Annotated in this window: 338 protein-coding genes, 21 tRNA genes, 3 rRNA genes, 5 pseudogenes, 4 riboswitches and 1 other annotated feature (1 of these 372 only partly in view); of the genes and pseudogenes, 284 read left to right on the top strand and 83 right to left on the bottom strand. The window is 35.3% G+C overall.

The features are described from left to right. The first annotated feature begins 11 nt into the window (after positions 1 to 11). The 12 genes from purE (at position 12) to purD (ending at position 12,903) form a co-directional block, all read left to right on the top strand. On the top strand, positions 12 to 500 hold the full coding sequence (gene purE / locus NST63_RS24065; protein WP_058004473.1) for a 5-(carboxyamino)imidazole ribonucleotide mutase: 489 nt from the start codon (positions 12 to 14) through the stop codon (positions 498 to 500). After that, on the top strand, positions 493 to 1,635 hold the full coding sequence (gene purK, locus NST63_RS24060; protein WP_341043915.1) for a 5-(carboxyamino)imidazole ribonucleotide synthase: 1,143 nt from the start codon (positions 493 to 495) through the stop codon (positions 1,633 to 1,635). Before purE ends, purK begins: the two co-directional genes overlap by 8 nt. Continuing rightward, positions 1,636 to 2,931 (top strand): adenylosuccinate lyase, encoded by a 1,296-nt coding sequence (gene purB / locus NST63_RS24055; protein WP_341043914.1) that lies wholly within the window; start codon positions 1,636 to 1,638, stop codon positions 2,929 to 2,931. 107 nt (positions 2,932 to 3,038) lie between these two features. Continuing rightward, the gene (purC, locus tag NST63_RS24050; protein ID WP_341043913.1) at positions 3,039 to 3,761 is read left to right on the top strand and encodes a phosphoribosylaminoimidazolesuccinocarboxamide synthase; all 723 of its coding nucleotides are present in this window, start codon (positions 3,039 to 3,041) and stop codon (positions 3,759 to 3,761) included. Continuing rightward, positions 3,754 to 4,008: a phosphoribosylformylglycinamidine synthase subunit PurS gene (gene purS, locus NST63_RS24045; RefSeq protein ID WP_058004477.1), complete on the top strand. Its 255-nt coding sequence runs from the start codon at positions 3,754 to 3,756 to the stop codon at positions 4,006 to 4,008. The genes purC and purS overlap by 8 nt, the downstream gene beginning before the upstream one ends. Then, positions 4,005 to 4,688, top strand: coding sequence for a phosphoribosylformylglycinamidine synthase subunit PurQ (gene purQ, locus NST63_RS24040; RefSeq protein ID WP_212946165.1), 684 nt, complete (start codon positions 4,005 to 4,007; stop codon positions 4,686 to 4,688). The genes purS and purQ overlap by 4 nt, the downstream gene beginning before the upstream one ends. Further along, positions 4,672 to 6,894 carry a phosphoribosylformylglycinamidine synthase subunit PurL gene (gene purL, locus NST63_RS24035; protein ID WP_341043912.1) on the top strand — a complete coding sequence of 741 codons (2,223 nt, stop codon included), beginning with the start codon at positions 4,672 to 4,674 and terminating at the stop codon, positions 6,892 to 6,894. The genes purQ and purL overlap by 17 nt, the downstream gene beginning before the upstream one ends. Beyond that, positions 6,879 to 8,300 carry an amidophosphoribosyltransferase gene (purF, locus tag NST63_RS24030; RefSeq protein WP_058004480.1) on the top strand — a complete coding sequence of 474 codons (1,422 nt, stop codon included), beginning with the start codon at positions 6,879 to 6,881 and terminating at the stop codon, positions 8,298 to 8,300. The genes purL and purF overlap by 16 nt, the downstream gene beginning before the upstream one ends. Positions 8,301 to 8,312: 12 nt before the next feature. Continuing rightward, positions 8,313 to 9,347, top strand: coding sequence for a phosphoribosylformylglycinamidine cyclo-ligase (gene purM, locus NST63_RS24025; protein ID WP_341043910.1), 1,035 nt, complete (start codon positions 8,313 to 8,315; stop codon positions 9,345 to 9,347). 4 nt (positions 9,348 to 9,351) lie between these two features. After that, complete coding sequence (gene purN / locus NST63_RS24020; protein WP_180213777.1) at positions 9,352 to 9,936, top strand: phosphoribosylglycinamide formyltransferase; 585 nt, start codon at positions 9,352 to 9,354, stop codon at positions 9,934 to 9,936. Then, positions 9,933 to 11,462 carry a bifunctional phosphoribosylaminoimidazolecarboxamide formyltransferase/IMP cyclohydrolase gene (gene purH / locus NST63_RS24015; protein WP_341043908.1) on the top strand — a complete coding sequence of 510 codons (1,530 nt, stop codon included), beginning with the start codon at positions 9,933 to 9,935 and terminating at the stop codon, positions 11,460 to 11,462. The genes purN and purH overlap by 4 nt, the downstream gene beginning before the upstream one ends. A gap of 172 nt (positions 11,463 to 11,634) precedes the next feature. Continuing rightward, positions 11,635 to 12,903 (top strand): phosphoribosylamine--glycine ligase, encoded by a 1,269-nt coding sequence (purD, locus tag NST63_RS24010; RefSeq protein ID WP_341043907.1) that lies wholly within the window; start codon positions 11,635 to 11,637, stop codon positions 12,901 to 12,903. 120 nt (positions 12,904 to 13,023) lie between these two features. Here purD and NST63_RS24005 read toward each other — a convergent pair whose 3' ends face one another. Beyond that, entirely contained in the window at positions 13,024 to 13,353 is a 330-nt protein-coding gene (locus tag NST63_RS24005) for a YgaP family membrane protein (protein ID WP_341043906.1), read from the bottom strand. Between the two features lie 114 nt (positions 13,354 to 13,467). On the opposite strand from NST63_RS24005, the gene NST63_RS24000 reads away from it, so the two are divergent. The 3 genes from NST63_RS24000 (at position 13,468) to NST63_RS23990 (ending at position 16,695) form a co-directional block, all read left to right on the top strand. Continuing rightward, positions 13,468 to 15,210: an adenine deaminase C-terminal domain-containing protein gene (locus NST63_RS24000; protein WP_341043905.1), complete on the top strand. Its 1,743-nt coding sequence runs from the start codon at positions 13,468 to 13,470 to the stop codon at positions 15,208 to 15,210. 46 nt (positions 15,211 to 15,256) lie between these two features. Further along, positions 15,257 to 16,300 carry a DUF3048 domain-containing protein gene (locus NST63_RS23995; protein ID WP_436580639.1) on the top strand — a complete coding sequence of 348 codons (1,044 nt, stop codon included), beginning with the start codon at positions 15,257 to 15,259 and terminating at the stop codon, positions 16,298 to 16,300. Positions 16,301 to 16,374: 74 nt separating this feature from the next. Beyond that, a complete protein-coding gene (locus NST63_RS23990) occupies positions 16,375 to 16,695 on the top strand; it encodes a YerC/YecD family TrpR-related protein (protein WP_180213774.1) in 321 nt (106 codons plus the stop codon). 91 nt (positions 16,696 to 16,786) lie between these two features. Here the strand turns inward: NST63_RS23990 and NST63_RS23985 are convergent, their stop codons facing one another. From NST63_RS23985 to NST63_RS23975, 3 genes are all read right to left on the bottom strand, one after another. After that, positions 16,787 to 16,945: a hypothetical protein gene (locus NST63_RS23985; RefSeq protein WP_212946172.1), complete on the bottom strand. Its 159-nt coding sequence runs from the start codon at positions 16,943 to 16,945 to the stop codon at positions 16,787 to 16,789. 13 nt (positions 16,946 to 16,958) lie between these two features. Then, entirely contained in the window at positions 16,959 to 18,224 is a 1,266-nt protein-coding gene (locus tag NST63_RS23980; protein WP_341043902.1) for a helix-turn-helix domain-containing protein, read from the bottom strand. A 219-nt stretch (positions 18,225 to 18,443) separates the two neighbouring features. Continuing rightward, positions 18,444 to 18,572 carry a hypothetical protein gene (locus NST63_RS23975; RefSeq protein WP_257234353.1) on the bottom strand — a complete coding sequence of 43 codons (129 nt, stop codon included), beginning with the start codon at positions 18,570 to 18,572 and terminating at the stop codon, positions 18,444 to 18,446. Positions 18,573 to 18,903: 331 nt separating this feature from the next. On the opposite strand from NST63_RS23975, the gene NST63_RS23970 reads away from it, so the two are divergent. The 14 genes from NST63_RS23970 to NST63_RS23905 all read left to right on the top strand — a co-directional run bounded on the left by NST63_RS23970 (position 18,904) and on the right by NST63_RS23905 (position 37,951). Next, positions 18,904 to 19,590: a heptaprenylglyceryl phosphate synthase gene (locus NST63_RS23970; protein ID WP_058004587.1), complete on the top strand. Its 687-nt coding sequence runs from the start codon at positions 18,904 to 18,906 to the stop codon at positions 19,588 to 19,590. A gap of 66 nt (positions 19,591 to 19,656) precedes the next feature. After that, a complete protein-coding gene (gene pcrA, locus NST63_RS23965) occupies positions 19,657 to 21,861 on the top strand; it encodes a DNA helicase PcrA (RefSeq protein ID WP_058004488.1) in 2,205 nt (734 codons plus the stop codon). A 76-nt stretch (positions 21,862 to 21,937) separates the two neighbouring features. Beyond that, positions 21,938 to 23,944: an NAD-dependent DNA ligase LigA gene (gene ligA, locus NST63_RS23960; RefSeq protein WP_071977427.1), complete on the top strand. Its 2,007-nt coding sequence runs from the start codon at positions 21,938 to 21,940 to the stop codon at positions 23,942 to 23,944. 117 nt (positions 23,945 to 24,061) lie between these two features. Then, positions 24,062 to 25,228: a CamS family sex pheromone protein gene (locus NST63_RS23955; RefSeq protein WP_212946176.1), complete on the top strand. Its 1,167-nt coding sequence runs from the start codon at positions 24,062 to 24,064 to the stop codon at positions 25,226 to 25,228. 438 nt (positions 25,229 to 25,666) lie between these two features. Beyond that, positions 25,667 to 27,250, top strand: a complete 1,584-nt coding sequence (gene aceB, locus NST63_RS23950) for a malate synthase A (protein ID WP_341043900.1) — start codon at positions 25,667 to 25,669, stop codon at positions 27,248 to 27,250. Between the two features lie 25 nt (positions 27,251 to 27,275). Beyond that, the gene (gene aceA / locus NST63_RS23945) at positions 27,276 to 28,556 is read left to right on the top strand and encodes an isocitrate lyase (RefSeq protein ID WP_341043899.1); all 1,281 of its coding nucleotides are present in this window, start codon (positions 27,276 to 27,278) and stop codon (positions 28,554 to 28,556) included. A gap of 442 nt (positions 28,557 to 28,998) precedes the next feature. Continuing rightward, a complete protein-coding gene (gene gatC / locus NST63_RS23940; protein WP_058004493.1) occupies positions 28,999 to 29,289 on the top strand; it encodes an Asp-tRNA(Asn)/Glu-tRNA(Gln) amidotransferase subunit GatC in 291 nt (96 codons plus the stop codon). An 11-nt stretch (positions 29,290 to 29,300) separates the two neighbouring features. Further along, entirely contained in the window at positions 29,301 to 30,758 is a 1,458-nt protein-coding gene (gene gatA, locus NST63_RS23935) for an Asp-tRNA(Asn)/Glu-tRNA(Gln) amidotransferase subunit GatA (RefSeq protein WP_212946179.1), read from the top strand. Between the two features lie 12 nt (positions 30,759 to 30,770). Next, positions 30,771 to 32,201, top strand: a complete 1,431-nt coding sequence (gatB, locus tag NST63_RS23930; RefSeq protein ID WP_212946180.1) for an Asp-tRNA(Asn)/Glu-tRNA(Gln) amidotransferase subunit GatB — start codon at positions 30,771 to 30,773, stop codon at positions 32,199 to 32,201. A gap of 391 nt (positions 32,202 to 32,592) precedes the next feature. Next, complete coding sequence (locus tag NST63_RS23925) at positions 32,593 to 33,153, top strand: thioredoxin family protein (RefSeq protein ID WP_341043898.1); 561 nt, start codon at positions 32,593 to 32,595, stop codon at positions 33,151 to 33,153. 143 nt (positions 33,154 to 33,296) lie between these two features. Then, a complete protein-coding gene (locus NST63_RS23920) occupies positions 33,297 to 34,559 on the top strand; it encodes a methyl-accepting chemotaxis protein (RefSeq protein WP_341043897.1) in 1,263 nt (420 codons plus the stop codon). A gap of 201 nt (positions 34,560 to 34,760) precedes the next feature. Continuing rightward, complete coding sequence (locus NST63_RS23915; RefSeq protein WP_341043896.1) at positions 34,761 to 35,705, top strand: ring-cleaving dioxygenase; 945 nt, start codon at positions 34,761 to 34,763, stop codon at positions 35,703 to 35,705. Next, positions 35,702 to 36,313, top strand: a complete 612-nt coding sequence (locus NST63_RS23910) for an alpha/beta hydrolase (protein WP_341043895.1) — start codon at positions 35,702 to 35,704, stop codon at positions 36,311 to 36,313. Before NST63_RS23915 ends, NST63_RS23910 begins: the two co-directional genes overlap by 4 nt. 459 nt (positions 36,314 to 36,772) lie before the next feature. Beyond that, positions 36,773 to 37,951 carry a DHH family phosphoesterase gene (locus NST63_RS23905; RefSeq protein WP_212946184.1) on the top strand — a complete coding sequence of 393 codons (1,179 nt, stop codon included), beginning with the start codon at positions 36,773 to 36,775 and terminating at the stop codon, positions 37,949 to 37,951. Between the two features lie 36 nt (positions 37,952 to 37,987). Here NST63_RS23905 and NST63_RS23900 read toward each other — a convergent pair whose 3' ends face one another. After that, positions 37,988 to 38,587, bottom strand: a complete 600-nt coding sequence (locus tag NST63_RS23900; protein ID WP_341043893.1) for a GNAT family N-acetyltransferase — start codon at positions 38,585 to 38,587, stop codon at positions 37,988 to 37,990. A gap of 158 nt (positions 38,588 to 38,745) precedes the next feature. Here NST63_RS23900 and NST63_RS23895 point away from each other — a divergent pair, with 158 nt between their 5' ends. The 7 genes from NST63_RS23895 to NST63_RS23865 all read left to right on the top strand — a co-directional run bounded on the left by NST63_RS23895 (position 38,746) and on the right by NST63_RS23865 (position 44,729). Further along, positions 38,746 to 39,330 (top strand): TetR/AcrR family transcriptional regulator, encoded by a 585-nt coding sequence (locus NST63_RS23895; protein WP_212946186.1) that lies wholly within the window; start codon positions 38,746 to 38,748, stop codon positions 39,328 to 39,330. An 18-nt stretch (positions 39,331 to 39,348) separates the two neighbouring features. Then, on the top strand, positions 39,349 to 40,047 hold the full coding sequence (locus NST63_RS23890) for an SGNH/GDSL hydrolase family protein (RefSeq protein ID WP_341043892.1): 699 nt from the start codon (positions 39,349 to 39,351) through the stop codon (positions 40,045 to 40,047). A 21-nt stretch (positions 40,048 to 40,068) separates the two neighbouring features. After that, positions 40,069 to 40,581 (top strand): DinB family protein, encoded by a 513-nt coding sequence (locus tag NST63_RS23885; RefSeq protein ID WP_242598352.1) that lies wholly within the window; start codon positions 40,069 to 40,071, stop codon positions 40,579 to 40,581. A 119-nt stretch (positions 40,582 to 40,700) separates the two neighbouring features. Beyond that, complete coding sequence (locus NST63_RS23880) at positions 40,701 to 41,507, top strand: arylamine N-acetyltransferase (RefSeq protein ID WP_071977438.1); 807 nt, start codon at positions 40,701 to 40,703, stop codon at positions 41,505 to 41,507. Between the two features lie 321 nt (positions 41,508 to 41,828). After that, on the top strand, positions 41,829 to 42,743 hold the full coding sequence (locus tag NST63_RS23875) for a diacylglycerol kinase (RefSeq protein ID WP_058004505.1): 915 nt from the start codon (positions 41,829 to 41,831) through the stop codon (positions 42,741 to 42,743). 147 nt (positions 42,744 to 42,890) lie between these two features. After that, on the top strand, positions 42,891 to 43,475 hold the full coding sequence (locus NST63_RS23870) for a TetR/AcrR family transcriptional regulator (protein WP_058004506.1): 585 nt from the start codon (positions 42,891 to 42,893) through the stop codon (positions 43,473 to 43,475). A gap of 57 nt (positions 43,476 to 43,532) precedes the next feature. Continuing rightward, positions 43,533 to 44,729 carry a YhgE/Pip domain-containing protein gene (locus tag NST63_RS23865; protein ID WP_341043890.1) on the top strand — a complete coding sequence of 399 codons (1,197 nt, stop codon included), beginning with the start codon at positions 43,533 to 43,535 and terminating at the stop codon, positions 44,727 to 44,729. Positions 44,730 to 44,781: 52 nt separating this feature from the next. Here NST63_RS23865 and putP read toward each other — a convergent pair whose 3' ends face one another. After that, on the bottom strand, positions 44,782 to 46,263 hold the full coding sequence (putP, locus tag NST63_RS23860; RefSeq protein ID WP_071977440.1) for a sodium/proline symporter PutP: 1,482 nt from the start codon (positions 46,261 to 46,263) through the stop codon (positions 44,782 to 44,784). A gap of 230 nt (positions 46,264 to 46,493) precedes the next feature. Between putP and NST63_RS23855 the strand changes: the two genes are divergently transcribed. The 3 genes from NST63_RS23855 to NST63_RS23845 are packed head-to-tail and all read left to right on the top strand — an operon-like array spanning position 46,494 to position 49,879. Then, complete coding sequence (locus NST63_RS23855) at positions 46,494 to 47,465, top strand: ABC transporter permease subunit (RefSeq protein WP_341043889.1); 972 nt, start codon at positions 46,494 to 46,496, stop codon at positions 47,463 to 47,465. Then, positions 47,462 to 48,361: an ABC transporter permease gene (locus NST63_RS23850; RefSeq protein ID WP_212946193.1), complete on the top strand. Its 900-nt coding sequence runs from the start codon at positions 47,462 to 47,464 to the stop codon at positions 48,359 to 48,361. The genes NST63_RS23855 and NST63_RS23850 overlap by 4 nt, the downstream gene beginning before the upstream one ends. Before the next feature lie 51 nt (positions 48,362 to 48,412). Next, a complete protein-coding gene (locus NST63_RS23845) occupies positions 48,413 to 49,879 on the top strand; it encodes an amidase family protein (RefSeq protein WP_341043888.1) in 1,467 nt (488 codons plus the stop codon). Between the two features lie 39 nt (positions 49,880 to 49,918). On the opposite strand, the gene NST63_RS23840 is transcribed toward NST63_RS23845, so the two are convergent. Next, the gene (locus tag NST63_RS23840) at positions 49,919 to 50,413 is read right to left on the bottom strand and encodes a GNAT family N-acetyltransferase (RefSeq protein WP_341043887.1); all 495 of its coding nucleotides are present in this window, start codon (positions 50,411 to 50,413) and stop codon (positions 49,919 to 49,921) included. Between the two features lie 469 nt (positions 50,414 to 50,882). On the opposite strand from NST63_RS23840, the gene htpG reads away from it, so the two are divergent. Beyond that, entirely contained in the window at positions 50,883 to 52,760 is a 1,878-nt protein-coding gene (gene htpG, locus NST63_RS23835) for a molecular chaperone HtpG (protein WP_212946195.1), read from the top strand. Between the two features lie 75 nt (positions 52,761 to 52,835). Here htpG and NST63_RS23830 read toward each other — a convergent pair whose 3' ends face one another. Further along, entirely contained in the window at positions 52,836 to 53,345 is a 510-nt protein-coding gene (locus tag NST63_RS23830; RefSeq protein ID WP_058004514.1) for a MerR family transcriptional regulator, read from the bottom strand. Positions 53,346 to 53,785: 440 nt separating this feature from the next. On the opposite strand from NST63_RS23830, the gene NST63_RS23825 reads away from it, so the two are divergent. Both NST63_RS23825 and rlmD (NST63_RS23820) read left to right on the top strand, forming a co-directional pair. Beyond that, positions 53,786 to 55,141 carry an arsenic transporter gene (locus NST63_RS23825; protein ID WP_341043886.1) on the top strand — a complete coding sequence of 452 codons (1,356 nt, stop codon included), beginning with the start codon at positions 53,786 to 53,788 and terminating at the stop codon, positions 55,139 to 55,141. A gap of 266 nt (positions 55,142 to 55,407) precedes the next feature. Continuing rightward, positions 55,408 to 56,784 carry a 23S rRNA (uracil(1939)-C(5))-methyltransferase RlmD gene (gene rlmD, locus NST63_RS23820; protein WP_341043885.1) on the top strand — a complete coding sequence of 459 codons (1,377 nt, stop codon included), beginning with the start codon at positions 55,408 to 55,410 and terminating at the stop codon, positions 56,782 to 56,784. Between the two features lie 59 nt (positions 56,785 to 56,843). Here rlmD (NST63_RS23820) and NST63_RS23815 read toward each other — a convergent pair whose 3' ends face one another. Beyond that, positions 56,844 to 57,767, bottom strand: a complete 924-nt coding sequence (locus NST63_RS23815; protein ID WP_341043884.1) for a GNAT family N-acetyltransferase — start codon at positions 57,765 to 57,767, stop codon at positions 56,844 to 56,846. 424 nt (positions 57,768 to 58,191) lie between these two features. Then, positions 58,192 to 58,338, bottom strand: coding sequence for a hypothetical protein (locus NST63_RS23810; protein WP_341043883.1), 147 nt, complete (start codon positions 58,336 to 58,338; stop codon positions 58,192 to 58,194). A gap of 370 nt (positions 58,339 to 58,708) precedes the next feature. Between NST63_RS23810 and NST63_RS23805 the strand changes: the two genes are divergently transcribed. The 5 genes from NST63_RS23805 (at position 58,709) to NST63_RS23785 (ending at position 64,171) form a co-directional block, all read left to right on the top strand. Next, entirely contained in the window at positions 58,709 to 60,745 is a 2,037-nt protein-coding gene (locus tag NST63_RS23805; protein WP_341043882.1) for an ABC transporter permease, read from the top strand. Beyond that, the gene (locus NST63_RS23800) at positions 60,742 to 61,605 is read left to right on the top strand and encodes an ABC transporter ATP-binding protein (RefSeq protein ID WP_341043881.1); all 864 of its coding nucleotides are present in this window, start codon (positions 60,742 to 60,744) and stop codon (positions 61,603 to 61,605) included. Before NST63_RS23805 ends, NST63_RS23800 begins: the two co-directional genes overlap by 4 nt. Then, positions 61,606 to 62,265 carry a hypothetical protein gene (locus NST63_RS23795; RefSeq protein WP_058004520.1) on the top strand — a complete coding sequence of 220 codons (660 nt, stop codon included), beginning with the start codon at positions 61,606 to 61,608 and terminating at the stop codon, positions 62,263 to 62,265. It abuts the gene before it with no gap. Positions 62,266 to 62,699: 434 nt separating this feature from the next. Further along, positions 62,700 to 63,266, top strand: coding sequence for a DUF4256 domain-containing protein (locus tag NST63_RS23790; protein ID WP_180213104.1), 567 nt, complete (start codon positions 62,700 to 62,702; stop codon positions 63,264 to 63,266). 404 nt (positions 63,267 to 63,670) lie between these two features. After that, on the top strand, positions 63,671 to 64,171 hold the full coding sequence (locus NST63_RS23785; protein WP_058004522.1) for a YehS family protein: 501 nt from the start codon (positions 63,671 to 63,673) through the stop codon (positions 64,169 to 64,171). A 162-nt stretch (positions 64,172 to 64,333) separates the two neighbouring features. Here the strand turns inward: NST63_RS23785 and NST63_RS23780 are convergent, their stop codons facing one another. Then, positions 64,334 to 65,434 carry a site-2 protease family protein gene (locus tag NST63_RS23780; protein WP_341043880.1) on the bottom strand — a complete coding sequence of 367 codons (1,101 nt, stop codon included), beginning with the start codon at positions 65,432 to 65,434 and terminating at the stop codon, positions 64,334 to 64,336. 375 nt (positions 65,435 to 65,809) lie between these two features. Between NST63_RS23780 and NST63_RS23775 the strand changes: the two genes are divergently transcribed. Next, entirely contained in the window at positions 65,810 to 66,334 is a 525-nt protein-coding gene (locus NST63_RS23775; protein ID WP_212946202.1) for a cysteine hydrolase family protein, read from the top strand. Positions 66,335 to 66,607: 273 nt separating this feature from the next. On the opposite strand, the gene NST63_RS23770 is transcribed toward NST63_RS23775, so the two are convergent. Next, positions 66,608 to 67,696, bottom strand: a complete 1,089-nt coding sequence (locus NST63_RS23770; RefSeq protein WP_212946203.1) for an NAD(P)-dependent alcohol dehydrogenase — start codon at positions 67,694 to 67,696, stop codon at positions 66,608 to 66,610. Between the two features lie 179 nt (positions 67,697 to 67,875). Between NST63_RS23770 and NST63_RS23765 the strand changes: the two genes are divergently transcribed. The 4 genes from NST63_RS23765 (at position 67,876) to NST63_RS23750 (ending at position 72,668) form a co-directional block, all read left to right on the top strand. After that, positions 67,876 to 68,769, top strand: a complete 894-nt coding sequence (locus NST63_RS23765) for a LysR family transcriptional regulator (RefSeq protein WP_212946204.1) — start codon at positions 67,876 to 67,878, stop codon at positions 68,767 to 68,769. Further along, entirely contained in the window at positions 68,770 to 68,940 is a 171-nt protein-coding gene (locus NST63_RS23760; protein ID WP_212946205.1) for a hypothetical protein, read from the top strand. A 117-nt stretch (positions 68,941 to 69,057) separates the two neighbouring features. After that, the gene (locus NST63_RS23755) at positions 69,058 to 69,561 is read left to right on the top strand and encodes a MarR family winged helix-turn-helix transcriptional regulator (protein WP_078110592.1); all 504 of its coding nucleotides are present in this window, start codon (positions 69,058 to 69,060) and stop codon (positions 69,559 to 69,561) included. 29 nt (positions 69,562 to 69,590) lie between these two features. Continuing rightward, positions 69,591 to 72,668, top strand: coding sequence for an MMPL family transporter (locus tag NST63_RS23750; RefSeq protein WP_341043878.1), 3,078 nt, complete (start codon positions 69,591 to 69,593; stop codon positions 72,666 to 72,668). Positions 72,669 to 72,771: 103 nt separating this feature from the next. Here NST63_RS23750 and NST63_RS23745 read toward each other — a convergent pair whose 3' ends face one another. Then, entirely contained in the window at positions 72,772 to 73,329 is a 558-nt protein-coding gene (locus NST63_RS23745; protein WP_341043877.1) for a M15 family metallopeptidase, read from the bottom strand. 233 nt (positions 73,330 to 73,562) lie between these two features. Next, on the bottom strand, positions 73,563 to 74,540 hold the full coding sequence (locus NST63_RS23740) for a hypothetical protein (protein WP_341043876.1): 978 nt from the start codon (positions 74,538 to 74,540) through the stop codon (positions 73,563 to 73,565). 522 nt (positions 74,541 to 75,062) lie between these two features. Here NST63_RS23740 and NST63_RS23735 point away from each other — a divergent pair. From NST63_RS23735 to NST63_RS23720, 4 genes are read left to right on the top strand one after another with little or no spacing between them, the layout of a single operon-like run. After that, entirely contained in the window at positions 75,063 to 75,881 is an 819-nt protein-coding gene (locus NST63_RS23735) for a transporter substrate-binding domain-containing protein (RefSeq protein ID WP_341043875.1), read from the top strand. A gap of 18 nt (positions 75,882 to 75,899) precedes the next feature. Then, positions 75,900 to 76,541, top strand: coding sequence for an amino acid ABC transporter permease (locus NST63_RS23730; protein ID WP_071977458.1), 642 nt, complete (start codon positions 75,900 to 75,902; stop codon positions 76,539 to 76,541). A 12-nt stretch (positions 76,542 to 76,553) separates the two neighbouring features. Further along, positions 76,554 to 77,300, top strand: a complete 747-nt coding sequence (locus NST63_RS23725; protein WP_071977459.1) for an amino acid ABC transporter ATP-binding protein — start codon at positions 76,554 to 76,556, stop codon at positions 77,298 to 77,300. 20 nt (positions 77,301 to 77,320) lie between these two features. Next, positions 77,321 to 77,749, top strand: coding sequence for an OsmC family protein (locus NST63_RS23720; RefSeq protein ID WP_071977460.1), 429 nt, complete (start codon positions 77,321 to 77,323; stop codon positions 77,747 to 77,749). A 147-nt stretch (positions 77,750 to 77,896) separates the two neighbouring features. On the opposite strand, the gene NST63_RS23715 is transcribed toward NST63_RS23720, so the two are convergent. Then, positions 77,897 to 78,598, bottom strand: coding sequence for a DUF4352 domain-containing protein (locus NST63_RS23715; protein ID WP_341043874.1), 702 nt, complete (start codon positions 78,596 to 78,598; stop codon positions 77,897 to 77,899). A gap of 206 nt (positions 78,599 to 78,804) precedes the next feature. Then, on the bottom strand, positions 78,805 to 80,175 hold the full coding sequence (locus NST63_RS23710) for an alkaline phosphatase (RefSeq protein ID WP_341043873.1): 1,371 nt from the start codon (positions 80,173 to 80,175) through the stop codon (positions 78,805 to 78,807). Between the two features lie 621 nt (positions 80,176 to 80,796). Here NST63_RS23710 and NST63_RS23705 point away from each other — a divergent pair. From NST63_RS23705 to NST63_RS23680, 6 genes are all read left to right on the top strand, one after another. Next, positions 80,797 to 81,960 carry an MFS transporter gene (locus NST63_RS23705; RefSeq protein WP_212946210.1) on the top strand — a complete coding sequence of 388 codons (1,164 nt, stop codon included), beginning with the start codon at positions 80,797 to 80,799 and terminating at the stop codon, positions 81,958 to 81,960. 300 nt (positions 81,961 to 82,260) lie between these two features. After that, positions 82,261 to 83,295, top strand: a complete 1,035-nt coding sequence (locus tag NST63_RS23700) for a threonine aldolase family protein (protein ID WP_341043872.1) — start codon at positions 82,261 to 82,263, stop codon at positions 83,293 to 83,295. Between the two features lie 102 nt (positions 83,296 to 83,397). Beyond that, positions 83,398 to 85,008 carry a PucR family transcriptional regulator gene (locus tag NST63_RS23695; protein WP_212946212.1) on the top strand — a complete coding sequence of 537 codons (1,611 nt, stop codon included), beginning with the start codon at positions 83,398 to 83,400 and terminating at the stop codon, positions 85,006 to 85,008. A 339-nt stretch (positions 85,009 to 85,347) separates the two neighbouring features. Then, entirely contained in the window at positions 85,348 to 86,616 is a 1,269-nt protein-coding gene (locus NST63_RS23690) for a cytosine permease (protein WP_341043871.1), read from the top strand. Beyond that, on the top strand, positions 86,613 to 87,716 hold the full coding sequence (locus NST63_RS23685; RefSeq protein ID WP_341043870.1) for a DUF917 domain-containing protein: 1,104 nt from the start codon (positions 86,613 to 86,615) through the stop codon (positions 87,714 to 87,716). The genes NST63_RS23690 and NST63_RS23685 overlap by 4 nt, the downstream gene beginning before the upstream one ends. Then, positions 87,709 to 89,259, top strand: a complete 1,551-nt coding sequence (locus tag NST63_RS23680) for a hydantoinase/oxoprolinase family protein (RefSeq protein ID WP_341043869.1) — start codon at positions 87,709 to 87,711, stop codon at positions 89,257 to 89,259. Before NST63_RS23685 ends, NST63_RS23680 begins: the two co-directional genes overlap by 8 nt. 246 nt (positions 89,260 to 89,505) lie before the next feature. Here NST63_RS23680 and NST63_RS23675 read toward each other — a convergent pair whose 3' ends face one another. Further along, positions 89,506 to 89,949, bottom strand: coding sequence for a VOC family protein (locus NST63_RS23675; protein WP_341043868.1), 444 nt, complete (start codon positions 89,947 to 89,949; stop codon positions 89,506 to 89,508). An 85-nt stretch (positions 89,950 to 90,034) separates the two neighbouring features. On the opposite strand from NST63_RS23675, the pseudogene NST63_RS23670 reads away from it, so the two are divergent. Next, a pseudogene (locus NST63_RS23670) lies at positions 90,035 to 90,966 on the top strand (helix-turn-helix transcriptional regulator). Positions 90,967 to 91,345: 379 nt separating this feature from the next. On the opposite strand, the gene NST63_RS23665 reads toward NST63_RS23670, so the two are convergent. Then, positions 91,346 to 92,590: an aminopeptidase gene (locus tag NST63_RS23665; protein ID WP_212946215.1), complete on the bottom strand. Its 1,245-nt coding sequence runs from the start codon at positions 92,588 to 92,590 to the stop codon at positions 91,346 to 91,348. 339 nt (positions 92,591 to 92,929) lie between these two features. On the opposite strand from NST63_RS23665, the gene NST63_RS23660 reads away from it, so the two are divergent. The 9 genes and pseudogenes from NST63_RS23660 to NST63_RS23620 all read left to right on the top strand — a co-directional run bounded on the left by NST63_RS23660 (position 92,930) and on the right by NST63_RS23620 (position 102,022). Continuing rightward, positions 92,930 to 93,742: a DUF2262 domain-containing protein gene (locus NST63_RS23660; RefSeq protein ID WP_341043867.1), complete on the top strand. Its 813-nt coding sequence runs from the start codon at positions 92,930 to 92,932 to the stop codon at positions 93,740 to 93,742. A 316-nt stretch (positions 93,743 to 94,058) separates the two neighbouring features. Beyond that, positions 94,059 to 95,489: an aspartate ammonia-lyase gene (gene aspA / locus NST63_RS23655; protein WP_058004544.1), complete on the top strand. Its 1,431-nt coding sequence runs from the start codon at positions 94,059 to 94,061 to the stop codon at positions 95,487 to 95,489. A 388-nt stretch (positions 95,490 to 95,877) separates the two neighbouring features. Then, positions 95,878 to 96,498 (top strand): nitroreductase family protein, encoded by a 621-nt coding sequence (locus NST63_RS23650; RefSeq protein ID WP_212946217.1) that lies wholly within the window; start codon positions 95,878 to 95,880, stop codon positions 96,496 to 96,498. Between the two features lies 1 nt (position 96,499). Then, positions 96,500 to 96,657 (top strand): annotated as a pseudogene (locus NST63_RS23645) (ring-cleaving dioxygenase); the annotation flags it as partial. Between the two features lie 24 nt (positions 96,658 to 96,681). Continuing rightward, positions 96,682 to 97,290, top strand: coding sequence for a flavin reductase family protein (locus NST63_RS23640; RefSeq protein ID WP_341043866.1), 609 nt, complete (start codon positions 96,682 to 96,684; stop codon positions 97,288 to 97,290). A 15-nt stretch (positions 97,291 to 97,305) separates the two neighbouring features. Further along, positions 97,306 to 98,247, top strand: a complete 942-nt coding sequence (locus NST63_RS23635) for a ring-cleaving dioxygenase (RefSeq protein ID WP_212946219.1) — start codon at positions 97,306 to 97,308, stop codon at positions 98,245 to 98,247. 3 nt (positions 98,248 to 98,250) lie between these two features. Continuing rightward, entirely contained in the window at positions 98,251 to 98,859 is a 609-nt protein-coding gene (locus NST63_RS23630) for an alpha/beta hydrolase (RefSeq protein ID WP_341043865.1), read from the top strand. Between the two features lie 553 nt (positions 98,860 to 99,412). Continuing rightward, positions 99,413 to 99,606, top strand: a binding site (T-box leader). A 132-nt stretch (positions 99,607 to 99,738) separates the two neighbouring features. Further along, positions 99,739 to 101,154, top strand: coding sequence for a Na+/H+ antiporter NhaC (gene nhaC, locus NST63_RS23625; protein ID WP_341043864.1), 1,416 nt, complete (start codon positions 99,739 to 99,741; stop codon positions 101,152 to 101,154). Position 101,155: 1 nt separating this feature from the next. Then, positions 101,156 to 102,022: an MBL fold metallo-hydrolase gene (locus NST63_RS23620; protein WP_341043863.1), complete on the top strand. Its 867-nt coding sequence runs from the start codon at positions 101,156 to 101,158 to the stop codon at positions 102,020 to 102,022. Positions 102,023 to 102,086: 64 nt separating this feature from the next. On the opposite strand, the gene NST63_RS23615 is transcribed toward NST63_RS23620, so the two are convergent. Beyond that, complete coding sequence (locus tag NST63_RS23615) at positions 102,087 to 103,022, bottom strand: NADP-dependent oxidoreductase (protein ID WP_341043862.1); 936 nt, start codon at positions 103,020 to 103,022, stop codon at positions 102,087 to 102,089. A gap of 228 nt (positions 103,023 to 103,250) precedes the next feature. Here NST63_RS23615 and NST63_RS23610 point away from each other — a divergent pair, with 228 nt between their 5' ends. The 19 genes from NST63_RS23610 to NST63_RS23520 all read left to right on the top strand — a co-directional run bounded on the left by NST63_RS23610 (position 103,251) and on the right by NST63_RS23520 (position 127,699). Next, on the top strand, positions 103,251 to 104,717 hold the full coding sequence (locus NST63_RS23610; protein WP_341043861.1) for a protein adenylyltransferase SelO: 1,467 nt from the start codon (positions 103,251 to 103,253) through the stop codon (positions 104,715 to 104,717). A gap of 133 nt (positions 104,718 to 104,850) precedes the next feature. Then, positions 104,851 to 105,375, top strand: a complete 525-nt coding sequence (locus NST63_RS23605; protein WP_341043860.1) for a sigma-70 family RNA polymerase sigma factor — start codon at positions 104,851 to 104,853, stop codon at positions 105,373 to 105,375. After that, on the top strand, positions 105,375 to 106,373 hold the full coding sequence (locus tag NST63_RS23600) for an anti-sigma factor (RefSeq protein ID WP_341043859.1): 999 nt from the start codon (positions 105,375 to 105,377) through the stop codon (positions 106,371 to 106,373). The genes NST63_RS23605 and NST63_RS23600 overlap by 1 nt, the downstream gene beginning before the upstream one ends. Before the next feature lie 227 nt (positions 106,374 to 106,600). Continuing rightward, positions 106,601 to 107,278, top strand: coding sequence for a PspA/IM30 family protein (locus NST63_RS23595; RefSeq protein ID WP_058004555.1), 678 nt, complete (start codon positions 106,601 to 106,603; stop codon positions 107,276 to 107,278). Positions 107,279 to 107,397: 119 nt separating this feature from the next. Further along, positions 107,398 to 108,426 (top strand): TFIIB-type zinc ribbon-containing protein, encoded by a 1,029-nt coding sequence (locus tag NST63_RS23590; protein ID WP_341043858.1) that lies wholly within the window; start codon positions 107,398 to 107,400, stop codon positions 108,424 to 108,426. Beyond that, the gene (locus NST63_RS23585) at positions 108,423 to 109,292 is read left to right on the top strand and encodes a TPM domain-containing protein (protein WP_341043857.1); all 870 of its coding nucleotides are present in this window, start codon (positions 108,423 to 108,425) and stop codon (positions 109,290 to 109,292) included. Before NST63_RS23590 ends, NST63_RS23585 begins: the two co-directional genes overlap by 4 nt. Positions 109,293 to 109,336: 44 nt before the next feature. After that, entirely contained in the window at positions 109,337 to 110,332 is a 996-nt protein-coding gene (locus NST63_RS23580) for an SPFH domain-containing protein (RefSeq protein ID WP_212946228.1), read from the top strand. 461 nt (positions 110,333 to 110,793) lie between these two features. Beyond that, on the top strand, positions 110,794 to 111,159 hold the full coding sequence (locus NST63_RS23575; protein WP_058004559.1) for a GntR family transcriptional regulator: 366 nt from the start codon (positions 110,794 to 110,796) through the stop codon (positions 111,157 to 111,159). A 1-nt stretch (position 111,160) separates the two neighbouring features. Then, positions 111,161 to 112,057, top strand: a complete 897-nt coding sequence (locus NST63_RS23570; protein ID WP_212946229.1) for an ABC transporter ATP-binding protein — start codon at positions 111,161 to 111,163, stop codon at positions 112,055 to 112,057. Beyond that, the gene (locus NST63_RS23565; RefSeq protein WP_212946230.1) at positions 112,054 to 112,740 is read left to right on the top strand and encodes a hypothetical protein; all 687 of its coding nucleotides are present in this window, start codon (positions 112,054 to 112,056) and stop codon (positions 112,738 to 112,740) included. The genes NST63_RS23570 and NST63_RS23565 overlap by 4 nt, the downstream gene beginning before the upstream one ends. Positions 112,741 to 112,944: 204 nt before the next feature. Then, positions 112,945 to 113,556 (top strand): TetR/AcrR family transcriptional regulator, encoded by a 612-nt coding sequence (locus NST63_RS23560; protein WP_212946231.1) that lies wholly within the window; start codon positions 112,945 to 112,947, stop codon positions 113,554 to 113,556. A 79-nt stretch (positions 113,557 to 113,635) separates the two neighbouring features. Then, complete coding sequence (locus NST63_RS23555; protein WP_341043856.1) at positions 113,636 to 114,340, top strand: YqeB family protein; 705 nt, start codon at positions 113,636 to 113,638, stop codon at positions 114,338 to 114,340. Positions 114,341 to 114,363: 23 nt separating this feature from the next. Beyond that, entirely contained in the window at positions 114,364 to 114,780 is a 417-nt protein-coding gene (locus NST63_RS23550) for a VOC family protein (RefSeq protein ID WP_212946233.1), read from the top strand. A 334-nt stretch (positions 114,781 to 115,114) separates the two neighbouring features. Next, the gene (manA, locus tag NST63_RS23545) at positions 115,115 to 116,074 is read left to right on the top strand and encodes a mannose-6-phosphate isomerase, class I (protein ID WP_212946234.1); all 960 of its coding nucleotides are present in this window, start codon (positions 115,115 to 115,117) and stop codon (positions 116,072 to 116,074) included. A gap of 594 nt (positions 116,075 to 116,668) precedes the next feature. Then, on the top strand, positions 116,669 to 119,344 hold the full coding sequence (locus NST63_RS23540; protein ID WP_242598349.1) for an endo-beta-N-acetylglucosaminidase: 2,676 nt from the start codon (positions 116,669 to 116,671) through the stop codon (positions 119,342 to 119,344). A gap of 431 nt (positions 119,345 to 119,775) precedes the next feature. Then, on the top strand, positions 119,776 to 122,475 hold the full coding sequence (locus NST63_RS23535) for an alpha-mannosidase (RefSeq protein ID WP_212946235.1): 2,700 nt from the start codon (positions 119,776 to 119,778) through the stop codon (positions 122,473 to 122,475). A gap of 10 nt (positions 122,476 to 122,485) precedes the next feature. Next, complete coding sequence (locus tag NST63_RS23530; protein WP_212946236.1) at positions 122,486 to 123,808, top strand: glycoside hydrolase family 125 protein; 1,323 nt, start codon at positions 122,486 to 122,488, stop codon at positions 123,806 to 123,808. 52 nt (positions 123,809 to 123,860) lie between these two features. Beyond that, positions 123,861 to 124,481, top strand: coding sequence for a YesL family protein (locus NST63_RS23525; RefSeq protein ID WP_212946237.1), 621 nt, complete (start codon positions 123,861 to 123,863; stop codon positions 124,479 to 124,481). A gap of 104 nt (positions 124,482 to 124,585) precedes the next feature. Next, positions 124,586 to 127,699 (top strand): alpha-mannosidase, encoded by a 3,114-nt coding sequence (locus tag NST63_RS23520; RefSeq protein WP_341043855.1) that lies wholly within the window; start codon positions 124,586 to 124,588, stop codon positions 127,697 to 127,699. Between the two features lie 127 nt (positions 127,700 to 127,826). On the opposite strand, the gene NST63_RS23515 is transcribed toward NST63_RS23520, so the two are convergent. Beyond that, positions 127,827 to 128,861, bottom strand: a complete 1,035-nt coding sequence (locus NST63_RS23515) for a Gfo/Idh/MocA family protein (RefSeq protein WP_341043854.1) — start codon at positions 128,859 to 128,861, stop codon at positions 127,827 to 127,829. A gap of 16 nt (positions 128,862 to 128,877) precedes the next feature. Next, the gene (locus NST63_RS23510) at positions 128,878 to 129,588 is read right to left on the bottom strand and encodes a ThuA domain-containing protein (RefSeq protein WP_212946264.1); all 711 of its coding nucleotides are present in this window, start codon (positions 129,586 to 129,588) and stop codon (positions 128,878 to 128,880) included. Between the two features lie 139 nt (positions 129,589 to 129,727). Between NST63_RS23510 and NST63_RS23505 the strand changes: the two genes are divergently transcribed. From NST63_RS23505 to NST63_RS23465, 9 genes are all read left to right on the top strand, one after another. Continuing rightward, positions 129,728 to 130,498 carry an AraC family transcriptional regulator gene (locus tag NST63_RS23505; RefSeq protein ID WP_212946240.1) on the top strand — a complete coding sequence of 257 codons (771 nt, stop codon included), beginning with the start codon at positions 129,728 to 129,730 and terminating at the stop codon, positions 130,496 to 130,498. A gap of 170 nt (positions 130,499 to 130,668) precedes the next feature. Beyond that, positions 130,669 to 131,598, top strand: coding sequence for an ABC transporter permease (locus NST63_RS23500; RefSeq protein ID WP_212946241.1), 930 nt, complete (start codon positions 130,669 to 130,671; stop codon positions 131,596 to 131,598). A 112-nt stretch (positions 131,599 to 131,710) separates the two neighbouring features. Next, on the top strand, positions 131,711 to 132,622 hold the full coding sequence (locus NST63_RS23495) for a carbohydrate ABC transporter permease (protein WP_212946265.1): 912 nt from the start codon (positions 131,711 to 131,713) through the stop codon (positions 132,620 to 132,622). Between the two features lie 21 nt (positions 132,623 to 132,643). Beyond that, positions 132,644 to 134,101, top strand: coding sequence for an ABC transporter substrate-binding protein (locus NST63_RS23490; protein WP_341043852.1), 1,458 nt, complete (start codon positions 132,644 to 132,646; stop codon positions 134,099 to 134,101). A gap of 165 nt (positions 134,102 to 134,266) precedes the next feature. Then, positions 134,267 to 136,063, top strand: coding sequence for a sensor histidine kinase (locus NST63_RS23485; protein WP_212946243.1), 1,797 nt, complete (start codon positions 134,267 to 134,269; stop codon positions 136,061 to 136,063). After that, positions 136,056 to 137,570, top strand: a complete 1,515-nt coding sequence (locus tag NST63_RS23480; RefSeq protein WP_341043851.1) for a response regulator transcription factor — start codon at positions 136,056 to 136,058, stop codon at positions 137,568 to 137,570. The genes NST63_RS23485 and NST63_RS23480 overlap by 8 nt, the downstream gene beginning before the upstream one ends. 75 nt (positions 137,571 to 137,645) lie before the next feature. Beyond that, the gene (locus tag NST63_RS23475) at positions 137,646 to 139,037 is read left to right on the top strand and encodes a glycoside hydrolase family 1 protein (RefSeq protein WP_341044237.1); all 1,392 of its coding nucleotides are present in this window, start codon (positions 137,646 to 137,648) and stop codon (positions 139,035 to 139,037) included. A gap of 55 nt (positions 139,038 to 139,092) precedes the next feature. After that, the gene (locus NST63_RS23470; protein WP_341043850.1) at positions 139,093 to 140,001 is read left to right on the top strand and encodes an ROK family protein; all 909 of its coding nucleotides are present in this window, start codon (positions 139,093 to 139,095) and stop codon (positions 139,999 to 140,001) included. Between the two features lie 25 nt (positions 140,002 to 140,026). Continuing rightward, positions 140,027 to 140,899: an ROK family protein gene (locus NST63_RS23465; RefSeq protein ID WP_212946246.1), complete on the top strand. Its 873-nt coding sequence runs from the start codon at positions 140,027 to 140,029 to the stop codon at positions 140,897 to 140,899. A 141-nt stretch (positions 140,900 to 141,040) separates the two neighbouring features. Here the strand turns inward: NST63_RS23465 and NST63_RS23460 are convergent, their stop codons facing one another. Then, on the bottom strand, positions 141,041 to 141,469 hold the full coding sequence (locus tag NST63_RS23460) for a VOC family protein (protein WP_341043849.1): 429 nt from the start codon (positions 141,467 to 141,469) through the stop codon (positions 141,041 to 141,043). Positions 141,470 to 141,797: 328 nt separating this feature from the next. Here NST63_RS23460 and NST63_RS23455 point away from each other — a divergent pair, with 328 nt between their 5' ends. Both NST63_RS23455 and NST63_RS23450 read left to right on the top strand, forming a co-directional pair. Beyond that, positions 141,798 to 142,418: a superoxide dismutase gene (locus tag NST63_RS23455; RefSeq protein ID WP_212946248.1), complete on the top strand. Its 621-nt coding sequence runs from the start codon at positions 141,798 to 141,800 to the stop codon at positions 142,416 to 142,418. 26 nt (positions 142,419 to 142,444) lie between these two features. Further along, positions 142,445 to 142,684, top strand: coding sequence for an indolepyruvate ferredoxin oxidoreductase subunit alpha (locus tag NST63_RS23450; protein ID WP_058004570.1), 240 nt, complete (start codon positions 142,445 to 142,447; stop codon positions 142,682 to 142,684). Between the two features lie 90 nt (positions 142,685 to 142,774). Here NST63_RS23450 and NST63_RS23445 read toward each other — a convergent pair whose 3' ends face one another. After that, a complete protein-coding gene (locus tag NST63_RS23445) occupies positions 142,775 to 144,502 on the bottom strand; it encodes an EAL domain-containing protein (RefSeq protein ID WP_341043848.1) in 1,728 nt (575 codons plus the stop codon). A gap of 200 nt (positions 144,503 to 144,702) precedes the next feature. On the opposite strand from NST63_RS23445, the gene ybaK reads away from it, so the two are divergent. The 6 genes from ybaK (at position 144,703) to NST63_RS23420 (ending at position 150,519) form a co-directional block, all read left to right on the top strand. After that, the gene (gene ybaK, locus NST63_RS23440) at positions 144,703 to 145,179 is read left to right on the top strand and encodes a Cys-tRNA(Pro) deacylase (RefSeq protein ID WP_212946250.1); all 477 of its coding nucleotides are present in this window, start codon (positions 144,703 to 144,705) and stop codon (positions 145,177 to 145,179) included. Positions 145,180 to 145,370: 191 nt separating this feature from the next. Continuing rightward, entirely contained in the window at positions 145,371 to 146,189 is an 819-nt protein-coding gene (locus NST63_RS23435; RefSeq protein ID WP_341043846.1) for a methyl-accepting chemotaxis protein, read from the top strand. A gap of 118 nt (positions 146,190 to 146,307) precedes the next feature. Further along, positions 146,308 to 148,329 (top strand): bifunctional diguanylate cyclase/phosphodiesterase, encoded by a 2,022-nt coding sequence (locus tag NST63_RS23430; RefSeq protein ID WP_278893354.1) that lies wholly within the window; start codon positions 146,308 to 146,310, stop codon positions 148,327 to 148,329. Positions 148,330 to 148,546: 217 nt separating this feature from the next. Next, on the top strand, positions 148,547 to 148,669 hold the full coding sequence (locus NST63_RS27845; protein WP_212946252.1) for an LPXTG cell wall anchor domain-containing protein: 123 nt from the start codon (positions 148,547 to 148,549) through the stop codon (positions 148,667 to 148,669). A 317-nt stretch (positions 148,670 to 148,986) separates the two neighbouring features. Further along, the gene (locus tag NST63_RS23425; RefSeq protein WP_212946253.1) at positions 148,987 to 149,151 is read left to right on the top strand and encodes an anti-repressor SinI family protein; all 165 of its coding nucleotides are present in this window, start codon (positions 148,987 to 148,989) and stop codon (positions 149,149 to 149,151) included. 396 nt (positions 149,152 to 149,547) lie between these two features. Further along, complete coding sequence (locus NST63_RS23420; protein ID WP_058004580.1) at positions 149,548 to 150,519, top strand: proline dehydrogenase family protein; 972 nt, start codon at positions 149,548 to 149,550, stop codon at positions 150,517 to 150,519. A gap of 83 nt (positions 150,520 to 150,602) precedes the next feature. Here NST63_RS23420 and NST63_RS23415 read toward each other — a convergent pair whose 3' ends face one another. Continuing rightward, complete coding sequence (locus NST63_RS23415) at positions 150,603 to 150,992, bottom strand: SLAP domain-containing protein (protein WP_212946254.1); 390 nt, start codon at positions 150,990 to 150,992, stop codon at positions 150,603 to 150,605. A gap of 146 nt (positions 150,993 to 151,138) precedes the next feature. On the opposite strand from NST63_RS23415, the gene NST63_RS23410 reads away from it, so the two are divergent. Both NST63_RS23410 and NST63_RS23405 read left to right on the top strand, forming a co-directional pair. After that, positions 151,139 to 152,425: an MFS transporter gene (locus NST63_RS23410; protein WP_212946255.1), complete on the top strand. Its 1,287-nt coding sequence runs from the start codon at positions 151,139 to 151,141 to the stop codon at positions 152,423 to 152,425. 67 nt (positions 152,426 to 152,492) lie between these two features. Beyond that, complete coding sequence (locus NST63_RS23405; RefSeq protein ID WP_212946256.1) at positions 152,493 to 153,482, top strand: ornithine cyclodeaminase family protein; 990 nt, start codon at positions 152,493 to 152,495, stop codon at positions 153,480 to 153,482. Positions 153,483 to 153,549: 67 nt separating this feature from the next. On the opposite strand, the gene NST63_RS23400 is transcribed toward NST63_RS23405, so the two are convergent. Further along, a complete protein-coding gene (locus tag NST63_RS23400; protein ID WP_212946257.1) occupies positions 153,550 to 154,806 on the bottom strand; it encodes a helix-turn-helix domain-containing protein in 1,257 nt (418 codons plus the stop codon). Between the two features lie 118 nt (positions 154,807 to 154,924). On the opposite strand from NST63_RS23400, the gene NST63_RS23395 reads away from it, so the two are divergent. The 35 genes from NST63_RS23395 (at position 154,925) to nagE (ending at position 175,039) form a co-directional block, all read left to right on the top strand. Next, positions 154,925 to 156,220 (top strand): MFS transporter, encoded by a 1,296-nt coding sequence (locus tag NST63_RS23395; protein ID WP_212946258.1) that lies wholly within the window; start codon positions 154,925 to 154,927, stop codon positions 156,218 to 156,220. Between the two features lie 406 nt (positions 156,221 to 156,626). Beyond that, positions 156,627 to 158,179 (top strand): 16S ribosomal RNA (locus tag NST63_RS23390). Between the two features lie 305 nt (positions 158,180 to 158,484). Then, positions 158,485 to 161,442 (top strand): 23S ribosomal RNA (locus NST63_RS23385). Between the two features lie 74 nt (positions 161,443 to 161,516). After that, positions 161,517 to 161,633 (top strand): 5S ribosomal RNA (rrf, locus tag NST63_RS23380). The 16S, 23S and 5S rRNA genes sit together here with 20 tRNA genes alongside, the layout of an rRNA operon. 59 nt (positions 161,634 to 161,692) lie before the next feature. Then, positions 161,693 to 161,767, top strand: a tRNA-Glu gene (locus NST63_RS23375). Between the two features lie 19 nt (positions 161,768 to 161,786). Continuing rightward, positions 161,787 to 161,862, top strand: a tRNA-Val gene (locus NST63_RS23370). A 151-nt stretch (positions 161,863 to 162,013) separates the two neighbouring features. Continuing rightward, a tRNA-Lys gene (locus NST63_RS23365) sits at positions 162,014 to 162,086 on the top strand. 24 nt (positions 162,087 to 162,110) lie between these two features. Then, positions 162,111 to 162,185 (top strand) — tRNA-Gly (locus NST63_RS23360). 10 nt (positions 162,186 to 162,195) lie between these two features. Next, positions 162,196 to 162,281 (top strand) — tRNA-Leu (locus tag NST63_RS23355). A 58-nt stretch (positions 162,282 to 162,339) separates the two neighbouring features. Next, positions 162,340 to 162,416 (top strand) — tRNA-Arg (locus NST63_RS23350). 4 nt (positions 162,417 to 162,420) lie between these two features. Beyond that, positions 162,421 to 162,497, top strand: a tRNA-Pro gene (locus NST63_RS23345). 10 nt (positions 162,498 to 162,507) lie between these two features. Next, a tRNA-Ala gene (locus tag NST63_RS23340) sits at positions 162,508 to 162,583 on the top strand. A gap of 18 nt (positions 162,584 to 162,601) precedes the next feature. Next, positions 162,602 to 162,678: transfer RNA gene (locus NST63_RS23335), tRNA-Met, on the top strand. 4 nt (positions 162,679 to 162,682) lie between these two features. Then, positions 162,683 to 162,759 (top strand) — tRNA-Ile (locus NST63_RS23330). A gap of 9 nt (positions 162,760 to 162,768) precedes the next feature. Then, positions 162,769 to 162,861 (top strand) — tRNA-Ser (locus NST63_RS23325). Positions 162,862 to 163,028: 167 nt separating this feature from the next. Further along, positions 163,029 to 163,102, top strand: a tRNA-Met gene (locus NST63_RS23320). A 28-nt stretch (positions 163,103 to 163,130) separates the two neighbouring features. After that, positions 163,131 to 163,207 (top strand) — tRNA-Asp (locus NST63_RS23315). 23 nt (positions 163,208 to 163,230) lie between these two features. Continuing rightward, positions 163,231 to 163,315: transfer RNA gene (locus tag NST63_RS23310), tRNA-Tyr, on the top strand. A gap of 10 nt (positions 163,316 to 163,325) precedes the next feature. Further along, a tRNA-Trp gene (locus NST63_RS23305) sits at positions 163,326 to 163,399 on the top strand. Positions 163,400 to 163,401: 2 nt separating this feature from the next. Continuing rightward, a tRNA-His gene (locus NST63_RS23300) sits at positions 163,402 to 163,477 on the top strand. A gap of 19 nt (positions 163,478 to 163,496) precedes the next feature. Next, positions 163,497 to 163,570: transfer RNA gene (locus NST63_RS23295), tRNA-Gly, on the top strand. A 19-nt stretch (positions 163,571 to 163,589) separates the two neighbouring features. Continuing rightward, positions 163,590 to 163,663, top strand: a tRNA-Gly gene (locus tag NST63_RS23290). An 11-nt stretch (positions 163,664 to 163,674) separates the two neighbouring features. Then, positions 163,675 to 163,751 (top strand) — tRNA-Ile (locus NST63_RS23285). A gap of 18 nt (positions 163,752 to 163,769) precedes the next feature. Next, positions 163,770 to 163,844, top strand: a tRNA-Asn gene (locus tag NST63_RS23280). 156 nt (positions 163,845 to 164,000) lie between these two features. Continuing rightward, positions 164,001 to 164,603: a TetR/AcrR family transcriptional regulator gene (locus NST63_RS23275; protein ID WP_212943612.1), complete on the top strand. Its 603-nt coding sequence runs from the start codon at positions 164,001 to 164,003 to the stop codon at positions 164,601 to 164,603. A gap of 113 nt (positions 164,604 to 164,716) precedes the next feature. Beyond that, entirely contained in the window at positions 164,717 to 165,934 is a 1,218-nt protein-coding gene (locus NST63_RS23270; RefSeq protein ID WP_341043844.1) for an MFS transporter, read from the top strand. Positions 165,935 to 166,064: 130 nt separating this feature from the next. After that, entirely contained in the window at positions 166,065 to 166,769 is a 705-nt protein-coding gene (locus tag NST63_RS23265; protein ID WP_341043843.1) for an aminoglycoside phosphotransferase family protein, read from the top strand. Between the two features lie 192 nt (positions 166,770 to 166,961). Next, entirely contained in the window at positions 166,962 to 167,552 is a 591-nt protein-coding gene (locus NST63_RS23260) for a GNAT family N-acetyltransferase (RefSeq protein WP_212943617.1), read from the top strand. A gap of 207 nt (positions 167,553 to 167,759) precedes the next feature. After that, the gene (locus tag NST63_RS23255) at positions 167,760 to 169,676 is read left to right on the top strand and encodes a stalk domain-containing protein (RefSeq protein ID WP_341043842.1); all 1,917 of its coding nucleotides are present in this window, start codon (positions 167,760 to 167,762) and stop codon (positions 169,674 to 169,676) included. A gap of 232 nt (positions 169,677 to 169,908) precedes the next feature. Continuing rightward, a complete protein-coding gene (locus NST63_RS23250; protein WP_058003235.1) occupies positions 169,909 to 170,631 on the top strand; it encodes a 3-ketoacyl-ACP reductase in 723 nt (240 codons plus the stop codon). A 330-nt stretch (positions 170,632 to 170,961) separates the two neighbouring features. Next, positions 170,962 to 171,177 carry a gamma-type small acid-soluble spore protein gene (locus NST63_RS23245; RefSeq protein WP_212943623.1) on the top strand — a complete coding sequence of 72 codons (216 nt, stop codon included), beginning with the start codon at positions 170,962 to 170,964 and terminating at the stop codon, positions 171,175 to 171,177. A 172-nt stretch (positions 171,178 to 171,349) separates the two neighbouring features. Beyond that, entirely contained in the window at positions 171,350 to 171,601 is a 252-nt protein-coding gene (locus NST63_RS23240) for a DUF3949 domain-containing protein (protein WP_212943625.1), read from the top strand. A 237-nt stretch (positions 171,602 to 171,838) separates the two neighbouring features. Further along, positions 171,839 to 172,333 (top strand): PTS sugar transporter subunit IIA, encoded by a 495-nt coding sequence (locus NST63_RS23235; RefSeq protein WP_058003233.1) that lies wholly within the window; start codon positions 171,839 to 171,841, stop codon positions 172,331 to 172,333. 40 nt (positions 172,334 to 172,373) lie between these two features. Continuing rightward, positions 172,374 to 173,192 (top strand): PRD domain-containing protein, encoded by an 819-nt coding sequence (locus NST63_RS23230; protein ID WP_071976438.1) that lies wholly within the window; start codon positions 172,374 to 172,376, stop codon positions 173,190 to 173,192. Positions 173,193 to 173,563: 371 nt separating this feature from the next. Further along, positions 173,564 to 175,039 (top strand): N-acetylglucosamine-specific PTS transporter subunit IIBC, encoded by a 1,476-nt coding sequence (nagE, locus tag NST63_RS23225; RefSeq protein ID WP_212943627.1) that lies wholly within the window; start codon positions 173,564 to 173,566, stop codon positions 175,037 to 175,039. Between the two features lie 105 nt (positions 175,040 to 175,144). On the opposite strand, the gene NST63_RS23220 is transcribed toward nagE, so the two are convergent. Next, positions 175,145 to 175,510 (bottom strand): DoxX family protein, encoded by a 366-nt coding sequence (locus tag NST63_RS23220; RefSeq protein ID WP_341043841.1) that lies wholly within the window; start codon positions 175,508 to 175,510, stop codon positions 175,145 to 175,147. Positions 175,511 to 175,615: 105 nt separating this feature from the next. Between NST63_RS23220 and NST63_RS23215 the strand changes: the two genes are divergently transcribed. The 3 genes from NST63_RS23215 (at position 175,616) to NST63_RS23205 (ending at position 177,702) form a co-directional block, all read left to right on the top strand. Next, positions 175,616 to 176,233 carry a histidine phosphatase family protein gene (locus NST63_RS23215; RefSeq protein ID WP_212943631.1) on the top strand — a complete coding sequence of 206 codons (618 nt, stop codon included), beginning with the start codon at positions 175,616 to 175,618 and terminating at the stop codon, positions 176,231 to 176,233. Beyond that, positions 176,233 to 176,688, top strand: a complete 456-nt coding sequence (locus NST63_RS23210) for an NUDIX hydrolase (protein ID WP_212943632.1) — start codon at positions 176,233 to 176,235, stop codon at positions 176,686 to 176,688. Before NST63_RS23215 ends, NST63_RS23210 begins: the two co-directional genes overlap by 1 nt. Positions 176,689 to 176,943: 255 nt before the next feature. Next, complete coding sequence (locus NST63_RS23205; RefSeq protein WP_212943633.1) at positions 176,944 to 177,702, top strand: MerR family transcriptional regulator; 759 nt, start codon at positions 176,944 to 176,946, stop codon at positions 177,700 to 177,702. 196 nt (positions 177,703 to 177,898) lie between these two features. On the opposite strand, the gene NST63_RS23200 is transcribed toward NST63_RS23205, so the two are convergent. Next, positions 177,899 to 178,234, bottom strand: coding sequence for a hypothetical protein (locus NST63_RS23200; RefSeq protein ID WP_212943634.1), 336 nt, complete (start codon positions 178,232 to 178,234; stop codon positions 177,899 to 177,901). Between the two features lie 413 nt (positions 178,235 to 178,647). Here NST63_RS23200 and NST63_RS23195 point away from each other — a divergent pair, with 413 nt between their 5' ends. From NST63_RS23195 to metA, 6 genes are all read left to right on the top strand, one after another. Then, positions 178,648 to 179,340 carry a response regulator transcription factor gene (locus NST63_RS23195; protein WP_242598174.1) on the top strand — a complete coding sequence of 231 codons (693 nt, stop codon included), beginning with the start codon at positions 178,648 to 178,650 and terminating at the stop codon, positions 179,338 to 179,340. Positions 179,341 to 179,343: 3 nt separating this feature from the next. Then, complete coding sequence (locus NST63_RS23190) at positions 179,344 to 180,777, top strand: sensor histidine kinase (protein WP_212943636.1); 1,434 nt, start codon at positions 179,344 to 179,346, stop codon at positions 180,775 to 180,777. Further along, complete coding sequence (locus NST63_RS23185; RefSeq protein WP_341043840.1) at positions 180,777 to 182,228, top strand: hypothetical protein; 1,452 nt, start codon at positions 180,777 to 180,779, stop codon at positions 182,226 to 182,228. The genes NST63_RS23190 and NST63_RS23185 overlap by 1 nt, the downstream gene beginning before the upstream one ends. A 210-nt stretch (positions 182,229 to 182,438) precedes the next feature. Next, on the top strand, positions 182,439 to 183,503 hold the full coding sequence (locus NST63_RS23180; protein WP_212943639.1) for a C45 family autoproteolytic acyltransferase/hydolase: 1,065 nt from the start codon (positions 182,439 to 182,441) through the stop codon (positions 183,501 to 183,503). Between the two features lie 22 nt (positions 183,504 to 183,525). Continuing rightward, positions 183,526 to 184,089 carry a GNAT family N-acetyltransferase gene (locus NST63_RS23175; RefSeq protein WP_341043839.1) on the top strand — a complete coding sequence of 188 codons (564 nt, stop codon included), beginning with the start codon at positions 183,526 to 183,528 and terminating at the stop codon, positions 184,087 to 184,089. A gap of 198 nt (positions 184,090 to 184,287) precedes the next feature. Beyond that, positions 184,288 to 185,199 carry a homoserine O-acetyltransferase MetA gene (gene metA, locus NST63_RS23170; RefSeq protein ID WP_341043838.1) on the top strand — a complete coding sequence of 304 codons (912 nt, stop codon included), beginning with the start codon at positions 184,288 to 184,290 and terminating at the stop codon, positions 185,197 to 185,199. A gap of 377 nt (positions 185,200 to 185,576) precedes the next feature. On the opposite strand, the gene NST63_RS23165 is transcribed toward metA, so the two are convergent. Further along, the gene (locus tag NST63_RS23165) at positions 185,577 to 186,434 is read right to left on the bottom strand and encodes a flagellin N-terminal helical domain-containing protein (protein WP_058003220.1); all 858 of its coding nucleotides are present in this window, start codon (positions 186,432 to 186,434) and stop codon (positions 185,577 to 185,579) included. 484 nt (positions 186,435 to 186,918) lie between these two features. On the opposite strand from NST63_RS23165, the gene NST63_RS23160 reads away from it, so the two are divergent. The 3 genes from NST63_RS23160 (at position 186,919) to NST63_RS23150 (ending at position 192,185) form a co-directional block, all read left to right on the top strand. Continuing rightward, entirely contained in the window at positions 186,919 to 188,832 is a 1,914-nt protein-coding gene (locus NST63_RS23160; RefSeq protein ID WP_212943642.1) for a PTS mannitol transporter subunit IICBA, read from the top strand. Positions 188,833 to 188,952: 120 nt separating this feature from the next. Beyond that, positions 188,953 to 191,037 (top strand): BglG family transcription antiterminator, encoded by a 2,085-nt coding sequence (locus tag NST63_RS23155; RefSeq protein WP_341043837.1) that lies wholly within the window; start codon positions 188,953 to 188,955, stop codon positions 191,035 to 191,037. A gap of 5 nt (positions 191,038 to 191,042) precedes the next feature. Continuing rightward, positions 191,043 to 192,185 (top strand): mannitol-1-phosphate 5-dehydrogenase, encoded by a 1,143-nt coding sequence (locus tag NST63_RS23150; protein WP_278891324.1) that lies wholly within the window; start codon positions 191,043 to 191,045, stop codon positions 192,183 to 192,185. A gap of 58 nt (positions 192,186 to 192,243) precedes the next feature. Here NST63_RS23150 and NST63_RS23145 read toward each other — a convergent pair whose 3' ends face one another. Continuing rightward, on the bottom strand, positions 192,244 to 193,182 hold the full coding sequence (locus NST63_RS23145) for a cation diffusion facilitator family transporter (protein WP_212943645.1): 939 nt from the start codon (positions 193,180 to 193,182) through the stop codon (positions 192,244 to 192,246). A gap of 262 nt (positions 193,183 to 193,444) precedes the next feature. Between NST63_RS23145 and NST63_RS23140 the strand changes: the two genes are divergently transcribed. The 10 genes from NST63_RS23140 (at position 193,445) to NST63_RS23095 (ending at position 204,997) form a co-directional block, all read left to right on the top strand. Next, positions 193,445 to 194,080, top strand: a complete 636-nt coding sequence (locus NST63_RS23140) for a 3'-5' exonuclease (protein ID WP_341043836.1) — start codon at positions 193,445 to 193,447, stop codon at positions 194,078 to 194,080. Positions 194,081 to 194,255: 175 nt separating this feature from the next. Continuing rightward, a complete protein-coding gene (locus tag NST63_RS23135; protein ID WP_341043835.1) occupies positions 194,256 to 196,298 on the top strand; it encodes a Na+/H+ antiporter in 2,043 nt (680 codons plus the stop codon). A gap of 230 nt (positions 196,299 to 196,528) precedes the next feature. After that, on the top strand, positions 196,529 to 199,312 hold the full coding sequence (locus NST63_RS23130; RefSeq protein WP_341043834.1) for a sigma 54-interacting transcriptional regulator: 2,784 nt from the start codon (positions 196,529 to 196,531) through the stop codon (positions 199,310 to 199,312). Between the two features lie 97 nt (positions 199,313 to 199,409). Beyond that, positions 199,410 to 199,829, top strand: coding sequence for a PTS sugar transporter subunit IIA (locus tag NST63_RS23125; protein WP_341043833.1), 420 nt, complete (start codon positions 199,410 to 199,412; stop codon positions 199,827 to 199,829). A gap of 18 nt (positions 199,830 to 199,847) precedes the next feature. Then, the gene (locus NST63_RS23120) at positions 199,848 to 200,318 is read left to right on the top strand and encodes a PTS sugar transporter subunit IIB (RefSeq protein ID WP_212943652.1); all 471 of its coding nucleotides are present in this window, start codon (positions 199,848 to 199,850) and stop codon (positions 200,316 to 200,318) included. A 27-nt stretch (positions 200,319 to 200,345) separates the two neighbouring features. Continuing rightward, positions 200,346 to 201,131, top strand: a complete 786-nt coding sequence (locus NST63_RS23115; protein ID WP_071976426.1) for a PTS mannose/fructose/sorbose/N-acetylgalactosamine transporter subunit IIC — start codon at positions 200,346 to 200,348, stop codon at positions 201,129 to 201,131. Next, positions 201,109 to 201,963: a PTS system mannose/fructose/sorbose family transporter subunit IID gene (locus NST63_RS23110; protein WP_373312630.1), complete on the top strand. Its 855-nt coding sequence runs from the start codon at positions 201,109 to 201,111 to the stop codon at positions 201,961 to 201,963. The genes NST63_RS23115 and NST63_RS23110 overlap by 23 nt, the downstream gene beginning before the upstream one ends. Before the next feature lie 36 nt (positions 201,964 to 201,999). Next, positions 202,000 to 203,073 carry an SIS domain-containing protein gene (locus NST63_RS23105; RefSeq protein ID WP_212943653.1) on the top strand — a complete coding sequence of 358 codons (1,074 nt, stop codon included), beginning with the start codon at positions 202,000 to 202,002 and terminating at the stop codon, positions 203,071 to 203,073. A 51-nt stretch (positions 203,074 to 203,124) separates the two neighbouring features. After that, positions 203,125 to 204,135, top strand: coding sequence for an SIS domain-containing protein (locus NST63_RS23100; protein WP_212943654.1), 1,011 nt, complete (start codon positions 203,125 to 203,127; stop codon positions 204,133 to 204,135). A gap of 211 nt (positions 204,136 to 204,346) precedes the next feature. Further along, positions 204,347 to 204,997 carry an HAD family hydrolase gene (locus tag NST63_RS23095; RefSeq protein ID WP_212943655.1) on the top strand — a complete coding sequence of 217 codons (651 nt, stop codon included), beginning with the start codon at positions 204,347 to 204,349 and terminating at the stop codon, positions 204,995 to 204,997. An 82-nt stretch (positions 204,998 to 205,079) separates the two neighbouring features. On the opposite strand, the gene NST63_RS23090 is transcribed toward NST63_RS23095, so the two are convergent. The 4 genes from NST63_RS23090 to ahlS all read right to left on the bottom strand — a co-directional run bounded on the left by NST63_RS23090 (position 205,080) and on the right by ahlS (position 208,343). After that, the gene (locus NST63_RS23090) at positions 205,080 to 205,547 is read right to left on the bottom strand and encodes a low molecular weight protein-tyrosine-phosphatase (protein ID WP_071976422.1); all 468 of its coding nucleotides are present in this window, start codon (positions 205,545 to 205,547) and stop codon (positions 205,080 to 205,082) included. A gap of 262 nt (positions 205,548 to 205,809) precedes the next feature. Then, on the bottom strand, positions 205,810 to 206,154 hold the full coding sequence (locus NST63_RS23085) for a GNAT family N-acetyltransferase (protein ID WP_212943656.1): 345 nt from the start codon (positions 206,152 to 206,154) through the stop codon (positions 205,810 to 205,812). Between the two features lie 180 nt (positions 206,155 to 206,334). Continuing rightward, entirely contained in the window at positions 206,335 to 207,459 is a 1,125-nt protein-coding gene (locus NST63_RS23080; protein ID WP_341043832.1) for a zinc-dependent alcohol dehydrogenase family protein, read from the bottom strand. Positions 207,460 to 207,494: 35 nt separating this feature from the next. Then, entirely contained in the window at positions 207,495 to 208,343 is an 849-nt protein-coding gene (gene ahlS / locus NST63_RS23075; RefSeq protein ID WP_212943660.1) for an AhlS family quorum-quenching N-acyl homoserine lactonase, read from the bottom strand. 271 nt (positions 208,344 to 208,614) lie between these two features. On the opposite strand from ahlS, the gene NST63_RS23070 reads away from it, so the two are divergent. Continuing rightward, complete coding sequence (locus NST63_RS23070; protein ID WP_212943662.1) at positions 208,615 to 209,988, top strand: sigma-54 interaction domain-containing protein; 1,374 nt, start codon at positions 208,615 to 208,617, stop codon at positions 209,986 to 209,988. Between the two features lie 312 nt (positions 209,989 to 210,300). Here NST63_RS23070 and NST63_RS23060 read toward each other — a convergent pair. Both NST63_RS23060 and NST63_RS23055 read right to left on the bottom strand, forming a co-directional pair. Beyond that, positions 210,301 to 211,129, bottom strand: a pseudogene (locus tag NST63_RS23060) (thermonuclease family protein). A 157-nt stretch (positions 211,130 to 211,286) separates the two neighbouring features. Beyond that, positions 211,287 to 212,369, bottom strand: a complete 1,083-nt coding sequence (locus tag NST63_RS23055) for a branched-chain amino acid aminotransferase (protein WP_212943664.1) — start codon at positions 212,367 to 212,369, stop codon at positions 211,287 to 211,289. A gap of 497 nt (positions 212,370 to 212,866) precedes the next feature. Here NST63_RS23055 and NST63_RS23050 point away from each other — a divergent pair, with 497 nt between their 5' ends. The 6 genes from NST63_RS23050 to NST63_RS23025 all read left to right on the top strand — a co-directional run bounded on the left by NST63_RS23050 (position 212,867) and on the right by NST63_RS23025 (position 218,962). Then, positions 212,867 to 213,163 (top strand): TFIIB-type zinc ribbon-containing protein, encoded by a 297-nt coding sequence (locus tag NST63_RS23050; RefSeq protein ID WP_212943666.1) that lies wholly within the window; start codon positions 212,867 to 212,869, stop codon positions 213,161 to 213,163. A 199-nt stretch (positions 213,164 to 213,362) separates the two neighbouring features. Further along, positions 213,363 to 215,492, top strand: coding sequence for a sensor domain-containing protein (locus NST63_RS23045; RefSeq protein ID WP_212943668.1), 2,130 nt, complete (start codon positions 213,363 to 213,365; stop codon positions 215,490 to 215,492). Between the two features lie 126 nt (positions 215,493 to 215,618). Continuing rightward, positions 215,619 to 215,728: riboswitch (SAM riboswitch) on the top strand. 149 nt (positions 215,729 to 215,877) lie between these two features. Further along, positions 215,878 to 216,741: a transporter substrate-binding domain-containing protein gene (locus tag NST63_RS23040; RefSeq protein WP_212943670.1), complete on the top strand. Its 864-nt coding sequence runs from the start codon at positions 215,878 to 215,880 to the stop codon at positions 216,739 to 216,741. A gap of 18 nt (positions 216,742 to 216,759) precedes the next feature. Then, complete coding sequence (locus NST63_RS23035; protein ID WP_212943672.1) at positions 216,760 to 217,467, top strand: amino acid ABC transporter permease; 708 nt, start codon at positions 216,760 to 216,762, stop codon at positions 217,465 to 217,467. A gap of 12 nt (positions 217,468 to 217,479) precedes the next feature. Next, entirely contained in the window at positions 217,480 to 218,214 is a 735-nt protein-coding gene (locus NST63_RS23030) for an amino acid ABC transporter permease (RefSeq protein ID WP_058003198.1), read from the top strand. Continuing rightward, positions 218,207 to 218,962 carry an amino acid ABC transporter ATP-binding protein gene (locus tag NST63_RS23025; protein ID WP_341043830.1) on the top strand — a complete coding sequence of 252 codons (756 nt, stop codon included), beginning with the start codon at positions 218,207 to 218,209 and terminating at the stop codon, positions 218,960 to 218,962. Before NST63_RS23030 ends, NST63_RS23025 begins: the two co-directional genes overlap by 8 nt. 265 nt (positions 218,963 to 219,227) lie before the next feature. Here NST63_RS23025 and NST63_RS23020 read toward each other — a convergent pair whose 3' ends face one another. After that, positions 219,228 to 220,421 carry a nucleoside transporter C-terminal domain-containing protein gene (locus tag NST63_RS23020; protein WP_212943674.1) on the bottom strand — a complete coding sequence of 398 codons (1,194 nt, stop codon included), beginning with the start codon at positions 220,419 to 220,421 and terminating at the stop codon, positions 219,228 to 219,230. Between the two features lie 274 nt (positions 220,422 to 220,695). Here NST63_RS23020 and NST63_RS23015 point away from each other — a divergent pair, with 274 nt between their 5' ends. Both NST63_RS23015 and rlmN read left to right on the top strand, forming a co-directional pair. After that, positions 220,696 to 222,750 carry a sensor domain-containing protein gene (locus NST63_RS23015; protein WP_341043828.1) on the top strand — a complete coding sequence of 685 codons (2,055 nt, stop codon included), beginning with the start codon at positions 220,696 to 220,698 and terminating at the stop codon, positions 222,748 to 222,750. A 135-nt stretch (positions 222,751 to 222,885) separates the two neighbouring features. Further along, positions 222,886 to 223,947 carry a 23S rRNA (adenine(2503)-C(2))-methyltransferase RlmN gene (gene rlmN, locus NST63_RS23010; protein WP_058003194.1) on the top strand — a complete coding sequence of 354 codons (1,062 nt, stop codon included), beginning with the start codon at positions 222,886 to 222,888 and terminating at the stop codon, positions 223,945 to 223,947. A gap of 278 nt (positions 223,948 to 224,225) precedes the next feature. Here the strand turns inward: rlmN and NST63_RS23005 are convergent, their stop codons facing one another. Then, positions 224,226 to 225,362 (bottom strand): LuxR C-terminal-related transcriptional regulator, encoded by a 1,137-nt coding sequence (locus NST63_RS23005; RefSeq protein ID WP_212943678.1) that lies wholly within the window; start codon positions 225,360 to 225,362, stop codon positions 224,226 to 224,228. Between the two features lie 220 nt (positions 225,363 to 225,582). Between NST63_RS23005 and NST63_RS23000 the strand changes: the two genes are divergently transcribed. From NST63_RS23000 to NST63_RS22990, 3 genes are all read left to right on the top strand, one after another. Continuing rightward, complete coding sequence (locus NST63_RS23000) at positions 225,583 to 226,338, top strand: SDR family NAD(P)-dependent oxidoreductase (protein ID WP_341043827.1); 756 nt, start codon at positions 225,583 to 225,585, stop codon at positions 226,336 to 226,338. Positions 226,339 to 226,411: 73 nt separating this feature from the next. Further along, positions 226,412 to 227,155, top strand: a complete 744-nt coding sequence (locus NST63_RS22995; protein WP_259548124.1) for an SDR family NAD(P)-dependent oxidoreductase — start codon at positions 226,412 to 226,414, stop codon at positions 227,153 to 227,155. Positions 227,156 to 227,393: 238 nt separating this feature from the next. Further along, positions 227,394 to 229,016, top strand: a complete 1,623-nt coding sequence (locus tag NST63_RS22990; RefSeq protein WP_341043825.1) for an aryl-sulfate sulfotransferase — start codon at positions 227,394 to 227,396, stop codon at positions 229,014 to 229,016. Between the two features lie 78 nt (positions 229,017 to 229,094). On the opposite strand, the gene NST63_RS22985 is transcribed toward NST63_RS22990, so the two are convergent. Beyond that, positions 229,095 to 229,520 (bottom strand): universal stress protein, encoded by a 426-nt coding sequence (locus NST63_RS22985; RefSeq protein WP_341043824.1) that lies wholly within the window; start codon positions 229,518 to 229,520, stop codon positions 229,095 to 229,097. A 330-nt stretch (positions 229,521 to 229,850) separates the two neighbouring features. Here NST63_RS22985 and NST63_RS22980 point away from each other — a divergent pair, with 330 nt between their 5' ends. The 4 genes from NST63_RS22980 to NST63_RS22965 all read left to right on the top strand — a co-directional run bounded on the left by NST63_RS22980 (position 229,851) and on the right by NST63_RS22965 (position 233,816). Beyond that, the gene (locus NST63_RS22980; protein ID WP_341043823.1) at positions 229,851 to 230,519 is read left to right on the top strand and encodes a hypothetical protein; all 669 of its coding nucleotides are present in this window, start codon (positions 229,851 to 229,853) and stop codon (positions 230,517 to 230,519) included. 232 nt (positions 230,520 to 230,751) lie between these two features. Next, the gene (locus NST63_RS22975) at positions 230,752 to 231,792 is read left to right on the top strand and encodes a lactonase family protein (RefSeq protein WP_341043822.1); all 1,041 of its coding nucleotides are present in this window, start codon (positions 230,752 to 230,754) and stop codon (positions 231,790 to 231,792) included. 537 nt (positions 231,793 to 232,329) lie between these two features. Further along, positions 232,330 to 233,061, top strand: a complete 732-nt coding sequence (locus tag NST63_RS22970; RefSeq protein ID WP_341043821.1) for an ABC transporter ATP-binding protein — start codon at positions 232,330 to 232,332, stop codon at positions 233,059 to 233,061. Next, positions 233,058 to 233,816 carry an ABC transporter permease gene (locus NST63_RS22965; protein WP_058003183.1) on the top strand — a complete coding sequence of 253 codons (759 nt, stop codon included), beginning with the start codon at positions 233,058 to 233,060 and terminating at the stop codon, positions 233,814 to 233,816. Before NST63_RS22970 ends, NST63_RS22965 begins: the two co-directional genes overlap by 4 nt. Positions 233,817 to 233,865: 49 nt before the next feature. On the opposite strand, the gene NST63_RS22960 is transcribed toward NST63_RS22965, so the two are convergent. From NST63_RS22960 to NST63_RS22950, 3 genes are all read right to left on the bottom strand, one after another. Further along, the gene (locus NST63_RS22960) at positions 233,866 to 234,060 is read right to left on the bottom strand and encodes a YbdD/YjiX family protein (protein ID WP_058003182.1); all 195 of its coding nucleotides are present in this window, start codon (positions 234,058 to 234,060) and stop codon (positions 233,866 to 233,868) included. Positions 234,061 to 234,065: 5 nt separating this feature from the next. Continuing rightward, positions 234,066 to 236,141, bottom strand: a complete 2,076-nt coding sequence (locus NST63_RS22955) for a carbon starvation CstA family protein (RefSeq protein WP_341043820.1) — start codon at positions 236,139 to 236,141, stop codon at positions 234,066 to 234,068. 231 nt (positions 236,142 to 236,372) lie between these two features. Continuing rightward, the gene (locus NST63_RS22950; protein ID WP_341043819.1) at positions 236,373 to 237,926 is read right to left on the bottom strand and encodes a multicopper oxidase family protein; all 1,554 of its coding nucleotides are present in this window, start codon (positions 237,924 to 237,926) and stop codon (positions 236,373 to 236,375) included. 1,314 nt (positions 237,927 to 239,240) lie between these two features. Between NST63_RS22950 and NST63_RS22945 the strand changes: the two genes are divergently transcribed. The 3 genes from NST63_RS22945 to NST63_RS22935 all read left to right on the top strand — a co-directional run bounded on the left by NST63_RS22945 (position 239,241) and on the right by NST63_RS22935 (position 242,233). Further along, a complete protein-coding gene (locus tag NST63_RS22945) occupies positions 239,241 to 240,236 on the top strand; it encodes a S8 family peptidase (protein ID WP_341043818.1) in 996 nt (331 codons plus the stop codon). Between the two features lie 351 nt (positions 240,237 to 240,587). Then, positions 240,588 to 241,925, top strand: coding sequence for a D-serine ammonia-lyase (locus tag NST63_RS22940; RefSeq protein ID WP_341043817.1), 1,338 nt, complete (start codon positions 240,588 to 240,590; stop codon positions 241,923 to 241,925). A gap of 77 nt (positions 241,926 to 242,002) precedes the next feature. Next, on the top strand, positions 242,003 to 242,233 hold the full coding sequence (locus NST63_RS22935; RefSeq protein WP_373312631.1) for a hypothetical protein: 231 nt from the start codon (positions 242,003 to 242,005) through the stop codon (positions 242,231 to 242,233). 116 nt (positions 242,234 to 242,349) lie between these two features. Here NST63_RS22935 and NST63_RS22930 read toward each other — a convergent pair whose 3' ends face one another. Genes NST63_RS22930 through NST63_RS22920 form a run of 3 tightly spaced genes read right to left on the bottom strand, consistent with a single transcriptional unit; the run spans position 242,350 to position 246,312 of the window. Next, the gene (locus NST63_RS22930) at positions 242,350 to 243,468 is read right to left on the bottom strand and encodes a GerAB/ArcD/ProY family transporter (protein ID WP_341043816.1); all 1,119 of its coding nucleotides are present in this window, start codon (positions 243,466 to 243,468) and stop codon (positions 242,350 to 242,352) included. A gap of 19 nt (positions 243,469 to 243,487) precedes the next feature. Beyond that, on the bottom strand, positions 243,488 to 244,702 hold the full coding sequence (locus NST63_RS22925) for a Ger(x)C family spore germination protein (protein WP_212943700.1): 1,215 nt from the start codon (positions 244,700 to 244,702) through the stop codon (positions 243,488 to 243,490). After that, positions 244,699 to 246,312 carry a spore germination protein gene (locus tag NST63_RS22920; protein WP_341043815.1) on the bottom strand — a complete coding sequence of 538 codons (1,614 nt, stop codon included), beginning with the start codon at positions 246,310 to 246,312 and terminating at the stop codon, positions 244,699 to 244,701. Before NST63_RS22920 ends, NST63_RS22925 begins: the two co-directional genes overlap by 4 nt. Before the next feature lie 142 nt (positions 246,313 to 246,454). Here NST63_RS22920 and NST63_RS22915 point away from each other — a divergent pair, with 142 nt between their 5' ends. The 5 genes from NST63_RS22915 (at position 246,455) to NST63_RS22895 (ending at position 252,205) form a co-directional block, all read left to right on the top strand. Next, positions 246,455 to 246,685 carry a hypothetical protein gene (locus NST63_RS22915; RefSeq protein ID WP_212943702.1) on the top strand — a complete coding sequence of 77 codons (231 nt, stop codon included), beginning with the start codon at positions 246,455 to 246,457 and terminating at the stop codon, positions 246,683 to 246,685. Between the two features lie 141 nt (positions 246,686 to 246,826). After that, a complete protein-coding gene (locus tag NST63_RS22910; RefSeq protein ID WP_341043814.1) occupies positions 246,827 to 248,998 on the top strand; it encodes an ATP-dependent helicase in 2,172 nt (723 codons plus the stop codon). A 28-nt stretch (positions 248,999 to 249,026) separates the two neighbouring features. Then, the gene (locus tag NST63_RS22905; RefSeq protein WP_212943704.1) at positions 249,027 to 250,385 is read left to right on the top strand and encodes an MATE family efflux transporter; all 1,359 of its coding nucleotides are present in this window, start codon (positions 249,027 to 249,029) and stop codon (positions 250,383 to 250,385) included. Between the two features lie 148 nt (positions 250,386 to 250,533). After that, positions 250,534 to 250,983 (top strand): MarR family winged helix-turn-helix transcriptional regulator, encoded by a 450-nt coding sequence (locus tag NST63_RS22900; protein ID WP_058003168.1) that lies wholly within the window; start codon positions 250,534 to 250,536, stop codon positions 250,981 to 250,983. Positions 250,984 to 250,999: 16 nt separating this feature from the next. Then, positions 251,000 to 252,205: an MFS transporter gene (locus NST63_RS22895; protein ID WP_212943706.1), complete on the top strand. Its 1,206-nt coding sequence runs from the start codon at positions 251,000 to 251,002 to the stop codon at positions 252,203 to 252,205. A gap of 66 nt (positions 252,206 to 252,271) precedes the next feature. Here NST63_RS22895 and NST63_RS22890 read toward each other — a convergent pair whose 3' ends face one another. Beyond that, positions 252,272 to 252,757 carry a QueT transporter family protein gene (locus tag NST63_RS22890; protein WP_212943707.1) on the bottom strand — a complete coding sequence of 162 codons (486 nt, stop codon included), beginning with the start codon at positions 252,755 to 252,757 and terminating at the stop codon, positions 252,272 to 252,274. Positions 252,758 to 252,765: 8 nt separating this feature from the next. Then, a riboswitch (PreQ1 riboswitch) is annotated at positions 252,766 to 252,810 on the bottom strand. 110 nt (positions 252,811 to 252,920) lie between these two features. On the opposite strand from NST63_RS22890, the gene NST63_RS22885 reads away from it, so the two are divergent. After that, positions 252,921 to 253,235, top strand: coding sequence for an MGMT family protein (locus tag NST63_RS22885; RefSeq protein ID WP_212943708.1), 315 nt, complete (start codon positions 252,921 to 252,923; stop codon positions 253,233 to 253,235). 101 nt (positions 253,236 to 253,336) lie between these two features. Here the strand turns inward: NST63_RS22885 and NST63_RS22880 are convergent, their stop codons facing one another. Beyond that, complete coding sequence (locus NST63_RS22880) at positions 253,337 to 253,594, bottom strand: hypothetical protein (protein WP_212943709.1); 258 nt, start codon at positions 253,592 to 253,594, stop codon at positions 253,337 to 253,339. A 289-nt stretch (positions 253,595 to 253,883) separates the two neighbouring features. Here NST63_RS22880 and NST63_RS22875 point away from each other — a divergent pair, with 289 nt between their 5' ends. From NST63_RS22875 to NST63_RS22810, 14 genes are all read left to right on the top strand, one after another. After that, positions 253,884 to 254,825, top strand: coding sequence for an endonuclease/exonuclease/phosphatase family protein (locus NST63_RS22875; RefSeq protein ID WP_341043813.1), 942 nt, complete (start codon positions 253,884 to 253,886; stop codon positions 254,823 to 254,825). A 157-nt stretch (positions 254,826 to 254,982) separates the two neighbouring features. Then, positions 254,983 to 255,759, top strand: coding sequence for an ABC transporter ATP-binding protein (locus NST63_RS22870; RefSeq protein ID WP_212943711.1), 777 nt, complete (start codon positions 254,983 to 254,985; stop codon positions 255,757 to 255,759). A 2-nt stretch (positions 255,760 to 255,761) separates the two neighbouring features. Further along, entirely contained in the window at positions 255,762 to 257,399 is a 1,638-nt protein-coding gene (locus tag NST63_RS22865; RefSeq protein ID WP_341043812.1) for a hypothetical protein, read from the top strand. A gap of 36 nt (positions 257,400 to 257,435) precedes the next feature. After that, positions 257,436 to 258,665: an aminopeptidase gene (locus NST63_RS22860; protein WP_341043811.1), complete on the top strand. Its 1,230-nt coding sequence runs from the start codon at positions 257,436 to 257,438 to the stop codon at positions 258,663 to 258,665. An 81-nt stretch (positions 258,666 to 258,746) separates the two neighbouring features. Next, complete coding sequence (locus tag NST63_RS22855) at positions 258,747 to 259,448, top strand: Type 1 glutamine amidotransferase-like domain-containing protein (RefSeq protein WP_341043810.1); 702 nt, start codon at positions 258,747 to 258,749, stop codon at positions 259,446 to 259,448. Between the two features lie 50 nt (positions 259,449 to 259,498). After that, the gene (locus tag NST63_RS22850) at positions 259,499 to 260,134 is read left to right on the top strand and encodes an NUDIX hydrolase (protein ID WP_341043809.1); all 636 of its coding nucleotides are present in this window, start codon (positions 259,499 to 259,501) and stop codon (positions 260,132 to 260,134) included. Positions 260,135 to 260,149: 15 nt separating this feature from the next. After that, positions 260,150 to 260,743, top strand: coding sequence for a histidine phosphatase family protein (locus NST63_RS22845; protein WP_341044236.1), 594 nt, complete (start codon positions 260,150 to 260,152; stop codon positions 260,741 to 260,743). Between the two features lie 169 nt (positions 260,744 to 260,912). Then, a complete protein-coding gene (locus NST63_RS22840) occupies positions 260,913 to 262,637 on the top strand; it encodes an ABC transporter ATP-binding protein (protein WP_341043808.1) in 1,725 nt (574 codons plus the stop codon). 1 nt (position 262,638) lies between these two features. Continuing rightward, entirely contained in the window at positions 262,639 to 264,483 is a 1,845-nt protein-coding gene (locus NST63_RS22835) for an ABC transporter ATP-binding protein (protein WP_212943721.1), read from the top strand. Between the two features lie 16 nt (positions 264,484 to 264,499). Continuing rightward, complete coding sequence (locus NST63_RS22830) at positions 264,500 to 264,730, top strand: excisionase family DNA-binding protein (RefSeq protein ID WP_212943723.1); 231 nt, start codon at positions 264,500 to 264,502, stop codon at positions 264,728 to 264,730. Positions 264,731 to 264,733: 3 nt separating this feature from the next. Continuing rightward, positions 264,734 to 265,132, top strand: coding sequence for a VOC family protein (locus NST63_RS22825; RefSeq protein WP_212943725.1), 399 nt, complete (start codon positions 264,734 to 264,736; stop codon positions 265,130 to 265,132). A gap of 444 nt (positions 265,133 to 265,576) precedes the next feature. Next, positions 265,577 to 268,273: a tetratricopeptide repeat protein gene (locus tag NST63_RS22820; protein WP_341043807.1), complete on the top strand. Its 2,697-nt coding sequence runs from the start codon at positions 265,577 to 265,579 to the stop codon at positions 268,271 to 268,273. A 346-nt stretch (positions 268,274 to 268,619) separates the two neighbouring features. Next, positions 268,620 to 269,981: an aspartate kinase gene (locus NST63_RS22815; protein WP_341043806.1), complete on the top strand. Its 1,362-nt coding sequence runs from the start codon at positions 268,620 to 268,622 to the stop codon at positions 269,979 to 269,981. 104 nt (positions 269,982 to 270,085) lie between these two features. Next, the gene (locus NST63_RS22810; RefSeq protein ID WP_212943730.1) at positions 270,086 to 271,291 is read left to right on the top strand and encodes an ATP-binding protein; all 1,206 of its coding nucleotides are present in this window, start codon (positions 270,086 to 270,088) and stop codon (positions 271,289 to 271,291) included. 125 nt (positions 271,292 to 271,416) lie between these two features. Here the strand turns inward: NST63_RS22810 and NST63_RS22805 are convergent, their stop codons facing one another. Continuing rightward, positions 271,417 to 272,094 (bottom strand): hypothetical protein, encoded by a 678-nt coding sequence (locus NST63_RS22805; RefSeq protein ID WP_341043805.1) that lies wholly within the window; start codon positions 272,092 to 272,094, stop codon positions 271,417 to 271,419. A gap of 430 nt (positions 272,095 to 272,524) precedes the next feature. On the opposite strand from NST63_RS22805, the gene NST63_RS22800 reads away from it, so the two are divergent. From NST63_RS22800 to NST63_RS22775, 6 genes are read left to right on the top strand one after another with little or no spacing between them, the layout of a single operon-like run. Beyond that, the gene (locus NST63_RS22800; protein ID WP_341043804.1) at positions 272,525 to 275,128 is read left to right on the top strand and encodes a putative amidoligase domain-containing protein; all 2,604 of its coding nucleotides are present in this window, start codon (positions 272,525 to 272,527) and stop codon (positions 275,126 to 275,128) included. Between the two features lie 14 nt (positions 275,129 to 275,142). After that, entirely contained in the window at positions 275,143 to 276,573 is a 1,431-nt protein-coding gene (locus NST63_RS22795) for a UDP-N-acetylmuramoyl-tripeptide--D-alanyl-D-alanine ligase (RefSeq protein WP_341043803.1), read from the top strand. Beyond that, positions 276,570 to 277,478, top strand: coding sequence for a phosphoenolpyruvate mutase (aepX, locus tag NST63_RS22790; RefSeq protein WP_071976392.1), 909 nt, complete (start codon positions 276,570 to 276,572; stop codon positions 277,476 to 277,478). Before NST63_RS22795 ends, aepX begins: the two co-directional genes overlap by 4 nt. After that, positions 277,471 to 278,601 (top strand): phosphonopyruvate decarboxylase, encoded by a 1,131-nt coding sequence (aepY, locus tag NST63_RS22785; protein WP_212943738.1) that lies wholly within the window; start codon positions 277,471 to 277,473, stop codon positions 278,599 to 278,601. Before aepX ends, aepY begins: the two co-directional genes overlap by 8 nt. Further along, complete coding sequence (locus tag NST63_RS22780) at positions 278,594 to 280,453, top strand: 2-aminoethylphosphonate aminotransferase (RefSeq protein ID WP_341043801.1); 1,860 nt, start codon at positions 278,594 to 278,596, stop codon at positions 280,451 to 280,453. Before aepY ends, NST63_RS22780 begins: the two co-directional genes overlap by 8 nt. A gap of 10 nt (positions 280,454 to 280,463) precedes the next feature. Then, positions 280,464 to 280,835, top strand: coding sequence for an NUDIX hydrolase (locus NST63_RS22775; RefSeq protein WP_276513979.1), 372 nt, complete (start codon positions 280,464 to 280,466; stop codon positions 280,833 to 280,835). 206 nt (positions 280,836 to 281,041) lie between these two features. On the opposite strand, the gene NST63_RS22770 is transcribed toward NST63_RS22775, so the two are convergent. Together NST63_RS22770 and NST63_RS22765 are read right to left on the bottom strand one after the other, a co-directional pair. Continuing rightward, positions 281,042 to 282,004: a D-2-hydroxyacid dehydrogenase gene (locus NST63_RS22770; protein WP_341043800.1), complete on the bottom strand. Its 963-nt coding sequence runs from the start codon at positions 282,002 to 282,004 to the stop codon at positions 281,042 to 281,044. A 192-nt stretch (positions 282,005 to 282,196) separates the two neighbouring features. Next, complete coding sequence (locus tag NST63_RS22765; RefSeq protein ID WP_212943745.1) at positions 282,197 to 282,754, bottom strand: 3D domain-containing protein; 558 nt, start codon at positions 282,752 to 282,754, stop codon at positions 282,197 to 282,199. Between the two features lie 212 nt (positions 282,755 to 282,966). On the opposite strand from NST63_RS22765, the gene NST63_RS22760 reads away from it, so the two are divergent. The 4 genes from NST63_RS22760 to NST63_RS22745 all read left to right on the top strand — a co-directional run bounded on the left by NST63_RS22760 (position 282,967) and on the right by NST63_RS22745 (position 287,365). Next, positions 282,967 to 283,656: a polyphosphate polymerase domain-containing protein gene (locus NST63_RS22760; protein WP_341043799.1), complete on the top strand. Its 690-nt coding sequence runs from the start codon at positions 282,967 to 282,969 to the stop codon at positions 283,654 to 283,656. Positions 283,657 to 283,670: 14 nt separating this feature from the next. Then, positions 283,671 to 284,366, top strand: coding sequence for a DUF4956 domain-containing protein (locus NST63_RS22755; protein ID WP_341043797.1), 696 nt, complete (start codon positions 283,671 to 283,673; stop codon positions 284,364 to 284,366). Positions 284,367 to 284,418: 52 nt separating this feature from the next. Further along, positions 284,419 to 286,188: a CotH kinase family protein gene (locus NST63_RS22750; protein WP_341043795.1), complete on the top strand. Its 1,770-nt coding sequence runs from the start codon at positions 284,419 to 284,421 to the stop codon at positions 286,186 to 286,188. Between the two features lie 202 nt (positions 286,189 to 286,390). Continuing rightward, the gene (locus NST63_RS22745) at positions 286,391 to 287,365 is read left to right on the top strand and encodes an NAD(P)H-quinone oxidoreductase (RefSeq protein WP_341043793.1); all 975 of its coding nucleotides are present in this window, start codon (positions 286,391 to 286,393) and stop codon (positions 287,363 to 287,365) included. Between the two features lie 128 nt (positions 287,366 to 287,493). On the opposite strand, the gene NST63_RS22740 is transcribed toward NST63_RS22745, so the two are convergent. After that, positions 287,494 to 287,694, bottom strand: coding sequence for a cold-shock protein (locus tag NST63_RS22740; protein ID WP_058003138.1), 201 nt, complete (start codon positions 287,692 to 287,694; stop codon positions 287,494 to 287,496). Positions 287,695 to 288,011: 317 nt separating this feature from the next. Here NST63_RS22740 and helD point away from each other — a divergent pair, with 317 nt between their 5' ends. Both helD and NST63_RS22730 read left to right on the top strand, forming a co-directional pair. Further along, entirely contained in the window at positions 288,012 to 290,300 is a 2,289-nt protein-coding gene (gene helD / locus NST63_RS22735; protein WP_341043792.1) for an RNA polymerase recycling motor HelD, read from the top strand. 175 nt (positions 290,301 to 290,475) lie between these two features. Continuing rightward, a complete protein-coding gene (locus NST63_RS22730) occupies positions 290,476 to 291,723 on the top strand; it encodes an ATP-binding protein (protein ID WP_341043791.1) in 1,248 nt (415 codons plus the stop codon). 4 nt (positions 291,724 to 291,727) lie between these two features. Here the strand turns inward: NST63_RS22730 and NST63_RS22725 are convergent, their stop codons facing one another. Then, complete coding sequence (locus tag NST63_RS22725; RefSeq protein WP_341043790.1) at positions 291,728 to 292,219, bottom strand: GNAT family N-acetyltransferase; 492 nt, start codon at positions 292,217 to 292,219, stop codon at positions 291,728 to 291,730. Between the two features lie 443 nt (positions 292,220 to 292,662). Here NST63_RS22725 and NST63_RS22720 point away from each other — a divergent pair, with 443 nt between their 5' ends. The 6 genes from NST63_RS22720 (at position 292,663) to NST63_RS22695 (ending at position 298,025) form a co-directional block, all read left to right on the top strand. Beyond that, positions 292,663 to 293,685 (top strand): spore coat protein, encoded by a 1,023-nt coding sequence (locus tag NST63_RS22720; RefSeq protein WP_212943753.1) that lies wholly within the window; start codon positions 292,663 to 292,665, stop codon positions 293,683 to 293,685. Positions 293,686 to 293,765: 80 nt separating this feature from the next. After that, positions 293,766 to 294,431: a DUF2642 domain-containing protein gene (locus tag NST63_RS22715; protein ID WP_212943755.1), complete on the top strand. Its 666-nt coding sequence runs from the start codon at positions 293,766 to 293,768 to the stop codon at positions 294,429 to 294,431. Positions 294,432 to 294,798: 367 nt separating this feature from the next. Beyond that, on the top strand, positions 294,799 to 295,938 hold the full coding sequence (locus tag NST63_RS22710; protein WP_341043789.1) for a DEAD/DEAH box helicase: 1,140 nt from the start codon (positions 294,799 to 294,801) through the stop codon (positions 295,936 to 295,938). Positions 295,939 to 296,093: 155 nt separating this feature from the next. Beyond that, positions 296,094 to 296,423 carry a PadR family transcriptional regulator gene (locus tag NST63_RS22705; protein ID WP_058003131.1) on the top strand — a complete coding sequence of 110 codons (330 nt, stop codon included), beginning with the start codon at positions 296,094 to 296,096 and terminating at the stop codon, positions 296,421 to 296,423. Continuing rightward, entirely contained in the window at positions 296,410 to 296,964 is a 555-nt protein-coding gene (locus tag NST63_RS22700; protein WP_212943759.1) for a DUF1700 domain-containing protein, read from the top strand. The genes NST63_RS22705 and NST63_RS22700 overlap by 14 nt, the downstream gene beginning before the upstream one ends. Then, entirely contained in the window at positions 296,964 to 298,025 is a 1,062-nt protein-coding gene (locus tag NST63_RS22695) for a DUF4097 family beta strand repeat-containing protein (RefSeq protein ID WP_341043788.1), read from the top strand. The genes NST63_RS22700 and NST63_RS22695 overlap by 1 nt, the downstream gene beginning before the upstream one ends. 318 nt (positions 298,026 to 298,343) lie before the next feature. Here NST63_RS22695 and NST63_RS22690 read toward each other — a convergent pair whose 3' ends face one another. From NST63_RS22690 to NST63_RS22680, 3 genes are all read right to left on the bottom strand, one after another. Beyond that, complete coding sequence (locus NST63_RS22690; protein ID WP_078109393.1) at positions 298,344 to 299,900, bottom strand: ABC-F family ATP-binding cassette domain-containing protein; 1,557 nt, start codon at positions 299,898 to 299,900, stop codon at positions 298,344 to 298,346. A gap of 298 nt (positions 299,901 to 300,198) precedes the next feature. Further along, on the bottom strand, positions 300,199 to 300,327 hold the full coding sequence (locus NST63_RS22685; RefSeq protein WP_276513981.1) for a hypothetical protein: 129 nt from the start codon (positions 300,325 to 300,327) through the stop codon (positions 300,199 to 300,201). A gap of 368 nt (positions 300,328 to 300,695) precedes the next feature. Next, a complete protein-coding gene (locus NST63_RS22680) occupies positions 300,696 to 301,274 on the bottom strand; it encodes a hypothetical protein (RefSeq protein ID WP_139358065.1) in 579 nt (192 codons plus the stop codon). A gap of 503 nt (positions 301,275 to 301,777) precedes the next feature. On the opposite strand from NST63_RS22680, the gene NST63_RS22675 reads away from it, so the two are divergent. Then, the gene (locus tag NST63_RS22675; RefSeq protein WP_212943763.1) at positions 301,778 to 302,311 is read left to right on the top strand and encodes an RNA polymerase sigma factor; all 534 of its coding nucleotides are present in this window, start codon (positions 301,778 to 301,780) and stop codon (positions 302,309 to 302,311) included. A 538-nt stretch (positions 302,312 to 302,849) separates the two neighbouring features. Here NST63_RS22675 and NST63_RS22670 read toward each other — a convergent pair. Further along, a complete protein-coding gene (locus NST63_RS22670) occupies positions 302,850 to 303,293 on the bottom strand; it encodes a C40 family peptidase (RefSeq protein ID WP_212943766.1) in 444 nt (147 codons plus the stop codon). A gap of 251 nt (positions 303,294 to 303,544) precedes the next feature. Between NST63_RS22670 and map (NST63_RS22665) the strand changes: the two genes are divergently transcribed. Then, the gene (gene map / locus NST63_RS22665; RefSeq protein WP_212943768.1) at positions 303,545 to 304,288 is read left to right on the top strand and encodes a type I methionyl aminopeptidase; all 744 of its coding nucleotides are present in this window, start codon (positions 303,545 to 303,547) and stop codon (positions 304,286 to 304,288) included. A 78-nt stretch (positions 304,289 to 304,366) separates the two neighbouring features. Here map (NST63_RS22665) and NST63_RS22660 read toward each other — a convergent pair whose 3' ends face one another. Then, entirely contained in the window at positions 304,367 to 304,948 is a 582-nt protein-coding gene (locus NST63_RS22660) for a biotin transporter BioY (protein ID WP_212943770.1), read from the bottom strand. A gap of 244 nt (positions 304,949 to 305,192) precedes the next feature. On the opposite strand from NST63_RS22660, the gene NST63_RS22655 reads away from it, so the two are divergent. From NST63_RS22655 to NST63_RS22595, 13 genes are all read left to right on the top strand, one after another. After that, on the top strand, positions 305,193 to 306,521 hold the full coding sequence (locus tag NST63_RS22655) for a polysaccharide biosynthesis protein (protein WP_212943772.1): 1,329 nt from the start codon (positions 305,193 to 305,195) through the stop codon (positions 306,519 to 306,521). A 129-nt stretch (positions 306,522 to 306,650) separates the two neighbouring features. Further along, entirely contained in the window at positions 306,651 to 309,293 is a 2,643-nt protein-coding gene (locus tag NST63_RS22650) for a sigma 54-interacting transcriptional regulator (RefSeq protein ID WP_212943774.1), read from the top strand. 401 nt (positions 309,294 to 309,694) lie between these two features. Beyond that, positions 309,695 to 309,997, top strand: a complete 303-nt coding sequence (locus tag NST63_RS22645; RefSeq protein ID WP_058003121.1) for a PTS sugar transporter subunit IIB — start codon at positions 309,695 to 309,697, stop codon at positions 309,995 to 309,997. A 24-nt stretch (positions 309,998 to 310,021) separates the two neighbouring features. Continuing rightward, a complete protein-coding gene (locus NST63_RS22640; RefSeq protein WP_212943775.1) occupies positions 310,022 to 311,323 on the top strand; it encodes a PTS sugar transporter subunit IIC in 1,302 nt (433 codons plus the stop codon). A gap of 20 nt (positions 311,324 to 311,343) precedes the next feature. Further along, positions 311,344 to 311,652, top strand: a complete 309-nt coding sequence (locus NST63_RS22635) for a PTS lactose/cellobiose transporter subunit IIA (protein WP_058003119.1) — start codon at positions 311,344 to 311,346, stop codon at positions 311,650 to 311,652. Between the two features lie 93 nt (positions 311,653 to 311,745). Beyond that, positions 311,746 to 312,831 (top strand): DUF871 domain-containing protein, encoded by a 1,086-nt coding sequence (locus NST63_RS22630; RefSeq protein ID WP_341043787.1) that lies wholly within the window; start codon positions 311,746 to 311,748, stop codon positions 312,829 to 312,831. A 159-nt stretch (positions 312,832 to 312,990) separates the two neighbouring features. Next, positions 312,991 to 314,580, top strand: coding sequence for a Na+/H+ antiporter NhaC family protein (locus NST63_RS22625; protein WP_341043786.1), 1,590 nt, complete (start codon positions 312,991 to 312,993; stop codon positions 314,578 to 314,580). A 213-nt stretch (positions 314,581 to 314,793) separates the two neighbouring features. Next, positions 314,794 to 315,987: an LL-diaminopimelate aminotransferase gene (locus tag NST63_RS22620; RefSeq protein ID WP_212943779.1), complete on the top strand. Its 1,194-nt coding sequence runs from the start codon at positions 314,794 to 314,796 to the stop codon at positions 315,985 to 315,987. Further along, complete coding sequence (locus tag NST63_RS22615; RefSeq protein ID WP_212943781.1) at positions 315,971 to 317,635, top strand: thiamine pyrophosphate-binding protein; 1,665 nt, start codon at positions 315,971 to 315,973, stop codon at positions 317,633 to 317,635. The genes NST63_RS22620 and NST63_RS22615 overlap by 17 nt, the downstream gene beginning before the upstream one ends. A 19-nt stretch (positions 317,636 to 317,654) precedes the next feature. Beyond that, on the top strand, positions 317,655 to 319,157 hold the full coding sequence (locus tag NST63_RS22610) for an aldehyde dehydrogenase family protein (RefSeq protein WP_212943783.1): 1,503 nt from the start codon (positions 317,655 to 317,657) through the stop codon (positions 319,155 to 319,157). 49 nt (positions 319,158 to 319,206) lie between these two features. Continuing rightward, complete coding sequence (locus NST63_RS22605; protein ID WP_212943785.1) at positions 319,207 to 320,379, top strand: saccharopine dehydrogenase family protein; 1,173 nt, start codon at positions 319,207 to 319,209, stop codon at positions 320,377 to 320,379. A gap of 64 nt (positions 320,380 to 320,443) precedes the next feature. Next, complete coding sequence (locus tag NST63_RS22600; protein WP_212943787.1) at positions 320,444 to 321,199, top strand: IclR family transcriptional regulator; 756 nt, start codon at positions 320,444 to 320,446, stop codon at positions 321,197 to 321,199. 81 nt (positions 321,200 to 321,280) lie between these two features. Then, positions 321,281 to 322,342 (top strand): diguanylate cyclase, encoded by a 1,062-nt coding sequence (locus NST63_RS22595; RefSeq protein WP_341043785.1) that lies wholly within the window; start codon positions 321,281 to 321,283, stop codon positions 322,340 to 322,342. Here the strand turns inward: NST63_RS22595 and NST63_RS22590 are convergent. The 8 genes from NST63_RS22590 to NST63_RS22555 all read right to left on the bottom strand — a co-directional run bounded on the left by NST63_RS22590 (position 322,318) and on the right by NST63_RS22555 (position 327,987). Continuing rightward, on the bottom strand, positions 322,318 to 323,640 hold the full coding sequence (locus NST63_RS22590; RefSeq protein WP_341043784.1) for a bifunctional folylpolyglutamate synthase/dihydrofolate synthase: 1,323 nt from the start codon (positions 323,638 to 323,640) through the stop codon (positions 322,318 to 322,320). The two genes, NST63_RS22595 and NST63_RS22590, sit on opposite strands and share 25 nt — an antisense overlap. Positions 323,641 to 323,747: 107 nt before the next feature. Continuing rightward, positions 323,748 to 323,900 carry a hypothetical protein gene (locus tag NST63_RS22585; protein ID WP_212943793.1) on the bottom strand — a complete coding sequence of 51 codons (153 nt, stop codon included), beginning with the start codon at positions 323,898 to 323,900 and terminating at the stop codon, positions 323,748 to 323,750. Positions 323,901 to 323,949: 49 nt separating this feature from the next. Further along, positions 323,950 to 324,522, bottom strand: coding sequence for a GNAT family N-acetyltransferase (locus NST63_RS22580; protein ID WP_242598177.1), 573 nt, complete (start codon positions 324,520 to 324,522; stop codon positions 323,950 to 323,952). Between the two features lie 75 nt (positions 324,523 to 324,597). Then, complete coding sequence (locus NST63_RS22575) at positions 324,598 to 324,774, bottom strand: hypothetical protein (RefSeq protein WP_212943797.1); 177 nt, start codon at positions 324,772 to 324,774, stop codon at positions 324,598 to 324,600. Between the two features lie 572 nt (positions 324,775 to 325,346). Next, positions 325,347 to 325,862, bottom strand: coding sequence for a DUF3189 family protein (locus NST63_RS22570; protein WP_212943799.1), 516 nt, complete (start codon positions 325,860 to 325,862; stop codon positions 325,347 to 325,349). Between the two features lie 257 nt (positions 325,863 to 326,119). Continuing rightward, positions 326,120 to 326,192 (bottom strand) — tRNA-Arg (locus NST63_RS22565). A 143-nt stretch (positions 326,193 to 326,335) separates the two neighbouring features. Further along, on the bottom strand, positions 326,336 to 327,514 hold the full coding sequence (locus NST63_RS22560; RefSeq protein ID WP_058003040.1) for an NAD(P)/FAD-dependent oxidoreductase: 1,179 nt from the start codon (positions 327,512 to 327,514) through the stop codon (positions 326,336 to 326,338). 26 nt (positions 327,515 to 327,540) lie between these two features. Then, positions 327,541 to 327,987 (bottom strand): DUF1641 domain-containing protein, encoded by a 447-nt coding sequence (locus NST63_RS22555; RefSeq protein ID WP_058003039.1) that lies wholly within the window; start codon positions 327,985 to 327,987, stop codon positions 327,541 to 327,543. A gap of 310 nt (positions 327,988 to 328,297) precedes the next feature. On the opposite strand from NST63_RS22555, the gene NST63_RS22550 reads away from it, so the two are divergent. The 10 genes and pseudogenes from NST63_RS22550 (at position 328,298) to NST63_RS22505 (ending at position 336,712) form a co-directional block, all read left to right on the top strand. Further along, positions 328,298 to 328,843, top strand: coding sequence for a glycerol-3-phosphate responsive antiterminator (locus NST63_RS22550; protein WP_058003038.1), 546 nt, complete (start codon positions 328,298 to 328,300; stop codon positions 328,841 to 328,843). 201 nt (positions 328,844 to 329,044) lie between these two features. Continuing rightward, a complete protein-coding gene (locus tag NST63_RS22545; RefSeq protein ID WP_212943890.1) occupies positions 329,045 to 329,860 on the top strand; it encodes an MIP/aquaporin family protein in 816 nt (271 codons plus the stop codon). A 12-nt stretch (positions 329,861 to 329,872) separates the two neighbouring features. Next, positions 329,873 to 331,366: a glycerol kinase GlpK gene (gene glpK / locus NST63_RS22540; protein ID WP_341043783.1), complete on the top strand. Its 1,494-nt coding sequence runs from the start codon at positions 329,873 to 329,875 to the stop codon at positions 331,364 to 331,366. A gap of 301 nt (positions 331,367 to 331,667) precedes the next feature. Continuing rightward, entirely contained in the window at positions 331,668 to 332,663 is a 996-nt protein-coding gene (gene dhaK / locus NST63_RS22535) for a dihydroxyacetone kinase subunit DhaK (protein WP_341043782.1), read from the top strand. A gap of 26 nt (positions 332,664 to 332,689) precedes the next feature. Continuing rightward, positions 332,690 to 333,313, top strand: coding sequence for a dihydroxyacetone kinase subunit DhaL (gene dhaL, locus NST63_RS22530; RefSeq protein ID WP_212943895.1), 624 nt, complete (start codon positions 332,690 to 332,692; stop codon positions 333,311 to 333,313). Then, entirely contained in the window at positions 333,310 to 333,684 is a 375-nt protein-coding gene (gene dhaM / locus NST63_RS22525) for a dihydroxyacetone kinase phosphoryl donor subunit DhaM (protein ID WP_306420366.1), read from the top strand. Before dhaL ends, dhaM begins: the two co-directional genes overlap by 4 nt. Positions 333,685 to 334,246: 562 nt before the next feature. Continuing rightward, positions 334,247 to 334,777: pseudogene (locus tag NST63_RS22520) on the top strand (N-acetylmuramoyl-L-alanine amidase family protein); the annotation flags it as partial. A 448-nt stretch (positions 334,778 to 335,225) separates the two neighbouring features. Further along, the gene (locus NST63_RS22515; RefSeq protein ID WP_212943899.1) at positions 335,226 to 335,753 is read left to right on the top strand and encodes an RNA polymerase sigma factor; all 528 of its coding nucleotides are present in this window, start codon (positions 335,226 to 335,228) and stop codon (positions 335,751 to 335,753) included. Continuing rightward, a complete protein-coding gene (locus NST63_RS22510) occupies positions 335,737 to 336,504 on the top strand; it encodes a hypothetical protein (protein ID WP_212943901.1) in 768 nt (255 codons plus the stop codon). The genes NST63_RS22515 and NST63_RS22510 overlap by 17 nt, the downstream gene beginning before the upstream one ends. Before the next feature lie 46 nt (positions 336,505 to 336,550). Further along, positions 336,551 to 336,712 (top strand): hypothetical protein, encoded by a 162-nt coding sequence (locus NST63_RS22505; protein WP_169792979.1) that lies wholly within the window; start codon positions 336,551 to 336,553, stop codon positions 336,710 to 336,712. Between the two features lie 196 nt (positions 336,713 to 336,908). On the opposite strand, the gene NST63_RS22500 is transcribed toward NST63_RS22505, so the two are convergent. Together NST63_RS22500 and NST63_RS22495 are read right to left on the bottom strand one after the other, a co-directional pair. Further along, on the bottom strand, positions 336,909 to 338,147 hold the full coding sequence (locus tag NST63_RS22500; protein ID WP_212943903.1) for an ATP-binding protein: 1,239 nt from the start codon (positions 338,145 to 338,147) through the stop codon (positions 336,909 to 336,911). Between the two features lie 118 nt (positions 338,148 to 338,265). Beyond that, positions 338,266 to 338,463, bottom strand: coding sequence for a hypothetical protein (locus NST63_RS22495; protein WP_212943905.1), 198 nt, complete (start codon positions 338,461 to 338,463; stop codon positions 338,266 to 338,268). A 426-nt stretch (positions 338,464 to 338,889) separates the two neighbouring features. Next, positions 338,890 to 338,977: riboswitch (cyclic di-GMP riboswitch) on the top strand. Between the two features lie 312 nt (positions 338,978 to 339,289). Between NST63_RS22495 and NST63_RS22490 the strand changes: the two genes are divergently transcribed. Continuing rightward, complete coding sequence (locus NST63_RS22490; protein ID WP_212943907.1) at positions 339,290 to 339,583, top strand: hypothetical protein; 294 nt, start codon at positions 339,290 to 339,292, stop codon at positions 339,581 to 339,583. A gap of 53 nt (positions 339,584 to 339,636) precedes the next feature. On the opposite strand, the gene NST63_RS22485 is transcribed toward NST63_RS22490, so the two are convergent. Next, entirely contained in the window at positions 339,637 to 340,200 is a 564-nt protein-coding gene (locus NST63_RS22485; RefSeq protein ID WP_212943909.1) for a beta-class carbonic anhydrase, read from the bottom strand. Between the two features lie 176 nt (positions 340,201 to 340,376). Here NST63_RS22485 and NST63_RS22480 point away from each other — a divergent pair, with 176 nt between their 5' ends. The 9 genes and pseudogenes from NST63_RS22480 (at position 340,377) to NST63_RS22440 (ending at position 347,960) form a co-directional block, all read left to right on the top strand. Beyond that, positions 340,377 to 341,021, top strand: coding sequence for a class I SAM-dependent DNA methyltransferase (locus tag NST63_RS22480; RefSeq protein WP_212943911.1), 645 nt, complete (start codon positions 340,377 to 340,379; stop codon positions 341,019 to 341,021). A 48-nt stretch (positions 341,022 to 341,069) separates the two neighbouring features. Further along, positions 341,070 to 341,540 (top strand): S-ribosylhomocysteine lyase, encoded by a 471-nt coding sequence (locus NST63_RS22475; protein ID WP_058003026.1) that lies wholly within the window; start codon positions 341,070 to 341,072, stop codon positions 341,538 to 341,540. Between the two features lie 78 nt (positions 341,541 to 341,618). Then, positions 341,619 to 342,533, top strand: a complete 915-nt coding sequence (locus NST63_RS22470) for a PLP-dependent cysteine synthase family protein (protein ID WP_212943913.1) — start codon at positions 341,619 to 341,621, stop codon at positions 342,531 to 342,533. A gap of 16 nt (positions 342,534 to 342,549) precedes the next feature. Then, entirely contained in the window at positions 342,550 to 343,686 is a 1,137-nt protein-coding gene (locus NST63_RS22465; protein ID WP_212943915.1) for a bifunctional cystathionine gamma-lyase/homocysteine desulfhydrase, read from the top strand. A 67-nt stretch (positions 343,687 to 343,753) separates the two neighbouring features. After that, positions 343,754 to 343,800, top strand: a riboswitch (PreQ1 riboswitch). A gap of 120 nt (positions 343,801 to 343,920) precedes the next feature. After that, entirely contained in the window at positions 343,921 to 344,097 is a 177-nt protein-coding gene (locus tag NST63_RS22460; protein ID WP_373312637.1) for a hypothetical protein, read from the top strand. A gap of 455 nt (positions 344,098 to 344,552) precedes the next feature. Further along, positions 344,553 to 344,882 (top strand): annotated as a pseudogene (queF, locus tag NST63_RS22455) (preQ(1) synthase); the annotation flags it as partial. Between the two features lie 17 nt (positions 344,883 to 344,899). Beyond that, a complete protein-coding gene (locus tag NST63_RS22450; protein WP_341043781.1) occupies positions 344,900 to 345,541 on the top strand; it encodes a queuosine precursor transporter in 642 nt (213 codons plus the stop codon). 218 nt (positions 345,542 to 345,759) lie between these two features. Then, the gene (locus NST63_RS22445) at positions 345,760 to 346,329 is read left to right on the top strand and encodes a hypothetical protein (protein ID WP_212943917.1); all 570 of its coding nucleotides are present in this window, start codon (positions 345,760 to 345,762) and stop codon (positions 346,327 to 346,329) included. Positions 346,330 to 346,412: 83 nt separating this feature from the next. Further along, on the top strand, positions 346,413 to 347,960 hold the full coding sequence (locus NST63_RS22440) for a flotillin family protein (RefSeq protein WP_212943918.1): 1,548 nt from the start codon (positions 346,413 to 346,415) through the stop codon (positions 347,958 to 347,960). 81 nt (positions 347,961 to 348,041) lie between these two features. Here the strand turns inward: NST63_RS22440 and mreBH are convergent, their stop codons facing one another. The 5 genes from mreBH to NST63_RS22415 all read right to left on the bottom strand — a co-directional run bounded on the left by mreBH (position 348,042) and on the right by NST63_RS22415 (position 352,477). Continuing rightward, positions 348,042 to 349,049 (bottom strand): rod-share determining protein MreBH, encoded by a 1,008-nt coding sequence (gene mreBH, locus NST63_RS22435; RefSeq protein ID WP_058003020.1) that lies wholly within the window; start codon positions 349,047 to 349,049, stop codon positions 348,042 to 348,044. Positions 349,050 to 349,318: 269 nt separating this feature from the next. Continuing rightward, positions 349,319 to 349,849 carry a spermidine N1-acetyltransferase gene (gene speG / locus NST63_RS22430; protein ID WP_058003019.1) on the bottom strand — a complete coding sequence of 177 codons (531 nt, stop codon included), beginning with the start codon at positions 349,847 to 349,849 and terminating at the stop codon, positions 349,319 to 349,321. Between the two features lie 162 nt (positions 349,850 to 350,011). Further along, positions 350,012 to 350,848: a TIGR03943 family putative permease subunit gene (locus tag NST63_RS22425; protein ID WP_341043780.1), complete on the bottom strand. Its 837-nt coding sequence runs from the start codon at positions 350,846 to 350,848 to the stop codon at positions 350,012 to 350,014. Positions 350,849 to 350,866: 18 nt separating this feature from the next. After that, on the bottom strand, positions 350,867 to 351,724 hold the full coding sequence (locus tag NST63_RS22420) for a permease (RefSeq protein ID WP_212944431.1): 858 nt from the start codon (positions 351,722 to 351,724) through the stop codon (positions 350,867 to 350,869). 246 nt (positions 351,725 to 351,970) lie between these two features. Further along, positions 351,971 to 352,477 carry an acyl-CoA thioesterase gene (locus NST63_RS22415; protein WP_058003017.1) on the bottom strand — a complete coding sequence of 169 codons (507 nt, stop codon included), beginning with the start codon at positions 352,475 to 352,477 and terminating at the stop codon, positions 351,971 to 351,973. A gap of 348 nt (positions 352,478 to 352,825) precedes the next feature. Between NST63_RS22415 and hutH the strand changes: the two genes are divergently transcribed. Then, positions 352,826 to 354,310, top strand: a complete 1,485-nt coding sequence (gene hutH / locus NST63_RS22410) for a histidine ammonia-lyase (protein ID WP_212943920.1) — start codon at positions 352,826 to 352,828, stop codon at positions 354,308 to 354,310. A gap of 40 nt (positions 354,311 to 354,350) precedes the next feature. Here hutH and NST63_RS22405 read toward each other — a convergent pair whose 3' ends face one another. After that, positions 354,351 to 355,109 (bottom strand): TraR/DksA C4-type zinc finger protein, encoded by a 759-nt coding sequence (locus tag NST63_RS22405; RefSeq protein ID WP_212943921.1) that lies wholly within the window; start codon positions 355,107 to 355,109, stop codon positions 354,351 to 354,353. Positions 355,110 to 355,239: 130 nt separating this feature from the next. After that, entirely contained in the window at positions 355,240 to 356,472 is a 1,233-nt protein-coding gene (locus NST63_RS22400) for an aminopeptidase (RefSeq protein WP_212943922.1), read from the bottom strand. A gap of 150 nt (positions 356,473 to 356,622) precedes the next feature. Here NST63_RS22400 and NST63_RS22395 point away from each other — a divergent pair, with 150 nt between their 5' ends. Continuing rightward, a complete protein-coding gene (locus NST63_RS22395; protein ID WP_212943924.1) occupies positions 356,623 to 356,976 on the top strand; it encodes a DUF488 domain-containing protein in 354 nt (117 codons plus the stop codon). 100 nt (positions 356,977 to 357,076) lie between these two features. Here the strand turns inward: NST63_RS22395 and NST63_RS22390 are convergent, their stop codons facing one another. Further along, positions 357,077 to 357,532: an RrF2 family transcriptional regulator gene (locus NST63_RS22390; RefSeq protein ID WP_212943926.1), complete on the bottom strand. Its 456-nt coding sequence runs from the start codon at positions 357,530 to 357,532 to the stop codon at positions 357,077 to 357,079. A gap of 169 nt (positions 357,533 to 357,701) precedes the next feature. Between NST63_RS22390 and hmpA the strand changes: the two genes are divergently transcribed. Continuing rightward, positions 357,702 to 358,928: an NO-inducible flavohemoprotein gene (gene hmpA / locus NST63_RS22385; RefSeq protein ID WP_341043779.1), complete on the top strand. Its 1,227-nt coding sequence runs from the start codon at positions 357,702 to 357,704 to the stop codon at positions 358,926 to 358,928. A gap of 73 nt (positions 358,929 to 359,001) precedes the next feature. Here the strand turns inward: hmpA and NST63_RS22380 are convergent, their stop codons facing one another. After that, entirely contained in the window at positions 359,002 to 359,166 is a 165-nt protein-coding gene (locus NST63_RS22380) for a hypothetical protein (protein WP_212943930.1), read from the bottom strand. A gap of 237 nt (positions 359,167 to 359,403) precedes the next feature. On the opposite strand from NST63_RS22380, the gene NST63_RS22375 reads away from it, so the two are divergent. The 5 genes from NST63_RS22375 to NST63_RS22355 all read left to right on the top strand — a co-directional run bounded on the left by NST63_RS22375 (position 359,404) and on the right by NST63_RS22355 (position 363,864). After that, a complete protein-coding gene (locus NST63_RS22375) occupies positions 359,404 to 359,778 on the top strand; it encodes a DnaJ family domain-containing protein (RefSeq protein WP_058003011.1) in 375 nt (124 codons plus the stop codon). A 118-nt stretch (positions 359,779 to 359,896) separates the two neighbouring features. Further along, positions 359,897 to 360,688: a flagellar motor stator protein MotA gene (motA, locus tag NST63_RS22370; protein ID WP_212944433.1), complete on the top strand. Its 792-nt coding sequence runs from the start codon at positions 359,897 to 359,899 to the stop codon at positions 360,686 to 360,688. Then, positions 360,681 to 361,505 carry a flagellar motor protein MotB gene (gene motB / locus NST63_RS22365; protein ID WP_212943932.1) on the top strand — a complete coding sequence of 275 codons (825 nt, stop codon included), beginning with the start codon at positions 360,681 to 360,683 and terminating at the stop codon, positions 361,503 to 361,505. Before motA ends, motB begins: the two co-directional genes overlap by 8 nt. Positions 361,506 to 361,924: 419 nt before the next feature. Further along, positions 361,925 to 362,674 (top strand): type I methionyl aminopeptidase, encoded by a 750-nt coding sequence (gene map / locus NST63_RS22360; RefSeq protein ID WP_071975604.1) that lies wholly within the window; start codon positions 361,925 to 361,927, stop codon positions 362,672 to 362,674. A gap of 122 nt (positions 362,675 to 362,796) precedes the next feature. Beyond that, a complete protein-coding gene (locus NST63_RS22355) occupies positions 362,797 to 363,864 on the top strand; it encodes a PQQ-dependent sugar dehydrogenase (protein WP_212943934.1) in 1,068 nt (355 codons plus the stop codon). A 57-nt stretch (positions 363,865 to 363,921) separates the two neighbouring features. On the opposite strand, the gene NST63_RS22350 is transcribed toward NST63_RS22355, so the two are convergent. Beyond that, the gene (locus NST63_RS22350) at positions 363,922 to 364,146 is read right to left on the bottom strand and encodes a DUF1128 domain-containing protein (RefSeq protein WP_058003240.1); all 225 of its coding nucleotides are present in this window, start codon (positions 364,144 to 364,146) and stop codon (positions 363,922 to 363,924) included. Between the two features lie 182 nt (positions 364,147 to 364,328). Here NST63_RS22350 and NST63_RS22345 point away from each other — a divergent pair, with 182 nt between their 5' ends. Then, positions 364,329 to 365,165, top strand: a complete 837-nt coding sequence (locus tag NST63_RS22345; RefSeq protein ID WP_341043778.1) for a YihY/virulence factor BrkB family protein — start codon at positions 364,329 to 364,331, stop codon at positions 365,163 to 365,165. Positions 365,166 to 365,430: 265 nt separating this feature from the next. On the opposite strand, the gene NST63_RS22340 is transcribed toward NST63_RS22345, so the two are convergent. Both NST63_RS22340 and NST63_RS22335 read right to left on the bottom strand, forming a co-directional pair. Then, positions 365,431 to 367,368, bottom strand: a complete 1,938-nt coding sequence (locus tag NST63_RS22340) for a heavy metal translocating P-type ATPase (RefSeq protein WP_212943938.1) — start codon at positions 367,366 to 367,368, stop codon at positions 365,431 to 365,433. A gap of 153 nt (positions 367,369 to 367,521) precedes the next feature. Continuing rightward, positions 367,522 to 368,703 carry an MFS transporter gene (locus tag NST63_RS22335; protein ID WP_341043776.1) on the bottom strand — a complete coding sequence of 394 codons (1,182 nt, stop codon included), beginning with the start codon at positions 368,701 to 368,703 and terminating at the stop codon, positions 367,522 to 367,524. A 446-nt stretch (positions 368,704 to 369,149) separates the two neighbouring features. Here NST63_RS22335 and cax point away from each other — a divergent pair, with 446 nt between their 5' ends. The 3 genes from cax to NST63_RS22320 all read left to right on the top strand — a co-directional run bounded on the left by cax (position 369,150) and on the right by NST63_RS22320 (position 371,878). Then, positions 369,150 to 370,205 (top strand): calcium/proton exchanger, encoded by a 1,056-nt coding sequence (gene cax / locus NST63_RS22330; RefSeq protein WP_212943942.1) that lies wholly within the window; start codon positions 369,150 to 369,152, stop codon positions 370,203 to 370,205. A gap of 452 nt (positions 370,206 to 370,657) precedes the next feature. Further along, positions 370,658 to 371,461, top strand: a complete 804-nt coding sequence (locus NST63_RS22325; protein WP_212943944.1) for a YfkD famly protein — start codon at positions 370,658 to 370,660, stop codon at positions 371,459 to 371,461. 213 nt (positions 371,462 to 371,674) lie between these two features. Continuing rightward, positions 371,675 to 371,878: a PepSY domain-containing protein gene (locus NST63_RS22320; protein ID WP_169846930.1), complete on the top strand. Its 204-nt coding sequence runs from the start codon at positions 371,675 to 371,677 to the stop codon at positions 371,876 to 371,878. Positions 371,879 to 371,992: 114 nt separating this feature from the next. Here the strand turns inward: NST63_RS22320 and yfkAB are convergent, their stop codons facing one another. Next, complete coding sequence (gene yfkAB / locus NST63_RS22315) at positions 371,993 to 373,120, bottom strand: radical SAM/CxCxxxxC motif protein YfkAB (RefSeq protein ID WP_212943946.1); 1,128 nt, start codon at positions 373,118 to 373,120, stop codon at positions 371,993 to 371,995. 138 nt (positions 373,121 to 373,258) lie between these two features. On the opposite strand from yfkAB, the gene NST63_RS22310 reads away from it, so the two are divergent. The 12 genes from NST63_RS22310 (at position 373,259) to NST63_RS22255 (ending at position 384,186) form a co-directional block, all read left to right on the top strand. Continuing rightward, positions 373,259 to 373,435 (top strand): SE1561 family protein, encoded by a 177-nt coding sequence (locus tag NST63_RS22310; RefSeq protein WP_169793010.1) that lies wholly within the window; start codon positions 373,259 to 373,261, stop codon positions 373,433 to 373,435. 299 nt (positions 373,436 to 373,734) lie between these two features. Further along, the gene (locus NST63_RS22305) at positions 373,735 to 375,279 is read left to right on the top strand and encodes a fumarate hydratase (protein ID WP_058006358.1); all 1,545 of its coding nucleotides are present in this window, start codon (positions 373,735 to 373,737) and stop codon (positions 375,277 to 375,279) included. A gap of 117 nt (positions 375,280 to 375,396) precedes the next feature. Next, positions 375,397 to 375,807, top strand: a complete 411-nt coding sequence (locus tag NST63_RS22300) for a DUF1259 domain-containing protein (RefSeq protein WP_212943948.1) — start codon at positions 375,397 to 375,399, stop codon at positions 375,805 to 375,807. A 560-nt stretch (positions 375,808 to 376,367) separates the two neighbouring features. Further along, the gene (locus NST63_RS22295; RefSeq protein ID WP_212943950.1) at positions 376,368 to 376,952 is read left to right on the top strand and encodes a bifunctional transcriptional activator/DNA repair enzyme AdaA; all 585 of its coding nucleotides are present in this window, start codon (positions 376,368 to 376,370) and stop codon (positions 376,950 to 376,952) included. Next, a complete protein-coding gene (locus NST63_RS22290) occupies positions 376,933 to 377,841 on the top strand; it encodes a DNA-3-methyladenine glycosylase family protein (protein WP_212943952.1) in 909 nt (302 codons plus the stop codon). Before NST63_RS22295 ends, NST63_RS22290 begins: the two co-directional genes overlap by 20 nt. After that, positions 377,834 to 378,313: a methylated-DNA--[protein]-cysteine S-methyltransferase gene (locus NST63_RS22285; RefSeq protein ID WP_212943953.1), complete on the top strand. Its 480-nt coding sequence runs from the start codon at positions 377,834 to 377,836 to the stop codon at positions 378,311 to 378,313. The genes NST63_RS22290 and NST63_RS22285 overlap by 8 nt, the downstream gene beginning before the upstream one ends. A 57-nt stretch (positions 378,314 to 378,370) precedes the next feature. Next, positions 378,371 to 378,907 carry a DinB family protein gene (locus NST63_RS22280; RefSeq protein ID WP_212943955.1) on the top strand — a complete coding sequence of 179 codons (537 nt, stop codon included), beginning with the start codon at positions 378,371 to 378,373 and terminating at the stop codon, positions 378,905 to 378,907. 27 nt (positions 378,908 to 378,934) lie between these two features. Further along, on the top strand, positions 378,935 to 379,537 hold the full coding sequence (locus tag NST63_RS22275; RefSeq protein ID WP_212943957.1) for a GNAT family N-acetyltransferase: 603 nt from the start codon (positions 378,935 to 378,937) through the stop codon (positions 379,535 to 379,537). 68 nt (positions 379,538 to 379,605) lie between these two features. Beyond that, positions 379,606 to 380,094 carry a GNAT family N-acetyltransferase gene (locus tag NST63_RS22270; RefSeq protein WP_212943959.1) on the top strand — a complete coding sequence of 163 codons (489 nt, stop codon included), beginning with the start codon at positions 379,606 to 379,608 and terminating at the stop codon, positions 380,092 to 380,094. 442 nt (positions 380,095 to 380,536) lie between these two features. Further along, positions 380,537 to 381,310 carry a delta-lactam-biosynthetic de-N-acetylase gene (pdaA, locus tag NST63_RS22265; RefSeq protein WP_235813418.1) on the top strand — a complete coding sequence of 258 codons (774 nt, stop codon included), beginning with the start codon at positions 380,537 to 380,539 and terminating at the stop codon, positions 381,308 to 381,310. 136 nt (positions 381,311 to 381,446) lie between these two features. Next, a complete protein-coding gene (rlmD, locus tag NST63_RS22260) occupies positions 381,447 to 382,829 on the top strand; it encodes a 23S rRNA (uracil(1939)-C(5))-methyltransferase RlmD (RefSeq protein ID WP_212943961.1) in 1,383 nt (460 codons plus the stop codon). Between the two features lie 334 nt (positions 382,830 to 383,163). After that, entirely contained in the window at positions 383,164 to 384,186 is a 1,023-nt protein-coding gene (locus tag NST63_RS22255; RefSeq protein WP_212943963.1) for a serine hydrolase domain-containing protein, read from the top strand. Between the two features lie 187 nt (positions 384,187 to 384,373). Here the strand turns inward: NST63_RS22255 and NST63_RS22250 are convergent, their stop codons facing one another. The 3 genes from NST63_RS22250 to NST63_RS22240 form a co-directional block, all read right to left on the bottom strand. Next, entirely contained in the window at positions 384,374 to 384,661 is a 288-nt protein-coding gene (locus tag NST63_RS22250; protein ID WP_212943965.1) for a hypothetical protein, read from the bottom strand. 147 nt (positions 384,662 to 384,808) lie between these two features. Continuing rightward, positions 384,809 to 386,056: an ATP-binding protein gene (locus tag NST63_RS22245; protein ID WP_212943967.1), complete on the bottom strand. Its 1,248-nt coding sequence runs from the start codon at positions 386,054 to 386,056 to the stop codon at positions 384,809 to 384,811. 311 nt (positions 386,057 to 386,367) lie between these two features. Beyond that, positions 386,368 to 386,703, bottom strand: a complete 336-nt coding sequence (locus NST63_RS22240) for a DUF3899 domain-containing protein (RefSeq protein ID WP_212943969.1) — start codon at positions 386,701 to 386,703, stop codon at positions 386,368 to 386,370. 642 nt (positions 386,704 to 387,345) lie between these two features. Between NST63_RS22240 and NST63_RS22235 the strand changes: the two genes are divergently transcribed. Further along, positions 387,346 to 388,971, top strand: the 5' portion of a protein-coding gene (locus NST63_RS22235; RefSeq protein WP_341043775.1) for a peptide ABC transporter substrate-binding protein. It continues 45 nt past the right edge of the window; only the first 1,626 of its 1,671 coding nucleotides appear in the window; its start codon is at positions 387,346 to 387,348; the stop codon falls past the right edge of the window.

The following is a 388,971-nucleotide window of genomic DNA, read 5'->3' as shown; positions in this document are numbered from 1 at the left end:
CGGAGGCCTATATGAAAACCAAAGTCGGAGTTATTATGGGAAGTATTTCAGATTGGGAAACAATGAAATATACTTGTGAAATATTAGAAGAATTAGAGATTAAGTATGAAAAAAGGGTAGTTTCTGCTCATAGAACTCCTGATATGATGTTTGAGTATGCTGAAACTGCCAGAGACCGGGGCCTAGAAGTGATTATTGCTGGGGCAGGTGGCGCAGCTCATTTACCAGGAATGATTGCAGCCAAAACAACGCTTCCTGTAATTGGGGTACCCATTCAATCGAAGGCTTTAAATGGCTTAGATTCATTATTGTCAATCGTGCAAATGCCTGGTGGAGTCCCAGTAGCAACCGTAGCTATCGGAAAAGCAGGCGCTCAAAATGCAGGGCTTTTAGCTGCACAAATTCTATCTATAAATAATCAAGAAATCGCTAATCAATTAGAAAATAAACGCTTAGAAACAAAAAAAAGTGTGCTTGAAAGTAGTGATCATCTTGAATAATACATTTATTCAACCAGGGAAGACCATTGGAATTATTGGTGGAGGCCAATTAGGTAGGATGATGGCATTAGCTGCTAAAGAAGCAGGGTTTAGAATTATTGTATTAGACCCTACTGATGATTGTCCAGGTGGTCAAGTTGCCGATGAACAATTAACAGCCGGCTATGATGATTTTCAGGCTTTACAACGATTGGCAGAAAAATGTGATGTCATCACATTTGAATTTGAAAACATTGACTATGAATCGTTAGTTTCGCTGACGAAAATAGCAAATGTCCCGCAAGGCGCAGAAATTATCCGTATCACACAGGATCGAATCACTGAAAAACGTACACTTATCGATGCAGGTGCTAAAGTAGCACCGTATGAGGTAATCCACTCAAAAGCGGAATTACTCAATGGGATTGAACAACTCAGATATCCATGTGTTTTAAAAACAAGCCGTGGAGGATATGATGGAAAGGGTCAGCATGTATTGAGAAGTAATCAAGATGTCTTAGAGGCTGAAAAACTTCTCGTACATGGTCCTTGTGTGCTTGAGTCATGGCTTGCATTTGAAAAGGAAATATCAGTGATTATTTCTAGAAACCGAAATGGTGACATGGAATGCTTTCCAGTAGGAGAGAATATTCATGTAGACAATATTTTGCATCAAACCATTGTCCCAGCACGTATAAAAGAAGATATCGCTGAAACTGCATATAGACTAGCAAGACAAATTGCAGATCATATTCATCTTGTTGGAACATTAGCAGTTGAGATGTTTGTGACTAGGGATGGAGACATATTTATTAATGAACTAGCTCCTAGACCACATAATTCGGGACATTACTCGATTGAAGCATGTGATTTTTCTCAATTTGCACAGCATATTCGATCCATTTGCAACTGGCCATTAAGTCAGCCTAAACTATTAAAACCAGTCGTAATGGTGAATGTATTAGGTCAACATGTGGCAAAATTAATCAAACAAATTCCATTACATTCAGATTGGTCTATACATTTATATGGAAAGGCTCAACCAAAGCATCAAAGGAAAATGGGGCATGTTACAGTTTTGACAGATAATATTGATATCACATTATTAGATTTAAATAATAGTGGGATTTGGAATTTAGAATCGGAGGAAAAATGAATGATTGATCGTTATACACGTCCAGAAATGGGCGCTATTTGGACAGAAGAAAATCGTTTTAAGGCATGGCTAGAGGTAGAGATCTTAGCGTGTGAGGCATGGGCTCAACTTGGAGAAATACCGAAAGAGGATGTACAAAAGATCCGTGAACATGCAACATTTGATGTAAATCGTATTAAAGAGATTGAGGAAGAAACTCGCCATGATGTGGTAGCTTTTACAAGAGCAGTTTCAGAATCATTAGGTGAAGAACGAAAATGGGTACATTACGGATTAACCTCAACGGATGTCGTAGATACAGCTTTATCCTATTTATTAAAGCAAGCAAACGAAATTATTTTAAAAGATATTGAGAATTTTATTGGAATCATTGCTGATAAAGCAAAGGAACATAAATATACGGTAATGATGGGAAGAACCCATGGTGTCCATGCAGAACCAACTACATTCGGTTTAAAACTCGGATTATGGTATGAAGAAATGAAACGTAATCTTGAGAGATTTAAGCAAGCAGCAGCTGGTGTAGAGTTTGGTAAGATTTCAGGAGCAGTTGGTACGTATGCAAATATCGATCCATTTGTTGAGAAATATGTATGCGAAAAGCTTGGATTACAGGCAGCACCTATTTCAACACAAACATTACAAAGAGATCGTCACGCACACTATATGGCAACATTAGCACTAGTTGCAACATCAATTGAAAAGTTTGCTGTTGAGATTCGCGGATTACAAAAAAGTGAAACTCGTGAAGTAGAAGAGTTTTTTGCTAAAGGTCAAAAAGGATCGTCTGCGATGCCACATAAGAGAAATCCAATAGGATCGGAGAATATGACAGGTATGGCTCGTGTTATTCGTGGCTATATGACAACAGCCTACGAAAATGTAGCATTATGGCATGAAAGAGATATTTCCCATTCATCTGCAGAACGAATTATTTTACCTGATGCGACGATTGCCTTGAATTATATGCTGAATCGCTTTGCGAACATCGTGAAAAACTTAACTGTATTCCCTGATAACATGAAGCGAAATATGGATAAGACCCTTGGACTTATTTATTCACAACGTGTGCTGCTGGCACTAATTGATAAAGGAATGGTCCGTGAAGAAGCATATGATACTGTTCAACCGAGAGCGATGGAGGCGTGGGAAAAACAAATTCCATTCCGTGATCTTATCGAAGCAGATCCTGTCATCCAGAGCAAACTAAGCAAAGAAGAAATTGCTGATTGCTTCGATTATAACTATCATCTAAAAAATGTAGATATCATCTTTGAGCGCTTAGGACTTAATTAAATATAGGATCTCTAGCAGCTTGTAACTAATAGCTTAATGCATTTCTAATAAACTAGACACTTACGATTCATAATCGTAAGTGTCTAACACCTTAGGGGGCTCATGTAATGGAGAAACAAGAGTTGATGTATGAAGGGAAGGCAAAGAGGGTTTACAAAACAGATAGTGCTGGCGTTTTGTGGATTGAATATAAGGATTCTGCAACTGCCTTTAACGGGGAGAAGAAATCAGAGATTGCTGGTAAAGGACAGCTTAATAATGAAATTACAAGTTTAATTTTCGCGCGATTAAAGAAATTTGGAATTGAAAGTCATTTTATTAAAAAAATCTCTGGTTATGAACAGCTGGTTCAACAGGTTTCAATTATACCCCTAGAGGTTGTAACGAGAAATATCGTGGCGGGAAGCTTAGCGAATAGACTTGGATTGGAAGAAGGAACACGATTAAAGCAACCGATTGTTGAATTCTATTACAAAAATGATGAATTAGGCGACCCTTTAATTACAGAGGACCATATTGAAGTATTAGAGATTGCTAGTTTACAAGAACTTGCTCTTTTAAAACAACAAGCACTGAAAATAAACGATATTTTATCAAAAATCTTTTTAGAATTAGGCGTTCGCTTAGTTGATTTTAAACTAGAATTTGGTAAGGATACGAGAGGAGCAATATTACTAGCTGATGAAATTTCACCAGATACTTGCCGATTATGGGATAAGAAAACCAATCAAAAGCTAGATAAAGATGTTTTTCGACGAGATTTAGGAGACATAACAATTGTATACCAGGAAATATTAAATCGCTTGAAGGGGGAAACAACACATGTATAAAGTAAAGGTTTATGTAACTTTAAGAGAAAGTGTTTTGGATCCACAAGGAACAGCCGTTAAAAATTCACTTCACAGTATGAATTATCGTGAAGTGACAGATGTAAGAATTGGTAAATATATGGAGCTGATAATTGAAAAAAGCGATCGTGATATAGAAGAGGTTATTCATGAGCTATGTACACGTCTCCTTGCTAATACTGTTATTGAAGATTACCGATATGAAATTGAGGAGAGTGTTGCACAGTGAGATTTGCCGTAATCGTATTTCCTGGTTCTAACTGTGACGTAGACATGTTTCATGCAATTAAGGATGAACTTGGAGAAGAAGTTGAGTATGTATGGCATGATTCGGAACATCTTGACGAATTTGATGGAATTCTTTTACCGGGCGGTTTTTCTTATGGTGACTATTTAAGATCGGGAGCCATTGCTCGATTCTCCAATGTTATGAAGCAAGTAATTAAAGCTGCTGAAGCAGGTAAACCAATTTTAGGTGTTTGCAATGGATTTCAAATTTTATTAGAATCTGGTCTACTTCCAGGTGCAATGAGAAGAAATGATAGCTTACAGTTTATTTGTCAAACAGTTCAATTAAAAGTTGAAAACAGAAACACAATTTTTACTTCACAATATGAAAAAGATGAAATGATAGATATTCCGATTGCCCATGGTGAAGGGAATTATTATTGTGATGAGGAAACATTAACACGTTTAAAAGAGAATAACCAAATTGTCTTTACTTATAATCATAACCCCAATGGCAGTATTGCCAACATCGCAGGCATAATCAATGAAAAGGGCAATGTCCTTGGCATGATGCCACATCCGGAACGAGCAGTTGATGAATTACTTGGAAGTGCAGATGGACTTAAATTATTTCAATCAATAGTTAAGAACTGGAGGGAAGCTCATGTCGTTAATGCTTGAACCACATCCATCCCAAATAAAAGAAGAAAAAATATATCGTGAAATGGGCTTAACTGATGAAGAATTCGTCATGATCGAGAACATTTTAGGTAGATTGCCAAACTATACAGAAACAGGACTTTTTTCTGTTATGTGGTCAGAACACTGTAGCTATAAAAATTCCAAACCGATATTAAAAAAATTTCCAACCAAAGGTGAAAGAGTCCTTCAAGGTCCTGGAGAAGGGGCAGGTATTGTTGATATTGGCGATAATCAGGCCGTTGTCTTTAAAATAGAGAGTCATAATCACCCATCAGCTATTGAGCCTTATCAAGGAGCTGCAACGGGAGTAGGCGGGATTATCCGTGACGTGTTTTCCATGGGAGCAAGACCGATTGCCTTATTAAATTCATTACGTTTTGGGGAATTGGAAAATTCCAGAACAAATTATTTGTTTAAAGAAGTGGTAGCAGGCATTGCCGGCTATGGTAATTGCATTGGTATTCCAACAGTTGGTGGTGAGGTTCAATTTGATCCTTCTTATGAAGGGAATCCACTAGTAAATGCAATGTGTGTTGGCCTAATTGATCATCAAGATATCCAAAAAGGTCAAGCAACTGGTGTAGGAAATACCGTGATGTATGTCGGAGCGAAAACAGGTAGAGATGGAATCCATGGGGCAACTTTTGCTTCTGAAGAATTAAGTGAGAAATCAGAAGAAAAGCGTCCAGCTGTCCAAGTAGGAGATCCATTTATGGAAAAACTATTATTAGAAGCCTGTCTTGAATTGGTGAAGTCTGACGCCTTAGTTGGTATACAGGATATGGGTGCAGCTGGTCTCACAAGTTCATCTGCAGAAATGGCAAGTAAAGCTGGATCGGGTATTGAAATGAACTTAGACCATATACCACAACGTGAAACAGGTATGACAGCTTATGAAATGATGCTTTCAGAATCACAGGAAAGAATGTTGATTGTTGTTAAGCAAGGAAGAGAGCAAGAGATCGTTGATTTATTTTCTAAATATGGATTAGAAGCAGTTTCTGTTGGACGTGTAACAGATGATAAGAAGCTTCGACTCATCCATCATGGAAAGATTGTTGCAGATGTACCGACGGATGCACTTGCTGAAGATGCGCCAGTATATTACAAGCCTTCAGAAGAGCCAGCTTATTATCGTGAATTCCAAGAAATGAATGAAGAGATTCCGAGTGTTGAAGATTATAAGAATACCCTGGTCAATCTATTAAAACAGCCTACAATCTCTAGCAAGGAATGGGTATATAAACAGTACGATCATCAAGTACGTACGAATACTGTTGTTACTCCAGGATCTGATGCTGCGGTAGTTAGAATCCGTGGAACCAGAAAAGCATTAGCGATGACAACGGATTGTAATTCCCGCTATTTATATTTAGATCCAGAGACAGGTGGGAAAATTGCTGTAGCAGAGGCAGCAAGAAATATTGTTTGTTCTGGAGGACAGCCATTAGCGATTACTGATTGTCTGAATTTTGGTAATCCGGAGAAACCAGAAATCTTTTGGCAGCTTGAAAAGGCAGCAGATGGTATGAGTGAAGCATGTCGTGCACTTAATAGTCCCGTTATTGGCGGAAATGTCTCTCTTTATAATGAAACAAAAGGAGAAGCAATTTATCCAACACCTGTAATTGGAATGGTTGGCTTAATTGAAGACCTTAACCACATTACAACACAGCAATTTAAACATAATGGTGATCTCATTTACCTTATTGGTGAGACAAAGCCTGAATTCGGGGGCAGTGAGCTTCAGAAAATGCAGAATAACGATATTTTTGGCAAATCACCGACGATTGATTTAGCAATTGAGGCGAGCAGACAGGCTCAGCTGTTGTCCGTGATTAAAGAAGGTTTAGTTTCTTCAGCTCATGATATTGCTGAAGGTGGACTAGCAGTTGCCTTAGCGGAGTGTTTATTTGGAACAAATGGTTTAGGGGCAGAGGTTATCCTTGATGGAAACCCTGTAGTTGCTCTATTTAGTGAGACACAATCTAGATTTATTGTATCTGTCAAAGAAGAGGATAAGGAACAATTTGAAGCTAGCGTTGATCATTCCTATTTAATTGGTCGAATAATCGGCGATGAAAAGCTTTTGATTAAAGATACAAGTCATAAGGTCATTATCGAAGCGGATGTTCACGAGTGTGAGCAAGCTTGGAAAGGGGCTATCCCATGCTTGCTGAAATAAAGGGTTTGAATGAGGAGTGCGGTGTTTTCGGAATTTGGGGTCATCCAGATGCAGCAAAAATTACTTATTATGGTTTGCACAGCCTGCAACATCGTGGTCAGGAAGGGGCAGGTATTGTTGTAACCGATGGGGAAAGTTTACACGGAATAAAAGGAGAAGGACTTGTTACAGAAGTCTTTACTGAAGGAAAGATTGAAAAATTAGAAGGACAGTCTGCGATTGGTCATGTTCGTTATGCAACAGCTGGTGGGGGTGGAGTTGAAAATGTTCAACCTCTCCTCTTCCACTCTCAAAATGGCAGCTTAGCCCTTGCCCATAATGGGAATATAGTCAATGCTAATGCCTTAAAGCATCAGCTTGAGGCACAAGGGAGTATTTTTCAAACAAGCTCTGATACAGAAGTATTAGCCCACTTAATTAAAAGAAGTGGCTTCCTTTCCTTAAAGGATCAATTAAAAAATGCTTTAACAATGTTGAAAGGTGCCTATGCATTTTTATTAATGACGGAATCAGAGTTAATGGTTGCACTTGATCCAAATGGTTTACGCCCCTTATCAATCGGTCGAATTGGAGATGCATATTGTGTAGCTTCCGAAACATGTGCATTTGACATTATTGGAGCGGAATTTATTCGTGACGTACTACCTGGGGAGCTCATTGTTATTGACGATCATGGTCTTCGCTCTGAACCATTTACGTATTCTACCTCAAGTGCTATTTGTACAATGGAATATGTATATTTCTCACGACCGGATAGCAATATCCACGGAATCAATGTTCACTCAGCTAGGAAAAGAATGGGGAAACAATTGGCAATAGAAGCTCAAATAGAAGCGGATGTTGTCACTGGCGTTCCGGATTCAAGCATTTCTGCCGCGATCGGATATGCGGAATCTGCGGGGATTCCTTATGAATTGGGATTAATTAAAAATCGATATGTTGGAAGAACATTTATTCAGCCTTCACAATCACTAAGAGAGCAAGGGGTCCGAATGAAGTTAGCACCAGTTCGTGGAGTGGTTGAAGGGAAGCGAGTTGTTATGGTAGATGACTCAATTGTTCGTGGAACAACAAGTAGAAGAATTGTCACGATGCTAAGAGAAGCTGGAGCTAAAGAGGTTCATGTGTGCATTAGCTCTCCGCCAATGAAGAATCCTTGTTTTTATGGGATTGATACTTCTACACATGAAGAGTTAATTGCATCGAAGCATAGTGTTGAAGAAATTCGCGACATCATTGGTGCAGATTCCCTTACCTTCTTAAGTGTTGATGGAATGCTGCAAGCGATTGGAAGACCTCAAGACGGAAATCAGTGTGGTCAATGCTTAGCATGCTTTACTGGAAATTATCCAACGGAAATATATCCAGACACTGTACTACCTCATGAAAAAGAACTTGTGCGCTAGGGGGCTATGATAATGGGAAATACGTATCGTGATGCAGGAGTAAATATTGAAGCTGGATATGAAGCGGTAGAAAGAATCAAAAAGCATGCAGTACGTACTAATCGTCTAGGGGTTTTTGGGCAACTAGGAAGCTTTGGTGGTGTTTTTGATCTTTCTGCTTTAAATTTGAATGAACCTGTACTTGTATCAGGTACAGATGGAGTAGGAACCAAGCTAAAATTAGCTTTTCAAATGGATAAGCATGACACAATTGGAATTGACTGCGTAGCAATGTGTGTTAATGATATTGTTGTGCAAGGGGCAGAGCCGTTGTATTTTCTTGATTATATTGCCTGCGGAAAAGCAATACCTGAGAAAATAGAAGCAGTTGTTAAGGGGATCGCAGATGGTTGCGAGCAAGCTGGTTGTGCTCTTATCGGTGGAGAAACAGCAGAAATGCCAGGACTATATGATGTGAATGAATATGACTTGGCGGGATTTTCCGTCGGTGCATGTGAAAAATCTGAATTGATAACAGGGGAATTCATCCAAGAAAATGACGTGCTAATTGGACTATCCTCTAGTGGAATCCATAGCAATGGCTATTCACTAGTGAGAAAAATCTTTTTTGAAGATCATCAACTTTCTATAGATGAAAAGTTACCAGAATTAGAAGAGGCACTAGGCACTGAATTAATAACCCCAACAAAAATATATGTAAAGCCAATTTTAGAAGCAATGGCTAAATTTAAGATTAAAGGTATGGCACATATTACTGGTGGTGGGTTTATTGAAAATATTCCTCGGATGTTACCGAGCGGTTTGGGAGCTGAAATTCAGCTAGGAACATGGCCGATTTTGCCAATATTTAAAACACTGAAAAAATATGGTGAAATTACTCAGGAAGAAATGTTCAATACATTTAATATGGGAATTGGTTTTGTTATTGCGGTTGATTCATCAATTGTTGATGCGGCACTCGATTTCTTCAACACTCAGGGAGAACAGGCATACCAAATTGGGAAAATAACAAAACAGCCGGGTGTACAGTTTGTTAAAGGGAGTTAAGTAGATGACGAAAATTGCTATCTTTGCTTCAGGAAGTGGAAGTAATTATCAGGCTATTATGGATGCAATAAAGTCAGGTAGTTTAGAGGCATCAGTTGAATTACTCGTTTGTGACAGAGAAGACGCTTTTGTTCTCGAAAGAGCTAAAAGAGAACATACTCCTATTTTTCAATTTGATCCGAAGAGGTATGATTCAAAGTCTGATTATGAGAAAGAAATTACTAATGTACTGTATAAACATCAGGTCGAATTTATTGTTTTGGCAGGATATATGAGGCTCATTGGTGATACTTTACTACAGAAATTCACAAATCGGATTATTAATATCCATCCTTCACTTCTCCCTTCCTTTCCAGGAAAACATGCTGTGAGACAGGCACTCCAGGCAGGTGTTAAGGTGACAGGAGTAACAGTTCATTTTGTGGATGAAGGTATGGATACGGGTCCAATCATTGCTCAAGAGGCATTAAAAATAGATATAGTGGATACAGAACAAACATTAGCCGAAAAGGTGCACAAAATTGAGCACCGTTTATATCCAGAAACCATTCAATTGTTATTGCAAAAAAACGAGGGGGTTACACCATGAAACGTGCATTAATCAGTGTTTCAGATAAAACAGGAATCGTAGAGTTTGCCAAAGGATTACTTGAGGCAGGAGTCGAGATCATTTCTACTGGCGGAACAAAACGAACACTTGAAGAAGCTGGTCTATCGGTAATTGGAGTAGAGGATGTGACAGGATTTCCGGAAATACTGGAAGGAAGAGTAAAAACACTTCATCCTTTCATTCATGGTGGGTTGCTAGCAAAACGTACTCCTGAACATCTTCAACAAATAGATCAACAAGGGATTACTCCTATCGATCTTGTTTGCGTGAATTTATATCCATTTCAACAAACGATTTCTAAGCCAAATGTGACAGAAGAAGAGGCTATTGAAAATATTGATATTGGTGGTCCAACTATGCTTCGTTCTGCAGCAAAGAATCATGATTACGTGACTGTCATTGTTGATGCACAGGATTATGATGGTGTATTAAAGGAAATAAAATTGAATGGTGCAGTGTCTAAAGAAACGAATAAACGTTTAGCTGCAAAGGTTTTCCGACATACTGCTGCATATGACTCTTATATTGCCGAATATATGACAAATCTTGTTGGAGAAGAAAATCCAGAACGTATCACTTTTTCTTATGAAATAAAACAATCATTGCGTTATGGAGAAAATCCTCATCAAAAGGCAAGTTTCTATATGAATCCAATAGGATCATTATTTTCTATTGCACATGCAAAGCAATTACATGGCAAAGAACTTTCTTACAATAATATTCACGATGCAGATACAGCCCTTCAAATTGTGAAGGATTTTTCTGAACCTGTTGCAGTTGCGGTTAAGCATATGAACCCTTGTGGTGTTGGTTTAGGAAATAGTATAGCAGAAGCGTTTAAAAAGGCATATGAGGCTGATTCTACATCGATTTTTGGTGGTATCGTAGCATTTAATCGAGAAGTAGATAAAGAAACAGCTGAGCAACTACATGAAATCTTTTTAGAAATTATTATTGCACCATCATTTTCAGATGAAGCTCTATCAATTTTAACAAATAAAAAAAATCTACGCCTCTTGACAGTTTCTTTTGATCTCCAGAAAAAAAATGAAAAGGTCATTACATCAGTTGAAGGTGGTCTACTCATTCAGGATCAAGATACACATACATTTGATGATGCAAATATTTCAGTTCCAACCAATAGAAAGCCAACAGAGTCAGAGTGGAAGGCACTAAAACTGGGATGGAAAGTTGTAAAACATGTTAAATCGAATGCAATTGTTGTTTCCAATGATGAAATGACACTTGGAATTGGTGCGGGTCAAATGAATCGTGTAGGATCAGCTAATATAGCCTTAGAGCAAGCTGGGAATCTAGCAAAGGGGGCAGCGATGGCTTCTGATGCATTCTTTCCAATGGATGATACAGTTGAAGCAGCAGCGAAGTCTGGAATTACAGCGATCATTCAACCAGGTGGTTCAATACGCGACGAAGATTCTATTAAAAAGGCAAATGAGTACGGAATTGCCATGGTGTTTACAGGAATACGTCATTTCAAGCACTAAACGTTCTTAATGATACAAAAGGACTTTTCAACAGGTGGAAAAATTTTTTTAGCACCAGGAATTTTAAATCATACCAAACAGATTTTAGAGAAGAGCCTACTAAAAAAGAAAAAACAATGGGCACCTTGGGCGTAATTAAACCAGGTGCCATTTTTTAAGAGGGGATGAAAAAATGAATATTTTAGTCATAGGCAGAGGTGGGAGAGAACACGCAATTTGTAAAAAAGTGAAGGAAAGTTCATTGGTGAAAAAGGTATATTGTGCACCAGGTAATGGTGGAATTCGTGCGGATGCAGAGATTGTTCCCATTTCAGAAATGGATTTCAGTGAATTAATCACCTTTGCAAAGGAAAAGAAGATCGACTTAACCATTGTCGGACCTGAAGAGCCATTATCCGCTGGAATCGTTAATGAATTTCAAGCAGCTGGGTTACCTGTGTTTGGGCCGCGAAAAGAAGCAGCAATGATAGAAGGAAGTAAGGCTTTTGCCAAGGACTTAATGAAAAAATATCAAATTCCTACCGCAGCATATGAAACCTTTGATATGTATGAGGAAGCTAAGACGTATCTAGAGGAGCATGGTGCACCAGTTGTTATTAAAGCTGATGGTCTTGCTGCAGGTAAGGGAGTAATTGTGGCTTTCACGCTAGATGAAGCCCTATCCGGTCTTGAGGAAATGATGGTCAATGAAAAATTTGGTTCAGCATCGACAAAGGTCGTTATCGAGGAATTCTTAGAAGGTGAAGAATTTTCTTTAATGGCCTTTGTAAATGGTGAATCTGTTTATCCTATGGTGATTGCTCAGGACCATAAGCGTGCCTTTGATGGAGATCAAGGGCCAAACACAGGGGGAATGGGAGCTTATTCACCTGTACCACAAATACCTCAAACTGAGGTTGATCGAGCAGTTAAAGAAATTTTAGTTCCTACCGCCCATGCATTAGCACAAGAAAATAGGAATTTTACAGGAATTCTTTATGCAGGGTTAATTCTTACGCAGGAAGGACCTAAAGTAATTGAATTTAATGCCCGCTTTGGTGATCCAGAAACTCAGGTTGTATTAACTAGACTTGAATCCGATTTTGTTCAAGTACTCAAAGACATAATGGATGAATCTATGCCGACAATTTCTTGGATAGATGAATCGGTAGTTGGTGTCGTTCTTGCTTCAAATGGTTACCCAAATTCATATGAAAAGAGTATAAAAATTCCTGATTTAACAAAGCTTGATTCCTCTACACTTGTGTTTCACGCGGGAACAGAGATGGGTGCAGATCAAACACTTGTATCTAATGGAGGAAGGGTATTACTGGTAACATCCAAGGGTGAGGATCTCAAAACAGCCATAAACAAAGTGTATGGAGAGATGGAGAACTTGTCTATCGAAGGTTTTTTCTATCGTAAAGATATCGGATCAAAGGCTTTGGCTTTAGTGGAATAATTTAATCGTAGGTGTCTAGTAAGAATGAAAAGACACCTACGATTTTTTTTTTCAAACTGAAAGTGTAAAACAATTCCGCAATGTATGTCCCTTTGAGTGCTTGCGAATTAGTTTTTGCGCTTAATCTTTTAATTGATCTTGGAAGTTCTTGATCTCTTTCATCACATTGATATCTGTTTGATTATCTGAATGTTTTGCCGGAGTCATTGAGTGTGCTTCTTTCCCTTTATTACTGCCCATTGGATTTTGTCCGTTCTTCAATAGTTCTGTAACAGGACAATATCTGACAATACCTTCAGCCACTTTCATTGCACTTAAAATCATCACAATAATATACGAATTGCACCATGGCTTTTTTGATAATTTTGCACTTGACCATGATAGTAAGGTTAAGCCGCAGGTTATGCGAATTAATGCATTGAGTATCCCAATATTAGGAGTAATTTTCATTTTATTGTTCTCCCTTCACAAATAAGTTGAAAATTATTGTAAAACTTTACTGCGTTAAACAGTAAAATATGATACTATAAGCAAAAGTAAATATCTCCTTAGGGAGGGATGTTAATGTTAGACCAAAGATACCGTTGGAAAAACAAGCAAATTCGCGAGCATGTTGCTATTTTAAACGGGAAGAAATCACCAACGATTCTTTTGAAAAATGCTAAATACTTACACTCGATTTTTCGAAAATGGATGACCGGTCATATTTGGATTTATGAAGATCGCATAGTGTATACAGGGAAAGCACTTCCTGATAATACAACCGATTGCGAGGTTATTAATTGCACTGGATTAACTCTTGTTCCAGGCTATATTGAGCCACATGTTCACCCATTTCAATTATATAATCCCCAGTCCTTTGCACGATATGCATCAGAAACAGGGACCACGACTATCGTTAATGACAATTTAGTGCTTGCTTTGCAATTAGGAAAAAAGAAAGCGTTTTCTTTAATAAGAGAGCTACGCCATTCTCCAGTCACGATGTACTGGTGGAGTCGATTTGATTCCCAAACAGAGTTAAGGGAAGAGGAGACAGTATTTTCTCATAGTGAAGTAAAATCATGGCTTGAACATGATGCAGTTTTACAAGGTGGAGAATTAACAAGCTGGCCGAAGCTTCTTGATGGAGATGATTTAATTCTACATTGGATTCAAGAGGCGAAGCGAATGAGGAAAAAAATAGAAGGTCATTTTCCTGGTGCTTCAGAAAAGACATTAGCAAAAATGATGTTATTCGGGGCTGATTGTGATCATGAAGCAATGACAGGTGAAGAAGTTTATGATCGTTTAATGCAAGGTTATATGGTTTCTTTACGTCATTCATCGATTCGTCCAGATTTACCTGTTCTTTTAGATGATATGAAAAGATTAGGAATTGACCAATACGGATCCATGTTTTTTAATACTGATGGCTCTACCCCTGCATTTTATGAAAATGGAATTTTGGATATGATGATTCGTATGGCTATTGAAAAAGGGATTCCAGTCATTGATGCTTATCTTATGGCCTCCTATAATGTAGCTCGATATTATAATATTGATCATTTACATGGCCTTCTTACTACAGGGCGTGTGGCAAGTATAAACTTTCTTGAAGATGAAAAAAATCCTACTCCTATTGCCGTTCTATCTAAAGGAAAATGGTTAAAGAAAGATGGAAGGGTATATGTTGAGGATCAGGATATAGAATGGAAGGAATATGGATTTGCTCCATTAGAATTGGATTGGAAACTAACGTATGATGATATGCAATTTTCTATGCCATTTGGGATTGAAATGATTAATGATGTAATTACGAAACCATATTCTGTAAGCTTTGATGTTTCTGCTGATCAGCTTACTACAGATCATGATGAAAGTTTTATGATACTCATTGGCAGAGATGGAACATGGAGAATGAATACTATTGTAAAAGGTTTTTCTAGTCATGTTATGGGATTTGCATCATCATTTTCAAGTACAGGGGATATCATTTTAATTGGGAAGAACAAGAATGATATGATGTTTGCTTTTGATCGGATGAAGGAATTGGGTGGGGGAATTGTTTTAACCGAAAATGGAGAAGTTATTCATGAAATTCCTCTTTGTTTATCAGGCTTTATGTCAGATAAAGAAATGAATCTTTTAATCAAAGAGGAGAAAAAATTAAAGGAACTGCTTGTAGATCGAGGCTATCCTCATAATGATCCAATTTATTCCTTGTTATTTTTTTCAGCAACTCATTTACCTTATATCAGAATTACCCAGAGAGGAATTTATGATGTAATGAACAAAACGGTACTCTTTCCAACAATAATGCGGTAAAATGTTAAAGCGAATACTTTAGAAAAAAGGGATGGGTTTTAAGAATATGGGTAAACGGAGATTGATTTTCATGATGATTATGTTGCTAACATTATTGTCTGCCTGTAATCATCGTGAGCAATCAAAAAAGGAATCAGCACAAGCTCCTGAAAGAGGGGAAGTTTCGGGAGACCAGCAAGAAGACCTTGAGCCTACATTCACTTTTCCATTAACGGGTTTAGGTACAGAAAATGAGCCAAATAATCGCTCAATTGCTGTTATGATCAATAATCATCCAAAAGCAAGACCTCAATCAGGACTAAGTAAGGCGGACATTATCTTTGAAGCATTAGCTGAAGGGGAGGTCACACGCTTTCTTGCAATATTTCAAAGTGAAAAGCCGGATAAAATTGGACCTGTTCGAAGTGCAAGAGATTATTTTATCGATTTAGCTAAGGGGTATAACAGTCTTTATGTGGCACATGGATACAGTCCTGAAGCCTATATAATGCTGGAGAACGGATATATTGATCATATTAATGGGATGCAATATGATGGCACCTTGTTCGAACGTACAAGTGATCGTCAAGCACCACATAATTCATATATCTCATACGATAATATATTAAAAGGTGCAGAGTTAAGAGATATCAATATGGATTTCGCACCACATCCATTGGAGTTTGCAACAAATAATGAAATACAGCAAATTTATGGAGAAGAGACAAATCAAATAGAGATTGCCTATTCGAAAAGCAATGTATTTAATGTGAAATATGAATATAATAATGAGATTAAGAAGCTGTTAAGATATTCTGACGATGAACAAACGATTGATGAGGATTCAAATGAGCCAGTATTAATTGATAATCTTATTATTGTTGAAATGGAACATCATATCATTGATAATGAAGGTCGTCGAGACATTAATGTAACCTCCGGTGGAAAAGCATATATAGTCCAGAACGGAATGTACCGGGAAATTGAATGGAACAATGTCGAAGGTGAGATTATCCCATATGAAAATGGGGAACCAATCAAACTTTTTCCAGGTAAAACGTGGATTAATATCGTTCCAAGTCTGAGTGATGTATCATTTAAAAACATGTAAATCACTATTGTTAATACAAAACGTCCATATTTTAAAATAAATATAAAACTAATGAAAAATAGGGGAGATTACTAATGCAAATAGAAAAACTTCGTGGAAGAGCATTGGATCAATTATTTGAATCGGTGCTTTCACTGAAAGATATTGAAGAATGCTATCGATTTTTTGATGATCTTTGCACAATCAATGAAATCCAATCTTTAGCCCAGCGCTTAGAAGTAGCAAGAATGCTCCGTGAGAAAAAAACCTATCATGTAATTGAAGACGAAACAGGAGCAAGTACAGCAACCATTTCTCGCGTCAAACGTTGCTTAAATTATGGAAATGATTCTTATGAAATGGTGTTAGAAAGAATTAAGGATAAAGGATTAGAGAAAAAAGAAGATGCGGAATAGTAATTGTAAAAATAGCATGGGATCATGCTGTTTTTTTTTGTGGAAAATAAAAAAGAAGAAGTAAAAGTGATTTTTACTTCTTCTTTTGTTACTAAACTAAAATACTTCTAGTTGAAAGAACCTTGGGTTCCATTTCTCCACCACCGGCAGCGATATCCTTACCTTTATCGTGATGGAAATTAAAATTTACGATTAATGCACCACATAATAATAATGAAGTGACAGCAGATGAAATCATTATTTTTTTCATTTTTTTAATCCCCCTATATTTGAATAATTTTTTTATATGAATTATTTACTAAGTTATAATAAGTTGCAGCGCTTTTATACTTGTGTTTTTTCCAGTAGTAGTTTCCAAGCATCTCGGAGAACTCTGTTAATTTTGCGTAGTTTTTGGATTCTTTTAAAAAAGGTATAAAGTTATTAACCATTAATTCTTCAAACTCTTCATTTCTTTCTTCAATTAAATATAAATGGCAAAGAATTTCATAATAAAATGCTAAAAATTTATTCTTGTTGTTTGAATCTATTAATTTAAGCCCTTGTTGAATTCTTTTTCTAGTTTCATTAATATTATTTATGCTATATGATTTTCCAATTATTGATGTAATAGCTAACAAACGTAATTGTATCGATGCTTCATTGTCATTGATAATAATATCTAAATGCTTAATGGCTTGATCAGTATCTTCTTTTACAAAATAAAGATATCCAATATTTAAATGTGTTAATGTTATAATTTCTTTCTTATCAGTGCTCTCCGCAAGTTGTTTAGCTAAATTATAATTTTTGATAGCCTTATCATGATTATTAATTCTTCTATAACAAATACCAAGAACTAGGTGACACTCTGCACATCGAGAAAAATGATAGACTTGTCGATAATACTCTAAAGCTTTGTTTGCATAACTTTGTGCTTCAGATGTTAAACGAAATTTGCTATATGTAACGGAAAGTGCGTATTGTAAATCTGCCACTTCCTCTTGGGATAATTCAATGCTTGGAATAAGGTCTTCGGCTAATGTGTAGTTATGCAGAGCTTCGTTTTCCTCTTCAATGATTGAATAATAATTCCCATTAAATTTATACCAATAGTATTTTTGAAGATTATTAAAAGTACCACTAACATCCTTTAATGAATTCACTTTTTGTATGGCATTGTCAGTATCACCAATTTTTAAGTAATACCTAATCATATGAATATTAACCAGTATTTGTAACTCTGAATTATGGATAACTTTTAATAATTCAGTTATTTCTCCAAACATTTTTTCCAATTCAGCAATATCCGAAGAAGTCAATAGTAAGCGAAACCATTCGTGACACTTTTCTCTAATACTGTCATCTATTTGATTATTCACTTGAATTCCTAGTTTACGACAAAGAAGTTTGATCACCTCTTCATTTGGTTCAATCTTACCATTCTCAATTTTCGATAGATAAGAAATAGAAATAATTCCATCTGCGAGGTCTTCTTGGGTTAGGTTTTGATTAATTCTATTTAATTTTATGATGGCACCGATATTCATAGTAATCACCTGAACCTACATATTTCCTTTATTATATATTAAAAATTATGTGAAGTGGTAATAATATGAAAATAATTTAGGTGATTCTACTTATCTAGTGAAATTGTGATGGTTCAGATTTCTTATATTCATTATATTTAGAATAGCGCAAAAATATCCCTTTAACAATCAATTATTGAAAGAGGGGGCTTTTGTACTATTCAAAAGCCCTTTATATAATCAAGCCTTTTGTAATTCACTTGGATGACTTTCATTTAATAACCTATCAATTTTGAAAATCAGAATGTCAATCTCTCGTTTAGTAATCTTCGCTGGTTTCTGTTCTGTTTTAACTTTTTCAATTTTCATTTTTTCATCCTCCTAACAAATTTTATTGCTTGGTGGAAAAGTTCTTAACCTAATAATAGCACACTTTCTAGGTCAATTAACTTGGGAAAATAACACGAAATTATTGTGATAAACCATCAATAAATTTTCAAATTTTCCTAAAAGTATTAATATTTCATAATATAAATTCATTTCACAATAGTTCTTTCGAATCAGAGCCTAAACAGCCCTTCTTATTTTATATGTACCAATTACATTTTTTTCCCTACCAAATAAATATGGAAATCCTTTTTTGCTAGTTCAATCAAATGCTATAATGATGGAGGAATATAGAATGGGGGATTTTATTCGGATGTATGACGTTCGCGAATGGCGCCACGCCTTTAAATTAGATCCTAATAAGGAAATATCGGACTCCGATTTGGAAAGAGTATGTGAATCAGGTACTAGTGCCATTATTATTGGTGGATCTGACGGAGTTACATTGGACAATGTTCTTAATTTAATGTCAAGAGTTAGAAGATATACAGTACCATGTGTATTAGAGATTTCAAATCTTGAATCGATTACACCTGGGTTTGATTTATACTTTATCCCAACTGTTTTAAATAGCACAGATGTAAAATGGATAAAAGGGATACATCATCAAGCAGTGAAAGATTATGGTGTTCTGATGAATTGGGATGAAATTCTTGTAGAGGGTTATTGTATCTTAAACGAAGATTGCAAAGCAGCCAAGATGACTTCGGCTAATGCTAATTTAGATGAAGATGATGTCGTTGCTTATGCAATGATGGCTGAGAATTTATTTAAAATGCCAATTTTCTACTTGGAGTACAGTGGAAAATACGGTGATGTAAATCTGGTTAAATCAGCAAAAAGGTATTTGAATAATACAACCTTATTTTATGGTGGCGGTATTAAAAATGCTGCACAGGCGAAAGAAATGGGACAATTTGCTGATGTTATCGTAGTAGGTAATGCACTCTATGAAAACTTTGGAGAGGCATTGAAAACAGTGAAAGCAGTTATGAATTAAGGTAGACAGACTAGATCATATATAATTATAATAGGAACAAATGTTCTGAATGGTGGTGTTGAAAATATGCAATTTTTAACGGATCGGCTTTTAAATGGCTTGAATCCTCAGCAACAGGAAGCAGTGAAAACAACAGATGGTCCCTTGCTACTTATGGCAGGAGCAGGAAGTGGAAAGACAAGAGTTCTGACCCATCGAGTGGCGTTCTTAATGGTAGAAAAAGGTATAAATCCATACAATATTTTAGCGATCACCTTTACGAATAAGGCTGCGAAGGAAATGAAGGAACGGATTGGAAGTATTATGGGTGGTGCAGCAGAAGATGTATGGATATCAACATTTCACTCTATGTGTGTGCGGATATTAAGAAGAGATATTGATCGAATCGGCTTTAACAGAAACTTTACGATTCTGGATTCAACAGACCAGCAATCGGTTATTAAAGGAATTTTAAAGGACAAAAATATTGATCCAAAGAAATTTGATCCTAGAACCATTCTAGGATCCATTAGCAGTGCGAAAAATGAATTAGTGGATCCTGAAGAGTATTCAAAGCTTGTCGGTGGATTTTATGAACAAGTTGTTAGTGATGTATATGAGGAATATCAAAAGCGCCTAAGAAAAAATCAAGCGCTAGATTTCGATGACCTCATCATGAAAACCATTCAATTATTTCAAAGGGTTCCAGAAGTTTTAGAATACTATCAAAGAAAGTTTCAATATATCCATGTCGATGAGTATCAGGATACAAACCGAGCCCAATATACGCTTGTAAAAATGCTTGCATCGCGTTTTCAAAACCTTTGTGTAGTGGGGGATTCCGACCAATCGATCTATCGCTGGCGTGGTGCAGATATTGCTAACATTCTATCCTTTGAGAAAGATTATCCTCAGGCAAAAGTAATCTTACTTGAACAAAACTATCGCTCAACGAAAAGAATTCTTCACGCGGCAAATGAAGTGATAAAAAATAATGCTAATCGTAAACCGAAAAATTTATGGACAGAAAATCAAGATGGCCCCAAAATTGTCTATTATCGTGCAGATAGTGAGCAATCTGAAGCCCAATATGTTGCAGGTAAAATAAAAGAGCTGACAAGCTCAGGTGCACGTAAGCTTTCTGATATTGCTATACTTTACCGAACCAATGCACAATCACGTGTGATTGAGGAAGTTTTCTTAAAATCAAATATTGAATATAACATTGTTGGTGGAATTAAGTTCTACGATCGGAAGGAAATCAAAGATATACTAGCGTACTTAAGGCTCATTGCGAATCCAAATGATGACATTAGTTTACAACGTGTTATAAATGTTCCAAAACGTGGGATTGGGGCAACCTCCTTCGATAAAATGGCTCGATATGCTGCCGAACATGATATTTCAATTATGGATGCATTAAAGGAAATTGATTTTATCGGGGTAAGCCCGAAAGTAGCTAAAGCAGCCTATGAATTTTACGAACTTATAAAAGGGTATACTGGGATGCAGGAATACTTATCTGTCACTGAATTAGTCGAAGAAGTTCTTGAAAAATCAGGTTACAGAGACATGTTAAAGGTTGAAAAAACCTTGGAGTCCCAAAGTAGACTTGAAAATATCGATGAATTTTTATCAGTAACGAAGAATTTCGAAGAGGCGAATGAGGATAAGAGCTTAGTAGCGTTTTTAACTGATCTGGCTTTAGTTGCAGATATTGATCGTCTTGATGAGGAAGAAACAAAAAGTGAGACATGTGTGTTGATGACACTCCACTCTGCTAAAGGGTTAGAGTTCCCAGTTGTATTTTTAATTGGACTTGAGGAAGGAGTTTTTCCTCATAACAGATCCTTAATGGACGAAGCGGAAATGGAGGAAGAAAGACGCTTGGCGTATGTTGGGATTACGCGAGCGGAGGAAGAGTTGTATTTAACAAATGCAGGTATGCGAACATTATTTGGCCGCACGAACATGAATCCTGTTTCTCGTTTTATTAGTGAAATCCCTGAGGATTTAGTAGAACCAGTTCATAAGCAAGCGAAACAAATTAAGAAACCATTCGGTTCTAACCCTACTATGAAGCGTCCAGTGACAAGACCTGTTCCAGCAAGCTCCGGTGGGAATGATGCCGCTTGGGTAGTAGGTGATAAAGCGGAACATAAAAAATGGGGAATAGGGACTGTTGTTAGTGTTAAAGGAGAAGGCAACGGAATCGAATTGGATATTGCTTTTCCAAGTCCTGTAGGTATTAAGCGTCTCTTGGCGGAATTTGCTCCTATTACTAAAATATAATAAATTAGGATGAATGAAATCGGCTCCACCGATTTCATTCAGCTTATTTACTTTTAACAATGGAAGGGTTGTTGTTATGGAAAAAAAGGCTGCTGAAAAACGTGTACAGGAGCTGCATACACTCCTAAATCAATACAATTATGAGTATCATGTGTTAGATCATCCCTCCGTTCCAGATGCAGAATATGACCAGTTAATGAGAGAGTTAACAGATATTGAAGCACAGTATCCCGACTTAGTTTCACCGGAATCCCCTACGCAACGTGTAGGTGGGGAAATTTTATCAGCCTTTAATAAAGTTGAGCATAAGATTCCAATGTTAAGTCTCGGAAATGCTTTTAATGAAGCAGACTTACGTGATTTTGATCGCAAAGTAAAGCAAGCAGTTGGCGACGATGTTGAATATGTTTGTGAACTGAAAATAGATGGATTAGCAATCTCTCTACATTATGAAAACGGGCTTTTTATCCAAGGATCTACTAGAGGAGACGGAACGATTGGTGAGGATATTACAGCTAATCTTAAGACAATCCGCTCCATTCCATTGCGGATTAGTCAACCAATGACAATTGAGGTTCGTGGCGAAGCATATATGCCGAAAAAGTCCTTTGAAAAATTAAATCAACAAAAGGAAGAGAATGGAGAAGAACCATTCGCTAATCCTCGAAATGCTGCTGCTGGCTCTTTACGACAGCTTGATCCTAGAATCGCAGCATCTAGAAATTTGGATATATTCCTGTATGCTATCGGCGATTTTAGTGAAACAGGTGCTACGACCCATCATGACGGATTAAATTTATTAGAAAAGCTTGGTTTTAAAGTAAACAAGGAACGGGAGAAATGTACAAGTATTGAAGAGGTCATTCAATATGTGCAGAAATGGGTTGAAAAAAGACCTCATCTTCCTTATGAGATTGATGGAATTGTTATAAAGGTAAATTCATTTGTTCAGCAAAGTGAACTTGGGACGACAGCAAAAAGTCCAAGATGGGCAATAGCTTATAAGTTTCCTGCAGAGGAAGTCGTTACAAGGCTGCGTGATATCGAATTGAGTGTTGGGCGAACAGGTGTGATTACACCGACAGCATTATTGGACCCTGTTCGAGTGGCGGGAACGAAGGTACAAAGAGCATCATTGCATAATGAAGATTTAATTCGTGAGAAGGATATTAAAATTGGCGACCATGTTGTCATTAAAAAAGCAGGAGATATTATTCCTGAAGTAGTGAATGTATTAGTGGAAAGACGAACAGGTGAGGAAAAAGAATTTATGATGCCTACACATTGTCCTGAATGTGAAAGTGAACTTGTTCGTCTAGAAGGTGAAGTGGCTTTACGCTGCATCAATCCAAAATGTCCAGCTCAAATAAGAGAAGGGTTAATCCACTTTGTTTCTAGAAATGCAATGAATATAGATGGATTAGGTGAAAAGGTAATTAGTCAATTATTCTTACACGAGCTCATTCACGATGTTGCAGATATCTATCGTTTACAGAAAGATCAGCTATTAGCTTTAGAACGTATGGGAGAGAAGTCTGTAACAAATTTATTAGCGGCTATTGAAAAGTCAAAATCCAATTCATTAGAAAAACTATTATTTGGTCTTGGGATTCGCCATGTAGGGGCAAAAGCGGCTAAAACATTAGCGCAACAATTTGGAAACATGAATGAACTAAAGAAGGCAACAAGAGAAGAGCTTACAGCTATTCAAGATATTGGCGAAAAGATGGCAGACTCAATTGTTTCTTATTTTGAAAATGAAGAGGCAATTTCATTGATCCAAGAGCTAGAAACTGCAGGGTTAAATATGAATTATACAGGTCCAATGCCGGTTCAAGTGGAATCCATTTCATCTTCTTTAGCAGGGAAAGTTGTAGTTTTAACCGGAAAGCTTGAGCAGCTGACAAGAAATGAAGCAAAGGAGCAACTCGAGGCATTAGGGGCTACAGTTACAGGTAGTGTAAGTAAAAAAACAGATTTAGTCATTGCTGGAGCAGATGCAGGATCGAAATTAACAAAGGCAACAGAGCTTGGCATCGAAGTTTGGGATGAAGAGAAAATGCTTGAAGAGTTTAATCGTTAAAAGAGAAAATGTTTTAGTTTATCAGCTAAAAAGATTATACTACGTTAGGACTAAGTGAAACTTTATTTTTAGGTAAAACGTCTATGAAAATAGGACGAAATTAAAGGTGGAAATAGTATGAAAAAGTGGTTGCCGGTGTGCGCTGCTGTCATGCTCTTATTGGCAGGGTGTGCACCAAAATTTGATACGGAAAGTAAAATTGTACAGGACAAGAATAATAAAAAGGAATCGGCGATTATCCCTAACTATCAAGTTTCTGACCAGTATTATCGAACGATCCTACCATTTGAACCGAGTAAAGCAAGAGGTAGAATTGTTAGCAACTTAAATACTCGCTATGATATACAGGAATTTGAAACAGGATTAATGAGAGTCGCACAAAAAACGTTTTCACCGGACACGTATCTTTTTCAAGAGGGACAATACTTGGATAAAGATACAGTCGATGCATGGTTGAATCGAAAATATACTCCAAGTCAATTAAAAGAAAAAAAGATGACGGAAGCAGAAAATTTAGGATTAAATCCAGCTAATGATGAAAAGGGGACAGTTGAAGAACAAAATGAGAAGAACCCAATCTACTTAGCTCATATCTTAGAACATGATTATTTAGTAAAAGATAAAGAAGGAAAAGTATCATTAGGTGGAGTTGTTATAGGACTAGCCTTAAATACTGTTCACTATTATCAAAAGGAACAATACGGAGCTGTATATGAGGAAGATATCCATGAAAAAACTGAAAGTGAAGGGAAGAAGATTGCTGAAGAAGTAGTCAAACGTCTTAGAAATATGGATGGTTTAAAGGAAGTTCCTATAACCGTTGCCCTATTCAAGCAAAAATCGAAGTCTTCAGTTGTCCCAGGGAACTTTGTTTCGTATACAGAAGTTGGCAAAGGGAGCGCTAGTATCGGAGATTGGAAAAAGATCGATGAAAAGTATTATCTTTTCCCAGACGATGAGACGAAAAAGGATTATCGCGATGATGCCAATACTTTTGATAAATTTAAGCAAGATGTAGAAGAGTATTTTCCTAATTATAATGGTGTTATTGGACGAGGATTATACAAAGATAAACAACTTAATCAATTAAGTATTGAAATACCGATCCAGTTTTATGGAGAGGCTGAAGTAATAGGTTTTACTCAATATATAACAGGTTTAGTAATAAACACCTTCCCTGATTATGTCTCATTAGAAATTAATGTAACCTCTGTTAACGGACCAAAGGCAATTATTGTCCGTAACCCAGGTGAGAAAGAACCATTTGTTCATATTTATCAGTAACAGACGGATGAATCCGTCTGTTTTTTTTAGGCTCTTTTCTCAAACATTGTAACTGTTTAAGTGAAATTTTAACAAATATCTCTCGACTGAATACCGCTACACCTTTTATTTTCATTAAGAAAAGGAGCTATCTTTTATTGGGTGTAAAAGCTGTTAGTTTGGCTTCTACAAAAGCAACAAAGTATACGAAAACAGTTTTCACTAAGTTGAAGAACGATGATTCTCTTTATTTCACCGAAGAAAGAACAGATACTGAACTCTTAGGCCAAGAGCTGGCAGTATGGCTTTGACCAAAACAACTCTAATGATTAATTTGCGAATTTTGTCGTAAATATTCTAAATATTTATTCAAAATAAGTGTTGCACCATACTAATTCTGTTATATAATACATAAATAAATAATTAATTGTATTATAACAAAATTGAGGAGGAATGGGAATGGATATTCGAATTTCAGGAACTGAAATAAAAGGAGCAATTAGTCTTGGTTATGAAGGTATTTTAACAGCGGAGGCACTTCATTTTATCGAACAATTGGAAAGGCAATTTGGAGATAGAAGAAGAGAACTGTTAGATAACAGGAAAAAAAGGCAAAGAGAATTAGATCAAGGAAACTTGCCATGTTTTTTACCTGAAACAAAACATATTCGAATGGGAAAATGGTCCATTGCCCCATTACCTTTAGATCTTCAGGATCGCCGAGTAGAAATTACTGGACCCGTTGATCGTAAGATGATTATTAATGCACTAAACTCTAATGCAAAGGTATTTATGGCTTGTTTTGAAGATGCTACCTCTCCGACTTGGGACAATTTGATAGAGGGACAGATTAATTTAAGAGATGCAGTGAACAGAACGATTTTTTATCAAGGGGAAAATGGGAAGCAATATAAATTAAATGAATGCCCTGCTGTTTTAATGGTTAGACCACGAGGGCTTCATTTAGATGAGAAGCATGTGTTAGTAGATGGGAAAACGATGTCTGGATGCCTTTTTGATTTTGGTATGTACTTTTTTCATAATGCCTTGCGACTCGTACAGGTTGGTACTGGACCTTATTTTTATCTACCAAAACTTGAAAGTCATCTTGAAGCCAGATTATGGAACGACATTTTTGTCTTTGCTCAAAAATATGTAGGTATTCCAAAAGGAACGATAAAAGCAACAGTATTAATTGAGACTATACTAGCAGCTTTCGAAATGGATGAAATTTTATATGAATTAAAGGATCATTCAGCTGGATTGAATTGTGGCAGATGGGATTATATTTTTAGCTATTTGAAAAAGCTGAAAAACAAGGAAGATGTACTTCTACCCGACCGCTCGGAAGTGACGATGACTGTCCCGTTTATGCGTTCGTATTCATTACTTACAATTAAAACCTGTCATCAAAGAAAAGCACCAGCTATTGGTGGAATGGCTGCACAAATACCTATTAAAAATGATCCTGAAAAAAATGAAGAGGCATTTGCGAAGGTACGTGCAGATAAAGAAAGGGAAGCAAGCGACGGACATGATGGGACATGGGTAGCACATCCGGGTCTTGTCCCAGTTGCTCTTGAAGTGTTTAATCGTGAAATGCCTACACCGAACCAAATTTATTCTGATAAGCAACAAGGAATAACGATTACGGAGGCAGACTTGCTTGAAGTACCTAAAGGCCTCATTACAGAAAAAGGAGTTCGTCACAATATTAGAGTTGGAATCCAGTATATCGAATCATGGTTGAGTGGAAGAGGGGCTGCCCCTATTGACCATTTAATGGAGGATGCTGCGACAGCTGAAATCTCCCGTGCGCAAATATGGCAATGGATACGTCATAAGAAAGGGATATTAGATGATGGGCGAAAATTTACGTTTCAAGTATATGAACAGCTAAAAAAAGAAGAAGTGGCAAAAATTAAGTCCAAGTTCGGCGAAACGATGGCAAGGCTAGATGAAGCAATAGCATTATTTGATCAACTCATAAAAGAAGATGAATTTATTGATTTTCTAACCATTCCTGGTTACGGAATTTTATAGATTAATAGATTAGGAGGAGAAATTAATGAATAACGAAAAGATCATACAGCTACAGGATGCATGGGAGCTTGAAGAACGTTGGAAAGGAATTAAGCGTCCTTATACTGCAGAGGATGTTCTGAAGCTTCGAGGATCTATTGAAATTGAGCACACATTAGCACGCATTGGTGCAGAAAAACTATGGCAGCTTCTCCATGAAGAGGAATATGTTCATGCGTTAGGGGCATTAACCGGGAATCAAGCCGTTCAACAGGTGAAGGCAGGTTTAAAGGCCATTTATTTAAGTGGATGGCAAGTGGCCGCAGATGCTAATTTATCCGGACAGATGTATCCTGATCAAAGTTTGTATCCAGCGAACAGTGTTCCACATGTAGTAAAGCGTATAAACCAAGCTTTACAAAGAGCCGATCAAATTCATCATATAGAAGGGGATCATTCGATTGATTGGTTTGCACCGATTGTTGCAGATGCAGAAGCTGGGTTTGGTGGACAGCTTAATGTTTTTGAGTTAATGAAATCCATGATTGAGGCGGGGGCAGCAGCCGTTCACTTTGAGGATCAATTATCATCTGAGAAAAAGTGTGGCCACCTAGGAGGAAAGGTGTTACTGCCTACCCAAACTGCAGTGAAAAATCTAATCTCTGCACGGCTTGCGGCTGATGTTCTTGGTGTTCCAACTCTGATTATCGCAAGAACAGATGCGAATGCGGCAGATTTGATTACTAGTGATGTAGATCCATATGATGCTCCATTTATAACTGGAGAGCGAACGGCGGAAGGATTTTATCGTACAAAAGCAGGCTTAGATCAAGCGATTGCACGTGGCTTAGCATATGCCCCTTATGCAGATCTTGTCTGGTGTGAAACATCCGAACCTAATGTAAAAGAGGCAAAACGTTTTGCAGCAGCCATTCATAAACAATTCCCAGGGAAGCTGTTAGCCTATAATTGCTCGCCATCCTTTAATTGGAAAAAGAAGTTAGATGAAAAATCGATAGCCACGTTTCAACAAGAGCTTGGAAAAATGGGTTATAAATTTCAATTCGTTACACTTGCAGGGTTCCATTCGCTAAATAACAGTATGTTCGAATTAGCAAAGGGGTATAAAGAAAGAGGGATGGCTGCCTATTCTGAGCTACAAGAAGCAGAATTTGCAAATGAAGTTCATGGATACACTGCTACAAGACATCAGAGGGAAGTAGGCACGGGATACTTTGATGAAGTATCAATGGTAATTACAGGAGGAACATCATCTACAACAGCATTAAAGGGTTCCACAGAAGTTGAGCAGTTTATCAATAGGTAATCCTTAAAAATATCTTCTCACTATAGATGGGAAGATATTTTTTTGTCCATTCTTTGATGCGCATTGTAGGAGTGAAAGGTACAAAAATCTGTATCAGAGAGAGGAGTGAAGCACATTATAGGAGAAACCGGAGCGGAATGTGTGTCCAAGAGAGGATCTGAAGCAAATATTAAGTTCAAACCGGGAAAAAAGTGTCTAGATAGAGAAACCAAAGCAAAATGTGTCCCAGAGTATGCGTGGAACACATTCTTAAAATGATGAACCAAAAAAATGTATCTCAAGAAGTGCTCAAAAAAACACAAAGGGATTAGAATGACGTAATAATCAAATATTCACTTAATATATGGCTTATACCCTTGCCTATATACAAGCCATTCTGCTATTATCAATAATATTGTAACTATATTAATAGGTGTATGATTTTCATTCGGAGGTGAAGGAAATGTCTAGAATTACAAAGGAACAGGTAAATCACGTTGCTAATCTGGCGAGGCTGGAATTCGATGAAGAGCAAATTGAGAAATTTACGAAGCAATTAGATGATATTATTAGTCTTGCAGAGTCATTAAATGAAGTAGATACAACAAATGTGGAGCCGACTTCCCATGTGTTAGATATTCGTAATGTTCTTCGGGAGGACAAAGCAAAACCAGGGCTACCCCGAGAAGAAGTATTAAAAAATGCCCCTGACCAAAAAGATGGACAATTTCGAGTGCCATCAATTATAGAATAGGAGGGTTAGAGTTGGCTTTATTTGATCATAAAATCTCTGAGTTACATGAATTTTTACATAAAAAAGAAGTTAAAGTATCTGAATTAGTTGCAGAATCCTATCAAACTATACAACAAGTGGATGGAAAGGTACAAGCTTTTCTTACATTAGATGAAGAAACAGCTCGTGAAAAAGCGAAACAATTAGATGAAGCTCTTGGTTCTGAAGAATCAAAGCACCCTCTCTTCGGAATGCCAATTGGAATTAAGGATAATATCGTCACAAAAGGTCTTCGAACTACATGCGCTAGTAAAATCCTCGAAAATTTTGACCCTATTTATAATGCTACAGTTATGGACAAATTACATAACGCTGGTACGATCACAATAGGAAAATTGAATATGGATGAATTTGCTATGGGATCATCGAATGAAAACTCTGGTTTTCAAAAAACCTTTAACCCTTGGAATTTAAATGCTGTACCGGGTGGATCATCTGGTGGCTCTGCAGCAGCAGTCGCAGCAGGAGAAGTTCCTTTTTCATTAGGTTCGGATACGGGTGGTTCGATTAGACAGCCAGCAGCTTTTTGTGGTGTAGTCGGATTAAAACCAACATATGGTAGAGTCTCCCGATTTGGTTTAGTTGCATTTGCGTCATCGCTTGATCAAATTGGCCCGATAACTAGAAATGTTGAGGATAATGCTTATCTTTTACAAGCGATTTCTGGAGTGGATCCACATGATTCAACATCTGCCAATATTGATGTGCCAAATTTTGTTCAAAGTTTAACAGGTGATATTAAGGGCATGAAAATCGCTGTACCAAAAGAATATATCGGAGAAGGCGTGAATGAAGAGGTCCGTCAATCGGTTTTAAATGCATTGAAGGTACTAGAAGGCTTAGGTGCAACTTGGGAAGAGGTTAGCTTGCCACATTCAAAATATGCGACAGCAGCCTACTATATTTTATCTTCTTCAGAAGCATCATCAAACCTTGCTCGTTTTGATGGAGTACGTTATGGATATCGTTCACCGAATGCAAAGAACCTAATGGAATTATATAAAAAATCCCGTTCCGAAGGTTTTGGTGAAGAAGTGAAGCGTCGAATTATGCTTGGAACCTTTGCATTAAGTTCTGGTTATTATGATGCTTATTATAAAAAAGCTCAACAAGTGCGGACATTAATTAAAAACGACTTTGAAAAGGTCTTCGAAAAATATGATGTCATTATTGGACCTACAACACCAACTCCTGCATTTAAAATTGGTGAAAATACAGAGGATCCATTAACAATGTATGCGAACGACCTTTTAACCATTCCTGTGAACCTTGCGGGTGTACCAGGAATCTCAATTCCTTGTGGATTCGAGGGTGGTCTACCATTAGGCTTACAAATCATCGGAAAACACTTTGACGAAGCAACTGTATATCGTGTGGCACATGCGTTTGAACAAGCAACGAATTATCATAAAGAAAAACCACAGCTGTAAGGGGTGAAAAAAATGAACTTTGAAACAGTTATTGGACTTGAGGTCCATGTTGAGTTAAAAACAGATTCCAAAATCTTTTCTTCTGCACCTGCTCACTTTGGTGCTGAGCCAAATACGAACACAACTGTTGTTGATTTAGGGTATCCAGGAGTATTACCTGTTATGAATAAACGTGTGGTTGAATTTGGGATGAAAGCGGCAATGGCACTGAATTGTCAAATCGCTCAAGAGACTAAGTTTGACCGAAAAAACTATTTTTATCCCGACAATCCAAAGGCTTATCAAATCTCGCAATTTGATAAACCAATTGGTGAGCACGGTTGGATTGAGATTGAGGTAAATGGACAGAAGAAGAAAATTGGAATTACTCGGATTCATTTGGAGGAGGACGCAGGAAAACTGATTCACTCAGAAGATGGTTATTCCCTTGTTGACTTAAACCGTCAAGGGACTCCACTAATTGAGATTGTTTCCGAACCAGATATCCGGACACCTGATGAAGCATATGCTTATTTGGAAAAACTAAAATCCATTATTCAATATACAGATGTTTCCGACTGTAAAATGGAAGAGGGTTCACTACGCTGCGATGCGAATATTTCGATCCGACCTGTTGGCCAAGAGGAGTTCGGTACGAAAACGGAATTGAAAAATTTAAACTCCTTTAACTTTGTTCGTAAAGGCTTGGAATATGAGGAAAAACGTCAAATTCAAGTGGTATCCTCAGGTGGTGTAATTGAACAAGAAACACGCCGCTTTGATGAAGCAACTGGAAAAACATTATTGATGCGTGTTAAAGAAGGTTCAGATGATTATCGTTACTTCCCGGAGCCAGATCTAGTCTCTATTTTTATTGATGAAGAGTGGATGGAAAAAGTACGTTCTGAAATTCCAGAATTACCTGATGCACGGAAGAAGCGTTATGTTGAAGAACTAGGATTGCCTGCATATGATGCCAATGTTTTAACTGTAACGAAGGAAATGGCAGATTTCTTTGAAGCAACAGTTGCAACTGGTGGAGAGGCGAAGCAAGCCTCAAACTGGATTATGGGGGAATTGTCTGCTTACTTAAATGCTGAGCAAAAAGAATTAGGAGACGTACAGCTAACTCCAGAAGGACTTGCTGGAATGATTAAGTTAATTGAGAATGGAACTATTTCTTCGAAGATTGCCAAAACCGTTTTTAAAGAACTAATTGAAAATGGTGGAGATCCAGAACAAATCGTCAAAGAAAAGGGCCTTGTTCAAATCTCAGACGAGGGTGCTTTATTAAAGATTATTGATGAAGTATTAGCGAACAATCAACAATCCATTGATGATTTCAAAAATGGTAAGGCGAAAGCAGTTGGCTATTTAGTTGGACAAATTATGAAAGCTACAAAGGGCCAAGCCAATCCTCCATTAGTGAATAAGCTATTAGTTCAAGAATTAAATAAGAAGTAAAATGGCTAAGGACAGATTTGTCCTTAGTTTTTTTTGTTGGAAATCTGGGTATAGTTCATAGGGCAACTAAAAGGTAAAGGTGTGAACAACAATGTGCCAAACTTACATAGATTTCAAAAATACTTGCTCATATTGTTTGCGAAAAGTAGGGAAAGAGATTGATCAGGTGCTTCCTATATATGATTGGAAGACAGATAAATTGCTTGGATATTTTTGCAAGGATCACTATATGAAAGTAAAAAGCAGAAATATTATAAAAAGTTTTGAGCAAATTAGTTAATAGCAGATTTTAGTGAATATAGCTAAACTAATAATATATATGAACTTAAAAATGAAATATTTTTCTTTCTATGCTATTTTTAAACTATTAAGAGTAAGGAGTGATTAAAGAGTGACTACTTTAAACGAATGGTTTGAAAAAGGAATTCCTGCAAAGGATGTTATTGACTCGATGAAGGTACATAAAGAAAATTTACAGTCAGTTTATGATCAGTTTTCAGTTGCAGTGGAAGATCAATCATTCTTTCAAGATGTAAAAGCGAAAGAGCTTCGGGCCATTGTCATTACTGAGGACTGGTGTGGAGATGCGATGATGAATACTCCAATCCTTTTAAAAATTGCGGAGGCTACAGGTATTGAAACACGTATGATTTTACGGGATCAAAATTTAGAATTAATGGATCAATATCTAACGAATGGAACGTCTCGATCAATTCCAATTTTTATCTTTATTGATAAAAATGGAGAAGAAAAAGCTGTCTGGGGACCACGGGCTCCAAAAGTTCAAGAGTTCGTTATGGAATTACGATCTGCTTTGCCACCTAAAGAGGATGAATCGTTCGAAACTGAGCAAAAAGAAGTTTATAAAAAAATTACACAGGCGTTTACTGAAAATACAAACCTGTGGAATGAAGTATATAATAGTATAAAAGCAACCTTAAAGAACGCCTAATAGGGAAAAAAACAGGATTGTCTCAAGAAGAAGACAATCCTGTTTTTTTTGTTTAAATAAGTCTTTAGGACTAGTTGTTTATATGATACTATAATACTAAAAGCGTTTTCATTAAATGGGGATTATAGGAAAGAGGGGCATAGATGAAGAAAAATAGTATATTTTCCAAATTATTGCTATTTAATAGTTTACTGATTGTATTGATGGGATTAATCATTGGAGTATGTCAATTTTACTTGTTCGAGCAATCTCTTAACCACCTAATTCTCTTACTTAGTTCAGTTATTATTGCTGTCTTATTGAATATTGGTATATTCACGATGGTTTTTCGAAAAAAGTTTGCATTACTAAAAAGATCTGCTGAGCTTTCAGTAATTCTATCAAAAGGGTTGGTAACTGGGTCGAAAGAGACTCAATCCGTAGACGAAATAGAACAGATTCATCTTGCCTTAAATAACCTAACTCAAGAATCAGGGGTATTAATGAAAAAATTAAACGAAGTGAGCGGACAAGTAATCGAATCCGCCGCCGAGCTTTCTGCCATTTCAGAAGTGACCTCTAACGGTAGCATAGAGATTGGTAAAGGGATAAATGAAATTGCGATAGGTGTCCAAAATCAAGCATTAGACCTAGAAAATACAAGTTTTCGAGTTGAAAGCTTAAATCAATCAATTGAGACAATGAATCTCCACAATCAAAAAATTAAAGAGGTAACAGCAAACTCTGAGGAAGCAACTAAAAAGGGAGCAGAGATTGTAATAGAGTTGAAAAAGTCTAACGAACAATCATTAAAAGCTTCAGAGGAAATTAGTGTTGGTATTACAAGCCTTTATAATAAAACATTAGATATTTCCAGAATTACAGAAACGATTAATAGCATTTCGGCAGAAACCAATTTATTGGCATTAAATGCTAGTATTGAGGCAGCTAGAGCAGGAGAACATGGAAAAGGATTCGCGGTGGTGGCTAGTGAGGTGCGGAAATTAGCCGAACAATCCAATGAGGCGACCAAGCAAATTCAAGAAATGATCCATGGTATCGAGCAAGAAACAGAAAAGACGGTTCTGGCGATGTCTGAAACAATCACCCATACACAACAGCTTGATGAAGCAGTGAAGGCGACAGAAAAAGAGTTTACATCTATTTCTAATGCTGTTACCCAGACGATTCAAGCGATTGATCAATTAAATGATGAACTTCAAAATATCACCGAACAAAATCAAAGTATAATGACAGCTATTCATAGTGTTTCAAGTGTGTCACAACAAGCTGCTGCATCGGTTGAGGAAATAACAGCAACCATTGAAGAACAAAATAATATGATTAATCATATTTCAAATTCTGCTAATCATTTAAGTAAAGTAAGTTCACAATTAAATTCATTAATAGACCGATATGACGCGTAAAGAGGGAATCCATTTTGGATATTCTCTCTTTTTTTTAGCCATGTAAAAGGTTCTTTTCTGCCGAAAAAAGAACTATGTGAAAAATGGGCATTTGACGAAAGAAGGAAATTCATTTATAATTATCTCGAATTCGAGATATTTTGATTAAAGATGATTTTTAATTAATGTAATAGATCATAATAGAAAAAAGGAGGATGGCATATGCAAAGTGTAGGTATCCATCATATTACTGCGATCGTCGGTGATCCACAGGAAAATGTCCATTTTTATTCAGAAATTTTAGGTTTAAGATTAGTAAAGAAGACAGTGAATTTTGATGATCCGGGCACGTATCATCTTTATTTTGGGGATGAAGCCGGAAACCCAGGAACCATTATTACTTTTTTCCCTTGGATAAACGCTTATAAAGGCCGAATAGGTGATGGTCAAGTGGGGGTTACTGCCTATGCAGTTCCAGAGGGAGCCCTTCCTTTTTGGAAAAACCGATTGACACAAAATGATATCCATTTTGATACAGTTGTTCGTTTTGAAGAGGAGTCTATCCTTTTTAATGATCCCCACGGATTAATCTTAGAAATAGTTGAGAGAAAAGAAGGTAAGAAAAGTGAATGGGGAATGGATGATATTTCAACAGATGTAGCGATTAAAGGGTTTGCTGGTGCTACTTTATTTTCTGGGGCGCCTAATAAAACAATGAATTTATTAGAAGAGCATATGGGATTGGAAAAGGTTGGAGAAGAAGGAGAATATATTCGCTATCGTTCAATTGCTGATTTAGGAAATGTAATCGACATTAAATTAACGACAACAGGTAGAGGATCAATGGGGGTAGGAACGGTCCACCACATTGCATGGAGAACAAAGGATGATAACGAGCAATTGGAATGGCAAAAGTATTTGCCAACAGCTGGCTATCAAGTAACTCCTGTTCAAGATCGAAATTATTTCAATGCAGTCTATTTCAGAGAATTTGGAGGAATATTGTTTGAAATTGCAACAGATCCACCGGGATTTGCAATTGATGAGCCAAAGGAACAGCTTGGTGAACATTTAATGCTCCCTGCAAGATATGAAGGATATCGTCAACAACTTGAGGCGACCTTGCCACCAATACACATAGAAAAAAATAGGAGGAATGAGAAATGAAGCACTATTTTCAAAAAGGTAAGGATGCATCCAAGCCAGTCCTATTATTACTACACGGAACAGGTGGGAATGAACACTCCTTACTCCAAATAGCTGAAATGATTGATCCAGATGCATCAGTTTTAAGTGTCAGAGGAAATGTTCTGGAACATGGAATGCCTCGATTTTTTAAACGTTTAAGTGAAGGGGTCTTTGACCTAGAAGATTTGGAGCTTAGGACAAAGGAACTAAATGATTTTTTAAATAATGCTTCAGCAGAATATGGATTTGATCGCCAAAACATCGTTGCAGTAGGGTATTCAAATGGAGCAAATATTGCAGGAAGTCTTCTATTTTATTTTGAAGAGGCTTTAAAAGGAGCTGTACTCTTCCATCCAATGGTACCGAGAAGAGACTTGGATATCCCATCGATGGCTCAGCTTCCAGTATTCATCGGAGCAGGTGTGAATGATCCATTAATTAAAATGGCTGAGACAGAAGAACTAAAGGGAATCCTAGAGCAAAAGGGAGCAACCGTTACACTTTTTTGGGAAAATTATGGCCACCAATTAACAGAAGCTGAAGTGATGAATGCGGCGAAATGGTATCAGGAAAATTATCGTAAGTAGGAAAGGGATCGAATAGACGTGCTAGAGGAATAGAATGGACGTTATATGTGAAAAAGCGTTATTTCGATCTGATAATGGGCACACAATCTGTTATTGAACAAAAAACAGTTATTTTCTAATGAATTTGGCCTGTAGTGGATTCAGTGTTTATAAAAGCCTTGAAACAGTATGGTTATTTTGTCCGTATAGAGATAGAGCTAAATGAAAAAACCTGGATTTCTTTGAAATCTAGGCTTTTTTCATGTGGTCATTATTCTCTATTCTACTCCTATTAACCTCTTGATGTAATCGGATGGAACGATAAGGTATTCCTTTAGTAGAAGGATCATACATGGTTCAATCCTATCAACTATAATGATGGGGTTTTTTAATCCAGCAAATGCCTGCTATACTAAAGTTTATATTGATCTTTCAATAAATTTCCTTATTTTTATCCATACTATATTTGAGGTGAAGTTCATGTATAAACTATTATCACATAATGATTTAGACGGAGTAGGCTGTGGCATTTTAGGGAAGCTTGCCTTTGGTGATAAAATCAGTGTTCGCTATAATTCTATTTCAAATCTTAATCGGGAAGTGGAATCATTTTTAGGGAATGATGATAAAGATACATATTTATTTATAACAGACCTATCTGTAAATGAAGAGAATGAAAAAGGATTGGCTGCATATGTACAGGAAGGGGGCAAGGTCCAATTAATTGATCATCATAAAACTGCGTTGCATTTCAATGAGTATTCATGGGGACATGTAGTCGTTGAGGATGAAGAGGGGAAATTAACTTCTGCAACTTCTTTATTATATGAATACCTTGTTTCTCATCAATATTTAGAGCCCACGAACGCAATTGCCGAATTTGTGGAGCTTATAAGACAATACGATACATGGGAATGGGAGAAAAATGATAATCAACAAGCACAACGTTTGAATGCTCTATTTTTCTTAATTTCCATCGATGAATTTGAAGAAAAAATGCTTCAACGTCTTCAAGAGGATGACCATTTTGACTTTGATGAGTTTGAGACAAAGCTTTTAGAAATGGAAGAGCATAAGATTGAACGCTATATTCGTAGAAAAAGACGAGAACTGGTGCAAACAAAAGTCGGAGAACATTATGCAGGGATAGTTTATGCAGAATCCTATCACTCAGAACTAGGAAATGAATTAGGGAAAGAATATCCACACCTTGATTTTATTGTGATTTTAAATATAGGGGCAAAGCGTGTAGGATTTCGAACGATTCATGAACATATGGATGTATCTGAAGTGGCTGGACATTTTGGTGGTGGCGGGCATGCCAAAGCCTCTGGTTGCTCATTAAATGAAGAAGCGTATAAACAGTTTGTTACTAACACCTTTCATTTAGAACCACTTCATGAGGATGCACAACGAAATCGTCATAATCTTAAGGGGTCTGATCTTGGATCTATGTATAGAAACCATAAGGCAGACATCTTCTTCCTTTATAAAGAAAATGAGCAATGGATCATTGAGAAAAATAAAAGAAAAACGGAACACGCTTTTACAAGCTTTGAGGATGCAGAGAAACATTTAAAGAGAAGTGAAGCTGCTTGGCTTGTTAAAGATGATGAGTTTGTAATTTATTTATTAGGTGAAGTTAGGAATAGGAAATAATAAGGATAAAACAGAGCAGCTTGTTACCCAAGCTGCTTATCTATCATATACTTTCTTTTGCTTTAAAAGATACCTTTCTTCAAACTCCTCCTTCAAAATGGAAAAGACTTTTAAATCCCAGTGCTTTTCTTTAATAAATACTGCTTTTCGTAATGTTCCCTCATAGGACATACCGATCTTTTCCATCACACGTTTTGAGCCGGTGTTTTCTGAAAAGCATCTTGCTTGGATACGGATTAAATCCATTTTATCAAATCCAAATTTGATTAGTTCTTTCGCTGCTTCAGCTGTTATTCCCTTGCCCCAGTAATCCTGATGTAATACATATCCAATTTCAGCAGTTTGATGGGCTGGATTCCATAAGACAAAATCAATGGTTCCAATCATCCGGCCATTATCTTTATATTCAATTGCCCACGGTGATACCTGTTTTTCCGCATACTTGTTTAGTACAAATTCAATAAATTGCTTGGTGTCGGATAATGTACGGTGTGTGTCCCACGTTACATATTTAGATACTTTATCATTTGAACCATATGCAAATATATCTTCAAGGTCATCTAATGATATTTTTCTTAAGATTAATCGTTCTGTTTCGAAAGTAGGGAAATTCCCATAAATATCCTCAATTTTCATCGTATCACCCCTCAATAGTTTGTACTCCATTATATAATGTAAAATTTTAAAGATAAAGAAAAAAGGGAATATTAACAAATAAATAATAGTAATATATCTGAAAATTATATATAATCAAATTAGAACGTTCGTTCAAATATTTTAGGAAGGTTTGGAAAATGGGAAGAAGATACGACAGTGAAAAATCAAGAAAAGACATCATGGAACATGCTTTTTCATTATTTTCTCAACATGGCTATGCACAAACATCTGTAGGTGATATTTCCAAGGCATCAGGCTTTAGTAAAGGACATATTTATTATCATTTTATAAACAAAGAAAAGCTATTTGTCTTATTAGCTCAAAACACGATGAAAGAGTGGCATGAAAAATGGTTACAAAAGGAAAGGAACTATCAATCAGCAAAGGAGAAACTGTTTGGAATTGCCGAGCATGTCCTGCATAACTATCAAACCCCTTTGCTTAAAGCAGGACAAGAACTTGCATCAAATCCGCATTCAACTCCAGAATCAATCAAGCAATTATATGAATTAGCCATTGTTCCGATGAGTGTGTACAAAAAGATTTTACAGGAGGGAATGGATCAAGGAGAATTTAAAAAAGAGGATATTGAGGAATTGACTACTTTATTAGGGACCTGGTTGGGAGGACTATGTCAATTAACGAATACACAAGAATTAAGTACCTTAGAGCCATTATTTAAAAAAGCGATTACTATCTTTTATGAGTCTATTAAGAAGTAATTATAAGGGGGTAACCATGTGAAGATCGGATTGATTGGAGACAGTTTGACTGAAGGACGACCAGGTGTTTCTTTTTACAAAATTTTAAAAGAAAAATACCCGAATGAGATATTCATTAACATAGGGAAACCTGGAGAAACAGTAAAAAGCTTGTACAATCGTCTATCTAAAACAACATTGGATACAGATTTTGATCTTATTTTTCTTTGGATTGGCGTAAATGATGTCTATTCTAAATTATTAAAAGTTCAGGCACAACCGGTATCTAATAATCGTGAAGAATTTGAAGATTACTATAAGCGAATTATTGAATGGATCAGAGCCTATTCTAAAAAAGTCATTGTCGTTACACCTGCTCTTGTCGGAGAAAAGATTGATAGCCCATCTAACATGGAGATTAAGGAATTAGCAAAAATGATTGACTCGATTGCTAGTTCTTATATGGATATTTCTGTGCTAGATATGCAACAAATTTTTAGCAAGCATTTAGCAAACCTTGAATGTTCAGATTACATTAGTACAAACGTGATGACCATTATGAAGGATGCACTCTTTGTAAAGAAAATTCCTCGAATCGATAAGCTTTCAAAAGAAAGAGGTCTTTATTGTACTTTGGATGGGGTTCATATGAATAGTAAGGGTGCTGAAATAGTAGCTGATGCATATGGTTCGGTGATTGACCTAATTGTATCCAATCAAACGATTGCCATTAAGTAAAAGGGAGGATGATTTGAGTTGGTGAGAAAGTCATTGCAGGTATCAACATTACCAGGTTATGAAAAGGAAATTGGTCGGTGGCTTTGGTGTTTAGAGGACGTTCGTCGAACACTTATCAATGCATTATCTGGAACAAATGAAAATGTTCTCGATGCTAAAATTGATGATAGACAATCGATTGGTTCATTGTTATATCACATTGCATTAATTGAAGCGGATTGGTTATATGAAGAAGTTCTTTGTACAGATTGGGATCCTGACATTCTCTTATTATTTCCGCAAGATTGCCGTGCTGAAGACGGATCATTATCTCATGTCGAGGGACAAAGTCTAGAAGAACATTTGCACCGCTTATCGAAGGTACGTGAGGTATTTCTCTCTCATTTTCGTTACATGGATCTAGAAGATTGGAGAACACCAAGGATTCTTGAACCCTATGATGTGACGCCGGAATGGGTGGTTTATCATTTAATTGAACATGAAGCCCATCATAGAGGGCAAATCTTACAGCTATTGAAGCAATTACAGAGGTAGTAATCAATTCTATTAACAATCAGTCTTTCATCACGTTATTGCAGGAATTCTTACTTTTTGCGAGAATGTTTTATTAAGAGGTATACTTTAATTAGATACTGAATGAAAGAGTGATTGTTTTGGAACAGACGGTTGAAAACTATTTACGATATTTAAAAATAGATATGGAGTTACCTTCCCAAAATTATTTACAGCGTTTGATCCAACATCATCTATCTCGCATTCCTTATGAAACGTTTAGTAAGTTCCATTATTTTTATGAAGGAACGGGTTTTGTACCCTCATTAGCTGTATTTGTTGAAAATTTAATGGAAAAGGGATGGGGAGGAACCTGCTATACACTAAATATTAACTTCTCTCGACTTCTCTCAGAGCTAGGATTTTCGTGTTCCCTAGTTAGGGTCAATCCAGGGCATTTAGCAATTATGGTGACATTGGAAAATCGTAGGTTTTATGTTGATGTAGGTTATGGGTCACCTATAATGAAACCAATTGACCTAGAAGCTAAGAGGAGACATATCCTCCATGGATTCGGTGAGGAAATTATTTTTACTCAAACTACAGCTGACCGATTTGAAATCGATCGCCGATCAAACGGAAAATCCTTTGTGAAAAAGGAGATTGAGTGGGTTCCGTTAACAGAAGCAGATATTAAAGATGATATTATACATTCTTATATGGATGAGGATCAAAACACAACTATGAGACGAATTACGGCTGTTCGATTTAATGGGCAAGAATGTTATTTCCTACGGGATCATTCAATTAAAGTAATGACCTATCGAAATATTCGAGAAATTCAAATGCGTGATATAAATAAATGGAAGAAGACCGTACAAGAAGTTTACCAAATAGAAGAAAATTCCTTAAGTGAATCTATTCAGTTCCTCAAGGAACGTGGCGTTGTATTATTCAAAAATGGGTAAATTTAATTACTAGCCTTATCGAGGGGCTAGTTTTTTAATGGGTTGTTGAGAATAAATGTTACAATGATGGTAAACAATGAAAGCATGATGAAATTTGTAAATTAAGGTATTTCAATTGAAATCCACACTTTAATTGTGACGAAAAATTGTTAATACTAGATTTTTACAGTCAAAAGAGGTATGATATTTTCGTGAAAGAAGGACTTAGATCTGGCTACGGCCAGTTTTTCTATGTAACAGGATATCGATTGAACGTAACTTTTAAATGTAAATGCCAAATACGAAAAATAAATTTGTAAAAGTAAGGTTAGGATGATGAAAATGAAACGTGCAAGAATAATCTATAATCCAACCTCAGGACGAGAATTATTTAAGAAACATATTGCGAATGTATTGCAAAAATTAGAGGTTGCTGGTTATGAAGCTTCTTGTCATGCGACAACAGCTGCAGGAGATGCCATTAACGCTGCGAAGATTGCAGTTGAACGTAAATATGATATTGTTATCGCAGCAGGTGGAGATGGAACAATTAATGAGGTTGTAAATGGTCTTGCAGAGCAAGAATATCGTCCGAAGCTAGGGGTCATTCCCGTTGGGACAACGAATGATTTTGCGCGAGCATTACATATCCCGCGTGATATTGAAGCTGCAGTTGATATTATTGTAAAAGGTGATACGATTCCTGTCGATATCGGCAAAATGAATGATAGCTATTTTATCAATATTGCTGGCGGCGGTAGATTGACTGAGTTAACTTATGAAGTACCAAGTAAATTAAAAACAATGCTTGGACAGTTGGCCTATTATATGAAAGGAATTGAGATGCTTCCTTCTATTAGAGCGACAGAAATGAGCATCGAATATGATGGGAAACTATTTGAGGGAGAAGCAATGCTTTTCTTAATAGGACTGACCAATTCGGTTGGTGGATTTGAAAAATTAGCTCCAGATTCATCGGTAAATGATGGTTTATTTTCATTAATTATTTTGAAGAAGACCAATCTTGCTGAATTTATACGAGTAGTGACAGCTGCAATTACGGGTAATCATATTAATGATCCAAACGTCATTTATACATCGGCGAATCGCATTAAGGTGAATTCAACAGAAAAAATGCAATTAAACATTGATGGAGAATTCGGTGGGTTAGTTCCTGCAGAATTTGAAAATTTATATCGCCATTTAGATGTATTTGTTCCAATTGATCGGATTCGACCTGAAGATAGAGTGGATTAATAAAAACGCCTTAGAGCACTTATCATATTTATTAAGATAAGTGCTCTTTTATAAATATTTGGTAAAAAATGATTGACTTTTCTATTATTCCAAATTAAACTAGTTATGTAAGTGATCACTTGCATACATGAAAGTTGGATGAAAAAAATGAATGAACAAAAAAATACTTCAGAAAGAATTATTGAAGCATTTATCGAATTGTTTCGGGATTTCGGCTATAAAGGGGCAACAACTCGAGCTGTCGCAGAACGTGCTGGGGTCAATGAAGTAACGATTTTTCGGCATTTTGGAAACAAAAAAGGCATTATGGATGCTGCTCTCGAATCTGTGTCCTACAGTCCCTTTCTTGAAAAAATCATTAATGAGGATATGGTATGGGATTTAGAAAAAGACCTGTGGAAAATAGCTGATAGTTATCATAGGTATATGGTTAAGATCAATGATTTAGTATTAATTGGTTTCCGAGAGGCTCAGCTATTTCCTGAGCTTAATGACACGATTGTACAAATTCCTAAGCAATTAAAAGCCAATTTGGTTTCTTATTTAACAGAAATGTATAACAGAGGCAAATTAATTGAGACAAATATTGAATTTCAAGCAATGAACTTTATATGGTTGAATTTCGGCTACTTTCTTTCAAAAAGTCGTTTTGGTAATCAGGTGATTGCAAGCTCACAAAATGAATTTTTGAAACATAGTATACAGCTTTTTGCTAGGGGACTAACCCCCTAGTAAATTTTTTAATTATTATGCAAGTATGTACTTGCTTTAATTAAGGGGGAATAAAAAATGACTATGATGAAACAGTTTTTTAAGCAATCTGAAACATTTATTGGTCTAGGAGCAGCATTTTTCTTCCTGCTCATTTTCTTTTGTGTATGGATGACTGCGTATGATGGAGTGAATGATCGAATGGACCAATTAAAAATTGGTTTTGTTAATGAGGATAAGCAAATGGGTTTGGTGATAGAAAAGGAAATGGAGAAAAACATTCCATTTGATATAAAAATATACCAAACAATTGAGTCTGCCCAAAAGGATATGAACCAACGGAAATTGGATATGGTGATGCAAGTACCCAAAGGCTTTTCAAGCGAGATTCAAGAAAAGGGAAGAACAGATCTTAAATACTTCATTAATCAGGCAAATGCTTCATTGGCGAAACAATTAATGGATGTGGCTGCAAATACGATTACACAAAGTGTGAATGAAAATGTCTATATGTATAAGCAACAGCTTATTCTTTCTAAAGTACCCGAACAGATGACCACTGTTATTTCTTCAAAGGAGCTTGCACAAAGTCTAACCAAAAATATAGAGTCAGCACTACAGTCATTGAGTATTCAATCAGTTCAGCCATCTGTTAAAAAGACAAATCATGTAGATGGATTTGCTGCGACAATGGTTCCAATGATGATTGTACTTGCTTCCTTTGTTGGATCGATGATTATGAGTCTCAATGTTCATATGGCATCAATCAAATTAAAATCAAGCTTTAGTAAATGGAGGATCTTACTAGCAAGAATAGTTATAAATGCAGGTGTTGCCCTATTGTTGACAGTAATCTCATTAGTATTAATGGAGGCTTTCAATATTGAACTGCAAAGAACCTTCATAGAAACAGGGGTTTTTCAATTGTTAGTCTACTTTTCTTTTTTAAGTTTAACTCAGATGTTTGTGGTATTATTTGGACCTGGGGGAATGCTGTTCAATATTCTCGTTCTTTCACTACAACTAGTTACCTCGGGAGTGATCGTTCCTAAAGTGATGCTATCTAATTTTTATCAATCTGTCGGTTCTGTACTCCCAGCAACCTACGCTGCAGATGGTTATTACACGGTCATATTTGGCGGAGAAAAATTAGCATTAAATATGATGATTTTACTACTCATATCATTGGTGTCTGTTGTTATTGTAATAATTAAAGTAGCATTTCAGAAATCTAGCGCAGGAGTATTAAGGGAAAAAGTCTCTGTATCACAGTAAAAACAATCCGGAGTAAACAATAATGGGCTGTCATCAGACAGCCCATTATTGTTTATTCTTGTTTTAATAATAGTTTGCTTTGTTCAAATTCCTTTTCAATTTCCCCATTATGCTTATAGGTAGCTAAACTAACGACAATACTTACGATGAGGTTTACTATGAATCCTGGAACGATTTCATATAAGGTGTCACTAAGTCCAAGATTAGACCAGATAATAACAGTAGCTGCACCTGTAACCATTCCAAAGATGGCCCCCCAGTTATTCATCTTTTTCCAGAATAGGCTTAGGAATACAACTGGTCCAAAAGATGCACCGAATCCAGCCCATGCATAAGATACAAGCTTAAGAATAGTCGAATTATGATCAAATGCTAATAAAGCCGCAACAATGGCTACAACGAGAACAGCCATTCTTCCGAAGAAAACTAATTCCTTGTCTGAGGCATTACGACGGAACATTAATTTATATAGATCTTCGGTTAAGGCACTAGAAGTAACGATTAATTGAGAGGATACTGTACTCATAATAGCTGCTAGTACTGCGGCAAGAACAAGTCCTGCTATAAGCGGATGGAAAAGAATTTGCCCTAATTGGATAAACACTGTTTCAGCATCTGCTTTACCTAATGGTGCACCAATATTATGAAAGTATGCAATTCCGATCAAGGCTGTTAATGATGTTCCCGCTAATGAAAGGATCATCCAGCCCATTCCAATTCTTCGAGCACTTTTTGTTTCTTTAACCGTTTTAATTGCCATAAAGCGTACGATAATATGTGGCTGTCCTACGTAACCAAGCCCCCATGCAAGAGCAGAAATAACTCCTAGCACAGTGGTTCCCTTAAATAAATTAAGTAAAGTCGGATCAATTGAGCGAATGGTTTCAAATGTTTCCGCAGGACCTCCTGTTTTAAAGATTGCGATTGCTGGTACAAGAAGTAAGGCAATCACCATTATGAGACCCTGAATAAAATCGGTCCAGCTAACAGCAAGGAAACCTCCGAATAATGTATAGGCTACGACGACCCCAGCTACAATGAATAAGCCTGTTTTATAGTGTAACCCGAAGGAGCTTTCAAAGAAAACAGCCCCAGATACCATTCCGGATGAAACATAAAAAGTAAAGAATATTAAAATAACTAAAGACGAAACAATTCTTAATAATTTCGTAGAATCTTTGAATCGGTTTTCTAAATAGGATGGTATCGTAATAGAATCATTGGCAACCTGTGTATAGGAACGTAGACGTGGGGCAATTAATACCCAGTTTAAATAAGCACCAATTGTTAATCCAATGGCAATCCAAGCATCGGCTAATCCGTTTAAATATAAGCCACCTGGAAGTCCCATTAACAACCAACCACTCATATCTGCAGCTCCTGCACTTAAGGCAGTAACGGCTGGACCTAATGAGCGTCCACCTAGCATATAGTCAGTTAAATTACTTGTTTTGCGGTATGCGTAAAAACCAATTAATAGCATCAATACCATATAAAGACCAATGGCTATCAGTTTGTATGCATCATCTGTCATCATGATCATCTCCTTCTAGTTGTATAAATTACACATTCTGAATGCCTTTTCATTATAGCGCAAAAAATGTATTTTTAAAATTACTAATGTTGGGAAAAGAGTAGATATATAAAATTATCAGTAAAGGGTAAATAAAGGTTGCATTGCCAAAAGTAATATACCTATAATTGGGAAAAGTGCGAAAAATGTAAATGAATAGCGAAATTTGCTAAAAAGGGGGGAGTAGGGTTATGGCTATAAAATTAGTGCTTCAATTATTTAAAACACTATTATTATGGCTGTTTGTGACAACCATCTTAATCTTGCTTATTCTTCTTCCAAGAGGAGATAGTAAGATTGATTATTCCAAATCACGGGTAGAAATGACGGAAGAATATGAAAAAAATATCACTACCTTTTCATGGGAGAGTTATAAAAATAATATTACTGATTTTTTTTCATATGCAATTAAAAACAGAAGCTTGGGTCAGACAGAATATGGAGTTTCTGTCGAATATGAAGTATGGAGATATACGAAAAAAAGTATCTATATTTTACTCCCTAGTATTATTATTAGTTTTATTTTTGGTGTAGTAAAGGGAATCTATGATTTTAAAGTAGACAAAAAGGCATTCAATTTATTTGGAGAGAAGATTACCTCCTTTTTTTTATCTGTTCCTGATTTTTTTGTCATCATAGCCATTCAGGTTGGAATCATGGCTCTAATTGATTTAGGCTTTCCTCACGTTAAATTGTATGGGAGTGAGACACTATCTAATAAATTATTTGCTATAGGATTTTTGTCCATCTACCCGACCTTTTATATTGCAAGGATAACAGAAAATTATCTTTCCTCCGAAAGTGGAAGGGACTATGTGCGGACAGCGATTGGTAAGGGGACATCTAGTAAAAAAATTATCTACTTGCATATGCTTAATAATTGCTGGATTCGTGTTGTTGGACAAATTAATACCTTAGTGCTGTATATTTTATCCAATCTATTCATTGTTGAGTTTTTAACGGGTTATCGTGGAGGTGCATACCGATTTTACCAGGCATTTCATGTGCCAAAACAATTTGGTATAGGCTCCAGCATGAATATAGATATTCCAATTGTTGTGGAGTTTATCGTACTGTTCACTACGATTGTGTTACTAACAAAAATAGTGAGTGATATGATCCATTCAATATTGCTTAGAAGGGAGGCCACTATAGAAAAATGAAGAAAAATAAATCATTAATTATAGGTATCAGTTTAGTTTCTATTATTCTATTCATTGCTATTGCTGGCCCTTACCTTCCTTTTGTCGATCAAGAATTAAAGACAGAAGGAGTACGAAAGATGGATAATGGGTCACTTAAGGTTCCTGCTTTTTCCCCGTCTAGTATGAATCTATTAGGGACGGATTCAGAAGGAAGAGATATATTAAGTCGTTTGATAATGGGGACTAAAGAAGTTTTATACAGTGTAATCGGGATAACGTTAATTCGCTATTTAATTGCTGTCCCTTTTGGACTTTTTGCGAGTTTCTATCAATCAACTAGTAGATTACTAGATTTCTATAATAAAATCTTTTCGTTTGTACCAATCATTTTTATGGTGGTGCTTATCGTCAATCTACCATATATTATGTATTCTCCTCATAGAACCATTCTAGTCATTGTCATTATTGCATTGCTCGAAGTGGGGAGGGTTGGACAATTAATCCAAAATACGATATATACGATTTCTAAAAAGCCATTTATTGAAGCGGCTACATCTATCGGAACAAATAATCGTGGAATGTTTACTCGTCACTATTTTCCTTTTCTTTTGCCTGATTTGATTGTAAATCTAGTTTTAGATATTGGAAGAAATATGTTCCTACTCGGACAACTAGGGATTATTAATGTTTTCCTCGTGCATCGAATTGAAATTGTTGGAGAATTAACCGCAGAAGTCATTAATGATTCAAATGCATGGCCACTGCTTTTTAAAGATGTCACATTTGATATATTTTCTAAGCCTTGGATTCCGATTGCTGCATGTGTGGCGATAACATTAGCGATTCTGGCCTTTAATCAACTTGGTAAGGGATTGAGACAGTTATTTGAGCGGAATGAGGTACGGTATTTTTAAATATATAGGGAAGAAATGCGTCAGTGATTATAAAGTGAATGGGGTAAGGATATGGAATTTTTATTAAAGGAATCAATTATCGAAGAGCGTACAATTACGCAACTTCAAGAATCGATGGAGAAAGGTGAACTGACATCAAAGGAACTGGTCATGTACTATCTATATAAAATCGCGAAATATGATCAGGACGGACCAAGGATCAACTCTATTCTTGAAATCAATCCGGATGCCATTTTTATTGCAGAAGGATTGGATCATGAGCGGAAAATGAAAGGTTCAAGAGGGGTTCTTCACGGCATTCCCATTTTATTAAAGGATAATATTGAAACGAAGGACAATATGCATACGAGTGCGGGAACATTGGCACTTGAGCAGTATGTAGGGAAAAAGGATGCCTTTCTAGTCGAAAGGTTGCGACAAGCAGGAGCGGTGATATTAGGAAAGGCAAATATGACTGAATTAGCGAATGGAATGTCTAGTAAAATGTGGGCAGGATATAGCTCAAGAGGTGGTCAGGTGGTCAATCCGTATGGCTCTGAATTCTTTGTTGGTGGTTCAAGTACAGGCTCTGCAGCTGCTGTTGCCTCTAATTTTACAGCTGCAGCTATCGGAACGGAAACAGATGGCTCTATCCTAAGTCCAGCTGTTCAGCACTCGGTAGTGGGCATTAAGCCAACAACAGGTCTTATTAGTCGTACAGGAATCATTCCATTTACATATTCGCAGGATACAGCAGGACCGATGGCAAGAACAGTAGAGGATGCAGCCATTCTATTAGGGATGTTAACAGGTGTAGATTCAGAGGATCCAGCAACATATAAAAGTGAAGGAATGTTCGATGGGGACTACACTCATTTCCTAGATGAACAAGGATTAAAAGGGACAAGAATTGGTGTATTTACTCAAGTAACAGAAGATTCCTTCATGCCAGGTGAGTATGATGAAGCTTTATTTCAGCAAGCGATACAAATCATGCAATCAGCAGGGGCAAAAATGATTGTCGATATTGATCTTCCCTCCCTTCATCGAGAATGGAGTTGGTCTGTTAACTATTATGAGCTAAAGCATAGTCTAGAAAACTTTCTTAACCATTTACCAGCTCATTTTCCGGTACATAGTATTAGAGAATTAATTGAGTTTAATCGAGAGAGTCCTGATAGAACATTAAAATATGGCCAAGATAAGCTCGAGATAAGAGGAGAACTAACAAATACGTTGAGAGAATCAAATTATTTATTGGCCAAACTAGAGGATTTATATTATGCACGTGAAAAAGGGATTGACGAAGCTATAGAAACCTATCAATTAGATGCTATTCTCTTTCCTGCTTATGTAGGATCTACAATCTGTGCTAAAGCTGGCTACCCATCTATTGCACTTCCCGCAGGATACATGGAAAATGGCCGTCCATTTGGAATAACATTGGCTTCGGGGGCATTTAAGGAAGGGACATTAATAAAACTAGGATATGCCTTTGAAAATGCAGGGGGGGTTAGAAGAAGACCACTATTTTCATAACTAAAACAGGGAAGCCCCATAGAAGGGTTTCCCATGTTTCTATATTAATTTATAAAGATAGTATTCATTGACCGGGTTTCCATCAATCATTAAGGAATGGACCTTTTCACCTTCAATAATAAAGCCCATTTTTCTATATAGGCGAAAGGCATTTTCATTATCTTTTATTACAGTTAACTCAAGTCTTGTTAACTCTCTTTCCTTTGCCCATCGAAACATTTCTTCAAATAATTGCTTGGCAATTCCTTTTCCACGATGTTTCTTTGATACTCCTAAAACGAGATAGGCGGAATGTCTTGTGCTTTTTACACTGCCACCTATCGCAATCATATATCCAATCAGTTGTTCGTTCTCTTCAACGACTAAAATCGTTGAACGATCATCCCTTAAAATACGTTTTATTCTTTTCTCTTCCTTCTCAATATCAATCATTCTTTCACCCGGATCATAAAGCATAAATCCTGATTCGTCGATTTCCTGACATAGATGGCTAAAGGCTTTGGCGTCTGACGGTTGAATCTCTCTAATTTTCATGTGTGATGTTCCTTTCAATTTTGATAGTAAATATATTTCTAGGAAAAGAGCTTTTTTCCTGTAATTATTTTTAATCAAACGTTTGATTAGTAATGAAAATAGTACATTTATCAATTGTTTATATCTTTAAACAAACGTTTGATTAAGCCAGCTTTCTTATGTTTGTTCCCTTGTAAAAACCCTACAGTGGGCTTTTACACATAGTAATGAATTCGGCAGTTCTTTTGGAGGTTTGCATCTCATTTCTCAGTGAAAAGGAGCAGGTTGCAGTTCTTTAACTATATTTATTAGTTAAAACTTTACCTAAATAGCATCCTTGATTAAAGAAGAAAAAATAGTTTGAAAGGAGCTATTGATTTAACAAATTGACATGAGCTATCTTTTATGATATTTAAAATATGGTTAGCACTCTTTGTGTGAGAGTGCTAAAATGGAATATATAGTTTATTAATAGGAAGGAGATATTCATATGGCAAAGAAACAATTTAAAGCAGAATCTAAACGATTATTAGAAATGATGATTAACTCCATTTACTCTCAAAAAGAGATTTTTTTAAGAGAATTAATCTCGAATGCTAGTGATGCTATTGATAAAATTTACTACAAAGCATTAACGGATGAAGCATTAACATTTGATAAAGATAGCTATTATATTAAAATTGAGGCGGATAAAGAAAACCGCTTATTGAAAATCTCTGATACCGGAATAGGGATGACGAAAGAGGATCTCGAAAACAATCTTGGTACAATCGCTAAGAGTGGTTCTCTTGCGTTTAAAAATGAAAACGAAGCAAAGGATGGCCATGATATTATTGGTCAATTTGGTGTAGGATTTTATTCCGCATTTATGGTAGCAGATGAAGTAACAGTTATCAGTAAAGCATTAGGTAGTGAAGAAGCATATAAATGGGAATCTAAAGGTGCGGACGGATATAAGATTGATCCATGTGAGAAGGAGTCCGTGGGAACAGAAATCACCTTGAAAATCAAGGAAAACACTGAGGATGAACAATTTGATGAGTATTTAGATGAGTATCGTTTAAAAGCGATTATTAAAAAGTACTCTGATTTCATTCGCTACCCAATTAAAATGGATATGACAAGCAGCCGTCTAAAAGAAGGCAGCGAAAATGAATATGAAGAGTTCACAGAGGAACAAACAATTAATAGCATGGTTCCAATTTGGAGAAAAAACAAAAGTGAGCTTACCGAAGAGGACTATGAAAATTTCTATCAAGAAAAGCGGTACGGTTTTGACAAACCATTGAAGCATATTCATATTAAAGTAGACGGTACAGTACGATATAATGCGATTTTATACATTCCAGAAAATGTTCCATTCGACTATTATTCTAAAGAATTTGAAAAGGGATTAGAGCTATATTCCAGTGGTGTATTAATTATGGAAAAATGCTCAGACCTATTACCAGACTATTTTGGCTTTGTAAAAGGTATGGTCGATTCAGAAGATCTATCCCTAAATATTTCACGTGAAATTTTACAACAAGATAAGCAACTTAAATTCATTGCGAAAAACATTAAAAGCAAAATCAAACGTGAATTGGAAAGCCTCTTAAAGAATGAACGTGAGAAATATGAAAAATTCTATAATGCCTTTGGTCGACAATTAAAATTTGGCGTTTACAATGACTTTGGACAGGATAAAGAAGTCCTCCAAGATCTAATTATGTTCTATTCATCGAAGGAGAAAAAGCTTGTTACATTAGATGAATATGTCTCAAGAATGCCTGAGGACCAAAAATATATTTACTATGCAACAGGAGAATCCATTGACCGAATTGACAAGCTGCCTCAAACCGAACTTGTCGCTGAAAAGGGATATGAAATCCTCTACTTCACTGATGATGTAGATGAATTCGCAATCAAAATGCTAATGAACTACAAAGAAAAAGAATTCAAATCTGTTTCTAGTGGTGATCTCGGTATCGAAGAAGAAAGTGAAAAGCAAACAGAGTCTGAGGAAAAAGAAAGCAAAGAGCTCTTTGATTACATGAAAGAAGTACTTGGTGATAAAGTAAAAAATGTTCGTGCTTCCAAGCGTTTAAAATCTCATCCTGTTTGTCTAACAGCTGAAGGCGAAGTATCCATTGAAATGGAGAAAGTTCTTAGCGCCATGCCAAATAATCAAACTGTGAAAGCAGATAAGGTTCTAGAAATTAACGTCAATCACGAAGTGTTCTCTTCCTTAAAAACTGCCTTTGAACAGGATAAAGAAAAAGTGAAACTATTTACAAATCTACTTTACAATCAAGCTCTTCTTATCGAGGGTCTGCCAATCAATGACCCAGTTGAATTTACAAATGATATTTGTAAAGTGATGGTTTGATCGTTGATGTAAAAGCTTTGTTCCGTTACGGAGCAAAGCTTTTTTTATGGTAGAACGATCATGTTATTTCTCTATTTACCCCAGAATATTAAATAATTTTAAAAATCCTTTCCGTTTTCCACGCTCTCGAAATTCGACTGGTTGGGTGTCTGTTTGACTCTGTTGCTGAGTTTCAAATAGTTTTTTTTCTAATTGTTCTATACGATTCGTTAGCTTGATCATTTCATTCTCTAAATCCTCAATTTCCCTCCTATGTGATAAAAGTTGATAGCTGACAACATTATCAGCCTTTCCGTTTATTTGACCTTCTAATTGGATTAATTTTTCGTGAAGGGTATTGGTAGTAGGTTGATCACTTTGAGTTTTCTTTCCTTTGCGTACCTTTTTAAAAGGTAAATTAATTTCGTGGAGGAGCTTTCCCTTTTGAATTTCTGCTTGTATTTGTTTAAACATCGCAATATCTTCATCGCTAAATTCGAAATGACCCAAATCATTTCGATTGATTTCCAGTTCTAATTGTTTAATCCATCGTTGAATCGTGCTATGTGAGACACCTAATAATTTCGCTACACTTGCTGTATTCAAGTAAATCCCTCCTTTTCTTTAGATTATTCTACTTTGACTAAAGGAATCCTTTGCATACGACAAAACTAGTACCACTTCGGCAAAGAAAGTGGAAGTTTTTTGTTATTGTCGAATAATTGAACAACCCTATTGTATACAATCAGACAATTATTCATAGAAGACGAATCTACCTCCACTCCGTTTGTCTTGCTAGACCATAAGCTTAAAGCTATAATACAGGCTTTAAAAAAACGATTATTTACTTTGGCTATAAGGATTTTTATGTGAAGTGTTTATATAGACTTTTCTCTTCACAAGACAGATTTAGTAGAAAGACAACCGTATATTTAAATAGAATTGGATAAGTATCTATTACAACAATTTCTAGGGGGAATATAAATATAAGTAAACGGACATGTAAGGATAGGGATCTAGATGTTGAAGAAGAAAGGAGGGTTTATATGAATTATGACATCTTCATCACTGGTTTTGTCTTCCTCATTACTATGTTGATTATTTTCTGGAGACCAAAAGGAATAAATGAAGCATGGCCAGCTTCAATTGGGGCTTTAATTATATTACTAACTGGCGTTGTATCAAGTAACGATATACAAGACATTATCAGTAAAATCGGTGGGGCATCCATTACGATTATCTCTACTATTGTCATGGCGGTTATATTAGAAAGCTTTGGTTTTTTTCACTGGGCAGCAGCAAAACTTGCAAGCTTAGCGAGAGGATCAGGATATCGATTATACTGGTTTATCCAACTATTATGTTTTTTGATGACACTTCTATTTAATAATGATGGCAGCATATTAATTACAACCCCTATTCTAATACTTCTATTAAAAAATCTCAGACTTAAACCACACCAGCAAATCCCCTACCTTTTAAGCGGTGCATTAATAGCTACCGCCTCTAGTGCGCCAATTGGAGTAAGCAATATTGTTAATTTAATTGCTTTAAAAATTGTTCATATGTCTCTGTATATGCATACCGCAATGATGTTTATCCCAGCTACATTAGGATTACTTTTTATGTCAGGATTAATGTTTATATTGTTAAAACGAACATTACCAAAAAAATTGCCAAATACAAAATATGATTTAGAAGCAATGTTTTTCATCAAGCATTTTCATCCTTTAAAAGGAGGCATTGATGTTAATACAAAAAAGAAACGGACAACATTCATGTTGAAATTATTACTTTTTGTGTTTATCATGCGATGTTTATTATTCGTTGCCTCGTATTTCTCCATTCCCATCGAATTTGTTGCAGTATTGGGTTCAGTCGTATTGTTAGTCTGGAGATGGTACTATTTGCGAACAAATCCTGTTGATATATTAAAGAAAACACCCTGGCATATACTCATTTTTGCCTTTTCTATGTATGTGATTATTTACGGACTTCATAATGCAGGTTTAACAGAATTTCTCGTAAAAATTTGCGAACCGATTGTGAACCAGGGATTGTTCTATGCCAGTTTTATTATGGGGGGATTAGTATCTATCCTATCGAATTTGTTTAATAATCACCCCGCATTAATGATTGGAACCATTACATTAACGGAAATGGGACTTGATCCCGTTACACTAAAAACTATCTATTTAGCAAATATAATTGGCAGTGATATGGGATCATTATTATTACCAATTGGAACACTCGCTTCATTAATTTGGATGCATATTCTAAGACAAAATAAAATTAGAATTAAATGGAAGGATTATTTGAATGTATCATTGATAGTCATCCCGTTAACTACCATCGTTACCTTATTCCTATTATTCTATTGGGTACAAATGATATTTACTTAAGGGAGAGGTAGGAAGGAGTAAATGAATAAAAAATAAAAAAGCACCCGTAAAGGATGCTTCAACATAACCCCAAAAAGATCCTCTATCTGTTATGTCAGATGGAGGTCTTTTTCCATTCACTATATATTTATTAACATAAGAGCTAAATGGTTAATACTTAAGCAATTTTACATTTAATCAAACGTTTGATTAATAAATTTTCATCCCAAACAGTTGTGTGATACAATCGTGACATCATAAATTGGTTTTAGCAAAGGAAGAAAACAATGAAAATTCAGCTACCCGTCCAGAAAAATGACTATATAGATGTAACCTTTGTCGATCTTACGCATGATGGTCATGGTGTTGCCAAAGTAGATGGCTATCCCATCTTTGTTCCTAATGGATTACCAGGAGAAAAAGCAAAGATTAAAGTAATTAAGGTCAATAAAGGATATGGATTTGGCCGTCTCATTGAGTTATATGAAACAAGTCCAGACCGGGTCAAACCAGATTGTCCGATCTATAAGGAATGTGGAGGATGCCAGCTACAGCATCTGAGCTATTCAGGTCAACTAAAGGCAAAACAGAAACAAGTAAAAGATGTACTACAAAGAATTGGTAAAATTGAAAATGTAACAGTTCATCCGGTCCTAGGTATGGAAGATCCATGGCGTTATCGCAATAAAGCACAGGTGCCTGTCGGTGACAGAGAAGGCGGACTAATTGCCGGATTTTATCAGCATCGTAGCCACGATATTATCGATATGGAAGCTTGTCTCATTCAACAAGAGAAAAACGACACAGTCATCCAAACGGTAAAAGAAATCTGTGGAAAACATGGAGTTCGTGCATACAACGAAGCAACACATAAAGGCACATTACGCCATATCATGGCCCGCTATGGAATGAAAACTGGAGAAGTCATGGTCGTGCTCATCACACGGACAGCAGATCTCCCAAATAAAAAAGCGATTATCGACGAAATTACAACGCAAATACCTGGTGTAAAATCTATTGTTCAAAACATTAATACGAAGCGTACAAATGTCATTTTTGGACCAGAAACAAATGTACTTTGGGGAGAAGAAGTCATCTATGATTATATCGGCAACATCAAATTTGCCATCTCAGCTCGCTCCTTCTACCAAGTCAATCCAGAACAAACGAAGGTTCTTTATGATCAAGCCTTAAAATACGCAGGTCTAACCGGTCAAGAAACAGTTATTGATGCTTATTGTGGAATTGGAACCATCTCATTATTCTTAACCGAAAAGGCGAAAAAGGTTTATGGAGTAGAAATTGTTCCAGAGGCGATTGAAGATGCCAAACGAAATGCAGCATTAAATGGAATCACCAATGTTGAATTCGCTGTTGGTGAAGCGGAAAGAGTTATTCCTAAATGGTATTCAGAAGGCATCACTGCCGATGTTCTTGTTGTCGATCCACCGCGTAAAGGCTGTGACGAAACATTACTGCAAACCATTATTGATATGAAGCCAAAGAAAGTGGTTTATGTATCTTGTAACCCAGCTACATTAGCGAGAGATTTGAGAATATTGGAGGATGGGGGATATCAGACGGTTGAAGTGCAGCCGGTGGATATGTTCCCGCAGACGACGCATGTGGAGTGCTGTTCACTGTTAGTGCGGAAGGACAATTAAATCGGAGATGTATTGGCGGAAATAGTAAAGAGGGGCTGAGAACCCCTCTTTTTTGTTGCCTAATTTATTTTTGTAAAGTATCTTATTTCCTCTTTATCCGCGCAGAACCCTACCGATTCGTATACAGACAAGGCAGATTTATTTGTAGTTAATACCATGAGGTTAGCATATTGTAGCTGATTAGCTTTGAGATATCTCAAAGCTTGTGTAAGCAAATACTTGGCAAAGCCGCGCTTTCTCCATGGTTCCCGGACAAAAACGTCCTCGATTACACCATGGTCAGCTTCTTGCCATGCCATCAGTCCGCCAACAATAGCGTCTGTTTGACGTATGACCATGGAAGTCCATAGTTTGTTATTCTTGTATTCAGATAACCTATTAAGACCAAGTGGAGTATCAGGCCAAATTTCAGCTTCTACATTAAGATAATCTCTTTCTTCGTCAGAGGTTTCCATCTTCCAGTATGAGAATTGAAAGTCCCCTTGAAGCTTTAACTCAGGAATCGGTTCATTCAAATCTCGATTCATGCGATATAAACTATTCAGATGAAGGTATCCTTTTTGGGTAAAAAACTGATTGTTTGCTGTTTCTGTTGAATCGTTACCAACACAAAGCATTGTTCCGTATTCTTTAGGCAAGGTTTCCTTTAATTGATTTGCTCTTATGAAAAGATACTGATAGACGTTTTCGAGCAAAGCAATGTCATTTTCTCTTTCGGAAATGGTTTTTAGATTGACGTAGATGGAATGATTGTTCTCTTTTGAACGACCGGGTGGTACAACGTTAATGATGCTAACTTGCCCCTTAGCGACCATTTTCCCATCTTCAAATGCGCAATAAACGTTACTCCAATTATCTTCGTCCCCGACCCACCAAAATGTTGCATTTTCTTTTTTTGTTACTGATTGATACAACTCGCCAAGTAATGGCATGTCTCCATGTTGGAAATTACGAATGAAAATTTCTGTTGATGATTGGCTCAAAACAATACCCCTCTCAGTAGTGGGGGATTCGCAGTTTAGAGGGCTAGCTATGCGAGTTCCCCTTAATGAATTCGCCCTTTGCTAACATTTGATTACTCACAACAAACGCCTCCTTTAACTGTTATTACCATCGACATTAACATACCATGACTATTGGATTAAACATCATTTACAACTATAATTGTTTTCTCCCACATATATGTAATACTGTTCAAATGCAGTTATACTTTATTGAGCAAGAACCAATGGCATGAACACCTTATTTACAAGTACAAGAATTTCATAAAAATTTTATGCGCGTAAGATGACCGTAAACTGTCCCTAAGACCACTCATCCAAGGTTCTAGCCTGGGTACCTCTTACTACTCGGTTGCATAGAAGAGGAATACGAGCGTCTTAGGGCAGGTATTATATTAGTCTCATGTTACACAGCATGAAGCGGTTCATTTATTAATGAAGGACAAGTTAAACTTTCAAGCATGAAGCTGTCAATATCACCTTCGATTTTTGTAGGCGGTTCAGCACCAAAATGAAGATCAGATTCAAGCAGTATACTAACCGTATTTTTCATTTTAAATATCTCCTATATTCGTTTCTCCATTATTTTCCACATTATGAATGTTGCTTTCTAAATCAGAGGTTTTTAATAGAAATATTAAAGCCTTGCTTTGATAAAGATATTTATTATATCAGTTCTTTGAATGTGAATGATAAATTCCCAAATTTTAGATAAAAGGAATTACACTTTATAATTTAATATTGTAAAATAAAGTAAAATAAGTTGGATAAATGGATGAAGATGATGATATCTTGAATATTATTAAGAAGCTCACTAGGAAACGTACCGGAAAGTGAGACATTTACCTTTCTGATAAGGTTATATCCTGTTCCTTAAAAGATGGTTTATGAATTTCCTTCAATAAATGAGGTGTCATGTTAAAATGAACATTTTTTTAAATTTGTTCTTATTTTATAATAAGCGATTACTGAAAAGTTTCTTTTATTTAGGGTCCATGCTATTTATGGTTGTTATGTTATTTCTGAGATTTTTTATTGATGATAATAAAGCTTATGATTATATGGATTATGGGAGCTTTGTAGGAGAAATGATGCTTATTATTCAAGCAGTCATGTTATTATTTATTGTCTTCTTTTATAGGTTATTTTCTGACGAATACAAATTTGGTGCAAATAATTTATTTGTTGGATCTTTTCGAATTACATTATTAAAAATTGCTGCATTATTGTGTAACCATTTACTATTTTTAGTTATTTTCTTAGGTGCACAAATTTCCTTCATTTTTATCTATTTCCACTCAGTTGGAATTCCATTTTCCTCATTCTATTCACAGACGGCTTCTTACATCATTGTATATTGGTTTTTACCATTTGTTTTTGCGTATTTCTTAGGCATTTTAGTTGCACTGCTATTTGGAAAAAGCAAAATTAGCTTTGTGCTAATGATTGTAGTTTGGATAACGATAGGACCCATGAATACAGAATTATTTTCTTCATATTTTCGTAAACTTTCATTTTCTGATTTAGGTAGTTTATTCTATATTGGTACCCTCCATAGTGAAAATTCGTTTAATGAATTAGTTGGTTATAATACTTCTGAATCTGCATATTTAAAAATTACTTTTTGGTGTATTTCAGCAATTGGTATTGTGTTTATTTTACTTCTAAAGTCAGCTTGGACAGTCCGTGATAAAACTTTTATCTCAATAATATGCCTTTTTCTTTTAATCGGTAACACCATAATTTTTCCAAACATATTTCAAGATGAAAAACCAATTTTTAGTTATGAAAATTTTGCTAAGGAAATTAAGTATTATAAAGTACCAAAAGAAGATGTTGCTCAAAATTATTTACAGTATTCTATCAAACAATATGATATTACATTAAACGTTGATAAGAATGTTTCGGCAGAAACGAAGGTAACAGTAAATAATATCATGAATAATACTCTATCTTTTGTACTTTATCACTTTTTTAAAGTGAAAAAAGTGATTGATAGGGATGGTAATCCTTTACCATTTGTGCAACAAGGTGATTTTGTAACGGTGAGAAGGTCGTCTAAAGTACCAAACGATAAAATAACTTTTTATTATGATATGAAAGACTCTGCCCAGATTCCAATTTCAGAAAACTATTTGTATTTACCGAATTACTTTAGTTGGATACCGGTAAAATCTGATCATGGACCATTTACATATATAAATGTATACGGCGATGCAATAAAATCCCTTTCTATGCAATCCAAAAAAATTATTCATTATAAATTAACGTTAAATGGTGAAATTCCCATCTGTACTAATTTGCATTCTCATAGAAATGGCACCTATAGTGGTGATGTTTCGGGGGGAATAACAGTTATTGCTGGAGAAATTACAAAAAAGAAATTCGGTAGACAAGAGGTGATTTATCCCAATTCTTGGTCGGATATTTCAAAGGACTGGCAAGTATATGAAAAATATCTAATTGAAGTGAATAGAGAAATTAGGGATATGTTTCATTTAAATGATATGAAGTTGCCTAATAAAATCGTACTAGTATCTCCTAATTGGGAATTGAATTCTTATTTAAGTAGTGATCATCTTCTAATTCAACATGAAACACTTTTAAATATTAGTTCTGCGGTAAAAGAAATTCCTGAAGTCTTTATCCCTGCACTACTGTGGAATTATGATCAAAGAACACTTTCCTCTTATGAACAAATCTTTGCGTTTAATGATATTCTTTCTATTTATATACGAGATAAAGTGGGGATTAAATCTCCAGTTTCTGCTCCTACAAGTGCAGAACCTCCATATTCAACGCAAAAAATTGTTGAGCAGTTTTATAAACAATTCTATGATTTATCGGAGAAACAACAAAAGGAATTTTTAGTTTTATGGTATAAGGAAATGAGTAACGTTTCGGATAGTTGGTTAAAAACGGTAAAACTTTTTCAAGATTTTAGGGAGAGGGTAAAATGATAAAGGTTTCCGGGATAAATAAAAAAATCAAAAAACATGAGATACTATCTAACATTACATTAAATATAGAGGGGATATATGGATTAGTTGGACCAAACGGTGCTGGGAAAACTACCTTAATGAAAATTTTATCCAGCCTTATTTCCATGAATGGCGGGAGAATTGAAATTAACGGAGAAGATTATACCAAGGGTAAGTATGTAAAACAAAATACACTAATTGGATATTTACCACAAGATTTCATGGTCTATCCGAATATTACAATAGAGGAAGTACTAGACCATATTGCTATGCTTCAAGGAATGATGGATAAACATAAAAGGAAAACGATTATTAATCAGGTACTAAAGAAGGTTAATCTACAGGGCCATGAAAATAAAAAAATGATTGAACTATCTGGGGGAATGAGAAAAAGGGTTGGAATTGCCCAGCTATTAATGGGGAATCCATCCATCTTAATATTTGATGAACCAACTGCAGGTCTAGACATTGAGGAACGAATTCGATTTCGAAATTTATTAAGGAATCTTGGCTCCGAAAGAACTGTCATTATTTCTTCTCATATTGTAGAAGATATAGAATTTTTATGCACAAAGATTGGGGTCTTAAAGAATGGGAAAGTACTATTTGAGGGTACTCCTTCAGCAATGAAGGCATACGCGGAAGGATATGTTTATGAATATAATGTATCACCGGAAAATTTAGACTTAATAATGATGGAAAAAGAAGTAGTACAAATTACCGAGGAAGAAACGGGTTTAAATATTCGTATCTTTTCATTAGAAAAGGAAGTAGATGCAATGCCGGTAGCACCTAGACTTGTAGATGGTTATTTGGCGATTGTCAAGGGTGTGAAATAGATGAAAAAATATGTTTATAAACTTTATGCTTTCTTCCTCTTTGATCGTAAGACAATGGGTATTATCTTTTTTGTCCCAATTATAATGTTTATCTTCGCTGTGTTTTTAATACTTTTTATTCCAAGAGAGCAAACAGGTATTTATAATAACCTTATTGTAATACAAGGTGTTTACATCCCTTTTTCATGTTGGTGTCTTATGTACCGTTTGAGTGAAATGTATCAAGAAGGAGCACAAGAAACCTTAATTCCATACTACTCAAAACATCTTTTTAATGATTTTCTTCGTTATTTTGTAATTAATATCTTAGGTGTGTTTCTCCTTTGTACTATTTTTATAGTAAAGTATGGAACGCACCAGTTATCAGCCCTAAACATGATCCATTTCATTATTTTAGTGTTATTCTATATGTTTTTTGGGACATCCCTAATGGTATTGATTAAAAATATAGAAATTTCATTAACAGTTATTGTAATTTATACTGTCTTAGAGGTTGTAACGTTAGGAGAGTTCATGCCATGGCCGCATATATTTTTATTTGACCCTCCAATCTGGGAACCTACTTTATCTACGAAATTCACCATTTTATTTATATCGGTTTTCGTATTATTATGTATTACAATTGTCTTTATTAGGAGGGGAGATAGGAAACCAAAATAATAAAAATAAAAAGAGCTACTTTATGGGAGTGAATCATGTACTCTATTATGTGGGAGGCGGCAGTAAATTTAATGTCTTGAATCCTTTCTATGCCCCCTTTCGCTTTATATATTTACAAGTTTATTTATAGTAGGTGTAACTAATTACATTAGTTCTAGTAATTTTCCATTTCAAAATTATGTGTAGGAACTTAATATTAACAATGTACCAGATTGTTTTTGCTAACATTTGGAAAATCGCTTACACCTTTGCATAATGTTCAATCCAAAAGGTGTTGGATGTTGGATTAACTGTTCATACTTATGAAGAAGCAAGACAGTGTTGATACTGCAGGGATTCTTGGTGTTTTTAATTTAAACCAAATATCAAATACATAAGAACCCAGTGATGATGAAACAATTTAAGAATTAATATATTATAGGAGGAGTCCTAGTATGCAAAATGAACAAAGGGAGTTATCATCAGAACAACGTGAAAAAATACTGACAACATTGAGAGCACGTTTTGAGAAAAACATGAATCGCCACGAAGGACTGGAATGGGCTAATGTGCAGGCAAAGCTTGAAATGAATGCTGAAAAACTTTGGTCGCTTAATGAAATGGAGATAACAGGTGGCGAACCAGATGTTATCAATTATGATAAAAAGGCGGATGTATACATTTTTTATGATTGTTCCGAGCAAAGTCCTAAAGGCCGCAGAAGTGTTTGTTATGATCGAAAGGCACTGGAGTCAAGGAAAGAGCATAAACCGAAAAATAACGCTATGGATATGGCTGCAGACATGGGTATTGAGATTTTAACGGAGGAACAATATCGGGAGCTGCAAAAACTGGGAGTTTTTGATACAAAAACATCTAGTTGGGTGAAAACACCTGCTAATATTAGAGACCTAGGTGGTGCCGTCTTTTGTGATCGTCGTTACGACACTGTCTTTTTGTACCATAACGGGGCAGAATCCTATTATGCTTCAAGAGGTTTTCGTGGCTCGCTAATGGTTTGATTTTTGGAGTGAAACCATGGGAAATATATAGTTTATATTTCATGTGAAGTGGTAGCAAGTATAGGACTAAACTAAAAAATAGAAGCTTTCTATTAACAGTGGAACAAAGTAGGTAGCAGGTCATTTTCTGTATCGTAAACCTGCTTCTTTTTTTGTGGAATCTACACCTTTAGCCCGATTATTGATTTGTCCGGCATGGAATAAATAGTATAATTTTAGGGAGAAACTGTGATTACAATATTCTTTACCTCATTGTTAATAATTATTGTTGGAAACTAATATAAAAAAGAGGTGCCACAGACAATATAGTTTTAACCGAATAATGTAGGTAAGTTGAGATTTTAGCAATTCAGAGTAGGTGCTTTTCTTTATAAGCATAAATTGAAAAAATAGGAGGTTTAATAATGGATAATAACGATATATTGATTCGTTTGAGATATGCATTAGAAATAAAAAATAAAGAGATGGCAGAGATATTTAAGCTTGGTGGTGTGGAGGTATCAGTACCTGAAGTGGTCAAGATACTTACAAAGACATACGATGAAGATGAATACGAGAATGAAGATCAAATTAAATGTACGCACAGTATGTTAGATTCTTTTTTAAATGGTCTTATTATTTATAAAAGAGGGGAGCAAGAGCCGAAGCCTGGACAACCTAATCCAGCAGAATCTCCTTTAAAGACAAGTGGAAATGTGAATAATCTTCTTTTAAAGAAAGTCAAAATAGCATTGTCTTTAACGACGGATGATATACTAGATATTTTTAAATATGCAGGATTACGTGTATCAAAAGGAGAACTAGGAGCTTTATTAAGAAAAGAGGGGCATAAGAATTATAAGGAGTGTGGAGATAATTTTGCTAGAAACTTCTTAAAAGGACTTGCGATTAAATTTAGGGGATAATGCTATTGTGACCTATACAGGTTGACAGGATAGATTCGGACAGAAAAAATATAGTCACAACAAGGAAAACAAAAGAAACATAGTTAAGGTGCTTGATCCCTATGGTAAAAAATTTCACGTGGGACAGGCACCTTTAAATGGTGTTTTGATTTTGATTTTTTATTATAATTGTATTTCTGGATAGTTCATAAGTATTTCATGGCTATAATAAAAGCTAGTAGCCAGTGCAATGATTAGTCCAATATAAATTAAAAGTAATTGAATCTTCGTTTTTTTGTTAGTTTTATAGTAGCTCTCTGTTTTCTGTATTTCTTTTTTATAATCTAGTAATTTTTCCTCTAAGCTGTTGAGAGTACGTTCAATGACCTGTTGATTCGGATGAGGGTGTTCTTCATTTAATACTAGGGTACCCGATAATTGTTGAAGATATATATCTTTTTTCATTTTTTCAATTTCTGAATTTAGTGTATTTAATATTTTAGTAATTTCTTGGTTTGTGAATTCCTGTTTTGCTTTGTCAGTAATTTCTTGAACGAAATTTAAATCATTTGATCCTTTTTTTATTTTTGCGACCAAGTTCTCAAGTTCTTGTACTTCTATTTTATCGTTATGTAAACTTTTTTGTTTTTTATATAATTTGTACCACTCTGTTCCGCCTAAGATGACAATTAAAAATCCGATAGGACTACGATTCAGCATTGAAAAAGCTAATAATATGATGATACCTAACCCCCATAGTTTCGTACTAATTCCTGCAGCAATTCTCCCGCCATCCAAAGGGGTAATTGGGATAAGATTAAATAAATTGATCATCGCTCCCAAAATAATCAGAAGTGCCCAAAATGGTTCATGTGTAAAATAATACAAGGGAATGGCAGGTAAAAAGGATAGTAGTCCAAAAAAAGGACCCATATATGCCACAAATCCTTCATCCTTTGCATTTTTAGGCATCTCCTTTAAACCGATAACGGCTCCAACAAAAGGAATAAACAGGGCAGGGCTGACAGGAAGTTTAATCTTTTTAGCAGCGTACAAATGCCCCATTTCGTGAACAAACAATAAATAGACTAGCGCAACGGCGAACTTCCAGCCAAAAAAAAGAGCATAGGTACCTAAATAAATAAACATGCTTACGAGTGTCTGGAGTTTTAAGAATTTAAAAACGATTAAAACATACTTTATTTTGCCAAGTAAAAAGGCCCCTATTGCAATAAATATCCCTAAAGAGGTTTTCTTACTTCTCGTTATATTCGTTTTCCTCAAATAACCATCCCCTTAGCATTTCGAAGATTGAAAAATGAAGCTAAAATTACTGTAAGTATAGTATAAAAGGACCCATTTATAATCACCTAGAGCACAGTTACAAACGAGTGTTTAATCTTTTATTTTGATTAAGTCACATTAACATCGGAACCGAAAAAGTGTTCCTAAAAATTAAGTGCAAAAACTGTTTCATTTTTGCATCCCTATATGATTTCTACGTAAATGAATGTATAAAGTTTCATGTCTCTTTTTTATAGATTGTAAGTTTTTTAATTTTTAATTTTTTATATTTTGCTGTAATTCATTGTTAAATAAGAGTGTATAATACATCCATAAGAATTATTAACATATTGCAAAATGAAAGAGGGACAAATAATGGAGACTTGTGCAGATGTATTAATCGTCATCGATTTGCAGAATGGCGTATGTTACAGTGGGGATCACCTATTTGATTTAGAAAATCTAATCACTAAAGTAAATAATAGAATTGCCTTATATCGAGAATTGCATAAACCAATCATTTTTGTTCAACACTGTGATGAAGAATTAGTGCCTGAAGAAGAACCATGGGCTATCCATGCTAATCTAGATGTTCAGGAACAAGATTTTTTTATTAGAAAAATACATGCAAATTCCTTTTACAAAACGAACTTAAAAAATCTTTTAGACCAATTAGCTGTACAGCGTATTGAATTTTGCGGTGCCCAAACAGAATACTGTATGGATGCTACGATTAAATTTGCTCATGGTTTGGGATACGAAAACTTCATGGTACAAAAAGCAACTTCTACTTTGAATAATCCATTTATGTCTGCAAAAGAGACGATTGATTTTTATGAAAATATATGGAATCATCGGTTTTTAAAATTAATAGGAGATGAATCACAGAATGAACGATGATATACGAATCCTAAAACAAAGGTTTATTTAGCGTAAAATTATATTTTTTATCGTTTTCCCTCTCATTTAAAAACAGATTGATAATGTGATAACGAAATATTGCAATCGAACAACATCTTTTCCTTCCTTCCTTTCTTTAAAGCTCTCTAAAGGTGGATTAAAAGACCCGCAGCAAAATAAATATGTTGCGGAGATACTCAAAAAAATGGCCCGGATAAAAATCCGGGCCATTTCTTGTACAACATCGTTCCAATACCGACGATACATTCATTTTTATTGAATTTTTAATATAGGCTTAATAACCTCACCAGATTTAGATGCGGCAAAAGCTTCATTGATTTGATCGAAGTCATAGAATTTCACTAACTTATCGAATGGGAATAGTCCTTTTTTATAATAATCTACAAGTTGTGGGATAAAGATTTTTGCGACTGCATCTCCTTCAATAACACCCATCATGGTTTTACCTTCAGCCATTAAATCATTATGAACATCAATGCTCATTTCAGGTGTTACACCGACGATTGCTGCAATACCTAATGGACGTAATGCATGTAAGGATTGACGTACGACTGGAGGAACACCAGTTGTATCAATTGAAAATTCCGTACCGCCATTCGTAATTTCTTTAATTTCATTTACAACATCCACTTTTGTTCCATTTAGAGTATGCGTAGCACCTAGTTCTTTTGCGAGTTCAAGTCGATTATCATGTACATCAATAGCGATGATATTTTTGCATCCTACAATTTTTGCTGCCATGATTGCACTTAAACCTACAGCTCCAGTACCGAAAATGGCAATAGAAGTACCAAATGTTGGTTGAAGTTTGTTTAGAACGGTACCGGCTCCTGTTTGGATTCCACAGCCTAAAGGTCCTAATAAAGCTAAATCAACTTCTTTATCAACTTTTACCACATTGCGTTCATGTGAAATGGCGAATGTACCGAATGAAGATTGTCCAAAGAATGTTGATAAGTCTTTCCCATTTTGTGATAAACGATGTGTATGGTCATCGTTTTTACCGCCGAAATTAAGCTCATTAAATGTTTCACAGGCTGTTGGATGTCCGGTTAAACAATTATGACAATGACCACAGTGAGCAAATGAGAGAACCACATGGTCACCGGGTTCAAGATCTGTAACATTTTCACCCACTTTTTCTACTATTCCTGCTCCCTCATGGCCTAAAACAGCTGGAAGTGGTGCGATTGCTGCATCACGTGCAACGGCATCTGTATGACAAACGCCAGTAGCTATAATTTTTACTAATACTTCATTTGCCTTTGGTTCAGCAAGCTCAACTTCTTCTAAAACAAAATCTTGACCTTGCCCATGAGTCACTGCTGCATTTATTTTCATCAAAAAAACCCCTTTCAATCATTCTGTAGCAATAATAGGTATCCCTTCCTATGTTTCCTTATTAAAATGATAATTATTGTAAATTCACCTCTATCGTATTCCGATTTAAAAATAGGTACAATATTTCTTAAGGAATGAATAGATTCCTTTATGTCAATAAGAGACTAGAAGGTGTTTTCATGCAATTATTACAATTACAATATTTTTTAACTGTAGCTAGAATTGAACATATGTCGCAGGCAGCACTTGAATTAAATGTATCTCAATCATCATTAAGTAAGACGATTGCCCGTTTGGAAGAAGATCTCGGTGTACCTTTATTTGATAGACAGGGGCGTAAGATAAAATTAAATGCCTATGGTGAAATTTTTGCTAAAGCAGCTAAAGAAGCTTTAGTAGGACTTGATAATGCACGGTCACAAATACAGAACCTCGCAAATATTACAGAGGATCGAGTAACAGTCAGTGTAATGAGTTCAAAAATTTTGCCGCATGTCTTTAAAAGCTTTTATCTTAAGCGTCCTAACGTAAAAATACATCAATCGATTTTGCCAGACTCAGTGGCAAAAGAAAGATTAATAACAGGAGAAATTGAATTATGTATCTCGAATAGTCCTATCACTGGACCAGATATTATTTGGTTACCTGTCTTAAAAGAGCAGCTTGAATTAATTGTTCCACTCAATCATCCGTTGGCAATGTTTGATGAAATCGACCTAAAACAAGCTAGACATGAACGTTTTATTAGCTATAAATCTGGTTCAACCGCTACGAATATGATTGAAACATGCTGTCATGATGCTGGTTTTGAACCGAACATTATTTTTGAAGGGACAGAGCTTTCTATTGTTCTTCAGATGGTAAATGAAGGGGAAGGGATTACCTTTTACCCGCAGTATTCATTTCTAGAGGAAAATTTAAAAAATACGAAACGGATCAAAATCAGAAATCCAGACTGCTATCAAATGGTCGGATTTGCATGGATGAAGACTAGAAATTACTCATATGTTGCGAAGCAATTTCGTAAGCATATGATTCATGAATTCGAAGAAATCAATAAGGGGAATAGCTGAATGGGCAACGATCATTTATTTAAGTGGAGCGAGCCTGAGAGAAAAACATTTTGGGATATACACATAATAAAAGTGAAGCATTATAAGATGGACACTAAATATACACAAATGGAAAAGCTCGTCTTGAAATGGCGAGTTTTTCTAATTGAAGTTGCTGTAACCGTCATTTAAATTCTTCTTACTAAATATTATGCCTTTCTTTTTCATTGACAAAAAAAGTCCATCCAAATAATATAAATCGTATACGATGTATCGTGTACGATTTATTCAGAAAAGGAGGGAGAAATATTGAATAGAGCTGAATTTATTGGGGAATCTATTGACTTTTTACATCGTTATACGATGAAAAGTCTACAGAAGAAAGCAGAGGATCATGGTGTTACGATTCCCCAGGTAAAGGTAATCGGTGAAGTGTATTCACATAAAACGGTTAGTATTAAACAACTCTCTCAAAACTTAAAAATGACGCAAAGTACTGTTTCGGATATTGTTGATAGACTAATTTCTAAAGGGTTTCTAGTAAAGATGCCGAATCGCAAGGATAAACGTATAGTAGATATTTCCTTGTCTGCTAGACTCGCTGAAGATATCAATGAGAGTATATCAGAAATTACAAATCAGTCATTAGTTGGTGTATTAGATCGTTTAAGTCCAAATGATCAGGAGATTGTGGAGAAGGGAATGAAATTATTAGTTTCCGCTGTTAAAGAAAACATGGTAGCGGAGGGAATGGATAATTATGAATTCTTTAATGTTTTGTTCTTCTCCGGTAAAGACAAACAAGGCAAGTAAACATTTGAATGGAATTTGGAGGGCACAAGGTGAGAAGAATTATAAAGGGCCGTTGGGCAATTTTTGCAATCTGGCTTATTGCAACGATAGTGCTTACTGTCATTCAGCCAGATGTCAATGCCATTCTACGGCAAAAGGGCCAAGAAGGTACAAGTAAAGACAGTCCATCTGTCATAGCAAGCAGTATATTAAAAAAAATGGATACCACAAAGGGTACGGATAACATAATTGTATTTTATGATAAAAATAAAATTTCCAATGATGAAATGAAAGGAATCGGGGATGCAGTAAAATCACTTGGTGATAGCAGCTCGGAACTTGGGATCACAAACATGATCGATCCCTTCAGTATGCCTGATGCGAAAAGCTCATTAGTTTCCAAAGATGGTACAACTGTCATGGTGAGCTATAAGCTTGATAAAAAAGGCAGAGAAATTGATGATATTAAAAAGCAATTTGAGAAAAAGTTAGATAAAGTACCTGTTACATACTATTTAAGCGGGGAAGACTTTATCAATAATGATTATTTGAAAGCGACCCAGTCAGGTGTAGAGAAGAGTGCGGCATTAACTGTTATCTTTATTTTAGTTGTACTTATTCTTGCATTTAGATCAGTTGTTACCCCGCTGATATCTCTTGTGGCGGTAGCCTTTTCCTATCTTTGTTCGATGGGGATTGCTGCTCAATTAATAGATAAAGCGGGATTTCCAGTAACGAGCCTTACTCAGATGCTTCTCGTGCTTATTCTCTTTGGGATCGGCACGGATTATAATATTCTTCTATTTAATCGGTTTAAGGAAGAGCTATCACATGGTCATTCGATTGATGACGCAATAGTAAATACGTATAAAACGGCAGGAAAAACAATTGCTTATAGTATACTCACTGTATTTATCGCATTCCTAGCTCTAGTTTTTTCCGAATCGCCAATCTATCAATCTGGTGTTGTAGTCGTCATCGGTGTAACTGTTCTATTACTTGAAATTTTGACGCTAACTCCTTTTATTATGAAGGTATTAGGCAAGAAAATATTCTGGCCATCTAAAAATGTTGGTGGGCATAAGGAAAACAAGTTTTGGGGAAAATCATCATCCCTTGCGACTAAGCACCCTATTATTATTACAGTGATCATTCTATTAATTATAGGGCCAATGATGTACTTCCATCAGGAAAAGCTTAACTTTGATACGGTTGGTGAACTTGGAAATAAATATCCTTCATCTAAAGCCATTAATTTGGTTTCAGATCATTTTGGTAAAGGGCAGTCCATGCCGGCTACCGTCGTTATTGAAAATGATCATGCCCTTGATAATAATGAGTCTCTTGCCGTCATTGATAACATAACAGAACGACTTAAGAGTATAAAGGGAGTGAAGCAGGTTTCTTCGGTCACACAGCCTCTTGGGGAAAAGATTGATGATTTTTATGTCGATAGTCAAATGGCAACTGTAACAGATGGCTTATCACAAACAAAAGATGGTGTAGATCAAATCCATGATGGAATGAAGCAAGCACAGGAAAAGCTTGGATCTGCTGACTTTACTGATGTTAACAAAATGGTTGATGGTACCGCGAAGCTTCAAGACGGTATGACTGCCTTAACCAGTGGATTAAAACAAATCCAGGCAGGGATAGATGATAGGTCGAATAATCCACAAACAATAAGTAATGGTATCGCTGCGATTGAAACAAATCTCACGAAGATGAGTGAGGGAGTAGCATTATTAGCTGATAATTATAATAAGATGCAGGCGGGTTATAAGGAAATGGGTGCTCATTATCAAGAGGCAGCTCAGGCCCTTCTTGGTGTAAAAAGTGCCATTACCCAAATGCAATCGATGACAGATGCCCTTGGAAGCAGTTATACGAATTCGAATAATGATGCAAACTTTCAGGCGTTAAAGCAAACAATAAATCAGTTAGCAACAACCTTAAGCCAGATTACACCAGAGAGCATTCAAGCATTAAATGAAAATTATAATGCAGTGACAGCTGGTTTTGGTACGGCAAATAAAAATCTTGCTAGCATGTCAGGTGGATTAAACCAAATGGCAGACGGCTTGAAGAAACTTAAAGAAGGACTTGGCAAAGCATCCTCAGGAATAGACACCATTGTTACAAATATGAAGAGTGTAAATGAGGGGCTTGGCCAGATGAAAACTGGTCAAGAGCAGCTTGCGGCTGGACTTAATGGATTTGGTGCGTTTGGAGACCAATTATCGGATGTGAACGGTGGATTAGAACAAATATCTGATGGAATTGGTCAAACAAATGGTTATTTAGCTCAACTTAATACAAATAAGAACTTCTTTATCCCAAAAGAAGCATTGACAAATGACGAATTCAAATATTCATTAGATGCTTTTATGTCTAAAGATCGAAAAATCACTAAGATGACCATTGTTTTGAGTGATGATCCTTATTCGAATGAAGCGTTAACAACAGTTAAAAGCATCAATACAACAATTTCCAATGGATTAAAAGGTACAGTGCTCTCAGATGCTAAGCATGGAACAGCTGGATCAAGTGCGACAACTAAGGATATGAATGATGTATTGTCTAGAGACTTAAATAAAACAACGATTATTGTCATCGCTGGAGTATTGCTTGTTCTATTCTTTGTTATAAGATCTTTCTGGACACCAGTTTTCATAACAGCATCTCTTGTTGGTGCATATTATGCAGCTATGTTTATCGTAAACTATATTTTCTTAGATGTGCTTGGATATGAAGGATTGTCTTCTTTCGTTCCATTCTTCTCCTTCATCATTATTGTTTCCTTAGGAGTAGATTATAGTATCTTCTTGATGATGCGCTTTAAGGAATACCCGGATCTTTCACCTAAAGAGGCAATTGTATTGGCTTCTAAGCATACGGGTGGTGTCATTATTTCAGCAGTTATTATCCTTGGTGGAACGTTTGCGACACTTATGCCTGCAGGAATCGTCCTTTTATCGGAATTAGCCATTGCTGTTATTACAGGTTTAATCGTACTTTGCTTTATTTTACTACCTATATTTGTCCCGGCATTAATGGCATTACCGGAAACTCTAGCAAATGTTGTTTCTAGAAAAAAAGATGAGCGCTTAAGCTTTGAAGAAAAATAGTGTAGGTTACTAACTAGGGGACAAAAATACTTTTATATGAAACTTAAAAAAAGGATGACTTCTTTTTAATTAGTGAAAGAAGTCATCCTTTTCTTTGATATAATTAAGACTCATCAGGTTTTTCGCCATTCTGTAAATCATTAATGCTTAAGCCAAAATCCATTTGTAGATGAGGATAATCTTTAAATTGAGCCCAATCTCCACCCCAAGAAAATCCTAAAGCTTTTGCTAAGTCTACAACCTCGTACCAATCTGATCGACCATTTTTATTCCCATCATACTCCATGTCCCAAATAACATCTCCTGTAGGAGTTTTTAGTGCAAAATCAACGGCAAGACCGTAATTATGATAGGACTCTCCACCCTTTGCATTGGTGACAATATTTCCACTCACCGTTCTTCCTTTTTCATAAAGCTGGTCTTGATCTTTAGAGCTCCGGAAATCATCTGTAATAATAACCGTAATTCCTATTTTTGCAGCTTGCTGGATTAATTGATTCGTTTTCTCTTTTACAAGTGGATTAAGTCCAGTTGCCTCTATTGGTTTAGTCGAGATTGAGTTGGATTGTTTTTTATGCTCATTAGATAGAGATTGAATATAAAGGAAGCAAATGAACAGAAGAAGAACGACAAACCAAAATCTTTTTAACCGTTTTTTCAATCTTACTATTCCTTTCTTGATCACAATACTATGATGATGACGAAAATATTAATTAAATTGTTTCATGGTTTTTGAAGGAAATCAAATAGGAAATCTAATAAAAAGTTTGTAAATCTGGTGTGAAATTCCTCTGCTGAAATTTACTCATAAAATAAGTTAATAAATTATTTGATAAAAGTATAAAAACTGCCATTCAAAATATGAAGGACAGTTTCTACAGAATTTTTCCTATATTAACTACTGCACCCACTACCACAACTAGAACAACTAGAACCTCCGGAATCCCCTCCAGAGTCTCCTCCTGAATGACAACTATCAGAGGAACCACTACAAGAAAAACCAGAACAAGTAGCTCCTGTGCCTGCAGTGGTTGCTACTTTATAATACTCGTCTGGCAATATTTCATCCATACTGTTTTGAAAAGAGTGTGAATCATATAACGAGTAAAAAATGGCTGCACCTGCTGCTAAATGAAATAGTTGCGACTCAGACGATGAATGTGGTAAAGGTGTAGGTTTTCTATTTGTTTCCATCATCTGTTCGGATAACAAGATTTCATTTTTAAATTTTCTTATTAATTCCAATTTATTATTGAGCCAATCATGCCCTTGACGAAAATATTTATTTAATAATTCGTTTTCTGATAAGTTTTTAAAATCATCAATAATTTCCTGCTTAATTGGATTTTTAAGAAATCCTCCCCAAATGGCTCTACTGTTAGGAGTTGATTCAAATAAGCTTAAATACACCCAATCAAAAAAGCCTCTTTCACCCGGAATCGGAGTTACCTCCATATTTGGCGTATGATGCAAAACTTCCTTATAATAATCCTTTGAGAATTTTTCATATTCTCTAGTAAACATAAGCATTTCATGCCAAATATCATCCACACGCGGGCTAAACATCGGGACTGACTTTAATAAGCTATTCATAATAAAAAAACGTCTTAATTCAAAAAGAAACCAATCAAACTCATAATCTCTAACTTTTGGATGCTCCTTCAAAAATCGTGCTTTTACATTTGATGTGTATGAACTCGATAGGGTTCTATCTAATTCTTGAACAATGGGCAGCAATGTATCTGTTTGAATCCCGAGATTATCTGGAATAGCTTGATCTTTTATGTGTATAAATTTATTCTTTGTTTTAGTGGAAGCAATCATAAAAATAAGAAATATGACTAAAATAATAGCTACTAATAGGATTGGCATAAGCTATTCCCCCTTTTTTCATCCTCAATTTTTATACGTTCACAAACTGGAAAAGTTTCAAAAAATGCCCCTAAAGGTAGGCTACTGATGATAAGGCGTTGGCAGATTATCAAATAGGCATATGAACAAAGGCGTATTGCAATAATAAGCCTAATTTTTATCGATTCTTACCAGTACATCATAATTTTAGTTATATCAGGAAATAATGAACATATTCGGTAACCTATTTTTAAGTGACTTTTTAAGAAATGTAACAGATAAAAACGGATGAAAAAAGCAAGACAAAATGTTTGACTAATGTCTAGTAATCTTATAGGATTTATGAAGCGTGAATATTCTAAGTGAGGTCAATGTAAGAAAGAGATGGATTTAAATAGACAAATTTTAAAGAGTTGATTTCGTAAAATTGCTTTATTCTGTGGTTATTCAAAACCATTTCTCAAAAATTGTCACTACTAGTAAGGGCAACAATACACTTTGAATTTTTCAACATATTTCGCATCTATAGAAGGAGGAGACAACATGAAGAAGACAAAATTGTTTTTTTCAATAATCGCTTTAGCAGTACTTGTTTTAGCTGCATGTGGTAATAATGATAATAAAACGAAAAAAAGTGAAGAAAATTCACTTAAAACGATACAAAAAAATGGTGAATTAACGGTGGGAATTATGGGAACGTACGCACCGTATAATTATATGAACGACAAAAAAGAATATGATGGTTTCGATGTAGATATTGCGAAGGAACTAGCAAAACGTCTTGGGGTAAAAGCTAAATTTGTCGCACAAGATTTTTCAGGATTAATACCTGGACTACAGAAGGGGAAATTTGACATGTTAGTGAGTCAGGTAACCATCACTCCAGAACGACAAAAGCAAATCGATTTTACGAAACCCTATATAACAAATGAAGTAAAAGTGATTGTTAAAGAATCAAATACAAAGATTAAATCATCAGATGATTTTAAAGGAAAAACAATAGGTGTTGGTCTAGGTACAAATGATGAAGCCTATTTACGAAATGATTTAATGCCAAAAGTAGGAAACTTTAAAATTAATACTTATGATGATGTAATAACAACGTTAAAAGATTTAGATGCTGGGCGTATTGATGCAACGATTAATAACGTATATGCGTTAAAACCAATCGTTGAGGAAAATGGTTATAAAATAAAGGCTGTTGGAGATGCAATTAAAGCTGATAAGGCTGCTGTTGCCGTGAAAAAAGGCAATACTGAATTAGTTGATGCTTTAAATGATGCTCTTGCTGAGATGAAAAAAGATGGCAAGTATAAAGAAATCTTTGTTAAATGGTTTGGAGAAGAACCACCAGCAGAATAATGAAGGTAGGTAACTACAATGGATTTGGTCATTGATAATTTTTCTTTCTTATTGAAGGGTGCATATTACACATTACTTATTACAGTGGTTTCTATGTTCTTCGGTTTAATCATTGGCTTGTTAACCGCGATTGCTCGAATTAAGGGCAATCGCGTTCTACGTATGATCGCAAGAGCGTATGTGTCAATCATTCGCGGTACACCTCCGCTTGTACAGATAGTAATTGTTTATTATGGATTAGTGGATTATGGAATTGAATTAGATGCATTAACGGCTGCTTATATTGCACTAAGTATTAATATTGGTGCTTATGTGTCTGAAGCATTCCGTGGCGCGATACAATCGGTGCCAAATGGCCAAACAGAGGCTGCATTGGCAACAGGAATGACAGCTGGCCAAGCCATGCGGCGAATTGTCATTCCACAAGCGATTCGCTACGCCATTCCGCCACTTGGTAACACCTTTATAGGAATGCTAAAGGAAACTTCGCTCGTTTCTGTAATCGCCGTAACAGAATTGATGCGTTCAGCACAATTATTAGTCGCTCAATATTACGCTTATATGCCATTTTACTTGGCAATTGGTATTATGTATTGGGTGATGAGTACATTCTTTTCATTTATATTAAATAAAATTGAAAAACGGTTATCTGTATATTAAGGTGGTGAAAATATGATTGACATTGATCAGCTCCAAAAGAAATTTGGAGAAAATGAAGTGTTGAAAAATATTTCATTAACAATACCAGCACATCAGGTAGTAGCTGTGATCGGTCCGAGTGGTTCAGGTAAAAGTACTTTTTTAAGATGTATTAATGGTCTAGAAAGTATTACTGGTGGAAAAGTAACTGTAAATGGTCATGAAATCAATGCTAAATCTCCGATAAAAGCATTGAAAAAAACCATTTATGCTATCCGGCAAGAAACAGGCATGGTGTTTCAACAGTTTAATTTGTACCCACATAAAACGGTAATTGAAAATGTGATGGAAGCATTAGTTGTTGTAAAAAAGATGTCTAAGCAAGAGGCAAAAAATATTGCGAAACCATTATTAGCACGGGTTGGTTTAGGTGAAAAAGAAAATGTTTACCCTTCCCAGCTATCAGGTGGTCAACAGCAACGTGTCGCCATTGCTAGGGCATTGGCAATGGAACCTAAAATAATGTTATTCGATGAACCAACATCAGCTCTAGATCCAGAATTAGTCGGGGAAGTACTGAATGTTATGAAAGATTTAGCCGAAGAGGGAATGACCATGGTCATTGTCACTCATGAAATGAAATTCGCTAAAGACGTGGCAGATCGTATTCTATTTATGGCGGATGGTGTTATTGTCGAGGATGCTGAACCAAATGATTTCTTTGAACATCCACAAACAGACCGGGCACAAAAATTTTTACGACAGGTATCAGAGTTTTAATCAGAAAGGGATTGAATATCATGCAAATTAAAGCAAAATGGCAAGGCGGACGTGCCTTCGAAGCGGTTGGCCCTACTGGACATACAATGTCCATGGATGCCACAGCAAATTATGGTGGATTAGGACAAGCACCTACACCAACAGAAATGTTACTAGCTTCATTAGCTGGATGTATCGGTATTGACGTGACAATGATTTTAAAACCACATTTAGATCAAATTGAAAATATTGAAATTACAGTGGATGGGACACGCAAAGAGGAAATGCCAACTGCATTTACCGCTGCTACACTTACTTTTACGGTAGATGGGGATATTACAGCTAAAAAAGTAAGACGTGCTATTCGATTAGGTGAAGAAAAATATTGTGCGGTTTCTGCATCATTAAAAGCAGATATATCCTATAAACTAATTTTAAATGGTGAAGAAGTGTCAATTGAAGAAGAATAGGGTTGTTAGACGACAATTTAGGCTCTATATAGAATAGAGACTAATTGTCGTTTTTTGTTTTCCACAGATGAGTATCTTGTTTTGGTTTATATATATTTTCTTACTGTGAAAAGGATGAAAAAAGAGCTTGGTTTCTACCAAGCCTTATTATTCCTCTTTATTAAAATTAATTCTTATACTTTGAGATTTATTCAAAGTCTTATGATTCTCATCAAGAACATCACTTGTTTGAATGTCTATCCATTTTACATCTGGCGTTGATTTTTCGATAATAAATCCAAGTGCCCCTTGTTTAGAACCATTTGGTTCAATCTCTCCACCCAGATATTCAATATAAAAATCATCTTCAAAATTTTTAATCTCTCCATTACTTGTTTCTAAATGAGCAATTGGCCCAAAATGTACTTTTTGGTTCGATTGGTTGATCAGTTCAATTTCTATTTTAATAAAATCGAATTCCTCATATTTTTCCGTAAATTGATGGAAATAGTCCATTAAAGAATACGTAGGTGTATTATGAATGAGCTTAACATTCTTGATTTTCATTTCAACTGGTCCAATAGTATATAATTTATTCTGAGAAGCGATTTCCTTTAAAGTGACAGTCCCCTTACTATCATTAATTGTTTTTCCTGCATTAAGGAGCTTCGTATCATCTGAAACTTGAGGATTAGGGACATAAATATCAGCTAAAGATTTTGCTCTCTTTTTTTCTTTTTCTGTTCGATCTTGTTCAGATGGATGATCCTGTTTTTCTGTTGCTTTAACAGGAGATACCGAAGTTGAAGCAGTTTTACATCCGCTTAAAATTAGGGATAAAGCGAGTATAATGGGAGTTAGTACTTTCATAAAAAAATCTCCTTCCTTACTTATGGGAAAATAAAAATAGGATCGATTATTGATGATTGAAAACGAATAATTCCATAAGCTGATTACGGTCAAATAATGAAGGATAGCTAGAGACTTAGTCTGATTAATTCCGAATCAATCTACATGTAAAAAGGAACCCGTTGAACAATTGTACAACGGGGAATTAAATGATTTTATAAACTAGATCACTTTCCGTTTTTTAAAATCTCGAAAATTAGTTTGGCTTGGTCTGTATTATCAATATTTCCAGCAAATAAGTCGCTACCTGGCCCAAACGCGTACACGTTCACATCTTCACCTGTATGACCACCCGTTGTCCATCCAGTAAAAGATCGATTATCAAAGATAGCCTCAATCGCATTATCTATCTCTGTAACGTCTTTAGATTCAGCAGACTTTTTAACCGATTGGATTTCTTGAGCTGTGAGCTGTAAGTCAATGTATTTCTTTAAAGTTTGTTCTACATCGGCACCTTTAGCAATCTGTTCTGCTATATAGTCTGGTGTGCGTTTTGCTGCTGCAATGGGTGCCCCAAACCAATTATATTCACCCTTGGCTCCGATGGAGAATCCTCCGGTTGAATGGTCAGCTGTTGCCACTACTAGTGTATGTTTATCTTTTTTTGCAAAGTCTATTGCTGCTTTAAATGCCTGTTCAAAGTCTTCCATTTCACTCATTGAACCAACAATATCATTATCATGTCCAGCCCAGTCGATCTGGCTCCCTTCAACCATTAAGAAAAAGCCTTTTTTATTTTTGCTTAATTTATCTAATGCTGTTTCAGTCATGTCTTTTAAAGAAGGCATAGATTCATCACGATCAAGCATTTTTGGCATGCCACCTTGAGCAAATAATCCTAAAATATGAGAGCTTTTGCTATTTAACATGTCATTTTTATTTGTTACATATGAATAGCCCGCTTTTTGAAATTCTTTTGTTAAATCCCGATCAGAGCGTACAAAGTTACTTTTACCCCCACCAAGCAAGACATCAATCTTATGTTCTCCATTAATCATTTCATCATAGTAATCATCGGCAATCGCATTCATATTTTTACGATTTACATCATGAGCACCGTAAGAAGCAGGTGTTGCATGAGTGATTTCAGAGGTTGCTACTAGTCCGGTGGATTTTCCCTTAGCTTTAGCAGCTTCAAGAACCGTTTCTACTGAGGAACCATCATTATCAACACCAATCGCCGCATTATATGTTTTAATCCCGGCAGACATGGCTGTTGCAGCAGCTGCTGAGTCTGTAACATTTTGATTAGGGTCTTCTGGATAAGTCTTTTGTTGCCCGACAAGATATTTATCAAATTCTGTTAGTTCTACTTCTTTTGTTGATGGATCATCCTTTAAATAACGATAAGCAGAAGTGTACGAAACTCCCATCCCGTCTCCGATTAAGAAAATAACATTCTTAATTTTTGCATCGTTTTGTTTAGCTTCAATGGCTTTAACATCATCATTATGTAAAGAACCAAACAAAGCTCCAAGCGCTACCGTAGAAAGAACAGCCACAGGCAAAATCCTCTTTTTAAATCGGTTTTTAAACATCATCAGAACCCCCTAAAATTTTTCATTCAATAAATTCGAACTTCTATTAAACTATAAAATATTTTTGTTAATCTAGTATTAAAACAATGTAAAGATTTATGATGGTGGGACAGGGGGTCGGTTCCGACGTCCCAAACTGTGGGACAAAGGGTCGGTTCCAATGTCCCATCAATATAAAAATGTGAGAAGTTTGCATTTCTATAAAATTTGGTGTTTAACCATTAGGAAATTGCACGATGATTTTTTGATTTAGATCATTTTTACGTAGCTATCAAAGTTTTTATATTTTTTAAAATTGGTGTAAAATACATTTTTAGGGATAAAGGTAGCTCAATTTCCACTGTGGCTTAGTAAGTAACACAGGACTGCACACATTTGGGCTATAATAAGGGATTATTACGCAAGAATTATATATAAACTAGTATTAAAAAATCGTGTAAATTTGTATTATGGAATTACGCAATTGTAGGATAAGTGTTGAACAGTTATCCTTATAAAGGAACTTTTCAAAAAGGGTAAATAGGAGGATTTTTTAATCAATGAAGCGCTATATCTATTATTTGAATAAATGGACATAATTTGAACAAGATAATTAAGCTTACATAGAAGGAGTAAAGAGATATGCAAAATCGAAACATAATGTTAGCCATATTATTAACCAATCTATTCATTGTCTTCTTAGGAATTGGTCTTGTTATTCCAGTTACTCCTACAATCATGAATGAGTTACATATTTCCGGATCTGTTGTCGGCTATATGGTAGCATTTTTTGCTCTTACACAGTTAATTTTGTCACCAATTGCTGGTCGTTGGGTAGACCGCTTTGGGAGAAAAAGAATGATTATTATCGGTTTAATTATTTTTGGAATCTCGGAGTTCTTATTTGGGATTGGGAAAACAATTGAGGTACTTTTTATTTCACGTATGCTTGGCGGTGTCAGTGCGGCATTCATTATGCCAGCAGTTACAGCGTTTATTGCAGATATAACGACGGTTAAGGGACGCTCAAAAGCAATGGGGTATATGTCAGCCGCTATTTCGACAGGTTTTATTATCGGACCTGGACTGGGTGGCTTTTTAGGAGAGATTGGTACCCGCCTGCCGTTCTTCTTTGCCGCAGGTTTTGCAGTAGTAACGGCTATCATATCGATCACTGTACTTCATGAACCGGAACGAAATCCTGAAAAAGAAGAGGAAATAGGACAAAACAAAGGGTGGAAACGTATTTTTGTACCGATCTATCTTATATCTTTCATCATCATTTTTATTTTTTCGTTCGGTTTAGCTTCCTTTGAATCGCTGTTTTCATTATTTGTCGATCATAAATTCGGTTTTTCACCGAAGGATATTGCGATAGTGGTAACAGGTGGTGGGATAGTTGGGGCGATTTTTCAAGTTGGTTTATTTGATCGTCTAACGAAATGGCTGGGAGAAATTCGTTTAATTCGTTACTGCCTAATTATCTCGGCAATCCTTGTATTTCTAGTAACAATCGTGAACACCTATTTTACCATCTTACTTGTTACAGTCACCGTATTTGTTGGATTTGATTTGATGCGTCCGGCTGTAACCACATATTTATCAAAAATCGCTGGTGATGAGCAAGGTTTTGTCGGTGGAATGAACTCCATGTTCACTAGCATTGGTAATGTCATTGGACCAATAATAGGCGGAATATTATTTGATTTTAATTTAAACTACCCTTTTTATTTTGCAACCGTCCTATTAGCTGTTGGAGTTGGGATTTCGTTTGCATGGAAAAGAAGGGAATACCACACGACATAAGGCGGGACAGAGGGTCAGGTTAACTGTCCCACCACCACAATATATTTATGCCGAAAAATTAATTTTGAAATAGGTCCATCTTTTGATGGGCTTTTTTTTAATAAATAGGATGATTACATTTTCATGCGAATAAATCAGTAAATACATGAGAATTAGGTGAATTTCGTGGGAATTACTACACCTAGACTGGGACACTGGACCTGACCCCTTGTCCCACTTTTTTGCATTTTAGTACGTCAAAGTAGTAGAATTTGAGAATCAGTATATTCTTAAAAAAAGTAATTTTAGGGGTGAATGGTAATGATTAATTTTCAAAGTGATTATTTGGAAGGGTGCCATCCGAAAATTTTAGAAAAATTAGTAGAGACGAATTTTAGGCAATCTTCAGGATATGGGAATGATGAGTATTCAAAGGATGCTATTCTTAAAATAAAGGCTGCCTGTAATAAAGAAGATATAGATGTGCATTTTTTGGTAGGAGGAACACAGGCCAATTCTATTATTATTGCATCTATATTGCGTCCACATCAGGGAGTAGTGAGTGCTATTTCTGGGCATATATCTACAAATGAAGCAGGGGCAATTGAGGCTACTGGACATAAAGTACTTACACTTCCTAGTGAGGATGGGAAGATTCGCGCTGAACAAGTAGAGGAATTGTACTATGCACATTGGAATAGTCCAATTCGTGAAGCGGTTGTACAGCCTGGGATGGTGTACATCTCCAATCCTACTGAAATGGGTACCTTGTATACGAAAGCTGAATTGGAATCATTAAGTAAGGTTTGTAGAGAATTGAATCTTCCATTATTTTTAGACGGTGCCAGGTTGGGTTATGGTCTTACAAGTCCATATAATGATGTAACACTTAAGGATATCGCTCATTTATGTGACATCTTTTATATTGGTGGCACAAAATGTGGGGCGCTTTTTGGTGAAGCGGTTGTGATCAGTTCCAATCCATTAAAAAGAGACTTCCGCTATATCATGAAACAACGTGGTGGTGTACTTGCAAAGGGAAGGCTATTAGGGATTCAGTTTGGTACACTCTTTGAAGACGAGCTATATTTAAAAATTTGTGAAAGTGCTGTAGAGTACGCATTAAAATTGCGGCAGGCATTTGAAGAAAAAGGAATCGAGCTTTACGGGAACTCGCTAGCGAATCAACAATTTCCAATTTTAACAAATACACAGATGGATGTCCTTAGAAAGAATTATGGTTTTGAGGTATGGGGTAAGTTAGATGAAAATTATACGATTACCCGTTTCTGTACAAGCTGGGCAACTAAATTAGAGGATATTGAAGCACTGATTAAAGATGTGAAATTATTGTAGAATATTTAATTTTACTAAAGGATGAATATGGATATAGAACAGATAAAACAGTTCCGATTGATTCATATTCCATTAGCATATAAAAAGTGAAAATGAAGTGGGGTGAAAAGAAATGGGGTAACGGTAAAAGATTTGCTACAATTGCCATCATTTAGAGGGGCAGAGGTGTTGACCGGTAAAAATAATCTAAATCGAACTGTCTCCTCTTTATCCGTGTTAGAAGTTTCAAACGTAGACTTTTTCTCTCAGATTATTCAATCTGTTCAAGATGAGTGGTACGCGGAAGAACTAGTTATTAGCTCATTTTATTCCATTAAAGATAGTGTTGAAAAACAATGTGAAGCGATTCAGCACTTACATGATCTAGGGGAATTAGGGCTGATCTTATATTATGTGGGAATCGTCCTGCCAGAGATACCTGAGGAAGTTCTGCAATTAGCAGATTCCCAGGGCTTTATAATCATTTGTATGCCGAAAAACGATTATTCACTTCGTTATAATGAAGTGATTTATGAAGTAATGGAATCGATAGTAAGTAATCAAGCTGTGAATGATCATTTTGTTAAGGAGACACTAGAAAAGGTTTCCTTGTTGCCAGAACATCTGCAGAGTGTGGAAATCACACTTAAAATGTTATCGGATCGTCTGAAGGCGAATATCCTTTTGACAAATACCAATTTTGAGATTGTGAATCAAGTAATGTGGCCGCGTAATTCTTCTTTAGACGTGTCGGAAATCATTCAAGAATATACTCGATCGGATCTGAATGGGGGCAAGGGGACACAAGAATTATTAAGAACGGTTCCCAATGGTTTCGTAGAACATAAAAGTATACATCAAAAAAATGGAGAGATGCTTCATCTATTTCTTATTAAAGAGAATACGAGATTGCAGGCGAAAATTATAGAAAAAATCAGTGAAATCGTACAAGTCGCGATCAATTTATGGGGAGACAAGCATGATGAAGTGAGCGAATATGCCTTGGTAAAAGCGATTATTAATGATGAAAGTGAAAAAATGCGTAGATTAGCAAAGAAGCTTCATATTGATGTATCCGCTATTCAAATGATGTGGTTAGTTTATATAAACGATTTGTCGGAAGAACGGGGGATTAGAGAAGAGCTGGAAGAGCAGCTTTCGAAATATTATAAAACGAGAGTAATTCAAAGCATCGATCAATGTATTGTAGTCCTTCTAGGAAATTGCTTATATAAATACAATGAGTTTGACATTGCTAGTGAGTTTATCGAAACGACGAATTACTTCTCTCAACTGTCGGAAATAGTCTATTCTCCAAAAATGAGACATACAACTGATGTTCGTCGTATGTATCAATTGGTCAATCAAGTAGGAAAAAAAGTACATTCAATCTATCCTAAGAGAAAACTGTATACAGCAGCAGAGGTTCGGTCAATGAAGCGTGCCATTGACTTCAGTAAGCAGGGAGAAGAAATGATTGAAGAATGTTTTTCAGTTATTTCTCCTATTCTAAATGATGAAGAATCTATGAGAACTTTGATGACCTTCCTCTTAGATGCAAATGGAAATTTTGATATATGTGGAAAGCTTTTATATATTCACAAAAATACAGTGAAATATCGGATCAAAAAGATTAGTGAACAGATCGGAAATGATGTAACGATGTATTCTGAATTTTATGATGTGTATATCGCTTGTATGATTTATCGATTAATTAACAATGACATTTTTTAAACATTCAACCCATCATTGGGTTATATCCGGAGTTTTGTCAGAAACGACAAAATTTCGGATTTTTTTTTCATTTTTGAAAAAGACTCACCCCTATTGTTTCTTTTATAATGGGAAATAAATTTAATAGGCTTTTTTCAAAAGGGTGTTTTCGTATAGTTTTTGATGCTTTTGTAAATACGTTGCTGTCTAATTTTCTAAACAAAAATCGGATTTGTGATTTTTAAGATTGTTAACAGTTGAACAAAGTGGAAAATCTGATTTATTTAGGTTTTCATTACTTACGAGAATCAACACTTTTTATGAAAAGAGGAATGAATGGAGTAAAGGAGGGGCAACAATATGAGAAATAATGGCGAGCATCAATCATGGTATAGTCTAGGAATTGTCTGGGCTGGTGCAATGATTAGCATACCAAGTCTGTTAGTAGGAAATACCCTTATTTCTGGTATGAGCTTACCTAAGGCATTATTCGTAGCATTTGTTGGTTATTTCATTGTCGTCGCCATCATGATTTTGCAAGGCATGCAAAGTAGTGATCTGGGAAAGCCAACTGTTCATATTGCCGGACAAGTATTTGGTAAAAAGGGCTCACGAACAATATTATCAATTATTTTAGCCATTGCTTGCTTAGGATGGTTTGGAATTCAAGCCAATGTTTGTGGGGCCGCATTAGCGAATTTACTGGCGAATTATGATATGAATATGCCAATACCATTAGCCTCTTTCCTTTGTGGTTTGGTAATGGTGGTCTCAGCTATCTATGGAATTAAGGTGCTACGCGTAATAAGCTATATTGCAGTTCCATTATTGGTCATCATTTCTATAGTTGGTTTAATTCAAACATTGAGTGGAGATCATTTACAAGCAATTCAGAACTATAAACCTAGTGGTAATATGAGTTTTATGGATGGGCTTTCAGTCACAATGGGGTCATTTGCATTAGGAGCAGTGATAGCGGGTGATTATTCCCAATTTTCCAAAAAGCGTTCAGATGTTTTTAAAGCAGCCATCTTTGGAATTATTCCAGCTGGAGTTCTGATGATTGGCGTAGGAGCAGTTTTAACGATTGCATATCAGACGAGCGATATTACTGCGGTCTTTTTGAATATAGCAACCCCATTTATTGGTGGTGTCGTTTTAATCTTAGCTACATGGAAAACAAATTTGGTTAATGCAATATCTGGTGGAATTGCCTTGATTAATGTTTTTAACATTTCTAAGCAAAAAGAAAAAATGGCAGTTGGAATTGCTGGTACGGTGGGAACTTTACTTGCCGTGGTGGGAATATTAAATTATTTCACACCTATCATGTCTATATTATCAGCAATGATTCCACCAGTTGCAGGGGTAATGATTGCCTCCTATTGGATAATGAATAAGGGCAATATGAATAATTGGAGACAAGTGGAGGGTGTGAACCGTTTAGGCGTTTTCTCTTGGCTAGTAGGTGCTGTCATTGCTAGTATTCCAGTTGTTTTTTCTTTATTCCCTAGCCTGCCTCAAGTACCTAATCAACCATTAACTGGGATTATTATTTCATTTATAATTTATTATTTGGGCTATCGTTTTTCTATACAGAAATCTATCATGTTGGAGGAGAATAAATGAGATATTTAGATAAAGATGCGATTGAACGAATTGCTATTGGAGCAGCTTTTTTAGGAACAGGTGGTGGAGGCGACCCTTATATTGGGAAAATGATGGCTCTTTCCGCTATTGAGAAAAATGGACCAGTACGACTATATTCGGTTGATGAAATCGAGGATGAGGACTTTTTCATTCCAGCCGCGATGATGGGGGCACCATCAGTTTTAGTAGAAAAGTTTCCACGTGGAGATGAGTTTGTAAAAGTTTTTCAAAAGCTAGCGAAATATATAGGGAAGGAAAAGATTACAGGAACTTATCCAATGGAAGCAGGTGGGGTAAATTCGATGATCCCGATTGTGGTAGCTGCACAGTTGGATTTACCTCTCATTGACTGTGATGGAATGGGGCGGGCGTTTCCAGAACTCCAAATGGTGACCTTTAACTTGGATGGAATTTCAGCAACGCCAATGGCCATCACCGATGAAAAGGGAAATATTGGAATATTTGAAACAATAGATAATAAATGGACAGAACGTTTGGCTCGAACAGCAACGGTTGAGATGGGTGCTAGTTCCTTGGTTAGTTTGTACCCAACAACTGGTGCACAGATTAAGAAGAGTGGAGTCCATCATATCATTACACTTTCCGAAAAGATCGGTGAAATTATTTCTTCAAAGGAACAAAATGCAAAAGAAAAACTTCAGGAATTGCTAAAGTTAGTCTCTGGATATGAGTTATTCCAAGGGAAAATTGTTGATGTGATTCGAGAAACCAAAGGTGGCTTTAACCTTGGGAAAATGAACCTTGAAGGAATTGAAGAAAATAAAGATGAAAATATGAGGGTCCATTTTCAAAATGAAAATCTTATTGCAGAAAAAGATGGTCAAGTGGTTGCTATGACTCCGGACTTAATTTGTTTAGTGGATTATGAAACCTTATTACCAGTAACAACTGAAAGTCTAAAATATGGGAAAAGGGTACGTGTGATTGGGTTGCCAGCACATGAAAAATGGAGAACGGATAAAGGAATCGAAACGGCTGGTCCTAACTATTTCGGATACGATTATGATTATGTTCCAATTGAGGAATTGGTTAAAAAGGTGGTTGTAAAACATGTATAAGATTGGTATTGATGTTGGTGGAACAAATACAGATGCGATTATTTTAGATGAACATCGTCATCTAATTCATAGTGTAAAATCTCCTACAAGTTTAGATATTAAAACGGGGATTGAAACAGCATTAAGAAACGTTTTAAAAGAAGCAAATATTGATAAAACGAAGATCACTCATGCGATGCTAGGGACAACCCAGTGTACAAACGCAATAGTAGAACGGAAGAAATTAGCCCGGGTTGGTGTCATTCGGCTTGGCTATCCAGCAACTGCCTCTGTTCTCCCCTTTACTGCCTGGCCGAAAGATATGGTTGAAGAACTATCTGGAAATTATGCATTAGTACATGGTGGTTATGAATACGATGGTCAATTATTGGGAGCGCTTGATGATAATGAAATTAAGAGTCTACTAGAAGAATGGCAGGGAAAAGTAGAATCGATCGCTGTAGTTGGTGTATTCTCTTCGATCAAAAATGATCAAGAACTAAAGGTACGTGATCTCATCCAAGAAGTATATGGAGAAGAATTCCCGGTTTCTTGCTCTTCATTGATTGGTTCTGTAGGGTTAATTGAACGTGAAAATGCAACCATTCTCAATGCAGCCTTATGTAAAGTAATTGAAACAACAACACAAGGATTTATACATGCATTGGAAGAGGAAGGGATTGCTAACGCGGAAGTCTATTTATGTCAAAACGATGGAACCTTGATGTCAATCGAATATGCGAAACAATTCCCTATTTTAACGATTGCATGTGGACCAACAAACAGCATCCGGGGTGCTTCCTATTTAGCGCAAATCAAAAATACAATGGTTCTTGATGTAGGAGGTACGACCTCTGATATTGGGGTTTTACAGGACGGATTTCCGAGAGAGTCTTCTGTAGCAGTTGAGGTTGGAGATATCCGCACCAATTTTAGAATGCCGGATATTATTTCTGTAGGTCTGGGTGGAGGAAGTATTGTTCGTGTAAACAACGGCAAGATTACCATTGGTCCCGATAGCGTAGGATACAAAATTAGTCAGGAAGCACTTGTATTTGGTGGAAGAACCATGACTACAACCGACATTGCGGTTCGTCTAGGCTTAGCTGATGTAGGTGATAAAAGCTTAGTCGCGCATATTGATGAAGCATTCGCTAAAGATGTGCTAATAGAAATTTCCTCATTAATTGAGCAGGCCATCGATAAAATGAAAACCTCCTCAGAAGATGTTCAGCTTGTTATCGTAGGAGGAGGAAGTATTATTGTTCCTGATACGATTCGTGGGGTATCGAATATGATTAAAGCGGAAAATGGTACAGTAGCCAATGCAATTGGTGCATCAATTGCTCAAATTAGTGGGCAATATGAGCAGATTTATATCTATTCTAAAGAATCACGTGAGGTTTCCTTGAAAGATGCTCAGGAGAAAGCAGTGAAACAAGCTGTATTAGCTGGTGCGGTTGCTGAAACGATTGAGTTAGTTGAGGTAGAAGAAACCCCGCTTGCGTATCATCCGGAAAATGCAACAAGACTAAGAGTGAAAGTGGTAGGGAAGATGGAATAGATGCCAGTATCTTGTAGGTTTGTCTACCAATAAATTTTTATATCCTATTGGTAAAAAGAAAAGTAGATTAATTTAAAACGGTTGTGAGACTGATTCGATTCAATAAAAGGGTTCAGAATATACCAATTCTGAGCCCTTTCATTTTAACTGTTTTCGTATCGTTTGTCGCTTTTGTAAAATCCCAATTGCCTGCTTCTAAACCCAAAAGGGATTTATCCATATGTGAGCCTACCATCTACAATTAATTTAGAATTCATGCGTTGTTACAGTTAATTGAATAATTATTCCAAATGGATCTTTCACCACTCCGTAACCGGGGCTAAATGAATTTTTATTAAAAGGGATGAGAGTATGGACTTGATGATGTCTAATAAGGCTATGAAAGATGGTTTCAATTTCTGAGTAATCCTTAGATTGGATACATAATGATGAACTATTACCTAATTGCCAAGGACGTGTTGAGTCCATTTCTTCTTCTGCAATCATGATTTTATTTCTACCAATTTGTAAGACAGAATGCGTAATATAGTCGTCCTGGCCGTTGTCATAGGTGAACTTCGGATCCATTTCTTTCATTTCTTTATAAGTTTTTTTAAATAATACTTTAGCTCCTAGATACTGTTCATAAAATGAAATTGCCTCAGCCCCCTGCCCCTTAAATGATAAAAATGGAATAACTTCAATATTCATTGTATTGCCTCCTTCGATATATTCTTTTACACTTTAAGTATAAATCTAAAAGGTGACAATAAATGGCACCTATAAGGAGAGTCCTATGAAAAAAAGTGAACGTTTAAATCAGATGCTTCGCTTTATTAATAAAAAGCAAATGTTCACATTAAAGGATTTAATAGATGAATTTAAAATATCAAAACGGACAGCACTTCGTGATATTGCATCACTAGAGGAGATGGGTGTCCCATTATTTGTAGACTACGGTAGGTATGGTGGGTACCGGTTACTGAAACCAATGGCATTGCCTCCAATATCGTTTACAAGCCAAGAGGTCTTTGCGCTTTATTTTGCTATGCAAGCATTAAACAGTTTTGCAAGTACTCCATTCCATATATCACTTGCTTCGATTAATAGGAAGTTTTTAGAAGCCGTTTCATTAAAACAACATGAGCAAATTGAAAATTTAAAAAGGAGAGTAGCTTTTTACCACACAGAACAAATACATGAATGTGTGTATCTAGAAGAACTTCTGTTTAACGCAGTTCAAAATAAAGGAATTAAAATAAAGTACAAGACACCGAAACAAACGACCGTGAGGAGTATTCAACCACTCTCCATATACGCAATGAAAGGGTATTGGTATTGTCAAGCATTTGATTTGGATAAATCTGCTTATCGTGTTTTTCGTTGCGACCGCATAACTGAATTAGAGGAAGTAGAACATGATCATCGTCTTGATCTAAATGAAGTAACCATTCATAATACACATTCCTTATGGAAACCAACAGATCAAGCCATTTCATTTAAATGTTTACTTACTGAAACTGGAGTAGAAAAATATAAGCAACAACCATTTCCTTCTATGAAGGTGATAGATGAAAATGAAAAGAAGTATCTAATGGGGACATATGAGCCTAGTGAAATGAATTTCATGATTTCCTACCTAGCCAGTTTCGGAAAAACTATAAAAATAATTGAGCCGTCTTCCTTAAGATGAAAGAATACTATTTAGACTTAATTAATCATTTGTGATGAATATGAAAGTGGGTTGATGATTCACATGATTGCTGTTTATTGGTTTTTCAAGGAATTGTTATGAATGAAGAGCAATATAGCTTAAAAATAACGAGTAGGGATTCAATTAAAAGTAAAAAAGAGGAAAATGGACGAAATTGTTCATTTTCCTCTTTTTAAGTTAGGCTCTTTTCTCAAGCATTATTGCTATTTAAGTAAAGTTATCACTAATAAATATCAACTGAGGATCGCTACACGTTTCATTTTACTGAGAAAAGAGCTGCAATCTCCATAAGAACCGCTAGAATTCTTTATTGGGAGTAAAAGCCGGTAGTTGGGCTTTTATAAAAGTACAAACTATACGAAAACAGCCTTAAGTTATAAAAAATTATTTAGACTAGATTGCCCAGTCTCCATTCCGGAAGATAGGTACAATCGTGCCGTCTTTTTTGATTCCATCGATATCCATTTGGTTAGAACCGATCATGAAGTCAACATGAACGTTTGAAGTGTTCATCCCATTCTTCAATAATTCTTCTTCGCTCATTTTTGTTCCACCTTGAATGGTCGTTGGATATGCTGCCCCAATGGCCAAATGATTGGATGCATTTTCATCAAATAGTGTATTAAAGAAAGTAATATTGGATTGAGAAATTGGTGATGGGTCTGGTACTAAGGCAACTTCACCTAAGCCTGTTCCACCGTCATTGTCGAATACTAGCTTTTTGATTGCTTCATTTCCTTTTTCAGCGGAAATATCTACGATTTTTCCATCTTTAAAATGAACTTCGATGCCCTCAATGAGCGTACCTGCATAACTAAGTGGCTTTGTGCTGCGAACAACCCCTTCCATACGATGTGTATCAGGAGCAGTGAAAACCTCCTCTGTAGGCATGTTAGCAATAAATTCTTCCCCTTTTGGGTTATAGCTTTCAGCACATGCCCAAATATGGTTCTTCGGTAAGCCTAATGTTAAATCAGTCCCTGGTGCTGTGTAGTGAAGGGCATCAAATTGAATTTCATTTAATATAGCTGCTTTCTCATTTAAAATCTTTTTATGCTCATCCCATGCGGCGATAGGATCTTCTTCATAAACACGGCATGTTTTGAAAATTTGATCCCATAAGGCATCCACTTGTTCTTCAGATGTTGATAAATCAGGAAACACTTGCTTTGCCCAGCCAGCTCCAGCAGCAGCAGCAACCGTCCATTTCAAATCATCATTCTGCGTTGCTATTCGCTGTGCCTTGAATGCTTTACCGGCTACATTTTGATAAGCTGCAACTTTAGAAGGATCCACTTCATTAAGTAATCCTGGATCACTGGATACAATCGAAAGTCGACTAACGCGATGATTTAACACATGATCTTCTGATTCTTGGATTTCATATTCAGGAATGTTGGTTAATACTTCTACAGGTTGATGTATGTAATTCAGCTTGCTGATTTCATCATCAGACCATTTAATAATCACCTTTTCAGCCCCTAAATTATAAGCCTCTTTTGTGATAAGACGTGCTAAAGGAGCTTGATCAACTGTGATCGTCATTTTCACCCAGTCACCTGGCTGAACATTGATCCCTTTTGCAACTAAAAGCTTTGCATATTTTTGTAAGTTTTCTTCGAAATTTGGCAGCACCATTTTATTACCTCCTAAATAGTAAGGGAAAAAAATATCCCAGTAATTTTTCATATGTAACAATGAAGTTATGTAAGTTAGTTTAACCTTGATAACTAATGGTATTATACTCTACCTTGTTCCTTGAATATACTAATTTGTTTTTCAATTTTGACAGAAATTTTCTCACTTCAAAAAACATGTAAAGAGAAGCGGAAAAATCACCTTTCTAATAACATAAAAGTATGAATATGTTAAGAGGATTGATGCCTTTACAAAAATTACAAGTATAATAGATTTAATGATTCACAAGTTGGAACGTAATAAGAGCAATTTCTGATTAATAAAGGAATGGTGACTAGTATGAGTAAAACAAGAGAAAAAAGTCATTTTGAAAGTCGATTTAAGGAACAGGTGATGGAAGTAATAGCTGTTACAGGAGCTTCGGGAATTAGTGCGGGAAGAGCCGGAGGAAATCAAATGTGGAATGCCTCAATTCCATTAATTGCCTGGAAAGCCTTGGGGAACAATGAACCTCCTATAAAAGAAGAGCTTCGACTTGAATGGTTGGTAGATGATGATGAATGGGAAAATACAAGAGACCTATTGGATATGAATTCAATCGCAAGACTACATGTACGTAAGGCTGAAAAGTCGATGATGCTTGTTAGTGTAATCGAAAAGGATTATCGCGATGATGAATTAGAAATCGTCTTACAGGAATCGCTAAAGCCCGTTTTTTATAAAGATGATGTATTAGGTATTTTTGAGCTTAATAAGGGTATAAAGGTCTTTGAAAAGGATATTTCCTGGGCTGGTGAAGAGGGATATTTATATTTTGATTGGAATGAAGATAGAACGGTTATGCATTCTGCATTGAAAACTGCCTATGAGCTTTTTAAGGAGCAGGATGCGTGGAATAGGAAAATTAGAGGTTATGCTGCTGAAGAACTGGTTGAATTGGCAAATGAATGGCTCGAGGATAATGAAGAGGCAGAAATGAATAAGATTACAAAGGAAATATTTGTTGGGCTTATGAAATTAAGTAGCATTAGTGTTTATCCAGATGGTGATTTTGACCTATTTTTTGATGATGGAGATATGTTTTGGGGGCATTCAATTATAGTGACTGGAAATATTAATGGGGAATTTAGTTCTGCTGAAATTGCTGGGTAAATAGGGATTCTACTGTAGTTTAACTGATGTTTGAAATGGAAAAAACGGAGATTTTTTGAGAGGTGATCCACTTCTTAAAACAATGGGTCTCAAAGCCTTGAAGCATATATGAAACAGGTGTAATATAGTCTTGGGATATGAAAACGGAATCATTGTTTTAAATTGCTGTAGATGTTTTGGACAAACTGATAAATTGGAAGCAGGTCAGGAGTCCTGTATCCCGCTAGAAAGTGATTGAACGATTCCTTTTAATAGGATGATTAATGAGTATACTATTTTTTTAGTTTTTTCTATTTAATAGAGGAGAGAGATTAATATGTCAACGATAAAAGAGCATATTCGAATTGAGAAGGATTTTTTAGGATCAAAGGAAGTACCTGTTGATGCTTACTATGGGGTTCAAACTTTACGTGCAGTTGAAAATTTCCCAATTACTGGGTATAGAATACATGAAGAATTAATTAAAGCTATGGCAATCGTGAAAAAGGCAGCGGCACAAGCAAATATGGACGTGAAACGTTTATATTCAGGAATTGGAGATGCGATTGTCCAAGCGGCGGAAGAATTAATGGAAGGGAAATGGCATGATCAAATTATCGTAGATCCTATTCAAGGTGGAGCAGGGACATCGATAAACATGAATGTTAATGAAGTCATTGCCAATCGTGCCATCGAAATTCTTGGGAAAGAAAAAGGGGATTACTTCCATTGCAGTCCAAATACTCATGTGAATATGTCTCAATCAACCAATGATGCATTTCCGACAGCTATTCATATAGCCGTATTAAATCTACTCGAAAAATTACTGAAAACAATGGAAGATATGCATAGCGTATTCCAACAAAAAGCAAAAGAATTTAATCATGTAATCAAAATGGGGCGTACCCATCTTCAAGATGCTGTACCGATTCGTCTTGGTCAGGAGTTTGAGGCATATGGACGCGTCATTGATCGTGATATTAAGCGGATTAAACAATCCCGCCAACATTTATATGAATTAAATATGGGAGCGACAGCAGTTGGAACCGGATTAAATGCAGATCCACGTTATATTGAATTAGTAGTCAAGCATCTCTCAGATATTAGTGGTTTACCACTAGTGGGTGCAGAGCATCTTGTAGATGCAACACAGAATACTGATGCTTACACAGAAGTATCTGCAGCATTAAAAGTATGTATGATGAATATGTCAAAAATCGCAAATGATTTACGTTTAATGGCATCTGGCCCTAGAGCTGGATTAGGAGAAATTACGCTACCAGCACGTCAGCCAGGTTCATCAATTATGCCTGGTAAAGTAAATCCAGTTATGGCAGAGTTAATCAATCAAGTAGCATTCCAAGTAATTGGTAATGACCATACAATTTGTCTTGCATCAGAAGCAGGTCAGCTTGAATTAAATGTCATGGAGCCAGTACTTGTATTTAATCTGCTTCAATCAATAAGTATTATGAATAATGCCTTCCGCGTCTTCACAGATAATTGCTTAAAAGATATTAAAGCAAATGAAGATCGGTTAAAAGAATATGTAGAAAAGAGTGTGGGTGTGATTACAGCGGTTAACCCTCATATTGGTTATGAAGTGGCTGCTCGAATTGCCAGAGAGGCAATTTTAAGTGGGGCTCCAATCAGGGAACTTTGTCTGAAATATGATGTTTTAACCGAGGAAGAGCTCGACCTAATTCTAGATCCTTATGAAATGACACATCCTGGAATTGCCGGCGCAGCACTGCTAGATAGAGAGTAGATACTAATAAATAATGAGTTATGGGATCTGAGAATTAAATTATCGATAGTAATTATTAAAAGAATGACCTCTGTATTAAATTTTAAATGGATGTTCAAGGAGCAGTTTAAACATCAAGCGAAATGAACGGTTACCGTAACGAATGCTTGAAAAAGGTAATAAAAAAGCTGATCGAATCGTTTCGGTCAGCTTTTTTTATTGAGTAATTAGGAAAAAATAACATAAAAAATAAATCTTTACTTTTAGAGATTAGTTCTATATAATTCTTACTAAGAAATAGCTAATAACTTTTAGTAACTTAATTTACAATGAATTTATTAATATATTTTTTGCATTATATCTCGAATTCAAGATTTTTATATTCCGAAATAAAAAGAGGGGTGATTAAATGGCTCAATTTATCGATTTGGTGAATAAAAGAAGATCTGCAGGTAACTTTCTTGACAATATTCCTATCACTAAAGAGGAACTTAATGAAATTTTTGAACTTGTAAAACTGGCACCATCTGCGTTTAATCTACAACATACTAAGTATTTTGTTGTCATTGATTCTGAGATAAAAGAAAAAATGAGAAAAGCAGCTAATGGACAATATAAAGTTAAAAGTTCATCTGCGGTTATTTTAGTATTAGGTGATAGGAATTCGTTTTATGAAGCTCCGAAAATCTATGAAGGTTTGAAAATGTTAGGGATTATCAATAAGCAAGAATATGATCATTTAGTTTCAGACACCATATCCTTTTATGAATTAAGGGGACAAGAATTTCAAAAAGAGGATGCGATAAGAAATGCATCTTTGTCAGCTATGCTCTTTATGCTAGCTGCTAAGGAAAAAGGTTGGGATACTTGCCCGATGATTGGATTTGATCAAAAAGCAGTAAAAGAATTGTTAAATATTGATGATGAACACGAAGTAGTTATGATGATCACAATAGGAAAAGAGAAAGTAGAAAGCAGAAAACCAAGGGGCTATCGAAAACCTGTTAGTGAATTTGTATCTTATTTTTAAAAAAATATTAATCGAAATTGCTACAGATCCTCCAGGTTTCGCTCATGATGAATCATACGAAACAATGGGTGAGAAATTAATGTTGCCACCCAATATGAAATGTACCGAAGTCGTCTAAATGATGTATTAATTCCGATACAAGTAAGAAAAATAGATTAGTTCTACGAAAGGAATGATTTTCCAATGCTGTCAATTGACCCATCCTTAAATACAGAAAGAGAAAACTACAAACTTTTAATTGGAAGCATCATTCCAAGACCAATCGCGTTTGTAACGTCGCTTTCAGACAACGGGACCTTAAATGGTGCACCTTTCAGCTATTTCAATATTGTCTCATCGAACCCACCGATGATTTCTCTTTCTATACAGCGTTCTGGAGGAAAACAAAAGGATACAGCCCGTAATATTATCCACTCCAAAGAGTTTGTTGTTCATATTGTGGATGAACAAAATGTTGAAAAGGTAAATCTCACGGCTGCTAGTCTTCCACCAAATCAAAGTGAAATTAAATTAGCTGAGTTAACACTAGTTGATAGTGAAAAGCTAAAGGTGCCAGGGGTGAATGAATCTAAGGTTCGGATGGAGTGTACTTTGGAACACTCCTTAGAGATAGGAGAGAACGGCTTAATAGGCTGTGACCTTATTATTGGGAAAATAGTTCATTTTCATATAGATGAGGAAATTTATGAAGATGGAAGAATCAATCAAGCCGGTTTAGCAGCGGTGAGTAGATTGGCTGGTACAAACTATTCTAAAATCGGAGAGGTTTTTTCTATTGAAAGACCAAAGTAAAGGGAGGTGTACCAAATGTTAAAAACAAATGGGATCCATCATATCTCAGCAATGGTGAATGATGCTCAAAGAACTATTGATTTTTATACAGGTGTACTAGGATTAAGGCTGATAAAAAAAACAGTCAATTTTGATCGTCCAGAAGTTTATCATCTTTACTTTGGAAATGTAACAGGAGATCCTGGTACAGTTATTACCTTCTTTCCATGGGCTAAACAATTGAAAGGACGTATAGGAACAGGACAGGTCGGTGTTACAGCATATATGATCCCAAAAGGTTCTATCTCCTTCTGGGAAAGTCGTTTGCAAAAATATCAAGTATCATATCAATCTTCTTCTCGATTTGGTGAAACCTATTTGGAATTAAATGATCCTGATGGACTACAAATAGAGTTAGTGGAGCGAGCAGAGGGAGAAAGAAACAGCTGGAAATTATCAGACATCCCTGCTGAATATGCAATTAAAGGATTTGCCGGAGCGACTCTATTATCAAAATTCCCTCATAAGACCGCAGAAGTTCTAGAAAATGTATTAGGATTTACCTGCCTTGGTCAAGAAGGTGAATTTCTGAGGTTTAGGGCTGACGGAAAGATTGGAAATATCATTGACATTAAGTTATCAGCATCTGTAAGAGGGCTGATGGGTGCGGGAACTGTACACCATATCGCCTGGAGAGCTAAGGATGAGGAACAACATCAGAAGTGGAGAGAATTGCTTGAACAAGAAGGATATTTTCCAACTGAGATTTTAGACCGTAACTATTTTAAAGCATTATATTTTCATGAAGGCGGAGGGATTCTTTTTGAAATCGCAACGGATCTACCTGGATTTACTGTTGATGAACCACTGTCCAAACTAGGGAATAAACTTATGTTGCCTACATGGCTTGAGGATAAACGAGATGAAATGGTAGAACTACTTCCGCATATAGAGTTTAATAGTTTGAAAGGAGAATAAAGGATGAAGCATTTCTTTCAAAAAGGGAAGGATCCCTCAAGACCTACGTTACTGTTGCTCCATGGTACAGGTGGTAATGAATCAGATTTATTACCAGTTGCAGGGAGAGTTGACGATCAAGCATCCGTATTAAGTGTAAGGGGAAATGTACTGGAAAATGGAATGCCTCGATTCTTTCGTAGATTAGCTGAAGGTGTCTTTGATGAGGAAGATCTACTTTTTCGAACAAAGGAGTTAAAAGACTTCCTCGATGATTCAGCTGAAAAATATCAGTTTAAGAGAAATAATGTAATTGCAATTGGTTACTCCAATGGTGCTAATATAGCGGGAAGTTTATTATTTCATTATCAGAATGCTTTACAAGGGGCAATTCTTCATCATCCTAGGGTACCAAGAAAGGGAATGGATTTACCCAATTTATCAGGGAAATCAGTACTTATTGCTGCAGGAACAAACGATCCAATTTGTTCTCCATTAGAATCTGCAGAATTACAATCATTATTGCAGAATGCTAATGCTGATGTGGAACTTCATTGGGAAAATAGAGGTCATCAGTTAACAATTGATGAAGTTGAAGCAGCTGCTCAATGGTATAAACAAAAATTTAATTAGTAACATTTCGAATCCTAGGTGGGATTGTGTTCTTCTTAATTTTTACCAGTTCGAGCCTTATTTATTGTCATTTATAATGTTTGGCGCAATTGTGAAAGTGTTATGGATCCAATTTTAACTAGGTTTAGGGGAACTTTCTTTAGCTATATTACTAGGATAAGATAGGTCTGCTAAGTAAAGAAATCCTTTAAAGTTAGACATGTTATTTCATAGATCCTTGGGCATGAGTATGGTACTAAACCGGACTCATGTCTTTTAATTTTCACTCATTATATTGTGATTATAAGTATTAATTACTTCTTGAATTTGTATTTAAAATACTGCATACTAAGTAGTTCTATAATCATTAGTTTAGTCGACCATTTTTTAAAAATATTTTTTCATAAGCCGATTTATAATTTCACTCCCCAATCTGTATCTATCAAATCTAAATAGGTCAATTGTTATAATAATCTACATATTGAAAGATATGATCCGTAAAACTTATCATTGACAAACCTAATAAACTTGTAATAATATACCTTTAAACTTCATTACATAAAAGCATAAAAGCATAAAAGCGTTGAACTAATAAAGTAACTGATTGTTTAGGAGTATAAGAGACTTAGTGGGTGGTGTGAACTAAGCCAGGCATTTAGTGAATTACAATTAGGGAGCTGACATTTTGTCCGGCATTGTCGTTAATCGAATGAGTGAACAGTTAATTATTGTTAATCAGGGTGGTATCGCGGAGCTTCCGTCCCTTTATAGGGATGGAGGCTTTTTTTATTTAGGCATTTTGCCAAATTTTATAGAAATCTTACTATTGCACTAGCAACATATTTAGTAATAAACAAAGTGCATTGATAGATAGGAATATTAAAAAAGGAGACATTCAAGATGAGGAAAAACATTTCAATTAGTTTAGCTTTTTTACCTATTTTAACTTTAATTGCTTCAGGGGCTGCATCTATTTTTATTTGGAAAGCAGGGATGTTCATCCCATTAATAATTGGAATCATTACAACGGTTCTTGTTGGCTTGATATGTGGATATAAATGGGATGATCTCCAGCAAATGATGGTGAATGGTGTTTCAAAAGCTTTGCCTGCCATTTTTATTTTATTGGTGATTGGGTTGATTGTAGGTACATGGATTTCTAGTGGGGTGATTCCGACAATGATTTATTATGGCTTATCATTTATTCATCCATCGATCTTTGTTCCAGCAGTTGCTCTTGTTACAGGAATCGTTGCAGTTACTCTGGGAAGCTCATTTACTTCTATTGCTACAATTGGTTTAGCATTTATGGTGATCGGTGAGGGAATGGGGTTTCCCCCAGGTATCATTGCTGGTGCGGTTATGTCAGGTGCATTTTTTGGCGATAAATTATCACCTTTATCAGACACGACCAATATTGCACCTGCGATGGCAGAAACAGATTTATTTAGTCATGTTCGTCATATGCTGTGGGATACGATTCCTGCTTTTATCATTTCATTGATTTTATACGGTATATTTAGTGGTGGTTCTCATCGGCATACGATTGATACAGACAAAATTGATATGATTTTAACAGGGATTCAGAAGTCATTTTTAATTCATCCATTCCTGCTTTTATTACCTGTTCTTACTATTATTCTTATGATGAAACGTTTACCTGCTTTACCTACATTAATGATTGTTGGATTGTTAGGTGGTGTCTTCGCCTATTTCCTACAGGGCCAGTCTCTCACTTCTATTGTAAATACAATGACGAATGGTTTCCATGCTGAATCTGGTGTAAAGGAATTGGATGCATTGTTAAATAGTGGTGGAATCGCTTCGATGTTGAATACAATTGGATTGTTAACGATTGCTACCGCTTTAGGTGGTCTTTTAGAAGGAACGAGTATTTTTCAAACACTCATTCGACCGATCGTTAAAAAAATCAAGTCTGCTAGTTCACTGATTGTTACAACCATTGTATCCACATTTATCGTGGCATTTGCAAGCGGTGCACAATTTTTAGCGATTATCCTGCCGGCAAGAACGTTTGTTGAAACATATAAAGATTTAAAAATTGATACTAAAAATTTATCTAGATGTGTGGAAGCTGCAGGAACAGTAGGGATTACTTTGGTTCCTTGGGGAGTGCCTGCTGTTTTCGCAGCGAATATGTTAGGGGTAGGCGTTGAGCAATTTATACCTTATCTTTTCTTTGCATTCCTTGTGCCAGTTATTAATATCATTTATGGGATTACGGGATGGACAATTACGAAAAAAGATTATCAAGAAAAGTCGTTGGAAGAAACCGAATCATTAGGAGGAAATTAACATGTGCGAAGTGATCGTAAATATTATTGGTACTGCACAAGATGCGGGTATTCCCCATCCAAATTGTTTTTGCAAAAACTGTACGAGAGCAATAGAAGATAGAACATATCGGAGATTGGCTGCCTCTTTAGCGATTATTCTACCTCATTCAAAGGAGTGGCATTTGATAGATGCTACTCCTGACCTAAGAGAGCAAATGACAGCTATTCAATTGAAATATCGGCTACAAAAACAATTGATGAATAGTATTTGGCTCACGCATGCACATATTGGGCATTATCCCGGATTAATGTTCTTAGGGAGGGAGGCTATTGGAGCAAACGGAGTAGCGGTTTATTGTGGTGGGAAAATGAAGCAGCTAGTAGAAACACATGCCCCATGGAGGCAGTTAGTGGATCTAAACAATATTAACCCGATAGAAATTATCCAGGATGAAGCGATGGAACTTTCTTCTGGTATAGAAATAATTCCTGTTGAGGTTCCACACCGTAACGAGTTTTCAGAGACGTTTGGTTATTGGATTAAAGGACCAACTCGTAAACTCTTATATATCCCGGATATCGATAGATGGGAGGAATGGGACCGTGATATTTATGATATGGCGAAGGAAGCAGATATTTGCCTATTGGACGGCACGTTCTATTCAATTGAAGAAATTGAGCAAATGGGAAGAAGCTATAACGAAATACCTCACCCAATCATGACAGAAACAATGGACCGTCTCCAAAACCTAGTAGAAGAAACAGACATATATTTCACCCATTTTAATCACTCTAACCCGGCAATCGATTCAAAAAATGCCGAATTTAAAGAAGTAAAGAACAGAGGATTCCATATAGCGGTGGATGGAATGGAAATTCGATTATAGGTGAATAGTTGGGGTCAGACCCCCAGTGCGTTAAAGCTTTAAAGTAGTGGGGGTCTGACCCCACTTATTTAATTTTTATAACAATTTTTCCTTTTGCGTGATGGGATTCGCTGAGTGCATGTGCCTCTCGTACTCCTTGTTCACTAAATTCAAAAATGGAGCCTACCACTGGTTTTAATTTACCTTTCTCCATTAAATCGGCCAGCTTTTTTAGTTGTTCACCATTTGGAATTAACCAATGGTACTTTGCGTTAATCTCCAATTTTTTTGCCTTTATTTCATCTGGAGGCTGAACGATTGAAACAAGGGTTCCCCCTTTTTTTAACACATGAAAACTTTTATCCTGGATGTCTCCTCCCATCGTGTCTACAACGAGATCGTACTCTTTAAGCTCCTGTTCAAAATCCTGTTGGTCATACTTAATTACAATATCCGCACCAATGGATTTCAGAAACTCTTCGTTTTTTTTGCTCCCAGTCGTTGCAACGAAGTAGCCAAGACTTTTTGCTATTTGAATGCCTAAACTTCCAACGCCACCAGAACCCGCATGAATAAGCACTTTATCACCTTTATTTAAATGTGTAAAATTAACTAGACATTGGATGGCAGTCAAACCTGCAAGTGGGACTGCTGCAGCTTCTTCAAAAGTGATATTATCAGGAATTTTTGCAAGAAGTTTTTCCTGAGTAACGATATATTCTGCATAGGTACCTTGAGCAGTAGTTTCAGGTCTAACAAATACTCGGTCACCGATGCTGACTGTAGAAACATTTGAACCAATTTCAGAAACGATTCCTGCTGCATCCCAACCTAAAATGATAGGAAAGTCAAATGGTAGCATTTCCTTCAGATAGCCTTCTCGAAGTTTCCAATCAATAGGATTCACGGAAGTGGCGTGCAACTCAATTAATACTTCTCCTTCCGCAAGAGTAGGTTTTGGCATTTCTCTTTCCTTTAATTCTTCTTTACCGCCATATTGATCAATAACAATTGCCTTCATATTAGTCAACACCTTTTTTTAGTTTCCCTTTTAACTTAATGATTAGTGTGTATTGAAAAAATTCTTTTATACGAATGAGTCAAGAGCTTTCAACGATTACACATTATTTTGCGTAAAAAGTATACAATAATTAAAGGATGCACCCTTCTGTTAGAAGGGTTTATACTAGTAATAAGATGTTAGATTTTATTAGAATATCGTTATTTTTTATAGAAAAAAGGTGACATAATGGAAAATAGTAAAGAGATGGGATGGAATTTGGAAAATAGCTATTCACGCCTTCCGAATTCCCTTTTTACTACTCTAAACCCCACTCCTGTTCGTTCGCCAAGGTTAGTTATATTAAATCATCATTTGGCAAACTCATTAGGGTTTAGTGTAGAAGAGCTAAAAAGTGAAGAGGGTGTAGCAATTCTTGCTGGAAATCAACTACCCAAGGGTGCATTACCGCTTGCACAGGCTTATGCAGGACATCAATTTGGCCATTTCAATAGATTGGGTGACGGTCGAGCAGTCCTTCTTGGTGAGCAACGATCTCCTCGTGGAAAACTGCTTGATATACAACTCAAGGGTTCTGGACCAACCCCTTATTCTCGCGGTGGTGACGGTCGAGCAGCACTTGGTCCGATGTTACGTGAATATATCATCAGTGAGGCGATGCAAGCTTTGGGCATTCCTACGACACGTAGTTTGGCAGTAGTGACAACTGGAGAAGCCATTATACGTGAGAAAGTTTTGCCTGGTGCGATATTGAGCAGAGTAGCGTCCAGTCATTTAAGGGTAGGAACCTTTCAATATGTTGCTCAGTGGGGAACAGTAGAAGAATTGAAGGAATTGGCGGATTATGCTATCGAGCGTCACTATCCGGAATTAAGTACAGATGGTAATCAATATTTGTTTTTTCTTCAAGAGGTAATCAAACGTCAAGCTAAACTAATTGCCAAGTGGCAGCTCGTTGGGTTTATCCATGGAGTCATGAATACGGACAATATGACGATTAGTGGAGAGACGATTGATTATGGCCCTTGCGCTTTTATGGATACGTATGATCCTGCTACTGTGTTTAGTTCGATTGATACGCAAGGTCGCTATGCTTATGGTAATCAGCCGTATATAGGTGGGTGGAATTTAGCACGATTTGCTGAAAGTCTCTTGCCATTATTAGATAAAAATTTAGAACATGCTCTAAAGCTAGCACAGGATGCAATTTCAAATTACTCTAAGCAATATCATGACTATTGGCTTGAAGGAATGAGAGCAAGGCTAGGATTGTTTAATATAGAAAAAGAAGATGAATCACTAATTGAGGATTTACTTAACTTGATGCAAAAGTATCAAGCAGATTATACAAATACCTTCCGTGCTTTAACGATCCAAATAGAAGATGAATCGAAGTTGTTTAAGGCACCAGAATTTATAAAGTGGAAAGATGTTTGGGAATCAAGAAGAGACAGACAAAGGGAATCAAAAGATTCTTCGCAGGAATTAATGCAAAGAAGCAATCCAGCCATTATTCCCCGAAATCATCGAGTTGAAGAAGCACTAGAAGCAGCAGTGGAGAGGGAAGATAACAGTGTAATGGAGAAGTTGCTCAATGTTCTCTCAATCCCCTATGCCTATACAACAGAACAGGATGAATATGCATCTTTGCCGGGGCCTGCTTGCCTACCTTATCAAACATTTTGTGGTACATGAAATAGTGGGGGTCTGACCCCCACTACTGTAAAGCTTTAAAGTGATGGGGGTCAGACCCCAAAAAAAAATCGTGTGGTACGCACGATTTTTATTATTTTTGGTGTAACTTTTGACCATTATATTCGTTGTTTAAGTGAGTGGTAAAGGGGGAGGGTCTAATGAGCTGGATCAGATTTATCGGCGATATGCGGAGGGATTGTATTATTATCTTCTTCATTTGTCTGGTTCTCCTTCTTTATCAGAAGAGCTGGTACAGGAAACTTTTTATCGAGCAAAGATTTCTTTAGCCCGATTTAAACATCAAGAGGTTAAACCGTGGCTTTATAAAATAGCAAGGAATACTTATATTGATGAGTGGAGAAGGAGAAAAAGATGGAAGTGGGTTCCTTTCTTTGAGAGAAAAGAAATGGTTAGTCCATATGGAATCCCTGAAGTAGAAATGGTAAATAAAGAAAATATACAAGAACTAGAGGAAATATTGCAATTATTGCCTGAGAACTATCGAACGATTATTTATTTAAGAGAATATGAAGGGTTTTCTTATGAAGATATACAGGAAGCAATGGATCTAAGTGAGGGACAAGTCAAGATCACTCTTTTTCGCGCAAGGAAAAGGATGAAGGAATTAGGTGAACGTTGGAGGGGGGAAAAAACATAATGCAGGAATGGACAAAGGATAAGGAAAAAAAGGTGTTATGGAAATATAGGTTTTTACTAACTATTAGAATTATTAGGGTTATTTTCATCCTTTTATTTATATATGCCATTTATATGATGATTTTGTCTATTATTTATGATCAAACAAATTGGGGAAGAAAGCACGAATTTCAAATGAAGCTAGCATTAGATTGGACTCAGGCTGGGAATTATGGGGAAGTTAGTGAAGTTACTTCCGGGAAGATTACACTTTTTCTCACTCAAAAAATAGAATTTCCACTCTATCAAACCATTGGAAAAGAAGAGCAACCGGTAGGAACAGTGAAAATGAAGAAAACTCTATTTAATTCCTTTTCCAATTATGAAATAAACTATTTAAATCCATCTGATTCAAAACGGTTTACTTTCTATTTACCAGAAGACCCTCGAACAGGGAAGACAATAAAATTATCAGATACAGCCGAAGTGTGGGATACATTGGATAAAATTCATGAAGGTACAGTGGCTAATTTAGCCTTTTCGACTACTTCTTTTTTAAAACCTAAAGAGCTTCTTAAGCAATTGGAAAACGTTGATGTTGATGTCCTGTGGATGCCTTTATATGCAGGTGAGCTTAAATCAATAAAAAAAGTAGATTATATGGAAAGCGGTAAGGGGAATGTGTCTGTAGAAACATTAGGTTTATCTTGGGCACGGAAAACGGATGATTACCATTCTTCTTCTTTAATGAAAATTAGTAAGGAAACAATAAGCGAGAATGAAAAAATCATGCTAGCAAATATGAAAAATTTATTAGACCATGAGAGTGATACCTATATAGATAGAGTTTTAGGCTTGTCTCATTTAGAGAAAAGATATAATTATTTAAAGGAAAATGGCTTTCAGGTATATGGTGCAGTTGTTACTGGTCCTGTAAAGGAATTATTAAAATTAAAAAACTATCCATTCATTCAAGGTGCTGAATTAGGTAAATTTGAATATTGGAACTGGGAAAGATGACTCCAAGAAAACAGTATCAGCATATACAGAGCAAACATGCAAAGGGAGTGGTATCCTGGAAAGGAAGAAGTAATTTTGTTTTGCAAAATAAGTACCGTGCTCCTTCTAAAAAATGAAACTTTTTATAAAATAAAACAGTATAGTGTATTAATAAGTTTTTCTATATCTATTTTACTAATAAAGATTACGAAAGACGAATACTGAAAAATATTGGAGGTATGTAAAAGATGAGTATTATTACAAGATTTAAAGATATTATGTCCAGTAATATTAATGCATTATTAGATAAGGCAGAAAATCCAGAAAAAATGATCGATCAATACTTAAGAAACTTAAACAAAGATTTAGGTAAGGTTAAATCTGAGACAGCATCAGTTATGGCAGAGGAACAGCGGGCGAAAAGAGTATTAAATGAGTGTCAAGAAGAAATGGAAAAAATGGAACGCTATGCAATAAAGGCTTTAGAAGCAGGAAATGAAGGAGATGCTAGGAAGTTTTTAGAGAAGAAGGGAACCCTGGCAACAAAATTATCCGAATTGGAAGCAGCGTATCAATTAGCAGCAACAAACTCAAAGCAAATGAAACAAATGCATGACAAGTTGGTTGGTGATATCGGTGAATTGGAATCCAGAAGAAGTATGCTGAAAGCAAAATGGTCAGTTGCTAAGACACAAGAAAAAATGAATAAGCTTGGGGCTTCTGCTGCGGACTCAAGTAATACCATTTCTGCATTTGGACGAATGGAGGATAAGGTGAATCGTGCGCTAGATGAAGCGAATGCGATGGCTGAATTAAATGCTGGTCCAAAAGATGATATCGAGGAGCTAACTGCTAAATATGACGAAACGAGCAGTGTGGATAATGAACTTGCAGCTTTGAAGGCTAAAATACAAAATAATGGATAGGTGAATAACTAAAGGGGTTGTCTTATGGTAAGGGGTCAGACTCCTAAACAGACAACCCCTTTGGAACGCTATCTCTTTTCCTTTTACCCTTTGCTTGATAAATAAGAGGTGAGTAAAACATGATACTTCATTATAAATGCCCTAGCTGTGGCAGTGATATGAGTTTTGATAGTGAATCAGGAAATTTATCCTGTCAAAGCTGTGGAAGTCAAGAAAATATAGAAAATTACCCCGAAGAGCTGATTACAGCGAGATTTTCGGAGGAAGAGGCAAATGAATACCATTGTGAGAATTGTGGTGCTGTTTTAATTACGGAAGCAGAAACAGCTGCAACGACTTGTAGCTTTTGTGGAGCAGGTGTAGTCATTGCGGATCGATTGTCAGGCCATCTTGCACCTAGGAAGGTGATCCCTTTTACGATCAGCAAGGAAGAGGCAGGAAGTGCCTTTCAAAAATGGTGTAGAAAAGGACTTTTAACCCCAAAAGGTTTTATGACTGCGGATCGAATAAAGAGTGTAACAGGGATGTATGTCCCTTTTTGGCTATTTGACTTGAATAGTAAGGTCCAAGTAAGTGCGGAGTGTACAAAGGTAAGGACATATACTCGGGGAGATTATATCTATACAGAAACAAATTATTATGATGTTTATCGTGATATTAACTTGGAGTATGACAAGGTTCCTGTTGATGCCTCAGAGAAGATGGATGATAAATTGATGGATAAATTGGAACCATTCCCATATGATCAACTAAAAGATTTTAAAACCCCGTATTTGGCAGGATATATTGCTGAGAAATACAATTATACAGATAAAGAACTACTCCCGCGGGCAGAAGATAAAATTAGTGGCTATATTGAATCCTATATTTCTTCGACACTATCAGGCTATCATTCCGTTCGTTATTTGAATAAGGAAATTCATACGAGAAATATGAATAGCGATTATGTGTTACTGCCTGTTTGGATGGTCAGCTATAATTATAATAATACTATCTATACATTCGCGATGAACGGACAGACAGGAAAAATTGTTGGTAAACCGCCAATCAGTACTGGAAAAGTGGCGACATGGTTTAGTGGTATCGCAGCGGGAACCTTCCTCGCCTTAAAATGCGTTTCCTATTTTATGGGAGGTGGCTTCTGGTGAGTACAATTCGTATGCAAAAGCAGGGCTTCTTTTTCTTATTGATGTCTCTAGTGCTTATCTTGTCCATGGGTATAACAGCTAAGGCAGATACCTTTGACCGCCATAAGTATATTTATGATGATGCTGGCCTGTTGACAGATCAAGAAGCGTCAAAGCTTCAGGAATTATCTAGTCGGCTAAGTGAGGAAAGAGATACTGCTTTCATGATAATAACGGTAAATGGAACTGATGGGAAAGATCCTGAACGATACGTAGAGGATTTTTACGATGAGAATGGCCCTGGATATGATCAGCCGTTTGGAAATACCGCTATTTTATTTTTAGATATGCAGGGTCGGGATATATATTTAGCAGGCTTTAAAAAAGCAGAGGATTATTTGACTGAGGAACGTCTCGATCACATTCGTGATGAAATTACCCCTGCTCTATCAGAGGGTAACTATTTTGAAGCATTTTCGGACTATATCACTACTTCTCATGAGTATATGGGTGAAGAGCCAAGCAGCGGTTCGGAAGAGTATAATGGATATGATTCTGATGCGGACCATCAGGAGTATGCGAATGAAGACACGAATGTTGATTCAGAAAATATTCTTTTTCAATGGTGGTTTCAAGTCATAGCTGCTTTAGTTGTAGCTGGCATTGTTGTTGCTATCATGATTTATAGCTCTGGTGGTAGAGTAACAGTAAATGGTCAAACCTATATAAATAATAAACATTCAAAAGTGCTTAGCAGGTCTGATAGATTTGTAAGACAAACTGTAACGAAACAGAAGAAACCTTCAAATAATACAAATAACACAAGTGGTGGAGGCGGAATTTCAAGAGGTGGTCATTCGCATAGCGGAAGTGGAGGTAAGTTTTAAATATATTTGTTTAGCCAACGATTGTTGAAAGGAGCACAAGCTAGATGTCTTTTTTTAGAAACCAATTTGCTAATGTTGTAGAATGGGAAGAATTTAGAGATGATATGATCTTCTATAAATGGAGTAATCGTGAAATTAAAAAGGGAAGTAAATTGATTATTCGCCCAGGTCAGGATGCTATATTTTTAAACAATGGAAAAATCGAAGGGGTGTTCGAGGATGAAGGGGAGTATGATATCGAATCTCAAATCATCCCCTTTCTATCGACTTTAAAAGGCTTTAAGTTCGGCTTTAATAGTGGTATGCGGGTAGAAGTGCTATTTGTAAATACGAAAGAGTTTAATGTCAAATGGGGAACTAGAAATCCGATTAATATTCCTTCTCCTGGATTTCCGGGCGGGATCCCGATTCGAGCAAATGGCACGTTTAACTTTAAAGTAAATGATTATATCGCATTGATTGATAAAATTGCTGGTGTGAAAGATCGTTACTTAGTTGAAGATGTCAGAATACGTATTACGTCTATTCTTGATCAGTTACTAATGAAATGGATTTCGAAGGAAGGAAGGGATATGTTTAATCTGCAAGCCAACTCCTTCGAAATATCCAAGGGGATTCAAGAGGACTTAGATATGCAGCTGATGGAAATTGGTATTTCAATTACAGGATTTAATGTCATGAGTTTCAACTATCCAAAAGAAATTCAAGACATGATTAACAAAAATGCCTCATTTGGAATGGTTGGTAATATTGATAAATATCAGCAGATATCAATGATAGATGGAATGGCATCTGGAAAAATGAAAGGTGGTGGGACTGCAACTGATATGGCAGGGATGATGATGGGAATGAATATAGCTAACCAAATGATGAATCAAATGAATCAAAATACCCCAAATCAGCCTGCAGTATCACAAGATGATCAATCCCATTCGCCACAGCAGGAAGCTGAACCAAAAAGGCCTAACTTTTGCCCGAATTGTGGGACAAAAACAGGAAATGCGAATTTCTGTTCAAACTGTGGGCAAAAGCTTATTTAAAAATCATCTGTTAAAGGCAATACTGGTACATTTTTAACAAGATTATATATGTAAAAAGGGACTTGTTTCTTAATGAAATAAGTCCCTTTTTCCAGTTCTTTTCTAAAACATTGAGTTTTAACTAATAACTATCAGCTAAAGATCACTACACCTTTCATTTTACTTAGAAAAGAGCCGCAATCTCCATAAGAACCGCTGGAATCCTTTATTAGGAGGGTGAAAAAGCCGGCAGTTGGGCTTCTATAAAAGCAACAAACGATACGAAAACAGCCTTCTTATGAATGATTAGTAAACATCCATGGATTTCTGCCTACATATTGAATTCCCTACTACTTCTAATGTACAAAGCTAAATTAAAGGGCATAGACGTTTCCATGAATTTTGAAAATAGGAATTGACTTTTTGATTCATTACATGTATGGTTAATTACATAAGTAACTAACCAAGTAGGTGGTGAGGGAATGAGCATGTTAATCGATGATAGTCGTCCTATCTTTGTTCAAATAGCTGAACGGATTGAGGATGACATCATTAATGGAGGGTTACTTGAGGAATCACAGGTACCATCCACTAATCAATTCGCTTCCTTTTACCAAATTAACCCAGCGACAGCAGCAAAAGGTGTCAATCTCTTAGTAGATCAAGGAATTTTATATAAAAAACGCGGCATCGGAATGTTTGTCGCAGAAGGGGCACGAGCAAAGTTGATGGAAAAAAGAAAGGAACAGTTTTTTGAACAGTATGTAATTAAAATGTTGCAAGAGGCGGATAAGTTAGGGATTTCGGTAGAAGAGCTTACGGATATGATCAAAAAGGGGGATAAGTAAAATGGGGAATGCGGTAGAGGTTAAGAATTTAACTAAATCATATGGAAATATGAAAGCTGTGAATAATGTTTCATTTTCATTTGAGCCCAATAAAATATATGGGCTACTTGGGAGGAATGGTGCAGGAAAAACAACAATCATGCACATGATCACTGCCCAACTATTTGCAACGAGCGGAGAAGTAAAGGTTTTTGGAGAGATTCCTTATGAAAATAATCAAGCACTTAGTAAAATTTGCTTTATCAAGGAAAGTCAAAAATATCCACCAAATTTTACTGTACAGGATGTATTAAACATTTCTTCGGAACTCTTTCCTAATTGGGATCAATCTTATGCTGAATTATTGATTAATGATTTCCAACTGCCACTATCCCGAAGAATAAAGAGGTTATCTCGAGGAATGTTATCGTCAGTAGGAATAATCATAGGTCTTGCAAGTCGTTCACCTCTTACAATCTTTGACGAACCCTATCTAGGTCTAGACGCAGTATCTAGAACATTATTTTATAATCGTTTAATTGAAGATTATGCAGAGCATCCACGTACAATTGTTTTATCCACACATTTAATCGATGAAGTAAGTAAAATACTAGAGCATGTTATTGTCATAGAAAAGGGCGAGCTTATTATTAATGAAGATGCAGATATGCTACGGGGACGTGCTTTTACGGTTACAGGTTTGGCTAACAAAGTAGACACATTTATTTCAGGGAAAACAGTGATCAATCATACACCATTAGGTGGGTTTCATTCAGCTATTATTATGGGTAGCCTCGGAATGGATGATCGTAAACAAGCTGAATCACTTGGTCTTGAAATTACCCCAGTATCTTTACAACAATTAATTATCTACCTTACAAATGGTAATTCCCAAGGAAGGGCGGTCGGTTACGAATGAGTCAAGTAATGGGTGTTATGAAAATGCATGTTCGTGAAAAGTGGGGATGGATTTACACTCCGTGGATCATATTATTCTTCAGCTTTTTCGTCAACCTAGTTATTAGCTTCCTGCTAGATGGGAACGACCCAATGTACACCGGGGGCTTGATGTCCATTTATATATACATGCTTGTAATGGGAATGGTTACGATATCTCAGATGTTTCAATTTGCGATTGGTTTAAGTATTAGTAGAAAAGACTTTTATCTTGGAACGTTGGGAATTTTTGTTGCAATGAGTGCAGGTATAGCCATTGTTTTGTTTATACTTAATAATATTGAACAGTGGAGTGGAGGATGGGGAGTTAACCTGCATTTTTTTCATCTTCCCTATTTAAATGATGGCTTACAAATTGAACAAATTTCCATCTCATTTATCGTCATGTTGCATATGTGTTATTTGGGTTTTGTAATATCTAGTGTGTTTCAGCGATTTGGACGTAGCGGTTTACTCATTTTTCTCGGTGTACTGTTTGTATTGTCCAGCATTCTTGCCTTTCTTTGTACTTATTATGAATGGTGGATGGATATATTTTATTGGATCGCTAAGCATACCGCATTCGAACTTGCATTATGGATGATACCTTTAGTAATTATTTATATGGTGGTTTCTTATTGGTTGCTTCGAAAAGCTACAGTATAGCCTTAGGAAGTTTAAAGAGCAATCCACAGAAGTTCATACTAACTTCTGTGGATTGCTTTTTTGTATTAAAAATTGACTATAATATTTTGATTATGCTAAAATTTGATTGGACGATCAATCAAAAAATTAAATAACTATTCAATAGGTGAGTAAGTGAAGAATATTTTTTTAAATATTACGATGAATACGAAGGAGAACTAAATAATGGAAAAGGGAAAGCAATCCTTTATAGCAGAAGCACGACGTGAACAAATTATTGAAGCAGCAATTAAAACACTGGATGAAATTGGATATGTTAAATCAAGTCTTTCGCAAATAGCTAAGCGAGCAGGGATCAGTACAGCATTGATTTCATACCATTTTTCCAATAAAGAGGACCTAATGAATCATCTGTTGACAAAGCTTTTGGAAGAATCCACTTCATATATTATGGATCATGTACTTGCGGCAAATTCAGCACAGGAGAAATTAAATGCATTTATAAAGGCAAGTCTATCCTATCAAAATACACATCCTGCACATAATACAGCGCTTATAGAAATCGTTTTTAATGCTAGAACACCTGAAAACATTCCCTACTATAAATTAGTGGATGATGAGGAAGAAGATCCGATTTTGGCAGAGCTTAAACTAATTTTATATGAAGGACAGAAAAGAGGGGAATTTACATCCTTTCATGTAGACGTAATGGCAAATGTTATTCAAGGGGCAATTAACGAATATATGTTTACCAATCCTGTCCTTACTAAGAAAGTTGATTTAAATACGTATATAAATGAAGTGGTTCACATCATTAGCAGCGCAGTTAAAAAATAAAACTATATCATAGCCGGTTTCAAACAAGTCAATCAAGACTTTACGAATATACGATGGATGAAAGGAAGTGTTCTATTTGATGTCAGGTGAAATAAATTCTAGTTCGAAAACTATTCTAGGATATTCAAAAGTTCTTGGAATCTTACTATATGGAGGATTTAGTTTACTAGGTTTAGTATTGGGATACTTTTTGCCAAGGATTGCGGATTGGGCATTAAAACTTCCTTGGTTGCCGTTTGAAGGACCAATAAAACTAATCCACGCTTTGAATGGTCCGTGGTTACCAATTATATTAGCAGCTCTTGGTTGTATTGCTGGTATAGTGATTGCGTATATAGCGATTAAAGAAATTCTGATTATCACATTGACAGATCAAGAGATCTTATTGGAAAAAGATGAGCAAAAAACTAGGCTATTAAATGAACAAATCGAATCAGTATTTTTAGATGGAAAAGAACTAGTGATACTCGGAAAATCAGGACATGAATTAGTAAGGGAGAAACATGATGATTCCCCCAAAAAAATATGTGATGCATTTATCAAGCACGGCTATTCTTGGTTAGCAGAAGGTGATCCATTCAAAGACGAATATAGAAGGTGGGTACCGGATTCACCAGAATTATCATTATCAGCCAATGCATTAATGAAAGCAAGAGAAATGGCATTAAAAAATAATGAAGTGAAAGATGTAAAAGAATTAAGAAAGGAACTTGAAAAGTTCGGCTATATCGTTCGTGATGAAGAGACATGTCAATACTGGAGGAAAGTGGAGATTGGAAAATAACTTTTTAGAGGAGGACTCAGATTATGAACCCGCATATTACTGTCATTACTTTGGGTGTAGATGATTTAGAAAGATCGCTGTTATTTTATCGAGATGGACTGGGACTACCTACAAAAGGTATAGTTGGACAGGAATTTGAGCATGGTGCAGTCGCCTTTTTTGATTTACAAGCGGGTGTAAAGCTTGCTATTTGGAACCGGAAAGATATAGCTTATGATACTAAGATCAGTCAAAGCGCACCAAGTCCAACTGAATTTACGATTGGGCATAATGTTGGAAGCAAGGAAGAAGTAGATAGAGTAATGGAGCAAGCAAGGAGAGCAAATGCAATGATTACAGTACCTCCTCATGATACTTTTTGGGGTGGATACTCTGGCTATTTTCAAGATCCAGATGGTCATTTATGGGAGATAGTTTGGAATCCTAATATGGAGGGATAGCATAGTAGTGAAGAGGGAGAATTCATTAGTTATCACTTGATTTTCTCCGAATTTCTTATTCCTGTCCCAATTAAAAAGCACACTAAACCTTATATTAGTGTGCTTTCTTTATAGAGATTTATCTCACCTTTTTCATTCCTTCAAGTTACTTTCATAACGGTTGATACGTATAAGAGTTTTATCTTATTGCTATTTAAGTGAATTGATGAAACAATTGCCAAATTTTCTACAAATGGTATAGTAATTTCTGAATATTAATTTACGAAACAAAAAGCGGCTCCTTTTAGTTTTTTAGAACGAGGAGAACCGTTTCATTTCTTGTTGGAGGTGCACGATGTATAATAATGAACCGATTTTTTTACAGCCGGTCTTTCAAGAACGAATTTGGGGAGGGCAGAAATTAAAAACAGAATTTTCATATGAGATCCCATTTGAGAAAACGGGTGAGGCTTGGGCGATTTCTGCGCATTTACATGGGCCAAGTGTTATTACTAATGGTCCTCTAACTGGGAAAACATTAGCTGATGCATGGAATGAACATAAGGAGCTTTTTAATAAGGAGGCTGTCGACTTTGGAGAGTATCCATTATTAGTTAAAATTCTTGATGCAGCTGATGATTTATCTGTTCAAGTTCATCCGAATGATCAGTTTGCACGTGAAGTTGAAGGTGTCCCCTTAGGTAAAACAGAATGCTGGTATGTATTAAGCGCCGAAGAAGGGGCGGAGCTTGTGCTAGGCCATCATGCTAAAACACCTGAGGAATTTACTCGAATGGTCGATAAGGGAGAATGGGATAAGCTCTTAAGGCGAGTAAAAGTAAAAGCGGGAGATTTTGTCTATGTTCCAAGTGGGACAATTCATGCGATTGGAAAGGGGATTGTCATTCTAGAAACCCAACAGAGCTCAGATATTACCTATCGTGTATACGACTATGATCGTATGGATTCCGATGGGAATAAAAGAGAGTTGCATTTGGAGCGCGCAAAGCAAGTAACGACTATTCCACACCAAGATGCTTTTGTTAAGCCAGTAGAAACGATTCAAGGTGGTTTATGTGAAAAGAAGCTGGTACAGGAACAGTATTTTACCGTTTACCACTGGCAATTGAATGGACAGGCTACTTACAAAATGACTGCGAATTTTTTACAGGTGAGTGTCATTAAGGGGAGTGCAGTTCTCGATATTGATGGAAAGTCTTTCGAGTTAACAAAGGGTAGCCATTTTATCCTTCCATACGGAATTCGGGAGTATACATTAGATGGGGAAGCAGAATTTATAGTATCACATGAATGAAAATTATAGTATATAGGTTGTTAAATTCCAAATGATCACAAGATCCTTATTTTGTGTAAAATGTCGTTTTTCACGATCTTATAGACAGGCTGTTTGCTATATTTGTTGCTTTTGTAAAAGCCCAACTACTGGCTTTTACTCCCAATAAAAGATTCAGCGATTCTTATAAAGCTTGTAGCTCTTTTCTCAGTAAAATGAAACGTGTAGCGATCCTCAGTCGATATGTATTAGTTATAACTTTACTTAGATAGCAACAATGTTTGAGAAAAGAGCCTATAGAAATAACACCTTAATCATAAAAACGGAACTCGAGTCCGCTATCTACTTATACAACGATTATAAGACCTCTAGTTAAACTAGGGTCTTTTTTATTTACCTTTTATGAATTAATTTTAGAAATAGTGAAAAAACTTTAGTGTATTTTAATAGTTCATTGACGGATAGTATTGTCCCGAATATTGTAAAGAGTATAAACTGACTGGACTTACTAGCTGCATCCAAAGATATGGTAACGCTTACTTTTAGAGGGCAATGGAATTGGGAGCTCGCTTGAAAAGCTTCAATATAAAATGAATAGATAAGGGAGATGGAGAAATGACTTGTTCGAAAATGTTCCATTGGTGGCAGGCAGTGTTGTTAGGAATATGCATATTATTGCTATGGCCAAGTTCAGCCTTTGCTAAACAACCTGAATCATCTTATTGGTATCCGGAACAACTATTAAACTGGACACCAGAGAATGATCCGAACGCTGTTTTTAACCGAAGCAATATTCCATTAGCCAAGCGGGAGGTGCTTTACAAAATAAATGACAATGCTCAATCAGATGCTAAATTAGTTGCCTTGTCTGCGCTTAACGCTAATACAAGTGGTGTACCTTCACAAGGTGGCAAGGATTTCTTTGCAAATACATTCAGTTATTGGCAATATGTTGATTTAATGGTGTATTGGGCTGGTTCAGCAGGAGAAGGAATTATCGTACCACCAAGTGCAGATGTCATTGATGCAGCACATAAAAATGGTGTACCGATCGTTGGAAATGTCTTTTTTCCACCCGCTGTATACGGTGGAAAGATAGAATGGCTGGATCAAATGCTGGTCCAAAGGGAGGATGGCTCCTTTCCTGCAGCAGACAAACTACTTGAAGTTGCAAGCTACTATGGGTTTGATGGTTGGTTTATTAACCAAGAAACCGAAGGCGGAGATGCAAATACAGCAGAAAAAATGAAAGAATTCCTTGTATATCTTCAAAAGCATAAGCAAAAAGATATGCAAATTATGTGGTACGATTCGATGACAAAGGATGGGCGTATTAACTGGCAAAATGCATTAACTGATAAAAATAGCAGCTTTTTGCAGGAGGGAAATACTCGTGTTTCCGATAGCATGTTTTTAAATTTCTGGTGGCGTGATCAGCAATCTTCTTTTATGAAGGCTCAAGAACTTGGTAGAAGCCCTTATGATTTGTTTACTGGAATTGATGTTGAAGCAAAAGGAACAAGAACAGAGGTGGCGTGGCAAGGGATATTCCCAGATTCTAAATCACCGTTAACATCCTTAGGGATTTACCGCCCAGACTGGGCGTTCAAAACCACTGAAAATATGCAGGATTTTTATCAAAGGGAGAATGAATTCTGGGTTGGAACGTCCGGAAATCCTGCATACACAAATAATAATGGCGCATGGAAGGGAATGGCACATTATTTTACTGCAAAAACAGCTATTGAGGAGCTACCATTCGTTACCCATTTTAATACAGGTAGCGGAAAGTTTTTTACTGTAGATGGAAATCGAGTGGGTGACCAATCATGGAATAACCGTAGTCTACAGGATATTCTTCCAACATGGCGCTGGCTTAAGGAGGGGGGACAAGCAGTCAATGTGAATTTTGATTGGGAAACAGCGTATGATGGCGGAAGCTCATTAAAACTTTCTGGAACAATTGATTCAGATCATCCCACACATATTAAGCTGTATAAAACCAATTTACCTGTTCAAAAGGATACTGAAATCTCGGTAACCTACAAAACTGATTTAAAGAACCCGAATATGAAACTTGGAATTAGCTTTATGGATGATCCTAATGAGTTTATCTTTTTTGAGGTAAAAAAACAGAGTCATAATCAATGGACGACCGATTCGTTTAAGCTGAAAAAAAATATGGGTAAACATATTGCAGCTATCTCACTTTTAGTTGAAAGCGATAAGGACGTAGAAAATTTCTCGACGAATATTGGAGAATTAAAGATTTATAACAAACAAGAAAAGCACAATAACATACAACCTCCTAAGAACGGACAGGTAAGTGATATTGATTTCAATAAAGATATTTATGCGGATGTTTCCCTTGCATGGGAACCATCTGATTCCAATGTGAATCATTATGAAATCTATCGAAAGCTACCAAATAATGAAAAAGAGTTTGTTGGAGCTACTACAAACCATGTTTATTATATACCTAATTTAAAGCGGAATAGTAAGGAAGTAAGCTCCACATTTGAAATTGTTGCCGTGAATAACGAGTTTAAACGAAGTAATCCAGTAGGTGTCACAATCCAATGGCCGCCATATCCAAAACCAAATGCAGATTTTCGAGCAGATAAAACGATAGCAGCACCAGGAGAGAAAATTCAATTTTTCAATTCTTCGTCAGAGGTGACAGAAGAAGTTGAATGGCTATTTGAGGGTGGAACACCTTCTGTCAGTAAGGAAGAAAATCCAGTTGTCACTTATGAGAAAGAAGGCATTTATCAAGTGACATTAATAGCAAAAAATAGCGAGGGTGAAAGTATCCTAACAAAGGAAGCAATGATAATGATTACTGAAGCGGCCAAAGATATAAAAAATGTGGCCTTAAATAAAGTAGCTAAGGCGAGTGGGGAGTGTGCTCCGACAGAAGGGGCGAAATATGCTGTAGACGGGAAAGTGACAAATAATAGTAAGTGGTGCGCATTAGGTGATGCCCCACATTGGTTGAAAATAGATTTAGGAGATTCATATGCTATTTCAAAATTTATTGTTCATCATGCTCAAGCAGGTGGCGAGCCAAAAGCCTTTAATACTCAAGCGTTTAGAATTGAAATAAGCATGGATGGGGAACATTGGACAGAGGCTGTAAAGGTTATGGATAATATTTCTGCTGTTTCCGAACATAGTATAAGCCTAAAGAAGGCGCGTTATGTACGATTATGGGTAGATAAACCGACTCAAGGGGGAGATCAAGCAGCAAGGATCTATGACTTTGAGGTCCATGGATTCTTAGATTCCTAGAACATCTTCTTCAAACAATGTTTTTATGTAAGTAAAGTTTTAACAAATAACTATCGGCTAAAAGACCGCTATAACTTTCATTTCACTGAGGAAAGAGCTACAAGCTTATAAGAATCGCTGAATCTTTTATTGCGTGTAAATTCCGACAGTTGGGCTTTTTCAAAAGCAACAAACTATACGAAAACAGCATTTTATTTACAAGGATTAGATTTTCCTAGCTTTCATAAAGCCGGGAACTAATCCTTTTTTAATATTTTTTTCTCTAATAAATGGATTAATTTTATATCAACTGTAATAACTTTATGACTTACTCGTATTCTATTGCTAGTTGGGGACGGATTTTTTATTGTTATTAATAAAGAAGCGGATTTGTGAAAAAATGAGAGCGTTTTCGTTACAGGAATACACATTGTTGAAGGAGAGGAAGTCTTATGAAAAAGACAGCCCATATTATCTCCCATTCTCATTGGGACAGGGAATGGTATTTGCCATTTGAGAAACATCGCTACTACTTTATAAAACTAATGAATCATCTCATCGAACAATTTAAGAAGGAGGACAATTCCTTCCAATCCTTTCATTTAGATGGTCAGACCGTGTTGTTAGAGGATTATTTCGATATTCATCCAGAAAATCGTGAAATAGTTAAACAATTAATTAAAGAAAAAAAGCTTTATATCGGTCCGTGGTATGTCCTTCAGGATGCTTTTTTAACAAGCTCTGAGGCAAATGTAAGAAATCTTTTAATTGGTATGAATGATACAAAAGCCTATGGTGATGCAGCAAAAATAGGCTATTTTCCTGACACATTCGGTATCTATGGGCAGGCTCCGCAGCTTTTGAAACAAGCAGGTATTGATACGGCTGCCTTTGGTCGTGGGGTAAAACCAACAGGATTTAATAATACGGTATCCGACACTCCTGATTTCGAATCTCCATATTCAGAGATGACTTGGAAATCACCTGATGGCTCAAGTGTTTTAGGAATATTATTTGCTAATTGGTACTCCAACGGGAATGAAATCCCTGTGGAAGTTGAGGAGGCAAAAGCATATTGGGATAAAAAGCTTATGGATGCAGAAAAATATGCTTCTACTAATCAACTATTATTTATGAATGGTTGTGATCATCAGCCACTGCAAAGAGATATTCCAGAAGCAATTGAAACGGCAGAGGCGCTATATCCGGATTATGCATTCAACCATTCAAGTTTTGAAGAATACGTAGCTGCGTTAAAGAGTTCCCTTCCAGAGAAGCTACAAGTTATTGAGGGAGAACTGCGTAACCAACGAACAGATGGCTGGTCCACGCTCGTTAATACCGCTTCAAGTCGTATTTACTTAAAGCAGTGGAATAATATTTGTCAAACTTTACTGGAAAAGATCGCAGAACCACTTGCTGCGATGAACTTTTTAATAGGGAAGAGCTATCCAAGGGAGTATTTACGTTTTATGTGGAAATCATTAATGAAAAATCACCCTCATGACAGCATTTGCGGCTGTAGTGTAGATGAAGTTCACCGTGAAATGATGAACCGTTTTGAACGTGTTAAGCAAATGGGAGAAATCTTCGTAGAGGAGAAAGCACAAGAACTGGCTCTTACCATCGATACATCAAAAGCATCTAAAGATGACATTCCGCTCGTTGTAATGAATACAACAGGGTGGGAAAAAAATGAAGTGGTCACGATCACTGTTGATATTGAAAAAATGTATTTTTCCCAAATGCATTTTGAGGAAATCCCAGCTTATTTGCAGCATAAAGAAATGCCAAGCTACCAGCTTATTGATGATCATGGCGATCCAGTTGATTTTCAGATTGATGCACCAACCATCGAATTTGACTATGACTTACCAAAGGATAAATTTCGCCAGCCGTTTTTTGTCAAGCGGGCAAGGCTTTCATTTTTTGCCAGTGGAATTCCGTCCTTCGGATATAAAACATTCTACCTTGTTCCAGGTGAACAACGGATGCAGCTGCAAGATGATCAATCATCAAATGTTGGAATGGTAATGGAAAATGATTATGTTCATTTATTATTCCACGAAGATGGGACGTATGACTTAACCCATAAGGGGACAGGTAATATATTTCGGGGATTAGGTATATATGAGGACACTGGAGATGTGGGAAATGAATATATGTACAAGGAAGCTAGCGGACATGATGTAATCACAAGCAAAGGCGCCAAGGCGGAGTTTACCTTTTTGGAAAAAAGTGATCTAAGATCTACCCTTGAGATTACCCTTACCTTAATGATTCCAGTTTCTGCAGATGATCGCTTAGCAATGGAACGAAATAAACTGATTTGGCATAAAGACAGAGTAGCAGGCAGGTCAAGCGATAAAATCCCTTTAACACTACGCACTGTTGTTACGCTAGAAAAAGGAATGAAAGGCCCGATCTTTAAGCTTTTTATTGATAATCAAGCAACTGATCATCGATTGCGGGTTTTATTCCCAACTGGACTGAAATCAGATACTCATAAAGCTGATAGTATTTTTGAGATTGTTACTCGTCCTAATATACCGGAAAAGGAATGGGAGAATCCTAGCTTCTGCCATCATCTGCAACGATTTTCCAGTATATCAGACGGAAAAATGGGATTAACGGTTGCTACTGCTGGGCTTCAAGAATATGAAATCCTTCCTGGGGACGGAACGGTTGCTATAACCGTGCTTCGTTCAGTAGCAGAACTAGGTGACTGGGGGTATTTTCCAACACCAGAGGCGCAATGCTTAGGAATACAGATAGCTGAGTGGCAAGTCCTTCCACATGAAAAAGATGTCATTGATTCGAAAGCATATGTGGAGGCCTATCAATACAAAGTTCCGTTAACGGTTATTCAGACAAGTCCTCATAAGGGGACGTTTCCTGAGACTCATCAATTTGTAAACACTGAGGCAAGCGGCCTAGTATGGACATCTTTAAAAGTAGCGGAAGAGCGGGATGATGTTATTATTCGCTGGTTTAATCCTTCTGAGAAAAAAGAAAATCTAAGGGCTTCGATTAATAGAAATTATCAATCGTATAAAAGTACGATTTTAGAAGAACGGACAAATCTTACAGAGGATTTATATCAAATAGGAAAATATGAAATTATCACACTTGGATTCGATAAAGAGGAATAGGAGTGAAAATATGACAACTGTGATTCCTGAATCAATGCAAAAGCTTATCAATCATGTAAAGGAATTCTTCCCTAATGATCTTAAGTTACAGCAAATGTTTGAGCAATGCTTTGTAAATACGTACACTACCACGATGAAAGAACAAAAGGATGGAAAAACCTTTGTGATTACCGGAGATATTCCTGCTATGTGGCTACGTGATTCTGCTGCTCAGGTACGACCATATTTACTTGTTGCCGAAGAGGATGAGAAAATAGCGAATTTGCTTGAAGGTGTAATCCGTCAGCAATTTGCTTTTATCCTGCATGACCCATATGCTAATGCATTTAATGAATCTGCAAATGGCAAGGGACACCAAGCTGATCTTACAAAGATGACCCCACATATTTGGGAGCGAAAGTATGAAATTGATTCACTTTGCTATCCTGTTCAGCTTGCCTATTTATTTTGGAAATCAACGGGACGTACCTCTCATTTAAAAGAATCGTTCCAAAGGGTAATCGAAACGATTATTCATGTATGGAGGGTGGAACAAGATCATGAAACCCATTCGCCTTATCGCTTTGAGCGTTTAGATGTCCGCCAATCAGATACATTAATTCGAAATGGAAAAGGTGGGCGAGTAGTTCCTACTGGGATGACATGGAGCGCCTTCCGCCCGAGTGATGATGCTTGTACTTACGGATACCTCGTTCCGGCCAATATGTTTGCTGTCGTTGTATTAGGTTATGCAGCAGAAATTTGCGATGAAGTGCTAAACAATCATTTGCTTCAAGAGGAATGTCTAAATCTTCGTAAGGAAATCCAAAATGGGATTGAACAATCTGCAAAACTGAATCATCCAATTCATGGTGAAATCTATGTATATGAGACAGATGGAGAAGGACGATTTAATTTAATGGATGATGCGAATGTGCCGAGTCTACTGGCAGCACCTTATTTAGGATATCTTCCATTTGATGATCTTACCTACAAAAATACTCGTTCATTTCTACTGAGCAGGGATAACCCATATTATTACGAAGGTAAATATGCAAATGGTATTGGGAGTCCTCATACTCCTGACCATTACATTTGGCATATTGCGCTAGCTATACAAGGAATGACCTCCACAAATGAAACAGAGAGACAGGAAATTCTAACCTATTTTAAAATGACGGATGGTGGGACGAACTTTATGCATGAGGGGTTTAATGCAGACTGTCCAGAGGAATTTACAAGGGATTGGTTCGCTTGGGCAAATACAATGTTCAGTGAATTTGTCCTCTGTTTAACGGGGAAAGCGGTAAAGGGAAGTCCACTTTATTATCAGCTAATGAAAGAAAAACAGTAAATGAATAAGAATATTTATTTTTTGGAGTGCCATTGGTAAGGGGGAGGGTATTGTGAAAAAAGGTTCGTGGATGATTGTATTTGAATGGATATGGCGGGTGGTTTCGCTGAATTTATGCTGGATTGCCTTTACTATTCTTGGACTAGGAATATTTGGCTTTTTCCCATCGTCTGTTGCCCTTTTTACCATTGTCCGGAGATGGCTAAAAAAAGATACCGATCTACATGTATGGAAGACGTTTAAGCAAGTTTATTTTAGTGAGTGGAAAAGAAGCAATGGGATTGGCCTCGTGTTTTACTGTATCGGTCTCTTCCTCTTTATTGATATACGGATTGTAACGGGAATCATGACAGGAATTTTTTCAATCTTTCTTCTCGTATTTTTATACTTTGTCGCGTTCCTTCTTTTATTATCTATTGGATACTTCTTTGCTCTATATGTTCATTATGAGCTATCTAATAAGGAATATATCAAGCAATCCTTTTTATATGCAGCAACAGGCTTTACTTCAACATTATGGATTGGTGCAGGGCTATTCATTGTTTTAGTGTTAATTTATAAGGTTCCAGGCTTAATTCTCTTTATATCTGGGGTTGCTCCTGCCTATTGGATGATGAGGGTTTGCATCAATCGTTTTAGCCTACTTGAAAAAAGATTGAATCAACATATATAAAAGTGAATGATGAACACATAAAAACAAAGGACTAATAGGCTGAAATGTGTATCATCGTATGATATCAGCAAGTAATTTCTCACTATAAAAATTGGGGTGAAAATATGTTTCTGACCGAAAGAAAATTTGAGGCGCGTATAAGGGAATTAGAAGGTTATCGATATCGTGATTGCGTTCCAATTGAACAATTTTATATACATGAGGATGATGGCGATATAGGTGCCTATCCGCCAGCAGAATATAATGAACAATATAAAATGAAAATAGGCGATTATTGGAAAGGCCGCGATAAGTATCTTTGGCTTCATGCCGATGTTGATTCCCACTTATCTAGTAATCATCATCAAGTTGTAGGTCTTTTCTCTTTTGGAAAGACAGGTGGAGGGAATAATTCAGGATTTGAATCTCTATTGTTTGTAAACGGCAAGCCGTATCAAGGTGTGGACTCCAATCATGAAGAGGTTCTCTTTGACGAGCATACGGCTAAAGGATCTATCCATCTTGATTTCAGACTTTGGTCTGGACTGGAGGGCGGGGGTGTTCCAATTGAAAATGAATTTAAGCTAGAAATGGCTAAAATCGGATGGCTGGATACCCGAGTTGATAATTTATACTATACCCTTTTAGCCGCATACGAAGTATTAATGGAAACCGATAATGCTGATTCTGCGTATTCAATTTTGAAGCAAATGATACAGGATGCTCTGCAACGAATTAATTGGACTGAGCCCGGAAGCCAAGACTTTTATGAATCCTGTTATGAGGCGGAAACTAGCCTAACAAGAATGATTCAGTCGATACAGAAATCATCAGATATTACGATACATACGGTTGGCCATACACATATTGATGTGGCATGGCTGTGGAGATTAAAGAACACAAGAGAAAAAGCAGCACGTTCATTTTCCACAGTTTTGCAATTAATGAGGAAGTTCCCTGAATACTTATTCTTGCAAACACAGCCACAGCTATATGATTATATGAAGAATGATTATCCTGAAATTTATGGACAAATAAAAGAGCGGATAGCAGAAGGGAATTGGGAAGCTGGGGGAGCGATGTGGCTGGAAGCAGATTGTAATATCCCTAGCGGTGAATCCCTTGTACGACAAATTCTCCATGGAAAAAACTTCTTTAAAGAAGAGTTTGGTGTTGACTGTCAATACTTATGGCTTCCTGATGTCTTTGGTTACAGCTGGGCATTGCCGCAGATTTTGAAAAAATCGGGCATTCACACGATGATGACCACGAAAATAAGCTGGAATCAATATAATCGGATGCCACATGATACATTTTATTGGAAGGGTATCGATGGAACTGATATTTTAACTCATTTTATTACAACACCAGAACCATGGAATTCCCCAGATTCTTGGTTTTATACGTATAATGGCTATATCACAGCCAAAACGGTTAAAGGTGCTTGGAAGGGTTATCGCGATAAGGATCTATCAAAAGACTTGCTTCTTTCATACGGCTATGGTGACGGTGGTGGGGGTGTCAATCGCCATATGCTTGAAATGAGAAGAAGATTTAATCTTTTGCCTGGAATGCCAAATGTGAAAACCTCAACAGCAGGAGAATTTTTTGAAAAGCTTCATGAAAATGTTGAAAAATCTACTGGCTATATTCATAAATGGGATGGCGAGCTTTACTTGGAATATCATCGTGGAACCTATACAAGTCAAGCATTTATGAAAAAGTTGAATCGCAAGCTTGAGCTTTTATACCGCAGAGCAGAATTTTTAACATCGTGGCTTTCAGACAATGGAGAGTGGATGGGAAATGATGAGCTCAAAAGCGGCTGGAAAATTATCTTGAGAAATCAATTCCATGATATTATACCTGGTTCTTCCATCCATGAAGTATACGAAGATGCGAAAGAGGAATATCAAGAAGCATTCCAACTTGTTAACCAATTAGAATCACAATTCATTCAAAGCGGGATGAAACAAACAGACTATTCTGTTGTATTGTTTCATTCGATCCAAAGTAAAGAAATGAAAAACGTGTTGATTCCTCAGTTCACTGAAATTCCAGCTGGTATTTGGAAAGATGGCAGTGGAAAGGTGCTAAAGCATCAAAAGCGTTTGAACGGCTGGCTTGTTGAGGTTGATACACTTCCATCCTTTGGAGCAAAAACACTGTATTTTGAACCACTCGAAGCTGCCCAAAAAGTAGAATCGAGCTTCAACTATTCTAATCGACATTTAGAAACTCCGTTTTACCTCGTAGAATGGAATGCGTCTGGTCAAATAACTAAGATATATGACAAAGAAATGTCTCGTAATGTTTTAGCTGAGGGTGAAAAAGGTAACATGCTTCAAATCTTTGAAGATAAACCGCTCGCTCATGATGCATGGGATATTGATTTGTTCTATCAAGAAAAAATGGAAGAAATTCATGATTTAGCTACATTTGATATAGAAGAAAATGGTGAGTTAACCTTCAGCATCCGGGTAACTTGGAAATATCATCATTCTGAAATTGCCCAACGTGTAGTGTTTTACAAAAATGATCGCCGAATTGACTTTGAAACAACAGTTGACTGGCGTGAAAAAAGGAAGCTACTTAAAGTGGCATTCCCTGTGGAAATAAGGTCAACAGAGGCAACCTATGATATTCAATATGGGAATGTAAGGCGTCCAACTCATTGGAATACTAGCTGGGATATGGCCAAATTCGAATCAGTTGGGCATCAGTGGGCTGATTTATCTGAACCAGATTATGGAGTAAGTTTATTAAATGATTCTAAATATGGTTATGACATTAAAGAAAACGTTTTACGATTAACGTTATTAAAATCAGCTCTTCATCCAGATCCACAGGCTGATCAAGGAATGCACTCCTTTATTTATTCACTTTACCCACATTTAGGGGATTGGCGTCAAGGAAAAACAGTGGAAAAAGCCTGGGACCTAAATGATCCTGTCTTTGCTGTAAAAGGGGAATGGTTGAAGGAAGAATCTTTTCTTGAAATCGATTCAGATCATATTTGGATAGATGCTATTAAGCCTGCTTATGATGGCAAGGGCATGATTATACGTTTACATGAGTATGAAGGACGTAGAGGGAAGGTTAAATTAAATATTCTGAAGGATATCACCTCATGGATAGAGACTAATTTAATGGAAGAACCAATTGGTGAACAATCAAAATTACCACTGGAATTTGAAATTAAACCTTATGAAATAAAGACTTTTAAAATTATCAAGTAAGAGAATAGAAGGCTGTCTGAAAAGGAAAAGTCAGGCAGCCTCATTTATGTTATCCTGTTGGATAGTTAGTTAAACCATGTAGGCTTGATTAGGTATCACCCCCTAGTGTAATAAGGGGAAAAATGAATTACAAACTTTCTACTTTTATGATTTTCTTCGTTTTTTCTGATTCTAAGGCAGCTAGAATAACTTTTAGTGCTTTTAACCCTTCTTTACCTGAAATGGGCGGTTCTTGATCCAGTATGATAGATTCTACAAATTTTTCAATGATATGAGATTGGTTTTGACCTTCTCCATGATTGGATTGAATTTTTCCAAGTTCATATTTTACTACCTCACCGTTTGCATATTGAACTATTAAAGGGTGAATCGGATCATCCTCTAAGCGAAGAATGGCTTTTTCTCCATAAATAATTGTTGAGTTATCTTCTTTACTGACATATGTCCAACTTGCAGCTAGTGTCCCAATAATTCCGCTTTCTGTTTTTAAAATACAAACTGCATTGTCATCTACATTTGCAAAATCTTTTGCACTAGTTTCTACAAATGAGCCAACTTCAACAATTTCTTCTCCAAGAAGATAACGAAGTAAATCTGTTTTATGGACCCCTAAGTCACCCATTGCGCCAACAAAAGCTTTTTCCTTTTGAAAGAACCATCCACCTTTTCCCTCTACACTCCAATTTTCCGGACCTCCATGTCCAAATACTGTGCGGAAACTATATATTTTACCAATTTCCCCCATTTGAATAAGCTGACGTGCTTTTATATGGGAGGGTACAAAGCGCTGATTATGTGCAATCATGAGCTTCTTACCGCTTCTTTCTACCGCAGCAATCATCGCTTCTGCATCCTGTTTGGATGTGGCTATTGGTTTTTCACATAGTACATGAATCCCTGCATCTAAAGCCGCTATTGTTACCGGTGCATGTAAATCATTGGATGTACATACACTGACTGCATCCACAATTCCACTATTAATTAATTCCTCAAAACTAGTAAAAGCTGCAACTCCATATTGCTTCGCAATTGCATCTGCACGATCTTTATGAATATCACAAACTGCTGTTAACTCTACATTCTTATTTATTCTATATTCAGGTAAGTGACGATGTTGGGCAATACTTCCACAGCCGATGACACCAACTCTCAGTTTCTTCACAATAATATTCCTCCTTTTATTTTTCTAGTGGGTTCACATTCCCATATGTGGGTTTATCATATTTAATTGGTTCTGCCCATTTTACCGCATTAGTGATTACACGCTGAATTTGTTGGTTATGGTAAGTCGGATAGGTTTCGTGACCTGGTCTAAAGTAGAAAATCTTCCCATTTCCTCTTTTGTATGTACATCCGCTACGGAATACTTCTCCTCCCTTAAACCAGCTAATGAATACCAGCTCATCTGGTTCAGGAATATCAAAATGCTCTCCATACATTTCTTCGTTTTCTAATTCAATATATTCGGGGATTCCATCCGTAATCGAATGCCCAGGACTTACAACCCAAACCCGTTCCTTTTCACCAGCTTCCCGCCATTTTAGATCACAACTTGTTCCCATTAGTGCTTTAAATATTTTTGAAAAATGGCCGGAATGGAGAACAATGAGTCCCATCCCATCAAGAACACGCTTCTTTACTTTTTGTACGATCTCATCTTTTACTTCATCATGAGCAAGATGGCCCCACCAGATTAATACATCAGTATTCGTTAAGACATCATCTGATAAACCATGTTCAGGCTCATCTAAAGTGGCGGTTCTGACCTCAAAACCCTCTAGCTTAAGAAAGGCTGCAATAGTACCATGAATGCCCTTAGGATATAAGTTTCTTACAATTGAATTTCTATGTTCGTGACGGTTCTCATTCCAAACAGTAACTTTCAATATGAAAAACTCCTTTCTTGGCAACTCTATATTTATAAAACATTTCTTATTTGATTACATATTATCGTTTAAAGTGATAAATAAATATAGATGATATAATCAAAACATATACTATTTTGCTATTTTAAAAGGAGTACTATAAATGAATATACATTTTTGTAACTATTCTTTTCATACAAAGGGTTATCATTCTCAATATAAATTAGGTTATCCAATGTATCTATTTCGCCTACAAACAGAAGGCAACTGTGAAGCAGTCGTTAAAGGGAGAAAGCATGTGTTAAAAAAAGGTGATCTACTTCTCATTAAGCCAGGAGATCATTATGAATTATTAGTTAATGAAGGGCAAAACAGTGGGGACTATAACTTGGGGTGTGAGGGTTCTTGGATTGATAGTTGGTGGGATCGGTCAGAAAAACCTGAAATTACTCAAATTGAGCTTGATGAAAAGCTCTTGTTTTTATGGCGCCATCTTATGATCGAAAAAAGGAGACCACTTATTTCACAAAATGAAGAACTTAACTGTTATTTACTAAAGGCACTCTGTTTATCTCTTGAACGTGCAGTTATTGATACCGTACCAGTATTTCACCACCCTTACCCTGTCGTTCGGATGATGCGATACATCGAAGAACATGCAATGAATGCTTTTAAAGTGGAAGATATTGCACGCCATGCGGGATTAAGTCTTTCTAGGGCTGTTCACTTATTTAAAAATAGTGTGGGAAAGACAATGGTGGAATATGCTCAGGAAATTCGTTTAACTGCTGCTATCGGAAGAATGCGGTACACTGCCATGACGCTTGAGCAAATTGCTGTTGACTGTGGCTTTGGCACCTATCCATATTTTCATCGGGTATTTAAACGTAAGTACGGAATGGCCCCGGGTGCTTATAGAAAAATGCTAGATTAACACTGCAACACCGCGCTTTTTTTAATCATTTTTTATGCCTTTCCTTCACTTATTCTATGAAAATCTAAGATTTTTGCAGTTAATCCTAAATTTGTCAACTATAAATAGCCTCTTCTCCACTATAAAATAGAATTATGGAAGTGCTTACATTAAGTGAAAGGAGGAGGGGCATGAAAAGGGTATTACACGATATTTATAAAAATAGAATCTGGCTACTCATGGTTTTACCTGGTACCATTTGGCTCTTATTATTTGCTTATTTACCAATGTTCGGTCAAGTCTTAGCCTTTAAAAAATTCCGGATTGATCCTGATGGTTTTTTCGCCAGTGTTATGAATAGTGAATGGGTTGGCTGGGATAACTTTAAATACCTATTTAGTACGAATGACGCCTTCATTATTACAAGAAATACCATCTTATACAATCTAGTTTTTATAGTCCTAGGTCTTGTAGCAGCAGTTGCAACTGCTATTCTGCTAAGTGAATTAATAAATAAGAGACTTTCTAAAGTCTATCAAACCGGAATGTTGTTTCCTCATTTTATTTCTTGGGTTATTGGCAGTTATTTTGTATTTACCTTCCTAAGTTCGGATCGTGGTCTCTTAAACAGTATTTTAGGTTGGTTCCATATCGACCCTGTTTCATGGTATAGCGCACCTGAGTATTGGCCATATATTTTAATTTTTATGAGCCTTTGGAAAGGGATCGGATATGGAAGTATCGTATATTTAGCATCTATTGTCGGTATTGATCGAACTTATTATGAAGCAGCTATGATAGATGGTGCATCCAAATGGAAACAAATTAAGCATGTTACTATTCCAATGCTTAAACCTTTGATGATTATTCTAACTATTATGAATATCGGTAGGATATTCAACTCTGATTTTGGATTGTTTTACCAAGTTCCAAGGGACTCTGGTGCTTTATATCCGGTAACGAATGTAATTGATACGTTTGTTTACAGGGGGCTAATGACTTTAGGTGATATAGGTATGAGTACTGCAGCGGGGCTTTATCAATCGGTTGTAGGGTTTGTTCTAGTTATCATAACCAATTACATAGTAAGAAAGCTTGATGATGAAAGTGCCTTATTTTAATTAATACCTGTTAAGAAGGGAGGGAAGGAAAATGTCAAATGAAATAAAACAAACTCAGTCAAATGTAGTAGTACCACAGCATGTACAATCAGTCAAAGACAGTGGAGGGGAAATGAAACGGAAAAAGGCGAGAGACTATCATCAATTACATCCTGTTACTAACACTTTTTTTAGTGTCCTGCTAGGTATTATGACCTTCTTATGTGTTTTTCCGTTTATTTATGTCATTATTATTTCCTTTACAAGTGAGGAAAGTATTGTTCGAAATGGCTTTCAAATTATTCCTTCAGAATGGAGTACAGATGCTTATCGTTACTTGTGGAATGTGAAAGATCAATTGCTTGGTTCATATGGTGTAACTATTTTAGTTACGGTCGTAGGGACAATTATTAGTGTGCTGATGATTTCTTTCTATGCTTATGCAATTTCGAGACCGCAATTTAAGTATAGGAGATTTTTTACATTTTTTGCATTCTTTACGATGCTTTTTAGTGGCGGTCTAGTACCAACCTATATTGTTGTTACTCAATTTCTTCATCTGAAAAATTCTATTTGGGCATTAATCCTGCCACTTGTGATGAATGCGTTTTATATCATTGTGATGCGTACTTTCTTTATGAAATCCGTTTCAGAATCAATTTTGGAATCTGCAAGAATTGATGGAGCAAGTGAATGGAGAATTTTTTTTCAGATTGTATTTCCACTTTCGCTTCCGGGAATTGCCACAATAGCATTATTTAGCACTTTAGGATATTGGAATGACTGGTTTACAGCATTATTATATATCGATGACCCAAAATTAGTCCCGCTTCAAGCCTTACTAATGAAAATTGAGGCAAACCTAGAATTTATGAGACAAAATGTTGAAGTTGGTTTAATGCAGCAAAGTTTATTTAATACACTACCACAGGATTCCGCAAAAATGGCAATGGTTGTTATCGCCACTTTACCGATAGCTGTTTCTTATCCATTCTTTCAAAAGTATTTTATAAGTGGACTGACTATTGGTGGCGTTAAAGAATAAATAGAATAAAGGGGAGAAAAGATGATGAAGAAAAGGTTAGTATTATTGCTTGCATTCGTTTTATCTATTGGAACCATTCTTTCTGCATGTAGCAGTAAGGAAAGTTCTTCTTCAGAAAAGGAAGGGAAAAATGGTCAACCTTATGAAATAAAGTGGTATACAATTGGAACTCCACAAAAGGATACAGATAAAGTATTTAAAGAAGTGAATAAATATTTGAAGAAAAAAATTAATGCGACAGTGAAGATGACCCAAATTGACTGGGGAGATTGGGCGCAGAAATCCCAAGTAATGATAAATTCAGGGGAACCATTTGATATTATTTTTACAAATGGTACTGATTATGTCCAAAACGCTCAAAAGGGTGCATTCCTGGCTATTGATGATATGTTAAAAAATGAAGGGAAAGAGCTGAAGGAAGTCATCGATCCTGCTCTTCTAGAAGGAATCAAGATCAACGGTAAAATTTATGGTGTACCTACAAATAAAGAAGCAGCAAGACAGTCTGTATATACCTTTAATAAACGTCTTGTTGAAAAATATAATTTAGATATTACTAAAGTAAAAACATTGGAAGATCTTGAACCAATGTTGAAAGTTATTAAAGAAAACGAACCTAGCATTACTCCTTTAGCAACATTTAAAGCATATTTGCCATATGACTATATTTTTAATAATGAAATGCCTTTTGCCTTCTCACTTGAGGGGGACAGAGATCATGTTATAAATCAATTTGAAACTGATTTAACAATGCAAACATATAAGACAATGCATAAATATTATAAAGCTGGCTATCTAAAAGAGGATGCTGCAACAAGTAAAGATAGTTGGCCTATGGATGTTGAAAACTGGTTTGTCCGTATGGGTGATTTACAGCCATATGCAGATTTATTATGGTCCCGAGCAGCAAAATATGATGTCGTTTCAGTACCAGCTGAAGACCCAACAACTTTTAATGATTCTGTTTCTGGTGCCATTCAAGCCATTTCAGCAACATCAAAAAATCCTAAAAAGGCAATGGAATTTTTAAATCTACTGAATACAGATCCATACCTTCGTAATTTAGTTGACAAAGGAATCGAAGGGGTACATTACGAGAAAAATGAAGATGGAACTATTAAAGATCTTCCTGCCCGAATTGATAATTATAATGTACCTACTTATTCTTTAGGAAACCACTTTGTCTTATATTTATATGAAAATGATCCGAAAGATAAATGGGATAAATTTAAAGAATTTAATGAATCTGCTAAACCTGCACCAACATTAGGGTTCCATTTCAATAGTGATTCAGTAAGATCAGAAATTGCATCGATTACTAATATCTCGAAGGAATTTTATCCAGCGCTGGCAACAGGTTCTGTTGATCCAGAAGAATACTTACCAAAATACAATAAGAAGTTAAAAGAAGCTGGAATTGATAAAGTGTTAAAAGAAATTCAAAAGCAGTTTGATGAGTGGAAGAGTAAGCAAAAATAGTTAAAAAATCAAGCTGGGTGCAACATACCAGCTTGATTTTATATCACCTTTGTTAGTTTTCTATAAAAATAAGCAAATAGTCCAAATAGTAAATGTGACTCGATGATTTACGATTCTAATATGCTAAGCTTGATACAACAAAATGTAAAATTTGAGGACAACTAGATGGAGAAAAAAAGAAAAGGGCGATTTACTCAGAAGATTTTTAATAAGTTATTTTTAACATCTTCTATTACTATTATTGTAACTGTCATCATACTAATAGTAACGATTACAAATTACTATTCAGATATTATTATTCAGAAGGAACTGAATATTAATACTAGAACACTTGAACGGGTAGAAGATTATTTTTCTTCTAAAGATGCTGATATTGATAGAGCCATTAGAGATATTTATATAAAAGGGGATATGATTGAGGATATATCCTTTGCACTACACAATGGTTATGAGAGATATTTAGAATATAGGTTGGATAAATTTTCGAAAGATAAATCTTTTACACCAAGTAATATAGACACATATTTTAATGGGTATTTTAGTCAAGATAGTGATCTCAATGCGATAAGTTTGCGTTCATTAGAATACTCGTCTATCGAGTATTTATTAATTAAAAATAATATCCGCTGGAATAAAAGTATTGTTGAAAATAGTATAAATACGGACCAACTACTTTCACAAGGGATTCCGAATATTTTAAGTGAGAGTTTACCAAAAGATCGCAAATTAACAAACACTATTACTAAGACCATTTATATCAATAATCCAGTAACCTTGAAAAAAATTGGTGAGATTTCCTTTTTTTACTCAACAGACCGTTTGAATAAAATGTTAAAGAAGCATGAAGGTGCGCCGGCATCTCTCTTTATTATGGATGATGGGGGAAAGATTATATATTCACTTAATAAAGGTGTCCCAGTTGAAATGATTAATCAAGTCCAACACGAAACAAATGAAACGAAAATGGATTGGGAACATAAAAAATACTATATTAACACCATTGCCAATAAAGGTGATTATACATATGTAAGTGTGATTCCAGATGAAGGATGGCAAAAGCTTTCGATTGTAAGGGGAACGATGTGGGTTGTTATCACCTTTCTCATTACTATAGCCATCTTAATATCTTATTCATTTACACATAATTATTCACGGAGAATTAATCATATTGTTTCAATTATACGCCAAGTGGAAAAAGGAAATTTGAATGCGCGAATTGTAGAATCGAAGCATGAAGATGAATTATCGAAGATTGCTGTAAATATCAACTCTATGTTAACTGAATTAAATAATTATATCGAACAATTTTATCTCTTAAATATAAAACAGCAGCAGGCTGAATTAAAAGCACTGCAAACTCAGATAGACCCACATTTTCTATTTAATACACTTGAAGCTATACGCATGGTAGCTGTAGTAGAAGGCTCGAAAACCTCGAGCAAGATGATTTTCCATTTAGCCAAGCTTTTTCGTTATTCATTGGAATCGAAAGATATGGTTCATCTATATACAGAAATTGAATATGTAAATCAATATTTAAAGTTGATGCAGTTCAAATATCCGAATAAATTACAGGTACAATTTGATATTCCAAGTGATGTAGAACAGGTAATGGTACAAAAGTTAATCCTCCAGCCTATCATTGAAAATTATTTTGTACATGGATTTAAAAAGGATCAGTCGAGCAATAAATTATTAATTCGTGCTTTGAATCTTTCAAATAAAATAGAGATCCATATAGAAGACAATGGTAAGGGGATGAGCGAGGAGAAACTTACCAATATTGTTCATCATATTAATCATGAAGAGGGCGATGAAATGAAATCTATTGGGCTAAGAAACATCAATCAACGCTTAAGATTAAAATATGGAGACCGGTTTGGAATTAGAATAAAAAGTAGTGAAAACGAAGGAACGACTGTTATAGTATCCATTCCAATGCAGGGGATTAATCATGTATAAGGTACTTCTTGCTGATGATGAATCTCTAATAAAAATTGGACTAATGGCACTTATCGATTGGGAGGACCATGGCTTTGAAATTGCCTTTACTGCTGAAAGTGGTGAGGAAGCGATAGCCTATTTAAAAAATCATCAAATCGATCTTTTAATAACAGACATACTAATGGGAGAAATGTCGGGATTGGAATTGATTCAAGAGGCAAAGGAATTTCAACCCCATTTAAAAAGTATTGTGCTAACCGGTTATCAAGAGTTTGGTTTCATCAAACAAGGATTGCTATTGGGAATTGAAAACTACCTAGTTAAACCTGTAGATGAGGAAGAATTATTGACAACAATTCAAAGTGTGGGACGTAAACTAAATGCTGAGCCTAATGTTAAAGAACATAAGTTATTACAGGAAACAACTACATTAATGGATAATACGCTATTGCGTTTAATCAATGGAGAAATTGATAAAAAAGATTGTCTTGATAGATTGTCATTATATAATATTCAATTTAATCAATCATACTATACTATTTCAATCTTAAACTTTGAACATTTTTCTAAGAGTGAAATCAAGGGGAATATTCGGAGCTACATTGAAGAACATTTTTCTACTCTATGTCTTTTCAGTCCAAATCAAGAACTAATTATAATATTTGGAGGAATGACTGAAGAGGAAATCATAAAAAAGAATCAAAGTTTAGTCAATCAACTTTGTGAAGATCATAAGGGCATTGGCTTATTCTACTTATCTATGGGAAAATCAGTAAAAACGATCGATGAATTTGAAGATAGCTATTCACTTGCTAGAGAAAACAGCATGTATCAGCTTTATTCAGAACCTAATGTACTGATTTTCAATAACCATATGGTTGATCGACAAAAAGAAATAAAAAGCCAGCGTGAGTTTAAAGAAAATATAGTTAAGGGACTATTGCATGCGAATGAGGAGACATTAGAAATTATCGAGCTATTTTTTAATAATTTTACCCGGAAATCAAAGTTTATTTCACCTGAAGTAGCTAAGAAATATACATTTGATTTAATATCATATATCCATTATTCCATCAAGCCAGACGATCTATCACATTATACAGCAGCTGTAGAAAAAATGGTTTATAGCTCAAATATCCAAGAACTTAAAGGTATTTTGAGGGACTATTGTCATGAATTAATTCTCTCGATCAATCATCAAGTAAATAATCGTAGCCCGATTGTCCAAAATGTTCTTCAGTTTATACATTCCCATTATGATCAAGGATTATCCTTAAAAACATTGGGGCAACAGTTTCATGTAAATGCCATCTATCTTGGACAACTATTTCAAAAAGAGATAGGTGTAGTCTTCTCTGAATACTTGAACCGCTACCGATTAGAAAAGGCAAAGGAATTGTTGAAAACAACCCAAGATCGTGCAGGGGATATTGGAAAAAAAGTTGGGTACTCCGATACTACATACTTCTATAAGCAATTTAAGAAGAATGTAGGAACTACACCTAGTGAATGGAGAAAAATATAACTATACATATAATCAGATAAACCAGTAATAAATTATTTTGAAGGGGTGTTGAACGTGCAAAATAATTTACAAGGAATGAATGAAACCTATCGTTTTCCAAAAAACTTTTGGTGGGGTAGCGCAGCATCTGGGCCACAAACGGAAGGAGCAGCACAATGTGACGGTCGAAAACCGAGTATATGGGATTATTGGTTCAGTGTCGAGCCAGGATGTTTCTATAATGAAGTGGGCCCAGAGTATACATCTGATTTCTATCATCGGTATAAGCAAGACATAAAACTAATGAAAGAAACGGGGCATAATTCCTTTCGAACGTCTATACAATGGTCGCGATTGATTCCAGATGGGATCGGACAAGTGAACCAGAAGGCGGTTGATTTTTATAATAACGTCATCAATGAACTAATTGCTAATGATATAGAACCTTTCTTGAATTTATACCATTTTGATATGCCTATGTGTATGCAGGAGAAGGGTGGCTGGGAAAGTAAGGAAGTTATTGAGGCATACGTGAAATTTGCAGAAAATTGTTTTCGATTATTTGGGGATAGAGTGAAGTATTGGTTTACATTTAATGAACCCATTGTTCCAGTCGAGGCAGGATATTTATATAATTTACATTATCCAAGAGTAGTAGATTTCAAAAGTGGGGCCCGGGTTGCTCATCATACCATTGTCGCTCATGCAAAGGCAGTTGAGGTTTTTAAAAAATTAAATATAGATGGAAAAATAGGTATTATTCTTAATTTGACCCCATCTTATCCAAGAAGTTTGGATGCTGACGACGTAAAAGCTGCTCATATTGCGGATTTATTCTTTAACCGTAGTTTCCTTGATCCTGTAACAAAAGGAGAGTATCCGAAAGAATTAATTGATATCTTACGTGAAAGAGAACTACTACCTAACGTAGAAGCTGAGGATTTATCTGTCATAAAAAATAATCCAATTGATATTTTAGGAGTGAACTATTATCAGCCACGCCGAGTAAAAGCAAAGGAATCGCCCTTACCAGAAGATGAAGCCTTTATGCCTGAACATCTATTTGATCCTTATATTATGCCTGGAAGGAAAATCAATCCTCATCGTGGCTGGGAAATATGCGAGGAAGTTATATACGACATAATGATCGATCTTCGTGACCATTATGAGAATATCCCATTTTTTATTTCAGAGAATGGAATGGGTGTTGAGGGAGAAGAAAAATTCCGTAATGATGAAGGGTATATTGTGGATGATTATCGGATTGAGTTTATCCAAGAACACTTAAAATGGGTACATAAAGGTATTGGTGATGGAGCGAATTGCTTAGGCTATCACCTTTGGACGTTCATGGATAACTGGTCATGGACAAATGCCTATAAAAATCGATATGGATTAGTAGAAGTAGATTTAAATAATGCTTTAAAAAGAACGATTAAAAAATCTGGTAGATGGTATAAAGTAGTTTCACAAAATAATGGATTCTAATCTAAAAGACAATTTCCTTGTCGATTAAGGTAACTATTTATAAAGGGGGGGAAAAATGAAGGCTTATATGGTATTCGATATAGGTGGAACCTATATAAAATATGCTGTAATGGATAAAGAGGGAAAGAAACTAGAAAAAGGTAAGTTTCCAACACCAACTGAAGGATTAGAGGTTTTTTTACAAGAAATTAGCAATGTAGTAAAAGAGTATTCTAATTCTTATAATCTCCAAGGTATAGCTGTAAGCTCACCCGGTGCTGTAGATGTGAATACTGGTTATATTGGAGGGGCAAGTGCTATTCCCTTTATACATGGAGTATGCATGTCACGACTCCTTATGGAACGAACAGGTCTTCAAGTGGCGATTGAAAATGATGCGAATTGTGCTGCGTTAGCAGAAGGTTGGTTAGGGGCAGCGAAAGGTACGAATTATTACATCTGCATAGTAATAGGTACGGGAATTGGCGGGAGTATTGTACTGAATCATTCGATTTTACGTGGGGCGAATCTTCATGGCGGTGAGTTTGGTTATATGATAATGGGTGCACCATTGACGGATCCTCTACAAGAAACCTGGAGTAAATCTGCATCAACGAATGCACTTATTAAAGAAGTTGAATCAAAGAAGTCGCTAGCAGACGGAACATTAGATGGGGAAGAAGTATTTCGCTTAGCTTTTTCAGGGGATCATGTTGTGCAAGAAAGTATATCTCATTTTTATAAAAAGCTCGCAATTGGAATTTATAATTTGAAATATGCTCTGGACCCTGAAAAAATTCTTATTGGTGGTGGAATTAGTAAGCGTCGTGAAGTAATTGATGGGATCAATCAAGAGCTTAAGTTACTAAAAGATGATATCTCGACATTAACAATTGAAGTTGAAGCGTGTCAGTTTGAGAATGATGCAAATTTAATTGGGGCCCTGTATCATTTCCTATGGGTATTTGACAAAACATCAATATAAATAAGAAATAGTGGAGGAAGATGAAATGTTAGGTGCAATTGAAGCTGGAGGAACAAAATTCGTTTGTGCAGTAGGAGATGAAAGGGGGAATATTATTGACCGGTTGCAGATCCCAACAACAGTGCCGGAAGAAACAATGACTGAGGTGATCGGATTTTTTAAGAAACATTCATTAAATGCTATCGGGGTTGGTTCATTTGGACCAATTGATGTAAATTCTGAAAGTCCAAACTATGGAATGATCACCACTACACCTAAATTACCGTGGAGAAACTATCCAATTGTACAAGCATTGAAGGATGCATTTTCTCTACCGGTTGGCTTCAATACTGATGTAAATGCAGCTGCCTTAGGGGAAGCTACTCTTGGAGCGGCTAAAGGATTGGACAGCTGCATATATATTACAGTTGGTACTGGAATTGGTGCAGGTGCTGTTGTTCAGGGGAAACTTCTTCAAGGTCTATCCCATCCTGAAATGGGACATATCTTAGTAAGGCGTCATCATAATGATAAGTATCATGGGAAATGCCCTTATCATAAAGATTGCTTAGAGGGGCTCGCAGCCGGACCTGCTATTGAGGAGCGATGGGGCAAAAAGGGAATCGATTTAGTAGATCAGAAGGAAGTATGGGATTTAGAAGGTTACTATATTGCACAAGCTCTTATGCAATATATTTTAATCTTATCACCAAAACGAATCATTTTAGGTGGTGGAGTCATGAAGCAGAAGCAAGTGTTTGCTTCTATATATAAGTATCTTCAGGAGTTGCTAAATGATTATGTCACCTTACCTGAGCTAAAGACATATATCGTAAGTCCAGGGCTAGGAGATCACGCAGGGATTACAGGCGCTCTTTTACTGGCACATCAGGCTGTCAAAGGAGAGATTCAGAGCTAATGGGAAAAAAGATAAGTAAAAAATACGAGAAATGAAACGTCCATTTCTCGCTACCGTCAAAATAATGGTTAAAAATATAAGGATGGGTTCCATATTTCCTATTAAACAGGGAAAGGAACCCATTAAAATGTTTATCGTCATTTATTGCTTATTTTCTTCGCTTTCATAGCTTAACTGCCATGGGATACCAAATTTGTCTGTTACTTGTCCGTAACACTTACTCCAAAATGTTTCTTGGAGCTCCATATCCACTGTTCCTCCTTCTGTTAATCGATGAAAATATGTTGTAATTTCATCTTTACTTTGACTAACGATGGATAGATTAATATTGTTTCCAACAGTGAATGGCATACCAGGAAATGTATCAGAAAACATTACAGTACTTCCGTTTATAGTAAGACGTGCATGCATGACTAAATTTTTTGCTTCCTCTGGTAATGGGTATTCCGGATTCGGTGGTGAATCAGCAAAACTCATTATTTGCGGTGTTTCTGTATCGAAAACTTTCGCATAGAATTCGACTGCTTCACGACAATTTCCATTAAAGACTAAATATACATTAAGAGACATTAACTTCACTCCTTTAGTGAATTCATAATCATTCAGAAGACTATTCGCTTAAATTGTAAGTATGTATAGCCAATTAATATAGTAGACACAAAATAGTAGATAACAGTCAAAAAAATGATGTACATTTATTTTAACCAGGAGTTTACGGAAATAAAATATTTTTCAGAACAAATATCTGCCATTATATAAAAAACTTTTCGACATTTGTACAGTAAAATAGTCGAATGATTAAATTGACTTTGGGTTTGATATGAAGTACTATTTTATTATACTTTTTATACATTTTAATATAAAAAGTATGAAACATAGTATTGGAGGTAATTGGAGAATGGGGAAATATGAACTACCAAAATTAAAATATACATTTGATGCATTGGAACCATACATAGACAAGCAAACAATGGAAATTCACTATGGCAAACATCATCAAACATATGTAGATAAGTTAAATGCTGCACTAGAAGGGAAAAGTGAGTTACAAAGCAAATCATTAAAAGAAATACTTAGTGATTTGGGTTCATTACCTGAAGATATTAGAACAGCCATTAGAAATAATGGTGGAGGGCATTTTAATCATACACTTTTCTGGGAGATTATTGCTCCGTTTAAAGAAGCATCTGCCCCTTCTGGAAAATTAGCAGAGGTGTTAAATGAAACGTTCGGAAATATTAGCATCTTTGAACAACAATTTGCTGATGCTGCAACCACTCGTTTTGGTTCTGGTTGGGCATGGCTTGTTTGTAATAAGAATGGTCAATTGGAAGTAATGAGCACACCAAATCAGGATAATCCGATTATGGAAGGCAAAACACCTATTCTTGGTCTTGATGTCTGGGAGCATGCATATTATTTAAGCTATCAAAATAGAAGACCGGAATATATTGAGAGTTTTTTCAATATTATTGATTGGGACGTAGTAGCAGAAAAATATGAGCAAGCCATAAGCTAATAGATGATGAATGGAGGAGGGAGAATATGGCCTTCGTTATTACAAGTCCATGTGAAGCGGAGAAAGCAGGAGAATGTGTAACCGTTTGTCCAGTCGATTGCATTGAGAAAGGTCCTGACCAATATTTTATTAATCCAGATCTATGTATTGATTGTGGGGCTTGTGTATCTGTATGTCCGGTAGATGCAATTTTTGAAGAATATGATTTAACTGATGAACAACAACCTTATTTAGAAAAAGCAGAAAAGTTTTTTGGGATTCTTTGATTACACTTCAAAGTTTTCTATAGGGAGGAAGGTGTCTATAGAGTATGATTGTATCTTAGACACCTTTTAATTGCTTCCTAATTGTTATTACTATTTTTGAAATAGATTTGGGATGTCCTCGCCAGGTATCGGACGGCTAAAAAGATAGCCTTGGCCAATTGGGCAGGAAAGGTCCATTAAAAACTGTAATTGTTCTTTCGTTTCAATACCTTCAGCAATAACATTTAATCCTAAATGAGTAGCCATCATAATAATGGTTTCTACAAGTACTCCATCATCATTTTTAATATCCTCAATAAAAGATCGATCAATTTTCAACGTATCAATAGGGAAACGTCTTAAGTATGAAAGAGAAGAATATCCTGTACCGAAATCATCAATTGAAAGTGAAACACCTAGGGATTTGAGTTCTTTTAATATAAACAAGGCCCTATCGGGATCTTGCATAATACTCTCAGTAATTTCAAGTTCAAGTAATTTGGGTTTAATTTCATATTGCTGAATCATCCTTTGAATTGTCTTGGCTAGTCCATCTATTTCGAATAAATATGGAGACAGATTTAGGGCGATATTGATAGGAGGTAAACCTGAATCTTGCCATCGCTGAATTTGCTGACATGCAGCATCCAGAACCCATTCACTTATCGGAATAATGAGCCCTGTTTCCTCAGCTATTGGTATAAACTCTGATGGTGGAATAATGCCCAATGTTGGGTGATTCCAACGTATTAAACCTTCTACGCCGATGATTGTTTGATTATTTAAGTCAACAAGGGGTTGATAGTGTAGAATAAATTCCTTTTTTTCAAGTGCCCGTCTTAATGCCGATTCGATTTTCATATTTTTAGATAAAGTTTCATGTGCTTCATTTTTAAAAAATTGAACAGAATTATTTCCTGCTTCCTTTGCTCTATACATAGCAATATCTGCCTTTTTAACTAATGTTTCGATATCCGATCCGTCTTGTGGTGAAAGGCTAATGCCAATACTTACACTAAAGTAATATGGATTATTATGTAATGTAAATGGTTTTTTAAATAGTGCTTTTACTCGTCGAGTAATTTCTTTTACTTCATCTAGTGATCGATTTTTTACAACAATGGTAAATTCATCTCCACCAAACCGATAAACATCTGCAATCCCATTAAAATGTCGGGATAAGCGCTTAGAAATTGCTTTTAGTAGATAATCACCTTTCGAATGCCCTAATATATCTGTGACATTTTTAAATCGATCAATATCAAGAAAGATAATTGCCAGTTGGTTTGTCTGGCTTTTCATACTTAACCAAGTATTGAGTTCTTCATTAAAACAGCGACGATTGGGTAATCCGGTTAATTCATCATGATATGAATGATAGATCAATTGTTCTTCGAGTTTTTTTAGCTCAGAAATATCATAACGTATGGAAATATATTGATAAGGCCTCCCTTTTTCATTTAAAAAAGGGACGATGGTCGTATGAACCCAATAGAAGGACCCGTCCTTTGCCATATTTTTAATTTCTCCAGACCAAACTTCACCAATACCAATCGTTTTCCACATGTTTTTAAAAAAGCTCTTTGGGTGGTACCCAGAATTAAGTATTCGATGATTTTGCCCAATTAGTTCTTCCTTCTTGTATTTTGAAATGTCACAGAATTTCTGATTAGCATAAATGATCGTTCCTTTTTGATCTGTAATTGCCACAATAGTTGATTGGTCTAAGGCAAATCTGATATCGATCATTTCTTTAATTATTTCGGGAGAAGGTTGGTTATTAAGTTTATTTATGTTAAAATATTGCTTTTCTTGGTTTCTACGGTTGGACTCATTCATAAAGATCCCTCTCTCCATTTATATAACGTAAACATTTATATCAATATGCTTAATTATACTTAATTTTCACTTAGGATAAAGTGATTAAGATCATGCATGATGAGCTAATGTGGGTGAGGGAAGTATTTATTCTATAGTTTTAAAATGGTGTTGATTTAAAAAAGTGTTACAATAATGTAAATCTTTTCTTGGAGGAACATATGAAAATAGTTAAGACGAATGCCATGCGGATATTGGATAAAGAAAAAGTTCATTATAGGGTGCTATCCTATACGGCCGATGATGGAAAAATTGATGGTCTGTCTGTTGCATATAAAATAAATAAGGAAGCTAGAACGGTTTATAAAACCTTGATTTCACAAAGTACAAGTGGATCATATTATGTTTACATTATTCCTGTAGAATTGGAGCTTGACCTAAAAAAAGCTGCTAAAGCTGTAGGAGAGAAAAAAATAGAATTGATACCTGTTAAGGATATTATGAAGGTTTCAGGATATATTCGTGGTGGATGTTCCCCAATAGGTATGAAAAAACGATATCCTACTTTTGTTGATGAAAGTATAAGAAATTTAGAAACAATTATTATCAGTGGTGGGAAAATTGGTGTTCAGATTGAAATGAATATAGAAGATTTCATAAAAGTAACAAATGCTCAAGTAGATCATTTAACGAAGTAAAGGTGATTTATTTGAGTTTTTTTAGTTATAGCATTATTTTATATTTTTACTTATCCTCTTAAATGATTAAGATTTACAGTTACCTTCTCCATCATGTTGACCTATACGCTATATTATCGAAGGAATGTAGAGAAAATGTAGAGTTCAACATGTCATAGTACAAATTAATATCATATAAGGGGAGAAAGAGATTGAATATTTCTTCAATAAAAAATAAAAGCAAACAAATTTTGGATAATGTATCGGTATTATCAGCTTTGGAAATACATTTAGCGATGGTTGAATTCAATATGAGGGGCGAAGTGATCTGGGTAAATGATAACTTTGCACAAACATTAGGATATCAAGCTTTTGAAATGATAGACATGAAGCATAAACAATTCTGTACACTTGAATTTAGCACTAGTAAAGAATATGAGGAATTATGGGAGAAACTCAGTAAAGGTGAAAAATTTCAAGGAAAGATTGAACGTGTTGGGAAAATAGGAAATCGATTATGGCTTGAAGCGACATATGTTCCTATTTTAGATGATAAAGATCAAGTGGAAGCTGTCTTAAAAATAGCTACAAATATTACAGAAAGGGAAAACAAAACAACTGAAGTTGTCTCAAAATTAAAGGAAATGCCTGAAAATCTAGTAAATAAAGTAATGGCGAATTCTCAGGAAAATATGAAAGCACTTCAATCATTAAAAAGCCAAACTGAGCTAATTAGTGAAGTATCTAGGTTGATTCATAAGATATCTTCACAAACAAATATGTTAGCTCTGAATGCAACGATTGAAGCAGCACGAGCGGGAGAGTATGGTCGAGGGTTTAAAGTTGTTTCGGATGAAGTCCGTAAATTATCGGGTCAAGTAGATGATGCAATTAAAATGGTCAATGAGAATGTAGAAAACATATCAAATGAAGTAATCAAGGTAAGCGAAATAACTCACAGCTTAGAGGATATTGTAGTAACTACTCAATTAGAATTTAATCATATGATGCAGGAACTTGAAGATATGTAAATTTAATAACATTTACCTAATTTCACCCTTTTTGAATTTGTCATAGTGTTGTATAGATATTGTATAGTTGCGTATGTCATAATAATTGAATAAATCTTAAATCACCTATTAAAGGCGGATGAGAAAAGAAATGTATTTAGAGGGAAGTTATAACTTCTATATTGTAGCTCTTTCAATTGTTATAGCAGTATTGGCATCATTTTCTGCACTGAATATCGTAGGGAAAATTTCATATACAGAGGGAAAGGCGAAATTTTTTTGGCTATTAGCAGGGTCTTTTGTCATGGGTAGTGGTGTGTGGTCCATGCATTTTGTTGGGATGCTTGCTCTGGATTATCATATGAAAATGGAATATGATGTACGGCTCACCCTGTATTCTATGTTAGCCAGCTTCCTTTCTTCACTTATTGCATTTTATATTACGAAGGAAAAGGATATTAATTGGTATAAAATTGTCATTGGTGGCGTTTTTATGGGTGGTGGGATCGTCACCATGCACTATATGGGAATGGCAGCAATGAAAATGAATGTTGAACCCTCATATGACAACGGTCTTCTAACCTTGTCTGTTGTTATAGCTCTCGTTGCTTCATATGCTGCTTTATTCTTATTTTATCGTTTTCGAAGCCAATCTTCATCTATTTGGTTAAAATGGTTGTCTGCTATTGTAATGGGAATTGCCATTTGTGGAATGCATTATACAGGAATGAAAGCGATGAGATTCCACGTTCATTCCCACATAATGATGGATGGAGATCAAATAACTGATTCTTTTTTGTTATATGGAGTAACGGTAACGATATTTATTATTTTATTTGTATCCTGGGGGGCAGTTTACTTTGACCGAACTGTTTTAGAGAAGTTAGCCTATCAAGATACCATTACACGCTTACCAAATCGTAACGAAATGAATCGTTTTTTTGATACGTATAGTGGAAATGAAACCATTGGGGTTTTATTTTTAGATCTTGATCAATTTAAGTTAATAAATGATACTCTCGGCCATGATTTCGGTGATTTACTTATACACGAAGTGGGGAACCGTTTACGAAAGTTTATTAAAAGTGACCAACAGGTGTTTAGAATTGGTGGTGATGAGTTTTTAATCATTATAAAAGAATGTGATCAAGAACGAGCGGAACATTTGGCCGAAAAAATCTTGATGAGTGTGAAAGCTGTCTATCCTATTGATGGAAATGAATTGTATGTGACTGGCAGTATCGGAATTAGTATCGGCTCGATTAAAGAATCCAATCGTTCAATGCTTCTGAAGACAGCAGATACTGCTATGTATCGAGCAAAGGAATTGGGGAAAAACCAATATTGCGTATATAACGAGATTATGGGTATGAAGGAAATCCGAAAAATGGAACTCGAAAAGGATTTACAAAGAGCTCTAGAGGATAATCAATTTTATCTAGTCTACCAACCAAAGTGGAATGTAAAAACTAACAGTCTAGTAGGTTTTGAGGCATTAATACGATGGAATCATCCGCGGCTTGGGATAGTTTCTCCAAATGAGTTTATTCCGATAGCTGAGGAGACAGGCATCATTGTGCCAATCACAAGATGGGTTTTAGAAGAAGCATGCCATCAATGCAAACAATGGCAAACTCAAGGGAAAGCACATCCTGTATCAGTCAATCTTTCTCTTAAACTTTTTCAAACAGATAATTTAACCGACTTTGTTCAACTAGTGTTAGAAAAGATAGAATTAGATCCACAATTGCTAGAGCTGGAGATAACTGAATCGATGGTATTATACGATATTAATGATATTATTCGACAACTGGAAGTGATTCGAGGACTTGGAGTTAAGATTTCAATGGATGATTTTGGTACAGGATACTCTTCAATTGGTTTATTAGACCGAATCCCCATTGATTCACTTAAATTAGATCGTCTTTTCACAAATGATATAGAAACACCTAGTAAGCGTGCAATTATTCATGCAATCCTTTTAATGGCTGAAACTCTGCAATTAGATGTCATTGCTGAGGGAGTAGAAAATAAAGAACATATTGAATCATTAACTCAACTAGGATGCACGATTATGCAGGGGTATTTTTACAGTAAGCCAATGGAAAATAAAGAAGTTGATAAATGGATTCAATCGAATGGATTGGTTCCATTAAACTAGTTATATTAGTATAAAAATTGAATAGTTAATAGGGAAGTCTGCTTTTTTGAATGGTATGTTTTATGAACATAGCAATTAAAAGCAGGCTTATTTTATTATTGTCAATTTATGATAACTTTAACCAGGAGATCCAAGCAATTCAGGAATACCTAACAACTCAGGTAATCCGAATAACTCGGGGTATCCAATTACTTCAGGAAAATTAAATGATTCAGATATGGGTAAAACCTTGCCATTAACTGGTGAAGAAGTAAGAACGAAACCACTTCTTTTTGGAATCACTTTGATTGTATTAGGGATATTGATCATGGGGTACAGAAGAAAAAATAAGCAAATGTAAGAGAATAAAAGGCTATTGATTCGATTATATGTTTCAATAGCCTTTTATTATTGATTATTAATGGTATGAAAAAATATAGGTATCCTTTATTTTACTGGGAAAAAGAGCTGTACACTTAAAAGAACGGTTCTCAAAAAAACGAAAACAACCTTTTTTTAAATGTAAGTTTACCATTATTTCCTGTTTTTTTGTAATAAATGGCCTAATTATACAGAAATTGTTCAGAAGCCTATGGTAACCTATCACCATATATGCTTAAAGGGGTATAAAGATAAGAGGGTGGAGAAAATATGCAGTAGCGGGAGGAATAGATAAGAATGAAGGGAAAATTAGATAAAGATTGGGTAAGCCTGTTATTAGAGGCTAAGCAATTAGGATTGTCTATAGAGGAAATATCCAGGTTCTTTCAACAAAAATCCCTATCAAAGTATTTGTACTTAAATCAAGAAAAAGAAAATAAGGACCATTTAAGAAATAACTAATTTTACTTAAGAAGGATAGAGATTAATAAATGTATAGAGTGCTTTATAGTAAATTAATATGGTTGTTATCTTAAGGAGCTATTGACTAAAACCAAGGTTAATAGCTTTTTTTATTGCATTTTAATATTATTCGACAAAATCATGCAAAATTTGGAGAATGATAGCGTTTTCGAAAAAATATGCTATAATAATATCAGGCTATTTTCATCTGAATGGTTAAAATTTTGTTGCTTTTCAAATATAGTTTTAACTCTTAGGTTACGTTCTCTTTTTTTCAGCAATTCACAAAATTACCTAGTATTAAACAGTACATCTCTACTATATTACTAATTGCAACAGGTTTAAGAAAAGAGCCTTATATACAAAAAAATCATATATTAGTAAGGAGTAATCGCTATGTTGAAAGATCTTTTTATTGGTTTATCCCAAAATCAATTTCTGAATAGTGCAGCTAAAAAGTATGGGTTAAAACTGGGAGCACAAAATGTCGTAGCGGGGACGAATATAGAGGAGACAATCAAGAGTATTAAGGAGTTAAACGCTCACGGAATCTCTTGTACGGTTGATAACTTAGGTGAATTCGTTTATCAAAAAGAAGAGGCGACTGCAGCAAAAGAACAAATCATCGCAGTTATTGAAGCCATTCATGATAATAAAGTTGATGCACATATTTCTTTGAAACCAACACAATTAGGGTTGGATATAGATTATACATTTTGTTTAAATAACCTAGAAGAGATTGTCGCTAAAGCTAGTGATTATGACATTCATGTCAATATTGATATGGAGGACCATGGACATCTTCAACCATCTTTCGATATTTTAGATGAGCTTTCTAGTAAATATACTAATGTAGGAACGGTCATTCAGGCTTACTTTTATCGAGCAGAGGAAGATATTCAAAAATATAAAAATTACCGTCTGCGTATTGTTAAAGGAGCATACAAAGAGCCTGAGGATTATGCATATCAAGATAAAAAAGATATTGATAAAAACTTTATTAAATTAATTGAATATCATTTATTGCATGGAAAATTTACATCAATTGCTACACATGATCATAATATAATTAACCATGTCAAAAAATTTGTTAAGGCTAATCAAATTCCTAATGATAAATTTGAGTTTCAAATGCTATATGGATTTAGAAAAGACCTTCAATTACAACTAGCAAGTGAAGGCTATAATTTCTGTACTTATGTTCCTTTTGGTAATGACTGGTACGGTTATTTTATGAGACGTCTTGCGGAAAGACCACAGAATTTAAATCTTGTCGTTAAACAAGTATTTAACAAAAAAACAAACACCGTAATCGGTGTTGCTGCAGGCGCATTTTTACTTGGAAGATTATCTAAGAAGAAAAAGTAATCAAAGCTAAAAAATATATTAAAATAATTTCGAAGAGTCCGATTCCTAAGGGGAATTAGGCTCTTTTTTGTGTTTAGAAATATTCAATTTAGTTGTTCGACGATTTCTAGTGTGCCATCTTTCATGGATGGACTACTTTTTATACTTAGTACAGGGAAAATAAATGTCCATGGCATACTTGTTTGTTGTTCTACGATCGGTGTTGGCTGCTGAAAAGTATGCTCTGCAATGAGGTGATTATTTTCAATGTATTGCAAGTTTGTATTATGAAATGAAAATGGATGTTCGCTAAAGTTATGTACGAGAACAGTTATGAGTAGTTCACTTTTATGATTTCTTGCTTGCCATATGGGAGTGAATTGAATGTCCTCTCTACTATTCATACTTGTACTAACAAAAATTTGTTCTATATAATTGCGATCCTTGGTAGATAGTGTTTTATCCCATGCGGATTCAAACATTAGCTTTTGCATATTGGCACCTCTTTCTTTAAGTATCCTTATATTAACATAATAGAGGCGGGATATCATAAGCAGAAGTATTAAGTTTAGTTAAGTTCGCACACTTTACACAGAATTTACTGTCAATTATAATTATTGCAAAAAAAAGGAGGGGTATAGTGGAAAAGAGGATATCAAAAAAGATTCTTGTTGCAAGTTTAGTAGGAAGTTCAATTGAATGGTTTGACTATTTTTTGTATGGAACAGTAGCCGCTTTAGTATTTAATGAATTATTTTTTCATAGTGAGGATCCGACTGTCGGTTTAATGTTGGCCTATGCTTCTTTTGCCTTATCTTTTTTTATTCGACCGCTTGGAGGGATTATTTTTAGTCATATTGGAGATAGAATAGGAAGAAAAAAAACACTGGTCCTAACTCTTTCATTAATGGGTGGTGGCACTGTACTCATGGGATTGCTCCCAACCTATAATACGATAGGTGTTACTGCCCCAATATTATTAATCATTTTACGACTTATCCAAGGTTTAGGATTAGGTGGGGAGTGGGGAGGAGCGTTGCTTCTTGCTGTAGAGTATGCTCCAAAAAATAAACGAGGATTTTTTGGAAGTATCCCTCAAATGGGGGTAACAATTGGAATGTTACTCGGTACCTTAGCCTTATCAATAATGACCCTACTTCCGGAAAATTCTTTTATGACGTGGGGGTGGCGTGTTCCATTTCTTTTGAGTGCTTTGTTAGTATTTTTTGGATTATGGATTCGTAAAGGGATCGATGAAACCCCTTCATTCAGGAAGGCTCAGGAAAAAGGGGAAATTGCAAAAATTCCTTTCATAGAAACCATCCGAACACATTGGAAGGAAGTATTAATCGCCGTCGGTGCAAAGGTAGTTGAGACAGCGCCATTCTATATTTTTGGAACGTTTATCGTTTCCTATGCAACGACACAATTAGGTTATTCTCGAACAGTAACATTAAATGCTGTTACCATAGCTACGATCATTACCACAATACTAATCCCATATATGGGGAGGCTATCGGATACGTTTGGACGAAAAAAACTTTATGTAATCGGAACTTGTTTGATGATTATATATGCTTTTCCGTATTTTTGGTTAATTCACCAGCAATCACCTGTCTTGTTGATTGTAGCAACAGTGTTAGGTTTAGGGATTATATGGGCACCAATTACAGCTGTACTTGGGACAATGTTTTCTGAAATCTTTAAATCCAATGTTCGATATACAGGAATTACCTTAGGGTATCAAATAGGAGCCGCCGTGGCAGGAGGTACAGCTCCACTTGTTGCAACTGCATTATTAAAAGCATATAACAATTCATACGTACCGGTGGCACTATATATTATATTAGCTTCGATTATTTCACTTATTGCTATATGGTCGGTACGTGATCGTAAAAATGAAGAATTGGACACAGAGGCAGCTTAGAAAAATGAAAAGGATCTTAGATACGTTATTTTATAGTTAACGTTCTCTTTAGAAAGAAGGTAATCCCATGCTTATATTATCAGAAAAAGAAATACGAACCTTGTATTCTATGGAAGACGCTATTCAAGATTTAGAAAAAGCATTATTGTTTTATAAAAAAGGAGAAATTATTAATCCAGAACGAACAGTAATTGAGTTTCCAACGAAACATGCTTCTGCACTCTATATGCCTAGTGCAATGGATCCAATAGGAAAAGCAGCTGTTAAGATTGTAACAATTTTTCCTCATAATCCATCTAAGGGTAAGAGTACAACACAAGGTGTTATCCTATTAAATGATACAAATAGCGGTGAGCCATTAGCTTGCTTAAACGCTTCCTATTTAACAAGGCTTCGAACTGGAGCAGTAAGTGGAATTGCAACAAAATACCTGGCAAAGGAAACGGCATCAACCGTGACCTTAATTGGCTGCGGTGCAATGGCAGAGAACCAGCTTCAAGCAATTCTTTTCGTTAGAAATATTAAGGAAGTTTATCTTTTTAACCGAACAAAAATAAAGGCAGAACAATTTGCAGAAAAAATAAAGGATATAAGCCCATGGTATAAAGGAACAGTTTCAGTAGTGGAGGATGTAAATGAAGCTGTATCAAAATCTGATATTGTTATTTGTAGTACTCGTTCAGAAACTCCAGTTTTCTCAGGTGAAGTATTAAAACCAGGCACTCATATAAATGGTGTGGGATCCTACCTTCCACATATGCAAGAAGTAGATGTTAATACCCTATTAAAGTGCTCAAAAATCGTAGTTGATACTCTTGAGGGATCAAGGACGGAAGCGGGCGATTTTATTATTCCAGAGAGAGCTGGTCTTTGGAGCTTCTCAGAATTGCATGGTGAACTTGGAGATTTGGTTTCAAGGGATGCTATTGGTAGAGAAAATGATGAAGAAATTACTTTTTTTAAATCAGTGGGAATTGCCTATTTTGATCTTGCTGCTGCTGCAAATGTATATGAAAAAGCGGTAAGTAAAGGTATTGGAACACAAGTAGATATATGAGTTCTTTGTGAGATGTTCCTGTTAATGTTAATTAGGATTTTATAAAGTAAGGAAAACTCGATGAAGCCTAGTTGTTATCATCGAGTTTTTCATTATGTTTGTTAGCTTCTGCTTGAACAAATTTTAATGTTTGCAAACTAAATTCTTTGAATGGTGAATGTGGTAGTTCGTTAAAGTTCTCCATTGCCTGGTTTGCACTCAGAAGCGCTTGATCCCATTTTTTTAAATGGATATAGCAAAGAGCTTTGTATGAATCTTTTTCATAGAAGATGGCCAGGTCAAACGGGTGATGGGTATGCGATGGGACTTCGACTTTGTCCAACCAATCAATGGCTTCCTGGTAACGACCGAAACCGTACATGGCCTCACCTTTTGCGAGGTACATCCATGGTCCAAAGCTTTCCAAAACCTCTTCATTAGACATATGCCTTTCTATAAGATCTAGTACCTTTGTATAGTCTTTTCTTTCTTTAATAAGATATATTAGCATCACTAAATCATGCGATAGAATGGATTGAATATCATCTGCAAAATCTCCATATTGTTTTAACTTCATTAAATAATAATCTATTCTCTCCTTATTATTTGACATCATTGCATGTGCGGAAGCTAATCGATATAAATCATCTATACGATAAAATGTTCTATATTTTTTTGAGATTTGAATGGCTTTTTCCATGACCTTTGTAGCAGTATTTAAATCATCCACAGCAAAATGTAATATGGCTTCATGATAATCAAGATCAAGTATTGTCATTGGATCGATATACGCATGCTGAGTTTCTAGTATCTTTCTTTCATTTAGCAGAATTTTTAAAGATTGTTTGTAATCATGTTCAGTGAATTTTACCATTGAACGAAAAATGCCTAAATTTGCTCGTCTTCCAGTAAGGTTTATTTGGTCGTACATTTGTGCTGCTTTTTCAGAAAAACTTTGCCAGTCATCCCTCTTGTTAAAATAAAGACATCGGCAGTAAATATCCAATAATCGTGCCGACTCATATCCTTGATTTAAATTTGAGATATAGGGTTCAATTAGCTCGATTAACTGAATATATTTGTTAGGCAAATCTTCAGGTTTCCAATTGTATAGAGTTTCTGCTTGCTCAAGGATCTCTCTTAGTTCATGTACACTCATTTCTTCCAATAAATCAGCTGTCTCAACCCCGAGTCTTTCAGCTATATAGGCAAGACTTTCAATTGAAGGTTTCGCTTTATTATTTTCAATTAGGCTGAGCATCCCTTTAGTTAATCCTTCACCTGCAAGAGATTCAAGTGTCATCTTTTTTTGCTTTCTTAACTTTCTTATTCGTTCACCTAACATATTTTATTTATACACTCCTAAGTTGATAATAAGTTTAATTATATTAAACTTTAGATTGAAATGGAAGTGTGATCGTGATATGATTTGTTTAATTAAATTAAACAAATGGGGGATATTTATGGAGGATCGGATCAAACTACAAAGAGCAACATATCATTTATGGACATTCACGGTTAGTAAACTAATTTCGACATTTGGGGCACAGGTGTATTCGTTCGCCATTAGCTTTTACATTCTACAATTAACTGGCTCAGCTACTAGCTTTGCTACAAATCTATTATGTAATATACTACCGCGGACATTGGCTGCACCTTTTATTGGATATGTTGCTGATAATTACTCACGTAAAATCATTATCATTACATCTCAAATAGCTACTACATTTGCTATTGGTGGGCTTCTATTTATCAGTATAACCTCTGGATTATCATTGATAGCCATCTATACTACAACCTGTATTTTATCAATCACTTCAACCTTCTCCGGAGTGACATTTACCTCGTCTATTACAGGTCTTGTTGATGAGGCGAGGATTCAAAAAGCAATGTCATTAAATCAAATATCTGTTTCCTTTGCTTCTATTGGAAGTCCGGCAGTAGGAGGATTATTATATGGAAGTGTTTCAATGCCAGTTTTTCTTATTATTTATATGATTGCTTCATTTATCGCAGTTCTCCTTGAAGCAACGATGAATTTTAATCTTTTTGCAAAACGAAAGACTAAAGTAGACGGAAGCACGAAGGAACCCCTATTGCAAAGTATAAAAGCAGGAATTCATTATTTAAAATTACAACCTATTATCATGACAATTATTTGGATTTCATTACTTATTAACTTTTTATTTGGTGCATATGAAGTGGGATATTCATTTATACTTATTGAAAAGTTAAAAATCGTATCACAGCACTTCGGTTTTACACAAGGAGCATTTGCGATTGGAATGCTATTACTCTCAATATATTTTTCAATAGGAAAAGAAGTGAAATTTCCACTTCTGACATCTAAAAGAGGAATTATTGGAATGGGTATAGTTTTAAGTTCCATTGCCTTGCCATTACTAATCTCCATGACATATGGCATTATGGTCCTCTATTATGTAATGATTATGTTTTGTTTTGGCTCTTTGATGATTACTGTTAATACGCCAATCCAAGTGATGTTGCAAAAGAAAATAGATGATGATTATAAAGGGCGTGTTTTTGCGATCCTTGAAACAATGGCAATGGCCTTGATGCCATTAGGAATGGTTCTTTATGGTTTTTTATATGATATTTTTCCGGCTCAATGGGTCTTGCTTTTATCAAGCTTACTTTTAATTAGTGTGGTTCTTATTTTGGCTCGACCATCTATAATAAAGAAAGCACATCCTGAATTGATAAAACAAGTAAAAGGGAAGGCTAGAGTGGTTTCATAAGAAAATGGAAATCGGAGTTATCGATCCTATCGATAACTCCGATTTTATCCTTACATATTTTAAATAATTTTCTTTATCGATGAGCAGAATATAATATTATTAAAAAGTATTGACAGGAGAAAAATGTAATAGTAATATAGTAAAAGTCGTTAAGATAGTTTAACTAGAAAATGTGATTTCTAATACTATATCAATCTTTTGAAAAAGATATTGACACAATGAAATGATAGTAGTATAATTTATAAATGTCGCTGGTTTAGCGAAATAAATTATTTCAAAAAAATAATTGACAGCAAAAGGATTGAATGATAAAATAAAATCCTGCGTTAATGATTGATCTTTGAAAACTGAACAAAACGAAACGTCAATGAATTACTTTTATTTACAAAGAGCTATATCAAACATCTTTTTGGAGAGTTTGATCCTGGCTCAGGACGAACGCTGGCGGCGTGCCTAATACATGCAAGTCGAGCGAATCTGATGGGAGCTTGCTCCCTGATGATTAGCGGCGGACGGGTGAGTAACACGTGGGTAACCTGCCTGTAAGACTGGGATAACTCCGGGAAACCGGGGCTAATACCGGATAACTTTTTTCTTCGCATGAAGGAGAATTGAAAGATGGCTCCGGCTATCACTTACAGATGGACCCGCGGCGCATTAGCTAGTTGGTGAGGTAACGGCTCACCAAGGCGACGATGCGTAGCCGACTTGAGAGGGTGATCGGCCACACTGGGACTGAGACACGGCCCAGACTCCTACGGGAGGCAGCAGTAGGGAATCTTCCGCAATGGACGAAAGTCTGACGGAGCAACGCCGCGTGAGTGATGAAGGTTTTCGGATCGTAAAACTCTGTTGTTAGGGAAGAACAAGTATCGTTCGAATAGGGCGGTACCTTGACGGTACCTAACCAGAAAGCCACGGCTAACTACGTGCCAGCAGCCGCGGTAATACGTAGGTGGCAAGCGTTGTCCGGAATTATTGGGCGTAAAGCGCGCGCAGGCGGTTTCTTAAGTCTGATGTGAAATCTTGCGGCTCAACCGCAAGCGGCCATTGGAAACTGGGAGACTTGAGTGCAGAAGAGGAGAGTGGAATTCCACGTGTAGCGGTGAAATGCGTAGAGATGTGGAGGAACACCAGTGGCGAAGGCGACTCTCTGGTCTGTAACTGACGCTGAGGCGCGAAAGCGTGGGGAGCGAACAGGATTAGATACCCTGGTAGTCCACGCCGTAAACGATGAGTGCTAAGTGTTAGAGGGTTTCCGCCCTTTAGTGCTGCAGCTAACGCATTAAGCACTCCGCCTGGGGAGTACGGCCGCAAGGCTGAAACTCAAAGGAATTGACGGGGGCCCGCACAAGCGGTGGAGCATGTGGTTTAATTCGAAGCAACGCGAAGAACCTTACCAGGTCTTGACATCCTCTTGACCTCCCTAGAGATAGGGATTTCCCTTCGGGGACAGGAGTGACAGGTGGTGCATGGTTGTCGTCAGCTCGTGTCGTGAGATGTTGGGTTAAGTCCCGCAACGAGCGCAACCCTTGACCTTAGTTGCCAGCATTTAGTTGGGCACTCTAAGGTGACTGCCGGTGACAAACCGGAGGAAGGTGGGGATGACGTCAAATCATCATGCCCCTTATGACCTGGGCTACACACGTGCTACAATGGATGGTACAAAGGGCTGCAAGACCGCGAGGTTTAGCCAATCCCATAAAACCATTCTCAGTTCGGATTGTAGGCTGCAACTCGCCTACATGAAGCCGGAATCGCTAGTAATCGCGGATCAGCATGCCGCGGTGAATACGTTCCCGGGCCTTGTACACACCGCCCGTCACACCACGAGAGTTTGTAACACCCGAAGTCGGTGAGGTAACCTTTTGGAGCCAGCCGCCGAAGGTGGGACAGATGATTGGGGTGAAGTCGTAACAAGGTAGCCGTATCGGAAGGTGCGGCTGGATCACCTCCTTTCTAAGGAATATGGAAAACCACTTACGTGGTTCAGACGTCTTCTGTTTTGTTCAGTTTTGAAAGGTTAATCCTTTCAATAGATATGTTTGTTCCTTGAAAACTAGATATTATGTAAGAAGTAACCAAGTAATAACCGAGAATCGCCACTTTATGGATGAATCCATTAAGTAGTTTTTAAACTGAAAGGGCAAGGAGAAGCGAGAAGATCGAGGAAACGAACGAAGGAGCACCGCAGCGTATTACACATACGTGAGGATGCGAATGAGTGAGTTGACGAAGAGATTCGAAGCTTATCATTGGCCGTAGGTTAAGTTAGTAAGGGCGCACGGTGAATGCCTTGGCACTAGGAGCCGATGAAGGACGGGACTAACACCGATATGCTTCGGGGAGCTGTAAGCGAGCTTTGATCCGGAGATTTCCGAATGGGGGAACCCACTGCCCGTAATGGGGTAGTATCCTTACTTGAATACATAGAGTAAGGAAGGCAGACCCGGGGAACTGAAACATCTAAGTACCCGGAGGAAGAGAAAGCAATTGCGATTTCCTGAGTAGCGGCGAGCGAAACGGAAGAAGCCCAAACCAAGAGGCTTGCCTCTTGGGGTTGTAGGACACTCTATACGGAGTTACAAAGGAACGGAGTAGATGAAGAGGTCTGGAAAGGCCCGTCAAAGAAGGTAACAACCCTGTAGTTGAAACTTCGTTCCCTCCAGAGTGGATCCTGAGTACGGCGGGACACGTGAAATCCCGTCGGAAGCAGGGAGGACCATCTCCCAAGGCTAAATACTCCCTAGTGACCGATAGTGAACCAGTACCGTGAGGGAAAGGTGAAAAGCACCCCGGGAGGGGAGTGAAAGAGAACCTGAAACCGTGTGCCTACAAGTAGTTAGAGCCCTGTGCGTATTTTCCTTCGGAAAAACGCCGGGTGATAGCGTGCCTTTTGTAGAATGAACCGGCGAGTTACGATTTCATGCAAGGTTAAGCTGAAGAGGCGGAGCCGCAGCGAAAGCGAGTCTGAATAGGGCGATTAAGTATGAGGTCGTAGACCCGAAACCAGGTGATCTACCCATGTCCAGGGTGAAGGTAAGGTAACACTTACTGGAGGCCCGAACCCACGCACGTTGAAAAGTGCGGGGATGAGGTGTGGGTAGCGGAGAAATTCCAATCGAACTTGGAGATAGCTGGTTCTCTCCGAAATAGCTTTAGGGCTAGCCTTAAGGTAAGAGTCTTGGAGGTAGAGCACTGTTTGGACTAGGGGCCCTCATCGGGTTACCGAATTCAGACAAACTCCGAATGCCAATGACTTATCCTTAGGAGTCAGACTGCGAGTGATAAGATCCGTAGTCAAGAGGGAAACAGCCCAGACCACCAGCTAAGGTCCCAAAGTATACGTTAAGTGGAAAAGGATGTGGAGTTGCTTAGACAACCAGGATGTTGGCTTAGAAGCAGCCACCATTTAAAGAGTGCGTAATAGCTCACTGGTCGAGTGACTCTGCGCCGAAAATGTACCGGGGCTAAACGTATCACCGAAGCTGTGGATGGACATCTTATGATGTCCGTGGTAGGAGAGCGTTCTAAGGGCTGCGAAGCTAGACCGTAAGGACTGGTGGAGCGCTTAGAAGTGAGAATGCCGGTATGAGTAGCGAAAGAAGGGTGAGAATCCCTTCCACCGAATGCCTAAGGTTTCCTGAGGAAGGCTCGTCCGCTCAGGGTTAGTCGGGACCTAAGCCGAGGCCGAAAGGCGTAGGCGATGGACAACAGGTTGATATTCCTGTACCACCTCTTCACCGTTTGAACGATGGGGGGACGCAGGAGGATAGGGTAAGCGCACTGCTGGAATAGTGCGTCCAAGCAGTTAGAGGGGTGACGAGGCAAATCCCGTCACCAGATACCTTGAGCTGTGATGGCGAGGGAAATTTAGTACCGAAGTTCCTGATTCCACACTGCCTAGAAAATCCTCTAGTGAGGTGAAAGGTGCCCGTACCGCAAACCGACACAGGTAGGCGAGGAGAGAATCCTAAGGTGAGCGAGAGAACTCTCGTTAAGGAACTCGGCAAAATGACCCCGTAACTTCGGGAGAAGGGGTGCTCTGTTAGGGTGCAAGCCCGAGAGAGCCGCAGTGAATAGGCCCAGGCGACTGTTTAGCAAAAACACAGGTCTCTGCGAAGCCGTAAGGCGAAGTATAGGGGCTGACGCCTGCCCGGTGCTGGAAGGTTAAGAGGAGAGGTTAGTCGCAAGACGAAGCTTTGAATTGAAGCCCCAGTAAACGGCGGCCGTAACTATAACGGTCCTAAGGTAGCGAAATTCCTTGTCAGGTAAGTTCTGACCCGCACGAAAGGCGCAACGATCTGGGCACTGTCTCAACGAGAGACTCGGTGAAATTATAGTACCTGTGAAGATGCAGGTTACCCGCGACAGGACGGAAAGACCCCGTGGAGCTTTACTGCAGCTTGATATTGAATTTTGGTACAGCTTGTACAGGATAGGTAGGAGCCTTTGAAACCGGAGCGCCAGCTTCGGTGGAGGCATCGGTGGGATACTACCCTGGCTGTATTGAAATTCTAACCCGCACCCCTGAATCGGGGTGGGAGACAGTGTCAGGCAGGCAGTTTGACTGGGGCGGTCGCCTCCTAAAAGGTAACGGAGGCGCCCAAAGGTTCCCTCAGAATGGTTGGAAATCATTCGCAGAGTGTAAAGGCACAAGGGAGCTTGACTGCGAGACCTACAAGTCGAGCAGGGACGAAAGTCGGGCTTAGTGATCCGGTGGTTCCGCATGGAAGGGCCATCGCTCAACGGATAAAAGCTACCCCGGGGATAACAGGCTTATCTCCCCCAAGAGTCCACATCGACGGGGAGGTTTGGCACCTCGATGTCGGCTCATCGCATCCTGGGGCTGTAGTCGGTCCCAAGGGTTGGGCTGTTCGCCCATTAAAGCGGTACGCGAGCTGGGTTCAGAACGTCGTGAGACAGTTCGGTCCCTATCCGTCGTGGGCGTAGGAAATTTGAGAGGAGCTGTCCTTAGTACGAGAGGACCGGGATGGACGCACCGCTGGTGTACCAGTTGTCTTGCCAAAGGCATCGCTGGGTAGCTATGTGCGGAAGGGATAAGTGCTGAAAGCATCTAAGCATGAAGCCCCCCTCAAGATGAGATTTCCCTTAGTTTATCTAAATAAGATCCCTGAAAGATGATCAGGTTGATAGGTTCGAGGTGGAAGTGTGGCGACACATGGAGCTGACGAATACTAATAGATCGAAGACTTAACCAAATAGATTTGAGGTTATGAACCGTTACTTCTTGATATATCTAGTTTTGAGGGAATAAACCCTTAACAAAATATAGTCTGGTAATTATGGCAAGAAGGTCACACCCGTTTCCATCCCGAACACGGAAGTTAAGCTTCTTAGCGCCGATGGTAGTTGGGGGCTCTCCCCCTGCAAGAGTAGGACGTTGCCAGGCGATGCCCCTAAATTGGGGCTATTATTTTTCTAAACTATATTAGCAAATTCTGCTAATGTGGCCCGTTGGTCAAGCGGTTAAGACACCGCCCTTTCACGGCGGTAACACGGGTTCGAATCCCGTACGGGTCACCATTTAATAAATTTTTATATTGGAGGATTAGCTCAGCTGGGAGAGCACCTGCCTTACAAGCAGGGGGTCGGCGGTTCGATCCCGTCATCCTCCACCATTAATTATTTTGATAGTGGTTCAATATTTTTTGTATAATAAAATAGTTGAATTTTTTTGACGTTTGAAAAGTCGGAATAAATAATTTACAATATAAATGTACGAGCCTTTGTATTCAAAATTATAGACTACACGATCAATTATTTTACTATGAGCCATTAGCTCAGTTGGTAGAGCATCTGACTTTTAATCAGAGGGTCGAAGGTTCGAGTCCTTCATGGCTCATCAAAGTTTGCTTTGATATAATTTGCGGAAGTAGTTCAGTGGTAGAACACCACCTTGCCAAGGTGGGGGTCGCGGGTTCGAATCCCGTCTTCCGCTCCAAACATACCTTGCCGGGGTGGCGGAACTGGCAGACGCACAGGACTTAAAATCCTGCGGTAGGTGACTACCGTACCGGTTCGATTCCGGTCCTCGGCACTAAGGATTTTTGCAAAGCAAAAGATCCTTCCGTAAAATATCTTACGATATAATATATGCGCCCGTAGCTCAATTGGATAGAGCGTTTGACTACGGATCAAAAGGTTAGGGGTTCGACTCCTCTCGGGCGCGCCATGAACGGGAAGTAGCTCAGCTTGGTAGAGCACATGGTTTGGGACCATGGGGTCGCAGGTTCGAATCCTGTCTTCCCGACCATTATATAATTGGGGCCTTAGCTCAGCTGGGAGAGCGCCTGCTTTGCACGCAGGAGGTCAGCGGTTCGATCCCGCTAGGCTCCACCAATATATAAAATAAACTATGGCGGCGTAGCTCAGCTGGCTAGAGCGTACGGTTCATACCCGTGAGGTCGTGGGTTCGATCCCCTCCGCCGCTACCATAGAGGACCTTTAGCTCAGCTGGTTAGAGCAGACGGCTCATAACCGTCCGGTCGTAGGTTCGAGTCCTACAAGGTCCACCATATATAATTGGAGGAATACCCAAGTCTGGCTGAAGGGATCGGTCTTGAAAACCGACAGGCGGGTTACACCGCGCGGGGGTTCGAATCCCTCTTCCTCCGCCATAACTTCCTATAAAAGTTTTTTTATAATATCGTCGCGGGGTGGAGCAACGAGCGTTACTTCATCGAACAACCGCGAGTTGTACCGATTAAGCTGCTACTAGAGTAAGCATACTGAAATCGGGACAGTTGATGAAAAGATTGGATTAAAAAATTTTTTATAATATCGTCGCGGGGTGGAGCAGTCTGGTAGCTCGTCGGGCTCATAACCCGAAGGTCGCAGGTTCAAATCCTGCCTCCGCAATCATTTCAAGTATTCTTGAAAGAATTTTGGTCCGGTAGTTCAGTTGGTTAGAATGCCTGCCTGTCACGCAGGAGGTCGCGGGTTCGAGTCCCGTCCGGACCGCCATTAATTTATGCAAAAATTAATATGGAGGGGTAGCGAAGTGGCTAAACGCGGCGGACTGTAAATCCGCTCCCTCAGGGTTCGGCGGTTCGAATCCGTCCCCCTCCACCATATATAAAATAGGGGCATAGTTTAAAGGTAGAACTAAGGTCTCCAAAACCTTCAGTGTGGGTTCGATTCCTACTGCCCCTGCCATGGCGGATGTGGCGAAGTGGTTAACGCATCGGATTGTGGTTCCGACATTCGTGGGTTCGATTCCCATCATCCGCCCCATACTTAATGAATGAATATTGCGGGTGTAGTTTAGTGGTAAAACTACAGCCTTCCAAGCTGTTGTCGTGAGTTCGATTCCCATCATCCGCCCCATACTTAATGAATGAATATTGCGGGTGTAGTTTAGTGGTAAAACTACAGCCTTCCAAGCTGTTGTCGTGAGTTCGATTCTCATCACCCGCTCCAAAATACATAAAGGGCCTATAGCTCAGCTGGTTAGAGCGCACGCCTGATAAGCGTGAGGTCGATGGTTCGAGTCCATTTAGGCCCACCATTTTTTATATTTATATTTTCCGCAGTAGCTCAGTGGTAGAGCTATCGGCTGTTAACCGATCGGTCGTAGGTTCGAATCCTACCTGCGGAGCCATTTTTATTTATGATTTCAAGAGCGCATTAGCTCTTTTTTTGTATATTGTATAGTACGTGGTCAAAATAGCCTAGCTTGAAAAGGTTATTTATTTTTGTTATTATACAGAATGAACGTTCAGTATTAATGTTAATATTGGCATTGGAGTTGAAATAGTTGAATAAAAAGAAAATCCAAAGTGAACAAACCAAAAAGCGTGTAGCAGATGCTGCAAGGAATCTTTTTGCTAATAAAGGATATAAAGCAACTTCAATTGAAGATATTGTTGAAGCTACCGGGAGTAGTAAAGGGAATATATATTACCACTTTAAAAGTAAAGAAGGGTTATTTTTATATTTATTAGATGAATGGGATAAAGAGTGGGAACAAAAATGGGTAGAAAAAGAATCATTATATAAAACAACGAAGGAAAAACTTTTTGGGATGGCAGAACAAATGGTTCTTGATGATTTGAATCACCCACTTACAAAAGCAGCTGATGAATTTTTTAATAATGAAGAAAAGACTGGTGAGATTGAAGAACGAATTGCAGAGATGGTAACGGGACATTTGAAATTTAATCAAAAATTAATTCAGCAAGGCATAGATAGTGGTGAATTTAAAAAAGAAGACGTAGAAAGTCTAGCTATTATTCTAGAAAGCTTATTAATTGGTCTAAGCCAGATGTCAAGAAAGTCAACAGTTGAGGAGGCATTAACTTTATACAAATTAGCATTTAATGTATTTTTATTTGGAATATCAACAAGCTCTAATAGATAAAATAAGTGAGGGATTACACCTGGAAGGATGCAGCATAGACCAGGTAAAGGGTAATCCTGTAATTTAATATAGAATGAACGTTCAGTATTTCTTAGTTCATGAGGAGGTTATTTATGTCATTATTGTTCAGAAATAGGGGAGCTATATTGCTTCTTATGCTAAATATATTTTTAATTTTTACGGGAATTGGTCTGGTTATACCTATAATGCCAACTTATATGATCGAGCTACATATTAATGGGAGCATCGTAGGATTACTTGTTGCAGCATTTTCTCTCACCCAGCTACTATTCTCTCCATTTGGTGGGAAACTATCAGATTCAATTGGGAGAAAAAAGATTATTATTGCTGGAATGATCATTTTTGCTGTTTCTGAATGGATATTTGGAGTAGCTAATTCATCATTTCTTCTATTCGCTTCTAGAATGCTAGGAGGAATCGGTGCCGCATTAATTATGCCGTCTGTTATGGCATACGCTGCGGATGTAACATCAACTAAAGAGAGAGCGAAAGGTATGGGCTTTATTAATGCTGCTATAACTACTGGATTTATTATTGGACCAGGAATTGGTGGCTATATAGCTGAATTTGGAATTCGTGTACCATTCTTTGCTGCAGCAGTTGCAGGTGTGGTTGCGGCGATTATTACTTTACTCGTATTACCAGAATCAAATACTAAAAAAGAATCTGAATTAGCACAGCCTATTCAAACAAATAAACAAAGTTTAATCAGTCAATTGCTTCACTCCTATAAGGAGCCATATTTTTTAAGTTTAATCATCGTGTTTGTTATGTCGTTCGGTTTAGCCAACTACGAAACTGTGTTTGGATTGTTTGTTGATCAAAAGTTTGGGTTTTCACCGAAAGATATTGCGTTTATTATAACATTCGGGTCTATCTCAGGTGCAGTAGTACAAATGACTATATTCGGATGGATGCTAAATCGCTTTGGAGAGAGGAAAGTTATTTCATCTTGTTTAATTATTGCAAGTCTATTTGTATTATTAACTCTATTTGTGCATAAGTATTGGTTGATTGTTGTAGTCACCTTCATTGTGTTCTTATCAATTGATATTTTACGACCTGCCATTGGAACACAGATGTCGAAAATGGCTCAGGATCAACAAGGATATGTAGCTGGATTAAACTCCGCTTACACAAGTCTGGGGAATATCATGGGTCCGATAGTGGCTGGTTTCCTATTTGATATGAATGTTAATTATCCATATGTTTCAGCTTTTATCGTTCTTTTCGCCTGTTTTGTTTTGTCAATCCGGGCAGCAAGAAAGGTTGACAGCATAAATACCCAAGTTAAACTAAGGAAAAGCTAAAATAGATATTTTTTTAAAAGATTCAGTTGTACTACTGAGTCTTTTTTTATTTTATTCATAGGATATTTTCGTAATTATATCGAATATGGTTGACTATGTAGTATGCAGGAACGAAGAAAGGAGAAATGAGATGGGAAATCTACTTCATCTGATTGATTGGAAAGAAAAAAATAATAGGGAAATGGATAAACTTTTATCCGGTAAGGAAACATTAACCGTTCAATCGATGAATTCTGGATATGAAGCTGAAGTAGTCAAAATTATTCATCAAGGCGATCAATTTGTACTTAAAGTATGGAATAGGGACTCTAACCCAAATATTCAATTTCAATATCATTTATTGCAAATGCTTACTCAAAGAGAGGTTCCTGTTTCAAGGCCATTAGCATGGGGAGTGGATAGCAAAGAAAATAAAGTATTATTAACAACATATGATGGACACCCTTTTCAAACATTTAGTAGCAAAAACATCACTGAGATGGCACGGATTTTATCAAAAATACATGGGATATCTCCATATCAAATTAAAAATGCTAATCTACCAAAGTATCAATTTATCGATTATTTTTTTTCCGGGATTGAGGAACACCCAGATCTTAGTCAATTATTAATCCAGTTGGTAAAAAAAGCGCAATTAGCACAGAGTGATTTCATTCATGGAGATTATCATTTTGAAAATATCGTAGAAGAAACGGAAACATTTACAGTTATAGATTGGACAAATGCTCAATTAGGGGATAAAAGATATGATTTTGCTTGGAGTGTATTTCTATTAAAAATTTATGGGATATCAGAAAAACATGCTTCATTATTTCGTTCAGTTTATATATCGTAACATTCTATTAGTCAGGATGGAGAAGAGCTATTGGAAGCAATAGCTTGTATTAGATGGTTTTTATTTTATAGAAAAAATAGAATCCCTATCCGCAATAATACTTTAGACAAGGTTCAAAGAATAATAAAAAATAACCCTTATCTTATAAAAACTGCTTTTTTTATACGTAATTAAGAAAGGAACGAGGCTTAAATGAATATAGAAAAACTTTTTAATGAATTTCCTATTTTGATAGCAGATAAATTTACATTGTTAAAAATTGAAGAGGATCATCTGAATGATGTGTTTGCTATATATGACAATGAGAAAGTATTTGAATTTTGTGGAATTATTCCAAAACATAATAAGGCAACCGTAAAAAAAATGATTAGTCATTTTGAGCGCGATTTTAATAATAAGAAAAGAATAAAGTGGGGAATTGTTAAACATTCTGAGTGTAAATTAGTTGGAATTATAGAAGCATTTGATTTTAATCAAAAAATTAATATGGTGACAATCGGCTATTATTTAGCGGAATCCTATTGGGGAAAAGGGATTGCATCAGCCGCTGTAAGTAAAGTAGTGGAGTTTCTATTCAATGAGGTAGATGTGAATAGAATTCAAGCGGATGTGATGCCGTTAAATGATGCATCAAAAAAGGTATTGTTAAAAAACGGCTTTCTAAAAGAAGGATTACTGAGGGAAGCAACGATTTGGTCAGGTAAAGGCATTATAGATATAGAGATTTATAGTATCTTAAAAAGGAATTATCTTAAAGAGAGTATAGGAGAACCACCAATATAAACGGTTTAAATTAATCAATCTCTTTCATTATACTAAAAAGTTCCTATTAAAATGTCAAAATACTCTATCATTCGCTATTTTATATGAAAATTTTGTAGATTAAATGTGAAATTTTAGATAAAATAGTATTCTTTTAACATTTTTTATCATTTACATGTTATGATATGTTAGTATGATTACGGATTAATAGGAATAAGGAGAGGAATAATGATTAAGAGAATTAAAGCATTGTGTGTCCTTGTAATTGTCGTATTAGTTGCACTTTCTTCAAACTTTAATGTCTCAGCAGCAACACTTGTTGGGAAAGATCTATATACAATGAAGAATGTTTCAATCGAGATTAATGGAAAAACAGCTTCTATCAAATCGTCTATTTTGAATAAAAAAGGTCATCTTTTATTACCAATGAGAGAATTATATGAAGCACTTGGTGCACAAGTGTCATGGGATCCAAAGAAGAAAACAGCAAGTTCGATTAGAAATGGAAAACGTGTGGATCTTACGATTAATTCTAAGACTGCCAGGGTGGATGGAGTAAACGTTTCAATGGAAGTCGCTCCTCTACTTTATAAGAATAGAACATATTTCCCTCTAAGATTCGCCAGTGAAAATTTCGATGGGATCGTTGTTTGGAATGAAGGAAAACAAAAGGTTGAAATTACATTAGATCAATCAAACGGAAGTAATCCTCCTCCTACTCCAAATGTACCGGAGGGAGAAAAGTATACGTTATATATTAATAATCAGAAGATAATGATGGACGATCCAGTTATCATTAAAGAGGGTAGGACATATATTCCTGCTAAATATTTTTATAATTATGTTGAGGATTCATCAGGTTTATGGGTATCTGATCGAGTGTTTGAAATGTTGTTAGCTGGACTTAGCTTCCAATTTACAGATGGAAGCAACAATATATTAGTCAATCAAGAACCTGTTTCTATAGATGAGAAACCATTTATCAAATCAGGAGAAATGTATGTTCCTGCTCCTTTTCTTGTTAAAGCTTTAGGGGGGAATTTACGTAATCTTGTTGACAGAAAAGAAATCTATATTACGTTTAATGATTATATGTTTTATAGTGAGTTTTTGGAAAAACAGGAAGGTTCAACTCCTAAACCTCAATATATACCAAATGCTCAATTAGAAGGTTCACGAAATTTATTAGTTAGTGACAATCCGGAGAAAATTAATGCATATATGTTATACGGAACTACAGCAACACTTTCAATGCAAGAGGTTCAAACAACTTCAGCAACAAATGAGCACCGAGTATTTGGGTGGCATTTAAATGAACTAGGTACAAAAGCTAAAATAGCCATTACTATTCAAAATATCTCGGATACAAATAGTATTAAAATTACGAATTCTAAAGGGTTAGCGAAAACTTCGGATAATAGTTGGATTACATATAATGTAGGTTTACCAATTGCAGATTCCGTATTGAATGGAAAATTAAAAAACTCTGAAAGTACTGGTATTGTTATTAATCCAGGCGAGACGAAAGTGATTGAAACATATGACTTGGCTCCAGATTTTCTAGTCGGCTTCTTACAGGATATTGATATTAGTTCTGTAAATGGCGGAAATGGTAAGTATATTATACGAACTGTTTTAGCTCAAAATGATGAAGATTTAACAAAGGTTCATTCTGATCCAATTTCAACAGATAGATTTGCTCATCCTAGAGGTGCCTGGCCACAGTCTACACTAAAAACGGAAATACCAGCCTATACAGTTGGCACACCAGAAGTGGGTTATAATCTTTCAAATGGTCAAACAGATCATTTGTTAACGGCTGAAAATTCACTATCTACTCTCAATGGGTCAGTTGGAAATCCAGGTCATTTTGGAATGACTTATAAGGTAAGTATTCCAATTGTAAATCCAACTGGTAGTCCAGCAAAAGTAAAAATCGTCTTAGCTGGTAGGGGTGGTCTTTACAGTGGAGCTGTGAAGATGAATGGAAAAGTTCATTTAATCCCAACGCTTAAACCTAGTCAGGAATATGTAGAGCTTCCTGAGTATACGGTAAGTGGTCCAGCAGATACCATCAATTTAGAAATTATGCATGCTGGTGGCGCTAACTTACCAGTTGCTGTTTATGTAGAATCAGTTGAATAAAAGCAAGGGGTCTGATCCCACTTATAATACTCTACCTAGAGCGATTTCGTAATAGATATTGTATGTTGTGGGGCTGACCCCTTTTTTATTCCTATATTTTTAATTTCTGATCTACAAACTAAATAATGACAACTGAACATAATAAACATCTGAAACCGCCTTACTTGATTATGCTTCTTTAAAGGAATAAAATATGTAAGTCCATGAACCAAAAAGAAAGGAGTGCTTCATTTTGGCACAGTCATTAAAAGGAAAAGTAGCATTTGTAACAGGTGCTGGAAAAGGGATTGGCAGAGCCATCGCCATTGCTCTAGCGAAAGAAGGAGTTAATGTTGGATTACTTGCACGTACGGAGGGAACTCTTAAAGAGGTTTCTAATGAAATAGAGAAATTAGGGGTAAAAGCAGCTTATGCAACTGTAGATGTTTCTTCCTTAGCTGAAGTGGAAAAAGCAATCGAAAAGGTAACAAATGAGCTTGGAAAAGCAGATATTTTAATTAATAATGCAGGTATAGGTAAATTTGCATCAGTTTTAGATATGGATCCTGAAGAATGGAAGAAAACCATCGATGTTAATTTGATGGGAACGTATTATGTCACTCGAGTGGTACTTCCTCAACTAATTGAAAAAAATGCTGGGGATATTATCAATATTTCATCTACGAATGGTTTAAACGGTGCAGCGACTTCAAGTGCATATAGCGCTTCTAAATTCGGAGTTATTGGCTTTACAGAATCATTAGCTCAAGAAGTTCGCCGCAACAATATTCGAGTGACAGCATTAACGCCAAGTACAGTTGTAACAGAACTGGCTGTACAAAGTAATTTAATCACAAAAAATGAGGAAAAATACATTCAGCCAGAGGATATTGCAGAATTTATTGTTTCTCAATTGAAATTAAATCCAAGAGTTTATGTGAAAACAGCTAGTCTTTTAGGAACAAATCCATTCTAATTTGTAATGGCAAAAATCAAAAGGGGTAGGTGCTATTATTGCACCTACCTCTTTTAAGTTCCAAATTATTATTGTTAAAGGTTATTTTCGTATAGTTTGTTGCTTTTGTAAAAGCGCAACTGTCGGCTTTTACAGCCAGCCGTTCTTATGGCGATTGCCGCTCTTTTCTTTAGTAAAATGAGATGTGTAGCAATCTCCAGCCGATAGTTATTAGTTAAAATTTTTTTTTAAAATAAATAGCAACAATGTTTGAGGAAAGAGCTTTGTTAAACAATGGGGAGCATGAAAAAACCTGTACAAGGGGAAAATAGGAAAAAAGGAGGCTAGCTTATGAAAGAGATAGATAAAAACCATATGGATAGATTTACCGTTGCAGGAACAAATATTGATGAAGTAAAAAGGCAAAATGAACGATCAGGATTGTCGTATAATCAGGTAAAAGAGCTGCTTGCTAAAACGACAGGTGGCAAGGGAACCTGGATCTATAGTGATACAAATATTGAAGAGGTAAAAAAGAAAAACCAACATTCGATGGAATCTGAATAGAATGAAATCATCATGTTAATATATGAAATATTGTGTTTTCATAACATTAGCTGATTAAATCCTAAGTGGTAAAAAAACATTTAGGATTTTTGTTTTTTAAGCGAGAAGTAGAAACTTTTCTCTTTCTCATTCGTAAGATTAATAAATAACTATTAGAAGGAGGTATTTAAGTATGGACATTGTTTTTATAGTTCTTGGATCTATATATGTTCTTTATATCTTGATAATGGTTCCTTTGCAATATTCTTATATTTCATCTATGAAAGAGTTAGAGAAAACTACTAGGAAATCACATAATGAAATATATGAGGATATGAGTTTTGAAAATGAGCAACTTCATTATCATCTTCAAGGAAGTATCTTTAATTTGCCTTCCAATCTAATTGCTTCGGTTGTTTATAAATTTCGCCATCATAAGAAGTAGAACTTTCAATTACTTCCGTAAAAATTTTTAAAAATGTTACCGCTTCCACTTGTGCTTTTCAGAATTGAATGGTACTATTAACCTATAATTAAATAGTGCATCACATGTTACTGATACGATCAGGCATGGTGGTAAGAAAAGAGTTGAACTTTCAACTTTTTCGTACCCCCATGCCTTTTTGCGCTACATATTAATTAAGAAGTATTAGAAATGGAATGAGAAAAGGAGTCATTTAGTATGGTATTCAACTTTTTTAAAAAAGAAAAAGAAGAATTACAGATATATGCACCAATTAATGGAGAGATTATTTCGATTGAAGAGGTACCTGATCCTGTTTTTAATCAAAAGATGATGGGAGAGGGAGTTGCGGTTATTCCAACAGAGGGGAGTATTTGTTCTCCAGTTGATGGAACAATTCTTCAAGTTGCCCCTACAAAACATGCAGTGGGAATCCTTGCTAAGGATGGTTCGGAAATTTTGATCCATATTGGTTTAGAGACGGTCGCATTAAAAGGAGAAGGGTTTCAAGTTGCTGTAACTACTGGTGATAAAGTTTCTAAGGGACAACGACTGATTGATGTTGACTGGGAATATATTAAGCTACATGCTAAAAGCATTATTACGCCAATTGTTATAACAAATAGTAGTCATGGAGATAAACAGTATATCGTTACAAAGGAAAAGGAAGGCATACAAGGAGAAACCGTAATCATCACATCTTCCGAAACGTGATACACTGTGAATATAGTGAAAAACAAGGAGATGGCTTCCGATGAAGATATCAAAGATTCTTAATAATAATGCTGTGATTGTAGTAGATAATCAGCAGGAGAAGATTGCGGTTGGAGCAGGAATTGCCTTTGGTAAGAAGAGAAATGATATTTTAAATTCAGGGAAAATAGAAAAACTTTTCGTAATGAAGGAAAATGAGAAGCTTCAACAGCTGCTAAGTCGGATACCGGAAGAGCATTTTATCATCTCGGAAAAAATTATTTCCTTTGCTGAGGATTATATTGGAACAAAGTTAAATGAACATATTCATATCGCACTGACGGATCATCTTTCGTTTGCAATTGAAAGAGAACGTGAAGGAATTCAATTAAAAAACAAGCTTCTCCATGAGATAAGAATATTGTATAAAAAAGAGTTTGAAATTGGGCTTTGGGCAATTAAGCATATTAAGGAGTCTTGTAATATTGATATGCCCATCGATGAGGCTGCGTATATTGCCCTTCATATACATACAATGAAGGTTCAGGGTGGTGATATGCGACAAACAGTCATACAAACAACGATTATTAGGGATATTGTTGAGACCATCACAAAGTTTTTACAAATTAAAGTAAGTGAAGATGATATTTCTTACCATCGACTGATCACGCATTTACGATTTGCTTTAACTCGTATTAATCAGTCAGAAGTGAATACAATGGATGAAGAGATGCTGGACATGATCAAAAAGAAATTTCCACTCTCCTATCAATGTACGTTAGAAGTGGCTAAGAAAGTATCATCACAACATGGCATAGTCTTGCCAGACCACGAATTAGGATATATTACCCTGCATATTGAAAGATTACAAAAGCAATAAATGGATATAGATAAATTAAAGGGGGTGAGATGTAAGGAGTTATACTATGAATAAATTATGTATATGTTTGTTAAACTTGCCATCATTTAGCTAAAACACAGAATAAAGAACGGCTCTTATTTACTTTATATTACTTACTACTAATGTCACTAGATATTTCATTAAAGATTGACACATTCAAGTGGAATTGCATGAAGTACTATGTGACGGGAATGGAATGTTTTAGCTATTTGGTAATTTAATTATTCAGTATAACCCTATTTAGAAAATTAAGTATATGTATGATCTTTTGATTATGAATGAATCTAATATCAAAATATTTAGATCTAAAAGAGACTGATTATTCTGTATTTTTAGGAGGAGAACGAAAAATGATGAACTATTTTCAAAGAATGGGTAAGTCGTTAATGCTTCCAGTCGCCGTATTACCAGCGGCAGCCATTCTTACTGGGATTGGATATTGGATTGATCCAACTGGATGGGGAGAAGGAAGTCCAGTCGCAGCGTTTTTAATTAAGGCGGGTAACTCTATATTAAATAATATTCCAATTCTCTTCGCAGTTGGGTTGGCGCTGGGGATGTCAAAACAAAAGGACGGTGCAGCAGCATTAAGTGGGTTAGTAGCATTTTTAGTAGTGAAAACTTTGCTTTCTCCTGATTCTGTTGCCATGTTGCAAGGAATTGAAGAGGCTAATGTAGATCCTGCCTTTTCAAAAATAGATAATGCATTTGTTGGGATTATTTCAGGATTAATTGCTGCAAGCATGTATAATCGCTTTAGTAAAGTACAACTACCTGCAGCATTTGCGTTTTTTAGTGGGAAACGACTCGTTCCTATTGTGACAGCATTTTTAATGTTAGTGGTATCGGTTATACTATTCTTCGTATGGCCAGTGGTCTATACTGGACTTGTTTCCTTCGGAGAATCAATCAGTAAATTAGGTGCTGCCGGTGCTGGGTTGTATGGATTCTTTAATAGATTATTAATTCCGACTGGCTTGCATCATGCGTTAAATAATGTATTTTGGTTTGATGTAGCTGGAATTAATGATATTGGTAACTTCTGGTCAAATAAAGGTGAAAAGGGAATTACAGGAATGTATCAAGCTGGATTCTTCCCAGTTATGATGTTTGGATTACCGGCAGCTGCGCTTGCAATGTACCATACAGCAAAAACAAAGCAGAAAAAAGTAACGGCATCATTAATGTTAGCTGCTGGATTTGCTGCATTCTTTACAGGAGTAACAGAACCGCTTGAATTTGCTTTTATGTTTGTTGCACCAGCGCTTTATTTTGTGCATGCAATTTTAATGGGACTTTCGTTAACAATAGCGGCATTGTTCCATTGGACGGCAGGATTTAGCTTTAGTGGGGGCTTTATCGACTTTTTCTTAAGTTTACGAGTTCCAATCGCTAACCAGCCATATATGTTAATTCTTCAAGGACTAGTATTTGCAGTTATTTACTATTTCTTATTCAGATTCTTGATCGTGAAATTCAACTTGAAAACACCAGGTAGAGAGGATGATCCTGTTGCAGTTGGCGAGGGAGTACTTGGGGAATCAACGGCTACTACAGGTGCTTCAGGAAGCAAATTTGCGAATATGGCTGCGATCATTTATGAAGGTTTAGGGGGAGATGCAAATGTCACTGGTGTTGACAATTGTATTACCCGCTTAAGAGTAGATGTGCGAAATATGAATGCGGTCGATCAAAATAAAATAAAATCAGCCGGTGTTCCAGGAATTAAAGTCGTAGGTTCGAATCATATTCAAGTTGTTGTAGGAACATCTGTACAATTTGTCGCTGATGAAATTGCAAAAATACGTGATGAAAAAGGTGCCTGAATTTATATAAACAACTTGCATCAGCATTCAAATATAATTAAATAGGGAAACAAAATGAAGAGGTGCTTATTAAGGGGTGAGTTGACTCCTATATAAACACCTCTTTTAATATGGTTGTTTAGTTGCACGGCTGTATAGTGTAATTAATAGGACAAGCATGATAATGTCTAGACGAGCATTAAATGCAAATGAGATTATACTAGAATGTAAAATTGGCATTTTAGTAACTAGTAGGGCTCCCAGCATGATTCCGATTAAAGGAATTGTCGCAAGTTTAATCACTCTATTCATTAAGATCAATACACCGCACACGACCTCTAGAGCTGCGACTATATACATTAATATAACCGGAAATGGAAGTCCGAGGCTAATAAAGTAATTACCCAATTCCTCATTAAGTAGTTTCATAAGTCCTGAGGTGATGAAAACATAGGCAATAAGATATCGAATAATGGCTAAGGACGTATACATACATCTCCTCCTCCCCTTATATCTATATGCACGTTTGGTGACAAGCTATGTACAAATGGACAAAAATTCTGAAAATAATTAAACTAAATATAAGGAGGGATAAAATTGATTAGACTGTTTGTGACAAGACACGGTGAAACCGACTGGAATCGACAAAGACGGTTACAAGGGTGGAAGGATTCTGAGCTGACTGAAACAGGCATAAACAATGCAATCTCGCTTGGACATAGGCTCAGAAATATAAAATTTCAATCAGTTTACGTAAGTCCAAGTACTCGAACGATTAAAACCGCTGAACTTATTATAGGTGATAGAAACTATCCAATGATAATAGATGATTGTTTTAGAGAAATACATCTAGGAGAGTGGGAGGGGCAAACACAAGAGTTCCTTGAGAAGGAGTATCCTAAAGAATACAACGCCTTTTGGAACACGCCACATTTATATCAATCTGAAACCGGAGAGAGCTTTGCTCAGCTACAAGAAAGGGTTCAAAAGGCATTAAAACGTATATTAGCTGAAAATGACGAAGGAAATATACTTGTTGTGACACATACAGTATTCATCAAGTCTCTATTAGCGCATTTCAAACAATTCCCCCTTGAAAAGCTTTGGTCACCTCCATATATATATGATACGAGCCTTACAATTATTGAAGTGGATACCGAATCAGAAATAACCTTGGAAGGTGATATTACGCATCTTTCTAAGGGGATCTTGTAATGATTCGATATGCGGTGGGGGCAATTGTATTTCATGGCACAAAGTTTATGCTTGTACATAAGGTGAAAATACGCACACTAAAGGGTGCTAGTGAATTTAAAGGAGAATGGGATTTTCCAAAAGGAGGGGTAGAGCAGTCGGATGACAGCCTTTCAAGTGCGTTAATAAGGGAATTAGAAGAGGAAACAGGTTCAAGGAATTATCAAATCATCAAACAACTTGCTGAACCGATTTGTTTTGCATTTAGTAAGGAATTCACTGAACAAACAGGGTATGATAAACAAATGACGACCATGTTTATCGTTGAATATAAGGGGAAACCTTCTGTACTCAAGGCAAAGGATAATGAAATCAATGAAATTCTATTTCTTAATAAGTTAGAAGTGTTGCAGAGATTGACTCATTATGAAACGAAAAGTTATTTTGAAGCGGTTTATGATAACTATTTTAATTGAATTTCAAATTTAAATGATTTAATGAAGATAGCTTCGATTGTATCGAGGCTTTTTTATTTATAGCAATGATTTTAATAGAATTTTACTTGTGGTTCTCACTTTTCATAAGAACCGCTGAACCTTTTAATAGGTGTAATTACCGGTAGTGGGGCTTTTATAAAAGCAACATACAATACGAAAACAGCCTTTTTATTAAAATGGTCTTGACCTTTACGTTACGTGAAGGTGTATCTTGAAAGTAGAGGAGGTGAGCTCATGGAATATACTGTGCAAAAGCTTGGTAAATTGGCAGGGGTAAGTACAAGAACACTCCGATACTATGATGAGATTGGAATTCTTAAGCCGGCAAGAATCAATTCATCTGGATATCGGGTATATGGTCAAGGAGAAGTGGATCGTTTGCAGCAAATTTTATTTTATCGCGAATTAGGTGTCAGCCTAGATCGTATTAAGAAAATTATCACATCCCCTTCCTTTGATGGAACCCAAGCACTTAGAGAGCACCGTGAAAAACTCCTCGAAAAAAGGAAACAATTAGACGTCTTAATTGCAAATGTAGATAGAACCATTCAATTATCAGAAGGGAGAATTCATATGTCAGATCAAGAAAAATTTGAAGGATTTAAGAAAAAAATGATTGAGAATAATGAAAAGGAATATGGGGAAGAAATCCGCAAAAAATATGGGAATGGAACAGTTGACCAGTCCAATGCAAAACTAATGAATATGACAGAGGAGCAATATGAAGAAGTAACGAAATTAGAGAAACTAGTAAAGGAAACTTTGGCGGAAGCTTTTGCAACAGGAGACCCAGCAAATGATATTGCTCAAAAAGCCGCTGATTTGCATAGGCAATGGCTCTCATATTATTGGAAAGATTACAGTAAGGAAGCACATGTAGGACTCGCACAAATGTATGTTGCCGATGAAAGATTTACTGCTTATTATGATGAAGAACAACCAGGAATGGCAGAGTTTTTAAAGAATGCGATTCAAATTTATACGAAGCAATAACAGGTAGTAGTTAGAATAAAGGAGAAAATAAAGTAGACAGTGACTAGTTCGAAGAAAAATAGAATTTCCAATAAACTTCAGCTTTATTAAAAAAAGGGGGATGTCTTATTTAATATGGCACCCCCTTCCTTAAAAGTTTTGCCTTTCATTTTACTGAGGAAAAAGCTGCAATCTCCATAAGAACCACTGAAAAACTTTATTGAGTGTAAAAGTCGGCAGTTGGGCTTTTAAAAGAGCAACAAACTATACGGGAAACAGCCTTTAAAATAACTTGTTGAGTAGGACCTAGGAGTAGAGCATTTTCAATTTTAAGTTCGTATTGAACTCCATCGATAAGTAATATTGAAATAGTGTTACTAGTCACTTTTTCAACCACTTTTATAGTTTCTACATGATAGCCTTCATTTTCAAGGTGTAAGAGAACTGCGTTATGAAACTTCAGAGGCTCTTTGTACCACTTATACCAATTATCCAACTCAAAACGAATGGTAGTATCTCTTTGAAAAAGGGACTTTTTTAAGCTTTTAAACAAATGAACTCCCCCCATTGTCCTTTCTTTTTTTCTTATATTAAATCTAACACAAGTTTGGTTTATATTACCAATGGCATCTAAATATTATGATTTATATCTTTCTAAAGAGCGTCAACATTTAAATGTAAAAAACTTATCTATATATGAAAGTTCTACTGCCGGTTTTATTCCTAATAAAGGGTTTGCGCGTTCTTATGAAGTTTACAGCACTTTTCTCAGTGGAATGAAAGACTTGTCATTTCAATTAGTTAAAACATTGCATAATTAGTAACAATGTATGAGAAATGCCCCTTTTTAGCTATTAAGATTAAAAGTCATCATTTGATGTTTTATCATGTAGCTATTTCAATTACAATGATAGTAACATAATATTTAGACTGAAGAGATCAGAATTTTTTTGGAGGAGATTGTAGTTGAGTAATAAAGTGTTAATTATTGAAGATGAAGAAAGTATTCGGGGCTTTATAAAAATTAATTTTAATATGCATAATTTTCAAGTGATAGAAGCGGAGTCGGGCGAAAAGGGATTAATGATGGCGAGCTCAGAACATCCCGATATTGTTATCTTAGACGTGATGTTACCCGGGATAGATGGCTATCAAGTATGTGAATCATTGAGACAAGAATTTCCTGATATAGGTATTATTATGCTTACTGCAAAAGGGCAGGATTTGGATAAAATTAAGGGGTTAGAGCTCGGAGCAGATGATTATGTTGTTAAACCATTTAATCCAATGGAGCTCATTTTGCGTGCGAAATCTTTAGTGAGAAGAGTTGGAGAAAAGCATGACCAAGTACAAAGTCAAAATGTCACATATGGACCATTTGTTATTGATACATATTCCAAAAAGGCTTATAAGAATGATAAAGAATTATCACTAACTCCAAAGGAGTTTCATTTATTACAATTGTTTATGGAAAATCCGGGAAAAGCTTTTTCAAGAAATGCTTTATTGGATACAATATGGGGCAGTGATTTTGTAGGGGATCATAAAATTGTTGATGTAAATATAAGAAGGCTGCGAGTGAAGATAGAAGATAAAACGTCAAAGGATTTATTTATTGAAACCGTATGGGGTACTGGCTATCGATGGAGGAAGGATTAGCAGATGTTCAAGAAAAGAAACAAAAGTGTTTCTTCAAAAAGTATAAAAACAAGACTTGTTGGTAATTTCATCATTATTATCCTCATAAGTGTGTTAGTCTTTGAAGCGTTACTTATTTATTTTACTAGATATTACTTCTATCATAATGTCGAAAACGTATTAACAAATCAAATTAAAATTTCCTCGGACTTTTATTCAAAGTATTTTTCCAATGTTCCGCTCGAAGAGAATGTCATTGATAATGTAGATGTTTTTTGGCAGCAAACGAATGCACAGGTGCAAATTGTTGATTTGAAAGGCAGGGTTCTATTAGATTCAATTGGAGTAGAAAATAAACAAACTCTAGGTAGCTCTGATTTCTATGATGCGTTGGCAGGAAAGAAGGGCGTTAGTATTGGAAAAGTTGACTATGGGCGCGAAAAGGTAATGACTGTGTCCTATCCTTTGAAATCAGATGGAGAAGTGGTAGGGGTATTGCGATTCATTACCTCACTATCAGCCGTTGATAAAGTAATTAGGAATATTACACTTATCTTTATTAGTATAGGGATTGTTGTAATTGTGATTACTGGTGCTATTGGTTTAATTCTCTCTTCAAGTATTGTACTTCCACTAAGAGAGGTAACAAATGCAGCAGAGATTATGGCCGGAGGTAATTTAGAAATACGAATAAAGAAAAATAGAAATGATGAGATTGGAAAACTAGTGGATACGTTAAACTATATGGCAGAGGAAATAAAGAAAAGGGAAGAAATCAAAGATGATTTTATCTCCTTGGTTTCTCACGAGCTGAGAACTCCTCTTACTTCAATAAAGGGCTGGGCTTCAACATTAAGTCGGGTTGATCGAAACGAAACAAAAATATTTGATGATGGCTTGACGATAATTGAAAAGGAAAGTGACAGACTAGCCATAATGGTTGAAGAACTTCTTGACTTTTCAAGCTTTGCTTCAGGGAAAATTTCTTTAAACAAGAAAAAAACAGATCTTAAAGATATTTTTCATTTTATTGAAAAACAAATGCGGCCAAAGGCAATGCGAGAAGGGATACATTTGCAAGTAGAGTGTGAGGAACTCCCACTTATTGAACTAGACGGAGATCGAATTAAACAGGTACTGATTAATCTTTTAGGGAACGCCTTAAAATTTACTCCTTCTGATGGTACAGTCTCTCTGCGTGGTTATATGGAGAAAGATGCGGTTATCATGTCTGTAATTGATACAGGATGTGGAATAAGTAAAGAAGAATTGCCAAGAATTACGGAAAAGTTTTATAAAGGAAAAAATAGTAAAGCACATACAGGTTTAGGTCTTTCTATATGTGATGAAATAGTCAAACTTCATAAGGGAAGTCTCCTATTTAAAAGTGAAGTAAATGTGGGGACAGAAGTTATTGTTAAGCTACCACTTGAAATCAATCATACAGGGGTATCATGATGAAGCAAAAATTACATAGGGTACTGACCCTATTCCTATTGTTAATGATGGCTACCTTAATGGGATGTACATCAAGAGACTTCAGTATTGGTGGAAAAATTGCTCCACCCATAAATGAGAGGATAACCATTAAGGGGACGTGGAAGATTGCAGAGTTTATAACGGCAGATGAAGATCATATAAAAAAAAGTGATCAAATTCAAGATTATATCGGGAAAACGGCTAAATTTAATCATGAAGTATGTGTTTTTGGTAAAGATGAATGTTTGAAACCCGAATATAAGATGATTAATGTGTCGGCGGTTGATTATATGCAGAATAAATTTAAAATCACGCCAGAACAAATCGGAATTCATGATAAAAGAATGGATATAATTACTGTCACTTCAAACAATCAAATTTTCTATGAATTTATGAAGATAAATGATCAAACCTTGTATGTATCTGTGGAAGATGGTTTCTTTAAATTAGAAAAACAATCAGATAACGTTCATGTAGGAAAGAAATCCAATGATTTAAAAAATGCAAAAATCAATGCTAGCAGTGAAAGTGAGGACAATAATCCATTTAAATCAGGACTCTTGCTCGGGATTCGTTCTCATGACAATACCTACAAAACCTTGTGGATCAGCTATATTAATAAAAAATTGCATCCAGTCATGGAGACTGAACAACTTTTTGTCCCAAGGAAGAAAGGATTTTGGGAAATAGGGTATAAAAAAGCCAACGAAGGTGTGGGTGGAAGCCTATATGTTAAGCCCGATGTTGCGGCACCAAGTAAGCTAGAATTAAAGTCTAGAAATATTCTTACAGAAAATAGTGAGCGAAGAATAGTTTTTGTTGGAAATGATTACATTGGCACAGAGCGTTTTCAACGCTATCAGGTGCTTCCAATTGATCATATTAGCGGGGGAAAAGGGATTACACTTTCAGATGTAACTATTAAACATTCTTCCAATGCATTAATTCGTTCAAGTGAGGCATTTATTGCATCGCTGGAAAAAAAGAAGGCACAACTTCTTAATCCTGAACCAATAGATGATAATTTCATTTTAGAAAGACGTAATGGCCATTGGATTATACGAGGCAGACTCTATTATAAGCAGCCTATCGGATCAAAGAATTACGAGGATTTTGACATCAATGTTATGGTTCCTTCAAAATTAATCCAATATGATGAAATGAACATTCCTTGGGGAGAAATCAAATCGAAAATGCCTTGGGTGATCGATGCGTATGAATCTCCAAATAAAGATCTATTAATATTGATATCTACAGATACAATTTATATTTATTCGCTCAAAAAAGGGAATATCTCAAAGCATCCATTGAAGGAAATTCCATTAAATGAAGGAGATTCAATTGTCATGGCTGAATGGTCACTTGGACATTATGTTGAGAAGTGGGGAGAAATTGTTCAAAGAAAGTTCATCCCTTTCAAGGAAAAATGATTTAAGGAAAGATTGCTTTTGTATCGTTTATTGCTTTTATAAAAGCCCTACTGCCGGATTTTCACTTCATAAGAATTCAGCGAGTTCTAATGGAGTTTCTCAGTGAGTGGCAGAGGGGCGACGGTCTTCAACCTATATTTAATAGTTAACACTTTACCTAAATAGCCATATGTTTTTTAGGAAAATCACTAACACAAAAGAGGGATTAAAGTGAAACAAGTATATAGTGAGATCATCCAATTTCGTGGAACTCATTATGATTTTGGATATTTACAAGGGGAAAAATTAAAAAATTCACTTATAGTTAAAAATCGTAAAAATCAATGGAAGGTTCGGAAGCCACGTTTTCAAGTACAAGAGGAAGAGGTAAAAGAGGCAGTTATTCCTTTTGCTCCTGGCATTTGGGATGAATTATTAGGGATGCAGTCTGCATTAGAATGGCCAATGGATCGAATATTAATGGAGTTTGGCGGATATCGCTTAGATTATGTTCGTTCAGGTTGCTCAATCCTAACAGGGGAAGATTATTTAATTCGTAACTATGACTACCATCCAAAAACTTATGAAGGGCGTTATACACTTTTTCAACCTACAGATAAAGGATATGCCATTATTGGACCGAGCCAGAGAGTGACGGGACGAATGGATGGAATGAATGAAAAAGGATTGGTAATAGGATATAATTTTATGCATCGGAAAAACCCAGGAGATGGGTTCATTTGTTGTATGATTGGCCGGTTAATACTAGAGTCATGTGCAAATGTGCATGAGGCAGTAGAAATGCTAAAAGAAATTCCTCATCGACATTCTTTTACCTATGTCGTATTTGATCAAAGTGGTGAATCAATTGCCGTTGAAACCTCACCTCGTAGAGTAGAAGTTCGTCAAACCAATATGTGTACCAATCATTTTGAAATAATGAAGCATGAGAACCGCAATCATCTGGTCGATTCCAAGCGGAGATTAGAAGTCTTGCGTCACCATCAAGAGCACCTCGAAGGAGCCATGGAAGCCTTCCGTTTATTGAATGATACAGATAAAGGTGTTTTTTCAAATCTATATGGAAGTTGGGCAGGTACCATTCATACTTCCGGATATTTACCAAGAAAAATGGAAGCATGGTTCGCCTTAGGTGGAGATCATGAGCCAGTCAAATTAGATTTTGCTAAATGGCTGAGTGGTGAGGACCTGAGTTTGGAACGTATGATAGGAATTGTTGACACTGACATTCCATTTGTGCATATGGATGAGGGTGCGGACTGGTTTAAAAGCTAATGATTTAGGAGGAAATAGAGTCATGTTTATAAGACCTGCAGAAAAAAGGGATGCAGTTGAAGCAGCAAATCTTATCCATCTAGCAATAAAAGATATTGCTGAAACCCTAACTGGAGAAAAGGAAGAGACAAAAATAAGACAAGTTCTCGCTCAGTTATTTACTCAAGAGAGAAATCGCCTTAGCTTTCAAAATTGTTTAGTGGCTACTACTGATCAAGCAATTATGGGAATTATTATTATCTATTCTGGAGCGGACGCTCAAATGTTAGATAAACCAATTATTGATCGATTAAAGCAATCGGGTGAGGAAAAAGAAATTGTGATCGATAAAGAGGCTGAATTAGAAGATTACTATATAGATACAGTTTGTGTAAATCCTGATTATCAAGGCCAACGAATTGGAACTCACCTTATTCAAGCGGCTGAAAAATTAGCTTCAGAAAAAGGCTTTAACCGAATCTCTCTAAATGTAGCGAAGGATAATCCAAAAGCATGTCAATTATATACGCGTTTAGGATACAAGAAGGAACAAGTAATCCAAATTAATGGACATGATTATGATTATATGGTGAAAATCATAGATTAATTGTTGGCAGAGCTGTCTGATCTTATCTTCAGACAGCTTTTTCTCATATTTTTAATGTTTCATTCGGCTTCAAATTTTACTCTTATAAAAAAAACAATGGCTCCTTCATCTATAAGAAAATGTTGCTAATGATGACAAATAGCTCCTATCATTCTATAATGGGATTATTGAAAAAATTCAGATACAGGGGGACTTCCATTGCCAATTAATATACCGAGACAATTACCTGCACGTGAAATTTTGGAACAAGAAAATATTTTTGTTATGGACGATGAACGAGCGAACAGCCAGGATATTCGTCCATTAAATATTCTTATTTTAAATCTGATGCCTGAAAAGGAGAGAACAGAAGTACAATTACTTCGGCTTTTAGGTAATTCACCCCTACAATTGAATATTATGTTTTTGCATATGGAATCACATGAATCTAAAAATGTGAGCAAATCCCATCTTGAACAATTTTACACAACCTTTAAGAATATAAAACATCGCCGTTTTGATGGAATGATTATCACAGGAGCCCCGATTGAACTTTTAAGATTTGATGAAGTGGACTATTGGCCGGAAATGGTAGAAATTATGGAGTGGACAAAAACGAATGTAACCTCGACTCTTCATATTTGTTGGGGAGCCCAGGCAGCTCTGTATCACCATTTTGGTATTGATAAATATGAACTTGGCAAAAAATTAACAGGAGTATTTAAGCATCGTGTATTAGATCCGACGGTAAAAATCGTTCGCGGCTTTGATGAAGAGTTTCTCGCTCCACATTCACGATATACAGGTAATTTAAGAAATGAAATGGTTGATTCCGATAATCTAATGTTACTATCAGAATCGGATGAAGCAGGCCCGTTTTTGTTCATGTCCAAAGATGGGCGACAAATAATGATGACAGGTCATTTAGAATATGATGCCTGGACACTAGCTGAGGAATATACACGGGACCAGTTAAAGGGTATAGGTGAGGTCTACATGCCAAAACACTACTTTCCAAATGACAATCCTAATGAGAAACCGCTCCATAGGTGGCGTTCCCATGCACATCTCCTATTTTCAAATTGGCTTAACTATTATGTATATCAAGAAACGCCGTATCAGTGGGAATAAGACGAAATAGTAAAGAGGAATTTCAAAGATGGTTGAAATTCCTTTTTTTAGTTTTTATTTATGCTCTTTTCTCAAACATTGTTGCTTTTAAGTAAAGTTTTAACTGATAACTTTCGGCTGAAGACTAAAACACCTTTCATATCTCTGAGAAAAGAGCAGCAATCTCTATAAGAATTACTGAATCCTTTATTGGGTGTAAAAGCCGGCGGTTGGCTTTTACAAAAGCAACAAACTATACGAAAACAGTCTTTATTTAAACAATCTTTCTAAGAATGTTAGGGGCATATACCAAGAACTCGATCTAGAAGTGAAAGCCGATAAAAAATAGACGAGAGAAGGCAGCTCTCTCGTCAAATAGTAAATTCCTTTTTAGTTCTCTAGTTCACCTTTAGTAATTGTAAAATCATACTTTGCTGTTGGTTGGCTTGAGCCATCATGACCATCGCAACTTGTGCAAGGATGGATTGTTTCGTATACTCCATCATTTCCTTTGCAAGATCAGCATCGCGAATCCTTGATTCTGCTGCTGTTAGGTTTTCTGCAGTGTTTTCTAAATTATTGATTGTATGTTCAAGACGATTGCTGTAAGCTCCAAGTTTGGAACGTTGAGACGATACAGTCTTCATTGCCTGATCAATCTTATCTATTGCTGATGAAGCTGATTCATGCGAGGACATATCAAGAGTTCCTTTTGCTGTATAACCTTTCTCACCATTCCCACTGTCAGTTAATCCCAACTCTTCAGCACGCATATCTGATATTTCAATGACCATCGTTTGTCCTGCATTTGCGCCAATTTGGATCGTATATGAACTCTTTGAGCCATCCAATAATTTCATTGTGTTAAATTCAGTGTCGTTACCAATCCGTGTGATTTCTTCAGTAAGCTGGTCAATTTCTTCTTGAATCGCATTACGATCTGCATCACTAAGTGTGTCATTAGCAGCCTGCACTGAAAGTTCACGCATTCTTTGCAGTATCGAATGTGTTTCATTAAGAGCGCCTTCTCCAGTCTGAATAAGAGAGATCGCATCCTGAGCATTTCGGGAAGCTTGATTTAACCCCCTAATTTGCGCGCGCATTTTTTCAGAAATCGCTAATCCAGCAGGGTCGTCCGCTGCTCGATTAATCCTTAATCCCGAAGATAATCTTTCCATTGCTCGACTCTGAGCTGTAATTGCTCGATTATACATTCGATAGGCGTTCATTGCAGCAATATTATGATTAATAATCATGGGATTTTCACATTAGCAAACCATCTAGTACTGCTTTGCTAAAAGTTCCATTTTCCCTCCTTTCTTTAGTTATTTTTACTATTAAAAATGATATTCTAGCTGAATGTAATACTTTTGAGAGGAAAAATACATTTCATCCAGTATTTTACTTATCCCTCTTCTTTATATCGGTTAAGAACCTAGGAATATGAAGGTGCCTTGCGAAGAAAAGTGGGCATTATTTCCGTTCTTAAAAACGATTCACCCATTGTTATTCGTTAAAAACTTAACTTAAATAGCAACAATGTTTGAGAAAAGAGTCGAAATAAAAGAATGAAGTCCTCCTGGTATAACCGCTGTCGTACATTGGATAATTCCTCATCCAATGTGAAACAATACCTTTGTCAATTCAATTGCGACAAAGTTAGCTTTCTTCATCATTGAATGAAGGTTTTCTGTGATTTAACATGGATAGTGTAAAATCTAATGAAAGGAAGAGAGCGAAATGGCTCAATCAAATATAAAAGTAGCTGTACAGAAGTTTGGTAACTTTCTTAGTTCTATGGTTATGCCAAATATTTCCGCTTTCATTGCGTGGGGATTAATTACGGCATTGTTTATTCCTACTGGTTTCTTCCCAAATGAAAGCCTTGCCAAAATGGTTGATCCAATGGTCACATACTTACTTCCGTTATTAATTGCTTATACCGGTGGTAAGCTTGTACATGACCAACGTGGAGCGGTAGTAGGTGCTATTGCAACGATGGGTGTCATTGTTGGAACAGATATACCGATGTTCTTAGGTGCAATGATTATGGGCCCATTAGGCGGCTATGTCATCAAAAAATTCGATAAGTTAATCGAAGGGAAGGTCAAAGCTGGTTTTGAAATGCTTGTAAACAATTTCTCCGCGGGGATTTTAGGTGGAATTTTAGCTATATTAGCATTTTTAGCCATTGGTCCTGCCGTTAAAGGATTAACTGGTTTATTAGTAGATGGTGTTGATTGGTTAGTTGGAACAGGGCTGTTGCCACTAACAAGTATTATTATTGAACCTGCAAAGGTTTTATTCTTAAATAATGCCATTAATCATGGTGTTCTATCTCCAATAGGCGTGGAGCAAGTAAAGGATGCAGGAAAATCGGTTTTATTCCTTTTAGAAGCGAATCCAGGTCCTGGTATTGGTGTATTGCTTGCGTATTGTATTTTTGGAAAAGGTACGGCAAAGAGATCTGCTCCAGGGGCAGCTATTATTCAATTCTTCGGTGGAATTCATGAAATTTATTTCCCATATATCTTAATGAAACCTATGCTATTCTTCGCTGTTATTATTGGAGGAGTCAGTGGGGTATTCACATTAGTTCTATTGGGCGGTGGATTATTTGCTCCTGCTTCCCCAGGAAGTATTTTAGCAATTGCTGCTGTTACACCACACACAGCTGGTTCATATATTGCTAACTTTGCTGGGGTTCTTGTTGCCGGTGTTGTTTCATTTCTTTTATCTGCACTTATTTTAAAAACAGGTAAGCAAACAGAAGAAAATATTGAAGATGCAGCAAGAAAAATGGAAGAAATGAAAGGTAAGAAAAGCTCAGTTGCTGATGTATTTGCTTCTCAACCAGGAGAATTTCCTGAAAATGTTCAAAAAATCGTATTTGCTTGTGATGCAGGAATGGGATCAAGTGCAATGGGTGCATCACTATTGCGCAAAAAGGTGAATGAAGCGGGTCTAAATATTTCTGTAACAAACACAGCCATTAGTAATTTACCATCTGATGCACAAATTGTTGTGACACAGGAAGAATTGACTCCACGAGCGCAAAACAAGCTTCCACAGGCATTCCATGTATCGGTTGATAATTTCTTATCTAGTCCGGAATATGACCAATTAATTGAGCGATTAAAAGGTGATGGAAAAGACAATCTACAAGAAATCGTTGAGGATGCAGAAGAAGCAGTACCTGGTCCAGAGGATAATGAAAATACAGATAATGACTTGCTTTTAGAAGAAAATGTATTTTTAAATCAATCCTTTGTTAATAAGGAAGAAGCAATCCGGTTTGCTGGTCGTGCTTTATATAATGCAGGATATGTAAAAGAAAGCTATATTGAAGCAATGATTGCACGTGACCAATTGACTTCAACATTTATGGGGAATGATGTAGCCATTCCACATGGTACGGAAGAAGCGAAAAAGGATGTATTAAAATCTGGGTTTACTGTTATTCAAGTTCCAAATGGTGTAGACTTTGATGGAAATAATGTCCGTTTGATTTTTGGTATTGCTGGGAAAGATGGCACACACCTAGAAATATTATCTGGTATCGCCGTTACATGCTCTGAAATGGATAATATAGAAAAAATGGTCGAGGCAAAATCAGCAAAAGAAATTATCGATATATTAAATAATAAAGAATAATTTTTTGTTGAAAATGTACCGATCACTTCATTATTAGAACTAGGAATAGAAAAGTGTTTTATAACACTTTTCTATTTCTGTATTTTCTCTTGTAATAATAATAGAAAAGAGATGGTAGCTATGTTTATTACTTCAAGGGAAAAAGCAATCATCGAGCTTATTATTAAAACATCTGGGAAACATACGGCTTTTTCCATAGCCACTTTTTTAAATGTAAGTGTCCGTACGATTCAGAGAGATTTGAAAACAATTGAAAAGATTCTCCATCAATTTCATCTTCAATTAATCCGAAATACAAAAGATGGATTAATGATCGAGGGGAAAAATGAACAAATTTTTCGTTTAATTCAACATTTAACAGGAAGTCAGCCGGTAGATCAACCACCACAAGAAAAAAAGCTCTTACTTTTTTTGAACTTATTACAGGAAAGTGAGTCATTCAAAATACAAGTTTTAGCAAACGAACTTGGTGTCAGTATTACTACTTTAACTGGATACTTAGACGAATTAACAGAATGGCTAAGGAATTTTAATTTAGTTATCAACCGAAAAAGAGGTGTGGGTGTTGAATTAAAGGGAACAGAAAAAAATAAACGAAAAGCTTTGGCTAGTTATTTTTTGCTTTATTTTAATGAAGAGCTTATTGAGAGTCTATTTTTACTAGAAAAGGGACAATCAAATCAAAATCAAATCCTTTATTTTTTTCAACCTAATCGTTTATTAGATATCGATCATTTGGTAAATAATGAAGTGAACAGTCGACAATCTCGTTTGGCAGATAGTGACTACATAGGCCTTGTTATTCAAATTTACATTACGATGCAAAGAGTTACTGATGGTTTTCTTATTGAGAATGAAATAATTTCAAGAGATGATTCTGATGAATATCGTTTGATTATGAAAATATGTAGCGACTTAGAAAAGCGATTTTCTGTTAGGTTTAATGAAGGTGATTTGGACTTTCTGACTACCATTTTAAAAGGTTCTAAGCTACAGGAGGCAATTAATATTCCATACGATAGTGTGGTATTGGGGCAAATGATTAAAAATGTGATTCAATATGTCTCGTCCCAATTGCATATTGATTTAACAAATGATTTTTCATTATATCAAGGATTATTAGCCCATATGGAACCATCGTTATTTCGTTTGAAACAAGGTTTGAAGTTGTTTAATCCTTTAACTGAGGAAATCAAAAGGAAATATCCGGTGCTTTTTCTAGCTGTAAAAAATAGTGTGGAAAAGGAATTTAAAGAGATTGAGGAATTTCCAGATGATGAGATTGCCTTCATTGTTCTCCACTTTGGCTCTGCACTAGTCCTGAGGGAAGAGGAGATTGCAATTAAAGCACTAGTAGTTTGTCCTACAGGAATTGGTACATCAAAAATGCTTGCAAGTAGATTAAAGAAGGAATTTTTAGAGATTGATTCGGTTGATATTAAATCAATTAAAGATGTTCAGTTGCAAGGGAATCTACAACAATATGATGTCATTCTCTCGACTGTTCGTCTTCCATTCTTAAATAAAGAATATATCTTAGTAAATCCACTTTTAAGTACAGAGGATATAGCTGTTATTAGAGGGTTTTTACAAAAAAATATTGAAAATCTAACAAAAAATAAATTATATAGTGGAACTCAAGAAAATGCCTCCTCCAAAAAATTACGTCCTTCTCTAATGGAAGTATTGAAGGAAATGAAAGATATACAAACAGGTATAGAAGCCATCCTTCAGCATTTCCGAGTGTATCGAGTGAAGGATACTAATGATTATAAACAAATTATGCAGGGGATGTTAGAGAAGGCTAGGAAGGAAAAGCTATTAACCAATGTCGAAAATGTTATGGACTCCTTAATCGATCGAGAAAGAAAAGGAGGTCTAGGAATTCCAGCAACAGGAATGGGATTATTTCATTGTCGAAATCGGCATGTACATCAATTAATTTTTCAAATTGCTCATTTGAATGAGCCTTGTTCGGTAATGGGAATGGATGGGCAAAGCATGCAGATGAAAAGTCTTCTACTGATGTTGGCTCCAGAAGAATTAAGTTCTAGAGAACAGGAAATTATAAGCCTATTAAGTACTAGTTTAATCGAAAATAATGATGCTATCATGATGTTTTCATCAGCTGATGAAGCAGTAATTCGTAAAAAAATGGAATCCATTTTTTCAGACTATTTATTTACTAATTTGATAAAGGAATGAGATAATTGAAACAAGTTGTACATTTTGGCGCAGGAAATATTGGTAGAGGGTTTATTGGAGCACTATTTTCACAATCTGGCTATCATGTTACTTTTGTCGATATAGCAGATCAAATTATTGACCAATTAAATAAGGACAAACAATACGATGTAAAATTAGCAACGGATCAAAAAGAAACTGTGACTATTAGTAATGTATCTGGATTAAATAATTTAAAGCAAGAGACTGAAGTTGTAGAGGCTATAAAAGGTGCAACATATTTAACGACTGCCATAGGGCCTAACATTCTTCCACGTATCGCACCATTAATCGCAAAAGGGTTAATTGAAAGAGTCAAGACAACAGATGAAAAATTATATGTTATTGCCTGTGAAAACCAAATTTCTGCAACAGATTTATTAAAGGGCTACATAGAAGAACATTTAGACGCAGAGACAAAGGCGCATTTATCGAATAAAATTTATTTCTTTAATTCTGCTGTTGACCGCATTGTTCCTATTCAAAATAACCAAGGATCACTTGATGTGCTTGTTGAACCTTATTACGAATGGGTAGTGGAAACAACAGAAAGCATTCCACCAGTTGAAGGAATGAAAATTGTCTCTGATTTAGCCCCATTTATTGAAAGGAAATTATTTACGGTTAATACAGGACATGCTGTTATTGCTTATTTAGGGTATCTTGAAAATAAAACAACGATCGACCAAACTTTGGCTGATGAAGCCATTGTGAAGCAAGTTAAAGAGACTCTTGGCGAAACGGGTGCTTATCTGATTAAGCAGTATGGATTAAATCCTGATGAACATGAACAATATATCAATAAAATTATTCAACGATTTAAAAATGCCTATTTAAATGATGCAGTTACAAGAGTAGGCCGCTCACCAATCCGTAAGCTAGGACCAAATGATAGGCTTGTCCGCCCAGCTACAGAGGCGCATAAAGCCGGACTTTCTTACACAAACCTTGCAAAAGCTATTGCTTCTGCTTTACTGTTCGATTATAAAGAAGATGAAGAAGCAGTGAAATTGCAAGAAATGATAAGTGCTCATGGTGTATCTCATGTATTGAAGGAAGTAAGCGGGTTAGCTGAGGACAGTGACATTACAAATGAAGTTCTAAAGCAATATGAACAATTAAATAAATAACTCCTACAAAAAAAAGTCGCTAAGAAACTCAATTTTCTTTTGCGACTTTTTTGGTTTATTAAATTTTTAAATCACTATGGTTTAAAGATTTCGTTTCTATTTGTATTGTTGTATGTTCAATTTGAAATTTATCTTTTATTAAATCTATTGCCCGTTGAAGAATTTCTTGAGTATCAGCATGTTCTTCAACAAGAAGGTGGCAGCTTAAAGAATCTAATCCAGATGTAATTGTCCAAATATGAAGATCATGTACGTTGATTACCCCGTTAATTTGTTTTAAATAGGATTCGACTTCACTTTGATCAATAGTAATAGGGGTACCCTCCATTAGGATGTGTATGGATTGCTTCATTACACCCCATGCACTTTTTAAAATCAATAGAGCGACAATCACGGAAATAATAGGGTCAGCGATATACCAATCAAATAAAAGCATTAAGGCACCAGCAATAATAGCACCGACCGAACCTAAAGCATCTCCTAATATGTGTAAATAGGCACTTCGTAAGTTGACATTATTTTTTATATCGCTTTTTCTTATAAGAGACCATGCACTAATTAAGTTTGCAATTAGTCCAATTGCTGCAATAACCATCATTGAACCACTAGCTACTGTAGGTGGTTCGAAAAATCGTCCATAGGCTTCCCAAACAATAATGCCAGCAATGATAAATAAGGTTAATCCATTAAGTAAAGCAGCTAATATTTCAAAACGATAAAATCCATATGTTTTATTACGGGAAGCTGGTCTTTGAGCGAACCAAATAGCGAATAGGCTTAATATTAAAGAGCTGGTGTCACTTAACATATGACCAGCATCAGATAAGAGAGCCAAACTATTTGTGACAAGACCGCCGAAAAATTCTAATAACATGATCCCAGCCGTAATCGTAAGAGCGATAATTAATCCTTTTTTATTCCCTTCTCTTGTTTCCGCAAAATGACTATGACCATGATGATGTCCGTGATGATCGCCTGAATGATGGTGATGTCCCATAATACAACCTCCTCATTATTTTAATATGTGATAAAAAAGCGATTAAAGACATAAAAAATGAACTAAGTACTTAATTTTAATATATGAATATATATTCATATATAATATATATTCGCAAGCAATATTTGTCAATAGTTATTAAAAGATGAAAATCACTTTGGGATAATTTAGTATTCAAAGAATGAATCACATATTTAAATAAAATGGTCATGCTTTGTTATAATGGAGGTAATTATAACGAATGTTGAAGAGGAGAGTCTAAATGAAGGATTTTATAGCTATTGATTTTGAAACAGCCAATCGAAATCGATATAGTGTGTGTTCAGTTGGTATGGTGTTTGTGGAAAATGATAAAATAGTGGATTCGATTTATTCATTAATAGATCCAGAGGAACCCTTTGATCCAATGAATATATCTGTTCATGGAATACAGCCGACTGATGTAGAAGGAGCTCCAACATTTAATACTTTTTATCAATCGATACAGCATTATTTAGAGAATCGGCTAATTATTGCTCATAATTTAGCTTTTGATGGCTATGTATTAAGAGATAGCTTAGCTCGTTATAATTTAATGCCGGTTCCAAGTAAATTGCTTTGTAGCTATCAATTATCAAGGAGATTAATTGAGGGAATAGGGAGTTATTCACTTAAATCTGTCTGTGACCATTTTGAAATTGATATTATAAATCACCATCATGCATTAAGTGATGCACAAGCATGTGCAGAGATAGTGTTGAATCTCTCCAGGGAGTATGAATTATTTAATTTAGATGATGTATTCTCCAAAACAAATATTAAAGCGGGTGAGATATCACCAGGTTATTACCGGTCTTCTTTAGTTTCTTCGTCCAAAAAAAGAAAAAAAGAAAAAGAGAAATATCATAAAATTACATAGATAAGTGAAAAAGGCTCGTATTGAGTCTTTTTTTGATGGCTTCAAAAGCTTGGTCTTTTCTACTGATTTCAGTTCTAATGTGCTGCTCCTCGAGGTCAAAAAAGTTTCATTTTTTGACGCATATTTCAATGAATATTTTCTAACGCTAAATGGTAAAAAAGGAGAATAAGAATGAATGGAAATGTTTTTAATTGTTCTCTTACTTTTAGCTATTATTGGTCTCTCTAATATTGTTAATCACTTGATCCCGTTTATTCCTGTTCCTCTTATTCAGATAGCTCTGGGTATTTTGGTAGCCATTCTTCCATTCGGAATTCATGTACCAATGGAAACGGAGTTATTTTTAGTCCTATTTATCGCACCACTTTTATTTAATGATGGCAGACATGTATCAAGAAAAGCCCTTTGGCGCTTACGTACACAAATTTTATTGCTGGCATTAGGACTTGTTTTTGTTACAGTGTTTGCTATTGGATTTTTAATTCATTGGATGATCCCTTCTATTCCTCTCCCGGCTGCTTTTGCTTTAGCTGCTATTCTATCCCCTACAGATGTGGTAGCAGTAAGTGCAATGTCCAGTAGGGTACGCATGCCTAAAACGGTCATGCATGTTCTAGAAGGAGAAGGACTAATGAATGATGCATCTGGTTTAGTAGCATTCAATTTTGCAGTTGCTGCGACAGTAACAGGAGTTTTTTCATTAGTAAATGCAAGTGTGAGCTTTTTAGTGATTGCTATAGGAGGTTTCGTTGGAGGAGCACTTCTTGCCATCATTATCATTCGTTTTAGAGTGTTAATTCGCCGCTTTGGTATGGAGGATGTAACCATTCACATGTTAATCCAAATCCTCACACCTTTTATTATTTACTTAGTAACAGAGCATTTTCATCTTTCAGGTATTTTAGCTGTTGTTGCTGCTGGTATTGTGCATGCGATTGAAAAGGATCGAGAAAAGTCTCCGACGGTCGAGTTGCAGATTGTTTCCAATAGTACGTGGACAGTGATTCTATACATATTAAATGGACTTGTTTTTGTTCTGCTTGGATTACAAATTCCTAGTGTCGGGAATGAAATTTTTAAAGATCCATTATTTAATAATATCATTGTTATTAAATACATTTTGATTATCACCGCAGCACTGCTTTTACTTCGATTTATCTGGATTTATTTTTCCTCATGGGTAGGATGGAAGCTAAAAAAAAGGAAAATTAGAAAGCTTGATCTTAATCAAATAGGTATTACTACAATATCTGGTGTAAGGGGAGCAGTTACACTGGCTGGTTCGTTTTCTATTCCCTATTTTTTAAATGATGGAAGTCCTTTTCCAGAACGTTCATTAATTATTTTTATTGCAGCTGGGGTTATTTTAGTCACGCTAATCATAGCTAGTATTTTTTTACCAGTCATGGCTAAGTCTGAAATAGGAAAAAGGGAAGCTGAAAGAGAAGCGATGGAAAAGGATGCGTTAATTCGATCAAAAATAGCTGCTATTCGTGCAATAAGAGAAGTGATGAATGACGAAAATCGTTCTGCAGCTTTTTCCATTATCTCCATCTATAATAGTAAAATTAATCAATTAAAATACACAAATAATGAAGATGATTCCTTTCAAGCGAGAAAAATGGAAAAGTCTATTCGGATGAAGGCTCTTGAAGCTGAATCAAACTATATTGAAAAATTAGTAAAAGAAAAACAAATCGACCGAACGATTGCTTATTTATCTCAAGAATATATTCGAAGAATGGAAATCGCTATTACGAATCACATTAAATTCCGAGCACTGGTGATGTGGAGTTTAATTAAAAGAAGCATCCTAAAACTATTCCAGCTATTTCTTCCAAAGAAGCAAGAGAGACGGAAAAAACGTAGGGAAAGATATACAATGATGCTTCAGCTAAAGATGAAAATGGCAGAGGTAGCCATTAAGGTATTAAAAGAAGGAATGACATCGGAAAACAGAAATATTACGTATATAATTATTGGCGAGTATAATGAGCTTTTGACAAAATTACAATTAGTAAAAAATGCTGATGCTTCTAAAAAATATGCAAGAATGGAAAGAGAGCTACAGGATATGGCGTTTCAAGCGGAGAGAGATGAGGTCCAGAAAATGTATGAAAAGGCCCATATTACTGCTGATGTTGTTAGAAAACTACGTCAACAAATTAATATAAGAGAAGCATATTGGATGGAAGAGAATACTTTACATGATGCATGATCAATTCTAAGCTGATGCTGAAAATTAGTTGGTCTTATAAATTTGAATGAAAAAGGGAGTCGCCTATAGGTGCTCCCTTTTGTTGTCTACGGCATGTTAGGATGAATCCGTTTAATGATAAGCAAGGTGTGTTGATATTTAAGGGAAATAAGGTAAAATGAAAACGAAATTATTTTCTAATGATTTCAAATAAATCAAATTGTCTTTCGTACAAATGAGGTGGAACAAAAATGTTAAAAGATGATTTACTTTCATTTTTAAATAGGGAGACAAAGGATTTTGAATGGGACAGTCCGTCAACATCATTTACTGCGTCAAAACTATCAGAATTATTCAATGTTAAACGGAATACTGTCAGTCATTATCTTAATCAATTAGTCCAGGAGGATAAAGTGATTAAGATTAATACAAGACCAGTTTATTTTTTGAGTAAGTTTGTTTTTGAACAAACTTTTTTTACAGTAAATAAGTCTATCTATGACAGCTTACAAGAATTAAAGGAAAGTCAACTTGAGATGGAAATTAATCCATGTCCAGACTTATTTGATGAATTAATAGGTTCGAAGGACAGCTTATACAAAGCGATTGAACAAATTAAAACATCAATTTTCTATCCAGATGGCGGCTTGCCGATCATGATTAATGGACCAACAGGTGTAGGGAAAAGCTATATTGCGAATCTGATATATCGATACAGTATTGAAAAAGGAATTCTAGCTGAAGATGCTCCATTTATTAGCTTTAATTGTGCTCAATATGCTAATAATCCTGAATTATTATCAAGTAGTTTATTTGGATATGTCAAAGGTGCCTTTACAGGGGCGGATTCTATGAAAGCAGGCTTGTTAGATGCTGCAGATGGAGGAATCTTATTTCTAGATGAAGTGCATCGATTAAATGAAGAAGGACAAGAAAAGTTGTTTAGCTTTCTTGATCAAGGTGTGTTTCGGAGAATGGGTGAGAACGAAGGATCTCATCAAGCAAAAGTACGTTTTATTTTTGCGACCACGGAAAATTTAGAAAAAAGCTTTCTAAGTACATTTTTACGAAGAATTCCTATTCGTGTCATTATTCCAAGTCTAAATGATAGAAGTGAGAAAGAAAAAAAGCAATTGGCTTATATGTTTCTCATTAATGAATCAAGGAAATTTAGTTTACCATTACGTATATCAAGCAGGGCGCTAGATGTAATAATAAAGCATCATTATTCAGGGAATATTGGAGACTTTAAAAATACAATTAAATATATTACTGCTTCATCCTATATGAAAAATAGAGAGAAGGAAGAAATATCTATCAAGTTACATGATCTACCTGATAGTATTTTAGAGGATACGATTCGATTTGCTGATCAGAAATATAGGCAAAATAATGATATTTTAATTTTTCCGACTTCAACATTGGATCAACTGTACGAATCGAGTTTATCTAGGTTCCAACAGATAAAAAAAACATATGATAATATTTTAGACTCTTATGACCGCAGTCAAATAAAGCAGCAAGATATGACTGTTTTTGAACAGCAAGTATTCAGCGAAATTCTAGCTCTTTTCGACAAGCTTATTTTCGATACTTCTAAAGAAAATACGAGTGTGATGATGGAAATAACAACAGTGAATGTTCAAGAAATTATCCGTTATCTTGAAAATGCATATAATGTCAAATTTAATGGGAATAGTGTTTATGCAATGGCACATTTTCTTTACTATAAAGGAAATACTGAAATACACTGGACTGATAAACAGGAAGTAATAATCACTGACCTGACAAGCTTTGTTGATGAGAATTGCAAAATGGAACAACAACTAGCAAAACAATTTGTTCATTTGCTGGAAAGCAAGCTTGATGTGAAGTTGTATAAGATGGATGAAATATTTTTAACCTTTTATTTACGAAGTATGACGATAGAGCGTACGAATAATAAAGTAAAGGCAGTCATTCTAGCACATGGTTATGCTACTGCTAGCAGCATTGCGAATGTAGCTAATCGCTTACTTCATAAAAATGTCTTTGAAGCGTTTGATATGCCTATTGATGTTTCAGTTGGAGAGATTGCTTCTAGAGTCCTAAATTACATTGAGTCGAATGATGTATCAAAAGGGCTAATTCTTTTAGTAGATATGGGTTCATTAAAGGATATCTATTCACAATTTAAAAAAGAGGTAAATGGACCAGTTGCAATTATTAATAATGTGTCTACACAAATGGCCTTATTCCTTGGAGATATGTTAGGTAAGAATTTATATATAGAAGAAATGATTGAAAGGCTTCAGGCTACAAGTAAAACTGAATATAGTATCATTTATCCGGAAGTAAATAAGGAAAAGGTTATTGTAACTACATGCTTAACAGGAATGGGAACAGCTATTCAAATTCAAAAGCTCCTTGAGGCTAGTATTCCAGAAGAATTAGATATTAAGGTACTTGCTCATGATTATAATCGATTAAAGGAACATGGTACATCAGAAGCTATTTTCCAAATGTATCAGGTACTGTCAATTGTCGGAACAGCCGATCCTGGACTTCCTTTAGTAGACTATATCTCCTTAGAAGATTTAATTTCTGGTCAAGGAGAGGCAAAATTAAGAAAGATATTTAAACCCTTTTTTAATGAGGATTGTATTCAAGTTATAAATAATAATTTAATTAGAAATTTTTCTCTTGAACGTGTAATTGAGTCGATTACTATATTAGATACTGAGAAAATTCTTACTCATGTCGAAGCGTTTCTTCATCAATTAGAAGTACAATTAAATAAGCGTCTTACTAATGATAAAAAATTAGCTTTGTATGTACATATGAGCTGTTTGGTTGAGAGACTGATTCGGCAGACACCGATTGAAAATTATACAAATATTGAGGAATTCGAACAGTGTCAAAAAGAAATGATATATTCTATTAAAGAGGCATTTAGTGTCATTGAAAATATTTATAATGTCAAAATCAATATAGCAGAGATTGGTTATATTTACGATTACTTAATTGCTGAACCTACTGATAGTAATGAATTTTAATATTATTTGAAACATTTTGTCGAGGCGTGCCACTATTTTGGCACGCTTCTTGCATTTCTATAAGATAAGAGGATTCGAACAAGGAGGTGAGGCATCGATGAGATACTTTGTATTCGCATCCCATGGAACATTTGCTGATGGAATTCTAAATTCATTAGAACTAATAACAGGCAAGCATGATAATGTTTGGACCATTAATGCTTATATAAATGAAAAGGAGGATATTAAAGATCAAATAGCAGCAGTTGTTAATCGCATTGCGGCAGAAGATGAATTAGTAGTCGTGACAGATATTTTTGGTGGAAGCGTCAATAATGAATTTATGAATCTATTAAATAATAAAAATATCCACCTAGTTGCAGGCTTAAATTTGCCATTAGTAATTGAACTGGTAACGATGAGCGTGATAGAGAAAGATACAAAAGCCTTAATAAAGAGAGCATTGGAAAATGCAAAAAGCTCAATTCAATACTGCAACTTAGAATTAGATAAGCTCAATGAAGATGATGAATTTTAAGAGAAGGGAATATTGAAAATGATTAAATTACTGCGTGTAGATCATCGATTATTACATGGTCAAGTTGCTTTTTCTTGGACACAAAATATTGGGGCAGATTGCATATTAATAGCAAATGATGATGTTCCTGTTAATGAGTTACGCAAAACGACAATTAAGCTTGCTAAGCCACAAGGAATCAAACTAGTAATAAAAAATATTGAAGACTCTATTCAGGCATTGCAAAGTGGAGTAACAGATAAATATAAGCTGTTCATCGTAGTTGAATCTGTAGCAGACGCCGAAAAAATTGTAAGTGCTTTCCCTGAAATTAAGCAGGTGAATCTTGGAGGAGTGAAAGCAAAAGAAGGAACTAGAAATATTTCTAAAGCAGTTAACCTCTTACCTGAAGAGGAGGAACTAGTGAAAAAGATGGTAGATCAAGGTGTTGAAGTGGAAATCAGACAGGTTCCAAACGATAAAAAGATTTTTGCACAAAACGTACTATAAAATGAATCTTCTAAAGGAGGTTGAGATATGCTTACTGCATTATTACTCGGTCTTGTAGCTTTTATTGCTCAAAGCGAATATGCCTTAGGGACAAGTTTATTATCCCGACCAGTCGTAACAGGGTTACTAATTGGACTTGTTATGGGGGATATTAAAACGGGTCTCATTATGGGTGCAACATTAGAGTTGGCATTTATAGGTTCATTTTCTGTTGGGGCGGCCATTCCCCCCGATGTTGTCACAGGAGGAATATTGGGTACGGCATTTGCTATTTCCTCTAATGCAGGGCCTGAAACAGCCTTACTATTAGGATTGCCGATTGCCACGTTAACACTTGTATTAAAAAATATTTATTTAGGTCTTTTCTTGCCATTTCTATCACATAAAGCTGATAAGTATGCCGAAAATGGGAATACGCGTGGTGTGGAAGCCATGCATTTAATTGGTGGCTTTGGACTTTCTTTCATGCTTGCTTTAATTGTTACCATCTCATTTTATGTAGGTAGTGATGCTATTAAACAAGTGCTAGATGCTATTCCTGCATTTATTCAAACGGGGCTTCAAGTCGCTACTGGTATTCTTCCAGCATTAGGTTTTGCGATGTTAGCAAGATTATTGATTAATAAACAAGTGGTTCCATATTTCTTCCTAGGGTTTATCATTGCTGCTTACTTAGGTGTACCTGTCACAGGTATTGCGATATTAGGGGCTATAATTGCTGTCATTATGGTAAATGTCATGAATACTAAAAAGCCTCAAGTGGCTACAAATGAAGGGGGAGGGGTAAATTATGACGATGATGAAGACTTCTGATTATGAACATCAAGATACGACAGATAGTCCAGAATTAACAAAAAAGGATCTTCGCCGCTTATTTTGGCGTTCCTTTCAAATGGAATTTTCTTGGAACTACGAACGACAAATGAACTTAGCGTATACGTATGCGATGATTCCAATTTTAAAAAAATTGTATAAGAAAAAAGAAGACTTATCGAATGCATTAATGCGTCATTTAGAGTTTTTTAATACGACACCTCATATTGTAACGATGATGCTAGGTGTATCTGCAGCGATGGAAGAACAAAATGCTAAAGATAAAAATTTTGATCCATCCACTATTAATAATGTGAAGGCATCATTAATGGGACCACTTGCTGGTCTAGGAGATTCATTCTTTTGGGGAACTTTGCGCCTAATCGCAACAGGTGTAGGTACTTCCCTTGCGTTACAGGGGAGTATTCTTGGCCCCATTTTGTTTTTACTTATTTTTAATATTCCTCATCTCATCGTTCGGTACCTTTTAACAGGCTTCGGCTATAAGATGGGAACAGGCTTTCTGCAACGTCTTCAAAAAAGTGGCGCAATGGGAAGTTTAACATTCGGAGCTGCCGTTCTTGGGTTAATGGTTATTGGAGGTATGAGTGCTTCAATGATCAGTATCCATGTACCTTTAAAAATTGGCAGTGGTGAGGGGGCCTCTGGTGTTCAAGATATATTAAATAATATTATGCCGGGACTATTGCCATTGTGTGCATTTGGTATCATTTATTGGCTGTTAGGTAAGGAAGTAAAAGCTACAACCATACTCTTAGGTATAGCTATTGTTGGGATATTAGGAGCATGGATTGGGGTTTTCGGAGCCTAATTATATATAAGTATATGGAGGAAAGGAGTATTTTGCATGAAGGAAACAATGATGACTTATATTCATGAAGAGAAGGACGTATGTGAGGCAATTGTAGCAAGTTTTCAAGAAAAAACAAAGGCTGTTAGACAGCTAATAGAAAAAAGCAGACCTAAAAACTGGCTAGTACTTGCAACGGGATCAAGTTCAAATGCCATGCTAAGTGCAAAATACTATATAGAAAAAGTTGCTGGAATATCGATAGAAATTCAAGAGCCATTTAATTTTATACACTACGAAACTCTTAAGGATTCTATTGATTTTGTCATTGCTGTTTCACAAAGTGGTCATAGTTATTCAACCATTGAAGCTTTAAAAAAGGTACAAAAAGAGGCAAAAATTCCAACGGTAGCTTTAACATCACAATTAGATAGTCCAATTGTAAATTATGCAGATTTGGTTCTTGATATTGGCTGCGGGACGGAACATGTAGGTTTTGTAACGAAGGGGTTTACTGCTACTGTGTTAACCTCCATGCTCTTAGGAATTGCCACTGGAAATGTACTAGGTAGATTAGATGAATTGGCGATGGACAACGAGATTCAAACTTTAAAAAAACAAATCAAAGAAATTCCTTCTATAATTGAGAAAACAGAAGAATTTTATAAAAAGCATGCAGCTGAATTACATGAAGTTCAACGTTTTTCAGCAATAGGCTATGGACCTACTGTAGGGACTGCCAAAGAATTTGAAACAAAATTCACTGAAACGGTAAGAGTGCCCTCGCAGGGATTCGAATTAGAAGCCTATATGCACGGCCCATATTTAGAGGTTAATTCCAATCATGGCTTAATTTTTCTTCAAACCGAAAGTAAACTTTCGGAAAGAGCCAGTAAATTAAAGCAATATTTCCAAGCATATACAGATCATTGTTTTACCATCACTAGCTTAAAACAAAAAAGTGATGAAAAAACATTAGCACTAGACTTGGAAGTTAACGAATTTATGAGTCCACTTGTGATGGTGATTCCGTTTCAACTGTTATCTTACCGAATTGCAACTGGAAAAGGAATCGATCTAGGAATTAGAATCTTTGATGACTTTGATAAAGTGTTAAAAAGTAAGATTTAAATAAATACTAATCAATTAAAATAATAAACTAAAAAGGTTAGGAGAATGATGATGCTTAAATTTGATGAAAATGTATATTTAGAAAATGCACGACTTACTTATGAAACACGTGATGAAATTGAAAAGGTTGCAGATGAAATTACTCAACAGGGCTTTAAAAACATCTTTTTTATTTCTGTAGGTGGTTCTATATCGCTTATGTGGCCAATTCAGGAAATGTTAAAGCAAATGACAGATATTCCTGTCTTTTCAGAACAGGCAGGAGAAATTATTTTAACTGGACATAAGCAATTAACGAAGGATTCCATCGTGGTTATGGCCTCAAAATCCGGTGATACAAAAGAAACAGTAGCAGCGGCAGAATGGTGTAAAGAGCAAGGTTATCGTGTTGTATCACTTGTAGGTACGCCAAATACTCCACTAGAAAAGGCGAGTCACTGGGTTATTCCAAATAAGGCTAAAAATGGTGTGGAATTCGAATATATGCAATTGTTCATGCTACTCTTTAAATTAGTTCATAATAAAGGACAATTTCCTGCTTATCAAAAATTTGCTGATCAGCTTGAAAAGCTTCCAGAAAACCTGCTTCGCGCAAAAGAAAAGTTTGAACCGATTGCAGACGAAATTGCCAAAACTTATCATAAAGAAAACTATAATATTTGGATTGGCGATGGTGAGATGTGGGGAGAGGTGTACCTATTCTCCATGTGTATATTAGAAGAAATGCAATGGGTGCGTACGAAAGCAGTATCATCATCAGAATTCTTCCATGGGACACTTGAATTAGTGGAAGAGGATGTCCCAGTATTTTTAGTAAAAGGGGAAGGGAAGCGTAGAATACTAGATGATCGTGTGGAAAAGTTTTGTCAACAATATACGAAAAAGCTAGTTGTTATTGATACGAAAGATTATGAATTAAATGGGATAGATGATGAGTTTCGTTGGATTTTAGCACCGACAATTTCATCCACTCTTTTAGTTGATCGATTATCCCGCTATTATGAAAAATATACTGGTCATGATTTAGATATACGTCGTTACTATCGTCAGTTTGATTACTAATATGGTAATATAAGGCAGAGTGTCATATTCTCTGCCTTATTTTTATAAGTATTTTTTAATGAGTAGTATTATTGAATGAGAAAGTCCTTTGGTAATTAGAGCTAATCATACCATTTAAAAATAGGAAAAGTTATGATTGAGTTGTATGTGGAACATTCTTTTGATGTACACAAGAAGATAAGAAAGTAATTAACGAAAGGGTGGTAGTGAAATGAAGCCAATTCGGTTAGTAATTTTTGATATGGATGGTTTATTATTTGATACAGAACGCCCCTCATTTCTTGCAATGAAAGAGGTAATGAAAAAACAAGGATATCAGTTTACTATAGAAAATTATCGGCAAATGATTGGACTTTCTGGACCTAAAAGTAATATCGTTTTACAAGAAATATACGGTAAAGATTTTCAGTTTCATAGAATTTCTGATGATTACAATGAAACGTTTAAAAGAATACTCGAGTCAGAAGGATTAGCTATTAAGCCGGGAGCTAAGGAATTACTAGATGCGATTGAGCAAAAAGGGTTAAAAAAATGTATCGCTTCATCCAGCAGTAGGGAAACGATTCAACAACATTTAATTAAAACTGGATTGGAATCAAGATTTGACTTCTTTGTAAGTGGGGATGAAGTAGAATTTGGTAAGCCTCATCCTGATATTTTTATTGAAGCTTGTAACCGTGCTAATGAAAAACCAGATTCAGCCTTAGTTTTAGAAGATTCATTGAATGGACTAAAAGCAGCTCATGGTGCAAATATTAAGTGTATTATCGTTCCAGATCTGATTCAACCAAATGAAGAAATGAAACAAAAAGCATTTTCAATTGTTAAGGACTTATCACTAGTAGTATCCTACATTGAATAAATAAGACGGATAATCTTGCTCCATAAAACAAGGGTTATTTGATAAGTATGATATATTTATCAGATAACCCTTCGACTTTTTATTATATTAAATTTTGTTCTTGAAGGATTTTCTTCAGTAATGCTTGGCAACCTTCTGTTATTAGTTCATAGGTTTCCTCGAAATTGCCAGTATAATATGGATCAGGAACATCTTTTTTTAGCTCAGTTAAATCAAGTAGACGAATGATTTTTGGATGCTTAGGCTGATTTAACATCGTATATATATTTGATAGATTACTTTCGTCCATTCCAATAATGTAATCAAATCTTTCGAAATCCTCTTTTTTTAATTGACGTCCGAAAAGTCCCTCAGCTGAAATGTTATTTTCTTTAAGAATAGTAAGTGTCCCTTGGTGGGGGCTATCTCCTATATGCCAGGATCCAGTCCCTGCAGAATCAATCATAATTTTATCAGTCAACTGTGCCTTATTAACCATATGTCGAAATACAGCCTCTGCCATTGGAGAACGACAAATATTGCCTAAGCAAACAAATAAGACGTGAACCATATAGCCCATCTCCTTTTTAGTTTATTATATAAGAATAGAAAAATTAGTGCGAATGTTTTTAGATGAAGCTTTTGCGATTATAAAGTGAAGGGAGAAGACCCATTTTGTCAATAAGGGTGGTAGGATTGAGGACATCAATTTTCTTTAGTTTATCTTCAAATAATTAAATAGAGTAAGTTGATTATTAACTATATGTTCAGTTATTTTTTTTGTAACCTAATTTCTCATACAAGTGACAATTTCTTTGGTTAGCCTTTGGTATCTAGAGACTCCAAACAGTGGTACCTTCATGTAGCTTCTCGATTAGTTTAATGATTTCGGTTCCATAGCCTTTATTTTGAAAGGAAGGCTTTAGGGAAAATTGGTAGACTCGACAATGCCAAGGTGATATTTTTATAATATTTAATCCACCTATTATTTGATTATTATAATAGATGGTATAGTGCTGAGTATGATTAATTTTGTAAAGAAAATCCTCATATGCTTCAGTAACTGGGCGTGTTTCATAATCTTGATATTTATTAGAGTCCTCTTGAAAAGCTTCTTTCTGTATATTGAATAATTGCTTTACTTCATGTTTTTCCGTGCTCAGTACGTTAACATCCATACTGAACACCCTTTCGCGTTTTTGATAGCATCTTATGAGTGAGTTTGAAAAAAAGCGGGACTATGACTAAAGATGAGTGCTGAATTTGAACCTATCTTTAGTCATGGCCCAGTATAGTTTTCCTTCAATTCATATTTCACACATCTTTACGGTGATAAAAATGGTGTCTTTAAATAATAATCAAGGTTTCACAACAATACGATTAACACTTCCGTTAGCCAGTCGATCAAACCCCTCATTTATTTCTTCTAACGGAATAACATCACTTAATAGGCGATCTACTGGAAGGCGTCCTTGTTTGTACATCTCGATAAATCTTGGTATATCACGGGAAGGAACACAGCTTCCTAAATACGAGCCCTTCAATATCCTTTCTTCAGCAGTTAGAGAAGCTTGTGGAAAGGAAAATTCATGTTCATGATGTGGAAGCCCGGTGGTTATCGTTGTACCTCCACGTCGTGTAATATTGTAAGCAACCTTCATGGCTGGAACTGCTCCTGCTGTTTCGAAGGCAAATTCTACTCCACCATTGGTTGCATGTTTTATCTGATCAATAACATCTTCTTGTGTAGAATTGAAAATATGAGTAGCACCTAGTTGTTGAGCAAAGGATAATTTATCTGGATTAATATCGACAGCAATAATCTCACGTGCTCCAGCTGCAATTGATCCAAGTAATGCGCTTAGACCGATACCGCCAAGACCAACTATTGCAACCGAGCTTCCCATTTTTAAATGTGCGGTATTGACAACGGCTCCGACTCCTGTCATTACTGCGCATCCAAAGAGTGCAGCTTTTTCAAATGGAATTGAAGGATCAATTTTAACTAAAGAATTTCTTGAGGTTACAACAAAATTTGAAAAGGCTGAAACACCTAGGTGATGATGAATGTATTGTTCCCCATCATGCAATCTTTTTTCTCCACCTAAAAGAGTGCCATCATTATTAGCTTTTGCACCATTTTCACAAAGAGCTGGCCTCCCTTCCTGACAAGATGAGCAATGTCCACATGTAGCAACGAAGATACATACAACATGGTCTCCTACATTTAAATCGGTTACATCCTCACCTAATTCTACAATGACTCCAACTGCTTCATGACCTAATGCCATCGGTACAGGGCGGGGGCGACTTCCATTTATAACAGACAAATCTGAATGACATAATCCAGCAGCCTTAATTTCTATCAAAACTTCTCCGCGTCCTGGATTATCAAGCTCCAATTCCTGAATAATTAGTGGTTTGCTTTCCGTGTAAGGCGTAGTTGCACCCATTTTATGGAGTACAGCAGATTTTACTTTCATGATGAACTCTCCTCCATTTATTTATCGTGTTTCCATTATTCATAGTATCCTTGCGTTGATTTAATGAATTGTTCAAATTGCTTTGAATCATGACCAAACCACACTTGGGAATTTGTTTCCTTCGCGATCCGTTTAATTTTTTCTACAGCTTTTACATAGCCTAAAGAGTCATAGATAATTCCTGGTATTTTAATAGGAGGACCATAATTCTCTGCAGAATAAACCGCATCAGAAGCTAGAATAATACCTCCTGATTCAGGCATATCAATTTGTAGTCCGAGGAGTCCCCAAGCATGACCGCTACCAAAGTTTAAAATTTTTACACCTTCTACAAGTTCGAGACTATCTTCATTCCTTCCTATGGTTTTCCATTGCAAGTGGTTTTTTATCCACGCATCGATATCAGCCCAAATATATGCACCACTCTTATCATGATTAGCATAGGAACGAAGTGTTCCATTTAGCTCATCCTCATGAACAATGATTTTTGCATTTGTAAACATTTCAAGACAACCTGCATGATCTAAATGTAAATGAGAGGCTACAACAAATTTAATATCTTCGGGACGAACATTTAATTGTTCAAGACGATTGTGTAAATAACATTCTTCGTTTGCTTCCCATGGAAATGTTTTTTGGGTAATTTCCTCCCAGCGTCCTTTTTCACCCATAGACTTCGGGTTACATGAAGTATCGAATAAAATTTTTCCTTCAGGATGATCGATTAAAACTGTATATATTGGAAATTCTACAAATGTTGCGGGTTGATTTGGATGATCGATAGATGCTGGATTGTGCATGGCAACCATATAATTCTTATCCATTCGCATTCTTCCATTATCCATAACAAATAGCTTTGGACGTGGCTTAATTATGTTTGTCATTTTTCATCCCTCTTTCTTGTCCTTTTTTGTATAGTTAATCAGTATATTCCACAAATGATACAATTTTTAATAATGCTTCCTCCTTTCTTCTTGTTTAGTATGCAAGAAATATGCCAAATTCAGAGTAGATGACAGACTAGTCGGAAAGTTATGTATGGTTAAAAAATTCACATAGACATGCTATGATAATGTATATACTCTCTTTGGAGAGCGGTTACATTTTTCTTTCTCAAGTAGAAATATTTCACCACCTTTAAGGAGTGAACGAAATATGCTAGAACAAGATAAGTGTTATTTGTTGAACGATAAAGTTAAGACAATATTAGAGTTTATTTCTGATGGAGTCTATGTTGTCAATAAAGATGGGATTACCCTTTTTGTTAACGCTGCATACGAGGAATTATCCGGTTTTGATCGAAGAGATCTTCTTGGTAGATATATGGGGGATTTAATTCGAGAAGGTTATATTAGCCAGTCCGTATCTTTAATGGTGCTTGAAAAGAAGGAATCCTTGTCTATTATGCAAAAGCTTGGTGGAAAGAAGGATGTAATTGTTACCGGTCGGCCAGTTTGGAATAGGAATGGAAATATTGAGATGGTTGTTACAAGTGTACGTGATATAACCAATTTAAATTATTTGAAAAATCATCTGGAGCGTCATGAACATATTTCAAAACTAAATAATTATCGATTTACATATGATCATTTAGGAAATCAACAGTCACAATTTCTCTTTAAAAGTAATATAATGAAAGATTTAGTTCGTAAAGTTGAACAAGTTGCCCCTTTCCCAACTAGTATTTTCATAACTGGACCTTCTGGAGCTGGAAAGGAAGAGGTGGCTAATTTGATTCATTATATGAGTGATCGCCGGAAAAAGCCGTTTATAAAGGTGAATTGTGCTGCTATACCTGAGTCGTTATTAGAATCAGAACTTTTTGGTTATGTAGAGGGAGCATTTACTGGTTCAAAGAGAGAAGGAAAGATGGGATTGTTAGAGCTGGCCGATGGTGGAACATTTATGCTGGATGAAATTGGTGAAATGCCCTTATCATTACAGGTAAAGCTATTAAGAGTTTTACAAGATAAACAAGTTCAACGAATTGGAAGTACACAAATAAAGACAATAGATGTGCGTATAATTTCAGCCACGAATCAAAATATAGAACAAAAAATGCAAGCAGGGGAGTTTAGAGAGGATCTTTTCTATCGATTAGCAGTGGTTCAAATGGAAGTCCCTCCATTAAGAGCTAGACTAGAGGATGTTGATATGTTATTGGATCACTTTTTCCATAGTTTTAAGGAGCAATATAGAGTTGAGAAGGAATTGTTAGAAGAGACAAAGCAAATTCTTCTTACATACCACTGGCCGGGTAATATAAGAGAATTAAAGAATGTGATAGAAAGCCTAATCGTCTCTATTCCAGAAATTATCATCAAACCTGAAAACTTACCTAGACATATATATCAAATATCTCATAACACTTCGTCTCGTACTTTAAAAGAGCAGGTGGAAAACTATGAAAAAATGATAATAGAAAAATCCCTTAAGCGAAACCAATCAGTTAGAAAAGCTGCTAAGGAATTGGGCGTGCACCATACAACACTATTGAAAAAGTTACATAAGTGGGGAGGAAACGGTTAAAAAAGAATGTTTAGACTTTTACTCGAATTTTGAAATGCATAGATAACGAACAGTATCAAATACTGTTCGTTATCATCTGGTTCTAAACACCTTAATCAAAGGCTGTTTTTGTATAGTTTTTTGCTTTTAGTAAAAGCCCAACTTCCGGCTTTTACACCACTAAAGGATTTAGCGACATTATAGGAGTATGCTGCTCTTTTCACAGTGAAATGAAAGATGTAGCTGTCATCAACCGATAGTTAGTTGTTAAAACTTACCTTAAATAGCCACAATGTTTGAGAAAAGTCCCTAATCAAAAGAAGCGGCTATTCTTTATTTTTCACATGCATAATTATCATGATCACGATCCATTTTTGCTTGGTAAGCAGGGTGTGTACTTGGTACTCCATCTGGATATTTTTTTCTTAATTCCGTACAGTTAGGAAAAAACTCCGTATTACCTGTTCCAGATTTAGGTGATGTAGTTACTTTTGGTGCTTCGTTTTTTGACTCAGTTGGTATGGAAGTCTGATTAGTACTTGATTTTTTTTACATCAGTAGCACAACCATTAAATCCTTTATCTGTTACGAGTCCTTTATTAGACCATATCCGTAAATCATGCTCTTGTGCAATTTTTTCATCTTGTTTAAATTGATCAAGATATTTATACGTTGGTTCATAAATGTATGCGACCCGAGCATAGCCTTCTTTTAATAAAGTTTCTTGAACCGATTTTCCATCAACAAAAACATAGGCTAGTAGGCGCCCGTATTTATCTCTTTCATTTCCATTATCAAATTCTAGAGATAAATCTCCACTCGAAACTAATTGTTCGTTTTTTTCGGAAGCACTTTTTGCATATGGTTGAACACAAGTTCCTGGTTTTTTCGATTCGGGTGTATCTATTAATAAATAGCGAACCGTTTCCTCTTTCCCCTTATAAAGCACTTTTATTGTGTCTCCATCTACAGCTCGTGTTAATTGTACCGCGACACGTTGATTGTCAGAAGTACCCTGGGATTCATTTTTTTGCTCATTAGCGTTATTATCATCTTGTTTATTTTGATCTTCTTGTGTCTTTTCCACCTGTACACTATTTGTGACTTTTTCAGGGGTATTGAAACCCCCTTTATAGACTAAAACAACAAGAATTACAGCGATAACAAAGCCAATTCCTCCAAATTTCCGCTTATTCAAAATCTTGATCTCCTTTTATAAAATTTGCATTTTATCTGGGCTGATAAAAAGGAGTCTTACCGATGTCAATATTAAAAAGACTCACGAGGCCTATTATACAATAAATAGGTAAGGAACTGTTTTAACAATTTGGTTTTACTTCAACTGTCCATTCGAATGGATCTGGCTCATTACCATTTTGAATACTAGTGATTGTATGATAAAGCTTTTTTGATAATGATCCAGTCTGCCCATCGTTAATCACCATTTTTTCACCTTCCCAATTCAATTCCCCAACAGGAGAAATAACTGCAGCTGTACCTGTTCCGAAGATTTCCTCAACTAACCCTTTTTTGTAGCTTTCATAAATTTCATCAATAGATATCCTGCGCTCAGTAACAGGAATACCCCAGTGATTTAAAAGTTGAATGACTGAGTTTCTTGTAACGCCTTCTAGGATACTGCCATTTAAGGCTGGTGTGACTACTTCTCCATTGATTTTAAAGAAGATGTTCATACTTCCTACTTCTTCAATGTACTTTTTCTCAATTCCATCCAACCAAAGAACCTGTGAATAGCCTAGTTTTTCTGATACTTCCTGTGCTTTCAGACTCCCTGCGTAATTTCCTGCAGTTTTCGCCTTTCCTGTACCACCAGCAACAGCACGAACATATTCACGCTCTACAAATATCTTTACTGGATGAATTCCTTCCTTATAGTAAGATCCGACAGGGGAAAGGATAATCATTAATCGATAGGTTTTTGATGCGGCTACTCCTAAATATGGTTCTGTTGAGATGATAAAAGGACGGATATATAGGGAAGTTCCCTCAGCTGATGGAATCCAATCTTGATCCATACTAATTAATTGTTTTAAGCAATCTAAAATAAATTCTTCTTCAATTTGTGGTATACATAAGCGATCATTCGACATATTCAATCTTTCCATGTTTTTTTCAGGTCTAAATAAAAGCACCCTGTTATCTTGTGTTTTATATGCTTTAAGCCCTTCGAATACGGTTTGTCCATAGTGGAAAATCATAGCAGCAGGATCTAAGGAGATAGGCTGATAAGGTACAATTCGGGGATCATGCCATCCTGTTCCTTCTGTATAATCCATTAAGAACATATGGTCTGTAAAGTGTTTTCCAAATTCAAGTTGATTAGGATCAGGCTTTTGTTTTTTTTCTTGATTTTCGATGATAGTAATTGAATAATCTCTCATTTTTAGTCCCTCTTTATCTATAAAATTTATTTTTAAGTTTTATTATTCCACCAATTTTCTAATAAATCAATTTTATTTAGTAAATAAAAATACTCCCCCTCAAAAAAGAAGAGGGGAGAATTAGGTAAGAATAACAAAAAGAATAAGCAGCATTCATTCGAAAAATAATCTTGTCACCAGGTTCAAATTGATTTAAAGTATACCACCAATTTTTTAGATACAACATCTTGTTAGACCGATAGGAAATTATTGCTAACTGAAACTTTTACTATGGTTGCTTCAAATTTACCTGAGGTGTCTTTCGAAACACCTCAGGCGCTTACAATTAATAAACTACCTAATAAGACCCTAGACAAATCTCACTATATGATCTAAATGAACTGTCTAGTTTTGTTAACAAAATTGTGAATAATAGGAATATACATAACGAAAAATGAAATATTCATTATGTTACAATTGACATATAACATAAATCATATCGAGTGGAGGGAATATCATTGAAATGTCCTGTTTGTGATAATGTAAGTATGAAAGAAGTAGAAAAGGAAAATGTATTAATTGATATTTGTCCTAATTGTAAAGGTGTTTGGTTAGATCGAGGAGAATTAGAAAAAATTACACAGGGCTTGAAAGATGATCAGCAATATTATCAGTCTTATCCATCAGAAGAAAGATCCTACCAGGAAAAACACTATTCCAAAGAATATGATAAAAAATATAACAATCATTCCTATCCACCGAAACATAAAAAGAAAAAATCGATGATGGATATTCTTGGTGATTTATTTGACTAATTAGAGGTGTCTCTCCTTAGATGGGGAGGCACTTTTTATTAAACCAATTCATTATCAAATGTATATATATGCTGGTTATAGGTATTAATTTCCTAACCATTGACTACGATTATAAAAAGTGAAATAATAACATGAAAATATTCCTTTTTTCGACAAATTCAGACAGTTTAATTTATCCAAGGTAGTGGAGGGGAATATCATGGGTTCCGATGGTAAAGAGGCAAATAAAGGAATAATGGATTCAGTAGAGATAAAAAAGTATGAACAAGATGATCATTTGACTAGTTTTAATCAAGCATACCAGGCCATTTTAGATCATCACCCTGATCTTGTATTTACATTAGATTTAACAGGGAATGTTCTATCATTTAATAATAAGGTCCCCTCAATGTTTGGATATGATAATAGTGAAATAAGTGGTTCGTTTAAAAAGTATGTAGCACCAGAATCATTAGATCATTCCATCTATTACTTTCAACAAGCATGCAATGGTAGACCTGAAAATTATGACATTGCCTTACTACATAAAAATGGGTCTGCCATTGAAGTAAATATTAATTTAATTCCTATTATTAAACACAAAAAGATTGTTGCTATATTTGGTATTGCTAAAGATATAACGAAAAGTAAGGGAATTGAAAAGAAGCTCAAAGAAAATGAAGAGCAGTTTAAAAAAATTTGCAATAATTTAGAAGTATGTATTTGGTCACAAGATCTTAAGACTAAAAAAATATTATTTGTTTCTGAAGGACTTTATAATATTACAGGTTATTCTTCTGAGGAGATGATGACCAATTCCTTTCTATGGAAGGATATTATTTATGAGCAAGATCATTCCATTTATTTTGAGAAGCAAAGTGAGTTAAAGAAAGGGAAATCCATTCATCATCAGTACAGAATCATTCATAAGAATGGTTCGATTCGTTGGCTGCAGGATCAAACGATTCCTTTTATAAACGAAAAGGGAGACATTACAAGACTGGATGGAATTATTTCGGACATAACAGAACAAAAAAGCAATGAGGAGCAAATTGCTTATTTTGCCTATCATGATTATTTGACGGATTTACCGAATAGAAGAATGTTTGATGAAGTATTGCAATCATTGATTGAGGATTCACAGGAAAAAAATCAATCATTTGCCATTATTTTTCTGGATATGGATCGATTCAAATACATTAATGACTCTTTAAACCATGATATTGGCCATGAACTATTGATACAGATCGGACACCGATTAGTTGAAATGATACCTGATAAAGAATTGGTTGCTAGAATCGGTGGAGATGAATTTGCCATTTTGTTAAGAAATAACAAGTATATTTATGATTTAAATCAAGTAGGGGAACAAATTATTAAAGGAATAAAAGAACCGTTTACTATAAATGATTATGAGCTGTATGTTTCTGCAAGTGTAGGGATTTGTCAATATCCTTTAGATGGTAAGGATGCATGGACTTTGCTAAAAAATACAGATAGTGCTCTTTATCGAGCAAAGGATCTTGGGAAGGATAATTATGTTATATATTCCCAATCAATAATGAAGTGTCCAAATAAATCTACATTCTTTGATAAGGATGTAAGAAGAGCATTAACTAACAATGAGTTTAGGGTTGATTTTCAACCTAGAATTGATGTTAAAACAAATAAAATGGTCAGTGCTGAGGCATTAATACGTTGGGAGCATCCAGAACGAGGACTTGTCCTTCCAGGAGAATTTATTCCTTTTGCTGAAGAATCAGGCTTAATTGTAGACATTGGAGACTGGGTTATTCGATATGTATGTGAACAAATAAGACATTGGCAAGTTCAATCCATACCGGTCGTCCCTGTTTCAATTAATATTTCACCGAAAAGTTTCTTGAAAAGAAACTGGAGTATAGGTGTAATGCAAATTTTGCAAGATACTGGGGTTAGTCCAAACTTGCTTGAATTTGAAATCACTGAAAGAATTATTATGCAAAATGAAAAGATAGTCTATGATTCGATAAAAGATTTTAAAGAAAGAGGGATTACATTCTCTTTAGATGATTTTGGTACAGGATATGCTTCTATTACCTATTTGAAACAATTTCAATTTGAATATGTTAAGATTGATCGTTCGTTAATACAAAATATTCATTTGGACTCTCAAGATGCTGCCCTAACAAAGGCAATTATTGAATTAGCACATGGGCTAAGGATGAAGGTTGTTGCAGAAGGAATTGAAACAGTTGAACAATTTCAGATTCTACAATCGTTTCAATGTGATGAAGTACAAGGGTATTTATATAGTAAGCCTTTAAAGACTGAGCAGTTTGAATCATTTATGAGTAAGGGGATCCATTAAAATCGATGATTAGGGATGAAAGGAGTTTATACTCCTTTTTTTTATACTTGACAATAGTCAGAATACTGGATATATTAAATTTTAAGTAATTCCAAGTTTTCTTATAGGAATATATAATTTAGTTTTTTCTTATCTAGAGCGGTGGAGGGACTGGCCCTATGATACCCGGCAACCTTAATCTCCTTGATTAAACGGTGCTAATTCCAGCAGAGCAAATAGGTTCTGAAAGATAAGAGGAGATTGTTCAAGTATTTTGAGCCTTTCTTCTTTTCGGTAGAAGAAAGGTTTTTCGATTTTTAGGGGTGATGAAAAAGTGGGTAGTTGAAGATGATATCCTTTTTGTTGGCTAAGGTACAGAAAAATGTAAAGAGAGGGGATTTTTTTCATGGAGAACAAAAGGAAGGTAGTTAGCATTATTAGTTGTTTTGCATTCGTTATGTTATTGGCAGGCTGTACAACATCAGCAAATCATTCATCAACCGATGAAAATGGAACGAAGATTCGTAAGGTGAAAGTAGCTTTTGATCAATCCTCCAAGCCTATTTCATACATAGATGAGAATGGGAATCCAACTGGGTATGATGTAGAGGTAATGAAATTAGTCGATAAACTCTTACCTGAATATGAATTTGAGTATGTAGGTACAACGAGTGATGATTTACTATTAGGGGTGGAACAAGGGAAATTTCAGGTTGGAGTAAAAAATGCATTCTGGACCGAAGAAAGGACAAAGAAATTTATTTATCCTAAAGAATTTCTTGGACTGAGTAGTACAGGACTTGTATTAAAGAAAGAAAATAAGGAGATTAAAAGTTTAGAAGACTTTGCTTCTGCGGGATACACCCTCGCACCGATTGCCGCAAATAATGCTCAGTATACAGTTATTGATGAATATAATCAGTCACACCCAGATAATAAAATTAAGCTCAAGGCAGGAGAAACCTTTTCGGTTGATGTTGTTCAATGGGTGAATGAAGGACGTGTAGATGGTGGAGTAATGATTGAGGGTCCTTTTAAAAAACAGGTAGAGGAGAAAAATGGTCCTTATCATCATTTAGTTAATGATGTTGTCTATAATGAATTCGCCGTAATAAAAACCTGGCCACTATTTAATAAAAAAGAGCAGGAATTTGCGGATGCATATGACCAAGCGATCAAACAACTGCAAGAAAAAAAAGAAACGAATGAGTTAAGTAAGAAATTTTACGGAAGAGATTTATTTGAAGTATTAGATCAAGCGAAAAAGTAGGGAAAATGGAGGGGGATAATGGAAAAATACTTTGATGCATCTTATATATTCAAATCCATCCCAATGCTGCTTCCTTTTCTAAAAGTAACATTTATTGTTACTGGCTTATCGGTAATGTTTGGAACCATTCTAGGGTTTATTTTGGCGATAGGAAAAATAGGAAAAGGTAAAATTGCTAGAAAAATTGCTAATGGCTACACCACTGCCTTAAGATGTACGCCATCGATTGTTTTGTTATTTCTAGTCTATTATGGGGTTCCAGCACTATTAGAAAAATTTTCAGTTCAGACTAGTAATGTAGACAAAATTGTTTTTGTAGTAATTACTTTTTCTCTTCAGTTTGGCGCATTTATGTCTGAAGTAATAAGGAGTGCGTATGAATCTGTGGATAAAGGGCAATTCGAGGCTGCTGTTAGTGTGGGATTAAGTCCTTTTCAGGCATATAGAAGAATTGTCTTTCCACAGGCATTTGTAGTAGCTATTCCAAACTTTGGAAACAGTCTATTGGAGTTAATTAAAGAAGGCTCTTTAGCATATACGATCGGCCTAATAGATGTAATGGGGAAAGCCAATCTCATTATTGCAAGTAATTATAATGCACATGCTTTAGAGATCTATTTGGCATTATCGATCATCTATTGGATTATTTCTATTGTGATCGAACAAGTATTTTTAAAATTTGAAAAGGGATTTAGTAAAGGAAAACAATCATTGAAATCAACATAAGGAGGAACGCGAGTGCAGGGTAGCTTTAATCTTGAGTTTTTAGTCGATACGTTTTTTGTTGCTTTATCAGGCGTACCCACTGCCTTAATTATAACGATTGTCGCATTAATAGTCGCCTCACCATTTGGTTTTTTATTGGCATTAACAAGAATTAATCGCATCCCAATTTTAAGTCAATTTTCGAGAATATATGTTTCATTTGTTCGTGGAACACCTGTAATCGTTCAGATATTTATTATCTATAACAGCGTACCTTTAGTAATATCATCATTATTCTCTAAGCTCCATATAGATAAAAATGTTTATGAGGTGAATCCGATATGGTATGCATTTATTGTATTTTCTCTAAATACGATTGCCATCTTAATTGAAATATTTCGTTCCTCATTAATAACAGTAAGTAAAGGACAATTAGAAGCTGCCCAATCTGTCGGATTAACGAATGTTCAAGCCTATCGAAGAATTATTATTCCACAAGCATTAGTGGTGGCATTGCCAAATATTTGCACCGCTACGGTAAATCTGATAAAAGCAACTTCCTTAGGCTATGCTATGTCCTTACCTGAAATTACTTTAAAGGCAAAGGTAGCGGCAAATGTAGGATATAACTATGTTGAGGCCTATATTGATATTTTTCTCGTGTATTTGATTATTTGTAGCTTAACGGAATATGGGTTCAAGCTATTTGAAAGAAAACTTAGCTCCTATAAAACAACTACAGCAAAAGGGGGGCAACAGTATGCTTGAAATTAAGAATGTGCATAAAACATTTGGGAAAAGTGAAGTATTAAAAGGGGTAAATTTGAGCATAAGTAAAGGAGATGTTGTTGTTATTCTTGGTCCTAGCGGATCTGGTAAAACGACATTGTTAAGATGCATTAATTTTCTTGAAAGGGCCGATCAAGGTCAGGCTGTTTTTGGGAATATGAATGTAAATCTTAAAGCAGCTACTAAAAAACAAATTCATGAGGTCAGGCAAAAGGTTGCGTTTGTTTTTCAAAATTATAATCTTTTTAATAATAAAACAGCATTAGAGAATGTAACAGAAGGTTTAATTATTGGAAGGAAAATGATAAAAGAAAAAGCAATTGAAATTGCAAAGAAATCTTTGGATAAGGTTGGATTATCGGATAAATATAATGCTTATCCAAATGAATTGTCAGGTGGGCAACAACAAAGAGTAGGTATTGCAAGAGCGATCGCGTTGAATCCAGAGATTATCTTATTTGATGAACCTACTTCAGCTCTTGATCCTGAGCTGGTTGGTGAGGTTTTAAACATCATGAAGAAGATTGCCAATGAAGGAACGACAATGTTGGTAGTTACACATGAAATGTCATTTGCACAGGATGTAGCTAATCGTGTTGTATTTATGGATGAAGGTGCGGTAGTAGAGGAGGGGACACCGAAGGAAATTTTTACACAACCTAAGGAAGAAAGGACACAACAGTTCTTAAAACGAGTCCTACCGAAGGAATATATTTATTATATTTGAGAAAAGAACAGGGTTTTCTAGTAAGAGGATAAATTTGTCCTCTTATAGACAACCCATTTCTAATGCTTAGCATTGTTGTTATTTAGGTAAATGTATTAACGTATAAAAAGAGTTTAAGAACGAGAATTCTTTTTAATTCACTGATAAACGAACTGCAAACATGAACCATGTTACATGAAAAAAACGACGGTAGGGGGCTTTTTCAAATGTAACAAACGAACGAAACCATTAAATAGACAAATCAAGAACAATTGGGATGGGGGTATTACCAAACAAATAGACCAACAATCATTGCACTAAGTAAGGATACTCCAATCCCGCTTACTAATAGCTTCCATACATTTTTGCCAATAATTTCGGAGCTCTCTTCACCGAAAATAGAGTTGTAGGTTCCATAAATCATACCTACTGTACTAAAATTAGCAAAAGACGTTAAGAAAGTAACCGAAACTGCTATCGTATGGGGCGCCATATTTTTGAGATGGTTTTTTAGATCCATCATTGCTACAAATTCATTTGTAGAGATTTTGATGCCCATTAAAGACGCAACATACATCGCGTCTTGACTTCCTAATCCAAGTAGAAATGCAAAAGGACTGAAAATAAATCCAAAAATCCTTTGAATTGTTAGACCATGGATAAAGAAACCTAGAATTCCATTTAAGCAAGAGGTGAGCGCTACGTAGCCAATGACCATTGCCACAATAACAATGACCATCCGCATTCCAACAAGCATACTATTTGAAATGGTTGAGAAAAAGTCTTTTCGATCTTTCTTTGGCGGGACATACACAATATTTTCCTCTTTACTCACAACAACAGGATTTAACATACTTGCAAGTAAAAGTGCGTTTAAACAATTTAAAGGAATTGCAGCAAATACATATTCTGCAGGAACCATTGATAAATAAGCACCTATAATTGATCCACTAATACTACTCATACTCATGATTCCAAATGTTAATAATCTCTTTCCTTTAAGAACCATTAACTGTTCTCGAATAACGGCTAATGCTTCTGTATTTCCTAAAAACATCATTTGAATGGAGAAAAAGCTTTCAAGCTTCGGTAGACCAGAAACCTTTGATATCCCCCATCCAACCTTATCTATGATCCATTTCATAATCCCTAAATACGTAAGAATATCAAAAAAGGTAACAATGAAGATAATAGGCATTAGTGCACTGAAGAAGAAATCGACTGTCTCGTTTTTCATTACAGAAGGAAAGGCGAAAGAAATTCCCTCATTTGCACAAGAAACTAACCATGAGAAGAAGGAGGCAATTTGATCTATTACCCATGATCCTACAGTGGTTCCTAACATAAACCATGTAATGAGCAATTCAACGATTAACAAGCTAATGATCGATCGCCAATTGATTTGTTGCTTTACTGGTGAACATAGATAGATGAGAAAGCCGACAACGAGTATGCCGAGTACATTTATTATGAAAAACATATCATCACTCCAACACCTATTGTCCCCATAATAATAGACCCTATTCATACATGTAATTTATTAAAGATAACAAGGAAGGGATAAAAATCTCTAGTTCCTAAAACCCCTTTATAATTATCTGTAATAATGGGGAAAATGTATGACAAACTGCGCTATTTGGTTAATATTACTAATGATATCGAAGTTGCGTATGATCTATGAAAACTTATATTATAGGTAAAAACATATGAAAAGTTCATAATTGTTGTGATATGAGGAAAGAGAGGAACGGCTTATGGAACGTTTCTTAGAAGATGTAGGCTCTAATGTACAAACTTTCTTTACTATATTTGATTCGATCACCGATTTAATTTTTATTATAGAGTCAGATGGAACTTCTTTTCGCTATGTATATGCTAACCATTCAACTTCTAAGGTTCTTCAATCGGGAAAAAATATTGTAGGTAAAAGGGTGGAAGAGATTGTTCCGAAAGAGCACGCTTCTAGGATGATTTCTTATTACAATAAGGTGATTTTAACAAGAAAATCAATAGAATTTATCCAGAAGATTGTAACATCTGAGGGAGAAATGATAGGAGAAACATCTCTTAATCCATTAATCCAAAATGGACAAGTAAGATATATTATAGGAATTGTCAGAGATATTACTGAAAGAAAAAGAAAAGAGCAAGAAAACATAGAAACAAAAAGAAAGCTAGAGAAGAGTCAAAAACGATTATCTTCCTTGGTTGAGCATAATAGTGATGCAATATACGAGTCGGATTTACAAGGAAATTTTATTAGTATTAATAAAGTAATTACGGAAATTACAGGGTTCCGTACAAATGAACTTGTTGGGAAATCAATTACCAACTTTATTGTTGAAGAATATTTAGAAGAAACCACTCTCCATTTTAGAAAGGCTGTGAGTGGTAGAAATGAAGAGTATGAAACTTGGATCTATACAAAGAGTGGGGAAAAGGTTCATTTAAATGTTAAAAACGTACCAATTATTGTTGATGGAATCGTAGTTGGTGTCTATGGAATTGCACAAGATATTACGGAGAAAAGTCGATTAGAAACACGGTTAAAAGAAAGTGAGCAAAGGTACAAATCCTTATTTGAGAATCATCCTGAGGCTATTTTCTCTTTTGATCTTAACGGGAATTTTACAAGTGGGAACCTAGGAGTTGAAAAGGTAACTGGTTATTCATTTGATGAGTTAATTGGAACGTCATTTATCCCTTTAGTTGATTCGAACGATCTGGAAAGAACATTATTCCATTTTAAACAAACGATTGAACAGAAAAAGGCAGTAAACTATGAAATCAAATTAAAACCTAAGCTTGGATACTCAAAAGAAGTGTTAGTAACCAATATTCCAATTATTGTAGATAATCACGTAGTAGGAGTACATGGAATTGCTAAAGATATTACGGAAATTAAAAAAGCACAAAAGGAACTCCAAACAAGTGAGGAGAAATTTCGATTAATTACTGAAAATGCATTTGATGTCATTAAGATGATTAATCCACAAGGAATGATAGAGTACGTATCTCCATCGAATGAGAAAATTCTTGGTTATCCCAGTTTGGAGTACGTTGGTCAATTATTTACGAAATATATTCACCCTGATGATATTCCAATCATAAAGAAAAGATTTGAAGACTTTCTAAAGGGCGCTAAACCAACATCTATAGAGATTCGATTACGACATAAGAAGGGGCATTATATATGGTTGGAAATTACGACTACCCCAATAATCGAACAAGGAGAAGTTATACAGTTAGTAACTGTTGCTCGAGATGTTACTGAAAAAAAGAAGCATCGTGATGAATTAGCAAAAATGGCCTTTTACGATTATCTAACTGATTTGCCGAACCGACGTACCTTTGATGATCGGCTAGAGATGGCAATTCGTAATGCAAATCGTTCAAATAAGAAAGTGGCTCTTATGATGATTGATGGACGGAAATTCAAACTTGTGAACGATACATTTGGTCATGATGCTGGAGATGCAGTACTAATAGAAATGGCGAGGAGACTCAAAGCATGTGTCCGTGAAACCGATACCGTTGCTAGATTTGGAGGGGATGAAATAGGAGTAGTTCTCCCAGAGATAGATTCTGTTGATATTGTAGAAGATATTGCTAAACGAATTATAGATTCATTTGAAAAACCATTAATTTTTAAACAGCATCAAATTCTTTTAGGTGCAGGAATTGGCATTGCTCTGTATCCAGATCATACGATGAAAAAAAAGAATTTAATTAAGTTCGCCGATGAAGCATTATACCGTGCGAAAGAATCGAATTATAGTGACTATTTTATTTTTCATGAAAATATATAAAAATGATTCGTTAAGCAGAAGGAAGAGCCGACTTTCTGGAACAATTATGTATTAAGAGATAGTGATAGAAAATCATCACAGATTCATGTAAAATAGAAGTTATGTGAAAAAGTATCTTTGAAAAGAGGGTAACGAATGACTAAAGAATCCATCTATGGATTAACAATAGATCAATTAACAGACTGGTTTTTGGAACATGGACAAAAGAAATTTCGTGCACAACAGGTGTGGGAATGGCTATATAAAAAACGTGTAAAAAGTTTTTCTGAAATGAGTAATATAAATAAAGATTGTATCCAATTATTAGAAGAGCATTTTAACATGCATACACTACAACTTGAAATTAAACAGGAATCAAAGGATGGTACCGTAAAATTTCTATTTAAACTACCAGATGGAAATCTAATTGAAACCGTGCTAATGAGACAAAAATATGGTTTATCGGTTTGTGTAACAACCCAGGTAGGTTGTAATATCGGCTGTTCTTTCTGTGCAAGTGGAATTTTACGAAAAAATCGCGATTTAACGAGTGGTGAAATCGTTGAACAAATCATGAATGTACAATTGCATTTAGATGAAATTGGTAAAGATGAAAGAGTAAGTCACGTAGTAGTGATGGGAATCGGCGAGCCATTTGATAACTTTACGAACTTAGTTACATTCTTAAAAAATATCAATTCACCTAAAGGTCTAGCAATTGGTGCAAGACATATTACTGTTTCAACTAGTGGACTTGCTCCTAAAATTTACGAATTTGCAGACTTAGATTTACAAGTTAATCTTGCTATTTCTTTACATGCACCTAATAATGAGCTACGTACACAAATTATGAAAATCAATCGTGCTTATCCATTAGAGAAATTAATGCCTGCTATTGATTATTATTTAGAAAAAACAAATCGTAGAATTACCTTTGAATATATTCTATTAAATGATGTGAATGACCATAAAGAGGAAGCATTACAGCTTGCTAAGCTTCTTCAAAATAAACGCCATCTTGCATATGTGAATCTCATTCCGTATAACCCGGTTAGTGAACATATTCAATATAAAAGAAGTACACAAGAATCAATAATGACATTTTATGATACATTGAAAAAGAATGGAATTAATTGTGTTGTTCGTCAAGAGCATGGAACGGATATTGACGCTGCTTGTGGACAATTAAGAAGTAAGCAATTAAAGAAGGCGAATTAAATTGTATACGAAAAAAGAGGGTGACCATGTATGTCTTGCACTCCAAGTGGAATCTAAACTTTGGGGATGCAGACATCATTCATCCTCTTTTTTATTTTGGCTGTTTTTGTGTAGTAGGTTGTTTTGTTAAAGCTCACCTGCCCGCTTTTACAAAAGCGATTTTTATAGAGTTTGCAGCACTTTTCTTAGTGAGTGTTAGCAGTCTGTAAATAGTTATTCGTTAAAACTTTAGTTAATTAGCAACAATGTTTAAGAAAAGAGCCTTTATTTTCGAAACATTACTTTAATAATCCCAATCGGAAGGCTGATGCCACAACCTGTGTACGATTTTTCGCTTTAAGCTTTGTCATTAAACTACTCACATAATCCCTTACTGTATGTTCACTTAAATATAGTAACTCCGCCATTTTTTTATTATCATACCCTTCAGCTAGTAAATCAAGAATCATCGTCTCTCGTTCTGTTAGATGAAGACCTGTTGTTTTCGCTACCTGTTCACTCTTTCTTGCAAAAAATAGACCAAGGCGTATGCCTACTTCTTCTAAAATATCCAGTTCCTCTTTAGAACAATCAAATTCCTCGCCTAATTGATCAAATGTTAACCATCCATATAATTGATTATCATGTGCAATTGGGATAAATATAACAGAAGATAGATTAAATAAATGGATATGCTCTTCTTTAATGAAATTTTCGGGATTCTTTAAAAAAATGGGCTGTTTCGTATTAAATAGCATTGCTTGCTTAGGATTGAGATGACCTTTCATACTTTGTACCTTCGGAAGTTCAGAACCTATTACCCCATAGAATTGATTAGACCACGGAATATAAGCATAGAATACGCATCGTTTAAAGTGAAAATATTCTTCACATTTTTTTAAGATAAATGCTAAATCATGAACACCTGAAGATAAAATAAGTAGTTTATTAAGTTGATCAATTAACTCGAACTTCGTCAGTTCCTTATTTTTATTATGTTGTTTCCCATTCTTTTTTGGAGCCTCTATCCATTTTTCATAGCTGAAATCAAGATAAGTAAAGATAGATAATAAAAACATTAAAAAAGAACTTGTTCGGTTATGTTTTATTTGGAGCATAAGTGTAATAAATGATTTTTCAAAGAGTAAACGAAACAAGTTAAAGCGTTTCATTGTCAAGGTTGATAATTGGGATTGGAGCCAATTGTCTAAATAACTCTTATATACGTCATTGCCATTCTGTAGGTTTGGTGATGTTAAAAATTGCAAAAATGTATCGAGTAGATTTTTGATGACTTTTCTATCAGATTCTGAGATGGCTGTTTCTAAGTTCAAGTAAGAATTGATATTTTCCTCGAGTTGTTGATGATGGGATTTAATAAATATGATAAATTGTTCAAACGTAATTTCTTCGTAATGACCTAACGCTTGTGTCATAAGAATTCAATCTCCTTAAAACAAAAAGTACCCCTATAAATGGTGGATATTCATTTTACAATTATACAGCATTATATAGGATAGTATTTAAAAATGAAAGGAGTAGGATAGAAGTATAGCCAGTGATTGAATCTATATGTTCTATATTTATTAGTAAAATTATTTACTTCTGTTTTTTCCTACTTAGGAAATAATATTAATCGAAAGAAGAGTGAAATTCATGAGACTTGAAAATAAAGTAGCTATTATTACCGGCGGTGGCACAGGCATTGGCAGGGAAACAGCTCTTTTATTTGCAAAGGAAGGGGCAAAAGTTGTCGTTACCGATATTAATCAAGATTCTGGAAGTCAGACTGTAAAGGACTTACAGGCTAATGGTAACGAAGCATTATTTATTCATCATGATGTGAGTAACGAAGATGATTGGAAAAAGGTAGCAAAAGAAACGATTGATCAGTTTGGGAAAGTAGATATTCTTTTTAATAATGCAGGTATTTATAAGATTAAACCACTAGCAGAAATTGAATTAGACGAATGGAATCGCTTAATGTCAATCAATGTAACAGGTGTATTTTTAGGAATGAAACATATTATGCCATTAATGGCTAAACAAAAGAAAGGTTCAGTTATTAATGCCTCATCAATAGCTGGCTTAATGGGCTCTCCTGGACATGTTCTATACGGTGCAAGTAAAGGTGCTGTTCGTATTATGACTAAGGATGCTGCGATGGAATATGCTCATGTTGGTGTAAGAGTTAACTCGATCCATCCTGGATACATTGATACAGGAATGGCAGATTATGCTTCTGAGGTTACAGGAAGTTCAAAAGATGAATTAGGCAAAAGCTTATTCCCTCTCGGACATCTAGGATCTGTTAAAGATGTAGCCAATACTGTGTTATTCCTTGCTTCTGACGAATCTGCTTTTTCAACAGGTGCTGAATTCGTTATAGATGGTGGGGCAACTGCAAAATAATAAATAGGTATCCTTTAAAAGAGGAGAAGAAGCGAAGTATAGTTCAAGATTTTATTGAAATGGAGCGAATAAGATGAAATTAGAGAATAAAGTAGCTATTGTAACTGGTGGAGCAAGTGGAATTGGTGAAGCAACGGTTCGCCTTTTTGCTGAGGAAGGTGCACAAGTTGTCATTGCGGATTTTTCTGATCGAGGACAAGCATTATCTGATGAGTTAAATGCCAATGGCTTCGATACATTATTTGTTAAGACAGATGTAACTAAAGAAGAAGAAATTAAACATATGATTTCTGAAACAGTGAATAAATATGGCAAGCTAGATATTATGTATGCGAATGCCGGAGTTGCAGATGATGCACCTGCACATGAGCTAACATATGAAAAATGGAAACGAACTATTGATATTAACCTATCAGGTGTCTTCCTTTCTGATAAATATGCAATCGAACAATTTCAAAAACAAGGCACTGGTGGGGTCATTGTTAATGCTGGGTCAATCCATAGCTTTGTTGCATTACCAAATCCGACTGCTTACTCTTCTGCAAAAGGCGGGGTAAAACTATTAACACAAAATTTATGTACAGCATATGCAAAGGATGGAATTCGTGTAAATGCAGTTTGTCCTGGCTATATTGATACACCATTATTAAATAAGGTTGACCCTAAAACAAAGGAATACCTAGCATCACTACATCCACAAGGTAGACTTGGTAAACCTGAAGAAATTGCAAAGGCGGTTTTATTCTTAGCAAGTGATGATGCAAGCTTTGTTAATGGAACAACATTACTTGTTGATGGTGGATATACTGCACATTAATAATTGGTTTAAACTAAATAAATTGGGAGTAGTCCAATAAGGATTACTCCTTTTTGCGTTTTATATTTATGAAGTGTTTTAACCAATAAAAAATGAGTTGAAGAGCAACATATAATAACACTGAACCTAGTACAAAAGCGACAAACTACAGTTTTAATTTAAAATTAATTTTTTATTGATACCATTTCACTTGTTCTATTGAAAGTTATTGTAGAAATGTAAAGTGGGGGGACATCAATTGAAAAAATTTATTATAATACTACCTTTATTAATGATTATTGGAGGAATGGTGATTGTTTTAAAAAATATGAAAAGTGAAGGCAGCTCAGTAATACCTAAGACAGCAGTCTCTTCTGCATATGATGTTGAACGTTTGGCTACCCAAGAAAAAACAAGTAGCGATATGATGAAAACATATAAAAAAGGAAATTATAGCCTTACACATCCGTATATTATCAAGGACCCCTATAATGTAGCACCATTAACAGCCTTAGTTATGTTTAAAACAAAAGAAAAAACCAAAATTACAATAACGGTGGAGGGCAAGGATACCGAATCAACTATTACTAAAACTATTTCTGATTTTAAAACAGAACATGAAATACCGATTATTGGTTTATATGCGGAGTATAATAATACTGTAAAGATTAAAAGTGAAGCGGAAGATGGGACTGTAAAAACGAAAGAATTAAGGATTGAAACAGAGTCTTTGCCAGAAGATTTTTTAAAAAATGAAGTCGTTAAAGCGAATAAAGAAAAAATGGAGGATGGTCTAACTTTTATTGAGTCCAGTTTTGGATATGGATACGCAGTAGATAATAATGGGGACGTAAGATGGTTTAGCTCACTGCCAATACATGCCACATTCAAGCGATTGAAAAACGGAAATGTTTTGTACGTTACAAAAAAGGATAAGCAATATAATGAAATTTTAGAAATGGACATGCTTGGAAAATTGAGCAATGCCTATACCATCCAACCTCAAACTTATACTAACTCAGATGTGATCCACCATGATCTAATTGAGATGCCAAATGGAAATCTACTAGCTACAGTGAATTCTGATGAGAAGTATATTGAAGATGTTATTGTGGAAATCGATCGTCAGACAGGAGAAGTTGTCCATACAATTGACTTAAAGGATATTTTACCAGAAAATTTTTATATAGAATATGATGGACCTAGCGGGGAAGATGGTGAGGTAGATTGGTTCCACTTAAATGCCATTGTGTATGATGAATTTGATGACTCTCTTATTATATCTGGTAGGCATCAGGATACCGTAATAAAAATAAATTATTCAACAAGCAAGATAAAATGGATCCTAGCAGATCATGAAGATTGGCCGAATTCCTATAAGAAATTTTTATTAACTGAAAATGGAAAGGATTTTAAATATAATGCCGGCCAACATGCACCAATGATTTTGCCGGATCAGGACAACAATTCTGATACACTGGATATCCTATTATTTGATAATAATAATGTAATTTCTCGTGGCAACAAAACAGAAAGTCAGAAATATAGTCGCGCAGTTCAATATCGGATTAATGAAAAAACTAGAACAGTAAAAGAAGTATGGTCCTATGGAGAAAGCAGAGGGAAAGATTTCTTTTCTAGTATTGTTGGAAATGCAGTTTATCAACATAGTACGGGGAACCGACTTATTACATCTGGATACATTGTAGGCGAAAATGATTCTGCTGAAAGTAGAGTAGTCGAGGTAACAAATGATTCAAATGCAAACGTAGTCTTTGAATTAAAGATGACTGGTTTCGAACAAGGCTCACATCGTCAAGTTTATCGAGCATGGAGAGGGTCATTATACCCTGATTTGTGGGAATTTAAGCTTGATTACTAAGCAATAATTAGATTGAAATAACATAGTTGGGGCTATCTGAAAATGTCGGGATAGCCCCGCTTAGAATGAAATAAGGTATTATTTTACGAGTAAAACTGGTACAGGAGATTTTTGAACGACCACATGACTTACACTCTCTAAAAACTCTTTAATTCCTCTTAATCCTCTGTTTCCCATAATAATTAGATCGTTCTTATTTGTCTCTACATGATTTAGGATTGCCGTAATTGGTTGACTATCAACAATATATTTATGGATGGGGTTTTGAAGGTCAGCTAAATAGTTAACTGCATTTTCTAGAGTTTCATCAGCATACTCATTGAACTTATCTTGGGATTCTTGAATCATTACGCCCCCTGAATACGTGGGAATAGGAACTTGGTTGGCAAATAAAAGATCTATTTCGGCAATTGGATTCACTTTTGCGAAATTTTTAACCGTTTCTAAAGCTTTGTTTGATAGATCCGTATTATTATAAGGTATTAATATTTTTGAATATAGCATAATATTCACCTAGCCTTTTTAATCATTTTTCTTTCTCAAACATTGCTGTTACTTAGGTAAAGTTGTAACTAATAAAAATAGGTTGAAGTTCGTAAAAGCCCTGCAATTTATTGAGCTTATAAAGAACCGCGGGACCTTTATTGAATGTAAAAGCAGGTAGTAGGCATATTTAGTTATTAGTTTGTATTTCTATATACCCCGTTTTTTTGACAGTCAATCATTTTGGCGTAGTCCAATTTTTTTAAGAACTTTAAAATAAAAGGATAGGCTATGGTTACTTGGAGATTGGGGAATGCTGAGAAGAAGAAGGTTGTTTCTGGGAGGATAGTCATGTCTAGTAGAAATTTTAGTAATTATTTAACTGGGACATCCATTATTATAGGTGCAATACTTATGCTAATTGCTACGTTACTCCATCCACCATTAGTTAATCCTTATGATGGGAAGACTGCATTTCAGGGATTTAGCGATGCCGATTTCTGGATGTGGGACCATATTTTAATGTTTATTGCCACTTCCTTATGGTTAATCGGTTTGGCAGGAAGTGAACATTTTTTTGCAAATCGAAGCAAGTCGGCTAAATTAGGCTCTTGTTTATTTTTTGTTTCCTTAAGCCTGTGGATATTTATCCTAGCTGCTGAGCTAACAGCTTTACCAATTTTAGGAGAAGAGTTTATTAAAGGTAGGAATAGGGTTCTTCTTGAGTTATGGCAGGCCATTTTCTCTCTTGGATTGTTAGCTGGATATTTTGCTGTTATGTGTAGTTGGCTAGGAATTTGTTTATATGGATGGAGTCTTAAACAAACCTATACTGATTTGCCAAGCTTATTTACAAAAGGAGCCTTTTTTTCCGGATTAATAGGTGTGATTGGAATTTTATTAACGTTCTTATCCTTTAATATGGGGTATATTCTTATTCCTTTGACTTCGGCACCGCCCTATTTATGGAGCATTTGGTTAGGTTGGAAAATAATGAAGAATGGTTATTTAAATGAATGAGGAACCCTTTGGGTGGAGTCTCTTTTCTATATATGTTTCTTTTGTATGTTTCGAAATTTGGTTATATCACATATTAGACAAAAGTGGAAAAGCCGGAATGATTTTATTGTAGGTATCCAAACATTCTTTTATCAGTGATAAAAAGCGTTCCTTTTCTTCTTTCGAAATGCAATATGGTATATTTAGGATAACCATTTTAGCCTAATAAACATTTAAAAGGAGAGATTATGCAATGGCAAATTTCACTGGATTTATAGGAACATATACAAAAGGAGAAAGCGAAGGAATCTATACTTTTTCATTGGATACTGAGGAAGCTAGAATTCAAGGTGTAAAGCTAGCAGCATCATTAGATAACCCAACATATGTAACAGTTAGTCAGGATAAGCAATATCTTTATTCGGTTGTAAAAGAGGGAGAACAAGGTGGTGCTGCTTCTTTCTCTATTAAGAATAATGGGGAGTTAGAGGAATTAAATAGAGAACTATCACCAGGTGCATCGCCTTGTCACATAAGTGTGGATAGCAAAAATAAGACGGTTGTAACAGCGAACTATCATAGGGGAACAGTTGAAGCCTATTTAACGACTAGTAATGGAAGCCTTGAACCAGTATCATCTATCATCCAGCATGAAGGATCAGGACCGGATAAAGAAAGACAAGAAAAGCCACATGTTCATTATGCTGGATTTACTCCAGATGAAAAATATGTTGCGGTCGTTGATTTAGGAATTGATCAGCTCATTACTTATGAAGTCGTTAATGGCCAATTAAAATTAGCCAATAAACTATCATTAAAACCTGGCTGTGGACCTAGACATTTAACCTTTCACCCAAATGGGGATTATGCATATCTAATGACAGAAATGAGTTCAGAGGTCGTTGCCTTACAATATAATAATAAGGATGGGAGTTTCCAAATACTTCAATATATCTCAACGCTTCCAATTGATTTTACTGAAAATAGTCAAGGTAGTGCGATTCATATTTCTTCAGATGGCCATTTTGTCTACGCTGCCAATCGTGGACATGATAGCATTGCCGTATACGGTGTGAACCAAGAGACAGGTGAATTAACATTTATCGAACATACTTTAACAGAAGGTAATTGGCCAAGAGATTTTGTATTGGATCCAACAGAAAACTTCCTCATTGCATCCAATCAAAATTCCAGTAACCTTGTTCTATTTAAAAGAGATTCAGTGAGTGGAAAATTAACCTTGTTACAATCAGATATAAAAGTACCTGATCCCGTTTGTGTAAAATTTCTATAAGGCAATTTAAGTGATAGGCACGGTGGTTCTTTTAGAGAATTAGATCGTGCCTGTCATTATAGTTGGTTGTTGCGGTAACGAAAGAGGAAGAAAGGTGCCCGCCGGAGAGAGAAAAACGGTTTTGCGGTAACGAAAGAGGGAGAAAGGTGCCCGCCAGAGGGGAAAAAACCGTTTTGCAGTAACGAAAGAGGAAGAAAGGTGCCCGCCAGAGGGGAAAAAACCGTTTTGCAGTAACGAAAGAGGAAGAAAGGTGCCCGCCGGAGAGAGAAAAGCAGGTTTGCGGTAACGAAAGAGGAAGAAAGGTGCCCGTCAGAGAGAGAAAAACGGTTTTGCGGTAACCAAAGAGAGAGACAGGTATCCGAAAGAGTGGAAAACCATTAGATAACCTATTATTAATAGTTAAAACATTACCTAATGAGAAACAAGCATTGAAAAATGAATAAAAGAAAACGACAGAATAAAAATGTAAGCTCTTTATATGTGTCAGGCTATTTTATTCTAGTATGCATAAATGATGCCTGGCACTGAGGAGGTTAAATGGAAGAATTAGAGTTCATTCATATTAGTAAGGAGTTTAAAAATAAAAATGAGACCATTCAGGTACTGAAAGGAATCAATGGAAAGATACAAAAGGGTACGATTACGACGATTATTGGTCCATCTGGTTCTGGAAAAAGTACTATATTGTCATTATGCAACTTATTAAGTACTCCAACCGAAGGAGAAATTTTTATTCGTGGGAAAGAGATTCGCGAATGGGATGTACAAAAGCTTAGATGCTATGTGGGAATTGCCTTTCAATCTGCCCCGCTCATTAAAGGAAGTGCCTTAGATAATTTAATACTCCCTGCAAAATTACATGGTCGAACATTGGAGCAACCGAAAAAATATATGGAGTACGTTGGGTTATCAGAGGATTTACTTGATCGTCCTGCGAAGGAGCTATCTGGTGGACAGCGCCAACGTCTATCTTTGGCTAGGACATTAGTAAATGATCCCTCTATTTTATTACTTGACGAAGTCACCTCCGCTTTAGATTCTATTTCTTCCCATGAAGTGGAAGAGCTAATTAAAAAATTAAATTATGAACATGGGACAACCATCCTATGGGTTACACATGATCTTGATCAAGCGAAACGTGTAGGGGACCAAACATGGCTAGTATTAGATGGTAAACTGATTGAAGCCGGACCAACGAGTGAATTTTTCGAGGCACCAAAGGAACGACAAACCCAACAATTTTTAGAGTTAAAGAGGAATATGAGATGAACCTGCTTACTATTTTACTTAGTTTTGGCTTTGTTATTATTGCACTGTTTCTATCCGCAGCATTTAAACTAGGACTTGGGCGTGACTTACTAATAACGAGTGTCCGTGCAACCATTCAGTTAATGATTATTGGCTATATACTTAAAATGGTATTTGGCTTTAAAAATCCCCTCGTTATGATCGTGATGATTGGATTAATGATTTTAGTAGCAAGTAGTAATGCAGCAAAACGGGGGCGGGGATTACCACATATTTTTTGGAAAGTCTACTTAACAATCTTAATCGTTGAAGCAATTACACAGGGCTTTTTATTACTGCTACATATTGTACCTGCTACTCCGCAATATATTATTTCTATCAGCGGAATGATTATTGGTAATTCGATGGTAATCGCTAGCCTCTTTTTGAATCGTTTAAAAGGAGAGCTGGATATGAGGAAAGATGAAGTGCTTTTGGTACTATCACTTGGTGGGAGTCAAAAGCAATCGATTTATCCAATTCTAAAGCAATCGATAAGGTCTAGCTTAATTCCAACGATTGATAGCCAGAAAACCATTGGTCTTGTTCAGCTTCCTGGGATGATGACAGGTCAAATTATTGCAGGGGCAGATCCTATTCAAGCCGTTCGTCTTCAACTTCTTATTGTATTTTTGATTATGACCGCAGCTACCTTAACTTCTATTATCCTTGGCTTTCTAATCTACCCTGGTTTATTTAATCGCGAGCAACAATTGGATATTCAGGGCTGGGAATAAAAAGGGTGCTGTCTACTAAAAGGAATCCTCTTAATAGACAGCACCGTATTTAACAACAGCGGTTTACCTTTCCACTCTCATATCTTTCCTTTAATGCAAACATATAATATTCCTTTTCAGACATGATCGGCTCTTCTGGATGCTTTCTCTTCCGATGTTCTACGTAAATTTGGTAGTTAGGTAACCCAAATATTGTTTTGATATTGCAGCCAATCTTGCTAAAAAAGGGATTCAATTTTTTCATTATCTTCACCTTCCAATTGGAATGTTTGGATATTTAGATGGGACAAAAGGACTTTCATGTAATTTAGCCTTTTTCTTCTTAATTAATATATCGTACCAAACTTTAAACGAAGCGATGACCATTAGAAGAACGATTGCTATAAAGATAATCGTTAATATAGCATCTAGTCGATCATTAAACACAATTTGCTTCATGACCTCCATATCGGTAGCCGGAGCGATGACTTTACCGGCATCAATTCCATCCTGATAGATTTTAGCGTGACTGAAAAATCCGATGGATGGAACTTTGGAAAATAGCTTCATACATGCTGCTACCAAGGTTGTGATTGTTAGAAACACATATGGAATAATGGTGACCCAAGCATAGCGGGCTTTGCCCATTTTTATAATAATAGTCGTTGCAATGGCAAGGGCAATAGCCGCTAACATTTGATTGGATATTCCGAATAATGCCCATAAGGAGTTGATTCCCCCGAAAGGATCAATAGCCCCTTGGTAGGTAATATAAGCCCATCCAATGGTAATAATGGCAGACGCGATAATATTTGCTACCAAATTATTCGTTTTTGCAAATGGTTTATAGAAATTACCTACTAGGTCTTGCAGCATGAACCTGCCAATTCTCGTTCCAGCATCAATAGTTGTAAGGATGAATAAGGCTTCGAATAAAATGGCGAAGTGATACCAAAAGGCTTTAGCACCGGATAAAAAGCTAGTGAAAATTTCTGCCATTCCTACTGCTAATGTTGGAGCACCGCCTGTTCTAGACATGATAGTACTTTCACCAATTTCCTTAGCTGCATTCGTAATTTCACTCGCTGAAACTTGGAAGCCCCAAGTGGAAATGACAGAGGCGGCTTGTGATGCTTCTGTACCTATCACCGCTGCAGGTGAATTCATCGCAAAGTATAAGCCAGGATGTAGAGAACAAGCAGCGATAAGAGCCATAATCGCGACACCTGACTCCATCAGCATACCTCCATAGCCAATAAATCGGGAATGAGATTCTTTTTCGATCATTTTTGGAGTTGTTCCCGACGAAACTAACGCATGGAAACCAGAAACGGAACCACAGGCTATTGTGATGAATAAGAAAGGAAAAAGGTTACCTGCAAATACAGGACCTGACCCATCAATGAAGCGACTAATTTTTGGCATGTGTAATTCTGGCAAGACAATTAAAATTCCAGCTGCTAATAAAAAAATGACACCAATTTTTAAAAAGGAACTTAAATAATCACGTGGTGCGAGCAATAACCAAACAGGTAGAATGGAAGCTACGAAGCCATAAATTCCAATCATGACAGCTAATTGTCCACCTGTAAAAGTAAACATTTCGGCTAGTGTAGGATTTTCAGCAACGTGTTGACCACCCCATAGGGCTAATAGTAATAAAATAAATCCAAGAATTGATCCCTCGAGCACCTTACCCGGTCGAATATACCTCATGTATACTCCCATGAGTATAGCAATAGGAATAGTGGCAGCAATAGTAAATACACCCCAAGGAGAACCAGCGAGCGCTTTCACTACAACCAGTGCAAGTACTGCTAATAATATAACCATAATCGCAAGAATTCCGATTGAGGCGATGATTCCACCAAAAGGACCGACCTCTTCCTTCGCCATTTGTCCGAGTGATTTCCCATTCCTTCTCATAGAACCCATTAGAATCACTGCATCTTGTACAGCTCCAGCTAGAACTACACCGATAATGATCCAAAGTGCACCTGGTAAATATCCCATTTGTGCAGCTAAAATTGGACCTACGAGTGGACCTGCACCAGCGATGGCAGCAAAGTGGTGTCCGAATAGCACCCATTTATTTGTAGGAACATAATCCTTTCCATCATCATTTACTTCTGCAGGAGTTGCCCTTTTATCATTTAATTTAAAAATTTTATAAGCAATAAATTTACTATAAAAGCGATATGCAACCGCATATGTACAAACAGCGGCAATAATCAGCCAAGCAGCGGAAATAGTTTCTCCATTAGCTAATCCAAGTAAGGCGAAAGCAACTGCACCGATAATTGAAATAACGGTCCAGATTAGAATTGAAAGAACTTTATTTTTCATGATTATACTCCTTCCCTATTAAATAAAAATAGACTAATTTAAAACATCTACCCTCTTTGTTCGATAGTTTAAAATATTCGGAATTCATTAAAATATAACAAATACATCCATTTTAATCAATAAGTCACAGTTGATAATTTATTGAATAAATAACTATTTTTCGACAAAATGTCAAAAAAAAATCCTCTATCAAGGAGTCAATCTATTCTCTTCGATGGAGGATGAACTATTCTATTCTTTGATTACTTTAATTGGCCTCATCATATCATGATCTTCATGTTCCAATATATGACAATGCCAAACATAATCACCGATATGATTTTCAAATCTCATAATAATACTTGTAACCGTACCAGGTTCTACCTTTATAGTATCCTTCCAACCTCTTTCATAAAGTTCAGGCTCTCTAGCAGGACCGGTATATTGAATGAATCCATCCTGATTAAAACGGTCGATGTCAAAAGGTCTCCGATTTATTAATTTAAATTGAACCAAATGGACATGAATCGGATGTGGAAAAGGTGTTAAATTAATGAACTTCCAAATTTCAACACTGTTAAGAACGGGTTTCTCCGTAACAGGATCATCCCACATACGATGATCTAGTAGAAGCATTGGCCTGTTAAAATGATCAGTTGAAGCACTTAAAGTTAATAATCTATTTCTTTGAACTGAATTAATATCAAATGAATGATCTGAACATAGAAAATTTGGAATATCACTTGTATCTTTCTCTGAAAGGGGGAGATTTACTTTAAATTGCATAATTATACTTAAATCCCCGTCATCATTGGTGTTTCGTAGTATGAATGTTTCACCTTTTAAATTGGTAAAGTCAATGATAATATCTGAGCGTTCAGCAGGCTCCAATGGAAGTGAGTTAAGTTCAACAGGTTTGGACAGAAGCCCTCCATCAGTACTAATTTGATAAAACGGGTGATCATTGTTGAACCTTAATGTATAGGCATTGGTATTGGAGGCGTTTAATAGTCTAAAACGGTATTTTCGTGGTTCTACTCGTAGATATGGCCAAATTTTACCGTTTACTACAATGGTATTGCCATTAAATGCTGGTACTACTGAAGGGTTAATTGATACAGGAGGATTCGTATTTTCAGGGTAAAATAAAGCTCCATCTGCTTGGAAAGATTTGTCTTGGATCATTAATGGAATATCATATTTTCCTTTCGGCAACTGTAAATGATCTTCTCTAGGATCATGGATTAAGAAAAAACCCGCTAGTCCTGCATAAACGTTTAGTCTGGTAATTCCAATTGCATGGTCATGATACCATAATGTTGCTGCTCTTTGATTATTTGTGTATTGATAAATTTTCTGCTTAAAGGTGCTACCCCGTTGAGAAAAATTTGTAGTAAACCATGCCTCCGGATGCCCATCACTTTCTGAAGCGACATTTGCTCCATGAACATGAACAACAGTTCTTACATCTGGTGAATCCGCTGATCCATGGAGTGATCGATCGATGGGTAAAAAATGTTTTTCTGGTAGATGGTTCATCCATTTTACATTTATGGTTTGATTACGTTGAACCTTAATTGTTGGACCCGGATAAGTTCCGTTATAACCCCATACGGTTGTAGGTGGAAAAAGTTTATGGAATTGATGCTTGGCCTCCTTCATTTCAATTTCATAGTAATGAGGTTTATCGTTTGCCTTCATTTTTGATTTTAATACCCGTGGAATAGGTAATTCATCGATAAATTTAGGAATGGTTTCTGGTTTTGAAGGATCAACTTCTTTTCCTTTCGTTTCAGATTTATCCAATAAAAACTCCTCCTTACCTCTGCTTATTAAGTAATTTTTAAAATAGTTTATGTAGGTAATTTGTTTATGAAAGGGGCAATAGCGGAGAAATTAGGTTTTTATCTTATTTTTTACGAAGAATCTATTTATCAAGTTAACTGCGATTTTGTCAATTTTCCATAGATATTGTGATTTTCATCACCAATAATTTGAATCATTTTTCTTATACTATAAATGAAAAACTCAATTAAAAAGAGAGGATGAATAATATGGATAATGAAAAGATTGATCGTTTACGTGTACTTCTTCAAGAGGCATTAGCTCCATTAGTGGAAAAAATAGAACATTTAGAGAAGGAAATTAGAAATTTGAAAGAAGAACAGAAGTAAATGAAGCACTATAAACATAAGTTGTGGTATATGAGATGTGCTTAACTGGAACACTAGCTTGTATGTCACTTGCACTCCTATTGGTAAAGTTGAATGTTTGTATATCTGTGGGGCATGAAGGAGACTAAAGTGTAGGGCAGACAATTTTATACTTTGTGAACCAACATGTAAGCTATAAAGATTCAAAGCAACAAGCTAATTCCCGAAAGGGGAATTAGCTTTTTGAATGCGAAAATGTTGGTTTAGTTTATCTCCCTTATATTGTAAAATCAAATGAAAGGGAGGTGAGATAACATTATGATAACTTATAAAAGATTTGCTCTAATTTCATTTTTAATAATGTTTTTTAGTTTTTTTATAAGTAGTAGTTTAAAGGACAACATCTTTGTATCTTTATTAACTTTCCTATTCATAATGGTAGTATTATATTCAATAATGATTATTATCCCTTTTTACTTTAGACGAAAGATAAATATATTTAATCAATATTATACATGGATAGAAAAAGGAGGAAGGTTTGGAAGCAAAAGATGAATGCTAGTAGTTTTTCAGTGGAACATTCAATTAGAATGTTCTTATTTTTGTTTCATTTTAATCTTAAACACATCTTCTTTGAGAGATAACACTACAGAATATAGATTTAAGTATATAGAAGGTAGAACGTGTTGATAGCCATTCTTGAAAAGATGTTGAAAACACCCTTTTTTTGCATCACGTTTGAATAGAGGGGTTATTTTAAAAAATGAATCATTCGGAACCTATGTACTGAATTAATAGATTTCTAACTTGGGACTAATATAGAAACTAGTAGGATAAAAGTTTATATATTAAAAGAATTTCTCGTACAATTTGCTCATTTTTAGAAAATTCTGTTATTTTTAGATTGTTTTCATATATAATAAGGGTAAGGAATGTTAGTAAATCTATCAATGGAAGGGGAAGTATCATGGAAAGAAAGTTAATTCCTTATAAGGTGATAGAAGTTGTAGATTCAGTTGAGGAGAACATTCCAGAGGGCATTAAATTAATTCATGCAGAAGAATTGTGGGAAGATGCGGACTATGGTGAAGGCGTAGTTATCGCAGTCATAGATACAGGTATCGACCGCAATCACCCAGATTTAAAGGATCGAATTATTGATGGGAAGGATTTTACTGGTTCAGGTGATTATCAAGATGATAATGGTCATGGGACACATGTTAGTGGAACGATATTAGCTACTATGAATCAGTTTGGTGTTGTAGGAGTTGCCCCACGTGCAAGTGTATTAGCACTAAAAGCATTAAAGGGTGACGGGACGGGAGATGTTCAGTGGATTAATCAGGCGATTGATTATGCAATCAATTGGAAAGGCCCAGATGGGGAAAAGGTCTCTGTCATTTCAATGTCACTTGGTGGACCTGAAGAAGAAGAAGAACACCAGTTAATTAAAAAAGCTGTTCAACAAAATATTTTAGTAGTATGTGCTGCCGGAAATAGTGGTGATGGACGCGATGATACAGACGAATTAGATTATCCAGGTGCCTATCCTGAGGTTGTACAAGTTGGTGCAGTTGATTTAGAGAAGAATTTGGCTGATTTTTCAAATACGAATGATGAGATAGATTTAGTTGCACCAGGAGTTGAGATTTTCTCTGCTTATCCAGGTGGAAAATTTGCGAAGCTAAGTGGTACCTCAATGGCAACGCCACATGTCAGTGGAGCAGCGGCATTGATTAAAAACATTGCAGAAAAAGAGTTTGAACGAAAGCTTACAGAAGCGGAGCTTTATGCACAGCTATGTAAAAGCACGGAGGATCTAGGAATAAGTAAAAAGGCACAGGGAAACGGAGTTCTTAATCTAACAAGCCTTCATAAAACAACAGAAAAGGAAATAATGATAACGATAGAATCAAAGAGTCTTGGGCTCTCCGCTCAAACGGTCTCCATTTCTTATAAGTAGAAAAGGAAAATGGGAAACTATTATAGTTTCCCATTTTTACTTTTATCCAACACTAAAAAAACAAAATCTGACTGTTAAAAGGGCTGTTTTCATGTAGTTTGTTGCTGTTATATATGCACTACTGCAGGCCTTTACATCTAATAAAGGGTTCCGCAAGTTCTAAAGAAAGTGGCTCTTTTCTCAGTGAAAAAAGGTATTTTCCGGAATTAAACCAATTTTTTTATTTAAAACTCTTTAGCAAAATACCAACAATAATTGAGAAAAGAGCCTTAAAAAATAGAGGAATAACTAAACAATAAAACGAATGTTTGAAATATAAATAGGAAATTTGATAAAGAAGGAGGGCTAACTGTGTCTAGTAATTTAATAGCAGGGAAAGATGTTCAGCAATGGAAGGATGATTATCCCTTACTCGAGAAAATTTCTCGTCTGGAAGAGGTATTTTGGAGAAATATTGAATATGGTACAAAGAAAGAAATGGAATATTTATCAAGCAAAGATATTACTGATGCTTTAGAACGATTGGAGCGATTTGCTCCTTTTATTGAAACGGTGTTTCCTGAAACTTTACATACAAAGGGAATTATTGAGTCTCCATTAAAAAAAATTAATAAAATGAAGGATCAGCTAGAACATGTCTATAAAATCGATATTAGTGGGGAGTTACTTTTAAAATGTGATAGCCACCTACCTATTTCTGGATCAATTAAAGCAAGAGGGGGGATTTATGAGGTATTAAAACATGCTGAGGATATTGCTCTTGAGAATGGATTACTTACCAATAAGGAATCATATACCATTTTTTCATCAGCTAGGTTCAAGGAGTTTTTTTCAAAATACAAGATTGCTGTGGGCTCCACTGGGAATCTTGGTTTAAGTATTGGGATTATGGGTGCATCATTGGGCTTTCAAGTGACTGTACATATGTCTTCAGATGCAATGACATGGAAAAAGAATCTGTTGCGTAGTAGAGGTGTGACCGTTATTGAATATCAAACTGATTATAGTCATGCAGTTGAAGCGGGAAGAAGGCAGGCTGAAAACGATTCGACATGTCATTTTATTGATGATGAAAACTCGAAAGATCTTTTTTTAGGCTATGCAACAGCAGCATCTCGTTTAAAGGAACAATTCAAAAAAAGAAACATTATTGTAGATGAAGATCACCCATTATTTGTTTATTTACCATGTGGAGTGGGGGGTGGCCCTGGAGGAATTACATATGGTTTAAAAAACGAGTTTGGAGAAAATGTTCATTGTTTTTTTGCGGAACCTACTCATTCACCATGCTTTCTCATTGGTCAAATGACAGGTCTTCATGATAGGATCTCTGTGTTTGACTTTGGTCTAGATAATCGAACAGCAGCTGACGGACTAGCAGTAGGTAGACCATCAAGTTTTGTTGGGCAGACAATTGGTCACCTGCTTAGTGGCTGCTATACCATCGATGATCAAAGACTTTTCTCCTTTTTAAGGAAGTTAGTAGATACTGAAGATCTTTTTCTTGAGCCTTCTGCCCTAGCAGGATTTTATGGGCCAATTCAATTATTTAGAACGATGGAAGGAAAGAAATATTTAGAGAGCCATCAGTTAAATGATAAAGTATCAAATGCACTTCATCTTGTATGGGCGACAGGTGGAAGTATGGTGCCTAAAGAGGTGGTTTCTGAATATTATGAAGAGAAATAGATGAGTAAGATTCTATGAATCTTCAATATTTTCCATTTTTGTAGTATATTATTATATAAATAAATTTGAATGGGGCGATGGTGTTGACGGATGTAATTGGAGTCATTATGGTGTTTTCTATTCCAATTATTGCTATTGTAACAAGCCATATTCGTAGTAATACGAAAATTAAGGGCAAGCTGATTCAAGATCAATTGGAATTGGAGAAATTGAAGCATCAAAATTTCTTACTTGAAACAGAGAAAATGCGACTGGAATTGGAAAAAATGAATCAGATCGATACAAAAGATTCTCCAAAAATCCCTTAAAAGAGGGTGCAATCCCCTCTCATATGGGCGTTTAAATCTCACAGGTCCGTATGATATGGGGATCACACAAAGATTAATATAGTGAAATAATATAAATAGTAATATGTTTTGTAATTTTAAATAGCAGCCTCTGTTTTTTTCTTTTTACTTTTTCGATTTTTAATGATTGCGATGACCAGTAGCAGGCTAGGAATGATCACTTGCATTGGTAGATGTAAATAGAGAGGAACGATAACTAAGCCTTCCTTTATATGTTCAGAAAAATTACTGGCAATGGTCATAGATAAAAAAAGAATCACTAAACCTAGTGGATAAACCAGTTTTTTATGTCCGTTCATATTGAATAAATCAGCTGTTCCAATAACACCTGCGTAGAAAAAAATACTTATTTTGAAAAAACCCCCAATAATGACAGCGAGTAAAAAGAAAACATCCAGTCGTTCTAAAAAATCGGCTACTTGAATACGTTGAATGGTTGTGAGTAAAGGAAAGGGAGCACGTGAAACAAGATCTACCCCAAGGACAGAGATGTTTACTCCCATTGAAATCGCTAAATTGATACCACTTAATGCCATAGCGGATATGCCAATCCACTTTGCTTTTACGGGATTATTAAAATAGTTAAGAATCATTGTAAAGGCAACCATCTCTCCATAAGGTACATACAATGTTTGTGTAAATGTAACCTGGAATATTTTCATAGCTCCTTCATCTAATATTGGTTTTAGTCTATTTAAATCGATTAATCCAGAGGCAACGACAAGAACAAATCCGGAAATAGCTAATAAATATAGAAAAAAGAAGAATATTTCGCCTGTTCTCGTTAAGACCTCAATTCCTTTATGAATGGCATAAATGACAGTTAAAATCATGATTGCGTTTATAATAAATTCTGGTGTATTAGGATAGGCAAATGTAATTAACAGTTCTCCGAAATCTCTTAAAACCCTCGCAGACAGATAAAAAAAATAAAGGATATAGACAAATGCAAGAATCTTACCTAAAAAAGATCCAACTATTTTTTGAACATAAGAGGTAAAGGGAATATTTGGATAATAAAGGTAAAGGCGGTTATATAATAAAAATAAAAATATTCCTAAGATCATTCCAGTAAGAATGGTGATCCAGGCATCCTGTTTTGCTCCTGATCCTAAAGAGATAACTAGGGCACTACCATGTTCAAATAGGACCATAATAACAAATAATTGGTAAGCATTGATTTTTACATTTTCCACCGAACCACCCTCTGTAATTCTAGTTATTCACTTCAGTAATATAAGGATTATTTCTTAACCCTGTACGACGGATAAATGCATCAACGTCTACGTCTACTTTTAGTTCAGGAAAACCTACGTCATTCCAATCATTTTTTAGCTGTTTCCAAACTTTAGGAGAAGTACGATGAATAACATCTCCAAAACCAAAAACATCAGTTTTTTCCTTCTGAATCTTTTTTATGGTAGCCATAATTTCCTTTTTTATTTCTTTTTCTGCTAATTTTTCCAGCTGAAATATTATATTAGGATTGGTGAGATCAATGGGTATATCTGCTTCTCTTATATCGCCTTCAGCTTCAATGTGAACCTTTATTACCGGCTTATTTTTTTCTAGTTTTGACTTAATTATTGATTTACCGCGAATCACAAAAAAGGCAAGAGGTTTTTTGTGATTTTTCCAATTAATATTTACTGGTGTTTGTTGAACTTTGTTTTGGACCCAAAGTACACCACGTGCATTTTTTCCATGCAACCATCTTGTTAGTTTGCCTTCTTTAAAAATCGCCATTCCTCCTGCTTGTAAACGTGCTACTGCCTCAGTTGTTTGGAGATTAGCTTGCCCTTTTCCTGCTTCTGAATTTCCAACAATTTTAAATCCGCTAATTACCGGTTCCTTTCCGGGACTGACCATATCTCTTATTACATCATCTACACTAACATCCATATTTTCCCCGAGAGCTTTTTCAGTGAATTTGAGTGTTTTAGTTATTTTATTGGCTGGAAGCTTATCAATTGGTGTAAGCATTTTTAGCAGATCTTCTGCTGTTGTATTTTCAGCAATGACGATAGAGGAGGTTGTACGGAATTGAGGATCTCTTTCCATCACATCAAATAGTTCCATTAAGCCTTCTCTAGCTAGATCTTCACCAATGACAACGAGGTTTGCATGGGCATAATATATTTGGCGAGAGACATTTTTTGAGCCTAATCTTGCCGCATCTAGCATATTTCTTCCTGAAACAGTATAAACCGTGATCGGAATACCACTTGTTTGTGCACCGCCTTGCTGATTGCCAGCAACATTTCCAGGATTAATAATTTGAAAGGTGTTACGAAACTTTCCATTTTCTAATTTATCTACTCCAACTGCATTGACAATGGCTAGATCAGTTAATTCACGTTTATCCCAGCATCCTGCAAGAAAAGTGAGACATCCTAATACTAATAATAAGCGCCACCATTTCTTCTTCATTCTTGATTCTCCTTTTTAGGCTGACCTGCTGTTTGTTTTGGAGGATGGGGTTCCTGATTTTTACCTGAACGTATAATGTTTTTTTGGCTAATTAATCTTGGCCTTTGTTTTAATGACCAGATTGGCAGTCGAATCACTGTATCACCTGCGTTAGATGGGGTGAATGGAGCAAATGGGAACATATATGGAACACCGAAAGATCGTAAATCACATAGGTGGATGAACATCACTAATATGGCCATAATTAATCCATAAAATCCAAAAGTAGCAGCAATGATCATGAACAAAAAGCGAATTAGACGAGCGGATATAGCCATTGAAAAGGATGGGGTTGAAAAATTTGCAATGGCTGTTATTGAAACGATAATGACCATTGCAGGTGAGACAATCCCTGCTTGAACAGCCGCTTGACCAATGACAAGTGCCCCAACTATGGAAACCGTTTGACCAATGGCTTTAGGAAGTCTAATTCCTGCTTCACGTAAAATTTCAAAAATTACTTCCATGATGACAGCCTCAACAAATGATGGAAACGGTACAGCCTCTCTTTGAGCTGCAATCGTTATTAGGAGCAAGGTTGGTATCATTTCTTGGTGAAAGGTAGTAGCAGCGATATAGATAGATGGAGCAATAATTGAAATAATAAATGCTAACACTCTCAATAACCGAATCCCTGTGGCAATATCGAAGCGAAAATAATAATCATCTGCAGCTTGGAAAAATTCCACAAATAATGCAGGTGCAGTTAGAACAAATGGAGTTCCATCCACGAAAATTGCAACCTTTCCTTCTAAAAGATTAGCAGTAACTACATCAGGTCTTTCTGTAATATAGAGTGTTGGAAACGTTGTGAAGGTCTCATCTTCAATTAATTGTTCAATATATCCAGTGTCTAATATGCTATCAATATCTATACGCTTTAACCGTTTTCTCACTTCCTTGATAACCTTATCATTAGCAATTCCGTTGATATACATGATTGCAACATCTGTTTGAGTTACTTTCCCAATTTGCATCGTTTCCAGCCATAAGTTGGGGTTTTTTATTCTACTCCGAATTAGGGATGTATTGGTCCGTATCCTTTCAATGAAACCAATTCTAGAACCACGTATGGTTAATTCTGTACTAGGTTCTGTTAATGCTCTTTTTTCTCCACCTACTGTACTAATTGAAAGAGCCTCATTGGCATTATCCATAAGAATGATTGTTTCCCCTGATAAAAGGGAGTGAAACAGTTGATCCCAATCATAAATCGATTTAACTCCACTTATAGATATCAATTTTTCTTTTATTATGTGCAATGAATGCTGTTCAGAAATCGTTTCATCCATGCTTTCCTTAGTTATAAGCTCTCCTATGATGTTATTATCAATTAATTTGTCATCTGCCAGTCCATCAGTATAGATAATTGCAATCCTGCCAGTTCGACCAATTTCCATCTTACGGATGATAATATCTGAACTATTTCCCAGCGTTTCTATTATTTTCTTTACATTTTCATCAAGATTATTCCCAAAGTAGTCCTTGGGTATGAATGCTGCCTGCCCTGAACGATCTTCACCGGTTTTGACACTTTTCTTCTTTTTAAGTATTTTCCTAAGAAATGACATATGAATTCCTCGTTTTCACTAACTTTTTGTACATATACCAAATTCTTCTCAAGCTTTGGTTGGATTATGCGTAAATGTGATTTTTTAAGAAATTTTGGATATGCTAAAGTGAAAATTATCTCAATGTTTAGGAGGAGATAAATTGAAATTATTCGGAATAAGTATAGGATTAATCAGTTTTTTAATTGCTCTTTCAATTGGAATTGATATGATTATGGGGTTTGAATTAAAAAATGCAATATTCAACGCATTCAATCCTTTTAGAGTAATGGATACAAGTGAGTTTGTCGTATTCTTTTTTTTTATATTAGTATTTCTGATTCAATCCATGGCTACCTATGTTCTAAAAAAGAAGAAAAAGAATCCTTCGTAAAATAATTAAGTCAAAGAAAAATATAAATAAAACTGTTATGATAAGTGAATAGAAAGATTTAGGTGAGGGTGTGAATCGAAGAATCCCCCTTAATTTGGTTTGTATATATTTAAGCTTATAAGTACTAGAAAGGGTTCTCGCATGAATAAGGAAGCGGAGTTTTTTAATTTCAGTCAGATAAAAAATAGAGTTATTTTAAATCAGCAACAACAGAAGGCCATTTTACATACTGATGGTCCCCTTCTTTTGTTAGCGGCGCCGGGTTCGGGAAAGACAACAACGATCATTATGAAAATTGGATATTTAATAAAGGAAAAAGGCGTTAATCCTAAAAGAATTAAGGCTGTGACCTTTAGTAAAGCTTCAGCAATGGATATGAAGGAACGATTCAATTCATTTTTCCCCATGCTACCGCAAGTAGATTTTTCAACTATCCATAGTCTTGCATTTGAAGTGATACGAGAGTACTTTAGGAAAACTAATACAAGCTTTCAACTTATTGAAGGCATTCAACCACTGGAAAGAAACCAACTTACATTAAATAAGAAAATTATTTTAAAGGAAATTTATAACAATTTAGTTGGTGAAAATATAACAGATGACCAGTTAGAGGAATTAATGTCCTATACTAGTTTGCTGAAAAATAAACTAATTCCGGAGGAACATTGGTCTACCGTTAAATGTCAAATACCAATGGCTGAAAAAATAGTTCAAGAATATGAGTTATTCAAACGAACGAGAGGGACGGTTCGATTAGTCGATTATGATGATATGCTTACGATAGCAAATCAAGTGTTTGAAGAGGATTCTGAATTTCTTCGAACGTATCAGCAAAGGTATGATTATGTTTTAACGGATGAAAGCCAGGACACTTCATTGGTTCAGCATGCAATCATTGAAAAGCTTGTTTGCAATCATCGCAATCTTTGTGTTGTTGCAGATGATGATCAATCGATTTATACTTGGCGCGCAGCAGATCCAAAATATTTGCTTGATTTTAAGCAGGTATATCCTGAGGCAGTCATCCTTATGATGGAGCAAAATTATCGTTCATCAAAAGATATCGTAGATGTTGCTACTCAATTCATTCAGCAAAATAAACACCGATATAACAAACAGATGTTTACTGATAATCCTTCCTATCAACCCATACAATTAAAAAGATTGGCAGATTATCAAAACCAATCTAAATATTTAATAAGGGAAATTTCTCAGCTTGATAATTATCGAGAAGTCGCAATTTTATATCGGAATCACTCTTCATCTATCAGTTTAATGAATGATTTTGACCGGGCAGGTATCCCTGTTTATATTAAAGACTCAAATTCTCACTTTTTTTCTCATTGGGTAGTACAGGATATATTAAATTTTATGAGAATCTCTTATAATGATTCACGTACAGACATTTTGGAGAAGATTCATACAAAATTTAATGGCTATATTACAAAGCAACAAATGAAAGATCTTCAAAAAATAAATAATAAACAATCCTGTTTTGATAATCTTTTGCAGTATATCAATCTGAAGGACTATCAGATTAAACAACTACAAAAATGCAAAAGCTTGTTCCAAGAGATGAATGGCATGGCACCACTACAGGTGATTCGTCTAATTCGCGAATCACTAGGATATGAGAAAGCTCTTGAAAAATTAAGTGAACGATATGGCTTCAACCTAGATCATCTATTGGATATTTTAAATACTCTCGAGGAGATTGCGACTACATTAGATACGATGGAGGAATTTGCTGGTCGTTTGCAATATTTAGAGAAGAAAATGAAAGAGTCTAAGTTTGGAAAAAATAAAAATGTGGTAACCTTCTCAACATTACATAGTTCAAAAGGATTAGAGTTTACGAGAGTATATATGATCGATTTGGTTGAAGGAATCATCCCCTCAAAAGAGGAAACAAGGTCAAAAGAGCAAGGAAAAGTGGAATTAATTGAAGAGGCCGTTCGTCTATTTTATGTTGGAATGACTCGTGCAAAGCTTCATCTAGAATTGCTCTCCTATGAAATAAAGAATGGAAAACATGTAAAAGAGTCACGTTTCTTGGACGGTGTTCGTTCTATTATGAGCCCGAAAAAGGAGAGGAAGATGAAGCATGACTTAAATGGTAGGATGGACATATCTTCAACAGCAATAAAAGAAGAGGAGCAACTCTATGTTGGGATGGAAATAAAGCATCCTATTTTCGGTCAGGGTGAAATCATTTTATTGGACCGTGAAAAATTTGAAATACGTTTTGAAGCCGGTGTTAAAAAAATGTCACTTAAAACATGTCTAGAGATGGGGTTGTTGGAGGCAGTATAATTATTTTAAATTACAGGAGAACTTTTCAATGAATCAAACGTTTACGATAAAAGAAAAAACAAAACAAATTTTTATTCTCTTAATACCTATATTAATTACACAATTAGGTATGTTTTCAATGGTTTTTTTTAATACTATTTTATCTGGTAAGTATAACTCCTCCGATTTAGCTGGAGTGGCGATCGGTTCTTCCATTTGGAATCCGGTTTTTACAGGCTTAAGTGGAATATTGCTCGCTGTATCACCTATTGTAGCCCAACGTTTTGGTGAAAGAAAAAGCAAAGAAGTCTCTTCGATTGTAGTTAATGGGATCTATCTATCACTAATGATTGCTATTGTTGTTATCATTCTTGGATTTTTTCTGTTAAATCCGTTATTAGACTCAATGAATTTACAGACAAGGGTTCAACATACAGCACATGCTTATCTCGTAGGGTTAAGCTTTGGAATTATTCCTCTTTTTATTTTTAATGTACTCAGATCGTTTATTTATGCGTTAGGGAAAACTCGTATTGTTATGGTCATTATGATCTCTTCATTGCCAATTAATTTCTTTTTAAACTATGTTTTGATATATGGGAAAATAGGATTTCCTGAACTGGGTGGTGCAGGCGCAGGCTATGCCACGTCCATTACCTATTGGATGATTGCAGGAGTAACAGCCTTTATTATTAAAAAGCAAGATCCTTTTTCAACTTATCAAATCTTTTCAAACTTAAAAGATTTTTCATGGGAGAATTGTAAAGAAATCTTGAAAATTGGGGTACCGATGGGGCTTTCGACCTTCTTTGAAACAAGTATGTTTGCTGTAGTAACTATTTTAATTAGTAAGTTTAGCATTACAACCATTGCCGCCTATCAATCGGCATTGAATATTGTTTCATTTCTTTATATGGTCCCTGTTAGCATATCTCTTGCTTTAACGGTGCTCGTAGGATATGAGGTAGGGGCTAAAAGGTACCGGGACGCTCGAATATATAGCTGGCTGGGAATTTGTCTAGCTATTATTATCGCTTTGTTTACTGGACTTTTGGTTGTGTTATTCCGTTATAAAGTGGCAGGATTCTATTCAAATGAAGCAGCGGTTATTCAATTAACTGGTCACTTTTTAATATATGCGCTATTTTTCCAGCTTTCGGATGCGATTCAAGTGACAGCACAGGCTGCATTAAGAGGCTATAAAGATGTAAATTTAGCATTTATCATGACATTGATTGCTTATTGGATGATTTGCTTGCCTGTAGGTTATATTTTAGCCCATTTTACCAATCTTGGTGCTCCAGGATATTGGATTGGCCTAACATCAGGATTGTTGGCTGCTGGAGTAGGACTTTCATTAAGGCTTCTATATATCCAAAAAAGGAAATTTGTTATTTTAAGTGCATAAAAAATTGGAGCTATCTCTTTTAATGTTTTATGAGGTAGCTCCTTTACTAATTTTTATATGGTTAATAAATAATTTGTATACAAACTATATTTACACGAATAATAATTATATGTATAATAATAATTGTGTTTGAAAGGAGAGCCTCTCTATGGAGATGTCAAAGGATAAATTAATCGGATTTGCTTCAGTTCGAACAAGTAGAAAGATTAGTCGACTATTAAATCATTATTTAAAGCCATATCAAATTACATCTGAACAATGGAGTGTACTTAGAACACTAAAAGAGTCGGATCATATATCTCAAAAGGAATTATCAGAGAAAGCCGATAAAGATCAAGCTACACTGACTAAAATTCTTGATTTGCTTGAAAAAAATGATTTTGTCAAAAGAGTAGCTAATCCTAAAGATAGACGATCCTTTCTCATTACTATTACCGAGAAGGGGACTGGGTTAGCTGAAGAATTGTATCCATATATTGAGGGCATTTTTAGTAAGGTTATCGATGGAATTAATAAGGAATCGTTGGAGACATATTTAAATGTATTACATTCAATTGAGAGTAATACAGATTCACTTCTAAATGATATCAATAACTAGAAAGAAGGATTATTAAATGAACGAATCACCTAAGTTGTGGACACCACAGTTTATGGCCATTGTATTAATGGCTTTTTTATTTTTTCTTTGTTTACAATTATTAACCGCTGGCTTTCCAGCATTTATAACAGATGTGAAAAATGACCCAACTCAAGGCGGACTCATGACTACTATTTTTATGCTTGCTGCTATTGTGACCCGCCCGTTCGTAGGTTACTTGATTCATCGTGTAAATGTGAAGAAGATGAGCGTATTTACATTATTATTTGTTGCAGTAACATTGTCTCTTAGTTACGGACAGGAATCTGTCCCGTACTTGCTTCTTTTGAGAATTTTCCACGGTATTGGTTTTGGCATAATGACAACAATATTAGCTACATTGGCAACGAATATTATACCTAAGAAAAGACTAGGTGAAGGGATTGGCTATTACGGACTTGCTACGAGTATCGGAACAAGTATGGCACCAATGATTGCCTTAGCTTTACTTGCATATATGCCTTTTAATAATTTATTAATCATCGCAGTGGCATTAGCTGTTATCACTTTTTTATGTAGCTTTATGATTAAAACACAAGAGGAACCTGTTTCAAGTAAAACAATCGAAAAGAAACTTTCTTTTAAAGAATCTATTTTCGATAAAAAGGCATTTATACCAAGTCTACTATGTGTTTTTTTCTCCATCACTTTAGGAGGGGTAGTTAGTTTTCTTCGAGAGCTTGGAAAAGAGGCTCATTTAGGTGGTACAGTTTCTTTATTTTTTCTTATTGTAGCCATTATTATGCTTGTTGCACGTCCTATTTCTGGAAAGCTTTATGATACTTATGGACATAAAGTGATTATATATCCAGCGATTATTTGTGGGGTCATTGGGTTATTTTTATTATCGATAACCAATGGTTCAGTAACACTACTTATCGCAGGCTTTTTCTATGGAATTGCATATGGAACTGTCACACCTACACTCCAAGCAATAGCTGTCAGCCTAGTAACGAAAGAAAAACAAGGAACGGCTAATGCAATGTATTTTTCAGCGATGGACTTAGGAATGGCCATTGGTTCTACTGGTCTTGGTATTCTTGCTGCTAATAAAGGCTTCCATTTTATCTATGGATTTTCAATTATTTGTCTTGTATTATTAATCCTTATTTATGCCTTACTATTTACGAAGAAAAAAGAAACAGAAGCACCAGTGTCAGACACGTATTATTCATTAAAGTAAATTTTTTATTTAAATAAAAGTTATGAGAAAAAGCTATCACATGTATGCGATAGCTTTTTCTCTATTTTATAGTTGTTGTTCAAAATTCACGCGTTTATTTAAGTAATACATAATTGGAGCACCAATTGCCATTACAACAAACTCTCCAACTGCAGTCGTTACCCATGTAATCGTGAATGGCAAGTCAAAAGCCAGATGAAGTTCAATAGCGATGAAGAACATAGTAATTGTAAAGACGATCGTATTTACAATCATGCGTCCCCATATATTTGTAATAAATTTTGAAATGAGGATCGTGATAAGTAAGGCAATGATAGATTGTCCTACCCCAAAAACAAGGTCATAAGCCCTCATAGGGGAAAAAAATAAATTGGTAAGAAAAACACCTAAGACAATGCCTATCATATATTTTTTGTTAAACACGACCAAATGATTAAATATTTCGGATACTCGGAATTGTATATTCGTAAACCCAAAGGGCTGAATGATAAAAGATACGGCAATGTATAATGCAGCTACAATCCCATTTCCGACAAGAGTTTTGACTTTCATATTTAGTTCTCTCCTTAGTTTTTTAACGTGGGATGGTTTCGAACCACGTTTGAGTAAACACTCAAGATATAATAATATAATATATATAGAAAATTCGTCAATTATAACTAATGGCTGTTTTGGGAGAATGTACTATTAAAATTAAAATAAGAGGGTAAGTTGAATGACCCCATTTACTGAGAGAGTCGTAACAATTATTCGAAATATACCAGAAGGAAAGGTAATGACTTATGGACAAATTGCTACAATTGCAGGTAGTCCAAGAGCTGCAAGGCAGGTTGTAAGAATTTTGCATTCTATGAGTAAGAAATATCAACTGCCGTGGCATCGAGTGGTCAATTCCAAGGGAATGATCGGTTTTCAAGATGATGAGTATTATCATGTTCAAAAGTTCTCCCTTCAAAGTGAGGGGGTTGAATTTAATTCGAATGGAATCATCAATCTTAAAATATTCCAATATCAACCTGATAGTCTGTAAATACCCGTGAAAAGGGGTGTCTAAGGGAGGGTGCCCCCCAATAAACACCCCCAATAAAGCCTGGCCAATTTTTCTTTAAAGTAAATTCCAACTATATAACATTAAAGATCTCTAGAAAAAATCGTGACCCCATATATATCGGAATTTTGCTCACATATTTTATCGAATCCACTTCTGATTAAACCTTTAGCTGCTTTTTGATAAGGTTCACTAGAACGTAAAAAACGTTCACATTTACCTGCTTCTCCAATTATAGTTACTTCAACAATTGTACGTGGTGATTTTGGATTTAATGGATTTCTTTCTGAAACGATCGTAACAACATCTGGTGGTTTCGGTATCATATCATTTAAACCCACTTTCTCACCTCATTTCTGTTAGGTTTACTTTATTAAATGTTCTTCTCAATAAAATTGCTTGTTTTACTATCATATAGATTAGAAGAAAAGGCATATCATTAAATAAAACGAGAGTTATATAATCATATAATTTAATGCTCGGTATTCCCGAATATCGCTTCCTTAAGGATGTTTAGAAGAGAATGGAGGGACAAATTAAAGAAAAATATACTTCATTTTTAGTATCCCAGTCTATCTGTAGTGCATTTTCATATACTATACAGTGGGCTTAAAGAATGGGGGTGTATAAATGAAAATAAGGGATAAATTTCGTCTTTCTTTTCTCACATGGAATTTGTATATGGGGGCGGAATTGCCACCACTGTTTACCGCTGTTAGAAACCAAATTCCGAATTTAGTATCAGATGTGTATCGGCAATTTCTTGCAACCAATTATCCACTTCGTGTAAAAGCGATTGCTCGTAAAATTGCACAAAAGAAGCCAGATTTAATTGGTCTTCAAGAGGCTGTAAAGTGGCAGTTAGAAATCCCGAATTTTCGAACGATCACCTATGATTTTGTACAGATGTTAATAGTTGAGCTAAAAAAGAAAGGCTTAGACTATGCCCTTGTTGTTCAAAATAATAATACAACGGTAGAGCTTCCGGACAGTAATGGTAATTTAATTCGTTTGATGGATAGGGATGCGATATTAATACGAAATCAAAATAGATTGCAAGTGAATAAAAGAATGAAGGCTAATTTTCAAACGAATCTTAATATACAAATTCAAAATCAACAGATGGAAATTCTACGAGGATGGTGCTCGATTGATATTGGACTTGATAGAAAACAATTTAGGCTGATTAATACTCATCTGGATACGCAAATAGACATTCAGTTCCAGCAAGCAAGGGAAATAATTGCTGGACCGGCTCAAACAGATTTGCCCCTAATAGTGATGGGAGATTTAAATTCTAATGCGATGACCAATGACTCGATAACGTATAAACAGTTCAGCGAATTTGGTATGCAAGATATATGGATAAATAGTGGAATAGATATCGGCGTTACATGCTGTCAGGGACCAGATTTATTGAATGCTGAATCAAGTCTAGAAAGCCGAATTGATTTTATTCTATATAAAAATGGTTGGACACCAATAGAGGCAGAGATCGTAGAAGGTAGAACATATACGGGATTATGGTCTTCGGATCATGCAGGGGTATCTGCAAAAATGTATCTAAATTAAAATTTGATGAACATTAAGACTCGTTATTAAGACGAGTCTTTTTTTGAGCAATTCCTTTCCCTTTCAAGAAGATTACGTAGAAAATCGTTTGTCATGGTTTGAAAGTAATTATGTTACTATTAACTAAAATGGAAAAAATTAAGGGGGGATTCTGAAAATGGAAGGCATTTTGACAATAAAAAATTTAAGAAAAAGCTATGGAGCTAATGAGGTTTTACAGGGGATTGACCTCACAGTATCAAGAGGGGAAATTATCGGTTATATAGGACCAAATGGTGCGGGGAAAAGTACAACTGTAAAGATCATTCTTGGTATTGAAGAAGGATATACTGGTGAGGTTAAGCTATTTGGAAAAGATATATCAGATGGAAATATTGAATATAAGAAAAAAATCGGCTATGTTCCTGAAATTGCTGAAGTATATGATACTTTAACGGGATTTGAGTATTTAACCTTTATTGGTGAATTATATGGAATGGATTTTGATTTGGTAGAATACAAGGCTAAGAGATTAATGGAATTGTTCGGAATTGGTGACGTTTATCATTCAAGAATTTCTTCTTATTCTAAAGGGATGAAGCAAAAATTACTAATCATCTCAAGCATGTTGCATAATCCAGAAATTTTATTTTTGGATGAGCCAATTAATGGATTAGATGCGAATAGTGTAATGATATTTAAGGAAATATTATCTCAATTAGCAGAACAAGGGAAGACCGTGTTTTATTCATCACACATCATGGATGTAGTAGAGAAGATTAGTAGCCGTATTATTTTGTTGAATGGTGGAAAAATTGTCGCTGATGGAAGCTTTGCTGAATTAAAAAATCAAAACAAGGAAGGTACATTGGAGGAAATCTTCAATCAATTGACCGGGTTTAATGAGCATAAAGAAATTGGTGAAAGATTTGTATCCATTGTTCAAGAGGTGTGACTATGGAAGATTTCCGAACCTTAAAAATTCTTGATCGTTGCCAAGGCTTATTCGAAAAAATGGGCGTTGATTACTCTATCTTGAGAAAAATTTTAAAAGTCAAGCTAATGATGGATCAAAGAAGAGTTCCTACTATATTTAGCCAATCATCAAAGAAGAAAAAAGACAACAAAAAACAAGAAACGAATGGATTTATTAAATCCTTATGGATTTATGCGTTTATTGGTTTATTTACGATTCCATTTATTGTATTTGGAACAAATTATATGTTTCAGATGAGTATTGTTTTTGGGATAGTTATGTTTATGGTTATGACATCAATGATATCTGATTTTTCGTCTGTATTATTGGATGTTCGTGATAAAAATATACTACATACAAAACCAATTAACCGTAAAACAATAAGCATCGCAAAGTTTGTCCATATCTGTATCTATTTAGTTCTTCTAACTACATCAATTACGGCTATTCCAATGATTGTAGGATTATTTAGGCATGGTATTGTATTCTTCATTATTTCAATCATTGGATTAATTTTAACGAATTTATTAATTGTTGTGTTCACTGCATTATTGTATATTTTTGTTTTAAAATTTTTTGATGGAGAAAAGCTGAAAGATATCATTAACTACGTACAAATTGGTTTGTCTTTGGCATTAATGGTTGGTTACCAGGTTCTTATTCGCTCATTTGAAATCTTTGATTTTGACTTCGTATTACATCCACATTGGTGGCATATATTTATCTTTCCTATGTGGTATGCAGCTCTATATGAATGGATAATAAATGGCCAAAGTTCAATGTTCTATATAGTGTTCTCTTTTCTAGCTATATTGGTTCCTTTGATTGCCTTTTGGATTTATCTTCGTCTCGTTCCAGCCTTTGAAAAGAATCTGCAAAAGCTTTCAAACCATAGTAAATCTAAACTAATTAAGCGTAGAGGCTGGAAAGAGTGGTTATTAAGCTGTATTTGTCGAAGTAAAGAGGAAAGGGCATTCTACCGATTTACAACTTTAATGATGAAGCATGAACGAGATTTTAAATTAAAAGTTTATCCTTCATTAGGCTTTTCCTTCATAATCCCATTTATTTTTATTTTTACAACTATGAATCATAGGGGATTTAATCAAGCTGGAAGCAAATCCTATTTAACTATTTATTTTAGCATGTTAATTATTCCAACTGTTGTGATGATGCTTAGATATTCTGGGAAATACAAAGGAGCTTGGATTTTTAAAACATTGCCAATTAAGGATTATTCACTATTATTTAAAGGTACGTTAAAAGCATTTTTAGTAAAATTATATTTACCAATTTATTTAGTACTAGGTTTCATTTTTATCATCATTTTTGGCATAAAGATTGTACCTGATTTAATCATTATTTTAATAAATTCCTTTTTGTATACGATGATTAGCTTTCTTTTTTTGAAAAAATCAATCCCGTTTTCTGAAAGCTTTGAAACTATTGGGCAAAGTGAGGGATGGAAAATATTTGTCCTGTTTATTCCAATCGCTCTTCTCGCTGGAATTCACTTTGTTAGCTTGCAGGTTCCAATTGGAATTTATATTAATATCGTAATATCTTTTATTACTAGTTTGTTTCTCTGGAAGATAGGATTAAGGAAGGTACAAATATAAAATTACCGTTGAGAACAAGGTCTTGGAGGAGATAATATGATATTTGATCAACAATTAGAAAAATATGCGGAACTTACGGTTAAAGTAGCACTTAATATACAAGAGGGTCAGCTGTTATGGATTTCAGCACCAACAGGTACTGAAATTTTAGTAAGAAAGATTGTGAAGCAAGCATATCTTACTGGTGCGAGAAATGTTCATGTTAATTGGTATGATGAAGAAATAAAGCGTACTCATTATGAATTAGCTTCGAATGAAGTGTTTAAGCAATACCCTAAATGGCTAGTAGCTGCACATGAGGAGTTAGTTGAAAATGGTGGGGCCTTTTTACAAATTGAAGCGGATGATCCAGATTTATTAAAAGGGATTTCAATCGATAAAATTACAAATTGGCAGAAGGCACAAGGGGATGCGCTGGACCATTTTTATGAAGCCATTGATACGGATAAAATTAGCTGGTCTATCATTGCTATGCCATCGAAAAAATGGGCAGATAAAGTGTTTCCCCAGTTACCTGAGAGGGAACGGATTCCAGCGCTTTGGGAGAAAATTTTTCAAGCAGTTCGCATTGATCTTGAGCATCCAGTAGATGCTTGGCGAAAACATATAGATGAATTATCGGAAAAGGCTCATTCTTTAAATGAAAAACGGATTAAAAAGTTACATTACCAAGCAGAGGGTACTGATTTATGGATAGAACTTCCAGATACTCATCTTTGGTTGACAGGAAGCAGTGTGAACTCAAATGGTGTGACATTTATCGCTAACATGCCTACTGAAGAAGTGTATACGGTTCCTCTTCGAACGGGTGTAAATGGATATGTATCAAGTACAAAGCCATTAGCTTATCAAGGAAATGTTATTGAAGATTTTACTCTTACCTTTGAATCGGGGAAAATTGTGGATGTAACAGCAAAGGTAGGTCAGGAATTATTAGAGAAATTAATAAAAACAGATGAAGGTGCTTCTTATTTGGGCGAAGTAGCATTAGTTCCTCATAATTCGCCAATCTCTACTTCACAATTACTATTTTTTAATACGTTATTTGATGAGAATGCATCGAACCATTTAGCGATTGGTTCCGCATATCCAACTTGTTTGGAGGGAGGACAATTCCTTTCGGAAGAAGAAAGAAAAGCTGAAGGTCTAAACGATAGTATTGTTCACGAGGACTTTATGATTGGATCTGCCAAGATGAATATTGATGGCATTTTAGATGATGGTACAAAAATAGCCATTTTTCGTAATGGTAATTGGGCATTGTAAAGATTATATCTACTTCCCTAAAGGAAATAATGACCGATTCAAAAATATTTATTTAAAACTTATAGGAAAGAAGTGATCGAGATGAGACAAATTATTGCCCTAGGTGGTGGTGGATTTTCCATGGAACCTGAAAATCCATTGTTGGATCGTTATATCTTACAACAATCAAACCAATCAGCACCAAGAATTTGTTTTCTTCCTACTGCGAGTGGAGATTCTGACAATTACATTCAGCGATTCTATCGATTTTTTGATAAACAATTATGTCATCCCTCTCATTTATCACTTTTTAAACCTCCAACAAGAGATTTAGAGTCGTTCATTTTAGAGAAAGATATTATTTATGTTGGAGGAGGAAATACTAAAAATTTATTAGCTTTATGGAAAGATTGGGGACTAGATCTCCTATTGAGAAAAGCTTGGGAGCAAGGTACCATATTAGCAGGTATTAGTGCTGGCTCTATATGCTGGTTTGAAGACGGATTGACTGATTCATTTGGTACTAGCCTTGCACCGATTCAATGCCTAGGCTTCTTAAAAGGTAGTTGTTGTCCCCATTATGATGGAGAGATTGAGAGAAAACCAGTATATAAAAAAATGATCGAATCAGGAAAAATTAATTCGGGTGTTGCACTAGATGATGGAGTGGCAATCCATTACATTGAACAAAAAATGAACAAGATAGTTAGCTCGAGACCCGAAGCAAAAGCATATGAAGTCAAACGAATAGATAATGAGGTTATTCAAAATGAACTGGAAGTAAATTATTTGGGGACGAAATAGAATGTTCATTATAATTATATTCTTTAAACAGTTGAATTGGAGATAATATTATGGAGTATCTTAAAATATTTAATGAAAAGAAAGAGCCCGTAGGTATCGCATCACGTGAAGAGGTACATAAAAAGGGTTACTGGCATGAAACATTCCAATGCTGGTTTATTAGTAAATGTAAAGGTAAGTGGTTTGTCCTGCTTCAAATTAGAAGTAGCAATAAAAAGGACTATTCAAACTTGATTGATATTACAGCTGCTGGTCATATTATGGCAGATGAAGCAGTTGTAGCTGGTGTTAGAGAAATTCAAGAAGAGCTAGGAATTAATGTGAAATTTAACGAATTGATTTCTTTAGGAATGATTGATTATAGTGTAAAGCATAAAGATCTTATTGATAATGAGTTGGCAAATGTATTTTTATATAAAAGTAAGCATACGTTTGATGATTTTACCTTGCAAAAGGAAGAAGTTTCAGGGATTGTAAGAATTGAATTCTCCTCCTTTTATGAATTTTGTACAGGCATGCAAGAGGAAGTTAGGATACAAGGTTTTGTTTTCGATCAGAAACATGACAGAGTTCATATCAATCGAATTGCCAAAAAACATGAATTTGTCCCGCATGAAAGATCATACTATGAGACAATTGCAAGAAGAATAAAAGAGAAGATTGAAGAAGAGAATGAAGGACGATGAAAAGGGTGAATGACAATTACTTCAATTTGTTTAGTTCGACATGGAGAAACAGACTGGAACGTGATGGGAAAGATTCAGGGAAGAACAGATATACCATTGAATGCTAAGGGAATATTGCAGGCAAAAGAATGTGGAGAATTTTTGAAAGGAACCAATTGGGATGTTATCATTTCTAGCCCTTTAAAAAGAGCAAAGCAAACAGCAGAAATCATCAATACATATTTACATATTCCGCTTGAAGAAATGGATGAATTCGTTGAACGTCACTTTGGAAAAGCGGAAGGAATGACTTTAGAGGAAAGAATGACTGCATACCCTGATAAGCAATATCCGAATCAAGAAGAGCTTCTATCAGTAGAAAAACGTGTGAAAATAGGGATTAATAAAATTCATGAAAAGTATAAAGACGGAAAAGTACTGCTTATTGCCCATGGGGCAGTAATCAATACTATTTTATCTTTATTTTCAGATGGTGAACTAGGTTATGGAAAAACAAATTTAGTTAACGCGTGTATTAGTAATATTGAATACTTTCAGGAAAAATGGAAAGTGAAGGATTATAATCAAATCTCTCATCTATCGCAATACAGGAATAATGAAAAAGGCTGAATCATTAGGGTGAATCAGCTTTTTTTATTTTCGAGATTCATTATACACAGAGATATTATACTAATCATTTATAGAGTGTATTTTATTTAGGAATACGAATAAAAATAAGTGACTATTAATACGTAAAGAGGTATCTTAAAAGTAGTAAAATCAGACAAGGATGACAGGGATGAAGTTTTTAAATAAATATATAAAAAAATATTGGTTACCATTTAGTGTCGCTGTGTTGTTTTTAACCTTTGAGGCTATTTGTGATTTGCTGCAGCCAACAATCATGTCAAAGATCATCGATGTCGGTGTGGCTAATAGAGATTTAAATTATGTGTTTAAATATGGGGGACTGATGCTATTAATAACAGCTGGAGGTGCAATTGCCGCTTCTACACGGAATATTTTATCAAGTATTGTGTCGCAAAATTTTGGTTCGGAGCTTCGTTCAGATTTGTTTCGAAAGATACAATTTCTTTCATTTAGAAGTATCGACAAGTTTGACCGTGCCTCGCTAGTAACGAGACTAACAAATGATGTGACACAGGTCCAGGTGTTTGTAAATGGGTTGATGAGGATATTTGTTAAAGCACCGCTGTTATGTGTTGGTGGCCTGATCATGGCAACCAAACTAAATGTGCATTTATCCGTAGTTTTAGCTTTAGTTGTTCCGCTGGTAGCATTAACGATTATTGTGAATATGAAGATTAGTTTTCCTTTTTTTATCAAAGTGCAAGAAGCATTAGATAAGGTGAACGGACTTATGAGAGAATATTTATCTGGAGTTCGTGTAGTTAAGGCTTTTAATCGTTTTGATTTTGAAGTAAATAAGTTTAATGATGCAAATGCAAAATTTCAAGATCGATCGATCTCGGCAATCAGAATCATGTCAATTTTTAGCCCGATCATTATGTTAGTGGTGAATTTGGGGATTGTTGCGGTGTTATGGATTGGCGGCATTCGTGTGGATCATGGACAATTACAGGCAGGGACAGTCATTGCATTCACTAACTATATGACACAAATTCTTTTTTCTTTAATGATGATTTCTATGGTATTTAATATGTTTGTTCGAGCTAAAGCATCTGCAAGCAGAATTGGAGAAGTCTTTGCAGAAAACAATGAAATGACTTGGAAGGAAAATGACACTAAAGCTGTAACAAAAGGACAAATAGACTTTGAACAGGTAACTTTTTCTTATAATGGTACGACTGGCGATCCGATACTTAAGAATGTAACCTTTACTTGTTTACCAGGAGAAACTGTGGGAATTATTGGCTCAACAGGCTCTGGGAAATCAAGCTTAGTTAGTTTAATTCCACGATTCTATGATGTTCATTCAGGAAGGATTAAAGTGGATGGGAGAGACATTAAAGAAATCCAACCTAGCAAATTGAGAGAAAAGATTGCTATTGTACCTCAAAAAACGACATTATTCACTGGAACAGTCATTGAAAACATTCGATGGGGAAAAGAGGATGCGTCATTTGAAGAGATTGAAAAGGCTGCAAAAATGGCACAAGCCCATGAATTTATTCTCGAAACGCCAGAAGGGTATGAGACCCGATTAGGTCAAGGTGGAGTGAATTTTTCTGGTGGTCAAAAGCAACGATTATCGATTGCCCGTGCGCTAGTTAAACAGCCTGAAATCCTGATTCTTGATGATAGTACAAGTGCTCTTGATATGGTAACGGAGTCTAAATTAAAAGAGTCACTGAAAAAATACTCTACTAATTTGACCTGTCTTTTAATTGCGCAGAGAATTACTTCTATCATGGATGCAGATAAAATTCTTGTTCTTGATGATGGGGAGATTGTAGGTATTGGAAATCACGATGAATTATTAAAACACTGTAAGGTATATCAAGAAATTTATCGATCTCAAATTGGAAAAGAGGTGAGGTAGAGTGTCGGAACAAAAGGCTAGTCAACCAAACAACTTTCAGCGACCAGGCGGTGGACCACGAGGGCATGGGGGTAGAGGTGGTCCAATCGTTAAACCGAAAAATTTTACAGGTACATTAAAGAGACTTTGGCGTTATTTCGGAAACGAGAGGAAAATTCTATCCACGATTTTGATATTTATTGTCGTTGATTCACTCATTACCTTGTCTGCACCATATTTGATTGGTAAATCAATTGATGCAATGACCATTGGTGGAAAAGTAGATTTCGGATTGCTAAAAATGACAATACTCGTCCTATTGATCGCTTATGTTGCTGACGGTATACTTACATTCTTACAAGGTTGGTTAATGGCAGGTGTATCGCAACGAATTGTCAAACGTCTACGAAGTAACTTATTTAAAAAGCTACAAAAGCTTCCTGTATCTTTTTTTGATACACGTACTCACGGAGAGCTAATGAGCAGACTCTCAAATGATATTGACAATGTCAGTAATACCATTTCACAGTCTACCACCCAATTAATGTCTGGCGGAATTGTATTAATTGGATCATTAATCATGATGCTGATCTTGAGTCCCGTCTTAACATTAGCTAGTCTTGTAACAGTTCCATTAGTCTTTTTATTAACTCGAACCATTGCTAAAAAAACTCGAGTATTATTTAAAAACCAACAAATTCAGCTTGGTAAATTGAATGGACATATTGAAGAAACGATATCTGGAATTCAAGTCGTCAAGGCTTTTAATCATGAGGATAAAGCGATTGAAGAATTTGAAGATATCAATACAAAACTAAAACAGGTGGGGTTGAAAGCACAAATCTGGTCTGGTTTTCTAATGCCCATCATGAATGTAATAAATAATTTTGGATTTGCGGTAGTTGCTATCATTGGTGGATTGCTTGCTGTGAAAAGTTTAATTACGATTGGTGTTATTGCAAGTTTCCTCACTTATTCTAGGCAATTTGGTAGACCATTAAATGACTTAGCAAATATATTTAATGTGCTTCAATCAGGTGTTGCAGGTGCAGAACGGGTCTTTGAAGTACTTGATGAAGACGAGGAGCTACCAGATAAGGAAGGAGCAATAACATTAACACAACCGAAGGGGCATGTTGTATTTAATAATGTAACTTTTGGTTACCGTTCAGATGCTCCTATACTTAAAAATGTTAGTTTTGAATCTAAAATAGGCTCGAGCTCTGCACTTGTCGGTCCAACGGGTGCTGGCAAAACAACAATTGTAAATTTATTAACTCGCTTCTATGATGTGACAAGTGGAAATATTTATTTAGATGGTAAGGATATTCGTGAGTATACAAGGGATAGCTTACGGAAATGCTTTGGTATTGTCCTACAAGACACCTATTTGTTTTCAGGAACCATTAAGGACAATATCAAATATGGTAAACCAAATGCGACGGATGCTGAGGTTCAAGAAGCAGCAAAAATGGCAAATGCAGATGTGTTTATTCGTAGATTGCCAAAAGGTTATGATACTATGCTTTCCGAAAATGGTGGTAACTTGAGTCAAGGACAACGGCAGCTACTTGCGATTGCCCGTGTTATTTTAGCTAAACCAGCATTACTTATTTTGGATGAGGCAACAAGTAGCATAGATACTCGAACAGAGCTACATATTCAAGATGCATTATTAAAAGTGATGGACGGAAGAACTAGCTTCATCATTGCCCATCGTTTGAATACAATTCGTGAAGCTGATACGATTATGGTAGTTGATCATGGGAAAATTGTTGAAAAAGGAAGTCATGATGAGTTAATCGATAAGCAAGGGATTTACTATCGCATGTTTTTTAATCAGTTTAAAAATATTGAAGGTGTATAGAATCGAGGGATAAACTATGTATTTAACGATAAAGGAAACATCTGAATATTTATCACTGCCAGAGACCTCTATTGAAAAATTAATTATGCAGGGCAAGATTCGTTTTGTTCATGATGGTGAACAATATCTATTATATAAAGACCAATTTAAAACCCATATAGAACAAATGGAAAAATATAAGAAAAGGGTCGAAGAATGGTACAATGAACCCATTCCTGAAGATCCCGATGTAAAGGATGAGGATTAATCAATGAAAAAAATATATCCACATATAACCATTGAGAATTGTAAAGAAGCAATTGAATTTTATGCTGAAGTACTGGATGGTCAAATTATGAATACTAAACTTGCTGATGGAATTGAAATGTTTAAGGGGCATGAAGGTAAATATATTCATGCAGAATTACATTTCCCTAATGGATTTGTTATTTACTTTAATGATGTATTTGGCCAAACACCGATCAAAGGAAACAACATTGAGATTGGTTTAGATCTTGAAAGTGAAAACGAAATCAATAAAATTTACGGTGCCCTTTCAAAAGATGGAAAAGTAGGCATGGAGCTTCAGACTACATTTTGGAACGCCACTTATGGGAAAGTAACAGATAAATTTGGGATTACGTGGGAATTAAATTACCAAAAGGAATAAAGAGTGGGGTCTCCTCCACCCTTTACCCTTTTGGAATTACTTATGGTACAAATCCGATACAATGGATATTCAAAATAAAATGGTATGATTCCCTAAAAATTCTATGCAAAAATCAATTATTTCCACTCAATAACTACATTTCTAAAACATACTCTACTCTTATTATTCTTACCATTCATTTTTTTGCAACAAAAGTATAATTCGTAAATTTTAGAATAAAAGCTTACATTTCAAAAATGTTAAAACTGTTACTTAAGCCACTGTTTCTGTATCGAAAATGAAAGTAAAATGAAATTCATTGTAAATATTCATTTGTTAGAATACTAGAATACAGTAAGTATACATATTCAAAAGGTTTTCATAGTTTAGTAAAAGGGTAGTATATTTTAAGGACTATTCGCATTTAATGATTATGTAAATATGTCATATCGGGGGATTTATAAAATGACCTTAGAAGAGGTATTAATTGAAAAACAATATTATAAATATACATTCATGAAGGAGGGAGTAATCGATCCTCCTGTACGAGTATTAGGAGAGGCTTATGTTATAGAGAACCAGAAGGAATTTTCTGATCTGTCCTTTATTCGTTATGCACAAGGTGAGGTTTATTTTCACAATAAAGATTTTGAATCAGCAATTTTTAAATGGGAAAATATTAATAATGAATTAGAGCCATGGGCGAAAAAAAATATGGCAGATGCCTACTTTGAACTTGGGCTATTTTCTGCTGCTGAAGATTTATACCATTCAATTACTTCAGACTCCCAAGTCCTCACTACAGAGTTATCTCTCAAACTTTTTAATGTATATAATGTTCAAGGAAAAATGGATAAAGCTGTTGAAACAATTAAGGAAGCAGTTGCTTATAATCCAGATCATTTAGATGTTGCAGCGATTGCACGAGAGTTTTTTGAAGAAAACGAGGATTGGAACAATGCGGTGGAATTGGCAGTGAATTCCGCAAATAGCACATTATCAATGGATTGGTTTGAGATATTAAAGAGATATAGTGATGAAGGTAAAACAAAACAATTTCCACCAAGTTATTTCAGTAAAGTGTTAACAGTCCTATATATAGAAAATCAATATCTATTTGAGAAATTAGTTTCCTCTTTATGGAGAAGTTATCAGACAGAATCTAAGGATGTCTATATAGATTGGATCAAAGAGATCAATTTGCTTCTTATCAATATGGAAGATAGTAGTTCAAATGTATGGAGCGAACTATCCCAACTGTACTTCGACACGTATTCTGGTTTATTAAATGGGGAGCTTCTTGTCAAAGAACTGAGTACAATTATTCCGTATCATTTAGAAAATTGGCTGAAAATAGCGGATTCTTCAAAAAAATTAGTGGCTTCGGCATCAGTATTAGCGTGGGAAGAAATATTTCCATCAACCTTTAATCAAGATGTTATACGTAACGCCGAAACTTTAATTATTCAATCAACAGGGGACATCGATGTATTAGAGGAAAGTTTAAAACTATTCCAGTCCATTTTACATTGGGCAGAATTGCAAGATATGCAGGTGGATTATTCTTTAAAATGGATGGTCCGTGAGCTATTAGATTTGGGAGTCCATCACCTTCTTGTCACCGGTTCTACAGAAAGTGGAAAAACGGATTGGGTTAATTCAATACTAGGAGGTCAAATCCTAGGTACACCTTCTGCTTCAGTCATCATGTATAAAGATCATGATGATTTGGAGATTGCGGAAATAACAGAAAATGGCATAAACCCTATCGACAGCATATCTGAATTTCATGATGCAATTTCAAAGCGAATGTTAATTGAGTGTAAACGTCCAGCAGATATTCTTAATAGAAATCAAATTACGATTATAGAAGCACCAAGTGTGAAAGAAGATAGGTCTGTTAAGGAGTTTTTATTAGCTGATACTATAGTAGCGGTACTAAATCCAGATAAATATAATTGGGATGAAATAACGGAGCTGCAAAATCAAAGCGAAAATGTACCCATTCATTTTGTGATTAGCCAGTCAGAGAATCTTTATAATGAGCAAAAGATAACTCTCCTAAAGGAGGAACTCCATTCTAGATATCCATATGCAAAGGTGTTTATCAATAAAAATAGTAATCAGCAGTATGAATTGGATCAATTTATTCAAAATATTACTAAAGAGATTTATGTGGAAGAAGCACGAACATTAAAAATTCTAGGTTCTATTCGATTATTGATGTCAACTATTATAGGAAAACGTGTGGAAATGGAGAATGCTTTAAATGATTCTATAAAATGGGACGAAGATATGATAGCAAAATTAGGTGGCGCTATTCATCAACTCCAAGATTTAGAAAGTGAAAAAATTAAAAGCATTACTGGTTCCTATCAATTTATTAAAAATGAAATTAAACAAGAATTATCTGAATCCATTCCTAAAATACTTAAAGGCTGTTCAAGTCTTATTAATGAAAGCAGTGATTTTCGAAAGCTTCATTTAGAGTTAAATGAAGAAATGAACTCTCGAATTCAAGGTCACTTATACAGTAAGGTAATGCCATATTTCTATACATCCATCCGAAGCTGGATTGCAAATGCAGAAGAGGAATTTTATCAAAGTAGAATTTTTCTAGAAGAGATGCGAAATGGCTTTAATACCTTATATGGAAAAGACCAATTACAGTTACACACAGATGGTAAAATCATTGATGATTGGCGACGTGATGCAGAGAGAATGAAGAATGGGATACGAATGGAAAAGGTTAATATTCTATTAAGACATACGCCTAGCCAAGTTTTGTTGAAAAGTGCGGGTAAATTATTAGGCTCCCTTACACAAAATAAATCTATGCTTAGTAGCCGATATAAAAAATTTATAGAAAACGAGGACTATCAAGCGATAGTGGATTTGATAACTGAGAAGTTCCTCGTACAATTTGAATTATTTGAAACAGCAATAGAAAGAGATGTTAGTATGTTTTTCCAAGAACCTCTATCAGAGCTAGAAAAAACAGTCCAGCAAACATTAATTTCTCGCAAAGAAAATGAAAATAAATTAAATAAAATGAAGTCTAATCCTGAAATTTTCCAAGACCCACTAACTTTATTTAAAGTGAAATTAAGACAATATGAATGGATTGTAGATGTGAACAAAGAAATAAGTTTAATAAGATAAACAATTTTTACTTGAGCTAGGATGTATAAATCCTAGCTTTTTTTAGTTCTTTGTTCAAGTCACTGAGAAACGAGCTACAAGCTTCATAAGACCGCGATCCCTATATTAGGAGTAAAAGTCGGCAGTAGGGCTTTTACAAAACTAAATGAAAATAGTTATATAGACAATAGATATATGAAAATAAGAGTAGTTTCCTCATTTTAATAGTTGTGATTACTATGTCAAAGTGCACCTCATAAAGACATTTGTATTTTCAGAGTAGAAAAACTCTTGCTAATTTCTCTAGAAAGAGGGATAATAAAAACTAAAATTTATCAGAAAATTTACTACAACGGGAGATGTGGATATGAAGGTTGTTAAGTTTGGAGGATCATCTTTAGCGACAGGTGAACAAGTAAAGAAGGTTTTTGATATTGTCATGTCAGATCCAATGAGAAAAATAGTTGTTGTTTCTGCCCCGGGAAAAAGGTATCCAGAGGATGAAAAAATTACGGATTTGTTAATCTCTTGTGGAAAGTACTATTTAAAAAATAGAACATTAGGTCATGCTTTCAAAAAAATAGTTGAGAGATATACAATCATTGCAAATGACTTGAATCTCTCAAGAGAATTAATCGACCAAATTAAGGAAGAGTTTGTTCGCGTGTTAAATCAGGATTTTAGTAATCCTATCATATATTTGGAAGCTGTAAAGGCTAGTGGAGAAGATGTTAATGCGAAGCTTGTGGCTGCCTATTTCCAACAATGTGGTGTTGAAGCTTCATATATGAATCCCAGGGATGCAGGGCTTTTGGTTAGCAATGAACCAGGGAATGCACAGGTTCTACCTGAGAGCTATAATAATTTAGCTAACTTAAGAAATCATCCAGGTATTATAATTTTTCCAGGTTTTTTTGGGTTTAACAAAAATGGAGAGGCACTAACTTTTTCAAGAAGTGGTTCCGATATAACAGGATCTGTATTAGCAAATGGGGTTAAATCAACAATTTATGAGAACTTTACTGATGTTGATGCTGTGTATTCAGTCAACCCAATGATTATAGAACACCCAAAAGAAATTCGGGAGATTACTTATCGAGAAATGCGGGAACTATCCTATGCTGGATTTTGTGTTCTTCATGATGAAGCGTTAATTCCTGCATATCGGGCAGGAATCCCCGTACATATAAAAAATACGAATAACCCATCTGCACCAGGTACAAAAATAGTTTTCGAAAGAGTACAAAAAAATGGACCTGTTGTAGGAATCGCAAGTGATAATGGATTTTGTAGTATATATGTAAGTAAATATTTAATGAATAGGGAAGTTGGATTTGGAAGAAGGCTTCTTCATATTTTAGAAAAATTTAACCTTTCCTACGAGCATTCTCCTTCTGGAATCGATGATATTTCAATTATTTTACGAGAAAGCCAATTAAATAAGGAAATGGAAAAGGAGATAATCAATTATATAAAATATGATTTGGATGCTGATGAAGTTAAGATGGAGCATGGTCTTGCATTAATTATGATTGTGGGTGAAGGCATGCGAAGGTTTGTAGGAACAGCTGCAAGAGCATCTAAAGCTTTAGCAGAAAACAATATTAATATTGAAATGATTAATCAAGGATCATCGGAAGTTAGTATGATGTTTGGTGTAAAGGAAATGGACGAAGTAAAAGCAGTTCAAGCATTATATCAGGAATTCTTTGCGAGAGTTCTTATTTAAAGTTGTGACCTTTTCGAGTAAAAAACCTCAGTTTTAGAAATATGGTAAAATAATACTAGTATGTATGTTTTTTTAAATGAGGGGATCGAATTGGGGCAAAATATATGAAAGAATTAAATCAACTATCTAATCTTAAATGGTATAAGATCATTGTATTATTTATTATTTGTATGATGGCTTCCGGTATAATCATTTCACCAGCACCGATCTTTAGCATCAAGAAAATGATCCAGCTTTTATTTACAGTGACGATTTCGATTGTCTTTTTTATCTATCCAAAAAAAGAGACATTAATGTTCAAGGGAATATTAATTTATTTAATCGCTGGATATTTTTATAGTTTATTTTTGCTTTATCCTGAAACAACGTTAAATTTTGTATTTATTACAGTATTGCCATGCATTGCTATTGCCTTTTTTCATAAAAAAATTTATTACTCGATTGGAACTGTAAACCTTATCGGCGGATATGGAATATTTGCTTATATATATTTAATTGATCAAGGGGAAAGATTTCCTTACTTTTTAGAAGATTATTGGGGAAACATTATCAACTTTACTGCATGTCAATTTATTTTCTTTTTTGTTTTTTTTATCACTAACAGTAGAACCGAAAAATTAAAGCTTTATTATGAGCAAATTCAAAGAACAGAAAGATTAAAAAATACAGGCCAATTAGCAGCTGCTGTTGCCCATGAAATTCGCAACCCAATCACTGTGGTTAAAGGATTTTTACAATTCTACGAAGAAGATCAATTGATACCAATGAAATCAAAACAGCATTTTCAATTAATGTTGGATGAGCTAGACTTAGCCGAAAAAGTAATTTCGGATTTTCTATCACTTGCAAAGCCAAATACTGAGAAAACCCCTGTTTCCAATGTAAATGATACAGTACATAGTGTAGTTGAGTTGTTATCGTCTTACGCTTCAGCAAATAATATTATTTTTTCATTATCTATTCATGACAACATAAATGTTCATTGCAGTAAAGTAGAAATGAAGCAATTACTTGTAAATTTTATTAAAAACGCAATAGAAGCAACGGATAAGAAAGATGGAATCATTAAAATTTCTACTGAACTTCATGAATCTAAATTACATTTACTCATCGAGGATAATGGGATTGGAATGGATAATGAAGAAATAGAAAAAATAGGAACTCCATTTTATTCTTTAAAAAGCAATGGGACTGGATTGGGATTAATGATTTGTTACAACATTATAGAGAATTATAACGGTTCCATTAAATTTAGTAGTGAGAAGGGAAAGGGAACAAAAGTAACTATCCAATTTCAAATTGCTAGGTAATGGAATGCAATGAAAAAATTTAAATGGCTCTGAGTGCTAATAAAGTGTTGAATATATAAAAAAATCTGATGATTCTAATAGAATCATCAGATTTTTTTAATGATACGTATTAATGAAAGCTAATTTTAGTTTATGATAAATTCCTCTTGGAAATCGGTAATTATTTTTGAAATTAAATGAACCAATTCTTCACTATATTTTTTCCGTAGTGTGAATGAGATCTCCATTTGAAAGGTTTGAAAAAGATCTTTGTATCCCTCATATTCTTGTCCATCACCTAAACGGTGATAGGCTATTGATCGGTCTCCAATAAATTTCCTATCAAAGATCACATTTACTTCAGGTAAATACTCCTTTAATCCATTGGTAATTGAACGCTCGAACCATAGCTTCATTTCCTTTGAACAAGATTTTCCGTTGAGTGTTCCAATCTCTATAGCAAAAGGACCATAATGAGCATCCTTCATCCCATGGATAGATAGATGAAGGTAGGGCTTTACTATTTCACCACTGCTAATATCTAATATAGTTAAATATTGGAGAATATCTTTAATGGTTTCTCGATATTCAATGATGGCTTCAAAATTTTCAACAGAAGGACTACGATTTAAATCGGCATATTTTCTTGATACTGTACTTATTATGCCTGCACATCCGATTTTTTCTACTATATTTTCAACTAATTTATCAGTATATAAATCTGCAACAGGTGGTGCTGCATGTAAGGCTTCAATATGGGCGGAAATAACAGCTTTTCCCTTATTATATTTTAGATACTTTTTATGAATATAGTTGATCTTCACGTAATGGGATCCTCCTTTTTGATGAAGGCTCATTAATATGTTGCTTTGCAGCCAAAACGGTTTTCAACTTATATTTTTGGCTGAAACTTTACCTGAAAAGTAAAAATGTGTGTGAAAAAGATCCATTAAAAAAAGACTCACCGATACAATGTCGATTAGCATATAAAGTATATTATGGAATGATCTATATGTTAAAGGTGGAAAGAAATTTTTAGTTCTTAAACATCTTGATAGTATATTGACAATTCTGATCATTAAAGTTTTGCTAAAGGCTTATCTTATACAAATGCAAAAGTAATAGTAATGGTGAATATATTTTTACTTTGAACAGAGATTGAAAAAAATGTCTATATTATCTGGTTAAACACACTGGTACTATGCTGAAACTTTCATACCATGAATAAAAGTAATTCATTATTGGAGGTTTACTATGATTTCTTTTGGAGAACAGTTCTTTTTAGCCAATGATAAAGAGTCTATTTTACAGACTTTAAATATAAATCATGTTCCATCGGTCGAACTAGTGGATCCAAAATATGATGAATATCCATTGATTGGACGAAAATACGGCCAACATAATGGAAAAGATATTTTCATTATTAATTCTTATATTGAAGGTGAAATGGAGAAGTTTGATTATTTTACAAAACTATATTCAATCGAAAAAGAGTATTGTTTGGAAATAAAAGGACTAAAGATAATGAAGGTAAATGAAGCGATTAGCAATAGGATGATTTTTAATGAAATACCGATAAGAACCTCCGCTTATGGTTGGGGTTGGAAAAATGCGGAAATGAGAGATATCCCATTTGAATGTTTGGAAATTGCAGTCAGAGCTCTTTATGTAGTAGGAATGACATGTGGAACAGTGAAAATCGGTAAATTAGCAAATCAAAAAATGATTGTATTGGATATTCATCCGTCAGAAGATCAATATTTTGAACGAATACAGGAGAATGATTCTTTCACTATAGGAGCAGATATTGAATTCATGCTTAGTTGTGATGGAGATTTAATTCCAGCATCACATTTTTATCCTTTAGAAGGTGCTATTGGTTGTGATGAACGGCAAATGGAAAAAGATAGTGGACAATATGTTCTGGGCGAAATACGACCAAATTTTTCCCAATCACCTAGGGAGTTATTTACCAATATAGAAAAGTTAATTGAGGAGGCAGCGAGGCAAATTCCATATGAGAATATTGAGATCCGAGCTGGAAGTATGCCTTTTACCGGTTATCAATGTGGAGGGCATATTCATTTTGGTATGCCTATTTCTTTATCTTTATTAAGAGCACTTGACCAATATTTAGCCATTCCAATTGCAATAGTTGAATGTCCCGAAAAGGCAAAGCTTAGACGGAAAACAAAGCATGGAGGTCTTGGAAGATATCGAGTCAAATCATATGGATTTGAATACTTATCTTTAAGTTCTTGGATAACTGATCCAAAGTTAACAAAGTCAGTATTATTTTTAGCTAAATTGGTTGCTGAACATCATCATGAGTTAATTTGTGATTATTTATATCATCCAGTTATACAGCAGGCGTATTATAGTGGGAATCGGTTTATGCTGAGGAAAATATGGGGTGACCTCAAAGAAAGATTAATGAGGACTACAAGCTTTACCCAATATCAAAATGAACTAAATGCTTTATTTAGTGTTATAGAAGAGGGAAACATATTTGAGGAGTCTATCGATATTCGTAGAAATTGGGGAATCGGGATTCCTAAGGAAATATACGACCCAGGGTGCAATATTCAAATACCAAAAGGGACACGAATGAAATTTAATCTACAGGTTGGAGACAAGGCATTTGTATCTGCTGGAAAAAAGATATCAACAGCTACGATTCAACCATATCCATTCTCCTTTCGGGATTCAAATAGAGTCTATCTGTCAAAAAAACTAAGGGAAAGACTAATTCTCCCCAATGACTGGCATCCTAGAATATCAATGGATAATGGAGCGATTATTCTTGGTCCAATTATAGGAATTCTTGCCGCTCGTCCTTTTGATAGGCAGACAACGTATTTTCACCATTTAATGCGAATTGCTTATGAAAGGAAAATGCTCGTATATGTTTTCGAACCACAAGATATTATATGGGATCGACAGTTAATAAGAGGCACGGCTTTAACAGGAGAAGGAATTTTCCCTTTTCCATCTGTTATTTATGATCGTTATTTTATAGGAAATGAAACTAATATTGATATTAATGATATTAGAATGAAGCTTCAATCCAGTTATCGTATCCCTTTTGTTAATTCTCAAAAATTATTTACTGTGACAGGGAATAAATGGGATACTCATCAGCTACTTATGAAGGAACATGATGAATATTTACCAGATACTTGCTTGTTAGAGAAGCAATCGGAAATTGCAGACATGTTAAATCAGTATGGTGAAATATATCTAAAACCAATCGGTGGCTCAATGAGTATGGGGGTTATCCGAGTAATCCGTCGTCCAACAGGAATCTTTTGGTTTGATTTTAGTCAAAATACAACCCAACAACTATCTAGTACAGAAGAGTTAAATGAAATGGCCATTCAGCTATTGAAAAAGTCATCCTATCTAATTCAAGAAGGGATAAGAAGAAAACAAGTCGATGGAAAAAATCTAGAGATCCGCGTGTATATGCAAAAAAATGGTCAACAAAAATGGTTAAGAACAGGTATGGTTTCTCGAATGACAACCGAAGAAGTACTTACCGAAGAAACAGAAAGAAATGTACGATTAAGTAAAATTCTTTCGAAGATTTACCCAAATCCGCTTGAAAAAAGTAAAATTACCCAACAATTAGCGGAAGTGTCTAAAAGGATTGTAACAACCCTGGAAAAAGAGGTTGGTAGTTTTGGAGAATTAGCAGTAGATTTGTGCATTGATCAATATGACTCAGTGAAGCTTCTTGAAATTAATGCAAAACCAGATAATTTGTTTTCACAGATCAAAGCTTATAAATTACGTAATATTGCTGGTCTCCGTTTAATCAATTATGCTGCTTCATTAGCTGGTTATGATCGTGATTAGGGAGGAGGTACATTATGAAAGGACTCAAGCTACTTGATATATTAAAAATTGCTAATATTCCAGAGATCGAGAGTAATAAAGATTTTATTGTGAAACACGTAATTAATTATTCAAAGAAAGAAATTAATAATTACACATTATTGTTTCACTTGGACGAAGATCGGATTAGAGGAAGATATTGGAGTCAAAATCATTCAGTTGTCATTGTAACCGAGAGACCTGAGCTTTGTACGGATCTCGGAGATGAAATATATGTAATCAAGACAGATCAATTAAAGGAAAAGTATTGGAGATTTGTAAATTACTATAGGAACCTTTTTAAGCTACCCGTTATTGGTGTAACTGGCACATGTGGAAAATCAACAACTAAGGAAATGATACGACAAATTCTTGATCCTGATTTACATGTTGTTTCTACTTGGATGAGTATGAATTCAATGTCGGTCAATTTACGATATTTAACAAGAATAGATGATGAAACAGATGTAGCTGTATTTGAAATGCCAGTTGCCTATCCCGGATATTTGCGAGTCGCTTGTCAATATTTTCAGCCGCAAATAAGGATTTTACTCAATATTGATGTTCATCATCTCGCGGACTGTGAAACACCTGAGGAATATATGAAAGCAAAAGCAGAGATTACTGAAGGAATGGATCCTGAGAAAGGAATTCTCATACTGAATGCAGATGATCAAAATATTAAAAAAGTCATAGATATTAAACCCTATAAAAAGGTCATTTTTTTTGGAAAGAATAATATAGCAAACTATCGAGCAAAAAATATCCAATATGTAAGTGGAGGAATGAACTTTTTATTAGAAAATGAGGGGAAAAATTATTCAGTTTTTGTTCCTGGCTATGGAGAACATAATGTATATAATGCACTTGCTGCTATTGTCGCTGTCGTTCATGTGGGGATTGATATTGAAACAGCAATCATGCGACTGGCTTCTTTTGAACATCTTGAAGAACATTTAGAATTTAAACATGGTATGAGAGGCTGTACAGTAATAGATGATACATGGAATTCTGCACCTTTATCAATGACATCCGCATTACAAGTTCTTAGGAATATCGGTAAAGGAAAGAAGAAAATCGCCTTACTAGGCTATATGCCTCAATTAGGTGACGGTCCATATGCGAAAAAGATATATGAGGAAATGGGGGAAACGGCATATAAAACTGGGGTAGATTTGCTAATTGTCGTTGGAGAAGAGGCAAGATTAATTAAAGAAGGTGCCCTAATGGCAGGTATGGATCCGAATAAGGTTTTTTTGTGCTATACAGGAAATGAAGTTTTTGAATATATAGCTGATCAAGTAAATGAAGAATCAATCATTCTATTAAAGGTCACTCATAGGGTTATGAAGCAGCCTAGTTTCGAAAAGCTAAAAAGAAAACTTCTCCCGGAAATTCTACAAACAGACGAGGAGGGTTTAGTATGAAGAAAACAACGCAGTTACGAAACATCATCTCGAGTCATAAGCTAGAGAAAATTATGGAATCACATAATGCCTTGTCCGCAAAGATTGTTGAAAAGGTAGGATTTAAAGGGATTTGGGCAAGTGGTTTATCTATTTCTGCATCATTAGGTGTTAGAGATAATAATGAGGCTTCGTGGACACAGGTATTAGATGTTTTAGAGTTTATGAGTGATGCTACATCTATACCTATCTTGCTTGATGGGGACACTGGCTACGGGAACTTCAATAATGCTAGAAGGCTAGTGAAAAAGTTAGAACAACGTCAAATCGCTGGGGTATGTATAGAAGATAAACTATTCCCAAAGACAAATTCGTTCATAAGAGGAGAGACGCAGCCACTTGCAGACATTGATGAATTTTGTGGGAAAATAAAAGCTATGAAGGATAGTCAATTGGATGAAGACTTTGTCGTTGTGTCAAGAGTAGAGGCGTTCATTGCAGGCTGGGGTCTCACCGAGGCTTTGAAACGTGCAGAAGCTTACCGAAAGGCAGGGACAGATGCGATTCTAATTCATAGTAAGCGAACTGATAGCCTTGAAATTGAAAGTTTTATGAAAGAATGGGGAAATAGACTTCCGGTAGTCATTGTTCCGACTAAATATTATTCGGTCCCTACTGAACGGTTTAGAGAAATGGGAATTAGTTTAGTGATTTGGGCAAACCATAATTTACGGGCATCGATTAGAGCAATGGAGGAAACGTCAAGACAGATATATTCCGATGAAAGTCTAATCAATGTCGAACCATATATCACCCCGTTAGAGCATGTGTTTAGGCTTCAAGATGAAGAGGAATTAGCTAAAGCAGAACAAAGATATTTAAAATCCCATCTGAGCAGTCCGCCACGAGGTACACAAAATGATTGATGTATTAACGTTTGGGAAAGAGTTAAAGCGCCATGATTTTCAATTCTATTGTGGAGTTCCTTGTTCATATTTAAAAGACCTGATAAATTTTGCAATCAACGATTGTGAATATGTCATGGCAACAAATGAGGGAGAGGCTATTGCTATTGCGTCAGGCGCTGTCATCGGTGGAAAAAAGTCTGTAGTACTCATGCAGAATTCTGGTTTAACTAATGCAACATCACCTTTAATATCCCTTGTCCATCCATTCAAAATCCCCATACTTGGTTTTGTAAGTCTTCGTGGTGAATCAGGTCTTATAGATGAACCGCAACATGAATTAATGGGAGAAATCACACCAGATCTGCTTTCATTGATGAAAATTAGATGGGAATATTTATCACATGATATAGCTGAGGCAAGTCTACAATTGGAGCGAGCAAATGAGTGGATAGAAAAAAATGAATCTTACTTTTTTATAGTAAGAAAGGGGACATTTCATCCAGTTGATCATTTAAAAGAATCATTACAGTTATCAAATAATTCTTTGAAAATTAATAAAAAGAAAAATGATCAAATACCTACCAGATTTGAGGCATTGCAAGTGATTCAATCCTTAAAGGATCAGCACACTATCCATTTGGCGACAACTGGAAAAACAGGCAGAGAGCTTTATGAAATAGAAGATTCCCAAAACAATTTTTATATGGTGGGATCAATGGGATGTATAAGTTCTATTGGATTAGGAATGTCAATCGCAAAAAAGGACAAAAAATTTATCGCGATTGATGGAGATGGAGCTCTGCTAATGAGACTTGGAAACCTAGCTACCAACGGTTATTATTCTCCATCCAATTTGCTTCATATTTTATTAGATAACCATTCATATGATTCAACTGGTGGACAAATGACTGTTTCACAACATACGAATTTTATAGAGATGGCTGCTGCATGTGGTTATAAGCAATCCATTTATGTTCATAATTTACTGGAATTAAGAAACTATATTCAATTCTGGAAAAGTCATCAGGAGCTCACATTTTTATATATGAAAATTGCTAAAGGCTCTAAAAATGGGATTGGACGTCCAAGGCAAAGTCCAGTTGAAATTAAAGAAAGATTGCAGGTGTTTCTAGATGATTAAAACAGCTGTTATATTAGCTGCGGGTATGGGGAAAAGAATCCGAGATAAATCAGGAGATAGGCCTAAAGGATTTTTAACTTTTGATGAAAAACCAATGGTTCAATATTCAATTGAAAAATTATTGAATGCTGGTGTGACTAAGATATTCATTGGAACAGGTTATAAAAGTGAAAGTTATGAAGAATTGAAAAAACAATACCCGCAAATTGAATGTGTCTATAATGAAAAATATGAGACTACTGGAAGTATGTATACACTTTATTTATTAAAAAATTATATTCATGAAGACTTTTTATTGTTAGAGTCAGATTTATTGTATGAAAAATCGGCATTAAATATTCTGTTAACACATAAAATGCAAGATGTCATTTTAGCTAGTAAATTCACAAATAATGGTGATGAGGTGTTTGTTGAAATTAGTAGCACCAATTCGCTTGTGAATATGACAAAAAATAAAGAGGAGCTAGAAAATATAGCTGCTGAACTTGTTGGTATAACGAAACTCACCTACTCAACGTTTCAACAATTATGTATAAAAGTTAAAGGGATGTTGCAGAAACAACAGTTAATGGATTATGAAGCTGCTCTTGTTGAAATAGCAAGGCAAAATGAAATATATGTAGAGATATGTCGAGATTTAGTATGGTGTGAGGTGGATGATGAACACCACTTGAAATGGGCAGTTGACGTTATTTATCCTATGATTAAAGCAAGGGAACATGTTCCAAGGATGATTGAGCGAAAAATACTTTTAAATCCAGGACCTGCAACGACAACCGATACAGTAAAATATGCACAAGTTGTCTCTGACATTTGTCCAAGAGAAGAAGAATTTGGGCAAATTTTAGAGTGGATTTCCAATGAGTTAACAAAATTAGTTGCTGATCCTAAATATTATACATCTGTTTTATTCGGTGGATCAGGGACCGCTGCGGTAGAAGCTATTATCAGTTCAATAGTAGGAAATGAAAAAATAATTATTATTAATAATGGGGCATATGGTGAACGGATGTGTAAAATTGCCAATGTCTATGAACTTGATTATATAGAATATAAGTCACACGCTACTGATAGAATAAATTTAATAAATCTTGAACAACTGATTAGACACTCTGATGAGAAAATAGCTCATTTAGCAGTTGTCCATTGCGAAACAACAACGGGTATGTTGAATCCAATTAAGGAAATTGGAGATTTATGTAAGAAGTATGAAATAAATATGATTGTTGATGCCATGAGTTCATTTGCTGCAATTCCTATCGATATGAAGGAAATGAATATTGGTTATTTAGCTGCAAGCTCAAATAAAAATCTGCAAGGGATGGCAGGCGTATCGTTTATCATTGCTGAATGTCAACGATTACACAATTGTAAAAAAATCAAACCGCGCAATCTTTATCTTCATCTTTATGATCAATTTGATTATTTTCAAAGGACACAACAAATGCGTTTCACTCCACCAGTACAGACCATCTATGCTTTAAAGCAAGCGATTATAGAAACAAAATATGAAGGTATTTCCCGTAGATATGACAGATATTCTAAATCGTGGGAGACTTTAATAAAAGGAATTGAAAAATTAGGCTTAACACATCTCGTTCATAAAAATCACCATTCTAAAATTATTACCTCTATAATTGAACCAAATTATCCAAACTATGATTTTTATCAGATGCATGATTATTTTGCGTCCAAAGGTTTTACTATTTATCCAGGTAAACTTGATAAATTAGGAACCTTTCGCATCGCTAATATCGGTAATATTACTTATAAAGATATGGAACAATTTATTGATTTGCTTGACTTATATATAAAAGGGCTCCAAGGAGGAGAGGAATATTTTATATCATAATTTAGCCGTAGTGGTAATGGTGAAAAATAATGATGGAAAGATACTTCTTGTGGACCATCCGTATCGGGGATGGGAGTTCCCTGGAGGATATGTAAATCGAGGGGAGACAATAAAAGAAGCTGCAATTAGGGAAGTGGAAGAGGAAACGGGTATTCATATAATTATTACAGAATTATTGGGTATTGAGCAAGATGCGGAAAAAATGACATGTGTAATTGTATTAGAAGGGGCGACGGTCAGTGGAGAATTGGTCCATTCCGATGAACATAAAGGGGTTGAATACTTTTCGCTTGATGAAGCTCTTAACAAAATGGAAATACAAAAATATAAGGAAAGGCTTAAACGTTGTGTAATGGAGGAGAATATTCCTTTTATCCTTTGACAAAAGTAAAAATGTTTTTTAATCGAAGTAAATTTATAGGTAATATGAATGTTTGTATATAGTCGGTATAGGTTGCATGAGAAACGTCGCTTAGAACATATTGTAGAATACAAAAAAGAACTTGGTGTTGTCTGAAAAAAGGATCTGTACATAAGGGCATAATGCCATTGTACAGATCCTTTTTTTATTCTTAGTGAAAAGACTGTTTAATATCCTTTCTCATAATTAACTAAATTTGTACTTGGAACACCTTTTTGTAAATAATGTTTTAAGTTGGGGATAAATATATCCTCAATCACTCTGGATTCATAATGCTCGGTTGAACCTGCAGTATGTGGTGTAATAATGACATTTTCAAAATTCCAAAGTGGACTATTTTCTAATAAAGGCTCTTTTTCGAAAACATCTAATCCTGCGCCAGCAATTTGTTTTGTTCCAAGTGCGTAGATGAGATCATCTTCGTTTACTATTTCTCCTCGCCCAATATTAATAAAAATGGCGGTGTCTTTCATTAATTGAAACTGATCTTTATTAAACATATGATAAGTTTCACTCGTTAGAGGAGCTGTCACCACGATATAATCACAAAGTGGAAGAACAGAATTGATATGCATCATATTATATACTTTATCAAAATACTCTTCTGATTTGTCTGACTGACGAATCCCAATTACTTTCATATTAAATGCTTTAGCAATCTTCGCTGTTTCCTTTCCTATTGCTCCAACTCCTACAATGCCTATTGTTTTCCCATGTATTTCTAAACTTAAATTTTCATGATGCCATTTTTTAATTTGTTGGTTTTTAATATATGTATGGATTTTCCTCGTTAGTGCTAACATGAGGGAAAAGATTGTTTCAGAAATTGGATAAGCATGGACGCCGCTTGCAGTCGTTAATAGAATGTCTCTTTCTTTCATATGATGCAATGGTAGGCTATCTACGCCTGCACTCCAGCTTTGTAGCCAACGAAGCGAAGAATTCTGTTCTAGACAATTTTCTTTTATTTCTTTTTTCCAACCAACAATAACTTCTGCATGATTTAAATGTTCCTTCCAAGTCTTTGGATCTTTCCCTGAAAAAATTTCCCACTCTGGAATAAGAGTCTTTATCTTTGCTTGTAGCTCTTGATGGATATTTTGTGTAATCACCAATTTTCTCTTTGACACGTTTCTCCCTCATTTCTATTGTTCGAATACTTTAATTATACATAAAAACAATGAGTATTTTGGTAGTAAGAACTTGATTATTCTTTTATTGCAGATAGCTGTTTTTGTTTCGTCGTTTACAGTTAAGCAAGACGTTTAGAAAGCTTACAAAAAAAAACATCAAGCGCTTTTTAACACTTGATGTTTTATAAATTATTTTAGAATTTTAACTTTTACGCTTTTTCGTCCCCATTGAATGGCTTTTTGTTGTGAAGAAAAGAAGACATCAATTTTTTTACCTTTCATAGCCCCGCCAGTATCACCAGCAATTGCATTTCCATATCCTTCAACATAAACCTTTGTTCCAAGTGGAATCACTTTAGGATCAACAGAAATTACTTTCATATTAGGATTCTTTTTTAAATTTATGCCAGTTGCTGTAATTCCACTGCAACCTTTACAGCTTCCTGTATATGCAGTAGCTGTAACAGTGAATTCCTTAACTACATTACTACTAGTTGAAGCAGCAGTCGTAGTTATCTCCTTCGTATTACTAGGAGCAATTACTAATTTTTGATTTGGAAGAATTTTATCCGATTTAAGATGATTCCATTGCTTTAATTGACTAACCGTTACTTTATTTTGTTGAGCAATTTTCCACAATGAATCTCCACTTTTTACTGTATATGTATTTGTGCTTGCAAATCCCGCACTTGATATTCCGACACTTAAGCATAATGCTGTACTGATAGATATAATAAACTTTTTCAAAGAAGTCGACCCCTTTACTCTGTTTGTCATGTTAAAACAATAACATGGAAATATAACAGTTATGTTTCAGAGGTGTACTAATTCTATTACATCTTTTTTTCAGATGCTATTTTCATAGTTACATGTATAGAAGGATCCATAAATAGTTAAGTATTTTTTAAGATTTCATCTATATTCTAAAATCACTGAAGATAAATGGAGGAGGGGAAAAGTTGATTAAATATGCAAAGGGCAGAAGTGAATTAAAATATGCCGTTACAAAAGCGGACTGTTATTTATTAAGAAGAAATCTTCAATTTGTTATGCGGCCAGATCCACATGTAATGAAGGATGGGAAATATTTAATCCGTAGTGTGTATTTTGATAACCTCGAAAACAAAGCACTCAATCAAAAAAAAGAAGGTTTGAAGCATCGTGATAAGTATCGTGCTAGGCTTTACAATTATAAAACTGATTTTATTCAGCTTGAAAAGAAAAGTAAGCAAAATGACATAACCTATAAGGAAAAATGCCAAATGACCGCAATGGAATATGAGCGGGTCCGGTTAAGTGATATCAAATGGATGGAAAATGATTCAAGAAAGCTCATTCGAGAATTATATGTCCAGATGACCTTATATCAAATTAAACCAACGACTGTTGTAGATTATGAAAGAGAAGTGTTTACCTATGAATATGGCAATGTAAGAGTTACGTTTGATAGTGAAGTAAGGACAAGCTTAAGAAATATTGATTTTTTAAACCCTGAATTACCGATGGTTCCTGCTTTGGATCCAAATATTGTTATTCTTGAGGTGAAATATGATGAGTTTTTGCCTGACATTATCAAACAATTATTACAAATTGGAGATACGATGAGGACATCGTATTCCAAATACCAACTAAGTAGAAATTATGTTTAAGGAGGATAACATAAATGAATACAACAACGAAAACAACTTTTAATGATATATTCAAATCTAGCTTTTTGGAGAATACAAGTAGCTTCTCTATTATCGATTCTCTTATTGGAATTATTGTCGCTTTTGCAGTAGGTCTATTTATATATATGGTCTATAAAAAGACATTTTCAGGGGTGATATACTCCCATAGTTTTAATATTTCACTAATTATTATGACGATGGCCACGGCTCTTATAATTATGGGGATTTCTACGAATATCATTTTATCACTTGGTATGGTTGGTGCTTTATCGATTGTCCGTTTTCGAACGCCAATTAAAGATCCAATGGATCTTGTGTATCTTTTTTGGACTGTTGCGTCCGGAATTCTCTGTGGAGCAGGACTAATTCCACTAGCTATTATAGGGGCACTAGCAATTGGATTGGTACTGATATTCTATGTGAACCGATTAACCGTTGAAAATCCTTACCTATTAATTGTGAAGTATACCAATGAAGGCATTGAAAAGAACATTGAAGAAATCGTCTCAAAACAGGCGAAAAAATATACTGTGAAATCAAAATCAGTAATGGGGCGAGACCTAATTGAACTTACTTATGAAGTAAGATTAAAGAAAGAACAAGATGCTCAATTCATTAATAGTATCAAGAGATTAGACAGTGTGAATTCAACTGTCATGTTAAGTTATGACGGGAATTTTACCGCATAAAGAACTTTTCGCTATAGAAATAAAAATAAAATAGTGAAAGGAGAAATGTGGTTTGAAAAATAAATATATCATCGGATCGTTTCTATTTTTACTCCTGCTTTTTATTATTATTATGTTCGTACTACCGAATAGTAATATTGAAAAGACTGCGATGAATAACGAATTTATGACAAAGGTTTTTGATAAAAGTAAAGTAACAACTGTAGATATAGTTTTGAATGATCAGGATTTACAAGACATTTTGGACAATCCACTTGATGAAGAAATGGTGAAAGCATCCGTAGTTATTAATGGAAAAAAGATGAATAATGTCGGTATTCGTACAAAAGGTAATATGACATTACGATCTGTAGCGAATATGGAAGATTCCAATCGATATAGTTTCAAAATTGATTTTGATAAATATGAAGATCAGAGTCTATATGGTCTTCGGAAGTTAAATTTAAATAATGGGTATTCAGATTCCACGCAAATAAGAGAGTATATGTCCTATGCTCTCATGGAAGAGATGGGAGTCCCTACACCGCAATATTCTTATATGTATGTCACTATAAATGGAGAAGAATACGGTTTATATTTAGGGGTTGAAGCTATCGAAGAGCCGTTTTTACAAAATCATTTTACAAACAGTACAGGTGATTTATATAAGCCAGATGGAGTTGGAAGTGATTTAAAATGGATTAGTGATGACATTGATGATTATTCAGGATTGGATTTAAAGACAAATACCGAGAGCTCTGATCAATCTGCAATGATGAAAATGCTAAAGGAAATAAATACCAATAAAAACATTGAGAGTTCGATAAATATTGATGAAATGCTTAGGTATTTCGCAGCAAGTACAGCCCTTGTAAATTTAGACAGTTATCAGGGAACAATGAAGCATAATTATTACTTATATGAGGAGGATGGTAAATTTTCAATTTTGCCATGGGACTTGAACATGGCTTTTGCTGGCTATCCAGTTGGTAATAGACCTACAGGGCAAATGGCTAACAATGAAAAAAATGTGGATACTGCTCAAAATGCCTATGAAGGGGATCCTTCAAATTATAAGAATCAAGGGCCCGGTAATATGGGAGGTATGGGTTCTAATTTAATGAGTGAAGAGAATATTAATTTCAGTATTTCATCTCCAGTCTCAGGAGTGACATTAGAGGATCGTCCATTATTAAATGCCTTACTCTCCAATGCTCAAAATCGGAAAGCGTTTAATAACTATTTAAAGGAAATAGCTAATGGTTTTTTCTCAGAGAAAAATATGAATGAAATGACGAGTAAACTATCAGCACTATTGAAACCATATATTGAAAAAGACCCTACAAAGTTCTATACTGTTGAACAATTTGAAGAAGGAATATCCGGGGAGAATAGTTTAGTTGCATTCGCAGCAAAACGGGCTGAATCAATACTTGCTCAGATTTCAGGAGAACTAGTTGTGCAGACAAGTTCATCGCTAGCTAAAGGTTCAACAAAAATTGAAAATAGCGCCCAAAATTCAAATAAGATTGAAGAGAATCAGAAAAAGGATAATGAAGACCAATCTGTGAAAAATGGAGCTCAACCAAATATGGGAAATGGTCAATTAAATGGAAACATGCAACCACCGGATATGGAAAAAGCCGAAGGAAATGGAAACATGCAACCACCAAATATGGGGAATGGAAATATTGGTCCAATTGAAAGAGGGGATAGGAACAATAGGAATTATTCATTAGACACTGCAACTTATTCTAAGGAAACCATAGCTATATATTCAATCTTCTTTTTGCTACTAATTGGTGGAATGATCTTTGTCTTTCGATTTAAAAGAAGAAAATAATTATCCATTATATATGTATGAAATCTAGAATGCTTTTTCCAGCAATCAATATAGTTGGATATTTCATAAAATAGTATTACAATGGGGCTGTCTTACAAATGGGCAGCTCCGTTTGTATTGGACTAAATTATTTTTTTCTGCCATTTGTAAATACTAATATAGTCTATTAATAAAGTTTATATTGAATAAAAGGAGAATACGTATGAAGGCAATTATTGTAGATGAACAAACGAATCGAATGTCTGTTGGAGAATGGGAAGAACCTAAAGTCGGTACAAATGAATTATTAATCGATATAAAAGCAACGGCTATTAATCGTGCAGATGTTTTACAAAAGTATGGAAAATATCCTGTTCCACCAGGGGTAACACCAATAATGGGCCTTGAAATGTCTGGTATTGTAGAAGAGGTAGGTTCATCAGTAAGAGGTTGGAATAAAGGGGATCGCGTATGTGCATTATTACCTGGTGGGGGATATGCTGAGAAGGTTACCATCCCTGCTGATATGGCAATCAAGATTCCAGATGATTTTTCATTTGAAGAGGCTGCAGCAATTCCAGAAGTGTTTTTAACTGCATATTTAAATCTTTTTGAGCTTGGTCAACTAGAAAAAAATCAAACAGTATTAATTCATGCAGGAGCAAGTGGTGTTGGAACTGCAGCAATTCAGCTAGCACGCGAAGCTGGTGCTACCATTATTGTTACAGCAGGAAGTGAGGAGAAGCTTAGCCTTTGTAAAGAGCTGGGAGCTCATTATACAATTAATTATAAAAAGGACAACTTTGCAGAAAAAGTAAGTGATATAACAGAAGGAAAAGGTGTGGATTTAATATTAGACTTTATTGGTGCATCCTATTTTGAAAAAAATATTGAGTCCTTAAAAATTGAAGGTCGATTAATTTTAATTGGAACATTAGGTGGAAGTCGGCTAGAAATAGATTTAATGTCATTAATGATCAAACGGATAAAAGTATTTGGCAGTACATTACGTTCACAAACACCTGCTCAAAAAGAGAGCTTAACGAAAAAATTCGTGGAATTTGCTATGCCCCTTCTAACAAATAAACGTATTTCACCTATCATCGATTGTGTATTCCAGCTTCATGAAGTAAATGAAGCCCATGAAAAAATGGAGAGAAACGAAAATAAGGGTAAGATTATATTAAAGATTAATTAATATATATAAGTTCAGAAGGAAAATAAAAGGGGTCTGCCCCCATCATACGATATTTATTACGAAAAAGATGAAATTCGTTCTAAATACCGTATGTTAAGTGGTGTCAGACTCCTTCATAGACAACCTATTTATGCTTTTTGAACATTTGTTGCTTGTGGTCCGCGTGCGCCTTCTTCGATTTCAAAGGTTACAGTTTGTCCTTCTTCGAGGGTTTTGAACCCTTCCCCTTGAATTGCTGAGAAGTGAACGAATACATCGTCCTGTCCCTCTACCTCGATAAAACCGAATCCTTTTTCTGCATTGAACCACTTAACTTTACCAGTTACCATTTATATACCTCCAAAATTCGGATATTTACTAATCTCGTTCAAACATGAATAGTTTTCATACGTAAAGTTAAATATCCATAAATAAGTAAATACACAATATATTTTTGGCACAAATACTCAAAGTATACATAAAAAAATAAAAAATAATTGTTGAAGGGAAAATAAATGAAATATTAGACAATTGCCAAAGATTATTATATAATCACAAATACGTCTTTGAACTTTCAAAAAGATAGAGAAGTCATGAATTAGTTGAGAATTCATGGCTTTTTCCTGTCTATAATGTGATAAATGAACAAAAAAAGGGAGGGAAGGGAATGTCTAAGGCACATCCTGATTATGAAAATGAAACGGAAAGGCTCGATTTTACAAAAAAGTATATGAATGTTGTCATCCAAGCGTCAGAATCTAATGAAGAAACATTTAGGGAAAACCTAAAGCAATCATTAGAAGGTATGGATATAAAGGATAGTAGTTTTAGCTATATGACCATGTTGACGAATTCGAATCTCTTGCAACGTACAGGAGACGAGTTAAAAAGGCTAAAAAAGTTTAGGAACAAGCCTTATTTTGCAAGAATCAATTTTTTACAAGAGAATGTGAACCAGGAAGAACATTTATATCTGGGAAAAGTCTCATTATTCGATAAAGAAACGCAGCAGCCGATTATTGTGGACTGGAGATCACCTATTGCCAACTTATATTATGATGGCCGATTAGGAGAGGTATCCTATGAGTCTGAAGGTGATACGTACCATGGTTTTTTATCATTAAAACGACAATTTATTATCGAAAATGGCGAATTACAGGAAATTCGAGATATCGATTTAACGACAACAGATGAATTATTGCAAATGTCTCTATCAGAAAGTGCTAGCAATCGTTTAACAGAAATTGTATCGACCATTCAAGAAGAACAAAATAATATTATTCGTGCAGATTTAAATAGACCGATAATTGTCCAAGGAGCGGCGGGAAGTGGAAAAACAACGATTGCTCTTCACCGTATTTCTTATTTCATTTATACCTTTGCAGAAAAGTTTACAGCTGATCAATTAATGATCTTAGCACCGAACCGCTTATTTATCGACTACATCTCAGAAGTCCTTCCTGAACTTGGTGTTGAAAATATTTTACAAACAACCTTTGTTGATTATGTACGTTCCTGTATTGGGAAAAAAATCAAACTAGTTCCTCCAGACGATAAGCTACTTCGTTTTATTAACCAAGAAATAGATAATCCCGAATTGGTAAAATGGATGTCGGAATTTAAAGGCTCTTTATTATTTAGAGACATTATTGATCGATATCTAGAAGACATACTTAAAACACTACTTCCGACTGAAGATTTTTATGTATCAAAGTTTCGTCTATATCATGCGATGAATTTAAGACAGTTAATAGAATACGAATATCGGTACCTACCTTTCTATCAAAGAATTGACAAAGTTAAGCGTGTCTTACAAAACCATGTCCGCACTGAAAAGAAAAGGATGATTGATAAAGTTACTAAATTTTACGATGGTAAATTAGAAAAAGCACTATATAGTAAAGTGAACTCTGAAAAGAGAAAGGCATACATATCAAAAGCTTTAGATAAAAAGGAGGAAGCCCTGAATGATATTAAGAAAGAAGCTAGGGTCGCTGTCAATCGATATATAAAAAAGCTACCAAAGCATGATTTATTTTATTATTTTAAGCAGCTTCTTACCAATAAGGAAATATTCGAAAAATATGCGGATGGTTTAATTGATGAGGATAAAATTGAGTTTTTCATTCATTATCAAATGAAATTAATGTCTAAAAACATGTTTGAAATAGAAGATTTGGCATCCTTGTTATATTTACAGGGAAAAATATTTGGAATTGATCAGCAGTTACGTGTGAAGAACATCGTTATAGATGAAGCGCAAGATTATAGTTATTTTCAATTATTTGCTTTAAAAAGTGTATTAGAAACGGATATGTTTACAATTGTTGGGGATCTAGCGCAAGGTATTCATTCGTATCGAGGTATTAAAGATTGGAGTATCGTTCAAAATGAGATTTTTCCAAGAGCGAGCTATAAAACCCTTCAAAAAAGCTATCGGACAACTGTTGAAATTATGGAAGCTGCTAATCAAATCCTAAAGTTACTGAAGTTAGAACTACCAATTGTAGAACCTGTAGTGAGACATGGACAAAAGCCTTTATTCCACACAATTTCAACAAAAATCGATGCCATTCGATTAATGGAACAAGAGATTAATCAATTGTATAAAAGAGGTATGAAAACTGTAGCAATAATAGGAAAAACGAATAAAGAATGTCAGGAATTAGCTAAGCTATTTAAAAAGCACTCATCCCTTTCGATTCAAGTTTTAAAAGAAAATCAAGAAATCCATAAAGATGAAATCGTCATTGTCAGCTCAAATTTATCAAAAGGTTTAGAGTTTGATGCAGTTCTCATCTGCTCTTTAGATGATTCATTTCTGGATTCTGAAATTGATATAAAATTATTATATGTGTCGATGACTAGGCCATTGCATCATTTGTCTTTATATGGTAAGGATTTAACTTGCTTCTTACTAGATCAAGTAAATGAAGATGTAATCATCAAATTATGAGGAAACGTGCTGTTGGAAACCTTCTTTCTAACAGCACGCCTTTAGTATTCTATCTAAAACTCTCCTAAAAATATTTGGCTGCAAAAGTGAAATTATGTCACTTTAAATGAAGGAAAATTGCGAAAATTGTCGTATTACTAACGTTAATATGACAGAATCGGGGAGTAATACTTATATGGAAAAATTGATTTTACATGTGCTTTTTATTTTATTGCCTGTACATATTTATAGTGTTTTTCTTGAGAATAAGAAGGCAGGTCAATCTCCATATATTTTAGGTATAGTAAATAGTTTATGTGCAATTTTAACGATGTCATTTTCAATCTCTGCATTTAGTTTGTATTGGGATTTACGTTATATCCCGTTAGTTATCTCCATTTTTTATTATGGTCCCATTTCTGGCTTCATTGTATTTCTTACCATTTTAATTGAACGAATGATTATAGGTGGTGAGGGTGTATGGATAGCTTATATATGCCTTATCGTAGCCGTACTATTTCCTATGTATATTAGAAAGAAATTTAACCACAGTTCAAGAAGAAAAAAGATTTTCCTAGCTACAATATCTGGAATCCTAATTGCTTTAGGTCAATTAGTCATTACATACACTTACCTTTATTTTCATTATGGACAACAACTGAATGGAATAAAATTATTTTTTATTGTACTTGTTTATGGTGTAATACAAACCTTTGGGATATTAATTTCTACTTTATTACATGAAAAAATACTAGAAAAGAAGCTGTTGCAACAAGAGATTATTCGTGCGGAAAAACTAAATACTATGGGGGAAATGGCAGCATCCATTGCCCATGAAATTCGCAATCCATTAACAGTAGTAAAGGGATTTCTCCAATTAATGCAAAAACAAGAAAAAAACGATAACCTTCAATACCTTACTCTCATTTTAAGTGAATTAGCTAGGGCAGAGCTAATTATTAATGATTATTTAAATTTTGCTAAACCTCAGTATAAAAAGGTAGAAGAAATTCAGTTGGGGGATACCCTATTTCATGTTGTCACATTAATTGAATCTCTAGCCCTTAAAAATGGAGTGAAGCTGGAATTTTATGGGGAAAAGAACCCGATAATTCTAGCAGATCGAAACCATCTTATTCAAGCGTTCATCAATCTTATTAAAAATGCAATTGAAGCAACTCCGAATAAAGGAAGTGTTACAGTAAAAATAGATGAAGACAATGATTATATCTATATTAAGATTTTAGATACTGGTAAAGGGATGTCAAAAGAACAATTATCTAAAATTGGAACCTTATACTATACAACGAAGGACAAGGGGACGGGGATTGGAACAACTGTATCATTAAAATTTATTGAGGAAATGAAGGGGAAGGTTACCTATCAGAGTACCCTAAATGTAGGTACGGAGGTAACAATCCTTTTTCCACGGATCAAAATATAGGTTTCTATTGTGGGACTTTAAATGTCTGTGCCAGACACTTCTCACCACTTTCAATGACGATATTTTCCGAGTACTCTATTTGCATTTCTTTGAAAAGAGATTTCCAAAATTGGATGGCATTTTGATTCTTTTCCAATTGAACAACGTAATAGGTTCCTGGATAAGCAGAAATTAGTTTCTTTACGGCTTGTCCAGCAAAACCTCTTTCTCGATATTGGGTGAAAATAAATATATCATTAACGCAATAATCGATAGTCTCGCTTTTTTCTGTTTTAACAAATAGAAGGAAACCGACCACCATTTCATCAAATTTAATAAAATAAGGAACAAGATTTGATTTAGTGAAAAAGTAAGTCAAACTGTCGTATTCAAATATTCCTTGATCATTTGTTTTAAGCTGATTCGTATATTTAGACAAATCATCTAAATAAAAATGGAGCATATTTTCCAAAATACTCTTTTCTTCGAGCTTAACCTCAACCAATTCAATCGACATATGTAAAATCTCCTTTATACAACGATTAAGAAAGTGAAAAAAATGAATACAACGCTTAGTTGTTTCTCCACTGTTCTATCCCTCTGCCACTATTGCTGTCTAAGTTAATTAGGACACCTATGCTTTTCTTATTGTAAAAGAAATTAAAAGAAAAGAGAATAGGTGAACCATTCCCAGTCCTAAATTTAAATAATAGACTATTAGGTTATAGTTGAAATTTACAGAAATGGTTGTTTAACGGGTTTCCGAAAAATATAAGACACGTATATATACAATATAAATTACCCTAATGGATAAAGTGATCTATAATCAGCGACGGACAAAGACTCCAGCTGATTACTAGGTAAACTAATCGGGCAGTACGGACAGTTATTCTACCTGATTTCTACTAGGTTGAAAATCTACTGACGTTTATGCAAGGGGGAAAAACAAGGAGGATAATAATGGAGAAAAGTAATCTTAATAAGGAAAATTCTGCCCCTATCTCTCTTCCTTATTCATTAAAAGGAAAGAATGTAACCATATATAGAGGTGGGCCAGAGTCTAAGACAGGAAGGCTGATTGATGTACAATCTGATTATATTGCACTAGGTACAGAGAATGGGGTTATTTATTATCAGGCTGAACATATTAAAAGCATTAGTGAGGATCCAATCTTTAATTCAATGCAATCAAATTTAATACAAGAGGATAATATTGAATACTATCAGGGCAAGAATTTTGTAGGTATTATGAATAATTTAAAATCCAAACTAGTTCAAATTAATCAGGGAGGACCAGAATCAAAAAAAGGTATATTATTGGATGTCAAGAGTGATTATGCTGTGGTCAGTACAAATGACGATGGAATTGTATATTATAACATTCATCATATAAAGAGTATTATGACTCCTCAAAATAACAATTCACAAATTGGAGATGAAGTAAATAATTTAGTTCGCCAAGAATATATTGGAGCTCCAGAATTTAATCAACTATTTAGGCAAATGACACATGGATGGGTTTCGATTAATCGTCATGGTCCAGAGGCTCTTGAAGGTATCTTAGTTGAAAATACTGATGGATATTTCACCCTTATAAATAATAAAGAATTATACCGAATTCATCCTTTTCATGTAAGGAGTATTAGTTTTGGTCCAAAAGGATTCTTAAAGAAATTAAACAATAAAGAGGATGATAATGCCAAAAATAGTAATGAGACAGAAGAAAAAAATGATAAAGAAAACAATAAAGAAGACAAAAACAATGTAGTAGATACTGATAGTAAAAATAGTCAAATGGAAAAAGGGAAAAATAGCAATAAAACCAATGAAAATAAAGAGGTTGAAGTGGATAGTTCTGGGGAAGAAAATCAACAATTACAAATTAACGATTTGGTTGAAACATTAAATATTCCTTCCGTTGCAGGATTATTTATAAAACAGGTAGTTTTAAAGGGAATGGCTAAAGCTTTAAAGCTATTTTAATATATTATTTCACGAGTTGATAAACCAAGGTGCATTGGTTTTTGACTAGTGCACCAATCTATTGAAAGGAGGATGTAGCTTTGTCAGGAATTAACCAATTAATTGATCAAGAGGTTGAGGTTGAAATTTCCGGAAAAAATCTCATATCAGGCCTATTACTTGATCAGGGACTGGATATAATTGTGATCTATACTGGCAATAAATTTTTATATATTCCACTATTACACATTCAGCACATAAAGGAAAAAGTAGTAAGAGAAATAGTAAGCGAACCACCAGAAGCCTTACTCATGATAAATGAACCGGAACCGATTTCCTATAGAAAAATATTAAATCATGCAAAAGGACAGTTCATAGAATTATTTGTTACGGGGAACAAATCGATTCACGGATATATTACTAGTGTTTTAAATGACTACATTGTTTTTTATTCCCCAGTGTACAAAATTATTTTTATATCGATGCAGCATATAAAATGGTTCACCCCTTATTCAAATCAACTAACACCATATACTTTAGGCAGTAAAGAATTGCCAATTGTTCCTGCAAGTATTCCTTTAGCAAGATCTTTTGATGAACAATTAAAAAAATATGAAGGGCAATTAATAGTCCTTGATTTAGGTGATAATCCAGAGAAAATTGGATTATTAAAAAATGTCTCAAATAACATAATTGAACTTATAACTGCTAATGGCCAAGCTATTTATTGGAAATTTACTCATATAAAAACAGCAAATCTACCGTAAGGGGGTTGTCTATTAAGGGGGCAGACACCTTTAATAGACAACCTCTATAGTTAATTAAAAATGCAAGATTGCTTTCCTTATTTGTCATATAAACTTCTAGTAGTGTATGATAAAGTGAACTTTGTGTTGATTTATAAGAAAGGCTGTTTTTTTATCGTTTGTTGCTTTTGTAAATGTCAAACTGCCGGTTTTTACACTAATAAAAGATTCAACGATTTTTATGGAGATTGCAGCTCTTTTCAGTGAAATGAAAGGTGTAGCAGTCTTCAGCAGCCGATAGTTATTCGTTAAAACTTGAGTTAAATAGCAACAATATTTAAGAAAAGAGCCATAAGAAAAAATGAAAATAGAACTAAAGGAGAGCAATATGACAAGTAATTGGCCATTTTTATCAACTTTAAAACCAAATTTTCAAGGTGCATGGAAGACTGCAGGATTTAATCAGCCTACAGCCATACAAAAGGAAACTGCTGACATGATAATGGAAGGCAAGGATGTTATTGCTAGTTCACCGACTGGAACAGGGAAAACATTAGCCTATGTTCTTCCATTATTAGAAAAGCTAAATACCGATAATAAAAATATACAGACAATCATTCTTGCCCCGTCAAGGGAACTAGTGATGCAAATCCTTCAAGAAATTCAGAATTGGGCCTCAGGAAGTGGGATACTGGCAGCATCATTTATTGGTGGTGCAAATGTAAAGCGCCAATTAGAGAAGCTAAAAAAGAAGCCGCATATCATTGTAGGAACACCTGGGCGAATTTTTGAATTAATAAAACAAAAAAAAATAAAAATGCATGAAGTAAAGACAATCGTTTTTGATGAAGGAGATCAACTCCTTACTCCGGAAAATATGCAAACAATTAATGGGATTGTTAAAGCGACATTAAGTGAAAGGCAACTTCTACTTTTCTCGGCAACACTTCAGGAGCAAACAATCCATACGGCGCGGATGCTGATGAAAGAACCAGAAATAATAAATATTAAGACTTCTGAAAATAAAGAGAAGGTTGAACATATTTATTTTGTATGTGAAGAAAGAGATAAAATGGAGATTTTAGCAAAACTAAATAGAGTAGAATCTATGCAAGCTCTTGTATTTTTTAACGATATTGGAAAGCTAAATGTTATAGCAGAAAAAATGAAATATAAAGGTCACTTGGTTGGAGAATTACATAGTGAATTGAAAAAAGAAGCAAGAGCGAAAGCAATTAGCCAATTACAGTCTGGTGAGTATTCTCTACTTTTTACTACTGAAGTAGCGGCAAGAGGGCTAGATATTGCCAATCTTCCATTTGTAATCCATTTTGATTTACCGGACAATACCTCCCAATATACTCATCGTTCAGGTAGAACAGGAAGATTAGGTCAGGAATCGGGAACGGTTATTTCTATTGTTACATTACGAGAAGAACGAACGTTAAAACAGTTTTGTCGGGAACTTGAAGTGCCTGTCAATCAAAAATATTTGTATGCTGGACACATCGTTGATCAGAGAGGTTAATGGATACATTTGAAATGGGCATCTACACATTTTTTGTCAGTAGATGCTTTTTTATTATTCAGTACCTTGCATTAATCAGTAGTATCGATTATTATATAGTTATTACTAGTGAACAATGTGCAGTAGCTGATATTAATTTGTAGGAGGTGGATTTTTTGAATGTCCAGTTTAAAAAGGGTGTTTTAGAACTATGCGTTCTAATCTTAATTTCTAAAAAGGATCAATATGGCTATGAGTTAGCTCAAAATATATCCAGTAAAATAGAAGTTGCAGAAGGGACTCTGTATCCTTTACTTAGAAGATTAACAAAGGATGATCTTTTAACCACTTATTTATTAGAATCCACTGAAGGGCCACCAAGAAAGTACTATTCAATTACAACAAAAGGCCTTGAATATATGTTTGATTTAATTAGTCAATGGAGGCAATTTTCCGAGGCAGTCAATCAATTTATTACGGAGGGTATGGCGAATGGGGAGAAATGAATTTATAAAAAGTCTAGAAAGCTATTTATCGAAAGTTCCTGAACGTGATCGAAAAGATATGCTTTATGATTTTGAAGAGCATTTTACAATCGGGATTGAAAATGGAAAAACGGAGGAAGAAGTTGTTTTAGAGCTAGGGGATCCACAAATGATTGCTAAGGATTTAATAGCAGAGTATCGAATAAGTGCAGCAGAAAAGGATCGTTCTGTTCCAAATATTACACGTGCGATGATTGCAACGGTTAGTTTAAGTTTTTTTAATATTGTTTTTTTATTGGGGCCCGTTCTAGGACTTATTGGGGTGTATATTGGATTGTGTGTGACTGCAATTGTGATGACGGTTGCTCCTTTATTAGTCGTTTCATGGGGGATATTTACAGGATTTGATTTATTTTTACTGCAATTTTTTGTATCGATTGTGTTATGTGCGATCGGGTTACTTTTAAGTATTGCAATGATCAATATAGGAAAGTTATTTTATTCCGTTATTCTTCGCTATATAAAATTTAATGTAAAGATAATTAAAGGGGGAAAGGCATAATGAAAAAAATGATTTTAGGGGCAATCATTTTACTGATAATCGGTATTATTGGCACGACAGCAAGTTTATATGCAAATAAGGATTCTTTGTTTCATCCGAAAGAGTGGAGTGAAAAGAAATCATTTAGTGGTAAAAACATAAATGAAATTCAAATTGATTCTGGATCTGTGGATGTCGTATTAGAGCCGTCAAATAGTGATGATGTTCAAGTTGATTTATTAGGAAAGGAAACGATAAGAAAAAAAGGGCAGTATAAATTAAAAGTAGACAATGATGGGGACCGTATTAAAATTAAGGTTAAGGAAAAAATTCGCTTTGGAGCTACTTTTTATAGCAGTATAAAATTGTATGTGAAAATTCCTGAGAAAATGTATCAATCATTAGATGTAAAATCCTCATCAGGAGAATTAACTGTAAAGGATATTTCTGCTGGAAATGCAAGTTTTAAAGCAACATCTGGTGATGTAAATGTTAAAAATGGTAAGGTGAATAATAAACTGGTTATTGAATCAACTAGTGGTACAATCGAAGCTGCAAATAATCAGGCAGAAGATTTATTCTTGAAGGCAACGAGCGGGGATATTACAAATGACGATGTAAAAGTTGCCAATCAATTATCTGTTCAAGTTGCAAGTGGTGAAATTAATGTAAATAACAATGAGGCAAAAAAAGTAAAGCTAAAATCTACTTCTGGGGATATAAATGTTGATCAGCTTTTAGCAAAGGAATCAGAAATCAATGCAACATCTGGAAGCATCGTTGTTGATGGCATTAGTGGAACTATTATTGCAAATGCTACTTCGGGAGATATAGAGATTGGACCTAATAAACAAGTTGGAAATATGAATTTAGAAGCAACAAGTGGTACAGTTGAAGTGAGAACAAAGCAACAGACATATCCTTTTGCCATTGATTTTAATGGCGGATCAGGTAGTGGGAAAATTCAAGTTTCTGGAGCAACCTATACTGAAAAAAATGAACATGAAATAAAAGGTAAAATTGGTGATGGTTCGATTCAATTAAAGGTAAAAACGACATCGGGAGATTTTGTTTTAAAATAAGGATCTTTTCTCAAACATTGTTGCGATTTCAGTAAAGTTATAACTAATAAATATCGACTGAGGATCGCTACACATATCATTTTACTGAGAAAAGACTCTCCATAAGAACCGTTAGAATCCTTAATTGGTAGTAAAAGCGGGTAGTTGGGCTTTTATAAAAGCAACAAATTATACGAAAACAGTATAAAATAACAATCAAAATAAGGAGGGAATGAATAATGGAAAATCCATTATTCATTCCCTCCTATGTTTTATAATTAGTCATTAGTTTTAGTATAGTGTTTACAGATCAAAACACCTTTTTTAGGTGTTTACAGATCAAAACACCTTAGTAGTCCAGTTTTCGCAGTTCCATACATCTGTTACGACATCTTGGTAGAATTCAGGTTCATGGCAAATAAGAAGAACACTGCCTTTGTAGTCTTGAAGGGCACGTTTTAATTCGTCCTTCGCATCGACATCTAAATGGTTTGTCGGCTCATCAAGTACTAGGATATTTGTTTCTTTATTAATTAATTTACATAGACGAACCTTTGCCTTTTCCCCACCACTAAGTACCTCAACTTTACTTTCAATATGCTTCGTCGTTAATCCACATTTAGCTAATGCAGCTCGAACTTCATATTGTGTAAAGGAAGGGAATTCATTCCACACTTCTTCAATACACGTATTATAATTCGCCTGTTTAACTTCTTGTTCAAAATATCCTGTTAATTGATAATCCCCACGCTCAACTGAACCAGATAGAGGTTTAATTTCTCCTAGTATACTTTTCAACAATGTTGTTTTTCCAATACCATTTGCACCAACTAGAGCAATCTTTTGGCCACGTTCCATTTGAAGGTTCAATGGTCTTGAAAGTGGTTCATCATAACCAATAACTAAGTCCTTTGCTTCAAAAATCATTTTTCCGGATGTACGTCCCTCTTTAAAGCGGAACTCTGGCTTTGGTTTTTCTGCAGCCAATTCAATAACTTCCATTTTATCTAGCTTTTTCTGACGTGACATTGCCATGTTTCTGGTTGAAACTCTCGCCTTATTTCTTGCTACAAAATCTTTTAGTTCAGAAATTTCTTGTTGCTGCTTTTTATAGGCAGATTCTAATTGTTGTTTCTTCATTTCATATACTTTCATGAAATCATCATAGTCACCAACATATCGATTTAATTCTTGATTTTCCATATGGTAAATTAAATTAATAACACTATTTAAGAATGGAATATCATGTGAAATTAAAATAAAAGCATTTTCATAGTTTTGTAAATAGCGCTTTAGCCATTCAATATGTTGCTCATCTAGATAGTTAGTAGGCTCATCAAGAAGCAAGATATCTGGTTTTTCAAGAAGTAGTTTTGCGAGAAGCACTTTTGTCCGTTGTCCACCACTCAAATCCTGAACATCTCGATCAAGTCCGATGTCATCAAGTCCAAGCCCTCTTGCAATTTCTTCAATTTTGGCATCAATGATATAAAAATCATTGTTAGTTAAAATATCTTGAATGGTTCCCACTTCTTCTAGCATCTTCTCTAATTCTTCCGGTGTGGCTTCACCCATCTTTTCATAGAGTCCATTCATTTCTGTTTCAAGGTCGAATAAATATTGGAATGCACCTTTTAAAGCATCCTTCATGGTCATTCCTTTTTTTAGGACCGCATGCTGGTCTAAGTAACCGACACGGACTTTTTTCGCCCACTCAACCTTTCCTTCATCGGGCTGTAGCTTTCTTGTAATGATATTCATAAACGTAGATTTACCTTCACCGTTGGCTCCAACTAACCCGATATGTTCTCCTTTTAACAAACGAAATGACACATTATTAAAAATAGCACGATCACCAAAACCGTGACTCAAATCTTTTACTGTTAAAATACTCATCTATATACACCTTTTTCAATCAGTTTCTTATTTCACATATAAAAATTATAACTAATAAAGGAGTAGGATTGAAAGTTATTTTTTAGGGATGGACCTAGAAAATATTGTCGTTTAGATAGGTGTAATATGAAGTTGAAGGATAGAGTAATATGATTTTATTTTATAGAAGAACTAAGTAAAGGAGATTGATTGCCTTTGTCGGACAAATAGGCTTTTTAAAATACTCATATTATGTATGGTTTAATAAAAAAAATAACCACATTTAGTGGTTCGATAGATTCAAAGGAATAATTTATGTCTACCATTCACAAATATCTTGCCCTCCTGGAACTTTAATGCAAATAGGGTCTCTATCTGGCGCTGCAGACACAGATGAAACTGCAAAAACAGAAAAAACTAATAAAAGAAATGCAATTTTCTTTTTCACGATATTCACCTCCTAATGAGATTATATAGCAGAGTTGGAATATTTTGCATAATATTTCGATAAATAGTTATAATTACCTACTTAAAGGTATTTATATTTAGTTTAAGCCTCTATCTTGGAATTTTGTATTTAATATTTCTATAGGCGGTACCACTGTGGAAAAATTTTTCTACAAATTTAGGGCTCACTGTTTGCAGCGCTTTTCCCTGTGAATTGATGGTGGTTGACGAGTATTCAAACCTATATTTATCAGTTAACACTTTATCTAAATAGTGAATGTTTGAGAAAAGAGCGTACAGAAAAATAAAAAAAGCATAAAAACAATAGAGACATTTAATGGTTTTATGCTTTCTTTAGATAGATAATCATTACATTGTTTTTAATAAAAGTGGCTGATTGTTTGAATTTTGGTTCATCTCAGTTGTGGAGAAATAGAAATTTAATTTTCCTTCATAAACTAGTTGAAAAGGAGAGGTTGCTTTTAGATCACTTGGAGTAACGAAGGCTAAAGGCTTATTAATGAGAACGACACCCGAGTCTTTTAACACTGATGCAACAAATTGAGAGCAGAAATAGGCATTTTTTCTCTCAATTTCTATATTAAACAGGACTCCAATAAGCCCAATAAGATTATATTTATAGTTTTGCTTATTATTTTCAAAATTTATGATTTTTCTTCTCATTTCTTGATATTGCTTTTCAGAAACCGTACAACTATAAATAGCACATTTAGCATGTTTAAAAAGACCCGTACGAATATTTTCTTTTACAAACCCTCCAATAAAAGGGTTTCTCATATTTTTTCTGCCAAAGCTATATACTTCAACCAGATTATCATCAAAGGCTAATGAAGCGTGGTTGAGTGGTTCTTGAGTAAAAAGCTTTATCATTCTTGTAAACATTGTACCAGTATCGGTTAGTAATAAATAAATTTTACGTTGCTCCACACAATTTTCCTCCTATGTAGAATTGAAATATAGGAAGGGAACATCTTGCTTTAAAGACTCTTTTAAATTGTAAGAACTTCATGATTTTTCCCCTTTATTGGTATCTTATCTCATTTATTCCAGACAGAATACGAACTATCGCAGTAATTATCTTTAAGACCTAAGACTGAGTTAATTAATTAATATTCGTAGTATGATTTGTCATTGAAGTCATTGTATGGAGCAAACCTATTTCCGTCATTCAACTGTAGATAGTAGTATGAGAAAGCTCCTTGCTCAATCTGAATAGAAAAGGATATTTATCCTATTTTTATAAATATTTATTCTTTTAGATAAGATTAACACAATTAACAATCAAAGGTAATTTCTTTTTCGTTTCATTTTTATTAAAAAATTTTAAAGATATATTTAAGGAAAACTTAAGAAACAGTTTCTTTTATTTTAAAGATGGATCTTTATAATGAGAAAAAAGATTACAAATACTAAGGAGAGAATCTTAGGGTATGGATAGAATAATAGATCGTGAACAACAGAAAAATATAGATATAGAAAACTTTGTTATTACACATGGTAAAGCACTTTTAAATTATATATATTCGCTAATGAAACATTGGGAATTGGCAGAGGATATATATCAAGAAACTCTTATAGCTGCATATATTGGATATGATTCCTTTGAATACCGTTCATCGTTTAAAAACTGGTTATTTAAAATAGCTTTAAATAAATGTAAGGATGAATGGAAAAGACAGAAAGTAAAGCACCGATACTTAGAAGAAAAAATGGATGTAATTGAACAAAATGAAGTACAGGATGAAACAGAAAAAACGGTACTAGAGAAAGTTTTACATGAAAATTTAATAAAGAAAATTAATGAACTTCCGAGCCGATACCAACAGTCATTACTACTATATTATTTTTATGATTGTAGTATGAAAGATATATCACAACGAACGTCTATGCCATTATCAACGGTAAAGACACATCTCAAAAGAGGAAAGGAACGATTACGAAGAAAAGTAGTGGGAATATACTAAAGAGATTCGGTTGAATCCTCATACGATAATATTAAAAACTCTGTATGATGCTTGTTCCAAGACTAGTTAGATTAATCATAAAAAGAGTGATTGAGTTTGAGAAAAAGCAGAAAACATCAGAAAAAAATTAAAAATGAACACTATACATTTTGGGATTTTGTTTTAGATCTATTATCCTGGTTACCAGAAATAATTATCTGGCCTTTTCGAATAGCGTTTAGATTGATTAGACATATCATCGACGGCTTTTAATACCATTGTTAATTCATTTTTTGTATGACACTAATAATCTATGCAAAATTGGTGAAATAAGTTGAAAGTATCTAAAATTTTTTGTAAAGAAAATGAACTTTTGAGGAGAGAGCTTCATATAATTAAAGTAAGGCTGGTGTAAAACGGGTTGTAATATCCCACTTTAGAAATTTTTTTGTTTAAAATGAAACTTTTTCTTAACTAATGCGTCTATATAAATAAGAAATTTAAATATTATTCAATAAAGCTGTATTAAAAAAAGCAGCGTATTTCGCTGCTTTATCAACTATAATCTCTTTGCTCCAACATATCGTGTATTCCAATAAGAACTGTTTAATTTGTCTATTTTAACACCTTTATCCACGGAGTGAATGATCTGATTATCGCCTATATAAATTGATACATGAGAAATTCCTGAGCCGCTTGTGTTGAAAAATACTAGATCACCAGGTTTGAGTTCTGATTTACTAACTTTTTCCCCCTTATTATATATGGCTGCAGAAGAATGGGGTAAAGTAACTCCCATTTTATTGAAAGAATAATAGACGAAACCTGAGCAGTCAAATCCACTTGGCGTAACGCCACCCCATTTGTATGGTGTTCCAATATGTTTTTTCGCTTCTTTAATAAGATCATCTGGAGAAAATTCTGCAGCGCTTGCAGATTGGAATGGTAAAATTAGTAAAATTGCTAGGGCGATTGTTATAACAATGGATCCGATACGTTTCATTAATTTGGCCACCTCAGTCGTTTTTTGTCTACTATTGATAATATAACAGATAATTGTCGAAATATTTTTTACAGTTATTTTAAACAAATATTACAGAAATGTTACAAAGGTAAAGCTATAGCACGAGGTTTCTTCCGTTTATTGGAAAAAAATAAGGCTATTCGTTGTCGAAAGAGTGGAACTTTGGATTATGAAATCTTTTTTTATATAATGAAAAGGGACTATGTACTTTTTTTGAAAGGAAAGATCAAATGATTGTAAAAAATGAGAAGGATTTAGAAGCTTTAAAAAAAATAGGTAAAATTGTAGCTGAGATACGTGATGAATTAAAATCATTAACGAAGCCTGGTGTAACAACAAAGGAATTAGATGAACGAGCAGGTCAATTATTTGAAAGCCATGGTGCAATTTCTGGACCAAAAGGTGAATATGACTTTCCTGGTTATACATGCATTAGTGTAAACGATGAAGTGGCACATGGTATCCCAAGTGATCGAATGATAATGGATGGAGATTTGGTTAACATTGATGTTTCAGGATCTTGGAATGGCTACTACGCAGATACAGGTATTTCTTTTGTGGTCGGAGAATCAAGTCCCGAATTAGAAGAGCTATGTGATTGTGCTCAACGGGCATTTCAAAAAGGACTTGCAAAAATTAAGGCTGGTTCAAAGCAAAATCAAATTGGTAAGGCAGTAATGAATGAGGCAAAAAGAAGTGGTTTTAATGTCATCCTAAATTTAACAGGTCATGGGGTAGGACGAGCACTTCATGAAAAGCCTGATTATATTATGAACTATTACGAGCCTTGGGATAATGATTTATTAAAGGATGGAATGGTAATAGCTTTTGAACCCTTTATCTCTACTGGTGCTGAGGAAGTAGTTGAGATGGATGATGGGTGGACATACAAAACTCCTGATGGAAGCTTGGTTGCTCAGGTTGAGCATACTATTATCGTCACGAAAGAAAAACCAATAATATTGACCTTATAGTCAAATAAGTTCAAGAATCTTCTTTAACCTATAAAGAAAATGAGGAGCTGCATTTTGAAATGCTAGCTCCTTTTTGTGTTATTTTGCTGGTACAGAAAATTGTCGGATTTTTATTGTTCGATGTAGGCGCATTGCAAATAAACCTGCACAGATAGAAAGGATAATATCTTTTGGAAGTGGTGCAGCCATCCATAGCCATGCAATTTTATAAGTAAAGCCGTCTGGAGCTGCTGCCCATAATTGATAAGCAAAGTACATCCAATTTGTACCAATAATATAGTTGATAACTAATCCAATAAGTGATGCTGTTATAAACATAAGAAATGTTGGTTTTTTCTCAATAATCTTGCCAACTATGTAACTTGTAAAAATAAATGAAATAATAAATCCGAAAGTTGGGCTGACTATTTCGCCTATTCCACCACTGAATCTTGCAAAAACAGGTGCACCAGCAAGCCCTACAATAGTATAAACAATCATTGATATTGCTCCTAATCTGCTTCCAAGGGTCGCTCCAGCAAGAATAGCAAAAAAGGTTTGTAATGTAATAGGAACCCCACCTATTACCATAAATGGAACAATAGAAGTGATATTCGCTCCAATCATCATAAATGCTGTAAATAAACCAATATAACAAATATCAATGGCACGAAATTTCATTAGTTCATCCCCTTTTTATCTACTATAAAAAGAATAATGAAAGGGAGGAAATATGTCAACTTTCATTTTTTGTAGGTTTACAAATAAGAGGCGTCTCGGGTTTTTGGAATATAATTTTAAAAGTACTCTACAAATTAATGGGAGTAAAAGACTAATAAAGAGATTTTAAAAAAGGTTAAAATATTCTCAGTACTTGTCTCATATCATAAATTAGGATGAGTTTTTACTAGATAGGAGAGACAGTATGACTTCTTTTTTTAAAGGGACATTTTTGTTGGTAGTTGTAGCATTTATTGGTGAATGTGTTGAGTTTTTTATAAATATGGTTTTGGCTAAAGAACTAGGAGAAGTAGGCATGGGTTTATATATGTCTATATTACCGGTTATCTTTTTTATTGTTGTATTAGCAAGTATGGAATTACCTGTTTCCATTTCAAAGTTTATTGCTGAAAAAGAAGACAAGTATCATTTTAGTATGCTCCAGCATGCGATCCGATTTACGGTGTTATTTACAATCGTCCTAGTTATTTTAGCACTTGCTATTTTGCCAATACTTCCCGTATTTAATCACTATCATCCATATATACGTGGACTAGTAATTGTGTTGATTCCACTTGTATCCTTCTCCTCAGTAGCTAGAGGCTACTTTATGGGAGTACAACATATGGGAAAGATTGCAATAGCAAATTTTTTGCGAAGAATTGTTCAATTAACTTTACTTGTCATTGTATATAATTTATTTCAATTCGAATTAGACAAGGCTATTTTGATTGCTCTTTGTACATTAATCGGAAGTGAACTGATTGTTTTTGTTTATTTAGTCCATACCTTCTTTTTACAATTTAAGTTAATAAAACATAAAAGCGCTGTAAGACTTACGGGTAAATCTGTTCGAAAAAGTCTCATGTCGGTTTCACTACCGACTACTGGAATGAGAATCACTCACTCTATTTCCCATGCCATCCAACCTTTTCTGATAAAAGCATCTTTAATGAAAGCTGGATTTTCAGGAACAATGGCGATTGAGCATTTTGGATTACTAACAGGTGTGGCTTTTAGTATCGGTTTTTTTCCAGCGTTCATTGCTCATTCCCTTTCTACTGTATTAATTCCAACTGTATCTGAGGCATATGCAAAAAGGGATTTTGCTAAGCTAAGAAGCCTGTTGCAGCAGGTTATATTGATGACCTTTGTTTATGGAATACCAGCTGTCATTATTTTTCACATTTTTGCAGAGCCACTTACCCATATGTTTTTTGATTCAGATGTTGCCCCTATGTACCTAAAACTTCTCTGGCCATATTTTTTGTTTCACTTTTTCGCTATTCCTATGCAAGCTTTTTTAATAGGAATTGGTTTAATTAAAGATACGCTTCTTCATTTTGTTTGGTCTACGGTTGTGATGTTTATAATGATGATTATTCTTGGATCACAACAGGAATTTAATATGATTGGTATTATACTCGCGATGAATACAGGAGCTTTACTTGTTATGCTCATGCATTATGTAACAATATGTAAAAAAATTGGTGTATCATTATTTTTTAGAAAACCTGTAAAACAATCGTTTTAATAAAATTTTAAAAGCAATCTAGGACTTTTATAATATATATGGAAACGCATTCAAATAAACGTTAAAATTAATATAATTATCTGATTAGAATAATGGAGCTAACGATTACAGAGACAGGAGGTGAACAGATTGAGCAGAAAAGATGAAATTTTAGCCTTTCTTAAAAATTCTAATGAGAGTTTCTCAGCCCAACAAATTGCTGATGAACTCAATCTCGATCGGGCCAATGTTAGTAGGTATTTAAATGAACTTTATAAGGAAAAAAGTATAGAAAAGCAAAGTGGAAAACCTATTCTATACCGTGTTGTTAACAAAGGAAAGCGACAAAACTATCCTTTTCGACAATTAATTGGTGCAAATGGAAGTTTAAAAATAGCTGTTCAGCAAGCTCAAGCTGCTATATTATATCCACCTAGAGGATTACACACTTTAATTCTTGGAAAAACAGGAACGGGTAAATCATTATTTGCCGAATGCATGTATGAGTATGCAGTTGAGTCAAATATTTTAGAGAATCATGCGCCTTTTATTACGTTTAATTGTGCAGATTATTCACAGAATCCCCAGCTTTTATATGGACATATTTTTGGAGTGAAAAAAGGTGCATATACTGGGGCGGATTCAGACCGACCCGGGTTACTTGAAAAATGTGATGGTGGTATATTGTTTCTCGATGAGATACACCGACTGCCACATGAAGGACAAGAAATGCTATTTACCTTTATCGATAAAGGGGAGTTTAGAAGATTAGGAGAAAGTGATCATTTACGTAAAGCTTCAGTACAAATTATTGGAGCCACAACCGAAAATCCTGAATCTTTTTTACTGGAGACTTTTACTAGAAGAATTCCGATGTCCATTACCTTGCCATCATTAGATGATCGAAATTTAGAGGAAAGGTTTCAATTGATTGAACATTTTCTAATCCTTGAGTCCAAAAGATTAAATGAAACCATTTATGTGGATCGAAGAGCTTTGAGTGCCTTATTAATATACCATGCATCTGCGAATATCGGTCAGCTGCAGCGTGATTTGAAATTATCCTGTGCAAAAGCATTTCTCAATTATAAGTCCAATCAAATTCAATATTTAAATATTACACAGATGGACTTACCTATCCATGTTCAAAAAGGCTTGCTTGATACTAAAGATTTCCGTGAAAAAATGGATCGATTAATCGGAAGTGATCAGGAAATATTTAAATTTCATGATCAAGAGTCAGATAGTGAAATGAGAGATGAGGATGATGATTTTTATGATGTAATTGAGAGTAAATTGCATCAATTACATCAAGATGGACGAAGCGATGCGGATATTAAAAAGGAGTTACTTGTCGATATTGACCAATATTTCAATCGTTATTTAGATAAGCTTCCTGAAGTTGGGGTTAATGAAGTTGTTGATGAACAAATTTGGGGGATAACTGAAAAAATCTACAGCTTTGCCGAGGGTGAATTAGGTAGGAGTTTCAGCAATAAAATGAAGTTTGCTTTTGCTTTACATATACAGGGGTCAATTGAACGGATTAAACAATTCCAGACTGTATTTCATCCTAATTTAAATGAAATAAGAAAGAAATACTCGAAGGAATTTAAAGTTTCTATTGAGATTGCCCAAATCATTGAAAATGAATTAAATGTTGAAATTCCACTTGATGAAATTGGCTTTATTACAATGTTCCTTGCTGCCGATATTGAGGAAAATATGCATCAACAAGGGCAAAATGTAGGAATTATTGTGATGATGCATGGGAAATCTACTGCTTCAAGTATGTTACAAACTGTACAGGATTTATTAGGTGTTCAGCAAGGGAAAGCCTTAGATATGCCACTATCAATGGAAGTTCGGGAAATGTATGAACGAGTAAAAAATACTGTCATCGAGTTGAATCCAACAAAGGGAGTATTATTTCTAGTTGATATGGGATCATTGTCTTCTTTTGGAAACATGATTTTTGAAGAAACAGGTGTGAAAACAAAAACGATATCAATGACAAGTACACCGATTGTGATGGAGGCTGTGCGTAAAGCTTCGTTGGGAAGAAGCCTGGAGGATATTTACCAAAGCTGTCAGCAATTATTCGATTATAAATTTAGTACATCTAAATCCCGAGAAAAACCTTTAAAAAAGGCAATTATTACGGCTTGTTTTACGGGCGAAGGTGTTGCATTGAAATTGAAAACTAGATTAGTAGATCTAGTAAAAGGAAAAAACATCGAAATTCTATCTATTCAGTTTCTCAATCGCCATGCATTCACGGAAAAAGTCGGACAGATCTCCGAACAATATGATATTTTAGCAATCGTAGGTACTGTCCATTTTCAGTATGATGATATTCCATTTTTTTCTGCCATTGATGTGTTTCATAAAAATAAATTTAAAGAAATAGAAAAATTAATTGAGGATGAAGAACCATACCAGAAAATGGCCCAGTCTCTCGAAGGGCATATTTCCACTATCCCTCATGTTCAGCAGTTAATTCAGCGACTTAGGAAATTAGTAAACGAAATAGAACGTAAATTAATGATTACCCTTGAAGATGGGGTAGATAAAGGAATCATTATCCATCTTATTTTTTTAATTGAAAACATGAAATTAAAGCAAGCCGTTCGTCAATTTGATGATTTTTCTGGTTTTAGAAAAAAATATGCTAGAGAAATGAGCGTTGTAAAAGAAACGTTAAGGGATCTCGAAAAAGAGTTTGATTTTATATTATCGGAATCAGAAACAGCTTATTTATGTCAGATGTTTATTGAAAATAGGAAATCATAATGTGTGTAATTAAAAACGCAAGTGTGTAATCATCATTACATATTTGTGTTTTTCTTTTTGGCGATAGAATAAGGAGTTTAGTCAAATTTAAGTTGGCACAGTTTTTGCATATTAATTAAATATAGGAGGTGAAACCACTCATTAAGGTTCTATACATTTATTATTCAAAAAGGCTGTTCTCGTATAATTTGTTGCTTTGGTAAAAAAACAACTGCTGGATATTACACCTAATAAAGGATTTAGCGGTCCGATGGAGTTTGCCGCTCCTTTCTCGGTGAAATGAAGGTGTAGCGGTCCTCAACCGATAGAAATTCATTATAACTTTACTTATTAGCAACTATTTTTGAGAAAAGAGCCTTCATAAAATGAAAGCGCTATTAGATTAAGGGGGAAAAGACAACATGAAAAAAATTATGTTAGTTTGCTCAGCTGGAATGTCTACCAGTCTACTTGTAACAAAAATGGAAAAAGCAGCAGTAGAAAAAGGGGAAGAAATACAAATATTTGCAGTGGCAGAAGCAGAAGCGAAGAATCATTTTGAAGAGATTGATGTTTTACTTCTGGGACCACAAGTACGATTTTTAAAGGGGAAACTTGAAAAGCAGCTAGATGGGAAAGGAATACCAGTTCAAGTGATTGATAGCATTGACTATGGAACAATGAACGGGGATGCAGTGCTTACTAAAGCCCTACAATTATTATAAGTAGGGAATAAGGGGGAAAAATGGATGAATAAAATTATTCAGTTTTTAGAAAAATACTTTGTTCCAATTGCTGGACGAATTGGCGCACAAAGACACTTAGTTGCTATACGTGATGGATTCGTTGCTATTATGCCATTGATGATTTTAGGATCGTTTGCAACATTATTTAATAACTTGCCAATTAAAGCCTATCAGAACTTCATGAAGTCTATTTTTGGGGAAAACTGGACTATGTTTGGTGGAGTTTTATGGCAAGGTACTTTTGCAATTGTTTCAATACTAGTCGCGTTTACAATCGCTTATAATTTAGCTAAGTCATATGATAAGGATGGACTTTCCTCGGGGGTTGTATCTGTAGCTGCCTTGCTATCAATCATGGCGACAACAAAGGATGGTGGATTACCATTATCATGGGCAGGGGCGTTAGGACTTTTTGTAGCTATTTTTGTCGCATTAGTTTCAACAGAGATTTTTACTAGACTTTTAGGGAATCCTAAATTAGTTATTAAAATGCCAGATGGGGTACCTCCAGCAGTATCGAAATCATTTGCTGCATTATTTCCTGCGATGATCACATTAACAATTTTTGGACTTTTGAAAGTGATAACTGTAAAGCTCGGAATGCCTGATATACACCAAGCATTATATGATGCTCTTCAAGCACCTATTTCAAAATTGGCAAATACATTATGGTCGGCAATATTAGTTGCAGTTGTTATTCATGTTTTATGGTTCTTTGGCTTACACGGATCCAATATTATAGAGCCAGTGATGCAAGCGGTTTATTTGCCAGCGATTAATGATAATATTGCTGCATTTAAAGCAGGAACAGAAATAACAAATATTGTTACGAAATCATTCTTTGACGGCTTTGTTCTTTTAGGTGGATCAGGTACTACAATTGGATTGTTACTGGCTATAATCTGGGTAGGGCGTAAACAAAAGCAATATTATAACTTATCTAAGTTATCTGTAGCCCCTGGGCTTTTTAATATCAATGAACCCGTTGTATTTGGCTTACCAATTGTACTAAATCCGATATTGTTTATTCCGTTTATATTAACACCTATTCTATTAACGATAATTAGTTATGTATCAATTGCAACAGGACTTGTTCCGAAAACTGTTGTATTCCTTCCTTGGACGACACCACCAATCATTGGAGGAATCATAACCTCAGCTTCCTGGAAAGGTGGAGTTTTGGCAGCATTTAATCTATTAGTATCTATAATTATTTATATCCCATTTGTGAAAATGGCTGAACGAGCATTCTTGAAAAGTGAAAAGCAAAAAAACCAAGCAGAGCCCATCCAACAAGCGAAATAGACAGCAAAGGAGATCATATAATGAATGTAGAACAAATTGTAATGACGATCATTACGCATAGTGGGAATGCAAAAAGCGATGCTGTCGAGGCAATTCAAGCAGCAAAAGCAAAGAATATTAGTACGGCCTATGAGCTTATTACAAAAGCAGAGAAGGAATTATTAGAGGCACATCATGTGCAAACATCATTAATTCAAAATGAAGCAAGAGGGAATCGTGCCGAGGTAACTTTACTTCTTGTCCATGCTCAGGATCATTTAATGAACGCCATTACATTTAAGGATCTTGCAAAAGAGTTTGTTGAGCTATATGAGTCTATGAATCAATAAATAGTGTAGAACGTGGAAGTGAGGGTAGAGTGATACCCTCTCTTCTTTTCTATAAATGATAAGAAAGCAATAAATACGAAAGGGGAATTGATAATGAGACAATTAGGAATATCCATTTACCCGCAATATGGAACGGAAAAGGAACAATTTGATTATTTAGAGCGAGCTAGTTCTCATGGTTTTTCAAGACTCTTTACCTGTTTAATGTCAGTTAGCGAAGAAAAAGATGTTAAACAAATGAAAAACTTATTAAGTAGGGCACAAAAACTTGGTTATGAAGTGATTGCTGATGTTAGTCCAAGTGTTTTTCAAGATTTGCAGCTTTCTTATAAGGATTTAGGATACTTTAAGGAACTTGGTCTTTCAGGTTTACGTCTTGATTTAGGCTTTTCTGGTTTAGAGGAAAGCATCATGTCGATGAACGAGTATGGCTTAAAAATTGAATTGAATGTGAGTCAAGGAACAAAATACTTAGAACAAATCCTTTCGTACTCACCGAATAAGCATGCATTGATTGGTTGTCATAATTTTTATCCTAGAAAATACACGGGCTTATCACGCGAGCATTTTCTAAAATGCTCAAAGCAATATAAAGAGCATGGAATTCGAACAGCAGCTATGATATCCTCTTCACATGCAAATTATGGGCCATGGCCAGTCCAAGAAGGACTCCCAACATTAGAGGAACATCGTTATTTGCCGATTATCGTACAAGCGAAGGATTTGTTTAATACTGGTGTTATTGATGATTTAATTATTGGGAATGCTTTTGCATCGGAGGAAGAATTAAGTCAGCTCGGTCGTTTAAATCGCTATCTCCTAGAGCTGAGCATACAATTTCAATCAGGTATATCACAGGTAGAAAGAAAAATCGCACTGGAACGAACACATATTAATCGTGGAGATGTTTCTGCCTATGTGATTCGCTCAACTGAGAGTAGAATAGAGTTTAAAAAGGAAGCATTTCCTACACATCATACAGAATTAATTAAACGTGGTCATGTAACAATTGATAATGACCTATACGAAAGATATAAAGGGGAATTACATATTGCTTTAAAAGAAATGGAGAATGAAGGGAAGTCAAATATAATAGGAAATATTGCTGAAGAAGAGCTGTTTCTTTTGAATAAAATTGAACCTTGGCAAAAGTTTAAGTTAGTTGAAAAAAAATCATAAGAATTGGGAGCTATCTGTGTGAGATAGCTCCTTTTAGTTTTTCGTGATTTGACAGAAGGATAAAGAAATCAATATAATAATTTCTGATTAGACTAAATAATCTAAAAATAATCAAAAAAGGAGGTTTCATCGATTAATTAAAAAACAGGGGGGAAAAGAATGGAGAATTCAATTTATTCATTGTTACCACCGCTAATTGCTATTTTAATGGTTATTTTAACTCGAAAGGTATTATTGTCATTAGGAATTGGTATTGTAACAGCGGCACTGTTGTTAGCAGAAGGCAATATTTTAAATACATTATCAACATTATGGGAAGCGCTAAAAGCTATTTTTTGGGTAGATGGTCAATTAAATACATGGAATATTTTTATAGAATTATTTGTTATTATCCTTGGTGTTATAACTGCTTTTATTACAATAATTGGTGGTGCACGCGCTTTTGGTGAATGGGCAATGAAACGTGTAAAAACAAGAGCTGGTGCCCAAATGATGGCTGCGATTTTTGGCGTAGTTATTTTTATTGATGATTACTTTAATGCTCTTGCAGTTGGGCAAGTATCTAGACCAATTACCGATTTACATCGCGTTTCGAGAGCAAAGCTCGCCTATATTATTGATTCTACCTCTGCACCAGTTTGTGTCATTGCTCCTATTTCAAGTTGGGGTGCCTATATTATTGGGATTATTGGCTCTGTTTTAACCGCTCACAGCATTTCAGATATTGCTCCTTTAACTGCTTTTTTAAAAATGATTCCGATGAATCTCTATGTATGGTCAGCATTAGCGCTTGTTTTTATTATTGCCCTTCGGGGAATAGAATTTGGTCCAATGAAAAAACATGAAGATCGTGCAATGAATACAGGGCAAGTATTCGATCCAAATAAAACTGCTCCTGGAGAAATGAAGGAAGAAATACCAATTAGCGATAAAGGAACAGTTGGCAGTCTAATTTGGCCACTAATTACATTGATCATCTCCACGATTATTATGATGCTTTGGACAGGGTCTTCAGCATCAAATGGAAGTAAAAATTTAATGACGATTTTTGAAAATGCAGATGTTGCTAAATCCCTTTTTTATGGAGGCATAGTTGGGCTAGTTATTACTCTTGGATACTTTTTTAATCAAAGCCTTAAGAAAAAGACTGTCGAGTCTAAGCTATTCTTTATAGGATTAAAAGAAGGAGTAAAATCTATGATTCCAGCAATTTTAATACTAATTTTTGCATGGATTATCGTCGATTTAATTGGCCAATTAGAAACGGGAAAATACTTAGCCGGTTTAGTAAAAAGCATGAATATGAATGTAGCCTTTTTACCTTTTATCATGTTCATCATTGCTGGATTGATCGCTTTTGCGACAGGAACCTCCTGGGGATCATTCGGAATTCTATTGCCGATTGCGGGTGAAATCTCTGCTGTTACAGATGTATCCATCATACTACCTACAATGGCTGCTGTCTTAGCTGGTGCCGTATTTGGTGACCACTGTTCACCGATTTCGGATACAACAATTCTTTCATCGACAGGTGCAGGGAGTGATCATATGGATCACGTTATGACTCAGTTACCTTATGCATTAACTTCTGCAGGAATAGCTGGTTTGGGTTACCTAGTTATTGGGATAACAAGTAGTACCATTGCTGGTCTTGCTACTGTGTTGGTGCTGCTAATTCTATTTACGCTTTTTATGAAAAAGGGTGAGAATTTTACAGTAAATGGAGATGGAATGTCATCTAAAATATAAGAATCACATTAAAAACTGACTCAAGAGTACGAGTCAGTTTTACCTTTTTGAGGAGAAATATGAAGACACTAGTATAAAAGGACTGCTATTTAGAAAATTCAAAATAAATATTGATAAAATGTAAACGCTATCATATAATGAACCTTGTAATATATGAAACTGTATTTCATATAATGAAATGTAGTGAATTGTATATGGAAAGAGGGGAATGAAATGTCTTCGTTTGTCTCCAAAAGGGTTCAAGGGTTGCCACCTTATTTGTTCTCAGTCATTGATGAAAAAAAGAAACGATTGCAGGAAGAAGGGGTGGACGTTATTGATTTAGGAATCGGTGCACCTGATCTACCAACACCAAATTTTATTGTAGACCGATTAATAAAGGAGTTACAAGATCCAAGTAATTTTAAGTACTCTGGATACGCAGGTTGCCAAGAATTCCGAGAGGCAGTAGCTTCCTTCTATAAACAACAATATGAGGTGGATCTAGATCCTACTACCGAAATTCTTACTCTCGTTGGTTCGAAGGAAGGAATTGCTCATGTTATTCCAGCAATGATCGATCCGGGAGATGCAGCACTTATTCCTGATCCTGGCTACCCTGTTTATCGAACAGCCACTTATCTTGCCGGAGGGCAGTGTATAGATTTACCACTTGATGCGCAAGACCATTACCGCCCTATCTTTTCACAATTGCCTCCATCTGTTTGTGAAAAGGCAAAGCTTATGTTTTTGAACTACCCAGGAAATCCTACCGCCGCAACTGTTGAATTAGATGTGTTTGAAGAAGCAGTTGCCTTCGCAAAAAAACACCAAATCGGTGTCATCCATGATTCTGCTTATGGTTTAGTCACGTTTGATCAATTTAAAGCCCCAAGTATATTACAAGTTGAAGGTGCAAAAGAAATAGCAATAGAATTCGGCTCTCTGTCCAAAAGTTTTAATATGACTGGCTGGCGCATTGGGTACGTGGTGGGGAATTCGGAAATTATCCGTGCGTTATCGAATGTAAAGAGTAATATAGACACCAGTCAATTTTTACCGATTCAAAAAGCAGCAGCTGAAGCATTAACAAGTGATTATCATGCTGTCGAACAAAATAATGCGATTTATAATGAGCGGTTGGAAAAAATGCTTGAAGCATTAAAAAGTATTGGAATCCATGTAGAAAAGCCGAGAGGATCATTCTTTATTTGGGCACCAGTACCGAGTGGTTTTTCTTCCAGTCAATTTGCTGAAATGGTATTGGAGAAAGCGGGTGTCATTATTACACCGGGAAATTCGTTTGGGCCATCTGGTGAAGGTTATTTTCGTATCTCCTTATCCGTTCCAACTGTGCGTCTTGATGAAGCAGTCAAAAGAATAAAATCCTTGAACCTTGAGGTGACAAAACATGCCCCTAACCATTAAAAAGAAAGTAATGGGAGCTGCACAAGCAATCATCGAATGTATGAAAATCGAAGAAATAACAAAGGTGTTTTGTGTACCAGGAGAAAGCTATTTGCCAATATTAGATGCAATATACGACGAACCGACCATAGATTTAATTTCTACGAGGCATGAAGGTGGGGCTTCATTTATGGCGGAGGGGTTTGCAAAAGCAACGAGAAAACCCGGAGTGGTGATGGCAACCCGTGGGGTAGGTGGGGCAAATTTAGCAATTGGTGTTCATACAGCATATCAGGATTCGACTCCTATGGTTGTATTCTTAGGTCAGGTTCACAGTAAATTTCGTGGTCGTGAAGGATTTCAAGAAGTAGACTTGGATCAGTTTTTTGGTCATATTGCCAAGTGGACTGTCGAAATTAATGATGCTGTAAGAATCCCTGAATTGGTACAACGAGCATTTCGAATAGCACAAACGGGAAGACCAGGACCAGTTGTCGTTTCTTTGCCTGAAGATATATTAAAGGAGAATTGTGAAATGGCTTTTGGTTCAAAAGTGAATGTGCCAAAACCTGTCCCAGCTAAGACTGAGTTAGCTCAAATTGAACATATATTAAATAATGCAAGGAAACCACTTATTATTGCGGGGGGTGGCATTATTCATTCGAAAGGTGAGCAGGAGCTCATCGACTTCGCGGAAAAATATTATTTACCAGTCGTAGCTGCTTTTAGGAGACATGATGTTTTTCCTAATAATCATCCTCTATATGTCGGCCATTTAGGTTTAGGAACTGCTAAAGGGATACTTCAAACTGTAAATGAAGCGGATGTAATTCTTGCTATAGGTACACGTCTATCTGAAGTCACAACTCAAGATTACACATTACTCTCCTCAGAACAAACATTAATTCATATTGACATCAGTGCAGATATGCTTGGGAATGTTTATCCTCCCGAAGTAGGGATCGTAGCAGATGCAAAAAATGCATTATTCGCTTTCCAAGGCATCCAGGTGCAACCAACATGGCAAAAATGGGTGGATCAATGCCACCAGATTTATATTGAAACAACTTTAATAATGAATAATGGCAAAAGTGAAAAACTAACTAATTTTGATGTCATACATTTATTACAAGAAAATCTTCCGGATAACGCTATTATTACGAATGATGCGGGTAATTTTGCAGGATGGCTACATTCGTATTATCAGTTTCATAAGAAGGGGACCTATATTGGTCCAACATCAGGAGCAATGGGGTACGGTTTGCCAGCAGCCATTGGTGTTAAGCTAGCACATCCAGATCGTACAGTCGTCTCTCTATCTGGGGATGGCGGAATGATGATGACTGTCCAGGAATTAGAAACAGCCTCACGTTACAATATACCGGTCATTAGTCTCGTATTTAATAATCGAATGTATGGAACCATTCGTATGCATCAAGAAATTCACTATCCTACTAAAGTTAGCGGAACTGATCTAGGGGATATAGATTTTAGTGGATTAGCCCAGTCTTTGAATGCAAATGGTGTAAAAGCTAGGACAAAAGAGGAATTTAAAAAGGCTTTACGAGAAGCGATGTATTCATCTAAGCCTACTGTAATTGAAATTGAGATGGACAGGGCGCAAATCTCTACGACAAAAACGATAAAAGATATACGTGAAAATTTATAAGGAAAAAGGAGATAGGAATATGTTAAATACAGTCATTAGCGGAGAAAGAGTAGTTAATTATATCAATGGGGAGTGGACCGTTCCAACTGAAGAAAAGTATACATCAATTGTTAATCCGGCAACAGGAAAATCTATTGGGGAAATTTTACTCTCATCAAAAGAAGAGGTTGATCTTGCAGTAGAAGCAGCAAAAAAGGCGCAAAAAAAGTGGGCATTAGTACCAGCCCCGCAAAGAGCTGAGATTTTATATCGTGTTGGTCTCATTATGAAGGATAGAAAGGAAGAATTATCACGAATTTTGACGCAAGAAATGGGGAAGGTCATTGAAGAAGCACGGGGAGAAGTTCAAGAAGGAATTGATATGGCCTTTTATATGGCGGGGGAAGGAAGAAGGTTATTCGGAAATACAACTCCATCTGAGTTAAAAGATAAATTTGCGATGAGCATTCGCGTTCCTGTTGGGATTGTTGGTATTATTACTCCTTGGAATTTCCCAATTGCTATTGCAACATGGAAGTCATTTCCCGCAATTGTCGGAGGGAATGCAGTCATTTGGAAGCCCGCAACGGAAACACCGCTAATGGCTAGAGAACTAGTAAAGATATTTGAAGAAGCAGGCTTGCCAAAAGGAGTGATAAACCTTGTTTGTGGCTCAGGTTCCCAAGTGGGGAATGCGATGGTTGAGCATCCAGATATTGATGTCATTTCTTTTACAGGATCCAATGAGGTAGGGCGCACGATTGCAGAAACATGTGGAAGAATGTTAAAGCGAGTATCCCTAGAAATGGGTGGAAAAAATGCCGTTATTGTAATGGATGATGCAGATTTAACATTAGCTGTAGAAGGAATTTTATGGAGCGCATTTGGAACAAGTGGTCAAAGATGTACAGCATGTAGTCGCGTTATTGTTCATGAGAATGTAAAAGAAAAACTTGAAGAGCAGCTGTTAGTAGCAATGGAAAAACTAACACTTGGAAATGGTTTAGATGAAAGTGTGAAGATAGGTCCAGTCATTAATGGAAGTGCACTTCAGAAGATCCATGAATATGTTGGAATTGGAAAGAATGAAGGGGCAAAGCTTTTAGCAGGTGGTTCAATAGTCAAGGATGATAGACTTGGAAATGGCTATTATTATGAGCCAACCTTATTTACGGATGTGACACCAAATATGAGAATTGCACAGGAAGAAATTTTCGGACCGGTAGTGTCAATCATTCCAGTCAAAAGCTTTGAGGAAGCAATTGAAGTGAACAATGGCGTTACATATGGATTATCAAGTTCTATTTTTACTAGAGATGTGAATCGAGTGTTCGCTGCACAAAGAGATTTAGACACTGGAATTGTATATGTTAATGCAGGAACGACTGGTGCTGAGATACATTTACCATTTGGTGGAACGAAGGGTACAGGAAATGGCCATCGTGATTCAGGAGTGCAAGCACTAGATGTATTTACAGAATGGAAGAGTGTATATGTGGATTATAGTGGGAAGCTTCAACGTGCCCAAATAGATGTGGAGTAATTGAATCGTTTTAATCAACAAATTTGAAACAATCAGGGGAGGAATTTTCATGAAAATCGCTGTTTTAGGTGCTGGACTTATGGGAAAGGAAGCAACTAGAGATTTGGTGAATAGTGCAGGTGTGGAGAAAGTTACATTAGCGGATGTGGATGTGAAAAGAGCTGAGGCTGTATGCCAGCAGCTAAAATCTACGAAACTATCATCTGCCTACTTAGATGCAACTAACCAAGATCAATTGGCACATTTTATCCGTGATTATGATGTCGTTATTAATGCCCTTTTTTATACTTTCAATGAAAAAGTGGCTAGAGCAGCGATTGATGTGGGGGTAAACTGTGTAGATTTAGGAGGGCATATTGGGCACGCGACAGATCATGTTTTGGCAATGCATGAGGATGCAAAAAATGCAAATGTGACGTTGATTCCTGATTTAGGTGTAGCACCTGGAATGATTAATATTCTTACAGGTTATGGTGCTAGTCAGCTGGATGAGGTTAAATCGATTAAAATTTATGTAGGTGGTATTCCTGTTGTACCTGAACCACCACTTGAGTATAATCATGTATTTTCTATGGAAGGGGTATTCGATCACTATACTGATCCATCTTTAGTTATAAGAAACGGAATCAAACAAGAGGTCCCTTCTTTATCTGAGATTGAAACAATTCATTTTGAAAGATTTGGTCCACTAGAAGCATTTCATACAGCAGGTGGAACATCGACATTATCCCTGTCCTATCCAAATGTAGAGACACTTGAATATAAAACGATAAGGTATCAAGGGCATGCAGAAAAGTTTAAATTACTAGTTGATCTAAATCTAACAAGAAGTGATTATGAAGTAGAAGTAAACGGTCAAAAAATCAAGCCCCGGGATGTCTTATTAAAAGCATTAGATCCGATAGTTGAGCTAGGTGAGAAAGATGATGCTGTACTTCTTAGAGTGATTGTTGAAGGAAATAAAAATGGTGCAAAGAAAAAGCTAGAATATGAATTGATCACCTATAAAGATCGTGTGAATCAAGTAACCGCCATGGCTCGGGCAACTGCAAATACGATATCTGTTGTAGCTCAAATGATTGGTAGTGGACTTATTTCTCAAAAAGGTGTCTACCCACCAGAAAAAATTGTTCCTGGAAGGGCTTATATTGAAGAAATGGCAAAGCGCGATGTTAATATAGTGGATAAAAGTTCGCAATCTCGTTCTAATGTTAATGTATAATCCTGTTTCTCTCCCTCTAATAAATAGGGGGAGTATTTTATAGCTTGAAAAGGAGTAGAACAAAGTGAATCAAAGTATTATTAAGGCATTAAGCCTTTTGGACTTTTTCTCAGAGGAAAGACCTGAATTGAGCTTAAAGGAAATAACTGAACTTGTTCAATTACCAAAGCCAACGGTTTATCGTTTATTGTCATCATTAGAATATTGTGGCTTTCTAACGAAAACAAGGGATTCAGACTATGATAAGCGTTACAGACTTGGATTAAAGCTAATGGAGTTAGGACAATTGGTTTCGGATCAATTGGAATTAAGGAAGATTTCGCTCCCCTTTATGAAAGAATTGGCCAATGATATAAATGAGGTTGTCCACTTAGTCATTGTCCATCAGGATGAGGCTGTTTATATTGAAAAAGTGGAAAGTACCCATGCATTGCGGTTGTATACAAGAATTGGAAAGAGATCTCCTCTTTATCTTGGTTCTGGCCCTAAATTACTATTAGCCTATTTATCAGATGAAAAGAGAAAAGCAATAATAGAGAAGACGACTTTACAAGATTTTAAAAAAGATCTCTTGAGTAAAGATCGATTAATGATGGAAATAGAAGAAATCCAAAGAAATGGTTTCTCCGTTAGTTATGGAGAACAGGATGAGGGAACAATCGGAATATCATTTCCTATATATAATTATTACGGTGAAGTAATCGCTTCTCTTGCGGTAAGTGGCCCTTATTATCGCTTTGAGGGTAGGAATTTAGAGAATATTAAAGACAAGACAAGGATTATTTCTAAAAAAATTTCCTCCGAGTTAGGGCATCGTTAATGTTTGATTTGAGTGCTATCTTTTATCAATGATAATTGCTATATTAGTGTTATTGTTTAATTTGGAAGAAGGTTTACAGAAGTGCTGAAAACAATGTTATCAAATATAGCAATTATATTATTCATGCATCTATGTCTCCAGCCTTTGTATTTTGCAAATAATAAGCAAGGGAAAAGGAATGCAGTATTACATGTTTTTATTGTCTCACTTACAGTTATTAGTTTATTTTATTTTCCTATATTGATAGAAGAGAAATTTCGATTTGATTTAAGGGCCATTCCCATCTCCTTTATATCTGTTATGCATGGAGTAATTTTTGCGATTCCAGTTGTCATTATAGCAAGTGTATGGAGATTTATATTAGGTGGGGCGGGGGCATTTCCTGGTATTATTTTTTCTATTATCATACCAGCAATATTAAGTTTGATTATCCGTCGCTTTTTTCATTGGGGAAAATTTGGAGTAATGAAGGTGCTATTTTTTTCTACTATTATTTGGGCAGTTTGTGATCTTCCGTTTCTATTTTTTGTCGATTTAGATATAAACTTTTATATGATGCGTTATGTGACTTTTCAATTAAGTATATTAATATTATTTGCTTTCACTAAACTATCATACCACCATCTTCATTTACTTAACCAATTTAAGTTTAATGCAGAACATGATTCATTAACAAAATTGTTTAATATGAAAAGATTTTATGAGGAAATAAAAGCAATTAAGCCTTTAAACCGTGAGGGTGGATATATTGCTATGATTGATATTGATCATTTTAAAAAGATCAATGACACATATGGTCATCAAACTGGAGATTTAGTTTTAAGAGATTTTGCAAAGATTTTATTGAAACATAGACAGCAAAGGGCTATAGTAGCCCGTTATGGTGGGGAAGAGTTCATTTTTTTTAAACAGACAGATACGCTTGAAGAAGCTCTCCAAACATTTGAAGAGATTAGAAAAGATGTTGAAACCTCCCAGTTCTATAGAAAAACTGGGGAGCTAATAGGTCAAGTTACTATTTCAATTGGAGTGGCTTCATTTCCAGCCAATTCAAAACTAGAGTATGCAGTAAAGATAGCCGATGAACAGCTATATAAAGCAAAAATGAATGGAAGGAATCAAGTGGTATGTTCGATGAAATAATCTTTTACATACCCAACTAAATAAAGAGAACCAGTAACTAATACGATCCCGGTGTGTTTTGTTTGATGAAATACATAATCAAACACATCAGCTATGTTGTTAAGAAAAATATAATTTGTTTTTCCGATTGAGCGAAGCGTGTGATGAATGTCTTCGCTACTGCTATTTCTCTCCAAAAATGGATGTGGCGTAAACACATAGATTGCATTAGGAAATTCAATGGAACGAAGCATTGTACTAATCTCCTTATTAGAGGAGATAGATAAAATAACAATTGAAATCGGCATGTTTAATGAATCGATGTTTTCTTTCAAGGTTCTTAACTCTAGTGAATTATGGGCACCATCAAACAAGAATGGTTGTCCTTTTATATCTAGGAGCTCCATTCTACATGAAGATTGGACATGGCTTAAGGCTTGCATAATTTTTTCTTTATCAAATGAATAGCCCATCTCTATTAATGCTTCACTAACCGCTAGTGCATTACTAGCATTTTGGATCTGATGGGTACCAAGCATTTGTAGTTGTTGTTTTTCTATTAAAAAATAATTTCCCTTATAATGGAATATACTCCCATTTTCATCAGACTGCTTCATTATAAATCCATAATCACGATTGATAAATTGGAATTTTGTTTCATCAAGTGCTTCAATCTTTAATAAATAGTTCCTTGCTTGAACATTATTCATTCCACAAATAGCATATTGGGTAGATTCCTTAATAATACAGGATTTATCGATAATAATATCCTCAATTGTTGCTCCTAATAAATGGGAATGATCCATCGTAATCTCCGTAAAAACGGCAATAAGTGGATCAATTACATTGGATGGATCTGTTTTTCCTCCTACTCCATTTTCAAATACAATTAGTTGAAGTCCTTGTTGCTTAAAATAAAGAAGTGCAATCACTATCATAATATGCATATGAGCAACATATTGTTCAAATTCATAATTGCTAAGCTTATTTTCAACTACTTCTACTAAGGTAATAAAATCCTCACGGTCAATCCTTTTTCCATTATATGAAAATCGTTCTTCATAATGGGTGAGATGAGGTCCAGTAAAAAGTCCATGAGGATAGGAATGCTGTGTAAGGATAGCTGAAATAAATTGTGCAGTGCTACCTTTCCCGCAGGAGCCAGTGATTTGAATAAACTGAAATTCAGTTAGATGAATGGAAAATAGTTCGAGTAAATCTCTCATAATCTGGTGGTGGAACCCATTTTTTCGATTCATTGTTCGACCATTAAATTTTGAAAGATAGCTAAGAGCGTGATTGTACCGTGAATTCACCATAGTATGAAACTCCTGTTTTTTGCGATAGTCATGATAAAATTTTACCATAAGTGTATTAAATCTCAAGAAAATACAAACCGAAAAAAATAGGTTGTCTAAAAAGCTTATTAGACAACCTTATTGTCAGGTTCCTGTGGTAATGGATCGACTCTATTGGCATCTTCAAGATCTAATGCTTGTATAATGCCATAAATAAATGTCCATCCTGAGAAACCTATTATTGTGATAAGAACACCGAATGTAATCACATAATCCAACATGATCCTCATCCCCTTTTAATAAAAGGTATGCAGGTCATTGGATGAAATTTCATGATTTTTTCGCTAAATTTTCATTAATTTCAGTTCTAGTCTTCCATTCCTTCTTTAAGAGACCGAATAATAGCATATCATACGTCTTTCCGTGGCGCTGTAGAAACTCTCGATAAATTCCTTCTTGTTGGAATCCTAGCTTCTTATACAAGGAAAGAGCAGGTACATTGTAATCAAATACAGTGAGCTGCACGCGGTTTAGATTTAGCTCATAAAAAGCGAAATCTAATGCAAGCTTCATGCTTTCATAACCATATCCCTTCCCACGATGATCTTTTCCGCCAATTGCAATAGCAATCCAGCATACTCGATTATTCCACAGAATTCCGTCCAGTTCAATGTATCCAATCAGTGCATTAGTATGTATATTTCTTATCGCAAAAAGGTATTGGGTGTTTGAATCAGAAAATTCTTCAAACCATTTTGTTAATTGTGATTTTGAACGGGGAGTGGCAGGCATTGCATCAAATAAATGGGAAAATTCTGTATCGTCAAACCATGGTAGGATCGTCTCTAAATCGCTTTCATGAAGTGCAGTTAATTTAACTTGTTCTCCTGTCAATACATCCATAAGAACCCTCCGACTTTTTTCTACTATGAAATTCGACAAAAGGGAAGAAAATCCTGCAACCATTATTAATGTAAATTATTTCGTCCTTTTTTGTTCATTTAATAGTTGGTCAACTTTTTTCTCAATTCTATCTAATTGCCTAGCTTTTATGTCTGATGAGCGACGAATGGATCTGACAATGTAGATACAGAAGATTACTAAGAATATCAAAAAAATGATAGGAAGTAAACCTGAGATAAATTGTATTTCCATAAATACCACCACCATTGTTGGAAAATTTAATCCATTTTGGACGGATTATTCGGTTTTACTTCGGATTTTTCTTTTTTCAAAATAAATCCATATGTAATAAGTTGTCCAAGCCACCACCAAAATTAGGAAAGAATAATTTTTATATCTTTCTGGAAGATAAAGTATGCCCAGTATGGATAGAAATAGGGCGGGTATGATTAAGACAATATACTTTTTTTTATGCATAATGAAATTCCCCTTTATCTATATTTACGGACGAATGAATAGTTAGTTTCAATTTTTATGGAATATTGTGAAGTTAAATCGAATGGTAGATTAGCTGTTAATGATTAAAATTCGCGGATACGAAACAGGGTGTGCAAGGGGGGCACAAAAGAAATGCACAGGATAATTTGTAGTTAAAAAAGGGTATCTAGATGCTTTAAAAATTAACAAGATACCCCATTAAATGAACATGATTTTATTGGTGGGAAGAACACAAAGAACTTGATATGACAATAATACACATCTATTTTTTTCGTTTCCTTTTATCTAGCAAGTATGTATAAATCGATATACTTACTTTTATTACTCTAAATTTTATATTGTTTATTTTCTAAGACGATAATTTTCTCATGAGTTGGAGTAAGAGCGGTTCGTTTGGTATTTTCAACTAATTCATGAATATGATTCACACATTTTTGGGCTCCCATTATTAATAATGGAACCCCGATAGGATTTAATTTTATTCCTTTCGCGAGAAATCCTCCTAAGGACATAGAAAAAGGGACAGTAGGTGACGTATTAGAAAAAATAATCCGTTCCTCCACTTTGAAATGTTTCAATAGAAGAATTCCGAAATTTAAAAGTGAAGGAATGACAAGATTTTGCGATTTTCTACCTAATGTATAAACAGAGTTCCCTTCCGCATCTTTTCCATGGAATATAAACGTACCGAAATCTTTTTTGCTTAGTTTGTTAAAATAAGGAACTGCTAAAATTTCCTCTTTTGATAGAGATGTAAATGGTGGTTTAAGAATTTGCAAATGAATAGCTGCAGCCAATGAGGTGGTATGGGTTCCACCGTAGTCGTTATAAATATATATCATAAAATCTTCCTTTCAAGAAATTCAAAAGTGAGTTAACTACAAATAATTCTGTATTTAATAGGCAGGATATTTCTCAAAGTTTTGAAACATATAGGTACAAATGAACCTTGAGAGTTAGTTTGCATATTATTTTTGTTCTTATTCTGCAAACGATTGTACTACATTAGATGTTACAATTCTTATCATTAGTTCAGAGACCAAAAAAGACAAGGGTTTCAAAATTACTGAAACCCTTGTCTTTCTTGAGTTTTTATTAACGGCCCCGAGAGGACTCGAACCTCCGACGCATGGTTTAGGAAACCAACGCTCTATCCGCTGAGCTACGGAGCCATAATAAATTATTTTTCATTTAACGACACTAATATTATATATGAATTATCTTATTTTGAAAAGTTAGAGACTCAAAAAGAATAGAAAAGCAAAGGCATAATAGGCTTTTAGCTGCCTTTGCTTTTTAGTTTATGATGAAAGGCTTAATAAGCTAGGCTGAATAACCCTTTGATATGAGATAAGTAACGAATATTACTTGCTTCCTTCATTAAAGATGCTGGAAGACCTTTTAATGGTGTTTGATTTCCACCGATAATAGCAACTGCATCTTTTCGACCAAGACTTGCAAGTGTTCCAGAATCTACTGGAGAGAATTCTTCTAATTTCTTATCTGCGATTAAAGCAAAGACATTGTATCCAACAAGTTCACCCATTTGCCATGCATTTTGTGCAGTTGGAGCATATGGACGCCCATTTGGAGCCATTAATACAGCACTGTCACCTACAACAAATACATCAGGATGAGAAACAGATTGAAGATATTCATTTACTGTTGCACGTCCACGATTCACTTCAAGACCTGATTCACCAACTAGTGGATTTCCTTGTACCCCACCAGTCCAAACAAATGTATTAGTAACAATCTTTTGACCATCTTTTAAATCAACCGTATTGCCTTCTACATTTGTTACAGGAAGACCAGTTAAGAATTTAACGCCACGTTTTTCTAAGCTTGTTGTAGCACGCTCGATTAAGTGGTCTGGTAAAACTGGTAAAATTTTAGGACCAGCTTCTACAAGCATAATTTTAAGTTCTTTTGGATCAATTCCATATTTTTTAGCTACACCTGGAATAGTGTCAACAATTTCACCGACTAATTCTACTCCAGTTAAGCCACCGCCACCAATAAGGATTGTAGCGTCTGCTTCATTTTTTGTTTTTGCGTATTCTTGAATACGTCCTTCAATATGACGGAAAATTTTGTTCGCATCATTGGTTGATTTTAATACCATACTGTTTTCTTCTAATCCTGGAATTCCGAAATAAGAAGTAACACTACCTAGGCCGACAACAAGTACATCATATTTAAGTGCAGTGCTATCTGCAAGATGTATTTCTTTTTTGTCTACTGAGAAAGAAGTGACCTTTGAAATTTTAAGATCAATATCTTTTCCTTTGAATAGTTTTTCTAATGGCATTGCAATCGCTTGTTCAGAAATATTTCCTGCAGCTAAGCGATGAAGCTCAGTGATGATTTGGTGTGTTGGGTACTGATTAATAACTGTAACAGTAGCTTCTGACTTATCTAAATATTTACGAATATTTAATGCTGATAGAAGGCCACCATACCCAGCACCTAAAATGACGATATGTTTTGACATAGTTTATCCTCCATCCTATAAAGAAATTATCGTTGTTTACTACGTTGTTCAGACACTTGAAGAAATGCACTTAGGAAACGGAATAGTTTTTGTGCTTGTGGGTCTTTTAACATTCTAAGCAGACCAAATAATCCGATTACTTCACCATTGTTCTCTTCAGCAAGATCTTTTGCTTCGATAGCAGTTTGAGCAATGCTTTTTACACTTGTTTTGATTGGTTCTACAATCTCAGAAATTGCTCCAACTGTATCATTTTTTAGTACTTCATCTGTAGAAACTGATTTTGCAAAATCATAGGACTTCGTTAAGATAGTAACGAGTTCTGTTAGTTTTGGCAATTGTTCAACTAATACAGTTAAGGATTCCTGAACTTCAGGCTTTAATAACTGATCAAGCACATCAAGTTGTTGCTGGCTAGGAACAGGTTTTTGTACATTAAGCTCAGCGTTTGTTTGATTGTTAGTATCTGACATTTTCAATTCTCCTTTTCTTTAGGCATCACTACTAGGCTACTCCACTTCTAAATACTTGTCCATTAATTAGTGTGGATTTTTTATAAAAATATATATAAATTTCTTCCTATATTGTATCAATAAAATCACAAGAGGAAAATATTGCGTTTACAACTGGAAAACCCCTTATTTTAAATACATAAAATAGAGTTTTTTCAAACAAATTGATCACTGAGCATTTTCTATTTTCCCCCTTTGAAAAATGACTTACGCTCGTCTTTTTTTAAATTTTTCTTCATATGAATGAATAAGACAAAAGTGAGGTGATTAATTGATCCAATTAGAGGGCATTATCCCGGCAATAAGAGGTATGAAGGGGTTTGATAAAATCTTGAAGAGTGAGAAGAAGCATATTGTTTTTTTAGAAACTCGCCTTTCACTACTTCTACATGCAGTAAAGCATGCAAAACAAATGGATAAGCAGGTACTCGTACATGTCGATTTAATTCAAGGATTAAAAGCGGATGAATATGGATTAGATTTTCTCATTAGAGATATGAAGGTAGATGGGATTATATCCACTAGAGGGAGCGCGATTACTTATGCTAAAAGAAATAATGTAACTTCTATTCAAAGAGTGTTTGCATTAGACAGTCATGCTCTAGAAAATAGTATTAAAATGATAAATACGCTAAAGCCAGATTATATTGAAATCCTACCTGGTATTGTGCCGTTTATCTTAGAAGAGGTATATGAAAAAACGGGGATACCAATTATTGCAGGAGGGTTAATAAGGACAAAACAAGATATTGAATACGCATTTAGTAAGGGAGCTAGGGCAATCACAACCTCAATGCCATTATTATGGGAATTATAAAAATTTTTAATAAACCGGGTTGACTTTCTTGATATTCCGCATTAACCTGTAACTAACAAGTTAATAGGTGGATGGAGATACGGAGACCCATTTTCAATAGCTGTTTATCCTTGGATAAATAGTATATTGATTTTGGGTCTTTTTTGATGTCCCAATCATTGACTTGTAGAAATTGACTCTTACTTAAAGGGAGATGGGATGATGTCTGAATTTCTTGCCGAATTGATTGGAACGATGATTCTTATTATCTTTGGTGGTGGTGTTGTCGGCGGGGTAGTCCTTAAAAAGACAAAAGCTGAAGGCGCAGGATGGATCGTTATAGCGATTGGCTGGGGTCTTGCAGTGACAATGGGTGTCTATGCAGTAGGAAGTATTTCTGGAGCACATTTAAATCCTGCTGTTACAATTGGATTTGCTTCCATTGGTGAGTTTCCGTGGGATAAAGTGCCTCTATATATTCTGGCACAATTAATTGGAGGTTTCATCGGTGGTGTAATTGTCTTTTTTCAATATCTCCCACATTGGAAAGAAACAAAAGATCCAGGAGATCAGCTTGCAGTTTTTTCAACGGGTCCCGCCATTCGAAGTACTCTTTCAAATTTAGTAAGTGAAATGATTGGTACATTTGTCCTTATTATGGGGTTATTATTTATTGGTGCGAATGAATTTACAGAAGGATTAAATCCTGCCATTGTTGGTTTATTAATCGTCGCGATTGGTTTATCATTAGGGGCAACAACAGGCTACGCAATTAATCCTGCACGTGATCTCGGACCTAGGCTTGCCCATGCGATATTACCGATTATTGGGAAAGGAAGCTCTGACTGGGGATATGCCTGGATTCCAATCATTGGCCCCATCCTTGGAGGAACTTATGGAGCATTATTTTATAAAGCTATCTTTATAGGAAAGTTTACAATTGCATTCTGGATTGTTAGCGTTGTCATTGTCATAATATTTATCGGTGCACTAATGAATGAATTAAAAAATAGAAATCTTTCAGAAAACAAGTTGTGAGGGGGAAAATACATGAATCGATATATACTAGCTCTTGACCAAGGAACAACAAGCTCACGTGCGATTCTATTTAATCATGAAGGAGAAATTATTGAAACGGCTCAGAAGGAATTTGAACAATTTTTTCCGAAACCGGGCTGGGTTGAACATGATGCAAACGAGATTTGGACATCCATTTTGGCGTGTATGGCTGAAGTCATAAGAAAAGCAGATATTGAACCAGATCAAGTGGCAGGTATAGGGATTACGAATCAACGTGAAACGGCGGTTGTATGGGATAAGAATACTGGAAAACCAATTTATAAAGCTATTGTTTGGCAATCCAGGCAAACAGATGACATTTGTAAAGATCTCCGCGAAAAGGGTTACAATGATTTGTTTAGAGAGAAAACAGGATTACTCATTGATGCTTATTTTTCAGGGACAAAGGTTAAATGGATTCTTGATCATGTTGAGGGAGCAAGAGAAAAGGCAGAAAAAGGTGAATTATTATTTGGAACGATTGACACATGGTTGGTTTACAAGCTATCGGGCGGGAAAAAGCATGTCACTGACTATTCAAATGCCTCTCGAACACTAATGTATAATATCTATGATTTAAAATGGGACGATGAATTATTAGACATTCTTAATGTGCCTAAAAGTATGCTGCCAGAGGTGAGACCATCTTCGGAAATATATGCAAATACCGTGTCCTATCATTTCTTTGGTCATGAAATACCAATAGCTGGAATTGCGGGTGATCAGCAAGCAGCATTATTCGGGCAAGCATGTTTTGAAAAAGGCATGGCAAAAAATACTTATGGAACCGGATGCTTCATGCTAATGAATACGGGAGAAAAGGGAGTAAAATCTGATCATGGGCTACTAACTACACTTGCATGGGGCGTTGATGGGAAAGTCGAGTATGCCCTTGAAGGAAGTATCTTTGTCGCTGGCTCAGCGATTCAATGGTTAAGAGATGGATTGAAAATGTTTGAGCATGCTCCTGACAGTGAAGCGTATGCAACAAAAGTAGAATCAACAGACGGAGTTTATATGGTACCTGCTTTTGTTGGGCTCGGAACTCCTTATTGGGATAGTGATGCACGTGGTGCAGTATTTGGTTTAACGCGAGGAACAACAAAGGAACATTTTATTCGAGCTACACTAGAATCCCTTGCATACCAAACAAAGGATGTGTTAGATGCCATGATCTCTGATTCAGGGATTGAGCTGAAAACACTACGTGTCGATGGTGGTGCGGTGAAAAATAATTTCCTTATGCAGTTCCAGAGTGATATTCTCGGTACACCTGTTGATCGCCCAATAGTCAGTGAGACAACTGCATTAGGTGCTGCCTATCTAGCCGGCTTAGCTGTTGGCTATTGGAAGGATAGAGAAGAGATTTCAAAGCAATGGAAAATAGAAACTACGTTTACAAATAAATTAGATCAAGAAATTAGCAAGAAGCTGTATGAGGGATGGCAAAGAGCAGTAGCTGCTACACGGGCATTTAAAGCGTAATTTGGAAATTATTGCTCTTATAAGTTAATAGAATGGCAAGGACATAGAGACCGCAAGCATCAAAAGATATTTGTCTTGGATGGATTGTGGTCTTTTTATAGGCTTTTTTCCAAAGCATTGTTGCTATTAAGTAAAGATTACTAATTAACTATCGCTTGAAGACCGCCACATCTTTCAAATTTCACGGAGAAAAGCCATCCTTTATTAGGTATAAAAAGTTGGCAGTTGGGCTTTTACAAAAACAACAAATGATACGAAAACAGCCTTTTTATATTAATCATTATTAAGGAGTGGGGTTATCATGAAAAAAATTATCAATGATCCTAATCAAGTAGTACAAGATATGTTAAAAGGAGTACTTGCGGCGTTTCCAAATGAATTGAAGGTTATTGAAGGAACGACTGTTATTGTTAGAAAGGATTCTCCAGTTCCGAATAAAGTTGGAATTATTAGTGGAGGTGGTAGTGGTCATGAACCAGCACATGCAGGATATGTTGGGAAAGGGATGCTTGATGCAGCAGTAGCTGGTGAAGTGTTTACTTCCCCAACACCTGATCAAGTCTATGAGGCAATTAAAGCTGTAGATAGTGGGGCTGGTGTCTTAATGGTGATCAAAAATTACACGGGTGATGTAATGAATTTTGAAATGGCTGCAGAACTTGCCATAGCAGATGGAATTCATGTAGAAAAAGTCATTGTAAATGATGATGTTGCTGTTGAGGATAGTTCGTTTACAACGGGGCGAAGAGGGATAGCTGGAACGGTCTTTGTCCATAAAATTGTGGGTGCTAAAGCGGAAATGGGTGCTGAATTACATGAAGTAAAAGCTATAGCAGATAAAGTGGTACAAAATGTTCGTTCCATGGGAATGGCCATTAGTCCATGTACAGTCCCAGCAGCTGGAAAGCCTAGCTTTGTTCTTGATGAAACGGAAATGGAAATAGGGATGGGCATTCATGGAGAGCCAGGAATTGAGAAGAAAGGGATAGCTACTGCAAACAAAATCGCAGAGGAGCTTACAGGAAAGATTTTAGACGATATGGTTTTACAAATAGGGGATGAGGTTGCTGTAATGATCAATGGATTAGGATCTACTCCGGAAATGGAACTTTATATAGTAAATGGTAAGGTTCATGACATCTTATCCAATCAAGGGATAAGCGTATATAGAACCTATGTAGGTGAGTTTATGACCTCATTAGAAATGGCTGGATGTTCGGTGACATTACTAAAGCTTGATAGTGAATTGAAACAATTATTAGATGCCGAATCCTTTGCCCCTGCATTTCGAAAATAATTGATTATATGAAGGATGGGAAGGAAATGAATTTAACAGTAAATGCTACTTTAAAATGGATGGAAAAAATGAATGAAAAAGTTCAAGCAAACAAAGAGTATTTGACTGAACTTGATCAGGCAATAGGTGATGGTGATCACGGTATTAATATGTCTAGAGGATTTCAAGAAGTAGTGAATAAAATTTCTGTAACAAGCTATGAAACGGTATCTGACTGTTTGAAGGATGTTGCCCTGACGCTAATGACTAAGGTTGGCGGAGCATCAGGACCCTTATACGGCACTGCTTTTTTGAAAATGTCCATCTCCCTGAGAGGGAAAGATAAAGTGGACGGGATGGCCCTTATACTAGCCATTGATGAAGCGGTAAAGGGAATGATACAACGAGGAAAAGCGGCAGTTGGCAATAAAACAATGCTTGATGTTTGGATTCCCATTCTTAACCTGTTCCAAGAAAAACAAAGTATTAATTGGAATGATGTTGAAAGGACTGCAAAAAATTCTATGGAGAAAACAAGAGAAATGCTAGCCATAAAAGGAAGAGCTGCTTATTTAAAAGAACGATCAATTGGCCATATCGATGCTGGTTCAGCTTCCTCTTTTTATCTATTCCAATCACTTGCTGAAGTTGCGAGGGAGTATGAAATATGATGGAAACTGTGGGAATTGTTCTAATTTCTCATAGTATAAAGGTTGTCGAGGGAATTAAAGAGATCATTTCCCAAGTGGTTGACAATGTTTCGATACAATTAGCAGGTGGAACAGATCATCAAATGATCGGAACAAGTGTGGAGAAAATCCTGTCAGCGATAGAACGAGCACATAGTTCAAAAGGTGTCATTCTCCTTTACGATTTGGGAAGCGCATTGATGAATGCAGAGCTAGCAATTGAAATATCACAATATGAGAATATAAAAATCGCTGCGGATATTCCTTTAGTAGAAGGAGCATATATTGCGGCGGTAGAGGCTGGAATGGGTAAAGAGATTGATCAAATTCTTGAGAGCTTAAAAAATTGTTAAAAAAATATATTTATAAGTAGAGAACTTCTGTTATAGACAGAGGTTCTTTTTTCTAAGGCTTAAATTTCTCACATATTGTTTTTATTTAGGTAAAGTGTTAAATAAAAATCGGTTGAAAACATTCGTCCATCATTTCAATGAGAAAAGACCTTCAAACATATAAAAACCGCTGACTTCTCCTTCAAAAGAAACAAATCATACGAAAACAGCCTCTTCTAAAAAAGAGTCTGGAGAAATGAAAATCCCGACCAAAATTAGGTCGGGTATATATAAAATAAAAAGGAGGTTCACTAGACTGAAATTAGGGGGAGTCTAGTATTAGGAAAGCCTTGCTTGTCCTTGTGAATAAAATATTAAACTAAAAATCCTAAAAAAATATGAAAGAAAGATGATAATTAGATGAGAAACAATTTTGACACAAATTATAAAAGAGCTTAAAAAATGAACTTCAATCAAATGACAATGAATCGCCTTACAAAAACAAATGAATTTACTATGAGACTAGCCTTCACAAATTATTAAAAACAAGCATTAAATAATTTAAGGGAGGTGAGGAATCAGAATGTTCAAATTATACATTGATCCCGGACATGGGGGAAGTGATTCAGGTGCTTCCGCTAATGGTCTACTTGAAAAAAATATAACATTATTAATTGCATCGAAAATTAGGGATATTTTTCGAAATGAGTATCAAAATGTATCAATAAAGATGAGTAGAACAAAAGATCAAACGGTTAGTCTAACATCCCGAACAAATGAAGCAAATAAATGGGGGGCAGATTTTTACTTATCCATTCATATTAATTCCGGAGGAGGAACAGGCTTTGAAAGCTATGTTTATCCAAAGGTAGGTCGCCCAACAACCATTTATCATAAATTACTACATGAAGAAGTAATGAATATTAATAAGCTGAAAGACAGAGGTAGGAGGCAAGCGGATTTCCATGTGTTAAGAGAATCTAACATGCCTGCTGTCTTAACTGAAAACGGCTTTATTGATAATGAAGTAGATGCAAGAAAAATGAAAGATGAGACATGGCTGGATGATGTTGCAAGAGGTCATGTGTATGGCCTTGCAAAAGCCTTTAATCTGAAATAATGATACCGAAAATAAGAAAGTATTTTTCAAAGGCTCTTTTCTCACGGTTTGTTGCTATTTAAAGAAAGTTTTAACGAAAGCTAAAGAACGCTGCACCTTACATTTTATTGAGAAAAGAGCTGCAAACATCATAATGCGAATGAATCCTTTATTGGGTGTAAAAGCCGGCAGTTGGACTTTTGCAAAGCAACGAACGATACGAAACCACCAATGGAAAAACAGTTAAAGTAGACTGTGTTTTTTTGCATTTTCTTAATAAACCTATTGTTGGAAAATACATCTTTATTTTTTTACTAACCATTTGTTAGGGACCCGTTTAAGCAGGTCCCTTTTTATTATAATGAAGGTATAGTGGTACAAAAAAGAATTTTATAAATTTTAAAACTTTTTTAAATTATTTCCGTCTAAATATAGAATTTCAAACAGAATAGGAGGGGGAAAGTTGAGGAATGGGAGGAAACATGATATTGAGGAATGGTATTTGGAGTATGGGGATGCAATTTTTAAATACATTCTATTGATGGTAAAGGATTATCAGTTAGCAGAAGATTTAACACATGAAACCTTTGTCAAAGCATATTTGAATTATCATGCATTTAAAGGGGAATCTAGCCCAAAAACTTGGTTATTTAGTATTAGTCATAATGTTACAGTAGATGAATTGAGAAAAAGGAAACCTCTTATGATGTTTAAAGAAATCTTACATTTCAATAAGGATAAGGGTCCTCTGCCTGAAGAGATTGTCCAAATAAAAGAAACATCAAAAGAGATTTATCGAGCATTAGGGGAACTCAAAAGTTCATATAGGGAAGTTATTATTTTGCGCAAAATTAAAGGGTTTTCAATTGAGGAAACATCTAAGATTTTGAATTGGTCTGAGAGCAGGGTGAAATCAACACTTTTCCGGGCCATTCCTGCATTAGAGGAAAAAATGTTAAAGGAGGCTTTTCTGAATGAAAAAACAGTATGACGAAAGTGTCTATGATGGATACTTGGAAAAATTAGATTCAGAAATTATTTGGGACGAGAACAGAAGTAGACATTTGCATAAAAAAGTAATGGAGGATATGAAAAGGTTGAGTATTCGAACGAGAATGAAAAATTTGTTTGTTTATACTTCAACTGCTATTGCCATTCTAATACTAACAATTTTTAGCTACGATTTGGTAGAAAAAAATAAGGGGTTACAAATGGCAGATCCAAAAACAACTGAAGAATTACATATGCAACAAGTCGCTAATGAGAATAATAAACATCAAACAGCATTCAAAAAAATACAGATTGGGGATCCCATAACATTTAATGGGAAAACATCGATGATAATTTCTAATGAAGCAACTATTCCAATTGATTTGAAAGAAGTAATTCCAAATATCACAGATTTAAGTTCAATTTCTTATTCTACTGGATTGACTAATGTAGAAGTGTTTTATTCCTATGGTAATGATGGGAATTATCTCATGATTAAGCCAAAACCTACTATATCCTCCATTGATGAAGTAATTAAGGAAAAGCTAGCATATAAAAAGGCAAATACAAAGGAATTGAATATATCCGGAAAAAAAGCAGTACTATGGGAAAATAAGGAGGGATTAGCACCGGAATTATTTTTAGTGACAGCAAATTATATTTATAGTGTGGAATATGGATATATACACCAACCGGATTCTAAAGTGGAGCCGTTAATCCAGCTAGCCGAACAAATTCAATTTCATGAATAAATTTCTTCAATTCTAATGGATACTAATAGAAGATAGGAGGGATTGTATGGAAATAAAGGTTGGACAAATATATAAACAAAAGGAAAAGGATACGATGGCAATGGTCACTGGAATTAAAAATGAGAGAATATTTCTAGGAAATGGCGTTTCTACATCCAAGGGAACTTTGCATAATCATTATATTTTAATAAAAGATGTAGAGAGTTGAAGTAAATAATTAGGAAGGAAGGAGCTGTCTATTAAGGGAATCCCCGATAATGGTTAGCTCCTCTCTTCCTTTTAAATAATAAAATTGCTTCAAAACCTAGCCTTAAGGCTTAATGACCTCTTCACAATAAAAGAATGGACTTTAGTATCATCCACTTATTAAATTCTCTGTTATGCTCGTAAAAGGCTTTCGGTTTTTAGGAACTTAGTGTACTGAAAAAGGGTTGAAAACTTATTGGTAATATGATTTCGATTGTCGTCCCTATACCTTCTTCACTTTCAATTATTAATTCTCCATGATGACTTTCAATAATTTTGAAGCAGGTCATTAGACCAAGACCTGTTCCCTTTTCCTTAGTTGTATAAAAAGGTTCACCAAGTGTAGGAATTCGTTCTTTAGGGATTCCTACTCCATGGTCACTTACAGAGATGGAAATTTGGTTTGGACTCTTCATTTGAGCATTTATTTTAATTAATCCTCCATTTGGCATCGCTTCAATTGCATTTTTTAAAAGATTGATAAGGACTTGTTTTAATTGGTTTTTCTCACATAAAATAGTAGGCAGTTCGGGACTGATTTCAACGATGATTTCCGCACCATTGATTATTGATTGGGTATTTACTAAAGTGACGACATCTTTAATTAATGGTTCGAGTTCATTTTCTTCAAAGACAGTAATTGTTGGTTTAGCTAAAACAAGGAATTCACCTAGGATATGATTAATCCGTTCTAATTCTGATAAAACGATATCATAATACTCTTTTTGATAGGTATTTGAACGAAATAATTGAATAAAGCCTTTTATAGAAGTAAGCGGATTCCGAATCTCATGGGCTATTCCAGCCGCCATTTGCCCTACGAGCGCTAGTTTTTCAGACTTTAGTAGTAGGGAATCTGTTTGTTTTTTATCATCTGTGACATCTTTTCCAATCGAAAGGATAATTTCTTTTCCTTCATATTGGGACCATTCGGATGTTACTTCAAAAAAGATGATTTTACCATCGAGTCTTTTTAATCTCACAACAATACTTGATGTTGCTACATTTTTCTGTAGCCCTTTTCTAATCTCCTTTATATCGTTGTTACTATCAAATATTAGAAAATCAAATATAGATCTACCGATAAGTTCATTTTTGTTGTGAGCAGCGATCATTTTTTCTGCAGCTTTATTTACAAATAGAATGATACTATCTTGATGAATAATTACAGGCTTGGGGAGCCACTCTATTAATTTTTTATAATTTTGCTCGCTTTTTTTTCTTTCCTTAGCAAATAATCTTAATTTATCGTATTGCCATCCAACAATCCAAGCGATGAGAGTTGCGACTAAACATTCAGTAATATCCAGAAAATGGTACTCTCCGAAAAAAATTGCCTGAACCAAAGAAAATAAAATGGAGATAGAGACTAGTATTATTTGAGCATTTCTTTTCATATTCAAATCCTCTTTCGATAAGGGTACGTTGGAATATGGGTAACGAGTTTATCAATATCAACCATTATGTACGACTATTATACCACTATTGGTTCGAATTTTATAAATTTTATAAAAATTAGTACAACATAATATAAATGATAAAAAGCAAGCCTAAAATTTCAATACTTAATGTGCGAAATTTTTTACTCTTTGTTTTACATACTTCGGTAATGATCCAATCAAACACATATAAAATAAAAACAAATACTATTAATTTTAGATACAAATGAATGGTTAATGATTGAAAGATTTGAGCAAGAATGTCTTTACTCATAGGAGAACACTCCTTATTTTATTTTTCCATAACTATCAAGAGGATTGACTAAAATAGATGTTAATATAAGGTTTTTTTTTCATTCATTGTTGCTAGGTAGATAAAGTTTTAACGAATAAAATAGGTTGAAAACATCACTCTTTTCATTCTTAAAAAAACTTGAAGTCATTATTAGCTGTAAAAATTCGGAAGTAGGGCTTAAATAAAAGCAATACACTCACTATACGAAAACATCCTAGTATACAGACTGAAGATTTTTTTGTGGTTGGATTATTATTACTAAAATGGATGATTAATACATTTTTAGAAGAGAAAAGTCACAAAAAAAGGTAATTAATATAGTTATATGTGAACATTCATTGAAATTGAACAAAAGACTGTTGATAATGATTAATGTTCATTATAAAATGTTAGGTAGCAAAAATTCTAACGAAATGGCAAACCTTGCGAAAGTGAGGGACGCAAAGCTACGGGTCTAAGGTTCATTTTGAATGATGATCGCCGGGCTGCCGAATAGTCATAATGAGCTTATTAAAATTGACTATTTCTATATGGGAATAGTTTTTTTGCTGTTTACCACTTTTCGTTAATAAGGTTTCATGCAAAAGTTTTTTTGGAAAGATTATGATTCCTTTTACATACTTTTGACTGATGAAAAGGGGACGGAGCGTCGCTAACTTGAATAGTATAAAGATTTATACTTAAATAGCAAAAGATTTTGATCTGCTTGGCTCTGCTCACACTGCCTTATCAGAAGAAATCATATGATTCATGATAAATGGTGGAGACGAGAATTGCCCCATACTAGTTTTCTAGGAGGATTATGATGGGAAATGAAATTGTACTTGAATCAACTATAGAATATTCAAGTGTTCGCATTAGTTTAAATCAAATGAAGGATTTGTTATATAAATATATTCTTCCATTAAACGAATTAAATATTAGATTAAGTGATGGTGAACAGATTCAAATTAGTAGTGAGACATTAATTAATCTACTACTAACAAAACTTAGCCGTAATCAATTACTAGAATTAATTCATATGTTTCAAATCATTGATAGCCGTAAATCAAATATTAAACACTATTTAGAATATATTTTACATGGAATTTCGATGTAATAAGTCCAATTTAATTAAGCTAAAAAAAAATCCCTGCATTTGGCAGGGAAAGCTTAATTTTCATATCCATTAACAACTAAATCTAATTTTCCTGTTTCGGGATCGATAACTAAACCATGGATTGGAATATCTTTTGACATTAATGGATGATGTTTGATCATATCTACACTATGCTTTACACTATCTTCAACATGATCAAAGCCTTGGAACCATTCATGTAAATCGATACCGGAGTATTTAATTGTTTCTAATGTTTGTTCCTCTATCCCTCTTTGCTTTAACTTTTCCAATACAGAATTACTGTTAATTGCACTCATTCCACAATCATGATGGCCAATAACTAAAACCTCATCCGCCTGTAATTCATAAACAGCGATTAATAAGCTTCTCATAATACTGCCAAATGGGTGAGTAACAATCGCACCTGCATTTTTTATAATTTTTACATCACCGTTTTTGGTATTGGTTGCTTTGTGTAGAAGCTCAACGAGTCTAGTGTCCATACATGTTAGAATTACTAAACGTTTATCGGGATATTTCGTTGTTGTAAAATCCCTATATTTTTTTTGGGATACAAATTCCTCATTATAGCTGAGAATATCATTTAATAATGTCATTCTATCACCTCAAATTAATAGCTTAAATAAATGAACCACTTTTAATTTTAACTCAATATTTATCACATGAAAAACAATTTAGGCGAATGGACTATTTTCATTTGCTCGATTGCACATTTCTTTATTTCATGCTACATTTAATTCATAGTTTTTTTATAGGAAATGAGGGGATTAAAGTGGGCAGAGAGTTTAATGAACTATTTGATCAGTGGTCCCATACTTATGATGATACAGTAACTGGAAATGATCCTGAATATGAAGAAGTTTTTACTCATTATGATGTGATTCTTTCAGAGGTTGCGAAGAATGCTTCCGGTACCGTTGTAGAATTCGGGGTAGGCACGGGGAATTTAACTAAGAAATTATTGAATAGAGGATTAAATATATATGGATTGGAACCATCAAGTGAAATGAGAAAAATTGCAAAGGATAAGTTACCAGAGGTTCCAATTTGGGATGGAGACTTTCTTGAATTTCCAAATATTTCAGTGCCAATTCATACTTTTGTCAGCACATATGCCTTTCATCATTTAACAGATGAGGAAAAGGGTAAAGCGATTAAAAAATATAGCCAGCTTTTAACTGCGGATGGGAGAATTCTTTTTGCAGATACCGTTTTTGCTACGGAGGATGAAAAAAAGAAAATGATTGAATGGGCTAAACGAAAAGGATTTAACCGGTTAGCTACGGATATAGAGACAGAGTATTATACTACGATTCCAGTTCTTCAAACTATTTTCAATCAAAATGATTTTTCCGTTGAATTCAAAAAATTAAACCGATTTGTATGGTTAATTGATGCAAAGAGACAAAATTGTTAGATTATTATATAGAGAAATATATCTAAGAGGAGAAGGGAGAAAGTAGACATGACAGTAGAAAAGAAAATGAATGTAGAAAGTTTTAATTTAGATCATACAAAAGTAAAAGCTCCTTATGTACGTTTAGCAGGGGTGAAAGAAGGATTTAATGGAGATATCATTCATAAATACGATATTCGTTTTTGCCAGCCGAATAAAGAGCATATGGAGATGCCAGCACTCCATTCCTTAGAGCATATGATGGCAGAATTCAGTAGAAATTATTCCAACAACATTGTTGATATTAGTCCGATGGGCTGTCAAACAGGTTTTTACCTTTCTCTAATTAATCACAACGATTATGATGATGTACTTACTATTCTTGAAAAAACATTGAATGATGTCTTAACAGCTACAGAGGTTCCTGCATGTAATGAAGTCCAATGCGGTTGGGCAGCAAGTCATAGTTTAGAGGGGGCGCAAGCGATCGCTAAAACGATGTTAGAAAAGAAAAATGAATGGTCTGAGGTATTTGCTTAAGAAAGTTTGTTCATTGATTGTTAGTTATTACCACTATTCAATTTTTAGATTGCTAGTTTCATTAGAGAGGGATATTTAATGAAATATGTAAAACATGTGAGTGAATTAATTGGCCATACACCATTGATAGAAATCACATCATATTCACTTCCAAATGGTGTACGAATTTTTGCTAAACTTGAATATTTCAATCCTGGTGGAAGTATTAAAGATCGCTTAGGACAATTTTTATTAAAAAGAGCTTTTGATGAAGGGAGATTAAAAGAGGGTTGGACGATTGTTGAGCCAACTGCCGGAAATACGGGAGTTGGCTTGGCATTGGCAGCAATTCAGTTTAAGGTTAATGCTATTTTTGTGACACCTGAAAAGTTTAGTCTTGAAAAACAAACATTGATGAGGGCACTCGGAGCTACTGTAGTGAATACACCGACTGCATTTGGTATGCAGGGGGCAATTGAAAAGGCAAAGGAATTGTTGGAGGAAATTCCTCATTCTTTTTATCCAGGTCAGTTTCAAAATTTCGCCAATCCAGATACGTACTATGAGAGCTTAGGACCAGAGCTATACGAGGAACTTGATGGGAAGATTGACATTTTTGTTGCAGGGGCAGGCTCAGGGGGTACGTTTATGGGGACCTCTCGTTTTTTAAAAGAAAAGCTGCCTCACATAAAAACGGTGATTGTTGAACCTGAAGGCTCTATTCTTAATGGTGGTGAGGCTGGCTCTCATCGTACAGAAGGAATAGGGATGGAATTCCTTCCTCCTTTTATCGATCGTGGTTATTTTGATTTCATTCATACTATTTCAGATAAGGACGCTTTTTTTCGCTTAGCAGAAATAGGTAGAAATGAAGGTCTTCTCATCGGAAGTTCATCGGGGGCGGCATTAGAAGCATGTCTCCGTGAAGCGAAACAGGCAGAACCTGGAACAAATATTGTAACGATTTTTCCAGATAGCAGTGAAAGATATATTAGTAGTGGGATTTATGAATGAAAGGTGTTGATGCAAAATGAAGAAAAAAACAAAATTTATTCATGGTGGCATAAGTGTTGATCCATATACAGGTGCAGTTTCTACCCCTATATACCAGGTGAGTACGTATAAACAAGATGGTGTCGGAAATTTCACATATGAATATTCAAGAACGGGAAATCCAACTCGTGAATCATTGGAAAAGCTAATTGCAGATATTGAAAATGGTACACGTGGGTTTGCTTTTGGTTCTGGCATGGCAGCAATTACCGCAGTGATGCAATTATTTTCCGCTGGGGACCATATAATAGTAACGGATGATGTGTATGGTGGTACCTTTCGTATCATGTCAAAAGTGCTAAACCGTTTTAACCTTGAAGTATCCTTTGTTAATACATCTGATTTAAATGCGATCAAAAATGCTATTCGTACAAATACAAAGGCAATTTTTGTGGAAACGCCAACTAATCCATTGCTAAAAATTACAGACATCAAAGCAGTAAGTGATCTTGCAAAGGAAAACCAATTAAAATTTATTGTTGATAATACGTTTAGTACTCCTTATTGGCAAAACCCATTAGATTTAGGAGCAGATATCGTTGTGCATAGCGGTACAAAATATCTAGGTGGGCATAGTGATGTAGTTGCCGGTGTAGCTGTTGTAAATGATGAACAATTAGGTGAACAACTACATTTTATTCAAAACTCAACTGGAGGAATTCTTGGACCACAGGATAGCTGGTTACTTATTCGTGGACTAAAAACTTTAGGCATTCGAATGGAGGAAATTGAAAAGAACACAGTAGAAGTCGTCAAATTTCTCCAAGATCATCCTAAGGTGGGAAAAGTGTTTTACCCAGGACTTACGGAACATCCTGGTCACCAAGTACATCTTTCACAAGCAACTGGCTTTGGAGGGATGATTTCGTTCACAGTTGAAAATCAAGAGAAAGCTTTATCTGTTTTAAAGAATGTTAAATATTTTACACTTGCAGAAAGTTTAGGTGCTGTCGAAAGTCTTATTTCCATCCCTTCATTAATGACTCATGCATCCATCCCACGTGAACGTCGTCTTGAACTTGGAATAGAAGATGGTTTAATTAGAATTTCTGTGGGAATCGAAGATATTGAAGATTTACTTACCGACTTGGAGCAGGCCTTGGATGTTAAGTAGTTTTTTCTATTGACGATTTCAATTATTTTATATAAGCTAAGAGCTGTACAATTTTATACTCGTGCATACGGGAGAGGTTCATAGCTGATACCCTCTATAAAAAACTATGGATTTATGACAATCTGCCATGTCCATATTAGGACATGGCTTTTTATTTTGTCTATTCATCTATTTAGTGGCTGTTGAGATGTGAACCTCTATTAAATGTACGAAATCATTTAAGGAGGTTTTTTTATGTCTGGAAGAAAAGAAAATGAAGGGTTAGCAGATTTGACTCTGTTAGGGAATCAAGGAACAAAATACTCATTCGAATATGCACCTCACGTATTAGAATCAGTAGATAATATGCATATGAATCGAGATTACTTTGTAAAGTTTAACTGTCCGGAGTTTACTAGTTTGTGTCAATAAAGTAGGGCACACTTCAGTGGAGACACTGTCGATTAAACCTCGTGAATTCAGGGAAGGAATTTCATAGATTTAACAGAATATATAGTATAAATAGGGAATGTATGTTTGTGTTTTAAGGAGTGATACTATGTATTCGTTATATCCTTGGAGAGATAAAGAATGGTTTAATGAACAATTTATTCAAAAAGATACATCGTCAATAAATCTATCCAAATAAGGCTAAAACAGAAAAAAGCCTAATTTATCTTCTTCAAGATTATAATTCTAATCCTGAGCCAAGCCTCTATCAAGAGGAAGGTGCAGAGACTATCGAAACCACGCAAATACGAAGCGAATAAAAGTACTATTTGCGGAAGGAAGTAGAGTACATCTTAGTGATGGAAGCGCGAGGGTTCTTTTTTTATAGCGCAGTAAAATAAGAATATGATATAGTCCACCTACTTATAAAAGTAGTGCCAATCACTAGTCAACCCGACTTTGCAACGATGTATATTAGTTATATCCCTGATAAAAAAATCGTAGAAAGTAAGTCTTTGAAACTTTATTTATTTAGTTTTCGTAATCATGGGGATTTTCATGAGGATTGCGTAAATATCATTATGAATGACCTTATTAAATTATTGGATCCACGCTATATTGAGGTGTGGGGTAAATTTACTCCAAGAGGTGGAATTTCAATTGATCCTTATTGTAACTACGGTAAACCAGGTACCAAGTATGAAGAAATGGCCAATTACCGTATGATGAATCATGATTTGTATCCTGAAAAGGTGGATAACCGTTAAGAAAGGATTAATTGATTATGTTGTTATATCTAAATGGAATATTTGTAGGTTTGTTAATTTTGGCAAATATAGTGGCAGTTAAATTATTTAGTATCGGTGAGTGGGCCGTTTTACCTGCTGCAGCAATTATTTATATTTGCACGTATCCGATTGTCGATACAATTGTTGAGGTTTACGGGAAGGAAGCTGGCCAAAGAACAGTTAGAGCAGGCTTAGTTACTCAATTATTGGCTATCCTTTTTATCACCATTGCTATTTATTTGCCTCCAGCACCATTCTTTGAACACCAAGATGCATTCAAGACGATATTAGGAGGAAGCTTCCGGGTCATTTTAGCAAGTTTAATTTCATATATGATCAGTCAAAATCTTGATGTGTATGTATTTAGTAAGCTAAAACAAAGGCATGGGTTAAAAAAACTATGGCTTAGAAATAATGCGTCCACAATGCTTAGCCAATTAGTGGATACATTCATTTTTATCATTATTGCATTTTATGGAACTATGCCAATCGCAGCTTTATTCACATTGGTATGTACACAATATATATTTAAATTTATTGCTTCAATCATAGCCACCCCGTTTGTTTATGTTCTTGTCGGTATGATCCGAAGAAAAAAAGCAATTACCACCCAGAAGGAAATGGAATATTTGTCCTAATCTGAATTATGGTATAATTGGATTATCTGATGCAGAGAGAAAAAGATCTTTCTGCATCCCCCTACATTTCACTCTTTTAGAACTTCACTTAGTTTTTAAAACTTTTGTCACATTTTTTGAAACTAAATCACATTTTATTCGTAAATAAGATAGTAAGGAAAATTGAGAGGTGTGATGTACATAGTCTTTAAAAATATATAGTAAAGGAATTGGTGAAAATGACCATTTTCGGAACACCTATTGAAACGATTTATTTAGTACTCTTGATTGTTGCAGGTAGTTTAACGATCCTTTATATTCTGTTTGGTGATCTATTACATGGGATCGGTGAAGCCCTTGGTTTTCTACATCCAGTTTTAGTGCTTTCATTTATTACTTTTTTCTCAGCTTCAGGGTACATCTTTGAAAAAGTCACTCCTTTATCAAGCTTTCTCATCATGGCTATTTCTGCAATTATTTCGATTATTCTAGTCATATTGTTAAATGTATTTGTACTTATTCCACTATCCTCAGCAGAAGAGTCACTTAGTTATACAGAGGATTCTTTAAAAGGACGAGTAGGAAAACTAATCATTTCTATTCCGGAAAACGGTTTTGGTGAGGTAGTCATTGATAGTAAAAGTGGGATGATTTCCAAACCATCAGCGAGCTATGACAATATCGCTATTGAAGAAGGAAAACAGGTACTGATTATTGAAGTGAAAGATGGCGTTCTATATGTTGTCCCTTATGAAAATAATCGTTTATATAATGAAGAGTTAGGAGCGACAACAAATACAACTCCATAAAAAGGTTAAGTATTTGGACACCATTTTATTCAACATCAAGTGTCCATATTAAATATAAAGAAAGCATGTAAGGGGGAGAAACAATGTTTGAAAATGTAGGATTATTAGTCATCATTGGGATTGTAGCATTTCTTATTATTGCTTTAATCGCTGTATTTATTTCGAAATATCGCACGGCAGGTCCTGATGAAGCATTAATTGTAACAGGAAGTTACTTAGGTGGTCGTAATGTTCATACAGATGAATCTGGTAATAAGATAAAGATCATTCGTGGTGGAGGTACATTCGTACTGCCTGTATTCCAACAAGCACAGCCACTGAGCTTGCTATCAAGTAAACTCGAGGTAACAACACCAGAAGTGTATACGGAGCAAGGAGTTCCGGTCATGGCTGATGGTACGGCGATTATTAAAATCGGTGGATCTATTGGTGAAATAGCTACTGCAGCTGAACAATTCTTGGGGAAAACAAAGGAAGATCGCGAAAATGAAGCGAAAGAAGTATTAGAAGGACATCTTCGGTCTATTCTTGGATCGATGACTGTTGAAGAAATCTATAAAAATCGTGACAAATTCTCACAAGAAGTTCAACGTGTGGCTTCACAAGATTTAGCAAAAATGGGTTTAATCATTGTATCATTTACTATTAAAGAAGTACGTGACAAAAACGGCTATTTAGATTCATTGGGTAAACCACGTATTGCCCAAGTAAAACGAGATGCAGATATTGCAACAGCAGAAGCGGATAAAGAGACAAGAATTAAACGTGCAGAAGCTGCTAAGGATGCAAAAAAGGCTGAATTAGAGCGTGCTACTGAGATCGCGGAGGCAGAAAAAGTAAACCAATTAAAAATTGCTGAATATCGCCGTGAGCAAGATATTGCTAGAGCGAAAGCCGACCAAGCCTATGATTTGGAAACAGCTCGTGCGAAACAGGATGTAACAGAGCAAGAAATGCAAATTAAAATTATTGAACGTCAAAAGCAAATTGAATTAGAAGAAAAAGAAATTTTACGTCGTGAGCGTCAATATGACTCTGAAGTGAAGAAAAAAGCGGATGCTGATCGTTATGCTGTAGAACAGGCTGCTGTTGCGAATAAGGCTAAGGAATTTGCAGAAGCAGATGCAAATAAATACCGTATTGAAGCAATGGCAAAAGCAGAAGCTGAAAGAGTACGTGTAGATGGTTTAGCGAAAGCTGAGGCTCAAAGGGCACAAGGGGAAACTGAAGCTGATATTATTCGCCTTAAAGGTCTGGCTGAAGCGGAAGCTAAGAGAAAAATTGCTGAAGCCTTTGAACAGTTTGGTCAGGCTGCTGTACTCGATATGGTTATGAAAATGCTTCCTGAATATGCAAAGCAAGTGGCTAGCCCATTAGCAAATATTGATAAGATTACAATTGTTGATACAGGAAGTAGTGGAAGTGAAGGCGGCGCTAATAAGGTAACAGGCTATGCAACTAACTTGATGTCTACATTACAAGAATCATTAAAAGCATCGTCAGGTATTGATGTGAAGGAATTACTTGAAAATCTCTCAGGTAAAGGAAATATCCGTAGTAGTATCGATCAACTCACATACGAAATGAAAGAATCTAATAATCAGCTTGCTGCTGGTAAGAAAGAAGAATAAAAGAAAAAGGGCAATTTCGTAAGCTACTTACGAAATTGCCCTTTTTTCATGTAAATGATAGACAGGAAAATTAATACTTTATTATTTAGCTACAGTTTGTAGCTTATTAATAAATTGCAATGATCGGCCTGTTCCGATTGCAACGGATTCCAATGGACTTGGTGCAAGGTGTACAGGTACGATGATTTCCTTACTTAGCCATTCTTGCATTCCATTTAATAAAGCACCGCCACCAGATAAAATAACACCACGATCAACAATATCACCACTTAATTCAGCAGGACAGTTCTCTAAAGTAGCTCGAATACTTTCAAGTACACTTAATAAGGAATCACTGATAGCATGTTGAATTTCCTTGGAATGAAGTGTGATCGTTTTTGGTAGTCCTGACACTAAGTCACGTCCTCTGACATCCATTGTCAGTCCTTCGTGACTAACAGGTGCATACCCGATTTCCATCTTTAACTGTTCAGCGGTCCTCTCACCAATTAGGAGATTATAATTCTTACGAATATATTGAATGATATCCTCGTCCATTTTGTCTCCACCAATACGAAGGGTATTACATGTAACCACTCCTCCGTATGAAATGATAGCCACTTCTGTTGTACCACCACCAATATCTACTACAACATTTGCGACCGGCTCATCCACTGGTAAATCTGCTCCCATAGCTGCTGCAACTGGTTCCTCGATTAAGTGAACGTTTTTTGCACCGGCATTTTTAACCGCATCCTGTATCGCACGCCGTTCGACAGAAGTGGCACCTGATGGGGTGCATACGATAACATTTGGCTTGCGGACTGCGAATCCTAGTTGTTTACTGATTTTTCTCATGATTAATTTTAACATTTCAGTTGTAATATCATAGTCTGCGATGACACCATCACGCAAAGGACGGATGGCTACTATTTTACCTGGAGTTTTTCCTATCATGTTTTTAGCATCCATACCAAATGCAAGCACCCGTTTAGTGTCAGTATTAATGGCAACGACGGATGGTTCATTTAATATTACACCTTTATTTTTACTATAGACTAATATATTTGCAGTACCCAAATCGATCCCTATTTCTGTACCTGAAAACATATGGATTCACCTTACCTTCAAATTAAATCGTTTCTTTAATATATATACTACTTCAATAAAGTATAGGACATTTATGTCGGTAAAGATGAATACATTTTATTCCATAAATGATTGTTACATTTTAAGGTATTAGGATATTGATAAGAAACGTTGATATAAAAGGGATTTATGCATACTTTTTTCAATCCGTTAATTTGTATGTTAACAAAATTTAAAAATTGTAATCTATTTAATTTTATGTAATAGTCATATAATTGTAAGAACCAGTATCATTGATGGGAGATACTGGTTCTACCTAAGTATTCATCCTGAAAAATACACATTCTTAGAGCATCATGATATTCTCCATCAACAAAAAACTCATCCTTTAGTTTCCCTTCTAATTTAAATCCAACTTTTTTATAAATATGAATGGCTTTTGCATTATTTTTATCTACAATTAAATAGAGCTTATGCATATTTAAAACGGAAAATGCATATTTCATTGCCAATTGAGATGCAATAGTCGCATACCCATGTCCTTGATGCTTGGGGTCAATAATAATCTGGAATTCAGCTCTTCGGTGGATATAATCAATTTCAACAATTTCAACTAAACCTAGCATTTCTTTATTGTTTTTAATTATAAATCTCCGTTCTCCCTGATCATGTATATGCTTGTCATATAAATCCTGTAATTCAACAAATGCTTCATACGGCTCTTCAAACCAATAGGACATAATGTTTGCATTTATATTTAGAGCGTGAACAAATTCTAAATCGGCTCTTTCTAAAGGACGTAACTTAATTTCATCACTCAAAGAAAACCATTCCTCCCTTAACATGTTCATTTTATTTTATCCAAGAAGGAATCAATTGATTACTAATTTCACTACGAAAAAACCCATGATTAAAAGTCATGGGTTTTAATAAGGCTCTGTTTAATAACTGGTAACTCTTGAAATAATCCGATAGAACCTTTTTTAATACGTACGATATACATAAGGATCTTCTGGTTTTGGAATAGTTTTCCATCCGGTTACTTCTAAGATCGGAATAGTTTTCTTAAACGGCTGGTAATATTCATTGCTTAGTTTACCTTCTACCTGAATCCATTCATCATTTTTAAATTTAATATCATCAGGAAACTGTACTAACATCCCAAATACTCCTGAGTCGGCAACACAATGGATAATCCCAAATCGAAATAAGAAGATTTGATTTGATTCAAGCTCTTTTTCATTATAGGTAAAGCCTTGTACTTGGATGGTTTTATCATCGAAATAACCAGGAAACTTATAAATGGTTTCCATTCCAATTAGATAGTCTTTATCATTTAAAATCACGCGATTATTGTTATTTACAAACTTTTTCTTAGCCTTATCCATATATTCATCATAGCCTTCTTGCCCATAATAGATACTAGAATCCGGCTGTAAAAACTGATGGATAGCTGAGGCGTCTTTATCATTATACACATTGAAATTAAAACCTTTTGCCTTTACTATATTGGAATCAAGTGTGGCAATGGGAATAAAAAAGACAGAGATAATCGGAAATATAAGAACAGGATAGAAAATATACTCTTTCCAGCTATTCCGTTCATGATGATGATCGCACCCATATTCACAATCTTCCTCTTTATGTTTATCTCCTTTTATATAAAAGAAAAGCTGAACAAAAGTAAGGAAAAACATAACAAAGATGGTGATATAGGAAATATATGAATACTTCATATTTATATATTTCGAGATCGATCCTGTCGCATGCAAATGCATAAAAAGAAATGAAAAGCCAAGTAAAATCAAAAATCTTAGCATCTGTAGCCCCTCCTTACTTTATAGATAGCCTATAACAATCGAACCTAAAAATACAAAGATGCTTACGTAAATAAATAAGTAAAAAACAAATTTTGCTTTAAACGCACTTAGCATCATTAGTGTATTTTTGATATCAAACATTGCTCCAAAAACAAGGAATGCGACGAGTGAGTTTAAAGAGAATGTACTTTGGAATGATGCAGCAATAAATGCATCAGCTTCAGAGCATAATGAAAGAATATAGGATAATCCCATCATAACGATAGATGATGAATATTCACCATGCCCGATTGCAGTTAAGGTAGATGTTTTCAGAAAGGTTTGCATGGCAGCCGCAATAAATGCACCTAATATTAAAAATTTCCCAACTGAGAAGAATTCATCAATTGAGTGCTGAATGGTTCCTTTTATTTTTGCAAGAATACCGTGACCGTGTTCATGAGTATGAACATGTGCCTCTTGTCTTAATTGTGAATCCTTAAATTGATAGGATAAAATAAATCCAATGATTAATGCGACTACAAAAGACAAGCCGCCACGATAAAGCACCATTCTCCAGCTATTCCCAAATGCGATATAGGTTGAAAATAGTACAATTGGATTAATAATTGGTCCTGTTAGCATGAAACCAATAGCAGCATGAAGAGGAACACCTTTTGCCATCAATCGCCTTGTAATTGGAACAATTCCACATTCACAGGCAGGGAATAGAGCACCGATTACAGTTGCTGATAAAACAGCTAAGAATCGGTTTTTTGGAATCACCTTAGCAATCATTTCTTCTGTAATAAACATTTGAATGACACCAGAAATGATGACACCTAATAAAACAAATGGCAATGATTCTATTAATATACTAATAAAAATAGTATTCATTTGTAAAAAAGACTGAGAAAACAAAAAAACACCTCCGTTATAAATTGGAAGTCTAAAATATTTAAATGACTTTTTCAACCCACTGTCTAAAATAGACTATCCCAGTATAACATAATTTGTTTGAATGAAAATCCTTCTTTAAAGAAAAATGCACAACATCTGAAATGTAAAAAGACTATCTCTATATAGATAATGATAGAGGATAGTCTAGGTAGCCCAAAATTAAGGTATACGATTTGAAAAAACTTATTCTGAAAAGAAGTGTGCGAGCTCTTCACTTTCCTTTTTTCGAATTTTACGATGCTCAGCACGTCTAGTTGCCGTTTCATTTAACCATTTTTCTTGATCGGTTTCCGGAACTACCATTGGAATTTCAGTAGGTTTTCCATCTGGCCCAAGAGCAACAAAGGTTAAAAACGATAAAGCCGCAATGGATTTTTCACCTGTTAATAGATTTTCCGCGGTGATTTTTACAAACACCTCCATTGAGCTTCGACCTGTATAAGTAACCATTGCCTCTAATGTAACTGCATCGCCAACACGTATCGGTTTAATAAAGTCTACGGAATCCGTTGAAGCAGTTACAACCGGATTTCTTGCAAATTTAGTCGCAGCAATAGACGCAGTGTCATCTATGTAAGCCATTAATTTACCACCAAATAAAGTACCGTGATGATTCGTATCTGGTGGGAGAACATGACTTGTTTTAATTGTTAAGGTTTCTCTCATAAATTTAGTCGGTCGATTACTCATTGTATTCACCTCATTTTAATTTTACTTTGTCCAAGTTAGTTATAATTTATATCTTGTTTATAATACCATATTTTTCATTCGCAACATTATATCGGAATAGTCTTTATTTTATTAATAATGTGCATAAATACTATGATAACTTGTTGAAATCTATTGACATCAATAGATAAAATCGAATAATCTGAATTTATAGTGTTCTTACTTGGAGGAAATTGCAATGGAATTGGTAATATATAAAAATATATATGATTCCTATTTTAAAAAAGGCTTTATCACATTTATTTAGTGATAAAGCCTTTTTCTTTAGTTCACTAATGCAGTAGTTAATCAATCAAAGGGGGACAAAAAATGATACAGTTAACCGGAAATACATTAACCATTCATGAGGCTAAAAGAGTATTGTTTGATAATGAAACAGTTGAAATTTCTGCAAAAAGTATGGAAAAGGTAATTGCAAGTCGCCAAGCAGTCGAAAGAATTGTAAAAGATGAAAGGGTTGTTTATGGAATAACAACAGGATTTGGAAAGTTTAGTGATGTTTATATAAATTCAGAGAATGTTGAAGAATTGCAATTAAATTTAATCCATTCTCATGCGTGTGGAGTTGGAGATCCTTTCCCTGAAGTTGTCTCAAGAGCAATGCTTTTATTACGTGCTAATGCTTTGTCAAAAGGATATTCAGGTGTCAGACCGGTGATCATTGATACGTTAATTCAATTTCTAAATGCCCAAATCCATCCGGTCATTCCTCAACAAGGCTCATTAGGTGCTAGTGGAGATTTAGCTCCATTATCTCACCTAGCCTTAGCACTGATGGGAGAAGGAGAAGTATTTTATCAAGGAGAAAAAGTGGATGCGTCTAAGGCATTAGCTGACGCAAATATTCAGCCTGTTACATTACAGGCAAAAGAAGGCTTAGCACTCATAAATGGTACACAAGCAATGACAGCAATGGGAGTCGTAGCCTATATTGAAGCAGAGGCGTTGGCAAAGCAAAGTGAGCTTATTGCTTCAATGACAATCGAGGCTCTTCGCGGGATTATAGATGCCTTTGACGAAGATGTTCATATTGCTAGAGGATATCAGCAACAAGTTGATGTAGCAAGTAGAATACGTCAATATTTATCAGATAGTCAGCTTGTTACTAAACAAGGGGAGCTCCGTGTTCAAGATGCTTATTCCTTGCGTTGTATTCCCCAGGTTCATGGTGCTTCCTGGCAGGCTCTAGATTATGTAAAAGAAAAGCTCGAAATAGAAATGAATGCAGCAACTGACAATCCACTAATTTTTAATGATGGGGAGAAAGTTATATCTGGAGGGAATTTTCATGGCCAACCCATTGCATTAGCTATGGACTTTATGAAAATTGCCATAGCCGAATTAGCAAATATTTCTGAGCGAAGAATAGAAAGACTTGTTAACCCTAGTCTAAATGACCTTCCAGGATTTTTGAGTCCGGAACCGGGGCTACAATCTGGAGCAATGATTATGCAATATGCAGCTGCATCCTTAGTCTCAGAAAACAAAACATTGGCCCATCCAGCAAGTGTGGATTCAATACCATCGTCTGCAAACCAAGAGGATCATGTAAGCATGGGGACAATCGCCTCCCGACATGCTTATCAAATCTTGCTAAATTCAAGAAGGGTTCTTGCGATTGAAATGATTTGTGCGATGCAAGGCGTAGAATTTCGTGGGGTGGAGAACATGGCATCCTTAACGAAGGAGTTTTATCATCAGGGAAGAAGAATTGTCTCAAGTATAGTAAAGGACCGAGTTTTTTCAAAGGATATTGAGGCTTTAAGTGCTTGGTTATGCGCAAAAAGAGAGTAAAAAGGTACGGGCTGTTTAAAGACAGCCCGTCACTTTATGATTATTCACGATCCTCAACATAAGGATCATGTTCATATGCGGGTAAATCCCCAAAGGTAGTCATGATTCCTTCTTCGTCTAATGACTCACTATACTCATCATATTTTGTATTTGGATAAAAACGTGTATTCTTTCCATACATATCATTTCCTACAAAGTTTTCAAAATCTTCAACATAGCCGATGTTTTCGTCAGATTCTATATACATATCATTATAATGGTCTGGCGGATTTATGAAATCAGAAGGAGATTCGGATGTTCCCCATTCTGCAACTGCTTGCCATGAATCCTCTGCATCAAATTCAACATGTTCATTCCGTTCATCATTAAAATCAAAATTTCCTAATGATGATAAGAGAACACGTTCTTCTGCTGGACGGTCATGAGAGATGGATTGATCTGGACTATGTTCCTTGCAATACAATGTCGTTGGAATTGCTTCTAAACGTTCAACGGAAATTTCCTTTCCACATTTGGCACATTTCCCATAGGTCCCATTTGACATTGCATGTAGTGCATGATTAATGTTTGTTAATTCATACTCACTATGCTCATTTAATGCTATATCTTTTTCTCGTTCATATAGCTCAGTACCCTCATCTCCGGGGTGATTATCATAGCTCGATAGTTCTCCAACTGACTCATGAGCATGTCCCTTATTTAAATCATAATGGTTATTTTGCTTTAAGCGATTCTCTATTTCATTTTTATTTTGTAATAATTGTGTACGTAGTTCTGAAAGCTGCTTATTTGTAAGCATACATAAACCACTTCTTTCATTATAAAATCATTGTCTATAACTAGTATGAAACGAATAAGGTGGAATCATTACTGTAAAAAAGTACAAAAAAACAGCAACTTTTTTTAGAAGTTGCTGTTTTGAACGGTATTTAGAACGCCCAACTTCCGTTACGGAAGATAGGTTCAGTTGTACCATCTTCTTTAATTCCATCGATATTCATCTCAGCTGACCCAACCATAAAGTCAACATGAGTAATACTTTGATTTAATCCGTTTTTTAATAATTCTTCACGTGACATTTTCTTTCCGCCTTCAATACAAAATGCATAAGCACTACCGATTGCAAAGTGGTTAGAAGCATTTTCATCAAATAAGGTATTGAGGAAAAGAATATTGGATTGAGAAATTGGCGATTGATGAGGGACAAGGGCGACCTCTCCAAGATAATGTGAGCCTTCATCTGTTTCCACTAGATGTTTTAAGATTTCCTCACCTTCTTTTGCCTTGAAGTCAATTATCCGGCCATTTTTAAAATAAATGGTAAATTCATCAATAATGTTTCCTCCATAACTTAATGGCTTTGTACTAGAAATATGACCATTTACACCATCCTTATGTGGAACAGTAAATACTTCCTCCGTTGGCATATTTGCCATAAATTCAATGTTTTGCTCATTCTTGCTGCCAGCGCCAACCCATAAATGTCCATTAGGCAATTCAACTGTTAGATCAGTTCCTGGAGCTATATAGTGTAATTTTTTATATTTTTTTTCATTTAAATAATGAACTTTCTCATGCAAGATGGCGTCATGATCCTTCCATGCTTGAATCGGGTCCTCAAGATCTGCTCTTGTTGCTTTGAAAATAGCATCCCATAATTTTTCTACTGCAAATTCAGGTGTATCATCAGGAAAGACCTTTGTTGCCCATGCTTCGGAAGGAACCCCAACCACCGTCCAGCTTACTTTATCAGATTGAATATACTGACGATATTTTTCAAGTGCTTGTCCAGCAACCTTTTGGTAGTTAGAGATACGTTCGGTTTTTACACCCTTCATTAAATCTGGACTAGAAGAGACAATGGACATAAAAGCGGCGCCATTTTCAGCTAGTTCGATCATTTCATTTGCTCGATGTATGGGGTATTCATTAAATGCTTCGTCGGGTGCTAAATCATATTTCAAACGGGATACCACATCATCTCCCCAATTGACTATGACATTTTTTGCTCCTGCTTCATACGCCTTTTTAGTAACAAGTCGAACAAATTCTACAGCATCGATGGATGCATTCACAGCAAGAGTTTGTCCTTTTTGAATATTAACTCCAACCTTAATCGCTAATTCAGCATATTTTTCAAGTTTTTCCTGAAATGTACTCATAATGTAATCTCCTCTTTTTCAGAATCTTTATTCCTATTTTAACAATCAAATAACAGAAAGCAATAGTATCAAAATAATATAGGACGGCTTGACAATAGTGGGACAGTATTCAAAACTTTTAATAAAAGCACGAACTTTCAGGAGGAAAAGATGATTAACATAAAAAGAATATATGAGCCAACAAGCCCAGAAGATGGAAAACGAATTCTAATAGACCGATTATGGCCTCGAGGTAAGTCGAAAAAAGAGGCAGACATTGACGATTGGATGAAACAAATTGCTCCAAGCAATGAATTACGGAAATGGTTTGCTCATGATCCTCAGAAATTTAATGAATTTACGAAAAGGTATAGGAGAGAGTTAGAGGATTCTGAATTTCAAGAGGAATTAAGCTTATTAGTTCAAATGCATAAGGAAGGAACGATTACATTACTTTATTCAGCGAAAGACGAAGAGTTTAATCAGGCAATGGTTCTCAAGGAATATTTACTAGACAAATCTTAAAATAGTCGTCTGAAAAGATTTTCAATGCAGTAGCATCTAAATAACGTATTGAGCTTTATTTAGGTTTATAGTGAAAAAGCTTTTCAGACGACAAAAATCTTTAGGTTGATGATTCATTAATGGCAGAATTTAAAATAGAACGGTATTTTAACGGATTATGGACAATATCCGCTAATGTATATTGATCTAGAACATCTAAATAGGCAGATAATGCATTTTTTAGCAAATGTTTTAAACCACACACAGGGGAAAGGATGCATGATCCTCCTTCACCATTAAAGCATTCTACAATTTGGAAATCGTCCTCGGTTTTTCGAACTATTGCTCCGATATTAATTTCTTCAGGAGGAAGAGCAAGACGAATGCCACCATTTCTCCCACGCACAGTATCGATTACACCCATTTTTCCGAGTTCATGGGTCACTTTCATGAGATGATTTTTGGAAATGCCATAGGCTTCAGCAATTTCCTTTATGTTAGATAACTTCGCTGGCTCTTGCGAAGCTAAGTATATTAAAACTCTAAGTGAATAATCAGTATAATTGGTTAATCTCATTAATCTCACCCTTTACAATCGTCATTCTTATTATACGTTTTTGAACAATGACTGTCTAAATTGTGACAGCTTTTCTAAAGATGTATTTCAAATATTGCTTTTGAGTTTTGGTGGGTGTATTTTAAACATGTATTTAAAATACTTCTTTAAAAAAGAGGAGCGAATCGAAATGTTATCACAAAAAACAATTGATATTGTTAAATCAACTGCACCAGTTTTAGAAACAGAAGGTAAAAAAATTACTACATGTTTTTATAAAATGTTGTTCGAAGCACATCCTGAATTATTAAATATTTTTAATCATGTAAATCAAAAGCAAGGTAGACAGCAAACTGCACTAGCAAATACAGTTTATGCTGCAGCTAAATATATTGACCAGCTAGAAGTAATTGTACCAACAGTAACCCAAATTGCTCATAAGCATCGCGGTTTAGGAATTAAACCAGAACATTATCCTATTGTAGGTGAATTTTTATTAAAAGCAATCAAAGAAGTTCTTGGTGATGCTGCAACCGATGAAATTATTGGTGCATGGGGTGAAGCATATGGAGTGATTGCTCAAGCATTTATTGATGTCGAAAAAGGAATGTACAATGCCGCAGCTAATCAAGAAAATGGATGGATAGATTTCAAAGACTTCACAGTTGTCAAAAAAGAACAAGAGAGTAATGTAATTACTTCTTTCTATTTAAAACCAGCTGATGGTTCTGGTGTGACAACATTTGTGCCTGGGCAATATTTAACAGTTAGAGTAACTATTCCAGGTGAAGAATATATGTTAAATCGCCAGTATAGCTTATCTTGTGCACCTGGACATGATTATTATCGTATATCTGTAAAAAAAGAAAAGGATTTCGAACCAAATGGTAAAGTTTCAAACTACCTTCATGATCATGTGCAGGTTGGAGATACGATTGAAATTAGTGCTCCATCAGGTAATTTCACATTGAATATGGAAGAAACTGCACCTGTTGCATTGATTTCAGGAGGTGTTGGCTTAACTCCAATGATGAGTATGCTTGAAACATTAGCCAATAAAGATTCTAAACGTGAAGTGTACTTTGTGCATGCAGCAAGAAATGAAGAGTTTCATGCATTTAAGGAAACAGTAAGGGAACATACTGAAAAACTAGAAAATGGTCACGCCTATTATGGTTATGAAAAACCTTTAAATTTAGATGGAAATCATCATTTTGAGGGCTATCTTTCAAAGGCATTTCTACAAAATTTAATTACTAAGGAAACAATTACTTACATTTGTGGACCAGTCCCATTTTTGAAAAACACTGTTCAAATATTATCTGATCTAGGTGTAAAAGAAGAGAATATTCATTATGAATTCTTTGGACCTGCGATGGATTTAACGGCTGAAGAAAAAAGTGAAGTAACTGCATAATAGAGGCTATACAGGAAATGCCCTTATCGCTTAATACAAATGAGGATGATCAGTGATCATCCTCGTTTGGTTTTTATTCAACTTCCTCTTCCTCAATCCTATTTTTAAAAGCCTCTTGAGTAACAATAAATTCCTCATCACCAATTGCTTCTTTTGTTTTCTTTTCCGTTATACTATTTTTAGGAAAATTCCCAGGATGTCCTTTTTTCTTATGATTAAATTGATTTCCTCTTGCCACAATCTCACTCCTTTTCAAGCAATACCTAACTTCTTAATCAGTTTTTCCAAAGAAACTGGATATTATCACAGAAGATCAACCATCTTACAAATAAGGAGAAACAGTGACTTAAAGATCAAACTCAAAAATTGGGTTACAAGTAGTCGGAATATTGTCAATTTTACTCAGCTATCATCATGAACTTTTTAAGAAAACTTCGATATAATCTAAATAAGATCATAAAAATGGGGTGGTAGTATGGATTTTATGAAACTTGTTGAAGACCGAATTCGTGAAGCACAGAAGAATGGTGAATTCGAAAACCTTCCTGGATTTGGAAAGCCCTTACCAGATGATGAATTAGCTAATATTCCTGAGGATCTGAGAATGGCTTATCGGTTAATGAGAAATGCGGGATTCTCTCCTGAAGAAGCATCAATTAAAAAAGAACTTATGACGATTGAGGATTTAATTAGAAAGGGAAAAAGTGAACTTAATCAGGATGAATTAAAAAATCAACTAAATGAAAGCATGTTGAGATATAATCAACTACTTTCAAAGAAGCGAGTAAAAACTAATTCCTCTGTTTTTAAAAACTATGAACAAAAAATTGAAAGAAAATTTTTAAAATAGGTAATTAGTCTGTATTAAGTATACTTTGTCGAAGTTTTGTTCTAATTCTCTAAAAGAATCATCTTTTTTGTCGATATAAAGGACAAGAAAACGACTTTTATTAATTAGGGTGAAGCAAATGGACAAAACATCGATTTTTGGAGTTATTTTAGGGATTATAGCCGTCGGAGTTGGGATGGTATTAAAGGGTGTTCCAATATCTGCGCTAGCAAATCCTGCAGCATTTTTAATCATTGTTGTCGGTACTGTTGCAGCAGTTGCTATCGCTTTTCCGACTAGTGAAATTAAAAGAGTTCCTAAATTATTTGGCGTACTTTTTAAGGAAAAAAAGCAGATTAGTGAGAAAGAAATCATCGGTCTTTTTTCTGAATGGGCACAGGTAGCTAGAAAGGAAGGATTACTTGCTTTAGAGGCTAAATTAACAGAAGTAGACGATCCTTTTCTTAAAAATGGATTAAGTCTAGCGGTTGATGGACAAAGTGCTGATTATATTCGAGATGTGTTAAGTGAAGAAATTGAAGCTATGGAAAGTAGACATCAGGCTGGGGCCGCAATCTTTTCCCAAGCAGGTACATATGCTCCTTCACTAGGTGTTCTTGGAGCCGTTTTGGGACTCATAGCAGCATTGGGTAATATGGGTGATACAGAAAAATTGGGACATGCAATATCCGCGGCTTTCGTTGCTACAATGCTAGGGATATTTAGTGGATATGTACTTTGGCATCCTTTTGCGAATAAACTTAAGCGAAAATCTAAACAAGAAGTAAAGATGAAAGAAATTATGCTTGAAGGAGTACTATCTATTTTAGCAGGTGAGGCTCCAAGAGTAATCGAGCAAAAGCTAGCTTCCTATCTACCTTCTGGAGAACGTAAAAAGTTTTTAGAAGAAAGTAGTGAAACAAATGAGTAAGCGTAGAAAAAAAGGTCATGAAGACGAACATGTCGATGAATCCTGGTTGCTCCCTTACGCCGATTTATTAACCTTATTATTAGCCTTATTTATCGTATTGTTTGCATCTAGTACGGTTAACGCTCAAAAGTTTCAACAGCTCTCAAAAGTATTTAATGGGATATTTTCGAGCGGTGAGGGGGTAATGGAGTATTCAAAGCCCCAGCCGGCAGATGAATACTACTCAGGTAAAATAAAAGCAGATCAAAATAAAGAAAAAGAAAATAAAAGTGAGAGCACTGAAGAAAAAGATAAAGAACAAGAATTAAAGGACCATTTACAAAAGCTAAAACTAGAAGATCACGAAGAGCTTGTGCAAGTACAAGAGAAAGTAAATGCATACATTCAGACCAATCATTTGAACGGAAAGTTTGCAACTTCTCTTACAACCGAAGGTTTATTATTAACCATTCGAGATAATGTGCTTTTTGAATCGGGTAAGGCAGATATTAGTGAAAATAATTTGAAAACTGCGCGTGAGCTTTCTGATTTACTTGTAATGGATCCACCAAGAAATATTATTATTAGTGGTCATACAGATAATGTACCTATTCATAATTCGAATTTTAGCTCGAATTTCGAGTTAAGTGTTATGCGTGCGTTAAATTTTATGAAGATTATATTAGAAAATAATCAGTTGAACCCTCGTAACTTTAGTGTAAAAGGTTTTGGAGAATACAAACCAATTGCATCAAATGATACATCTGAAGGCAAAGCAAAAAATAGACGGGTTGAAGTACTTATTCAACCAAGGGTATTGCCATCAGATTCAAATTAAAAAAGTTGTCCCAAAGTATTTTGGGACAACTTTTTTAGATAGCATAGGAATAATATGTAGCTCTTCAACTACATCCTTTACGCTTTCTTAGCGATATAGCACGATTTTTGTGGGAATGAGTATAGGTGTATTCGACAATAACTATTTGAATAGATAACGATTCAATCCCTTTTATTTCTTGGGAAATAGATTGTTTTTATACTTCTAAATTATATTATTTTATTTAGGTAATATTATTCTAATGTCAAAAAATATTGTAGAAAAATGTATATCATGATTATTCTTTTTAAAACATGTGTAATAAAGATGGAATTTTAATTTTTTTGCCATTAGATCCATTTAGCGATATGATAAAGACATGTTGATTATCATACAATATTTTCATATATATAGATAGTTTTATTGAAAGGAAGAGGCAAATGATTACGTATAAATCCCAACGTGAAATAGATATGATGAAAAAGGCAGGGGAATTACTGGCAAAAGCACATAAAGAAATTGCAAAAAGGATTAAACCCGGAGTAACAACTTGGGAAATTGAAGAGTTTGTTGATCAGTTTCTTAAAAAACATGGGGCAACTCCAGAACAAAAAGGATATAAAGGATATGAATTTGCTACATGTGCTAGTATAAACGATGAAATTTGTCATGGTTTTCCAAGAAAGGAACCACTTCAAGAAGGAGATATCGTTACCATCGATATGGTGGTTAATTTAAATGGTGCACTAGCAGATTCAGCTTGGAGTTATCCTGTTGGAAAAGTAAATAAAAAAACAAAAGAATTATTGGATGTAACAAAAGAGGCACTTTATAAAGGGATTGAACAAGTGAAAATTGGAAACCGAATAGGTGATATTGGCCACGCAATCCAAACATATGTAGAGGCACAGGGATTTTCTGTTGTAAGAAACTTCATTGGTCATGGGATCGGACCAACCATTCACGAAAAACCTGAGGTTCCACATTTCGGTTTACCAGGTAAAGGTGTAAGAATTAAGGAAGGCATGGTATTCACTATTGAGCCTATGGTGAATATAGGTACATTTGAAACTAAAATGGATAATAACGGATGGACTGCACGTACTCGTGATGGCTCTCTATCTGCACAATATGAGCATACAGTTGCAGTGACAAAGGATGGAATTATCATAATAACTGATCAGGAATAAGCTCCAATTATGGAGCTTTTTCTCTATGGCAAAAATATAATTAACAGCTTAAGATTTTTAATAAAGGATATCTCTCTCCATATAAAGAAGTAATTATTATTAATGACTTTGGAGGGGTTGTCTTGCTACGCTTTTTTTTGTTAATCATTGTTAGTATATTGTTAGCAGCCTGTTCAGCTCAGGATAGCAATATAAAGGAAGCAAAAGAAACAATGACTAGGGACAATGCAGTATCAATGATCAGTAACTTAGAAGTTCCTTGGTCAATAACAAAGATGAAAAACACCTTCTACATTAGTGAGCGCAAAGGGACAATTGTGTCATTTAATGAAACCAATCGTAAAATGGAACGTTTAATAGTAAAAACTAATCAACCTATCCATCAAGAGGGAGAATCGGGCTTGCTAGGGATTGAATTAACACCTAATTTTTCAGAGTCACAACAAGCTTATGCTTACCATACCTATTATGAAAATGATAAGATACTAAATCGTGTGATCATTATTCAAAAAAATAAGGATTCGTGGAATGAAGTAAAAGTTCTGTTAGAGGAGATACCTGGTTCAGCCATTCATAATGGTGGACGAGTAAAAATAGGGCCTGATCAGAAACTATATGTAACAATAGGGGATGCTGCTGTACCAGAAAATGCACAGAAATTAAACTCCTTGTCAGGAAAGATCATCCGCATGGAGTTGGATGGTAGTATTCCAAAGGATAATCCATTTAGAGATAGTTATGTTTTCTCATTTGGTCATCGAAACGTTCAAGGATTAACATGGAATGAGAAAGGTGATATGTATGGTACCGAGCATGGGCAAAGTGCACATGATGAAGTTAACCACATCATTGCCGGACATAATTATGGATGGCCTATCATTGAAGGGGATGAAACTAGAGAAGGTCTAGAATCCCCATTTTTTCAAACTGGTAACATAACATGGGCTCCATCTGGTATTGATTATAAAGATGGGAAAATATATATTGCTACCCTCAGAGGAGAAGCATTAAGGGAATTGAACCTTGAAAATAGTGGGGTAACTACTATTGCAAGGGAGTATGGAAGATTAAGGGATGTGTTGATCGATGGTGAAAATGTTTATTTTATTTCAAATAATTTAGATGGAAGAGGATCACCATCGAAACATGATGACCAGTTGTGGAAAATCGATTTAAGTGCTCTGCAATAAAAAAAATAATGGGTGTGAAATATGGGATAGAGGCCCTTCATTTCACATCCATTATTTTTATTGATTTCTTAAATTACCTAATTCTTCTACTATTGCTTGCATTTCATTTGGACTAAATGTGTTTTTTTTCATAACCATTTCATAAATTTCTTTTAAATCCTCATATATCTCTTCAGTGTAATTGGAAGGCTTTATTGCATCTACATTTACCATTTTTAATTTGGAAGTTATTTCTGTAATCATAAATTGTATATTTTCATTAGACTTAATTGAAAGATCCACCACTAACATCCTCTCATAATTCAGTTTATTTCTATCTTTCCATGAAACAAATGAGGTGTCAATTATATAACAGGTTTTATTCAAAAAGCTAGGGGGAATATATAAAGAAGAGTGGACAACCTTGAAAAGGTTACCAATGGTTGATCCTATAAGAGACCCTGTACGTTTAATGAGGTGAGAGAATGGGGAATTCAAAGATTATTAGAGATAAAAATTTTATCATCTCCTTAATCAAACATACGATGTACAACGATATTACAGGTTTAGCTGCACAATTAGCATACTTTTTTTTATTGTCATTGTTTCCACTGCTTCTCTTTATAGTCACACTTCTCCCATATTTGCCAATTAATACAGACGATATTTTAAATGTAATAAGGAACTTTGCTCCAGAGCAAACATTAAACATGATTGAGTCAAACCTATACGATATTCTAAATCATAGGAGTACAAGCCTACTCTCTGTTGGGATAATAGCAACATTATGGTCAGCATCAAAAGGAATGAATGCGATTGTAAAGGCATTAAATCGTGCTTATGAAGTGAAAGAGACGCGCTCATTTATTGTGGCAAGAGCAATGTCTGTTCTTTTAACCTTGGCTATGATATTTGTTTTTTTAATCGCACTAGTATTACCTGTCTTTGGGAAGTATGTAGGTTATTATTTATTTGCATTTTTCGGTATTTCAGAACAGTTCTCTCGTGTGTGGACCGCAATCCGATGGATCATTAGTCCATTGATTTTATTAATTGTATTTGTTGGAATTTATTACTTTGCTCCGAATAAGAAAATTAAATGCTTAACTGTTTTTCCAGGAGCCATCATTGCATCGATTGGATGGGCAATTGTCTCCTTAGGCTTCTCCTATTATGTCAGTAATTTTGGACACTATTCAACGACATACGGAAGTCTAGGGGGAATTATCATTCTCATGCTTTGGTTTTACATTAGTGGAATTATCTTAATTATTGGTGGAGAAATTAATGCCCTTTTGACAGCAGTTGATAAGGATTGTTGACTACCCATTCATAAATCTATTGTAAAAACATTACATGAAAGGTTTTTGAGTAATGAAACAAACTAAGAATGAAAGTAAACATCTCATCTCGCGAGAGGAGGAGTAAGAATGGGTAAAAAGACGAAGCAAAATAGTAAGCAAAAACCTAAAGGGAAAACTTCTAGTTCATCTAATGGTCAAAACGGTTACCATTAAATATAATGTAGTCATTAATAAGAAAGTGGCCCACTCATAGGCCACTTTCTTATTATCCAAAAGGTAGATATTAATCTATGGAACGGAGACATCTTAAACTGTTTAAAATCACCAATATCGTACTGCCTTCATGACCAATTACACCTAAAGGAAGGTTTAAAAATTGTAAAAAATTTGATGCGATTAATAGCATAATTACAGAAAGTGAAAAGATGATATTTTGTTTAATAATCCGATTCATTTTTTTTGATAGTCGGATGGCTTCTGCAATTCTAGATAAATCATTTTTCATTAAAACAACATCAGCAGTTTCCATTGCAACATCACTACCTTCACCCATCGCAATTCCTACATGTGCTGTTGCAAGTGCAGGAGCATCATTCACACCATCTCCAACCATTGCAACAATCCCATAATGTTCTTTGATTTTCTTTATTGTTGCAACTTTTGTCTCTGGCATGCACTCAGCAATGTATTCATTAATATTGGCTTGAGCGGCAATATTTTTTGCAGTATTTTTACTATCACCAGTTATCATAATGGTATGAATTCCTTCATTTTGTAATACCATTAATGATTTCTTAGTTTCTGGACGGACGATATCTTGTAGACCAATAGCCGCAACGATTCCTTCTGAACCTTTTACATAGACAACTGTTTTACCGCAAGATTCTAAGCTTAATGAAATACCATTTTCAAATTGTTCGGCTTCTTGTTGTCCAACAAATTCCTTATTACCAATTAACCATTCTTTATTCTGAAACCATGCTTTTATCCCTTTTCCTGGAATATCCTCTATTTTATCAGGGTATATGAGATTATCTTGATAATTAGATTTCCAATAATTTACGATAGCAATTGCAAGTGGATGATTTGATCGATTTTCAATGGAAGCAATTGTTCGTAGCAACTCACGTTTATTTAGATTAGGTTGAACGATCATGTCTGTTACTTCTGGTTTTCCCTTTGTTAATGTACCTGTTTTATCAAAAGCAATGGCTTTTACATGGCTTAAGCTTTCAAGATGTACACCACCTTTGAAGAGAATACCACGCCTCGCACCATTTGAAATGGCAGATAGAGTTGCAGGCATAATGGATGCTACTAATGCACAGGGGGATGCAACAACTAATAAGATCATTGCCCGATAAAAAGTGACATTCCAGCTCCAATCCAATAAAAAATGAGGAAGAAACATCATAATTAATACAACGAGAAGGACTATTTTAACGTACGCACCTTCAAAACGTTCAATGAAAAGCTGGGATGGTGATTTTTCACTTTGAGCAGTTTGAACGAGTTCAATGATTTTTTGAAAGACTGTTTCATTTGAAGGCTTCGTCACTTGAGCTGTTACGGCACCATTTAAATTAATGGTCCCAGCAAAAATTTCTTCTGCCTCTCCTTTAGTAATAGGTAGAGATTCACCAGATATCGTTGATTCATCAATTGTTGTACTGCCTTTGATAATGACTCCATCTGAAGGAATGCGTTCACCGGGTTTAATTAAAATTTGGTCACCAACCTTTAATTCAGAGACAGGAATCGTTGTTTCCTGCCCATTTACTATACGAACAGCTGTCTCAGGTTGAATACTCAGTAAAGTAGAAATCTCCTTTTGACTTTTATTGTTCGTATAGGTTTCAAGTGCACCACTAACAGCAAATATAAATATTAGCATAGCACCTTCTGCCCAATAGCCGATTATTGCTGAACCGATTGCAGCAAAAACCATCAACATTTCGACATTTAGATCTTTGTTTTTTATTGTTTCTTCTATGCCCTCTTTTGTTTTAGCAAACCCACCGATAATAAAGGCTAAAAGATAAAATGTAATGGAATATGTGTGGTTATCCCATTTAGAAAATAACCATCCTATAAGTATGAAAAGTCCACTAACTAAGGCAGCGATTAATTCAAGATGAAGAAAAAACTGTTCAAATCGATTGGATGGTTGTATGTTCACTTGTTCATTGGTTGAAGCTGTTGCTAATTGACCTTGCGACATATTTATACCTCCTTAATTGAGAAATAGAATCAAAGTCATTTGCCCTATAAAATGACGAAAGCTGTCATCAATTTGATGACAGCAGGACTTGCTTTTTGAAAAGTATTAATTTTGTATATCTTATCATATTCATGATGGTGTGAAAAGTCATAACTAATGAGAAATACTTGAATAGTTATTCGTTTTAGATGTACGAAATGAACAGAGCGATAGAAAAATAATAAAGAGCATCGTACTAATTAAGTAAAAGAAACTTGCTCCTTCTATTTTTTCGATGATCATCCCTGCAAAGAAAGGTCCCACCATACTGCCTAAACTAAAAAGTATTCCACACATTATATTTCCTGCAGGGAATAAGGTTTTTGGCAGTAAATCAGCCATATAACTAATTCCAAGTGAGAACGTTGAACCTACTGCCATTCCAGCAATCAAGAAGCATATGACTAAGCCAATAACAGATTGATAAACAAATCCTGCCGAAATAAATGATAATAGGCCAATAATTAAGACAACGACTAATGTGTTTTTTCTACCAAATTTATCACTAAGCATGCCTAAAGGAAGCTGTGTAATAATACTTCCAATGGAAAAGGCGGGAATGATAAAAGAAACCGATTCAACATTGATCCCATTTCTTAATGCGAAAACAGGAAAACTCCCATTTAATGATGCTTCCATAAATCCGTAGCCGAAGGGGGGTAATAAAGCAACCCATGCATATTTCCATACCTTACCGAAACGTTTAAACGTACCTAGAAATGAAACTGAATCCTTATCTTTTTCAGGAAAGTCGTTTCGTAAAGTAAAAACTGTGATCCATAAAATAAAACTTACTGCGGATGTGAGCATAAAGGGTAACGCTTCATTTATTTTTACTAAACTAGTTAATGAAGGTCCAAAAGCAAATCCTAGACTAAAAAACAACCCATATAATGATATATTTCTACCCAAGTTTTCCTTCGAAGAAGTCGAAGTAATCCAAGTTTGAGTAGCAAAATGAAGGGCATGATCGCCGATACCTATTAATAGTCTCAAGGCAAACCAAAACCAAAAAGATTTCCAAAGAGGAAACAGAAACAATGTCAGTGCAACGATAAATCCTCCAATTAGTATTAAAGGCTTGTACCCCATTTTTCTAAGTGGTGCTTCCATTAATGGAGAAGCAATAAGAACACCAAGATAAAGTGCTGTAGCATTCAATCCGTTTAGTGAGGAGGCCATTCCATCCTTTTCAAAAATAACTGCAATGATTGGCAGTAACATTCCCTGTGAAAAGCCAGAAATCGCGACAATGCTAACTAAAATCCAAAAGCGGTATTTTTCTGTCCTAATCATAGTTGACTCCTTAATGAATGGTAATTTTTGCTCTTTTCTTCTATTAAAAAATAGTACTGTTATATGAAAGAATTGGCAAGATAATTCTGGAAAAAATAATAGTGGGAATATTTGTTTTTCATTTGATGTGTTTTATAAATTGTTTTTGGTTAAAATACTGACCAATGAAAAAAATCTTTTATAAATTGGGATTTTATGCTATAAATTTTAGGGTAATAAATGAAGTAAGCTCTTCTCTCTAACATTGTTGCTATTTTGAGTAAAGTTTTAACGAATAACTATCGGCTGTAGACTGTACATTTACTCAGAAAGGAGTTGCAAACTTCATAAGAATAGCTGAATTCTCTATTGGATGTAAAAACCGGCAGTTGGGCTTTTACAAAAGCAACAATCTATACGAAACAGCTATGAAGATGATAAAAAACTCCATTTTAAGGAGGAGAAAGATGAATAAAATTTTTGCAATCATGGTTTTTATTGGGGTACCTATTTCAGTAATTGGTTCCTTAATGCATTGGCCAAGCGTTATGATGTTCATTATATATTGTTTAACTATTATTGCATTAGCAAGCTTTATGGGGCGAGCTACAGAAAGCTTAGCTATTGTTGCAGGTCCGAGGATTGGTGGACTTTTAAATGCCACTTTTGGAAACGCAGTCGAACTAATTATTTCAATTTTTTCTCTACAGGCAGGATTAACAGGAGTAGTATTGGCTTCATTAACAGGCTCTGTTTTAGGAAATTTGCTTCTAGTAGCAGGAATGGCCTTTTTTATTGGCGGTGTAAAATACAAGAGACAAAAATTCAATGTATATGATGCAAGACATAATTCTGGCTTGTTGATATTTGCAGTCTTAGTTGCTTTTGTCATCCCAGAAGTTTTCTCAGTTAATTTATCAAAAACAGAAACGATGAATCTAAGTGTAGGGATATCTATCACTTTAATTATTTTATATTTGGCTGCATTATTTTTTAAATTAGTGACCCATCGTGGAATATATCAAGACCCGGAAGTAAAACAAGTCGAAGATGAGGAAGAACCGGAATGGGGCAAGTGGAAAGCGATCATTGTTTTAGCGCTTGCTACATTAGCAGTAGCTTATGTTTCTGAAAAATTAGTACATACATTCGAGGCAGTTGGCGAAAGTTTTGGATGGAGTGAATTATTTATTGGTATTGTTATCGTTGCCATTGTAGGTAATGCTGCAGAGCATGCATCAGCCATCTTAATGGCCTATAAGAACAAGATGGATGTTGCAGTTGAGATTGCCTTTGGTTCAACACTTCAGGTAGCAATGTTTGTAGCACCGGTATTAGTAATTATCTCGCTGCTTTTCAGTCAAAATATGCCACTGGTTTTTACACTTCCAGAGTTAGTGGCAATGGCTACTGCCGTGTTATTAACCATTGTTCTTGCTAATGATGGAGAAACAAATTGGTTTGAAGGAGCTACATTATTAGCTGCTTATGTCATTATGGGGATAGGTTTCTATTTATTATAATTGCACAGTCGTATTTGTTTAAAGTTAATATTAGTTCTATAGAAACGAGTAGGAAATTATAAAAAGCTAAAAAGCTTTAGATAAGGAAATTGTATGAAATAAAAAAGCCTCTAAGTATGATTCATGAGCTTAGAGGCTTTAACTTTTTATATTCATAAAAATAATTCAGCACGTTCAAAAGGCTATATTGCTTATTTAAATAGTATTAACTAGCAACAAATTTAAGAAAATAAAGACTTGAGAATAACCTCTCATCCATTCCCCCTTTATGAGTTGTGTGCTGCCCTTCAACCCTCCTCTTAAAAAAGTTAATTACAGTATAATGTATTATTTAAAATTTGTAAATATTCAGATTTAATTTTAAAAGAAATCTTCTGATTGATGGATAAATATTTTATTAAGGAAAAAAATAAAAACAAAACCCAATAGAAGTAATGAAAGGAGTCAACAATATGAAATGGCATCGAATTCTTCTAGTGTTTTTATTTGTTCTTTTATTGGCATCTCCACAAGCATCAGCTAATAAGAAAAATCTTGTTAATGTAAAAGTAAAAATTCCACCTTCGGTATTAAATATTGCAAAGGAAAATACGTATCCAAATCCAACGCAAGATTTGCCTTATTTACAACCTAGTGATTTTACGAAAAAAATTATAGAAACATCGAAAGAGAAAATTGAGAATCCCAATTTGATTCGGATGCTCAATGAGTCCGCCATAAATAATTCGCCGCTTTCCATTGGTTTTCGTGCGACGATTTATCTTGGGGAATGGCCACTTAATTATGAATCCATTGAAACTGCACCTAACTGGCAATATCAAAAAATAAATACCAATTATTTTGATAATCGTGGGGGAAAAGGAAATTATCAAATTCATTATGTTCAAGAAGCACAGAAAGTAGTTAGGGGTGGCTTAACTGCAAAGGTTGATAAAGCCGAAGATGTAAAGAAAATGATGCTTCTAAAAGCAATGGAAAAATCAAATTTACCACTTTCCTTTGATACGATCATTGGTGGGGGAACAAAAAAAGATCAAGTATATAATATTCCTGCCAAACGTTTAGGGTATCTTTATGGTTATGCACCTGCAATAAATGAAAAAGGCAAGGTCACATATGGTGAGGTGTATTTGGTTATTAAAGGGACAAAAAAGAAAATTGTTGTTAAAAATGTTACTTCACAAGGAATTGGTGCATGGATTCCTATTCAGGATCATGTCTCATTTGGCTTTACAGCAACCGATCACCCAAGATAATTGTTAATGACTGTCATTAAGACAGTCATTTTATTTTTAGAAATGATTAATATAGTGATCAGATGATAAAAGTCTATAAGGAAATAAGCAAAAGAAATGTGTCATTCAAATCAGAGATCAAGACGTAGGGATATCTAAAGAGGATTTAACGAATGTATTTGATCGATTTTAATTGACGCCGTTACAGGAAACATACGCGGTGTTCATAAAGATGTGAGCAATAAAAAATATATAAACCAGGGTCAACATAAGGATCAACAAATCAGTGTAACAAAGACGGCTATTACTGCAGAACAGGCCATATCAATTGCAAAGAAAGAGATTGACGGAACCGTAACAAAGGTTGAAAAAGATGAAGATGGTGGAATCATTAAATATGAAATGAACTTCAATCAAACCAAGGAGAAGTTGATATAGATATTGATGCGAATATAGGAAAAATAATCGAAATTGATTATGAAGATTAATAGGATACTAAAAATGAGGCAGAGATTCTTCTGCCTCATTTTTAGTAACTAGAATCGATGCATTTTATTTACTAATATTTGCTGATCTTGATTGAAAATCAATGTCTTTATAATATGCATCCTTCACTAACACATTCGGTCCCACACATTGAACTGCTGGACAATGACAATTAAGTGATTGTGCAAGAGGGGAATCCATCCATTTATCATAAAGAGCTGGAAGCGCATCATATTGAATATTACCTAGCGCAGGTGTATCACCGAAATCAGTAACGATAACATCACCAGTGAAAATATTAACATTTAAACGAGAACGACCATCAGGATCATTACGAACCGTTACATTTTTGCTGGTATACAGTCTTTTTAATAATGTTAAATCCTCTTCTTTTGGGCTACAAGGATAAAACGGAAGCGTTCCAAAAAGCATCCATGTATTTTCGTCCCGAATGTCTAATAAATGATGAATCGCTTCACGTGTTTCCGCTAAAGATAACACCTCTAAATTTGCAGCAAAATCACTAGGATACATAGGATGAACTTCATGACGGGCACATTTCATATCTTCAACAATTTGCTTATGAATATGTTCTAAATGTGGAAGTGTCCGTTTATTCAACATCGTTTCGGCTGAAACGGTTACGCCCTGCTCAGACAGCAGACGGCTATTTTCAATCATGCGATCAAATAATTTTTTTCGCTGTTCACGTGTAGGTTTACGTGGCATATTGGCAAAGCCACCGTCAATAAAATCATCGACAGTACCCCAGTTATGTGAGATGTGAAGAACATCTAAATAAGGGGCGATTAATAGGTAGCGATCTGGATCAAGTGTTAAATTGGAATTAATTTGTGTACGTATCCCGTTATTATGTGCATACTTAAGTAATGGAAGGACATAATTTTCAACGGATTTTTTTGATAGCATTGGTTCTCCACCTGTGATACTTAATGCACGTAAATGTGGAATCTCTTCCAAACGTTGAAGTAATAGATCAAGGGGTAAGGCATTAGGATCCTTTGGTTGCAATGTGTAGCCTACCGCGCAATGCTCACAGCGCATATTACAAAGGGTAGTGGTCGTAAATTCAATATTAGATAGAACAAGACTCCCGTGATCTTTCACATCTAAATAAGCTTCCCATGGGTCATTGGTTGGCGTGATCAATGGAAGTTGTGAAACATTTTGCATAATAAAAGACTCCTCTTATAAAAAATAAAGATACCTTAGTCATTATCAAAAACGAATGACTAAATGTCAATGCTTCAGCCCCTTTTCATAATATTGGATGTTTGATATGATAATAAAACGATGAAAGGAGAGACAGCCTTGGGAAACGCAGTACATGACAAAGACTCACAAGTATTATATTTAAAGAAAAGACTAAATATGTTTTTAGAAGTATTAGAATCCATTGATCCTGAAGATGCCGATTTAGAAGATATCGATCGTCTAATCGAAATGATTGATGATCTTGAATTGAAATGCGAACAATTTAAGAAGTAATAATGCTTTTACCTTAAACACTACTTAGAGAAAGTTCTAATTAAATATAGGTTTGAATATCGCAACACCCTTCTTTTTATTGGGAAAGAGCTGATGTGAAAGCCTGCAGTAGGTTTTTACAAAAGTAATATACGATGCGAAACTAGCCAATTAAACAAAAATAGCCAAACTTCATGAAAATGTTGTTTGGCTATTTTCATGTCAATCTCACTTTAAAACAATTATTATTAGGAGTATAATGGGAGTTGAAATTATACATATATAATATTCGGATATGAAGGGATAAAGGAGAGGGAAAAATGAATTTGGAAAAGTTTCAAGAGAGCATGTATCAATTAATTGTCGAAACATCTACGAATCTACCAAAAGATGTTCGCAGAGCTGTTAAAAAGGCCAAACAAAGTGAAAGTGCTGGTACACGCGCAGCAATGAGCTTAGGTACGATTACAAATAATATTCAAATGGCAGATGAGAATATTTCACCGATTTGTCAAGATACCGGACTTCCTACCTTTAAAATTAAAACTCCTGTTGGGGTTAACCAAATTAAAATCAAAGAAGCAATCTATAATGCAATTGCACTGGCAACTAAAGATGCGAAACTTCGTCCAAATTCAGTAGACTCATTGACTGGCAAAAACAGTGGCGATAACCTTGGCGGAGGAACACCAGTTATTAAATTTGATCAATGGGAAAACGATTACATTGATGTACGTTTAATACTAAAAGGTGGCGGATGTGAGAACAAAAATATCCAATACAGTCTACCATGTGAATTAGAAGGCCTGGGTCGTGCTGGACGTGATCTCGACGGAATTCGTAAATGTATTCTACACTCCGTATACCAAGCACAAGGTCAAGGCTGTAGTGCTGGATTTATCGGTGTTGGTATCGGTGGCGACCGTTCATCTGGTTATGATTTAGCAAAGGAACAACTATTCCGTTCTGTAGAAGATGTAAATCCTCATGAGGATTTACGCAAACTTGAAGATTATATAATGGAAAATGCAAATAAGCTTGGAATCGGTACCATGGGATTTGGTGGGGAAACAACGCTTTTAGGTTGTAAAATTGGTGTTATGAATCGCATCCCTGCTAGTTTCTTTGTATCTGTAGCATATAATTGCTGGGCATTCCGTCGTTTGGGAGTGAAAGTAAATCCTGAAACAGGTGATATCCAGGAATGGCTATATCAAGACGGTGAAAAAATTGAATTTGCAAATGAAGCAGAAAATGAAGTAGCAGCAACAAAAGAGGAAACCAATATTATCACATTAAAGGCACCTATTACAGAAGAACAAATCCGAGAACTAAAAGTGGGAGATGTTGTTCGAATTGATGGAAGAATGTACACGGGTCGCGATGCCATTCATAAATACCTAATGGACAATGATGCACCTGTAGATTTAAATGGTCAAGTGATTTACCATTGTGGACCAGTAATGGCTAAAGATGAGGAAGGTAATTGGACAGTTAAAGCGGCTGGTCCAACAACTTCAATCCGTGAGGAGCCTTATCAAGGTGACATTATGAAGAAATTTGGAATTCGTGCAGTAATTGGAAAAGGTGGAATGGGACCAAAAACTCTTGCAGCTCTTCAAGAACATGGCGGGGTGTACTTAAATGCAATTGGTGGAGCAGCACAATACTATGCGGACTGTATTAAAAAAGTTGATGGTGTGGATCTTACTGAGTTCGGTATTCCGGAAGCAATGTGGCATTTAAATGTTGAAGGCTTCACTGCCGTTGTAACAATGGATTCACATGGAAACAGCCTACACGCAGATGTTGATAAGTCTTCATTAGAAAAATTAGCGCAATTTAAAGAACCAGTGTTTAAATAATAGGTAAATAAAGGTTGTGTGTGAAAGGGAGTCCTTTTCACACACAACCTTTTTTCATATAACGTTAGTATCCTTCATACGTTTGCTATAGATAGTATTTAAAAAGGAGGAGTTGGAATGAACCAAATAGATACAATTTGTCATCAGTTTGGAACAATTCTTCGCGGAAAGGGTAAAGTGAGTGAAGAGGGGTGTACTGTTGAATTACATCGTCAATTTCATGTTACTGTTCAAGGGAAATCAAGTAAATCTGTTGTTCCCGCAGGCTTTACCTTTGAATCACTTGATCAATATGGAAATGCTCTTAATTTAGGAGAAATCGCTATATTAGAAGAGGAGATACCCGCTTTTACCCATTCCATAGTCCAACAAGGAATTACAATTAGTGCTCTACATAATCACTGGATCTTCATGAAACCCAATCTCTTATATCTTCATATTCAATCTGTCGAGCCCCCATTAAACTTTGCAAGAAAGGTTGCCCATTCCTTTCAATTTTTGCGTAGCTATCCCATTTCAAAAGACTAGTACCGAAGTGCCATCATTCGAAAAATCGATAGACTCTTTTTTGTGCATGATTTTAATTCAAGATTGTTTTCGTATCGTTTGTTGCTTGTGTAAAAGCCCAACTGGCAGTTTTTACACCCAATAAAGGATTCTGCGTTTCTTATGGAGTTTGCAGCGCATTCTTCAGTGAAATGAAAGGTGTAGTGGTCTTCAGCTAATAGTAAAACTTTACTTAAAGATCAACAATGTTTGTGAAAAGAGCCTAATTCAAAATTTTGATTGTGAAGTATCTCTCCATACTCGTACGTACGAACTATTTTTTTTCGGAGTATGGAGTGTTTTTATTAAATACAGAGGTAGAGACACTTACTGAAAAATGGACATGCTTTCTACCATTAAGATTCATCTTTCTACCATTAAGATTCATCTTTCGACCATAAGAGCAAGAATAAGGACGAAATAAGTAAACTGACTTTGATAAAATGGTACAACAATAAACTAAATGGTTAAAATTATTGCTTTTATAATAATAAATACGACACAATTAAATGAAGTATGATAAAAGGAGGAAATTGCACTCTATGGCCGATATCAATCTTTCTTTTGATGAAATGTGGGAAAAAATAATGGCTTGTGATCAAACCTATGATGGGTTATTTTATACAGCTGTTAAAACGACAAAGATCTACTGTCGTCCTTCATGTAGATCGAGAAAACCCAAAAAAATAAATGTTGAGTTTTATCATGATATTGAAATGGTTGAAAAAGCAGGCTATCGAGCGTGTAAAAGATGCCAGCCAGAGGTTGAGCAATCCCCGAATACTGCAATTGTTAAAGCGGTAATAAGCTTTCTAATCAATCATTATAAGCAAAGGCTTGTTTTAAACGATATTGCAGAGTATGTTGGGATAAGTCCGTTTTATCTAGAAAGACTTTTTAAACAAGAAACCAATGAGACTCCAAGAGCTTATTTAGAGAGAATTAGGATTGATAAAGCAGCCCATCTTCTTAAAAACACTCAACTTTCAAATCTAGACATTTGTTATGGTGTGGGGTTCCATAGTCCTTCTAATTTTTATCGAGCATTTCGGCGGGTGAAAAATTGTTCTCCAAGTGAATTTAGAAATAAGGAAGGGAGTGATGAGAATGGAATGGGTGGATCATGAGACATTTCTTGAAATTTCACTTCCTGAGGAATTCAATTTTAATGAATTGCTCGTTTTTCTTGGGAGATCCGAGTATGAGCTACTGCACCGTATCGTGGAAAATGAACTTTACAAGCTTTTAAAAATAGATCAAAAAATGATTTTAATCAGGATCAGTAATCGCAATTCTACACTCAAAGTTGAATTTTTATCAGGGAAGCCAGGTTTTAATGAACGTGAACAAATTGTTGCTTATATCTATGAATGGTTTGATCTAGAAAAAGATTTAACAAGTTTTTATAGTATGGCAAATGAAGATCACATTTTATCCCCACTCGTGAAAAAATATGCTGGACTGCGGATGATCGGTATACCAGATTTATTTGAAGCATTAACTTGGGCAATTATCGGCCAGCAAATTAATCTTACTTTTGCCTATACATTAAAAAGTCGACTTGTTACACAATTTGGAGAAAAACTAGTATGGAATGGGGAAACCTACTGGCTTCATCCTTCTGCTCAAAGAATTGCTTTATTAGAAGTTGAGGATTTAAAAAAACTTCAATTTACAACGCGGAAGTCAGAATATATTCTTGATATTGCAAAGTTAATTACAGAAGGAGCTTTAACGAAGACAAGTTTAAAAAATTTACAGGATAATCATGCGGTACATGAAACATTAATGACTATTAGAGGGGTTGGAGCTTGGACAGCCGATTATGTGATGATGAAATGTCTTAATGACCCAAGTGCATTTCCAATTGCTGATGTGGGACTGCATAATGCGTTAAAAATTCAGCTTGAATTGGAACGAAAGCCAACCATCGAAGAAATAAAAAAAATTGCAACAAACTGGAGCGGGTGGCATGCCTATGCTACATTTTATTTATGGAGGTCTTTGTATGAATAAAGTAGAAAAAATCTATTATGAATCCCCAATTGGAATCGTGGAGATTGCAGGGGACAATAAAGCTATCCATTCGATTCTGTTTATAGACCAAGATGTATCGTCTCGCTCTATTCCAGCAAAAACTCCTAAGGTTCTAATAGATTGCTATGAGGAGTTAGATGAATATTTTAAAGGAGAACGACAAAGCTTTACTTTTCCATTAGCATATGATGGGACAGATTTTCAGAAAAGCGTCTGGAATGCGTTGACCAAAATCAACTATGCAGAAACCTGTTCGTATAGGGATATTGCAGTCTCGATAGGGAATGAAAAAGCCGTAAGAGCTGTAGGAACTGCAAATGGTAAAAATAAATTAAGCATCGTGATTCCCTGTCATCGAATTATTGGAGCAAATGGAACGTTAACTGGATATGCTGGTGGACTGTGGAGAAAAGAATGGTTGCTAAACCATGAGAAGGCTAATAAAAAATAAATAACCAACACCGTATTCAGAATCTTGTGTTAAAATGAAAAATAAAGGAGTGATCGCATGCAAAATCGTCCTAATCCCGGTGAATACGATCCTTTTTATACAGGATATATTCAATTAGTACCAGAGGGCAATATTGTTCAGATACTTAGTGAACAAATAGGTGAAACCATCCACATGTTAAATGGGCTTTCTGAGAATCAAAGCCAATTTAGCTATGAGTCTGGAAAATGGAGCATCAAGGAAGTGTTAGGCCATATGGCGGATACTGAGCGAATTATGGCATATCGGCTTCTCTGTATTGCACGAGGAGAAACGATTTCACTTCCAGGATTTGAAGAAAATTTATATGTACAAAATGCTGCATTTAACGAGCAATCTCTGCAAGAGCTTCTAGACAATTTATCTGTAATTCGCCAATCGACGACTAACTTACTTAAAGGTTTAAAGGAAGCAGCGTGGGTCCGAAAAGGAAATGCTAATCATTCGGAGGTAACAGTTCGTGCAATTGCATACATAATTGCTGGACATGAAAAGCATCATCGCAACATCATAAAAGATCGATATATGGGTTCAAAAGATTATCCATTATCCTAACATCAATGATTCAAGGAGAGATGTTATTTGACAGATTTATTTTTCAAAACCCCACCGAGATTAGAAAATGAGAAAATTAAATTAATCCCTATGGAGTTCGATCACGCCAAACCTCTATTTGCAATAAACAGCTCGAACCATTGGGCATATATGTTAACCGTAGTTCATACGGAGAAAGAAATGCAGGAATGGGTGATGAATGCGATTAAAGAACGGGAACAAAACATCTCGTTACCCTTTGTCGTTATTCTGAAAGAGAGCAATCAAGTAGCCGGAACGACAAAAATGAGCTTAATTAATTTTGCCCAAAAATCATGTGAGATTGGATCAACCTGGTATGGAGCCGATTTCCAAAGAACATTTGTCAATACAGATTGTAAACTACTTCTTCTATCCTATTGTTTTGAAGAATTGCAGATGATTCGAGTGCAATTAAAAACAGATGAACGAAACCTCCGTTCTCAGAAAGCGATTGAACGATTAGGTGCTTTTAAGGAAGGAATCTTAAGAAATGAAAGGATTCTTGCTAATGGTTATATTCGGAACGCCGTTTTGTATTCCATCACCAATCAAGAATGGCCAAATGTAAAAAGAAAATTAATTGAAAAAAGGAATTCATATTCGAATTAATTTCTCAAAATAAATGTAGCGAAATAACCTTTTAGCATTGTAATTTGGAGATTTAAGGAGAAATCAGAATGGCAGTACAGCTCAAAGCAGTAACTAGAGATAACTGGGAAGAGGCTTTAGCTTTAAAGGTTTCAGATCATCAACAAGTATTTGTTCCATCAGTTGCCGTCTCTTTGGCAAAAGTATTCATTAAACCTGATGGAAAAAATGTAGAATATCTACCATTTGCGATCTATGACAACGAGACAATGGTAGGATTTATCATGCATGCTTATGAAGAATCGACGAGTAATATGTATTGGATTAATGGATTTTTTATTGATCATATCCATCAAAATAAGGGATATGGAAAGCAATCAATGATTGAGATGATTCGCTGGATTCTTCAACGTTTTCCACAATGTCAGGAAATTCGCTTGACTGTTCACAAAGAGAATGAAATTGCCCGCCGATTGTATAAGGATTTAGGTTTCTTTCCTTTAGGACAGTCAGTTGAGGATGAAGAAATCATGAAACTAGAAATAAGTAAAAGTAGTTGGTTTTGTAGAAAAATTTGAGATTTAATTAAAGACTAAATCAAAGATGGATTTAGTTTTTTTATGGTTAAGTAACAGCCCTTATTGAATGGTCATAGTAAGGTAATCATGCATAAGACTGCACCTTCATGTTAGAAAAAATAATTGGACGTGCAGTTAATAGAGTTTTAATGAGCATAGTCATATTCCAAATAAATTGACTTATCCACAAAAAAAGTCAGGTAGAAAATTAGTTTCCTCAAATATATGTGTAAAAATTCTATTTATTTTCAATATTGTCCACAATATCAACAGTTTCATCCACAAAAACCATAATCATCCACAGAAAAAAGAACGTGTAATAAGAAAACGAATTATTTATCCACAATAGCAAAGGACTGGAAGATTTTATCTAGCATATCTAAGCTACCTACGAAAAAAATAAGAGTAAAAAGTAGGTGACAGAATGAAAAAATGGTTAATAATGATAAACGTAATTCTCCTAGCAGGAATACTTTCAAATCCAGTATCTGCTGCTTCCAATTTTCCTGTGCATTGGGGGTTTAATAAAGGAAAAAATGAACAGCAAGCAGAGGCAGGAGCAAAATATGATGAACTTTTAAAAAAATATCATGCGTTTTATAAAGGAAATCCAAATGATAAGGTTCTCTATTTAACCTTTGATAATGGATATGAAAATGGCTATACACCAAAAGTTTTAGATGTCCTAAAGAAGGAAAAAGTACCTGCTATCTTTTTTGTAACAGGGCATTACCTAAAATCAAAGCCTGATCTAGTAAAGAGAATGGTAGCTGAAGGACATATTGTTGGTAATCACTCATGGAGCCATCCGGATTTAACCCAAGTTTCAGATGAAAAATTAAGAGAAGAACTACGAAAAGTCAAAGATGAAACGGCTCGAATTACTAAACAAAAAGAAATGCTGTATTTACGCCCTCCGAGAGGGATCTTAAGTGAGCGAACCATGCAATTAGCAAATGAAGAAGGATATACCCATGTTCTTTGGTCCCTTGCCTTTAGAGATTGGAATGTCGACCAACAACAAGGGTGGAAATACTCCTATGATAATATTATGGCTCAAGTTCATCCAGGAGCGGTCATGCTTCTCCACACTGTTTCAAAAGATAATGCAGATGCATTAGAAAAAGTGATTAAAGATTTAAAAGCAAAGGGTTATCAATTTAAAAGTTTGGATGACTATATGGTAAAAGAGAGAGGAAAGAAGCCAAATAAATAAGTTAACCGATGTTAAGTTTCGGACATCATGTTCGAGACTTTTCTTTTTTACACAATGTCCCTCTGAATTCGTGCCCATTCTACTTTGTGATATAATACAGAAAAAACGTAGCCATGTAATAGCGGAGTGATAATTTTTGAAAAATGATAAAGATCTTTTAATAAAAGTAAAGCAACAGTTTCCATTAACAATTAAACGTTTAGGAATAAATGGTGAGGGTGTTGGCTATTTCAAAAAGAAGGTAGTATTTGTCCCGGGTGCTTTACCTGGTGAAGAAGTAGTTGTAGAAGTAACAAAAGCCCATCCTAAATTTGCAGAAGCCATCGTCAAAAAGGTACGAAAACGATCAGAACATCGAGTAAAAGCTCCGTGTATTGTTTATGAACAATGTGGTGGTTGCCAGCTTCAGCATTTAGAATATTCCCAGCAGTTGAAAGAAAAACGAGATATCCTCATTCAAGCATTGGAGCGTCATACTCGATTTAATATAGAAGAAATGGACATTCGACCAACCATTGGAATGGACAACCCGTGGCATTATCGGAATAAAAGCCAATTCCAATTGGGAGAGGATCATGGGAAAGTTATCGCTGGTATGTATAGTATTGACTCCCATCGATTGATTAATATACCAGAATGCATCGTTCAACAGCCAGTTACAAATAAAGTAACAAATATCGTCAAACAGATTTTAGCAGATTTTAGAGTGCCAATTTATAATGAAAAAACTCGAAAAGGCATTGTACGAACCATTGTCACTCGAGTCGGTGTTCAAACAGGTCAAGTTCAGGTCATGCTAGTAACAGTGAAAAAAGAACTGCCTCGTAAAGAAGCCATTTTATCAGAAATAAAAAAACGACTACCTGAAGTTGTATCAGTCATGCAAAATGTTAATCCAAAACGAACCTCTATTATTCTTGGGGATGAAACCATCCATTTAGCAGGTGATAAAATTGTAGAGGAACGTTTAGAGGAATTTACCTATGAGCTGTCTGCACGAGCATTTTTCCAATTAAACCCTGCACAAACCATTAGCCTTTACAATGAAGTCAAAGAGGCTGCAGCATTAACAGGAAATGAAAAAATTGTTGATGCCTACTGTGGAGTAGGAACTATTGGACTTTGGCTTGCAGATAAAGCAGGTGAAATTCGAGGAATGGATGTAATACCAGAGGGAATTGAAGATGCCAAGAAAAATGCAAGGAAGCACGAAAGAAAAAATGCATCTTATTTCACTGGAAAAGCAGAAGATCTCATGCCCAAATGGGTAAAAGAAGGCTGGAGACCAGATGTGGTAGTGGTTGATCCCCCGAGAACTGGGTGTGATGAAAAGTTTCTTGACACAATCTTGAAAGTAAAGCCGAAAAAGTTTATTTATGTATCATGTAATCCATCAACCCTTGCGAAGGATTTGCAGATGTTGGGAAAGAAGTATGAGGTTGAATATTTGCAGCCAGTAGATATGTTTCCACAAACAGCACATGTAGAAGTAGTTGGAAAACTCGTATTGAAAAACTAAGAAGCTGCCAATTGCCGCCTGCACGAAATCGTCAGGTGGTAACTTGGCAGCTTTAAAACTTTACAATAAAAAAAACTTCTTCATCAAAATAGGTGAATAAATTTACGCGTTTACATAGTGTTCTTGAAAACCTTACTTGAAAATAAATTGGTATTGATAGATTGAACAAGCAGAAGTTCTTTGATGAAATGAATTTTTTCAGACTGGAAGCTTCTAGAAATATGTTATCCTTGATAAAAGGAGTGGGTTATATGGATTTTTGTGAAAAGAGATAACTCTGATTTTAAAATTCTAAATATTTTGATTAATGCAACTGAACATTAGGAGGATGACTATGAATGTGAATAGTAAAGATAGGATATATAAAATAGAAGAAGTCCAAGAAAAAGAGCAATTTTCAGGAACATTTTATGCAATTTCAAATGGGGATAAGTTAACGGGGAGTTATGGTTATGCAAATCGTGCTGAAAAAATTAAAAATCAAATAAACACGAGATTCGGGATAGCCTCAGGCTGTAAAATTTTCACATCCATAGCCATTTGTCAACTAATTGAAAAGGGAAAAATACATTTCCATACAAAGCTTAAAGAGTGTTTGAGTTTTGAATTTCCTTATTTTGATGAAGGAATAACCATTCATCATCTACTAACCCATACATCAGGCATACCAGATTATTTCGATGAAGATGTGATGGATGACTTCGAGGAGTTATGGAAAACGATGCCTATGTATAATCTACGAAGGTTACAAGACTTTTTACCATTGTTTCAAAATGAAAAAATGACAACTGAGCTAGGTACCTTTCATTATAATAATTCTGGATATATATTATTGGGTCTGATTGTTGAGGAAGTTAGTGGCCTTGTTTTTAGTGATTATATTCATCAATTTATCTTTAAAAAGGCAAGTATGACGGATTCTGGATATTTTGAAATGGATGATTTGCCTGGGCGTGTGGCTCTCGGTTATATAAAAAAGCCTGATGGTGGATGGCGAACAAATATTTATTCATTGCCAGTTAAAAGTTCTTCTGATGGGGGTGCTTATGTAACAGCTGAAGATATGATCTCTTTTTGGGATGCTCTAATGAATGCTCGACTGTTAACAAAAGAAATGACTCAAACTTTGTTAACTCCACGTGTGCAGGTAAAGGATGATATTTATTATGGTTATGGGGGATATATGCAAACCAATTCGGAACATGTCGAAAAATACATTTTAATGGGCTATGACCCTGGTGTGAATTTTCGCTCTGTTCATTACCCTAATAGAAACCTTACGATTGTCGTTTGTTCGAATAAATCTGATGGTGCTTATGAAATGATAAAAACTATTGAAGCTAGTTATAAAAAATAATATAACTAAAAAAATCTGTATACAATAAAAAAACATGGGCTTGGTATAAACTTACCGAACCCATGTACAAAAGTTGTTTAATATCTCAGTAGGGCATAACCTAATTATAAAGATTTTAATCACAACAAATCATCTTTGTTAATAAATATAGAATGTGGAGACAAAATAAGCTTTCTTTGCTTTTAGGTTAATTAACCATCATACCAGGCATCATGTGAAGTGACATGTTTTGCGATTGAACCTGGGTATTAAGTGGATGCCCATGATAATGGTGAGCATGATGAGCATGATGATGAATTGGATATTCATGGTGGTGCATCATTCCACCACAACAAGGATATCCCATCATTTGATGCCCTGCTCCATAAGCAGGATGCCCCATTAACCATTCATGACCAACTCCATATGCAGGAGATCCATATCCCATCATATAGGGATTATAACCCATTCCATAACTTCCGAACATTGGATTCATTTTTTTCACCCTTTTCTTTGTAGTAAACTTATAACCAATTACATGCTATGCTATTAACCTGGGAAAGGAGCTTACTTTTATTAAAATGGGTGAATACCTAAAAATAAAGGGAAGGTTCCTTACTTTTTTGAAGCAAGAGAACCGTCCCTATGCTTCTAGAACAGGAATGGTAATAAGAAATGTTGTGCCTTTACCTTTTCGAGTTTCAATATCAATGCTTCCTTTTAGTTTATTAATGGTGCTGTAAACCATGAGCATGCCGAGGCCAGTGCCTTTTTCTTTTGTTGAGTAATAGGGTTGACCTAGGTGGGAGATTTGATCTCTTGTCATTCCGATTCCGGTATCTTGAATTTTGATCAGGATCTTTTGTTTCTTTTCTGAGATGTCGATCGTTAATGTTCCCCCGCCTGTCTCTTTCATTGCTTCAATTCCGTTTTTATATAAATTAATTAAGCACTGCTGAATTTGATTCCGATCATATCGGGTAAATAAAGTATTTGTAAAATGAAATTGAACCTCTACTTGATGCATGGTAGCAAAGGGAATAATCAAATCTTTTGTATATTCAGTTTCTGTGAAGAGATTGGAATAAACCATATTTTCAGATTGAGGCTTCGCGAACGAAAGATAATCACTCACAATTTTTTCGGCTCGATGCAATTCTTGCAAGGAGAGTTCGATATATCGTTTTTCCTCATTTGTGATGGTAGTTGACTGTTTTAATAATTGTAAAAAACCACTAGTTACTGTAAGCGGATTTCTTATTTCATGGGAAACGCTAGCTGACAATTCACTCACAACATTTAATCGTTCCGAGTGGACAAACTGTTCGCGATTTTTAATATTGGCGATAATTTGTTCAATTAAAATCATAATAATAAGAATAGCTCCAACATTTGTCATAAATGTGAGAAGGCCTACATACCAGAATTCACTATTTAAGCTGTTAAAGAAAGTACTTAATGAGGTTAAGTAAATACATGCTATTAGTGAGCAAACAAAACCTGCAAATAATACCCGTTTTTTTGAAGATAGCTTAATAAACCTACGATTAAACAACGGTATTAAGATGAAAATAATGGTTGAAAATAGAAAGGATTGGAATGTTCCTTCTCCCCCAACGTAAAAGCGATAGAGATTTAATAATATATAAAGTGGCCAAACAGCTTTATATCCACCATATAGGGCCACGATGATAAATGGGATATACCGAAGGTCAATAATAAATCCTAGTTTTATTTTGATAGGCATTGTAATGCAAAGAATCATCGTCACTGCCGAAAGCAAAATAAGTACGAACTTATTATTAGAATGTGGTCTATGTTCAAAAAAAATAAGAAAGATTAATACTGGAATTAATAGAAATAAAAAGTTTAATAATAAAGTTTCTAACAATGTTAAGCTTCCTTTCGGATATATTCATGTCCTTCTTAATTATGAGTCTTTGTACTAATATATCTATATTATATTAGCAAGTATTGATCATTACATTATATTATAAATCGTAGAAAGCAAAAAAAGCGATTGGACATTCTATCCAGTCGCTTTCTTTATTCAAAATAAGTAGGTTAAAGCAGGAAGCGTCTTTTGCTAAGTCCTACTGCTGCCGTATTTACACCTGATAAAGGATTTAGCGTTCTTATAAAGTTTGCAGCTCTTTGAAGTGAAAATGAAAAGACTTGTCTTCATTTAAACAGAAAAGAGCCTTATTTATAATATATAACTAAAGCACACAGCATAATGATGAGTGTAATGCTTCCAGTGACAAACAAATAGTTATACCTGAAAGTAATTAATTTTGATAAAGGTCTTCTATCTTTATCGGTCATCCGACTAAAAACATGCTGAAAACTTGCAAAGACAACATCAAAGAAACCTTTATTAACGACGAAAACAGTTAATGATAATAATAGGTAAAGAAAGCCTACAATAAAGGAAACATTAATATATGTCAGAAGATTAATGGAATGGTATGTAATAAGAGAAAGTAAAAAAATTAATAGTTGTGTTGCAATTAACCAAATGGAATATTTCCTAAACATGTCATCACCTCTTTCTAGTCCATGCAAATAAACTTCGTATTATAACAAGGCAGTTTTCGTATAGTGTGTCGCTTTTGTAAAAGCCCTACTTCCAGCTTTTACACTTAATAAATGTTCAGCGTTCTTCTATAGTTTGCAGCTCTTTTCTCAGTGGAGTGAGGGACATGTCGATCTTTAACCTATTTTTATTGGTTAAAAGATTATATAAATAGCAACATTGTTTAAGAAAAGAGCCTTTAACAAAGATGTTTTTCAGTTAATTTGTATAATGAACTTCTACTCCTTTATTTATTCCCAAAAATTAAGTATTAAAAAATTATAATGTAGTTTTAATTTAAAATAAACTGATAAACAGAAACTTAAATATTAGGACTAAAGTCATTATTCTATAAATATCAAATTATCTAAATATATTATATTATCAGAAATGTAACTATGCTAAAATAGCATGTAAAAAGCGTATTTTGAGCATAAAATAGAAAAAATATGTAAATTTCCCTAAAAATATAACATAAAAAAGTTAAAAATGTTTTGTTAAAATAATGTACAAATAGAAAGAAAATTATTATAATGTTAATAGAAAAGCTTTTTAGAATCTTTTTTAAAATCTTTTTAAAAAAATGGGGAAAAGGTGGAAAGTAAATGAAAAAGTCAAAATTTTATCTATTTACTGTACTTACTCTAGCACTTGCTCTAGTATTATCTGCTTGTGGTACAGGCGATAAAAAAGAAAGTGCTAGTAAAGGCAGCTCATCTGCTGATCAAGTACTTAACATGATTGAACCAACAGAAATTCCAACAGGAGACCCGACATTAGCAACAGACTCTGCAAGTTTCATTGTAATTGGACAAACAATGGAAGGTCTTTATACATTAAATGATAAAGATATACCTGTTCCTGCAATTGCTGATGGGAAACCAGAAGTAAGCAAAGATGGTACAGTTTATACATTTAAATTACGTAAAGACGCAAAATGGGCAAATGGTGACCCAGTTACAGCAAATGATTTCGTGTTCTCATGGAGAAGAGCCGTAGATCCTAATTCAGGTGCACAATATGCTTACATGTTTGCAGATGTTATTAAAAATGCGAGCGCAATTATGGAAAGTAAAGCAAAACCTGAAGATTTAGGCGTAAAAGCGATTGATGATAACACATTAGAAGTAACATTAGAACAACCAGTTCCATATTTAGATTCTTTATTAGCTTTCGGTACATTCGTACCTTTAAATGAGAAATTCGTTAAAGAAAAAGGCGACAAATTTGGTACTAACAGCGACAATATGCTTGCAAATGGTCCATTCAAATTAGCTAAATGGGATGGTACAGGCTTAACTTGGAAATATGAAAAAAATGATAAATATTATGATAAAGACGCTGTGAAATTAAAGGAAATTAATGTTCAAGTTTCAAAAACTCCAAACACTGCGGTTAACTTATATAACACTGGTAAGGTAGATCGTACAGGTGCATTAAGCGCTGAATATGCAAAACAATATGCAAACAATAAAGATGCAGTAAAAATGGTTGAATCAAGCTCTTGGTACTTAAAATTCAACCAATTACGTAATGGCAAGGAAACACCTTTAGCAAACGTAAATATTCGTAAAGGTTTAGCTATGGCGTTTGATAAAAAAGCATATACAGATACAGTACTTTCAAATGGATCATTCCCAAGTAATGGGTTAGTTCCTAAAGGTGTAGCAAAAGATCCAAGTGGTGAAAAGGACTTCCGTGATGTGAGTGGAGATTTATTAACTTACGATCCGAAACAAGCAAAAGAATATTGGGAAAAAGGTTTAAAAGAACTAGGTGTGAAGGAATTAACACTTGAATTATTAAGTGATGATACAGAAACTGCGAAAAAGACAAGTGAATTTTTCCAAGATCAATTACAAAAGAATTTACCAGGCCTGACAATTAAATTAACAAATGTTCCATTCAAAATCCGTATCCAAAAACAAAGCCAGCAAGATTATGATATCCAAATGGCTGGTTGGGGTGCAGACTATTTAGATGCAATGACATATCTTGATTTATTTGTAACTAATGGTGGTAATAACAAAGCGGGTTACTCTAATAAGAAATATGATCAGTTAATCAATGATGCAAAAGTAAAATACGCAAATGATCTTGAGAAACGTTGGGAAGTATTGTTAGAAGCTGAAAAGATTTTAATTCAGGAAGATGCTGCAATCGCTCCAATCTATCAAAGAGGTCACTTAACTTTAACACAGCCTTATGTGAAAAACTTTGAAGAGCATTTA

Source organism: Heyndrickxia sp. FSL W8-0496 (genome assembly GCF_038007825.1).
Classification (GTDB): Bacteria; Bacillota; Bacilli; order Bacillales; family Bacillaceae_C; genus Heyndrickxia; species Heyndrickxia oleronia.
The sequence above is the reverse complement of the archived record's forward strand: the minus strand, read 5'-3'. Positions and strand labels throughout refer to the sequence as shown.

Excerpts from the sequence above, each read along its gene's own strand:
- purE (WP_058004473.1), top strand. The coding sequence starts at position 12 with ATGAAAACCAAAGTCGGAGTTATTATGGGAAGTATTTCAGATTGGGAA.
- purB (WP_341043914.1), top strand. The coding sequence starts at position 1,636 with ATGATTGATCGTTATACACGTCCAGAAATGGGCGCTATTTGGACAGAA.
- purC (WP_341043913.1), top strand. The coding sequence starts at position 3,039 with ATGGAGAAACAAGAGTTGATGTATGAAGGGAAGGCAAAGAGGGTTTAC.
- purS (WP_058004477.1), top strand. The coding sequence starts at position 3,754 with ATGTATAAAGTAAAGGTTTATGTAACTTTAAGAGAAAGTGTTTTGGAT.
- purL (WP_341043912.1), top strand. The coding sequence starts at position 4,672 with ATGTCGTTAATGCTTGAACCACATCCATCCCAAATAAAAGAAGAAAAA.
- purF (WP_058004480.1), top strand. The coding sequence starts at position 6,879 with ATGCTTGCTGAAATAAAGGGTTTGAATGAGGAGTGCGGTGTTTTCGGA.
- purM (WP_341043910.1), top strand. The coding sequence starts at position 8,313 with ATGGGAAATACGTATCGTGATGCAGGAGTAAATATTGAAGCTGGATAT.
- purN (WP_180213777.1), top strand. The coding sequence starts at position 9,352 with ATGACGAAAATTGCTATCTTTGCTTCAGGAAGTGGAAGTAATTATCAG.
- purH (WP_341043908.1), top strand. The coding sequence starts at position 9,933 with ATGAAACGTGCATTAATCAGTGTTTCAGATAAAACAGGAATCGTAGAG.
- purD (WP_341043907.1), top strand. The coding sequence starts at position 11,635 with ATGAATATTTTAGTCATAGGCAGAGGTGGGAGAGAACACGCAATTTGT.
- NST63_RS24005 (WP_341043906.1), bottom strand. The coding sequence starts at position 13,353 with ATGAAAATTACTCCTAATATTGGGATACTCAATGCATTAATTCGCATA.
- NST63_RS24000 (WP_341043905.1), top strand. The coding sequence starts at position 13,468 with ATGTTAGACCAAAGATACCGTTGGAAAAACAAGCAAATTCGCGAGCAT.
- NST63_RS23995 (WP_436580639.1), top strand. The coding sequence starts at position 15,257 with ATGGGTAAACGGAGATTGATTTTCATGATGATTATGTTGCTAACATTA.
- NST63_RS23990 (WP_180213774.1), top strand. The coding sequence starts at position 16,375 with ATGCAAATAGAAAAACTTCGTGGAAGAGCATTGGATCAATTATTTGAA.
- NST63_RS23985 (WP_212946172.1), bottom strand. The coding sequence starts at position 16,945 with ATGAAAAAAATAATGATTTCATCTGCTGTCACTTCATTATTATTATGT.
- NST63_RS23980 (WP_341043902.1), bottom strand. The coding sequence starts at position 18,224 with ATGAATATCGGTGCCATCATAAAATTAAATAGAATTAATCAAAACCTA.
- NST63_RS23975 (WP_257234353.1), bottom strand. The coding sequence starts at position 18,572 with ATGAAAATTGAAAAAGTTAAAACAGAACAGAAACCAGCGAAGATTACT.
- NST63_RS23970 (WP_058004587.1), top strand. The coding sequence starts at position 18,904 with ATGTATGACGTTCGCGAATGGCGCCACGCCTTTAAATTAGATCCTAAT.
- pcrA (WP_058004488.1), top strand. The coding sequence starts at position 19,657 with ATGCAATTTTTAACGGATCGGCTTTTAAATGGCTTGAATCCTCAGCAA.
- ligA (WP_071977427.1), top strand. The coding sequence starts at position 21,938 with ATGGAAAAAAAGGCTGCTGAAAAACGTGTACAGGAGCTGCATACACTC.
- NST63_RS23955 (WP_212946176.1), top strand. The coding sequence starts at position 24,062 with ATGAAAAAGTGGTTGCCGGTGTGCGCTGCTGTCATGCTCTTATTGGCA.
- aceB (WP_341043900.1), top strand. The coding sequence starts at position 25,667 with ATGGATATTCGAATTTCAGGAACTGAAATAAAAGGAGCAATTAGTCTT.
- aceA (WP_341043899.1), top strand. The coding sequence starts at position 27,276 with ATGAATAACGAAAAGATCATACAGCTACAGGATGCATGGGAGCTTGAA.
- gatC (WP_058004493.1), top strand. The coding sequence starts at position 28,999 with ATGTCTAGAATTACAAAGGAACAGGTAAATCACGTTGCTAATCTGGCG.
- gatB (WP_212946180.1), top strand. The coding sequence starts at position 30,771 with ATGAACTTTGAAACAGTTATTGGACTTGAGGTCCATGTTGAGTTAAAA.
- NST63_RS23920 (WP_341043897.1), top strand. The coding sequence starts at position 33,297 with ATGAAGAAAAATAGTATATTTTCCAAATTATTGCTATTTAATAGTTTA.
- NST63_RS23915 (WP_341043896.1), top strand. The coding sequence starts at position 34,761 with ATGCAAAGTGTAGGTATCCATCATATTACTGCGATCGTCGGTGATCCA.
- NST63_RS23910 (WP_341043895.1), top strand. The coding sequence starts at position 35,702 with ATGAAGCACTATTTTCAAAAAGGTAAGGATGCATCCAAGCCAGTCCTA.
- NST63_RS23905 (WP_212946184.1), top strand. The coding sequence starts at position 36,773 with ATGTATAAACTATTATCACATAATGATTTAGACGGAGTAGGCTGTGGC.
- NST63_RS23900 (WP_341043893.1), bottom strand. The coding sequence starts at position 38,587 with ATGAAAATTGAGGATATTTATGGGAATTTCCCTACTTTCGAAACAGAA.
- NST63_RS23895 (WP_212946186.1), top strand. The coding sequence starts at position 38,746 with ATGGGAAGAAGATACGACAGTGAAAAATCAAGAAAAGACATCATGGAA.
- NST63_RS23875 (WP_058004505.1), top strand. The coding sequence starts at position 41,829 with ATGAAACGTGCAAGAATAATCTATAATCCAACCTCAGGACGAGAATTA.
- NST63_RS23870 (WP_058004506.1), top strand. The coding sequence starts at position 42,891 with ATGAATGAACAAAAAAATACTTCAGAAAGAATTATTGAAGCATTTATC.
- NST63_RS23865 (WP_341043890.1), top strand. The coding sequence starts at position 43,533 with ATGACTATGATGAAACAGTTTTTTAAGCAATCTGAAACATTTATTGGT.
- putP (WP_071977440.1), bottom strand. The coding sequence starts at position 46,263 with ATGACAGATGATGCATACAAACTGATAGCCATTGGTCTTTATATGGTA.
- NST63_RS23855 (WP_341043889.1), top strand. The coding sequence starts at position 46,494 with ATGGCTATAAAATTAGTGCTTCAATTATTTAAAACACTATTATTATGG.
- NST63_RS23850 (WP_212946193.1), top strand. The coding sequence starts at position 47,462 with ATGAAGAAAAATAAATCATTAATTATAGGTATCAGTTTAGTTTCTATT.
- NST63_RS23845 (WP_341043888.1), top strand. The coding sequence starts at position 48,413 with ATGGAATTTTTATTAAAGGAATCAATTATCGAAGAGCGTACAATTACG.
- NST63_RS23840 (WP_341043887.1), bottom strand. The coding sequence starts at position 50,413 with ATGAAAATTAGAGAGATTCAACCGTCAGACGCCAAAGCCTTTAGCCAT.
- htpG (WP_212946195.1), top strand. The coding sequence starts at position 50,883 with ATGGCAAAGAAACAATTTAAAGCAGAATCTAAACGATTATTAGAAATG.
- NST63_RS23825 (WP_341043886.1), top strand. The coding sequence starts at position 53,786 with ATGAATTATGACATCTTCATCACTGGTTTTGTCTTCCTCATTACTATG.
- rlmD (WP_341043885.1), top strand. The coding sequence starts at position 55,408 with ATGAAAATTCAGCTACCCGTCCAGAAAAATGACTATATAGATGTAACC.
- NST63_RS23810 (WP_341043883.1), bottom strand. The coding sequence starts at position 58,338 with ATGAAAAATACGGTTAGTATACTGCTTGAATCTGATCTTCATTTTGGT.
- NST63_RS23805 (WP_341043882.1), top strand. The coding sequence starts at position 58,709 with ATGAACATTTTTTTAAATTTGTTCTTATTTTATAATAAGCGATTACTG.
- NST63_RS23800 (WP_341043881.1), top strand. The coding sequence starts at position 60,742 with ATGATAAAGGTTTCCGGGATAAATAAAAAAATCAAAAAACATGAGATA.
- NST63_RS23795 (WP_058004520.1), top strand. The coding sequence starts at position 61,606 with ATGAAAAAATATGTTTATAAACTTTATGCTTTCTTCCTCTTTGATCGT.
- NST63_RS23790 (WP_180213104.1), top strand. The coding sequence starts at position 62,700 with ATGCAAAATGAACAAAGGGAGTTATCATCAGAACAACGTGAAAAAATA.
- NST63_RS23785 (WP_058004522.1), top strand. The coding sequence starts at position 63,671 with ATGGATAATAACGATATATTGATTCGTTTGAGATATGCATTAGAAATA.
- NST63_RS23775 (WP_212946202.1), top strand. The coding sequence starts at position 65,810 with ATGGAGACTTGTGCAGATGTATTAATCGTCATCGATTTGCAGAATGGC.
- NST63_RS23770 (WP_212946203.1), bottom strand. The coding sequence starts at position 67,696 with ATGAAAATAAATGCAGCAGTGACTCATGGGCAAGGTCAAGATTTTGTT.
- NST63_RS23765 (WP_212946204.1), top strand. The coding sequence starts at position 67,876 with ATGCAATTATTACAATTACAATATTTTTTAACTGTAGCTAGAATTGAA.
- NST63_RS23760 (WP_212946205.1), top strand. The coding sequence starts at position 68,770 with ATGGGCAACGATCATTTATTTAAGTGGAGCGAGCCTGAGAGAAAAACA.
- NST63_RS23740 (WP_341043876.1), bottom strand. The coding sequence starts at position 74,540 with ATGCCAATCCTATTAGTAGCTATTATTTTAGTCATATTTCTTATTTTT.
- NST63_RS23735 (WP_341043875.1), top strand. The coding sequence starts at position 75,063 with ATGAAGAAGACAAAATTGTTTTTTTCAATAATCGCTTTAGCAGTACTT.
- NST63_RS23730 (WP_071977458.1), top strand. The coding sequence starts at position 75,900 with ATGGATTTGGTCATTGATAATTTTTCTTTCTTATTGAAGGGTGCATAT.
- NST63_RS23725 (WP_071977459.1), top strand. The coding sequence starts at position 76,554 with ATGATTGACATTGATCAGCTCCAAAAGAAATTTGGAGAAAATGAAGTG.
- NST63_RS23720 (WP_071977460.1), top strand. The coding sequence starts at position 77,321 with ATGCAAATTAAAGCAAAATGGCAAGGCGGACGTGCCTTCGAAGCGGTT.
- NST63_RS23715 (WP_341043874.1), bottom strand. The coding sequence starts at position 78,598 with ATGAAAGTACTAACTCCCATTATACTCGCTTTATCCCTAATTTTAAGC.
- NST63_RS23710 (WP_341043873.1), bottom strand. The coding sequence starts at position 80,175 with ATGTTTAAAAACCGATTTAAAAAGAGGATTTTGCCTGTGGCTGTTCTT.
- NST63_RS23705 (WP_212946210.1), top strand. The coding sequence starts at position 80,797 with ATGCAAAATCGAAACATAATGTTAGCCATATTATTAACCAATCTATTC.
- NST63_RS23700 (WP_341043872.1), top strand. The coding sequence starts at position 82,261 with ATGATTAATTTTCAAAGTGATTATTTGGAAGGGTGCCATCCGAAAATT.
- NST63_RS23690 (WP_341043871.1), top strand. The coding sequence starts at position 85,348 with ATGAGAAATAATGGCGAGCATCAATCATGGTATAGTCTAGGAATTGTC.
- NST63_RS23685 (WP_341043870.1), top strand. The coding sequence starts at position 86,613 with ATGAGATATTTAGATAAAGATGCGATTGAACGAATTGCTATTGGAGCA.
- NST63_RS23680 (WP_341043869.1), top strand. The coding sequence starts at position 87,709 with ATGTATAAGATTGGTATTGATGTTGGTGGAACAAATACAGATGCGATT.
- NST63_RS23675 (WP_341043868.1), bottom strand. The coding sequence starts at position 89,949 with ATGAATATTGAAGTTATTCCATTTTTATCATTTAAGGGGCAGGGGGCT.
- NST63_RS23665 (WP_212946215.1), bottom strand. The coding sequence starts at position 92,590 with ATGGTGCTGCCAAATTTCGAAGAAAACTTACAAAAATATGCAAAGCTT.
- NST63_RS23660 (WP_341043867.1), top strand. The coding sequence starts at position 92,930 with ATGAGTAAAACAAGAGAAAAAAGTCATTTTGAAAGTCGATTTAAGGAA.
- aspA (WP_058004544.1), top strand. The coding sequence starts at position 94,059 with ATGTCAACGATAAAAGAGCATATTCGAATTGAGAAGGATTTTTTAGGA.
- NST63_RS23650 (WP_212946217.1), top strand. The coding sequence starts at position 95,878 with ATGGCTCAATTTATCGATTTGGTGAATAAAAGAAGATCTGCAGGTAAC.
- NST63_RS23640 (WP_341043866.1), top strand. The coding sequence starts at position 96,682 with ATGCTGTCAATTGACCCATCCTTAAATACAGAAAGAGAAAACTACAAA.
- NST63_RS23635 (WP_212946219.1), top strand. The coding sequence starts at position 97,306 with ATGTTAAAAACAAATGGGATCCATCATATCTCAGCAATGGTGAATGAT.
- NST63_RS23630 (WP_341043865.1), top strand. The coding sequence starts at position 98,251 with ATGAAGCATTTCTTTCAAAAAGGGAAGGATCCCTCAAGACCTACGTTA.
- nhaC (WP_341043864.1), top strand. The coding sequence starts at position 99,739 with ATGAGGAAAAACATTTCAATTAGTTTAGCTTTTTTACCTATTTTAACT.
- NST63_RS23620 (WP_341043863.1), top strand. The coding sequence starts at position 101,156 with ATGTGCGAAGTGATCGTAAATATTATTGGTACTGCACAAGATGCGGGT.
- NST63_RS23615 (WP_341043862.1), bottom strand. The coding sequence starts at position 103,022 with ATGAAGGCAATTGTTATTGATCAATATGGCGGTAAAGAAGAATTAAAG.
- NST63_RS23610 (WP_341043861.1), top strand. The coding sequence starts at position 103,251 with ATGGAAAATAGTAAAGAGATGGGATGGAATTTGGAAAATAGCTATTCA.
- NST63_RS23600 (WP_341043859.1), top strand. The coding sequence starts at position 105,375 with ATGCAGGAATGGACAAAGGATAAGGAAAAAAAGGTGTTATGGAAATAT.
- NST63_RS23595 (WP_058004555.1), top strand. The coding sequence starts at position 106,601 with ATGAGTATTATTACAAGATTTAAAGATATTATGTCCAGTAATATTAAT.
- NST63_RS23590 (WP_341043858.1), top strand. The coding sequence starts at position 107,398 with ATGATACTTCATTATAAATGCCCTAGCTGTGGCAGTGATATGAGTTTT.
- NST63_RS23580 (WP_212946228.1), top strand. The coding sequence starts at position 109,337 with ATGTCTTTTTTTAGAAACCAATTTGCTAATGTTGTAGAATGGGAAGAA.
- NST63_RS23575 (WP_058004559.1), top strand. The coding sequence starts at position 110,794 with ATGAGCATGTTAATCGATGATAGTCGTCCTATCTTTGTTCAAATAGCT.
- NST63_RS23570 (WP_212946229.1), top strand. The coding sequence starts at position 111,161 with ATGGGGAATGCGGTAGAGGTTAAGAATTTAACTAAATCATATGGAAAT.
- NST63_RS23565 (WP_212946230.1), top strand. The coding sequence starts at position 112,054 with ATGAGTCAAGTAATGGGTGTTATGAAAATGCATGTTCGTGAAAAGTGG.
- NST63_RS23560 (WP_212946231.1), top strand. The coding sequence starts at position 112,945 with ATGGAAAAGGGAAAGCAATCCTTTATAGCAGAAGCACGACGTGAACAA.
- NST63_RS23555 (WP_341043856.1), top strand. The coding sequence starts at position 113,636 with ATGTCAGGTGAAATAAATTCTAGTTCGAAAACTATTCTAGGATATTCA.
- NST63_RS23550 (WP_212946233.1), top strand. The coding sequence starts at position 114,364 with ATGAACCCGCATATTACTGTCATTACTTTGGGTGTAGATGATTTAGAA.
- manA (WP_212946234.1), top strand. The coding sequence starts at position 115,115 with ATGTATAATAATGAACCGATTTTTTTACAGCCGGTCTTTCAAGAACGA.
- NST63_RS23540 (WP_242598349.1), top strand. The coding sequence starts at position 116,669 with ATGACTTGTTCGAAAATGTTCCATTGGTGGCAGGCAGTGTTGTTAGGA.
- NST63_RS23535 (WP_212946235.1), top strand. The coding sequence starts at position 119,776 with ATGAAAAAGACAGCCCATATTATCTCCCATTCTCATTGGGACAGGGAA.
- NST63_RS23530 (WP_212946236.1), top strand. The coding sequence starts at position 122,486 with ATGACAACTGTGATTCCTGAATCAATGCAAAAGCTTATCAATCATGTA.
- NST63_RS23520 (WP_341043855.1), top strand. The coding sequence starts at position 124,586 with ATGTTTCTGACCGAAAGAAAATTTGAGGCGCGTATAAGGGAATTAGAA.
- NST63_RS23505 (WP_212946240.1), top strand. The coding sequence starts at position 129,728 with ATGAATATACATTTTTGTAACTATTCTTTTCATACAAAGGGTTATCAT.
- NST63_RS23500 (WP_212946241.1), top strand. The coding sequence starts at position 130,669 with ATGAAAAGGGTATTACACGATATTTATAAAAATAGAATCTGGCTACTC.
- NST63_RS23495 (WP_212946265.1), top strand. The coding sequence starts at position 131,711 with ATGAAACGGAAAAAGGCGAGAGACTATCATCAATTACATCCTGTTACT.
- NST63_RS23490 (WP_341043852.1), top strand. The coding sequence starts at position 132,644 with ATGATGAAGAAAAGGTTAGTATTATTGCTTGCATTCGTTTTATCTATT.
- NST63_RS23485 (WP_212946243.1), top strand. The coding sequence starts at position 134,267 with ATGGAGAAAAAAAGAAAAGGGCGATTTACTCAGAAGATTTTTAATAAG.
- NST63_RS23480 (WP_341043851.1), top strand. The coding sequence starts at position 136,056 with ATGTATAAGGTACTTCTTGCTGATGATGAATCTCTAATAAAAATTGGA.
- NST63_RS23475 (WP_341044237.1), top strand. The coding sequence starts at position 137,646 with ATGAATGAAACCTATCGTTTTCCAAAAAACTTTTGGTGGGGTAGCGCA.
- NST63_RS23470 (WP_341043850.1), top strand. The coding sequence starts at position 139,093 with ATGAAGGCTTATATGGTATTCGATATAGGTGGAACCTATATAAAATAT.
- NST63_RS23465 (WP_212946246.1), top strand. The coding sequence starts at position 140,027 with ATGTTAGGTGCAATTGAAGCTGGAGGAACAAAATTCGTTTGTGCAGTA.
- NST63_RS23460 (WP_341043849.1), bottom strand. The coding sequence starts at position 141,469 with ATGTCTCTTAATGTATATTTAGTCTTTAATGGAAATTGTCGTGAAGCA.
- NST63_RS23455 (WP_212946248.1), top strand. The coding sequence starts at position 141,798 with ATGGGGAAATATGAACTACCAAAATTAAAATATACATTTGATGCATTG.
- NST63_RS23450 (WP_058004570.1), top strand. The coding sequence starts at position 142,445 with ATGGCCTTCGTTATTACAAGTCCATGTGAAGCGGAGAAAGCAGGAGAA.
- NST63_RS23445 (WP_341043848.1), bottom strand. The coding sequence starts at position 144,502 with ATGAATGAGTCCAACCGTAGAAACCAAGAAAAGCAATATTTTAACATA.
- ybaK (WP_212946250.1), top strand. The coding sequence starts at position 144,703 with ATGAAAATAGTTAAGACGAATGCCATGCGGATATTGGATAAAGAAAAA.
- NST63_RS23430 (WP_278893354.1), top strand. The coding sequence starts at position 146,308 with ATGAGAAAAGAAATGTATTTAGAGGGAAGTTATAACTTCTATATTGTA.
- NST63_RS27845 (WP_212946252.1), top strand. The coding sequence starts at position 148,547 with ATGGGTAAAACCTTGCCATTAACTGGTGAAGAAGTAAGAACGAAACCA.
- NST63_RS23425 (WP_212946253.1), top strand. The coding sequence starts at position 148,987 with ATGAAGGGAAAATTAGATAAAGATTGGGTAAGCCTGTTATTAGAGGCT.
- NST63_RS23420 (WP_058004580.1), top strand. The coding sequence starts at position 149,548 with ATGTTGAAAGATCTTTTTATTGGTTTATCCCAAAATCAATTTCTGAAT.
- NST63_RS23415 (WP_212946254.1), bottom strand. The coding sequence starts at position 150,992 with ATGCAAAAGCTAATGTTTGAATCCGCATGGGATAAAACACTATCTACC.
- NST63_RS23405 (WP_212946256.1), top strand. The coding sequence starts at position 152,493 with ATGCTTATATTATCAGAAAAAGAAATACGAACCTTGTATTCTATGGAA.
- NST63_RS23400 (WP_212946257.1), bottom strand. The coding sequence starts at position 154,806 with ATGTTAGGTGAACGAATAAGAAAGTTAAGAAAGCAAAAAAAGATGACA.
- NST63_RS23395 (WP_212946258.1), top strand. The coding sequence starts at position 154,925 with ATGGAGGATCGGATCAAACTACAAAGAGCAACATATCATTTATGGACA.
- NST63_RS23270 (WP_341043844.1), top strand. The coding sequence starts at position 164,717 with ATGTCATTATTGTTCAGAAATAGGGGAGCTATATTGCTTCTTATGCTA.
- NST63_RS23265 (WP_341043843.1), top strand. The coding sequence starts at position 166,065 with ATGGGAAATCTACTTCATCTGATTGATTGGAAAGAAAAAAATAATAGG.
- NST63_RS23260 (WP_212943617.1), top strand. The coding sequence starts at position 166,962 with ATGAATATAGAAAAACTTTTTAATGAATTTCCTATTTTGATAGCAGAT.
- NST63_RS23255 (WP_341043842.1), top strand. The coding sequence starts at position 167,760 with ATGATTAAGAGAATTAAAGCATTGTGTGTCCTTGTAATTGTCGTATTA.
- NST63_RS23245 (WP_212943623.1), top strand. The coding sequence starts at position 170,962 with ATGAAAGAGATAGATAAAAACCATATGGATAGATTTACCGTTGCAGGA.
- NST63_RS23240 (WP_212943625.1), top strand. The coding sequence starts at position 171,350 with ATGGACATTGTTTTTATAGTTCTTGGATCTATATATGTTCTTTATATC.
- NST63_RS23235 (WP_058003233.1), top strand. The coding sequence starts at position 171,839 with ATGGTATTCAACTTTTTTAAAAAAGAAAAAGAAGAATTACAGATATAT.
- NST63_RS23230 (WP_071976438.1), top strand. The coding sequence starts at position 172,374 with ATGAAGATATCAAAGATTCTTAATAATAATGCTGTGATTGTAGTAGAT.
- nagE (WP_212943627.1), top strand. The coding sequence starts at position 173,564 with ATGATGAACTATTTTCAAAGAATGGGTAAGTCGTTAATGCTTCCAGTC.
- NST63_RS23220 (WP_341043841.1), bottom strand. The coding sequence starts at position 175,510 with ATGTATACGTCCTTAGCCATTATTCGATATCTTATTGCCTATGTTTTC.
- NST63_RS23210 (WP_212943632.1), top strand. The coding sequence starts at position 176,233 with ATGATTCGATATGCGGTGGGGGCAATTGTATTTCATGGCACAAAGTTT.
- NST63_RS23205 (WP_212943633.1), top strand. The coding sequence starts at position 176,944 with ATGGAATATACTGTGCAAAAGCTTGGTAAATTGGCAGGGGTAAGTACA.
- NST63_RS23190 (WP_212943636.1), top strand. The coding sequence starts at position 179,344 with ATGTTCAAGAAAAGAAACAAAAGTGTTTCTTCAAAAAGTATAAAAACA.
- NST63_RS23185 (WP_341043840.1), top strand. The coding sequence starts at position 180,777 with ATGAAGCAAAAATTACATAGGGTACTGACCCTATTCCTATTGTTAATG.
- NST63_RS23175 (WP_341043839.1), top strand. The coding sequence starts at position 183,526 with ATGTTTATAAGACCTGCAGAAAAAAGGGATGCAGTTGAAGCAGCAAAT.
- NST63_RS23165 (WP_058003220.1), bottom strand. The coding sequence starts at position 186,434 with ATGATTATTAATCATAATATTGCTGCAATGAACGCCTATCGAATGTAT.
- NST63_RS23160 (WP_212943642.1), top strand. The coding sequence starts at position 186,919 with ATGGCTCAATCAAATATAAAAGTAGCTGTACAGAAGTTTGGTAACTTT.
- NST63_RS23155 (WP_341043837.1), top strand. The coding sequence starts at position 188,953 with ATGTTTATTACTTCAAGGGAAAAAGCAATCATCGAGCTTATTATTAAA.
- NST63_RS23145 (WP_212943645.1), bottom strand. The coding sequence starts at position 193,182 with ATGGGACATCACCATCATTCAGGCGATCATCACGGACATCATCATGGT.
- NST63_RS23140 (WP_341043836.1), top strand. The coding sequence starts at position 193,445 with ATGAAGGATTTTATAGCTATTGATTTTGAAACAGCCAATCGAAATCGA.
- NST63_RS23135 (WP_341043835.1), top strand. The coding sequence starts at position 194,256 with ATGGAAATGTTTTTAATTGTTCTCTTACTTTTAGCTATTATTGGTCTC.
- NST63_RS23130 (WP_341043834.1), top strand. The coding sequence starts at position 196,529 with ATGTTAAAAGATGATTTACTTTCATTTTTAAATAGGGAGACAAAGGAT.
- NST63_RS23125 (WP_341043833.1), top strand. The coding sequence starts at position 199,410 with ATGAGATACTTTGTATTCGCATCCCATGGAACATTTGCTGATGGAATT.
- NST63_RS23120 (WP_212943652.1), top strand. The coding sequence starts at position 199,848 with ATGATTAAATTACTGCGTGTAGATCATCGATTATTACATGGTCAAGTT.
- NST63_RS23115 (WP_071976426.1), top strand. The coding sequence starts at position 200,346 with ATGCTTACTGCATTATTACTCGGTCTTGTAGCTTTTATTGCTCAAAGC.
- NST63_RS23110 (WP_373312630.1), top strand. The coding sequence starts at position 201,109 with ATGACGATGATGAAGACTTCTGATTATGAACATCAAGATACGACAGAT.
- NST63_RS23105 (WP_212943653.1), top strand. The coding sequence starts at position 202,000 with ATGAAGGAAACAATGATGACTTATATTCATGAAGAGAAGGACGTATGT.
- NST63_RS23100 (WP_212943654.1), top strand. The coding sequence starts at position 203,125 with ATGCTTAAATTTGATGAAAATGTATATTTAGAAAATGCACGACTTACT.
- NST63_RS23095 (WP_212943655.1), top strand. The coding sequence starts at position 204,347 with ATGAAGCCAATTCGGTTAGTAATTTTTGATATGGATGGTTTATTATTT.
- NST63_RS23090 (WP_071976422.1), bottom strand. The coding sequence starts at position 205,547 with ATGGTTCACGTCTTATTTGTTTGCTTAGGCAATATTTGTCGTTCTCCA.
- NST63_RS23085 (WP_212943656.1), bottom strand. The coding sequence starts at position 206,154 with ATGGATGTTAACGTACTGAGCACGGAAAAACATGAAGTAAAGCAATTA.
- NST63_RS23080 (WP_341043832.1), bottom strand. The coding sequence starts at position 207,459 with ATGAAAGTAAAATCTGCTGTACTCCATAAAATGGGTGCAACTACGCCT.
- ahlS (WP_212943660.1), bottom strand. The coding sequence starts at position 208,343 with ATGACAAACATAATTAAGCCACGTCCAAAGCTATTTGTTATGGATAAT.
- NST63_RS23070 (WP_212943662.1), top strand. The coding sequence starts at position 208,615 with ATGCTAGAACAAGATAAGTGTTATTTGTTGAACGATAAAGTTAAGACA.
- NST63_RS23055 (WP_212943664.1), bottom strand. The coding sequence starts at position 212,369 with ATGAGAGATTATTCAATTACTATCATCGAAAATCAAGAAAAAAAACAA.
- NST63_RS23045 (WP_212943668.1), top strand. The coding sequence starts at position 213,363 with ATGGGTTCCGATGGTAAAGAGGCAAATAAAGGAATAATGGATTCAGTA.
- NST63_RS23040 (WP_212943670.1), top strand. The coding sequence starts at position 215,878 with ATGGAGAACAAAAGGAAGGTAGTTAGCATTATTAGTTGTTTTGCATTC.
- NST63_RS23035 (WP_212943672.1), top strand. The coding sequence starts at position 216,760 with ATGGAAAAATACTTTGATGCATCTTATATATTCAAATCCATCCCAATG.
- NST63_RS23025 (WP_341043830.1), top strand. The coding sequence starts at position 218,207 with ATGCTTGAAATTAAGAATGTGCATAAAACATTTGGGAAAAGTGAAGTA.
- NST63_RS23020 (WP_212943674.1), bottom strand. The coding sequence starts at position 220,421 with ATGTTTTTCATAATAAATGTACTCGGCATACTCGTTGTCGGCTTTCTC.
- NST63_RS23015 (WP_341043828.1), top strand. The coding sequence starts at position 220,696 with ATGGAACGTTTCTTAGAAGATGTAGGCTCTAATGTACAAACTTTCTTT.
- rlmN (WP_058003194.1), top strand. The coding sequence starts at position 222,886 with ATGACTAAAGAATCCATCTATGGATTAACAATAGATCAATTAACAGAC.
- NST63_RS23005 (WP_212943678.1), bottom strand. The coding sequence starts at position 225,362 with ATGACACAAGCGTTAGGTCATTACGAAGAAATTACGTTTGAACAATTT.
- NST63_RS23000 (WP_341043827.1), top strand. The coding sequence starts at position 225,583 with ATGAGACTTGAAAATAAAGTAGCTATTATTACCGGCGGTGGCACAGGC.
- NST63_RS22995 (WP_259548124.1), top strand. The coding sequence starts at position 226,412 with ATGAAATTAGAGAATAAAGTAGCTATTGTAACTGGTGGAGCAAGTGGA.
- NST63_RS22985 (WP_341043824.1), bottom strand. The coding sequence starts at position 229,520 with ATGCTATATTCAAAAATATTAATACCTTATAATAATACGGATCTATCA.
- NST63_RS22980 (WP_341043823.1), top strand. The coding sequence starts at position 229,851 with ATGTCTAGTAGAAATTTTAGTAATTATTTAACTGGGACATCCATTATT.
- NST63_RS22975 (WP_341043822.1), top strand. The coding sequence starts at position 230,752 with ATGGCAAATTTCACTGGATTTATAGGAACATATACAAAAGGAGAAAGC.
- NST63_RS22970 (WP_341043821.1), top strand. The coding sequence starts at position 232,330 with ATGGAAGAATTAGAGTTCATTCATATTAGTAAGGAGTTTAAAAATAAA.
- NST63_RS22965 (WP_058003183.1), top strand. The coding sequence starts at position 233,058 with ATGAACCTGCTTACTATTTTACTTAGTTTTGGCTTTGTTATTATTGCA.
- NST63_RS22960 (WP_058003182.1), bottom strand. The coding sequence starts at position 234,060 with ATGAAAAAATTGAATCCCTTTTTTAGCAAGATTGGCTGCAATATCAAA.
- NST63_RS22955 (WP_341043820.1), bottom strand. The coding sequence starts at position 236,141 with ATGAAAAATAAAGTTCTTTCAATTCTAATCTGGACCGTTATTTCAATT.
- NST63_RS22945 (WP_341043818.1), top strand. The coding sequence starts at position 239,241 with ATGGAAAGAAAGTTAATTCCTTATAAGGTGATAGAAGTTGTAGATTCA.
- NST63_RS22935 (WP_373312631.1), top strand. The coding sequence starts at position 242,003 with ATGGTGTTGACGGATGTAATTGGAGTCATTATGGTGTTTTCTATTCCA.
- NST63_RS22925 (WP_212943700.1), bottom strand. The coding sequence starts at position 244,702 with ATGAAGAAGAAATGGTGGCGCTTATTATTAGTATTAGGATGTCTCACT.
- NST63_RS22920 (WP_341043815.1), bottom strand. The coding sequence starts at position 246,312 with ATGTCATTTCTTAGGAAAATACTTAAAAAGAAGAAAAGTGTCAAAACC.
- NST63_RS22910 (WP_341043814.1), top strand. The coding sequence starts at position 246,827 with ATGAATAAGGAAGCGGAGTTTTTTAATTTCAGTCAGATAAAAAATAGA.
- NST63_RS22905 (WP_212943704.1), top strand. The coding sequence starts at position 249,027 with ATGAATCAAACGTTTACGATAAAAGAAAAAACAAAACAAATTTTTATT.
- NST63_RS22900 (WP_058003168.1), top strand. The coding sequence starts at position 250,534 with ATGGAGATGTCAAAGGATAAATTAATCGGATTTGCTTCAGTTCGAACA.
- NST63_RS22895 (WP_212943706.1), top strand. The coding sequence starts at position 251,000 with ATGAACGAATCACCTAAGTTGTGGACACCACAGTTTATGGCCATTGTA.
- NST63_RS22890 (WP_212943707.1), bottom strand. The coding sequence starts at position 252,757 with ATGAAAGTCAAAACTCTTGTCGGAAATGGGATTGTAGCTGCATTATAC.
- NST63_RS22885 (WP_212943708.1), top strand. The coding sequence starts at position 252,921 with ATGACCCCATTTACTGAGAGAGTCGTAACAATTATTCGAAATATACCA.
- NST63_RS22875 (WP_341043813.1), top strand. The coding sequence starts at position 253,884 with ATGAAAATAAGGGATAAATTTCGTCTTTCTTTTCTCACATGGAATTTG.
- NST63_RS22870 (WP_212943711.1), top strand. The coding sequence starts at position 254,983 with ATGGAAGGCATTTTGACAATAAAAAATTTAAGAAAAAGCTATGGAGCT.
- NST63_RS22865 (WP_341043812.1), top strand. The coding sequence starts at position 255,762 with ATGGAAGATTTCCGAACCTTAAAAATTCTTGATCGTTGCCAAGGCTTA.
- NST63_RS22860 (WP_341043811.1), top strand. The coding sequence starts at position 257,436 with ATGATATTTGATCAACAATTAGAAAAATATGCGGAACTTACGGTTAAA.
- NST63_RS22855 (WP_341043810.1), top strand. The coding sequence starts at position 258,747 with ATGAGACAAATTATTGCCCTAGGTGGTGGTGGATTTTCCATGGAACCT.
- NST63_RS22850 (WP_341043809.1), top strand. The coding sequence starts at position 259,499 with ATGGAGTATCTTAAAATATTTAATGAAAAGAAAGAGCCCGTAGGTATC.
- NST63_RS22840 (WP_341043808.1), top strand. The coding sequence starts at position 260,913 with ATGAAGTTTTTAAATAAATATATAAAAAAATATTGGTTACCATTTAGT.
- NST63_RS22830 (WP_212943723.1), top strand. The coding sequence starts at position 264,500 with ATGTATTTAACGATAAAGGAAACATCTGAATATTTATCACTGCCAGAG.
- NST63_RS22825 (WP_212943725.1), top strand. The coding sequence starts at position 264,734 with ATGAAAAAAATATATCCACATATAACCATTGAGAATTGTAAAGAAGCA.
- NST63_RS22820 (WP_341043807.1), top strand. The coding sequence starts at position 265,577 with ATGACCTTAGAAGAGGTATTAATTGAAAAACAATATTATAAATATACA.
- NST63_RS22815 (WP_341043806.1), top strand. The coding sequence starts at position 268,620 with ATGAAGGTTGTTAAGTTTGGAGGATCATCTTTAGCGACAGGTGAACAA.
- NST63_RS22810 (WP_212943730.1), top strand. The coding sequence starts at position 270,086 with ATGAAAGAATTAAATCAACTATCTAATCTTAAATGGTATAAGATCATT.
- NST63_RS22800 (WP_341043804.1), top strand. The coding sequence starts at position 272,525 with ATGATTTCTTTTGGAGAACAGTTCTTTTTAGCCAATGATAAAGAGTCT.
- NST63_RS22795 (WP_341043803.1), top strand. The coding sequence starts at position 275,143 with ATGAAAGGACTCAAGCTACTTGATATATTAAAAATTGCTAATATTCCA.
- aepX (WP_071976392.1), top strand. The coding sequence starts at position 276,570 with ATGAAGAAAACAACGCAGTTACGAAACATCATCTCGAGTCATAAGCTA.
- aepY (WP_212943738.1), top strand. The coding sequence starts at position 277,471 with ATGATTGATGTATTAACGTTTGGGAAAGAGTTAAAGCGCCATGATTTT.
- NST63_RS22780 (WP_341043801.1), top strand. The coding sequence starts at position 278,594 with ATGATTAAAACAGCTGTTATATTAGCTGCGGGTATGGGGAAAAGAATC.
- NST63_RS22755 (WP_341043797.1), top strand. The coding sequence starts at position 283,671 with ATGAATACAACAACGAAAACAACTTTTAATGATATATTCAAATCTAGC.
- NST63_RS22745 (WP_341043793.1), top strand. The coding sequence starts at position 286,391 with ATGAAGGCAATTATTGTAGATGAACAAACGAATCGAATGTCTGTTGGA.
- NST63_RS22740 (WP_058003138.1), bottom strand. The coding sequence starts at position 287,694 with ATGGTAACTGGTAAAGTTAAGTGGTTCAATGCAGAAAAAGGATTCGGT.
- helD (WP_341043792.1), top strand. The coding sequence starts at position 288,012 with ATGTCTAAGGCACATCCTGATTATGAAAATGAAACGGAAAGGCTCGAT.
- NST63_RS22730 (WP_341043791.1), top strand. The coding sequence starts at position 290,476 with ATGGAAAAATTGATTTTACATGTGCTTTTTATTTTATTGCCTGTACAT.
- NST63_RS22725 (WP_341043790.1), bottom strand. The coding sequence starts at position 292,219 with ATGTCGATTGAATTGGTTGAGGTTAAGCTCGAAGAAAAGAGTATTTTG.
- NST63_RS22720 (WP_212943753.1), top strand. The coding sequence starts at position 292,663 with ATGGAGAAAAGTAATCTTAATAAGGAAAATTCTGCCCCTATCTCTCTT.
- NST63_RS22710 (WP_341043789.1), top strand. The coding sequence starts at position 294,799 with ATGACAAGTAATTGGCCATTTTTATCAACTTTAAAACCAAATTTTCAA.
- NST63_RS22700 (WP_212943759.1), top strand. The coding sequence starts at position 296,410 with ATGGGGAGAAATGAATTTATAAAAAGTCTAGAAAGCTATTTATCGAAA.
- NST63_RS22695 (WP_341043788.1), top strand. The coding sequence starts at position 296,964 with ATGAAAAAAATGATTTTAGGGGCAATCATTTTACTGATAATCGGTATT.
- NST63_RS22690 (WP_078109393.1), bottom strand. The coding sequence starts at position 299,900 with ATGAGTATTTTAACAGTAAAAGATTTGAGTCACGGTTTTGGTGATCGT.
- NST63_RS22675 (WP_212943763.1), top strand. The coding sequence starts at position 301,778 with ATGGATAGAATAATAGATCGTGAACAACAGAAAAATATAGATATAGAA.
- NST63_RS22670 (WP_212943766.1), bottom strand. The coding sequence starts at position 303,293 with ATGAAACGTATCGGATCCATTGTTATAACAATCGCCCTAGCAATTTTA.
- map (WP_212943768.1), top strand. The coding sequence starts at position 303,545 with ATGATTGTAAAAAATGAGAAGGATTTAGAAGCTTTAAAAAAAATAGGT.
- NST63_RS22660 (WP_212943770.1), bottom strand. The coding sequence starts at position 304,948 with ATGAAATTTCGTGCCATTGATATTTGTTATATTGGTTTATTTACAGCA.
- NST63_RS22655 (WP_212943772.1), top strand. The coding sequence starts at position 305,193 with ATGACTTCTTTTTTTAAAGGGACATTTTTGTTGGTAGTTGTAGCATTT.
- NST63_RS22645 (WP_058003121.1), top strand. The coding sequence starts at position 309,695 with ATGAAAAAAATTATGTTAGTTTGCTCAGCTGGAATGTCTACCAGTCTA.
- NST63_RS22640 (WP_212943775.1), top strand. The coding sequence starts at position 310,022 with ATGAATAAAATTATTCAGTTTTTAGAAAAATACTTTGTTCCAATTGCT.
- NST63_RS22635 (WP_058003119.1), top strand. The coding sequence starts at position 311,344 with ATGAATGTAGAACAAATTGTAATGACGATCATTACGCATAGTGGGAAT.
- NST63_RS22630 (WP_341043787.1), top strand. The coding sequence starts at position 311,746 with ATGAGACAATTAGGAATATCCATTTACCCGCAATATGGAACGGAAAAG.
- NST63_RS22625 (WP_341043786.1), top strand. The coding sequence starts at position 312,991 with ATGGAGAATTCAATTTATTCATTGTTACCACCGCTAATTGCTATTTTA.
- NST63_RS22620 (WP_212943779.1), top strand. The coding sequence starts at position 314,794 with ATGTCTTCGTTTGTCTCCAAAAGGGTTCAAGGGTTGCCACCTTATTTG.
- NST63_RS22615 (WP_212943781.1), top strand. The coding sequence starts at position 315,971 with ATGCCCCTAACCATTAAAAAGAAAGTAATGGGAGCTGCACAAGCAATC.
- NST63_RS22610 (WP_212943783.1), top strand. The coding sequence starts at position 317,655 with ATGTTAAATACAGTCATTAGCGGAGAAAGAGTAGTTAATTATATCAAT.
- NST63_RS22605 (WP_212943785.1), top strand. The coding sequence starts at position 319,207 with ATGAAAATCGCTGTTTTAGGTGCTGGACTTATGGGAAAGGAAGCAACT.
- NST63_RS22590 (WP_341043784.1), bottom strand. The coding sequence starts at position 323,640 with ATGGTGAATTCACGGTACAATCACGCTCTTAGCTATCTTTCAAAATTT.
- NST63_RS22585 (WP_212943793.1), bottom strand. The coding sequence starts at position 323,900 with ATGTTGGATTATGTGATTACATTCGGTGTTCTTATCACAATAATAGGT.
- NST63_RS22580 (WP_242598177.1), bottom strand. The coding sequence starts at position 324,522 with ATGGATGTATTGACAGGAGAACAAGTTAAATTAACTGCACTTCATGAA.
- NST63_RS22575 (WP_212943797.1), bottom strand. The coding sequence starts at position 324,774 with ATGGAAATACAATTTATCTCAGGTTTACTTCCTATCATTTTTTTGATA.
- NST63_RS22570 (WP_212943799.1), bottom strand. The coding sequence starts at position 325,862 with ATGATATATATTTATAACGACTACGGTGGAACCCATACCACCTCATTG.
- NST63_RS22560 (WP_058003040.1), bottom strand. The coding sequence starts at position 327,514 with ATGTCAAAACATATCGTCATTTTAGGTGCTGGGTATGGTGGCCTTCTA.
- NST63_RS22555 (WP_058003039.1), bottom strand. The coding sequence starts at position 327,987 with ATGTCAGATACTAACAATCAAACAAACGCTGAGCTTAATGTACAAAAA.
- NST63_RS22545 (WP_212943890.1), top strand. The coding sequence starts at position 329,045 with ATGTCTGAATTTCTTGCCGAATTGATTGGAACGATGATTCTTATTATC.
- glpK (WP_341043783.1), top strand. The coding sequence starts at position 329,873 with ATGAATCGATATATACTAGCTCTTGACCAAGGAACAACAAGCTCACGT.
- dhaK (WP_341043782.1), top strand. The coding sequence starts at position 331,668 with ATGAAAAAAATTATCAATGATCCTAATCAAGTAGTACAAGATATGTTA.
- dhaL (WP_212943895.1), top strand. The coding sequence starts at position 332,690 with ATGAATTTAACAGTAAATGCTACTTTAAAATGGATGGAAAAAATGAAT.
- dhaM (WP_306420366.1), top strand. The coding sequence starts at position 333,310 with ATGATGGAAACTGTGGGAATTGTTCTAATTTCTCATAGTATAAAGGTT.
- NST63_RS22510 (WP_212943901.1), top strand. The coding sequence starts at position 335,737 with ATGAAAAAACAGTATGACGAAAGTGTCTATGATGGATACTTGGAAAAA.
- NST63_RS22505 (WP_169792979.1), top strand. The coding sequence starts at position 336,551 with ATGGAAATAAAGGTTGGACAAATATATAAACAAAAGGAAAAGGATACG.
- NST63_RS22500 (WP_212943903.1), bottom strand. The coding sequence starts at position 338,147 with ATGAAAAGAAATGCTCAAATAATACTAGTCTCTATCTCCATTTTATTT.
- NST63_RS22495 (WP_212943905.1), bottom strand. The coding sequence starts at position 338,463 with ATGAGTAAAGACATTCTTGCTCAAATCTTTCAATCATTAACCATTCAT.
- NST63_RS22490 (WP_212943907.1), top strand. The coding sequence starts at position 339,290 with ATGGGAAATGAAATTGTACTTGAATCAACTATAGAATATTCAAGTGTT.
- NST63_RS22485 (WP_212943909.1), bottom strand. The coding sequence starts at position 340,200 with ATGACATTATTAAATGATATTCTCAGCTATAATGAGGAATTTGTATCC.
- NST63_RS22475 (WP_058003026.1), top strand. The coding sequence starts at position 341,070 with ATGACAGTAGAAAAGAAAATGAATGTAGAAAGTTTTAATTTAGATCAT.
- NST63_RS22470 (WP_212943913.1), top strand. The coding sequence starts at position 341,619 with ATGAAATATGTAAAACATGTGAGTGAATTAATTGGCCATACACCATTG.
- NST63_RS22465 (WP_212943915.1), top strand. The coding sequence starts at position 342,550 with ATGAAGAAAAAAACAAAATTTATTCATGGTGGCATAAGTGTTGATCCA.
- NST63_RS22460 (WP_373312637.1), top strand. The coding sequence starts at position 343,921 with ATGTCTGGAAGAAAAGAAAATGAAGGGTTAGCAGATTTGACTCTGTTA.
- NST63_RS22450 (WP_341043781.1), top strand. The coding sequence starts at position 344,900 with ATGTTGTTATATCTAAATGGAATATTTGTAGGTTTGTTAATTTTGGCA.
- NST63_RS22445 (WP_212943917.1), top strand. The coding sequence starts at position 345,760 with ATGACCATTTTCGGAACACCTATTGAAACGATTTATTTAGTACTCTTG.
- NST63_RS22440 (WP_212943918.1), top strand. The coding sequence starts at position 346,413 with ATGTTTGAAAATGTAGGATTATTAGTCATCATTGGGATTGTAGCATTT.
- mreBH (WP_058003020.1), bottom strand. The coding sequence starts at position 349,049 with ATGTTTTCAGGTACAGAAATAGGGATCGATTTGGGTACTGCAAATATA.
- NST63_RS22425 (WP_341043780.1), bottom strand. The coding sequence starts at position 350,848 with ATGCTAAGATTTTTGATTTTACTTGGCTTTTCATTTCTTTTTATGCAT.
- NST63_RS22420 (WP_212944431.1), bottom strand. The coding sequence starts at position 351,724 with ATGAATACTATTTTTATTAGTATATTAATAGAATCATTGCCATTTGTT.
- NST63_RS22415 (WP_058003017.1), bottom strand. The coding sequence starts at position 352,477 with ATGAGTAATCGACCGACTAAATTTATGAGAGAAACCTTAACAATTAAA.
- hutH (WP_212943920.1), top strand. The coding sequence starts at position 352,826 with ATGATACAGTTAACCGGAAATACATTAACCATTCATGAGGCTAAAAGA.
- NST63_RS22405 (WP_212943921.1), bottom strand. The coding sequence starts at position 355,109 with ATGCTTACAAATAAGCAGCTTTCAGAACTACGTACACAATTATTACAA.
- NST63_RS22400 (WP_212943922.1), bottom strand. The coding sequence starts at position 356,472 with ATGAGTACATTTCAGGAAAAACTTGAAAAATATGCTGAATTAGCGATT.
- NST63_RS22395 (WP_212943924.1), top strand. The coding sequence starts at position 356,623 with ATGATTAACATAAAAAGAATATATGAGCCAACAAGCCCAGAAGATGGA.
- NST63_RS22390 (WP_212943926.1), bottom strand. The coding sequence starts at position 357,532 with ATGAGATTAACCAATTATACTGATTATTCACTTAGAGTTTTAATATAC.
- hmpA (WP_341043779.1), top strand. The coding sequence starts at position 357,702 with ATGTTATCACAAAAAACAATTGATATTGTTAAATCAACTGCACCAGTT.
- NST63_RS22375 (WP_058003011.1), top strand. The coding sequence starts at position 359,404 with ATGGATTTTATGAAACTTGTTGAAGACCGAATTCGTGAAGCACAGAAG.
- motA (WP_212944433.1), top strand. The coding sequence starts at position 359,897 with ATGGACAAAACATCGATTTTTGGAGTTATTTTAGGGATTATAGCCGTC.
- motB (WP_212943932.1), top strand. The coding sequence starts at position 360,681 with ATGAGTAAGCGTAGAAAAAAAGGTCATGAAGACGAACATGTCGATGAA.
- map (WP_071975604.1), top strand. The coding sequence starts at position 361,925 with ATGATTACGTATAAATCCCAACGTGAAATAGATATGATGAAAAAGGCA.
- NST63_RS22345 (WP_341043778.1), top strand. The coding sequence starts at position 364,329 with ATGGGGAATTCAAAGATTATTAGAGATAAAAATTTTATCATCTCCTTA.
- NST63_RS22340 (WP_212943938.1), bottom strand. The coding sequence starts at position 367,368 with ATGTCGCAAGGTCAATTAGCAACAGCTTCAACCAATGAACAAGTGAAC.
- NST63_RS22335 (WP_341043776.1), bottom strand. The coding sequence starts at position 368,703 with ATGATTAGGACAGAAAAATACCGCTTTTGGATTTTAGTTAGCATTGTC.
- cax (WP_212943942.1), top strand. The coding sequence starts at position 369,150 with ATGAATAAAATTTTTGCAATCATGGTTTTTATTGGGGTACCTATTTCA.
- NST63_RS22325 (WP_212943944.1), top strand. The coding sequence starts at position 370,658 with ATGAAATGGCATCGAATTCTTCTAGTGTTTTTATTTGTTCTTTTATTG.
- yfkAB (WP_212943946.1), bottom strand. The coding sequence starts at position 373,120 with ATGCAAAATGTTTCACAACTTCCATTGATCACGCCAACCAATGACCCA.
- NST63_RS22305 (WP_058006358.1), top strand. The coding sequence starts at position 373,735 with ATGAATTTGGAAAAGTTTCAAGAGAGCATGTATCAATTAATTGTCGAA.
- NST63_RS22300 (WP_212943948.1), top strand. The coding sequence starts at position 375,397 with ATGAACCAAATAGATACAATTTGTCATCAGTTTGGAACAATTCTTCGC.
- NST63_RS22295 (WP_212943950.1), top strand. The coding sequence starts at position 376,368 with ATGGCCGATATCAATCTTTCTTTTGATGAAATGTGGGAAAAAATAATG.
- NST63_RS22290 (WP_212943952.1), top strand. The coding sequence starts at position 376,933 with ATGGAATGGGTGGATCATGAGACATTTCTTGAAATTTCACTTCCTGAG.
- NST63_RS22285 (WP_212943953.1), top strand. The coding sequence starts at position 377,834 with ATGAATAAAGTAGAAAAAATCTATTATGAATCCCCAATTGGAATCGTG.
- NST63_RS22280 (WP_212943955.1), top strand. The coding sequence starts at position 378,371 with ATGCAAAATCGTCCTAATCCCGGTGAATACGATCCTTTTTATACAGGA.
- NST63_RS22270 (WP_212943959.1), top strand. The coding sequence starts at position 379,606 with ATGGCAGTACAGCTCAAAGCAGTAACTAGAGATAACTGGGAAGAGGCT.
- pdaA (WP_235813418.1), top strand. The coding sequence starts at position 380,537 with ATGATAAACGTAATTCTCCTAGCAGGAATACTTTCAAATCCAGTATCT.
- NST63_RS22255 (WP_212943963.1), top strand. The coding sequence starts at position 383,164 with ATGAATGTGAATAGTAAAGATAGGATATATAAAATAGAAGAAGTCCAA.
- NST63_RS22250 (WP_212943965.1), bottom strand. The coding sequence starts at position 384,661 with ATGAATCCAATGTTCGGAAGTTATGGAATGGGTTATAATCCCTATATG.
- NST63_RS22240 (WP_212943969.1), bottom strand. The coding sequence starts at position 386,703 with ATGTTTAGGAAATATTCCATTTGGTTAATTGCAACACAACTATTAATT.